This is a genomic window from Cupriavidus oxalaticus (genome assembly GCF_038900635.1).
In the GTDB taxonomy this organism is placed as follows: domain Bacteria; phylum Pseudomonadota; class Gammaproteobacteria; order Burkholderiales; family Burkholderiaceae; genus Cupriavidus; species Cupriavidus oxalaticus_B.
This window is the reverse complement of sequence record NZ_JAYMRX010000004.1, coordinates 1-403,098: the sequence shown is the minus strand read 5'-3', so window position 1 is coordinate 403,098 and position 403,098 is coordinate 1. Positions and strand designations below refer to the sequence as shown.

The window sequence follows — 403,098 nt, the reverse complement described above, 5'->3', positions numbered from 1 at the left end:
CCGCCGGCGCTCCGGCCCCGTCAACACTTCCACCAATTCCTGCTTCGTTTTAGTCATAAACACAGTCGTATGCCTACCCGCTATTGTAAGTGGGGGACTGTGTCCGGCGATTCAGGGGGCCGCTCCAGCGGTCCACTTGCGGAAAGCCGCGCAAGTTTGCGATGTATGGCACGCGATTTCGCTCCAGATGGCGTCGCATGCAGGCGTAGCTATTCGGGCTGCACTCAATCATTTCGGCCAACTCGTCCGCGGTCAGGTATCTGCTTTGCATGTCACACCCCATACTTGAAACGATGTGGGCGGATCTTCGCTGCGATGTAGAGCGGATGCTTTGGGCTGCCGTCTCGGTTCAGACCGAGGTGGTGGAGCACATTGCCGCGTCCGCACATCATGATGATGCGCAGCACTTCCGCCGCCCGCTCCGACGCCGCTTTGTGCGCGCCCCACGCGCAGATCACCAAAGAGCAGCGGTCGATCGCGTCCATGACCGCGCCATTGGCTATGTCTTCGCGCCCGAGGGGCGCCGGATGCGTCAACAGGCAGTCGGGATCGGCCGAGCGCAGTGGGAACAAGTTCACCACCTCAATCCCGCCATAGTTGCCGGCGAACGCGCGCTGCAGACACCGCGTTATCGTCGGGTCGGTGACCAGATGGTCGGCGGTCGAGGGGTTGAGCATGATGAAGCCCAGCGCCGACCGGCTGTCGTCCCAATGGCGCCAGAGGCGATAGCGGTACTGCTCGCAATCCGACAGGATGCATCCGGCCTCGCCGTCGAGCGTGGTTTCGATCAGGCGTTTCATCGTGACGTTCTAAAGTTTCCCGGTCCGATGCCGAAAGCGTACGGAGGCGCGCCTCCGGTAACTGCGCTCACATTCACGGACGGAAAATGATCAATAGGAATACTGCTCTCTTGGTACTGCTGACCGCAGCTGGCCTTGCTGGTTGCCAAGCTGTGAACGACGGATTGACCGCAACCAACCAAGCGCTGGGTGCTTTGAATACCGCGTTGGGCACGCCAACCACCGGTCGTTCTGGCGGCGTGTCGGCTGGGACTGGTATGGTTTATGTCCCTGCTGAAATCAAGCAACGGACGTCTGCAGCAATCACCAATGCGCAGGTGCAGGAAACCAACCGGATGATCGCTGAGGCACGCCCAGCGATTGAGAACGTTGTCGGTCTGGCCGCATGTGGAGCGGACCCAAAGCGCATGGCGCAGTACACGGATCCTAGCGACACTTCGTATAGCTTCTGGTCTCCCTTGAACAGCATGAGCTATCACAAATCGGGATGCGTGAGCCCCGTACGTGTGGCCGGTTGGCAGAAGCGTTCCGCCAACGCCATTAGCTTCATAGTCGACTACGTTTCTCCCCAGAGTGAGGAGGGTACTCGTCGCAACTACACGGCCATTAAGCAGCCCAGCGGAGAATGGCTCTTCAGATGGGGAAGCTGACACCGGCGCGTCTCCGAACAAGGAGGCCGCCCTAGCGACGCTGACGAGAATGAGAGATTCTTTTGTCATGCTAGGATGTCGCGACCGAACTGTTGGAGGAAGAAAAATGGCTGACCATTTATTCCTGGAGGAAAATGGGTACTTTGCGTATGCATTTGCTTCCGAAATGGCCGACGGTAAGTGGGAGGCTTTCGTTGTTTTTGAACGGAAGGCTGACCATCAAAAGACCTTGGTCCCATGTGTGAAGCATCGCCTCGTGAAACAGTTTGAGGAGTTTGATCGGGCGATGGCGGCAGCCGGAGAGTTCGCCCTCGACCGTATGCAACGCGACGAAACCGGGCTTTAGTCACGGGACTCCGTTTGCTGCGCCACGGTCAGTGCGATCGCCACCGGCCGCACCCACACCGGCGTTGCCGAGAGTTGGAACGTCTCGCCGAACTCCGCCAGTAGCAGCGTGCTGCCCATCACGTCGGCTATTGCCTCGGCTGCATATGGCGGCACAGCGTTGCCGATGCGCATCACGCCATGCCTGGTCGCTCAAGCCGTCCAGCTCGAGGTATTCCTCGGGCTCGATCAGGGACTGGATGACGGCGAGTTCCAGCGTGGTGAATGGCCGGTGCCAAGTGCCATCCAGCGCGCGGATGATGGCGATCAGCTTGTCGTTCGCCGCCGGCAGGCGCGGATCGGCCACCGACCACTTGCCATTGTCGTAGCCAGCTGCGGGCCGAAACGGCGCCACTGTGCTGATTCCAGCTAACCACACCGTAGTGCCCGGCGGTCAGGTAGTTGTCGCCTTTCTCGCGGTGGAAGCCGGGGCGGGGGTCGGCAACGGCAAACGCGCCTTGGCCGGTGGTGCTGCCGGCGATCACCGTGCCCGTTGCTTCGTCCGATTGTGTGACGGAGTACTTTCGGTAGGTTGGTCCTTCGCGGCGGGGGTCGGCGACGCACTGTCCAGTGCCGTGCGCGCTGGTAACGGCGCCGGCGGCCTGGCTCCACGGCACGACGCGGTATTCGTTGTTGTGCTTAGCCGGGCCGATGTGGCGCGGGTCTGCCACGCTGAACGTGCCTTGCCCGGGCGACTTCACGCCGATGATCGCGCCGGACGCCTCACGCCAGCCCAGAACACCATGCTGCTGATATTGCGCGGCATTAGCGGGGGCGCGCGGATCCGCCACCGAGAATGCGCCATTAGTCGGCAGAGACTCACCCGCGGACAAATCAAGCGCGGTGGAAATGCCCATGACCGACATGCGCCGCCGCTATACCGCCGAAATCATGGAGAGCGAGGCGCGCATGAAGCTGGCGCAGGAGGGCGCGCGCATCGTCACGTGGGAATGGAACCTGATCACGGACGACGTGACCTACTCGTCCAACGTCGAAGCCGTGTACGGCTGGCGCATCGTCAGCAATGAAAGCTTCTGGAAGCATGTGCATGCCGATGACGTTCCCATGATGAACGCCGCCTACGAGGAATCGCTGCACACCGGCCGCGCGCACGAGTTCGACTTCCGTCTGTACCAGCCTGACGGCAGCATCCGCTGGATTTCGTCGCGCGCCACGCCGGTGCGGGAGCTGGACGGGCGCATCGTCAAGATCGTCGGCATCAGCATGGACAACACCGCGCGCAAGCTCGCCGAGCAGTCGCTGCGCGATCAGCAGGCGCGGTTCCAGGCTGTGTTCGCGTTGACGTCGGAAGGCATGGCGTTGATGGACGGGGAGTTGCGCTGCGAGTCGGTCAACGCGGCGCTGGTGGAGATGATCGGCTGCGATGCCGCTGCGCTGCTGGGCGATGGGCTCGCCGGACGTTTCGCCGACGCCGGGGCGCGCCTGCGCAGGATGACGCGCGCCCGGCCGAAAGCGGAGTTCGGCGCCAAGCTGCAGCGGGGGGACGGAAGTGCGCTGGCGGTGACGGTCCGCGCGATGCTGGAGCGCAGCGAGGACGGCGCGCCGTACTACGCTCTGGCGATGCGCCTGGCCTGACTGTCCAGCTGCCAGGACTTGGCTCGTTTGCAAGGCGAGGGACTGACGCGCCGGACAAAAACGCCAACCCTGAATGAACTACACCCCAAAAGCTGGACACCGGTCCAACCTTTGGGGTGCTTGGCCTGGGGTATTACCGGTATCAGAACTGGTTCATGGTGTTGTCTTTACCCGCCGCTTTCAGGGCCGCTTCGCCGCTGAAGTATTCCTTGTGGTCGTCGCCGATGTCCGAGCCCGACATGTTCTGGTGCTTGACGCAGGCGATGCCCTGACGGATTTCCTTGCGCTGCACGCCAGCCACATAACCCAGCATGCCCTGGTCGCCGAAGTATTCCTTGGCCAGGTTGTCGGTCGACAGCGCGGCGGTGTGGTACGTCGGCAGCGTGATGAGGTGGTGGAAGATACCGGCTTCGCGCGACGCGTCGGCCTGGAAGGTGCGGATCTTTTCGTCGGCGATCTTTGCCAGATCGCTATCGTCGTATTCCACGCTCATCAGCTGGGCGCGCTCATAGGCCGACACATCCTTGCCCGCGGCCTTCATCGCGTCATACGTCTGCTGGCGGAAGTTCAGGGTCCAGTTGAACGACGGGCTGTTGTTGTACACCAGCTTGGCGTTCGGGATGACCTTGCGAATCTCGCGGACCATGCCGGCGATCTGCTCGATATGCGGCTTTTCGGTTTCGATCCACAGCAGGTCGGCGCCGTTCTGCAGCGAGGTAATGCTGTCCAGCACGCAGCGCGCTTCGCCCGTACCGGCGCGGAACTGGAACAGGTTGCTGGCCAGGCGCTTCGGGCGCATCAGCTTGCCGTTCTGCTTGATGACGACATCACCGTTGCCCAGTGCGTCGGCCGAGATTTCGTCGCAATCGAGGAACGAGTTGTACTGGTCGCCCAGGTCGCCCGGCGTGTGGGTCACGGCGATCTGCTTGGTCAGGCCGGCGCCCAGCGAGTCGGTACGGGTCACGATGACGCCGTCGTCCACGCCCAGTTCCAGGAAGGCGTAGCGGATGGCGCGGACCTTGGCCAGGAAGTCCTCATGCGGCACGGTGACCTTGCCGTCCTGGTGGCCGCACTGCTTTTCGTCGGACACCTGGTTTTCGATCTGGATGCAGCACGCGCCTGCTTCGATGAACTGCTTGGCCAGCAGGTAGGTTGCCTCGGCGTTGCCGAAGCCCGCGTCGATGTCGGCGATGATGGGCACCACGTGGGTCACGTGGTTGTCGATCTTTTCCTGAATGGCGGCCTTGGCGGCAGCGTCGTTGGCGGCGTCCAGTTCGCGGAACAGGCCGCCCAGTTCGCGGGCGTCAGCCTGGCGCAGGAAGGTGTACAGCTCGCGGATCAGCGCGCTGACCGAGGTCTTCTCGTGCATCGACTGGTCCGGCAGCGGGCCGAACTCGGAGCGCAGCGCGGCGACCATCCATCCGGACAGGTACAGGTAGCGGCGGTCGGTGCTGTTGAAGTGCTTCTTGATGGAGATCATCTTCTGCTGGCCGATGAAACCGTGCCAGCAGCCCAGCGACTGGGTGTACTTCGACGGGTCCGCATCATAGGCGGCCATGTCGGCGCGCATGATCTTGGCGGTGTACTTGGCGATGTCCAGGCCCGTCTTGAACCTGTTCTGGGCACGCATGCGAGCCGCGTACTCGGGATTGATGGCGTCCCACGCGCTGCCTTGCTTCTCTTTCAAACCAGCAACTGCCTTGATGTCGTCTTGATATTGAGCCATGTGTATCTCCTGGAGCAAAGCGCGTTTGAGTAAATGATCGAGCGTGCCGCTACGTATGTCGAAGCGAACTGCATGAGTGAATAGTAGCGCCGTTTGATGCGTTGCAGCGCTAGTCTTATATAAGACATAAGACTTAATTTATCTTTATTTTTCAAATAGATAGATCTACATTTTCACGATGCGGAACGTATTTTCAGGAGACGAGAGAACGGTGTCGTGGAAGATCTGACTCGAATTCCATAATGTGAAACGCGCTTTCGACTGCTGGAGTAGAGCCCCCGGACCGCTGATCGGAGGAGGCCGCCCCACGAACGAGTTGAGAATCGCAATGGATATATCGGGCCGAGCGGCTGGAGGATCCGGCGTACCCGCCTAGCGTGCCGACGGCCGCAACGCCCGCATCCCGGCCTTGACCAGGCTCACCGCAGCCAGCACCAGCGCGCCGGCGACGATGCCGGCAATCCCGTCGAGCGCCAACGGGGTCAGCGCGGACAGGACACCGCCGATCGCCGGCACGCCTGCCGCCGCCTGTGCCGCGGCTTCCAGCACGTGGTGCATCGCCGGGATGCCGTGCATCAGGATGCCGCCGCCCACCAGGAACATTGCCACCGTGCCGGCAAGCGACAAGGCTTTCATCAGCCAGGGTGCCAGCCGCAGCAAACCTCGGCCCAGCCAGCGGAAGCCGGCCGACGATCGCCGGCTCAGATACAGGCCCGCGTCATCGAGCTTCACGATGCCGGCCACCAGGCCATAGACGCCGACCGTCATGATGGCGGCGATCGCGCATAAGACCGCGAGCCGCTGGCCGAACGGAGCGTCGGCGACGGTGCCCAGCGAGATGACGATGATTTCAGCCGAAAGGATGAAGTCCGTGCGGACCGCACCCTTGATCTTCTCTTTCTCGAACGCCACCACATCGACCACGGGGTTCGACATGGCCTGGCGTTCACGGAGGTGATGTGCCGCGTCCTCCGCATCGCTGTGCAAGAACCGGTGTGCCAGTTTTTCAAAGCCTTCATAGCAAAGAAACGCGCCGCCCACCATGAGTAGCGGCACGACGGCCCACGGCGCCCAGGCGCTGATGGCCAGCGCCGCCGGGACGAGTATCACCTTGTTGCGAAGCGACCCCAGCGCGACGGCCCATACCACCGGCAGTTCCCGGTCTGCCTTGACGCCGCTGACCTGCTGCGCGTTCAGCGCCAGGTCGTCGCCCAGTACGCCGGCGGTCTTCTTAGCCGCCACTTTGCTCATGGTGGCGACATCGTCGAGGATGGTCGCGATGTCGTCGATCAGTACCAGCAAGCTGGATCCGGCCATGTCAGGACCTCCGCGCGCGGCAGAGGCCTCGCTCATGCAGGCAATGTGTCATTGGTCTTGCTCCTCGTGTCGTTCATTCAACCAAGCAGGTTCCGTACCGCCGATGCCAGCAAATCCGGAAGGGGGCTTCCGGTGACGCAAATGGTAGTTCGCGCGTTGGCAGCGGTTCAACTGTACACGCCAGTTGCCTGCGGGTTTGGCAGTACAGCCAATGGCACGACATTTCGTCCCGCCGATACGAAAGCACCGGGGATACGAAAGTACCGAGGACACCTTCGTGCAATGGACCGGTGCAACGCCGCAACCTAAATTTGCATCGACCAGCAACGTCTCCCAGTGCTGGCGTAGACCAGCGGCGCACGATGGTATCGAACTACCTTCGCATCAAGTGGCATGGAATGCCGGGCCGTTGGCAACGGATGGCTGTGAGGCACGGCGGGGGCGTTACATACCTAAGTCTGATTGCGACAGCGCCGGGCTCGCCGTAAATTGGCTCATGGCAAGCCGCTCCGTTGCGTTGATGCCAGAAAGCGCATCCGCGGGATGACGAACCCCGCGTTCCTTCGCGGTCCCGCCGAGGGCGCCCTTGCCGGATCAGCAGCACCCCCAGGAGTGAGCTTTGGCCTGTCTTGCGCGCATGTGTTCCAGTTTTTATCGAGCTGTGCCGGCTCTGGTCTTTGCGCTTCTTGCTGCCGGGTGCGCAAGCGGTCCTCAGGCGACGCCATCCGATCCTCTCGAGCCCATGAACCGGGCGGTGTTTTCAGCCAACCAGACGATTGACCAGTACGTGGCAACGCCGGTGGCCAAAGGGTATCGGGAGGCCGTGCCCGGCCCCGTGCGAACCGCCGTCAGGAACTTCTTCTCGAACCTCGGCGATGTTTCAAACCTGGTGAACAATCTCTTGCAAGGCAGGGGCGTTGCGGCAGCGGAGACCGGCATGCGGCTGGCGGTGAATTCGGTGCTGGGGATCGGCGGGCTGATCGATATCGCCACACCCGCCGGCATCTCTACGCACCACACCGACTTCGGCCTGACCCTCGGGGCCTGGGGTATGCCGCCAGGACCCTATCTCGTCCTGCCTGTGCTGGGCCCAAGTTCGGTCCGCGATGGCGCCGGCGTGGTCGTGAACGCGGCGCTGTCGCCGGCCACGTATCTTGATCCGTCGGCCAGTTTCGGGCTGTATGGAGCGAGTTTCGTCGATACGCGGACGAACTTGCTGCCGGCCACGGACCTCATCTCGCTCGCTGCGCTGGACAAGTACAGCTTCATGCGCGATGGGTATCTGCAGCGCCGCCGCTACCTCCTCAATGAGGACCAGTCCACGTCAGACGTTGTCGCAGGAGATGGTTATTCCAACGAGGAAGCGACCAGTCCCGGTTGAGCAGGTCCCGGCCAGTCTGTGCTTGCTGCTGGCCCTGGCACTGCGGCGGTCCCCGGACTCAGACGTTCTGTCGTAGCGTTGTGTAGCCGGGGAGGAGGTTGCGCACGGTGCCGGAGAAGTGATCAGGCGCGGCACCGCCGGCCAGACGCAGCCGCGCGGCCATGGTCACCAGCTCGGGGAGCGAGCCGGCGTTCATCTTGCGCATGACCTGACCGCGGTGTGCCTTCACGGTGATCTCGCTGATGCCAAGCTCGCCGCCTACCTGCTTGTTAAGAAGGCCGGACACCACCAACGCCATGACCTCGCGCTCGCGTTGACTGAGCGAGGCGTGGCAATCCTGGATCGCTTTCATCGCAGCCTCATCGCTCAATGCCACGCGACTACGCTCGATGGCGTGCCGGATGGCTTCCAGCAAGACTTCGTCGTCGAACGGCTTGGTGAGAAATTCAACTGCTCCGGCCTTCATCGCCCGCACCGTCATCGGCACGTCGCCGTAGCCGGTGATGAAGATGATCGGCATGTCGGTGCGCTCGGATGCAACGAGGTTCTGAAGATCCAGGCCTCCTTGCGCGAGCCCCCGGGCCACGCCTTTCCAATGGCTACTTCGTGCGGCGTTTGGTCCGCGTACGCTTTTTCCTGGGCGCCACCGGCGTCAGCAATGCGATCCAGGCGTCAGTGGCGCTCTTCATCATGGCGTTGGTTGCAAGCGCGGCTTGACGCTTGCTCTCGGCGGTCGCCCGGCTCCGTGCCGCGCCAGCCACGGTGTTGGCGCCACTCAGCCACATGCTTAGCAACGGATTCTTCTTCAACCATGGATTTTTCATCGTCGGTCCAGGATTCGTAGGTCAGGAACGGCGAAAGGCCGCAGGATCCATGCCAGTGCGGTGGGCGGCGAGGGGCTTGGGGCGTCGGGGCTCACTCGGTAATTTCACGATTGCAGAATTACGCGGGTGACAGTAACTACAAGCTTTCCAGTTGAGCGCAAGGTGCAGAAGGCGAGCCGGGTGCCGTTTGCGCTGACGTTCACAAATATGTCACTCGACGTACATATCGTCCGATTTGCCCACCCAGAGCCATGGGTCAACAAGAAAAAAACGGACATGAACCGAAAGGCAAAACTGATCCCGCTCGCCAGCCTGCTTATGCTGGCCGCCTGCGGAGGAGATGACAACACCACGCCGGCCACGCCCGCGTCGCAGACGCCGACGGTCAGCGCACGCCTGCTCGACAGCGCGGTCGAGGGCGTGCAGTACGCCGCCACCCCCTCGGGCCTGGCGGGCCGGGCCGGCGCGAATGGCAAGTTCGACTGCAAGCAGGGCGACAAGGTCACGTTCAACGTGGGTGGCATCGCGCTCGGCACTGCAGACTGCAAGCCGGACATCACGCCGGCGGATATGGCGGGCACGACGTCGCTGGACGACGTGAAGCTGCAGAACCGCCTGGTGTTCCTGCAGGCGCTCGACGACGACGACAACCCCGCCAACGGCATCCGCATCGTGGCGGCGGTGGCCAGCGCCTTCGCCGGCAAGTCACTGGACTTCTCGGCCGCTGCCGATGCCTTCGACACGGCGCTGCAGGCCATGATGCCCAAGGACGAGGCCGATGCCTCCGGAGCTGCCTACAGCGAGCGCGCCTTTGGCAAGACGCGGCGCGCCGCCGCTATCGAGCATTTTGAATCGACGCTGGCGACCGAGCTGGGCCAGTCCTCCACCACCCGCATCAGCCAGGCCAGCGCCCGCGGCGAGGTGCAGATCACCAAGTACGTGCTGAACGCGCCGGATTCGCTGTACATCCCATACGAAGGCAGCAACGAGGCGGCGCGCAAGGAGTTCGCCAAGGGCTTTTTCCCGGCTATCGGCTCGGGCCTGGTATTCAAGGGCACGAAGGCCAACGGCTCACTTGAATTCTGGGGTATCACCGACCGCGGCCCGAACGGCGACTCGCCGAATGCGCCGGTGCCGGGCAACCCGACGCTGACCAGCATCACCAAGATGTTCCCGGCGCCCAGCTACACACCGTCGATCGGCGTGATCACGGTGGGCGCCAAGGGTGCGACCGTCGACAGCCTGATGCCGCTGGCCGCCGACGCCACCACGCGTATCAGCGGCCGCCCGCTGCCGTTCACCAGTGTGGGCAGCAGCCTGGAGATCCCGCTGTCGGATGCCCTGAAGTACGACGCGGCCAAGGGCGCCTTTGATCCGCAGGGCCTGGATAGCGAAAGCCTCGTGTACGACGCCGCCGCCAAGGTGTTCTGGACCTCGGACGAATACGGCCCGTTTATCGTCAAGATCGATGCGGCCACCGGCGTGATCCTCAAGCGCTATGCGCCCGGCACCACCGCCGGCAGCCTGCCCGACGTGCTCAAGCACCGCCGCGCCAACCGGGGCATGGAAGGGCTGGCCATGGACAGCGCGAGCGGCAAGCTGCACGGCTTCCTGCAAAGCCCGGTCGATCCGTTCGACGCCAATGGCAAGAGCATCGAGACCGTCGACAGCGCGGACCTGGACCAGGACGGCAAGAACACCGACAAGGTCAAGCTGAAGGACTACGCGCAGTTCGCCCGCTGGATCGAATTCGACCCGAAGACCGAGACGTCGAAGCTCTACGCCTATCCGCTCACCTACGCGCTGGCCGCCAGCGGCGAGAAGTGGGACCGCAACCGGACCGGCAGCGCCAAGCTGGGTGACCTGGTGTCGCTCGGCAACGGCAAGTTCATCGTGATCGAGCAGGGCGCCGACGCCAACGGCGCGGTGCGCAACTTCCTGATGCTGGTGGAAGTGCCGTCCAGCGCCACCGACATTGCCGCGATCGGCATCGAACTGGAGAAGAACAGCATCGATGGCACCACCGCGAGCGCGGTGTCGTGGGCCAACGTGGTCAAGCTGAAGAAGACCGTGCTTCTTGACCTGAACGCGGTCGGCTGGAGGGCCGAGAAGGCCGAGGGCCTGGCGGTGGTCGACGGACAGACGCTGGCGCTCATCAACGATAGCGACTTCGGCTTGCGCACCAGCATGGTCGACGCTTCAGGCGCGTTGATTGCCGGCGACCCCACCGAGTGCACGGTGGATGCCGACGGCGCCATCGTCAACGACGGCAAATGCGCCGCAGGTGCGGTCGGTGTGCGCGTGACGCGCGGCAACGTCGTGGATCGCAAAACGCGCCTGTGGCTGCTGAAGTTCCCGAAGGCGCTGTCCGGCTACTCGCTGCCCTGAGCCTTGGCGACTTTGAAGGAAAACCGCCGGTGCAGAACCGGCGGTTTTTTTATCCTGGGCGGTATTCTGGCGAATAGCGAGCGGGGATCGGTCAGTAGACCGTCCCCGGGGCTCAGTGTCTCCCGGCCTAGACCGCTGAGATGCCGCCGTCTTGCTGTCCCGTCCCGGCCGACGGCGGCGCCGTGACAATCGAACGCAGTGCCGGGTGGGCAGGCTGCAGCGATGCCAGGTCCGGCACCGGACGGCGCAATGCCGGCGACGCGGCGAACGCCGCTTCCATGGCCCGCGCCGCCGACAACGTTTGCAGGTCGCCACGGAAGCGGCCGGTGACCTGCAAGCCGAACGGCATGCCGGCGTCGTCGCTGCCGCAGGGCAGCGCGATGGCAGGGTGCGTGGTCAGCGTCACGACATAGGTCAGCGCCAGCCAGCGGTAGTAGTTCTCTTGCTTCTCGCCGTTGATGGTGTCGGCGTACAGGTCGGTCCAGGAGAACGGCGACACGGGCGTGGTCGGCGACAGGATCAGGTCGTATTGCTGGTAGGCCCGCTGGAAGCGCTGCAGGATCCGGTTCTGCTCGGCCTGTGCCCATGCGCTGTCGGCCAGCGACATCTTCGCGCCCATTTCATAGTTGGCGCGGGTGTTGGGCCCGAGCGCCGCGGGGTCGCGCTGGTAAGCGTCGTGCAGGCCGGCGACGAAGCTCTCGGCACGCAGCACGTCGAAGCAGCGGTGCACATCGCCAAGTTCGAAGCTGACTTCGTCGCAACGCGCGAAGAGGTGGCGCATCGCCGCGATCTTCGTGCGGAACACGCGGCGGATGCCGTCATCGACCGCGCAGCTGCCGAAGTCTTCAGTCCAGCCCACGCGCAACGTCGACAGGTCGACCGGCGGCGGCGACAGGTACGCATTGGCGTCCACCGCGTAGCTCAGTGGGTCGGTCGCTGACATGCCCGCCGAGGCCGCCAGCTGCAGGCAGGTGTCGTCGACGGTGCGCCCCATCGGTCCCACCACCGAGATCGGCGTCCAGCCCAGCAGCTTGCGCGAATTGGGCACGATGCCGGGCGACGGGCGGAACCCGACCACGCCGCACTTGGCCGCGGGAATGCGCAGCGAGCCGCCGGTGTCGGAGCCGGTGCAGACCGGCAGCAGGTCCGCAGCCAGCGCCGCCGCTGATCCGCCCGACGATCCGCCGGCATTGAGGTTCGGGTTGAACGGATTGCCGGTCGCGCCCCAGACCGCGTTGCGCGAATTCGCGCCCGCGCCCATCTCCGGAATGTTGGTCTTGCCGACCACGATGGCGCCGGCCGCGCGCAAGCGCGCCACCAGCACGTTGTCCTCGGCCGGCACATGGTTGCGGAACAGCGGCGAACCATAGGTGGTCAGCAGCCCCTGCGTCGCCTCCAGGTCCTTGACCCCGAGCGGCAGCCCGTGCAGCAGGCCGAGCGGTTCATTGCGCAGCACCGCCCGCTCGGCGGCGCGCGCTTCCTGGCGGGCACGCTCGTAGCAGGTGGCCGTGATGGCATTGATCAGCGGGTTGTAGGCCTCGATGCGCGCGATGCACGCTTCGAGCAGTTCGACCGGCGAGATTTCCCCGGAGCCGATCAGGCGGCGCAGTTCGACCGCGCTCAGTGAGGTCAGCGATGTTTGCATCGGTTGCTTGGAGCTGGAACGAAAGTCTGTGGCGCGGTGCCGCTGTCGCGGTACCGGCCGGTGTCAGGAAGGTCAGTCGAGCTTGATGCTGGCGCGCTGCGCGATCGCGCGCATCTGCGGGATTTCCTTGTCGATCATGGCGGCGACCTGCTTGCCGGGCGCGAACGAGGGCTCGATGCCGCTGTCCGCCAGCTGGCTGCGTGTGGCCGGATCGGCAATGGTGTCGGCCAGCGCCTTCTCCAGCTTCGCCCGGACCTCGGCGGGCAGGCCGCGCGGCCCGACCAGCGCGATCCAGGTGCTGGTATCCATGCCGGGATAGCCGCTTTCCGCAACGGTCGGCACATTGGGCAGCAGCGTGGAGCGCTTCGCCGTGGTGACCGCGATGGCCTTGATCTTGCCCGACTTCAGCTGCGGGATCGCCGCGGCGACGGTATCGACGCTGAACGGGATCTGGCCGCCGATCAGGTCGGTCATTGCCGGCGCGCTGCCCTTGTACGGGACATGGAGCAGCTTGGTGCCGGTGAGGTTCAGCAGTTCCTCGCCGGCGAAGTGCGCGGTGGTGCCGGCGCCGAACGAGCCATACGAGTACTTGTCCGGCTGTGCCTTGACCGCGCTGACGAACTCCTTGAGGTTGTTGACCGGCACGTCGCGGTTGGCCAGCAGCACCAGCCCGGTCGAGCCGATCAGCCCGATCGGCTCGAAGTTCTTTTGCGGGTCATATGGCAGCCTGGCGTAGACCGCGGGATTGACGGTAAAGGTGGTGCCCGAGGTGGCCATCAGCGTGTAGCCGTCGGGGGCCGACTTTGCCACGTAGCCCGCTGCCACCACCGTGCCCGCGCCGGGGCGGTTCTCCACCACCACGGTCTGGCCGAGCCGTTCGCCAAGCTTGCGCGCGATCGTGCGGCCGACCAGGTCGGTGGCGCCGCCCGGCGGGAACGGCAGCACAAGCTGGATCGGCTTGGACGGATAACCGTCCTGCGCCGCGGCCGGAGCAGGGGCCAGCACGGCGGCGGCCAGGCTGCAGGCGCACAGGAACAAGGTGGGGCGGTGAGCGGTGGATCGCATGGAGGGGCTCCGGCAGACAGGACTCGACGCTGCGCGGAGGAAGGGATCCGGCCGCGTCGAACCCATCGTACGACCGATCCGTCGTGGAATCGTGGCAATGTTTCGAACGCTTGATTGCCAAAATGGCAATCCATAGAATGGACTCCGTCGGCGCATTTAACACCCCATCACCTTCCGCCCATGTCCTACCGCATCCTGCAGGAAACTGCGGTCCGCTACTTCCTGGAAGTCGTGCGCACCGGCTCGGTCAAGGACGCCGCGCTCAAGCTCAACGTGGCGCCGTCGGCGGTAAGCCGGCAGATCGCCAAGCTGGAAAGCGAGCTGGATACGCTGCTGTTCGACCGGCGCGCCCGCGGTCTCGTGCCCAACGCCGCGGGTGAACTGCTGGCCGCACACGCCAAGCGCGCGCAGCAGGAGATCGATCGCGTCACCGGCGATATCCAGGCGCTGCGCGGCCTGCGCGTCGGCCAGGTGCGCCTGGCAAGCGTGGAGGGCATCGCCCACGATTTCATCCCGGCACTGGCCGCCAGCTTCCGGGAAAAGTATGGCGGGATCCGCTTCGACCTGGACGTCTGCTCGCAAGGCGACATCGCGCGCCGCATCCGGGACGGCGAGGCGGATATCGGCATCACGCTGAGCGGGCTGCCCGAGCCTGAGCTCGAAGTGGAGCTGCGCCATCCGGCGCCGGTGCTGGCCATCATGGCGCCGGACCACCCGCTGGCCGGACAGCGCCAGGTCTCGCTGTCGCAGCTGGTCGGCTACCCGCTGGCGCTGCCGCCGAAGGAAAGCTCGCTGCGGCAGCTGCTGGACACGAGCTGCAGCCGCCAGGGGCTGAGCTACCAGACCGTTTTCTCCAGCAATAACCTGGACTCGCTGGTCGGATTCACGACGGCCGGTGGCGGCGTCGTCGCTTTCTATGGCGAGCTGTCGGTCCGTCGACGGCTGCTGGAGGGCAGCATTGCCGCCATACCGCTGCGCGACCGCGAAATGAACGAGCGCTATATCGAGATCCAGACGCTGGCCCGCCGCAACCTGCCGCCCGCGGGACGCGCCTTTGTGCAACACCTCGTCGAGGGCATCACGAACATCAGCACCCGATGATTGCCGGAAAGGCAATCGCCGATTTCAATAATTGCTCGCGAACGATATTCCGCACGGCCCTGCCGCCGATGCAGAATCAGGCTTCGGATCCCGGGATCAAGCCTGCCGTGCGGCAGCACCGCATCAGACATCATGACAAAGGACATCGTTGTACTCGGCGCCGGCATGGTCGGCGTCTGCACCGCGCTGGCGCTGCGCCAGCGCGGCCATGCGGTCGTGCTGGTCGACCGGCGGGAGCCGGGCAGGGAAACGTCTTATGGCAACGCCGGCATCATCCAGCGTGAAGCGGTGCAGCCCTACGCCTTTCCGCGCGAGTGGATGGCCATGCTGCGCGTGGTGGCCCGGCAGGGCAACGATGTCCACTACCACCCGGGTGCGCTCGCCAGCCTGCTGCCGACGCTGGCGCGCTACTGGCGCGAATCCGCGCCCGACCGCTATGCCAGTACCGTCACGGCCTACAGCGCGCTCATCCGCCATTGCCTGGCCGAGCACGAGCGCCTCATCGCGCTGGCCGGCGCGGACGATCTCGTGCGCAAGTCGGGATGGCTCCAGGCCTATCGCAGCGCGGCAGCCTTCGACGAGGCGGCGCGTGCCGCGACCGTAACCGGGCAGCAGCACGGGCTCGACTACCGGATCCTCGATCAGGCCTGCATCACCGCAACCGACCCGGCGTGGCGCGGCCCGCTGGCCGGGGCCATCCACTGGCGCGATCCGTGGACCGTCGCGGATCCCGGCGAGCTGGTCAGCCGCTATGCCGCGTTGTACACGCAGTCTGGCGGCATCGTGCGCCGCGGCGACGCGACGACATTGAAGCAGACGGGAAGCGGCTGGACCGTGGCAACGGACGAGGGTCCGGTCAACGCCGCCAACGCCGTCATTGCGCTGGGGCCGTGGGCCTCGGCGCTGATCCGGCCGCTCGGCTACCGCTTCCCGCTGTTCGTCAAGCGCGGCTACCACCGCCACTATGCAGCCGAATCCATGCCGTCGCTGCCGCTGCTGGATGTCGAGAACGGCTTCCTCCTGGCGCCGATGAAGCGTGGCCTGCGCCTGACTACCGGCGCCGAGTTCGCCCATCACGATGCGGCGCCGACGCCGGTCCAGCTGCATAAGGCCGAGCGCCACGCGCGCGAGCTGGTGCGGATGGGCGAGCCGGTCGAGGACTCGCCGTGGCTGGGCGCGCGGCCGTGTGTCGCCGATATGTTGCCGATCGTAGGACAGGCACCGCGCCATCGCGGCCTGTGGTTCAACTTCGGGCATGGCCACCAGGGTTTCACGCTGGGACCCGTCACGGGCCGGCTGCTGGGCGAGTTGATGGACGGCGAGCAGCCGTGGGTCGATGCCCGGCCGTATGATCCCGTGCGCTTCGGCTGAACCCGAGCGCGGGCACTTCGACATCACGGGCAAGGAATGGCGACTTTGGCTGTCATCAGCCAAAGTCGCCACGCAAGCAACTATGCCTGCGCTTCCTGTTCGGTTCTGGCGGCCAGCATTTGTCCGATCCAGTAGCCACTGTTGACCTCGATATTCTCCTGCAGGGTCATCAGGTCGACCATCTGGTTGCTTGCCAGCAGCACCGCGCGGGCGAGCAGGTCGAATTCCTGCTCGACCAGCTTGGATACGGTGTTGGCACGCTTGACCTGCGCGCGCTCCTGCAGCCAGGTAGCCCAGCCGTGCAACCATTCCTGCTGCTGCGCCTGCAGGCGCTGGACGATCGCGGACTGGAACTGCAGCAACTCCGCAAGCAGTTGCGTATCCATGCTGAAAGGCGCCAGGTTCAGGGCCTTGGCTCCGGTACCGGCGGTACGCATGGCCCACCCGCTCGTCAGCGTCTGGAGCATCAAGGCCCGCTGCATCGCGGCGGGCTGGGTCATGGCGAGGGCGTGGTGCAGTGCCGGCACCGCCTCGGTCTTCGGCACGGTCAGCGCGCCGTCGTGGGGACTCATCATGGTTCCTTCCATCTTGCTCCTCCCTCAACCGCCAAGCCGGCTAAGCATGCCTTGAATGGCCTGGATCTGGATTGCATTTCGCGAGTAGTAGTCGGGCCGCTCGGCATCCGCGCAGGAATATCCCCACCAGTCCCAGCAGCCGTCCGGGTTCTGCGTCAGGCTGTCATCCGTACCCTCGGCCTGCGGGTACAGCACGATGATATTGTTGCTGTCGGCAATGCTGTTGTAGCCCGTCGTCGTGATATACCGGTTGCCATAAGGGGGCTGGCTGGCGAAGTCGGACTGGCCGAAGGTGAAGTCGATATAGTTGTAGCCTTGCTTGCAGCCGTGCAGGGCGATATGGACCCTGGCCTCGGCGCCGTCCGCTACAGCCTGCGGCACATACGCATAGCCATATTTGCTCATGCTGGCTCGCGCCTCGTTGCCAAAGAACTCGCTCTGGTCGAAGCGCAGCAGGCGTCCGCCCGGACGTGGCGAAGGCGCGTGCAGCTTGCCGTAGATATGCCGCAGGATGCTGTGGGACTGGATGAATCCGCCGTTGTTGATATATGGCGGCTGGTTGGTGGCCAGCGGCGAATCCTCGGCATTGTCGGTGATGATCGAATGGCCGGCCGGCACGCTGTCGTCATAGAGGATGTCGTCAGCGCTGACGCCAAGCAGGCGGTAGAACTCACGGGTGCGTGCCACCACGCTCGAATACACCACGCTGTCCTCGCTGCCGGTGAAAACATAGACGCGATGCCCGGCAAGATTGGAAATGGCGTCGATTTCGCCGGCGAGTGCGGTCTGATGCGCCAGCTCGGCAAGATGCCTGGCGTCGGGCGCGGTCTGCGGCACCAGCGGGTTCATGCACAGATGCAGCGCATTCAGTTCGTAGGCATCCTCCGCTACCGCCGACGCCGAACGGAAGGACTCGGCACAGCGATATGGGCCGCCCGCGATTACCCCTGCGCCGCAAAAGCTCGACGAATGGGCCAGGTGCAACTGCACGGTCATGAAGGCGCCTGACGAAAGCCCCGAAATCGAGCTCTTTCCCTTTTCAACGTTATACGCGCCGAGCTGTACGATCTGGCTGTCAAGATTATCTGCCATGTCTCCACTTCCCTTGTTGAGATTCTGTCTGGCACCGGCATGACCGCACCAACGCCCGGGCGGGTTGCGATCGGGCGGATTTTCGTCACATCAGGTCTTGGAGCGGGCGCGCAGCGGCTCGCATGGTGCAATGCACAACTGATACTAGCCGAGCGACATGGGGGTTGCCAGACAAATCTTCGGCGGCAAGTCATGATGCGGTCACGATGGGCTGGCAGCTTCGCCGCTCCCGTGTCTGGCCCTTCAAGGTTGACCGGATGCGATCGGCTGCAACTGCCGCGCGGCCCCGTCAGCCATCGCAGCCGGCCAGTCAGTTGAGCGGCTTGATCCGACGGAAGGCGAGCAGCATCGCGAGGTCGTAAGCGATCTTCAGCAGGCCGCAGGCGACCAGCGGCGCGCTTGCATAGCCATGGGCCATCAAGGTAGCGGCGAGCGCGGGACTGAGCGCGGCAGCCAGGCTGCGCGGCACCGCCGTCAGGCTTGCAGCCGCCGCCCGTTCAGGCGGCGTGACGACGGCCATCACATAGGCCGTGCGGGTTGGCACATCCATTTGCGACAGCGCGCTGCGAACCAGCAGCAAGGCCAGGCTCATCGCCATGGTGGGCGCGAAGGCGGCCGCAATCAGGCACAGGCTGGAAGGGATATGCGTAAACACCATCGTGTTGAGCAGGCCGATCTTGCGCGCCAGCGGCACTGCGGCAAGCTGCGAGAACGTGGTGAGCAGGCCTGCCAGGAAGAAGAACTGGCCGGTCGCGGCGGGACTCAGGCCGAAACGCTGCATCAGCCACAGCGACAGCAGCGAATTGACGACGAGCCCGCCCGCGAACGCGTCCACGCTGAACAGCATGGCCAGGCGCAATACGATCGGACGGGACGGGCCCAATGGCGCTGTCGCCACGGGCATTCCATGGGGCTGCGTGGCAGGCAGGCGCGCGTAGAGATGCCACAGCAGCAGGCCCGTGATCCCGTAGAAAACGAACATCAGGCGCATTGCATCGAGCGACGACAGCCAGGACTGCCCGGCCAGCCATGCGGGGATGGCCGCTGCCAGTGCGCCCAGGGCGGATGAGAATGCCCCGATCAGGCCGTAGCGGGCGAACAGCGCTGTGCGGCTGTCGGGAGAGACCGTTTCCGCCAGGCGCGCGTGTTCCAGCGGCAGGAAGACGCTGACATCGCCGGAGCCGGGGTTGAGCGTGCCGACGAAGGCGACCACCAGAAGCGGCCACAGCGTGGAGAAACCCGCAAAGCCAAGCCCGGTCGCTACCATCACGGCAGCCGCCAGCATCAGCAAGCGGCGTTGCGGGAAGCGGTGCCCGACGATGCCGACCAGGATCGTGGCGAGGGCAGAACCGATCAGGGTTGCGCTGCTGATCAGGCCGACTGTCACCGGGTCGAAGCCCAGCGCCAGCAGGTAGGCTGGCAACAGCACGGCAACATAGCCATCACAGATGCCACGCAGCGCGCGGCCGGCCAGCAGCGGCAAGGCGTCGGCGCTTGCGCCGGAGGGCAGCGCGATGCGTTGAAGCCAGTGAGCGCTGGCGCCCGAGGGTTGGTTCTTATGCATAGGTCATGGCCAGCGCCGTACCGAATTCCGCCAGCATCGTCCTGGGGGCGGGGCCGTGCGGAGCAATGGGTCGCAACACGCCAGAGCGGTCAGGCGTGATGTGCAAGGGCTGCGCACCGGCACGTTACGCCGGGTGATGCGCCATCCAGTGCCTGGCGATGTCCTCGCGGCGGCAGATCCACACGTCGTCATGCCCGCGCACGTAGTCAAGGAACCGTGCAAGCGCCATGGCGCGCCCGGGATGACCGCTGACGCGGGAATGCAGTCCGACGCTCATCATTTTCGGCGCGCGCGCACCCTCGTGCCACAACAGGTCGAACGCGTCCCGCAGCATCCGGTAGAAATCGTCTCCAGAGGCAAAGCCGCCAGGCAGCAGGTAGCGGGCGTCGTTGTTGACAAGCGTATAGGGAATCATCAGCAGCGGCGGCGAGGCTGAGAACCAGTACGGCAGGTCATCGTTGTAGGCATCCGAACTGTAAAGGAAGCCGCCTTCCTCCTGGATAAGGCGCCGCGTGCCGGCGCTGACCCGACCCGTGTACCAGCCCACCGGCCGCTTGCCGCAAATGCGTTCGATCGCCGCGATCGTCAGCTGAATCTGGCGCCGCTCTTCGTCTTCAGGCACGTCACGATAGTCGATCCAGCGATAGCCATGGCCCGCGACCTCGTGTCCCGCGGCACTGAGCGCCAGCCCGATGCGCGGATTGAGCTCCAGCGCGCGACCGACCGCGAACGCGGTCAGCGGCAGGCCGCGCTCGGCGAAGAGGTCGAGCAACCGCCAGACGCCGGCACGCGCGCCGTATTCGTACATGCTTTCGACACTCCAGTCGCGCTCGGCCTCGCGCGGCGGACGGCCGGGCAGCTCATGCAGGTACGCTTCGGATCTCGCGTCGCCATTCAGGATGCACGATTCCGCGCCTTCCTCGATGTTGAGCACAAACTGCAGCGCCACGCGCGCGCCGCCGGGCCAGCGCGGATCGGGCGGGGAGTTGCCATAGCCGGCCAGGTCGCGCGCCTGCATCATCCCAGCTCAAAGGTCGTAATGCCAAAGATGCGCTTGTGCACCAGGCCGGGCGCTGGCCCGTGATACATGCGCGCGCAGCCGAACACTTCCGCCATGCCGTGCCGATGCGCCAGCGCCATGGCCGCCGGGTGGTTTTCCGGCACATCGAGGAACAAGGGGCCGCCCGATGCAAAGGCGGCCAGGCGTGCGTAGAGGGCTTCGGCCGCGTCAGCGTCGTCAGCAAACAGCGGCCCGATCTTGCAGCCTTCCCCGCACCGGCGCACCACGCCGAATCCGGCCAGCCGGCCCTGGCGCAAGCAACCCAGCGCCAGCGCGTCCGCCTGCCGCACCCATCCGCGCAGGAAGGCCTCGCGCGCGGCGGGAAAGCATGTGCGGTCGTATGCCAGCACGTCGTCGAAGGGCACCTCGTCCAGCAGGACGATCGCATCATCCGGGCGCGGCGGCTTTGGCGAGCGGGGCTGGGGGGTGGGCTGCGAGTCGGGCTGCGAGTCGGGCTGATCAAGCGGCACCTCCACACGAAAGCGCAGGTTGCGATGGGAGAAGACGAAGCCACCCCTGGCGTAGTAGTCCTGCATCGCGAAGACGCCATCCAGCCCGATGGCGGCACCGGGCCGCAGCCGCGCAAGCAGCCGGTCGCGGCGTGCATGCCACAGCGTATTGCCCAGCCCCCGGCCACGAAACTCCGGGCGGACGATAAAGAAGCCCATAAAGCCGAACTCCCCGTGGTACGAGGTGATCGCGCCCCCGCCGATCAGCTCGCCATCCAGCTCCGCGGCGATAAAGGCGTCCGGGTCCGTGGCCCAGAACAGCGCCGCGTCGTGAAGGCCGGGGTTCCACCCCTCGCTTGCCGCCCATCCGACCAGCTGATCCAGCTCGGCGCGCGTCATGCTCCGAATCACAAGATCGTCAGGCATCGCAATCTCCTTTGGACGGCTTCAGGACTGTGCTTGCTGGGGGGAGTGCCGCCATGTCCAATCGGCGTGGTTCCCGGAGTCGCAGCTTGTGCAATGCAAACAGAACGCAACTTCAGCACGGTGTCTCCGGATGATTAGACGCTTTCTCCACTTTAGGATCAACTGGCGGACTTTCACCTAAAGTTGTCAGTGATCGACGGCGGTTCTTGTCATCCACACCGCGGTGAGCACCGTACCAGGCAAGGAGAATCGTAATGGCCCAAGGATTCGACACGATCATCATTGGCACCGGACAAGCCGGCCCCGCGCTCGCCGCGCGGCTGGCCGGCGCGGGCATGAAACTGGCCGTCATCGAGCGCGCGCGTTTTGGCGGCACCTGCGTGAACACCGGCTGCATTCCCACCAAGACCCTTATCGCCAGCGCGTACGCGGCCCAGCTGGCGCGGCGGGCTGGCGAGTACGGTGTGACCGTCGGTGGGGCGGTGGCCGTCGACATGAAGCGGGTGAAGGCACGCAAGGACGAAATCTCGGGCCGGTCCAGCAGCGGTGTGGAGAAGTGGATGCGTGGCCTGGAGAACGTCACTGTCTATCAGGGTCATGCCCGCTTCGAGAGCCCCGATAGTGTGCGAGTCAATGGCGAACTGCTGGAAGCCGACCGGATTTTCGTGAACGTCGGCGGCCGGGCCCTGGTTCCGCCCATGCCCGGGCTGGATCAGGTCTCGTACTTCACCAATTCAGGGATGATGGAGGTGGATTTCCTGCCTGAGCATCTGATCATCATCGGCGGCAGCTACATTGGCCTCGAGTTTGGCCAGATGTACCGGCGTTTCGGCGCCAGGGTGACCGTCGTCGAAAAAGGCCCGCGCCTGGTCCAGCGCGAAGACGAGGATGTGTCGCAGGCAGTGCGGGAGATACTGGAAGCCGAGGGAATCGAAGTCCGGCTCAATGCCAACTGCCTGAGTGCGCGCAGGGACGGCGATCATATTGCCGTCGGGCTCGATTGCGCGGCCGGCGCGCCCGAAGTCCACGGCTCGCACCTGCTGCTGGCGGTCGGGCGCGTGCCCAACACCGACGACTTGGGGCTCGACAAGGCAGGGGTCGAGACCGACGCCCACGGCTATATCAAGGTAGACGAACATTTGCGCACCAATGTCCCTGGCATCTGGGCGCTTGGCGATTGCAACGGCCGTGGTGCCTTTACACATACGTCGTACAACGATCATGAAATCGTTGCTGCCAACCTCCTCGACAATGACCCGCGCAAGGTGGCTGACCGAATTGCAGCCTATGCCATGTTCATCGATCCTCCGTTGGCCCGCGCCGGCATGACCGAGAGCGAGGCGCGGCAATCCGGACGGAAGGTGCTGGTCGGTACCCGCCCCATGAGCCGCGTCGGACGGGCAGTGGAGAAAGGCGAGAGCCTGGGCTTCATGAAGGTGGTGGTCGACGCAGACACGCGGATGATCCTTGGTGCCACTATCCTCGGACTGAACGGTGACGAGGTGATTCATTCGCTGCTCGACATCATGTATGCCAGGGCGCCCTATACGACGGTCAGCCGCGCGATGCACATCCATCCCACGGTGTCCGAGCTGGTGCCGACGCTGCTGCAGGACTTGAGGGATCTGCTTCCCTGAGGTCGATAGAGCCGGGTCGGCGACAGGACCGCGCAGTGCAACGGGAGTCGGCGGACGCGTGCACTGATCGGTGCTTGAGTACCTCCTGTCAGGAATTTCCTACGAACGATTCAGCGCGTCCGGATGCGTATTGTTGTCCCTCACCGAAGGCATTGGCGGTGTTCCGCACCTAGCCTTGAATCAAGGACGTGCCGATGCAGCGTGCGGTACCAGTGAGGCGTGCCTCAAGAGGAGTGACACGATGCGCAAGACAGATAATTCGTTACACGCGCTGGTAGAAAAGTGGTTGTCGCCCAGCGATGCCAGCCCGGCTCGGGTCGCCTGCTTCAGGCACCTTGCCAACCATAAGGGTTGTGTCGTGTGTGTCGAATCGGCCCAGGCGACGCGGCGCCTGTCCATTGCCTTCTTCCGCCACCGCAATGGCGGGTGGTACGTGTTTCCGCCTCTCGCCGGCTGACGGCATCCCCGAAATCAATCGGCCGGATGCTCGCCGGAAGACTCGATGACATTCGGATGGCCATGGCGCGCATGGCGTGGCTCGAGCAACCGATGCAGCAGCAGTCCGAGCGCGGCACCTGCGCATTGCGCCAGCACGAATCCCGGTACGCTGCCCGGCGCAATACCGGCGAAGCTGTCGCTGAACATCCGTCCAAATGCCGCCGCCGGATTGGCGAACGACGTGGAAGCGGTGAACCAGTAGGCTGCACCGATATACGCCGCGACCATGGCGGAGGCACGACCGTTCGGGGCGCGCAGGATAACCAGCAGGAGGCCGGCAGTTGCGACCGTTTCTGCAATCCATTGCCCCGGGCCGCTACGCACCTTGGCGGAGAATTGCAGGATCGTCATGTCGAACATGGCATGCGCCAACCATGCGCCGAGCACCGCGCCGACAAGCTGCGCGGCGATATACGGAACCAGTGCGGCGCCAGGCAGTTCTCCTTGCGCAACCATGACCGAACTGACCACCGGGTTGAAATGTGCGCCACTGATCGGGCCGAATACTTCGATCAGGATGTACAGGCCACCGACGGTTGCGGCCGTATTGGCCAGCAGCGCCACGGCGACATTGCCGCCTGCAAGCCGCTCGGCCATGATCCCCGAGCCAATCACGACGGCGAGCAGCAAGGCTGTTCCAAGCGCTTCGGCGGCCAATCTGTTGCGCAAATCAATCACGGCGCTCAACTCCTGGAGATGCGCTCAAGCTGTTCCTGCAACTCGGCGTTGCTCATCGAATCCAGCGGCAGCATCAGCAGTTGCATCATCCGATAGCCGATGGCCTGCCGGGTCAGTTCGAAGGCCTGGCGCTTCCCTTCATCACCGCCTGGCGCATTGGAGGGATCGGCATATCCCCAATGCACCTTGACCGGGCTTCCCGGCCAGTACGGGCATTCCTCGGCCGCCGCGCTGTCACAGACCGTGATGACGATGCGCATCTCCGGGGCACCGTCGCCAGTGAACTCATCCCAGCTCTTGCTGCGATAACCGCTGGCGTCGACGCCGGCGTTGGCGAGCGCCTCGATGGCAAACGGGTTGATCCGTCCGCTGGGGGAACTTCCGGCACTGTAGGCGCGTATGTCCCGGCCGAATTGCCTGGCCAGATGGTTCAACATCCCTTCGCTCAGCACGCTGCGGGCTGAATTATGGGTACAGAGGATCAATACGTTAGTCGCCATGGGGTGTGTGAAACAGAAATAAATGCGGGGAAGACTTCACCCGCTGCCTGTCACATACCGTGAAGACGAAATCGGGTTGTCGCTTATTGTCCTGATGGCGCACGCTCAGCAGCAGGAAGGTTCGGAGTTGACCGCAATACCGATCGGCTTTCCCTTCGGGGCGCGAGGCGCGCAACAAGCCGATTCCTGGCCAGACGCATCGATGTTCCGGGATTCGCCATACACCGGCACATTGCCAAGCGTGTGGAAGTGCTCCCACGCGATGCCTTGCGGATCCGTGACCCAATACTTGTCGCTTCGGGCATAGCAGCAGGTGGTCTCGCCTTCGTCGAGCAGCGCCATATCGGCGGCTTCGGCGCGCTGCTTCAGCTCGGCCAACTCGCCAGCATCGTCGGTCTGGAAGCCGAGATGGTCGACGCCGGTCTCCGCACCGCGCGTCGAAATTGCGAAATTCACGCGCGGATCCTCCAGCATCCATTTCGCGTAGTCTTCTTTCACGACAGTGGGTTCGGCGGCGAAGAGGGCCGAGTAATAACGGATGCTCGCGGTCAGGTCGGCGACGCTGACGTGGACGTGGAAGCGTTTCATGATTTCGGCTCGGAGGCGACGGAGCAGTTGGACACAGGAGAGCACGGATTGCCGCCGCAGCAGTTCTCCGTGAGGAAGCCCAGCAACGCGTTCATGGTCTCGAACCGGGCCATATAGATGATGGAGCGTCCGTCCTGGCGACTTGAAAGCAGTCCGGCGCGGTGCAATTCCTTCAGGTGGAAGGACAGCGACGACGCGGGCATTTCCATCAGCTCGGCAATGCGGCCAGCCGGCAGTCCTGGTGGACCGGCCTGAACCAGCAGCCTGAACACGGACAGCCGGATCGAATGAGCAAGCGCGGCAAGCGCTTCAAGGGCGTTATCGGCTTCCATGTTTCCAATATAGTCGAAACATGGAAACCGATAAAGTGAACTTTCTATGACACGTAGAACGGGCAGTTGGGCTGAGTTACCTGACGGTGAGTGAAGTGAATCCCGGCCGTGTCCGGAGTGCCGTGTTCCAGGCCAGCGCGCAGGCACCGAGCGCCGACGCTGCGGGAGGCGCGCGGGCCATGGCGGCGGCCAGCGACCAACTCATCGAACAGATCTTCCTTTGGGTTGCTGCCAGATAGCGCCAGACAGGGGCAGGCTGCAATCACGAGAAACGTTCGGTCAGGATCTGTGCGGAGAGCTCGCGGCTCTTCCAGAACATGTGATTAATACGGCCGACATACTTGTGCAGCGTTTCGTTGTCCACCTCATGGAAATCCAGGATGACCGACGGGCGCGTGCCGTCTCCCGGCACCTGTTCGATGGCATCGCTGGGAGGAAATCCGTATTTGTCGAGGAAGGCGCGGACTTCTTCATCCGTGGTCCCCGGTTCCACATTCGTCAATAGCAGGCGTGACATGGTTACCCCTTGCGTCAACATGGCGGCCATCAGGGCAACTTTGCCTGATTTGCCTGATTTGCCTCGTATCTGGCCACCGCCAGGTCGAGGGTGAAGAACATCCGTTCATGCGTCAGCGTGTCGCCCAGCGGCGAGCGGCGCACCATTTCCAGCACGTCGGGGTTCAGGCCGACCAGCCAGAGCAGCACGCCGTCGTCCTCGCGCAGTTTTTTCTCCGCATCCGCGAGCATATGCAAGGCCGTGTACTCCAGGTCCGAGACGCCTGACAGGTCCAGGGCCACTACGCCTGGCCTGGCTTCGGCGACCAGCGGGCGCAGCTTGTGGCCGATACGCCTGGCATTGGCGAAATAGATCCGTCCTTCCGGCCGCAGCATGAGCAGGCCCGGGATGGTTTCATCCTGGGGGTGGTTCTCGGAACGAGGCCGGAACACATTGGTACCCCGCTTGCGCGCCAGCACGTACACGGGCGGGTCGGAGGTCTGGTAGGCCAGGGCCAGCATGGACGCGATGATCGCCACGACGATGCCCTGCAGCGTGCCAAGCACCACGACGCCGGCCATGGCAATCAAGGCCCAGCTGAACTCCGTGCGCCTGACATGCAGAACGGTGCGAAACTCGGCGGGCTTGATCAAGGTGGCGGAGTAGACGATGACCACGGCGGCCAGCGTGGCTTCGGGCATCAATCCCACCAATGGCGCGAGTATCAGCATCGTGCCCAACGCCGCCAGCGCGGTAACCAGGCCGGCGAACTGCGAGCGTGCCCCGGCCATCTTGTTGACCGCGGTCTGCGTCGTCCCGCCGCCGGCTGCCATGGCGCCAAGGAAAGCGCCGGCGAGGTTGGCGATGCCTGTCGCCAACAATTCCCGGTTCGCCGCCGGCGGCGATTCTCCGCTTTGCGTGAACGCGCGTCCGGCTGCGATGCTTTCGGTAAAGCTCATCAACGCAATGCCAAGTGCCCCGGGCCATAGCCGCTGCATCAAATCCACATCGGGAAGGGTGACAGGCGGCACGCCGGTCGGCACATTGCCAACGATGGCCACGCCAAGGGCCGGGAGGTTAAGCAGGGAAACGCCGGCAATGCCGACTGCCACTGCAATCAGCGGCGCGGGCGCGCGTGGCAGCCAGTGCTCCATGGACAACAGGGTTGCGACCATCGCAATTCCCACGGCAGCGGTGGCCAGGGAGGCGTGCGGAACGCCCTGCACGATGCCAAGCAGGTTGTGGAAGAACGTTCCTTTCTGCAGATGAATCCCAAGCAGCTTCGGGATCTGGTCCACCACAATGACAATGCCAATTCCCGCCTTGAACCCGATCAGCACTGGCTCGGAGATAAAGTCGGCAATAAAGCCAAGGCGCAGCAGTCGCGCTGCGATAAGCATGGCGCCGACCAGGAACGTTATCGTGGCCGATGCGGTGACCAGGGTCGCCGTGCCGGGATTCGGCCCCAGGCTGGAGAAGGCGGCGGCAACGAGGATCGCCAGCGTCGTCGTCGTGCTGACGCTGAGCGTGCGCGAACTGCCGAGCAGCGCATAGACCAGCATGGGGACGAACGCTGTGTACAGGCCGACCTGCACCGGTAGTCCCGCAATCGTTGCATAGGCCAGCGCCTTGGGGATGACCACTGCCGCGACCGTCAGCCCGGCGATCACGTCGGGCGCCACCCATTCCTTCTGGTAGCTGCGCAGCCAGCCAGGCAGCGGCACGCTCGCGGCGCCCAACGACAGGCGGCGTGCACGAAGCATCCTGCTGCGCAGCGTGGAGCGAGAACGATGGTCCGGTGCCCGGTGCGGCATGGCTTTCTGCTGTCCGTCTTGCCTGTTTGGGGCCTGGCGTGTGCTGAGTTCGCGTGAAGTGGCGCCTACAGTTTGGTTGCCTGCCCGCTGTGAGTCAAACTGCTGTAACGGCAGCGCCCACGTGGCCAGCATGTTGCGAGCTCATCCATCCGCCCGGTGTGTCTCTTGCGTTTCTTTCCAGCGAGCGAGCTTTGTCGTGCGTCCGATGCCGGGATTGTGAATTCACAAGAACGAATCGCAAGTGGAGTTGCCATGGACGAAACCTCTGCCGGCGCAGTCGGCAAGCACATCCTGCCCCATCACGTGATCGGCGAATTCGCCAGGGTTCTCTGGTATCTCCGTACAGTGCTGTTCATCCTGTTCATCCTGTTCGGCCTGCTTGCCGCGGTCATGCACTACGCGGGCGGGGCTGTCGATGCCGCCACCCATACACCGGCATCGGCCGGGCAGGTCGCCTATTTCTGCGCCATTACCGCGTTGACGATCGGATATGGCGACGTGGTCCCCACCACCGACATTGGTCGCGTCGTCGCGGTTCTGCTTGGCATGCAGGGTGTGCTGATCACGGGCCTGGTGACTGCCGCGGCAGTCTACGGCGTTCAGGCCGCTGCCCACCGCCAGGGCATCGAGACGCGCTGATCCAGCACGCGTGACTGCAGGCACCGTCCTCCAGTTCGACTGAATGATAGGTCTGGTGAATGGAAGGAATCACTGTGCGCACGACCGTTCGATGCCAGCCGATGTGGAGCGAATTTGGCAAGTTTCGGACGATGGACTACATTGCATGCATTTCCTCGTGCCGCCGTCCCTGCATGGCACGCGGATTGTGCATGCCAGCGAACCGCCGCCTGCCCAGACCGGAGCGCTGCCCGGTGGCGGAAGGGTGGCGTGCCGCGTTTGCATGTCGTTCACCTTGCCATATCGGACTGCGCCTTCAGTAGCCACATCCGGAGCGCAGGACCGTCACAAGAGGTCCGGGCCTGGGAGGGTTTCATGAGCACAGTCGCCATACTCCTGTCGGCTTTCATCCTGTCCGTGGTCGGTCTGCTCGTGTTTATCGTCAGCGTCCGCTACGGATGGCTGGACGGGTCCCAGAAGGCCGCCGAGGTGATATTCGCGCGGGATGAGATCGGGCGGACCGAAGAACCCGCAGTCACCAGCCAGCAGCGTTCCGCGTTGCAGGCTGTCGCCGGCCCGGCCGAACCGCCGGCGCCATCGCCGACTCTCGACTCGGACCTGTTCGCACGGGCCGAAGCCGATCGTTCGTCATCGCTGGTGGTGTTTATCTTCCTGTGCAGCGCCATGGCATGGCTGCTGGTCGCCTCGCTGGCCGGCCTGACGGCTTCGCTCAAGCTGCATATGCCGGATGCGCTGGCCTCGCAGGCGTGGCTGACCTTCGGCCGCGTCCGCACGGTTCACCTCAACGCAGTGGCCTATGGCTGGGCACCGATGGCCGGCCTGGGCATCGCGCTCTTCGTGCTGCCGCGCGTGCTGAAGACACGGCTGGTCGGCGCCAACTACGCATTGCTGGGGGCGATGCTGTGGAATGCCGGCCTGGTCGCCGGCCTGGGCAGCATCGCGGTCGGCCTGACCGACGGCATGGAGTGGCTGGAGATTCCGTGGCAGGTCGGCATCTGTTTCGCGGTCGGCGGGGCCCTGATCGGCATGCCGCTGGTGCTCACGCTGCTGTCCACCCGGGTCAGCCACCTCTATGTGTCGGTCTGGTACATGGGCTGCGCGCTGTTCTGGTTTCCGGTGCTGTACCTGGTCGCCAAGTTTCCGCTCATCCATTTCGGTGTCGAGCAAGCGACCACCAACTGGTGGTTCGGGCACAGTGTGCTGGGTCTGTTCTACACGCCGCTGGCGCTGGCATCTATCTACTATTTCCTGCCGAAGATCATCGGCCGGCCAATCCAGTCGTACGGCCTGTCGTTGCTGGGCTTCTGGACGCTCGCGTTCTTCTACGGGCAGGTTGGGGGGCACCATCTGGTCGGCGGACCGGTGCCGGGGTGGATGATCACGCTCTCCATCGTACAGAGCATGATGATGATCATCCCGGTGGTCGCGTTCACGGTGAACCTGCACCAGACCATGCGTGGTCACTTCAGGGCGCTGCTGTACTCGCCCACGCTGCGTTTCGTCACGCTGGGCGGCATGATGTATACGCTGAGTTCGATCCAGGGATCGTTCGAGGCGCTGCGCAGCGTCAACGTCATCACGCACTTCACGCACTTTACGGTCGCCCATGCGCACCTGGGACTCTACGCCTTCGTCAGCTTCGTGTTCTTCGGCGCGATCTATTTCATCGTGCCGCGCATCACGCAGCGGGAATGGCCATATCCCGGCCTGATCGCCGCGCACTTCTGGTGTGCCGCGGTGGGCGTCGGCATCTACTTCGTGGCCCTGACGATCGCCGGCACCCTGCAAGGCCTGGCCATGCTCGATGCCGCCAGGCCCTTCATGGATTCGGTCACGCTGACGGTGCCTTACCTGCAGGCCCGTTCGTTCGGTGGCGGGCTGATGGTGCTCGGGCACGTGTGCTTCATCGCCAATTTCGTCTGCGTGATCCTCGGGCTCGGACCCAACCGGGACAAGCCGGCCATGTTCCCGCTGGCCGATTTGCACAAGGCAGGAGCCGGGTCATGAGCAATATCACGCTGCTGATCGGCGCGGGCATGGTCATGCTGGCGCTGGCGACCAGCGCACTGGTGGTGCTGCCCTATATGCAGTTGCATGACATCAAGCCGGCGGCAGGGCTGAAGCCCTATACCTCGGCCGAGCTGCGCGGCCGGCAGGTCTATATCAGCAACGGCTGCATCTATTGCCATTCGCAGCAGCCGCGCGACCCGTCGTTCGCGCCGGATGGCAAGCGCGGGTGGGGGCGGCCCTCGGTGGCGGCGGACTACTACTATGACCGGCCGCACCTGCTGGGCACCATGCGCACCGGGCCGGACCTCTTCAACATCGGCGCACGCCAGCCGAGCGCGGACTGGCACCTCGGCCACCTGTACCAGCCGCGTGCCTACGTGCAGCAAAGCATCATGCCGAGCTACCCGTACCTGTTCGATGTCAAGGAAGCTGCGGATCCCGGAGAACGGGCCCTGACGCTGCCTCCCGGCGCCGCGCCGCCCGGCATGGTAGTGGTGGCAACGCCCGAGGCGCTGGACCTGGTGGCCTACCTGAAGGCGCTCGACCATACCTACGCCGCGCTTGCCACGCTCGACGACACCACGGGCAAGACCGGCAGGTAGCGCCGGCACGACGACTTCCGGGATCCGAGGCCATGCCAGACCAACCGTCATCGATCCAGCCCTCGCCGCAGGAACAGCGCGAGCATGCCGACCCCCGCGAATCGCAGACGCCGATTCCCAAGAGCGTCGTAGTGCTGGTTGCCGCGCTCATCCTGTGGGGCATCTACTACATTGCGCAGGCACCGATCAACATTCCGTCCGAACTCGGGGATGGCCGCACGGTCAGTGCGCTGGCCGGCAAGAAGGCTTCGGGCAACGGCGGCAAGGCAGACGGCGCGGCCATTTATTCGGGGCAGTGTGTCGCCTGCCACCAAGCGACCGGCCAGGGCCTGCCCGGCGTGTTCCCGCCGCTGGCCGGTTCCGAGTGGGTGCAGGGCAAGCCGGAAACCGCGGTGGCGATCGTGTTGCATGGCATCACCGGGCAGCTCACGGTGAAGGGCGGTACCTTCAACGGGGCCATGCCGCCCTTCGGCGCCCAGCTCAACGACGCCGAGATAGCCGCCGTGGTGACCCACGTGCGAAGCCAGTGGGGCAACGCCGCGCCGCCCGTGTCGGCGGAGCTGGTCGGACAGGTGCGCGCCGCGACCAAGGACAAGACCAGCCCCTATGATGGCGACAAAGAACTGGCGCCGCTGAAGTAGGAAGACCGTGGACATCCAGCAATTGCCCCGTCCCATTGGCCTGCGCGCGGCAGGCGCGGCCTGCGTGGTGTTATCCATCGGCTTCGCGGCGGCGCTGGCCTGGCTCACGCAGGGATTGCAGTCGTGGACGCTCGACGAGCGCAGGATCGAGCGGGCCGCGGCAGGCAGCCTGGTGGCCGCACCGATCGCGCTGCGCGATGCGCAAGGCGATCGCTTCGCGCCGTGGGATGCCGCGTCGCCAGCGTCGCAGGTGTACCTGGTCGATTTCATCTACACGCGCTGCGAGACGGTCTGCGCCGCGCTTGGCACGCAGTTCTACCGGCTGCAGCAGCGCATCCGGGCAAGCGGGCTGGAAGGCCGGGTCCGCCTGCTGTCGATTTCCGTCGATCCCCAACACGACGACACGGCGCGCCTGGCCGCATACAGCCGGCAGCAGCGCGCCGATCCCGGCATCTGGCGCATCACTGCGCCGGTGCCACCCGCCGGGGAGCAGTCACTACTGAGCGCGCTGGATGTCGTGGCAGTTCCCGACGGCATGGGCGGCTATGTCCATAACGGGGAGATCCACCTGATCGATGGCCGCGGCGTTGTCCTCGGCCTGTACGACTACAGCCGCTTCGACCAGGCGCTCGACGCGGCGCGGCGGGCCGTGCGATGAAGCTGGCGAGGATGGAGGCCGTGCAGGCCGCCGTGCCGCAAACCGCGTGGGTGCTGTGGTGCCTGCTCGGCCTGCCAGCCATCCTGCTGATCGCGCCCGTGCGCGAAACCCTGGAAGCCAGCATGGCGTTGCAGATGCTGGTCGAGGTCCCGATCCTGTCGGCATGCGGCTTTGCCGCTTCAGCCATGCTGGCGCGCCGCCACCGCGAGCGCCCGGCCACGGAGGCGGTGATGCGCCTGGGGCTGGCGCCTTTGCTGGGCGCTTCGCTGTGCCTGATGTTCTGGATGGTGCCGCTGGCGCTCGACCTGGCCAGGCTCGATGCCGGCGTCAACGGCGCCAGGTATGTGTCGCTGATGCTCGCCGGCGTGTCGGCGGAGCACGGTTTGCGGCGCGCGCCGGCGGCCGTCCTCCTGTTCTTCGGCGGCAATCTGATCTGGACGCTGGCCACCGTCGGCATGCTTTTCCATGATGCCGACAGCCGGCTGTGCGCCAACTACCTGCTGCCTGACCAGCGCCTGGCAGGTACCGGCTTGATTGTCTATGCCGTTGCGGTCACCGTCGGACTGGCGCTGTACCTGCGCCGCCAGCCAGGCTTCGGCTTCTCGTCATCACCGCCGGGGCAGGAAGGCGACGTACGGCGATAGCGCGAACGTCCGCCTCAAGGCGCGAGCCACAGCATCGCCGCGTGAAGCAGCACGCCCACGGTACCGCCGACCAGCGTGCCGTTGATGCGGATGTACTGCAGGTCGCGGCCGATTTCCGATTCGATCTTCGCGGTGATCTCGTCCGCGTCCCAGCTCTTCACCACTTCGGCGATCAGCGCGGGCACCTGGTGGCGGTACCGGCCGACGCCTGCGTGCACGAGCTGCAGCCACCAGGCATTCAACCTGTCCTGCTGGGCCGGATCGTCGCGGATGGTGGCGCCCAGCGAGGCCAGCATGTCAGCGACCATGGCGCGCATCCAGGAGTCTTCGCGCACGGCCTCGGCGCTGAGCCACACGCGCAGGCGCTGCCACAGCACGCGATAGCTGTCCTCGCGCTTCAGGTGGCGGATGCAGTCGCGCATCCAGAGCTGGCCCGTGCGGCGGTAGCGCTCGGACGTGCGCAGCCTGGCGATCTGCTCCTGCATGGCCTCGTCGAGCTGCAGCCGCAGCGGGTGGTCGGGCGAGGAGCGGACTTCATGGAGCAGCGCGATCACGCCTTCGACGAATTTGTTGACGATATAGGCGTCGAGCTGGACCGGCGTGTAGCGCGATGCCTCGCTGAACTTGGCCTGCAGCAGGCCGGCATTCTCGGTCAGCCACTGTTCCATGGCGCGCAGGCCGCGATCGAGCAGTGGCTGGTGCCGCTGCTTGTCGGTCAGGACCTGCAGCAGGTTGCCGGCAAGCGCCGAGACATCGAGCGTGCGCAGCCAGGGCAGGGCGCTGCGCTCGAACAGGCGGGCGACGTTGTCGTCGTCGAGCACCTGCAGCAGCGCCGGAAGCGAATCGACGACGGGATCGGCCAGTGAGCGGCTGTTGGCGGGCACCGCCAGCCAGGCGGCCGCGGCCTTTGCGGTGTTGTGGGTGCGCAGGCGGTCGACAATCAGTGCCGGCGCGAGGAAATTGCGCTCGACAAAACTGCCGAGACTTTCGGCGATGCGCATCTGGTTGCGCGGAATGATTGCCGTATGCGGAATCGGCAGGCCGAGCGGGTGGCGGAACAGGGCGACCACCGCATACCAGTCGGCCACGGCGCCTACGGTAGCCGCTTCGGCAAATGCGCGCACCCAGGCGAGCCACGGCGCCAGCGAAGGGTAATGGGCCTGGCCAAGCGCGCTGAGCAGCAGCAGGCCGAGCATGACTGCCAGCATGGCCGTTGCCGCATTGCGCATGCGGCGCAGCCCGGTCTGTCCTCGCGCGACAGGCAGGTCCGGTGTGGAACGCGGCAAGCCGGCATCGCCATCGGCGGGAAAGCTCAATTTGGCTCCTCCCGCAGGAACCTGCGGATGACCGGCGCGACTTCCGCTGCACGCGCGACCAGGAACAGGTGGCCATCGTCGACCACATGGAGCCTGGCCTTGCGGATGCGTGCCGCCAGGATCTTGGCATTGGCCAGCGGCACGATCGGGTCGTCGTTGCCATGCATGACCAGCGTGGGCTGGCGCAGTGCGCCGAGCCACGGCAGGCTGCTCCAGCCCCAAGCGGCAAGCAGCTGGTAGACGTAGCCCCTGCCGCGAGGCGGCTGGATATGCCGGCTGTGTTCGCGCAGCAGGCCGGGATCGCGACGGTAGGTGCCGCCGTAGATGTCGCCGCCGACCCGCTGCAGGTAGGCCGGATCGGTGTAGCGGCGCGGCCCCAACAGCCTGGCCAGCACGGAGAGCTTGCCGGGCACCATGATCACGCCCGGCGACGTCGCGGCAAGGATCAGCCGCCGGCAGCGTTCGGGGTACAGATGGGCGAATTCCTGCGCGAGCGCGCCGCCCCACGAGACGCCAAGCACGTCGACGGGACCGTTGTAGCCCAGCCGCGTCAGCAGCTTGTCCGCCATCAGGCTCAGCGTGGTGAAGCGATACGGGATCACCGGCGTCGGCGAACCGCCCACGCCGGGGATATCGAAGATGATGATCTCGACGTCGTCGAGCGCCGCGACGAATGGCTCGACCAGCTCCAGGTTGGCGCCGATGCCGTTGAAGAGCAGCAACGGCGGCCCGGCATGGCTGCCGCGGCGGATGCCCACGCGCAATTCCCTGCCTTCCAGTTCGACGGTGCGGATTTCCATCCTGCCGCCGGTCTCGGTGTCACGCTCAGCTTGAGTCATCCGGGTGTCCTCGGCACCGGCGCCCGGGGGAGGGCGCCGGCGAATACGCATGGTAACGCGCAATTAGTGCGCGGGCTTGAACAGGGCCTTCAGTTCCTCGACGTTTTCTGCCAGGCGCTTGCTGGCGACGGCGACGCTGTCGGCCTGTGCCTTCTGGGCGATATCGGCCAGTTCGCGCAGGTTGGCCAGCGCCTTCTGCAGCGCATGCCGGGCCAGTTCCACGTTGCCGGCAACGGGCGTGCCGGCTTCGGCCTTCTGCAGGAGCCGCGTCTGCAGCTCGGACAGGGCGCCGCGCGCGATGTCCGCCTGCTTCTGGCCGAACGCCTGGACGCCGTCCAGCAGGGTCAGGTTCACGGTGGTCAGCGCGGCAAGGTCCTTGCGCCGGGATTCGCGGATGGCCGCGAAGTCGAGGCCGGGCAGCTTGAATCGCTCCAGCACCTTGGTGTACTCGGAAAAGAGTTTGGTCGGATTGGTGGTTTCCATGGTCTTCATCCTGAAGTTGACGTTGATAAGCAGGGTCGACGGGCGTACGTGACGGCTCAGGCGCCGGTTACATAGGTGCCCGGGGCGTCGGCCAGTGCCGGGTAGCGGTCGCTGCCCACCGCGGCCGGGGCCGCGCGCCGTTCGCCCGAACGCTCGGCCAGCCACTGGCTCCAGTTGTCCCACCACGAGTCGCTTTCCGTGGTGGCGCCGGCCAGCCAGGCGTCCGGGGCGGCGGGCAGTTCCGGGTTGAGGTAGTACTTCGCCTTCGGGTTGCCCGGCGGGTTGATCAGGCTCTGGATATGGCCGCTGGAGCTCAGCACGAAGCGGGTCGTGCCGCCGAACGTTCGCGCCGTGTTGTAGACGCCCTTCCACGGCGTGATGTGATCCGTGATGCCGGCAACGACATAGGTGTCGCACTTCACGGCCGACAGGTCTACCGGCGTGCCCAGCACGGTCAGCGCGCCCGGTTTGGCAAACAGGTTGCCGGCGAAGATGTCGAGCAGCTGGCCGTGGAACTTGCCCGGCAGCCGCGTGGTGTCGTTGTTCCAGTAAAGGATGTCGAACACCGGCGGCGCGTTGCCGAGCAGGTAGTTGTTGACCCAGTAGTTCCAGACCAGGTCGTTGGGCCGCATCCACGCGAACACGCGGCCCAACTCGTCTCCTCCGAGCACCCCTTTGAGAATGCTGTTCTGCTTGGCTGCTGCGATGCTCTCCGGCGTCGCGAACAGGCCGATCTGCGAGTCGGCGGTGCTGTCGAGCACGGCGACCATCAGCGTGGCGGCGTTGACCAGGCGTTCGCCGCGGGCCTCGAGGTGGCCCATCAGCGCGGACATGGTCATGGCGCCGGAGCAGGCGCCGTGCAGGTTGACGTCCTCGCTGCCGGTGATCTCGCGCACGGCGTGGATGGCCTCGATGAGCGCGCTCACGTAGGTGTCCATGTCCCAGTCGCGGTGTTCGACGGTCGGGTTGCGCCAGCTCACCACGAACACCTGGAATTCGTTCTTCAGCATGAAGTCGACGATGCTCTTGCCCCTGGACAGGTCGAACACGTAGAACTTGTTGATCTGCGGCGGCACGATCAGTTGCGGGCGGCCGTAGACCTGGCCGGTCGCGGGCGTGTACTGGATCAGCTCCAGCACTTCGTTGCGGAAGACCACGGCGCCGGGGGTGGTGCCCAGGTTCCTGCCCACCTCGAAGGCGGACATGTCCACCTGCGACGGCATGCCCTGGTTCCTCAGCAGGTCGGTCACGGCGTTCTTCAGGCCCGAGATCAGGCTGGCGCCGCCGGATTCGACGATCTTGCGCAGCGCGGCCGGGTTGCCGAGCAGCGTGTTGGTCGGCGCCAGTGCGTCCGTGATCAGCTGCAGCAGGAACTGTGCGCGCTCCTTGCTTCGGTCGTCCAGCCCGGAGCGCTCGACGTAGCCGTTCAGCGCGTTGCACCATGCCAGGTAGCTCTGCATGGCGATCCGGTAGAACGGGTTGCTCTGCCAGCCCGGGTCGGCGAAACGCTTGTCGCCCTTCTGCGGCTCGGCGGTGGAGTTGCCGGACAGCGTGGCCATCAGCTCGCGCGCCAGGGCGGCCTTCTGTTCCAGCAGCAGGGTGGGCTGGCGCACGGCCTGTGCGCCGACCTGCCGTACTGTGTCCAGCACGTCGCACGTGCGCAGGCCGATGAACGGATTGAGCCTGGGCTGGCGGATGGCCGGGTCGATGATGTTGTCTGCGGTGGCATTCATGTCAGTGCTCCTCGGTCTCTGCATCGGCCTCAGCGTGCCGCGACCAGCATCGCCAGCGATTCCGCCAGCAATGCGGGCTTGTCTTCTCCCTCGATTTCGAGGGTGTTCGCCATCCGGGCGATGACCCGGCCGCCGCCCTTGTCTTCCACGCCTAGCAGGGTCACGCGGTTGCGTACCCGTGCGCCGGCCTTCACCGGCGTGAGGAAGCGCACCTTGTCCAGGCCGTAGTTCAGGCCGGCGCTCGCGTCCGGCGGGACCAGGCCGACATCCATCGACAGCGCCGCCAGCAGCGACAGGGTCAGGTAGCCGTGGGCAATGGTTCCGCCGAAGGGGCTTTCGCGCCGGGCGCGCTCCACGTCGACGTGGATCCACTGGTGGTCGCCCGTGCATTCGGCGAAGGCGTTGATCCTGGCCTGGTCCACGACAATCCATTCCGACACGCCGAGTTCGCGGCCGACGAAGTTGCCGAGGCTTTGCATGCTGTATCCGGGGATGCTCATGATGTTGTCTCCTTCATTCGTTCAGACGGTGAACTGCTCGCGCATCAGCTTCTTGTTCATCTTGCCGATGCTGGTCTTTTCCAGGGCCTGGACGATCCGGATCACCTTTGGCACGGCGTACTTCGAGATCTGTCCCTTGTCGCTGAAGGTCATCACGTGCTGGCGGATTTCCTCCTCGATGGCGAGGATCGGCGCATCCGGCTTGAGGACGACCAGCGCGACCGGGCGTTCGCCCCACTTGTCGTCCTTGATGCCGATGACGGCGACTTCCGACACGCGCGGGTGCTGCGATATCAGGCTTTCGATTTCCAGCGACGACACCCATTCGCCGCCGGACTTGATCACGTCCTTGATACGGTCGGTGATCTGGATGTACCCGGCTTCGTCAATGTTGGCGATGTCCTGGGTATGCAGGTAGCCGCCTTCCCACAGCGTCTCGGACGCCTCCGGGTTCTTGCGGTAGCCCTGCGTGAGCCATGGGGCGCGCACCACGATCTCGCCACAGGCCTTGCCGTCGCGCGGCAGGTCCTTCATTTCCTCGTCGACGATGCGCAGGTCCACGAGCGGCACAGGGAGGCCGGTCTTGCAGCGCAGGCGCACCTCATCGTCGATATCGGCCGGCTTTTCGCCCGGGCCGAGCTGCGCCAGGCTCATCAGCGGGCAGGTCTCGGACATGCCGTAGCCCGCGAAGATGTCGATGCCGCGCTCAAGTGCGGCGCGTGCCAGGCCGTGCGGCAGCGCACCGCCGCCGATGACGATCTTCCAGTTGCTGAAGTCGGCGGTCTTCGCCGCCTCGCAGTTCAGCAGCATGTGCAGGATGGTGGCGACGCAATGCGAGAAGGTCACCCCTTCCTCACGCGCCAGCCGGACCAGCTGGTCGGGCACATAGCGTCCCGGATAGACCTGCTTGACGCCGAGCACGGTGGCAACGTACGGCATGCCCCACGCATGCACATGGAACATCGGGGTGACCGGCATGTAGACATCGCCGCGGTGAAAGCGCTGTCCAGACACCGGGCTCGCCAGCGCGGCCATCGCGGTGATGGTGTGCAGCACTAGCTGGCGGTGGGAGAAGTACACGCCCTTCGGCAGGCCGGTGGTGCCGGTCGTATAGAAGGTGGTGGCGCGGGTGTTTTCGTCGAAATCGGGGAAGTCGTATTCGCTCTGGCTGGCGGCGAGCATCATTTCGTATTCGCCCCAGAACGGAATGGTGTGCGGGGCGGCAGCGCTGCCCTGCTCGTCGATCCAGACGAAGACCCGCACCGTTTCGAGCTGGTCCTTGATCGCCTCGACGACTGGCAGGAAATCCGTGTGCACCAGCAGCACCTCGGCGCCCGCGTGGTTGATGGTGTAGGCGATCTCCGCCGGCGAGAGCCGGATGTTCACCGTCTGCAGCACGGCACCCATCATCGGCACGGCGAAGTAGCACTCAAGGTAGCGGTGGCTGTCCCAGTCCATTACGGCGACCGTGGTGCCGCGGGTAACGCCGAGCGAACCCAGGCCATTGGCCAGGCGGCCAATGCGCTCGCCCAGCTTGCGATAGGTCTGGCGGTGGTCGCCGCGATAGACGATTTCCTGGTCGGGTGCCTGCGTGAGCGGGGTATGCAGCAGATGCTTGATGAGCAGGGGGTAGGCGTAAGCCAGGGGTGATGTGTCAGACACCTGATCCAACATGAAGGTCTCCAGAACGAAGGGGCGAATCTGCCGGTGCGCTGGATCCGTCAACCCTGTCAGGCATCAGGCAGCGCCTTGTTGGAGACATATTGGCTTTGCGGGAACGAGTCAGTTATCCCCCGAAGAGGGGAGCGCCATGGGGGAGCCCCATTAGGAGCCCCGGTGGGAGCGACATTGGGAGCCACATTGGGACCCCATGTGCAGCGCTGTGTGCGGCGCTGTGGGAAGGCCTGCGGGAGAGGGCCGGGCAGGTCACTTGCCTGTCCCGGCAAACGCGTTTCAGTGACCGGCAACGAGGCCAAGCGACTGCGCGCGCGCGACGGCCTGGGCGCGCTTTTCGACCGACAGTTTGGTGAAGATGTTCTTGATGTGCGACTTGACGGTTTCCGGCGCAATGCCGAGCGTCCGCGCAATTTCCTTGTTCGACTGGCCCGCTGCAATCAGCTCGAGGATACCGCGCTCGCGGGCGCTCAGGGCTTCGCGTTCGGTCGCGGCTGGCGGCTTGTTGTGAACGGGGTAGCGGGCATTGCTGCGTTCGAGGAATTCGTCGATGCAGGCCAGGAGGGCCTGGGTCTCGTCGGTGGCCGGCGTGTCCTCGCGTACCGCCCGGAGCAGCGCGCAGACGCCCGCGCCCTGGTCGAGAATGGTCCGATATGCGCCCGCGGATTCGACCCCCGCCAGCACTTCGCGGCATTCGTCGATGGCGCGGGCGCGCTCTCCGGCTGCCATGCAGGCCAGCGCAAACATCGTGCGGGCGCGCAGCGCCAGGTAGTCCGCACGTCCCTGCGGAAAGCGCAGCAGCAGGGCTTCCAGCAGCGACATCGCGTCCGCCGCGCGCTGCTCCGCCATGGCGAGTCCGGCGGTGCCCAGGATCCGGTAGCGGTCGATCTCGCCCGCATTGGCGTGCCCGGATTCGGCACTGGCGCGAGCCAGCTCGTCGAGTTGCGCGACGCATGCCGCGGCTTCCTTCGTTCGGGCTTCGGCGAGCAGCAGTCGGATGCGTTCAAACAGGGACGCGGCAATCAGGCGGCGCCAGTTGCGCCGGTGGCCGATGCCCAGCGCCTGGTCGAGCCAGCAATGCGCCTGTTCGACGTCGCCACGTGCCGCGGCGATGCGCACGAGCAGCGTGTAGGCGATCAGCACGCCGTCGAGCAGTACCACGGCGTTGATGACCGGCATGCGGTCCAGCAGCAGCGCCTCGGCGGCGCTGAGCTCATCGCGCTCGTAGCGCAGCTGGGCCAGCAGGGGGGCGCACAGCGCCGCAGCCGGGGATTGCGGGCCCGCGGCCTGCTCGGCCATCAGCATCGACCGCGCAAAGTGCCGCTCGGCCAACGTGAAATGCATTTGCTGAAGTTCGGCAAGGCCAAGCAGGCAAAGCTTGTAGACAGAGGCGAACAGGTTCCGGTGGTCGTCCTCCGGCGCATAGGGAATCCATGGCGTCGCATACAGTTCGGCCAGGCGGCCTGCTTTCCAGTGTCCGTAGCGCACGACATTGCTGAGCGCATTCATGGCCCAGGTGTCGGCCGACGCGGGATGGTCCAGACAGGCTTGGGCAAGCCGCAGGGCTGCCGGCGGATCGTCCTGCAGGGCCGTCATCATCGCCCGGACAGCCTGGCATTCCCAGGTGCAGCGCTCCGGGTTGGCGAGTGCGCCCGCGGCAGCGTCGCGCTCGAGCGAATCGAGCATGGCCAGCGCTTCGTCGAAGCGCATGGCCAGGGCCATGCCCCGGGCCAGCGCCAGGCGGATTTCCGCCTGGCCGCGCAGGATCTCGGCAGGCAGCTGGCGTTGCCAGCCCAGCAGGGTCAGCAGGTCGCCTTTGCGCACCAGCGCCATCGCGCATTCGCCGATCATGGTCAGCGCTTCGGCGTTGTCGCCCGCCGCGAGGGCATGCCGGACCGCATCGGTCCAGAGCGCTTCCGACGCGTACCACCGGTAGGCGCGTCTATGCAGTTGCGCAACGTCGATGGCGGACTGCGCCAGCCTCTGCTGCAAATAGTCGCGCAGCAGCTGGTGATAGCGGAACCAGCGGCCTTCAAGGTCTAACGGCTGGAGCAGCAGATGGCGCGTGGCCAGCGCTTCCAGCAGGTCCTGGCTGTTTCCTGCGTCAGTGACCGCGAGGCAGAGCGGTGCCGACAGCCGCTCGAGAATGGCCGTGTGGAGCATGAATTCGACCAGTTCCGCGGACTGGCAGGCGAGCATGTCTTCCAGGTAGGCCGCGATCGGCCGTAGCGTTCCCGACGGCGCTTCCATGGACGGGCCCGCGAGCAGGTTCCCGCTTGTCAGCATGGAGACCGACAGGCGTAGCGCGGCCGCCCAGCCTTCGGTGCTCGAATGCAGCTTGGCGACCGAAGGGCAGGGCAACCCGCCATCGCATTCGCGCTGGAGGAAGCGCTGCGTTTCATCGAAGCTGAAGCGCAGGACCGAAGCATCGACTTCGAGCAGCGCATTGCGTGCGCGCAGCCGCGCCAGCGGCAACGGTGGATCCTCGCGCGTGGCCAGCACGACGTGGAGAGTGGGCGGCGCGTGCAGCAGCAGCAGGGTTACCGCATCGTGGATATCGGCCAGGCTGATCAGGTGATAGTCGTCCAGGAACAGGTAGAGATGCCTGTCGACCTGCGCAAGCTCGTTAATCAGGGTCGCGATAACAGTGCGCGGCGGCACGAGCGAGGCATCGATGGTCAGCCTGAGCGACGAGGTTCCGATATCGCCGCAGGCCAGGTGCAGCGACTCCGCAAGGTGGTTGACGAAGCGGGCTGGCTCATCGTCATCCTGGTCCAGCGACAGCCAGGCGACGCGCGCACCCTCGGCCCGCAAGTGCGTGAGCCATGCAATGGCGAGCGAGGTCTTGCCGAAGCCCGCCGGGGCCTTGATGACGGTGAGGCGCTTGTCGTCGCCATGGGCCAGCAGCTCCAGCAGGCGCGGTCGCTCGATCAGGCCGGATGGCAGCTGCGGCGGGACGATCTTTGTGGCCAGCAGCAAGGGGCGCGCGGAGGCAGCATCCGGCTTGTGCTCGTCGGCAACGCGCGGGCGGCGAGAGCGTCCACGCTCGGTCGGTCTCTGCCGAGGCGGCGCCGTTGCATGGGAGATGCCTTCGTGCATGCCATTGATTCTAGCGAGCCAACCACGTGATTCAAGCGTCAGAAGCACTTGGCCGGTGTTTCATGCAAGGGCTATTGCCTTCGGTATTGCCTTCGGTATTGGCCTTGATGGCAATCCTCCTGCTGAAGTGACGATTGATATACCGCCGCGTTGAAAAGAGGCCGTCACGACCTCCGGTGCCCGATGCTGATGAGCTTGTGCGCCGAGCCGCCACGGTTGCTCCGGAATGTCCCAAATTAGCAAATGCAAGTCCCAAAAAAGCAAACTTGGAATGCGATGGCCGTCCGATACTTCATTCACCGAGGCCGGACACTGACCTGGTCCGAGCATCACCAGACTGGAGACGACATCAAAATGAAAATCAGGCAAATTACTCCCGCCATCGGCGCCGAGATCACGGGAGTGCATCTTGGCGATGTGTCGCGCGACCCGGTGCGCTTTGCCGAGATCAGGGCGGCGCTGCTCAGGCACCGTGTCCTCTTCTTTCGCAAGCAAGACATCACGCGTGCCGAGCATGTTGCCTTCGCGAGCGGCTTCGGCAAGCTGGAAGACCATCCCGTAGTCGGCAGCGATCCCGACCATCCGGGTCTGGTGCGGGTTTACCGGAGCGACAACCCGCACAGCTACGAGAACAACTACCACTGTGACGGCCTGTGGCGTCCCAACCCGGCGATGGGTGCGGTCCTGCGCTGCATCGAATGCCCGGAGATCGGCGGCGACACCATCTGGGTGAACATGGTGAAGGCGTACGAGGAACTGCCGGAGGACATCAAGCTGAAGATCGACGGCCTGCGCGCGCGGGCCAGCATCGAGCACAGCTTCGGCGCGGTCATGACCCCGGAAGCGCGCGCGAAGCTGGTGCAGGAGCATCCGTCCGTCGAGCATCCGGTGGTGCGCACGCATCCGGAAACCGGCGAGAAGATCCTGTTCGTGGGCGCGGGGTTCTCGACGCATTTCACCAACTACAGCACGCCGGCCAACGTCCGCCACGGCATCGACAAGGCGCCGGGCGCTGCGCTGCTGTTCAACTACCTGATCAGCCGCGCCACCATTCCCGAATACCAGGTGCGCTGGTCGTGGCAGGAGGGGGACGTTGCGATCTGGGACAACCGTTCCACGCAGCACTACGCACTCAACGACTACTGGCCGGCACCTCGCAAGATGGAACGCGCCGGCATCGTGGGCGATATCCCGTATTGATCCGCACGCAATCTTCCCCCGGAGAATCACGATGAATTTTCTCGACGGTCACCTTTTTCCCGAAAACCAGCAGCCGCTGATCATTACCGCCGCCCCCTATGCCCCGGGCTGGGTGCCATCCGACTTCCCTGAGGACATTCCCGTCACGATGGAAGCGCAGATCCAGAAGGCGGTGGATTGCTATAACGCCGGCGCCACCGTGTTGCACCTGCACGTACGGGAGCTGGACGGCAAGGGCAGCAAGCGGCTTTCCAAGTTCAACGAGCTGATTGCCGGGGTGCGCAAGGCGGTGCCGGAAATGATTATCCAGGTGGGCGGCTCCATTTCCTTCGCCCCCGAGGACGAAGGGCAGGCCGCCAAGTGGTTGTCGGACGATACGCGCCACATGCTGGCCGAACTTGAGCCCACGCCGGACCAGGTGACGGTAACGGTGAACACGTCGCAAATGAACGTGACCGACCATGCGGAAGATGCGGACTTCAAGGGCACCTCCCGCGAAAATCCCGCCGTCTTCAATGCCTACAAGGAAATGACGGTGCCCGCGCAGCCGGGATGGGTGGAAGAGCACGTCCGCCGGTTGTCCGCCAAGGGCATCCAGAGCGCCTTCCAGTGCTACAACACGAACAGCTTCGAGTCAGTGGAGCGGCTGATGCGCCGCGGCTTCTACAAAGGGCCCCTGGTCATGAACTGGGTGGCAATTGGTGGCAGCATGGATACGCCCAACGTCTACAGCCTTGCCAACTTCATCCGCGGCGTGCCCGATGGCGCGGTCGTGACGGTGGAAAGCAACGTGCGCAACGTGCTGCCGGTCAATATGATGGGCATCGCCATGGGCCTGCACGTGCGCTGCGGTATCGAGGATGGACTGTGGAACCAGAAACGCACGGCGAAGCAGAGTACCGTAAAGCAGATCGAGCAACTGGTGCGCATTTCCCATGAATTCGGGCGCGAGATCGCCACCGCCAGGGAGGCGCGCGAGATCTCGAAGATCGGCGTGTTCTACGACTCGGTGGAGGAAACCCTGCAGGCCAATGGCTTCGCGCCCAACCGGAATGGCGGCACCCAGGGTTACCTGCGCAAGACGCAGTGAAGCGATCCGGCGGACGCGAAGAAATAATACAGAAAGACAGCCGGACGGCATGCCGACGATCGTCGCCCCGCGCGATGAAAGCTGCCGATCCGGCAAGACGGAGACTGCAATGAGATGCCCCCGAAAAATTGGACGCCAGACGATGGCGCTCGCATTTGCCTTAGGCGCACTGATGCCGGCCATGGACGCGGCCCGGGCTGCCGACTGGCCGGCAAAGCCCGTGCGGATACTCGTTGGCGGGCCGCCGGGAGGTACCGCGGATATCGTGGCACGGCTCTATGCGCATGAGTTGCAGGGGCCGCTCGGCCAGACTGTCATCGTCGATTACAAGACGGGCGCTGGCGGCACCATCGCCGTCCAGAGCCTGATGTCGGCGCCGCGGGACGGATACACATTCCTGCTGATCCAGAAGGGGATTGCTTCGGAAGTGCCCCACGCGGTGAAGGTGTCCTACGACCCGTTCAAGGACATCGTTCCGATTGCCCAGCTTACCCGGCAGGGCCTGATCTTTGTCGGGAATCCGGGCCTGCCCGCGAAGAATCTTTCCGATCTCGTCACGTATATCAAGGCGAACCCCGGCAAGGTCGATTACGCCAATTTCGGCATTGGCACACGTGGCCAGACGATTGGCGTGCAATTCAACCGGCTGGCGGGACTCGATACCGGCACTGTGAGCTACAAGGGCTCGCCACAGGCATTGCAGGACGTCATGGGTGGGCAGGTGCCGCTCATGTTCGATGGCCCCGCCACGTCGTTGCCGTTTATCAAGTCGGGCAAGCTCAAGGCGTTTGCCGTGGCGTTCCCCAAACGGATGGCGGCGCTTCCCAACGTTCCCACGTTTGTCGAACTGGGCTATCCGGACCTGAATGAAGTGGGCTGGATGGGGCTCTGGTCGACCCCCGGCGTACCGCCGGCAGTCATCGCCAGGATGCGCGACGCGACCCTCAAGGCAATGCAGTCGCCAAAGCTGCGGCAGAAGCTGGAAGAGCTGGGGATGGACGCCGGCTCGCCGGCAACTTCCGAAGAGCTTGCCAGGGACATACGCGAATCGCACGAGCGGCAGGGAAAGCTGCTGCGCTCCATCAACTTCACGCCGGAATGACGCCGGACCCCGGTCGCGTCCCGGTGCTGAAATCGATGAACCCGGAGATCGCCACCCCCGACGAGACGCGCGACATGCTGCAGCGCAAGAGCAGGCAAGGGGTGGCGTTCTGACGCCACCGCAAAGAATGCAACAGGAGGCAAGATGAAGGCAGTCAGGGTACTACCCGGCGCCGACGGCGGTCGGCTTGAGGTACACGACATTCCGGTGCCAAAGCCGGGGCCCAACGAGGTGCTGGTGCGGGTGCGTGCATCCGGCATCAACTTCGGCGAGATCAAGTACATGAGGGAGCATCGGACCGGGAGCCCGATGACCGCTGGCGTGGAGTTCGCCGGCGAAGTCGCCAGCGTCGGCGATCAGGTCAGCGGCTGGCGCGAAGGCGACCGTGTCATGGGCCATGGCCGTGGCTGCCATGCGCAATATGCGGTCGCGGCGCCCCTGGCGCTGATGCCGGTTCCTGAGGATGTGTCCTGGGTCGATGCGGCGGCGTTCCCCAATGTATTCATCACTGCCCATGATGCCCTGGTGAGCAACGGTGAGCTGAAACCGGGCGAGTCGGTCTTTATCAATGGCGCTTCCGGTGGTGTCGGCATGGCTGCCATCATGATCGCGTCAGCGATGGGCGCCCGGCCGGTGATCGCGTCGTCGCGGTCGGCCGGGAAGCTCCAGCGGCTGGCCGGTCATGGCGTCGATGTCGGTATCAATTCGTCCGTTGACCCGCAGGTCGAATCGATCATGGCGGCCACCGACGGGCGTGGCGTTGATGTCATCATGGATACCATCGGCGGCACGGCGTTCCCCGACCATATCAGGAGCCTCGCGGTAAAGGGACGCCTGGTGAACCTTGCCCGCCTGGGCGGGGCCGCCACGGCGGAGATCGACATCAACCTGTTGTGGCTGAACCGCCTGAAGCTCATCGGTGCCACATTCCGCACGCGCAGCGAGGCGGAACGGGTCGCCTGCATCCAGGCGTGCGCGCGTGATCTCTTGCCGTACTTCCGTGAAGGCAAGCTGCGCCTCCCGATCGATCGGACCTTCCGGATGGATGACATCGGCGAAGCCTACGCCTACATCCAGCGCAGCCAGCATATGGGCAAGCTGGTGCTTATTGCTGACTGAGGGTGGCAGCCGGGCGGCGCTCCGCCGCCTGGCTGCGCCATTGTGTAACGCTGCAGCCGAAGGTCGCGCGGAACCAGTGGCTGAAACTGCTTTGGTTGGCGAAGCCCAACAGGCCCGAGATCTCGCCGATCAGCAGGTCGCTCTCTTCCAGGTGTCGCTTCACCAGGTCTGTCCGCACCTCGTTGAGCAGGGCGGTAAAGGTCAGGTCTTCGGCGATGAGATGGCGATGCAGCGTGCGGCGATCGATACGCAGGTGCCGCGCCACCTGCTGCGCGGTGCAGCGTCCGCCGGGGAGCAGTGCCATGATGAGGTCCCGGCACGAGTCGCGGATGCCTTCGCCGCGCCGCATCAGCGCAGCGTCAAGGTAATCCCGCGCCAGTTGCGTTGCGCCCGAATTGTCCGGGGTGCGCGGCCGGTCGAGATCGGCCGCCCCGCACACGATGCCATTGAACGACTGCCCGAACTTTGGGTTGCGGCCAAAGAATGCGCGGTGGGCCGACAGGTCGGCCGGCGGCCGGTGCGTGAAGCAAACCTGCTGTGGGCGCCAATGGGATCCGATCAGTTCACCCAGGATGCGGAACATCATGGCGACAGTCAGCTCCATTGCCTGTCGAGTCGGTTGACCCGGCGTGGGCAGCAGATCCTCCCGGATGATCACCGTCTGCGCCCTGTCCTCGATCCGCATGATCAGCGAGGGGCTGATCAGTTTCAGGTAACGGCACAGGGCATCCAGTGCCAGCCGTGGCGAGGGCTCTTCCTTCAGCACCACACTGATTGGACCGAGGCTGGCAAACGTGCGGCGTGCCGCGAGCCGCAGCGCAATGTCTTCCATGCCCGTGGCGCTTGCCGTCACTTCCAGCAGCTCGCGCAGGGCATGGCTGGGAATCTGCGCCGCAGGATCCTTCAGCAGCCTTCGCGATAACCCGACCTTTCGCAGGAAGGTTCCCGGGTCGTATCCGTGCGATTCCATCAATTCAATGTAGCCAGTCAGGCTCGCGCTGCGAGCGAGTCGTCCGACGTTATGCATAACGGTGGTTCCAATGTGGCGACGCGATCCTCGTATGACACCACGATGTTACCGACCCCGCCCGCAGGCGTGGAAGGGGGAGACGCCAATGTCCCAATTTGGCAAGTGATTGTCACATATAGGCAAACGGAGGCAGCGGGGTTATCGGGAGACTGTCCGCAGTCAGCTACGCCTTCGGCGCCGTTCGATTGGCTTGCAACGCGACGGCCGGGGCGCTGAGCCATACGATTCATTGGGTGCCGAATGCCGGCGAGAATCAGGCGATTCCCTCGTCTTTCAGTGCCTGCTGCACCGATGGTCGCGCAGCGACTCTCGACCGATACGCTTGCAGCTCCGGCCAGGAATCAAGCGGCAGCTTGAAGACGTCGGTCCATCTGAGGATCGTGAACAAGTAGCAGTCAGCGATGCTGAACTGACCCATCAGATAGTCCTTGCCGTTGAACTGTTGCACCGCCCATTCAAGCCGCTGTGACAGGCGCGCCCACGCCGCGTCTTTTTGCTCCTGCGGCGTGTCCGGTTTCCAGAACGGTCCGAAGCCTTTGTGCAGCTCGCTCGAAATGAAGTTCAGCCATTCCTGCAGCCGGTACCGATCGATGGTATTGCGGTCTGGTGCAAGGCGCTTTTCCGTGGCGAGGTCGGCAATGTACTGCAAGACCACCGCGGCCTCGGTCAACACTTCGCCGTTGTCGAGCACAAGCGCCGGCACATAGCCCTTGGGGTTGACGGACTTGTAGTCTGTGCCGCTCTCGGTAGTATGCGGCTGGGCGCGCAAGTCGACGCGCTCGGTCGAGAATGGCAGGCCTGCCTCGATGAGGGCGATGTGTGGCGCCAGCGAGCACGCGCCTGGGGCGTAGAACAACTTCATGATTTGTGTCCCCTGTCATCCGGGCCCGGCTTGCACGGTGGAATCAGACATTTGACTCCTCGAAAGCCTGGGCCTGTATGCCTGTGTTGTAGGCATAGCCCCGTGAATCGGCTGTCGGCCGATGTCTGACTTTCAACGGTCGTTAGTTGTCGCTTGCGGATTGGCCCACGGAAGGGTACGAACGGCCACCCCGGCGACCTCTTTCCATCAACAAAACGGTGGTCGGCCAGACATCCTGTGCTTCAGGGAATGCACACCGGCGGCGGTGGCATGAAATGCAAAGTCGTTGGCATCCGTTGCATGGCGGGAGCTGTGGCAGTGAATCTAAGCTTGCCAGGGCGGCCATCATGGCAATCGACGCGGATCCTGCGTTCGTGTCGCGATGTTCCTGAAAGGATGAAACCCTATGACTTACTCGCTCTCACGGTCCGACGTAGACAGCATCACCGAAGCCGATGTGCAAAGCAGCACAGTCAAACTGCTGCCAGGATGGGATGACATCCCGGCGGACTTCCGCAATGGCAATCTCTACACCCAGCTGGCAGAGGCACGCCTGCTCGACTATCCGCTGCCGAGCATCTCGATCTCGTTTCTGCCCGGTTTCGACGACGCTGGCGCCTGCCAGGCGATCGATCGCTGCATCCGCGCACACCTGAACGCCTTCGCGCCACGGCACGAGCACCGGATCGCCGGCGTGGGTTACATGATCTCAAAGGTCTGCGCCGTCACGCGCGCCTGACCGCTGACGAGCAAGCACATCCCGAGTTCCTATGCCAGTAAGGTGTCGGCCCCCTTTCCGGAAGGGCCGAATCAGGACAGCCCCGGTTGCTTGCGACCAGCCTGGCCTGGTCGATCAGGAAAGTGCCCGACGCCTTCTCGCTGGTCAGCACGAGCATAGGCATCGGCAGCGGCGGCCCGCGGAAGGGTGGGTTCAAAGCTGGCTCATGCCGCCGTCAGCGATGATTTCGGTACCGACAATGAACGCCGACTCCGGTGCCGACAGATGCAGCACCGTCGACGCGATCTCCGCCGGTTCGCCGAAACGGCCCAGCGGGATCTGGCTCTGGATCTGCGCGGCCGTGGCCGACAGGGTGTCGGCATCGAGGCCCAGCTTGCCGTAGATGGGCGTGCTCACCGGGCCGGGGCTGACCACATTGACGCGGATGCCCGAGCCGATCAGTTCACCCGACAGGGTCTTGGCCAGCGAGATCAGCGCCGCCTTGCTGGCGGCGTACACCGACGACGTCGGCATGCCGATGCGCGCGTTGATCGAGCCGTTCAGCACGATCGAGGTGCCTGCGTTCAGCAGCGGCAGCAGTGCCTGGATCTGGAAGTACGCGCCCTTCACGTTGGCGTTGAAGGTGGCGTCCCACAGTGCTTCGTCCACATCGGCGAAGGCGGCAAACTTGGCGATGCCGGCGTTGATGAAGACGGCGTCCAGGCGAATGCCGGCGTCGGTCAGCTGGCGGGCCAGGTCACGCGCGGCCTGTACGGTGCCAGTTTCGTTGCGGACGGCGACGGCACCCTGGCCGAGCGTGGCACGAGCGGTTTCCAGCGCAGCGGCATCGCGACCGGTGATGATTACCCGCGCGCCCTCCCGGGCGAATGCCTGTGCAGTTGCCAGGCCGATGCCGCTATTGCCGCCAGTGACCAGGACGGTCTTGCCTTCGAAGCGATTCATGATGTACTCCAGTCGGAAAAGTTGAACTTGAACAATCGCGCCATTGCAGTATGGACGCGGGCAGGGGCTTTGCCATACGATCGTTCCGATGGAGATGTTCGAAGGAGTGGTACATGCTGTCGGACGACGAATTGGCACTGCTGGAGGCCATCCGCGCTGCCGGCAGCCTGTCGCGCGCCGCGGCCAGGCTGGGCAAGGCACCGTCCACGGTGTCGCACGCGGCGCGGCAGCTGGAACAGCGCTTCGACGCGCTGTTGTTCGACCGCCGCCGCTACCGCTTGCAGCTCACGCCCGCCGGCGAGTTGCTGACTGAGGAAGCGGCCCGGCTTGCGCAAGACGTCTCGCGCATCACGCAGCGTGTGCGACAGGTGGCCAACGGCTGGGAAGACCGGCTGTGGATCGTGACCGATGAGTTGATGGAATTCGAAACACTGATGCCCGTCGTGCATGCATTTGATGCGCTGGACTCGGGCGTCGCGCTGCGCGTCACGCATGAAGTGCTGGCCGGCACCTGGGAGGCGCTGCGGGACGGCCGCGCCGACCTGGTCATCGGTGCCACCAACGAGCCGCCCGCCATTCCGAATCTCGGGTGGTTCGAGCTGGGCGTGGTCGAGTGGGTGTTCGCCATCGCCCCCCGGCACCCGCTGGCGGCAGCGCGCAAAGTGCTTACCCGCGAGGACATCGCCCGGCACCGCGCCGTGGTGGTGGCCGATTCGTCGCGCCTGACCGGGGGGCGCGCCTATGGCATGCTGGGCGGACAACGCTCGCTGGCCGTGCCGAGCATGCGAGCCAAGATACTCGCCCAGCGTGATGGCCTGGGGACAGGATGGCTGCCGCGCCAGCGGGTCACTTCGCTGCTGCAGCGCGGTGAACTGGTGGAAATGCGCACCGCGGACCCGCGCGAGCCCAACGTGCTGTACGTGGGTTGGCGCGGCGACCACCAGGGCCGTGCGCTGCAATGGTGGCTGGACCAGTTGCGCAAGCCACGACTGGCCAGGCGCCTGGTGTCGGGTATCGACGCTTACGCGTAGCAGGCTGGGCGATGTTGAATCTTGTTCGATGCTGTCGAACGACTACATCGATCCCACCGCACGTATGTCGCGATATCGTGGACTAGATTCTAGCCAGACGTGACCGGCATTCGTGCGGGCTCCGCCAAAGACGGATGTCCGCAGTCCGCACGTTCGACTGTTGCTTCAATCAACGAACCCCCGAACCAAGCCATCATGACCCAGAATATTTCCTTCATCGTCCATCTGCCGGGCAAGCCTGAGCATCGCGAGGAGCTCGAGGCACGGCTGCTGACTGTCCTCGACGCAATGTCCGAGGAGCCCGACTTCATCAACACATACTTGCACCGCTCGGCGGAAGATGACGACACCCTGGTGTTGTACGAGACCTGGGCCTGCAGCCGCGAGCATTTCCTGTCGCATCACCTGTCGCGTCCCTACAGGCAGAGCTACGAGGCGGCGCTGCCGGGGCTTCTCAAGGCGCAGCGCACGATTGAATTTCTGACACCGGTGCGCGAGTATCTGAAACGGCCTTGAGCGTCGACGGGGCGCCCGGCGCTGCTGCAAAGGGACGCCGGCGTCCGGTCTCAGGATTTTCCATTCAATCAGAAAGAACCGGGCATGTGCCCGCTCTCACGTGCCACCTGACCATCGGGGTCGTCCGATCGGGGCTTGATGGTACGGCGGCATGCCGTCCGCTGCTGAGCCTCCCCGATTGCTACACAAAACTGCGATGAACCTGATAGACCCGGTTGCCTTCCATAAGGCATTGCTGGAAGGACTCGTGCAGGCTGCGCGCTAGCCCGCGCAGGAGCGTGAGCTTTGCATCGCATGTCGGCCCTTCGTCTCTTTGCTGCCGAGGCGATATTTCGGTGGTCCCCGGCACGCTGAATTGCGGTTGCCTTGCCAACAGCAGAGATTGCGCCTCTAATGGCTTCGTGACGTCCTGAAGGCAGTCAGGGGACGATATGCGCTGCACAAATTGCGAATCCGAGAACCCCGCTGGAGCCAGGTTCTGCGAGCAGTGTGGGCAGAGGCTTGCGCAGATCTGTCCGCAGTGCGGCCATGAGTCTGGCCCTGCCGCGAAATTCTGCGGTGGATGCGGTGCGCTATTGGCGAGCGCGGTGGCAGTGCCCCGGCCTGGTGCAACGCCGAGGCTACCCGTCCCGGCCCCGATCATTTATACACCTCCCCATCTGGCCGAGCGGATTCGCGCGGAGTGCGCCGCCATGGAAGCAAAAGGCGCGGGCGCTGCCGGCGAGCGCAAGACCATCACGGCGCTGTTTGCCGACATGGCAGGCTCCACGGCATTGATCCAGGACCTGGACCCGGAAGAAGCACGCAGCCTGATCGACCCCGTCGTGGCATTGATGATGGAGGCCGTGCACCACTATGAGGGGTATGTTGCCAAGTCTCTGGGCGACGGCATACTCGCCTTGTTCGGCGCGCCGATTGCCCACGAGGATCATGCGCTGCGAGCCCTGTTCGCGGCGCTGCACATGCAGCAGGCGATGCGCCGCCACGGTGACAGGACCCGGCAGGAGCTGGGCGTCCAGCTGGAGATCCGGGTCGGCGTCCATACCGGCGAAGTGGTGGTCCGCTCGATCCGCCAGGACGACTTGCGCACCGACTACGACCCGGTGGGCCAGACGATCCATATCGCCGCCCGGATGGAAGGGCTCGCGGCACCGTCATCCATCCTTGTCAGTGAATCTACCCACCGGCTGACCGAGGGCTACTTCGAGTTCAAGGCGCTGGGCCGTACAGAGGTCAAGGGCCTGCGCATGCCGCTTGCGGTGTATGAGGTGCTCGGGCCGGGGGCGCTGCGCACACGGCTCCAGGTGGGTGCGCACCGTGGCCTGGCCCGGTTTGTCGGGCGCAAGGCCGAACTGGCACGCCTGGGTGCGGCGCTGGAGCTGGCCAGTGCAGGCCAAGGGCAGATCGTCGGCGTCGTGGGAGAGGCGGGAGTCGGCAAATCGCGCCTGTTCCATGAATTCAAGGCACGCGCGCAGCAAGGCTGCCTGGTGCTCGAGACCTTCTCGGTGTCGCATGGCAAGGCGTTTCCCTACTTGCCCCTGATCGACCTGCTAAGGAACTACTTCCAGATCACCGCGCAGGATGATGAACGCCGCTTCCGCGAGAAGGCCACCGCCAGGCTGCTGACGCTGGATCGCTCGCTGGAAGAGCATCTGCCTTACCTGCTCTACCTGCTGGGCATCATCGAACCGGGTTCCGCGTTGCCATCGATGGATCCCGCAATCCGGCGCCAGCGCACCTTCGAGGCGATCGCGCGGCTGCTGGTGCGCGAGAGCCGGAACGAGATGCTCATGGTCCTGTTCGAAGACCTGCAATGGCTGGATAGCGAAACCGAAGCCTTTCTCGATGTCCTCATCTCGGAGGTGCCGGCAGCGAGGATATTCCTGCTTGTCAACTATCGCCCGGAGTACAGGCATGAGTGGGGCAGCACGCCTTGCTACACCCAGCTGAATCTCGAACCGTTCGGCCATGCGGAGGCGCAGGGGCTGCTCACGGTGCTGCTGGGAGACGATCCCTCGCTGGCGCCGCTCAGACAGCTGATCCTGGCCAAGACGGAGGGCAACCCGTTCTTCATGGAGGAAGTCATCCAGACGCTGGCCGAGGAACACACCCTGCTAGGGTTGCCCGGCAACTACCGGACCGACGGGGCTCCCTTGGCGCTCCATATCCCGACGACCGTGCAGGGGGTGCTGGCGGCCCGTATCGACCGGCTGCCCGTCCCGCAGAAGGAACTGCTGCAGACGCTGGCGGTGATCGGCACGGAGTTCCCTTCCAGCCTGGTCCGGCATGTCACGGGGCAGCCGCAAGCATCCTTGCAGCCGCTGCTGGCTGATCTCCAGTCGGGGAACTTCATTTACGAGCGGCCCGCCTACCCGGAGGCGGAGTACGCCTTCAGGCATGCGCTGACCCAGGAGGTGGCAGGTAACTCCTTGCTCTCGGGCCAGCGCAGCATCCTGCACGAGCGCGCGGCCCGGGCCATCGAGACACTGTTTCCGGGCCGGCTGAAGGAATACTGCAGCGAGCTGGCGCACCACTATAGCCAGAGCGGCAATGTCCTCAAGGCGGTGAGGTACCTCCATTGCGCCGGCCGGCAAGAAGTCGAGCGCTCGGCTCATCGTGACGCCATCCGGCACCTGAATATGGCCCTGGAGCTGCTGGATCGGATGCCGGAGAGCCTGGAGCGCGCACGCAAGGAGCTGCTGTTGCGCGTCACGCTGGGGCACGCATTGATTGCAGCGCAAGGTTATGCATCGAGCGAGGTGGAGGCCAACTTCACCCGTGCGCTTGCGGTGAGCGAACAGGGTGGAGAGCTGGCGTACTTCCAAGTCAGTCTGGGACTACGCAATTATTTTTCACTTCGTGCGCAGCACGAAAACGCCTATGAAGCCGGCGAGCGGCTGCTTAAGCTTGCGACGAAGAAACAAGGCAATGTACTGCTCGCTGAAGCCTGCACGGCGCTGGGAAGCTCGTCGTTCTTCATGGGCGAGTTTGAAAGGGCTCGGACCCAGTTGCATCAGGGACTCCAATCCTACAGGTCCGAACGTCGTGCCACCCATGCCGCACTGTTTGGACAGGATGTCGGCGTTCGCGCGCTTGCGTTTTCAGCGTGGGCGTCCTGGTATCTCGGATTCATAAACGAAGCGAGCGTCCGAGCCAGTGAGACAGTTGCGCTTGGACAATCGCTCTCCCATCCCTTCAGCCTGGCGCTCAGCCTGATTTTCGCGGCAAAGTTTTACCAGCTGCAGCGTGACATCCAGCACGCGCAGGAATGCGCCGAGGCTGCCATCGGACTTTCCGTCGAACAGGGGTTTCCATTCTGCCTTGCCTTTGGCGAAATCTTGCGCGGCTGGGCGTTGGTGGAGCAAGGGAGCGGCGAAGAAGGAATGGGTCAACTTCGTCAAGGCTTAAGAGACTTCGAAGCAACCGGCACCCACCTGGGTTGGCCATACTTCATGGCGCTGCTGGCGGAAGCGTCCGCAAAAACGGGAGAAATCAGCGCTGCAATCAATGCGATAGAACGCGCCCTGGGCGTGGTAAATGGCACCGGCGAACGCTATCACGAAGCTGAGCTGCACCGACTCAAAGGCGAGCTGATCCTCCAGCGCTCCAGTGGTGACCGATTCCCGCTTTCCGAGGCGAAGACGGCGCAAGCCTGCTTTCAGCAGGCGCTCGGTGTATCTCGCCGGCAAAAGGCAAGGTCTCTGGAAATTCGCGCAATCCTGAGTCTGGCGCGGCTTTATCAGCGCGAAGGAAAACCAGGGATGGCAAGCCAGATCTTGACCGAAGCTGACTGGATCTCCGCGGATCCATCCCTTGGCGTCACCATGGAGCAGGCCCGGAACGCCCTGGATTGGCCGAGATAGTTGTTGAGGATATCGACTCCGGGGTGGGCAGGAACCGGCAGAGGGCGACGCATGGCTACCATGCTTACATTGCAGTCGTGCCCGCATCCGATGACGCGGCTGTGACACTTGCCACGCGGCAGACGGATGCACTTTGACATTTCACGATCTGTGGTCAACTCCATTCCGGAGGGCATGAGCAACGCTGAAATGAGATGTACAAATCTTTCAGCGCGAGCTTTCTTGATTCAGGCCGGCGCCTAACATACGCTGACCTGCACGAGCGCCGCCAAGGGGCTTCAGACAATGCAAGCCGCAGCGCGAAACGGCGTCAGCTGAGCGGGCAGTCGCTGAGGCACGGGCCGGCAAGCATCGGGTCATGGTCGGGATGGTGACGGTGCCGGGTCGGATTTGCCGACACAACGCCTCCCTCTGAAGAAGGAAAAAACAGGAACGCGGACATTCTGTGCGAATGACCGCGGGGGCATTTTGGCTGCGCGGTTCCGTTCACCCAAACGGGCCGGGGACGCGCTGCCTTTTTCGATGACGAGGGCGGGGGCCAACTGCCGCAGCACAACAGGCAGGTCAGGCCATTCATGGCGCATGGCGCCGTTCAGCGACTGGCGGGCAGTATCCGTGACGGCTTTGCCGCCGACGGCAGGCCTCGCTTTGCCCGCGGCCGCGCAAACGAGGGGTCTCAAATGAACCTGAACGGATGGGACACGGTATTCGTGGGGGACATGGCGGTCATCAATGCTGCGATGGCGGCAAGCTCGGCGCAGTTGCTGCAGGAGTTCTCCTTTTCCCAGGACGGATTCTCGGCCAGCGGAACCTTCGGCACATGGCAGGTCGTGCCTGGCGGATCGAGCGAACTACTGCTTCTGCAGATCGCGCTGGAATCGGGCAGCATGACGATGTCCGCCGGCACGACGCCCATCGATGTCAGCGGCATGTCCGTGCAATTGCTGGTGTCGCTGCAGCTCCTTCCGACCGGCGCGGGTAGCGGCGCACTTGCGCTGCAGTTCGACTTCACCGCGGTGGGGCCAGCGAACACGTCCGGCGCTGGCGTGGTGACGCCGCACGCCGTGCTTGACAACGGCAAGCTGACGCTCGTGCAGGAAGCCGCGCTTGGCAACGCCATCGCCAATGCCCTGGTCAGGAATGCCGGGCGCATCTCATTCATGTTCGCCTCGATCAATCCCGCGCGCGCGGCGGCGGTGCCATGGATACAGCCCGTTGCCAGCCGATACTGCTACCTGGCGCCCGCGGGAATGCCGCCGGCGCTGGCGATCCTGAGCGTGAATGCCGGGCACAGTGCCGAGGGATTGCCGCTGACGGTCGATCCCGCCGTGCTGCAAGGCGATGGCAACGCGGGGCTGGCGATTTCCCCGGCGCTGTTCCTCCAGAATGTCGTGGGGCCGGCGCTGCTGCAAAGCCTGGGCAGCAGCGGCACGCTCGCTGTCAACAGCGCGGGCGTGCTGCAGAACACAGGGGCTTTGCCCTTGCGCGAGGTGGACCGTGCCGGCGAGTCGTACCATCCGCAGATCGATTCGCTGAGCGTGACGGTGGTCGACGCGCAAATCCAGATCGCAATCCAGGGCTCGTGCGACATGCATATGGGCGTCAGCATGACATTCAGCGCCACCTCGGCGCTGGCGGTTGCGCTCAGCACGGACAGAACATCGCTGCAGTTTTCCACCGTGGGAACGCCCACCTTCCACAAGGACGTCAGCATCCCCTGGTACGACCACCTGTTCGACATATTCGGCGGTATCGCCGAGATCATCCTGCAGGTCTGCGTCGCAGCCATCTCCAGCGAGCTGGGCGAGGGAATCTCGGGGCAGACCACGTCCTGCGCGCTGGTCGGCGGCGCCCCCTCGCTGGTTGGCTGGGCCAATGGCGGTGGTTTCTCGGCCGGCGAGGCAACGCTGGCCTCCGGGTTCTACATGCGCGGTGCACTTTGAAGCGGTCTGGCAGCCGGCCCGGCTGCGCTACCGCATTTTCGTCAACTCACTGGGAGAATGAAGATGACGGACACGGTCGACACCAATGGCTGGCACACGGTGGCAGCCATTACCTATGCAGATGTCAACAAGGCGATCGCCGCGGCTGGCAAGGGGCCGCAATCCTTCGACCAGGCCGCGTCGGATCACTCCGCCATGGCCAACGGCACCTTTGGCATGTGGAGCCTGGCCACGGGCGGCTCGGGCCCGGTGCTGATGATGGCGCTGCCGATCACCGGCGGCAATGTCATGGTCGGTGACACGCAGTACCCGATCACCCCATGCACGGCGACCATTCGCCTGCAGGCCACCTATGTCCCGCAGTCCAACTCCAGCGTGGTCAATCTCGTCAACGACAGCACGCAACCGGTGGCGGTGGAATCTTGCCTGCCAGCGCAATCGAACTTCCTTGCCGATGCTTCGCTGAAGGAATTGCTCGGCATCTGGCTGAACGCGAATCTCAACGCATTCAATGCGGTGTTTGCCTCGGTCGACCTGGACGGGCAGTTCACGAACCAGGGGGTGGCGTGGCTGAATCCGTCATTCAAGGGCTATGCCGTCGCCGAGCCTACGCAGGCGCCGACGCTGCAGAACAGCGTCTTTGCCGTGCTGTGCCTGATCGACGAGACTCCGGAACCCCCGGGACTGGTCTGGCAGGTGTCTCCCTATGCCATTCCGTCCGGGGCGAATGCCGCGTTCCTGATCGCGCCGGAGAAATTCCTGTCGCACATGATGCTGGCCGCGGTGCCAGCGATGTTCAATGGCATCAGCAACCAGCCGCCTGCCAACAACTTCACCATCGACAACTCCGGTACGCGCATCCGCAATACCAATGCGCTCACACTCAAGCAGGTGCAGCTTGACAACAACAACGTGGTGACGCCTACGGTGGCGGCTAGCAACTTCACGATCCAGCTCGATGCCGGAGAACTGGAGATCGCGATTCTCGACATGCAGTTCGAGTACTCGCCCGGCATCACCATCCATTTGAACTACAGCGGCCGCTCGGTGATCTCGCTGGACGCCACCCATGACATCCTGCAGATGGCCGCCACCACACAGACCGGCAGCGGCAGCGTGGAAGTCAGCAAGGGCCTTGAGATCGCGGAGATCGTGCTGGGCGTGGCCTCGATCGTGCTTGCCGTGGTTGGCGGCATCGGCGGGGCGGTAGGGCGCACCGCGAGCGCTGCCGTCGAGAGCGCCACGACGGCCAGCCTTGGCGCGGCGGAGGCCTCGGGCGAGGATGCCGCCACTGCGGCGCAGGCCACCGTGTCGGCGTGCCGGGGCCTGATCAGTGGCACCCCCGCAGAGGTCTCGCAGATCGCGGCACGCTGCTTCGCGGTGGCGAAAGTCGCCGCCATCGGGGCCTTCTGCACGACACTGATGCCGGCTATCACGATGATCATCAACGCGGTGGCGGACGGCGACTACCAGTCCATGCCGAAGATCACGGATCTGACCAGCAATGCCATCGGCAAGTCCGTGATCTGGCCGGAGGCGGTCGGCCAGTTCACCTTGTCGTCGGCCACGCTCAACGGTGCCTTCCAGTTCGGCCTGGTGCACGCCGCAAGCTGACCTTGGGGAACCTGCCATGACTGCATTCATTGCGCCGCCGACTGACACCGCCGAAACCTACGGCTGGGATACCGTGTTCGCGACCCATATCGCGGACGCCAATGCCGCCATCGTCAAGGCTGGATCATCGCCGTCGTCCTTCGCGGCGAGCGACGTGGCCGACGGCTATTCCGTCAGCGGCGGCTTCGGGCCATGGCAGATCGTGACAGGCGGGTCGGGCGACCTGATCCGCCTGTCCATCCCGTTCCAGAACGCTGTCGTACGCGGGCCAGGCAATGTCTCGCAGACCTGCGCGGGCGCCGCGCTGGTGGACGTCCGCCTGGCCTATCTCGATCATGACGAAGCGCCACCAAGCGGCACTAGCAAGGTGCTCAAGGTCCAGGCGCAATCGAGCGGGCCAGACTATCCTGCCGCATCGGTGGTGTCCGTCAGCTATGCGGGCACGGCGCCTGGCTTTCTCTTCCAGGCGGCTCTGGAGGGCATGCTTGGCAGCTGGCTGAATGAAAACCTGCAGGATTTCGACCACGTCTTTGCCACCGTCAATCTGGACCGCACGGCAGACCAGGGCGCTTTCCAATGGATGCAGCCGACCTATGTCGGCTACGCATATGCGGACATGGGCACGCCAGGCGACGGCTTGCTGAGCGTACTTTGCATGACGCAGGGGCGTGCGGATACCGGCCTGGCACAGCAGGTATCCGGCCTTGTCATTCCATCCGGGCAGCGCGCCGGCTTCCTGGTTTCCAAGGAGCGGTTGCTCGCGAACCTGCTGCTGCCTTGCATGCCGCAGGTGTTCCAGGGCACGGTTGCGTCTGATTTTGTCCTGTCCGCGTCAGGCGACGCCATCGTCAATGCGAGCGGCAGCATTGGCTTCCAGGTCACGACGCCTGCCTCCAACGGCCATGCAGCCGCGACGTACCACGCGCAGATCGTCAATCTCCAGCTGACCGTCGAGGCGCAGGAGTTGCAGATGAGCGTCACCACGGTCACGGAGGTCTCGCCGGGGATACAGGCCTACTGCCAGACGCAGAATTTCCTCGGCATCCGGCTGGTCAACAAGCAGGATGGCACGCAGACCCTCGGCTTTTTCGACAGCCGCCCCGCAGTGAAGACGCACTGGACCCAGGCCAGCCCCGGCATCGAGATCACGGAAGAAATCCTCGGCATCGTCGCGCTGCTGCTGGCAGCCGTCGCGGTGGTCGTGTCGGGCGGCGCCGCGATCGGCGCGGTGGCGCTGATCGTCGGCCTGGTGGCAGGCGTCATGACCCTCACCACGACGATCATCGAGTCGGTCGGCAACAACGACGCACCGTCGATCGACGCGCTTGTGCTCGACAGCACCGCATCGATCACGTGGCCGGATTCCAAGGATTTCCAGCTGGGCAATGCCTGCCTGAATGACTCGCTGCAACTGGGCGGAACGCTGTCGGCAGCGGTGTCGCAGCGGGCATCGATGGCAGTGGTGACGCAGGCTGCGGTCTAGGCTGGAGGTCCATCAGTGGTAGACCAGCACCGGAAGCTTGGTGTGCGTCAGCACCCTCTGCGTCTCGCTGCCGATCAGGAGCGCCTGCAACCCGCGACGCCCGTGCGATGCCATCACGATCAGGTCGCATTTCCTCGCCTCGGCCTCGTCCAGGATGACCTGGAAGATATGGTCGCCGGTGACGCAGGCGGTATTGCAGGTTACGCCTGCCGCGGCGGCTTCCTTGGCAATCGACGCCAGGTACTCCTCGGCCTGCCGGTACGCTTCCTCCATGTAGCGCGCCCGGGTTTCCTGCAGCATGGCCGTCTGCAGGCGCATCACGTCGTAGTGTGCGACGACCTGCATGGCAGTGATGCTGGCCTGAAGTGTCCGGGCCAGTTCGATGGCCTTGCGGTAGGCCGTGTCAGACAAGGTCGAGCCGTCGACGGCCACGAGCATGTGCTTGAACATTTTGGTCTCCTTGCAAGGCGGGGCCCGAGCGCGCTTGTGGAGGTCAGGCCCCGAGAAACAGCCGGCCTACCTCGGCGTCATGGCTCAGGTCGGCGCCGGTGCCGGCCATGGCGAGCTGGCCGGCCACCAGGACGTAGCCAAGGTCGGCAAAAGCGAGCCCCTTGCGGGCGTTCTGCTCGACCAGGATGATGGTCTTGCCTTCCTCTTGCTGCAGCTGCCGCAGCAGTGCGAACACCATTTCGATGTAGCGCGGCTCGAGGCCGATCGAGGGTTCGTCCACCAGCAGCACGGCAGGATCCATCATCAGCGCGCGCGAGATCTCCAGTAACCTGCGCTCGCCGCCGGAGAGCACGCTGGCGCGCTGGCTGCGCCGCCGAGCCAGCGCGCCGTGGCGCTGGAATATGCGCTCCGCCGCCGCCGCGGCGTCGCGCGGGCTACGCATCAGGTAACCGCCCATCAGAAGGTTTTCCTCGACCGTCATGTCGGGAAAGATCGAACTCTCTTGCAGCACGTAGGCCACGCCCGCCTGCCGCAGCTTCTGCTCCGCGCGCAGGTGTGTGACCGGTTTGCCGTCAATGCTGATCGTGCCCGTCATGACCCGGGCCAGGCCATAGATGGCGCGCAGCACCGTGGACTTGCCCGCGCCGTTCGGGCCGATCAGGCACAGCGAGCCGCCGCGCGCCACGCGCAGGCTGAAGCCGTGCAGGATCTCCATGCCGCCGTAGCCGGCCACGAGGTCGTCCACAGCGACCATTGGCGCGGCGCCGGCCAGCTGCTCGAGCTGCGCGACGGTTGGCGCTGGCCGGGCCAGGGCTGTGGCGCGCGTGGCGGCAGCCGCATGCGCTGGCGGCTGTGCCATCGGCGGCGCCGTGTCGCGTACCGCATTCACGGTTGCGCTCCCAGGTAGGCCTCGATCACCGCGCGGTCGGCGGCGATCTGCGCCGGCGAGCCCTGCGCCAGCACCTCGCCCTGCGCGAGGCAATAGACGTGGCTGGCCAGCTGCATCATGACCCGCATATTGTGCTCGATCACCAGCAGCGTGACGCCGAGCCGCGCATTGATGTCGCGCAGCAGCGCGATCAGGCTCTCTATCATCACGGGATTCACGCCAGCGGTGGGTTCGTCCAGCAGCAGCAGCTTCGGTTCGTTCATCACGGCCATGCCGATCTCGAGCAGCTTTTGCTGGCCGAACGACAGGTCGGCGGCGCGCTGTTCCAGGTGGTCCTGCAGGCCGACAAGGCGCAGGACCTCGCTGGCCCGCTCCATCACCGCCGGCGGCTGCCGCGCGCACATCGCGGCGAGGCCTTCGTGCACGTGAGGCACGCTCACCAGCAGATTCTGCAGGCAAGTCATCTTGCCGAATACCCGGGTCTGCTGGAACGTGCGCACCAGCCCCAGGCGCGCAATCCCGGGTACGCGCAGCCGCGAGATCTCGCGCCCGTCGAATGCGATCGAACCTGCGTCGATGGGGTGGAAGCCGACGATGGAATTGAACAGCGTCGTCTTGCCCGAGCCGTTCGGCCCGATCAGTCCCACGATGCCGCCATGCGGGACCGACAGGGACACTCCATGGTTGGCCACGACGCCGCCGAAGCGCTTGGTGACGCCGCGCACCGCAAGCAGGTCGGTCATGGCGCGGCACTCCCCGTGAGGTTGCGGCGGTTTGCCCTGGTCTCGCGCAGCCAGCCCATGATGCCGGTCGGGAACAGCACCACGATCAGCACGATCAACACGCCCAGCGCCACGCGCTGCCAGTTCAGCAGGTAGGTCCAGAACAGCTCCTGCGTGAGGTGGAAGAGGGCGGCGCCGATCACGGGCCCCCACAGCGTGCCCTTGCCGCCCAGGATCGCCATCACCACCATCCAGACGCCGAAGGTGGCCCCGGCGAAGGCCAGCTCGCGCGGATCGATGAAGCCCACCAGGTTGCCCGTCAGCGCACCCGCCATGCCGAGGAAGAGGGCACAGACGCACCAGGCCAGTATCTTGTAGCGCGTGGTATGCAGACCGAGCGCCTCGGCCTTGTCTTCGTCGTCGCGGATGGCGTTCAGCGCCAGGCCGAACGGGCGCGCATAGAGCCATCGCAGCGTCAGCAGTGTGACGGCGGCCAGCGCCAGCATCGCGTAGTAGTAGAACGGCTCGCGGCTGCCGGCCGCGCCCGGGAACAGGGGCAACGCCAGGCCCGATCCCGCGCCGATGAAATCCCAGCCGGCGGCGGCATCGGCAAAGGCGATGCCAAGGCCCAGGGTCCCGATGGCAAAGTAGTGGCCGCGCAGGGCCAGCATGGCCGGTCCCAGCGCCAGCGCCACCACGATCGCCGCCAGGGCGGCCAGCCCGGCACCCGCCGCCAGGCCGGCGAAGTATCCCAGCCCGAAGTCGCGCTGTGCCACCGCGCACACATAGGCCCCGACGCCGAAGAAGACGATGTTGCCGAACGAGTTGTAGCCCATTTGCCCGCCCATCACGTCCCACGTCAGCGCAAACAGCACCATCAGCCAGAGGAAGGTCAGCTGCGTGGTGACGCCGGGGAACAGCTGCGGCGCCGCGAGCGCGCCGGTGCAGCCCGCGAGCAGCAACAGCCAGGCGACCGCGGAGACCCGGTTCACCGCCACGTCCGCTTCGAGCCGGCGTGCGCCGCGCGGGAAGGTCTTCATCGCAGGTAGCCGCGATGGCGGCGCAGCATCAGGTTGCGGCTGACCAGGATCGCGACCAGCAGGGCATAAAGGAAGGCGGTCTGGTATTCGACGCCCAGCAGGAACCCGGCGTAGTTCTCGGCGATGCCAAGCCCGCCGGCGGCACCAAGAACCGGCAGCATGCTGCCCAGGCCGGCAACCACCACGATCATGAAGGCGCGCACGGTATAGGGCAGGCCCAGGTACGGATGGATGATCCATGTCATCGCCACCAGCCCGCCGGCCGCGCCGCAGATGGCCGCATTCAGGGCGAAGGTCGTGGCATACACGCGATCCGTATCCACACCCAGCACGCGGGCGGCGCGGGCGTTCTGCGCGGTGGCGCGGATTGCCTGGCCGCGACGGGAATGCCGCAGGAACAACATCAGCGCGGCGCCCAGCGCGAGCGCCGCGGCAAACGCCGCCAGCTTGACCTTCGGCACAACCAGTCCGCCCGGCAGGAACAGGCTGCCGAAGCCCGCATCGAGGGTGCGCACGTTCGCGCCGAAGACCAGGTTGGCAAGCTGCTGCAGCACGATGCTCAGGCCGAAGGTGGCCAGCAGCGAGACAAAGAGATCGCGCTCGACCAGCCGGAAAATGACTATGCGGTAGAGTGCCCACCCCACCGCATACATCGCCGCCGCGGCAAGCGGTACCGCCAGCGGCGCCGGCACGCCCCGCCCGACGAGCCAGATCACCATATAGCCGCCCAGCATCACCAGCTCGCCCTGCGCCACGTTGATCAGGTTCATCACGCCCCAGACCAGCGCCATGCCATAGGCGGCCAGCGCGAAGATCGCGCCGGCCAGCATGCCGTCCACCACGAGCTGTGCATTCAGCTCCGGACTCTGGAGCAGCACCGTCAGGTCTGTCATCGGCATCAGGCCGCTACGCAGCGGCTTCCTACTTGCGCTTGGCCCAGGACGGTGCCGGATAGATGACCTTCGACGAAGCCCACTTGCCCGGCGCGACCACCTTGAACTTGCCGTCCTGTACCTGGTACAACACCATCGACTTGGCGATGTTCTTGCCGCTCTGGTCAAACTTGAGCGGGCCGTAGAACGTCATCAGATCGGTCCTGGCCAGCGCCTCGCGGACCTTTTCCGTATCGAACGAGCCGGCCCGCTCGAAGGCGTCGGCGAAGGCCAGCACCGCGGCGCTGGACTCGGCCGCCTGGTAGGGCGCCTCGTAGTGGTACTCCTTTTCGAAGCGCTGCGCATACTGGTCGGCCGTGCCGAACCAGCGGTCCTTGTAGCTCAGCGTGCGGTCCCATTGCGAGCCGCACACCACGAATTCGGCGCCCTTGCCGAACTTCTCGATGATCTGTGCGGAATCGCAGTGGGTCAGTGCCAGCATCGGCACGTCGAGGCGCATTTCAGACACCTGCCGCACCGCCAGTGTCGCGCCCTTTTCATGGCCGGACACCACCAGGATGTCCGGCTTGAGCGCCTTCACCTTGGCCAGCGTGACCGACATGTCGTTCAGTTCCGGCGGCAGCTTCTCGTCGATCACCACCTTCATGCCCAGGCGCTTCGCGTCTTCGGCCACGCCGTCGCGCACGTCCTGCGAGAAGTTGTCGTTCTCGATGGCGATTGCCACCTTCAGGCTCTGCGGCGACTTGCCGGCGCGCTGCGCCTCTTCCGCGGCGAGGTTGATGGCAGCGCGCAGGTAATAGTCCGAGGTATTGAGCACCGCGAACATATAGCGGTAGCCCTGCGTGAACAGGTTGCGGTCCGCGCCGTTGCCCTCGACCATCGGAATCTTGTACTTCTCCGTGACCGGGGCGATGGCCTTGGTCAGCCCGGAGCTGTAGGGCCCCAGCACGAATTTCACCCCGTCCTGGCTGATCAGCCGCTCGGCCAGCTGCGCGCCCCGTGCCGAGGTGGATTCGTCGTCGTAGTAGAGCACCTTCAACTGGTAGGCCTTGCCGCCGACCTTGACGCCACCCATCTCATTGACGCGCTTCACGGCGAGGTTGTAGCCGTCCTGGGTGTTCTTGCCGTTGGTGGAGTACTTGCCCGTGAGCGAGACCGCGGCACCGAGGACGATGGTGTCGCCCTCGACCTTGGCTGTGGCGGGGAACGTCACCGTCAGGCCAAGCCCGGTCAGGGCAACGATGCAGGCATGGCGTAAAAGGATGGCCGGCTCGACACCGGCTGGCGGGCTTTGTGCGGATGCGTGTTTCATATCACCTCCTCGCGCTCTCAAACGTAGGACCCATTTCTGAAAGGGGAAGTGCCGTATGTCACGGGCCCATCACTACATATGAACCTGGGGCATGCGTGACCGGAGTGGGTCAGGCAAGCTGCTTCGCGATGAAGACGAGGATTGGATCATTGCAGGGGCACCGCGCATGCCAGTGGAGGTTCCCGGAACGAATCCCTTGTTGGAAGACGGGTTCTCGGGGTGGTGGACGGCACCACCTCCGGGGCGATCCGCCGGACTTGCATTTATCTGACAGATCAGTTACTGTTGGATCAATCAAATGACGAGCCTTGCCGTGGATCACTATTCGAAGGAAAACTTTCGCATCACTGATAGCGTCGGGTTTTTCCTCAACCGTGCCCGCAACACCTTGCTGATGGAAATGGACGCGGCATTAAAGGACCTGGACATCACTGGCCAGCAAATGGGGATCCTGCTGTCACTTACGCAGGGCGTGGCCGCCACCCCGTTCGAGCTCAGCAAGCTGCTCGGCATCGACACGGGCCTGATGACCCGCATGCTGGACAAGCTGGAGACCAAGGGCCTGCTATTGCGCAGCCGCAGTGTGGACGACCGTCGGGTGGTCAACCTGACACTGACCCGCAAGGGGCAGGAGGTTGCAAAGCGCGCCCCGGAAGTGGCGCCCAAGGTGCTCAATCGGCGCCTCAGGCACTTTAGCCAGGAAGAGTTTGCGGAATTCTGCCGGTTACTCGCGAAATTTGCGGACGCCTAGAGCGCGTCTTTTTTTACCCAGATAACTGACTAGTCAGATAATGCGAACTCAGAAATCCAGACTTGCACGCCGCCTTGCCGGGCCTGCCGTCTCCATACTGATGGCCGCTGTGCTGGCCGGCTGTGCCAACTATGCCGGCATCAAGAGCGACAAGCACACCGCCGACGTCAACAGCTACGCCACCACGCAGAGCATTCCTGCCGAGCAGGGCCGCTGGCCTTCCGTCGACTGGGCCGATCAGTTTGGCGACGCGCAACTCAAGACCCTGATCGGCGAAGCCCTGCAGGGCAGTCCCTCCCTCGAAAAGGCGCGGGCCCGGGTGGCCGCCGCTACGGCATTCAGCGAGGGCGCCAATGCCAACACGCTGCCGCAAGTCGGAGCCGGCTATTCGTGGACACGCCAGCGTTTTTCGGAAAGTACGTTGATTCCGCCTGCCTTTGCCGGTTCCTGGCAGTCGGAAAACAAGGCTTTCATCAACGCCTCGTATGAACTGGACCTATGGGGCAAGAACCGCGAGGCGCTCAAGTCCGCCGTGTCCTCGCTGCACGCCAGCGAGGCCGAGGCGGAGCAGGTCAAGCTGACCCTCGGCAGCGCCATTGCCCGTGCCTATAACGAACTGGCGCGCCTCTACGCACTGCATGACATCGCGCAGGATGAAGTGAAGCAGCGCCGCGAAGTGCTGCGCGTGACCGGCGGACGCGTCACCATGGGCCTGGACACCGAGGTCGAGAAGCGCACCGCGGAAGCCAACCTTGCTGCCAGCGAAGTTGCGCTGTCCTCGCTCGACGGCACCATCCAGCGCACGCGCTACCAGCTCGGTGCGCTGCTCGGCCAGGGTCCGGACCGCGGCCTGGCGATCGCCCGTCCCGCGCTGGGCGCCGGAGACGAAATCCGCCTGCCCGACAACCTGCCCGCCGACCTGGTTTCGCGCCGCCCGGATATCGTCGCCGCACGGTGGCGCGTGGACGCGACCCTGCATGACATCAAGGTGGCCAAGGCCGAGTTCTATCCGGACATCAACCTGAGCGCGATGATCGGCCTCGATGCCTTTGGCTGGGGCCGCTTCCTGCGTGCCGCCAGCCGCACCGCCTCGGTTGGTCCCGCGATCCACCTGCCGATCTTCGACGGCGGCGCGCTGCGCGCCCAGCTCAAGGGCCGCTATGCCGAATTCGACTTCGCCGTGGCCAATTACAACGAGACGCTGGTCAATGCCTTGACCGATGTTGCCACCCAGCTCTCCGACATTCGCGCCATCGATACGCAGATCGGCAACGCCGTACGCACCGATACCGCCGCGCAGCGCGCGCTGACACTGGCGCTGGCGCAATACAAGGCCGGCCTGACGACCCAGCTGACGGTGCTGAACGCGCAGACCACTGCGCTGGCCAGCAGCCAGGTGCTCGCCAACCTGCGCATGACGCGCCGTGACCGGCAGATCGCCCTGGCCGCCGCGCTGGGTGGCGGCTATTCGGATGCTTCCGACTCGACCAGAACAACGGCGCTTGTCCGCTGATTCTCCATTCAACGATCACGAACAGGTGACGCTGTGAACGAAACCACCCAGACCACCCCCGCCGCTGAACAGGCCGGCACCCCGGCAATCCTCGATGCTCAACGCGCCAGGAAGAACACCCGCAAGCGCCTGCTGGCCCTGGTGGGCCTGACCACTGCGCTCGCTGCAGCCGGCTACGGCGCGTACTACTACACCGTGGCGCGCTTCCACGAAGCAACCGAGGATGCCTATGTCAACGGCAACCTGGTCCAGCTCACGCCGCAGGTAGGCGGCACCGTGATCGCGGTCAACGCCGACGATACACAGATCGTCAAGGCCGGCGAGCCGGTGGTGACCCTTGACGCCGCAGACGCCAATATCGCGCTTGCCAATGCCGAGGCAGCCCTTGGCCAGACGGTGCGGCAAGTCAGCGCGCTCTATGCCAACAATAACGTGCTGGCAGCGACGGTACGGCAGCGGCAGGCCGATCTCGCCCGCGCACGGGACGATCTGCGCCGGCGCACCGAGGTGACGGAATCCGGCGCGGTGGCTGCGGAAGATGTTGCCCACGCCCGCGATGCGGTCAAGACCGCCGAAGCCGCGCTCGACACCGCACGCCAGCAACTGGCCTCCAACCACACGCTGACCGACCAGGCCACCGTCGCCGACCATCCCAGCGTCATGGCTGCCGCTGCCAAGGTACGGGAAGCTTACCTTGCCAATGCCCGCAACACGCTGCCCGCGCCGGTCACCGGCTACGTGGCGCGCCGCTCCGTACAGGTTGGCCAGCGTGTGGCCCCTGGCAATCCGTTGATGGCTATCGTGCCGCTCGACGGCGTGTGGGTCGACGCCAACTTCAAGGAAGTCCAGCTCAAGCACCTGCGCATCGGGCAGCCGGTTGAACTGCAAGCCGACCTCTATGGCAGCAAGGTGACCTACCACGGCAAGGTGGTGGGCTTCTCGGCCGGCACCGGCAGCGCGTTCTCGGCCTTGCCTGCGCAGAACGCCACCGGTAACTGGATCAAGGTGGTGCAGCGCCTGCCGGTGCGCATCCAGCTCGATCCGGCGGAGCTGCGCGAGCATCCGCTGCAGATCGGCCTGTCGATGCACGTCAAGGTGCAAACGCGCGAGGCAGGCGGTTCGCGCCTCGCCAGCGGCAGCCGCAGTGGCAACGAAGCGCCATACCGCACGACCTATCGCACCGACGTGTTCCAGCGCTACGGCGCGGAAGCCGATCGCGAGATCGCGCGGATCATCGCGCAGAACCGTAACGGTTCGGCCGGCACGGAGCGGGCGACCGCAGACGTGGCGCAACAGGAGCAGAAGGCGGGGCCCCAGCCAGCACAGCGCAACACGCAAGCGACTCCCGGCCGGTCGGCACATCGTGCCGGGTTGCCAGCGGCGTAAGCAGGCGCGCTGCAACAATGGCCGTCTCCGCCCAGTTGTCTGACCGATCCGTTTTTCCACGCGAGCGCGGATGCCGGGCAAGCATGAGTCGGAGCAACGCAACGACCAGGGATTTCGTGACATGGAAAGTACCAACGAAAATGCGACAGTGACCCCGGATCTCGCTTTGGCAAGCGTCCGGTGGCCGAATCCACAGCGTCTTCCTGACAATGCCACGCTGGTCAATGTCCTGGTCACGACCAGTCGCCTGAAGCGTGCCTTGCATCATGGTGCGACAGCGACGCTCCGTTCCGCCGGACTGACCATGTCGCAGTGGCTGATTCTGTGTTACCTGCAGCGGGCAGCCTCGGGCACGCTGAGTCAAATTGCGGTGGCCACCGGCCACGATGCCGGCGCCTTGTCGCGCGCGGCCCATCTGCTGCAGCAGCGCCGGCTCATCACCGCAACGAAGACCCCCGGGAACCGGCGCAGCGTCCGGTTGTCGCTGACCCAGCCTGGGAGAGCCTTGCACGAATTGCTGGACGCACACACCAGTCAGCGGCTTGACAAGGCGCTGGAGGCCGCAATGGGGCCGCCGGCTTTTCAAGGAATGTTGCAACTGATGGAACAGGCCGCCGCATCGCTCGATACAGCCCAGGAACATATCTGACCCTGCCGTCGGACCATCCGGTACCATAGCTTGCACCCACCCGCAACGACGGGACCATCAGCACGGGAGTCAGCAACATGCCGAGCGCTGTCCACGTTGAACGGCCCAACACCGCCGAATGCCCGAGTTCTCGTGCTGCCCTTTACTCCCGAAGCCTGGTAATCGCCACACCGCACCTGATCTCGGTGCCAATCCGGCGGCCCGCTGTCACGTTGCTGGTTTCCCTGAACGAGAGGCCCTTCAACGTTGCAGTGCCTCAGGTGGGAAACGTCAACACGCTGGCAGCCTTGGTCGGAGCGGGGCAGGGACGTGTGCTGCGCGCCGGCAGTTGCGACCTTCTGAGCATTAACCTCGAACCCGGCCATGTCCTGTTCCGGCCGTTGCAGCGAGCCTTGGCGGAGCGGCCGCTGCAATCATTGGCGCCAGCGGGCTGGACCGGTGTGCAGGATTTGCTGCGCCGCTGTTTTGAAGCCGATGTACCGTCCGAGCCTCATGTCGAAGCACTCGTGGAACTGTGCGGACGCGCCGGCGTTGCGCTGAATTGCTCTCTCCGGCCGAGCGACCGCGTATGGGAGCTGCTGGCCGTCATCGATGCCGGCTTTCCGGAAGGCGTCTCGTTGTCGCAACTGGCGGACAGGTTCTGCTTGTCGGAAAGCCGGCTTTCCCATCTGTTCGTCGAGGAAGTCGGCATTCCGCTGCGGACGTATTTGCTGTGGCGGCGTTACCGGCTCGCGTTCTCGCGGCTCACTGGCCAGTCCACGCTGACTCGCCTTGCAAGCGATAGCGGATTTGCCGATGCCGCACACCTGACGCGCACCTTCGTCGGGTACTTCGGGTTTTCCCCCAGGCGCATTCTTCATAGCTGTTTCATTCAAGACCTGACGCGCGGATAGCGCGAGGATCAAGGCATGCGGGCAAGCTGACCGACAGCCGCGCACCACTCAGGAGACAAGCCTTGATCCCGACTTCCACATTCGAGCCGGTAGCCACCCTGGCCGACCTTGAAACATTTGAGCGTACCTGGCGCGCCGCCACGCCCGGCATAGATGCAGGTGCAACCACAATCCATGACGCATTGCGTGCCAGTGCCCAAGCGAGACCCGAAGCGATTGCGTTGACACTCGTTACTCACGGGACGCCGGACGAGAACCCGCAACAGGCGACCTACCGGACGCTGCTTGAGGGTGTGACACGCGCGGCGAACCTGTTCGCAGGCATGGGCGGGGTTGGGGTTGGCACGGCGTTTCTTCTGCCTTCCCTGGTGGAAACCCACTATGTTCTCTGGGGCGCGGAAACGGCTGGCTATGCAGTCCCGCTCAATCCGTTCCTGACCACTGACCAGATCGTCGATCTGGTACGCGCGTCCGGAGCACGCATCCTCGTCACCGCCGGCAGCGAGTATCCGGGCATCTGGGAGCGGGCGGCCGCCGTCTCGGCGGCATTGCCCGACCTGATGCTGCTGTGTATCGGCACACCGGGAAGCCCTGTCCCTTCGGCGACAGACTTCGCGCAAGCCATGAATGAGCAGGATGCCGCGTCATTGTGTTTTCCTGCGAGCCCGGATCCCGACAGGGTTGTGGCCTATTTTCATACGGGCGGCACGACCGGCGTGCCCAAGCTCGTCGCCCATACCCATACCAACCAGCTGGCCGCCGCCTTCGGTGCCGCGCTGCTGCTGGATATTGGCGAGGAAGACTGCATTACCAACGGGATGCCGCTCTTCCACGTAGGCGGAACGATTCCATGCAGCCTTGGCTTTTTCCTGCGCGGCGCGCGGGTTCTGATGCTGTCGCCGCAGGGCTTCAGGAATCCCGCCATGATCGCCAACATCTGGCGCATCGTTGAGCGCTTCGGGGTCACCATTCTCGGCGCCGTCCCTACCGCAATGGGGGCCTTGCTTTCGGTGCCGCCGGATGCGGATCTGTCTTCCCTGCGTATCGGCGTGACAGGCGCGTCGCCGTCGCCGCCCAGCCTTGCCGAACGCTTCAGGGCGACCACCGGCAAGGCCTTGCATGACTTGCTCGGGATGACCGAAACGGGAGGCCTGACGGCAGTGTCTCCCGCGGCCGGCACGCCTGTCGCAGGCTCGGTCGGAATTCGGCTGCCGTTCACCACGCTGCGTGTCCGTCGCCGGCTGGAGGACGGGCGGCTTGGCGACGACTGCGCAACCGGGGAAATCGGCGTGCTGTTCGTCCAAGGGCCCCATGTATCGCCCGGCTACCTCGATGCGCACCAGAACGCCGGCGTGTTCCAGGAGGGCGGGCTCAACACCGGGGACCTCGCATACCTCGATGCCTGCGGTCGACTGTACATTGCCGGAAGAAGCAAGGACCTGATCATCCGGAGCGGGCACAACATCGATCCCGCGATGATCGAGCACGCATTCATGCTTCATCCTGCGGTGGAGACCGCCGCCGCCGTCGGCCAGCCCTGTCGCTATGCCGGCGAACTTCCGGTCGTCTTCGTGAGCCTGCGGCGAGGGCACGGCGACGTCAGCGTGGAGGCATTGCAGGAGTTCGCCCGTGAACGCATCGCCGAGCGGCCCGCCTGGCCGAAGCACGCGTACTTCATGGAAGCCTTGCCGACAACGGCTGTCGGCAAGGTCTACAAGCCCGCGCTGCGAGCCGAGGCCGCATTGCGCATGCTGGAGCCGAGGCTCAGGGAACTCGCCGGCGGCTATCTGGCCGATGTGCGGGCCCTGGAGGGCGGCAAGCGGGGGCTGGACATTTCCGTCACGCTGACCGAGCCGCACGAGACCATAGAAGCCGCCGTTCGCGAGGAACTGGGTGCATACGTGTTCGGCTGGTCATTGGCTTATGCCTGAAGCATCAAGAGATCGGGCGTGTGCAAGCGAGACAACGAAGCTGTGCTGGCTCGGCCAGGCGGCGCTGACGCAAGGAGCTAAGTATGAATGCGGCATTCGACTTCACCGGCAAGAAGGTCTTTGTCTTTGGCGGGACCAGCGGCATCAATCTTGGCATCGCCGAGGCGTTTGCCGAGCGCGGCGCGGTCATGGGCGTGGCCAGCCGTGATCCGGAAAAGGTGCGAGCCACCGTGGCGCGCCTGGCGGAATGCGGGCGGGTGGCGGGGCAAACGGCAGCACCACAGGGCTATAGCCTCGACGTGCGCGACCCGCAGGCGGTAGCGGATGCAATCAGTACGTTCGCCGCCAGCCGCGGAAGCATCGACGTGCTGGTGTCCGGAGCCGCCGGAAATTTTCCAGCGGCTGCCCAGGCGCTCAGCCCTAACGGCTTCAAGTCAGTGGTGGACATTGATTTGCTGGGGACCTTTCATGTCATGAGGGGCGCGCATCCTTATCTGACCTCACCGGGCGCGAGCGTCATCAACATCTCCGCACCGCAGGCGGCCATCGCCATGGCCATGCAGGTTCATGTCTGCGCGGCCAAGGCAGGTGTCGATATGGTGACGCGCACGCTAGCACTCGAGTGGGGGCCGCAAGGGGTGCGCGTGAACGGCGTCGTGCCGGGGCCGATCGATGGCACGGAAGGAATGAAGCGGCTCGCTCCCGACGAGAAATCGCGCGAAGCCGTGGTGCGGGGCGTTCCGATGCGGCGAATGGGAACGCCGCGCGATGTTGCCAATGTCTGCCTGTTCCTGGCCTCCGAGGCTGCGGCCTATGTGACCGGCGCCATCATTCCAGCCGACGGGGGATGGTCTGTAGCGGGCGCGCGACTCGACAGCTGATGGATGGGCTGGTTGCGGAAGCCAGAGTTTCGAGTTCTCGAATCCGGTTGCGAGTACGGTTGTTCCATCTTCGGCGTTTCAGAAGGGGCGCTTGAAGACCCTATAATGGCCCGAACCATTGACACAGCCAGAACAGGAGCGCCCGATGACTCCAGGCCAGGCCCCCAATCAACCCGGCTGGGAAGACCGAATCGGCAGGCGCCTGAAGCTGCGCGATCTGCATGTCCTGGCCGAGGTGGTGCGGTGCGGAAGCATGGCCAAGGCCGCAGCGCAGCTGTCCATGTCGCAACCCGCGGTCTCGGAGGCCATCTCAGGCCTGGAGCGAGCGGTGGGTATCCGCCTGCTGGATCGTCATGCCCAGGGTGTCGGTCCCACCATCTACGCGGAAGTCCTTATCCGAAGAACGCGGGCTGTCTTCGACGAGTTGCGACAGGGGGTTCGCGAGATTGAGTTCCTGTCCAATCCGACGGTTGGGGAAATACGTATCGGCTGCCCGGAGTTCGTGGCCGCAGGCATGCTGCCCCGAGCCATAGGAACATTCCTCGAAAAGTACCCCGGCGTCTCGTTCCACGTCGTTCATCAGGACACGACGTCGCTGCAGAACCAGGAGCTGCAGGATCGTGTCGTAGACATCGTGCTCAGGCGGCTTCCAGATGGTTTTCAGGATGATGACCTGATCATCGAAAGCCTTTTCCACGATCCGCATTGGATCGTGACGGGGGCGAAGAGCCCTTGGACTCGCCGCAGGAAGATTTCCCTCGACCAACTGTGCGAAGAGCCATGGATTCTGCCACCGTCGCCCATGATCTTCGACCTCCTCAACTCCGGGCTTGCATCTCGAGGCCTGAGTCTCACGAACGTGAGCGTGACCTCCGCGTCCCTGCTGCTGCGCAGCGAGCTGCTGGCATCAGGCCGGTACATCTCGATCCTGCCATCCATCCTGGTGAGGAACGCCAAGACATGGGGCTTGAAGCGCCTGGAAGTCGATGTCGACCTCCGGTCGCGCCCCATCTCTCTGATGATGCTCAGGAGGAGGACCCCCAGCCCGGTCGTCCAGCGCTTTATCGAGCATCTGCGAACAATAGTCGCCGCGCTCTGACAAGCGCGAGCGGTCGACCCAGACGCCCTGGTGCGCAGACTTGCGCGCAACGCACGCCAGCTGCGTAAACGCCCCAAACGCATCGACGCAAGCCGCAACGTCACCACGACAGCGGGCGTCAATGCACTCGCGCTGCTCATTCATTTGGGTTCGCTATATCCGTGGCCCAGCTCCCCGGGGTATCGGAATTTCCGATAGGGATAGACAAAGATCCAGCTTCTGCGCCCGGGCCGATCTACCTACGATTGCTTCGAACGCACGACGAACCGATAGCGCTGAGCAGTGGCAGCGATCAATCGTCGGCAATGCCGATTAACAATCAGACAGTGGATGGGGTATGACTGAATCAAGGGTGGTGGTGATCGGGGCGGGCCCCGTGGGCCTGACGCTGGCGATGGACCTGGCGTGGCGGGGCATTGACGTTGTTGTGATCGAGAGCCGCGCAGCAGGGGAGCCGCCCGCTGTGAAGTGCAACACGATCTCCGCGCGCTCCATGGAGGTGTACCGTCGAATGGGCATTGCGCAAAAGATCCGCGAGGTTGGCCTGCCGCCGGACCACAGCACCAATGTGTCCTCGAGGACGGCCGTGACCGGTATCGAACTCTCGTGTCTGAAGTTGCCGTCGCGCAATGGTCGCAAGGCGTGTGTTCCGTCACCGGACAGCGGTTGGCCGACCCCTGAGCCCTCGCATCGTTGCAATCAGCTCTTCTTCGAGCCGATTATCTTCGAGCACGCCGCGCAACAGCCCCGCGTCACGATCCTGAGCCGTCACGAGTTCCTGGACTATGAGCAGCACAGCGATCGCGTGATCGTCCGTGTGCGTGATCTGGAGACGAACGAGGAGAAGCCGATCGTTGGCGCCTACATGGTCGGATGCGATGGCGGCCGGTCGAATGTTCGCCAGATGATCGGCTCTGCCTTTGTTGGCACGGCGCAGATCCAACGGGTGCAGTCGAGCTTCATTCGTGCGCCGAAGCTGATGGAGCTGCTCGGGTCGAATCCCGCGTGGATGTACTTTATCCTCAATCCCCGTCGCTCCGGCACGGTGATCGCCATCGACGGCAAGGAGAGCTGGAACGTTCACAACTTCCTCTACAACGACGAGGAGTATGACGACATCGACCGGGACTGGGCTATCCGGCAAATTCTCGGCGTTGGCCCGGAGTTCGAGTACGAGATCGTCTCGCAGGAAAATTGGATGGGCCGGCGCATGGTGGCTGACAAGATGCGCGACGGCCGGGTTTTCATCGCCGGCGATGCCTGCCATCTGTGGATCCCTGCCGCCGGCTACGGCATGAACGCCGGCATCGCCGACGCGGCGGATCTGGCCTGGATGCTCGCGGCCGTCCTCCAGGGGTGGGCAAGCGAGGACATTCTTGACGCCTACGAGTCTGAGCGCAAGCCCATCACGGAGCAGATCTCGCACATCATCACCGATGTCGCGGTAGCGGTGAAGATGCAGCGCCGCAATGTCCCCGAGAACATCGAAGAAGACAGCGCGGCCGGCGTGGAGTCGCGCAGGCAGGCAGGGGACGCCTCGGAAGAGCTGGAGCTTAAGCAGCAATGCTCGGCAGGCCTCAACTTCGGCTACTTCTACGCCGACTCCCCGATCATCGCCTATGACGGAGAGGCACAGCCAGCGTACTCCATGCACGAGTTCACCTCGTCCACCGTGCCAGGCTGCCGGGCGCCGCACGTCTGGCTCGACGGAAGCCGGTCGCTCTATGACGAGCTGGGGCCCTTCTACACCGTCATCCGCCTGGATCCCTCGGTGTGCGTGGATGCGCTGCTGCAGGCAGCGCAAGAGCGGGGCGTTCCGTTCAAGTTGCTGGACGTCAGGCCATCCGAAGCAGGGAGTCCGTACAGCAGGACGCTGACGCTCGTGCGCCCCGATCAGTATGTCGCCTGGCGTGGGGACGCCGTCCCCGCCGATCCGCTCGCACTGGTCGACCTGATTCGCGGAGCCGCCCGCGTCGACGAAGTTCTGGCAGCGTGAGGGTGTGCGCAATGACTCGGACCATGCCAAAGCACGAGAAATCGGCAAACTTCTCCTTCGTTGCCCACAGCGACCAGGGGGGACGGCCGGATGGCGTACAGGTGATCGTTCACAGGGGCTATGCGTATGTGGGCCACATGTTCAATGACGGCTTCAGCGTCATTGACGTAAGGGATCCACGCAAGCCCTCGACCGTCGCCTATGTGCCGATGCCCAGGAATACCCGCTCGCACCACCTTCAGGTTGCGGACGACCTTCTCCTGGCCATCAATGGTCCGAGTGTCTGGACACTGGCGCAGTTCCAGGACCAGAGCAAGTACTTCGCGAACACGCTTACGAACGCCTTCAGCAACAGTGAGCTGCGTTTCTCTGCGGGGATTCGCATCTACGATATCAAGATACCTTCCGAGCCGCGCGAAATCGCGTTCTTCAGTATCCCGGGGCTCGGTGTGAACCGCATCTGGTGGATTGGCGGCCGGTACGCCTACGTAGCGGCTCACATGGAGGGCTACACCGACCACATCATGGTGGTCGTTGACCTTGCCAACCCGCGGCAACCCACCATTGTCAGCCAGTGGTGGCTTCCCGGGCAGTGGACAGGCGGCGGCGAGGGTTCCCAGGTACCGCAAGGCAAGCGGCACGCCGCACACCACGCGATCGTGGCGGGCGGCCTCGCCTTCGGCACCTGGCGCGATGGCGGGATCACCATCCACGACATCAGCGACCTGGCGAAGCCGAAGATGGTCAGCCACCTGAACTGGTGTCCGCCGTTTGCGGGCGGCACGCACACGGCGCTGCCGCTGCCCGAGCGCAACCTGCTCGTGGTCGCTGACGAAGCGACGACCATGGACTGTGCCAATGGCGTCCCGCGGATCTGGATCGTGGATATCAGGTCTCCGCATAACCCGGTTCCCATCTCGACCTGCCCGGTGCCTTCCGACGAGAACTATTGTCGCAAGGGCGGGAAGTTCGGCCCGCACAACCTGCATGAGAACCGGCCGGGCTCGTTCCAGAGCTCGGACCTCATTTTCGCCACCTATCTGAACGCGGGATTGCGGGTCTACGATATTCGCGACCCCTTCCAACCGCGTGAGGCGGGGTACTTCGTCCCGGCCGACCCACAGGAGATGGTTGACACGCGCCCGGGCGTGCCTGCGGTCGTCCAATCGGGCGACCTGTTTGTGGACAGCGAAGGATTGGTCTATCTGACCGACCCCAACGCCGGGCTGCACATTTTGCAATTCGAGGGTAGATAGGCAAAGGCGAAGGGATGGCATCGCCGTCTGTCAATGCCCCATCCAGCAAAAAGACAATTCGAACATCCAGGCATGAAGGAGACAAGAATGAAGCGCGCCGACTTGACGAACCCGAGACCGAGGGCCGCGGAGCTTAATGACCATGGACGCATGAGAAGGACTTGCATGGCCTGCGTGGCGGGCCTCACCATAGCCCCGCGCGGCTTCGCCGCGAACAAGTACCCGAGCGGCCCGGTGCAACTGGTCGTGCCTTTCACTGCCGGAAGCGGGTCGGACCTGGTAGCGCGAGTGTTTGGCCAAGGCCTCTCCGCAGGCCTGGGACAGCCCGTTGTGATCAACAACCGGCCAGGTGCAGGCGGCACGATCGCGGCTGGCGCAGTGGCCAAGGCCGAGCCCGATGGGCAGACGCTGGCCGTCGTGGGCATGGGGCACCTGGCAAATCCGGCGCTCTACAAGTCACTGCCTTATGACACGATGAAGGACTTCGCCGCCGTTGCGCCGCTGGCGACCTTCGCCAACGTTCTTGTCGTGCCCGCCAACGGGAACATCAAGACGGCCCAGCAGCTGATTGCTCAGGCAAAGGCCAATCCAGGGCAGCTGAACTACAGCTCCGGAGGGATCGGGAGCGCGGCCCACATCAACATGCAATTGCTGCTCGAGGCAGCCGGTATCACGGCGGAACACATTCCGCTCAAGGGAGCAAGCGAGATCGTCACGGAGATCGCCGCGGGCCGTTGCCAGGTCGGATGGGCGCCCCTGGGCGCAGCGCTCCAGATGATCCGGGTGGGCAAGGTGACCGCGCTGGCCATCAGTGCGAAGACTCGCTCCAAACTGCTTCCGGATGTCCCCACGATCGCGGAAGCCGGTTTCCCCGCCGCGGAGTTCAACGTCTGGGTCGGCGTGCTCGCTCCCGCGAAGACTCGCGCAGATGTCGTCAACCTGCTGAGCGAACAGATTCGCAAAGTGGCCACGGACCCGGCCGTGGCGGAGAAACTTGCAATGGTGGGCGCCGAGCCGATGACGCTGACCCCAGCGCAGTTTGAAGCATTGATGCGCAAGGACTACGTCATCCTTGATCGCCTGATGCGCAAAGCGAGTTGAGATGGCTCCGACAATGCTATCCAGCGCACCGCCCTGCGCTGCGCCGCTCGCCAGCGTGAAGTATCCGCGTCGCTCGCTGCCAGAGAATGCGTGCGACAGCCATCTGCACATTCTTGGTCCCGTTGGTCGGTTTCCCTACGCATCGGAACGTGTCTACACACCGCCGGACTGCCTGATGCCGGACTACGAGCGCGTACGTCGCTATCTTGGCGTGACGCGCTGCGTCCTGGTGCAGCCGAGCGTCTACGGAAGCGACAACCGCGTTCTGCTTGACGCCCTCAAGGGGCTTGGACGGGAGGCGCGTGGCGTGGTTGTGCTGCGAGGAGACGAACCGCGTGACATCCTTCACCTGATGCACGGGTTCGGCGTGCGAGGCGTGCGCGTGAATGTCGTCGACGTGCAGAGCGCGCGTGCCGAATTGCCAAGAGAGCAATTGCTGCGCCTGGCCGACCTCGTGGGGCCCCTGGGCTGGCACATCGAGCTGCTGATGCACGTCGACCGGCATCCGGACATGAAGGACGTGCTCGCGAACCTCGGCGTTCCAGTCGTCTTCGGGCACATGGGCTACCTCTCGCGTGGCGTGACCGACTATCGAGGTCCCGAAATGCAGGCGATGGTCTCGCTCATGAAGGCTGGGCTGGCGTGGGCGAAGGTGACCGCCCCGTATCGCCTGGACGACGCGCCCGCGTACCACAAGGCCCGGCAAATTGCGCGTTGGCTTGGCAGCGAGTGCATGGACCGTCTGGTGTGGGGAAGCGACTGGCCGCACGTGATGGTCAGGACAGATATGCCTCACGACGCGGATCTGGTCGACGTCGTGACGGAATGGTTCCCGGGCGCGGAACAGCAGAAAGCGCTCTTCGCGGCCAACGCCGCGCGACTCTACGGGTGGCCCTAGCACAGGGCAATCGATACAACTTTTCACTGGAAGATAATCATGGCACAAGCCTGTGGTGGGCTGTGGGTCCCTGCGTCCACGCCCTTTGCATTCGATGGTTCCGTCGACCTGAACCTGTTCCTTGCTCACTGCAAGGCGTTGCTCGACGAGGGCGCCGATGGCCTGGCGATCCTCGGCACGACAAGCGAGGCAAACTCGCTCAGCGTGTCCGAACGCGCGGCGCAACTCGACCTCCTCCTCGGGAACGACATCTCACCGTCGAAGCTGATGCCAGGCACTGGCGCATGCTCGATCGAGGACGCGGTGCATCTGACCAGCGCCGCGACCAGGGCAGGTTGCGCCGGCGTACTGCTCCTGCCGCCGTTCTACTACAAGGGGCTCTCCGAGGATGGACTGTTCGCCTTCCTCTGCGAGTTGATCGAAAGGGTCGGCACGGCGCAGCTGCGTCTGTACCTCTATCACATCCCGCCCATTGCGCAGATCGGCTACAGCCTGCCGCTCATCGAGCGCTTGCTCAAGCGGTATCCGGAGACGATTGCGGGCCTGAAGGACAGCTCGGGCGACTTCAGCAATACGTTGGCGGTGATCCGGAACTTCCCGCAGTTGCACGTGTTTCCCGGATCCGAGACGTTCCTGCTCGATGGCCTCCGTGCTGGCGCGGCCGGCTGCATCTCCGCGACGGGAAACATCAACGCGAAGGCCATCAAGGAAGTCTGCGTGCGATGGAAGGAGCCCGATGCGGACGCATTTCAGGCGGCGATCACCCGTCGCAGGAAGCTCATGGAAGCCTATCCGCTCATCCCCGCCGTCAAGGCAGTTCTGGCGGCCAGGTACGGCGATTCCGCCTGGAACAAGCTGCGTGCGCCGCTGCAGCCGCTCGATGGCGACCGGGCCTCCCAACTCATGGACCAGCTCGCACAGGATGGCCTGGCTTATGCGACCGGCGCGATGACCTGATTCCGCCAACACATCGACAGTCAGGAGGAGACCGTGAGGAGAAACGCTGCAATGGCTCGCGGCACGGCAAGCTGGCGAGGCGCGGCAGCGCAAATGAGGCACGGGGTGCATCGCCTGTGGAACCAGTATCTGCAGGGAATCTGGGTCGTCCGTCCGGCCTTGCTGAACTGCCTGCTGACCTGTCTGGGTGGCGTCATCGCGAACCTGCTGTACGAGGGCTGGCGCCACGACGGGTGGACGTCGCTGGCCCGGCGCTTCTGCGTTGGATATCTCGGCGCGGTGCTAGTCGTTCTGGTGGTGCTCCCATGGCTTGGCAGACGCACGCCTGCCAAATGAGGCACTCGCGATTGAAGAAGCGATGACCCGTTTCATCCTCCATTCAAGACGGAACTGAAAAGTGAAACGAAATACGTTGCTGCCATCGTCCCAACCGATTCCCGTACTGCGTTCTCAAGACATCATGACCATGCTTACCTCACCTACCAAAGTCATCCTCGGTACCGCCACGCCTGGCGGCGGTTTTCCGCTGTATGGCGACGCCGCTGCCGCGGCGATCAACGAGACCGACGAAACGCTGGATGTGCAGACGCGCAATACGGGCGGTAGCGCGGAGAACATCAAGCTGCTCGAGGCGGGCCAACTGGACATGGCACTGGTCGCCGGCGAGCCGGCCTACGAGGCCTTCGCCGGGATCGGCAGGCCCAAGGTTGACCTGAAGGTGATCGCTGCCATCTATTCCAACCCGGGCATGTTCGCGGTCCGGGGTGCCAGTCCGGCCCGCTGCGTGCGGGACCTGGTGGGCAAGCCCATCGCCTGGGGCACGCGGGCATCGGGCATCACCCTGCTTGGCAAGTACGTCATGGATGGCCTGGGGCTGAACCGGGGCACCGACTTTGAGCCGCACTTCCTGGACAAGGCGGGGGACGGTCCGGTCATGGTGGCCAAAGGGCTGGTGGCCGCGCAATGGGGCGCCGGCATCGGCTGGCCTGGCTTCACGGCAATCACGAAGGCAGGTGGGCGGCTGATTGGCCTGTCTGCGGCAGAGGTCGGAAAGGTCTGCGCCAGGCACAACTTCCTCACCCCGATCACGGTTCCGGCGGGCTCGTATCCCGGCCAGACCGATGCCATCCAGGCGGTTGGTTCCTGGAGCTACATCCTCGCTCGTCCAACGCTGGAAGCGGACACGGCCTATCGGATCGCCAGGGCGCTGGACCAGGGACATGGCCGACTCGTCAGCCGTGTCGAGCAAGGTGCGGAGACTCGCCCGGAAAACACGGTGGCGGCCGCGCCGGGTTTGGAGAGCATCCACAGCGGCGTGCTGCGTTACCTCGCCGAACTTGGCGTACTGGAGCAGTAGGGCCAGCGTGGACCACGACGCCGGATTGCGTCGATAGAAAAACGAAAAGGTGGAGGCAGACAAAATGAAGCCAGTCAAGCTGACAGTAGCGGTCTCTCTTGCCGCATTGATGCCAACGCTTGCATCGGCACAATCGATCACCATTTACGGTGTGGTGGACACGGGCGTTGAGTACGTGAACAACGTTGGCGCGTCGAAGGACAATCTGTTTCGCATGCCAAGTCTCAAGGGCACCGTACCTTCGCGCTGGGGGATGCGGGGCAGCGAGGATCTCGGTGGCGGACTGAAGAGCATTTTCGTTCTTGAGTCTGGATTTTCACCGGATACCGGTGTTTCCAACCAGGGTGGCCGGTTGTTCGGCCAGCAAGCGCTCGTCGGCCTGTCAGGCAAATGGGGGCAGATTTCTTTCGGGCGCCAGTACACGATGCAGTTCTGGTCGACGCTTGATGCCGATATCCTTGGCCCGAACATCTACGGATTGGGTTCCCTGGATAGCTATATCCCGAATGCCCGTGCCGATAATGCCATTGTCTACAAAGGGACGTTCGGCGGCCTGACCGTGGGCGGATCGTACAGCTTTGGCCGCGACACGGCGAATGCCGGACCAGGTCCGGCCGGCACCAACTGTGCCGGCGAAAACCCGGCGGACAAGCGTGCGTGCCGGGAGTGGTCAGTGCTGATCAGGTATGAGACAGGTTGGTGGGGAACCAGTGTTGCCTACGATTCCATCCGTGGCGGTCCCGGCGCCTTTGGCGGACTCACACGCAGTAGCCTGTCCGACGACCGGCTTTCGGTCAACGGATACATGATCCTCTCCAGGGCCAAGCTCGGGATAGGGTGGCTGCGTCGCGACAACGAGGCCACGGCACCGTCGATCAGCGATCTCTGGTTTGCTGGCCTGGCTTACGACATTACGCCCGCCTTTACGCTTGCCGGCCAGGCTTACTACCTGAAGTACCACAGCAGTTCGAACAAGGCGCCGCTGTTCGCATTGCGTGGTACCTACAATTTCTCAAAACGGACTTCGGTCTACGCCACGGGCGGCTACATCAACAACGGCGGGCAGTTGGCACTGTCCGTCAGCGGTGGCGCTCCCGGCTCCAATCCCCCACCCGGCAGTAGCCAGTTCGGCGCGATGGTTGGCGTGAAGCATATTTTTTGAAGAGGATCAGCCCTGAAGTCCGATAGCTGGCGGGTCGTTATCACGCCCATCTTCTTTCACGCTGGCGTTGGCCGACTGGCTTTGCGGAATTGCTTCCACAGCTTTCGCTGGTTGGCGCGATCGTCGACCACCCGTGCCGCCAGAAAGCCCCGCGCATAGCTGGCGCCATGGGCCGCCTTGCGATGGTGTTGTTCGAGATGCCTCAGAAGGCCGTCGGCCACGGCCATGTCGTTGCCCCATCCCAGATCATCCTGCAACTTCGCCAGCACGCGTCGGAACGGCTTCAGCGTCTTCTTCTCGAACAGGTCGGCGAAGAACTCGGCAGCATATCGCAGCTTCTTCGCCGCAATCCGTGCGCGATGGCGGTGGTGGGCGTCAAGCTTGTGCAGGCCGCGTCCCCGGCGAACCAGCCTGCGGTGCCGCTTGCGCAGCACGCGTTCGGCATGGATTCCCACACGCTTCTCCAGCAATTCTGTGCGTGTTGCGTCGGACGTGTCGCGCCATGAGGCGTTCGTGATCCAATGATCCAGCATCAGGGTCAGGCGTGCATAGCGCGGCGACTGTACCGCACGCATCGCATCGGCCTGGCGCGCTTCTTCTATTTCGGCAGCGGCTCTCTCGGCTTCCTCGACGTGGTCACGTTTGTCCTTGCCTTCATCAACCTGAGGCAGCGTGGAATGCGCCAGCACGTGCCAATCTCGCGCCTTACCCAATTCATCGGCAATCCACTTCACTTCCTCTTCGAGGTCGGTGGGCAGGGCGATTACCTCTTCGAACATGTCGAGTGCGGAGCGGAAGCGGCGCAGGCCCACCCGCATCTGATGCACGCCTTCAGGCGAATGTCCAGCGGCGACCAGGGGTGCATTGGCATAGACCTGATCCAGGCAGTTTTGCATGATCTTGCAGATTGCCTCTTCCACGGTGTCACGCTTCGTCAGCGTGACGGGGCTTGCCGTCACCGCGGAGCGCTTATGGGAAACGAGCAAATCGTAGCCGCGGTCGCTCTTGCTTTGCATGCTCAGGCGAAGCGGTACCTTGTCAACCAGTCGGAGCGCCATTTCCCCAAGGCGGCGTGGATCGCCCTGCTTGATCTCCAGTTCGACTTCAGAGAAGGGACAGTCCTGCTCGGCTGCGGTGACTTTCCCGGTATCGAGTGCGAGCTCGATCTCCTCGCCACTGGGGAGCTGCAGTGCCCAGGTCTCTCGCGTGACCGTGGTGCGAAAAATCGGTTCGAGGTGATCTGCGAGTCCAGGTTCCTTGAGAAGTTGCGAAAGCTCCGACGATTTCGGTACGGCGGCGCGCAAGGCATCGACGTCAGGCCTGCCCTGCTCCAGGGTGGACTCGTACTCTTCGCGCACGAATAACCCGCCGCGCTGCTTGCCGGAGGACTTTAGCGTCTGCACGATCTGCTCCCCATCGCGGCGAAGGCGCAATGCTGCCCCTGCCCGGCGCAGTAGAAAGTCGGGTGTATCGAAGTAGTCGCTTTCGAGAGCCTGCTTCGTGGGTGGTTGGAACTTTACATTCAGAAGCGCTGGCAGATTCTTCATGACAGCGTCCTGGCCTGCTGTCACCTCAAACTTCAGTTCCTTCTCCATGACGTCATCCTCCTGACGGGTCCGACGTGGTGATCCGTGAGCCGACCATTTCCTGCATCGCGTCGCTGCTTTTGCCTTTCGCTGCAGGACCAAAGCCTGCAATTCGGCGCGTGCAGGCACGGTTGGCGGAAAAGGCGCAAGAACTATGCCGCTCTGGGCCATGAACTCTAATGCCCAATCTACAGCATTGAGCGGGGCCCACACGGTGCAATGTGTTCGCTGCAGGCCGCTACCACCCAGGCCTATGCCGGACGCAGCATCATCTGCGATATCTCGGTACCCGCAGAACGAACTGATCCCGTCACTTGGGGAATCCCAAGAGTGGCGCATCAGGAGCGCCGGCCAACTCTCATGATCGCGCTGGCTGTGTCGACCAGGGCCGCCAGCATAAGCATGGCGATGATCACCGTGCAAGCCTGAGGCATATGGAACAGGGAGAGCTCGAAATACAGCATCTGCCCAAGCCCGCCGGCGCCGACAAAGCCAAGGATCGCCGCCACGCGGATATTCATTTCCCAGCGATACAGGATGTAGGCCAGGAACTGGGGCCATACGCAGGGCAGCGTCCCATACACGAAGACCAGCGCGGCGGGGGTGCCCTTTTCCGTCAGCGCGCGGGCGGGTGTGCGCGGCGCATTCTCCAGCGCCTCGGCGAACAGGCGGCCGAGCACGCCCGCGGTATGCAGTGCCAGGGCGAGGGTGCCGGCAAACGGTCCAAGGCCGACTGCGAGCACGGTCAGGGCAGCCCATACCAGCTCGGGAATCGAGCGCAGCAGGTTCAGCAGCAAGCGCGAGAACGCGCGCAGCGCATCGCCGTAGATCCCGCAAGCCGGTAGTGCCAGGCCAAAACCCAGCACCGCCGCACACAGCGTGCCCACGGCGGAAACCGCAAGCGTTTCGAGCATGGCGCCGCCGGTTCTGGCCAGGAACGTGGCCGACAGCTCCGGCGGGAAGAACGTCCGCAGGAAGCGCAGGATCTCGGCCGCGGCGTCAGCGGAAAAGAGCCGGCCCAGATCGAGCGAGAGATAGGCAAAACTGGCCGCAACCGCGCTTGCCAGGGCGAGCAGCGTAAGCAGGCACTTGAGGCAGAACTGGCCGGCCGTGGGCGTGCTGGTCGCCATGGTTCAATCCAGCATCTTGCGCAGCCGGGCGCTGAGCGCGTCGGCCAGCAGGACCAGCAGCAGGAACACAAGCAGGATGGTCGCGGCTTCGCCGCCGTTGAGCAGCTTCATGGCCTGGTCCATCAACTGGCCAAGCCCGCCGGCGCCAACGAAGCCCATCACCACCGACGCCCGCACGGCACATTCCCAGCGATACACGGTGTACGAGACCAGCTCCTGCGCGGCATTCGGCAGCAATCCATAGGACAGCGCCGCCAGGCGCCCGCTGCCGCCGCAGAGCAGGGCGTCCGCCGCGTGCTGGTCGCTCGATTCGAGGATTTCCGCATAGACCTTTGCCAGCATGCCGCCATAGGTGACGGCCAGCGCCAGCACGCCCGCCGCCGCGCCAAGGCCCAGGGCGCGCACGAAGACCAGCGCCCAGACCAGCTCCGGCACCCCGCGCAGCAGCAGCACCAGCGCCCGCACGGCGGTGCGCAGTGCCGACCGCGCCCGGAGTCCCGGGCCCGGACCGATGCGGGAGATGGAGAGGCTCCTGGTCATCGCCACGGCCAGCGGCGCCGCAATGACAAAGGCGAGCGCGATGCCTGCGGTCGCGATCGCCAGCGTTTCCAGCGTTGCCTTGGCCACGTAGCCGAGAAACTCGGCTGAAACCTCGGGGGGCAGGAAGTTTGCCAGGAAGCCGCCTATCACCTTCAGGTTTGCCCTGTCGAACAGCGCCGACGGGCTGAACTGGGAAAGCCTCAGCAGGGGCCACAGCAGTAGCAGCGCGAGGACCAGGCCGCTGGCCCGCCGCAGTGCCTGCGGGTCGCGTGGATGAGCGCTCATCGGCATGCCGCCCTGCGCGGGTCAACACCGCCGGAAGCGGCGGCGATGACCACGGCCCGGCTGCCCTGCACGGGTGGCGAATCGCTCTCGGCGGCGTAGAGTTCGCGCAGCAGGGCGTCGGTGACGCGCTCGGCCGGCAGGTCGAAGGCGACCTCGCCCGACTTCAGGCCGATGATGCGGGGAAACCAGCGCAGGGCAAGATCCACCGCGTGCAGGCTGGCGACCAGCGTCACCGCCCGGGTATCGGCTTCCTTGCGCAGCTCGCCCAGGGTCAGGTTGGCCAGCACGGGATCCATCGCCGAGACCGGCTCGTCGGCCAGGATCAGTTCCGGGCGCTGGTACAGCACGCGGGCCACGCCGACACGCTGCAGCTGGCCGCCCGACAACTGGTCGCAGCGATCGAACAGGCGGTCGGCCAGCTCCAGTCGCGCCAGCTGTTCGCTGGCGCCGGCGATATCCGCCGGATAGACCAGCGAGAGCATGGATTTCCAGCCGGGCCAGATACCGAGGCGGCCGGCAAGGATGGCGGTGATCACGCGCTGGCGTGGGGGCATCGGCGGTGCCTGGTGCACCATGCCGATGCGGCAGCGCAGGCGCCGCAGGCGTGCGGCGCTCAGTGCCCAGGGGCTTTGCCCCAGGATCTCGACGCGGCCTTCGCCGGGCCGCAGCGACGTTCCCAGCAGGCGCAGCAGCGAGGTCTTGCCGGCGCCCGAGGGACCGATGACGGCGATGCGCTCGCCGCTGCCCGCCGACAAGGCGATCTGGCTCAGCGCACGCTGCCCGTTGGGGTAGCTGACGCTGGCGGCGTCGAGATTGAAGCTCACTTGATCAGGCCCGCGGTGCGGGCCGCGGCCTCGATGCCGGCGTAGTTCTCCGGTTTGGTCGGGATGTACTTTACGGTCCGCTGCAGTGCCATGATCTCCTTGTGCTCGGGATTGGCCGGATCAAGGCGCAGGAACGCTTCGGTCAGCTTTTTGCGCAGGTCCGGGTCGAGCCCGCCGCGCACGGTCCAGTTGTAGTCGAAGTAGGGCGGCGTGACGGCAAACACCCGGACCTTGGCGGGGTCCACCTTGTGCTGCTCCACCAGCTTGTCCCAGACCGAGGCGTTGAGCACGCCCGCGTCGGCCTTGCCGGCCTGGACGAAGGCGGCCGTTGCATCATGGGCGCCCGAGTAGGCGACAGTCTTGAAGTCCCGGTCCGGATCGATGCCGGCCTGGTGCAGGAAATAGCGCGGCATCAGGTGTCCGGAAGTCGAGGACGGCGAGCCGAAGGCGAAGGTCTTGCCCTTGAGGTCGGCCAGGGTCTTGATATTGCTGTCGGCAGTGATGAACTTGCTGGTAAACGCGGCATCTTCCTGTCGCTGGACGATGGGGATGGTGGCGCCCTTCGTCCGGATCTTGCTTTGCACGTAGGTAAAACCGCCCAGCCATGCCATGTCGATCTTGCCTGTTGCCAGGGACTCGACCACGGCGGCGTAATCCGTCACTGGCATGAACTCCACCTTCATGCCGGTTTCCTTCTCCAGGTATTTGCCCAGCGGCGCGAACTTGCGCTGCAATTCGGTCGGTGCTTCGTCAGGGATGGCCGACACTTTCAGGACGGTCTGTGCAGCCTGGGCACCCGACAGGCCGGCGAGGCCGGACAGGGCAAGCGCGGCAAGGCATTTCGCGATACGCGGGAATATGGTTGCGGTCATGATCGAGCGTGGTCGAAGAACGGGAGTGATGGAGCGGGGACTACCCCGAAAGGGCGCTTATGCTACCGGAGGCTTGATACCTGCGTGGTCTGGCTGGTCCATGATGGGGCTCCTGGTCAGTCTGGTTTCAAGGCTTCGGCGACAAGTCTAATGACTTCGGCACGCTCCCGCTCCGGCGCGAACAGCGGCGCCCGCCGCGCGCATTGCTGCCGCAGGCGCTCGAGGAAGGCGGCGTCGCGGCTGGCGCGCTCCAGCATCACCGCCAGCTGCGGGGCATTGCCCGGGGGGAAGTAACCCTCGTAGTCGCGGCCCAGCATGCCGACGTTGCCCGGGATGCGGCTCGCCAGCACCGGCACTCCGCTGGTAACGGCCTCAATGATGACGTTGGCGCCGCCTTCCATCATGCTCGATATGACCATCGCCTGTGCTTGCCCGATGCGCCGCCGCGTCTCGGAGTGAGGCAGGTTTGCCAGCCACACATAGCGCTGGTCCGCCGGCCAGCGTTGCGCCTGCAGCGCCTCGGCTGCCTCCCGGTAGCTATCGTCCAGTGCGGCGCCGATGTGGGTCAGGCGCACGCGCGAATCGTCGGGAAGCTGCATCAGGGCCAGCATGGGCGTCGCCGGATCCTTTTCGGCCCGCATATGGCCGACCAGGACGACGTCAAACGCATCCTGGCTGGCCGCTACCGGCAGGATCGCCGGGGCGGACTGGTAGATGACCCGGCATTTGGCACGATGCCCGGGCGACAGTTCGGCTGGCCCTTCGTCCTGCAGCACCACCAGATGAGTCGCAAGGTCCAGGGAGCGCCGGGCGGATGCGTCGCTGTGGATATCGCGGTACAGGTCCGTCCCCGTCAGCACAACTATCAGTGGACGGCCGGGGCAGGCTTCGGCAAATCTGGCGATGGAATCGGCCGAGCGCCGGGCGTGCAGCGCGATCAGGCACGCAGGGGCCGCGCCGTCCGGGTGGCCCTCCGACCACTCCGCGGCCAGAGTCACACCGTAGTCCGCCTGCAGGAAGTGCGACCAGCGATGTGCGGTCTGCCAGTTGCCGTTATTGGCTTTCCGGAGTGCCGGGCTGATAATCGCGACAGTGGCCTTGGGAGGACGCATGACGATCGGCTCTGAAGGGGTGGCAGCCAGAAGCATAAACAAGTTCGGGCTCGACGCGGCATTTGCCGATGCGCATCGGCGCACCTGGGCCATCCTGCAGGACTTGTCGCCGTCCCAGTGGCAGGTTCGCTACGACCCTGGGATCAACCCGCCCTTGTGGGAATACGCGCATGTCGCGTGGTTCACCGAGCACTGGGTGTTGCGGGATCCGCGTCCCGGCCCGGACGGCCGCCTGGTCGCAAGCCTTGCGTCGATGCTCGATAACGCCGACCGCTTCTTCGACTCCTCGCGCGTTCCTCACACGGATCGCTGGAAGCTCCCGTTGCCCCCACTGGAGGAGATACGCGGCTATGTGGCCGCGGTACTGGAGCGCGTCCGGGCCAGCCTTGCCGCGGCGGACGACGCCGACCAGACGCTCTATTTTTTCCGGCTCGCCTTGTTCCACGAAGACATGCACGCGGAGGCGCTGACCTATATGCGCCAGACGCTCGACTATCCGCTGCACGCCCCGCTCGACATGCCTTCCATTACCCCAGGCGCCGGGTCGGCGGACGCAGGCGGCGATACGTTCCCGATGGGGTCGCCTGCCGGGGGTGACGGGTTCGTCTTCGACAACGAAAAGTGGGCCCACCCGGTCCGCATCGCCCCTTTCCGCATCGATCGCACTTGCGTCAGCAATGCCGCATTTGCGGAATTCGTGGCCGCCGGCGGCTACCGCGACCCGCAATGGTGGTCCGACGACGGACGCGCATGGCTGCAACAGAGCGGGCTGGCGCATCCGGTGCGCTGGCGCCGCACAGACGGCGGTACCCCGGGGCAATGGGCGTTGCGCTGGTTCGGGCAGTGGGTGCAGCTGCCGCCCGAACAGCCGGTGTGTCATATCAATGCCTACGAGGCGGAAGCCTATTGCCGCTGGGCCGGCAAGCGCTTGCCCACCGAAGCCGAATGGGAGTATGCGGCAACGCATGACCTGATCCGCTGGGGTAGCGCCGTGTGGGAATGGACGGCGGATCCTTTCGTGCCCTATGCAGGATTCTCGCCAGATCCGTACCAGGAATATTCCGCCCCCTGGTTTCACACGCATCGCTCGGTGCGCGGCGGATCGTTCGCCACCCATGCCCGCATGCAGCATCCTCGCTACCGGAACTTCTACCTGCCGCACCGCAGCGACATCTTCGTCGGATTCCGCTGCTGTGGTTGAGGGGGTTTCCGAAGTAACGTATTTCCGCCCACGGAAGCGCGCCTCTGAAGGCTTATGACATTGACATTGTGCTAACCCTTACAGACGTCTCGAAGACATACGACGGCGCCAGGCCGCGCACGGTTTTTCGCGGAGTCAGTCTTGCGCTGGGCGCCGGCGAATATGTCGCCATCATGGGTGAATCGGGCGTCGGCAAGTCAACGCTGCTCCACCTGATTGCTGGCCTCGACCGGCCCGACAGTGGCCACATCCGGTTCGACGGGCAGGATCTGGGCAAGCTGGGCGACGACGCGGCAACCTTGCTGAGGCGGCAAAAGATGGGGTTTGTATTCCAGGCCTTCCACGTGCTGCCGAATCTGAGCGCGGCGCAGAACGTGGCTCTGCCGCTGCTGTTGAACGGACTCGAGCGGGAAAAGGCGTCGGCGCGCGTTGCCGAGATGCTCGCCGCGGTCGGGCTCGAGGGGCGCGAGGACAGTCTGCCCCGCGAGCTTTCCGGTGGGGAACTGCAGCGGGTTGCGATTGCGCGTGCCCTGGTACACCGGCCGATGCTGCTGCTGGCAGATGAGCCGACTGGCAACCTGGATCACGATACGGCCGCGCATGCGCTGAGCTTGCTGCGCGAGCTGGTCAACGCAAACGGCACGGCCGCGATTATCGTCACGCACTCGGCACTGGCCGCGGCGACCGTGGATCGCGTCCTGCAATTGACGCCAGGCGGATTGACGCCGCTGGGGGCACAGCCGCAGAAGAACGCGGTCTCCTGAGCCATGCGAACGCCGCGCTCACTCGGCCTTGCACTGCTCCTCGGCGAATTGCGTGCCCATCGCGGACGTGCCATCGTAGGCATCCTCGCCGTGGCCATCGGTGTGGCAATGGGCTATGGCGTGCATCTGGTCAACCACGCTGCGCTGGCGGAGTTTTCCCAGGCGGCGCGCTCGTTGATGGGAAATGCTGACCTGGAGATCCGCGGGCCGCGCACGGGCTTCGATGAATCGCTCTATCCGCGCATCGCGCGCCTGCCGGAGGTGGCGGCGGCCAGCCCGGTGGTGGAGGTCGATGCTGGCGTGCCAGGGCGCACCGGTGCGCTGAAGCTGCTTGGCATCGATGTGTTCCGGGCAGCGTCCGTGACCCCCAATCTGATCGGGCGGCCGGTGGAAGAGCGGGCGGGCAAGCTCGACGTGCTCGATCCCGACGCCGTGTTTCTTTCGCCGGCGGCGCTGAGCTGGCTCGGCCTTAAGCCCGGCGACCCGCTCAACATACAAGTGGGGCTCACCGCGCTTACGCTGCGTATAGCCGGCACGCTGCCGGCGGCGGGCGAGGGCCAGCGACTGGGCGTGATGGATATCGGTGCGGCGCAGTGGCGCCTCGACCGGCTTGGCCTGCTGCAGCGGATCGACGTCAAGCTGAGGCCGGGAGCGGATACCGACAACGTTGCGCAAGCGCTGGCCGCGCTACTGCCGCCAGGTGTGGTGGCAGGTTCGCCGCAGGATAACGTGCGCCGGACTTCCAACCTGTCGCGCGCCTATCGGGTGAACCTGAACGTGCTTGCCATGGTGGCATTGTTCACCGGAGCCTTCCTGGTGTTCACGATGCAGGCCGTATCGATGCTGCGGCGGCGCTCCGAACTGGCACTGCTGCGCGCACTGGGGGTGACGCGCGCCGGTCTCCTGCGGCTGCTGCTGGCGGAAAGCGCGGCGCAAGGCGTATTCGGCGCGATACTCGGCCTGGCGCTTGGCTTCGTTCTCGCTGCCGCGGTGCTCGCTTACGCAGGCGGCGATCTGGGTGGTGGCTACTTTGAAGGGGTACGCCCCAGGGTCCGTTTCGATGCGCTGCCGGCACTGGCCTTTTTCGCGCTCGGACTGTCGGCGGCGGTACTGGGCAGTCTCGCGCCGGCATGGGAGGCCGCCCGCGCGCGGCCGGCGCAGGCGCTCAAGGCAGGCGACGAGGAGACACCGCTCAAGCGGCTACGCTCGCCGTGGGCGGGGCTTGCCGCGTTGGCAGCCGGGTTCGGGTTGACGCCACTGCCGCCGGTGGCGGATCTGCCGCTCTTCGGTTACGCCGCGATCGCCCTGTTATTGGTGGGCGCCATCCTGCTGATGCCACGGCTGGCGCATCTTGTGTTCGGCTTGCTGCCGTCTTCGCGACGGGCTGTGCCACAGCTTGCCCTGACCCAACTTGCCGGGGCGCCGGGCCGCGCGTCGATCGCCCTGGCCGGCATTGTCGCCAGCTTTAGCCTGATGGCCTCGATGGCGATGATGGTGTCAAGCTTCCGCATCTCGGTGGATCAATGGCTGCAGAATGTCCTTCCGGCCGACCTCTATCTGCGCGCTTCGTCTGGCGGCGATAGCGCGTATTTCTCGCTTGACGACCAGGCGGCCATCGCCAGCGTCCGTGGCGTTGCGCGCGCCGAGTTTCTGCGTTCGAGCCAGATTCTGCTTGACTCCCGGCGTCCCCCCGTAACGGTCATCGCCAGGCCGATCGATCCGCGCAATCCGGGCGCACGGTTGCCGCTGACGGGCGCACCTGTCGCGGGGCAGCCGGGTGACCCGCCGACGGTATGGATCAGCGAGGCGATGGTCGACCTCTATGGCTTCCGCCCGGGGCAACGTATCACGCTGCCGCTGCAGGGTCGGCCCCTCACCTTCCTGGTAGGCGGGGTGTGGCGCGATTACGCGCGCCAGCATGGTACGGTGGTAATCGATCAGGACGATTATCGGCGGCTCACTGACGAGCGGCGTGTCACCGACGCTGCCTTGTGGCTGGAGCAGGGCACCGGCCCGGCGCAGGTCAAGGAGAGGCTGCGCCAGCGCGTCGCCGGCGGAGAACACATTGCCTTCGCCGAGCCCGGCGAGATTCGCACCATCACTCTGAAAATCTTCGACCGCAGTTTTGCGGTGACTTACCTGCTGGAAGCCATCGCGGTTGTGATCGGCCTGTTTGGCATCGGCGCCAGCTTCAGCGCGCAGGCCCTGGCGCGTGCGCGCGAATTCGGCATGCTGCGTCATCTCGGTTTCATGCGCTGGCAGATCGGCGCGATGCTGGCGCTGGAGGGCGCGTTACTGGCCTTGCTTGGCGTGGCAGCCGGTCTTGGGTTGGGATGGGTCATCGCCCTGATCCTGGTTCATGTTGTCAACCCGCAGTCGTTCCACTGGACCATGAGCTTGCATGTGCCGTGGGCATTTCTGGCTCAGATGGCGAGCGCGGTCGTGGCGGCGGCCTCACTGGCTGCGCTGGCCAGCGGACGGCAGGCGATGTCGCGGAGCGCCGTGCGCGCGGTGCAGGAGGATTGGTGAAGCGGCGCTCATTCCTGCTGTTGTTGCCAGGTTTCGGTGTGCCGGGTGCGGCGCCAGGCGCAGTGCCCGTTTATCCTCCAGTCGAGGCGGGCCGAACCCTGGCCTTCCCGCGCGACCATGGCGCGCACCCCGACTATCGTACCGAATGGTGGTATGCGACCGGCTGGCTGCAGACACAGGCAGGCGCGCCGCTCGGCTTCCAGATTACGTTTTTCCGCTCGCGCCCGCAGTTCGACCAGGCCAACCCAAGCCGCTTCGCGCCGCGGCAGCTGCTGTCCGCCAATGTCGCACTGAGCGATCCCGTGGCCGGCAAGCTCCAGCACGACCAACGCGCGGTGCGCAGCGGCTTTGGCCTTGCGCTTGCCGACACAGCCGACACCAACGTGTACATCGACGACTGGTCGCTGCGCCGGGAGATGGCGGGGCGCTACCGGGCCAGATTTCCCGCGCGGGATTTCACGCTCGACCTGACAATGGAGCCAACCCGGCAGTTGCTGCTGCAGGGCGAACAGGGTTACAGCCGCAAGGGCCCCCTGGCGTCCCACGCAAGCTACTACTACAGCCAGCCGGGACTCAAGGTGAGCGGCACCTTGAAGCAGCGCAGCCAGCAGCAAGCCGTGCACGGCACTGCCTGGCTGGATCACGAATGGTCGTCGGCCTTGCTGGCCGACGAGGCTGTCGGCTGGGACTGGCTCGGCCTCAACCTGGATGATGGCGGCGCGTTGATGGCCTTCCGGATTCGGGACAAGGCGGGGCGCAAGTTCTGGGGAGGCGGAACGCTGCGCGGCGGCGACGGTCGCGTGCAGGTACTCGCTGCTGAAGACGTCACCTTCATGCCGGTGCGCAGTTGGCGCTCGCCGCGCACAGGCGCCAGCTATCCTGTTGCCATGCGCTTGAAAGCAGGCGATATCACGCTCGAACTGGTGCCGTTGATGGATGACCAGGAACTCGATAGCCGAGCCAGCACCGGCGCGGTTTATTGGGAGGGCGCGGTGACTGCGTTGCGGAATGGCAAGGCGGTGGGACGGGGCTATCTCGAATTGACCGGGTATTTCCAGCGCATCAATCTTTGACGCCCGTGGCCGGTGCGCCGCGCGACCTCTTTGAAGCGATGCAGCCGGCCGCGCAGACGCGCCCACGATTGATGTGGCTCCTGTACCATACGCGCCTTGCATTCCAAAGGATTCATATGTTCCTTCGAGCAGCGGTAATGGGCGCTGGCGTGGCTGCGGCCGCGATGATGGCCGGATGCGCCTCCGGCACGTCGGAGAAAGATATTCGCGCGCGTCCGCCGATGCGCATGTTTACGCCGGCAAAAATGGCTGACGTTGCCAAATGCCTGCGCAACAATCTTGGCGACGAAGCCACGGTCGTCAACCTGCCGGCAAACAAGGCGGAAATCCGGATCGGGCAGCCGAAGGGCAGCGGCGAGTTTGCGTATGCCTACCTGATCTCGCTGACCGCCACGCCGGATGGCACGGCCGTGGAGTTGCGCAAAACCGATACGTGGTTCCCGCAGATGACGCCGCAGGAACTGGAAACGGAAACCAAGGCGTGCGCGCGTGGCTGATGCAGCGCAGGCCGCTGGCCGGAAAGCCAGGCCGCTTCAGACGCCCAGCTTGTTCGTGGTTTCGAGCTCAAGCATCCTGCAGATAGCGGCCATGCTGCCTACCATGGTCCGGCGCTGCGCGCCCTGATAGACGCGTACGCCCTTGCTCTGGCGGAAGGGTACCGGCTGGACGGGGCGACGGGCGGCGACGTGGTGGGTTTGCTGCATGGTTGCACCTCTTTTTCAGGCAAAAGCGGGGTCAACACCCGGCAAGCCGGGCGGCGTCTGCAAAGCAATGGAAGCGTGTAGGTCCGCGCAGGCGAAAAGCCTGCCGTGACCGGCTAGAAGCCGGAGGATCGGATCAGGCCGACCGCGATGCCTTCCAGCGAAAACTCTTCGCGCCCGGGTTCAACGATGATGTTGGCGAAGTCCGGGTTTTCCGCGATCAACTCAATATGCCCGCCGCGCCGTTGCAGGCGCTTGACCGTGACATCGTCGCCGAGTCGCGCCACCACGATCTTGCCGTTGGGCGCTTCGCTGGCGCGGCGCACCGCGAGCAGGTCGCCGTCGAGAATGCCGGCGTCGCGCATGCTCAGGCCGCGTACGCGCAGCAGGTAGTCGGGGCGTTCATCGAAGACCGAGGCGTCGACCTGGTATTGGCGGTCGATATGCTCGGCGGCAAGAATTGGACTGCCGGCGGCAACACGGCCAACCAACGGCAGCGTCAGTTGCAGCACGCCGGGGATGGGCAGCGAGAACTGGTCCGGCATTTCCGAGTCGCTGCGCGAAACCTTCAGGCGGATGCCGCGCGAGGCGCCGGGCGTCAACTCGATCACGCCCTTGCGGGCCAGCGCGCGCAGGTGTTCTTCCGCGGCATTTGGCGAGGAGAAGCCGAACTCGGCAGCAATCTCGGCGCGCGTGGGCGGGAAGCCGGTACGGCGGATCGTATTGCGGATCAGATCGAAAATCTGCTGCTGCCGGGGTGTCAGGGTCGCCATGGGATCGCCGTTCCGTGCGGGCGCGCCGGGGCAGGGGCGGAGGGCTTCCCAACGAGCTGGGCTGTCCCCGAAATCCTGGATCCGGCGGGCCGGGCACTGTATGTTTAAACAGTATGCTGTGATTTTATACAGTATCGGCGTCAGCGCAAGCAGAATTTTTGCCGGCGCGCGTGAGCCGATCGGCCTCGGCGCGCGTCATGCCGGCGGAAGTCCGCCATTACAATCGCGATTCGATTGCCCGGCGCATGCGTTCCCTCATTCCTCCTCTTCCTGTTTCCTGAGCCCCCAGCACCCATGACCCAATTGCCTCGCATCGTTGTATTGGCTACCGGCGGCACCATTGCCGGCGCATCCGGCAACCCCGCCAGCAGCGCGCACTACCAGGCGGCCACCGTGCCCGTGTCGTCATTGCTGGCGGCGGTGCCGGCGCTGAAGTCGGTGGCGCGGATCGAAGCCGAGCAGGTGGCCCAGGTCGACAGCAAGGACATGACCTTCGCGCTGTGGGCCACGCTGGCGGCTCGCGTCGAGCACTGGTCGGCGCAGGCGGATGTGGCGGGCATCGTGATCACGCACGGCACCGATACGCTGGAAGAAACGGCGATGGCGCTGCACCTGACCCAGGCGTGCCCGATCCCGGTGGTGATGACGGCGGCGATGCGGCCGTCCACCTCGCTGTCAGCCGACGGGCCGCTCAACCTCCTTGATGCGGTACGGGTGGCGGCGCATCCGGATGCGCGCGGCACGGGCGTGCTGGTGGTGCTGAACCAGCAGATCCACGCGGCGCGCGATGTTGCCAAGGCGCATACCTCGGCGGTGGATGCCTTCGTGTCCCAATGCGGGCCGCTCGGGATGGTGCAGGACGACTACGTGCGCTTTGGCCGCACGCCCCGGCAGGCATGGGCGATCGGGCCGATGCCGCGCGCATGGCCGGCGGTCGAGATCGTGGCGAGCTACGCGCAGCCCGGTCGGATCGCCGTCGATGCACTGGTGCAGGCTGGCGTGGCGGGCCTGGTGGTAGCCGCCGCCGGCAACGGTTCCATCCATGAAGTGCTGGCGGAGGCCCTGGTCGATGCCGCCGCCGCTGGCGTGGCGGTGGTGCGCAGTTCGCGCACGGGTGCGGGCCATGTGGCGATCCCGGCTCATCCGAGCCCGTCCGATGGCGTTTTCGTCTCCGCCGCAGACCTGAATCCGTACAAGGCGAGGGTGCTGCTGACACTGGCGCTTGCGGCCGATCCCGCGCTGGCGCAGGATCCCGTGCGCCTGCAGGCAGCCTTCGCCAAGGCATGAGCCAGCCTTGCCGCTTGCGCGGCCGGCTGGCACCGGGCTATAATTTAAGGCTATTCAACCTTGCCACACCGGACTCGTGACGCCCGGGTGGCTAATCCCAAAAGGAGCGTCAATGCGTCATTACGAAATCGTCTTCATCGTCCACCCGGACCAGAGCGAACAAGTGCCGGCCATGATCGAGCGCTACAAGCAGCTCGTGACCTCGCAGAACGGCAACGTTCACCGCGTGGAAGACTGGGGCCGTCGCCAGATGGCCTACATGATCCAGAAGCTGGCCAAGGCTCACTACGTTTGCCTGAACATCGAATGCGGCAAGGACACGCTGGCTGAACTGGAACACGCGTTCAAGTTCAACGATGCCGTGCTGCGCCACCTGATCGTGCAGACCAAGAAGGCTGAAACCGCTCCTTCGCCGATGATGAAGGAAGTGCAGCGCGAAGAAGCCCGCAAGGCCGCGCAAACTACCACCGAAGGCCAGGCCGCCTGAGTGCGGACTGCGGTGCGAGCCCTGGCTGACATCGTCGGCCGCGGCAGCACGAATGGCAAACAGCAAGAGGCCCCGCGTTGAACCAGCTTCGGCTTGCCGCCACCCTGGCGGAACGCGATGCCCTGCGCTATACCCCGGCCGGGGTGCCCGTCGTGAACTGCATCTTGCAGTACAGCGGCGAGGCAGTCGAGGCGGAAACGCCGCGCCAGGTCGAGTTTGCCATTGCAGCGATGGGGATCGGGCCGGTTGGCCAGCGGCTTGAGCGATTGCCGCTCGGCACGCTGCTCGACTGCGAAGGATTCCTCGCCCGCAAGCACCGCAACAGCAAGGCTCTCGTCTTTCACATCACCGGATGTAAAGCATTCGTAAAGGATTGAATCATGGCATTCGTCAAACGTGACAACAAGAACAAGAAGCGCTTCCAGCAACAGAACCCGCTGTTCAAGCGCAAGCGCTTCTGCCGCTTCACCGTGGCTGGCGTGGAACAGATCGACTACAAGGATCTGGACACCCTGAAGGACTTCATCGGCGACAACGGCAAGATCACGCCGGCCCGCCTGACCGGTACCAAGGCTCACTATCAGCGTCAGCTGGATACGGCCATCAAGCGCGCGCGTTTCCTGGCGCTGATGCCGTACACCGACCTGCACAAGAACTGATAGGCCCTAGGTCCGTAACGGAGAGAACACGATGCAAGTCATTCTGCTGGAAAAAGTCATCAACCTGGGCAACCTGGGTGACATCGTCAAGGTGAAGGACGGTTACGCCCGTAACTTCCTGATCCCTTCGAAGAAGGCGCGCCGCGCCACGCAAACCGCGATCGGCGAATTCGAAGTCAAGCGCGCCGAGCTGGAAAAGGCCGCTGCCGAGAAGCTGGCCGCCGCGCAAGCCGAAGGCGAAAAGCTGAACGGCCTGACCGTCCAGATCAGCCAGAAGTCGGGTGTGGACGGCCGTCTGTTCGGTTCGGTCACCAACGCCGACATCGCCGTGGCCCTGGAAGGCCAAGGCTTCAAGGTCGAGAAGGCCCAGGTTCGCCTGCCGAACGGCCCGCTGAAGATGGTGGGCGACCACCCGATCAGCGTCGCGCTGCACACCGACGTTGTGGTCGACGTGACCGTGTCGGTGCTGGGCGAGCAGGTCTAAGATCTGCTGCAGCGGTGCCGCTTGCGCGGCGCCGCCCGAAGCACTGCAAGCAGAAAAGGCAGGAGCCCTGGCTCCTGCCTTTTTTGTTGCCCGGGTGCACCGGCTGGCAAATGTCCGGCAAATGTCCGGCAAATGTCCGGCAAATGTCCGGCAAATGTCAGGCGAATGTGAGGCAAATGTCCGGTGTAGTGCGTCCTCCTGCCAGCGTCCCGCCGTTATAATCCCTCCCCATGAACGCGCCCGTCGCCGACCCCCAACTCGACAACCTCAAGGTCCCGCCGCATTCCATCGAAGCCGAGCAATCGGTGCTCGGTGGCCTGCTGCTGGACAATGCCGCCTGGGACCGCATTGCGGACTTCCTTTCGGAGGCGGATTTCTATCGCTTCGACCACCGGATGATCTTCCAGAGCATCGCCCGGTTGATCTCGGCCACCAAGCCGGCCGACGTGATCACGGTCTACGAAATGCTGCAGGTTGCGGGCAAGGCCGAGGAAGTTGGCGGGCTGGCGTACCTGAATTCGCTGGCACAGAACACGCCCAGCGCGGCCAATATCCGCCGCTACGCGGAAATCGTGCGCGAGCGTTCGGTGCTGCGCAAGCTGGTCACCGTGGCCGACGACATCGCCTCGGCCGCCTTCGCGCCCAAGGGGCGGGAAGTCCGCGAGCTGCTGGACGAAGCTGAATCCAAGGTCTTTGCGATCGCCGAGGAAGGCGCGCGCGGCCAGGCCGGCTTCCAGGAAATCCAGCCGCTGCTGACGCAGGTGGTGGAGCGTATCGACGAGCTTTACCATCGCGACAGCACCAGCGACGTGACCGGCGTGCCCACGGGCTTCGTGGACCTGGATCGCATGACCAGCGGCATGCAGGGCGGTGACCTGATCATCGTTGCCGGCCGCCCGTCGATGGGCAAGACCGCGTTCTCGCTGAACATCGGCGAGCATGTGGCGGTGGAGCAGGGCCTGCCGGTGGCGGTGTTCTCGATGGAAATGGCGGGCACGCAGCTGGCCATGCGTATGCTGGGCTCGGTCGGCCGGCTGGACCAGCACCGGCTGCGTACCGGCCGCCTGCTGGACGAAGACTGGCCGCGCCTGACGCATGCCATCCAGCGCATGAACGATGCGCAGCTGTTCATCGACGAAACCCCCGCGCTGAACCCGATGGAACTGCGGGCGCGCTCGCGCCGGCTGGCGCGCCAGTGCGGGCAGCTCGGCCTGATCATCATCGATTACCTGCAGCTGATGTCAGGCTCCGGCGGCGGTGAGAACCGCGCGACCGAGATTTCGGAGATTTCCCGTTCTCTGAAGGGCCTGGCCAAGGAACTCAACTGCCCGGTGATCGCGCTGTCGCAGCTGAACCGAAGCCTGGAACAACGTCCGAACAAGCGCCCGGTGATGTCCGACCTGCGCGAATCCGGCGCTATCGAACAGGATGCCGACGTGATCCTGTTCATCTACCGCGACGAGGTCTACAACCCCGATTCGCAGGACAAGGGCACGTCCGAAATCATTATCGGCAAGCAACGTAACGGTCCGATCGGCACGGTGCGGCTGACCTTCCTGGGCCAGTTCACCAAGTTCGACAACTTCACCGGCGGCCCGGCGTTCTTCGACAACGACACCTGACGAAGTCAAGCCTGCCTGCGAGATCGCGCCGCGGGCCGTCTCGTTTGTGCCAAATCGGCGGGCAACGTCCGCGTAACCCTGTAAAATATTGCGCTTTGATGACAGCCGCCTATTCGGCGGCTGTCGTGCTTCGCGTTCAATCCCTCTGCAACACATCAGCAGCGCTACGCGCGCCGCCTTAAGGAACATCCATGTTCGGCCGATTCATGCCCACCGAGGGCAAGTTCTTCGAATATTTCAACCAGCACGCCGACTGCGCGGTGACCGCCGCCCACGAACTCCAGGCCCTGGTCAACGACCTGCCCAACGCCGAGGCGCATGCCCGCCGCGTCCAGGCCACCGAGAAGAAGGCCGACCGGATCACGCACGACACCATCGACCTGCTGCACAAGACCTTCATCACGCCGCTGGACCGCGACGAGATCCACAAGCTCATCACGACCATGGACGATATCCTGGACCTGATGGAAGACGTGGCCGAGACCATCTCGCTGTACGACGTGACCAACCTGACCGAAGAAGCGTTGCGCCTGGCCGCGATCTGCGTGCAGTGCTGCGACCAGGTCAAGATCGCGGTGGGCCTGCTCGAGGACATGGGCAACGCCAGCACCATCCTGAAGACCGCCCAGCAGATCGACCAGCTCGAGTCCGAGGCCGACCGCGTGATGCGCTCGGCGATGTCGAAGCTGTTCCGCGACGAGACCGACGTGAAGCGCCTGATCAAGCTGAAGGCCATCTACGAACAGCTCGAGACGATCACCGACAAGTGCGAGGACGTCGCCAACATCATCGAAGGCATCGTCCTGGAAAACGCCTGAGGCGGCAATCGGCATGCAGACCATTCAAATGAGCCTGTGGGTGATTGCCCTGCTGGTGGCGCTCGCGCTGCTGTTCGACTTCATGAACGGCTTCCATGACGCGGCCAACTCGATCGCCACGGTGGTGTCCACCGGCGTGCTCAAGCCGCACCATGCGGTCGCGATGGCGGCGATGTGCAACGTTGTCGCAATCTTCGTCTTTCACCTGAAGGTGGCGGCCACCGTGGGCACCGGCACCATCGATGTCAATATCGTCGACCACTACGTCATTTTCGGGGCGCTGGTGGGCGCGATCGCCTGGAACGTCATCACCTGGTACTACGGCATCCCGTCGTCCTCGTCGCACGCGCTGATCGGCGGCCTGGTGGGCGCGGCGGTGGCCAAGTCCGGCACCGGCGCGCTGGTAGGCGGCGGCTTGCTGAAGACCGTGGCCTTCATCCTGATCTCTCCGCTGCTGGGGTTCATCCTTGGTTCGCTGATGATGGTGATAGTGGGCTGGACTTTCTTCCGCACGCCGCCGTCGCGGGTGGACCGCTGGTTCCGCCGGCTGCAGCTGGTCTCGGCCTCGATGTACAGCCTGGGCCATGGCGGCAACGACGCGCAGAAGACCATCGGCATCATCTGGATGCTGCTGATCGCCAGTGGCCACGTGATGGCCGGCGGCCAGCCGCCGACCTGGGTGATCGTGAGCTGCTATGTGGCCATCGGCATGGGCACGCTGTTCGGCGGCTGGCGCATCGTGCGCACCATGGGGCAGAAGATCACCAAGCTCAAGCCGGTGGGCGGCTTCTGCGCCGAAACCGGCGGGGCGCTGACGCTGTTCTTTGCCTCGGCGCTGGGCGTGCCGGTGTCGACCACGCATACGATCACCGGTGCCATCGTCGGTGTCGGCTCGTCGCAGAAGATGTCGGCGGTGCGCTGGGGCGTGGCCGGCAATATCGTGTGGGCATGGGTGCTGACGATTCCGGCCTCGGCTTTCATGGCGGCGATCGCATGGTGGATCGGGCGCCATATCCTGTAACGCGGTATTGGACGGTCATGCAAAAAGCCAGGCAGCTGCCTGGCTTTTTGTTTGCCGCGTGCGGGCGCTCAACGGGTGGCGAAGGCGGCGATGGGATCGTCGTCGTCGGGCAGCGGGGCCGGTTCCGGTACCAGCGGCGCCGGGACCGGTGTGGCGGGGACTGGCGGGGGCAGGTTGATCGCGCCTGAAACCACGCGCCGCGCGCCGTTGTAGCGCGACGCCCAGTATGGCTTGCCCATGTCCTCCAGCCGCACGGTGCCGCCGGAGGATGGCGCATGGACAAAGCGGTTCTGGCCGACGTAGATGCCGACATGCGAGTTGGCGCGTCCGGTGGTGTTGAAGAACACCAGGTCGCCCGAAGCGACTTCGCTGCGGTCCAGCGTGGTGCCGCGGGTGCCCATGGCTTCGGTGGTGCGCGGCAGGTTCACGTTGGCGGCACGGGATACCACGTAGCGCACCAATCCGCTGCAGTCGAAGCCGGCATCCGGCGTGTTGCCGCCGTAGCGGTAAGGCGTGCCGACCAGCGACATCGCCTGGATCGAGATCTCCTCCAGCCCGGCGCTGGGATCGACCATGGGCTTGCCGGGCGTGCGCGGCAAGCTGCCATGGCGAGAGGGTGGGGAACTTGCGCACGCTGCCAGCAGAAGTGCGGCGGCGCAGAGCAGCGGCAGGCCGGCCCGGACAACCGGGCCTGGCGCTACGGGAGAACTGGAAGAACTATGGGTGCGGCGCAATGGCATCGTTGGATTCCGGTCGCCGGCCTGCCGGCGCACCGGAAACCTTGCCGCTACCAGCGTAGCTGGGCGTTGCGCGTGCCGGTGCTGACCTTGATCGACTTGGCCTGGCCCTTGTAACTGGCTTCGATATTGTAGCTGCCTTCTGGCGCACGTATCAGGCAGCGGGGGCCGGCGGCGCGGAAGGTTGCGACCTCCTGTTCGTCGCGTACCAGCTTTACCGCGACGTCGGACAGGAACTCGCCCGCGGCACCCTGCGTGAACAGGACCCCGATATTGAAATCCTTCTCGCGCGCGGCAAGCGCCTGGCGCTCGTCTTCGGCGATACCGCCGCAGACATAGCTGACCGGGCCCATGGTGCGGATCACCAGGTCGTCAGCCGCGGCGCGCGCCTGAAGCGGGCTGGCCAGGACCATGACAGCGCCAATCAGCGCGGCCAGGCGGAGATGCTGTTGGTTCATCGACGCCTCCAGTGGGGGTGCGGGACAACAAGCGGATCTGCGGACATCATAGCCGCATTGTGCTTGCCGTTCACGACAGCGGTCCGGTGCGCCTGCCCGCAAGGGAGGCGCACCGGCTGCCGCCCGCGTCAGAGTACGTCGCCGGCGTGGTCGGCCAGGCGCGAGCGCTCGCCGCGCGCCAGCGTGATATGGCCGCTGTGGCTCCAGCCCTTGAAGCGGTCCACCACATAGGTCAGGCCGGACGAGCCTTCAGTCAGGTACGGCGTGTCGATCTGCGCGATATTGCCCAGGCAGATGATCTTGGTGCCGGGGCCCGCACGCGTCACCAGCGTCTTCATCTGCTTGGGCGTCAGGTTCTGCGCCTCGTCGATGATGACGAACTTGTTGACGAAGGTGCGGCCGCGCATGAAGTTCATGCTCTTGACCTTGATGCGCGAGCGGATCAGCTCCTGCGTGGCGGCGCGGCCCCAGTCGCCGGCGCTGTCGTCGCTCTTCTGCAGCACTTCGAGGTTGTCGTCGAATGCGCCCATCCACGGCTGCATCTTCTCTTCCTCGGTGCCGGGCAGGAAGCCGATGTCCTCGCCGACCGGCACGGTGGCGCGGGTGACGATGATCTCGTTGTAGAGCTTCTGGTCGAGCACCTGCTCCAGGCCTGCCGCCAGCGCCAGCAGGGTCTTGCCGGTACCGGCCTGGCCCAGCAGCGTGACGAAGTCGATGTCCGGATTCATCAGCAGGTTCAGCGCGAAGTTCTGCTCGCGGTTGCGCGCGGTCACGCTCCACACATTGTTCTTGTGGTGCGTGTAGTCCTTGAGCGTCTGCAGCAGCGCGGTCTTGCCGTTGATCTCCTTGACCTGCGCGTACAGCGGCAGGCTGCCGTCGACCGGTTCCAGGTAGACGAACTGGTTGACCAGGAAGGACGGCACCAGCGGCCCGGTCAGGCGATAGAACATTGCGCCGGACTTGGGATCCTGCCAGCTTTCCACGCCCTTGCCATGCCTGGTCCAGAAGTCGCCGGGCAACTGCATGACGCCGGCGTAGAGCAGGTCCTTGTCTTCCAGGACCTGGTCGTTGTAGTAGTCCTCCGCCGGCAGCCCCAGTGCGCGCGCCTTGATGCGCATGTTGATGTCTTTGGACACCAGCACGACCTGGCGCTCGGGGTATTGCTGCTGCAGCGCGCTGACCACGCCCAGGATCTGGTTGTCGGCCTTGCCCTGCGGCAGGCCCTCGGGCAGCTTGATATCGTTCAGTCGGGTCTGGAAGAACAGCTTGCCCTGCGCGTCGCGGTTGCCGAGCTTTTCCAGCGGCAAGCCCTCGTCGAGTACGCCGTCGGTGCCGCCCACCAGCGAATCGAGCGTGCGGCTGACCATGCGCGCGTTGCGCGCGACTTCGCTCATGCCCTTCTTGTGGTTGTCCAGTTCTTCGAGCGTCATCATCGGCAGATAGATGTCGTGTTCCTCGAAGCGGAAGAGCGAACTCGGGTCGTGCATCAGCACGTTGGTGTCGAGCACGAACAGCTTGCTCGGCCCTTCGGCCTTGCGCGCGCGGCGCGAGGTGCCGGCCACGGGCTTGACCAGGCTGACCGGCGGGGCGCTGGCGGTCGGCGCGGGCCCCGCCGGGGTCTCGGTGCTGCGGGCGCGGGTACCACCGGCGGCGCGTGCCTTCACGGCAGGCGGCTTGGCTTCACCGGTTTCCAGCAATGCCACGCGCTCGAGTGCCGGCACAGGTTTCTTCAACTGTGTGGCGGACTTGGCCTTGGGCACCGCGGAGACCGGAGCGAATTCGCTCGGATCCAGCAATTGGGCAGGCTTGGCGGGCATGGTAGGCAGCGGCATGCTTGGCTTTCCTTTCAGGGGGACGAGAGAGGGGCTAAGACGTCCGTGCCGCGACGCGCGACTGCGTCGTGGCCAGGGACCGGGGCATGCATGCGCGAGGCACCCGGCGCGGACAGGCATGAGCGCAAACAAAAAAGCCGCCATGCCTGCATAACAGGGTTGGCGGCTACTTTGCGGACCGGCGACACGGCAGGTCCGCGACCGGCCTGTGGCGCGAACCGCCTGGGCCGGGAAGTCGAATCAGCGTGGCATCCGGAATCTGAACTCATTACGGGCCAATGTATCTGAAGGTCCCGGGTTTGGCAATTGGGTTTGCCAACCCTTTGCGGCGCCGGCTGTACGCCGTGTCGCAGACACGCAAATACGCGCAGGACCTCAGATGTCGCGCACCAGTTCCAGGATTTCGTCGACATGGTTCGGCACCTTGATGCCGCGCAGCTCGTGCCGCAGGATGCCCTTGCCGTCGATGACAAAGGTGCTGCGCTCGATGCCGCGATACTCTTTGCCATAAAGCTTTTTCATCTTGATGACATCGAACTGTGAGCACACCGCTTCGTCGGCATCGGAGATCAGTTCGAACGGCAGCTCGAGCTTGGCCTTGAAGTTCTCGTGCGAGCGGATGCTGTCGCGCGAGATGCCGAACACCTGCACGCCGGCCTTGGTGAAATCGTCGTACTGGTCGCGGAAGTTCATGGCCTCCGTGGTGCAACCCGGCGTGTTGTCCTTCGGGTAGAAGTACAGCACCACCGTCTTGCCGCGGAAGTCAGCAAGACGGAAGGCGGCGTCGCCGGTCATCGGCGCGCTGAAGTCGGGTACGGCCTTGTTGAGACTGATCGTCATTCTTGTGGCTCCTGGGCAAGGGGCAGGGGGATTCGGGAAGGGGTGCTGCCACCTTAGCGGGAGCAGATTGGGGCGCGCACCCGGACTTCAAGCGTGGCGTGGGCTCAACTTTGCGTGGGCGCCACGCGGTTCCGCTTCGGCGTCAGGCAGCGTCGGCAGCCGGCTCGATCAGCAGCACCGCAGCCACCTTGCGGCCCTCGGCCATCAGGATGTTGTAGGTGCGGCAGGCGGCCTGCATGTCCATCGCGTCGACGCCCACATGGCGGCGCGACAGCGATGCGGTCAGGCGCGGATGCGGGAAGCGCAGGCGCGAGCCGGTGCCAAGCAGCACCACTTCGGGATTGAGTTCGGCCAGTTGTTCGAAATGGACCGGTTCCAGGTCTTCGAAGCGGTTCACCGGCCAGGGCCGGATCTCGCCTTCGGGCATGACCAGGATCGAGGTGGTGTGGCGGACGAGGTTGATCTCGATATAGTCCGGCCCATAGGCCGTGACGGTATTCAGCGACTGGGGCTGGTCGGCGTGGAGTTTCACTTGGAGGCCTCTGCGGCGGCCGCCGCGGATTGCCTGGCCGGCCCGTGGGGCGGATGGCCGGCAGCGCGGGCGGTCGTGGTGTGACGGGCTGGACAGGCACAGGGTCGGGCCATGGCCCGCGGTCGCTTGCCGTACGCGCCGCTGGCGTACGCTGCAATGCAAGAATCCCTGCCGAAGTCTGTCATAATCCGATAAATTATAGCTTTTGCCTCCCTCTTTGCCACGCGTGTGTCACGCCCGCGTTGCATTGCAGCGGACGGCGCCTCCGCGTTCGTTCAGATTTAGCCAGATTTTCTGCCCGGTGCCGCCGACGCGGCACACTATCCCTGCCCGACAGCTTGCCCCGACATCGCCGTGAAACCCATCCAGAAATCCAACAAACTCAATAACGTTTGCTACGACATCCGCGGTCCGGTGCTGGAAAAGGCCAAGCAGATGGAGGAAGAAGGGCACAAGATCATCAAGCTGAATATCGGCAACCTGGCCGTATTCGGTTTTGACGCGCCGGAAGAGATTCAGCAGGACATGATGCGAAACCTGCCGAATTCGGCAGGTTATTCTGATTCCAAGGGCATTTTCGCTGCACGTAAGGCGATCATGCACTATACCCAGCAAAAAAATATCGAAGGCGTTGGCCTGGACGATATTTATGTCGGCAACGGCGCCTCCGAACTGATCGTGATGGCAGTCAACGCGCTGCTCAACACCGGCGACGAAGTGCTGGTGCCGGCGCCCGACTACCCGCTGTGGACGGCCGCGGTCAGCCTGTCGGGCGGCACGCCGGTGCACTATATCTGCGACGAGGCCAACGAGTGGATGCCCGATCCGGCCGATATCCGCGCCCGCATCACGCCGCATACCAAGGCCATCGTCATCATCAATCCGAACAACCCCACCGGGGCGCTGTATTCGGACGAACTGCTGCTCGAGATCGTCGCCATCGCGCGCGAGCACGGCCTGATCATCTTCGCCGACGAAATCTACGACAAGGTCCTGTACGACGGTGTCACCCACACCTCGATCGCGTCGCTGTCGACCGACGTGCTGACGGTGACCTTCAACGGCCTGTCCAAGAACTACCGCTCGTGCGGCTACCGCGCCGGCTGGATGGTGGTGTCGGGCGACAAGCGCCCGGCCATCGACTACATCGAAGGCCTGAACATGCTGTCGTCGATGCGCCTGTGCGCCAACGTGCCGGGCCAGTGGGCGATCCAGACCGCGCTGGGCGGCTACCAGAGCATCAACGACCTGGTCGCGGAAGGCGGGCGCCTGCGCCGCCAGCGCGACCTGGCCTACGAACTGATCACCGCGATCCCGGGCGTGACCTGCGTCAAGCCCAAGGCGGCGCTGTACCTGTTCCCGAAGCTGGACCTGTCGATGTACCCGGTGCAGGACGACCAGGAGTTCATCTATGAACTGCTGCAGGAGTCCAAGGTGCTGCTGGTGCAAGGCTCCGGCTTCAACTGGGCCAAGCCCGACCATTTCCGCATCGTGTTCCTGCCGCATGAGGAAGACCTGCGCGAGGCCATCGGCCGTATCGCGCGCTTCCTCGAGGCGTACCGAAAACGCCACGGCAAGGCAGCGGCCTGATTCCTGCGGCCGCGCCGCAACCCATCCTTAGCAACTCAGAAGATTGTCCATGAACCCCATCAAAGTTGGCCTGCTCGGCATCGGTACCGTCGGTAGCGGTACGTTCAACGTGCTCAAGCGCAATCAGGAAGAAATTCGTCGCCGCGCCGGCCGCGGCATCGAGATTGCCGTGGTGGCCGATCTCAACACCGAACGCGCGCGCGAACTGACCAACGGGGAAGTGGAGATCGTCAGCGACGCGCACCAGGTGGTGACGCGTCCCGACATCGACATCGTCATCGAACTGATCGGCGGCTACGGCGTGGCACGCGAGCTGGTGCTCAAGGCCATCGAGAACGGCAAGCACGTGGTCACCGCCAACAAGGCGCTGCTGGCCGTGCATGGCAACGAGATCTTCGAAGCCGCGCGCAAGAAGGGCGTGATCGTGGCCTTCGAAGCCGCGGTCGCCGGCGGCATTCCCATCATCAAGGCGCTGCGCGAAGGCCTGACCGCCAACCGCATCCAGTGGATCGCCGGCATCATCAACGGCACCACCAACTTCATCCTGTCCGAGATGCGCGACAAGGGCCTGGATTTCGACGTGGTCCTGAAGGAAGCGCAGCAGTTGGGCTATGCCGAGGCTGACCCGACCTTCGACATCGAGGGCGTCGATGCCGCGCACAAGGTCACGCTGATGAGCGCGATCGCCTTCGGCATGCCGGTGCAATTCGACAAGGCGCACGTGGAAGGCATCACCAGGCTTTCCGCCACCGACATCAAGTACGCCGAGGAACTGGGCTATCGCATCAAGCTGCTCGGCATCACGCGCCGCCGCGACGACGGCGTGGAGTTGCGCGTGCATCCGACGCTGGTGCCGGCCGCGCGCCTGATCGCAAACGTGGAAGGCGCCATGAACGCCGTGCTGGTGCAGGGCGACGCCGTGGGCGCCACGCTGTACTACGGCAAGGGCGCCGGCGCCGAGCCGACCGCTTCGGCCGTGATCGCCGACCTGGTCGACGTGACCCGCCTGCACACCGCCGACCCGAACCACCGCGTGCCGCACCTGGCGTTCCAGCCGGACGAGCTGTCGAGCGTGCCGGTGCTGCCGATCGAAGAGATCAACAGTTCGTACTACCTGCGCATGCGCGTGGCCGACGAGACCGGCGTGCTGGCCGAGATCACCCGCATCCTGGCCGAGGGCGGCATCTCGATCGACGCCATGCTGCAGAAGGAATCGCGCGAAGGCGAGCCGCAGACCGATATCATCATCCTCACGCACATCACGCGCGAGAAGCACGTCAACGCCGCCATCGCCAAGATCGAGGCGCTGCAGACTGTGCTGTCCGACGTGACGCGCCTGCGCATGGAAGAACTGAACTGAGCGCAGCTACCGCACCGCACACATGAAATACCAGTCGACCCGCGGCCATGACATGCCGCAATCGTTCTCCGAGATCCTGCTCGGCGGCCTGGCCCCGGATGGCGGCCTGTACCTGCCGAAGCAGTATCCGCAAGTCACGGCCGACGAGCTGGAGGCCTGGCGCAAGCTGCCATATGCCGACCTGGCTTATGAAATCCTGCGCAAGTTCTGCGACGATGTTCCCGCCGAGGACCTGCGCGCGCTGACGCGCAAGACCTACACGGCCGAGGTGTACTGCAACGCGCGCGAGGGCGACAACACCGCCGACATCACGCCGCTGCGCACGCTGGGCGAAGAGGGCGGTACGAAGCTGCAACTGCTGGGCCTGTCCAACGGTCCGACGCTGGCCTTCAAGGACATGGCGATGCAGTTGCTCGGCAACCTGTTCGAGTACGCGCTCGCCCGTGCCGGCCAGGAGCTGAACATTTTGGGCGCCACCTCCGGCGACACCGGCAGCGCCGCCGAATACGCGATGCGCGGCAAGCGCGGCATCCGCGTGTTCATGCTGAGCCCGCACCGCAAGATGAGCGCGTTCCAGACCGCGCAGATGTTCAGCCTGCAGGATCCGAACATCTTCAACCTCGCCATCGAAGGCGTGTTCGACGACGCCCAGGACATCGTCAAGGCCGTCTCCAACGACCACGATTTCAAGGCGCGCCAGAAGATCGGCACGGTCAACTCGATCAACTGGGCGCGCGTGGTGGCCCAGGTCGTGTACTACTTCAAGGGCTGGCTGCTCGCGACCGATGGCCCGGGCCAGAAGGTCTCGTTCTGCGTGCCGTCGGGCAACTTCGGCAATGTCTGCGCCGGCCATATTGCGCGCATGATGGGCCTGCCCATCGACAAGCTGGTGGTCGCCACCAACGAGAACGACGTGCTCGATGAATTCTTCCGCACCGGCGCCTACCGCGTGCGCAAGTCGGCCGAGACCTATCATACGTCCAGCCCGAGCATGGACATCTCCAAGGCCTCGAACTTCGAGCGCTTCGTGTTCGACCTGCTGGGCCAGGACGCCGGCAAGCTGGCCGCGCTGTTCCGCGACGTGGAAGAGCAGGGCGGCTTCGACCTGTCGGGCACGCCGGAATTCGACCGCATCCGCGAGTTCGGCTTTGTCTCGGGCCGCAGCACGCACGAGGACCGGGTGGCGACCATCCGCGACCTGTCGTCGCGCTATGGCATCACCATCGATACCCACACCGCCGACGGCGTCAAGGTGGCGCGCGAGCATCTCAGCGCCGGCGTGCCGATGGTGGTGCTGGAAACCGCGCTGCCGGCCAAGTTCGCCGACACCATCCGCGAGGCGCTCGGCCATGAGCCGGAGCGTCCGGCCAGGTTCGAAGGCATCGAGAGCCTGCCGCAGCGCTTTGAAGTGATGCCTGCCGACGCCGCCAGGGTCAAGGCCTATATCGCCGGCCACACCGGCCTGTAAGTACATTGGCGCATAGGCACGCTGCGGCACCGCGGCGTGCCGTGTCCGCGCCAACTCGCTACAATCAGGCTGCGGGCCCGATCCTCGGCCCCCGGATTGCTTCCTCCTGCCATGGGCCGGAAGCAATGCGCGGGCCGTTTCTCTTTGGTCAACCCGCATGGGCTAACCCTTCCCGCACATCGCACCATGACCCAAGCCGCAGCACCTTCCCGTCCCCCGATGCTGACCATGGCCCAGGCGCTCGACGCGCTGCTGTCCGCCGCGCGCCCGCTGGCGCAGGTGGAGCAGGTCGACACGCTTGACGCCAATGGCCGCGTGCTGGCCGCGCCCGTGGCCAGCACGTTGCGCGTGCCGCCGGCGGATAACACCTCGATGGATGGCTACGCCATGCGCGCCGCCGACGTCCCGGCAGCGGGCACGCGACTGCGCGTATCGCAGCGGATTCCGGCGGGGCATGTCGGCACCGAACTGCAGCCCGGCACCGCCGCGCGCATCTTTACCGGTGGCCTGATTCCGCCGGGCGCCGACGCCGTCGTGATGCAGGAGCAATGCACGGCGGAAGGCGAGGACGTGATCGTCAACCACGTGCCGCAATCCGGTGAATGGATCCGGCGCGCCGGTGAGGACATCGAGGCCGGCAGCGTGATCCTGCCCGCGGGCACGCGGCTGACGCCGCAGGCGCTGGGCCTGGCTGCGTCGGTCGGCCAGGCGAAGCTGGACGTGGTGCGCCGCGTGCGCGTCGCGGTGTTCTTCACCGGCGATGAACTGGCGATGCCGGGCGAACCGCTCAAGCCGGGCGCGATCTACAACTCGAATCGCTTCACGCTGCGCGGCCTGCTGGAAAACCTGGGCTGCGAGGTCAGCGACTTCGGCATCGTGCCCGATACGCTGGCCGCCACGCGCGAGACGCTGCGCCGCGCGGCGCAGGGGCACGACCTGATCATCACCTCGGGCGGCGTGTCGGTCGGCGAGGAAGACCATATCAAGCCCGCGGTGGAGGCGGAAGGCCGCCTCGACATGTGGCAGATCGCAATCAAGCCGGGCAAGCCGCTGGCGTTCGGCCAGGTCAACAGCCCGGGGCCCGCCCCGGCGTTTTTCCTGGGCCTGCCGGGCAATCCGGTGTCGAGCTTCGTCACCTTCCTGCTGTTCGTGCGCCCGTTCATCCTGCGCCTGCAGGGCGTGGCCGACGTGGCGCCGCGCCGCCTGCCGCTGCGCGCCGATTTCGAACTGAAGAAGGGTGACCGCCGCAACGAGTTCCTGCGCGCGCGCATCAACGGCGAAGGCGGGCTGGACCTGTTCCCCAACCAGAGCTCCGGCGTGCTCACTTCCACGGTATGGGGCGACGGGCTGATCGACAACCCGCCCAACCAGGCCATCGCGCCCGGCGATACCGTGCAATTCATTCCGTTTGACGGCCTGCTCGCATAGCCGGCCCGCATTACCAGCAAGTACACAGAGGCAGTCATGACCATCGAACTACGATTCTTCGCCAGCGTGCGCGAACAGCTCGGCGTGGCCGAGGAACGCGCCGAGGTGCCGGCCGAAGTGCGCACCGTGGGCGAGCTGCGCCAGTGGCTGCGCCAGCGCGGCGGCGCCTGGGCCGAGACCCTGGCCGAAGGCCGCGCGCTGCGAATGGCCGTCGACCATGCGGTGGCGCGCGCCGATACGGCGATCACCGATGGCTGTGAGGTGGCATTCTTCCCGCCCGTTACCGGAGGCTGAGATGAGCGTCAGGGTTCAGCGCGAGGATTTCGACCTGGGTGCCGAGGTGGCGGCACTGCGCGCCGGCAATCCGCAGGTCGGCGCCGTGGCCAGCTTTATCGGCACCGTGCGCGATGTCAGCGAGGGCAGCGCCGTCAGTGCGATGGAGCTGGAGCACTACCCGGGCATGACCGAGAAGGCGCTGGCGCAGATCGAAGCGGCGGCGTGCGCGCGCTGGGAACTGCTGGGCGTCACCGTCATCCATCGCGTCGGCCCGCTGCTGCCGCTTGACCAGATCGTGCTGGTCGCGGTGGCATCGAAACATCGGGGCAATGCGTTCGCGGCTTGCGAATTCATCATGGATTACCTCAAGTCCGAAGCGCCGTTCTGGAAAAAGGAAGAAACGCCGGAGGGCGCGCGCTGGGTCGATGCACGCGTGACTGACGAGGACGCGCTGAAGCGCTGGGGCATCCAGTCGATCAACGCCAGCGGCGAGGGCAGCGAGGATAAGCCCTGATGGGTCCGATGGGGTTTGTCGCCGTCGGCGTAGGCGCCGCGGCGGGGGCATGGCTGCGCTGGGGTTTCTCGGTGCTGTGGAATGCGCTCAACCCCGCGCTGCCGTACGGCACGCTGGCCGCCAACCTGCTGGGCGGCTACCTGATCGGACTGGCCGTCGGCTTCTTCGATACCCATGCCGGCCTGCCGCCGGAGTGGCGCCTGCTGGCCATCACCGGTTTCCTTGGCGGCCTGACCACATTCTCGACCTTTTCCAGCGAGGTGATTGCCAACCTGCTCGCCGGCGACTACGGCTGGGCAGCGATGCACCTGCTGCTGCACCTGGGCGGCTCGCTGCTGCTGACCGCGCTGGGACTCTGGACTTACCGCGTGCTGGCCTGATCGACGAGCGCGAGCAGCGCGGCGTTGAATGCCCGCGGCTGCTCCATGTGCGGACTGTGGCCGGCGCCGGCGACCACGCTCAGGCCGGCATCGGGCTGCAAGGCGCGGGTGGCGATGCCTACCGCCGGCGCATACAGCCGGCTGGCCTCGCCATACAGGTGGAATAGCGGCAGGCGCGCCTGGCGCAGCGTGTCGCGGAAATCCTGCCTTGCCATGTCTTCCCATAGTGCGGCCAGGGTGGCGGCCTCGCAGCTCTGCGCCATGCGCGCAATGCGCTGCATGGCCGCGCCGTCGGGGCGCCGTCCTGCGGCCCACAGTCCCAATGCCACCGAAGGCGCCAGCCGCGGCCAGTCGGCGCGGATGCGCGCTGCCATCTGGCGGGCCTGGGCCATGTCGTAATGGCCATGCAGGCCGTGCGGCCATTGCGGGCCGGTGACCAGCCGTGGCGTCATGTCGATGCTGCCGACCGCCGCCAGTGGACAACCCGGATGGTCCCGCAGCAGCGTCCATGCCACCATCGCGCCCATCGACCAGCCCACCACGACCATATCGGCCAGTCCGAGATGGCCGACCAGCGCCGCCGCATCGCGCGCCAGCGCCGCGATGGTGGTGCCGGTACCGTGCCGCGACAGTCCGTGGCCGGCATGGTCGGGCGCAATCACCCTGAACCCCGCCAGCGCCAGCGCGCGCTGGCCGTCGAAGGCTGCGCCGTTGACGGACCAGCCGTGCAGCAGCAGCAGCGGCCGGCCATCGCCGGCTTCGCGCCAGCCCGGCAGGGCGCCATGCGCCGGATGGGTGGCAAAGGGCGGGGCGGCGGCGCTGTCACTAGCCGAATCGGGAGCGTCCAACGACGTGTCTCTCCAGGCGGTGGGTGGGAGGCGATGCAAGGGAGGGCAGGGTGCGCCTCTATTGACATCCACGCCGGTCAATTTATACGATGAAACATGAATCAGATATCAGGTTTTGCCTGCATATCGGTTTCCGGGGTGGCGGCAGGCGCGAGGAGGTGCCTGCGGCGTGACCCGAAGCGGCTGGCATTCCCATGACAAGGCGCGCAGCGCCACCGGAGACAAGATGTCCCAGACCGAGACTGGCGAGGTCGGCGAAGCCACCGAAGCCACCGAAGCCACCGAAGCCACCGAAGCCACCGAAGCCACCGAAGCCGCCGAAGCCGCCGACATGGCCCACGCCGGCGGCATGTGCCCGCCCAAGACCGCGCGCGGGCAGAAGACCCGGGCAGCGTTGCTGCGCGCCGCGGAAAAGGTGTTCGGCGAGAAGGGCTACTACGCCGCGTCGATCTCCGAGATCACGCAGGAAGCCAAGGTCGCCATGGGCACCTTCTACCTGTACTTCAAGGACAAGGAAGACATTTTCCGCGCGCTGGTCAGCCACATGCTGGAACTGGTGCGCGCCCACCTGCGCAAGCACGTGGCCAACGCCGCCAGCCAGATGGAAGCCGAGCGGCTGGGCCTGAAGGCCTTTCTCTCATTCGTTTCGCGCCACAAGAACCTGTACCGCATCGTGCTGGACTCGTACTCGGTGGACGAAACCATCTACAGCAGCTACTTCCAGGTCTTTGCCGAGCTCTACAGCCGGCGGCTGGAGCGCGCCGAAGAGCAGGGCGAGATCGTCCCCGGCGACGCCGAGGTGCGCGCCTGGTGCCTGATCGGCATCAGCAACTTCCTGGGCATGCGCTATGCGCGCTGGAAGCGTCCGGCTTCGATGGAAAAGGTGGTCGATACCGCCTTCGACCTGATCGCCCACGGCCTGCAGCCGCGATGACCATGGCCGCGACGACCATGGCCGGGGATGCGCTGGTCTTGCTCGAACGCAGGGACGGCGTGGCGCTGCTGCGCCTGAACCGGCCGCAGCGGCACAACAGCCTCGTGCCGGCGTTGCTGGAAGCCTTGCTGGCCGCGCTGGACGAGGTCGAAGCCGACACCTCGGTCCGCGCCGTGGTGCTGACCCATGCCGGAGGCAATTTCTCGACCGGTGGCGACGTGGCGGCCTTCGCGGCGCAAGGCGATGGCATTGCCGCCTACGCCAGCGAGCTGCTCGCACTGCTGAACCGGTCGATCCTGCGCCTCGCGGCACTGCGCTGCCCGGTGGTGGCGGCCGTCGAAGGCTGGCTGACCGGCGGCTCGCTCGGGCTGGTGCTGGCCTGCGACATGGCCGTGCTGGCGCAGGATGCGTGCATCGCGCCGTTCTATACGGTGGTGGGCTTCAGCCCGGACGGCGGCTGGACGGCGATGCTGCCGCAGCTGGCCGGCCCGGCACGGGCGCGCGCCTGGCAATTGAACAACACGGTCGTGGCGGCGCCGGATGCCGTCATGCATGGCCTGGCCTGCGCGCTGTCCGCGCCCGGTGCGGCAGAAGCCGATGCCATCGCGCTGGCGCGCGGCGTGGCGGACAAGGTGCCCGGCAGCGTGGCGCGTACCCGCGCACTGCTGCGCTGGGACGCCGACGCGCTGGCAGCGGGCCTGGAACGCGAGCGCGCCGCCTTCGTCGCGCAGATTGCCAGCGCGGAGACCGCCGACGGCATGCGCCGCTTCCTTGCCGGGCGCACGCGAGAGTAGCCGGGCAGCAGGCATTCCACGCAGTTGCAGCAGGTTCCAGCCCTACCAACGCAAAAGAACCCGAACACAGGAGACAGCCATGCAATGCAACCCCTTCGCCGTACGCGCCCTGGTCATGGCCGCCGGCCTTCTTGCCACCGGCGCCGCGCTGGCCAAGGACATCCGCATCGCCCACGTCTACGACAAGACCGGCGCGCTGGAAGCGTATGCCAAGCAGACCCAGACCGGCCTGCTGATGGGCCTGGAATACGCCACCAACGGCACCATGACCGTCAACGGCAACAAGCTGGTGGTGATCGAAAAGGATACGCAGGGCAAGCCCGACGTGGCCAAGGCGCAGCTTGCCGCTGCCTACAGCGACGACCGCGCCGATATCGCCGTCGGCCCGACCTCGTCCGGCACCGCGCTGGCGATGCTGTCCGTGGCCGAGGAATACAAGAAGGTGCTGCTGGTCGAGCCCGCCGTCGCCGATTCGATCACCGGCGACAAGTGGAACCGCTACATCTTCCGCACCGGCCGCAATTCGTCGCAGGACGCAATCTCCAATGCCGTGGCGCTGGACAAGCCAGGTGTGACCATCGCCACGCTGGCGCAGGACTACGCCTTCGGCCGTGATGGCGTGAAGGCGTTCAAGGGCGCGCTCAAGAACGCGAAGATCGTCCATGAGGAATACCTGCCCACCAACACGACGGACTTCACCGCCGGAGCGCAGCGCCTGTTCGATTCGCTCAAGGACAAGCCAGGCCGCAAGGTGATCTTCATCATCTGGGCCGGTGCCGGCAACCCGTTCAAGATCGCCGATCTCGATCCCAAGCGCTACGGCATCGAGATCGCGACCGGCGGCAACATCCTGCCGGCGATGACCAGCTACAAGAACTTCCCCGGCATGGAAGGGGCCACGTACTACTACTTCGGCATCCCCAAGAACAAGGCCAACGAGTGGCTGGTGTCGAACCACTACAGCAAGTTCAAGGCGCCGCCCGATTTCTTCACCGCCGGCGGCATGACCGCGGGCATCGCGCTGGTCGAGGCGCTGAAGAAGACCAACGGCGATACCGGCACCGACAAGCTGATCATGGCGATGGAAGGCATGTCGTTCGAGACGCCCAAGGGCAAGATGACCTTCCGCAAGGAAGACCACCAGGCGATGCAGTCGATGTACCACTTCAAGATCAAGGTGGACCCGGCCTTTGCCTGGGGCGTGCCTGAGCTCGTGCGCGAGATCAAGCCCGAAGAAATGAACGTGCCCGTGCGCAACCAACGCTGATGAGCGCGCCAGCCTCTTCCGCCCCCTCCGCCCGCTCTGCCGGCCTGCCGGCGGCGCAATCGGCCGCGGCCCAGCGTGGCTCGGCCGCGGCGGCCGGCGCCCGGCCGCTGCTCGAGACGCGCGAGCTGACCATCCGCTTCGGTGGCCATGTCGCGGTCAATGCGGTGTCGTGCGGGTTCCGGCCAGGCGAGCTGACCTGCATTGTCGGCCCGAACGGCGCCGGCAAGACCACGTACTTCAACCTGGTCTCGGGACAGTTGCCGTCCACTGCCGGGCAGATCCTGCTCGACGGCGAGGACGTGACGCGCCTGCCCGTGTCGCAGCGGACCCGGCGCGGCATTGGCCGGGCCTTCCAGCTGACCAGCCTGTTCCCGCAGCTGTCCGTGCTGGAGAACGTGCGCCTGGCGGTGCAGGCGCGGCAGCAGCGCGGCATCGACCTGTTCTCGATGTGGACCAGCCACCGCGACGTGCGCGCGCAGGCGCTGGCGATCCTGGAGCGCGTGGCGCTGGCCGGCAAGCAGCACCTGACGGTGGCATCGCTGCCGCACGGCGACCAGCGCAAGCTGGAAGTCGGCATCCTGCTGGCGCTGCAGCCGCGCGTGTTCATGTTCGACGAACCCACCGCGGGCATGAGCGTGGACGAGGTGCCGGTGATCCTGGACCTGATCCGCGAGATCCGCCAGGACCGCAGCAAGACCGTGCTGCTGGTCGAGCACAAGATGGATGTGGTGCGCTCGCTGGCGGATCGCATCATCGTGCTGCACAACGGCACGCTCGTGGCTGACGGCGATCCTGCCGAGGTGATTGCGTCGCCGGTCGTGCAGCAGGCTTACCTGGGCATGGCGGAGGAAGAGCAGAAGGAGGGCCCCAACCATGGCTGACGCGCAACACGCGACGCCGATCCTGCGGCTGCAGGGCGTGCAGACCCATATCGGCCCATACCACATCCTGCACGGCGTCAGCTTCGACGTGCCGCGCGGCGGCGTGACCATGCTGCTGGGACGCAACGGCGCCGGCAAGACCACCACGCTGCGCACCATCATGGGCTTGTGGCAGGCGAGCGCGGGCACGGTGACCTTCGACGGCACGGACATCACGCGCCGCGGCACCCCGTCGATCGCGCAGGCGGGCATCGCCTACGTGCCGGAGAACATGAGCGTGTTCTCCGACCTCACCGTGGCCGAGAACATGCGCCTGGCCGCGCGCAGCGGGGCCATCGACGAGCGGCGGCTGGACTGGGTCTTTCGCATGTTCCCGGCACTGAAGACCTTCTGGCACCAGCGTGCCGGCGTGCTGTCGGGCGGGCAGAAGCAGATGCTGTCGGTGGCGCGCGCGATCATCGAACCGCGCAAGCTGCTGATCGTCGACGAGCCCACCAAGGGGCTGGCGCCCGCGATCATCCAGAACATGATCCATGTATTCCGCGAGCTGAAGCAGACCGACGTATCGATCCTGCTGGTGGAGCAGAACTTCAATATGGCGAAGTCGGTGGGAGATACGGTGGCGGTGATGGATGACGGACGCACCGTGCACGCGGGGACGATGGCGGCGCTGGCGGGTGATGACGGGCTGCAGCAGCGATTGCTGGGGCTGTCGCTGGCGGCGCACCAGTAGCCAGGACGCTTCGACGAGACTGATTGTTTGCTCCCCTCTCCCGCTTGCGGGAGAGGGGCAGGGGGTGAGGGCAGGCCCTGGCATACCGACACGCATCCCTTCGTCGATACGCCGGCCCTCACCCCAACCCTCTCCCGCAAGCGGGAGAGGGAGCACACCGAACGCGGAGAGTCAGCCGCGGCAGGACGGAGACCCATGACAACTTCAACGACCTTACCCACCGCATTGCCGGCAGCCCTGCCCAGGGTCCGGCTCGACTGGACCCCGCTGGCCCTGGCGCCGCTGCTGATGCTGCTGGCCTTCCCGCTGGTCGGCAGCCCTTCCACGTGGCTCACGCTGACCATCGCCGGCCTGGCGATGGGAATGATCATCTTCGTGGTGTCCTCCGGACTGACGCTGGTGTTCGGCCTGATGGACGTGCTCAATTTCGGCCACGGCGCCTTCATCGCCCTCGGCGCCTATGTGGCGGCATCGGTGCTGCTGCCGATGGCAGGCTGGGTGGAGGCGGACAGCCTCGCGCAGAACCTGGCGGTCTTCGCGCTGGCGATCGCCGCGGCCATGGTCGCCGCCGGCGCGGTCGGCCTGTTCTTCGAGCGCGTGGTGGTGCGTCCGGTCTACGGCCAGCACCTGAAGCAGATCCTGATCACCATGGGCGGCATGATCGTCGCCGAGCAGCTGATCAAGGCGATCTGGGGCCCGGAAACCATCGTGCTGCAGGTGCCCACCACCTTCCGTGGCGCGGTGCTGCTGGGCGATGCCGCGATCGAGAAATACCGGCTGATCGCGATGGCGCTCGGGCTGGTGATCTTCATCGCGATGCTGCTGCTGCTCAACCGTACCCGCATCGGCCTGCTGATCCGCGCGGGCGTTGAGAACCGCGAGATGGTCGAGGCGCTCGGCTACCGCATCCGCCGGCTGTTCATCGGCGTGTTCGTCGTCGGCGCCGGCCTGGCCGGGCTGGGCGGCGTGCTGTGGGGTTTGTACCAGCAGAACATCACCGCGGCGATCGGGGCGCAGGTCAATGTGCTGATCTTTATCGTCATCATCATCGGCGGGCTGGGCTCGACCACGGGCTGCTTCGTCGGCGCGCTGCTGGTCGGCCTGATGGCCAACTACACCGGCTTCCTGTTCCCGAAGGTCGCGCTGTTCTCCAACATCCTGCTGATGATGCTGATCCTGCTGTGGCGCCCGCAAGGGCTGTTCCCGGTGGCGCGGCGCTGAACGGAGCGACACGACCATGATCCGACTTCTCTCCGGCGACCTGCCGCGCAGCCGCGTGCTGGCGGTGATCCTGCTGCTGATCCTGCTGGCTCTCGCCTGCGCGCCGTTCGCCTTCCCCGGGGCGCGCGCACTGAACATGGCGGCCAAGATCTGCATCTTCGTGGTGCTGGTGGCCAGCTATGACCTGCTGCTGGGCTACACCGGCATCGTCTCGTTCGCGCATACGATGTTCTTCGGCATCGGCGGCTATGGCGTGGCCATCGCGATGTCACGCATGGAGCCGGGTTGGAGCGCGCTCGCCGTGGGCACCGTGGGCGCGCTGGCGGTCTCGGCGCTGCTGGCATTCCTGATCGGCCTGTTCTCGCTGCGCGTGCGTGCGATCTTCTTTGCGATGATCACGCTGGCGGTGGCGACCGCCTTCGCCACGCTGGTTTCGCAGTTGTCGGAGTGGACCGGCGGCGAGGACGGGCTGACCTTCAAGGTGCCCGAGGTGCTGCGACCGGGCTTTTCGATCGGCGACGCCGAACTGCTGGGCGTGCCGCTGACCGGCAAGCTGCTGAGCTACTACCTGGTGTTCGCCGGTGCGCTGGTGCTGTTCCTGGCGTTGCTGCGCGTCGTCAACTCCTCGTTCGGGCGCGTGCTGCAGGCGATCCGCGAGAACGACTTCCGCGCCGAGGCCATCGGCTACCGTACCGTGGTCTACCGCACGGTGTCGACGGTGTTGTCTGCGATGTTCGCCACGCTGGCCGGGGTGTTGATGGCGGTGTGGTTGCGCTATAACGGTCCTGATACCTCGCTGTCGTTCGAGATCATGGTCGACATCCTGCTGATCGTGGTGATAGGCGGCATGGGCACGATCTACGGCGCGGTGATCGGCACGGTGCTGTTCCTGGTGGCGCAGACCTACCTGCAGGACGTGATGAAGCTCGCCAGCGACGCCACCGCGGCGCTGCCGCTGCTGTCGTCGCTGCTGCATCCGGACCGCTGGCTATTGTGGCTGGGGCTGCTCTTTGTCCTGAGCGTCTACTATTTCCCGCAGGGCGTGGTGGGGCGGCTGCGCGGCAATCGGGCCGTGCAGGATGTGGCAACCTGAGCGGAGACCCGCGCAATGTACGTGATCGACTGGCTGCACAAGAACGCGCAGCACACTCCCGACAAGGTCGCGCTGGTGGACGTGGAAAGCGGACGCCGGGTGACCTATCGCCAGTTCGACGAACGCGCCAGCCGCTTCGCCGAATACCTGGCCGAAGGCCTGCATCTGGCACCAGGCACGCGCGTCGCCGTGCTGGCGCACAACAGTTCCGACTATTTCGAGATGCTGTATGGCTGCGCCAAGGCTGGCATGGTGATGGTGTGCCTGAACTGGCGCCTTCCCGCAGCCGAGCTGCTGCCGATCCTGCAGGACTGCACGCCCGAGGTGCTGGTCGCCGGCGACGGTTTCCTGGCGGTGGCCGCCGAGCTGGCGCGCACCGTGCCGCTGCGCGCGGTCCTGCATCTTGCCGACGACGAGGCGGCCGATGTACCCGGTGGCTGGACCGAATACGAGGCCGTGCTCGACGCCGCTTCTGGCCGCGTCATCGAGATGCCGTGCCGCGACGAGTCCGAGGTCTGGCACCTGCTATACACCTCCGGCACCACCGGCAAGCCCAAGGGCGTGATCCAGACCTTTGGCATGGTGTTCTTCAACGCCGTCAACGCCATGCTGGCCAACAAGATCACGCGCGACGACGTGTTCCTGAACGTGCTGCCGTTCTTCCATACCGGCGGCCTGAACCTGTATGCCAACCCGGTGCTGCATGCCGGCGGCACGGTGCACATCATGCGGCAGTTCGAGCCGCAGGTCGTGCTGGACCGGCTCGACCGCAAATCGGGCGAAGGCATCACAATGTTCTTCGCGGTGCCGGCGGTCTACCTGTTCCTGAGCCAGCACGCCGGTTTTGCGCAAGCGGACTTCTCCGGCGTGCGCAACATGTCGGCGGGCGGCTCGCCGGTGCCGCGGCCGCTGCTGGAAGCCTACCTGGCCAAGGGCGTGACCATCTGCTTCGGCTTCGGCATGACCGAAACCGGTCCGACGGTCTTTGTCTGCGACGAAGCCACCGCGCGCCGCAAGATCGGCACCATCGGCAAGCCGGTGGGGTCGATGCTGACCCGCATCGTCGACCCGCTGGGCCATGACGTGGCGCCCGGCGAGCGCGGCGAACTGCTGATCAGGGGGCCGGGGGTCACGCCCGGCTACTGGAACCTGCCCGAGGCGACCGCCAACGCGATCCGCGACGGCTGGCTGCATTCCGGCGACATCGCCTGGCGCGACGAGGAGGGCGACTACTACATCGTCGATCGCGCCAAGGACATGTACATCTCTGGCGGTGAGAACGTCTATCCCGCCGAAGTCGAGAATGTACTGTTCCAGCTTGCGGGCGTGGCCGAGGCCGCCGTGATCGGCACGCCGGACGAACGCTGGGGCGAGACCGGCATGGCGCTGGTGGTGCTGCGCGCGGGCGCCACGCTCGATGCAGCGCAGGTCGTCGCCCATTGCAAGGCGCAACTCGCCGGCTACAAGGTGCCGCGCCATGTGCGCTTTGTCGACGCCTTGCCGCGTACGCCGTCCGGCAAGGTAGAGAAGCACAAGCTGCGCGCCAGGTTTGCCGGCTGACGCGCCGCGCCCCGCCATACGCATTTCCCGCATTTCCCGCTGTTCCGCTGTCCGCAGTCTCCGCTGTTCTTCATTGACGTACGTCTCTACCGCCCCGACGCGGGCGACAGAAGGAGGGTGACATGCATTCCAGGCAGTTTCCGCCGCTGCAAGAAGGCCGCCTGCGCCGCACGGTGTTCGCCATCGCCGCCGCGATGCTGGCCGCAGCCTGCGGCTCAGGCGATGACAACAATGGCAACGGCAACAACCCCAACACCAAGCCTGCCTATATCGGCACGGTCACCATCAACAGCTATAACGGCAGCAGCGACGACCTGCTGACCGCGGGGCTGGGCAAGGACGGACTCGCCAGCGCCACCGCGCCGGTGCCGGCCAATGCCACCGCCCCGACCGCGGCGGAACTGCGGCGCTACGCGATCTACGCCAACTACCGCGCCATCGTCGATACCACCGCAGCTGGCGGCTACGGCTCGCTGTACGGCCCCAACGTGGACGCGCAAGGCAATGTCACCGGCTCGGAAGGCAAGATCGCGGGCGTGGAATACCTGGCGTATTCGGACGACGGCACGGGCCAGCAGAACGTGACCATGCTGGTGCAGATCCCGGCCAGCTTCGATACGGCCAAACCATGCGTGATCACCGCCACGTCGTCGGGCTCGCGCGGCGTGTACGGCGCCATTGCCACCGGCGAATGGGGGCTGAAGCGCGGCTGCGCGGTGGCTTACACCGACAAGGGCACCGGTGCCGCGCCGCACGACCTGGACACCGATACCGTGCCGCTGATCGACGGGACCCGCACCACACGCGCGGCCGCCGGCAAGAATGCGCAGTTCGCCGCGCCCGCCGGCGCCACGTCGCTGGCGGACTTCACCGCCGCCAGCCCGCATCGGCTCGCGTTCAAGCACGCGCATTCGCAGCGCAATCCGGAAAAGGACTGGGGCAAGTTCACATTGCAGGCGGTGGAGTTCGCGATCTGGGCGATCAATGACCGCTTCGGCGCGGTGTCCGCCAACGGCACGCGCCAGCACAGCATGGACAAGGGCAAGATCCTGGTGATTGCGTCGAGCGTGTCGAACGGCGGCGGCGCGGCGGTGGCCGCGGCCGAGCAGGATGCAGATGGCCTGATCGATGGCGTGGCCGTGGGCGAGCCCAACCTCAACATGCCGCCGGACACGGGTGTCGTGGTGCGCCGCGGCGGCGTGCAGGTGTCTTCCTCGGGCCGCACGCTGTATGACTACACCAGCACGGCCAACCTGCTGCAGCACTGTGCCGCGCGCACTACCGCGCTGACGCAGTCCCCGTTCTACGACAACCCGACCATGGCGCCATTCTTCGCGGCCCGCTGCACCACGCTGGCGGAAAAGGGATTGGTCAGCGGCATCAATACCAGCGAGCAGAGCGCCAGCGCGCTGCAGGCCCTGCATGACGCCGGCTGGGAGTCCGAATCCGATGACCTGCACCCGTCGCTGGCCGCCTTCGACACCGCCGCCGCGATCACCGTGACCTACGCCAACGCCTACGCGCAGGCCAGCGTGACCGACAAGCTGTGCGGCTACAGCTTCGCCAATACGCTGACCGACCTGAAGCCCGCGGCGATCGCCCCCGCCGCGCTGGCGTCGATGTTCGCCACCGGCAATGGCATCCCGCCGCAGCCGCCGTCGGTGCAGCTGATCAACGATCTCGACCCGACGCACGGCCCGTACCTGAACCTGTTTTCCGTGTCGGCATCGAACGGCCGCACCGATCTCAACTACGATGGCGCCGATTGCCTGCGCAAGCTGCTGGCAGGAACCGACGCCGCCTCGCGCGCATTGCAGGCGGGCCTGGCGCTGACGCTGCGCAATGGCAACCTGCGCGGCAAGCCGGCGGTGATCGTGCATGGCCGCAGCGACGGCCTGCTGCCGGTGAACCATACCTCGCGCCCGTACCTGGGGCTGAACCGCCAGAAAGAGGGGGTGACCAGCAAGCTGTCGTACATCGAGGTGGAGAATGCCCAGCACTTCGATGCCTTCATCGGTCTGGTGGCGGGCTACAGCAACCGCTACGTGCCGCTACATGTCTACCTGAACCGCGCGCTCGATGCCGTCTACGACAACCTGACCACCGGCAAGGCGCTGCCGCCATCGCAGGTGGTGCGCACCACGTCGCGTGGTGGCACCTTCAACACGCCGGCGCCGGCGCTGCTGCCGTCCAATGTCCCGCCGATCGCCGCCACGCCCGCGCCGGGCAATGCGATCACCGTCAACGCTTTGACCGTGGAGGTGCCCAACTGATGATCGAAGCCATGCCGCGCGTGCTGACGCAACGCGATTTCGACCGCTTCGCCGCGCTGTCGCGCGACGACAACCCGATCCACTGCGATCCGGCCTTTGCCCGCGGCACGCACTTCGGTGCCACGGTGGCGCACGGCATGTTCCTGTTTTCGCTGCTGTGCGCCCATACGTGGCGGCAGTTGGCCGCGCCCGCGCTGCCGGTGGCGCAGACGCTGATGTTCCCGACGCCGGCCTTCGTCGGCGACGGAGTGGCGTTTGCGCTGGTCCCGCAGCCACAGGCGGGGCTGACTGGTTTCGGCACCACGGTCAGCGCGGGCATCCCCCGCGCGGCGCCGCGCGTCGCGGCCGCGGGCGAGTCGTCGTGGCTGGCCGAGGCAGTTCCGGGCCGGCTGCCAGCGTGGCCGGACGCGCAACCGGATGCCGCGGGCGATCCCGCGCTCTACGGCCTGCGCCCCGGGCAGTCGGCCAGCGCCACGCGCGCCTTCACCGCGGCCGATATCGGCGAGTACGTCGCCCTGACCGGCGATGCCAATCCGTACCACGCCGACGCCGCCTTCGCCCGCGCGCGCGGGTTCGGGGAGGCGGCGGTGCCGCTGCCGCTGCTGGCCGGCATGTTCTCGGACCTGCTCGGTACTCGCCTGCCGGGTCGGGGCACCGGCTGGATGAAGCAATCGCTGCGCCTGGCCTCGGCAGCGCGGCTGGACGAGCCGCTGACGGCTCAGGTGCGCATCGTCCGGCTGCGCGCCGGCAAGGATCTGGTCAACCTGGCGAGCGTGGTGACCGGGGAGGATGGCCGCGTGGTCGTGCAGGGCGAGTCGCTGGTGCTGGTGCGCAACCTGGCGGACAAGGGTGGCGAGAGCCGGGCGGCATAGCAGGATGACGGCTGGTTCGCGTACCGTTTGCTGCACTCCACGCCATACGGCCCCGGTCCTTGAAAAGTCGCGACAAAGCCTTATCTTTCGGATATCCAGTGTCCGGCAGGGCATCCAGGCAACCCGGCGGTGAAGCCCGGAGCCAGCGCCCCCCGCATCAGGACACGACCTATCCGAGAGAGGGAATCCTATGCGTCTTGACAAGCTGACCACCCGGTTCCAGGAAGCGCTGGCTGAAGCGCAAAGCCTGGCCCTGGCCAACGACAACCAATATATCGACCCGCAGCACGTGCTGCGCGCGCTGCTGTCGCAGGACGACGGCGCCGCCCGCGCGCTGCTGGCACGCGCCGGCGTCAACGTGCCGGGCCTGCAGACGGCGCTGGACGCCGCCATCAAGCGCCTGCCGCAAGTGCAGGGCACCAACGAGGTCCAGATCGGCCGCGACCTGGTCAACCTGCTCAATGCCACCGAGAAGGAAGCGCTCAAGCGCGGTGACCAGTTCATCGCCAGCGAGCTGTTCCTGCTCGCCGTGTCCGACGACAAGGGTGACGCCGGGCGCATCGCGCGCGAGAACGGCCTGAACCGCAAGTCGCTGGAAGCGGCCATCCAGGCCGTGCGCGGCGGCGAATCCGTCAACAGCGCCGAGGCCGAGGGCCAGCGCGAGGCGCTGAAGAAGTACACCATCGACCTGACCGAGCGCGCCCGCATCGGCAAGCTCGATCCCGTGATCGGCCGCGACGACGAGATCCGCCGCGCGATCCAGATCCTGCAGCGCCGCACCAAGAACAACCCGGTGCTGATCGGCGAGCCCGGCGTGGGCAAGACCGCCATTGTGGAAGGGCTGGCGCAGCGCATCGTCAATGGCGAAGTGCCCGAGAGCCTGAAGAACAAGCGCGTGCTGGTGCTCGACATGGCCGGCCTGCTGGCCGGCGCCAAGTACCGCGGCGAGTTCGAGGAACGCCTGAAGGCCGTGCTGAACGACGTCGCCAAGGACGAGGGCCAGACCATCGTCTTCATCGACGAGATCCATACCATGGTCGGCGCGGGCAAGGCCGAGGGTGCCATCGACGCGGGCAACATGCTCAAGCCGGCGCTGGCGCGCGGCGAACTGCACTGCATCGGCGCGACCACGCTGGACGAATACCGCAAGTACATCGAGAAGGACGCCGCGCTGGAGCGCCGCTTCCAGAAGGTGCTGGTCGACGAGCCCACCGTGGAAGCGACCATCGCCATCCTGCGCGGCCTGCAGGAAAAGTATGAGCTGCACCATGGCGTCGAGATCACCGACCCGGCCATCGTCGCCGCGGCGGAGCTGTCGCATCGCTATATCACCGACCGTTTCCTGCCCGACAAGGCGATCGATTTGATCGACGAGGCGGGTGCGCGCATCAAGATGGAAATCGACTCCAAGCCGGAGTCGATGGACAAGCTCGAGCGCCGCACCATCCAGCTCAAGATCGAGCGCGAAGCGGTCAAGAAGGAGACCGACGAAGCCTCGCTCAAGCGCCTGGACCTGATCGAGCAGGAGATTGCGCGCCTGGAGAAGGAATACGCCGACCTCGACGAGATCTGGAAGGCCGAGAAGGGCGCCGCGCAGGGCACGGCCGCGCTGAAGGAAGAGATCGAGAAGATCAAGCTGGAGATTTCCAGGCTGCAGCGCGAAGGCAAGCTCGACAAGGTGGCCGAGCTGCAATACGGCAAGCTGCCGGGCCTGGAAGGCAAGCTCAAGGCCGCGACCGACGCCGAAGCCAGCGAGCAGAAGCAGCCCAACAAGCTGCTGCGCACGCAGGTGGGCGCCGAGGAAATCGCCGAAGTGGTCAGCCGCGCGACCGGCATTCCGGTGTCGAAGATGATGCAGGGCGAGCGCGAGAAGCTGCTGAAGATGGAAGAACGCCTGCATGCGCGCGTGGTGGGGCAGGACGAGGCCGTGCGGCTGGTGTCCGATGCCATCCGTCGCTCGCGTGCCGGGCTGGCCGACGAGAACAAGCCTTATGGCTCGTTCTTGTTCCTGGGCCCGACCGGCGTCGGCAAGACCGAACTGTGCAAGGCGCTGGCCGAGTTCATGTTCGATTCGGAAGAGCACCTGATCCGCATCGACATGAGCGAATTCATGGAAAAGCACAGCGTCAGCCGCCTGATCGGCGCGCCGCCGGGATACGTGGGCTACGAGGAAGGTGGCTACCTGACCGAGGCTGTGCGCCGCAAGCCGTACAGCGTGGTGCTGCTCGACGAAGTCGAGAAGGCGCACCCGGACGTCTTCAACGTGCTGCTGCAGGTGCTGGACGACGGCCGCCTGACCGATGGCCAGGGCCGCACCGTGGACTTCAAGAACACGGTGATCGTGATGACGTCCAACCTGGGTTCGCAGATCATCCAGGCCATGAGCGGCGAGCCGCAGGAAGCGATCAAGGGCGCGGTCTGGCAGGAAGTGCGCACGCATTTCCGGCCGGAGTTCCTGAACCGGATCGATGAAGTGGTGGTGTTCCACGCGCTCGACCAGAAGAATATCGAGTCGATCGCGCGCATCCAGCTGCAGCGCCTGCGGGCCCGCCTGGCCCGCATGGACATGACGCTGGAGGTCAGCGACCATGCGCTGGAGAAGATCGCCAGCGCGGGCTACGACCCGGTGTTCGGAGCGCGTCCGCTCAAGCGGGCGATCCAGCAGCAGATCGAGAACCCGGTGGCGCGCGCCATCCTGGAAGGCAAGTTCGCGGCAAAGGATGTGGTGCCGGTGGACTATGTGGATGGCGAGTTCACGTTCGGGAAGGCCGTCCAGTAAGGCCGGTTCCGAGGCGCCGGTGTCACAGCAGGCCCTTGCGGATTCCCGCAAGGGCCTTTTTTCATGGCGCGCTGTTTATGCAGCACCTGCCTCGCCATGTAAGGGAGTGCCGCGCCGTGCAATTTTTTCACGGCGATGCCTGGCTCCGCACTGCCAGCCGCCGTGCTGCATGCCGTTCTCTTAGTGGCACGTTTTTCGCGTTGCAAAAGGGTTGAGTTTCCTTACAAAGCGCTGCGCCACCACGCAGCCTGTCCCCACAGGAGCCGATCCATGACCGACAAGCCTTTCCTCACCGACGTCAAGACCCTGCGCGAACGCGCCCGCCAGCATATCGAAGAGGGCGCGGTGACCTCCGGCTACACGGCAGACCGCGAGGCCGTGCTGAAGCTGCTCAACGACGCGCTGGCGACCGAGATCGTCTGCGTGCTGCGCTATCGCCGCCACTATTTCATGGCCCAGGGCCCGAACTCGAAGAGCGTCGCCGACGAATTCCTGGCCCACTCCAATGAAGAGCAGGGCCATGCCGACCAGATCGCCGAGCGCATCGTCCAGCTTGGCGGCGAGCCCGACTTTGCGCCGGACGGCCTCACCGGCCGATCGCATGCCGAATATGTCCCGGGCAACAGCCTGACCGAGATGATCAGGGAAGACCTGGTGGCCGAGCGCATCGCCATCGACAGCTATCGCGAGATCATCCAGTTCCTGGGCGAACGGGATCCGACTTCGCGCCGCATGATGGAAGAGATCCTGGCGGTGGAAGAGGAGCACGCCGACGAGATGGCGGACCTGCTCGCGCGCCAGGGCGGCTGAAGTCTGCGATGGCGATTCGTTGCGGGTTGTTCCCGACTTGACCGCGATCAAATCGGACCCCGCGGTGAGCCGATACCATTTGTCTTGTCATGGAGATGCGGGGGCGCTCTTCATGACTTGTCTACCCGTTTCCGGAATGGAAACTTCGCCCGCGCCGGTTTGCCGGTGCGGGCGTTTTCTTTTGTGCGTGCCGCTTGCTCCACCTCACGCCGCCTGGCGCCCCGTCGTCCCCTTATGGCGGCATGCCAATATTCCCGTCCGATCTTATGCAAAAAACAGTAAAGGATCGGCGAAACCATTCGTTCCGTTCAGATAGCCCCGTCGGTAGTCTTGCTCCTGACACAAGCCCGCCCCGGACGGCGGGCAAAGCAACCAGAGGCGCATGGCGCCCATTCACGACAGACGGGAGCAACACGAATGATCCGCAAACTGGCCATCGGCCTGGCAGTCCTGGGCGCCCTGGGCGCGGCGCAGACCGCTTCGGCGACCAACCTGCTCAACGTTTCCTACGACCCGACCCGCGAACTGTACGTCGACGTCAACGCTGCCTTCGCCAAGGCCTGGAAGGCGCAGGGCGGCGATGCCGTGACCGTGCGCCAGTCGCATGGCGGATCCGGCAAGCAGGCCCGTTCGGTGATCGACGGGCTGGACGCTGACGTGGTGACGCTGGCGCTGGGGTATGACGTCGACGCCATCGCGGAGAAGGGACTGATCAAGCCGGACTGGCAAAAGCGCCTACCGCACAACGCCGCGCCGTACACCTCAACCATCGTGTTCCTGGTGCGCAAGGGCAATCCCAAGGGCATCAAGGACTGGGGCGACCTGGTCAAGCCGGGCGTACAGGTGATCACGCCGAACCCGAAGACCTCGGGCGGCGCGCGCTGGAACTACCTGGCCGCGTGGGGCTATGCGCTGCGCCAGCCGGGCGGCAATGAGACCAGGGCGCGCGAGTTCGTCGGCGAGTTGCTCAAGCACGTGCCGGTGCTGGATTCCGGCGCGCGCGGCGCCACCACCACGTTCGTCGAGCGTGGCCTGGGCGACGTGCTGCTGGCCTGGGAGAACGAAGCCATCCTGGCCATCAAGGAGCTGGGCCCGGACAAGTTCGAGATCGTCGCGCCGTCGATCTCGATCCTGGCCGAGCCGCCGGTGGCCGTGGTCGACAAGGTGGTCGACAAGAAGGGCACGCGCAAGGCCGCCGAGGCCTACCTGCAGTTCCTGTACACCGACGAAGGCCAGGAGATCGCCGCGAAGAACTACTACCGCCCGATCTCGCAGAAGGTGGCGGCCAAGTACGCGGCCAACTTCCCCAAGGTCAAGCTGTTCACCATCGATGAAGTGTTCGGCGGCTGGCAGAAGGCCCAGAAGACCCACTTCGCCGACGGCGGCTCGTTCGACCAGGTTTATCAGCCCGGCAAGAAATAACCCCGGTAACACCGATCAGGCCGGTGTGCCGGGCCGCGTAGGGCGGCCCGGCACCATGCCGGCCCACCAGAAAAAGGAAGCTCCGATGTCCATCCTGACGCTCTCCGGCAGCCCGTCGGTCCAGTCCCGCTCCGGCCTTGTGCTGGCGCACCTGCGCACCGCGCTGGAGGCCGCGGGCGAACGCACACGCCACCTGGACCTGCGCGATCTGCCGGCGGGTCCGCTGCTGGCGGCGCGCGTGGACGACGACGCCATTGCCGCCGCCAGCCGCGCGGTGGCCGAGGCCCAGGTGGTGGTGCTGGCCACGCCGGTCTACAAGGCCGCCTACAGCGGCCTGCTCAAAGCCTTCCTGGACCTGCTGCCGCAAACCGGCCTGCGCGACAAAATCGTGCTGCCGATCGCCACCGGCGGCAGCCTCGCCCATGCGCTGGTGATCGACTACGCGCTGCGCCCGGTGTTGGCCGCGCTGGGCTCGCGCCAGATACTGCCCGGCATCTTTGCCGTGGACCAGCAGATCGAAACCTCCGACTCCGGCGGCCTGCGCCAGGCGCGCTTTGACGCCGCGCTGTCCGCCCGCCTCGACGAAGGCCTGCTGCGCGTGCGCGACGCACTGGCCCGTGCCCGCATCGAGGTCCCGCTCGACGCGCTCGACGTTGTGCCTCCCGGCGCCTTCGTGCAACGCGCCGCCGCTGCCGCCGTGGTGGCGGAGCGATGTACCGCCTGATCTGAATTCCTGATGCTTTGGGCGCCGGCCAGCCCGGCGCAGCGGCAGCAACGCCGCCAACCATGCCACCGGTAACCCGGGCGGGCAGGGCGGGATGTTGCCCGCGATTCCACGCAGTCCGACTTCAGAACATGCGCCGGCTCCCTGGCCGGCCACGGAGGAACATCGCATGACCACCACCATCAAGCCGGCCGGCTCGCCGCGCCGCCGCCTGATCATTGCCGCACTGTTGACCGCCACCGGCCTGGCCTACGGCCTGCTGCCCGGCCCCGCCGAAGCGCAATCGAAGCACATCGACGCCAGGGTGCTGCGCATCGGCTACCAGAAGTACGGCACGCTGACGCTGCTGAAGGCGCGCGGCACGCTGGAAAAGCGGCTGGCGCCGCAAGGCATCACCGTCAGGTGGACAGAATTCCCGGCGGGCCCGCAGCTGCTGGAAGGCCTCAATGTGGGCGCCGTCGACTTCGGCACCGTGGGCGAGGCGCCGCCGATCTTCGCGCAGGCTGCCGGGGCGCAGCTGGTCTATGTCGGCAATGAACCGCCGGCGCCGGCCGCCGAGGCCATCGTCGTGCCGAAGTCGTCGGCGCTGCGTTCCGTGGCCGACCTGCGCGGCAAGCGCGTGGCCCTCAACAAGGGCTCGAACGTGCATTACCTGCTGGTGCGCCAGCTGGAAAAGGCGGGCCTGCAGTACAGCGACATCCAGCCGGTCTACCTGCCGCCCGCCGATGCGCGCGCTGCCTTCGAGCGCGGCTCGGTCGATGCCTGGGTGATCTGGGACCCGTTCTTCGCCGCCGCCGAGAAGCAGCTGGGCGCGCGCGTGCTGGCCGATGGCCGTGGCGCCGACGGCAAGAACGTGGTCAGCAACCATCAGTTCTACCTGGCGTCGCGTCCCTACGCACAGGCGAAGCCCGAAATCGTGCGCCTGATCCTCGATGAACTGGCCAAGCTGGGCACGTGGGCGGAAAAGAACCCCAAAGACGCGACCGCCGTGCTGACGGGCGAAGTCGGCCTGCCTGCCGACGTGCTGGAACTGGCGGTCTCGCGCTTCTCTTACGGCGCGCGCCCGGTCAGCGCCGGCGTGCTGGCCGAGCAGCAGCGCATCGCCGATGCCTTCCACGCGCTCAAGCTGATTCCGAGGCCGGTCAAGGTGGCCGATGCGCGCTGGGATGTGCCGCAGCAGCAGGCCGCAACGGCAGGCGCGGCGCTGACGCAGCGCTGATGCAGCGCAGGTGCGGCCCAAGGCGCCGCACAACAACAAGGAGCACGACATGCACGTATTCTGGTTTATCCCGACCCACGGCGACAGCCGCTACCTCGGCACCTCCGAAGGCGCGCGCGAAGTCAGTTTCGACTACATGAAGCAGGTCGCCGTGGCCGCCGACACGCTCGGCTATGAGGGGGTGCTGATCCCCACCGGCCGTTCTTGCGAAGACCCGTGGGTGGCGGCGTCGGCGCTGTCGGCCGTGACGCAGCGCCTGAAATTCCTGGTGGCTGTGCGCCCGGGCCTGATGGCGCCGACGCTGGCCGCGCGGATGGCTGCAACCTTCGACCGGCTCTCCAATGGCCGGCTGCTGATCAACCTCGTCACCGGCGGCGACTCCGCCGAGCTGGAGGGCGACGGCCTGTTCCTCGACCACGGCGAGCGCTACGAGGCCTCCGCCGAATTCCTGCGCATCTGGCGCGACGTACTGGCGGCCAGCCATGACAGCGGCCAGATCGACTACCAGGGCAAGCACCTGAGCGTGAAGGGCGCGCGCGTCCTCTATCCGCCGCTGCAGCGGCCGCACCCGCCGGTGTACTTCGGCGGCTCGTCGGCGCCGGCGCATGCGCTGGCGGGCGAGCAGGTGGATACCTACCTGACCTGGGGCGAACCGCCGGCCGACGTGGCGCAGAAGCTGGACGATGTTCGCCGTCACGCGGCGAAGCACGGCCGCACCGTGTGGTTCGGCATCCGCCTGCACGTGATCGTGCGCGAGACCGATGCCGCCGCGTGGGCCGCCGCCGAAGACCTGATCAGCCGTCTCGACGACGAGACCGTGGCGCGCGCGCAGGCGGCGTTCGCCAAAATGGATTCGGAAGGGCAGCGCCGCATGGCCGCGTTGCATGCGGGCGCTGATCGCCGCTCGCGCCGCACGCGCGAGGCGCTGGAAATCAGCCCCAACCTGTGGGCCGGTGTCGGCCTGGTGCGCGGCGGCGCGGGCACCGCCCTGGTGGGCGATCCGCACACCGTTGCCGAGCGCATGCGCGAGTACGCCGAGCTCGGCATCGACACTTTCGTGCTGTCCGGCTATCCGCATCTGGAAGAAGCCTACCGTTTTGCCGAACTGGTGTTCCCGCTGCTGCCGCGCTCGGTGCGAGAGAAGCTGCCGGGCAAGGTGCTGTCGGGCCCGTTCGGCGAAGTCATGGCGACCGGCATCGTGCCGCGCGCCGCGCACGGCCGGGGGAGGGCGGCATGAGCGCTCAGCAGCTTCCGCCGCTGCGCCGGCCTTTCGCAGCGCTGGCGCGTGCCGTGGCGCCGTGGATCGCGCCCGTGCTGCTGATCGTGGCGTGGCAGGCGGCTTCGCAGAACGGCTGGCTGTCGAACCGCGTGCTGCCGGCCCCGCTGGCCGTGCTGCAGGCCGCCTGGGGCCTGGCCGGCTCGGGCGAGTTGTGGAAACACGTGGGCGTCAGCACCTGGCGCGCGCTGGCCGGGTTTGCCATCGGCGGCGGGCTGGGCCTGCTGCTGGGGCTGCTGACCGGCACGTTCCGCAGCGCGGCCACGCTGCTCGACAGCACCCTGCAGATGGTGCGCAACATCCCGCCGCTGGCGCTGATCCCGCTGGTGATCCTGTGGTTCGGCATCGACGAATCCGCCAAGCTGTTCCTGGTGGCGCTGGGGGTGTTCTTCCCGGTGTACCTGAACACCTATCACGGCATCCGCTCGGTCGACACCGGTCTGGTGGAAATGGCGCGCAGCTACGGGCTGTCCGGCTGGCAGCTGTACCGTGAAGTGATCCTGCCCGGCGCATTGCCCGGGATCCTGGTGGGTGTGCGCTTTTCGCTCGGCCTGATGTGGGTGATCCTGATCGTCGCGGAGACCATCTCCGCGCAATCCGGCATCGGCTACATGACCATGAACGCGCGCGAATTCCTGCAAACCGACGTGGTGCTGGTGGGCATCCTGCTCTATGCATTGCTGGGCAAGCTGGCCGACCTGCTGTCACGCGGGCTGGAGCGCTACTGGCTGCGCTGGCACCCCGGCTACGCGGCCGCCTGAACCACGCAACGCCGCACGCTCGGCAAGGAGATGGACATGCAGATGTATCCGGTGGAACAGGCCGCGCTGGCCGAACTTGAAGCGGGCCTCGCGCGCCGCGAGGCAGTCACGCACGAGACGGCGGCACCGTGCCGCACGGGTGGCGTCGCGCTGCGCTTGCGCCAGGTGGTCAAGCGCTATGACGGCCGCGACGTGCTGCACGATGTGGCGCTCGACGTGGCGCCGGGAGAGTTCGTCGCCATCGTCGGGCGCAGCGGTTGCGGCAAGAGCACGCTGCTGCGGCTGGTGGCGGGGCTGGAAGGCGCCGACGGCGGCAGCATCGCCATTGACGGTGACACGCAGGAGCAGGGCAAGCGCAGCCGCAAGCGCGGCGCCGATGTGCGCGTGATGTTCCAGGACGCGCGCCTGCTGCCGTGGAAGCGCGTGCTGGACAACGTGGCGCTGGGGCTGCCGCGCGCACGCCGCGGCGAAGCGGCCGAGGTGCTGGCGCAGGTGGGCCTGGCCGACCGCGCGCAGGCGTGGCCCGCCCGGCTGTCCGGAGGCCAGCGGCAGCGCGTGGCGCTGGCGCGCGCGCTGGTGCATCACCCGCAGTTGCTGCTGCTCGATGAGCCGCTGGGCGCGCTGGATGCGCTCACACGCATCGAAATGCAGGGCCTGATCGAAGGCCTGTGGCGGCGGCTTGGCTTCACGGCGCTGCTGGTGACGCATGACGTCTCCGAGGCCGTGGCACTGGCCGACCGCGTCGTGCTGATCGAGGATGGCCACATCGCCATGGACGCGCGCGTGGCGCTGGCGCGGCCGCGCCAGCGCGGCGCCGCCGGCTTCGCGCAACTGGAAGCCGAGGTGCTGCAGCGGGTGATGCGTCAAGCGCCGGCGCCTTCTTCGCCCCGCGATGCGGGCACGAAGCGCCGTGCGCAGCGCATCGACGACGGCGTACACAGCGACAGGCCGGAATCTTCATTCGCCGCGGCCCGTTGAACTCCTATCATGAGCAGGCAGGCGCGCGCTGCGACGGCACGCCGTTGCCATCAACAACCCGACCATGGGACCTGACGCGGTCCGGTCAACCGAAGGAAACCGCCATGCCAGGCGTGCATGAACCCGCCAGCGCAGCCAATCCGCTGCAACGCTACCTGGAATCGCTGCCGCGCCAGCCGCTGGCCGACCGGCAACTGTGGCGCGACGCGCGCGGGCAGGTGCAGGGACAGTTCTTCAATTGCTCGCTGACCAGTGCCTTCGAGCCGCTGGTGACGCTGGCCGACCGCGAGGTCGTGGCGCACGAAGGCTCGATCCACACCTATGCCGACGACGGCGTCGGCCTGGCGGCGTGGAAGCTGTTCGCGATGGCCGCCGACGACACCACGCTGGTGTCGCTGGACCGCCTGTCGCGGCTGCTGCACGCGATCAATTATTTTGCCGCCGACGGCGCGCACAGGCTGGTGCTGAACGTGCACAACCGGCTGCTGGCCGCGGTCGCCGACGACCACGGCGCCGCGTTCCGGCGCGCACTGCAGTCGCTGGGCTTGCCGCTGGAGCGCTTCGTGATCCAGGTGCCGGCCAGCGCCAATGATGACCTGCCGCTGCTGCTGCACGTGGTCGGCAATTACCGCCGCAACGGCTTCGCGGTCAGCCTGCAGGCGTCGGACCCGGCCGAGGCGGGTGCGCTGATGGCGCATGCGTTGCCGGACTGGCTCAAGCTCGACATGCGCCGCACCTGGACCGACCGCCAGCTGTCGGGACTGCGCGCCAGCGCTGCCAATGCCGGCGTCACGCTGATCGGGCGGCGGCTGCAGGACGCCGAAAGCGTGGAGCGGCTGCAGGCTGCAGGCATCGGCCTGGGGCAGGGCGCTTTCGCCGGCGCGCTGGTCAGCACGGCCGCGCTGCGGGCACAGGTGGCGGCCATGGGCGCGACCGCTGCACACCAACTCAGCAAGGAGCCGGTATGACGCAAGTGATCGGATCATCGGCAGGGCCACTCCCGGCGGCGCACGGCACGCGCCTGGAAATCCCGCGGCACCTGCAGGTGCTGACCGTGCCGGGCCTGCATGGCAGCGGCCCGGGGCACTGGCAGAGCCGCTGGGAGCAGCGCTTCCCGGACTGGCAGCGCGTCGAGCAGCATGACTGGTCGCGCCCGAGCCTGCCATTATGGGCAGAGCGAGTCTCGGAATGCGTGATGCGGGCGCAGCGCGTGGCCTCGCGCGGGGCGGTGCTGGTGGCGCACAGCTTCGGCTGCCTGGCGGCACTGCGGCAGGCCTCGCTGGACCCGGCGGCCATCGCCGGCGCGCTGCTGGTGGCGCCGGCCGATCCCGACAAGTTCGGCGTCGCCGGCCTGCTGCCGACCTACCGGCTGCCGTTCCCGACCATCCTGGTGGCCAGCCGCAACGATCCGTGGATGCCACAGCGCACCGCCTTCAGCTGGGGTACGCTGTGGGGCAGCGAACTGGTCGATGCCGGTAACCTGGGGCATATCAATGCCGATTCCGGCCAGGGCGACTGGGCCGAGGGCCTGGCCCTGCTGGGCACGCTGGTGCAACGCATCGCCGATGCAGGTGATGCTGGCGTCGCTGAAGCGGCGTCCACGCCATGGGAAGCAGGCCTGGAAGTGTCTCCCGGAGCCCCATATATCTAAATCGTCTAAGAAAATTCAGAAAGATTCGTTCTGTTTATAAAGACGGATCTGCAGAATCTGTCTCGTAAGCCGGCGCAACATGCGCCGGCGTCATAAGGAACCGGCCCCCGAAGCCGGCCTCCACAGACGAGACGGACATGCCACCCTCCCTATCCCTGGCGGATGCCCCCACGCCGGGCGCCCCCGATGCGCCGGCCTCGCGTTCGCCACGCAGCCCCGCCAAGCAGCGCTTTACGGTGCTGCCCGGCTTTGGCTTGTCGCTGGGCTTCACGCTGTTCTACCTGACGCTGATTGTCCTGGTCCCGCTGTCGGCGACGTTCCTGAAGACGTTCACGATGACATGGGACGCGTTCTGGACGTCGATCACGGCGCCGCGCGTGGTGGCATCGCTGCAGCTGAGCTTCGGCGCGTCGCTGATCGCGGCCATCGTCAATTCGGTGTTCGGACTGATCGTCGCCTGGGTGCTGGTGCGCTACCGCTTCCCGGGCAAGCGTCTGATCGATGCGCTGGTCGACCTGCCGTTCGCGCTGCCAACCGCGGTGGCCGGCATCGCGCTGACCGCGCTGTTCGCCGGCAACGGCTGGATCGGCCGCTACCTTGAACCGCTCGGCATCAAGGTCGCGTTCACGCCGCTGGGCGTGGTGGTGGCGCTGACCTTTATCGGCCTGCCGTTCGTGGTGCGCACGGTGCAGCCGGTGCTCGAAGACGTGGAGCAGGAACTGGAAGAGGCCGCCGCGAGCCTGGGCGCCAACCGGCTGCAGACCTTCCGGCGCGTGATCCTGCCGGCGATCCTGCCGGCGCTGCTGACGGGTTTCGCGCTGTCCTTCGCGCGCGCCACCGGCGAGTACGGCTCGGTGGTGTTTATCTCCGGCAACATGCCGATGGTGTCGGAGATCGCGCCGCTGATGATCTATTCCAAGCTGGAGCAATACGACTATGCCGGCGCCACCGCGGTCGCGGTGGTGATGCTGGTGATCTCGTTCGGGCTGCTGCTGTTGATCAACCTGCTGCAGGCCTGGACGCGCCGCCACCAGTCGGGTGCGCGCGCCGCGCTGGCACCCGAAGCGCCCGAGACGGGCAAGGAGCTCTGACATGGCGGGCGCAGTCTCGGGACGCCTGGGCGCGCAGCGCCAGGACCGGGCCCATCACAGGTTCGACGCCACCGGCGAGGCGCCATGGGTGCGCTGCACGCTGATCACGCTGGCGGTGCTGTTCCTCACGCTGTTCCTGTTCGTGCCGCTGGCTTCAGTCTTTTATGAAGCGCTGCGCAAGGGCGTGCAGACCTACATCGAAGCGCTGGTCGAACCCGATGCCGTGGCCGCGATCCAGCTCACGCTGACGGTGGCGGCGATCGCGGTGCCGCTGAACGTGGTGTTCGGCGTGGCGGCGGCATGGGCCATCGCCAAGTTCGAGTTCCGCGGCAAGAATCTGCTGATCACGCTGATCGACCTGCCGTTCTCGGTGTCGCCGGTGATCTCCGGGCTGGTCTACGTGCTGCTGTTCGGCGCGCAGGGCTGGTTCGGTCCGTGGCTGGAAGCGCATGACATCAAGATCATGTTCGCGGTGCCGGGCATCGTGCTGGCGACGATCTTCGTGACCTTTCCCTTCGTGGCGCGCGAGCTGATCCCGCTGATGCAGGCGCAGGGCAGCGAAGAGGAAGAGGCCGCGATCGTGCTGGGTGCCTCGGGCTGGCAGACCTTCCGCCACATCACGCTGCCCAATATCCGCTGGGGCCTGCTGTACGGGGTGATCCTGTGCAATGCGCGGGCGATGGGCGAGTTCGGCGCGGTGTCGGTGGTGTCGGGCCATATCCGCGGGCTGACCAACACCATGCCGCTGCACGTAGAGATTCTCTACAACGAGTACAACTTCGCGGCGGCCTTCGCGGTGGCCTCGCTGCTGACGTTGCTGGCGCTGGTCACACTCGGCATCAAGACGCTGGTGGAGTGGCGCGCGCGCAAAGAGACGGAAGAGGCCGTGATCGAGCGGCCGGCTGGAACACTCGGAACACTCGGAACAGTTGGAACAGCGGGAACCCCCCTGCAGGCATCCGTGCAAGGAACGGCATCATGAGCATCCAGGTCAAGAACGTAGAGAAGCGCTTTGGCGATTTCGTCGCGCTGGACAATGTCTCGCTCGATTTCGACGAAGGCGAGCTGACGGCGCTGCTGGGGCCGTCCGGTTGCGGCAAGACCACGCTGCTGCGCATCATCGCCGGCCTGGAGCGCGCCGACGCTGGCCAGATCGTGCTGGCCGGGCGCGATGCGTCGAACCAGCATGTGCGCCAGCGCCAGGTGGGCTTCGTGTTCCAGCACTATGCGCTGTTCAAGCATATGAGTGTGTTCGAGAACGTGGCCTTCGGCCTGCGCGTGAAGCCGCGCGCCGAACGCCCGAGCGAAGCGCAGATCCGCGAGAAGGTGCATTCGCTGCTCGACCTGGTGCAGCTCGACTGGCTGGCTGACCGCTACCCGTCGCAGCTGTCGGGCGGCCAGCGCCAGCGTATCGCGCTGGCGCGCGCGCTGGCGGTGGAGCCGCGCGTGCTGCTGCTCGACGAACCCTTCGGCGCGCTCGACGCCAAGGTGCGCAAGGAGCTGCGCCGCTGGCTGCGCCGGCTGCACGACGAACTGCATGTGACCAGCGTGTTCGTCACGCACGACCAGGAAGAAGCGCTGGAAGTGGCCGACCAGGTGGTGCTGATGAACCGCGGCCGCGTCGAGCAGTTCGGCTCGCCCGAGGCGGTCTACAACCACCCGGCCACGCCGTTCGTGTTCGGCTTCCTCGGCAACGTGAACCTGTTCCACGGCCGGCTGGAAGTGGGCGAGAGCGGCGGCCTGCTGCATACCGGCGAAGCGGTGCTGCCGGTGGTCGGCAGCGGGCATGAAACCGCAGGCGATGCGGTCGCCTATGTCCGCCCGCACGACCTGGACCTGGAGCGCTATTCGCCCGGCGCCGACGGCATCGCCGTGACGCTGCGCCGCGCGCTGACATTGGGGCCGGTGGCCCAGCTCGAACTCGAGCGTGAAGACAACCAGGACGTGATCGAAGTGGCGCTGCCGCTCGAGCGCTTCCGCCACGCGGGCTTCCGCGAGGGCGAACTGCTCGCCGTGCGGCCGCGCCAGCTGCGCGTCTTTACGCAAGCCAATGGCACTGCCCCGAACAAAAAACAAGAGGCCGCACGATGAACTTCCAGCAACTCCGATCGATCCGCGAGGCGGTGCGCCGCCAGTTCAACCTGACCGAGGTCGCCAACGCGCTCTATACCTCGCAGCCCGGTGTGTCGCGCCAGATCCGCGAGCTGGAGGAAGAGCTGGGCGTGGAGATCTTCGAGCGCTATGGCAAGCGGCTGACGGGGCTGACCGAGCCGGGCCGCGAGATCGTGCGCATCGTCGAGCGACTGCTGCTTGAAGCAGAGAACCTGCGCCAGGCCGGCGACGAGTTCGCCGGCCGCCATACCGGGCGCCTGACCGTGGCCACCACCCACACGCAGGCCCGCTACGCGCTGCCGCGCGTGGTGCAGGCCTTCCGTCGCGAGTATCCGCACGTGACCCTCGCGCTGCAGGAAGCGTCGCCCACGCATATCGTCGAGCTGCTGCTGACCGGGCAGGCCGATATCGGCATCGCCACCGAAGCGCTGGCGACCGAAGCCGGGCTGACCTCGTTCGAGGCCTACAGCTGGCAGCACGTGCTGGTGGTCTCGCCCGATCATCCGCTGACGCGCCTGCCCGAGCCGACGCTCGAGGACGTGGCCGGCTTCCAGCTCATCACCTACGACGCCGGCTTCACCGGCCGCCGCAAGATCGACACAGCCTTCGCCGAGGCCGGGCTGCAGCCGGAGATCGTGCTGACCGCGCTGGACGCCGACGTGATCAAGACCTATGCCGAACTGGAGCTGGGCGTGGGCATCATCGCGTCGATGGCGTACGACGAGCGCAAGGACTCGGGCCTGGTGCGGATCAACGCCGACCACCTGTTCGCGCCCAACACCACCAGCGTGGCCGTGCGCCGCGGCGCCTACCTGCGCGGCTATGCGCACGACTTCATCAATAAGTTTGCGCCGCACCTGTCGCGCGACACCGTCAGCAGCGCGCTGTCGGAGCAGGACCGGCAGGCGCTGGCGGCCTGAACGCCACCCGCATCGGCCCGGCGCCGCGCAATGCCCGGCCCCGGATGGCGCCGGGGGCACCTCGCCGCCGTCCGCGCGCGCCGTCTGCCCCCGCACGGTGCCGTTCGCGCCCCGTTTCCACCGTTCGTCGCAACAGGCTTTCTTCGCGCCCGGGTGAAGGGTAAAGTCCCTGCACGTGCCGCGCATTGTCATTAGCATCCGGAGTTCGACTTGCGCGGCGCTTTTCCGCAGTGCAACAGATATTGCGCGCGGCTGCCCCTCCGCCCCTAGACCGGGCAAGGAAGGTGGGCAAGAAAGGGCAAGGGAGAGAGACGATCATGCGTGATGAACCGCTGCTGCGCTGGCAGTGGCGCGGCTATGGCCGCAACCACCAGCATCCCCGCAACCTGCTGCTGCATATCGTGGCCGTGCCGATGTTCATGGCGGGCACGGTGCTGGGCGCCTACGGCATCTTGCGGCTGAGCCTGCCCGCGGTCGCGCTGGGGCTGGTGTGCATGGGCATGTCGCTGGCGCTGCAGGGGCGAGGGCACCGGCTCGAGGCCAACGCGCCGGAGCCGTTTGCCGGGCCGGCGGACATCGCCGGACGTATCTTCGCCGAGCAATGGATCACCTTCCCGCGCTATGTGCTGTCAGGGCAATGGTGGCGTGCGCTGACCGGTGAGTGTGGCACGCGCGTCACCTCGGGGGATTGCGCCGAGACCAGCCAGCGCTAACATACCGCCATGAACCGCTGCTTCTCCACCGTCGCCACCGCGCCCCCGTCGCGGCTCACCATCCTCGGCCGTGACCTGCTGTTCGTGCTTTGCATGAACACGGTCATTGCCGTCAGCCTCAACTACGGTTTCCAGACCGGCGGCACGCTCTGGCACAACTTTGTCTACAGCCAGCTGATCGGCCTGTCGATCTGGCTGCTGATCGATATCCCCCGCGTCGGCATCTGGTGGAACGACCGGCCGCGGCGCTGGCCCTTCCTGCTGCTGGCCGCCGCCGCGGTACCGACCGGCGTGGTGATCGGCGGCTGGGCCACGCGCGTGGCGCTGGACCTGCCGCCCAAGTCAGTCGCCGAAACCGGCGACATGCTGCGCATGTGCCTGGTGGTTGGCATGCTGGCATCGGCGTCGATGATCTATTTCTACTGGTCGCGCGAGAAGCTTGCCTACCTGGAGCGCCAGGCCGCGCTCGACGCGCTGCAGCGCGAGGAAGCCGAAAAGCAGTTGGTACGCGCGCAGCTGATGGCGCTGCAGGCGCAGATCGAGCCGCACTTCCTGTTCAACTCGCTGGCCAACCTCGATGGCCTGATCGCCACCGACCCGCCCGCCGCGCGGCAGTTGCTGCAGCGCCTGATCGGCTTCCTGCGCATGTCGCTGGCCCACACCCGCGCCGAGCAATGCACGCTGCGACAGGAGTTCGAACTGCTGCGCAGCTACCTGGATATCCAGGGCATGCGCTTCGGGCAGCGGTTGTCCTATGACGTCGACCTGCCGCGCGAGCTGGCCAAGGTCGAAATTCCGCCGATGCTGATCCAGCCGCTGGTGGAAAACGCGGTGACGCACGGTATCGAGCCGTGCATGTTTGGCGGCCATATCCGCCTGTCGGCGCGCGCCGCCGGCGACGATGCGGTGCAGGTGATCATTGCCGATACCGGCGTGGGCTTCGGTCATGCCTCGGGCAAGGGCTCGGGGTTGGGCATCACCCATGTGCGCGAGCGGCTGGCGCGGATCTTCGGGGCCGCCGCCAGCATGCAGATGGAAGAGAACACGCCGCGCGGTGTGGTGGTGCGGCTGACGCTGCCGCTGGTGCGCCCGGTCGAGGCGCCGACCCTGACGCGGACGGTCACGGTGTCGGAGAGCATGCCGGTGTCGGCGCCGGCCATCCAGCGGACCTGAACGCGTTGCTGGCGAAAGCCTGCGCGAAGACAACCACCGGCGCTGCCTAGGGCGGCGCCCGCGGCATCGCCGCAAATTTCTTCACTGCCCCCAACCTCGCCCCCACCTCGCCCCCACCTCGCCCCCATGACCCCGACCCTTCTGATCGCCGACGACGAAGCGCTGCTGGCGCGCGTGCTGGAATCCGAACTGAAGTCGCTGTGGCCCGAGGCCCGTATCGTCTCGGTCGTGCACGACGGCATGGCCGCGCTGGCCGCCGCGCGCGAGCACCAGCCGCGCGTGGTCTTCCTGGATATCCGCATGCCGGGCATGAGCGGCATGGACGTCGCGCGCGAGCTGATCGAGTTCGATATCCCGCCGCTGGTGGTCTTTGTCACCGCCTATGACCAGTTCGCGCTGGAAGCCTTCGAGCGCGCGGCGGTCGACTATGTGCTCAAGCCGGTGCAGCGCGAGCGGCTGGAGGCGACCGTATGCCGCCTCAAGGAACGCCTGCAGGTGATGGCGGACACGGAAGACGACCAGGCAGGCGACGAGGCGGAGGCGGCCGCGCTGGACACCGACCGCCTTGGGCAGCTGCTGGCGCGGCTCGAATCTCTCGAGCACGCCACGCCCGGCGGCGCGGCGCAGCGCCAGTACCTGCGCTTTATCAAGGCGCTGGTCGGGCAGGAGGTCCGCATCATCCCGGTCGACGAGGTGATCTACCTGGAAGCCACCGACAAGTACGTCAACGTGGTCTCCAGCGCCGGCGAGGCGCTGATCCGCACCAGCCTGCGCGAACTGACCCAGCAACTGGACCCGGAGCGTTTCTGGCAGGTCCACCGCGGCACGGTAGTCAACATCGACTGCGTGGCCAGCGCGGTCAACCAGTCTCTGGGGCGGCTGTCGCTGCGGCTGCGCGACCGGCCCGAGCTGCTGCCGGTGGCGCGCCAGTACGCGCACCTGTTCAAGCAGATGTAGGGTTTGCGGCGAGCGGCGCAGCCGCCACCCGGCTGCAGCGTGGCGCGGTTTTCCTCTATGATGCGGGCTTCGGCCCGCATTTTTTCCGGCTTGCCGAATCTCTCCGCCGCAGCCCGCTACCGCACCTTCCGCCCGCGCCATGTCTACCGCCGCCATCGATCCCGCCCGCAATCCGCTTCGCCATGATGCCCAGGTGATCGGGCTGGTCGGGCTGGCGCATGGGGTCTCGCATTTCTATCACTTGCTGCTGGCGCCCCTGTTCCCGTGGATCAAGACCGAGTTCGGCCTGAGCTATGCGGAGCTGGGCCTGCTGATGACGGTGTTCTTCGCCGTGTCGGCGGTGGTGCAGACCGCCTCAGGCTTCGTGGTCGACCGCTTCGGCGCGCGGCCGGTGCTGTTTGCCGGGCTGGCCTTCCTGGGCAGCGCGGCGCTGCTGCTGTCGGCCAGCAACGGCTATGCCGCGCTGCTGGCTGGCGCGGCGGTGGCGGGGCTCGGCAACGGCGTGTTCCATCCGGCCGACTTCACGCTGCTGAACAAGCACGTGTCGCAGCCCCGGCTGGGCCACGCCTTCTCGGTACACGGCATTTCCGGCAACCTGGGCTGGGCGGCGGCGCCGCTGTTCCTGGTCACCATCGCCAACCTGGCCAGCTGGCGCGTGGCGCTGGCGGCGGCCTCGGTCGTGGCGTTCGCGGTGCTGGCCGTGCTGGTGGTGCTGCGCCACGTGCTGGACCCGCGCGAGATGCGCGGCGCCGTGGGCCGGCCCGCCGCCAAGGCCGCCGGCGGCAGCCTGCTGGGCTTCCTGCGGCTGCCGCAGGTGTGGGTGTGCTGGGCGTTCTTCCTGCTGACCACGTTCTCCGCAGCGGGCATCCAGAGCTTTGCGCCGACCGCGCTGACCTACCTGTACGGCATGCCGTTCACGCTGGCCACGGCTTCGTACACCATCTACATGCTGTGCAGCGCCGGCGGCATGGTCGTCGGCGGCTTTGCCGCCAGCCGCACCAGCAACCATGACCGGCTCATCGCCATCAGCTTTACTGTCTCCGGCCTGATTGCCATTCTGGTCGGCTTGAATCTCTTCCCGGCGCTGCTGGTGCCGGTGCTGATGGGGGTGATCGGGTTTGGCGCCGGCACCGCCGGCCCGTCGCGCGACATGCTGGTGCGTGCCGCTGCCCCCGCCGGCGCCACCGGCCGTGTCTATGGCGTGGTCTATTCCGGCCTCGACATCGGGCTGGCCTGCGGGCCGCTGTTCTTTGGCGCGCTGATGGACGCGCGGCTGCCTGCCTGGGTGTTCTTCATGATCGGCGGCTTCCAGCTGATCTCGATCTTTACCGCGGTGACGGTGGGCAACGGCAACCGCTCGCGCCGCGGTGCTGCGGCGACGGCAGCCTGAACCGGGCCGGCGCCGGCCGGCATTGCCTGCCTGGTTTGCCTGCTTGTTTGCCGGTCTTTTGCGCGTCCCGCATTGTTCCAGCCTGCCTCGAGGATGTTTCCATGACTGCCACGCCGGGCCATTCGAACCCTGACACTGCCCATTCGCACGAAGCCAGCGGCGCGCCGCTGTCGGGTGGCCCGCTGTTGGGCGGCCATATCCTGGTCGACGCGCTGCTGGCGCACGGCGCCGAGCTGGCCTTCGGCGTGCCGGGCGAAAGCTACCTGGCGGTGCTCGACGGCTTCCATCGCCGCCGGGACCAGTTGCGCTTTATCGTCTGCCGGCAGGAGGGCGGCGCCGCGGTCATGGCCGAAGCCTACGGCAAGCTGACCGGCCGTCCCGGGCTGGCTTTCTGCACGCGCGGCCCTGGCGCCACCAATGCCAGCATCGGCGTGCATACCGCCTTCCAGGACTCGACGCCGATGATCCTGTTCATCGGCCAGGTCGGCACCGATTTCATGGACCGCGAAGCCTTCCAGGAAATCGACTACCGCCGCATGTTCGGCCAGATGGCCAAGTGGGTGGCGCAGATCGACCGGGTCGAGCGCATCCCGGAATACATCGCGCGCGCCTACCAGACCGCCACCTCGGGCCGGCCCGGCCCGGTGGTGCTGGCGCTGCCGGAGGACATGCTGGCGCAGTCGGCGGTGGTGCCGCAGCTGCGTGGCTATGAGCGCGTGCTGAGCTGGCCGGGCGATCCCGAAATGGCGCGCCTGCAGCAAATGCTGGAAGCCGCCGAGCGGCCCTTCGTGCTGGCCGGCGGCAGCGGCTGGACGCCGCAGGCCTGCGCCGACCTGCAGGCCTTCGCCGAACGCTTCGCGCTGCCGGTCGGCTGCGCCTTCCGCGGGCAGGACCTGTTCGACAACCGCCATCCCAACTATGCCGGCGATGTCGGCATCGGCATCAATCCGGCGCTGGCCGAGCGCATCCGGCAAGCGGACCTGGTGCTGGCCATCGGCCCGCGCCTGGGCGAGATGACCACCGGCGGCTACGCGCTGATCGCCGCGCCGCGGCCCGCGCAGACGCTGGTGCATGTGCACGCCGGTGCCGAGGAGCTGGGCAGCGTCTACCAGGCCGACCTGATGATCCACGCCTCGATGCCGGCCATCGCCGCGCGGCTGGCCGCGCTGGAGCCCGCGGCAGCGCCGCGTTGGCAGGCCTGGACCGAGGCCGCCCATGCCGATTACGAGCGCTACCTGCAGCCGCCCGCGTTTGCGGGGGAGGGTGTCGACATGGCCGAAGTCATCCGCACACTCGACCAGATGCTGCCGGACGATGCGGTGGTCACCAACGGCGCCGGCAACTACGCCAGCTGGCTGCACCGCTATTTCCGCTATCGCCCGTTCCGCAATGGCGGTCGCGGCCAGTTGGCCCCGACCAGCGGCGCGATGGGCTATGGCGTGCCGGCCGCGGTCGGCGCCAAGATTGCCTTCCCGCATCGCACCGTGGTGGCGCTGGCCGGTGACGGCTGCTTCCTGATGAATGGCCAGGAACTTGCTACCGCCATGCAGTACCAGGCGCCGGTGGTGTTCATCGTCGTCAATAACGGCATGTACGGCACCATCCGGATGCACCAGGAACGCGAATACCCGACCCATGTATCGGGCACCGAGCTGCACAACCCCGACTTTGCCGCGCTGGCGCGCGCCTATGGTGCGCGCGGCGAGACCGTGACCACGACCGAGGCCTTCGCCCCCGCGCTGCGCGCCGCGCTGGAAGCGCCGGTGTCGACGCTGATCGAGATTCGCGTCGATCCTGACGTGATCACGCCGCGCACCACCCTCAGCGCGATCCGCGCGCAGGCGCTGGCCGGCGGGCAGCGCTGAGCGCGGCGCGGCCGCAACGGATTCATACCATCCATCAGGAGACCATTGATGAAGCCTGTCACCACCGACCTGTGCGACGCCCATGAAGACCGCCTCGCGGCCGGCACCCTGCGCGTGATGGCGCCGGTGTTCCGCGCCTGGGGCAAGCAGGAAGCTTTTGCCGGCCCGGCCGCGACGCTGAAGGTGTTTGAAGACAACTCGCTGGTGCGCACGGTGCTGGAAGCGCCGGGCCAGGGCCGGGTATTGGTGATCGACGGCGGCGGCTCGCTGCGCTGCGCGCTGGTCGGCGGCAACCTCGGCCTGCTGGCCGAGAAGAATGGCTGGGCCGGCATCGTCGTCAACGGCTGCGTGCGTGACAGCGCCGAGCTGGATGTGTGCGACATCGGCATCCGCGCGCTCGCCCCGCATCCTCAGAAAAGCCAGAAGCGCAACGTCGGCGAAAGCGAAGTCATGGTGCAGATGCCCGGCGCGGTCGTGCGTCCGGGCAACTGGATCTACGTGGACGCCGACGGCGTGCTGGTCTCGGACCAAAAGCTGGAGGGCTGAGCATGCCGCGCGTCTTTGTCTACGGCACACTGCGCGCCGGCGAGGTCAACGACCTGAATGCGGCCGCGCAGCGGCATGGCATTGCCGCGCCCACGCTGCTGGGCACGGCAACGGTTGCGGGCCGGCTCTATGACTTCGGCACCTACCCCGGCCTGGTGCTGGATGCCGCGGCCGGGCCGGTGGTCGGGGATATCTACGACATTGCCGAGGCGCTGCTGCCGGTCCTGGACGAGATCGAAGAGGTCTATCCGGGTCAGGCTACGCTGTTCGTGCGCGAGGAATGCGCAGTGCAGCAGGATGGCAAGCCCGTCGCGTGCCTGCTGTATCCGGTGGCGGCAGCCGCCGTGGCTACGTTGCCGCACATTGGCAGCGGTGACTGGGTAGCCTATCGCCGCGCGCGCGACCCCGCCAGTGCCTGAACACTGCCCCACGCAGCCATCCCGTAGCGGCGCCCTTGTGGCGCCGTTTTATTTTGGATCGCATGGTGGGCAGTGCATGCATGCCATCCCTGCCGAATTTTCACAATGTGGAAAGGTGTTGCGGACCGCAAAAATACATGGTTTGCGAAGCACAACACCATTTCTCATGATGAAATATTATGTCCCGTATCGTGAAATAAAGTTTTCAAGTCGTTGAATTAATTGAATAAAAAAACTAAGCGACAACTTCAGTTCAGGGTTGTTGCGACGCGGGAGCTTTCCCTACACTCTTATATAAGACACATGACATGAGACGCAGAAAACGCCTCCCACAGGCGGCGCCCCAAGGCAGGTGATCAAGAGATTCTCAGCCATCCCAGCATCTTCAGGAGAGTGACCATGAACCGCCAAGAACAGATCCAGGCTCTGCAAAAGGACTGGGATACCAATCCCCGCTGGAAGGGTATCAAGCGCAACTTCACCGCCGAAGACGTCGTGCGCCTGCGTGGTTCGGTCCAGGTCGAGCATACCCTTGCCCGCCGCGGTTCCGAGAAGCTGTGGAACCTGCTGCATACCGAGCCGTTCGTCAACTCGCTGGGCGCGCTGACCGGCAACCAGGCCATGCAGCAAGTGAAGGCCGGCCTGAAGGCCATCTACCTGTCGGGCTGGCAAGTTGCCGGCGACGCCAACCTGGCCGGCGAAATGTACCCCGACCAGTCGCTGTACCCGGCCAACTCGGTGCCGCAGGTCGTCAAGCGCATCAACAATACCTTCCAGCGCGCCGACCAGATCCAGTGGAGCGAAGGCAAGGGCGACACCGACTTCTTCGCCCCGATCGTGGCTGACGCAGAAGCCGGCTTCGGCGGCGTGCTGAATGCGTTCGAACTGATGAAGGCCATGATCGAAGCGGGCGCCGCCGGCGTTCACTTCGAAGACCAGCTCGCTTCGGTCAAGAAGTGCGGCCACATGGGCGGCAAGGTGCTGGTGCCGACCCGCGAAGCCGTCGCCAAGCTGACCGCTGCCCGCCTGGCCGCCGATGTCTCGGGCGTGCCGACCCTGGTGATCGCCCGTACCGACGCCGAGGCCGCCGACCTGCTGACCTCGGACGTGGACGACAACGACAAGCCGTTCTGCACCGGCGAGCGCACCGTGGAAGGCTTCTACCGCGTCCGCAACGGCCTGGAGCAGTCGATCTCGCGCGCCCTGGCCTACGCTGAAGTGGCTGACCTGGTGTGGTGCGAAACCGGCAAGCCGGACCTCGAGTTCGCCAAGAAGTTTGCCGAAGCGGTGCACGCCAAGTTCCCGTGCAAGATGCTGGCCTACAACTGCTCGCCCTCGTTCAACTGGAAGAAGAACCTCGACGACGCCACCATCGCCAGGTTCCAGAAGGAACTGGGCGCGATGGGCTACAAGTTCCAGTTCATCACGCTGGCCGGCTTCCACTCGCTGAACTACTCGATGTTCAACCTGGCCTACGGCTACGCCCGCAACCAGATGAGCGCCTTCGTGGAACTGCAGGAGGCCGAGTTCAAGGCGGCCGAGAAGGGCTTCACCGCGGTCAAGCACCAGCGCGAAGTCGGCACCGGTTACTTCGACGCCGTGACCCAGACCATCGAAGGCGGCCAGTCGTCGACGACCGCGCTGAAGGGTTCGACCGAAGACGAGCAGTTCTTCGAAGACAAGAAAGTGGCCTGACTCTCCTGGTCACCCGCCGGCTAGTGGGTCCGGCGGATCGGGGGGCGTGCGACCATCACGCCCTCCTTTTTAGGCGACGCGCCGTTCTTCTCTCAGGGACGGCGCGCTTTTTTTTTCAACGCCGGCGCAGACGCGGCCTAACGCCCCATGCGGCGGTCGTAGCTGCCCGAAATGCGCGCCATCAACGCTGGATCGTTTTCACCCAGGCTGTCGAATGTCACCCGCACGTGGCCGTCTGCCAGCTGATCCACGCCGGCCATCACCGCGCGGCTTTCCAGGCTGCCGACAACCACGCCCCTGACCGGATCCTCGACGCTGATCGCCAGTCCCTGGTCGTGCATGGCCCCTGCTGCAGCGGCGAAGGTGCGATCGAAGCTGGCCGGGGTCATGACCGTAAAGGCGCCGGTTCCATCCCAGGAGGCACATGCCGAAAGCGCCAGGATGCCGCCGCAGGCTACAAATGAGAGTCGCATGATGACACCTTCCGTCAGCCCCCGACCGAAAATGTAAGCGCTGCGACTTTTTGCGAATTTCCACTCGCTGATCGCCCTGCCACAAGATTAGGGCGACATTGGCGAAGATTCCACGCGAACTCGGCGGGTGCGCCGCGGAGGGTCCGGGCAGCAGTCAATGCGCGAAATGCAATAAATTGTCATATCTGACGTTTTATTGCATTTGGGTGATGCGGTCAGAAAGTGGATGCCATAAAGTGCCCCGGCCTTTGTCGGCACTTTCCGAGCTTCCACCAAGAACAACATCATGAAAGCATCACTCTCTCTCGCTACCTGCGCCGTCGCGGCCGCACTGCTGGCCGGCTGTTCCGGCGGCATGCCCACCAACATCGACGGCATGGTGTCCGCCGGCTCGTCGCTGGCCAAGGCCGCGACGCTGAGCGACGCGGACGTCAAGAGCCTGTCCGACCAGGCCTGCGCCGAATCGGACAGGACCAACAAGATCGCCGGCGCCAACACCACCTACGGCAAGCGCCTGGCCAAGATCATGAGCGGCCTGAATGGCAGCAACGTGCCCAACGTCAACGCCAAGGTGTACCTGACCAAGGACGTCAACGCGTGGGCCATGGCCAACGGCTGCGTGCGCGTCTACAGCGGCCTGATGGACATGATGACCGACGATGAAGTGCGTGGCGTGCTGGGCCACGAGCTGGGCCATGTCGCGCTGGGCCACACCAGGAAGGCCATGCAGGTTGCCTACACCGCAACCGCCGCGCGTGGCGCGGCCGCGTCGGCAGGCAACGGCGCGGTGGCTGCGCTGTCGTCGTCGCAGCTGGGCGAGCTGGGCGAGAAGCTGATCAATGCGCAGTTCTCGCAGTCGCAGGAAAGCGCGGCCGATGACTATTCGTTCGACCTGCTGACCAGGAACAAGGCCAACACGCGCGGCCTGGTGACGGCGTTCCAGAAGCTGGCCAAGCTCGATGGCGGCAAGTCGGGCATGTTCTCGTCGCACCCGGGTTCGGATGACCGCGCCAGGCATATTGAGGAGCGGATCCGCAAGGCTTCATAAGCTACCGGCAGCATCCATGACAACGCCCGCACCGGAGAGCCCGGTGCGGGCGTTGTGCTTTCTGCCACAGCAGGTCGGGGGTCAGCGATACACGATCACCGGGATATCGGTATGCGTCAGCACCTTCTGCGTTTCGCTGCCGAGCAGCAGGCCGGACAGGCCGCGCCGGCCATGCGACGCCATGAAGATCACGTCGCAGCCATGGCGCTCGGCAGCGTCGATGATGCCGAGGTAGGGCACGGCGAAGGTCGACATGTCGGCGTCGAAGGTGACGCCGGCCGCGGTCGCCAGGTTCTCGACTTCCTTCAGGTAGAGCTTGGCCTGGTTCTCGATGCGGTCCTTGAAGGCCTGCGGCGCCTCGACCACGATTTCGCTGAACGGGGTGTAGGGATACTCCTCCAGGCAGACATAGGCCGTGACGCGCGCGCCGATGGCCTTGGCGAGTTCCAGCCCGCCGTTGATGGCTTTTTTGGAGAGTTCCGAGCCGTCGGTGGGTAGCAGGATGTGTTGGAACATGCGGGGCTCCTTTTCTGACCAGGGAAGGGGGCAGGGCTGCCGCCCGGCGCCGGTGGGCGATGCCGGGCGGCTCAAAGCGCCTGTCTGAATCCATTGTAGTCAGGGGGTGCCGAGTACGGCATTGTGCAAAATCAATTGCAACAAAAGTGCCTTAGCCGGAGCCCTGGCATTGGCTGTCAGCCTGCCAGCGCCGCTGCCGCCGGCACGAATGCCGCCTGCTCCGCGCGGCGCCAGTAGGCCGGGTTGCCGTAGGTGTTCTTCAGGTGGTCGATAAACAGCCGCACCCGCAGCGGCAGGTGCTTGCGCTGCGGGAACACCGCATGGATGCCGATCGGCGGCGCCTGGAACTCGTCCAGCACCGTGACCAGCCGGCCGCTGGCGATTTCGTTGCCGACTTCCCACCATGAGCGCCACGCCAGGCCGTTGCCCTGCAGGCACCACTCGTGCAGCACCGCGCCGTCGGTGCATTCCATGGTGCCGCCCACCTTGACCGTCACCGAGCGCCCGTCTTCCGTAAATACCCAGCCGCGCTGCACGTTGGCGCTGGCGCCGAAGGCCAGGCAGTTGTGCCGCTGCAGGTCGTCCGGTGTGTTGGGGCGGCCGGCGCGGGCCAGGTAGTCGGGCGAGGCCACCACCACGCGCCGCGTTTCGGCCAGCCGGATCGACACCAGGCTGGAGTCGGGCAGGTCGCCCAGCCGGATCGCGCAGTCGAAGCCTTCATTGACGAGGTCGACCACGCGGTCGGACAGGTCCAGCGTGATCGATACGTCCGGGTGCGATTCAATGAACAGCGGCACCAGCGGCGCAACGTGCTTGCGGCCGTAGCCGGCCGGCGCGGTCACGCGCAGGTGGCCGCTGGCCTTGACGCCGCCGGCCGAGACGCTGGCCTCGGCGTTGTGCAGGTCGTTGAGGATGCGCTGGCAGTCCTCCAGGAAGGCCGAGCCTTCGAAGGTCAGGCTGATCTTGCGCGTGGTACGTACCAGCAACTTCACGCCCAGCCGCTCTTCCAGCGCATCGATGCGGCGCCCGATGATGGCCGGCGCCACGCCTTCCGCCGCTGCCGCCGCCGACAGGCTGCCGCGCGAGGCGACGGATACAAAAGTCTCCAGCTGTTTGAAATGGTCCACAAATGTTCGCCGAATAGTGCCCGCCTCGCGCGATTTGTGCCGGCCCGGTCACGCCCGATGCGTTGCAGGGTGCTGATGGCGGCGGATGCGCGAGGATTTAGTGCGGAGTATCGTTTTAGTCAGCCAAGATTAGTGGTCGAAAAGTAAAAGATCAAGTGACCCGGGGCACCTTTGCCGCAGTGCAGCGTCTCCCTACAATGCGATGCATTCATCGGTGTACAGGGCCACTCAGTTGTGGGCCGGCACCGACACACGTTGCAGAACCAGGTTGCCAGCGCCCCATGAACAAGATCCGCGCAGTCGTCTTCGATGCCTACGGCACGCTGTTCGACGTGTATTCCGTCACCGCGCGCGCGGAACAGCTGTTCCCGGGCCGCGGCGAGGCGCTGGCGCTGCTGTGGCGCGACCGCCAGATCGACTACACCCGCATCCGCACCATGGCCGCGCACGACGGCGCGCACTACAAGCCGTTCTGGGCCATCACCGTGGACGCGCTGCGCTATGCCGCCGAGCGCCTGGGCCTGCCGCTGGACGAGGCCACCGAAGCCCAGCTGCTCAAGGAATACGCCTGCCTGTCGGCCTTCCCGGAAAACCTGGGCGCGCTCAAGCGCCTGCGCAAGGCGGGGCTGCCGCTGGGCATCCTGTCCAACGGCAACGCCGAGATGCTCGATATCTCGGTCAAGAGCGCCGGCATGCATGGCCTGTTCGACCATGTGCTGTCGGTCGATGCGGTGCGCCAGTACAAGACCGCGCCCGCCGCCTATGCACTGGGGCCGCTGGCCTTCGGGCTGGAAGCGCAGGAGATGCTGTTCGTCTCGTCGAACGGCTGGGACGCCTGCGGCGCCACCTGGTATGGCTACACCACCTTCTGGATCAACCGTGCCGGCCACCCGGCGGAGCGGCTCGACGTAGCCCCCTCCGGCACCGGGCACGACATGAACGACCTGCTCGAATTCGTCCGCGCCCATGGCGTGGCGGCATAGCAGGGCGCCCAACAACCAAAGCTATCGCTATCGTTTAACAGGAGAACACTGATGGCTATCACGCTGCCCGCGGGCATGAAGATTACCGGCGAAATCCTGCCGGCCTACGAAGATATCCTCACGCCGGAAGCCCTGGCCCTGGTAGACAAGCTGCACCGCGCCTTCGAGCCGCGCCGTCAGGAACTGCTGGCCGCGCGCGTCGAGCGCGCCAAGCGGCTGGACGCCGGCGAAGTCCCCGATTTCCTGCCGGAAACCAAAAGCATCCGCGAAGGCGACTGGAAGGTGGCCCCGATCCCCAAGGCGCTGGAATGCCGCCGCGTGGAAATCACCGGCCCGGTCGAAGCCAAGATGGTGATCAACGCCTTCAACTCGGGCGCTGACAGCTACATGACCGACTTCGAGGATTCCAACACCCCCAACTGGCACAACCAGCTGCAGGGCCAGGTCAACCTGAAGGCCGCCGTGCGCCGCACGCTGACGCTGGAATCCAAGGGCAAGCAATACAAGCTGAACGACAAGATCGCCACGCTGCAAGTGCGTCCGCGCGGCTGGCACCTGGACGAGAAGCACGTCACCATCGACGGCAAGCGCGTTTCGGGCGGCATCTTCGACTTCGCGCTGTTCCTGTTCCACAACGCCCGCGAACAGATCGCCCGCGGCGCCGGCCCGTTCTTCTACCTGCCCAAGATGGAAAGCCATCTGGAAGCGCGCCTGTGGAACGACATCTTCGTGATGGCGCAGAACGAAATCGGCCTGCCGCAAGGCACCATCAAGGCCACCGTGCTGATCGAGACCATCCTCGCCGCGTTCGAGATGGACGAGATCCTGTATGAGCTGCGCGAGCACAGCGCCGGCCTGAACGCCGGCCGCTGGGACTACATCTTCTCGTGCATCAAGAAGTTCAAGAACGACAAGGACTTCTGCCTGGCCGACCGCGCCAAGGTCACCATGACCGCGCCGTTCATGCGCGCCTACGCGCTGCTGCTGCTCAAGACCTGCCACTATCGCGGCGCCCCCGCCATGGGCGGTATGAGCGCCCTGATCCCGATCAAGAACGATCCGGAGAAGAACGCCATCGCCATGGAAGGCATCATCAGCGACAAGCGCCGCGACGCCACCGACGGCTACGATGGCGGCTGGGTGGCGCACCCGGGCCTGGTCGAGCCGGCCATGAAGGAATTCGTGGCGGTGCTGGGCGACAAGCCGAACCAGTTCGAGAAGCAGCGTCCGGACGTGCAGGTGAAGGGCGCCGACCTGCTCGACTTCAAGCCGGAAACGCCGATCACCGAGCACGGCCTGCGCATGAACATCAACGTCGGCATCCACTACCTGGGCGCCTGGCTGGACGGCAACGGCTGCGTGCCGATCCACAACCTGATGGAAGATGCCGCCACCGCCGAGATCTCGCGCTCGCAGGTGTGGCAGTGGATCCGTTCGCCGAAGGGCAAGCTGGAAGACGGCACCAAGGTCACGGCCGAGCTGGTGCGCAAGCTGATCCCGGAAGAGCTGGCCAAGGTGAAGGAACTGGTTGGTGGCGACACCAAGACCTATGACCGCGCTGCCGAGATCTTCGAGCAGATGTCGACGTCGGAGGACTTCGCCGAGTTCCTGACGCTGCCGCTGTACGAAGAAGTCTGAGCGGGCCGCACTGCTCCGGCTGGACCCAAGAACCGCAGCCTGATGGCTGCGGTTTTTTATTGCCGGCTTCCTTTCACAGCGGCCCGGGCAGCGTCTTCAGCCCGACCCAGAGCACCATGATGATGACGTTGACCGGCACGCTGAGCGCGCCCGGCACATAGAACAGCGCCGACAGCACCGGCGCGCACAGCACGCCTTCCACCACGCTGCCCGCGGCATAGAAGAAGACCCCGCACCACAGCCAGCGCCGCATATAAGTGGGCAGCCAGTGCGCTCGCGTCTTGTTGAAATGCCAGGCGTGGGCCCGTTCGGCGCGGCTTCCCCGGCTGGCGTCGCGGAACAGCCAGTTAAAAAAGAAGTAGCGGTACAGCAGGGTGCGGAAGGCCAGCTCTTGCATGATCACTCCTTTGGCCGTGCCGAGCCGATAGTTTGCAATGTTCATACCAGCGCATGCATGCAGGGACGGCGGCTTACCTAGCAGCGTAGCAAGAAGTCGCGGGGACAGCCCAGTCGCCGGGCGCAATCCGGAATCGCGTCATGCTGGAAAACCCCGCATGTCCCGCGCCGCAACACTCTCTAATATGAAGTACCCGCCGCCAGCGCGGCCCACCACATCAAAGCGGAGACTTCAGAGATGGACCGTCGACAGTTCCTGGGCACCGCCGCCGTTGCCGTAGCCGTTGCCGCAACGGCCGGCGTGGCGCCGTACGCCATGGCGCAGCAGTGGCCCGCGCGGCCGATCCGGCTGGTGGTGGCATATCCGCCCGGTGGCGGTACGGACGTGGTGGCGCGGCTGTTTGCCGACTATCTTGGCCGCGTGACGGGCCAGTCGGTGGTGGTGGAGAACAAGCCTGGCGGCGCCACCATTCCCGCCACGCAGGACGTGATCCGCGCCAGGAGCGACGGCCAGACGCTGCTGGTCACGCTGGGATCGTCCGCCACCTCGGGCGCCCATATCAACCGCGTGCCCTACGATCCGCTGACCGACCTGACTGCGCTGGCCGAACTTGGCCGCGCCCCGGTGCTGCTTGCCGCCAACAAGGACGCCCCGTATTCCACGCTGAAGGAACTGATCGCCTACTCCAAAGCCAATCCGGGCAAGCCGATCCATTCCGCCTCGTACGGCCCGGGCACGTCGTCGCACTTCGGCCCGTTGCTGTTCAACCGGCTGGCAGGCACCAACCTGGAGCCGGTGCTGTACAAGGGCTCGGCGCCCGCCACGCAGGACCTGGTGGGCGGCGTGGTGCCGCTGATGATCGACGGCCTGACCACCGGCGTGCCGCTGTACCAGGCCGGCAAGACCAAGGTGCTGGCGACCACCATCCCGGAACGTTCGGAGCTGGCGCCCGGCGCGCCGACGTTCCGCGAACTGGGTTTCCCGGAGATGGAGCAACTTAGCGGCTATTTCGCCCTGTTCGGGCCCAAGGGTATGCCCAAGGCAACGGTGGATGCCGTCTCGGAAGCCGTGCGCAAGGTGCTGGCCGATCCGGCTTACCAGAAGCGGCTGGCCGGGGTTGGCGTGCTGCCGGCGCAGGCGGTCACGCCCGAGGCATTTGCCGCGCAGATCCGGACCGATCATGCGCGCTGGGGCCAGTTCATCAAGGAAATCGGCTTCAAGATCGAGAATTGAGCCCGCCAGGCCGGTCCCGGTGCCGGCCAAGGCCGCCGGAATTGAGCGCCAGGCTCTGCCGCCAGGCGATTTCTTGTCCATACTGAACTTGCCGCGGCGCCATGCCGCGGCAACCAAGAATCAGCAGCCTATGGAGGGAATCGTGTTCAAGCACATCTTGCTGGCCACCGATGGCTCGGAGCTTTCCAAGGTCGCCATGGCGGCGGCGATCAATTTCGTCAAGGCGGGCGGTGCGAAGCTGACGGCGTATACGTGCATGGAGGAGTATCCCTACCTGTCCTCGGGGGATGCCGGCCATCCGCGGCGAAAGGCGTATGAGGAACATGAGGCCGAGCGGGCCAGCACAGTGCTGGCCGCGGTTGTCGCGGCGGCCACCGAGGCTGGCGTGACCTGCCAGACCGACATGAGCACGTCGGTGCCGTACAAGGGCATCATCGATGCCGCCGCCAAGCACGGCTGTGACGTGATCTTCATGGCGTCGCACGGGCGGCGCGGGCTGGAAGGGCTGCTGGTCGGCAGCGAAACCCAGAAGGTCCTCACGCACTGCCGGATTCCCGTGCTCGTCTACCGCTGAGCTGGTGCAATCCGCCAGTCAGGATTCCTTCGACAGCTGCGCGATGCGCTTCCAGTGCGCGTCTTCCTTCGGCAACTGGCCGAGGAACTGGCGGCGGTCGGCAATATCGACGTACATTGACTGGCTCGCGCAGAACGCCTTGAACTCCGGCGACTGCGCGATCCTGACCAGTTCTTCGGAGAGGCGCTCGACCACCGGCGCGGGCGTCGATACCGGTGCCAGCGCGCCGATCCAGGAGGCCACCAGGTAGTCGGCGACGCCCGCCTGCGCCGTGGTCGGTACGTCCGGGATCTCGCCCCAGCGCCCGGCGCTGGTCACGGCCAGCCCGCGCAGCTTGCCCGCCTTGATCATCGGCACCACGCTCGGCGCGCCCTGGCAGGTGAAGTCCACCTGGCCGGCGATCACGTCGGTCACGGCGGGGCCGTTGCCCTTGTAGGGAATGTGCCTGGCACGGGTTCGGGTGAGGTCGTTCAGCATGACCGAGCACAGGTGCGAGGTGCTGCCCGCTCCGCCGGACGAGAACGTGATCTCGCCCGGCTTGCGCTTCATCGCCGCGATCAGGTCGCCGAGCGTCTTGTGCGGCGATTCGGCCTTGACCACGATGCCCAGCGCGGAACTGCTGACCCTGGCGATCGGCACAAAGTCCTTGACCGGGTCGAACGTTACCGGATTGTCGGTGAACCAGCGCGTGGTCAGGTGCGGAACGCCGGCGAACAGCAGCGTGTATCCATCGCCGGCCACCTTGGCCACCGCGTCGGTGCCGATCAGGCCGCCGGCGCCGGCGCGGTTGTCGACCACGACCGGCGTTTTCAGGCTCCTGGACAGCGCCTCGGCGACAAAGCGCGTGGTGATGTCGACCGCCGTGCCGGGAGAGGCCGGCACGATGATGCGCACCGGCCGCGACGGGTAGGGCTGCGCCAGCGCCAGCGGTACGAAAGCCGCGGCGCCCAGTGCCGCGGCGGATTGCAGGAAGTGTCGTCTGTCGATCATCTCGTCTCCTCTGTTCTGCGTCGAAGATAGGCCCGGCCGGGGAGCGCGGCAACCGGGGTGGTTGCGTCGTGCTTTCAGGACTTACTGCATGGGGCAGGGGCTCGAGGTCGATATTGCCGATGCCGCGGCGGTTCGGGCAAAGGCGCCGGAAGAACTGGAGCGGTGGAAGAAGCTGGTCGCGTTGACCGACGCGAAGTCGAAAGCGGGGTGATGTGCGGCAAGCCGGCATGCGCCGGCTTTTACAGATTGCTGTCAAAGTCAAAATCAACGAGTGTTGTCTCCCCTCTCCCATTTATGGGAGAGGGGTGGGGGAGAGGGCCGGAGTCTCCACGAAGTGGGCGTTACGCATGCTTGCCATGCGCCTGCCCTCTCCCCCAACCCCTCTCCCGCAAGCGGGCGAGGGGAGCAAGCCGGTGCAAGCTGACAGGTTGTCGCAGCCCGCCTCGCTTCATCCCTACACCAGCCGCATGATCTCCTCATCCGGCGCACGCGTGGTGCGGAAGCCGTTCGCCGCATGCGCCGGATCGGCGTAGCCGAACGAGATCGCGCAGATCATCTTGCGGTCGTCGCCGATGCCAAAGTGCGAGCGCACGAACCCCGCATGCCGCGCCAGCGCGCCCTGGGGCGTGGTGGCAACGCCGTGCGCATGCGCGGCCAGCAGGAACGAAGCGATAAACCCGCCGCAATCCACCGCCGCATACGGCCCCAGGTCTGCCGCCATGGTGACGATGGCCACATGCGGCGCGCCGAACAGCCGGAAGTTCTCGAAGCCCTGGCTGGCGCGTCGCTCGCGGTCGTGGCGCTCGATGCCCAGCGCTTCATAGAGGCGGTGGCCGGTCTCCTGCCGCCGCTGCGCATGCACGCCGCGGTATTCCTCTGGGAAGGGCAGGTCGGAATCGACCTCGGGCGAGGCGGCCGCGTGTGCCACCAGCGCGCCGCGGAATCGCTCGGTGGTCTCCGCGGTACCGATGACCAGGTGCCAGGGCTGCACGTTGCACCACGACGCGCTTTGCTTCGCCACGCTGACGATGCTGCGGATCACCGACTCCGGCACGGGCTGGTCCAGGTAGGCCCGGCATGTATAGCGCTCGGACATCAGCCGGGCGAGGGTATCGACGTCGCAGCCGGACGGCGCGCTGGCGGGGGACTGCTGCATGGGTGTTCTCCGATGATCATTGAAGCCGGTGCGTGAGCGCCATCAGGTCCGCGGCCCTGGTGCGCGGGTCCATCTGCCTGAGCGTGGCCAGCAGCGTCCGTGCCTGGTCCGCGCCCAGCACGTCGGCCGTCAGCTCCATGGACTTCGCGTCCTGCGCGGCTTCCGGCATGGGATTGGCGAGCGAACCGATCGGGTCTTCCACGAACACGTGTTCGGTGCTGCCATCGCGGAAGGCCACGGTCACGTCGGCGACGAACTTGCCGGGATAGCGCGCCTCCAGCTCCGGCGCCTCGGCGATGGCGATGCCGCGCGCGACCTCCAGCACCGGGCCCATGTCGAGCTTGCCGTCGAGGTAGTCGCGATGCACCTTGTAGCCGTTGCCCATGCCGAGCACGGCAAAGGCCATCTGCGTCGGCAGGCTGAACTGGACATGCTCGATGTTCTTCGGCTCGTAGGCATTGGCATTGGCAGTGCCGACCACGACGTTGAAGGCCGGGTGGATGCGCGCCTGGATGCTGGCGATCTGCCCGCGGCGCGCGGCGAACGGGCGCAGCGCGTCGATATACGCATGGGTGCAATAGCAGGCGCAGTACGCCTTGAGCCAGACCGTGGCGATCTCGAGCGGCTGGCCCAGCCGGAAGCGCGCCTCGGCATCTTCGCCTGGCCCGCGTTGCAGGAACGTGCGGAAGAACCCCTTGTTGCCGCTCAGGAAGGCGCGCGGCCCGGTGATGCCGGCCTGCGCCATGTCGGCGGACACCATGCCGTTGCGCGTGCCGATGCCGGCATGCACGCGCTTGACCGAGCCGCCGGTCGAGGTGTACTCGGTGGTGCCGGCGGCATGGCTCAGCGCGATCGACAGCGCGTGCAGCGTGGTCTCGTCATCGAACTTGCGCAGCTTGGCCACCACCGCGGCGGCGCCGAAGCTGGACAGCACCGCGTGCGGGTGATAGCCGCGCTTGAGCAGGTCCGGTGCGGCCAGCACGCCGATGCGGGTATAGACCTCATAGCCGGCCACGATCGCGGTGATGACGTCCTCGAGGCTGGCGCCAAGTTCTTCGCCGAGCGCCAGCGCTGCCGGGATCACGCAGCTGCCCGGATGGCTGGCGCTGGCGCCGTGCGCATCGTCGTACTCGAAGCCATGGCCGTAGGCACCGTTCACAAAGGCGGCATCGGCGGCGCTCATGGTCGCGGTGCTGGCCGCCACGCTGCTGCGGCCGGGGCGCTGCTGCGCGCTGGCGAAGGCCAGCACCTGGCGCGACCACGGCATCTGCGAGGTGCCGATCTGCAGCGCCAGCTGGTCGCGCATCAGGCGGCTCACGCCGGCGTGCGCGGGCCGAATGCTGGATGAGGCTGTCCGCCGCCGAAGCGGTGGCGCTGCGCGCCGCCACGCTATACGACAACCACCAGTCTCGCAGGAGATGGTCTGCAACTACATCTCCAACAAGGTGCTGGGGCTGCCGAAGTCGTACTGACGCGCACGGCTGCCTGCGCGGCGTCCCGGCCACCAGGCGGCCGGGACGCCCGGGCGCCGCGGATGCCTGGTGGACATGACCTTTGTAAAAAAGGGGAGACAGCCACGATGCAAACGAGAAAGTATGTCGACAAGGGCGACGTGAGAGTGGTGCCGCTGGCCCGCGGGCTGGCGGTGCTGTCCGCCTTCAGCACGGCGCAGCCGTGGATGGGCAACCAGGAGGTGGCGATCGAGACCGGCATCCCGGCACCGACGGTGTCGCGGATGCTGCATTCGCTGGCCGTGCTCGGCTACCTGCGCTACGACGAGACGCGACGCAAGTACCGGCTGGCCGCGTCGGCGCTGACGCTCGGCTATGCCGCCGTGGCCGGGGATCCCCTGCAGCGTGCCGCGCGCATCGAGATGCAGAAGTTCGCAGACGCCAGTGCGACCCATGTGGTCCTGGGCACGCGCGATCGCCTCGATGTCATCGTCAGCGAATCGCACGCGGGCCGCAACGTGCAGCCCGACCTGCATCTTGCCGCCGGCATCCGCGTGCCGATGGCCTCGACCGCGATGGGGTGGGCGCTGCTCGGCGCCTTGCCGGAGCGCGAACGCTTCTACCTGCAGAGCAACGTCGAACGCCGCAGCGGACGCGACTGGCCGTCGCTGCGCCGGCAGATGGCCGAAGGCATGTCGCAGCTGCAGCAGTTCGGCTTCTGCATGTCGATGAGCGGGCGCGAGCTGGCCGCGGTGGCGGTGCCGGTGAGCGTGCCAGGGCATCCGTCGGCGGTGCTGGCCTGCGTGGGCCGCGGCGCATGCATGCATCGCGCGCGGCTGGAGCGCGAACTCGGGCCGCGGCTGGCAGCGACCGCGCATGCGCTCGAAGAGCGGCTCGGCGTGCGGCACTGAGGCCGTGCGGCAATGCAGGAGGAAAGTGCGGGGTGAAAGTGCAGGAACGCCCGGCCTAGACCTGCGTATCGACATCCCGCAGCAGGCCGGCCAGGCCGGCTGCCGCTTCCTTCAGCGCCGGGGCCACCCGTTGCGTGATCGCGGCCATGTCGGGAGCCAGCTCCACTGCGCCGCAGCTCAGCGACATCCGCGTGGCGGAACGGCCAAGCGTCACCGGCAGCGCGATGCCATAGGCGTTGCGCTGGTATTTGCCGAGGGACGAGCACACCCCCACGCTTTCCAGTTCGCGGAACGCCGTGGCGATGCCACGGTCGAGTTCGTCGGCGCGCGGGCCCGCGGCTTGCCTGAGCGCGTCGAGGTAGCTGGCGCGCGCATCGGCCGGCAGGCCCCATAGCCAGGCACGGCCGGTTGCGGTCCAGCCCATCGGCAGCAGCGAGCCGACGCCCAGGCGCAGCGTCGCGATGCGCGCGCTGGTGCGGTGCGCGATATAGAGCATATCGAACTGGTTGGGCACCGACAGCGATACCGACACATTGAGGCGGTCCGCCAGCTCTTGCATGAAGGGATGCGCGCGCGCGGTGACGGGGTTGGTTTCGAGGTAGGTATCGCCGATGCCGAGCGACGCCGACGCCAGCTCGAACTGCGTGCTGCCGGCGACGCGGCGCAGGAAGCCCAGCGCGACCAGCGTCGTGGTCAGGCGCGAGACGGTGGCCTTGGGCAGGCCCGTGCGCCGGACCAGGTCGCTGTTGGTCAGCGGCGTGCGTTTGGAACGGAAAGCCCGCAGCACGTGCAGGCCGCGTTCCAGGGTCATTGTGACGGGCGCGGGATTTGTCATCGAAGCTCGCAGGCGTGCGCTGCGTTTTCCATACCACCGGGTCTGATGGTAGGGGCAGCCGCCGTGCGGCTCAAATGCCGATTCGCGAGCCGGCGGTTGCCGGAACGCGAACACGCCCCACGCCGGCCGTCAGAAGCGGTAGCCCCGGCTTGGATTCACTTTCCAGCCGCCGGCGCCATCGAGTTCCAGCACGTGGTGGTGGTACTTGAGCAGCGACGGACGGTGGCTGACGCTGACCAGCGTTGCGTCCATGCCGGCCAGCAACCGGTACATGCCTTCCTCGTTGGCGATATCGAGCGCGCTGGTGGCCTCGTCGAGCATCACATAGCGTGGCCGCGACAGCAGGACGCGCCCGATCGTCAGCCGCTGCTGCTCGCCCAGCGACAGCACCTTGCCCCAGTCCACTTCGGTGTCGAGGCCACCGAAGCGGTCGACGATGCTGCCAAGGTTCACCAGCTCCAGCAGCCGGATCAGCTCGTCGTCGGCGATGTGCTGCCCGATATGGTTGGGGTAGAGCAGCTGGCCGCGCAGGCTGCCGACCACCATGTACGGGTGCTGCGGCAGGAACAGCATGTCCTGCGGCCGCGGGCGCATGATGCAGCCGCTGCCACTGGTCCACAGGCCGGCAATGGCGCGCATCAGCGAGCTCTTGCCGCCGCCGCTGGCGCCGACGATCAGCAGCCCTTCGCCGGGATCGGCCGACACTGTCAGGTCGCGCACCAGTGTGCGTTCCAGGTTCGGCGTGCGCAGCGTCACGTGCAGCAGCGACAGGCGCGAGTCCTGCACCGCCTCGATCGTCGGCGCCGGCTCGGCTGGCTTGCCCGCTTTGGCCGGCGTGTCGGCCAGTGTGCTGGCGAAGGTATCCAGCCGGTCCAGCCCGGCGACAAAGCGGGCCAGCTCTTCGAAGTTGTCGACGATTACCGTCAGCGCATTCAGCACCGCGGCGAACGCCCCCGCGGCCTGGATTGCGCGCCCGACCTCCATTTCACCGGACAGCACATGCGAGGCGACGATGGCGCTGGGCAGCAGGATGGTCAGGAAGCCGTAGCCGTACTGGAACGTGTTCAGGCTCAGCTGCCACTTGATGAGCTTGTCGAAGTTGCGGAAGGCCTGCTCGAAGCGGCCGGTGACATGCGACGATTCCAGCGCCTCGCCGCGGTAGAAGGCGATCGATTCGGCGTTCTCGCGCACGCGGATCAGGCTGAAGCGGAAGTCCGCCTCGCGCTTGAGCTGGAAGAAGTTCAAGCCGATCAGCACGCGCCCGAAGAAGTACATCGAGACGAAGCTCCCGGCGATGGCGTAGACCACCAGGAAGTAGACCAGCATCTGGGAGATCGACCACAGCACGGCGCTGAAGGCGATCAGCTGCAGCAGCGCGCCGATGCCGATCGACAGGAAATACAGCGATTGCTTGGTAAAGGTGTTGATGTCTTCGGTGATGCGCTGGTCCGGATTGTCGATCGCCGCGTTGGCGTTGAGCTTGTAGTAAGTCCGGTCCTTGAAGTACCCGTCAAGGTAGTGACGGGTGAGCCATCGTCGCCACAGCAGGCCCAGCTTGTTGCGCAGGAAGTAGTAGGAGGAATAGATGGGAACGGCGCCGAGCAGGATGTAGAGGCATTTCTGGATCGAGCCCCAGAAGCGGTCGGCATCTTGCGCCGCCAGGGCCGAAGTGAATTCGCCGGTCTGTTCGTTGATCCAGACTTCGGCCTGCGTCTGGCCAAGCAGCAGCAAGATCAGCAGGAGCAGCAGGCCGGACGCCTTCCATCGCTCACGCGAAAACCAGTAGGGGCGGGCAATGGCCCAGTAACGGGTCCACACGTGGCGCGTGGGGACGCCCGGACGTTTCTTGCGGGCCGAAGTGGTGCCGGCAATCCTTGGCTCGGGCACGACGCTCATCTGACTCTCCAGCGCAGACGGATTCCCCGCCGCCACGCACATTCGTCGTGCTGCCACGAAGCGGACCAGCAGGAGAAATCTCTGGAATGAAATATAGGCCAGCAAAATCCACGCCTGGCCAGAATTCATCCACTCGGCGCCCGTTTTTTTCGCGCCGGCGCGCGGTGTGCGGAGTTGGCGGCAACGTCGAACCCGCTCGTCGCAACGGGGTGACCGAGCCGCTACAAGCGAACCCTGCAAGGCGTACCTGCAGTTTCTGCTTCAATGACCAGGGCCGGCGCGTTCCACCAGTCGGCCAAGGTTGGGGGCCCTCGGAGCGATTTGCAGGTGCGGCTGCGGCCTTGAGGCGGGGCGTGCCCGCCTGTCGCGGCCGCAGCGCCAGTCTCAGTCGAGGGTAATCTTTCCCGCCTTCACGATCTGGCCATAGCGGGCAATGTCGCGCTCGATCACCTTGCGGAATTCCTCGGAGGAACCGCCTACTGGCACGAAGCCCAGCTCGGTCAGCTTCTTTGCCACTTCGGGGCTGCGCGTTGCCGCGGCGATTTCCCTGGCCATGCGGTCAACCACGGGCGCAGGCGTGCCGGCAGGTGCCAGCAGGCCGGTCCAGGAACTCATCACGAAGCCAGGAAAGCCCGACTCTTCCATGGTCGGGATATTCGGCTCGCCAGGCCAGCGCTTGGCCGAGGCCACGGCCAGCACATTGATCTTGCCCGACTTCACGTGCGGCATCGGCACCAGCAGCGGATCGAATGCCACCGATACCTCGCCGGATACAAGCGCCGGCAGGATCGGTGCGCTGCCGTTGTACGGCACATGGGTCATCTTGACCCTGGACTCCATGGCAAATCGCTCGCCCGTCAGGTGCGCCGAGCTTCCCACGCCGCTTGAGCCGAATGTCAGCGTATCGGGATGCTTCTTGCCATAGTCGACCAGTTCGGCAACGGTCTTCGCGGGCACCTTCTTGCTCGCGAACAGGAACAACGGCAGCTCCGCCATCTCCGCCACCGGCACGAGGTCCGAAGGCTTGTAGCTCAGCTTGGAATACAGCGACATGTTGGCGCTGTAGGCCGCGAGCACCGAGACAAAGGTATAGCCGTCCGGCGCCGAACGCGCGGCAACGCCAACGCCGAGCGTACTGTTCGCGCCAGGCTTGTTCTCGATGATGATGGGCTGGCCGAGATTCTGCGAAACCTTCTCGAGCACGACCCGGGATACCGTGTCGGTGGACCCGCCGGGGGTATAGGGAACGATGACTTTGATCGGCCGGGTCGGCCAGGCGTCGGCCGCAAATGCGGCATGGCCGATCACGGCACTGGTGATGGCGAGCGTCACCAGACGTGCGCTGCGCGCCGCGCGATTCGAAATGCTCAACTACGTCTCCTGCGTTGGCAATTTTTCTTCCCGCCCTTGCGGCAGGTTCCAGCGGTGAATCCGCCGATCGATTATGCCGGAGCAGGGGAGGCAGGTACCTGCCATGAGGCTGCAGGGAACGCTTTCCGTGAAGTCAGTGTGCGATAAGCGGTCGGGGCACGGTGCGAAAATGGCCGGTCCGATCAGAAGGGTTCGTCTTGCCGACTAGCGATAGTCGCCCAGGACCGTGGCCCGTGTGAACTCTTCGATGTTGTCCAGCAGCGCATCGAGCGCATCGCCGGCGCCGTCAACCTCGCCGCGCGCAATCGCCGATGCCACAGCGGCGTGCAGCTTCGACATCATGGGCAGGTCCGCTGCTTCCTTGTAGTGCAGGTACCAGAAGCGGCGCGACAGGCCGTGCATCAGCCGCATGGCGCCGTCGGCGAATTCATTGCGCGCCGCCACCAGGCAAAGCTCGTTGAATTCGCGATCGGCACGTACGAACGCGACCTCGTCGCCGTTGCGTGACGACTGTTCGAACTCCTTGGCAAGCCGCTTGAAATGATCGCGCTGCTCGGGCGTGGCGCGCCGGGCGGCGCTGCGGCAGATCAGGCGTTCCACCTCGCGGCGTGTCTCAAGCAGGCGCAACTGCTTGCCGACGTCGATCGGCGCGATCAGCAGGCCGCGCTGCGGCAGCACCATGATCAGGTGTTCCCGCGCCAGCCTCTGGATCGCTTCGCGAATGGGCGTGCGCCCGATGCCGGTCATTTCGCTCAGTTGCAGTTCCGATACCGAGCTGCCAGGCGCCAGTTGCAGCGTCACGATGGCTTCCTCGATCTGCTCGTAGGCCCGGTCGGTCAGCTTGCCGCGCTGGCTGGCGGCCTCTTCAGGTTCTGGTACAGCCGCGGCGCGAGCGCGAGCGCGGGTAGCGGTTTTTGCGGTCATGGCCAAGTGTCTGGAAACACGGAAAGCCCATTGTATATGAGCCGTACGCATCTTTTGTACACAGCGGATGCGACCCTTGCGCATGCCCGGCTTTCTGCTACTATCCTACTAATATATTAGATGTGTGTGAGGAGGCGGCGTGGCGGACGATGACGTATTGGTCGTTGGGCAAGGTCCGGTGACGGTGGTTGCCGTGCATGGCATCCAGGGCACGCGCGGCGCGTGGATCCCGTTGGCGGGGCAACTGGCCGACCGGTGCACCTTTGTCCTGCCTAACCTGCCTGGGCGCGGGAAGGCGAGGCCGCCGGCCGGCGCGCAGGCGTGCTCGCTCGATGCCTACGCGCAAGCGCTGCGCCGCACGCTTGACGCCCATGTTCGCGGACCCTTCGTGCTGGCCGGATGGAGCATGGGCGTTTCCGTGGCGCTGGCCTATCTTGCCGCTGCCAGCAAGATGCCGCGCCTGCCGCTGCCTGCAGAACTGCTGCTGGTTTCCGGAACGCCGCAGCTGAAGGCGGTGCAATGGTTCCAGCCTTCGACACCCAAGGCGTTGCTGGAAGCCATTGCCATGCGCGAGCGGCGGCTGGGGCTGCCCGAAGCAGCGGACCATCGCACGGTGGCCTGGACCTGGGAATCGATTCGCCACACAGATCAGCGTGCCGAGCTTGGCCAGGTGCGTTGCCGCACGCTCGTCATCCACGGCAGCGACGACGACGATTGTCCCCTCGCGCACGGCGCGATGCTGGCCGACGGCATCGCCGATGCCGAACTGATCGTTCTCCAGGGCGCGGGGCATAGCGTGCTGACGCAACGCACGCCGGATATCGCCCGCCACCTGCGAGAGCGCTGGCATGCGCAGCTGGCATAGCCGCGCCATCCCCCGCCATCCCCCGCCATCCCGGAAACGACGATATCACCCCACAGGAGACAGCATGAGAGTGGAAGACCTCGTATATTTCTGCGCGCCGGCGCGTCTGGTCATGGGCGCCGGATGCCGTGCCCAGCTGCCCGCGCTGCTGCGCCGGCTCGGCTATCGGCGCGGCCTGCTGGTGACTGACACGTTCTTCACCGGCGCCACGCCGTGGGTCGAAGAACTAGTCGCGGGCGCCCGCGCGCATGACGTGGAGCTGCTGGTCTATGAGGGAGGCATGCCCGACCCCACCACCACGCTTTGCGACGCGGCCACGGTGGCAGTCCGCGAACGGCTTGGTGGCCTGCAGGTCGACCATGTGATCGCGCTGGGCGGCGGCAGCAATATCGACCTGGCCAAGGCGCTCTGCCTGACCCTGCCCGGCGGCAAGCCGGTGCGCGCCTTCCTTGGCAGCATCGATGCCGCCACACCGATCCTGCCGCTGGTCGCCATGCCCACCACGGCCGGCACGGGCTCTGAAGCGACGCCTGGCGCGATCCTGGTCGATCCGGACAACGCGACCAAGGTTGCGGTCATGGACAACCGGCTGCGCCCCGCCGTGGCCCTGGTCGACCCCGAATTCACCTACACCTGTCCGCCGCGGGTCACCGCGGATGCCGGCATCGATGCGCTGACCCATGCGATCGAGTCTTACCTGACGCTCGATTCCGCCCGCTTTGACCGCGGCGGCGAACCGGACCCGGGCTACAGCGGCCGCAACGCGCTGACGATGCTGTTCGCGCACGAATCGATCCGCTTGTGCGCCCGATATCTGTTGCGCAGCTGCCAGGACGGCGGCGACAGCGAAGCGCGCATCGGCATGAGCTACGCCAGCGTCTATGCGGCGCTGTCATACGGAAGCGCGGGACTCAACGCCGTGCATGGCATTGCCTATGCTGTCGCGGGTGTTTCGCACCTGTCGCATGGCACCACCAATGCCGTGATGCTGCCATATGTGCTCGACGCGCTCGTCGACGTGCGCCGCGAGGAGTTGCTGGCCATTGCCCGCCTGCTCGGCATCGCCGAAGGCGATCCCGATAGCGCGGTGGCACGCGTGCCTGGCGCGGTGCGCGACCTGGTGGGAGCGGTCAGCCTCCCGACCACGCTCCAGGCTTGCGGCATCGGGCAGGGCGATGTCGATACGCTGGTGCGCGATGCACTATGTGTCACCCGGCTGGCCAAGGCCTTCCCCGTGCCGGATGTGCCCGCGCGATACGCCGCCATTGTCCGCAATGCCTGGGCGGGCACGCTGTCCGCTGATGCACATGCCCTGGCGCTGCAGCGCCAGGTGGCCTAGCGCGCTGACAAGGCGCTTTTCCCACGCTTTCCCGGCTCCTTTGCCGCCAGTGCCCGGCTGGTCTGGCGGTAAACCATTACTTGAACATCAGCGATGTGCAACTAATATATTACGGAGCGCCACCACAGAGCGCGTCACATCTACACAGGAGACAACCATGGATATGTCTGCAGGCGCCCTCAAGCTGGAGGCCGGTATTGCGGCGCGGCTGGAACGATTGCCGATGACCGGCTACCAGCGCTCGCTGTTCGGCATCATCGCCACGGCGTGGTTTTTCGATTCGATGGACCTTGGCCTGATGACATTCGTGCTGGGCTCGATCAAGGCGGAGTTCGGCCTGAGCGCAGCGCAGGCCGGCCTGCTGGCCAGTTCCAGCTTCCTGGGCATGTTCCTGGGCGCGGCCATCGCCGGCCTGCTGGCAGACCGTTTCGGCCGCAAGCCGGTGTTCCAGATCAGCATGATCTTCTGGGGCGTAGGCAGTCTTATGTGCGGGCTGGCGGACAGCGTGACGTCGCTGATGATTTATCGCGTGCTGCTCGGGTTCGGCATGGGCATGGAGTTTCCCATCGGGCTGTCGATGGTGTCGGAGATCGTGCCCGCGAAGAGCCGCGGCAAGTATGTCGCGATCCTGGAAGGCTTCTGGCCGATCGGCTTTATCGCGGCCGGCGCGCTGACCTACCTGCTGTTGCCGCTCATCGGCTGGCGCGGCATCTTTATCGCGCTGGCGGTGCCGGCCGTGTTCGTCTTCGTGGTGCGCCGCATGGTGCCGGAGTCGCCGCGCTGGCTGGAGGATGTCGGCCGCAAGTCAGAGGCCGATACGGTGATGGCCGGCATCGAACAGCGTGTGGAACGCGCCTGGGGCCGTCCGCTGCCGGCGGTTTCCGCCGCGTTTGGCGGCACGCAGGCGCCGAGCCGCAAGGCGCGCTTCATGGAACTGTGGAGCGGCCCCTATGCGCGCCGCACCATCATGCTGTGGTCGGTCTGGTTCTTTGCGCTGCTGGGCTACTACGGGCTGACCACCTGGCTCGGCGCGCTGCTGCAGCAGGCCGGCTATGCCGTGACCAAGTCCGTGCTCTACACGGTCTATATCTCGCTGGCCGGCATTCCCGGGTTCATCTTCTCGGCATGGCTGCTGGAAAAGTGGGGCCGCAAGCCGACCTGCGCGCTCATGCTGATCGGCAGCGCCGTGGCCGCTTATGCCTATGGCCAGGCCGCCGTGCACAAGGTGCCGGTGGAGCAGTTGATTGCCGCCGGCCTGTGCATGCAGTTCTTCCTGTTCGGCATGTGGTCCGTGCTCTATGCCTATACGCCGGAGCTGTATCCCACGCGCTCCCGCGCGACCGGCTCCGGCTTTGCTTCGTCGATCGGCCGCGTCGGCTCGCTGGCCGGGCCTTACCTGGTTGGTGTGCTGCTGCCGGTGGCAGGGCAGGGCGGTGTCTTCACGCTTGGCGCCTTGTCCTTTGCCGTGGCTGCGGCGGTGGTCCTGCTGCTGGGCGTCGAAACCCGCGGCAAGGCGCTGGAAGAAGTGTCGCAATAACGGTTCGCCGCGCGGCGTCCAGCCGCGCCTGCATTGGCGCCCCTGGCCACCAGGGGCATTTTTTGGGTCGCCGCATTTTTATATCCAACTAATATGTTAGTGCGGCGCGTTTTTCCGGAGATGCAATCATGATGACGGAACGTCAACGCAAGTTCAGGGAGGAATACAAGGCCGATATCAGCCCGCTCTACAACGGGTTGCTGCATATCGCGGTGATCTACGGCGTGGGTATCGGCGCGCTCTGGTGGGCGATCCAGCGGCTGCACAACGTGACCTGGGAGTGGGCGCTGATCCTGCCGGTATTCCTGGCCGGCAACTTCGTGGAATGGTTCATGCACAGCTATGTCATGCACCGCCGGATCAACGTCTTCGCGCTGCGCGCCATCTACGAGCGCCACACGCGCCAGCACCACCAGTACTTCACCGACCAGGAGCCCACGATCGACACCACGCGCGAATTCCGCATCGTGTTCTTCCCGTGGCGCGTGCTGGCAACGCTTGGCGTGGGCGGCGGCGGGCTGGGCTACCTGGCATCGCTGATCTTCAATGCCAACGCCGGCCATTTTGTCTTCATCACGATGGTGGCGCAGTACCTGATCTATGAGACCTTCCACTATTGCTGCCATGTGCACGACAACTGGTTCGTGCGCAACATGCCCTTCATCAACACGATCCGGCGCCACCACACCGCGCATCACAACATGGGCATCATGATGAAGTACAACATGAACCTCACGTTCCCGATCGCCGACTACATCATGGGCACTTCCGACCTGCGCCGCGGCCTGGTCGGGCACCTGTTCAACGGATACAGCGAAGCGCACGTCAAGGAAGAGCTGAAGCCGATCATCCGGAAATTCCGCACCGACCATTCGCGCGTGACGCTGGATGGGCCCGTGCTCGATGAAGAGGAACGGCGGGCGATGGCCGCCTAGCCGGCGCGTGCATGCCGTTGCAAGAAGGGAAAGCGTCAAAGGTGCTTGCCTCTGGTTGCTGACAAAGCCTGGGTCTGCGAGGGTTGTCTCCCCTCTCCCATTTATGGGAGAGGGGAGCGAACAGTCTGGCATTTTGGCGTTGTCAGCAATCTGGGCAAGCGCCAAGGGCGCTTGCCTGCGCCGATCCGTACCGGCTGCATTCAAACAACTGTCGGGCCCACGACCTTGGCTTCGACCACAGGGCCGGCGCGGGCTACCTCCTGGTCCAGCAAGTCAATGATGCCGGCGACGCCGCGCAACTCGCCCATCCGCACGCCTGCCAGCGCGAACGCCAGCGGCATCGCGGGTGCGGCAATGTGTTGTCCCATTGCCGCCACGTGGCGGTCCTGCCGTTCGATCAGTCCTCGTTCGCCGCCGCCGCTGGCGCGCAACGCCTGGCCGAACTCCCATGCCGCGGACCGCGTCTGCACGAGCGCCGCGCCGATCAGCGTTTCGTCCAGGCGGCCGGCCATCCTGTCGGCCAGCCGGAGCAGCGGCCAGACGGCGGCAAGCCGGTCCTGTACCTCATCGACCATCAGCAACAAGAGATCATTCACGCGATCGAAATCCGCCCGTGGCAGCGGGTACTCGTCCAGCGTGCGGGCCGCGGCGATCCCCAGGTCCAGGTTGATATGCGCATTGATGCCGAGCAGGAGATGCTGCGATACCGTAGGCCGCCAGCGCCCTGCGGCATCGAAGGCAATCTGCCATGCACGGGTCACTGGCGCTGCGCCGAGGTGTGCCGCCAGCGCTTCGAAGTACCGGCCGGCGAACAGCACCACCAGTCGCTCGGCGGCCTGGGGTTGCTCGAAGGCGCCGGCCGCGAGGGCACTGCGGGCGCGCAGCGTGACGCCGCGGTAGAGGGCGGCAAAATAGCCGAGCCGGCTTGCATGCTGGCGCGACCAGGCAAGGATCGCATCGAAGCGTGCGAGGACCGCTGCGCCGTCAGGCGGCGGCACCGGATCGAGCAGGGCGCTCATTCGCCTATCGTGACGTGTTCGATCCCGCCATGCTCGTCGAGCGCAATCGTGACCGGCAGGTTGTCGTCGCGCGCCTTCTCGAGCAGGCGCCTCAGGCGCTCGTCGTGGCGCTTCACGGGAACCTCGCGCTGCTCGTCCAGCAGCGCGGCAAGCAGCCGTCCGCGCGCATCGAAGCGCAGCGCCCTGACGAAGCCTGCCAGCAAGCGGTGGCCGCTTCCCGGCAGCTTTTCCACCACGATGCCGCCGAGGGTTTCGGCATCGGGCTGGAAAGTCAGCACCTCGCGCGCACCGGGGAAGGCGTCGCCGGCGACCGCGATTTCCGCGACGCCTTCGAGCGGGCTCAGCACCGTGAAGCGCACGACTTCGATACCCGCGCCGAAAGCGATCTGGGTTGCGGCGGTGAAGGCCGCATCGTGGATCGCTACCGCTACCCTGTAGCGGCGGCCCGGCCAGAAGCGGGCGGGCTCGACCGTGAGGCGCGGGTCGCGCGGGCGTCCGACCTGGACCGAGGTGAACTCCATGCGCGCGACCTTGTGCCTGCCCTCCAGCAGCCCCTTCAGTTCGACGCGCAGCGGCGCGATGCCAGGCTGCGGAAAATCCGCCTTGGCAACGAGTGTGCCATCCTGCTGCGGATGCATCGGCCAGGTGCGGCCGGTGAAGTCGCTCAGGACGGCTTCGAACTTGCCGGCGGCGGGCTTGCCATCGAACATCGGCGTCGCGGTGACGACGCTGGTGTCCTGCGGATCGATCCGGAAGGGATCGACGCGCAGCAGGATATCGAACGACGGGCTGACCGAGCGCGCCATCAGGTTCATGCGCAGCGGCCGGAACTGCGGATCGCCGGCAACGCGCACACGCCAGGTACCGACTTCGGGCGACGGGACGTGCAGCGCGGTCATCCATCCCACGCCGATCTCGAAGGCACCGTTGATCCCGTGGCGGTACGACGTGCCCGACGGCGAGGTGGCTTCCAGCGAAGGGCTGCCGGGGTGGTGCCAGGTCAGTCCCAGCAGCAGTTCCTGCGAGATGTCGTCGACATCGACTTCGAACAGCGCCTCGTTGATGCGGTGCCGTGACCTTTCGTCGCTGCCTTCGGCCGTCAGGCCCGGCAGGCTGAACTGCTCCCACAGCAGCCTGGAGGCCGGCCATGCCAGCGGCCGCAACGGCAGGATGCCGTTGTTGTTGACGACCTTCATCGAGTTCGTCATCAGCGCTGCCGAGGTGTCCGCCGCATACGACGGCGTGGTGCTGATTGTCTTGACGGTGCTGCCGAAGGGCTCGGCTTCAGCGACCAGGTCCGTCAGCGTCGCGTTGAGCAGATCCGAGCCGATTCCCTGCGCATTGAGCGCGATGCCGTTGCCTGCCAGCAGCACGGCAAAGTCGATGCCCTGCTCGAATTCATAGCCGCCCTTGCTCAGCCGGCTGTCATGCTGGATCGTCTGGTTGCCGTCGGTGAACAGCACGATCTTCTTCTTGTACACCGCGGGGAACAGCGGTGGAGGATTGGCGACCATAAAGTCGGCGACGGTCCGCACCGCATGGAAGATGTCCGTCATGCTGCCGACCGCGCCCTGCACCGAAGGCTGGTCTTCGATGGCGCTGACCACGTTCTTCCAGACCGTGGTGTCTCCCACCGGAAAGTTTCCCTGGCCGATCAGTCCCTTGGTCTGCGTGGCGAAGTACCAGAACGAAACCGCCCAGGTCTCGCCGGACGAAAAGGTCTTGTTCTCGATTTCATCGATGATGTACTGCACCGATTCCGAGGCTTCGACGATCTTGTCCTTGGATGAGCCGTTGCCGGCGCTGTGAAACATCGAGCCCGAGGCATCGATCAGGATAGCGAGTTGCTTGGCCATGCCAGTGCTCCTGTTCGGACGAATAGCGCGTGCGCGACGGACAGGGGCATGCGTTCGAACCCCAGTTAGTTATAGTGCGTCGGGCAGTGACCGAGAGACCGGCTGTTGCTTTTTTGTCTATCCCCCTGGTGCAAGTGAAGATGGTGCAGATCTCATTTGCAGCGAATTTGCGTGGACGTTTGGACAAGCTCGCCATGGAGCCTTGTTCGGCGGCGCGATCACATGGGACTGGCGATCTTCGTGCTGGTGTGGCCGCTGGCGAGCGACCTGCGTTCCAGGGTTCGGGCAAAGGGAGTCGCCTGACGCTCGGGATGCCGTGAGCAATATGGTTTGTCCAGGCGCAGCAAACCGCGCATCGTCGTGCTGCGCGGTTTTCCTTCAGGCTCGATATCGTTCCCACAGCTGGCGCAGGACCGACTCCGGCGGCGGCGCCGGTGCGAAGCCTGCGACATTGCCGAACACGCCAAGAATGCGGCGCCTGAAGGCATCCAGGTCCGTCGTCGGTTCAGGCGAGGCATTGGCGATATCGATGATCGTATGCAGTTGCTCGGCGGAGAGGCCGGCGATTGCGGACCACAGGTCGTCGGGGCTGGCGCAGGTACACGGCTGGAATCGGGCAAGCATCGGTCCTCCTCAACGTGGATCCATGAGCGCTAGTGCACCGCCGTGCCGCGCCTGCTGCCGTCCGGGTACACGGCCGCCTGGAACGGTTCGAGCCCGATCCGCGCGACCACGTCGACGAAGCGTTCGGCTTCGCTGTCGCGGTGCGCGAGGTAGGTGCCGATCAGCCGCTCGACCACGTCCGGCACCTGCTCCTGCGCGAACGACGGGCCGATGATGCGGCCGATCGCCGCGCCGCCGCCGGCGTGGCCGCCATGGCCGCCATGGCTGTCTGCGCCGTTCTGCCGCCCCCCGATGGTGACCTGGTACCAGGCTTCGCCGGCCTTGTCGACGCCGAGGATGCCGATGTGGCCGACATGGTGGTGGCCGCAGGAATTGATGCAGCCCGAGATGTTCAGGTCGAGCTCGCCGATGTCGTGGACGTGGTCGAGGTCTTCGAACCGTTCCTGGATCGCCTGGGCCAGCGGTATCGACACCGCATTGGCGAGCGAGCAGAAGTCGCCGCCGGGGCAGGCGATGATATTGGTGATCCTGCCGACATTGGGCGTGGCGAGGCCGGCCGCATCCAGCGCGCGCCACAGCGCGGGCAGGCCGCTGCGCCGCACGTCGGCCAGGATCAGGTTCTGTTCATGCGAGACCCGCAGCTCGCCGAAGCCATGGCGCTCGGCGAGTCCGGCCATCAGCTCCATCTGGTCGGCGGTAATGTCGCCGGGCGCCTGGCCGGTTGCCTTGAGCGATGCGGTCACCGCGGCGTAGCCCGGAACGCGGTGCGAATGAACGTTGCTGCGCAGCCAGAGCCCGAACGCGCGGTCGGTCCGGGCCAACTCGCCGCTCTCGTCGGCATCGTGTTCCGCGGCGGGGTCGTATGGGGGCACCGTGAAGCGCGCCGCCACCGCCGCGACAAAGTCCTCGGTGACGGTATCCGGGCCTCCCCGGATGCGCTGCCACTGCTCCGCAACCTGCTCGCGGAAAACCTCCGGGGTGAGGTCCTTCACCAGGATCTTGATGCGCGCCTTGTACTTGTTGTCGCGCCTGCCGTGCAGGTTGTAGACGCGCAGCGTAGCCTGCAGGTAGGTCAACAGGTCCTGCCAGGCCACGAACGGATTGATCAGCTTGCCAACCATGGGCGTGCGCCCCATGCCGCCGCCGACCCATACACGAAAGCCGACCTGGCCGTCTTGCTCGACCGCCTGCAGCCCGATGTCGTGGACGCCGACCGCCGCCCGGTCGGTGGTAGCGCCGCTGATCGCGATCTTGAACTTGCGCGGCAGGTAGGCGAACTCGGGGTGCAGCATCGACCATTGCCGCACGATCTCGCACCACACCAGCGGGTTCACCAGCTCGTCGGGCGCGATGCCGGCGAAGTGGTCGGTGGTGGTGTTGCGGATGCAGTTGCCGCTGGTCTGGATGGCGTGCATCTGCACGGTGGCGAGTTCCGCGAGGATGGCGGGCGCGTCTTCCAGGCGCGGCCAGTTGAACTGCAGGTTCTGCCGCGTGCTGAAGTGCCCGTAGCCACGGTCCCAGCGGCGCGCGATTTCCGCCAGCTTGCGCAGCTGCCTCGACGCCAGCATGCCGTAGGGGATGGCCACGCGCAGCATGGGGGCGTGGCGCTGGATATACAGGCCGTTCTGCAGCCGCAGCACGCGGAATTCTTCCTCGTCGAGCTCGCCCTCCAGGAAGCGGCGGGTCTGGTCGGTGAACTGCACGACCCTTTCGTCGACCAGCCTCTGGTCGATCTCGTCATAGACATACATGGTGAAGGTCTCCTCGCGTGCGGCGCTAGTCTTTTGCCCGTGCCCGTTCGATCGACATGTCGGTCGGCATCATGTTGATGTCGGCGTTGTGCATCACCCACAACGAGCCGGCGACGACGATGACGATCAGGAAGCCGGTGCAGGCAAAGATGGCGGTATTGCCGCGCTGGCCGCGACCGGTGCCGAGGTGCAGGAAGTACACCAGCTGCACCAGCAGCTGCGCGACGCACAGGCCGACCACCAGCGCGATCGCGGCGTGGCTGCGCAGCGCGCCGGTCATCACCGTGGCAAACGATGCCACGGTAAGCGCCACCGACAGCAGCAGGCCGATGGTGTAGCTGCGCACGCTGCCGTGGATGGCGTGCTCGTCCGGATGGACGGAATGCAGATGCGACGGCTTCATGCGAACTCCCGCAGGTAGACGAAGGTAAAGACGCAGATCCAGACCAGATCCAGGAAGTGCCAGAACAGGCTCAGGCACGCCAGCCGGCGGCGCACGATGTCGTCGAGGCCGAAGCGCCGGATCTGGTGGATCATCACGGCCAGCCAGAACAGGCCAGCGGTGACGTGCAGGCCGTGCGTGCCGACCAGCGTGAAGAAGGCGGACAGGTAGGCGCTCACGCCGGGGCCGGCGCCCTGGTGCAGCAGGTGGGCGAACTCGTAGACCTCCATGGCGACGAACAGCGCGCCCAGCACGAAGGTGGCCGCGAGCCAGCGGATCATGCGCGGCGCGGCATTCGCGTCCTGCCGCAGCATGGCCAGGCCGAAGGTGTAGCTGCTGAGCAGCAGCACCATGGTTTCGGCGAACACGAACGGCAGCTCGAACAGTTGCTGGCCGCCGGGCCCGCCTGCCGTGTTGCCGGACAGCACGCCAAAGGTGGCGAACAGCACCGCGAAGATCAGGCAGTCGCTCATCAGGTAGAGCCAGAAGCCCAGCGTGGTATGGGCGCCGGCATCGTGATGGCCGTGATCGGCGGCATGTGCCGCCGCATGTGCGGCGTCCGGGCCCGGGTGGTGCAGGGTAGGGGATAGCGTCGGGTTCATGGCTCAGGCAGCTTGCTGCAGTTGGGCGTAGCGGGCGCGCTCGATGCGCTCGACTTCGGCGGCCGGGACGTAGTAGTCCACGTTGCGGTCGTAGCTGCGCAGCACGAAGGTCGCGATTGCACCGACCAGTCCGGCGATGGCCACCAGCCACATGTGCCAGACCAGCGCGAAGCAGGACACCAGCCCGAACACGGACACGAGGAAGCCGGCCGCGGTGGGGCGTGGCATGTGGATGTCCTCGTAGTGGGCCGGCTGGCGCCATGCGCGTCCGGCTTCCTTGTCGTCCCAGTGCTGTTCCAGCGAAGTGATGTGCGGCACCTTCGCGAAGTTGTAGAACGGCGCCGGCGATGCGGTCGACCATTCCAGGCTGCGGCCGTCCCACGGGTCGCCGGTCAGGTCCTGGTTCTGCTTGCGGTCGCGGATGCTGACGGCCAGCTGCACGATCATGGCCAGGATGCCGGCGCCGATGACGAAGGCGCCGATCATCGCCACCACCAGGTAGGGATGCCAGTCGACGTTGGCGTAGTGGTTCATCCGGCGCGTCATGCCCTTGAAGCCCAGCACATAGAGCGGCATGAAGGCGAGGAAGAAGCCGGACAGCCAGCACCAGAACGAGACCTTGCCCCAGAACTCGTTCAGCTTGAAGCCGAACACCTTGGGAAACCAGAAGCTGATCGCCGCCAGGCAGCCGAACAGCACGCCGCCGATGATCACGTTATGGAAGTGGGCCACCAGGAACAGGCTGTTGTGCAGCACGAAGTCGGCGCCCGGCACCGCCAGCAGCACGCCGGTCATGCCGCCGACCGCGAACGTCACCATGAAGCCGATGGTCCACATGGTCGAGGTATGGAAGCGGATCCGGCCCCGGTACATGGTGAACAGCCAGTTGAACAGCTTCACGCCGGTGGGGATCGAGATGATCGACGTCATGATGCCGAAGAAGGCGTTGACGTTGGCGCCCGAGCCCATGGTGAAGAAGTGGTGCAGCCAGACGAAGAACGACAGCACGCCGATCGACGAGGTGGCATAGACCATCGACTTGTAGCCGAACAGCGGCTTGCGCGAGAACGTGGCGATGATTTCCGAGAACGCGCCGAACGCGGGCAGGATCAGCACATAGACCTCGGGGTGCCCCCAGATCCAGATCAGGTTCACGTACATCATGGCGTTGCCGCCCAGCTCGTTGGTGAAGAAGTGCATGCCGAGGTAGCGGTCGGCGGTGAGCAGGGCCAGCGTGGCGGTCAGCACCGGGAAGATGGCGACGATCAGGATGTTGGTGATCAGCGCGGTCCAGGTGAACACCGGCATCTTCATCAGGGTCAGGCCCGGTGCGCGCATGCGCAGGATGGTGACGATGAAGTTGATGCCGGTCAGCGTGGTGCCGAGCCCCGATATCTGCAATGACCAGATGTAGTAGTCCACGCCTACGGTCGGGCTGTAGCCGAGTTCGGACAACGGCGGGTAGGCCACCCAGCCGGTCGCGGCGAAGTCGCCGACGAACATCGACAGCATCACCAGCACCGCGCCCATGGCCGACAGCCAGAAGCTCAGCGAGTTGACGAACGGGAAGGCCACGTCGCGCGCGCCGATCTGCAGCGGCACGATCACGTTCATCAGCCCCACCACCAGCGGCGTGGCCACGTAGAAGATCATGATCACGCCGTGGGCGGTGAAGATCTGGTCATAGTGGTGCGGCGGCAGGTAGCCGGCGGCGTCGCCGTAGGCGACGGCCTGCTGCGTGCGCATCATGATCGCGTCGGCGAAGCCGCGCAGCAGCATGACCAGCGCCAGGATGATGTACATCACGCCGACCTTCTTGTGGTCGACCGAGCAGATCCATTCGGTCCACAGGTACTTCCACTTGCCGAATTTCGTGATCGCGCCGAGCAGCGTCGCGCCCAGCACCAGCACCACGGCCAGCGTCACCATGATGATCGGCTCGTGGTAGGGGATGGCCTCGAGGTTGAGTTTTCCTAGCATGTCATTGCTCCATGCGGCCGGGGAGCGCCGACGGGACGCGTTGGAAGGCCTGCAGTGATTCGGGGGTGTTCGCGCGGCAGATCGCGCCGTTGGCCAGCATGTACTTGTCGACCACCTGGTCGAACAGCTTCGGCGTCACCGATGCATAGAGCGTGACGGCATCCTTGGTGCTGGGCTGCTCCAGCGCGCTGTAGGTGTTCGCGTCAAGCGCCCGGGCCGAGGCCCGGGCCTTGCCGATCCACGCGTCGAAGTCCTCGCGCGAGGTCGCCAGGGTCTTGAAATGCATGTCCGAGAAGCCCGCGCCGCTGTAGGCCGCGGACTGGCCGAGATAGACGCCCGGCGTGTCCGCGATCAGGTGCAGGCGGGTCTGCATGCCCGCCATGGTGTAGACCATGCTGCCAAGCTGCGGAATGAAGAACGCATTCATCATCGATTCCGCGGTCAGCCGGAAGTTGACCGGCGTGCCGACCGGGATGGCGAGCTGGTTCACCGACGCGACGCCGTATTCGGGGTAGATGAACAGCCATTTCCAGTTCAGCGCGATGACATCGACCTGCAGCGGCTTGACCTCGGACGCGAGCGGCCGATAGGGGTCGAGCTTGTGCGTCGAATCCCAGATCAGCACGGCCAGGCACGCCACGATCACGCACGGGATGCCCCACACGACGATCTCGATCCTGGTCGAGTGCGACCACTTGGGCGCGTAGGTCGCGCGCGTGTTGCTTTCGCGGTAGCGCCAGGCGAACCACAGCGTCAGGAAGATCACCGGGATGACGACCATCAGCATGACGAACAGCGCGATCAGGATCAGCGATTTCTCCTGCTCGCCGACGCTGCCCTTGGGATTGAGCAGTTCGAGGTTGCAGCCGCTGAGCAGCGCGCTCAGGCCGGCGGCCAGCAGCAGCGCGCCGATGCGGGGCGGCAGGGCGGGCGATGGGCTGAGGCTGGGGGAAGGGTGGGGCAGCGGGCCTTGTCGATCTTTGTTTGCCGGCCCGGCGGGAGGTTTGAGCATGTCGGACACCTTGGTTACGGATTACCGAAGGCATCCGGCCACGCGCTCCGATTCAAGTGCTGCGTCAGCCCCGTGCGAGACGGGTTTGTATGGATTCCCTCGACAATGTCTGGCATGCTAGTCGAAGACAAAGGCCATACATCGAGGAAGTTTTGGCAACAGAATCCATACAAGATGCCGAAAGCGCTGCCCGGATCGCCAGCCAATGGGATTTGCGGATCACTGCATCCGGCGGGGCCCGATATCTGCAGATCGTCGATTTCATCGAGCAGGCAATCGGCGACGGCCGGCTGATGGCTGGCGACCGCGTGCCGCCGCAGCGCAGCCTGGCGAAATCCCTCGGCGTCGACCTGACCACGGTGACGCGCGCCTATAACGAGGCCCGGCGGCGCCAGCTGATCGAAGCCAGGGGCGCGCTCGGCACCTTCATCGCCGCGCCGCGCGCGGAACTCGCGCGGGTCGTCGACATGAGCATGAACGTGCCGCCGCCGCCGGCGGGCGTGGACTTCCCGGACCTGTTGCGGCGTGGCCTGAACCAGGTCCTGCTGCGCAGCGACCCGCACCTGCTGATGACCTACCAGCTTGGCGGCGGCAGTGCTTCGGACCGGTCGGCCGGCGCGCTCTGGCTTGCGCCGATGTTCGGGCAGGTCGATACCGCGCGGCTGGTGGTGTGCCCCGGCGCGCAGGCCGCGCTGGCCGCCGTGATCCTGAGCCGCACGCGGCCCGGCGAGGCGATCGTCACCGAGCCGCTGGCCTACCCGGGCATCCGCGCCGCGGCGGCGCAACTGGGCCGGCGCGTGCTGATCGCGCCGTGCGACGCGGACGGGATGCTGCCCGACGCGCTCGCCGCGGCCCGCGCCGAAGGCGCCACGCTGGCCTACCTCAACCCCACGGCCCAGAATCCGACCACGCACACCATGCCGGCCTCGCGCCGGGCAGAGATCGCCGCGGCCGCGCATCGATGCGATATCGCCTTGCTGGAGGATGACCCGTACTGGCTGCTGACGCCATCGGCACCGCCGCCGCTCGCCACCTTTGCGCCCGAGCGTACCTACTACGTCGCGACGCTATCCAAGGCGCTCACGCCGGGCTTGCGCACCGCCTATGTCCTGTTGCCCGAGGGCAGGGGTGGCGGCGACCTGCTGGCATCGCTGCGCGCCTTCGCGCTGATGGCCGCGCCGATGACCGCGGCACTGGCCACGCAATGGATCCATGACGGCTCGGCCATGCAGCTGCTCGACGGCATCCGTACCGAAGCGCTGGCGCGGTGCGCGCTGGCAAGCCGATGGCTGAGCGGGATCGGGCAGTTGCCACCCAGCGCCATCCACGTATGGCATCGCCTGCCCGCGCAGTGGTCGGCGCAGCAGCTCACCCGGGCCGCGCTGGCGGAAGACCTGCGGGTCACGCCTTCCGACGCGTTCTGGGACGGGCCCGGCGCGCCCAATGCCATCCGCATCTCGCTGGGCGGCGTGGACAGTCACGCGCAGCTGTCGCTGGCGCTGAGGAAGCTGGCGGCATTGCTGGAGCGCCGGCCGGCGTCGGGGGTGGAGATGGTGGTGTAAGGCGGTCGGCCTCGCGCAAGCAGCGCCGATATCAGGCCTCTGAAACGAAGTTGATCACGGCGTCAGAAAACTCCGCCGGCAACTCCCAGTTCGACAGATGCGCCGCATTGAGCGCGAGGTAGTCGGCGTTGGCAATGCCATTGGCCAGCTCGCGCCCCTGTTCCGGCGTGGTGGCGGCATCCTGGACACCCGCGATCACCAGCACGCGGGCGTCGATGTCAGCCAGCAGGCCGCGCAGGTCGGCATCGCGCACCGCGGCGCAGTTGGCGATATAGCCGTCGGCATCGGTCGATGCGAGCATCGCCAGCACCGGCGCCAGGCGCGCCGGATCGCCGGCGAGCGCGGCGGGGGTGAACCAGCGGGCCAGCACGCCCTCGGCGATGGCCGCCATGCCTTCGGCCTGCACGCGCTCGATGCGCGTGTTCCAGCCGGAAGGCGGCCCGATCAGCGCCGCGGTATTGGCCAGCACGAAGTGGCCGAAGCGTTCGGGGTGATGGCGCGCCAGCCAGATGCCGGTCATGCCGCCCATCGACAGGCCACAGAAGTGCGCGCGCCCGACGCCGGCATGGTCCATCACCGCCAGCACGTCGGCGCCCAGCTCGGCCATGCCGAACGGCGCGGCCGGCACGCCGGAGGCGCCATGGCCGCGCGTGTCGTAGCGCAGCACGCGAAAGCGCTCCAGCAGCGCCGGCATCTGCGGCTCCCACATCGACAGGTTGGTGCCGAGCGAGTTGGACATCACCAGCACCGGCGCGCCGGCCGGGCCCTGGAATTCGTAGTGCAGGCGAAGCCCGTCACGGGTGGCAATGCTCATGTCGCGGTTTCGTTCAGTGGATCGTTCAGCGGATGGAAGAGGGATGCGGCGCCAGCGGCGTGACGGTGATCTTCATGTACGGGAACAGCGGCAGCGCCGACAGCAGGTTGTGCAAGGCTTCGTTCGATTCGACGTCGAATACGCTGTAGTTGGCATACTCGCCGACCACTCGGTAGAGGTGCAGCCATTTGCCCTGGCGCTGCAGGTCCTGCGCGTAGGCCTTCTCGCGCGCCTTGATGTCATCGGCCTGCGCGGCGGGCATGTCGTGCGGCAGGTTCACGTCCATTCGTACCAGGTACAGCATCGGTTTCTCCTCGTTTCGTCCGGTGGTGAAAATCAGGCGCGGCCGCTGTCGCGACGATAATGCGCCAGCTTGTCCTCGTCGAGCGCGAGCCCCAGCCCCGGCCCTTGCGGCAGGTGCAGCGCAAAGTCGCGGTACACCGGCCGCTCCAGCACGATATCGTCCTTGAGCAGCAGCGGGCCGAACAGCTCGGTGCCCCAGGCCAGCTGCGGCAGCGTGGCGAAGCCGTGGGCGGCGGCGATGGTGCCGACGCTGCCTTCCAGCATGGTGCCGCCATACAGCGCGATGCCGGCCGCGTCGCCAACCGCGGCGGTGCGCAGCATGCCGAAGATGCCGCCGGACTTGGCGATCTTCAGCGCGAACACGTCGGCGGCGCCCAGGCGCGCCAGTTCCATCGCGTCCTCGGGGCCGCACACGGCTTCGTCGGCCATGATGGGCACGACGAAGCGCGCCGCCAGCCGGGCCAGCGCGGTGCGCTGCTCGCGCGGCGTGGGCTGCTCGATCAGGTCGATGCCGGCGGCTTCGAGCATGGCGATGCCGGTGGCGGCATCCGCTTCGTTCCAGGCCTGGTTGACGTCGACGGTGACGCGGGCACGGTCGCCCAGCGCGCGCTTGATCGCGGACACGTGGGCCACGTCCTCGCGCACGCCGCGCCGGCCGATCTTGAGCTTGAAGGTGTCGTGGCGGCGCTCGGCCAGCAGGCGTTCGGCCTCGTCGATGTCGCGCGCGGTATCGCCGCTGGCCAGCGTCCACAGCACCGGCAGCGTGTCGCGCACGGCGCCGCCCAGCAGCGTCGACAGCGGCACGCCCAGGCGCTTGCCCTGCGCGTCGAGCAGCGCGGTCTCCAGCGCCGACTTGGCGAAGCGGTTGCCGCGCGCCACCTTGTTCAGCCGTGCCATGGCGGCATGCACGTTGGTGGCGTCCTGCCCGAGCAGCGCCGGCGCCAGGTACGTGTCGATGGTCAGCTTGATGCCCTCGGGGCTTTCGTCGCCATAGGACAGGCCGCCGATGGTGGTGGCCTCGCCGATGCCTTCCACGCCATCGGCGCAGCGCAGCCGGACGATCACGAGGGTCTGCCGCTGCATGGTCGCCATGGCGAGCTGGTGCGGGCGGATGGTCGGCAGGTCGACCAGGATGGCCTCGATCGACTCGATGGCCGCAGAGCTGGATTGTGTCGCCACTTTCATACCTTCCTGATGCAGTTGAATGTTGCATCAGAGTATGGATGGCTATTATTCAGCTGTCCAAGACCGTTGTCGTCTGATTCGATACTTCAAAAGTATGGATTGTCGCCGACGCCTTAGTCCTTCTGCGGGGGCAGGTAGGCCATGCCTTCTTCCTCGTAGAGCTGGTAGATCATGTCGCGCAGCGAGTGCAGGTCGGCCGACTCGTCCATCATGCGGGTGCTCATGATGATGGGCGACACCAGCTTGGGATCGTCCAGTTCCTTGTAGGTCACGTCGTCCCGCTTCAGCCCGTAGACGCTGCTGGGCACCACGGAGATGCCTTCGCCCATCGCCACCAGGCCGAGCGCGATCTGCAACTCGCGCACCTCGTGCAGCCGGCTCGGCTTCAGCGCGCGGTCATGGAAGGCGGCCAGCACCTGGTCGGCAAAACTCGGCCGCGGCGCCTTGGGGAAGATGATCAGCGGCTCGCCCACCAGGTCGTGCAGCGCTAGCTGGGGCTTGGCCGCCGCGAGCGGGTGGCCGACCGGCAGCGCCACGATCATGCGCTCCTCGCGCAGCACCACGCGCCGGACCGACGGGTCTTCATGCCGGATGCGACCGAAGCCCACGTCGATGCGGCCTTCCTTGAGCGCCTTGATCTGGTCCATGGTCGACATCTCGTGCAGGCTTAGTTCCAGGTCGGCGTGCATCTGGCGGAAGCGCCGGATGATGCGCGGCAGCATCCCGTACAGCGTGGAGCCGACAAAGCCGACCGACATCTTGTGTTCGATCTTGCCGACCCGCTTTGTCATAGCCTGCAGTTCGGCGGTCTGGGCCAGCAGTTGCAGCGCATGCGTATAGAAGTAGCGCCCGGTGTCGGTCAGCTTGAGCGGGCGCGAGTGGCGCTCGAACAGTTGCACGCCCAGGTCGTCCTCCAGCTGCTGGATCTGGCGCGACAGCGGGGGCTGCGCGATATGCAGCCGCTCGGCCGCGCGGGTGAAGTTGCGTTCCTCTGCCACGGCCACGAAGTAACGCAGGTGCCGCAATTCCAAGACTATACCTCCAGGGTATCAGGCAGATACTAAATCAGTGTTGGACTGCAAAAACAGGCGTTGACTATGCTCCATCCGTGCCCGGAATACAAGCTTGATACCTGCAAGGCATCGACCGGGAACCCCACCACAAATATGGAGACCCCCATGACTCACTCGGAAATCGACGCCCTGGTCAACAGCTTTATCGTCGCCACGGGCACGCAAGGCACGCCCGACCCGCGCGTGCAGCAGGTGGTCGTGCGCCTGACCGCGGACCTGTTCAAGGCGATCGAAGACCTCGACCTGAGCGCGAGCGAAGTCTGGAAGGGCATCGAGTACTTCGCCGAGGCGGGCGCAACCCAGGAACTGGGCCTGCTCGCCGCCGGCCTGGGACTGGAGCGCTTCCTCGACATCCGCGCCGACGAGGCCGAGGCCCGCGCCGGGCTGGCCGGCGGCACGCCGCGCACCATCGAAGGCCCGCTTTACGTGGCCGGCGCCCCGGAGAGCACCGGCTTTGCCCGCCTGGACGACGGCAGCGATGACGGCAAGGGCGAAGTGCTGTTCATGCAGGGCACGCTGTACGGCGCCGACGGCAAGCCGCTGGCGGGTGCGAAGGTCGAGGTGTGGCACGCCAACCTGATGGGCAACTACTCGTTCTTCGACAAGACCCAGTCGCACTTCAACCTGCGCCGCACCATCGTCACCGATGCCAACGGCCGCTACCAGTTCCGCAGCAACGTGCCGACCGGCTACGGCTGCCCGCCGCAAGGCACGACCCAGCGCCTGCTGGACCAGCTCGCGCGCCACGGCCAGCGGCCGGCGCATATCCACTTCTTCGTGTCGGCGGACGGCCACCGCAAGCTGACCACGCAGATCAACATCGACGGCGACAAGTTCCTGTGGGACGACTTCGCCTTCGCCAGCCGCGAAGGGCTGGTGCCGGCGGTGAACCGCATCACCGACGCGGCCGCGCTCGACCAGCAAGGCGTGGACCAGCCGTTCGCCTCGATCGACTTTGACTTCCGGCTGCTGCCCGAGAAGGAAGGCGCGCCGCCCGCCGAGGTGGAGCGCCTGCGCGCCGCCGCCTGAAGTTTCTGCAAGGCCGCCCGCGCTCGCGGGCCGGCAGATCCAGTCCGGGCGGCAGCGCCATCCGCCGCGCCGCCCCGGCAACAAGACCAGCAGGAGACAACTCCCATGATCCCGATCTATCCCGCGGGGACGGCCCCCGTTCGCCCTGAGTCCACACAACCCCGGCGACCAGACCTCGATGCCTTCCTGGTGGAAGACAAGGCCAGCGGCGACTACCGCCTGCATCGTGCGGCCTTCACCGACGAAGACCTGTTCGAACTCGAGATGAAGCACATCTTCGAGGGCAACTGGATCTACCTGGCGCACGAAAGCCAGATCCCGAACAACAACGACTACTACACCACCCATATCGGCCGCCAGCCGGTGGTGATCGCGCGCAACCGGCAAGGCGAGCTGAACGCCTTCATCAACGCGTGCAGCCATCGCGGCGCGATGCTGTGCCGCCACAAGCGCGGCAACAAGGCCACCTACACCTGCCCGTTCCACGGCTGGACCTTCAACAACAGCGGCAAGCTGCTGAAGGTGAAGGACCCCGAGAACGCGGGCTACCCCGAGTGCTTCAACAAGGAAGGCTCGCACGACCTGAAGAAGGTGGCGCGCTTCGAGAACTACCGTGGCTTCCTGTTCGGCAGCCTGAACGCCGACGTGCCGCCGCTGCAAGCGTTCCTTGGCGAGGCGGCGCGCATCATCGACATGATCGTCGACCAGTCCGCCGACGGGCTGGAAGTGCTGCGTGGCTCCTCCACCTACACCTTCGAAGGCAACTGGAAGCTGCAGGCCGAGAACGGTGCCGACGGCTACCACGTGTCGGCGGTGCACTGGAACTACGCCGCGACCACCGGCCACCGCAAGCAGAAGAACGCGCAGGGCGACCAGATCCGCGCCATGGACGCGGGCAAGTGGGGGCAGCAGGGCGGTGGCTTCTACGCGTTCGAGCATGGCCACATGCTGCTGTGGACGAAGTGGGCCAATCCGGAGGACCGTCCCAACTTCAGCCGCCGCGACGAATTCGCCGAGCGCTGCGGCGAAGAGACCGCGGACTGGATGATCCAGAACTCGCGCAACCTGTGCCTGTATCCCAACGTCTACCTGATGGACCAGTTCGGCTCGCAGATCCGCCTGCTGCGCCCGCTGGCCGTCGACAAGACCGAGGTCACGATCTACTGCATCGCGCCGAAGGGCGAATCCGACGAGGCGCGCGCGCGCCGCATCCGCCAGTACGAGGACTTCTTCAACGTCAGCGGCATGGCCACGCCGGACGACCTGGAAGAATTCCGCGCCTGCCAGCAGGGCTACGCCGGCCAGGCGCTGGCCTGGAACGACATGTGCCGCGGCGCGAAGCACTGGATCGACGGCGCCGACGAAGCCGCGCAACGCATCGGGCTGAAGCCGGTGATGAGCGGCGTGCGCACCGAGGACGAGGGCTTGTACACGGTGCAGCACCGCTACTGGCTCGACGTCATGAGAAAGGCCGTGGCGGGGCAGTCTGCCGAAGCCGCGAATGAAGCCGCGAATGAAGCCGCGAATGAAACCGCGAATGAAGGGGCGAATGAAGCGGCGAATGCAGTCACGGATGTCGCGACCAACGGCACCGAAGGGAGCGCAGCATGAGCACCGCCGACATGACGCCCGACACCGTCCTCGACAAGCAAGTCGACCTGGCCGCCATCCGGGCCTTCCTGTACCGCGAGGCGCGCCTGCTCGACGACGAAGCGTGGGACGAATGGGTCGAGTGCTACCACCCGGAGGCGAAGTTCTGGATGCCGTGCTGGGACGACGACGGCAAGCTGGTCACCGACCCGCAGCGCGAGATCTCGCTGATCTATTACCCGAGCCGCCAGGGGCTGGAAGACCGCGTGTTCCGCATCAAGACGGAGCGCTCCAGCGCCACCATGCCGGACACGCGCACCAGCCACAACCTGAGCAATGTCGAACTGCTGGAGGTGGACGGCGACAGCTGCAGCGTACGCTTCAACTGGCACACGCTGAGCCATCGCTACCAGACCACGTACAGCTACTTCGGCATGTCGCGCTACCGGCTCGACCTCTCCGGCGCGCAGCCGCGCATCCTGGACAAGTATGTCGTGCTCAAGAACGACTACATCAACCAGGTCATCGACATCTATCACATCTGATCCAGGCTGGAGGACCGCGCCATGGAACACACCATCGCCCTGCAATTCGAGGACGGCGTCACGCGCTTCATCACCTGCGGCGAGAACGAGACCCTGTCCGACGCCGCCTACCGGCAGCAGATCAATATCCCGCTGGACTGCCGCGACGGCGCCTGCGGCACCTGCCGCGGGCTGTGCGAGTCGGGCCGCTATGACCTGCCCGAGTCGAGCTATATCGAGGATGCGCTGACCGCCGAGGAAGCGGCGCAGGGCTACGTGCTGGCCTGCCAGACGCGCCCGCGCTCGGACTGCGTGATCCGCGTGCCGGCGTCGTCGTCGGCGTGCAAGACCGGCGTCACGACCTACCAGGGGACGCTGGCCGAACTGGAGTCGCTGTCCGATTCGACCATCAGCTTCGCCATCGACCTGGACGATGCCGCCGGCGTGGACTTCCTGCCGGGGCAGTACGTCAATGTCGAGATCCCGGGCACCGGCCAGGCGCGCTCGTATTCCTTCAGTTCGGCGCCCGGCAGCGCGCGCACCGGCTTTGTGGTGCGCAACGTGCCGGACGGAAGGATGAGCACGTGGCTGACCAGCGAGGCAAGGTCGGGCCAGCGCGTGGCGTTCTCCGGCCCCTATGGCAGCTTCTACCTGCGCCCCGTGACGCGTCCGGTGCTGTTCCTCGCGGGCGGTACCGGCATTGCGCCGTTCCTGTCGATGCTCGACGTAATGGCCGCCGGCGCTTGCGCGCAGCCGGTGCGCATGGTCTACGGCGTCACCAACGATATCGACCTTGTGGGCCTGCCTCGCATTGATGCCGCCCAGGCCGCCCTGAGCCGCTTCGAATACCGCACCTGCGTCGCCGACCCCGCCAGCGGCCACCCGCGCAAGGGCTATGTCACCGCGCACGTCGAGCCCGAATGGCTCAACGGCGGCGATGTCGACATCTACCTGTGCGGCCCGGTGGCGATGGTGGAAGCGGTGCGCGGCTGGCTGCAGCAGAGCGGCATCACGCCGGCGGGCTTCTACTACGAGAAGTTCTCGGCCAGCAACGCGGCGTGAAGAAGGAGAGCAACAGCATGAGAAGCTCCGCACGATTCGCCGGCAAGGCAATGATCGTCACCGGCGCCGCGCAGGGCATCGGCCGCGGCGTGGCGCTGGCCGCCGCCGCCGAGGGCGCGTCGGTGGCACTGGTCGACCGTTCGGCACTGGTCGACGAAGTCGCCGCCGAGATCGCTGGCGCCGGCGGCAAGGCCATCGCCGTGCACGCCGACCTGGAAACCCATGCCGGCGCCACGCAGATGGCGCAGGCCGCCGAGGCCGCCTTCGGCCGCGTCGACATCCTCGTCAATAACGTCGGCGGCACGATCTGGGCCAAGCCCTTCCAGTTCTATGAAGCGGACCAGATCGAGGCCGAGATCCGGCGCTCGCTGTTCCCCACGCTGTGGTGCTGCCGCGCGGTGCTGCCCGGCATGGTCGAGCGCCGGCAGGGGGTGATCGTCAACGTGTCGTCGATCGCCACGCGCAGCATCCACCGCGTGCCGTATGCGGCCGCCAAGGGCGGCGTCAATGCGCTGACCGCCAGCCTTGCCTTCGAGCACGCGCACGAAGGCATCCGCGTCAACGCCATCGCCACCGGCGGCACCGAGGCGCCGCCGCGCAGGATTCCGCGCAATACCGAAGCGCAGAGCGCGCAGGAGGCGGACTGGTACCAGGCCATCGTTGACCAGACGCGGGAGAGCAGCCTGATGCACCGCTATGGCACGATCGACGAACAGGTGCATGCGATCCTGTTCCTGGCATCGGACGAAGCGTCTTACATCACCGGCACGGTCTTGCCGGTCGGCGGCGGCGACCAGGGCTGAGCGCAAGCGGCCGGGCCCGCCAGCCGGGCGCGGCTGGATCGCACGCGCTCGCCTATAGTGAACGCAGCCATGCAGCCAGCCGGTACTCCGGGTCTGCAGCGGCCGCGGGAGGCGAGCCATGAAGATTGCGTCGATCGACACCATCGTGCTGCGCGTGCCGTTCACGGTCGGCGGGGTCTCCGCCGCCGGCGTGTGGGGCGGAGCGGGTTTGCAGGCCGCCGATTCGCTGCTGGTCCGGGTGACCACCGACGACGGCATCGTGGGCTGGGGCGAAACCTTCGGCTTTATCGGCATCCCGATGGTCAAGGCGGCGCTCGAAGAACTGCTGGCGCCCGCGTGCATCGGCATGGATGCCACGCAGCCCGAGGCGCTCGGCCTCGACCTGCAGCGCCGGTTCCACGTCTTCGGGCGCAGTGGCGCCGTGCTGTACGGGCTGTCGGCGCTCGATATCGCGCTGTGGGATATTTGCGGCAAGGCCACAGGCCTGCCGCTGTACCGGCTGCTGGGCGGAACGCGGCGGGAAACCCTGCCCGCGTATGCCAGCCTGATCCGCTACGCCGACCGCGCCACCATCGCGGCCAACACGCAGCGCGCGATCGCCGACGGCTACCGCAGCGTCAAGCTGCACGAGGTGGACCTCGCGGTCATACGGGGCGCGCGCGAGGCGGCCGGGCCGGACATTGAAATCACGCTGGATGTGAACTGTCCCTGGTCGCTGGCCGAGGCCATCGACATGGCGCGCGCCCTGGCGCCACTGTCGCTGCGCTGGCTCGAGGAGCCGCTGTGGCCGCCGGAGAACTACGCCGGGCTTGCCGCGTTGCGCCGGCAATGCGGCATTGCCGTTGCGGCGGGCGAGAATGCCTCGACACTGATGGACTTCCAGCAGATGCTCGGCGCCGGCGCGGTCGACGTCGTCCAGCCCAGCCCGGCCAAGATGGGCGGCATCAGCCCGCTGCGCAAGGTGTTCGCGCTGGCCGAGGCGCACAACACGCAGGTGATGGTCCACACCTTCTACGACGGTCCCGGGCTGCTGGCCAGCATCCATGCCACGGCGGCGCTCGGCGATGCGCGCGCCATGATCGAATGGCGCTACTTTGACATGGAGGCCCGGGTGCTCGGCGATGCGGTGCTGCCGCGGGACGGGATGATCCGGGTGCCGGACGGGCCGGGGCTGGGTATCGATCCCGATCCTGAGATGATCCGGCGCTACCAGGTCGCCTGACGCCTGATTCCGGTGACTACCGACCCTGCAGGCAAAGTTGCCTGCAGCCCGACGGTTTGCGGAAAGTGCAGGGCCGGTACCAACACCGCACCCATTCCGTCGCACCGGCAGATTCACCACGCTGTTCGATTCCTGCGCCACCCAACCCGCGTAGAACTGTCATGCGAGGCATGTACGCTGCACATCCGGCAATGCTGGCAGCAAACTTGCTTGTCAAGTGCATGTGGCCGGCAGGGACACATCCGTTGGGAGAAGCCATGCATCAAGCACGCATCACCGCGCACAAAGGAATCCTGGTTGTCGAACTGGTGCCTGACCAGGCGAACGGCGACGGCACCCTATCCAGCAAGCTGCGCAACCTGGCCACGGTCATCCATGACACAGGACGGCACCTCGGGGTTTCCGAAGAAGCCCTGGCGCTGCTGAAGATGGTGAAACGCGGGCTGGACCGCATCGGCGACTTTGCCTGGTTCAGCAGTGATGACGGCAAGGATCATTTTGCCTGGCTGGGCGGCCCGAAGCGGCTGGTAAATCCCGCCTCGGTGGCGGCTGCGCGGGACTACGAGATCCTTGCACACCGGGTGATTCCGAACCAGGTGCCGGATGGCGCCAGGAAGGCGATCGAGACGAACTTCTGAGTAAAGACCAGCCGTCGCCTTCAGCGCTTGCCGCCGGCTTGCGCCGCGAACGTCCGCCATTCCCGGAACACGGCATCGAGGCAAGCCGCGGTCCCGCAGCTGTCGCGCTTCTTGCGGAACGCGGCAACCTCGGCCTCGGTAATCGTGCCGGCCTTGAGCTGCCGCTGCTGGTCGGCATGGATGCGCTGGTAGCCCATCGAAAACAGCGCCGACTCGCAGATCAGTTGGTGCGAGGGCACGCGGCCCGCGGGCGCGGCCGACGGGTCGCAGTCGATATCGGTGGCGGCGTGGGCGGCACCGGCGAGCGCAAGGGCAACGGCGCCAACACAGCAGCGCACAAAGCGGAAGCGGAAGAATCGGGGCATGGCGAGTTATGCAGCGGCACGCCCTGACGGCGCCGTAGTGCCGAACTGCTTGCGGTAAGCGGATGGCGAAATGGCAAAGGTCTGGGCAAAGTGCTGGCGCAGCGAAACCGCCGAGCCGAACCCGACCATGCCGGCGATCACGTCGACGCTCTTGCCGGTGGTCTCCAGCAGCCGCTGCGCCGCGGTGAGCCGGTGGTTCAGCAGCCACTGCGTCACCGTGGTGCCGGTCTTGGCCTTGAAGCGCCGGGTGAAATTGCGGCGGCTCATGCCTGCCTTGTCGGCCAGCAGGTCCAGGGTCAGCGGCTGTTCCAGGTGTTCGATGGCCCAGTCGAGCGTGGTGCTCAGCTTGTCGGCGCCGGCCGTCTGCGGCAGCGGCTGCTCGATGTACTGCGCCTGTCCGCCATGCCGGTGCGGCGCGACCACCATGCGGCGGGCCACGCGGTTGGCGACGTCCGCGCCATGGTCGCGGCGCACCAGGTGCAGGCAGCAGTCCAGCGCGGCGGCGGTGCCGGCCGACGTGAGGATGCTGCCATCGTCGATATAGAGCGAGCGGCGGTCGAGCCGGACCCTGGGGTAGCGCGCGGCGAAGTCATCGGCCCAGACCCAGTGGGTGGCCGCCGGCCGGCCGTCGAGCAGGCCGGCTTCGGCGACCACGAAGGTGCCCAGGCACAGCCCGGCGATGCGCGCGCCGCGGGCGCTGGCGGCCCGCAGCGCCGCCAGCAAGGCCGGCGACGGGCGTTCCGCCGGGTCGCGCCAGGCCGGCATGATCACGGTATCGGCCTGTTCCAGCGCGGACAGGTCGTGCTCGACTTCGACGCGGAAGCCCGACATGGTCCGGATCAGGCCGGTCTGCTCGCCGCAGATCAGGAGCCGGTAGCGCGGCACGCCCAGCATGGCGAGATCGTCGCCGAACACGATGCAGGGCACGGACAGGTGGAACGGGCTGATGCCTTCGAAGGCAATCACGGCGACGGTGTGCATCGCTTCCTCGCAAGCAGGGGCATCTGAAGTTGGCCCGATTCTAGCGGATGTTGTCCATCGGGACGCTTTCGGGGCGGCGGCAGTCGTTGGAAACTGCGTGCAGCGATGAAGCCGCGGCGGCTGTCCCGCCAGGCAAGCACGCTTTCCTTCCCATCACGACGAGGACAACCATGACACACCCGACGATCCGCACCCTGGCCGGCGCCAGCGCCCCCACCGCGATCGCAGCGGCCAGCACGGCGCTGCTGGTGATCGATTTCCAGAACGAATACTTCGACGGCAAGCTGCCGATCCCGGACGGCGCGGCCGCGCTCGGCAACGCCCGGCGCCTGGTCGCGCATGCGGATGCCGCCGGCATTCCCGTTTTCCATGTCCAGCACCTCGCGCCGGCGGGCAGCCCCGTCTTTGCGGAGCAGGGCGCCAGCGCGGAATTCCACCCGGACCTGCAGCCCGCGGGCCACCACACGGTGGTGCAAAAGACTTCGGTCAGCGTGTTTTCCACCACCGACCTGGACCAGCGCCTCAAGGATGCCGGCATCAAGACGCTGGTCATCACGGGGCTGATGACGCACGCCTGTGTTGCGGGCGCCGCGCGCGATGCGGTGCCGCTGGGCTATGGCGTGATCGTGGCGGAGGACGCGTGCGGGACACGCGATCTCGACCGGCCCGGCGGCGTGGTGCGGCATCGTGACCTGCACCAGGCTGCGCTGGCGAGCATCGAAGATACCTTTGGCGATGTGCTGACAACGGAGCAGGTGCTGAAGCTGCCGGTGGTCTGAGGGCGAGGTTCCTGATCAACCATGCCGGAGTGTTTCGCCACAAGCCGTTCCTCGACTTCACGGCTCGTCGGTTCCAGCCGGGCCGGAATCGCATCGGATCGTTAAGCGAACAGGTGTTCGCGTCGTGGGGCACGAACACCTTGTCGGATCACTCCAGTCAGAGCTGGCCGAAGCCGCCGTCTACCACGAGCTCTGAGCCGAGCATGTAGCTGGAGGCGTCGCTCGCAAGGAACAGCACCGCCGATGCAATTTCGTCCGCGCGACCCAGGCGCCCGATCGGAATCAGCTTCGCTGCGCCGGCCAGGTAGTCCTTGAACTCGGCGTCGCTCTGACCCGGATGCTCCGACTGTCCCACGCCGCGCAGGATCGGTGTGTCGATCAGGCCAGGGCTTACCGCGTTGACGCGGATGCGGCGTGCCAGCAACTCGGCCGAGAAGGTTCTTGCGAAGGAACGCACTGCCGCCTTGGTGGCGGACAGGACGGCACGACCGGGGACGCCCACCTGGTTGAGCCATGCCGTGTTGAGAATGACCGAGGCGCCGTCGCGCAAGATGGGTTCCACGGCTTGCAGCGAGAAGAATACGGATTTGACATTCGTATCCATCAGCGTGTCGTACGCCTCCTCCGTGGTCGTCGCCAGCGGGGTGACATAGGCGACGCCGGCGTTGGCAAAGAACACGTCCAGGCCGCCGAACGATTCCTTGATCCTCGCAGTCATCGCCAGAAGGCTTTCGCGGGAGAGCACATCGGCTTGCAGGGCGAGCACATCCTCGCCGATTTCCTTGCGAGCGGACTCCAGCTTGCCGGGGTCGCGGCCGGTGATCACTACCTGCGCGCCGTTGGCATGCATCAGCTTCGCTGCGGCCAGTCCGATGCCGGATGCTCCGCCTGTAATGAGTGCAGTCTTACCTTTGAGCATGAAATGGGCTCCTGTCAGTGGGGTGGGTGATTAGGCTTGCTTCAGCTTGTCCATGGCATCCAGCACGTGCGTGCTGTAGACCAGGGCGGCGCCGGCGTTCAGGTTGATGGCCACGCCAAGCGCTTCGGCCATTTCTTCATCGGTCACGCCGAGTTTCACGGCCTCGGCTGCATGGAAGGCGATGCAACCGTCGCAACGCGTGGTGACCGCGACGGCCAGCGCAATGAGTTCGCGCGTCTTGGCGGTGAGGTGGTTGGTCCTTTCGCCCGCGCTGCCCAGCAGGGCAACGCCACGCAGGGTATCCGGCGAGCGCGTGGACAGTTCCCTGAGGCGGGGATTGATGTCCTGCATTGTCTTTTTCCACTCGAGCATGAAGTGACTCCGATTGAGAAAGGTGTGGCCGGGCCCGACAACCCGGGATGAATCCTCGCGTCGCGAGTGGGGTGGGCACGCTTGCCCGATGTTCCGGCCCTGGTCTGGATACAGTGCGAGATCCGTGGAGCAGATACTACCGACTAGTTGGTAGGGTGCGCAACTGCTTCGCTGAAGTTCGCAATGGAATTGCAAAACTACCAACTAGTCGGTAGAATTATTGCTTCGTAGTGAAGCATGCGGCGCGGACAGACGCGTCAAGCCAACTGGAAGAGGTGAAAATGAAAACCCCAGGAACGCGTGAAGGAACCCGGGACGCGCTGATCGATGCCGCGGAGCGCCTGATGCGCTCGAAGGGCTACGCAGCGTTCAGCTACGCAGACCTGGTTGACGAGGTCGGGATCCGGAAGCCGAGCATTCACCACCATTTCCCGACCAAGGAGGACCTTGGGGTTGCCATCGTCGAAGGCTACATCGAGCGAGTCAAGGCTGAATTCGACCGCATGGAGGCGGAAGGAGAAGACCTTGAGGCGCGCCTGGCTGGTTTTATTCGCGGCTTCCAGGATGGCCTTCTGGCCGGCAAGCTGCCTCTGTGCGGGGCCTTGGCAGCCGAGATGACCGTGCTGCCTGAGCGTCTGAAGGCGCTCACCCACCACTTTTTCGACATACAACTCAAATGGCTGGCGCGAATCCTCGACCACGCCGTTGCAAGTCATCAGATCCCCGCCAAGACAGATACCGAAGGAAAGGCCTATCAGTTGCTAAGCCTGATGGAAGGATCGAGCCTCGTCTCGTGGGTAATGCGCGATCGTCCACCCATCGATTCCTCCATGCTCATGGCGGTGGTTCGGGCGTGAGTGTTTGGGGATCCGACGACCAGACGCTTGCAGACGCCATGCCAGAGCTGAAAGTCTCGCTGCATGGGGCATGCTGGCGTTCAGGCAAGGCTATGCGGCGTTGACTTTCTACGCGCTCAGTCGGCTTTCTCGAGCGGTTCGTCGAACTGCGCAATCAGGAAGTCCTGGACAGCGCTCAGGATTTTTGCCGACAGCGCAGGATTGTCGACCGCCCGGGCCAGGCCGAGCGCGCCGACCATGGCGCTGAGGCTGACGATGGCCGCGGCGTCGTTGCCGGCGTCGCCACCCTTGCCGGTGAGCCTGCCGATGTTTGCCAGGCTCTTGCACACCTGTTCGGTGTAGAGCGCGCGCGCGTCCGGTTGCGAACGGCCCATATCATTGACCAGCGCGGCGACCGCGCAGCCGGTGCCCGGCGCGTCGCGGTGCCGCTTGCTCAGGTACGCCATCACCAATGCCTTGAACGTGGCTGACTTGCCGGTGCGCGCCTCGCTGTTGGAACTGGCGAACGCCGTGGCGAGCGCCTCGGCGACCAGGTCATCGCGGGATTCGAAATGCTTGTAGAAGCCGCCGTGCGTCTGGCCGGCCTCTTTCATCAGGTTGGCAATGCTCAGCCCGTTCAGGCCAAGCTCGCGGAAGCGCTGCGCGGCGATTTCCACGATGCGATCATGCGTCTGCTGCTTCTGTGTCTGCGAATGCCCCATTACCTTTTTGCGTCACTAACTTCGCGGGAAGGCCTGCGGCCGACGCGGCAGGCACCGAGCCGATGATAGCACCCGCTCACCGCGGCACAACTAGCACTACCACTGCTCACCGTACGGTCGCACCTCGACGTTGAACGACCACGCGCTCCGGGGCTGGTGGATCAGGTGCCAGACTTCCTCGGCGATGTCGGCGGGCCGGATAAAGTATTCGTCCGGGGCATCGGGACGCAGCTTGCGCGTCCACGGCAAATCGATCACTGCGTCGATCACCAGGTACGCCACGTGCACGCCCTTGGGCCCCAGTTCACGCGCCATCGACTCAGCCAGGATGCGTTGTGCCGCCTTGGTCGGCGCGAAGCCCGCGAAATGGCTCTTGCCACGCAGCGCCGACGTGTTGCCGGTGGCGATGATGGCGCCGTGGCCCGCTTCCACCATGGCCGGCGCCAGCCGCCGTCCAAGATGGAGCAGGGCCATCACGTTGGTCTGGAAATTGGCTTCGAGCGCCTTGGGGTCGATCTCCAGGAAGTTGCCGAAGGTACCGCCCACGGCGTTGTGTACCAATACCTGCGGCTGGCCCAGATCGGCTGCGATGCGGTCAAGCGCCCGGTCCAGCGCGGCGTGATCGGTGACATCGACGGCAAAGGGATGGCTGCCGGGCAGTTCCGCGGCAAGGCCGGCCAGGCGATCGCCGTCGCGGGCGATCATCGCCACCTGGTAGCCCCCGGCAATCAGGCGCCGTACCATGGCCTGGCCGGTACCGGGACCGACACCGGTGACGAGGGCGAGCTTGCTGTCACTCATGGAAATTCCTTAGATGGCTGAAGACTGCAGGGCAGTGCGGACAAAGTCGAGACGGTCATTGCCGAAGAACAGCTCCGTGCCGACGAAGAATGCGGGCACGCCGAACACCCCGCGGTCGGCGGCATCGCTGCTCAGTTGCGCCAGGCGATCATGGATGTCGGTGGCGCCGGCGCGATGCCAGATGTCGGCATCGATGCCGCGCTGGCGCAGAAACGCGGCGCGCCCTTCGGCGCTGAGCAGGTCTCCGCTGCTCGCCCACGCTGCCTCGAACAATGCCGGGTGGGCCATGTCGAACACGCCCAGTTCGATGGCGGCCAGGCCGGCACGGGACAGCCATGTTCCGTCGAAGTCCTTCCTTGCCATCGCTTGCAGCAGTGCAGCGTTGGGCGCCAGCGGCACGCCGTACAGGCCCGCCCAGCGGCCGGCGTCCAGCCTGGCATAACGCGCCTTGGCGGGGCATTCGGGAGAGGGTTGGTTATTGACCTGCCGCATCACCATCAGGACATCCACCGGGCGGTAGTCGATGCCGACGTCAAGGTCCGCCACGCGTGTATTGGCCAGATAGGCATACGGACTTCGATAGTCGAAGACAAATTGCAGGGCCATCCGTGAGTCTCCTCGCGTCGTTGATGTGAGCTGCCGCTGCCGCAAAGTGCAAGGCATTTTACGAATCTGGATGCTATTCATAATCCAGAGGGATGTCAATCATAATCCTGATGGCTGTCCTTCCCGGCCTTGTCGCTTCCTGGGCGAGTCATCGAATCGGCGATGAATCAAAAAAAATGCCCGCCGTGATCAACGGCGGGCATTCCCTGGCAACGAAGGCGGCGGCGACGCGCCGGGCTTTACTCCAGCGTCGCCCCCGAACGCTCGACGATATCCTTCCACTTCTTGTAGTCCGACTGCACCAGGTCGGAGAACTCCCTGGTCGTCATCAGCTTGGCTTCCGCGCCTTGCTCCTGGATCGCCTGGATCATCGCCGGCGTGGCGAGGACCTTGTTCACTTCGGCATGGATGCGGTTGACCACCTCGGGCGGCGTCCTGGCCGGGGCGAACAGGCCGTACCAGGTGCTGACGTCCACCTGCTTGTAGCCGCTTTCCGCCACGGTGGGCACGTCAGGCAGCGACGTGCTGCGCGTGGCCGAGGTCACGGCCAGCGCGCGCAGCTTGCCCGCCTTGACCTGCGCCAGCGCCGACGGCACCGATGCCACCATCAGGTCGACGTTGCCGGCCAGCGCGTCCATCATCGCCGCGTTGGAGCCCTTGTAGGGCACGTGCAGCAGCTTGATCCCCGCCGCATGGCTGAAGATCTCGGCGGCCAGGTGGATGGTGGTGCCGTTGCCCGGCGAGCCGTACTTCACCGCGCCCGGCGCGCTGCGCGCGGCGGTGACCACGTCGGCCAGCGTCTTGAAGCGCGAATTGGCCGAGGTGACGATCACGATCGGGGTGTAGGCCACATGGCTGATCGCGACCAGGTCGCGGTTCGGCACATAGCTGACCGACTTGTACAGCCACGGCGCGACCACCAGGTTGTCCTTCTGGCCCATCACCAGCTCGTAGCCGGTCGGCGCGGCCCGGACCGCCTCGGCAATGCCGAGCGTGCCGCCCGCGCCCGGCTTGTTGTCCGGCACGAAATTCCACTTGGTGGCCTGGCCGACCTGGGTCGCCACCAGCCGTGACAGGATGTCGGTGCCGCCACCGGGCGGGAACGGGATCACCAGCCGGATCGGCTTGGTGGGAAAGCTGGCCGGGGTTTGCGCGTGGGCGCTCGCCAGTCCGCATGCCACCAGCAGGGCGGCAAAGAGGGCCTTCAACATCTTGTTTCTCCTCGATCGAAATCTTGCGGGGCGGACCCTGGCTTGCTGCCTGTGAACCTGTCGGATTGCGGCGGTGTCGGGCACTGGAACGGCCCGGAGCGGATGGCGGGGAACGTCTGGATCGTGCGGTGGCGAGGCAAGCGCAGGGGGCTCGGCCCTGCTCGCGAAACGACATTTTCGCATAATAGGTATGCGTTGGCCCGATATCGCCTTCGGGCAGTAGAGTGCTGTCGCGTTGGCGTGCTCAGCCGGCCAGCGCGCGGCAGAGCGATTGCAGGTCACCGAGGATCAGGTGCGGGCGTGCGCCGCCGCGTTGCCATTGCGCGGTGTGCGGGCCGTCCGGGCGCACCAGCCAAGCGGCCTGCAGTCCCGCGCCCAGTGCGCCGACGACGTCGAGGTCGGGATCGTCGCCGACATGCAGCATCTGCTCCGGCGGCGTGTCGACTGCCGCGGCCGCCGCATGGAAGATAGCCGCCGCCGGCTTGGCCGTGCCGAAGGTCCCGGCGCTGAGCGCCGCGCGGAAGAAGTGATCGCCGCCGGTGACCTTCAGGTCGGCGTTGCCGTTGGACACCGCCACCAGCGGGAAGCGTTCGCTGAGCCATTCCAGTGCCGGCAGCGCATCGTCGAAAAATTCGACCTGCTGCCGCGCGGCAAAGAAGGCGTCGTACGCGTCTTCGGCCAGGCTGGCGTCTTCTCCGGCCATCTCCAGCGCCAGCAGGATCGAGCCCAGGCGCAGCGCGCGGTAGTCATGCGCAAGGTGCGGGTTCCCGCTTTCATAGCTCGCGCGCAGGTCGCTCAGCACCGCGGGCGAGGTCAGCACCCTGGCTGTCTTCGGTGCGTGCCGCAGCAGCCAGGCCAGCAGTGTCGCCTCGGCGCGGGCCACGGCGGGGCCGAACGGCCACAGGGTGTCATCGAGGTCGAAGGAGATGGCGGAGACCTTGGACAGGCGCATGGGGCGGGGACGCTGCGGATTGGCGAGGGGGATGGGGTCTGGTAGCTTACCACCGCGCGGCACTGTTTCCGCCGCTTCCGGGCCGCGGTTGCATGAAACGCCGGTGTGGCGACCGCGCCATATCGTCGCGCAGGCCGCATGTTGTGGCTAGAATCCGCCAAGCGATCCACCATCTCGCAGCGCAACGATGATCCGTCTCGTCCTGATCCTGTTGGGGTTCGACTACCTGCGCCAGCGTGCGCGCGGCATGTTCTGGCTCGGCGTCGGCTTCCTCGCTGCCGGCGTGGTGTTGTTCATCGACGGCCTGGACAGCGCGCATTTCTTCCCGCTGGAATGGTTCGCCGGCCTGCTTCTGGTGGGCGGGCTTGGCACGATCGTCGTCGCCATGGTGGGCGCCGGCGGGCTGCGGGCCATGAGGCTGTTCAAGGGCCTGGCATTGGTGGTGGCGGCGTCGCTGGTGCTGGCGGGGCACCATCACGGGCATTTCTGGCTGTCGATGATCTTCGGCACGCTGTTCCTGGCCGACGGACTGCTGCAATGCGTGTCGGCGTCGGTCGTGCGCTTTCCGCGCTGGCGCTGGGCCGTCGGCACCGGCGTGCTGGAAGTGCTGATCGCGATCTTCTTCTACCAGCCGTATCCCACCAACTACCAGGGCACGGTGCCCTATGCGCTGTCGCTATGGCTGCTGTTCGGCGGCTGGAGCATGGTCATGCTGGCGTATCGGGCCATCCGCGTGCCGGAGAGCGCCACGATCGAGAGCCTGATGCACGGACCGCGCCGGCGCAGAGGAGATGCCGCGCGCCACGGTGGGTCTCACTGGACGGACGCCTCGCATGCGTCCACCAAGAAGGTCACCAAGACCTTGCTGTTCGCGCAGGCCGAGCACGCGGCGCACCTGCCCGATGAGGGCGCGCCGGGCCTGACGGTACATGTCTGGACGCCATCCGGTTCCGTGCAGCAGCCGCTGCGGCGCCGCCCGGTATTCAACCGCTATATTGCCGCCGTCGACGCCAACGGTGCCATCTGGACCGGCCATGTCGCGCTGGAGGCGCCCGAAGGGGTCTATATCAGCTTCGATCCGGCCGAGCCGCTCAGCCGCACGCCGGAAAGCGTGGCGCAGGCGTTGCGCGCGACCATCGACAACGACGTGCCGGGCGTGTTCGAACCCGACTACGCGGCCGAGGCATCGCGGCGCGGCGACTCCACCGTGCGCGTGCACCTGCGCAACTACGATGCGGCGCGCCTGCAGCGCTTCTGGCATGCGTGGCGCGCCGACACCACCTACAACCTGACCTATCGGAACTGCGCCGTCAGCGTGGCGCGTGCGCTCGAAGCCGCGGTGGAAGGCGCGCTGACGCGCAGGCGCGGCCAGCGCCAGTCATGGACGCTGCTGCTGCAGACGCTGTGCACGCCGGAGCTGTGGCTCGCCGCGCAGATCCGCAAGCGCGGCAAGACCATGGCGTGGACGCCGGGGCTGGTGCGCGACTACGCGCGTGCGCTGAGCTTGCTGGTCGATCCGCATGCGCACCCGCATGCGCACCCGCGCCGGTTCTGGCGGCTCGGCATCGCTGCCATGAACCGCTGGCGCCGGCAGCGCCGGCAATGGCGCGCGGACGATCACCAGGTGCACGCGGAATAGTCCGCGTACGCTCGCCGCGAGAGCACGCGCACGCGTGGCTGTCTTCAAGGCAAACGGTGGCGCACAGGGTTTTCGTGCTTTCCCCTGAACATCTTGCCGCCAGTTGTAGATATCGAACCCGTCGAGGGGGATCAGGTAACAGGCGTGTTCTAACATCTCTGTTCCCGCGTTCCGGTGGAGTGGCGCGAGGCGAACTTCCGCACGGCCCGGGTGTCGTTAGCTCCATGGCCGTGCAACCCGCAATGAACAGGACGACGCATGAATCTTGATCTCATCCTCGACCATCCCTGGTTCGGCACGTGGACAGCCGCGCTGGTCGCTATCATCGTCGCGCTGATCGCGCATCGCCTTGGCGGCCTGCTGCTGTTGCGCATGACGCGCGCCATGCCGGTCCTGCATGCCATCGTGATCAAGTCGCGCGCGCCCGCCAAGGCAGTGCTGCCGCTGCTGGCGCTGCAGACCGTATGGCAGGCGGCGCCGGACGACCTGCGCTGGATCGACAGCGTGCGGCATCTCAACGGGCTGCTGATGATCATCGCCACGACATGGCTGGTGGCGCGCATCATCGCGGGCCTTGCGCAGGGTGTGCTGGCACGGCACCCGGTCGATGTGGCAGACAACATTGGCGCGCGGCGCATCCATACGCAGACGCGGGTGCTGTCGCGCATCGCCATGTCGCTGGTGATCGTGATTGGCGCGTCGATGGTGCTGATGACGTTCCCCGGTGCGCGGCAGGTCGGCGCCAGCCTGCTGGCGTCGGCGGGCGTGGTCGGCCTGATCGCCGGTTTTGCCGCCAAGCCGGTGTTCAGCAACCTGATTGCCGGCCTGCAGCTGGCACTGACCCAGCCGCTCCGGCTGGACGATGTGCTGATCGTCGAGGGCGAGTGGGGCCGCGTGGAGGAGATCACCGGCACTTACGTGGTGCTGCGTATCTGGGATGATCGCCGCCTCATCATTCCGCTGCAGTATTTCATCGAGAAGCCGTTCCAGAACTGGACCCGCAGCAGCGCGGAGCTGTTGGGTTCAGTGTTCTTCCACGTGGACTACGGCATGCCGCTGGCACCGCTGCGCAAGGAGCTGGAACGTATCGTCCATGCCGCGCCCGAGTGGGACCGGCGCTTCTTCAACCTGGTGGTGACCGATGCCACCGAGCGCACCATGCAGCTGCGCGTGCTGTGCACCGCGGCGTCATCCGGCCTGGCCTGGGACCTGCGCTGCGTCGTGCGCGAAGGGCTGATCGACTTCATGCAGCGCGAATATCCGCAGTTCCTGCCGCGCCTGCGCATTGAAGGGGAGGGTGAGGGCAAGGGCAATGCCGTACAGCGCGGCGCCGCCGTGCACGCAGCATGATGAGGCTGCATGCCCGGCATCGCCCCTTGCCGCGCGAATCAGAAATCTACCTTCTCTCCCGGCTGCGGCACGATCACGCGCGTGGCCGCGCCGGCGCCCAGCGCGGCGGTGAATTCCTCCGGCGTGCCGCGCAGTTGCGGTGAAGTCTGGTAGTGGATCGGGATCGCGAAGCGCGGCCGGATCATGTCGCGCACCGCGATCGCCGCGTCCTGCGGCCCCATGGTGAAGTGGTCGCCGATCGGGATCAGCACCAGGTCGGGCCGGTAGCGATCGCCGATCAGCCGCATGTCGCCGAACAGGCCGGTATCGCCCATGTGCCAGACGCGGAAGCCGTTCTCCATCTCGATGATGTAGCCAACCGGTTCGCCGCCGTAGTGCGTTTCGTCCTTGCCGGTGGTCGGGTTCTTCATTACCAGTTCGGATGCGTGCTCGGCATGCACCCCGGTGATCTTCGGCCCGGTCGGCCCGAACGGCATCACGGTGCCGCTCTTGCCGAAGCGCTGCACCAGCGCGGCCGGGACCATGCCAAGGTTGATCAGTGCCGTGCCCATCCCGCCGGCGTTGTAGATCGGCGCGTTGTTGAGCTGCGCGAGCGCTGGGGCGTCGCCGAGGTGGTCGTTATGCGCGTGGGTCACCAGGATCAGGTCGACCTTGCCGAGCGAAGACAGCTGCTTGAAGCCGGCAGGCGTCTTCGGGTTGGTGGTCAGCCACGGATCGATGACGATGACCTTGCCGCCTGGCGAGGTGATGCGGATCGCTGCCTGGCCCAGCCACAACACTTCAGTCTTGCCGGCGGCGGCGGCGGCGGCGGTGGTGGCGGTGGAAGCCTGCGTGACCGCGGTGGGTGTCGGCGCGGGCGTGCCGCAGGCGGCAAGCGTGGCGACAGCAGCGGCAGCGGCGGTGAGTACGACTGCGCGGAATCTGATCATGGTCATTCCTTCCGTGGCTGAGTCATGGGTCGAGCCGTTCCACCCAAAGGGTTGCGGCACCGCTGCGTTGGTGCCGCAGGCGGGTGGCCGCATGGCGGGCGAGGGCGGGGGGCGTGTTGCAGTATCGGCACCGGGTTGGGGAGTGTCAATGCGGCGTGGCCCTGCCACTCCCGCTGTGGCGTCGCTTAGCGGACGAAGACGCCCAGCCCTTCATGGTCGTAGTACTCGAGCCATACCCGGTCGCTGGCAAATGCCGCCCTGGAGATCGTGCCGGGGGCGGCGTTCTCGTTATGGAGCGTGAATGTAAAGACATCTCCGTCCCAGTGCGTCAGCGGCAGGACCAGAGGCTTCGCGCCCAGCGTCATCACCAGCGCGCCGGCCTGTTCGGCGACCAGCAGCGGGCCGTAATAGTCGTTGCGATAGGTGCCGGCATAGGTGGACAACGCCCGCGCGGGCAATGGGCTTGCAGGTGGCGACTGCCCGACCAGCCTGCCTTCGGGCTGCAGCAAGGGCGCGAAGGCGTCGGCAAAGATCGCGCCCCAGTCGCGGCGGAAGGCGCCGTACTGGACCAGGTCGAAGAACTGCGCGTTCAGCGTTTCCGGGATGCCGATGGGGTAGCCGTTGGTCAGCGTGACGATGGCCAGGTTCAGCGACGGCACCGCGGTGAAGCTCGTAGCCGCGCCGACCGCGAAGCCGCCGGAATGGTTGTAGTTGATCAGCCCCAGCTCGGTCGTGCCGACATTGAAGCCGTAGCCGTAGTAGCTGGCGGGGCGGCCCTGGACGGGCGGGCTGCTCTGCATCTGCTGGGACAGCGCAGGGGCGAGTGCCAAGGCGTCGACGATGCGCTGGCCGGCGAACTCGCCCTGGGCCAGCACCATGATGAGCCATTTCGCCAGGTCGTTGACCGAGGCGCTGACGCCGCCCGCGGGCGATTGCGCATCGGGCATGGTGCCCATGCCCTGCACCCAGCTGCCGTTGACCTTGACGTGGCCGAGCGCGCGGTTGTCGCGCGCGGCAAAGTCGGCGTAGCGCGAGCTGGTGCGGGCCATGCCCAGCGGCTGGTAGATGGCCTGCTCGGACAGCGTGGCCCAGTCGATGCCGGCGGCGTTCGCCACCGCCTCGGCCGCCGCGGTCATGCCGAAGTTGGTGTACTCGTAGACCGCGCGCAGCGGATGCAGCGGCAGGAAGCGCAGGCGCGTCAGCACCTCGCGGCGGTCGTAGCCCATGTCTTCGAGCCGGTCGCCGGCGTGGTCGGGCAGGCCGGAACGATGCGCATACAGGTCGCCGATGGTGACCGCTTCGGTGGTTTCCGCATCGGACAGCGCGAACCATGGCAGGTGCTGGATGACCGGGGTGTCCCAGCCGATGCTGCCGCGTCCCACTTGCCGTGCCACTACCGTGGCGCCGATGGACTTTGACACCGAGGCCAGCTGGAACACGGTGTCGGCGTCGACCGATGCGGGATCGGTCACCAATCGACGGCCAAAGCCCCTGGCGTAAACGGTTTGATTACCGCGCACCACTGCGATGGCCATGCCGGGCACGCCCGAGCTTGCCATCAGGTTGGTGGCCAGCGTATCGACCTGGGCGATGGCGGCGGTGATCTGCGCTTCGGGCACCGTGTCCGGCGGCGGCGCAGGATCGTCATCGCCGCCGCAGGCGGGCAGGGCTGGCATTAGCAGGCCGCTCAGCGCGGCTCCCAGGAAGCGGCGACGCTCTTGCAGGTTGCTCACGACAGGTCTCCCGATGGCGGCGCTACGGCGCCTTTGGGATTTACTGTAGGCGATGGGCGCGGGCGGTGAATGCGAAGCGTCTTATGTACGCGTTGGCGGCAGGGCGGGAGACTGGATGCCTCACCGAGGGGTTCGGTGAGCGGGCGTGACAACCCATAACTGACGCAGCAATGATTACTTTCCGTTCAGGATTGCGCACGCGCATGCCGTTTCTTTGGCGGGCCGGGCGGGGCAGCCTATGGCTGGCCGGGTTTTGCTGCGTTTGCCCCGGTTGTCACCTCCGCTGTCAGGCCCGCCACCTCCATTCTGTAGATCCCGGGGGCTGGCGGGCAGTCTCTAGTCGGAGAAAAGCAAAATGCAAATGCGCACCTTTAACGCGGAAGTTCTGAACATCGTCCCGCCTGGCGCCGTGGAAGCGCTTGAGCGAATCAGTGCCGGGCTGAGCGCAATCCTCTCGTTGCTTGAAATCGAAAGCGAGCGCTCCGAATCCTGTCATGCCATGCATTCCCTACTTGCAATGGTCAAGCAGCAGTTGGATGAAACAACGGGAGAGTTCTGCCCGGCGGATTGATTGGCCGGTTTGGAAAAACAAAAAGCCCGCACTGACGTGCGGGCTTCTCGCTTGAAACCTTGGTGCCCAGGAGAGGACTCGGTCACGCCAGCGCGACCCCGGCTGCGCTTGCAAGCGCAGCCCTTCTCGTCCTCCCGAAAAGCGCTCAAGCGCTTTTTTTCCTGGGCGGAAATGAAGAAGGCCTGCTTGCGCAGGCCTTCTTTGAATGCTGGTGCCCAGGAGAGGACTCGAACCTCCACAGTGTTGCCACCGCTAGGACCTGAACCTAGTGCGTCTACCAATTCCGCCACCTGGGCAAGGTGAGCGCCGCATTCTACCGAAGGCGGCGGAATTTGCAAGCACGAGTTTGCAGTGGCCAGGCGCGTCCGGTCAGAACGACGGCACCATCGCGCCCTTGAACTGGGCCTTCATGAACTGGCGCACGTCTTCCGACTGGTACGCAGCAACCAGCTTCTTGACCCACGGCTTGTCCTTGTCCTGCGTGCGCACCACGATGATGTTGGCGTACGGGCTGTGGATGTCTTCCAGTGCGATCGCATCCTTGGTCGGCTGCAGGCCGGCGGCCAGCGCGTAGTTGGTGTTGATCACGGCGGCGCCGACATCGGGCAGCGCGCGCGCCAGTTGCGCGGCGTCCAGTTCCACGATCTTCAGCTTTTTGGGATTCTCGGCCACGTCCAGCGGCGTGGCGTTGTTGCCATTGGTGCCGGCACCGGCCTTGAGCTTGATCACGCCCTGCGACTGCAGCAGCAGCAGCGCGCGATTTTCATTGGACGGGTCGTTGGGCACCGCCACCTTGGCGCCTTGCGGCAGGTCCTTGGGCGACTTCAGGTTCTTCGAGTAAATGCCCAGCGGCGAGATATACGTGTAGCCGACGCTCTGCATCTTGTAGCCACGCTGTTTGACCTGGCTGTCCAGGTAGGGCTGGTGCTGGAAGCTGTTGGCATCCAGGTCGCCGGCATCCAGCGCGGCGTTCGGCTGCACGTAGTCGTTGAACTCCACGACCTTGACGTTCAGGCCGTTGCGCTTGGCAACCTTCTGGACGACTTGCCAGACTTCGGCGTCCGGACCGCTGACGGTGCCGACGCGAATGGTCTGTTCCTGGGCCGAGGCGCTGCCGGCGGTGATAAGGCCGATTGCGGAGACGGCAACCGCCAGGCGCTTGATAAGGGAGGTGCTGCGCATAGAGTTCTGTGGTCTTTTGATTATGTGGCGAGTGAGACAGTTTGGCCGTGGCAGGGATCGCCTGCGCAGGCGAGGCCACAGATTAACGCAATTGCGTGCAAACTGCGCAACAGGAACAGATCTGGCGTCTATTTGTTTCTCATATGCTTATGAAACCCTGTCGACCTGAATTGATGGCATAAATTGCCGCCTCATTCTTTAGTCGGCGAAGCACTCGCGCAAGACGCGAAGGGTTTCCTTCAGCGTGGTTTCATTCAGCTCGCCGGCGCGCTTGAGCAGTCGGGATTTGTCGACGGCACGGATCTGGTCCAGGAGAATCAACCCGTGTCTGCGCTGGAATGTCACGCCGACACGGAAGGGTGCCGGCCGGCTGCCAGAAGTCATGGGTGCCACGGTGACCGTCCGCAGGTAGTCATGCATCTCCGGCGGCGAGACGACTACGCACGGGCGCGTCTTCATGATTTCGCTGCCAACAGCAGGGTCAAGTGCGACGAGCCAGATCTCGCCCCGCACTACCATTTCAACTCCGCGTCATCCGCGTTGGGAAAATCGCCAAGGACCAGCACATCGTCGCCGGCTTCGGCAATGGCGCGGCTGGCATCGGCCCAGCCTTCACGCGGCGAATTCTTCGGGCGCCGGATCACCAGCGTGTCATTCACGATATCCATTTCCACTTCACCCTCCAGACCCAATTGCGCCAGCATTGCCTTGGGGATCAGGATCCCCTGCGAGTTGCCCATTTTTCGAATCGTCGCTTTCATTGCCTGTCCTTGTTGCCATCGCCCCGGCGATGAGTAGCACAATGTTATAACGTCGCGGAGTTCAAGGACAGGGCCGGGCTAGGCCCGACAGGAAATGTGACATCCTGGTCCGGTCTCGGACAGGAGAATTTTCCGAAACGCGGCAGGCCGCTCAGCCCGCTACCGTCGCATACCCCTCACCCCTCCACTCAATAAAACAAAGCCCGTGCCCAAACGGATCCGACAACGTAGCCTGCCTGCCCCAGTCAAAATCCTGCGGCCAGTCTTCGATCTCGGCGCCGGCTTCCAGTGCGCGTTCGATCGCGGTTTCCAGGTTGGCCACGACAAAGTCGAGATGCACCGGCGTCCAGTGCCGTCGGTAGTCGCGCCGGGTATCCGAACGACTGGTAGGGCGGGTGCCAGCGGGTTTGGCGAGCAGGTAAATCGGCGTGTTGCCGCCCAGCATTTCGGCGACGGTGCCATCGAACAGGCGGCGCCGCAGTTTCAGCCCGAGGCCTTGCTCGTAGAAGGCGATGCCGCGCGCGAGGTCGTCGACATCGATATTGATCAGCAACTCCATGACAGCCTCCTTGCGGCGTTCTGTGTGAGAGCGGCCGCATTGTGCGCCGGCCCTCCTGACAACTGCTGTCAGGAGTGATGTTTCGGCCGGCCGCTGCAGGAGTGCCGATACGCTTGTGTCAGCGCGGCAGCCGTTCGCGAACGACCGGGCACAACGCGTCGCCAAGCGCCAGGTGGGCATCCGCGTCAAGATGTACGCCGTCGACGGCGCTGCTCTGGATGATCGTGCCGGCATCGAACATCGGACACTCCAGCTGCGCGCAAACCTCGGCAACCGCCTGCGGCAGGCCGGTCCATTTATGTTCGCCACCGGCAAACTTGGGCGCCAGCGGCCCCCGCGGCGTGCGGATCGGCGGCGGCACCACCACCAGCACGGGCGGCACCGGCATTGTCCGGTTCGATCGGCGCGGTGCGAATGGCCTGGACCAGGGCGCCGACACCCTGGGCGGCATGCCAGGCATTGTGCGGATGCATCGACTGGAAATCGTTGTTGCCCAGCATCAAGACCACCAGCGCCAGCGGCGAGTGGATCTCGATACGCTGCGCCAGCCCCTGCAGCCCGTTGCGCCCGGGCTTGAAGGGATCGTCCCAGACCGTGCGGCGGCCGTTCAGGCAGTCTTCGATGATGCGCACCGGCGTGCCGCCGTCGGCATTCAGCGCCAGCTCCAGGCGGCCCGGCCAGCGCACCGGGAATGGCAGCCGCTGGCGTGTGCCGGGGACGATCCCCCAGGACAGTGAATCGGCATAGACAAGGACTTGCAGCGGGACTTGCAGCGGGACTTGCAGCGGATCGGGTTCGGCCAGCGGCGCGGCAGGCATGCGCGGTACTCCAGTCAATGTGATGGTCGGTCGATATCCGGTGTGAGGGCTGTCTCGGCAATGTTGCACCGCGCAGACAAAAACGTCTCCCGAACACGCGGAGACTTCATAATATCGACTTATTGAAGACAGGGAGAGCGAAGTTGCGTTTCGAGCACTTGGTGGAAATCAATGATCCAGGCAACCCCCAGCTGGATCCGCTGACACCTGACCAGCTTTGGCAAGGCCTGGTGTTGCGCGCCGAGTCGCCCGAACTGTTCGTGCTGGGTCTGGACAGCGCCGAAGTGGTGGCGCGGGGCGACAACTGGATCGACCGCGTGCTGCATTTCGGCGAGACGTCCATCCATGACCGCGTCGTGTTCGAGCCGCGGCGCCAGGTGCGCTACGAGACCGCCGCCACCGCCGAGCATGCCGGCGGCACGCTGACCATGGTGATCGAGACCCCGGGCCCGGGCGCGCTGCTGCTGCGCTTCACCTATGACACCACCATGCCGGCCGTCGATGCCAGCGGCGACGACCGCTACGCCGAGATCGTCAAGTCCGCCTATCACGAGGCCGACATCGATACCGTCCGCAAGATCCGCGAGATCGCCGACACCGGGCGGCTGGGGTGAGCGAAGGCCCCGTCGCGCCGGAGACGACCGGCAAGCAGCCGGGCCCGACCCGGGCGGCGCTGCGCGAGCGCTACGGCGACCGCCTGCGCTGGCTGGTTCTGATGACACTGATGCTGGGCACGGTCTCGTCGATCGTCTCGTCCACCATCATCAACGTTGCCATCCCCGACCTTAGCCGGCACTTCGTGCTGGGACAGGAACGCGCGCAATGGGTCGCGGCCAGCTTCATGATTGCGATGACGCTGTCGATGCTGCTGACGCCGTGGCTGCTCAACCGCTACGGGCTGCGCCGCACCTTCCTGGGGTCGCTGCTGCTGCTGGGCGCGGGCGGACTGTTCGGCGGGTTCTCGCCGACCTACGGCGTGATGATCGCCATGCGCGTGGCCGAAGGCGCCGCCGCCGGCATCATGCAGCCGCTGCCCAATATCCTGATCCTGCGCGTGTTCGAGGAGCGCGAGCAGGGCAAGGCCATCAGCATGTTCGGTTTCGGCGTGGTGCTGGCGCCGGCGCTGGGGCCCAGCCTGGGCGGCTTCCTGGTCGAGGCATTCGGCTGGCGCTCGATCTTCTTCGTGGTGGTGCCGCTGACGCTGCTCGGCGCGTTCATGGCGCGGCGCTTCATGGCGGTGGATTCGATCATGATGGGCGAGCGCGAGCCGCTGGACTGGCGCGGCCTGGCGCTGGCCGGCGTGGCCACCGTGAGCCTGCTCAACGGCGTGGTCGAGATGCGCGAAAGCGTGGCCGCGGGCCTGGCGCTGGCCGGCTTCGGGGTGCTGATGCTGGCGGCGTTCGTGCTGTGGCAGCTGCGCGCGCCCCATCCGCTGATGAACATGCGGCTGTACAGCTACCGGCAGTTCTCGGCGGGCGCGGTGGTGGCATTCATCTACGGTGCGGGCCTGTTCGGCTCGACCTACCTGTTGCCGGTCTACATGCAGATGGCGCTGGAATACACGCCCTCGCGCGCGGGCCTGGTGCTGCTGCCGGCGGGCGTGATGCTGGCGCTGACGATCGCCGTGGCCGGCCGCTTCACGCACCGGATCGCGCCGCATGTCCAGGTGTCGTTCGGGCTGGCGCTGCTGGCGCTGTCGTTCCTGCTGATGGCGTTGGGGTCGCGCGCTACGCCATATCTGCTGCTGGTGGCGCTGGCGGTGCTGGGGCGGATCGGGCTCGGTTGCATCTTGCCGTCGCTGACGCTGGGCTCGATGCGGGGCGTGGATTTTTCGCTGATCGCGCAGGGATCGAGCTGCATCAACTTTATCCGGCAGCTGGGTGGCGCGATCGGCGTGAGCCTGGCCGGGGTGGGGCTGCAGTGGCGGCTGACCCAGCACGGCGCGGTGCTGGGCCAGGCGGGCGACGCCGCGCTGCAGGCGGCGCGCATCCGCGCCTTCGACGAGACCTTCCTGGCGGTCGGGGTGGTGATCGCCAGCGCCATCTTCGCGGCCTGGCGTATCCGGCCAAGGCCGCTGCCGGCGGGCTGAGGCCGCCGGCTGGCGTGGCCGGGATTGGCTGGGCGGGCTTAGCTGGCCGCGCCGCTGCGCAGTTCTTCCACCAGCGCGATGTACTGCTCCATCGCCTGCTCGCGCGCGGTGCCGCGCAGCGCTTCCCAGGCTTCGAACTTGTAGCGGCCGACAAAGTCGGTCATGCCCGGCTTGTCGCCGTGGGCGTCGCCTTCGCTGCCTTGCTTGAACAGTGCGTACAGGCGCAGCAGGGTCATGTTGCTGGGGCGCTCGCTCAGTTGCTTGACGTCGATCTGGGCCTGGTCGAAGCGTGCCGGCAGGTCGCTCATGGGTTTCTCCGTGGGAGTTTGTGAAAGTGCTGCCGATGATAGCCGCGCCGGTGCGCCAGGCCGCGCGTCTAAAACCGAAGAAGCCCTCGGTTCCGGGCGCCAGCGGCTACAATCGCGCCATGTCCTGGATTCTTGCTGTTGAAACTTCTACGGAGTGGTGCTCGGTCGCGCTCGGACGTGCCGTGGCCGGCGCCGGCATCGAGTGCATGGTGCGCCATGAGCACACCGGCGCACGCTCCTCCGCACGCGTGCTGCCCGCCGCCGGAGAACTGCTGGCCGAGGCCGGCATCGCACTGGCCGATTGCGCCGCGATCGCCTTCGGCGCCGGTCCCGGCTCTTTCACCGGCCTGCGAACCGCCTGTGGCGTGGCGCAAGGACTGGCTTTCGGTGCCGGCCTGCCGGTGGTGCCGGTCAATACCTTGCTGGCTTGCGCCGAGCGCGTGCGCGCCGCCGAGCCGCCGCTGCCCGCGGGCAGCGCAGTGCTGGTCGCGCTCGACGCGCGCATGGACGAGGCCTATGCCGGCGCCTTCGGCTGGGATGACGCAGCGCAGGAGTGGGTGGAGCGCACGCCGATGCAAGTAGGCGCGCCGGAAACCGTGCAATTGCCCGACGGCGAATTCTGGCTCGCGGGCAATGCCGTTACCGTCTTCGGCGAACGCCTCGCCGGCCTGGCGCGTGCGCAACGCGTGCTGCCGGAGGCGATGCCCCATGCCCGGCCGATGGTCGCCATCGCACTGCGCGCGCTGGCGCGTGGCGAGGCCATCGACGCCGACCACGCCATGCCGATCTACCTGCGCGACAAGGTGGCGCAAACCATCGCCGAACGCGAAGCCGTCGCCGCCGCGCGCGCCGCGAGCACGGCAGGGAGCGCATCGTGAGTGCCGCGTATCCGCTGGAGGAGCGTGCCGACTGGCCGGCCGTGCCCGCCATGCCGCCGCTGCCCCCCGGCTTTGCGCTGGGCCGGATGAGCGCGCTCGACCTGGAAGCGGTTGCCGGCATCGAGGCACGCGCATACAGCCATCCATGGACGCGCGGCAATTTCGAGAACTCGGTCAAGGCCGGGCATCTCGGCCTGACGCTGCGCGATCCCGTCGGCACGCTGGTGGCCTATGCCGTGCTGATGCCGGTGGTCGACGAGATGCACCTGCTCAATATCACCGTCGACCCGCCGCGCCAGCGCCAGGGACTGGGGCGGCTGATGCTGTCGATCGTGCTGGCGACCTCGCACGCGCATCGCATCCATACCATGCTGCTGGAGGTGCGCCCCTCCAATACCGGCGCGATCGCGCTGTACCAGGCCGCCGGGTTTGCCGAGATCGGCCGACGCAAGGGTTATTACCCGGCGTCGGGCCGGACCCGCGAAGACGCGCTGGTGCTGCGCCGGAGCTGGCTTGACGATGTGGGCAGGGAAGGCGGGGAGGGCCGCGCATGAGCCGCCGCGCGCGATTCCTCGAGGCGCTGGGCATCACGGCCGAATGGCTGCCGCGGACGCGCGCTGATGCGCCGCAGGCGCAGGCGGTGTCCGAAGCCGTTGCGGTCGGCGCGCCCGTTGCGGAGGTTGCTGCCGCGGTGATTGACGATGCCATTGCCGATGGCATTGCCGAACCCGTCACGGTAGCCGCGCAAGCGGCTGCGCCAGTCGCGCAAGCCGCGCCGGCGCTCGAAACCGCCATCCCGGTGGTGCCGGCCGCTGCTGCGGCGATGCCTGTCTCGCGTGCGCCGGTCGAGCCCCCGCTGCTACCGGCCGGCCCCGAACCCGACTCGGCGCAGGCCGGGCGCGAGGCTGCCATCGCCGCCATGGCATGGCCCGCGCTGGATGCCGCGGTGGCCGGCTGCACCGCTTGCGGACTGTGCCAGACCCGCACCAATACCGTCTTCGGCGTCGGCGACCGGCAGGCGGAATGGATGCTGGTCGGCGAGGCCCCGGGCGAGAACGAAGACCTGCAAGGCGAGCCCTTCGTCGGCCAGGCCGGCAAGCTGCTCGACAATATGCTGGGCGCGCTCGGCCTGGCGCGCGGGCGCAACGTCTTTATCGCCAACGTGCTCAAGTGCCGCCCGCCGGGCAACCGCAATCCCGAGCCGGCCGAGGTGGCGCAGTGCGAGCCATTCCTGCGCCGCCAGATTGCGCTGGTGCGCCCCCGGGTGATCGTGGTGCTCGGCCGCTTCGCCGCGCAGTCGCTGCTGCGCACCACCACGCCGATCGGCAAGCTGCGTGGCACCGTGCACACCTATGAAGGCATCCCGGTGGTGGTGACCTACCACCCGGCCTACCTGCTGCGTACGCTGACCGACAAGGCGCGCGCATGGGAAGACCTGTGCCTGGCCCGCGAGGTACATGACCGTGCGGGAGCTGGGGCCTGATCTCTCGCTGCATCGCGGCGGCGACGGCAACCTGCCGCCGGAGCCGCCGCTGTGGCGCCGCGCCTTGTCGCCACGCACGCGCGACCTGGCCTGGACCACGCTGTCGCCGCCGCTGCTGTCCGCGGTAGCGGGCGCCGCCGCGGCGCACTGGCCCGCCGGTACGCTGGCGGCGTGGCAGCACTGGCTGGAAGCCGCCGACCCTGCCGTGCTGCCAGCCACCATCGACGAGCTGGCCGGCGGCCATGCCGCCTTTCCTTCCGATCCCGCTTACGATCCCGCTTCCGGCCCGCCCGCCGCCGCGCAGCATGCGCAGGACCCCGCCAGCCGCAGCCTGCGGCTGGGCCGCCATGCGGAACGGCTGCTGCATTTCGCGCTGCTCCGGATGGAGGGGCTGACGCTGCTGGCGGCCAACGTCCCGGTACGGCGCGCCGGCGCGCATGGCATCCGCACGCTGGGCGAACTGGATTTCGTCTGGCGCGAGCAGGCCTCCGGCGACGTGGTCCATTGGGAAATGGCCGCCAAGTTCTACCTGATGGCCGCAACCGTTGCGGTGCCGACCCTGCACGATTTCGTCGGGCCGAACATGGTTGACCGGCTGGGCGACAAGCTCGGGCACGTGGTCGGGCGCCAGCTGCCGCTGGGGCGCACGCCGGAAGCGCGCGCGCTGCTCGGCCATGTCGTCGAGCGTAGCGAGGTTTACCTGCTGGGCTGGCTGTTCTACCGGGACGGGCAAGTGCCAGCGGGACTCGACGGGCTTGGCATCGCCCCGGACCACCTGCAAGGCTGGTGGTCGACGCTGGACGGCTGGCGTGCGCGCGCGGCGGCGCGGCCAGGCCTGCGCTGGTGCCGGCTGCCGCGTTCGGGATGGTTGTCGGGGGCGCTGGTGCCTGCCAGCGGCACGGAGGAGGTCGATGCACTGCACGCCACGCTGGCGCAGCGCTTTGCCGACCCGCGCCACGACCACGGCTGGCGCCGCGAAGCGCCGGTGATGCTGTGCGAGCTGGAGCCGGCCGGCCACGGCTGGTGGCGCGAATGCTCGCGCGGGTTCGTGGTGCCGCCGGGATGGGAGGCGCGCGCCATGGCGCGGGCGGCGGAGCCGCCGCGGCAGGCTGCGCAGGAGCTGGCCGACGGACCCTGAGCGGGGCGCCGCCGGTCCAGGGCGTCGATCAGTGGTGCTTGTCCTCGCCGATCATCGCCAGCGAGTTGAAGGTGCGCATGTTGTACTTGTGCAGCTTGATCACCAGCATCATGGTCAGGCAGATGAACAGGCCCAGCGCGACGATGACCACGCCGATCGGCACGTTCAGCTTGATCAGCAGCGCGTACAGGCACAGCATCAGCAGCACCGATACGTTCTCATTGAAGTTCTGCACCGCGATCGAGTGGCCGGCCGACAGCAGCACGTGCCCGCGGTGCTGCAGCAGCGCGTTCATCGGCACCACGAAGTAGCCCGACATCGCGCCCACCAGCATCAGGAACACATAGGCGATGGCCATGTACAGCGGCATGCTCATGCCCAGGATGTTCAGCGTCACCTGGGGCATGGCGTCCTTGGTATAGAAGGCCATGATCATCACGGTCACGCCCATTGCCACGCCGAAGGGCAGCACCGACAGCGACTTGCGCAGCGGAATGCGCGCGGCGGCGGCGATCGCGCCCACGGCCACGCCGACGGCCACCACCGCCTGCAGCAGCGCGCCTTGCGACAGGTTCAGTCCCAGGGACTTCTCCGCCCACTTCAGCACGATGAACTGCAGCGTCGCGCCGACGCCCCAGAACAGCGTCGTCACCGCCAGCGAGATCTGGCCCAGCTTGTCGCGCCACAGCGCCAGGAAGCAGTCGCCGAATTCGGCGATCAGCTTGATCGGGTTCTTTTCCTGCTGCGGGTAGCGGGCGCCGGTATCGGGAATGAACAGGTTGAACACTGACGCGATCACGTAGAACAGCATGATCACGACCATCGCGGCCTCGGCCGGCGTGTCGATGCCGGTGTCGATCAAGGGCAGGTCGAGCCGCATCAGGATGTCCGACACGTGCACCGAAATCAGCGCGCCCCCCACCACGGTGCCCAGGATGATCGAGCCCACGGTCAGCCCCTCGATCCAGCCATTGGCCAGCACCAGCTTCTCCGGCGGCAGCAGCTCGGTCAGGATGCCGTACTTGGCCGGCGAGTAAGCTGCCGCGCCGAAGCCCACCACGCCATAGGCCAGCAGCGGGTGCAAGCCGAACATCATGATCGCGCAGCCGACCACCTTGATGGCATTGGTGATGAGCATCACCCGCCCCTTGGGCATCGAGTCGGCAAAGGCGCCGACGAAGGCGGCGAGGATGACGTAGGAGAGAACGAAGAACAGCTTGAGCAGCGGAGTCATCCACTGCGGTGAATGCAATTCGGTGAGAAGGGCGATGGCGGCGATCAGCAACGCATTGTCGGCCAGCGACGAAAAAAATTGCGCGGCCATGATGGTGTAAAAACCCTTCTTCATGCTTTCGACTTTGTCTCCATCGCGGACTTCCACGCCGGTCAGGGCGGCACCGGTCGGTGAGGCTATGGTTTGCAGGGAACCTTGCGCCGCGGCCGTGTCGAATTGTCTCGGTTGCACTGCGCTGCGTCGTCGTGCGGCTTGCCTGACAGTCATTGACATAATGCTTCGCTTTTAGAACATGGCCGGAGCGTCCGGCTTTATATCACGAAAACATGACATTCCCGAACCCCGGCAAGGTGCCTTTTTGACTGCAAATTGCCGCGCCGATTCCGCAAAGACCCCGGGCAGCGGCATCCGGATGTGTTCAAATAACGGCTGCGATCCCGCCCAGAGGACCGGGTCTTCCCTGATCTGGTGCAACGGCTCGACCATATCTCCGCCAGGCGACATTCGCGTGACCCGGCGCACCCAAATACCCATGGCCGATCACCTTAGCGTGACCTGCCCGCAATATGAAGCACTCCGCATGCATCTACGTGCCATCGCCCACTGACAGGTGACGCTTGCGCCCTTGAGAGTGAGACAGAGCTGTCCTTCCAGTTTCCGCAGTAGCGAGCGTGGCGTGCCCGATGCGTCACTGCGCCGCCGGAACGCCTCGCGCTGCCCGATTTCAGAGATGTGACTCCATGCCAAGACCCATCCACGCCGTCATCCACCAGCCCGCGCTGGCCAACAACCTCGACATCGTCCGCCGCAGCGCGCCGAACTCACGCATCTGGGCCGTGGTCAAGGCCAACGCCTACGGCCACGGCATCCGCCGCGCCTTTGCCGCGCTGCGCGGCACCGACGGCTTCGGCCTGCTGGACCTGAACGAAGCCGTGCTGCTGCGCGACCTGGGCTGGCAGGGCCCGATCCTGCTGCTGGAGGGCTTCTTCCAGCCGCAGGACATTGCCCTGATCGAGCAATACCGGCTGACCACCGCGATCCACTGCGACGAACAACTGCGCATGCTGGAAAGCGCACGCCCCAAGGGCCCGCTGGCGATCCAGCTCAAGCTGAACACCGGCATGAACCGGCTCGGCTTCCATCCGGCCCAGTACCGCGCCGCCTGGGAGCGCGCCCGCGCCATGCCCTGTGTGGGCAGTATCGTCCACATGACGCATTTTTCCGATGCGGATAGTCCCCGAGGCATCGCCCACCAGATCGACGCCTTCGACGCCGCCACGGCCAATCTGCCGGGCGAGGCGAGCCTGTCGAACTCGGCCGCGGTACTGTGGCACCCGCAGGCGCACCGCGCCTGGGTGCGTCCCGGCATCATCCTGTACGGCGCCTCGCCGACCGGCCGCGATGCCGATATTGCCGGCACCGGCCTGCAGCCGGCCATGTCGCTGCACAGTGAGCTGATCTCGGTGCAGGACCTGCAGCCGGGCGATACGGTCGGCTACGGCTCGCTGTTTACCACGGACCGCCCGATGCGCATCGGCGTGGTCGCCTGCGGCTATGCCGACGGCTACCCGCGCCATGCCTCCGGCTGGGGCGAGCAGCACGCGCCGGTGCTGGTCGACGGCGTGCGCACCGAACTGGTCGGCCGCGTGTCGATGGACATGCTGTGCGTGGACCTGACGCCGTGCCCGAAGGCGCGCGTCGGCAGCCCGGTGACGCTGTGGGGCCAGGGCTTGCCGATCGACGAGGTGGCACAGGCCAGCGGCACGGTCGGCTACGAGCTGATGTGCGCGCTGGCGCCGCGCGTGCCGGCCACGGTGGCGACCATCACGGCATCCGACAGCGCGGCGCCGGCCGTGGTGTAAAGGGTTGCAACCGAGACCTGGCGGCAGCGGCTGCCGCCGGCTAGTGTGATGGCCGGGCCACTTATGCGCCCGGCCTGTTCTTTCCCGCAAGGATTTTCCGTTGGCCAAGACCAAGACCGTCTACACCTGTACCGAATGCGGCGGCACCGTGCCGCGCTGGGCCGGCCAGTGCCCGCATTGCCAGCAATGGAACACGCTGGTGGAATCGGTGGCCGAGACGGCCGCGTCCAAGCGCTTCCAGCCGCTGGCGGCATCGGCCATGGTGCGCAAGCTGTCCGAGATCGAGGCCGCCGACGTGCCGCGCTTTTCCAGCGGCATCGACGAATTCGACCGCGTGCTGGGCGGCGGCCTGGTGTCGGGCGGCGTGGTGCTGATCGGCGGCGATCCCGGCATCGGCAAGTCCACGCTGCTGCTGCAGGCGCTCGCCAACCTGGCCGGGCAGCGCCGCGTGCTCTATGTCAGCGGCGAAGAATCGGGCGCGCAGATCGCCTTGCGCGCGCAGCGGCTGGGCGTGGAAAGCCCGGCGCTGGGGCTGCTCGCCGAAATCCAGCTCGAGAAGATCCAGGCCACGCTCGAAGCCGAGAAGCCGGAAGTGGCGGTGATCGACTCGATCCAGACGCTGTACTCCGAGGCGCTGACCTCGGCGCCGGGCTCGGTCGCGCAGGTGCGCGAGTGCGCGGCGCAGCTGACGCGCATCGCCAAGAGCAGCGGCATCACCATCATCCTGGTCGGCCACGTGACCAAGGAAGGCAGCCTGGCCGGGCCGCGCGTGCTGGAGCATATCGTCGACACGGTGCTGTACTTCGAGGGCGATACGCATTCTTCGCACCGGCTGATCCGCGCGTTCAAGAACCGCTTCGGCGCGGTCAACGAACTGGGCGTGTTCGCCATGACCGAGCGCGGGCTGCGCGGCATCAGCAACCCGTCGGCGCTGTTCCTGTCGCAGCATGAAGAGACCGTGCCCGGCTCCTGCGTGCTGGTGACGCAGGAGGGCACGCGTCCGCTGCTGGTGGAGATCCAGGCGCTGGTCGACACCGCCCACGTGCCCAACCCGCGCCGGCTGGCGGTGGGCCTGGAGCAGAACCGGCTGGCGCTGCTGCTGGCGGTGCTGCACCGGCACGCGGGCATTGCCTGCTTCGACCAGGATGTGTTCCTGAACGCGGTGGGCGGGGTCAAGATCACCGAGCCGGCCGCCGACCTGGCGGTGCTGCTGTCGATCCATTCATCGATGCGAAACAAGCCGCTGCCGCGCGGACTGGTGGTCTTTGGCGAAGTCGGCCTGGCCGGCGAAATCCGTCCCAGCCCGCGGGGCCAGGAGCGGCTGAAGGAAGCTGCCAAGCTGGGTTTCACGCTAGCCGTGATCCCCAAGGCCAATGCGCCCAAGCAGAAGATCGACGGCCTTGAAGTGATCGCGGTGGAGCGCATCGAGCAGGCGATCGATCGCGTGCGCCACCTGGACTGAGGCATGGACACCGGCTGCCTGCCCATCGAAACCCCGCGGCTGCGGCTGCGCCAGTGGCGCGATGCCGACTACGAGCCATTCGCAGCGCTGAATGCCGATGCGGAAGTGATGCGCTATTTCCCCGCGCCGCTGACGCGGGCCGAAAGCGATGCGATGGCAAACCGTTGCCGGGCACTGATTGCCGGGCGCGGATGGGGGCTGTGGGCGGTCGAGCGCAAGCCGGACGGCGTCTTCATCGGCTTTGTCGGCTTGCACGAGCCCGCCGCCGCGCTGCCGTTCTCGCCTTGTGTCGAAATCGGCTGGCGCCTGGCACGCGCTGCCTGGGGCAGCGGCCTGGCCACCGAGGCGGCGCGCGCTGCGCTGGCATACGGCTTCGGCACGCTCGGGCTGGACGAGATCGTTTCGTTCACCACGCTGGCCAACCGCCGCTCGCGCGCCGTGATGGAACGTCTTGGCATGCGCGAGGATGCGCCGGGGTTCGACCATCCGGCGTTGCCGGCGGGGCATCCGCTGCGGCCCCATTGCCTTTATCGTTTGCCGCGCGCGGCGTGGAGGGAAAGCGTGGCATAGTGCCCTGCGTCAATCCACCACAGGGTGGGGGCTGCGCAGCCGATGTGGCGTCCAAGGCGGGCGCGGAAAAATCGGTAATAATGCGCAGCAATGCCGCGCCCCCGAACTGATTACACCTGACGGCACCGCTGATGGCACCGTTTACCGGATCCCCCTTTATTACCGCTATGCAAGCCAATTCCCGCGCCTATTTCCTGCTGATCGCCCTGGTTTCCTTCGGCCTGGTCGGCGTTGCGCTCTACCTGCAGTTTGAGAAGGGCTACCAGCCCTGTCCGCTTTGCGTGATGCAGCGCTTTGCGTTTATCGGCATCGGCATCTTCTCGCTGCTCGCCGTGGTGGCGCAGAATACCCGTTCGTTGTGGCAGGGCCTGGGTATGCTGTCCGGCATCGCCGGCATTGCTGTAGCTGTCTACCATGTTTCGCTGCTGCTTAACCCCAAGGCAAGCTGCGGCATCGACCCGCTGGAGAACTGGGTCAACGCGCTGCCGACCGCCAAGGTGCTGCCGCAGGTGTTCTATGCCGATGGCCTGTGCGCGGCGCCGCTGCCGCCCGTGCTGGGCCTGTCGGTGCCGGCGTGGTCGCTGATCTGGCTGTTTATCCTGACGCTGACGCTGGCGGTGGGGCTGATCCGGCGGGAGAAGAATTTCCGTTGAGAATTGCGGACTGCAATGAAAAACCGGCGCACGTGGCGCCGGTTTTTCATTGAGAAAAGATCTCTCACGCAATCTGCTCGATCTGCTCCTGCAGCTCCAGCCACTTCTCCTCCAGCGTCTCCAGCTCGCCATTGACCTCGCCCTGGCGCTTCAGCATCTCCATCAGCTTCGCCTTGTTGGCTTCGGCATAGCTGGATTCATCGGCCATGAACCGGTCGATCTCCTCCTTGGCGGTTTGCAGCACTGCCATCCGCTTCTCGACCTTCTCCAGCTCCTTCGTCAGCGGCTTGCGCAACGCCGACAGGCGCTGGCGCTCGTCGGCCTCGGCGCGGCGCTGGTCCTTGCGGTTGACCGCAGCCGCGGCGTCGGCGTTCTCGGCTAGGTGCGCAGCCGTGGCGGCGTTGCGCTTGGCGGCGGCCTGCTGCAGCAGCCAGTCGCGGTAGTCGTCAAGGTCCCCGTCGAAAGGCCTGATGGTGCCGTCGGCGACCAGCATGAACTGGTCGGCGGTGGCGCGCAGCAGGTGGCGGTCGTGCGAGACCAGGATCAGCGTGCCCTCGAACTGCGCCAGCGCCATGGTCAGCGCTTCGCGGGTATCGAGGTCGAGGTGGTTGGTCGGTTCGTCGAGCAGCAGCAGGTTGGGCTTCTGCCAGACGATCAGCGACAGCGCCAGGCGTGCCTTTTCGCCGCCGGAGAACGGCTCGATCGGTGACGTGGCCATGTCGCCGCGGAAATTGAAGCTGCCGAGGAAATCGCGCAGCTCCTGTTCACGCACGTCGGGCGCCAGGCGGGCGAGGTGCTGCAGCGGCGAATCGTGGTCGCGCAGCGTCTCGAGCTGGTGCTGCGCGAAGTAGCCGATCTGCAGTCCCTTGCCCAGGCGCAGCGTGCCGGTCATCGGATCCTGCGTGCCGGCCAGCGTCTTGACCAGCGTTGACTTGCCCTGGCCGTTGGCGCCGAGCAGGCCGATGCGCTGGCCGTTCTGGATCGACAGCGCCAGCTTGTGCAGGATGGTGACCGGCGGCTCGGCCTCGGCGTAGCCGCAATCGACGCCGTCGAGCACCATCATCGGATTGGGCGCGGCGTCGGGCTCGCGGAATTCAAAGGCAAAGCCGGCGGCGACGTGCACCGGCGCGAGTCGCTCCATCTTCTCCAGCGCCTTGACCCGGCTCTGCGCCTGGCGCGCCTTGGTCGCCTTGGCCTTGAAGCGCGTGATGAACGACTCCAGGTGCGCGATTTCCTTCTGCTGGCGCACGTAGGCGGCCTGCTGCTGTGCCATCTGCTGCAGCCGCAGGGTCTCGAACAGAGTGTAGTTGCCGCCGTAGCGGCGCAGCTGCTGGTTCTCGATATGCACGGTGACGTTGCAGATCGCGTCGAGGAATTCGCGATCGTGCGAAATCATCACCAGCGTGCCCGGGTAGCGCGCCAGCCAGTCTTCCAGCCAGACGATGGCGTCGAGGTCCAGGTGGTTGGTCGGTTCGTCGAGCAGCAGCAGGTCCGACGGGCACATCAGCGCCTGCGCCAGGTTCAGGCGCATGCGCCAGCCGCCGGAGAACGACGATACCGGCTGCGTTACCTGGGACAGGGTAAAGCCCAGGCCCAGCAGCAGTGCCTCGGCGCGCGCGGGGGCGGTGTAGCCGTCGGCATCGGCATAGGCGGCGTGGGCTTCGCCTTCGGCGGTGCCGTCGCCGCTGGCCTGCGCGGCCGCGATGGCGGCTTCGATCTCGCGCAGGCGGGTGTCACCGTCGATCACGTACTCGACGGCGCTGCGGCTGACCGCGGGCGTTTCCTGCGCCACATGGGCGACGCGCCATTGCGCCGGCACGCTGACATCGCCGCCGTCCGGATGCAGTTCGCCTCGCAGCAGCGCGAACAGCGTCGACTTGCCGCTGCCATTGGCGCCGACTAGGCCCACACGCTCGCCTGGGTTGAGCGTCACGCTGGTGTGGTCGAACAGCACCTTGGTGCCGCGCTGGAGGACAAGCTGGTCGATTCGGATCACGTGCGGGGAAACTTCTGAGCGGGAACTGGCAACTACGCGGAAAAGCCGGCCAAGGCGGGTTGGCGGCGCTGGCCGGCATTGTAGCGTTTCCGGTGCGAGGCATGCCCGCGAATGGCGAAATGCCAGAAATGCCGGCGGTATTGCGCACCTCGCCGGTGCAACGCCCAATCGCCGGCCCTAGGGATTACCCTCGAACTGCGAAAACTCTATTTTCTTTGTTGGTGGGTTACGTGTAAATTCATTTTCATTCGTTTTTCAGGATGTAACCGGCAGCGTCGCGCATGCGAACGCCGTCCCCACCCGACATGACCCAAGGCCATTCGATCTCCGACCGCATCGCGCGCAGCCTGCCCACGCTGACGCCGGCGCACCGCCGCATGGCGGAATACGTGCTGGCCAACCTGTTCCGCGCGGCCACGATGCGCATCGATGAGTTTGCCGCGGCGGTGGACGTGTCGGTGGCCACCGCCAACCGCTTCGCGCGGGCGCTGGGCTTCGACGGCTATCCGCAGTTCCGTACCGAGCTGGTGCGCGGCTTCGAGGCCACGCTGGCGCCGGTCGAGCGGCTGCGCAGCGAGCTGGAACGGCCCGCGACCGTGGCCGAAGTGTTCGCCGCTTCGCTCGAGGATGCGGCCGCCAATGCCGAAGCCACGCGGCGCGGCATCGACGCGCAGGCATGCGAGCGCGCGGTCTCGGCGATCCTGGGTGCGCAGCGCGTCTACGTGGCGGGTTTCGGCGCCAGCGGCTTCCTCGCCGGCCTGCTGCAGCACGGCCTGGAAATGCATTGCCGCATGGTCACCTCGGTCGCCGGCGCAGGCGGCGCCTCGCACGCTGCGCGCCAGCTGTTCAAGCTGCAGCCGAACGACCTGCTGATCGTGATCGCCTTCCCGCGCTACGTGACCGACACCATCGAACTGGCGCAGCGCGTCAGGGCGCATGGCGGCAAGGTGCTGGCGCTGACCGACGGGCCGACCTCGCCGCTGGCGCCGCTGGCCGATATCGCGCTGTACGCGCAGGCCGCCAACCGGCTCTCGGCCAACTCCGATGCGACCGTGCTGGCGCTGATCGAAGCGCTGTGCGGCGCGGTCGCGCACCGCGCCGAGCGGCCGGTCAAGGCCGCCGCCGAAATGACCGAATTCCTGCTGCCGTGGCTCTATGGCACGCCGGGCGCGGACCGCGCGGACCGCGCCGGCCGTGCCGGGCCAGCCGGGCCAACCGGACCGCAGCCTACAGAAGAGCAGGCGGCGGGCACCACGCACCGCCGCGCGTCCAACCTCAAGAAGTCCTGAGCCATCCCATGCAACAAGCAGTCATTGCCATCCACGGCGGCGCCGGCACCATCACCCGCGAGGCGATGGACCCCGCGCGCGAACGCGAATACACCGAAGCGCTGCAGCGGGTGCTGCAGGCCGGCCAGCGCATCCTGGCCGACGGCGGCACGGCGCTCGACGCCGTGACCGAGGCCGTGCGCCTGCTGGAGGAATGCCCGCTGTTCAACGCGGGCAAGGGCGCCGTGCTGACCCACGCCGGCACCTATGAACTCGACGCGGCGGTGATGGACGGTGCCACCCGCGATGCTGGCGCGGTCGCCTGCGTGACGCGGCTGCGCAACCCGGTGCTGGCGGCGCGCGCGGTGCTCGACCACAGCGAGCATGTGCTGTTTGCGGGCGCCGGCGCCGAGGCTTTCGCCGCCGCGCAGGGGCTGGAGCTGGTGGCGCAGGACTACTACTTCACGCAGGCACGCCATGAGCAATGGCAGCGCGCCCGCGGTACCGCCGGCATGGCGCTGCTCGACCATGATGCCGCCGCACTGGCGGCGCGCGAGAACCCAGCCGTGCCGGCCGACCCGATCGATCCCGACAGCAAGTTCGGCACCGTCGGCGCGGTGGCATGCGACAGCCGTGGCAACCTCGCCGCAGCGACCTCCACCGGCGGCGTGACCAACAAGCGGGTGGGGCGCGTCGGCGATACCCCCGTCATCGGCGCGGGTTGCTATGCCGACGACGTGGTGGCGGTGTCGGCCACCGGCACCGGCGAGATGTTTATCCGCACCGTGGCCGCGCATGATGTCTCGGCGCAGATGCGCTATGCCGGCCTGCCGCTGGAAGAATCGGCACGGCGCGTGGTGATGGAAAAACTGGTCGCCATCGAAGGCCGCGGCGGGCTGATCGCGGTCGACCGCGCCGGCAACGTCACGCTGCCGTTCAACACCGAAGGCATGTACCGCGGCTTTGCCCGCGTGGGCGAGGCGGTGAACGTCTCGATCTACGGCTGACCACGCCGCACCGGCACTTTCCCGCACCGTCCGGCACCTTCCGGCATCTTGCAGCAAACAAGGAGTACCCAGTGGCCAATATCCCCGCGCAATCGCATGCATCCGCCTCCGGCATCGTCCTGCCGCCCGAGCGCGTGGTCTCGGTCGACGGCCTGAGCGTGCGCTTTGCCACGTCCGAACGTACCGTCGAGGCTGTGCGCAATCTGTCGTTCCATGTCGACCGCGGCGAGACGCTGGCGGTGGTGGGCGAGTCGGGCTCGGGCAAGTCGGTCACTTCGCTGGCGCTGATGCGGCTGGTCGAGCATGGCGGCGGCAAGATCGCCAGCGGCAGCATGCTGCTGCGCCGGCGCGGCGGCGAGGTGATCGACCTGGCGCGCGCGGATAACGCGACGCTGCGCAGCGTGCGCGGCGCCGACGTGGCGATGATCTTCCAGGAGCCGATGACCTCGCTCAACCCGGTGTTCCCGGTAGGCGAGCAGATCGCCGAATCGATCCGGCTGCACCAGGGCAAGGGCCGCGCCGCGGCGCGCGCCGAGGCGCTGCGCATGCTGGAACTGGTGCGCATCCCCGAGGCGCGCCGCGTGCTGGAGCGCTATCCGCACCAGCTCTCCGGCGGCATGCGCCAGCGCGTGATGATCGCGATGGCGCTGTCGTGCAAGCCCGCGCTGCTGATCGCCGACGAGCCGACCACCGCGCTCGACGTGACCATCCAGGCCGAGATCCTGCAACTGGTGCGCAGCCTGCAGGCCGAGATGCACATGGGCGTGGTCTTCATCACCCATGACATGGGCGTGGTGGCCGAGGTGGCCGACCGCGTGCTGGTGATGTACCGCGGCGAGAAGGTGGAAGAGGGCAGCTCCGACGACGTGTTCCGCGCGCCCGCCCATCCGTACACGCGCGCGCTGCTGTCGGCCGTGCCGCGCCTGGGCGCGATGAGCGGCACCGACCTGCCGGCCAAGTTCCCGCTGCTGCGCCTGGACAGCGCCAAGGCGGAGCAGGTCGCGCCGCAGGACACGGTGCAGCCCGGCGTCGCGCCGATCCTGCGCGTGCAGGACCTGGTCACGCGCTTCGACGTGCCCGGCGGCCTGTTCGGCCGCGTCACGCGCCGCGTGCATGCGGTGGAGAAGGTCAGCTTCGATCTCTATCCCGGCGAAACGCTGGCACTGGTGGGCGAGTCCGGCTGCGGCAAGTCCACCACGGGCCGCTCGCTGCTGCGGCTGGTGGAAAGCCAGAGCGGCACCATCGAGTTCAACGGCCAGAACATCAGCAAGCTGGAAGGCCCGGCGCTGCAGACCCTGCGCCGCAATATCCAGTTCATCTTCCAGGACCCGTTCGCGTCGCTCGATCCGCGCGTCCCGGTGGGCTATTCGATCATGGAGCCGCTGCTGGTGCACAAGGCCGCCAGCGGCAAGGAGGCCGAGCAGCGCGTGGCCTGGCTGCTCGACAAGGTGGGGCTGGACGCGTCGCACGCGGCGCGCTATCCGCACGAGTTCTCCGGCGGCCAGCGCCAGCGCATCTGCATTGCGCGCGCGCTGGCGCTGAACCCCAAGGTGGTGGTGGCCGACGAGTCGGTGTCCGCGCTGGACGTATCGATCCAGGCGCAGATCGTCAACCTGATGCTGGACCTGCAGCGCGAGCTGGGCATCGCCTTCCTGTTTATCTCGCACGACATGGCGGTGGTGGAGCGCGTCAGCCACCGCGTGGCGGTGATGTACCTGGGACAGATCGTCGAGATCGGCCCGCGCCGCGCCATCTTCGAGAACCCGCAGCACCCGTACACGCGCAAGCTGATGTCGGCGGTGCCGATCGCGGATCCGGCGCGGCGCCACCTGCGGCGCGAGCCGCTGAACGATGAGATTCCCAGCCCGATCCGCGCGGTCGGCGACGAACCGGTGGTGCAGCCGCTGGTGCAGGTCGCCGGCAGCGGCGCGCTTGGCCACTATGTCGCCCGGCATGCCGTCGGCGGCGCTTATTGAAGTCCTGGAAATAACGAAGCTACCAAGGAGATTCGACGATGTCTGCACGTATGGTTTCGCCCCGATGGATGGCCGGCGCCTTTGCCGCCGGCGCGCTCGGCATGCTGTCCGCTGCCCCGGCCTTCGCGGCCAAGGATGCGGTGATGGCGGTGGCTTCCACCTTCACCTCGCTCGATCCGTACGACTCGAACGACACGCTGTCGCAGGCAGTCGGCAAGACTTTCTACCAAGGCCTGTTCGGGCTGGACAAGGACATGAAGCTGGTCAACGTCCTGGCCGACAGCTACGAGGTCAGCAAGGACGGCCTGACGTATACGATCAAGCTGAAGAAGGGCGTCAAGTTCCACGACGGCACGACCTTCGACGCCGCCGCTGTCAAGGCCAACCTGGACCGTGTCACCAACCCGGCCAACAAGCTCAAGCGCTACACGTTGTTCAACCGCGTTGCCAAGACCGACATGGTCGATGCCAGCACCGTCAAGGTCACGCTGAAAGAGCCGTTCTCGCCGTTCATCAACGTGATGGCGCATCCTTCGGCAGTCATGATCTCGCCGACGGCGTTGCAGAAATACGGCAAGGAGATTGCCTTTCATCCGGTCGGCACCGGCCCGTTCGAGTTCGTCGAATGGAAGCAGCCTGATCACCTGAAGGGCAAGAAATTCGCCGGCTACTGGAAAACCGGCTACCCGAAGATCGACACCATCACCTGGAAGCCGGTGGTGGACAACAATACCCGCGCCGCGATCATGCAGACCGGCGAGGCTGACTTTGCCTTCAGCATTCCGTTCGAACAGGCCGCGGTGCTGAAGACCAGCACGAAAGTCGATCTGATTGCGTCCCCGTCGATCATCCAGCGCTACCTGAGCCTGAACACCACGGTCAAGCCGTTCAACGACCCCAAGGTGCGCCAGGCCATCAACTACGCGATCAACAAGGAGGCGCTGGCCAAGGTGGCCTTCGCCGGCTATGCCGTGCCGGCAGAAGGCGTGGTGCCCCCGGGCGTGGACTATGCCGAGAAGCTGGGCCCGTGGCCGTATGACCCGGCCAAGGCGCGCGCGCTGCTGAAGGAAGCCGGCTACCCGAACGGCTTCGAGACCACGCTGTGGTCGGCGTACAACCACACCACCGCGCAGAAGGTGATCCAGTTCGTGCAGCAGCAGCTGCAGCAGGTCGGCATCAAGGCGCAGGTGCAGGCGCTGGAAGCCGGCCAGCGCGTGGAGAAGGTCGAAAGCGTGCAGAAGCCGGAAGACGCCGGCGTGCGCATCTACTACGTGGGCTGGTCGTCGTCGACCGGCGAATCGGACTGGGCGCTGCGTCCGTTGCTGGCGTCCGAGTCGATGCCGCCCAAGCTGCTGAACACCGCCTACTACAAGAACGACCAGGTCGATGCGGATATCGCCGGCGCGCTGCGCACCACCGACCGCAACGAGAAGGCCCGCCTGTACAAGGACGCGCAGGAACGCATCTGGAAGGATGCGCCGTGGGCCTTCCTGGTGACGGAGAAGGTGCTGTTCGCACGCAGCAAGCGGATGACCGGGGCGTATGTGATGCCGGACGGGTCGTTCAATTTTGATGAGATCGATATCAAGCAGTAAGGGGTGACGTGAAGGGCGGGACTTCGTTGACGCTCCGCCCTCTCCCCCGGCCCCTCTCCCGCAAGCGGGAGAGGGGAGCAAACAGCGGGCGATGTTGGGTCCCGAGGGTTTTCTCCCCTCTCCCTCCGGGAGAGGGGCGGGGGAGAGGGCAGGCGCTTGCAGCAGCGATGCCGTCCGATCCGCGCAACCGCGCAATCCCATCCAACGAGCAGTAAGCAGTAAAGCAGTAAGCCGATGGTGGCCGCCTGCCCGCGTCGCGGGGTCGCAGGCGGGCGGCCTGCGGCCTTTCTTCATGGTGTGTGATGCTGAACTACTTCCTCAAACGAGTGCTGGGCGTGATCCCCACGCTGCTGATCGTGGCAGTGCTGGTGTTCCTGTTCGTCCACCTGCTGCCGGGCGATCCCGCGCGGCTGGCGGCGGGCCCCGAGGCCGACTCGGCCACGGTCGAACTGGTGCGCAAGGACCTGGGCCTGGACCGGCCGCTGCCCGAGCAGTTCGTCAATTTCTTCTCCAATGCGGTCCGCGGCGAGTTCGGCAATTCGCTGCGCACCAAGCGTCCGGTGAGCGAAGAGATCGGCGACCGCTTCATGCCTACGCTGCTGCTGACGGTGGCGTCGATGGCGTGGGCAGTGGTGTTCGGCATGGCGATCGGCATCGGCTCGGCGGTGTGGCGCAACCGCTGGCCGGATCGGCTGGGCATGACGCTGGCGGTCTCGGGCATCTCCTTCCCGGCCTTTGCGCTCGGCATGCTGCTGATGGAGGTGTTTTCCGTGCAGCTGGGCTGGCTGCCGTCGATCGGCGCCGAGAGCTGGAAACACTACGTGCTGCCGTCGATCACGCTCGGCGCCGCGGTGGCGGCGGTGATGGCGCGCTTTACCCGCGCCTCGTTCGTCGAGGTGCTGCAGGAAGACTTCATCCGCACCGCGCGCGCCAAGGGCGTGCGCGAGACAGTGGTGGTCGCCAAGCATGGCCTGCGCAACGCAATGATCCCGGTGGTGACGATGATGGGCCTGCAGTTCGGCTTCCTGCTGGGCGGCTCGATCGTGGTGGAGAAGGTGTTCAACTGGCCGGGCCTCGGCCGCCTGCTGGTCGATGCCGTCGAGATGCGCGACTACCCGGTGATCCAGGCCGAAGTGCTGCTGTTCTCGCTCGAATTCATCCTGATCAACCTGGTGGTGGACATGCTATACACCGTGATCAATCCCACCATCCGCTACAAGTGAGGCCGGCATGACTGAGCTATCCACGCCCGCCGCAAGCGAAGCGGCACCCGCAACCGCCCCCGTGCCGGAGGCCGTGCGCACGCCCTGGACCGAGTTCTGGCGCAAATTCCGCAAGCAGCACCTGGCGCTGGGCGCCGGCGTGTTCGTGCTGCTGCTGGTGCTGGTCGCCATCCTGGCGCCGCATATCGTGCCGTACGACCCCGAGAATTTCTTCGACTACGACGCGCTCAACGCCGGCCCGTCGGCCGCGCACTGGATGGGCGTCGATTCGCTCGGCCGCGACATCTTCAGCCGCATCCTGGCCGGGGCGCGCATCTCGCTGGCGGCGGGTTTCCTGTCGGTGATCATCGGCGCGGTGATCGGCACCGTGCTCGGGCTGCTGGCCGGCTACTACGAGGGCTGGTGGGACCGCATCGTGATGCGGATCTCCGACGTGCTCTTCGCCTTTCCGGGCATCCTGCTGGCGATCGGCATCGTCGCCATCCTCGGCAACGGCATGACCAACGTGATCTTTGCGGTGGCGATCTTCAGCATCCCGGCGTTCGCGCGGCTGGTGCGCGGCAATACGCTGATGCTGAAGCGGCTGACCTACGTCGAGGCCGCGCGCAGCATCGGCGCGTCGGACTGGACCATCCTGGTGCGCCATATCCTGCCGGGCACGGTGTCGTCGATCGTGGTGTATTTCTCGATGCGGATCGGCACGTCGATCATCACTGCGGCCAGCCTGTCGTTCCTGGGGCTGGGCGCGCAGCCGCCCACGCCGGAGTGGGGCGCGATGCTGAACGAGGCCCGCGCTGACATGGTGACCGCGCCGCACGTGGCGATCTTCCCGAGCCTGGCGATCTTCCTGACCGTGCTCGCGTTCAACCTGCTTGGCGACGGCCTGCGCGACGCGCTGGATCCCAAGATCGACCGCCGCTGAGCCATGCAGACATCGACGCAGGGCGTGCCGCGCATCGGCAACCTGCCGGCGGGGCCGCGCGACAGCATCGCCGACGTGCCGGGCGTGAGCGTGGGGCACTGCACGCTGGCGCAGGGGGCGGTGCAGACCGGCGTCACCGTGATCCGCCCGCACGCGGGCGACATGTATCGCGACAAGGTGCCCGCGGCGGCTACCGTGCTCAACGGTTTCGGCAAGAGCGTGGGACTGGTGCAGGTGGACGAACTGGGCGTGCTGGAAACGCCGGTCGCGCTGACCAACACCTTCTCGGTCGGCGCCGTGGCGCAGGCGCAGATCCGCGCCGCCGTCGCCGCCAACCCGGAGATCGGACGCGCGTGGCCGACCGTCAATCCGCTGGTGTTCGAATGCAATGACGGCTACCTGAACGATATCCAGCGCATGGCCGTGGACGGCAGCCACTATGACGCGGCGCTGGCCGCTGCCGCCCAGGACGTCGCGCAGGGCGCGATCGGTGCCGGACGCGGCATGTCGTCGTTCTGCGTCAAAGGCGGCATCGGCACGGCGTCGCGCATGGCGCAGGGCTATTGCGTCGGCGCGCTGGTACTGGCCAACTTCGGCACGCCGGAGTCGCTGACGCTGGCGGGCAAGCTGGTCGGGCCGCAACTGGTGCAGCGGCTGCAGCAGCCCGACGCGGTGGTGCAGCCTGAGAAGGGCTCGATCATCATGGTCGTGGCCACCGACGTGCCGCTGGACGCGCGCCAGCTGCGCCGGCTGTCGCTGCGCGCCGGCGCGGGGCTGGCGCGCACCGGCTCGGTGTTCGGGCACGGCTCGGGCGATATCGCGCTCGCGTTCTCGACCGCCTATACCGTCCCGCACCAGGCCGACCGCGCCATGCCCGCCGTCGCCATGCTCCACGAAACGCTGCTCGACCCGCTGTTCCGCGCCGCCGCGGACGGTGTCGAGCAGGCCATCGTCCATGCGCTCTGGCATGCGGCGACGGTGCAGGGCCGCGACGGCCATGCCCGCCGCGCCTTGCTGGATGCCATGCCAGAACTGCGCCAGTCCGCCTGATGAAGATCCTGATTTCCACCGATATCGAAGGCGTCGCCGGCGTCTTCCACGCCGAGCAGACCCGTCCCGGCAACGGCGAATACGAACGCGCCCGCGCCTGGATGACCGCCGAGGCCAATGCCGCCGTCGCCGGCGCCTTTGCCGGGGGCGCCACCGACGTGCTGGTCAACGACTCGCATGGCGGCTTCCGCAACCTGCTGCCGGACCAGCTCGACCCGCGCGCGCGGCTGGTGCTCGGCAAGCCGCGCTACCTTGGCATGATGGCCGGCATCGAGGACGGCGCCGACGGCGTGCTGATGATCGGCTACCACGGCCGCGCGCAGAGCCGCGGCGTGCTGGCGCACACCATCAATAGCGGCGCCTTCGCCCGGGTCTGGCTCAACGGCATGGAGCTGGGCGAGGCCGGCCTCTACGGCGCGCTGGCCGGAGAGTCGGGGGTGCCGGTGCTGATGGCCAGCGGCGACGATGTCTTTGTGCAGGAAACCCGGGCGCTGATGCCGTGGGTGCGCTTTGCCGAGACCAAGCGTGCCGGCGGCTTCGGCAGCGGCACCACGCTGTCGCCGGCGGCAGCGCGCGAGGCGATCCAGGCGGCCGCGGCCGACGGCGTGCGCGCCGCGGCGCAGGCGCAATGCCTGCGGCTCGACACGCCGGTGAGCGCCAGGCTGCAGACCCTGACGCCGGCGCATGCCGACCTGTTCTGCCAGTGGCCGACGCTGGAGCGACTGGATGGCGTGACCCTGGGCTTCCAGGCGGATTCCGTGCAGGCCGCGGTGCGCATGCTCAACTGCCTGTCGGCGATGTCATTCATGCTGAAGTAGCGCCGCCGGGCAGCGGATCGTGCGGATAGGCGACAATACCGGGTCCGCAGCCAACCCAGCCAACCCGGCATTACGCATTCGCATGACCCAGGCACACGACGGGGGCTGGATCCCCGTACGCAAGGACTTCGTCGACTTGGACACCCGCTGCCATGCGCGCGGCAACAGCCGCCGGCACCACGGTTTCCCGCACGGGCAGGCCTATATCCTGCGCGACGCCGCCGGGCATGAGTACCCGTTCGGCGAAGATTGCGCCCGCGCCGCCGTGGCGCATCCGGGGTTGCTGCTGCAGGTGCCGGATTACACCGAGCGCGACGTGGTGCCGCGCACGGCCTTGCCCGATCCCTTGCCCGATCCGATACCCGCCGGCGCGCGGCGCGGACGGCGCGGCGCGGCGGAGACCGCGGCCGCCGAGCGCCTCGCCGCCGTCCGTTACCTGGTGCTGCGCATGGAAAAAGTGGCCGCCGTGCCGCGCGTGCAGCCCACCGTGCGTTTTCCCGCGCTGGACCCGGTCTACGAGCAATACCTGCGCACCGGCGAAGTCGCCACCGCGCAGGTGCGCCGGATCCTGGCGATCGAGCGTGCGCCGGGCACGCCACCGCGGCTGCGCGCCACCAACCTGCTCGACGTCTATACCGCCCATGTCAAGCTGGAGCGGCTGATCGCCGCGTCCAACAGCGTCGACAACATCCGCTTCCTGCGCGGCCTGCACGACTGGCTGGCGCGCCACCTGGTGCTGACCGCCAGCCAGCTGGCCGCGGCAGGGATCGAAATGCATCCGCAGGCCTTTACCTCGCCCGGCATCTGGGGCGCCGGGACCGAATCGGCAAGCCCCGCAGTCCCGGCGGCCCCGGCGCCGGCCGACCCGAACGGCTCGCTGTTCTAGCCGCCACGCTCGGCAGCGCTGGCAGGACTGGCAGCGCTGGCAGAACCGGCTGAAAAGGCGTCTAATGGCCTGCATCGCCATCCGCCGGTGACGCCATGAGCCCTTTTTCGCGCAGCTACGCCGAAGCCCGCCAGAAATTCCTCGATGCCGCGCGCGCGGCCGGGGCCGACCTGGCGCAGTTCCCGCATCCGACCCGCCGCGGCAGCGCCGGCGAGGACCTGGCCATCGACGTGGCGCAGGTGGGGCCGTCCGGCGCGCGGCAGTGCCTGATGGTGACTTCCGGCACCCATGGCGCCGAGGGCTTTGCCGGCTCCGGCGCGCAGATTGCGATGCTGAACGACACCGCGCTGCTGGCCGATTGCGCCGCCGCCGGCACCAGCCTGCTGCTGGTCCATGCCATCAATCCTTACGGTTTCTCGCACCTGCGCCGGGTCAACGAAGACAATGTCGACCTGAATCGCAACTTCATGGATTTCTCGCAGCCGCTGCCGCACAACGGGCCCTATGCGGAGATCGCGCCGCTGCTGCTGCCAGCGCAATGGCCGCCGTCCGACGCCGACCAGGCGCAGCTGATGAAGACCGTGGCCGAGCGCGGCATGGCGTGGTACCAGGCCGCGCTGAGCGGCGGCCAGTACCAGGAGCCGGACGGCATGTTCTTCGGCGGCATCACGGCGACCTGGAGCAACTACACGCTGTGCCGCATCCTGGCGCGCTTTGGCGCCGGGCGCGAGACGCTGCGCTGGATCGACGTGCACACCGGCCTGGGGCCGTGGGGCTATGGCGAGCCGATCCACATGGGCCCGGACACGCCCGAGTCGCTGACGCGCACGCGCGCAATCTGGGGCAGCCGGGTGACGTCGATCTATGACGGCTCGTCGACCTCGGCCAACCTGTCCGGGCTGGCCTGGCATGCGGTGCCGCAGACGCTGCCGGGGATCGACTATGCCGGCATCGCGCTGGAATTCGGCACGCTGCCGGTGGGCGAAGTGCTGGACGCGCTGCGCGGCGACCACTGGCTGCACCAGCACCCCGAGGCGGACGAGAACCAGCGCGCGCTGGTGCGCCACGCGATGTGGCAGGCCTTCTATGGCGATGCCGACGACTGGCGCGAAGGCGTGGTGACGCAGGTGACCGACGCCGTGCGCAGCACGCTGGCCGCGGCCTGATCGTGACCTGAGCGCGGACTGATCGCGCCTGACCGGGCCTGACCGGGCCTGACCGGGCGTCTGAGCGGGACTAAATGCGCTCCCTCAGATTTCCATCTCCCCGCACCACTTGACCACCGCGTCGCGGAAGTCCTGGCAGATCGGCGACAGGTAGCCGCCGGCGCGCCACAGCACCGCCAGCTCGTGCTGCCATGACATGCCCGGCCCGGCGATCGCCTGCAATCCCTGTCCCTCCGCCTGCTTCAGGATGCGCGGCGGCATGATGCCGAGCAGGTCTGAGTGCCGCAGCAACTCGCCGAACGCGACCGGCGAGGCCGTGCTTTCCACCGCCACGCGCGGCGGCGGCAGGCCCACCGAGGTGAATCGTTCTTCCAGCCACTGGCGCAGGTACAGCGAACTGGCCGGCACGGCCCAGCGCTCTTCGGTCAGGTCGGCCAGCGCACGGAAGCTGTCGCGGCGCGGATGCGCGCTGCGGCAGACGATCTGCATGGTCAGCGGTCCAAGCGGCAGCCAGTCGATGTCTTCCGGCACGCTGGCCGGACGCGCCGCCAGGATCAGGTCGGCGTCGCCGCTTTGCAGCACCGCCATCAGGCGCGCGCTCAGGTGCGTTTCGATCGAGAACACTGCCAGCGGGCGGCTGACGAAGAACTGCGCCAGCAGCGGCGACAGCAGCGACGGCACCAGGTAAGGGATGGCGCCGAGCCGCACGGTGCCGGCGCGCGCCAGCCGCTGCTCGGCCAGTTCATTGCGCAGGTCGGTTGCCGCCAGCGAGATCTTGCGCGCATGCGCCAGCAGCGTCTTGCCGACGCTGGTCGGCACCAGCCCGCGCGGGGTGCGCTCGAACAGCGGCATGCCGGCCTCGGCCTCCAGCCTCGCCAGCGTCTTGGACAGGCCGGACTGGGTCATGCCGAGCATGTCGGCGGCGCGATGCAGGTTGCCGTGTTCGCTGACTACCAGGAAGGCTTCAAGATCCTCGAAACGCATGGGGTAGGTGCCGGCCTGGCAGCGTGCGAATAGTGCCGGCCATTGTAGCGTGGCGTGCGGAGCGCGCCGCGGCCTTGACGTCCGCCCCGCACTGCGCCATGCCCGGCAGGACTCGGAATGTGCCGTGCAGGAATCGATGGTGCCGCGAGTGTGCCCTAGACTGCGCTGGCATCCCTCGCATCGCCACAGGCTGGCGGGCATCACAGAAGGGAGCCAGCACAGGAGACACCAACCATGCCGACCCTCCGCTCGCGGCTGCGCGCCGCCATACCCGCCATCATGCTGGCGGCTCTTGCCACCACAACCGCCGCCACAACCGCAGCCACGGCGCACGCCGCCGACGCCGCCACCGACGCCGAAGCGTATCCATCGCGCCCGCTGACCATCGTGGTGCCTTCGGTGGCCGGCAATGTCAATGACGCAGTCGCCCGGCTGATCGGACAGGAACTGACCAGGACCTGGGGCCAGCCGGTGATCGTCGACAACAAGCCCGGCGCAGGGACCACCACCGGCACCAAGCACGTCGCGCGCGCTGCGAAGGACGGCTATACCGCGCTGCTGACCTTCACCGCGCACGTGCAGAACCCGTCGCTGTACCCGCGCATCGGCTACGACCCGATCGCCGATTTTGCGCCGGTCAGCGAGGTCGCGATCTCGTCGACCATCCTGGCCGTGTCGCCGGACTTCCCCGCGCGCACGCTGCCGGAGCTGGTGGCGCTGGTCAAGGCCAATCCCGGCAAGTATCCGTACGGCTCCTATGGCGCCGGCACGACCGGCCATATCCTTGGCGAACTGCTCAAGCGCGAGGCCGGCCTGCAGATGGAGCACGTGGCCTACAAGGGCGGTGCGCCGCTGGCGACCGACCTGGCCGCGGGACACGTGAAGATCGGCTTCATCGCGGTGGGCACGGCCATGCCGCTGCTGCAGGGCGGCAAGCTGATCCCGGTGGCGATGGCCGGCGCCGAACGCTCGGCGCTGCTGCCCAGGGTGCCGACCTTCCGTGAGGCCGGCTTCAAGGGCTTCGAGCCGGATGCGTGGATGGGCCTGCTGTTCCCGGCCGGCGTGCCGAAGGCGCGGGTCGAGGCGCTGTCGCGCGAAGTGGCGCGCATCGTGCGCATGCCGGAGATCGCGAAGAAAATGCAGGACCTGAACCTGGTGCCGGTGGGCGGCACGCCGGAAGCCTTCGCCGCGGTGCTCAAGAGCGACCGCGACAAATGGAGCCGCATCATCCGCGATGTCGGCATCACGCTCGAGTAAAGGATTGGCGATGCAAGACAACGATTACCTGGGGCTGGTCTGCTCGCGCTGGTGCCACTGGAGCGAACTGGAACTGCAGCGCATCCCGCGCCGGCCGCTCGGACCGGGACAGGTGCGCATCCGCGTGCGGCATGCGGGCGTCGGCTTTGCGCTGAGCCTGTTCGTGTCGGGCAAGTACCAGCGCAAGCCGCCGCTGCCGTTCACGCCCGGCACTGAAGCGGCCGGGGAGATCCTCGAGGTCGCGCCGGACGTGACACGGCTGCGCGTGGGGCAGCGCGTGGCGGCGGCGCTGGACTGGGGCGGCTTTGCCGAAGAGGTCGTGACGACCGCCGACACGGTCTATCCGGTGCCGGATGGGCTGGCACTGGCTCACGCCGCGGCGCTGCCGGTTACCTACGGCACCGTATGGGCCGCGCTGGCGTGGCGCGCCGCGCTGCAGCCCGGCGAGACCATGCTGGTGCATGGCGCCAGCGGCGCGCTCGGCACGGCGGCGGTGCAGGTAGGCAAGCTGATGGGGGCGCGCGTGATCGCCACCGCCAGCACCGATGCCAAGCGCGAGGCGGCACTGGGCAATGGCGCGGCGCATGCGCTGCCTGCCGACGCGGCCGCGCTGGCGGCATCGGTGAAGGCGCTGTGCCCGGCGGGCGGGGTCGACGTGGTGTTCGATCCGGTCGGCGGCGACCTGTTCGATGCCTCGCTGCGCTGCGCGGCGCCGGGCGCTCGGCTGCTGTCGATCGGCTATGCCAGCGGCCGCATTCCGGAAGTGCCTGCGAACCTGCTGCTGGTCAAGAACCTGTCGATGATCGGCTTCAACTACGGCTACTACATCGGCTGGGGACTGACCGATGAACGCCAGCGCTTCGCGCCGCGCGTGCAACAGGTGGTCGAACAGATCATGCAGGCGGTGGCGGGCGGCAAGCTGGCGCCGCCCGTGCTGCAGCACTTCCCGCTGCGCGACTGGCTGGCGGCGGTCGACACCACGATGTCGCGCCGCGCCATCGGCAAGGTCATGCTGGATATCTGAAACGTGGAGAACGAGATGCAATCCGGACAAGACGCTGCGCTGCTCGACGGCCTGACGGTGCTCGACCTGAGCCAGGGGATCGCCGGCCCTTACTGCGGGCTGGTGCTGCGCCAGCAGGGCGCGCGCGTGATCAAGGTGGAACCGCCCGGCGGCGACTGGTCGCGCAACATGGGCCGCATCCGCGCCGGCCAGACCGCGATCGCGGTGGCGTGCAACGCCGGCAAGGAAAGCGTGCTGCTGGATGCGCGCACCGACAGCGGCCGCGCCGCCATGGCACGGCTGGCCGCGCGTGCCGACGTGGTGATCCAGAACTTCCGTCCCGGCGTGGCCGAGCGCATGGGCGTGGGCTACGAGACGCTGGCGGCGCGCAACCCGACGCTGGTCTATGTGTCGATCACCGGCTACGGCCATGCCGGCCCGATGGCGGCGCTGCCGGCAGTCGACACCACGGTGCAGGCGGTCAGCGGGCTGATGCACCTGAACCGCGACGGCGCGGGCCAGCCGCGGCGCATCCCGTTCTTCCTGATCGATCTCAGCACCGGGCTCTATGCCGCCCAGCATGCGTGCGCGGCGTTGTTCAGGGCCGCGCGCCATGGCAAGGGGCGCCACGTGAAGCTGTCGCTGCTGGAAACCAGCGCGGCGCTGCAGTCGTACCTGCTGGTGGACGATGCCATGTTCCCCGACGCCGAAATGGCGGCGGCCAATGCGCCGACGGGGTTGTTCGCGGCAGCGGACGGCATGCTCTACATCAGCATGCTCAACGACGCGATGTTCGTGCGGCTGGCGCGCGTGCTGGGCTTTGACGACTGGCTCGACGATGCCGCGCTGCGCAACAGTGCTGGCCGGCTGCCACGCGCGGCGGAACTGAACCGGCGCGTGGCGCAGGCAGTGGCCGCGCAGCCGCTCGCACACTGGGAAGCGCTGCTGACCGACCATGATGTGCTGTTCGGCCGCGTCAGCCACGCAAGCGATTTCCTGCGAAGCGCGCAATGCCGGCAGGCGGGGGTTTTCGGCCGCCTGAGGCTGGATGGAATTGGCGAGGTGCCGTGGGCCAACCTGCCGGGGATGGCAGGCATGATGCGGCCCGAGGGCGATGCGCCCACGCTGGGACAGCACACCGAAGCGGTGATGGCGGAGTTCGGCATCACTGCATGACATTGCCGCGCGACATTGCCGCGGGAAAAGAAAAACGGACGGTGCGCATATGCGTACCGTCCGTTTCCTTTGTGCGTTGGTAGGCTCGATTGGACTCGAACCAACGACCCCCACCATGTCAAGGTGGTGCTCTAACCAGCTGAGCTACGAGCCTAGCGAAGCCGCGAATTATAGGGATGCGTTCGCGATTGCGCAAGCACCCTGGCAAACTTTCTGCGATTGTGCTGCGCGCACCGCGCGAGCGGGCTTTGCGTCAGGGGCTCAGGCCTGCGTCAGCCGGTCGCGCAATTCGCGCTTGAGTACCTTGCCGATGGCGCTGCGCGGCAGGCTGTCGACCACATGCAACCCGGCCAACCGCTGGGTCTTGCCCAGGCGCTCGTTGGCCCAGGCGAGCACGTCCTGCGCCGTGGCGCCGCTGCCCGCGCGCAGCGCGACGAAGCCCACCGGCGTCTCGCCCCAGCGCTCCGACGGCACGCCGACCACCGACACCTCGGCGACCGCCGGGTGCTCGCGCACCACCGCCTCGATATCGCTCGGATAGATGTTGAAGCCGCCCGAGATGATCATGTCCTTCTTGCGGTCGAGCAGCACCAGGAAGCCGTCTTCATCGAAGCGGCCGATATCGCCGGTGCGGATGAAGCGGTTGCCCTGCGCATCGTGCCATTCGGTCTCGGCGGTCTTTTCCGGCTGGTTGTGGTAGCCGTTCATCATCGCCGGCGAACGGCCGACCACTTCGCCGGTGCTGCCCGGCGGCAACTCGCGGCCTTCGTCGTCGATGACGCGGATGTCGGCATTCGGCGCGGGGCGGCCGACCGTGTGCAGCTTGTCGGGAAACTGGTGCGCGTGCAGCAGGCAGCTGCCGCCGCCTTCGGTCATGCCGTACAGCTCGGTGAGCCCGCCCGGCCAGCGGCGCAGCACCTCGGCCTTCAGCGCCGGGCTGAACGGCGCGCTGGTGCAGAACTTCTGCCGGAAGGAAGACAGATCGTGGCGGTCGAAGTCCGGATGCGCGAGCAGGCGCTGGTATTGCACCGGCACCAGCATGGTGTGCGTGACGCGGTGCTGCTGCGCCAGCGCCAGGTACTTGCCCGCGTCGAACTTGGCCATCAGGATCGCCGTGCCGCCCAGGCCGATGGTCGGGAAGAAACTGGCCAGCGTGGTGTTGGAGTACAGCGGCGTCGACAGCAGCGTGATGGCATCGGTGCCGTAGCCCGTGGCCGCGCCGCGCGACACGTGTGCCCAGCGCATGCCGTGCGACTGCACGATGCCCTTGGGCTTGCCGGTGGTGCCGGACGAATAGATGATGTTCAGCGGCATTTCCGGGAGGATTTCGGGCTCCTGCACCGGCGTGCCGGGGGGGGCGAGCCAGTCCGCATAGGGCTGGGCGCCATCCCAACCTGCGCTGCCATCGAGCATGACCAGGGGCGTGCCGGCCAGCTGGTCACGCACCGGCTGCAAGGCGGCGGCAACGGCGGCATCGGTGCACAGGATGCGCGCGCCGGCGTCGGCCACCATGCCGGCCAGGCTTTCCGGCGTCGACGACGGTGCCAGCGGCGCCACCACTACGCCCGCGCGCACCGCGCCCAGGTAGACCGCGGCGTATTCGATCGACGAGTTGGCGCAGATCGCGATGGCCTCGCCGGGGCGCACGTTGTCGCGCGCCAGCGCGGCGGCGATGCGGTCCATGGCGGCGTCCAGCCCGGCGTAGTCGAGCACGCGCCCGTCATGCATCAGCGCGCGCTGCGTGGGGCGTTCGGTGGCATGCTCGCGCACGAGCACGGACATGGTGGTGAAAGGGCGGGTAAGCGGCGCGGGCTGGGTGGGCTGGGTGGGCTGGTTGGGCTGGTTCGGCGTCTTGGTCATGTCAGCAAGTTCATGTCGCAAAAACGGAGCGGGCGCCGGCATGGCGGCGCCCGCTGGAAAGCGGTTACTGTATCTGCGCGCCGGAGTCCTTGACCACCTTGCTCCAGCGGTTGATCTCGGCATCGATATGCGTGCGCAGCGCGGCGGGCGTGGAGCCGACCGGTTCATAACCATTGGTTGCCAGTGTGGCCTTCAGGTCTGGCTGGCGCAGCACCGTGGCGATCTCGGTGCTGAGGCGGTCGACCACCGGCTGCGGCGTGCCGGCCGGGGCCAGCACCGCATACCAGCCAGTGATGCTGATGCCCGGCACGCCGGCTTCGGCCAGCGTCGGCACGTCGGGCGCGACCGCGGCGCGCTGGCTGCCGGTCACCGCCAGCGCGCGCAGCTTGCCGCTCTTCACGTGCGGCAGCGTGGTGGAGATGCTGTCGAAGGTCAGCTGGACCTCGCCCGACAGCATCGCCGTCACCACTTGCGCGCTGCCCTTGTACGGGACGTGGGTCATCCTGACGCCGGCCACGGAATCGAACAATTCGCCCGCCAGGTGGCCGGTGTTGCCGTTGCCGGCCGAGGCAAAGGTCAGCTTGCCGGGATTGGCCTTCGCCTCCGCGATCAGCTCCTGCACGTTGTTCGCACGCAGCGACGAGCTGCCGGCCAGGATCATCGGCAGGTTGGCCACAAGCGAGACCGGCGCGAAGTCCTTGCGGGTGTCGTACGGCAGTTTGGGATAGAGGCTCGCATTGATGGCATGCGCGGCCAGCACCATGATCAGCGTGTACCCGTCCGGCTTGGCGCGCGCCAGCGCCTGCGTGGCGATGGTGCCGCCGGCGCCGGGGCGGTAGTCGAGCACCACCGGCTGGCCCAGCTTTTCCTGCAGCTTGGCGGCCACCGGCCGCGCCAGCAGGTCGGCGCTGCCGCCGGGCGGGTAGGGGATCAGCAACTGGATCGGTCGCGCGGGCCAGGTCTCGGCGCCGGCGGTGAGCGGCACGGCCAGCGAGCCGGCGGCCAGCATGCCGGCCAGGCCGCGTACGAGCCATGCGCGGCGGCCCCGGACGGGGCGCAGGGATGATGCCATCGATGTGTCTCCTTGTTATGCGGCCGCGGGCGCGTCCGCCGTCCCATATTGCGGGCTGGGACGTTGGTGTCACAAACGGTAAAGCGGGATCGGCGGCAGGGGAATTCTTAAATCGATAAGTCTGGCTTTTTGTGGGCGAAGCCCAGGGCGATCGTCCCGGTGATCCGAACGCCGCGCGGCTGCATGAGGGATGCCGTCCTCAATGGCGCTCAGTTGGTCGGATGCGGCGGACTGAAGAAATACGGGACCAGCGACACCGCGACCAGCACCGCCGCGGACACAAAGATTGCCGCATAAGTCGACGCTACCGGCCACTGCCGCACATGCCCCGCGTTGGCGATCAGGCCGAACGCCCACGACGTCAGCGCCGAGCCGAGGAACACGAAGGTATTGAGCAGCCCCAGCCCGCGGCCGCGCTGCGACGGCGGGATCAGGCCGCGGCCCTGTGCCATCACCAGCGGGTGCAGCATGCCGATGGTCGACAGCAGCGCCATCATCGCCACGGCGTAGCCGATGCCGGTGTCCGGCCACAGCGCCAGCAGGATCGCCCCCGACATGGCAAAGCACGACCAGCCGGCGATGGCGGTCTTGAGCGTGCTGCGCCGGACCAGCACCGGCAGCAGGAATGCCGTCAGGAAGCCGGCCAGGCTCAGCAGCGTCAGCGCCACGCCGCGCGGTGCCGAGCCCAGGCCGAATACCTCGGCCAGGTAGGGGCCGCTCCAGGCATTGCGGAAGGCAGTCCCGGCAGCCATGGCCACGCACAGCGGGATCAGCGTCCACAGCGGCGCCAGCTTCAGCAACTGCACGCTTTCCGACAGCATCGCCGGCCACGAGGCGCCGCGGGCCTCGGCATGGCCATGGTCGCGCACGAAGCGCCACACGCCATAGCAGGCCGCCACCATGCCCAGTGCCGACACCGCCATCGATGGCCGCCAGCCGATCAGCGAGATGGCCCAGCCAAGCGGCGCAGTCGCGCACAGCGAGCCGATCATGCCGGTGGCGTTGGAGCGGCTGACCACGCGGGTGTAATCGCGTTCGGAAAGTTGTTCCGAGGCGAAATGCAGCAGGCCCATGAACACGGGGGCGCACGCCAGTCCCAGCCCCACCTGCGCCAGCGTGGCCGCGGTGCCGTTGGGCGCCAGCACGAATACGATCGACGACAGCGCGCCCACGGCCAGCAGCAGCGCGGTCGGGCGGCCGACCCCATAGCGGTCGAACGCAATGCCCACTGGGATCTGCGCCACGGCAAAGGCCAGGAAGAATGACGACGAGAGCGCGCCATACCCTGCCGGCGACAGCCCGAAATCGTGCTGCAGCTCGGGTGCCATCACTGCCAGGCAGGAGCGGAAGAACTGGCTGAGCGCGAACGCGAAGGTCAGGATGGCGATGCCGCGCACGGCGCGCGTGGTTGCGGCTTGGGCAGGCAGGGCGTTGGAACCGGGAGGGGATCCGGGGAGAGGGGAGTTGCTGGCGGTCACGGCGTCAGTGGCGCGATATCTGCAGCGAGTGTAGAGCCTGCGCGCGTTGCGTGATCAACGGTTGGCCGGTGTTCGCCCAGATTGCGCGGGCGTACCCTGTGCCGATGGTGTGCTCCCTCTCCCGCTTGCGGGAGAGGGTTGGGGTGAGGGCGGGAGTATCGACGGAGTCGGGCCGTTGCAGTACGCTAGCGCCTGCCCTCTCCCCCCGCCCCTCTCCCGCGGGCGGGAGAGGGGAGCAAACCGTCGGCGGGTTTAGCGCATCAGCCCGGCAGAGCGTCGTACGTCAGCAGGAAGACCTGCTCCTCGCCCGCGCTGACCGGCAGCCAGACGATCTCCAGGTCGGGGAAGGCCGCCTCCACATTGGCATGCTCGTTGCCGATCTCGACCACCAGCACGCCACCCGGATTCAATCGCGCCTTGGCCCCGGCAATGATCCGCCGCACCACGTCCATGCCATCGTCCCCGCCGGCCAGCGCGATGCGCGGTTCAGCCTGGTATTCCGCCGGCAGTGCCTGCATCGAGGCCTCATTGACGTACGGCGGGTTGGTCAGGATCACATCGTAGGTCGCGCCATGCGGCAGCGGCGCGTACAGGTCGCCTTCGTAGAGACGGATGCGGTCGTCCATCTTGTAGTCGGCGACGTTGCGGCGGGCCACGGCCAGCGCATCGGGCGAAATGTCGACCGTATCGATCTTCGCGTTCGGCCACACATGCGCGGCCAGGATCGGCAGGCAGCCCGAGCCGGTGCACAGCTCCAGCACCGGGCCGATCTGTCCGGTCTCGCCGATCCACGGCTCCAGCCCTTCCTGCAGCAGCTCGCCGATGAAGCTGCGCGGCACGATCACGCGCGAGTCCACGTAGAAGCGCAGGCCATGCATATAGGCCTCGTGCGTGATGTAGGCGGCCGGTACGCGCTCGTTGACGCGGCGCTCGATCACTTTCAGCACGGCGTCGATTTCCTCGGGCAGCAGGCGCGCATCGAGGAACGGGTCGAGCGTGTCGAGCGGCAGGTTCAGCGTGTGCAGTACCAGGTAGGCCGCCTCGTCATAGGCGTTGGCGCTGCCGTGGCCGAAGGACAGGCGCGCGGCGGTAAAGCGCGAGACTGCGAGACGCAGCAGGTCGCGCACGGTGCACAGGGGAGAAGGTGTTGCCATGTCGGTGTCTTTCGGCGAAAAAAATCAGGCGATCAGGCGTTCCAGCACGCCGCGGTAAACGTTCTTCAGCGGGTCGATGAAGCGCACCTCGACGTGCTCGTCGATCTTGTGGATGCTGGCGTTGGGCGGGCCGAACTCGATCACCTGCGGGCAGATCTTGGCGATGAAGCGGCCGTCGGAGGTGCCGCCGGTGGTCGACAGCTCGGTGTCGAACCCGGTTTCGGCCTTGATCGCGGACGACAGCGCGTCCGACAGATCGCCGCGCGGCGTCAGGAAGGGCTCGCCGCCCAGGGTCCAGTCCAGCGAGTATTCGAGGCTGTGGCGGTCCAGGATCGCATGCACGCGCGCCTTCAGGCCTTCGGGCGTGCTGGCGGTCGAGAAGCGGAAATTGAAGTCGATGGTGACGTGGCCCGGGATCACGTTGGTGGCGCCGGTGCCGCCGTGGATATTCGACATCTGCCAGCTGGTCGGCGGAAAGTACTCGTTGCCTTCGTCCCAGACCTCGGCGGCCAGCGCGGCCAGCGCCGGGGCGGCGTCATGGATCGGGTTGCGGCCCAGGTGCGGGTAGGCGATATGGCACTGGATGCCCTTGACCGTCAGCTTGCCCGACAGCGAGCCGCGGCGGCCGTTCTTGACCATGTCGCCGAGCGCGTTGACCGAGGTCGGCTCGCCGATCACGCAGTAGTCCAGGCGCTCGCCGCGCGCGCTCAGCGCTTCGACGACCTTGATGGTGCCGTCATGCGCCGGGCCTTCCTCGTCGCTGGTGATCAGGAAACCGATCGAGCCGGCATGCGCGGGATGCGCCTTGACGAATTCCTCCACCGCCACCACGAAGCCGGCGATCGAGGTCTTCATGTCTGCCGCGCCGCGGCCGTACAGCTTGCCGTCGCGATGGGTCGGCTCGAACGGGTCGGAGTGCCACTGCTCCAGCGGGCCGGTCGGCACCACGTCGGTATGGCCGGCGAACACCAGCAGCTTGCCCGCCGTGCCCTGCGTGCCGCGCCTGACCGCCCACAGGTTGGTCACGCGGAAATCGTCCGGACCGCTGACGATGGCTTCGCAGTCGAAGCCGAGCGCCTTCAGGCGGGTTTCCAGGATGGCCTGGCAGCCTTCGTCGGCGGGCGTGACGGAGCGGCGGCGGATCAGGTCTTCGGTGAGGGCGAGGGTGGCGGTCATGTGACGGCGGCGTAAATCAGAGGAGTCAGCGGGTGAATCAGCAGGGAAATCAGAACTGGCTGGCGTACTGGTCGGCGGAGAAGCCCACCATCACCTTGCCAGCGTGGGCGAGCACCGGGCGCTTGATCAGCGACGGGCTCTGCTGCATCAGCGCGATCGCGCCGGCTTCTTCCTCGGCGCGTACCTTGTCGGCGTCCGACAGCGCGCGCCAGGTGGTGCCCTTGCGGTTCAGCAGCGTGGCCAGCGGCACGTGCCTGAGCCAGCCGCGCAGCACGGCTTCATCCACGCCTTGCTTCTTGAAGTCGTGGAAGGTGTAGGCCACGCCGTTGGCATCCAGCCAGGTGCGGGCTTTCTTGACGGTGTCGCAGTTGGGAATGCCGTAGAGCAGGACGGTCATGGCTTGTTCTTTGTGAAATTCGGGCTCAGCGGAACAGCAGGTTCAGCGCAATCACCAGGCTGCCCAGCCCCAGCGCCACGCCACCCATGGCAACCGCGGTCATCAGGCGCAGGCGGCGGTCCAGCCGCGCGGCTTCCTTGCGCAGCGCTTCGATGGTGATGGCGTGCTGCTCGGCCAGCAGCTTGACCGCCTCGGCCTGCTGCACGGCGGCGGCTTCCAGTTCGGCAATGCGGGCGGCAGGATCGCGTGTTTCGGCCACGGCGCCTTCCGGCGCATCGTCCTTGCGCTTGCCTTTCTTGATCTTCTCGATGGTCTTGTTGGCCTGCTCGAGAATGGTGGGCAACAGGGAGAGCACGGTACTGACGGTTGCGGGATCCAGGGCCATGAGTCGCTTGCGGAGGGAAGGCATGTTCAGCCTGGCCAGGCGGGAGGTGCCAGCGGTAACAGCGGTGACAGCGGTAATGCTGTCCCGGGGGCCAGCCCCGGGACGGGGTGGCGCAGCGGGGCTGCGCCAGCGCGATCAGGCGCGATCAGGCGCGATCAGTCACGCAGCAGGTCGTTCAGGCTGGTCTTGGCGCGGGTCTGCGCGTCGACCTTCTTCACGATCACGGCGCAGTACAGGCTGTACTTGCCATCCTTGGACGGCAGGTTGCCCGCCACCACCACCGAACCGGCCGGCACGCGGCCATAGTGGATCTCGCCGGTTTCGCGGTCGTAGATCTTGGTCGACTGGCCCAGGTACACACCCATCGAGATCACCGAGTTCTCTTCCACGATCACGCCTTCGACCACTTCCGAGCGGGCGCCGATGAAGCAGTTGTCTTCGATGATGACCGGGTTGGCCTGCAGCGGCTCCAGCACGCCGCCGATGCCCACGCCGCCCGACAGGTGCACGTTCTTGCCGATCTGCGCGCACGAACCGACGGTGGCCCAGGTGTCGACCATGGTGCCTTCATCGACATAGGCGCCGATATTGACGTACGACGGCATCAGCACCGCGTTCCTGGCGATGAACGAACCACGGCGGGCCACGGCGGGCGGCACCACGCGGAAGCCAGCCTTGGCGAAGTCGTCGCCGCTCCAGTTGGCGAACTTGGTCGGCACCTTGTCGTAGAACTGGGCGAAGCCGCCGGCGCTCATCGGCGCGTTGTCTTCCAGGCGGAACGACAGCAGCACGGCCTTCTTGACCCACTGGTTGACGATCCAGTCCTTGCCTTGCTTCTCGGCCACGCGCAGCGCGCCGGCATCCAGCTGGCCGATGACGTTGGCCACGGCTTCGCGGATGTCGTTGGGGGCGGACTTGGGCGACAGGCTGGTGCGGTCTTCCCAGGCCTGGTCGATCAGGGCTTGCAGTGCTTGCGTCATGTCAGGTTTCTCAGGTGTTGAATGTTGATGCTCGGGTGTCGAGTCTCAGCCTCGACCTCTTGTTTGCTCCCCTCTCCCGCTTGCGGGAGAGGGGCCGGGGGTGAGGGCGGGCGGTGGCATGCCGACACACGCAACTTCGTTGACGCGCCGGCCCTCACCCCAGCCCTCTCCCGCAAGCGGGAGAGGGGGAACACAATCGGACAAGCCAGGCCGCTCAGCCCAGCCCCTTGCAGAATTCGACGATGCGGCGCGCGCCTTCCAGGCATTCCTCCGGCGTCGCCACCAGCGCCATGCGCACGCGGTTGGCGCCCGGGTTGATGCCGTCGGCTTCGCGCGCCAGGTAGCTGCCCGGCAGCACGGTCACGTTCTGCTCGGCCAGCAGCCGCGCGGCGAACCCGGTGTCGCTCAGGCCGGTGCGCGAGACATCGGCCCACAGGTAGAAGCCGGCGTCGGGCAGCGCCACGTCCAGCACCTCGGCCAGCATCGGCGTCACTTCGCTGAACTTGCGCACGTAGGCGGCGCGGTTCTCGCGCACGTGGTCCTCGTCGTTCCAGGCGGCGATGCTGGCGCTCTGCACCGCCGGGTTCATCGCGCCGCCATGGTAGGTACGGTATAGCAGGAATTTCTTCAGCAGCGCGGCGTCGCCGGCGACAAAGCCCGAGCGCAGGCCCGGCACGTTGGAGCGCTTGGACAGGCTGGAGAACATGACCAGCCGCTCGAAGGGGTTGGCCCCATTCGTGCGGCCGAGCTTGTGCGCGGCTTCCAGCGCACCCAGCGGCGCGCGGCCTTCGTCGAAATAGATTTCCGAGTAGCACTCGTCCGACGCGATCACGAAGCCGTAGCGGTCCGACAGCGCGAACAGCTGCTTCCAGTCGTCCAGCGACAGCACCGCGCCGGTTGGGTTGCCCGGGGTGCAGACGAACAGCAGCTGGACCTTTTGCCAGACCTCTTCGCCGATACGGTCGAAGGCCGGGGCGAAGTTGCGCGCCGGGTCGCTGTTGGCGAACACGGGCGTGGCGCCGGCCAGCAGCGCGCCGCCTTCATAGATCTGGTAGAACGGGTTGGGGCACATCACCAGCGCGCCAGGCCTGGTGCCGTCGACCACGGTCTGGGCGAAGGCGAACAGCGCCTCGCGCGAGCCGGTCACCGGCAGCACTTCGGTCGCGGCATTGACCTTGGGCAGGCCGTAGCGGCGTTCCAGCCAGCCGGCGATGCACTGTCGTAGTGCATCGGAGCCAGCGGTTGTGGGATAATTCGCCAGTCCCGAAAGCGACTCGGCCAGCGCTTGCTTGATGAATTCGGGCGTCGGGTGCTTGGGTTCGCCGATGCCGAAGCTGATCGCAGGCTTGTCGGCAGGCTTGACCTGCGAAAAGAGTACCCGCAGTTTCTCGAACGGGTAGGGCTGGAGCAGGTCGAGGCGCGGATTCACGGTAGCAGTCGGGGCCGGTTAAAACGACGCATTATAGAGGAACGGCGCGGGTTACCGTGCACCGGGGCCGCCCGCGCGGCCGGCCGGGGCCCGGATGGCGGGCATCACATCGCGGTGATGCCGCCGGCGCTGTCCGGACTTGCCTGCCAGCCCATGGCAGCAAGCGCCGGCTCGCCTCAGACAGATTCCCTTCATGAACACGAAACCCGTTACGGCGCTGGCTGCGCCGGCCGATCGCCATGCGATCAAGGCATCACTTTCAATCCTGCTGGGGGCCTCGGTCTGGGGCATCGCCTGGTTTCCGTACCGCGTGCTGGCAGGCTGGGGGCTGGGCGGCATGCACGCCGCCGCGCTGGTCAGCGCGGTTGCCGCGGTGCTCTCGCTGCTGGCATTCCGCCGCCAGCTGGCTGGCATGCCCCCGCACTGGCTGTTCGTCGCGATCGGGCTGGCTGCCGGGGTGACCAATGCCGGCTTTGTCTGGGGCAGCGTCAATGGCCATGTCATGCGCGTACTGTTGCTGTTCTACCTGACGCCAGTCTGGACGGCGCTGTTCGCCCGGCTGTTCCTGGGCGAGCGGCTGTCGCCGTCGGGGCTGGGCCTGGTGGCGCTGGCCTTGTTCGGTGCCGGGCTGATGTTGTGGACGCCAGAAGTCGGCGTGCCGCTGCCGGGCAACGCGGCGGAATGGTCGGGGCTGGTCGGCGGCATGGGCTTTGCCGTCAACAACGTGCTGTCGCGCCGGGCCGGCCAGCGCTTTCCCGACATGGATGCGCGCGTGCGTACCGTGGTGGTGTACCTCGGCTGCACCGTGGTCGGCGTGCCGGCGGCACTGCTGCTGGATGGCACCTCGGTGGTGGTCGTTCCAGGCGCGCAGGTCAGCGTCGCCATGCTGGTGCTGGGCCTGGCCGCGGTGCTGGTGGTCAGCAATTCAGTTGTGCAGTACGGCCTGCAGCGGCTGCCCGCTAACCGGGTGTCGCTGCTGATGCTGTTCGAGATCGTGATCGCGGCGGTTTCGGCGTGGTGGCTGGCGACCGAGGTGCTGAGCTGGAAGGAAGCTGCCGGCGGGCTGTGCATTGTCGCGGCCGGGGCCTTGTCGGGGCTGGTGCACCGGAGCCGGCCGGCGCGTACGTTGGCAGTGCCTGACCCCGAACCGGCAGCTTGAGACGTCGCTTTTGCGGCGTATGTGTCACTTTCGCACGCGTGCTTTCAGGTAGGCGGCGGTGAGCAGCGGCACGTCGAACGGCGGCAGGAACTGCTCGCGCACCGTGGCATCGGGCCCGACCAGGATCAGCGAGCCAGGGTAGGCTGCGTTGGGGGCGGGTGGCAAGCCCGGTCTGGCGCCGAGATCGTCGATCATTCGCGCCAGCGTCTCCGGGCTGCCGGTGGCACCCATGAAGCGGGCGTCATATGGGGCAAGGTAGCGCCGCAGCGCGTCCGGCGTATCGCGCTGCGGGTCCAGCGAGATGAACAGTACCTGCGTGGTGGCAAGCTTCTGCGTCGTGCTGATGCGCTGGTACAAGCCCGTCAGGGCCGTCAGCGCTGCGCCGCACGGCGCTCCGCAATGGGTGTCGCCCAACAGCACAAGGGTCCAGCGGTCTTGCAGCTGCGCCTGGGTAAATGCGCGGCCATGCTGGTCGGTGAGGCTGAAATCGCCCACCGGCCAGCCGCGCGAAGACAGGTCGGTGTGCTGGGTCTCGTTGTGCGTGGCCGGCGCAAGGCCCGGCAGCGCGACGGCGAAGACGCAGGCGGCCAGGCTGGCCAGCCATCGGTTCATGGTGAAACTCCGTGACCAGATCGCAATGCAGCGGGATGGCCCGGCGCCGTGGCGCCTGCCCGTTCGGCGGGGTTGGCATTCGCTTCGGCAGTTGCGCTGGCGCGCCACGAGCGCATCGCCACGAGCACGCTGGAACCGGCCATCAGCACCGCCGCGAGTACCGGTTGCAGCAGCCCGCTGGCGGCCAGCGCCAGCGCGATGGCGTTGTAGCCGAAGGCCCAGGCCAGGTTGGCCCGAACCGTGCGCCGCACCTGGCGCGCTTGCTGCAACAGCCACGGCAGGCTGGCCAGGCCCGAGCGCGGCAGCACGACGTCCGCGCTTTCGCGCGCCAGGTCCGAGGCATTGCCCACGGCGATGCCGACCGAGGCGGCCGCCAGCACCGGGCCGTCGTTGAGGCCATCGCCGACCATGGCGACCAGCCCTGTGCCGGCGGCCCAGTCGCGCAGGGCACGCACCTTGTCGTGCGGCAGCAGCCTGGCCCGCCACGCATCGATATGCAAATCGCCCGCCATTGCCGCCACCGCATGCGGATTGTCGCCGCTTAGCAGCAGGGTGCGCAGGCCCTGGCGCTGCATCTGCGCGATCACGTCGCCAACATGCGGCATCGGCAGGGTGCGCAGCGCGATCAGTCCGTGCGCCTGGCCCTCCCAGCCGACCAGTACCAGTGTGCATCCCAGTGGCGCCGTAGCCAGCAGGGCGGGTGGCACGTGCCACCCGAGCGCGCCGAAGAACGCAGACGATCCCAGCGCACAATGCATGCCGTCGAATCGACCAGACAGGCCCTCGCCGGCATTGGCCTCGACTTCGTTGGAGGCTGCCGGCGGCGATGCCGCAGCGCGCGCCATGGCGGCAATCGAGCGGGCTATCGGATGATCCGAAGCCTGCGCCAGCGCAGCCGCCACGCGCAGGACTTCCGCGTGGCTGGCGCCTTCGGTCTGCATGCCGACGGGGTGCAGCGTGTCCGCCGTCAGCGTGCCGGTCTTGTCGAAAGCGATGCCCTTGAGCCGTGCCAGCCTTTCGAGCACGTCGCCGCCGCGTACGAGAATGCCGCGTTGCGCCGCCAGTCCGATCGCCAATGCATGCGTGAGCGGGGCCGCCAGGCCCAGCGCGCACGGGCATGCCACGACCAGCACGGCCAGTCCGGCCAGCATCGCGGCATCCGCCGCCTGCACCGGAGCGCCTGCCCGGCTGCCCCAGAACCACGCGCTGGCCGCGGCCAGCGCCAGTACGCCGGGGATGAACACGGCAATGATGCGGTCGACGGTGTCGCCCGCCATCGATTTGCGCGCCAGCGCTTCGCGCACCTGCCGGCCGATCTGCTGCCACCGGGTTTGCGAGCCGGGCACCGTGGCACGGACCAGCAGCGGGCGGCTGCCGTTGATGCTGCCGGCGTGCACCAGCGCGCCCGGCGGCTTGAACTGCGGCTCGCTCTGCCCGGTCAGGACGGCTTCGTCGCACTCCGAGCGGCCATCGACGACGATGCCGTCGACTGGCACGCGCTCGCCGGGAAGTATCCGCACCATCTCGCCCGGCCGGATGTCGATGACGGCGCGCCAGTCTTCGGTGCCGCCGTCGACCACGCGCGCCTCGGCGCGTTCAGCCGCCAGCATTGGCGCGAGCCGGCGCGCGGTGCGTACGCGCACCTGTGCCTCAAGCAGGCGGCCCAGCGTGAACAGCAGCAGCACCATGGCGGCGGTGTCGAAATAGACCAGGCTCGAACCCAGCAATACCTGCCAACCTGAGTAGCAGTAGGCGGCGAGCACGCCGATGCAGACCAGGGTGTCGGTCGACAGCCGTCCCTGCCGCATGGCCTGCCACGCGCCTTCGGCAAATGGCCGCCCCAGCAGTAGTACCAGAGGCGTCGCCAGCACCCACAGCAGCCAGTGAACCGGGCCGCGCAGCCACGCTTCGTCGCCCGTAAACGCGTCTGCGTAGAGCAGCCAGCTGAACAGCATGACGTTCATCGCGAGAAACCCGCCGACGCCGAGCCGGATCAGCGCGGCGGCAGCCTGCGGTTCCTCGTGCTCGCCATGGTGCACCTGATAGGCCAGGCAGCAGCCATAGCAGCAGAACCAGTGCGCTTCGCCGTCCAGCTCGCGCTGCTGGCCCAGCCGTCCGACCGGCAACTGGCAGTGACTGCAGGCGTGTGTGTTTTCGAGGGGCATGGACGGCCTGGCTAATGCAGGTGGGCGCTCATCGGAACCACGCCGCGCGCGAGCGTGATCAGGCCGAGCAGGAAGATGAACGCGCCGGCGGCGCGCACGCCCTGCCTGCGCCAGCCCACGCGCGCCGCTGGCGCAGGCAGGAAGCTGGCCACGACCGGCTGAACCGGGATGGCGCCGGACCGATGCCGCGCGCGCCACCAGAGCCCAAGTCCGCCCATTGCCAGCATGGTGGGCAAGGTGCCGAGCCCGAACGCGAGCATGACCTGCAGGCCGCCCAGCGCCGTGCCGCTGGCTGCTGCCTGCGCGGCGAAGGCGTAGACCAGCGGGCAGGGCAGGAAGCCGTTCAGCACGCCAAATGCCAGCGGCGCGGCAGGTCCGGGCTGGCGTAGCAAGGTGCGCAGCGATTGCGCCAGCCACTGCGCGCCCGCGCCGCCCAGCGCATGACCGCCTCGGCCAGCGAACCCGGCCAGGTTCAGCCCGATCAGCAGCATCAGCAGGCCGGACAGGATGGCCAGTCCGCGCTGCACCATGCTGGCCATGCTGCTTTCACCGGCGTGCCCCACCAACAGCATGCCGAGATAGCCGGCCAGCGTGCCAAGGAAGGCATAGCTGCAGATCCGGCCGAGGTTATAGCTCAGGTGCCGCAACCAGGAGGCAACGCGTCCGCCGGGCGCGGGGCCCAGGCCACAGGCAAAGCCGCCGCACATGCCGACACAGTGCATGCTGCCGGCAGCGCCTGCCAGAAAGACCAGCCACAGGTTGCTCATGGCCTCTCCCGCTACTTGCGTATCGCCAGATAGGCCACCCAGGCAAAGAAGCCAACCGTCATGATGACGAAGATCCAGAAGGCGATCGCTTCGGCAAGGGTCATGACCGGCTCCGCTATAACAGTTGCAGGCCGAGCACGTTCAGCGCGAGTTCGCCGAACAGGAAGGCCAGGTTCAGCAGGGCCAGCGCCAGCAGCAGTCTCGGTATCATGGTCGGCTCCGATGGTGTGGCGGACGGTTGGCGGACGGTCAACTCAGCGCGTCAGGTCCAGCCCTGGCCCGAGCCCGCCCCAGTAGGCGTGGCCGTAGTACAACGCCCAGATGAACAGCACCAGGTAGACAACCAGCAGCCACACATTGATGCGGCCATGCCGCGCCTGGATATGGCCGCCGCCGTAGCCTTCGGTCTGCTGGTGATGCGGCGTTTCCGGCCCGGCGGGCGGGGTGTCGGGTTCATCATTCATGGCCGGATGCCTCCGCTTCGTCATCCTTGACTTCGGCCCGGTAGGCCTTGTACTTGATGGCCTCGACGTCTTCGAACAGCCCCGACAGCACGGCCCAGATAAACACGCAGACCGCGCCGAGGCTCATGAAGAAGGCCACCACGAATTGGAGGAAGGTGAGTTCAGCCATGCTCGCTCCTAGCGCTCGTCGGCAAATGCGAAGCCGTGCCGCCTGGCCCACGCCTCGCCGGCATAGGTGCTTGGCTGGCCGGGTGGTCCCGGCTCGCCGGGCGCCGGGTGACGATAGGCCTGCCGCGATTCCTCCGCGCGCAGGCCGGGGTCGTTCAGCGCGGCCTTCTGCTCGGGCGGAATCGGCAGCGGCTGGCCAGTCAGCGGATCGGTGTAGGCTGACAGGGACAGAACGAAGTAGGCCAGCGCCCAGCGGTCGTCCTCGGACACCGTGTCGCTGAACGATGGCATCGGCGTGCCGGACAGCCCCGTGCTCACGGTACGGAAGATGTCCTTCACCGATGCCCCGGACTTGAACTGTCCGGTGGTCAGGTTGGCCGGCGGGATCGGGAAGCCGAAATCGTCCTCGAGCCCGGCCGCTTTTTCGCCGTCGCCCTTGCCGGTGCGCCCGTGGCATTCCCAGCATTTAGCGCGGTCCCACGCCTGCTTGCCGCGCTGGACGAGTTCGGCCGAGGGCTTGGGCGGCACGCCGATAAAGATCGGCGCGAGCGGGGGTTCTTCGAGGAAGTAGAAGTAGGGCTTGTCGGGCTTGCTGCGGTCGGCCGCCAGCACGTACTTGATGTACTGGATCACGGCCAGCCGGTCTTTTTCCGGCAGTTCGTGCCAGCTTGGCATCGCCGTGCCGCGCACGCCGCGCGTGATGGTGCGCAGCAGGTCGCCATCATCCGGCATGGAGCCCGATGGCGTGAGCCGGAACTTGAACACGCCCAGCGTGAAATTGCGCGGGCGGTCCTTCTGCATGAACGCCGCGGCCGGTCCGTTGCCGTCGCCCTTGACGCCATGGCAACCAAGGCAGCGCCGCTCATACACGTTCTTGCCGTGCGCGATCCACTCCTCCGAACGCGGGATGCTGGTTTGCGAGGCCTCCATCTGCTGCGGTTCGAAGCGGTCGCGCCACTTGCCCCGGTTGGTGCCGAGCTTTTGCAGGTAGGCCACCAGCGCGCGCAGGTCTTCGGTGTCGGCAATCAGGATCACGGTCTCGCCGGTGAATTCCTTGTTCGGGGTCAGGATCACGGGGTACTTCCCGCGCTCCGGGACATAGAGCAGGCCGGCCTGATTGGGTGTCAGCGCGATGGTCTCGCTGCTGCCGAAATCGAACAACTGCCGGGTCGCGGGCGTGTTCTCGATGGTGCGGCGGCCCTGCTGGTCGGTCACCAGCCTTGCGGTGTGCGGCTCGGAAAACAGCGCGGAGAAGCGCGGCATGATCGAGTCGGGCGTCAGCATGCGTGGGTCCCAGAAATGCGCCAGGTGCCAGGCATCGCTGTACTTCAGGCCGACGCGCGAGAGATCCGGGCCAATGCGCCGCGTCGAGAACAGGTGCGGCAGGTCGAACGCGTATTCGCCGGCCTGGGCGACCGGGCCCCAGCGCCGGGTCTCGCCGGTGACCGGGCGCACGAACTGCGAGTGGCAGTACCAGCAGCCTTCGCGCGTATAGACCTCGCGGCCGCGCAGCTGCAGCGGTGTGTAGTCGGTGGCGCGCGCTTCCATCCACTTGAGTTCGCCCAGGTCGGTGCGCACCACCTGGGTGACCTTGTCGGTGCGCGACTGCGGCTCCAGCATCGGCAGCACGCCCTGCACGAAGGCGGCCAGCGAGATGCAGCCGAACCCCGCGATCAGCGCATAGAAACGCAGGCCGTAGCGGCCATCGGGGCGGCGCGGGCTCATGTGGACGCTCCGCGTACGGCGCCCGCGGCGCTCGGTGCCGTGGCGGGCTCGGCCGACAGCACGGTGCGCATCAGGTTATAGACCAGCAGCGACATGCCGATGTCCATCGAGATGCCGGCCGTGGTGCGCACCAGCCAGTAGGGCCGGATCGCCACCAGCGAATCCACCCATTCCACGCCGGCCATCAGCATGTAGCCCTGCTGCAGCCCGGCCATGGTCAGGTCCAGCCCCATCAAGCTGATGCCGAAGGTGATCAGCCAGAACGACCAGTTGCCGAGCCGCGGCGACCACAGCGGCCGCGCCACCAGCCTGGGTATCACATAGACAGTGCCGCCGATGGCCCACACCACGAAGGTGCCGAACACCGTCAGGTGCGAGTGCGAGATGACGAAGTCGCTGAAATGCGTAGGTTGCTGGATCGCGCGCAGGGCCTCGGTCGAGCCCTGGAAGCACCCCGCCAGATACATCAGCGAACCCATGATCAGGAATTTGGCGGTCAGGTTCTGGGTAAAGGTGTGCCAGCGGCCCATCATGGTGCCGAAGAAGTTCTGCAATACCGTCCAGACCGGCACGATCAGCAGCATCGAGGTGATGATCGCGAGCGTCTCGGCCCAGTCGGCAATGGGGCTGTACAGGTAATGGTGGATGCCGACGAAGGGGTAGAAGAGCGCCAGCGACCAGAACCCCACCAGCGACAGCTTGTGGCTGTAGACCGGGTTCTGCACGCTTGCCGGCAGGAAGTAGTAGATCAGCACGTAGCCGGCAGGCGTGATCCACAGTCCCACGATGTAGTGGATGAACAGGCCGTGGAAGGCGGCGCTGTTGATGCCGGTGATGGTGTAGGGCAGGATAAAGCTGCCCAGTACCAGGTTCATCACGGTCCAGACAAAGGCGCCAATCAGGTACCACACCGCCACGTAGAGCTGCGGCTCGCGCCGGTGCGCGATTGTCATCAGGAACTGCACGGTGGTGACCGTCACCACGAAGAAGATGACGGCGTCGATCGCCAGCGGGAATTCGCCGGCTTCCAGGCCCTGGTTATAGCCCAGCATCAGCGACACCATGCCGGCAACCAGGCCCAGGTTCCACACCCACACCAGCCAGTGTCCCCACCGGCCTTTCCAGACCGGTACGCCGCACAGGCGCGGCAGCAGGTAGTGGCAAAGGCCGATGAACAGCGTGGAGAAGGCGCCGAAGATCACGCCATTGACATGCATCGGCCGCAAGCGGCCGAAGGTCAGGTATTGCGAGGTCCCGAGGTAGTCGGGGTAGTTGAACAGGCTTGAGATGGTCACGCCGATGCTGGGCGTGAACATCAGCCAGAACAATCCCCAGTAGAGCCACTTGAGAATAAGCCCGCGGTCGATCAGCGAATCCAGGTCGGGAAATGCTTCGGATGGGTCCGATGTCGCGCGGGCGGCAGTCATATGCTTTCAGCTCCCTTCGTAGTCGCAGCCTGCCAGACGCTCAGTGCCTGCCCGGATCGAGCTTGCTGTTTCGGTTCGAGTAGTAGATGTAGGCTTCCAGCGCTTTCATGGCGGGCCCGTTGGGGTCGATCTTCTCGCCTTCGTTGGGTTTCTCGATGCACCAGTTGATCATGTCGCGCAGCGTGGCGAACTCGTTCATCTGCTCCTGGAACTTGGGAAACTCATGCGGGTGGGTGTCCGACGCGTACGGGTGGCACATGGCGCAGGCCACACCGGTGTTCGACAGCTTGACGTTCAGCCGCTGCTGCGCGCCGGGATCGCCGTGGAACAGCTGGTCGCCGACCTTCACCTGTTCCATGAACACCTCTTCAAACGCCTTCAACTGATCTGCGGTGTGGGGTTCCTTGTGTGCCATCGGCCGGTCGCTGTCGTAGCCGAGCAGCAGCAACACGGCTACGCCCGCCGTCAGCGCACGGGCATGCCAAATCTCGTTCTTCATCATTCGCTCCTCACGCATTGCTGCGCCGGATCAGGGGTGCTGGCCGGTCTAGATCCGGTCGGCGATGCGCGGGCTGAGAACCTGGTTGCGGTTGTCCTCAGTGCCGGAATCCGCCGGCTGATCTGCAAAGACCGTCTTGCGCCACATCTTGTATTCGTTTTCCACCCGTCCCTGCGGGGTCATGGTCAGCGTGCTCCAGCCCACGCCGTCGAAGTGATCGCCCGGGTCGGCGCGAATCATCGGCTTGGTCAGAAGCGGCACGCCTTCCGGCGCGTAGGGCCATGGCCACGACGTGGCCAGCATGCCGATCGAGCGCACCTTGCCGATCTCGTTGTAGAGCACCTGGTGCGTATGGCCGTGGACATTGGTGACGTTGGCGTAGGGCTTGAGGATTTCATGCGCCTCGCGCCAGTCGCGGATCCAGAAATTCCACGGCGGGTAGTACTCGTACAGCGGCGTATGCGTGAACAGGATGACCGGGCTGCTCTTGGGCCAGTTCGACAGCGTGCTGTTGAGCCAGCGCAATTGCTTCTCGCCGATGACCGACCAGGCACCGCCCAGCGTGCCGTCAAGCGTGGCCATATGGCCCATGCGCTCTTTCGGCGTCATCTTGCGTGCCGTCCAGAAGTCCGGTGCGCCGGCGATCGTGTTCAGGCCGATCACGCGCACGCCTTTATGGTCGAAAGTCCAGGGCGTGTTGCCGAAGGTCTTGTTCCACGTCGACCCCATGTCGAGGTACCAGTCGTGCTCGCCGGGTATGAAGACCTTGCGGATCTTCACTTCCTTGAGCAGTTCGGCGCCGAGCTGCAACTCGACGGGTTCGCCCAGCTGCGCCAGATCGCCGCCGAAGATCATGAAGTCGGCGGGCGGATTCATCGCCTGCACTTCCTTGAAGGCGCGCACCGTCTTTTCCACAAAGCGGGAGTTGAGCTCCCTGGGGTAGAGGTGCGTGTCGGAGACCCAGGCAAAGCGGAAGCTCTCACCGGCCTGCCCGTAGGCTACGTCAAGGGTATTCAGGAGCGGGAAGAATCCGCATGCGGCGGCGCCCGCAACGCCTTTGAGCAGCGCCTGATGCAGGAATGTGCGGCGCGTCCATACTGCTGCGCCTTCCGGGCGATCGCCCGGACCGGCCATGGTCCGGTGCAACTCGCGTCGTTCGAGTTCGAATGAGTTCATCTGGCGGTCCTCCGCCCCCGGGGGATGATGAAATTGGCAACGGCGAAACTGAACGCTCTATTTCTTCTTGAGTTCGATCGAGAGTTTCGCGGTCTGGCCGCCGGCTACCGTGACTGGCGTCTCGGTGTCGCCGGTGTAGTACTGCGTGGCAACCAGGGTGTAATTGCCTGGTGGAACGTCGTCGATGCGGAAGCTGCCGTCTTCGCCGGTCAGCGCGTAGTACGGGCTATCGGCGACATAGATGTGGGCCAGCATCCATCCGTGCGCGTCGCACTCGACCCGGACCAGCCCGGGCCGCGGCAGTTCGCGCGTGATCTTGACCCCTTTCTCGGGTAGCGCAAGGTTGAATGCCGTGCGCTGTCCGTAGAAGCCGTGGGTGTTGTGCAGTATCGGATCGGAACTGGTCACTTCAAGCTTGCCGGGGCGGACCACCTGCACGGCAGGCTTGAAAATGCAGTGTTCCTGGTCGAGTACCGGGATCTTGTCGGGCGCACCCCAGGCCTTGCCTTTGGGCACTTCCTTCAGGTACACGACGGCATCCTGCACGCCCTTGCCGGCGCCTACGCGGATCTGTGGTTCATCGCGCGGGCCGCCGCAGACTTCGCGGTCCTTGGTGGGGATGATCTTGCGGATCGGGACGGTGCCCTGGAAGGTGACCTTGCCTTCGATCTTGCCGCCGCCGCTGACCGGGGCGACTTCATAGGCAAAGGTGGAGACGCTGAACAGGCCGAGCACTGCCAGCTGCATGCAGCAAGCTTTGCGAAGAAAGAAACACATGATGTTTCCCCGCCTTCGAGCGCCATGCGGTGCGCTCACACTTGTCACCCCGGACATGCAAGGCGCAGCAGGACACTATTGGTTTTCGCTGAAGCATAGTACGCAGGCTGCCCAATGCAAAGCGCAACGGACATTTGGTGCGGCAGCACGTGATGGGACGGACGCAGCCGGCAAGCATGCGGTGGACTGTGTGGACTACCGTGCATGCGTGGTACATCGGGCAACAGGGCGGCGCCGGGGTGCGATGCCTGGCAAGGATTCTTGCTAGAGTCCATCCATCATGTGCGCAGGATGCACTGGCGGCATCACGCAAGCCGAGGGGGAGACACCATGCGAATTCTGATTGTCGGAGCAGGGGCGGTAGGCGGCTATTTCGGCGGGCGGCTTGCCGCGGCCGGACGCGACGTGACGTTCCTGGTCAGGCCGCACCGTGCCCGAGCGCTGCAGAGCAAAGGGCTGGTCATCAGGAGCCCCCGCGGCGATCTCGTCCTGAGAGAGGTCAGGACTGTCCTCTCCAATGGGATTGCGCAACCCTTCGATGTGGTCGTGCTGAGCTGCAAGGCCTACAGCCTGGACGAGGCCGTTGCGTCGTTGGCGCCCGCCGTCGGCACATCGACGGCGATCGTGCCGTTGCTGAACGGCATGCGCCATATCGATGTGCTGCAGCAGCGATTTGGCAGCGATAAGGTGCTGGGCGGTCTGTGCATGATCGCCGCCACGCTGAATCCGGAAGGCGAAATCGTCCATCTCAACGACACGCACGGCCTGGCCTTTGGTGAACTCGGGGGAGGTTTGTCGCCGCGCATGCAGGCCATTGCGCAGACGCTCGGCGGTGCCGGCTTCGATGCCTCGACCAGCATCCAGATCATGCAGCGCATGTGGGAGAAGTGGGTCTTCCTGGCCACGCTGGCGGGTAGCACCTGCCTGATGCGCGCGGCCATCGGCGACATCCTTGGCACGCCGGACGGCAGGCGCGTCATTGAAGGCATTCTGGCTGACTGCCGTGCCGTGGCGCAGTACAACGGTTTCGCGATGTCGCCGGATTTCGATGCGCGCGCCGGCCAGATGCTCTTGACGCCGTCGCCGCTGACTGCCTCGATGCTGCGTGACGTCGAAAATCGCTCCCGGACGGAGGCCGACCACATCCTCGGCGACCTGATCGCGCGCGGGGCGCCGCACCAGGGCGGCCCACTGTCATTGCTGCAAGTCGCGTACAGCCACCTGCAAGCCTACGAGGCCCGGCAGGCACGCGGCGGCTGACGGCCGGAGCGTCGGTCAGTGCAGCATCACCCGCGACACCACCGCCACCAGCGGCTTGCAGACCGCCCGTTCCACGCCGCTGCGCAGGTGTAGCGGGCGCAGCAGCATTTTTACCGTCATCTCGATCGGCAGGTTCTTGCGGATTACGGCGCTGACGCGGGAATTCAGCGCCTTCACTTCCTGGTCGGGGATCTCTTCGACGCCGCGCTCCATGCGCAGCACGTTGCGCAGCGCGATGGCGGCGTCTTCGTTCTTGATCTCCAGCAGCCGGCGCGCCAGCGCGCGGAACACGCGCATCCGGCCGAGCCGTTCCGACCCGGCGAAGCGGTTGAAGAACTGGTAGAAGTGCTTGTAATGCCGCACCTCGTCGTTGGAGATGCGGCGGGTCAGGTCGCGCAGCACCGGCTCGTCGCTGGCCTGTTCCAGCGCGCGGTAATAGGCGGCGGTGCCGGTTTCGACCACGCAGCGGGCCGCCATTTCGAGGGCCTCGGTCGGCTCGAACTGGTCGATCGAGCAGGTCTGGCTGTACTCGTCGAAGAAGCGCGCATAGCCTGCTTCCCAGTCGAATTCCGGCCAGACATGCTCGATATAGCGGCGCAGTGCCAGGCCATGCTGCAGTTCCTCGGCCTCCCAGTGCTCTGAAAGCCAGCTGGCGGCGTCCGGCACGCGGGCGTAGTAAGCGGCGAGATTGCCGGCATAGGTGTCGGAGCCGCTTTCGATAAACGATGCCGACACCAGCAGGTAGAACAGGTCGCGGTCGCCGCGGACGCGCTCTACCTCGATTGCCTGGTAATTGATGTCGCTGACAGACCACGGCCGGGCGGCCGCCGACAGTTCATGCATGCTTGGTCCTCCTGGAAATTGCCGCAAAGGCAGGGCTTCGGGGGGCGTTCATGGTGCGCGGCTCCCGGAGCCAGTCCGGAATCACGCCGACAGAGCAAAGACTAGCATTTACCCTGATTAGTTTCCGGCCGAGTCACGTGCGAGCCGCCTGAGCGCGCAGCGGATGGATGCCAAAGTGCTTGCGGAATCCCCTGTAAGGGACGGAAAAGCAAGGGAAAACGGCAGGGGGAATATACCGCCGGGGCAACCGCCAAACGGGCCGGGGAAGGCATCTGCGATGGTATGATTAGCCCCAATTCTCGGGCCCGGGGGGTATTTTGAGGCGCAGGCGGCACGCCGCGCCCGCCCCCGCGCAGTCCGGCTTCTGAACATTGCCATAGCCCCGATACCAGGCTGCGGGCGGTACCGCCACACCGGTACCGCCGGCTGCCGATACCACACGAGAAACCGTGCGACTATCCTCGATCAAGCTGGCGGGCTTCAAGTCATTTGTCGATCCCACCAATTTCCAGGTGCCGGGCCAACTGGTCGGCATCGTCGGTCCCAACGGCTGCGGCAAATCCAACATCATCGACGCGGTGCGCTGGGTGCTGGGCGAGTCACGCGCTTCCGAGTTGCGCGGCGAGTCCATGCAGGACGTGATCTTCAACGGTTCCACGGCGCGCAAGCAGGCCGGCCGCGCCAGCGTCGAACTGGTGTTCGACAACGCCGAGGGCCGCGCCGCCGGCCAGTGGAGCCAGTACGCCGAAGTGGCGGTCAAGCGCGTGCTGACCCGCGACGGCACGTCTTCCTACTACATCAACAACCAGCCGGTGCGCCGGCGCGACATCCAGGACATCTTCCTGGGCACGGGCCTGGGCCCGCGCGCCTACGCCATCATCGGGCAGGGCATGATCTCGCGCATCATCGAGGCCAAGCCCGATGACATGCGCATCTTCCTGGAAGAAGCCGCGGGGGTGTCCAAGTACAAGGAACGGCGCCGCGAGACCGAGAACCGCCTGTCCGACACGCGCGAGAACCTGACCCGCGTCGAGGACATCCTGCGCGAGCTCGGCACCAACCTGGAAAAGCTGGAAGGCCAGGCCGAAGTCGCCCAGCGCTTCAAGACGCTGCAGTCCGACGGAGAAGAAAAGCAGCATCTGCTGTGGCTGCTGCGCAAGCGCGAGGCGCAGGTCGAGCAGGAACGCCACCAGCGCGCGATCGAGCAGGCCCAGATCGACCTGGAAGCACAGACCGCGCAGCTGCGCCATGTCGAGGCCGAGCTGGAAACCATGCGCGCCGCGCACTATGCCGCATCGGATGGCATGCACGCGGCGCAGGGTGCGCTGTACGAAGCCAATGCCGAGGTCAGCAAGCTCGAGGCCGAGATCCGCTACGTGGTGGAGTCGCGCAACCGCGTGCAGGCCCAGATCGCCGCGCTGACGGCGCAACGCGAGCAGTGGCAGGGCAAGGCCGAGCAGGCCACCGACGAACTGGCGCAGGCCGAGGAAAACCTGGCGGTGGCCGAAGGCCGCACGGTCGAGGCGCAGGAGGCCGTCGCGCACAAGAACGACGAGCTGCCGACGCTGGAAGCGCAGTGGCGCGATGCCCAGCAGCTGCTCAACGAGCAGCGTGCCGGCATCATGCAGGCCGAGCAGGCGCTCAAGCTCGAGGCCGCGCAGCAGCGCAGCGCCGACCAGATGCTGCAGCAGCTGGAGCAGCGCCGCGAACGCCTGTCGGCCGAGGAAAAGGGGCTGGACCGTCCGGACGAAACCCGGCTGGAACAGGGGCGCGCCGAGCTGGCCGAACAGGAGGCGCTGGTCGAGGAAGCCCAGGCCGTGCTGGCCGACGCCGAAGAGAGCGTGCCGCGCCTGGATGAAGAGCGCCGCGCCGCGCAGGCTCGCGTGCATGGCGAAGCCGCCGCGATTGCCTCGCTGGACGCGCGCCTGCATGCCCTGCGCCAGCTGCAGGAAAACGTGCAGACCGACGGCAAGGTGCAGCCCTGGCTGGCCAGGCATGAGCTGGCCGAGCTGCCGCGCCTGTGGAAGAAGGTCCATATCGAGCCGGGCTGGGAAAACGCGCTTGAATCGGTGCTGCGCGAGAAGCTGAACGCGCTGGAAGTCTCCAACCTGGACTGGGTCAAGGCCTTCCTGACGGACGCGCCGCCGGCCAAGCTGGCGTTCTATTCGCCGCCGGCCGCGGCCCGCCCGCTGGAAGCGCCGGCGGGGCTGCGCCCGCTGATGTCGCTGGTGCAGATCACCGAGCCGGGCATCCGCGCGGTGATGCAGGACTGGCTGGCCGATATCTTTGTCGCCACCGACATGGCGCAGGCGCTGGCCGCGCGCGGCACGTTGCCCGAAGGCGCGTCGTTCGTGGTGGCCGAGGGCCACGTGGTCGGCCGCAATGCGATCCAGATCTACGCCGCCGATTCCGAGCAGGCCGGCATGCTGGCACGCGAGCAGGAAATCGAAAACCTGCAGAAGCAGGTGCGCGCGCAGGCGCTGCTGTCGGACGAAGCCAAGACCCAGGCGGTGCGCGCCGAGGCCGCGTACACGCAGGCCAGCCAGGCGCTGGGCGAGGCCCGCACGCGCGCCGAGCAGGCCACGCGCCGCGTGCATGCGCTGCAGATGGACGTGCTCAAGCTGTCGCAGGCGATGGAGCGCTATTCCGCGCGCAGCGGCCAGATCCGCGAGGAGCTGGAAGAAATCCACGCGCAGATCGAAGAGCAGCGCGCGATCCGCGCCGAATCCGAGGCCAGCTTCGAGCAGCACGACGCCGCGCTGGCGGAGATGCAGGCCTCGCACGAAGACCAGCAGATGGCCTTCGAGGCGCTGGACAGCAAGCTGTCGGGCGCGCGCCACCAGCTGCGCGACTTCGAGCGCGCCGCGCAGGAAGCGCTCTTCGCCGAGCGCAACCTGGCGAGCCGCATCGACGAACTGCGCCGCAATATCCAGGTGGCCGCCGACCAGGCCGAGCGCATTGCCGAATCGCTGGAGAACGCCCGCGCCGAGCTCGAAACCATCAACGAGCAGACCGCGCATACCGGCCTGCAGGACGCGCTGGAACTGCGCGCCGAGAAGGAAGAAAAGCTCACCGTCGCGCGCACCGAACTCGATGCGCTGTCGGCGCAGCTGCGCCAGTTCGACGAACAGCGCCTGGCCGCCGAGCGCAGCCTGCAGCCGCTGCGCGACCGCATCACGGAGCTGCAGCTCAAGGAGCAGGCCGCGCGCCTGAACCAGGAGCAGTTCAGCGAGCAGCTGACTTCGGCGCAGGTCGACGAGGAAGGGCTGGCGCACAAGCTCACCGGCGACCTGAAGCCATCGTACCTGCAGGGCGAAGTCACGCGCATCAACAACGCCATCAACGCGCTGGGCCCGGTCAACATGGCCGCGCTCGAGGAACTGGCGGCGGCGCGCGAGCGCAAGACCTTCCTGGACGCGCAGTCGGCCGACCTGAACGACGCCATCAACACGCTGGAAGACGCGATCGCCAAGATCGACCAGGAGACCCGTGCGCTGCTGCAGGGCACCTTCGACCAGGTCAACCACCATTTCGGCGAACTGTTCCCGTCGCTGTTCGGCGGCGGCCAGGCGCGCCTGATCATGACCGGCGAGGAAATCCTCGACGCCGGCGTGCAGGTGATGGCGCAGCCCCCGGGCAAGAAGAACTCGACCATCCACCTGCTGTCGGGCGGCGAGAAGGCGCTGACCGCGATCGCGCTGGTGTTTGCGATGTTCCAGCTCAACCCGGCACCGTTCTGCCTGCTGGACGAGGTGGACGCGCCGCTGGACGACGCGAACACCGAGCGCTACGCCAACATGGTGGCGCGCATGTCGGACAAGACTCAATTCGTTTTCATCTCACATAACAAGATCGCCATGGAAATGGCTCATCAACTCATTGGCGTAACCATGCAGGAGCAAGGCGTTTCGCGGATCGTGGCCGTGGATATGGACGCGGCGGTTTCGATGGCGGAGGCAGCATGAGCAGTAAGCAGGGGCCCCGCGCAGTGGGGCGGCGCACGTCCGCGAATGCTGCGCGCAACCGACACCACCGTGCTGTGACCAACCTGGGCGCTTTGGAGATTGCAGCATGAGCAGTAAGCAGGGGCCCCGCGCAGCGGGGCGGTCCGCGAATGCTGCGGGCAACCGACATCACCGTGCTGTGACCAACCTGGGCGCTTTGGAGATTCCAGCATGAAGCTGAACATGGACCTGCAGACCGCGCTGATCATCGCGGGTTTGGTATTCCTGGCGCTGCTGTTTGGCTACAACCAGTGGCAGATCCGCAAGGCGCGCCGTCCCCGCGAGCTGAGCCCCGAAGACGACCTGCCGCCGATGCGCGAGCCGGTGGTCGGCCAGACGACTGCGCCGGAGACCGCGACGCGGCTGCACGAGGCCGGCGCCGAGTCGGTGCAGCGGCGCGAGCCGACGCTGGCGCCGGGCACGCCGGCAGCACCGTCGCAGCCGAACCACGTGGCCGCCGCTGCCGCGGCTGCAGCCAGCACCGCCGATGCCGACGAGGCCGTGGCGGAAGAAGTCGCGGTGGCTGCGGGCGTGGTACAGGCCGAGTCCAGTGCGCAGGACGGCGACGCCGAGGCCGTATCCGCTGCGGCAACGGGCCCCGCGGTGGCTGCCGCGCCGGCGCCCGCTCCAGCGCCCGCACCGGCGCCGGTATCGGTCCCCGCCCCGGTCGCCGCCGTTCCCGACGGCCAGCCCGCACCGGCCATGATCGATCCCCTGATCGATTGCATCGTGCCGCTGCACCTGGAGCGCAAGGCCTCCGGCGACCGCATCCTGCCGCTGACCGGCCGGCTGCGCCGTGCCGGCACCAAGCAGGTCCATATCGAGGGCTTGCGCGCCGAAGCCAATGCATGGGAACCGGTCACCGCCGGCCACCAGTACGAAGACCTGCAGGTCGGCGTGCAGCTGGCCAACCGCAGCGGCCCGCTCAATGCGCTGGAGTTCTCCGAGTTCATCACCGCGGTAGAGTCGCTGGCCGAGGCGCTCGACGCCTCCGCCGACCTGCCCGACATGAGCGAGACCGTGGCCAACGCGCGCGAGCTCGATGGCTTTGCCGCCGGCAGCGACGTGCAGTTGGGCGTCAACGTGATTTCCGACGGCGCGCCGTGGTCGGCCGCCTACGTGCAGAACGTGGCCACCCAGGACGGTCTGGTGCTGTCGCGCGACGGCACGCGTTTTATCCGCTACCAGGCCAATGCCGAAGGCGTGCAGCGCCCGCTGTTCACGCTGCAGTTCGGCGATACCAACTTCCTGCGCGATGACCTGACGGTCAAGTCCGGGCGCAAGATCACGCTGCTGCTCGACGTGCCGCTGGCCGATCAGGGCGCCAAGCCGTTCAAGACGGTTTGCGAATATGGCAATACGCTGGCCCAGCGCATGGGCGCGCAGCTGGTCGACGACAATATGCGTCCGCTGACCGAAGCCTCGTTCATTGCCATCTTCAGCCAGCTGGAAACGCTGTACCAGAAGCTGGAAGCGCGCGGCATGCCAGCCGGCTCGCCGGTGGCACTGCGGTTGTTCAGCGTCTAGCCGGAGCCTGCCATGACCGCAAAACCACGCGGCGCGCAGGCTGAAGCCTCCGCGCCCGCCGGCGGCTTGCCGCCCGACGCTGCGGCCAGGCGCGTTGCCTGGCTGCACGACGAGCTCAACCGTCACAGCTACCAGTACTACGTGCTGGATGCGCCCACCATCCCGGATGCCGAGTACGACGCGCTGTTCAGCGAACTGATGGCGCTCGAGCTGGAGCATCCCGAGCTGCAGTCGCCGGATTCGCCCACGCAGCGCGTCGGCGGCGAGGCGCTGGCCGCCTTCGACACGGTGCGCCATCGCGTGCCGATGCTGTCGCTGAACAACGGCTTCGCCGACGACGATGTGCTCAGCTTCGACCGCCGCTGCGCGCAGGGCCTGGGCCGCACCGCACCGGCGGCGGGCGAGGCCGACCTGTTCAGCGCGGCTGACGCGGTCGAGTATTCCTGCGAGCTGAAGTTCGACGGACTGGCCATGTCGCTGCGCTATGAAGACGGGCGGCTGGTGCAGGCAGCCACCCGCGGCGACGGCGAGACCGGCGAGGACGTGACCGTCAACGTGCGCACCATCAAGGCGATCCCGCTGAAGCTGCGCGGCCAGGCGCCCGCGGTGCTGGAGGTGCGCGGCGAAGTCTTCATGTATCGCCGTGACTTCGACAAGCTCAACGCACGCCAGGCGGAAGCCGGCGAAAAGACCTTCGTCAATCCGCGCAACGCCGCTGCCGGCAGCCTGCGCCAGCTCGATCCGCGCATCACGGCGAAGCGGCCGCTGTCGTTCTTCGCCTATGGCCTGGGCGAGCTGCAGGGCGTGGATCGTCCGCCCACGCACAGCGCCATGCTCGACGGCTTCGATGCGCTGGGCCTGCCGGTGTGCAAGGAGCGCGCCGTGGTCAAAGGTGCGCAGGGATTGCTCGATTTCTACCGCGATATCGGCAAGCGCCGCGACGACCTGCCATACGACATCGACGGCGTGGTCTACAAGGTCAATGCGCTGGCCGAGCAGGACCGGCTGGGTTTTGTCTCGCGCGCGCCGCGCTTTGCGCTGGCGCACAAGTTCCCGGCGCAGGAAATGACCACCATCGTCGAGGACATCGAGGTGCAGGTCGGCCGTACCGGCGCGATCACGCCGGTGGCGCGGCTGCAGCCGGTGTTCGTCGGCGGCGTGACCGTGACCAATGCCACGCTGCATAACGAGGACGAAATCCGCCGCAAGGACGTCCATATCGGCGACACCGTGATCGTGCGCCGCGCCGGCGACGTGATCCCTGAGGTGGTGGCGGTGGTGGCAGAACGGCGGCCGGCGGATGCGCGTGCCTTCGTGATGCCGACGGCCTGCCCGGTGTGCGGTTCGCATATCGAGCGGCTGGACGACGAGGCGATCGCACGCTGCACCGGCGGCCTGATCTGCGCGGCGCAGCGCAAGCAGGCGCTGCTGCACTTTGCGCAGCGCCGTGCCATGGATATCGAAGGGCTGGGCGACAAGGTCGTCGAGCAACTGGTCGACCAGGGCATCGTGCGTACGCCGGCGGACCTGTACAAGCTTGGCGTGGCCAAGCTGGCGGCGCTGGAGCGAATGGCCGACAAGTCGGCGACCAACCTCGTCGCGGCGATCGAGGCATCGCGCGAGACGACGATGAACCGCTTTATCTTCGCGCTTGGCATCCGCCATGTGGGCGAGGCCACCGCCAAGGACCTCGCCAGGCATTTCGGCAAGCTCGACGGGCTGATGGCCGCCGATGAAGCCGCATTGCTCGAGGTCAACGACGTCGGCCCGGTAGTGGCGCAGTCGATCGCGCACTTCTTTGGCGAGCCGCATAACGTCGAGGTCATCGAACAACTGCGCGCCGCAGGCGTACACTGGCCGGAAAGCGAGCCGGCCGCCAGGGCACCGGCACCGCTGTCGGGCAAGACCTTCGTGCTGACCGGCACGCTGCCGACTCTGTCGCGCGAGGACGCCAAGGAAATGCTCGAGGCCGCGGGTGCCAAGGTGGCGGGCTCGGTGTCGAAAAAGACCGACTACGTGGTCGCCGGCGCCGAAGCCGGCAGCAAGCTGGACAAGGCCGAGGCGCTGGGCGTGCCGGTGCTGGACGAGGCAGGCATGCTCGCGTTGCTGGCAGAAGCGGGCGCGGCGCCCGCGCAGGAATAAACCGGGGAAACAGCCATGATTCGCGAGATTCTCAAGATGGGCGATCCGCGCCTGCTGCAGGTGGCGCGGAAGGTGGAGCGTTTCAATACGCCGGAACTGCGCACGCTGATCGAAGACATGTTCGACACCATGGATCACGCCAACGGTGCGGGGCTGGCCGCGCCGCAGATCGGCGTGGACCTGCAGGTGGTGATCTTCGGCTTCGACCGCAACCCGCGCTATCCGGATGCGCCGATGGTGCCCAAGACCGTGCTGGTGAATCCTGTGCTGGAGATGCTGTCGGAGGAGCTGGAAGACGGCTGGGAAGGGTGCCTGTCGGTGCCCGGCCTGCGCGGGGTGGTGCCGCGGCATGTGCGGCTGAAATACAGCGGGTATGACCTGATGGGCAACCGCATCGAGCGGGTTGCCGAGGGTTTCCATGCGCGCGTGGTGCAGCATGAGTGCGACCACCTGCAGGGCATTCTCTACCCGATGCGGATCGAGGATTTTTCGAAGTTCGGGTTTACCGAAATCCTGTTTCCGGATTTGCCGGCAAATAGCGATGATTGATCGCTGGCGGTGGGTTGCTCCCCTCTCCCGCGCGCGGGAGAGGGGCAGGGGGTGAGGGCAGGCGCTGGCATACCGACGGCTTGACTTCGTCGATGCTCCGGCCCTCACCCCAACCCTCTCCCGCAAGCGGGAGAGGGAGCACGCAATCGGTAAAGATATGAGGCTGTGGCAACTTGCCAGAATCCCTCAAAAAAAGCGGCCATCGCGGCCGCTTTTTTCACATCAGAACTTCTCGAACTGCCCCAGGAACCGCCACTTCCCCGGCGGCAGGTCGCCCAGCACCACGCGGCCCATGCGCACGCGTTTCAGGCCGACGACTTCCAGCCCGACCTGTTCGCACATCCGGCGGATCTGGCGCTTGCGGCCCTCGCGCAGCACGAAGCGCAGCTGCTCTTCGTTCTGCCAGCTGACCTTGGCCGGCTTGAGCAGCACGCCGTCCAGCGACAGGCCATGGCGTAGCAGTTCCAGCTGGTCGGCGGGGAATACCTCGCTGACATTGCGCTCGACCGCGCCCTGCGGGCCATGCCAGACCACGCGCACCAGGTACTCCTTCTCGACGTTCGAATCCTCGCCGATCAGCGCGCGCGCGACGCGGCCATCCTGCGTCAGCACCAGCAGGCCGGTGGAGTCGATATCGAGGCGGCCGGCGGGCGCCAGGCTCCTGCGTTGCCACGGCGCGAAGCGCTTGCGCGAGGGGTCGCCTTCCCACTGGTTCTCGGCGGTAAACAGCACCGCGGCCGGCTCGTAGCCGTCTTCGGCCTGGCCGGAGACGTATCCCACCGGCTTGTGCAGCAGCACGGTGACGCGCTCGCCCTGTTCGGAGCGCGCTTCCTGCAGGATCTCGATCTCGGCATCCGGGCGGATGCGGCTGCCCAGTTCTGTCACCGGCTTGCCGTCGACCAGCACCCAGCCGCGCGGAATCCATTCATCGGCTTCGCGGCGCGAACACAGGCCGAGTTCGGACATGCGCTTGGAAAGGCGCACCAGGCCGTCGTCATGGGTGGCCTCGGGCGCGGCATCGTCGCGTGCCGGCCGCTGCGGGCGCGGTGCCGGTGCCTGCGGTCGGGATGTGCCGGCGGTGCGGATACGGTCCGCGGCATCGCTGAAACGGCGCGCCGGCGCCGAGTCCTCGCGGCGGCGTTCGCCGGTGGGGGCAGGGCGACGGGGACGGTTTTCGTCGTCGCCGTAACGCCTCGGGCGGTTGTCGTCATCGCCATAGCGCCGCGGCGGACGCGAGTCATTGCCTTCGAAGCGGCGCGGGCGGGCTTCGCCACGGTCGTCGCCATAGCGGCGCGGACGGTTGTCGTCATCACCAAAGCGCCGCGGCGGCCGCGAGTCATTGCCTTCGAAGCGGCGCGGGCGGGCTTCGCCACGATCGTCGCCATAACGGCGCGGACGGTTGTCGTCATCGCCAAAGCGCCGCGGCGGCCGCGAGTCATTGCCCTCGAAGCGGCGCGGACGCGCTTCGCCACGGTCGTCGCCATAACGGCGCGGACGGTTGTCGTCATCGCCAAGGCGCCGCGGCGGCCGCGAATCATTGCCTTCGAAGCGGCGCGGACGCGCTTCGCCACGGTCGTCGCCATAGCGGCGCGGGCGGTTGTCGTCATCGCCAAAGCGTCGAGGCGGCCGCGAATCATTGCCTTCGAAGCGGCGCGGGCGCGCTTCGCCGCGATCGTCGCCATAACGCCGCGGACGGTTGTCGTCATCGCCAAAGCGCCGCGGCGGCCGCGAATCATTGCCTTCGAAGCGGCGCGGGCGGGCTTCGCCGCGATCGTCGCCATATCGGCGCGGACGATTGTCGTCGTCGCCAAAGCGTCGAGGCGGCCGCGCTTCGCCTTCGGCACGGCGCGGCCGGGCCTGGCGCTCGCCATCGGCAGGGCGCGGCGGACGCGGCTTGCGCACATCGCCACCGGTTTGCGCTTCGCCTGGCGCGCGGCGGCCGGCGCTCTTGCCGCCGTCATTCTGCTGCGCGCGCTTGATGCCTTCGGTCACGGCCCGCACGCGGTTCCGGTTCAGGTCCGAAACCCGCACCGGGCGGTTGCCGGTCTTGCGCGCGGCCGTGCCCGTATCGCTTGCGGCCTTGATGCCTAGCGTCTTGCGCTTCGGCGAATTGCTGTCGGTCATATCGTTGATGCTGTTCGCCGCCTCAGATCGCGAGGGCGGCGAGCAAGTCCTGTTCAAGCTGAATCTGCAATCGGTTGTCGGCGGCCAGGCGGCTGCCGTCTACCAGGAACACGTCTTCGACGCGTTCGCCCAGGGTGTTGATGCGTGCCGAATGCACGGACACGCGATGCCGTGCCAGTACGCGGGCGATGGCGTACAGCAGGCCGGTGCGGTCGTTGGCGGACAGCGACAGCAGGTAATACTGGCCGCGCTCGTCCGCGCGCAGGTCCACGCGCGGTTTGATCGGGAAGCTGCGCGACTGGCGCGACAGGCGTCCTTGCGTGGGCTCGGGCAGGGCGTCCTGCTGGCGCAGCTTTTCGCAAAGCTCGTGTTCGACCAGCGCGATGATGTCGCGGTAGTTGCCGCGTTCGTTGCCATTCCCTGCCATGCCGGGGTCGGTGACCTGGAACGTGTCCAGCGCGTAGCCGTGCCGGGTGGTGTGGATCTTGGCGTCCTGGATCGAGAACGCCTTGCGCTCGAAATAGCCGCAGATGCGCGCGAACAGGTCGGGCTGGTCCTGCACATAGACCGCCACCTGCAGGCCTTCGCCCGCGGGCGAGATGCGTGCCTTCACCACCGGCGCGGGGCTGTCGACCTTGTCGTACAGGTGCCGCGTGAGCCAGGCGATATCGCGCGCATCGTGGCGCAGGAAGAAGGCCACGTCGAGCTGCGCCCACAGCGGCTTGCCCAGCTCCGGGTCGAATGCCTTGAGCCGCAGCGTTGAAATGGTTTCTTCCTTGCGCTGCGACCACAGCGAGTGCGAGTCGACCTTGGCGCCGCCGAGCACGCGCAGCGTGATCCGGTACAGGTCTTCCAGCAGCTTGCCCTTCCACGCATTCCAGACCTTGGGGCTGGTGCCGCGGATATCTGCCACCGTCAGCAGGTACAGCGCGGTCAGGTAGCGTTCGCTGCCGACCACGCGTGCAAAGGCATGCACCACTTCCGGATCGGTCAGGTCCTGCTTCTGCGCCACGTGGCTCATGGTCAGGTGGTGCTCGACCAGCCAGCTGATCAGGTCGGCATCTTCGCGCGCGATGCCATGCTGCTTGCAGAAGCGGCGCGCGTCCTGCGTGCCGAGCTTGGAATGGTCGCCACCGCGGCCCTTGGCGATGTCATGGAACAGCGCCGCCACCCACAGTACCCACGGCTTGTCGAAGCTCGCCATCAGCTGGCTGCAGAACGGGAACTCGTGCGTGTGCTCGACGATGGAGAAGCGGCGCATGTTGCGCACCACCATCAGGATGTGCTGGTCCACGGTGTACACATGGAACAGGTCGTGCTGCATCTGCCCGACGATGCGGCGGAAGTTGATCAGGTAGCGCCCCAGCACGCTGGTCTGGTTCATCAGCCGCAGCGCGTGAGTGATGCCCTGGGGTTCCTGCATGATGGCGAGGAACAGGCGGCGGTTTTCCGGGTCGTTGCGCCAGCTTGCGGTCATCACGGTACGCGCGTTGTACAACCCGCGCAGCGTGCGCGGCGACAGGCCCTTCACGCCGGGCGTGCGCTGGTACAGCATGAAGGTTTCCAGGATCGCGTGCGGATCGCGCTCGTAGACGTCGTCGCTGGTGATTTCCAGCATGCCCTGGCGCTCGACAAAGCGTTCGTTGAGCACGCGCGTGACCTGCGACTCGCTCGGGAACAGCATTGCCTCGATGTTCAGCAGCAGCACGCTGTTGAGCTGCGTGACCGCCTTCGCCGCCCAGTAGTAGCGCCGCATCAACTGCTCGCTGGCGCGCTTGTTGGTGGTCTGGCGGTAGCCGAAGGATTCCGCCAGCGCGGTCTGCAGGTCGAAGACCAGCACGTCCTGGCGCCGGCCCGCCACCAGGTGCAGGCGCGCGCGGATGGTCTTGAGCAGGCGCTCGTTGCGCGCCAGCTCCTGCGCTTCGCGCTGCGTCAGCAGGCCGCGCTCGAACAGTTCTTTCCAGCTGTCGCCCAGGCCAGCGGCCTTGGTCATCCACAGGATCACCTGCAGGTCGCGCAGGCCGCCAGGGCTTTCCTTGCAGTTGGGCTCAAGCGCGTAGGGCGTGTCCTGGTACTTGGCGTGGCGCTGGCGCATTTCGAGCAGCTTGGCCTGGAAGAACGCGGCCGGGTCCAGGTCGGCGAGGTAGCGCGTGCGCATCGACTCGAACAGCTTGCGGCTGCCGGTCACCAGCCGCGCCTCCAGCAGCGAGGTCTGGATGGTGATGTCCTGGCGCGATTCGCGGATGCAATCGTCCAGGGTGCGTACCGACGAGCCGATCTCCAGCCCCAAGTCCCAGCACAGGCCGATAAAGCGCTCCAGCCGCCCGGTGGTGTCCTGGCCGGGCTCGGCGGGCAGCAGCAGCAGTACGTCGACGTCCGAATAGGGCAGCAGCTCTCCGCGGCCGTAGCCGCCCACCGCCACCAGCGCCGCACTCGCGGGCATCTCCAGGCCGCGCCAGGCTTCCACCAGCGCGGCGTCGACGGCGCGGCGCAGCCGCGTGATCAGCGTACCGACATTGGTGCTGGTATTGAAGTCGGCAAACAGGGCCTGCTTGGCGGCTTTGAGCTGGTCGCGCACGCGCGTGGCCAGCAGCAGTTCCGGCGTGGTGTCCATGGAGAGGGCGGGGTGGTTCGTGGGCACGGCTGGAAAAATAAGGGCGCCGGTCAGGCGCCCTGGCTGGTGTGCGACCTCAGGCCGCGACGGACTCCGTAATGAAGGCCGGCGGCGCCGGAGTGCCGGCGGATACCGTCAGCACCTCATATCCGGTCTCGGTGACCAGCACGGTGTGCTCCCACTGCGCCGACAGGCTGCGGTCGCGGGTCTTGACCGTCCACTGGTCGGGCATGGTGCGGATATCGCGCTTGCCGGCGTTGATCATCGGCTCCACGGTGAAGATCATGCCGGCCTTGATCTCGGCGCCGGTGCCGGCGCGGCCGTAATGCAGGATCTGCGGGTCTTCGTGGAAGTTCTTGCCGATGCCGTGGCCGCAGTATTCGCGCACCACGCTGTAGCCGGCGGCTTCGGCGTGCACCTGGATGGCATGGCCGATATCGCCGAGGCGCGCGCCGTGGCGTACCTGGGCGATGCCCTTCCACATGCATTCGTATGTCACCTGCGCCAGGCGCTTGGCCAGGATCGAACCCTCGCCGGCGTTGAACATGCGGCTGGTGTCGCCGTAATAGCCTTCCTTGGTGATGACGGTGATGTCCAGGTTGACCGCGTCACCGCTCTTGAGCACGCGCTCGCCCGGGATGCCGTGGCAGATCACGTCGTTGACGGAGGTGCAGATCGCGCCGGGGAAGGGCGGGTAGCCGGGGGGCGCATAGTTCAGCGGCGCCGGCACGGTGCCTTGCACCTCACGCATATAGGCGTGGCACAGGCGATCAAGCTCGCCGGTGGTGACGCCCGGCTGGACGAAGGGCGTGATGTAGTCGAGGACTTCGGAGGCAAGGCGGCAAGCCACGCGCATCTGGGCGATGTCTTCGGCGGTGTTCAGGTAAATGCTCATGCTGCGTCGCCAAAAGTGATGGCGGGGCCACTGGCCGCGCCGAATTCGAAAGGTCAATGTGGGATTATCGCACCATCGGAGCCCGATCGCAGCCTGTCCCGAGGCCCTTTCGGGCGGTGCCTCTCCAATGTGTGTTCTGCCGCGGGGTGGCGGGCGGCTTGAGCGCCCGCTGCTTTTCTTGCTAGAATAGCGGGCTGACTTGGTTGCGGCGCAACATTGCATCCGCCAGGCCGGTATTTTGCAGCATCTGCTGCGATGTTTTTGGAAATCGCTGGCCCGCCTATCCGGGGTGTTCCTTTTCAGGAATGTCGGGGCGGGCTTCAGACCTAACCCTATGGAGAATCACATGTCCGTTACCATGCGCGAAATGCTGGAAGCCGGTTGCCACTTTGGCCACCAGACCCGCTTCTGGAACCCGAAGATGGCCCCCTTCATCTTCGGCCACCGCAACAAGATCCACATCATCAACCTCGAAAAGACGTTGCCGATGTTCCAGGACGCCATGAAGTACGTGCGTCAGCTGGCAGCCAATCGCGGCACCATCCTTTTCGTGGGCACCAAGCGCCAGTCGCGCGAAATCCTGGCTGAAGAAGCAGGCCGCGCCGGCATGCCTTACGTCGACGCCCGCTGGCTCGGTGGCATGCTGACCAACTTCAAGACGGTCAAGATCTCGATCAAGCGCCTGAAGGACATGGAAGCCGCCAAGGAAGCCGGCGCGCTGGAAACCATGAGCAAGAAGGAAGCGCTGATGTTCGAGCGCGAGATGATCAAGCTGGAAAAGTCGATCGGCGGCATCAAGGACATGGGCGGCGTGCCTGACGCCATCTTCGTGGTCGACGTCGGCTACCACAAGATTGCCGTGACCGAAGCCAACAAGCTGGGCATCCCCGTGATCGGCGTGGTCGATACCAACCACTCGCCGGACGGCATCGACTACGTGATCCCGGGCAACGACGACTCGAGCAAGGCTGTGGCCCTGTACGTGCGCGGCGTGGCCGACGCGATCCTGGAAGGCCGTGCCAACGCGGTGCAGGAAGTCGTTGAAGCCGCCCGCGGCGACGATGAATTCGTCGAAGTGCAGGAAGGCTGATAGCCTCCGGCCTGCTGCCTGAAAGGAACCCGATAGCGCGCACGTCAACAAACGACAGGCAGGCATCGCCTGCCGCCCGGCACGCCGGGCAGCGCGCAGGGCGCAAGCCGGGGTACGCCGGCAGCAGGGGAAAAAAAGGGGGCACATCTGGCGCCCCCTTTTTTCGAATTTGAATTGTTGTCATCCGCCGCAGGCAATATCTGCCGCGGGTGCGCTGTAGACCCACCGACCGGGTGCCGCGGGCGACTGCCGGGGCCCGGCGCGAACCATTCAAGGAGTGACAAATGGCGGCAATTACCGCAAGCATGGTTGCAGAACTGCGCGCGAAGACCGACGCGCCGATGATGGAGTGCAAGAAGGCCCTGACCGAGGCCGACGGCGACCTGAACAAGGCCGAAGAGCTGCTGCGCGTCAAGCTGGGCAACAAGGCCAGCAAGGCCGCATCGCGCGTGACCGCTGAAGGCGTGGTCGGTTCGTTCATCGACGGCACCACCGGTGCGCTGGTCGAACTGAACTGCGAGACCGATTTTGTCTCCAAGAACGACGACTTCCTGGCGTTCACGGCCAAGATTGCCGAGCTGATCGCCAAGCAGAACCCGGCCGACGTGGCTGCCCTGTCGGCGCTGGAAATCGACGGCGTGAGCGTGGAAGCCACCCGTGCGGCCCTGATCGGCAAGATCGGCGAGAACATGACGATCCGCCGCTTTGTCCGTTACGCCAACGGCGGCAAGCTGGTTTCGTACCTGCACGGCACCCGTATCGGCGTGATGGTCGAATTCGACGGCGACGAAGCCGCCGCCAAGGACGTCGCCATGCACGTGGCCGCCATGAAGCCGGTGTCGCTGTCGGCCGAGCAGGTCCCCGCCGACCTGATCGCCAAGGAGCGCAGCATCGCCGAGCAGAAGGCTGCCGAATCGGGCAAGCCGGCCGAGATCGTCGCCAAGATGGTCGAGGGTTCGGTACAGAAGTACCTGAAGGAAGTGTCGCTGTTCAACCAGCCGTTCGTGAAGAACGACAAGCAGACCGTCGAGCAGATGCTCAAGGCTGCCAACACGACCGTGAAGGGCTTCACCCTGTATGTCGTGGGCGAAGGCATCGAGAAGAAGCAGGACGACTTCGCCGCTGAAGTGGCCGCCCAGGTGGCCGCTGCCCAGAAGGGCTGATGTCAGGGGCGCGCCGGCCGGCCCTTGCGGGCGGGCCGGGCGCCTATAATGCCGCAGGGGCGCCGCAAGGTGCCCCTCTGCATAAGTAGTGCAGTGATGTATATTGCACGTTGCACTGCAGCAGTCAGCGCTGCAACAGTCAGTTTTCGCGGTCGCCTTCCTGTCGCCTGCCGACAGCGTGGGGCGACCCCGAAAACCGGCTTTCTCCCGCCGGCGGCGCGCCGATCCGCGCCGCCGGTGTCAAAAAATCAATCGTCTCATTTGTGTTCAGTCCCAAACGAGCGACTTGCTCCTGTCCGAGGGTAAACATGCCAGCCTACAAGCGCGTCCTTCTGAAACTGTCCGGTGAAGCCCTGATGGGCGACGATGCCTTCGGCATCAACCGCTCCACCATCGAGGCGATGGTGAACGACATTGCCGAGATCGTGAAGCTCGGCGTCCAGGTCGCGGTGGTCATCGGCGGCGGCAATATCTTCCGCGGCGTTGCGGGCGGCGCGGCCGGCATGGATCGCGCCACGGCCGACTACATGGGCATGCTGGCCACCATGATGAACGCGCTGGCCCTGCAGGACGCGATGCGCCACGCCAATATCGAAGGCCGCGTGCAGTCCGCGCTGCGCATGGACCAGGTGGTCGAGCCCTATATCCGCCCGCGTGCGATCCGCCAGCTCGAAGAGGGCAAGGTGGTGATCTTCGCCGCCGGCACCGGCAACCCGTTCTTCACCACCGACACCGCAGCCGCGCTGCGCGGCGCGGAAATCGGGGCCGAGGTCGTGCTCAAGGCGACCAAGGTGGATGGTGTCTACACCGCCGACCCCAAGAAGGATCCCAGCGCCACGCGCTACAGCACCATCACCTTCGACGAGGCCATCTCGCGCAACCTGCAGGTGATGGATGCCACCGCCTTCGCGCTGTGCCGCGACCAGAAGCTGCCGATCCGGGTGTTCTCTATCACCAAGCCGGGCGCGCTCAAGCGCGTGATCCTGGGCGAAGACGAGGGTACCCTGGTCCACGTCTGAGTCCGGCGCCCCACGATGCCGCGCCACGGCGCTGGTGTCTGGCCGGGCAAAGAGTAGAATGGTTCATTTTCGATCCCGCCCGGCGGGATCATGGTTGGCTGATTTCCGGAGGTTAACATGAGCGTCGCCGACACAAAGAAGAGCGTCGAGCAGAAAATGCAGAAGTCGATCGAAGCCTTCAAGGCCGATCTGGCGAAGATCCGCACTGGCCGTGCCCACACCGGCCTGCTCGACCACGTTCAGGTGGATTACTACGGTTCGATGGTGCCGATCAGCCAGGTCGCCAGCGTCGGCCTGGCCGACGCGCGTACCATCACGGTGCAGCCGTGGGAAAAGAAGATGGTGGGCGCGGTCGAGAAGGCCATCCGCGACTGCGACCTGGGCCTGAACCCGGCCACCATGGGCGACGTCATCCGCGTGCCGATGCCCGCGCTGACCGAAGAGCGCCGCAAGGAGCTGACCAAGGTCGTCAAGGGCGAGGCCGAGGGTGCCAAGATCGCGGTGCGCAACCTGCGCCGCGATGCCAACGAGCAGTTCAAGAAGCTGGTCAAGGACAAGGCCATTTCCGAGGACGACGAGCGCCGCGGCCAGGACGAGGTGCAGAAGCTGACCGACAAGTATGTCGCCGAGATCGACAAGATGGTCGCCGAAAAAGAGAAGGAGATCATGACGGTCTGACGCCGTCCCGGCATTTGCCGGGGCTGCCCGCGACCGTCTGCCATCATGCAGCACATCAGTTCAACGCTCGCCGTACCCGATACCTCCTACGTGCCCCGCCACGTTGCCATCATCATGGACGGCAACGGCCGCTGGGCGACCCAGCGGCATCTGCCGCGTGTTGCCGGGCACTCCCGGGGGCTGGACGCAGTGCGCGCGGTGGTCGAGGCCTGCGCCGCGCGGGGCGTGCAGTACCTGACGCTGTTCGCGTTCAGTTCCGAGAACTGGCGCCGGCCGGCGGACGAGGTCTCGTTCCTGATGCGGCTGTTCATGATGTCGCTGCGGCGCGAAGTCGTGAAGATGCACGCCAACAACATCCGCTTGCGGGTGGTTGGCGATCTCGCCCGCTTCAGCCCGCGCATCCAGAAGTTGATCAAGGATGCCGAGGCGCGCACTGCCGCCAACACCGGCCTGACCGTGACCATCGCCGCCAATTATGGTGGCCGCTGGGACCTGCTGCAGGCCATGCGCAAGATGCTGGCGCGCTCGCCGATGCTCGATCCGGAGTCGATCGACGAATCGATGCTCGCGCCGCACCTGGCCATGGCCTACGCGCCGGAGCCCGACCTGTTCATCCGCACCGGCGGCGAACAGCGCATCAGCAACTTTCTGTTGTGGCAGCTCGCCTATTCGGAGCTGTATTTCACCGACGTGTACTGGCCGGATTTCGACGCTGGCGAGCTGGACAAGGCCTTTGCCTCGTACCGCCAGCGCGAACGCCGTTTCGGCCGCACCAGCGCGCAACTGGTTGCGCCGGGACTATCGGGCACGGCCTGACACCCTGGCCGAGCCAGGCTATTCCAATAATTACCACGGGACCGCAGCGCATGCTCCTCACCCGCGTCATCACCGCCCTGTGCCTGTTGCTGCTGATCCTTCCGATCCTGTTCCTGGCGCCGCCGGCCGGCCTGGCGGGTCTGCTCGGGGTGATCGTGCTGCTGGCGGGCTGGGAATTCGGTCGCCTGATCGGGCTGCGCGGGCCCTGGCCTTATGTCTATGCGCTGGCCTGCCTGATCGCCACCATTACTTGGCATGACATGCCGCTGCGGCACGCCACCACCTGGCTGCTGGAAGCGGCGGTGGTGTGCTGGGGTGTGGCGCTGGTCTTGCTGGCGCGCGGTGTGCGCACCGCGACGCCGGGCTTTGCCGTGCTGGGGGCCATACTAGGCCTGGTCATGCTGCCCGCGTTTGCCCATGCCACAATGATCCTGCGCGGCGCCGGCATCGGCGTGCTGCTGACCGCGGCCGTGCTGGTGTGGGCGGCCGACATCGGCGCCTACTTCACCGGCAAGGCCATCGGCCGGCGCAAGCTGGCACCGTCCATCAGCCCGGGCAAGTCCTGGGAGGGTGCCATCGGCGGCTGGCTGCTGGCGCTCGTCATCGGCCTGGTGTTGGCCGCCACCCATGCCTTCGCGCCCACGTGGTTCTCGGTGCTGGGCGACCGCGGCGGCCTGGGCTATGTGGCCGCGCTGACCACGCTGCTGGTGGCGGCTAGTGTGATCGGCGACCTGTTCGAGTCGCTGCTCAAGCGGCAGGTCGGCATGAAGGACAGCAGCCGGCTGCTGCCGGGCCATGGCGGCGTGCTGGACCGGATCGATGCCTTGCTGCCGGTGTTCCCGCTGGCGGCACTGATGCTGATTTTTCTCTGAAGCCTTCTTTGAAGCGGTCTGATATGCAGCGCATTACCATCCTGGGCGCCACCGGCTCGATCGGCGAAAGCACGCTCGATGTCGTCCGCCGCCATCCCGACCGCTACACCGTGCACGCGCTGACGGCGCATCGGCAAGTGCGCAAGCTGGCCGAGCAATGCAAGGCGTTCCGCCCGGCCCGCGCCGTGGTAGGCAGCGCCGAGGCGGCCGGGGAGCTGCAGGCGCTGCTGCGCGACGCCGGTGTCGATACCCAAGTCGGCCACGGCGAGGCCGAGCTGGAATCGGTTGCCGCCGACGCGCAGACCGACGCCGTGATGGCTGCGATCGTCGGCGCCGCCGGGCTGCGCCCGACGCTGGCCGCTGCGCGCGCCGGCAAGCGTGTATTGCTCGCCAACAAGGAAGCGCTGGTGATGTCCGGCCGCATCTTCATGGATGCGGTGCGCGAACATGGCGCCACGCTGCTGCCGATCGACAGCGAGCACAACGCCATCTTCCAGTGCCTGCCTGCCGACGACCCGCGCTATGGCCGCGGGGTGGCCAGGGTGCTGCTGACCGCGTCGGGCGGGCCGTTCCGCACGCGCGATCCCGACACGCTGCATGACATTTCGCCCGACGAGGCCTGCGCCCACCCGAACTGGGTCATGGGCCGCAAGATCTCGGTCGACTCCGCCACCATGATGAACAAGGGCCTCGAGGTCATCGAGGCGCACTGGCTGTTCGGCGCGCCGGCCGAGCGCATCGAGGTGCTGATCCACCCGCAGAGCATCGTGCATTCGATGGTGGCCTACCACGACGGCTCGGTGCTGGCGCAGCTGGGCAACCCGGACATGCGCACGCCGATCGCCTACGGCCTGGCTTATCCCGAGCGCATCGATGCCGGCGTGACGCCGCTCGACCTGACGCTGGCCGGCGGGCTGCATTTCGAGAAGCCGGATCTGCAGCGCTTCCCGTGCCTGGGGCTGGCCTTCGACGCCCTGCGCGCCGGCGGCGTGGCCCCGGCCGTGCTCAACGCCGCCAACGAGGTGGCGGTCGAGGCATTCCTGGGCGGAAAAGTGCGCTTCACCGATATCTCGCGGCTGGTGGCGCAGGTGCTCCAGGCAGCACCTGTCGGCACGGCGGACACGCTTGACGCCATCCTCGATGCCGACCGCATGGCGCGCGCAGCCGCGCGCGCGGCCGTTGCAGGACTGGCGTTGCGCCACTGATCCGACGGGCCGGCCTGCCGCATCTGCGACAATAGCGGCTGCGGCGGCCCCGGACATGCCGGTACTCCCGGATCCGAGCGCGCCAGTCCAGACACTGTTACTGACGTCCCGACGCCATGCAAACCGTACTCGCTTTCATTGTTGCCCTGTGCGTGCTCATCTACGTGCACGAGATGGGGCATTACCTCGCCGCGCGCGCCTGCGGCGTGAAGGTGTTGCGCTTTTCGATCGGTTTCGGGCGGCCACTGCTGCGCTGGATCTCGAAAAGCCGCGACCGCACCGAATGGACGGTGGCGGCCATCCCGCTGGGCGGCTACGTGAAGATGCTGGACGAGCGCGAGTTCGACCCCGAGCGCGACGTCCGGATCGATCCGGCCGACCTGCCGCGCGCGTTCAACCGCCAGCCGGTCGGCAAGCGCTTCATCATTGTCGCGGCCGGGCCGCTGGCCAATTTCCTGCTGGCGATCGTGCTGTACTTCGCGCTGTTCGCCGGCGGCATGCGCGAGCCCGCGCCCATCGTCGCCGCACCGGCGGCCGGCACCATGGCGCAGCAGGCCGGCGTGCGCGAAGGCGACCGGGTGCTGTCGCTGACCGCCAACGGCCATACCGAAGCGGTGCGTTCCTGGAACGACCTGCGCATGGCGGTCTTCGCCGAGGGCTTCGGCGATGCGCGCGCCGTGCTGCGCGTGCGCGGCGCCGATGGCGCTGAGCGGGACGTCGCGCTGGCGCGCCTGCCCAATACCGGCGGCAACCCGGAGCAGGATCCGCTCAGCACGCTGGGCCTGAATCTGAAAGGCGGGCCGGTCACGATCACCGAAGTATTGTCGGACTCGGCCGCCGAGCGCGCCGGGCTGAAGAAGGGCGACCGCGTCGTCGCCTGGCAGGGCACCCCGCTGACCCAGGCCAGCGCGTTGATCAAGGCGGTGCGCAGCCAGCCGGGACAGACCGTCACGCTCGGCATCGAGCGCGACGGCAAGCGGCTGGACGTGCCGGTGACGCTGGACGCCGCCGCCCCGCGCGACGGCGAGAAGGATGCCAGCGGCGCGCCGGCGCCGCCCGCAGGCAAGCTGGGCGCGGCGCTCAGCCAGGCGGTGGAGATGGAGACGGTGCGCTACCGTCCGGACGAGGCGATGGCGCGCGCGGTTGGCCAGGTGTGGGACACCAGCGCGCTGTCGCTGAAGCTGCTGGGCAAAATGCTGGTGGGTCAGGCGTCGCTGCAGAACCTGAGCGGTCCGCTGACCGTGGCCGACTACGCCGGGCGTGCCGCAAACCTCGGCCTGCAGGCCTTTGTCAGCTTCCTGGCGCTGGTCAGCGTCAGCCTCGGTGTACTGAATTTGTTACCTATTCCGGTTCTGGATGGGGGGCATTTGCTGTATTATTGCGTGGAATTTTTGACTGGCCGGCCCGTACCAGACCACTGGCAGGCAATGCTGCAGAAGGTTGGCATTGCCTGCATCCTGCTCCTGACCTCGCTCGCTTTGTTCAATGACGTCAGCCGAATGTTTCTGGCGAACGGCTAGAAACGCATGTCGGCAAGGGGGCGGTCGTGTCGTCGGACACCGTCGCCAGGGGGCGCCATTGCCATGCGCAGTCCCACGAAGCATGGAAAATCCTGGATGGAATCAAAGAGGGGATCAACATTGATCAGACATAAGCGCATTTCGCTGGGTTTGCTGGCGAGTGCCGTTATTGCAGCCTGGAGCCCGGCGGGCTGGGCTGCCGATCCGTTCGTCGTCAGGGACATCCGCGTTGAGGGCCTGCAACGCGTCGAGCCGGGTACGGTGTTTGGCTACCTCCCTGTGCGCGTCGGCGAAACCTTCACCGACGACAAGGGCGCCGACGCGATCCGTGCCCTCTACAATACCGGCTTCTTCAAGGACGTGCAGATCCGCGCCGAAGACGGCGTGCTGGTCGTGCAGGTGGAAGAACGCCCGGCGATCTCGCAGCTGGAATTCGTTGGCATCAAGGAATTCGACAAGGACACGCTGCGCCGCTCGCTGCGCGCGGTCGGCGTCGCCGAAGCGCGTTACTACGACAAGGCGCTGATCGACAAGGCGGAGCAGGAGCTCAAGCGCCAGTACGTCGCGCGCGGCTACTATGCCGCCGACGTGCAGACCACGGTCACGCCGGTGGACCGCAACCGCGTCTCGGTCGTGTTCAACGTCGAGGAAGGCCCGGTCGCCAAGATCCGCCAGATCAATATCGTCGGCAACAAGGCGTTCAAGGAAAGCACGCTGCGCGACGAGATGCAGCTGTCCACGCCGAACTGGCTGTCGTGGTACACCAAGAATGACCTGTACTCGAAGCAGAAGCTGACGGCCGACCTGGAGGCGCTGCGCTCCTACTACCTGAACCGCGGCTATCTCGAGTTCGCGATCGAATCGACCCAGGTGTCGATCACGCCGGACAAGAAGGACATCTACCTGACCTTGAACATCAAGGAAGGCGAGCAGTACAAGGTGTCCGATATCCGCCTGGCCGGCGAACTGCTGGGCAAGCAGGAGGAAATGGAAAAGCTGCTGCAGCTGAAGAAGGGCGACATCTTCTCGTCCGAAAAGCTCACTGCCAGCACCAAGGCCATTACCGATCTGCTGGGCACCTATGGCTACGCCTTCACCACGATCAACCCGCAGCCCAACATCGACCAGGAAAAGCGTGAGGTCGCGCTGACGCTGATGGTCGACCCGGGACGGCGCGTCTACGTGCGCCGCGTCAACGTGGTGGGCAACAGCAAGACCCGCGACGAAGTGGTGCGCCGCGAGATGCGCCAGATGGAAAGCTCGTGGTTCGACAGCGAGAAGCTGCAGCAGTCGCAGGCGCGTATCAACCGGACCGGCTACTTCACCGACACCAACATCACCACCGAGGACGTGGCCGGCGCGCCCGACCAGGTCGATGTGAACGTCAACGTGACCGAAAAGCCGACCGGCCAGATCAGCCTGGGCGTGGGCTTCTCGTCCACCGACAAGCTGGTGCTGCAGGCCGGCCTGCGCCAGGACAACGTGTTCGGCTCCGGTACCAGCCTGGGCCTGGACGTGAACACCGCCAAGTCGTTCCGTACCATCGCGCTGACGCAGTACGACCCGTACTTCACGGTGGACGGCATCAGCCGCTCGACCGATATCTACTACCGTACCTCGCGTCCGCTGTACTACACCGGCGACCAGGACTACAAGATCGTCTCCGCCGGCGGCGGCTTCAAGTTCGGCGTGCCGTTCTCGGAAGTCGACACCGTGTTCTTCGGTATCGGTTACGAGCGGACCCAGGTCTATACCTCGGTCAACACGCCGAGCCAGTACACGGCGTGGCTGAATGCGATCGGCAAGAACAGCGGCGACGGCATCAACAACTTCCCGTTCACCATCGGCTGGGCACGCGACCGCCGCGACAGCGCGCTGGTCCCGACCAAGGGCCCGTACACCCAGGCCAACCTGGAAGTGGGCCTGCCGGGTGGCGATACGCAGTACTACCGCGCCAGCGTGCAGCAGCAGTACTTCTACCCGATCTCGAAGTCGTTCACGCTGGCGCTGAACGGTGAAGTCGCCTACGGCCACGGCTACGGCAACACGCCGTTCCCGGTGTTCAAGTACTTCTACGCCGGTGGTATCGGCTCGGTGCGCGGCTACCAGACCAGCACTCTGGGCCCGAAGGACCAGAACGGCAACCCGGTGGGTGGTGCGTCCAAGATGATCGGCAACGTGGAATTCATCTTCCCGCTGCCGGGCTCGGGCGTCGACCGCACGCTGCGCCTGTTCACGTTCTTCGACTTCGGTAACGTCTACCAGGAAGGCGCACCGATTTCGTTCAGCGACCTCAAGTACTCGACCGGCTTCGGCATGTCGTGGCTGTCGCCGATCGGCCCGCTGAAGATCAGCATGGGCTTCCCGCTCAACCGGGACGAGACCGACAAGACGCAGCGCTTCCAGTTCCAGATCGGGACGGCATTCTGATTCTGTAAAAGGATCTGTTTTCATGATGACAACATCCAAACTGGTCAAATCCCTGGGCGCCGCCGCATTCGCCACCGCCGCGCTCTGCGCCGCGATGCCGGCCCTGGCCCAGGAGGCGCGCATTGCCGCCGTCAATTCCGAGCGTATCCTGCGCGATTCGCAGCCGGCCAAGCTGGCCCAGGTCAAGCTGGAGCAGGAGTTCTCCAAGCGCGACCGCGAGCTGCAGGACATGGCCCAGAAGATCAAGGGCATGGCCGACAAGCTCGACAAGGACACCGCCGTGCTGGCCGATTCCGACCGCCAGCGCCGCCAGCGCGAGGTGGCCGACCTCGATCGCGAGTTCCAGCGCAAGCAGCGCGAGTTCCGCGAGGACCTGAACCAGCGCCGCAATGAAGAACTGGCGCAGGTGCTCGAGCGCGCCAACCGCGTGATCCGCCAGCTGGCGGAACAGCGCAAGTACGACCTCATCGTGCAGGAAGCGGTGTACGTCAACCCGCGCATCGATATCACCGATGAGGTGATGAAGGCGCTGAACACCGGCAGCAAGTAAGCCGCTGCTGTTCTTTCGTAGCGTTTTTTTCAGGAAGTACCGCCATGAAGACACCCACACTGGGTCAGCTCGCCACCGAGAACGGCGCGCAGGTTGTGGGTGATCCCGACCTGGCGATCGTTGGCCTGGCTCCCCTTGACCAGGCTTCGGCAGGCGAACTCTCGTTCCTGTCCAATCCGCTCTACCTGCAGCAGGCGCTGGATTCGCAAGCCGGCGCCGTGATCGTGTCGCAGGCCGACCTCGAGCGCATCCGCGCCGATGGCCGTGCCGACGGCCGCAACTGGCTGGTGGCGCGCAATCCCTACGTCTGCTTTGCGCGCGTGGCGCAGCGCTTCGATCGTGAAGCCAACCAAGATCCGCGCGTCGGTATCGACCCGCGCGCCAGCGTGTCGCCGGATGCGGTGGTGCCGGCGTCGTGCTTCATCGGCCCGAACGTGGTCATCGAGCGCGGCGCGCGGCTGGGCGAGCGCGTCCGCATCCTGGCCAACGGCTACGTCGGTGCCGGGGCCGAGATCGGCGACGATTCGCTGCTGTACGCCAACGTTTCGGTCTACCACCACTGCGTGGTCGGCGCGCGCGCCATCCTGCACAGCGGCGTGGTGATCGGCGCCGATGGCTTCGGTTTCGCGCCGGATATCAGCGCGACGGGCGTCGAATACGTGAAGATCCCGCAGACGGGGCGGGCGGTGCTGGGCAATGACGTGGAGGTCGGCGCCAATACGGCGATCGACCGCGGCGCCATGGCCGACACCGTGGTCGAGGACGGCTGCAAGATCGACAACCAGGTCCAGATCGCGCACAACGTGCGGGTCGGCGCCCATACGGTCATCGCAGGCTGCGCCGCGGTATCGGGCAGCACGCGCATCGGCCGCTTCTGCGTGATCGGGGGCGCGGCCAACTTTGCCGGCCACCTGACCATTGCCGACCGCACCACAGTGTCCGGCGGTACCTCCATCACCAAATCCATTACCAAGCCCGGGGGCCATTTCACCAGCGTCTTCCCGTTCCTGCCGCACGGCGAGTGGGAACGCAACGCAGCCATCGTGCGCGGCCTGAGCAAGCTGCGCGAACGGGTGGTGGCGCTGGAACGTCGCCTGCGCGGACAAACCGCCGGCTCCCAAACCTCACAAGACTAAGAGAAATCATCATGACCGCAGCCGACATTGACATTCGGAAGATCCTCAAGCTGCTGCCGCATCGATATCCGATGCTGCTGGTCGACCGCGTGCTGGAGTTCGATCCGCAGAAGCGCATCAAGACGCTGAAGAACGTCACCATTAATGAGCCGTTTTTCCAGGGCCATTTCCCGGGCCATCCGGTGATGCCTGGCGTGATGATCCTGGAGGCGCTGGCGCAGTCTGCCGGCCTGCTGACCTTCGGCGCCGACATGGAGCGCAAGGAAGACGCGCTGTACTACTTCGTCGGCATTGACGGGGCCCGCTTCAAGCAGGTGGTGTACCCCGGCGACCAGCTGCACATGAATGTGACGGTCGAGCGCTACATCCGCGGCATCTGGAAATTCAAGGCATTCGCCACCGTGGACGACAAGGTCGCCTGCGAGGCGGAGCTGATGTGCACCGTGAAGCAGGCCGAGTGAGGCCGGCTGCCGCGCTCCCGCACGGGCGCGCGGCGCGGACGGGAACCTTTGCCGCGCGCAGGGGCCCACTCTTCACCAGACACACCACAGGACAGGACGTATGACGCAAATCCACCCCACCGCCCTGGTTGACCCGAAGGCAGAACTGGCAGCCGACGTGACCGTCGGGCCGTTCTCTATCGTCGGCCCCAATGTGCGGATCGGCAGCGGCACCCGGATCGGCTCGCATACGACGGTCGAGGGCCATACCACGATCGGCGAGGGCAACAACATCGGTCCCTATGCCTCGGTCGGCGGCGTGCCGCAGGACATGAAGTACCGCAACGAGCCGACCCGGCTCGAAATCGGCGACCGCAACACCATCCGCGAATTCACCACGATCCACACCGGCACGATGCAGGACCGCGGCCTGACCAGCATCGGCAGCGACAACTGGATCATGGCCTATGTGCATATCGCGCATGACTGCTCGGTCGGCAACCACACCGTGTTTTCCAGCAACGCGCAGATCGCCGGCCACGTCGACGTGGGCGACTGGGCCATCCTGGGCGGCATGAGCGGCGTGCACCAGTTCGTGCGCATCGGCGCCCACGCGATGCTGGGCGGTGCCTCGGCGCTGGTGCAGGACGTGCCGCCATTCGTGATCGCCGCCAGCGACAAGGGCGGCAACAAGGCGACGCCGCACGGCGTCAACGTCGAGGGACTGCGCCGCCGCGGCTTCGACGCGGGGCAGATTGCCGCGCTGCGACAGGCCTACAAGCTGCTCTACAAGTCCGACCTCAGCTTTGACGAGGCCCGCAACGAGATCGCCGCCTTGCTGGCCCAGTCAGATGCCGGTACCGCGGCGCCGCTGCAGGCGTTCGTCGACTTCCTTGCCGCCACCCAGCGCGGCATCGTGCGCTGAGCCCGGGCCGCACATGGTCGACGCCGCGATTCGGGGTGGCTTGCCCACGGGCAACGGTTCTGCCGCCGCCGGGCGCGGCACCATCGCCATGGTGGCCGGAGAGGCCTCCGGCGACCTGCTGGCATCGCTGATGATGGGCGGGCTCAAGGCCCGCCTGGGCGATACCATGGCGTACGCCGGCATCGGCGGCAAGCGCATGATGGCGCAGGGCTTTGTCTCGCGCTGGCCGATGGAAACGCTGTCGGTCAATGGCTATGTCGAGGTGCTGGGCTCGCTGCGCGAGATCCTGCGGACCCGGCGCGAGGTGCGTGACTGGCTGCTGGCCGAGCCGCCGCAGTGTTTTATCGGGGTTGATGCACCGGATTTCAATTTCGGCCTGGAAGTGCCGCTGCGCCGCGCCGGGATCCCGGTGGTGCATTTCGTCAGCCCGTCGATCTGGGCCTGGCGCGGTGGGCGCATCCGCACCATCGCGCGCGCGGTGGACCACATCCTGTGCCTGTTCCCGTTCGAGCCCGAGATCTACGCCAAGGCCGGCATTCCCGCCACCTACGTCGGGCACCCGCTGGCCGACGTGATCCCGATGGTGCCTGACGTCGCCGGGGCGCGCGCCGCGCTGGGCCTGCCTGCCGGCCATCGCGTGGTCGCGGTGCTGCCCGGCAGCCGGCAGTCCGAGGTGCGCAACCTTGGCGCCACCTTTTTTGCCGCGATGGCGCAGATGCAGCGCATGGACCCGAACCTGGCGTTCGTGCTGCCGGCGGCAAGCGCGCCGCTGCGCGCCATCGTCGAAGACCTGCACCAGCAGTATCCGGAACTGCGCCTGACCATTGTCGACGGCAAGTCGCACCAGGCCATGGAAGCCGCTGACGTGGTGCTGCTGGCCAGCGGTACCGCGACGCTGGAGGCGGCGCTGTACAAGAAGCCGATGGTGATCTCGTACAAGGTGCCCTGGCTGACCGCGCAGATCATGAAGCGGCAGGGTTACCTGCCGTACGTGGGATTGCCTAATATCCTTTCAGGGCGCTTTGTCGTGCCCGAGCTGCTGCAGGACGACGCCACGCCCGAGGCGCTGGCCCGCGAAACGCTGCTGCAGCTCAACGACGAGGGCAATACCGCCTTCCTGTATGAGCATTTCACCCGCATGCACGAGACCCTCAAGTGCAATACCGCGCAACTGGCCGCCGATGTGGTGGTGGACCTGATGCACAGCCGGGGGACCGTCTGATGGCACGTCGCAACGAGGCTTCACCGCAGATGGGCCTGGATCTGGCGCCGGCCGCCGCTGCAATCCAGCGGCTGTGCGGCGTTGACGAAGCGGGCCGGGGCCCGTTGGCGGGGCCGGTGTATGCCGCCGCGGTGGTGCTCGATCCGAAACGCCCGATCCGCGGCCTGGCCGACTCCAAAATACTGACCGCCGCCAGGCGTGAGGCGCTGTACGAGAAGATCTGCGAACGCGCTCTTGGCTGGCATATTGCCTTCGCCACGGTCGAGGAAATCGACACGATCAACATCCTGCACGCCAGCATGCTGGCGATGCAGCGCGCGGTGCAGGGGCTGGCCGCCAGCGGCGTGGTGCCGGACCTGGTGCAGGTCGATGGCAACCGTTGCCCGCAGGTGCCGTTCCCTGTCGAAGCCATCGTCAAGGGTGACGCGCTGGTCCGGGCAATCTCGGCCGCGTCGATCCTGGCCAAGGTGGCGCGGGACCGCGAACTGATGGCGCTGCACGAGCGCTACCCGCAATACGGCTTCGATTCGCATGTCGGCTATGGCACGCCGCAGCATCTGGCCGCGCTGGCCGAATTCGGCGCCACGCCGCATCACCGCCGCTCGTTCGCGCCGGTGCGCGAGGCGCTGGCGCAGCGTCCGATGTTTACCGCGGTGACGGCGGTTGCCGGGGCCATCGAAGGTCTCGCAGCCAGCGAAATCAGCGAAATCACCGGAATCACCACCCCCATCCAGGCCGCGCCGTCAGGCACCCTGCAGACCGACGCACCGTGAAGCACGTCACCTCGCGCGACAACGCGCTGTTCAAGCACCTGAAGGCGCTGGCAACCTCCACCCACCAGCGCCGCAAGGCCGGGCAGTCGCTGCTCGACGGGGTGCACCTGGCCCAGGCCTATGTGGACGCACTGGGCCAGCCGGTCACCTGCGTGGTGTCCGAGCGTCACTATGACCATGCCGAGGTTGCGCCATTTCTGGCGCGCATCGACGCGGAGCGGCTGGTAGTGCTGGCCGATACGCTGTTCACGCAGATTTCCGGCGTGGTCAACGGGATCGATCTGATGCTGGTGATCGAGACGCCCGCCGGCCACCTGCCGGCGCGCATCGAAGAGGACTGCATCATCCTCGACGGCGTGCAGGATGCCGGCAATGTCGGCTCGATCCTGCGCAGTGCTGCCGCGGCGGGCATCCGCCATGCGTTCCTGGCGACGGGATGCGCGTTCGCCTGGTCGGTGAAGACGCTGCGCGCCAGCATGGGCGCCAACTTCCACCTGAACATCGTCGAGCACTGCACCGTGGAGTCGCTGGCGCCGCGGCTGGCGCTGCCGTTGCTGGCGACGTCCTCGCATGCCGACGCCGCGGTGTTCGATACCGACCTGCGCGCGCCGGTGGCCTGGGTGGTCGGCAATGAAGGCGCCGGCGTCAGCGACGCATGGATGCAGCACGTCAAGCGCAAGGTCGGCATTCCGCAGCCGGGCGGGCTGGAATCGCTGAACGTGGCGGCTGCTACCGCGATCTGCCTGTTCGAGGCGGTGCGGCAGCGGCGATAAAAAAAGCGGCCAGGTGGCCGCTTTCTTGTTTAGTAATTGTCGCGATCGACCTTGATCTCCTGCAGGATCGTGGTCGCGATTTCTTCGATCGACTTGTGCGTCGACGACAGCCACTTGATGCCTTCGCGCCGCATCATCGCCTCGGCCTCATTGACCTCATAGCGGCAGTTTTCCACCGCCGCGTACTTGCTGCCGGGGCGGCGCTCGTTGCGGATCTCGGTCAGGCGCTGGGGGTCGATCGACAGCCCGAAGATCTTGCTCTTGAACGCGTAGAGCGCCGACGGCAGCTTGCCGCGCTCGAAATCGTCCGGGATCAGCGGGTAATTGGCCGCCTTCAGCCCGTATTGCATGGCCAGATAAAGGCTGGTCGGGGTCTTGCCGCTGCGCGACACGCCCACCAGGATCACATCGGCTTCCTCGAGGTTCTTGTGTGACTGGCCATCATCGTGCGCCAGCGAGAAGTTGATGGCCTCGATCCGGTTCTTGTACGCCTCGGTGTCAGCATTCTGGTGGAAGCGGCCGATGGCGTGGGTGGACTTCAGCCCCAGCTCCTTCTCGAGCGGTTCGATGAAGGTCTGGAACATGTCCAGGATCATTGCCTTGGCCCGGCGCAGGGCCTTGTTCGCTTCCTGGTTGACCAGCGTGGTGAAGACGATGGGCGGCACGCCTTCGTTATGGAAGGCCTCGTTGATCTTGCCGACCGCGATATGTGCCTTTTCCGGGGTATCGACAAACGGCATCCGCACCTTGCGGAAGCGCATTTCGAACTGCGCCAGGATCGAGTGGCTGAAGGTTTCCGCAGTGATCCCGGTGCCATCCGAGACGATAAAGACGGTACGCACCGGCGGGCGATCGCCGGCCTGGACCGCTGCGGCGGGCGCCGCCGCGGTCGCTGGATTGGACGGGGAGGCAGGCTGCGTTCCAGGCTGGGTCCCGGAATTCGCTGTACCGGGCGCTTCTGGCTGGGACATGGGTTGCGCAAATAAATAGATTCAATCTTCCGCAGAAAAGTGCGGCGCAGCACGGTAGAATAGCGGCGATCTTTTCGCTAAGCAATTCCGCGAGGGGCCTGCTTTGCATCAATCCAGGCCCGGAATTGTCGACAATGTGCGCTGCGCGATGAGAGCCGTAGCGCCGCGTCCGCAACATTGCAGCACCACAAGCATGGGGTTGCTTAGCCAAGCGATCGGTCCGGGAACAGAACAAGAACAACATACCGGGCATGCGCAACAAGTTTTCTACTTTGTTTTGAGGCTCTCATGACTAACCAGGCAGATAACGGCGCCTACGTGTTGCCGTTCGAGCAGTTGCGCATGGCTGACGTGGAAATCGTCGGCGGCAAGAATTCGTCGCTGGGCGAGATGATCTCCCAGCTGGCGGAAGCCGGCGTGCGCGTTCCCGGCGGTTTTGCCACTACCGCGCTTGCCTTCCGCGATTTCCTCGCCCACAACAACCTGACCGAGCGCATCTCCCAGCGCCTGAAGACGCTCGACGTCGACGACGTCAAGGCCCTGGCCGAGGCCGGTGCCGAGATCCGCGGCTGGGTCGCCACCGCTCCGTTCCAGCCGCGCCTGGAACAGGAAATCCGTGAGTTCTATGCCCGCGTGTCCGAACGCGAAGGCGCCGAGGCTTCGTTCGCGGTGCGCTCTTCGGCCACGGCGGAAGACCTGCCCGACGCCTCGTTCGCCGGCCAGCAGGAGTCCTACCTGAACGTCAGCGGCATCGACGACGTGCTGGACAAGATCAAGCACGTATTCGCTTCGCTGTACAACGACCGCGCCATCTCCTACCGCGTGCACAAGGGCTTTGCCCATGACGTGGTGGCGCTGTCCGCCGGTATCCAGCGCATGGTCCGCTCGGACCTGGCCGCTTCCGGCGTGATGTTCACCATCGACACCGAATCCGGCTTCCCCGACGTGGTCTTCATCACCTCCAGCTACGGCCTGGGCGAAACGGTGGTGCAGGGCGCGGTCAATCCGGACGAGTTCTACGTCTTCAAGCCGACGCTGCAAGGCGGCCAGTACCCGATCATCCGCCGCTCGATCGGCTCCAAGCTGATCAAGATGGAATTCACCAAGCCGGGCGAAGCCGGCCGCGTGAAGACCGTCGACGTGCCGGGCGAACTGCGCAACCGCTACTCGATCACCGACGAAGACGTGACCGAGCTGGCCAAGTACGCGATGATCATCGAGAAGCACTATGGCCGCCCGATGGACATCGAGTGGGGCAAGGACGGCAAGGACGGCAAGATCTACATCCTGCAGGCCCGCCCGGAAACGGTGAAGAGCCAGTCGGCCGGCAAGGCCGAGCAGCGCTTCAAGCTCAAGGGCACCGCCCCCGTGCTGACCAGCGGCCGCGCCATCGGCCAGAAGATCGGCACCGGTCCGGTCCGCGTCATCAACGACCCGTCCGAGATGGAACGCGTGCAGCCCGGCGACGTGCTGGTGGCCGACATGACCGACCCGAACTGGGAGCCGGTGATGAAGCGCGCTTCGGCCATCGTCACCAACCGTGGCGGCCGTACCTGCCATGCGGCGATCATCGCGCGTGAACTGGGCGTGCCGGCCGTGGTCGGCTGCGGCGACGCCACCGACATCCTGAAGGATGGCACGCTGGTGACCGTGTCGTGCGCCGAAGGCGACGAAGGCCGGATCTACGACGGCCTGCTCGAAACCGAAGTGACCGAAGTCCAGCGTGGCGACATGCCGGAAATCGACGTCAAGCTGATGATGAACGTCGGCAATCCGCAGCTGGCCTTCGACTTCGCGCAGATCCCGAACTGCGGCGTTGGCCTGGCCCGCCTGGAATTCATCATCAACAACAACATCGGCGTTCACCCGAAGGCCATTCTCGACTACCCGCAGGTCGATGCCGACCTCAAGAAGGCCGTGGAAAGCGTGGCCCGCGGCCACGCCAGCCCGCGCGCGTTCTACGTCGACAAGCTGGCCGAAGGCATCGCCACCATCGGCGCGGCCTTCTACCCGAAGCCCGTGATCGTGCGCCTGTCGGACTTCAAGTCCAACGAGTACAAGAAGCTGATCGGCGGTTCGCGCTACGAGCCGGACGAGGAAAACCCGATGCTGGGCTTCCGCGGCGCCTCGCGCTACATCGCCGAAGACTTCTCCGAAGCCTTCGAGATGGAATGCAAGGCCATGAAGCGCGTGCGCGATGAAATGGGCCTGACCAACGTCGAGATCATGGTGCCGTTCGTGCGTACGCTGGGCCAGGCAGAGAAGGTCATCGAGCTGCTGGCCAAGCACGGCCTGAAGCGCGGCGAGAACGGCCTGCGCATCATCATGATGTGCGAAGTGCCGTCCAACGCCATCCTCGCCGAAGAGTTCCTGCAGTACTTCGATGGCTTCTCGATCGGCTCGAACGACCTGACGCAGCTGACGCTGGGCCTGGACCGCGACTCGGGCATGGAACTGCTGGCCAAGGACTTCGACGAGCGCGATCCGGCGGTGTGCTTCATGCTGTCGCGTGCGATTTCGGCGTGCATCCGCCTGGACAAGTACGTCGGCATCTGCGGCCAGGGTCCTTCGGACCACCCGGACTTTGCCGCCTGGCTGGCCAAGGAAGGCATCAAGTCGATCTCGCTGAATCCGGATTCGGTGGTCGACACCTGGCAGAAGCTGGCTTCCTGAGGCTTTTGACGTCACAATAACGATATTAGCCGGCGCCTTCGGGCAGCCGGCTGGCACCGGCCCTGCGTCAGGTGTTGATTCGGCCCCGCAGGCGCCTCTGGCGCTGCGGGGTTTTTGCTTTTCGGGAATCGCTTTCAGAAATCGATCGGACGGGGAGGTCGGATGGCGTATTACATCTGGTTCGTGGCGGCGGTCGCGCTGGTGATCGTCGAGCTGAATACCGGCACGTTTTACCTGCTGATGGTGGCCGTGGGGCTGGCCGCAGGCGGCGTCGCGGCCTTGCTCGGCCTGTCGCCCGCCGCGCAGACGGTGACCGCGGCGCTGGTCGCCGCGGTGCTGATCGCTGGACTGCGTCGTACCCGTTTCGGCAAGCTGCGGCGCGGCAATGCCGCCGCCGATCCCAACGTCAATCTCGACATCGGCCAGGAACTCGACGTCTCCGCCTGGGACGCCAACGGCCGCGCACGCGTGCCGTACCGCGGCGCCGACTGGACCGTCGAGCTCGCGCCGAACTGCGCCGCCGCACCGGGCCGCTACCGCATCGTCGAAGTGCGCGGCAGCACGCTGGTGGTTTCGCCGCGCTGAGCCGTATCCAGGGGTTGCCCGGCGCCAGCCGTGCAGCCATCCGCCTGCCGCCGTTCCGGCGGCGCCGTACCGCTTTTTCCTGACCGGAGGGTTGTTACATGCTCGCTTTTCAGCTTGGCCTGTTGCCGCTGATCATCCTTATTGCCGTGATCGTGCTGATCGCCAAGGGCATCAAGATCGTGCCGCAGCAGCACGCCTGGGTGCTGGAGCGCCTGGGCCGCTACCATGCGACACTGACGCCGGGGCTGTCGATCGTGGTGCCGTTCGTCGACCGTGTTGCCTACAAGCACGTGCTCAAGGAAATCCCGCTGGATGTGCCCAGCCAGGTCTGCATCACCAAGGACAATACGCAGTTGCAGGTGGATGGCGTGCTGTACTTCCAGGTGACCGACCCGATGAAGGCGTCCTACGGCTCGAGCAATTTCGTGGTCGCGATCACGCAGCTGTCGCAGACTACGCTGCGCTCGGTGATCGGCAAGCTTGAACTGGACAAGACCTTCGAGGAGCGCGAGTTCATCAACCACAGCGTGGTCAACGCCCTTGATGAAGCCGCCGCCAACTGGGGCGTCAAGGTGCTGCGCTACGAGATCAAGGACCTGACGCCGCCGAAGGAGATCCTGCATGCGATGCAGGCGCAGATCACCGCCGAGCGCGAGAAGCGGGCGCTGATCGCCGCGTCCGAGGGCAAGCGCCAGGAACAGATCAACCTGGCCACGGGTGCGCGCGAAGCGGCAATCCAGAAGTCGGAGGGCGAGAAGCAGGCCGCCATCAACAAGGCGCAGGGCGAGGCGGCGGCGATCCTGGCAGTGGCGGACGCCAATGCCCAGGCGATCCAGAAGGTGGGCAACGCCATCCGCACCGAAGGCGGCATGGACGCAGTCAACCTGAAGGTGGCCGAGGAATACGTTGCTGCCTTCGGCAACCTGGCCAAGCAGGGCAATACGCTGATCGTGCCCGGGAATATGAGCGAGATGAGCAGCATGATCGCGTCAGCGCTGCAAATCGTGAAGGGGCAGAAGGCCGGCGCCTGAACACGCAGGCGCGGGCGGGCGGCGCCTTATTCCTTGGTGTCGCCCTTCATGATGCGCGCCTTCTCGCGCTGCCAGTCGCGCTGCTTCTCGGTCTCGCGCTTGTCGAACTGCTTCTTGCCCTTGGCCAGGCCGATCTCGCATTTCACGCGGCCGCGCGTGTAGTGCAGGTTCAGCGGCACCAGCGTGTAGCCGCGCTGCTCGACCTTGCCGATCAGCTTCTTGATCTCGTCGGCCTTGAGCAGCAGCTTGCGGGTGCGCACCGGGTCGGGCTTGACGTGGGTGGAAGCGCTCTGCAGCGGGCTGATATGGGCGCCGATCAGGAACATCTCGGCGTCGCGCACGACCACGTAGCCTTCCTTGATCTGTACGCGGTTCGCGCGGATCGCCTTCACTTCCCAGCCTTCCAGCACGATCCCGGCCTCATATCGCTCTTCGATGAAGTAGTCGAAAAAGGCCTTCTTGTTGTCTGCGATGGTCATGCGTGCGGGTAGGGGAGCAAAGGGTGAAAGCGGGCCGGATCGCTGCAGTGCCGCATGGCGAGGTGCCGCCAGCGACCAGCGTCGGCTAAAATTGTCATTTTAGCAAACCAGCCCCGGTACCTGCTTGTGTCCTGGCGCAATGCGCCTGGCATGGCGGGGAGCCAGATTTTCCAATACATGGCAGACGTCCATAAATCCGTGCTGCTCGGCTATTCCGCCGCGCAGATGTACGACCTGGTCACGCGCGTGGAGGACTATCCCAAGTTCCTGCCATGGTGCGGTGGCGTGGAGGTGTTCGAGCAGACTGAAACCATGCTTGACGCCAAGATCCATATCCATTTCAAGGGAATCCAGCAGTTCTTCCACACCCGCAATACGCAGGAGCGCCCGACCCGCATCGACATGACCTTCGCGGATGGCCCCTTCAAGACCTTCAATGGCGCGTGGCGCTTTACGCCACTGCGCGAGGACGCCTGCAAGATCGAATTCCACCTGCACTATGAGTTTTCGAGCCTGCTGCTGGAAAAGCTTATCGGCCCGGTGTTCAGCATGATCGCGAATACCTTTGTCGATGCCTTCGTCAAGCGCGCCGAGGTGGTATATGGCGCCAGTTGAAGGCGCGGGCACCGTGCATGTCACGGTGTGCTACGCGCGGCCCGATGCGGTATTCCTGAAGGAGCTCGACGTGCCCGCGGGGACCACGATCGCCGCGGCCATCGTCAGCTCGGGGCTGCAGCAGGCGTGTCCGGAAGTGGATCCGTCGACCATGCGGGTGGGCATCTTCGGCAAGCTCAAGACGCCCGATACCGTGGTGCGCGAGGGCGACCGCGTGGAGGTGTACCGGCCGCTGACGGCCGACCCCAAGCAGGCGCGGCGCAAGCGCGTGCAGAAGCTGCGCGAGGGCGGGGCGCGGGAAGGCCAGAAATGGCTGCGCGGCAACGGATGAGCCGGAAGGCTTGCGCCAGCGGCAGCAGCACTGACAGCAAAACGGGGCATGATGCCCCGTTTTGCTTATGATCAGTTGCAGTTCTTCTCGAGGCTGGCGCTGGTCCTGACCAGTTCGGCCTGGCGCTGCTCGCTGTTCAGGTGCTGCAGCGAGCCGTCCGGACCCGCCACCGCCGCGCGCATCCCTTGCTGCAGGCCGGAGGCATAGTTTCGCAGCTGGGCGCAGCGGGCCTCGTGGTCGGCAGCCTCGGTTTCCTTGCGCGCCTCTTCCGCGGCGGCTTTCAGGCGGGATTCGCGGCGCTTCTGGAAGGCCTCTTCGGCCGTGGGCGGCGGGGCATCCTTGGCCTTGCCCGCAGCCTTGGCGGGGGTTGGCGCGGCCGCGGGGGCGTTGGCGCTTTCCGCGTTGGCAGCCTCTACCGGCTGGTATTCGCCGGCAAGGCGGCCAGGGGCGCGCAGCACCCTGGCGGCAGCGCCGGACGGCGGCACGTCGCTGTAGACCATGCGGCCGTTGGCGTCGCGCCATTGCCAGTAGGCATTGGCGTGGACCGAGGCGGTCATGGCGACGGCGGCGGCAAGCAGGCACAGCACGGACGATCGTTTCATGGCGCGGCGTCTCAAAGTGGCTGGTAAATGACGGATGCGGCTGGAAGACTGCTGGGCCGCCGGCTGCGCGCGAGGCAATGCCGCGGCAGGCCTGCCGCGGGCGATGGCTTGGCGCCGAGGCATGGCGCCGGTTTGACCCTGGTACTTCCGTTCTGATGTGGCGCGTGTGACCTCCGCGCCATCGTCCGCTAGTCTACGCAGACTTGTCGTTGGCGTGCAAGCGCACCGACCAGGCCACGCCGACCATCAGCAACACGATGGCGGCGATTTCCAGCGGCCGCGGCCAGCGGTGGTCGAAGACAAAGCCGTATGCCAGCGCGAACAGCGTCTCGAACACGATCATCTGGCCCGACAGCGTCAGCGGCAGGCGCCGGCTGGCGATATTCCACAGGTTGTTGCCGATCAGCGACGCGCCCAGCGCCACCGCGGCGTTGACCATCCAGAACCACTGCCAGTCGCGGCCGCTGTCGCCGGAAGTGAGGGCGTCGCCCGCCAACAGCCAGCCGATGACGGCCAGCACGGCCGATACCGCGCCGGTCGACAGCCCGTAGAGCGCCGACCATTCATTGCCGCTGTAGTGCGGGTTGCGCTGCAGGTAGCGCGCGTTGTCGACCGCGTAGAGCGTCCAGCAGACCAGCGCCCCGACCGCACAGCAGACACCGGCAAGCTTCTGCCAGACCGGCCGCACGGCGTCGCCGGCCGCGGCGGCATGTGCGCTCTGGCCGCCGCCGAACAGGTCGATGTTGATGCAGGCGATGCCCGCGGCCACCACCAGCAGCGGCCACAGCAGGCGCGCCAGCGGCACCGCGCCGTGGTCGCGCCGGCCCATGATGGTGACAGTGATCGGCAGGATGCCGATGATCAGCGAAGTCGGTCCGACCCCGGCCAGCTGCACGCCGAAGGCCAGCAGCACGTAGTAGAGCAGGTTGCCGGTAAAGGCCTGGCGCAGCAGCGCCACGCAATCGGCGCGGGTCAGCTTGCGGGCGATGCGCTGCATCAGCGGCAGGGCCGCAACGAGCGCCACCAGGCCATACGCCAGGTAGCGACCGATCGCCAGCTCCCACGGCGAGAACGCCGGCAGCAGCTTGGGCGCGATAAAGACCATGCCCCAGAACGCACCCGCCAGCAGCCCGCACAATACGCCGATTCCCATGCTTTTCAACGCCCGGTTAAAAGGACGACGAGCATAGCAGACGACTCCCCGCAAAACCCGTTGCCGTGCATCAGTCAGGCGCGCATTCCTGTATAATTCGCTTTTGCGCCTAGAGGATTTGCTATGCGTCTTGTCCAGAAAGCACTCACATTCGATGACGTGCTGCTCGTCCCGGCCTATTCGGCCGTCCTTCCCCGGGATGTTTCCCTCCGCACTCGCCTGTCCCGTTCGATCGAACTGAACATTCCGCTGGTGTCCGCTGCCATGGACACGGTGACGGAGGCACGCCTGGCGATCTCCATGGCGCAAGCCGGTGGCATCGGTATCGTCCACAAGAACCTGAAGCCCGCCGACCAGGCCCGCGAAGTGTCGCGCGTCAAGCGCTACGAGTCGGGCGTGCTGCGTGATCCGATCACCATTTCGCCGGACATGAAGGTCCGCGATGTGATCGCGCTGTCGCAGCAGCATGGCATTTCGGGCTTCCCGGTGCTGGAAGGCAAGACCGTCGTCGGCATCATCACCAACCGTGACCTGCGCTTCGAGGAAGAGCTCGACGCGCCGGTGCGCGTCAAGATGACCCCGCGCGAGAAGCTGGTGACCGTGGCCGAAGGCGCGCCGCTGGAAGAAGCCAAGCGCCTGATGAACCGCCACCGCCTGGAGCGCGTGCTGGTGGTCAACCAGGCCTTCGAGCTGCGCGGCCTGATCACGGTGAAGGACATCCAGAAGGCGGTCGAGAACCCGCTGGCGAGCAAGGATGACCACGGCCAGCTGCGCGTAGGCGCCGCGGTCGGCGTGGGTCCGGACAACGACGAGCGTGTCGAACTGCTGGTCAAGGCCGGCGTCGATGTGATTGTGGTGGACACGGCACACGGCCACAGCCAGGGCGTGCTGGACCGCGTGCGCTGGGTCAAGCAGAACTTCCCGCAAGTGCAGGTGATCGGCGGCAATATCGCTACCGGCGACGCCGCCCGTGCCCTGGTCGAGCATGGCGCCGATGGCGTCAAGGTCGGCATCGGCCCCGGCTCGATCTGCACCACCCGTATCGTGGCTGGCGTCGGCGTGCCCCAGATCACCGCCGTTTCCAACGTGGCCGAGGCGCTCAAGGGCACCGGCGTGCCGCTGATCGCCGACGGCGGTATCCGCTACTCGGGTGACGTGGCCAAGGCCCTGGCGGCCGGCGCCCACACCGTGATGATGGGCGGCATGTTCTCCGGCACCGAGGAAGCGCCGGGCGAAGTGTTCCTGTACCAGGGCCGCTCGTTCAAGAGCTACCGCGGCATGGGTTCGGTGGGCGCGATGAAGGACGGCGCGGCTGACCGCTACTTCCAGGAAGACAACACCGCCAATGTCGACAAGCTGGTCCCCGAGGGGATTGAAGGCCGCGTGCCGTACAAGGGCTCGGTGATGGCCATCATCCACCAGCTGACCGGCGGCGTGCGTGCCTCGATGGGCTACTGCGGCAGCAAGTCGATCGCCGACTGGCACGAGAGCGCCCAGTTCGTCCAGATCACGGCAGCCGGCATGCGTGAATCGCACGTGCACGACGTGCAGATCACCAAGGAAGCGCCGAACTACCATATCGACTGACGCGCAGTGGTTGCGCCCGCCGTCCGTCGCGGCGGCGGTGCGGCAGTGCGCTAGCCGCGATCATCGGGACGAGGGCGTGCAAGGTCTGGTGCCAGGTGCGCAGCGCCGCCCTGGTCTGACCGGAATCCAACCCGGCCCCGAGCATGGCCCCGGCCGTGCGCCACGCCGGCGTTGCCTTGACGCCAGCCGCATCACCGGCGGGGCCCAGACGAGGAGCGCCAATGAAGGTGTTGCTGCGAGCCGTGCTGTTTTTCGATGCCCTGGTGGACCTGCTGCTGGGCATTCTGCTGTTGATGTCCCCGTTCACCACGCTGTACGCGGCGCTGCAATTGCCGCAGCCGCAACCCGCGCTGTTCGGGCAGCTGCTGGGCGTGGCGCTGGTCGGCCTGTCGGTCCTGCTGTGGCAGGCCGCGTTCAACGGCCAGCTGACGGTGCCGGTGGCACGCACGGCCGGCTACGTGAACCTGGCCAGCGCGATGCTGATCATTGCCTGGATGGTGTTCCTGGAGCTGCCGCTCGAAGGCGCCGGCAAGATCTGGCTGCCGACCATGGCCGTGGTACTGCTGTTTTTTGCCGCGGTGCAGATTCCCGCGGCCAAACGCGTGCGCGTGCGCGAGCAGCAGCTGAAGATGGATCGCGCGCTGAAGGAACAGGAAACCCGGAAGGAACCCGGCGCTGCCCCCGCGGCGCGCCCAACGAATACCCCAGAATACCGGCGCGAGCCGGTCATCACGCCGCCGCCGGGCTATGGCCCCGGCACGGAAGTCGTGACCGAGCCCGCAACGGAAGACACGCCATCGGCCCATCATGCACGACAAAATCCTCATTCTTGATTTCGGCTCGCAGGTCACGCAGCTGATCGCCCGCCGCGTCCGCGAGGCGCACGTCTACTGCGAAATCCACCCGAACGACGTCTCCGACGACTTCGTGCGCGAGTACGCGCCCAAGGCCATCATCCTGTCGGGCAGCCACGCCAGCACCTATGAAGACCACCAGCTGCGCGCGCCGCAGGCGGTTTGGGACCTGGGCGTGCCGGTGCTCGGCATCTGCTACGGCATGCAGACCATGGCCGCGCAGCTTGGCGGCAAGGTCGAGTGGAGCGACCAGCGCGAGTTCGGCTACGCCGAAATGCGCGCCCACGGCCACACCGCGCTGCTCAAGGACATCGAGGATTTCCGCACGGCGGAAGGCCACGGCATGCTCAAGGTCTGGATGAGCCACGGCGACAAGGTCACCGGCCTGCCGCCGGGCTTCAAGCTGATGGCTTCGACCCCGAGCTGCCCGATCGCCGGCATGGCCGACGAAGCGCGCGGCTACTATGCCGTGCAGTTTCACCCCGAGGTCACGCATACCGTCAAGGGCCGCCAGATGCTCGAGCGCTTCGTGCTCGGGATCGCCGGCTGCAAGGCTGACTGGGTCATGCGCGACCACATCGAAGAAGCCGTCGCGAAGATCCGCGAACAGGTCGGCGACGAAGAGGTGATCCTGGGCCTGTCCGGCGGCGTCGATTCGTCGGTGGCCGCGGCGCTGATCCACCGCGCCATCGGCGACCAGCTCACCTGCGTGTTCGTCGACCACGGCCTGCTGCGCCTGGACGAAGGCAAGATGGTGATGGAGATGTTCGCCGGCCGCCTGCACGCCAAGGTCGTGCACATCGATGCGTCCGAGCAGTTCCTCGGCCACCTGGCCGGCGTGACCGACCCCGAGCAGAAGCGCAAGATCATCGGCCGGGAGTTCGTCGAGGTGTTCCAGGCCGAGGCGAAGAAGCTGAGCAAGGCCAAGTGGCTGGCGCAGGGCACGATCTACCCCGACGTGGTGGAATCGGGCGGCACCAAGACCAAGAAGGCCACCACCATCAAGAGCCACCACAACGTCGGCGGCCTGCCCGAAACGCTGGGCCTGAAGCTGCTCGAACCGCTGCGCGACCTGTTCAAGGACGAAGTGCGCGAGCTGGGCGTGGAACTGGGCCTGCCGCCGGAAATGGTCTACCGCCATCCGTTCCCGGGCCCCGGCCTGGGCGTGCGCATCCTCGGTGAAGTCAAGCACGACTACGCCGACCTGCTGCGCCGCGCCGATGCCATCTTCATCGAAGAGCTGCGCAAGACCATCGCCACCGAGCAGGACGCCGCCGCGGGCCTGTGCGAGCCGCACCAGGTCGGCAAGAGCTGGTACGACCTGACCAGCCAGGCGTTCGCCGTGTTCCTGCCGGTCAAGTCGGTGGGCGTGATGGGCGACGGCCGCACCTACGACTATGTCGTCGCGCTGCGCGCCGTGCAGACCACCGACTTCATGACGGCGCATTGGGCGCACCTGCCGTATGCGTTGCTGGGCCGCTGCTCGAACCGGATCATCAACGAAGTGCGCGGGTTGAACCGGGTGGTGTACGACGTGTCGGGCAAGCCGCCGGCAACGATCGAGTGGGAGTGAATTGACGTCCTTCGAGGACTATCGCCAGTTATCGAGAAGTCGCCGTAACGCATTGATTTGCAAAGAAATACGTTGCGGCACCTATCGGTGGCTATCGCCGGCCAGCGGAACAAGTTGGCGGTAGAAATGGCGGTAGAACTCGGAGGCCGGGAGATTCCGCAGTGCGGAGTCGGTAAGCATCGAGGTTTTTCCTCCTGTTCATGACGGCTTTTACCGTCAGGGGTCAGGAGACCTGCTGATGCCCGGAAAGCCGCATAAATCAAGCTTTCCTCAGGAGACTTTTACCGTCAAAGACCTGAGCCCAAGACGTATAAGGCTTTTGACCGCGACGGCATGTACGTGACGGTATCGCCCACCGGTACCGTCACCTTCCGCTACGATTACCGTCTCAACGGGCGGCGGGAAACGCTGACCATCGGCCGCTATGGGCCGGCCGGCATCTCGCTGGCCCTGGCCCGGGAAAAGCTGCTCGACGCCAAGAAGGCCGTCACCCTGGGCAAGTCCCCGGCGCAGGAGAAGCAGCGTGAGAAACGCCGACTGACCGCTGCCAAGAGCTTCGGCGACATGACCGCCCGGTGGCTCGCCGACGCCCGGATGGCCGACAGCACACGGGCGATGCGCAAGAGCATCGTCGATCGGGACATCCTCGCGGCCTTCCAGAACCGGCTGCTCAATGAAATCACCGCTGATGACCTGCGTGCCTTGTGCAACAAGGTGAAGGCGCGCGGTGCGCCCGCCACCGCGGTGCATGTCCGCGACATCGTGAAACAGGTCTATGCCTTCGCCATCCTGCACGGCGAGAAGGTGGATAACCCGGCTGACGACGTGGGTGCAGCCTCGATCGCGACGTTCATGCCGAAGGATCGTGCCTTGTCGCCGCTGGAGATCCGGTTGATGGCGCGGCAGGTGGAGTCGGTCGCCACCTATCCGACCATCCGGCTGGCGCTGCGCCTGGTCCTGCTGACGTTGGTGCGCAAGAGTGAGCTGATCGAGGCGACCTGGAACGAAGTCGATTTCGAGAATGCGATTTGGACGATTCCGAAGCAGCGGATGAAGGGGCGCAACTCGCACGTCGTCTACCTCTCACGCCAGGCGCTCGACATCTTCGTGGCGCTGCATACCTGCGCAGCCGGTTCCAAATTCGTCTTGCCGTCGCGCTACGACGCCGACCGCTGCATGTCGAAGGCAACCTTGAATCGAGTGACACAGATCGTGGCCGAGCGGGCCAAGGCCGCCGGATTGCCGCTGGAGCCGTTCACCGTCCACGACCTGCGGCGTACCGGCTCGACGCTGCTGAATGAGGTCGGCTTCAACCGCGACTGGATCGAGAAGTGCCTGGCGCATGAGGAGGGACGTTCCTCGCGCTCCGTCTACAACAAGGCCGAGTACGCAGACCAGCGGCGTCACATGCTGCAGGAGTGGGCCGACATGGTCGATGCCTGGATCGATGGCCGGACGCACGTGCCGACGCTGATGCCCGAAAACGTGTCGGTGCCGGTGCTGAGCGCGACGTTGTGAAGGTGTCCCTATGGCTCTGATACTCGGGCGTGCCGCAGATCGCTTGCCAGCGGTTCATGATCGTGGAAAAAACAGCACTTTGAGTGAACTAATTTTCGATTTTTTAAACCAAAGTAGGTTGGCCGAGGTTTATGAATGGTGTATTTTGAGCACCATGAGTGATCAAAATACTGGAAAGCTAAACCGCCTCCTGACCCAACTGGGCGACACCACCCTGGTTTCCAGCCGGTGGCTGCGGGCACAGGGCTATTCCAACAGCCTCGTCGCACGCTACGTGGCCAGTGGCTGGCTGGTGTCGCCGGCGCGTGGCGTGTATTTGAGGACGGGCGGACGCTTGCAATGGGAGGGCGCGGTCCGCAGCCTCCAAGTCGGCGAGGCGTTGTCGCTGCATGTCGGGGGGCGTTTCGCGCTCACCTTACAGGGGCACGAGCACTACCTGCGCCTGGGCGAAGCCGGGACGATCACGCTCTATGGGCCAGACCGGCTTCCAGGGTGGGTGAGCAAGCTGCCGTTGAGCGAGCGCTTCGAATTGCGAGGCAAGGGGCCATTCGACCTGCCTGCATTGCGCTTCACGCCCCAAATGCCGGAGAACGCGTTGCTCGATCAGGGATTGGCATGGCATGAGACCAACGCCGGGACGGATGCGCTGGCTTGCTCCACCCCGGAACGGGCCATGCTGGAGTTGTGTGATGGCGTGACGGATGCGGCGTTGGTCTATGAGGCCGATGCCTTGATGCAGGCAATGACCACGCTGCGACCGCAACGGGTCGGCATGCTGCTGCGCCATTGCCGCAGCATCAAAGCCAAGCGTCTGTTCCTGGCCCTGGCCGAACGGCATCGGCATGCGTGGTTGTCGCATGTGCCGCTCCAAGGTGTCGATCTGGGCAGGGGCAAGCGCGCGCTTGTGCCCGGCGGCCGGTTGCACCCGACCTATCAGATCACCTTGCCTGGAGACCTGGATGAACACCTGGCTTGATCAATGGGACAGGCGCTACACCGACCGGGTGCAATTGCTGGTCGACATCCTGCCGGTGCTCGCACAGGAGCCGCGCTTCGCGCTCAAGGGCGGCACGGCGATCAACCTGTTCGAGCACGATCTGCCGCGGCTGTCCGTGGATATCGACCTGGCCTGGTTGCCGATGCAGGACTATGCCGTCGACTCGGTCCAGATCGACGCGGCAATGGCGCGAATGGCCGACGTGCTGCGCGCGCGGCCGTGGCAACTGCAGGTCCAATTGTCAGCGGGCGAGGGCGGCCGCGTGGCGACCCGGCTGGTGGTCAGCCGTGGCCGGTCGCGCGTGCAGATCGAGACCACGCCGGTGATGCGTGGCACCGTCCATCCGGTACGGCAGATGGTGGTCAGGCCCAAAGTGGAGGAGGCATTCGGATTCGCGTCCGTGCAGGTGCTCGACTTTGCGGACCTCTATGCAGGCAAGCTGGCTGCAGCGCTTTCGCGCCAGCATCCTCGCGACCTGTTCGATGTCAGCCTGCTGCTTGAGGATGAGAGGACAGGCGGAGCGCTCTGGCGGACCTTCCTCGTCTATCTGACCTGCAGTCCCAAGCCGGCTTGGGAGATGCTGGCGCCAAGGGAGCCTGCGGACTTCGAGGCGACGTTCAACGCGCACTTTCGCGGAATGACGTCTGAGGCGGTGAGCGTCGAGCAACTGCTGCAGAGTCGCGCGCGTTTGCTGGAACGGGTCGCGGCCTGGCTGGACCAAACTTCTCGGGCGTTTCTGCGTTCGGTAGAGGCCGAGCAGCCGGACTTCGGGTTGATCGACCTGCATCATGCGCTGGACCTCCCGGGTGTACGACGCAAGCTGTACAACTTGGCTCAGCGCTCGGAGGTGAAGCGGCAGGCCGATCGCTTGCAGTTGGAGCAGGCGCTAGCGCGGATCGCGGGGCGCGCAGGCTAAGATGCCTCAGCGTGCGACGCTGAAGGCTCGGACGGGGCGGCTTTTCCGCTGCCGGACGTCCGGGCCGGAAGCCTTATCCTCGGTATTGGCGCGCGAGACCTGTTTGCGGGTCTCGACCCAGGCTTCGACCTCCTCCAGATCCCAGACGACGCAGCGGGCCGTTAGCCGGAAGCGTCGCGGGAATTCGCCACGCTGTTCCATCTCATAGATCGTGGTCTCGGCCAAAGGCAGGATCTGGTGCAACTCATGGCGACGGATGGTGCGTCGAAAGGGAAGGGGAGCCTTCGGCAGAAATTGGGGCAGATCGGCTTAGCCCTCGATTCTGGGATGAGGCAGACGGGGCAAGGCGGGCGAGGCTTGTTCCAAGTTGTCGCGCATCGTCGAGTGTCCATGGCGAGAGTTGTTGCTTGCCATGTTGGCTATCGCGGGCAATCGGCACAACATGCTGCAGCGAAACTAGGCGTAGGATCGCTTGGATTCCTGACATCTCAACAGCGGTATCCGCCCAATCGACCAGCAGCTCCTCGTCCCTGACGGGGGTTATTTTGAGAGGGGCGTCTATTGTGATGTTCCCCGCCTTATCGCAACGGCAACGATGGGGGAGAAACAAGCCGATGACCGATGTGTGGGTACGATTTGGTCAAGTTGATTGTCTAGTTGTGTAGAGCGTCAACTACTATTGCCGGGGAAGGGACAATCCAATCGGATTAGTAAGGTATCCTGCCGCAGAATGTCGTCGACACGCGTGCCCCTCCTATGTCAAATCGAGATCCATCGCCACCCCGTCGCCACTATTACTCCGTCCGAGCCGGCAGGCGGGCCCCCGACGAGGGCTTTACGCTCGATGAATTCAAGCGGTTCTTTCTCGCGACCTATGTAAGGCTGGAAGAGAACGGGATCTTTCAGGAGTGGTTTGGGTATGGCTGCGTGGACCAGGGGGATGTCGCGGGAAAGGCTGGCGCTGATCCGGGCTTGTACGTATTTCGGAAGTTGCGTCGTAACGGGCTGTGGCCGGTGGGCGAGCACATTTCCGACTACTCCGAAGACGATCTATTCGATGTCATCGAGTTTCTGTATGACCATGCCTCGGAGGGTGTCGAAGGCTATTATCATCAGTTCGCAGACTGTGGCTGGCACTATAGGACGTTCGATGCGCGGGCAGGACGGGAGACGTTTCGGCGCGAGATTAACGACATCCTGGGGGACTACGGCCGTGGCTACGAGCTAACGCCAAGCGGAGAGATTCTCGCGCTGGTCGAAGATGTTTTCGCCCCCCTCCTGGCCGCAGAGCTGCCGCATGCAGATGCGAGCAACATTCGTGAAAGGGTCGAGGCCGCAAAGCTGAAGTACCGGCGGAGGGCCTTGTCCGAGCGAAGGGATGCGGTCCGGGACCTAGCCGACGTACTGGAATTCCTGCGGGGCGAGGCGAGGGCCGTCCTGCATGCCAAGGACGAAGCCGATCTCTTCAATCTCGCGAACAATTTTGGTATCCGGCACCATAACAAGGAGCAGAAGACAGACTACGATGCTTCGATTTGGCTGAGTTGGGCCTTCTACTACTATCTGTCCACCATCCATGCCTGCGTACGCCTGATCGAACGATCGAAACAATAGGTTGCAAGTGCGCAAGCGTCCACGGCCCCGATGTCCTAGGGGGGCGCAAGTAGCCAGCCGGTGCGAGCTTGCGTTGCCGGCTGGCTGTCGCACCACGATAGCAGCTTACTGGCCGTTGCTCACGGCGAGGACAGGTCCGACAGCGTGTTCTGGTAGGCGAGTTCCCCCAAGTGTGTACGCCATGCGTCCGCGTGGGCCCGGAGTGAAGCCAGCGCATCGGTCCTGACTTGCGTGGGGCTGACAACGGGCTGGGCCTGCAGTGCAATGCCCAGTTGGGTGCACGCACGGCGGTGCCGCAGTCCACTGGCGGCTAGGAGACGAGCGGCGGCATTGGGGACGCCGAAGCGCAAATGCTCGGGAAAGCTCCGGACGCCTTCGGCCAGAACGTTGCCGTCTCGCTCCAGTTTCTTCTCCAACAGACTCACGCCTTGCTCGACAATTGTCTGCAGCGAATAACTGATGCCTTGCGTGCAAACGCCAAGCAAGTCATCCATCGGCATGCCGACACGATCGGCAATCTCGCGATATTGCGATCCGCGCATCCACAGCATCGCAATCTCGAAGAACGGCGTGATGATGCATGTCACCATCTCCTGTGCCACGGGGCCTTGGCGTGCGGTTGGAGTTTTTGCTTGTACCGATCGTGTTTGGATTCGGCGCGGGCACCTTCCGCTACGATCCCCGTCTCAACGGGCGGCGGGAAACGCTGACCATCGGCCGCTAAGGGCCGGCCGGTATCTCGCTGGCCCTTGCCCGCCAAAAGCTGCTCGACGCCAAGAAGGCCGTTGCCAAGGGCAAGTCCCCGGCGCAAGAAAAGCAGCGTGAGAAACACCAACTGACCGCCACCAGGAGCTTCGGCGACATGACCGCCCGTTGCTCGCCGACGCCCGGATGGCCGACGGCACACGGGCGATGCGCACGAGCATCGTCGATCGGGACATCCGCGCGGCCTTCCAGAACCGGCTGCTCAATGAAATCACCGCTGATGACCTACGTGCCTTGTGCAACAAGGTGAAGGCGCGCGGTGCGCCCGCCACGGCAGTGCGCATGTTCGCGACGCGACTTGGACGATCCCGAAGCAACGGATGAAGGGGCGCAATCCGCAAGTCGTCTTTCTATCGCGCCAAGCGCTCGACATCTTCGTGGCGCTGCACACCTGCGCGCCGGGCCACGTCGCTGCCGTTCCTGAAGACCAACCGGCTGAAGGCCCTCGCGACCACTGTGCCCCAGCGTCTTTCCAGTCTTCCAAACGTTCCTACCTTCGCGGAGTTGGACTATCCGAAGTTGACGCAAGTCGTATGGATCGGACTATGGGTTGCCTTCGGCACGTCGCACGATGTCAGCGCCCAGCTACGTAAGTCGGCCATCGCCATCGTACAGTCGCCTGCTTTTCGTAAGAAGATTGCGGAGATCGGGATGGATCCCCCGCTGGGCGTGCCGATGGAGGAAATGGCGGCTCAGTTGAGTGAGTCGTCCCGGCGCCATGCCCAGAAGCTAAAGGAAATCGGCAATGTTCCGGACCAGGGCGGGCTCGATTGTCTGGGCACGTCTCTATGGGGGAAAGCTGGTCATCCGTCACAGTGGTGGTTTCGGCATCGACTTACAATTGCAATTGAGTTGCGTTAATATGGCGGCACTCGACACATCCACCGCTGCCACGAATGCGCAAGCATGCGAACTTCGTTCGTCTGATCTGGGCCATGCTCCTGCTCGTTCTCGTGCAGGCGTGGAGCGCGGCGACGCACGTGCATGCGATGCCAGAAGCGAGGGACGCGGCTGTCAGGCCGGAGGCAGTAGCCGCAGCCACGATCCCTGAGACGGACGAGGCGCCTGACGCCGGTACGACGGATTGCCATTGCCTGTGGTGCTCGCCGCGGCTGCATCTCTTCGTCAGCATTGCCTTCGTCGCGCAGCTTCTCTGCGCCGTCCTCCGGCTGCTGTCGCGGGTACGGGTCGATGCTCCCGTGCCGACATGGCGCACCCGCTTCCTCTCTCCACCAGCCTTACGCGGGCCACCATCGCTCTTCCGCGCCGCGGCTTAACTTTCCCGCGCCGAGCCTTCTGCCTTTCCGCCTGATCTCGCTCCCGTTGCGTCACGCAAACCGGGCAGCTTTCTCACGTCTGTAGATTTTGTACGGCAAGCCCGGTGCCCGTAGCGGCTACGGCCGGCTGCCGTGAGCCTCATGAAGATGAATGAAAACATTCGCGCCGCGCGTCCCGTCGCCTGCGCGCTGATCTCGCTGTCGTCGGGCGCCCTGAGCCAGGGTGCATGGGCCGAAAGCGAGCACGCGGTGCTGCCCGAAGTCAGTGTCGTGGCGGCCCAGGACACAAGTCTGCAGGGCAAGCGCACGCTCGTCACCACGGACAGCACTGGCCTGCCGGCCGCAGTCTCAGTGGTCACGGCCGACGAGCTGGGCACGATCAACATCGGCCGGGACATTTCCAACATGTTTCGCCGTGTCCCCGGCGTGGTCGCCAACAACATCGACCAGGGCGATACCGGCAACGGCTTCCGCATGCGCGGGTTCGCTACGCAAGGCACGCATGGCGCGGACACCGCGGTCTATGTGGATGGGGTGCCGCAGAACATGCCGTCCAGCCAGGCCGGCGCCGGGCATGGGCCAGCGTTTCTCGAATGGCTCACTCCGGACATGATCGGCCAGATCGAGGTCATCAAGGGCCCGGTCTCCGCGTTGTATGGCGACCAGAACCGGGCGGGCGCCGTGCCGATCAGCACGCAAGCGGGCGACGTCCCCTCCAGCATCGGCATCGCGCTCGACCGGTACGAGGGCCGGCGTGCGTCGCTGGTGCTGTCGGGCAGCTATGCGTTCAGGCCCGAATCGTCACCGATCCAGTCGTTGTTCGTGGCCGACATCTACCGCACGCACAGTTATCGATACGACGGCAGCACCGACCGCGACAACTTCTTCTGGAAACTGTCGACCAGGATCGGTGACGGCGTCTACAGCCTGCGGCTGAACCACTATCGCTCCGAATCGACAGCCGCTGGCTACTTGCTGCTGAGCGACCTGCAATCGGGCAAGGTAGATCCGCGCTCCACGCAGTATGGCCTGCCGGGCTTCGGCAGCGGCAAGCGCTCGATGTTCGCACTGAACCGAGCGCCCGCGAATGGCCAGGACGGCTGGTATGCCACGCTGTACGGCGAGACCTTCGAGCGCGAGCGTGGCATCGCCACCAGCAGCGTGCAGCAGACCGTGGGGTCGGATGATCGAAACATCTTCGGCGGCCGGCTGGCCAACAACTTCACGTTCGGGGATCGGGCCTCGATCATGGTCGGCGCCGAAGTGCGCCGTGACCGCGGCGACGCGCAGCGCCAGATCTGGGTCCGTGGCGTGCCCACGGCGAACTACATCAATGCGCAGGGGCTGGACCTGCTGACCTACGGGCTGTTCGTCCAGGGCCAAATCAGGCCCGTGGATACGGTCAAGCTGACCGGGGGGCTGCGGCGCGACTGGTTCGACTACGACATCGTCAACCGCAAGCTGCCGGCGGCGAGCACCGACTATTACGCCGGCGTGACCACACCAAAGATCGGCGCGGTCTGGTCGGTGCTGCCTCGTCTTGACCTGTTCGCCAACGTCGCGCAGGGCTTCCGCTCGCCGGCCGCGGAGCAGATCAGCAGCAGCGGGGCCATCGGCCCGCTGGGTGCGCCCGGCGGGTCGATCTACGACGTGTCGCCGTCGAAGGTGAAATCCTACGATGTCGGCTTCACCGCCACGCCGGCCACCGACCTCACCATCACCGCCGCGGCCTACTACACGTTGAACCAGGACGAGATCGTGGCGCAGCCGGACGGATCGTACAAATCTGTCGGCGATACCACGCGCAAGGGGTACGAGCTGGAAGCCCGCTGGCGCCCGCTGCGCGCAGTCTCCGTTTACGCCAGCTACGGGCACATCATCCAGGCCGAGGCGAACAACCCGCTGCCCAACACCGGGGCGCGGCTGTCGGTCCCGCGGCACCAGGTCAAGCTGGGTGCGGAGTACCGCCAGCGGCTGCAAGGCGCGCAACTGACCGTCAATGCTGATGCCTACCTGACCTCGGGCATTCCTTACTACATGGGGACGCCGCAGACGCAACTGCGCTTCATGCCGGCCTACACGCGGTATGACCTGCGTGCGGTGCTGGACTGGAAGCAATACCAGCTATCGCTGTTCGCCGTGTTGCAGCCACACCGGTTCTCGACCGAGGCCGCGTATGGATCGCCGGCAGGGCTGCTGGTCTCGCCACAGCCGAAATGGCAGTTCGGCATGGCGGCACGCTATTTCTTCTGATCAAGGGAGACGCGACGATGCTCGAAATTCGTGACGTGGTCGTCCATCGCGACGGGCGCCCGGTGGTGAACCGCCTCAGTCTCGCAGTACCGAAAGGCTGCGTCTACGCCTTGCTGGGCGGCAACGGTGCCGGCAAGACCACGACGATCGATGCGACGCTGGGATTCGTCACGCCGGCCGAAGGCACGGTGCTGGTCGACGGTCTGTCGCCAGCCACCGATCCCGCGGGCGTCAGGCGCCGTGTCGCCTATCTGCCCGAGAACGTCGCGCTGTATCCCTACCTGTCCGGCCTGGAGAACCTGCACTATTTCTGCGCCATCGGCGGAATCAGGCTGTTGCGTGGCGAAGCTTCGGCGCTGCTGGACCGCGTCGGACTGACCCGCGACGCGCACGGGCGGCGCGTGGCGAAATACTCCAAGGGCATGCGGCAGAAGGTAGGCCTGGCCATCGCCCAGGCCAAATCGGCTTCGCTGATGCTGCTGGACGAGCCGACCTCTGGGCTGGATCCTGCCGCGGCCGATGACATGGCACGCCGTGTCCGCCAGGCGGCGGATGCCGGCATGGCGGTGCTGATGGCCACGCATGACCTGTTCAATGCGAAGCAGCTCGCCGACCGGATCGGTATCCTGCGCGCCGGCGTGCTGGTGGCGGAGTTCGACGCGCACACGGTCGATCACGAGGCCCTGGCGCTTACCTACCTGGCCTATGCGCGCGGGGAGGGCGTGCCGTCATGATCGGGACTGTCGTCATAAAGGAAATCCGCTCGATGGTCAGGGACGGGCGCTATCTGGTGCTGCTGATCGTCGGCGCGGCAGTATTGGCCGTTGCCCTCATTGCGTCCTTGCAGAAGCAGGCTGCCGTTGCGCGCGAGGTGGCGCAGGTCGCCGCTGCGACACGGCAGCAGTGGGACGACCAGGGCGACAAGCACCCCCATCGCGGCGCGCACTTCGGCCTGTACGTGTTTCGGCCGACTTCGGCGCTGACCGCCATTGAGCCGGGGCTGGGCGACTACTTCGGCCAGGCGCTCTGGCTGGAACCCCATCGGCGCAATATCGCGCGCTTCGAGCCGGCGCAGGATGCGCTGCCGTCTACCCGCTTCGGCGACCTGAGCGCAGGGTTCGTGTTTGCCACGCTGTTGCCGCTGTTGGTAATCGCCGTCACGTTCGATGCGATCAGTGGCGAGCGCCAGCGGGGCGCACTGCGCATGATGCACAGCGTCGGACTCGCGCCAGGCCATCTCGTCGCCGGCAAGTTCCTGGCGCTGGCCGCGAGCTTTGCCGTGTTTGCACTGAGCCTGCCCATGGTGGCGGTCATCGTGGCATACGCTGGTGGCGAACCGGAGCACGGCTTCCTGTGGCGGGCGCTGGGGCTGGGTGGAGGATATTTGCTGTACACGGCGATCCTGGTCGGGATCGGACTGATGGTATCGGCCTGGGCTGCCGACAGCAGGAGCGCGTTGCTCGGGCTCGTGGGGCTCTGGCTTGCCTTCGTGTTCGTGATTCCGGGGATCGGCGCAGCCGCAGCGCGACATGCTGTGCCGCTGCCGTCGGCGCAGGCGTTCTGGGCGGCGATCCAGCGCGACTATACGGAGGGCTTGCCGGGCGACGGCAACCTGGCTGCACGCCAGCAGCGCCATGACGCGGCACTGCTGGCCCGCTACGGCGCGAGCCGCCTCGAGGACCTGCCGGTGGGCGCGGCCCCGCTGCGACGGTTGGCCCGCGACGCCTATGCCGACCGCGTCCATGCATTGCATTTCGACAGGCTTTGGCAAAGCTACGCGGCACAGGAGAACGTGATGCGCGCCGCCGCGTTGCTGAGTCCCGCGCTGGCGATCCGCAACTTCTCCATGAAGGTGGCCGGCACCGATCTAGCGCACCAGCACGACTACGAAGACGCCGCTGAGCGCTATCGCCGCGGGGTCAACACGGCCATCGATCAATGGGATGCCAGCCATACGCGCGGGCTGACCTCGTTCGAGGACAAGTACGCGGGCGCGGCGCTGTGGCGCGCCATCGGGCCCTTTGCCTACACGATGCCGCCGGCGTACTTCGCGCTGCGTGCCGCGCTGCCGGAGATCGCAATCCTGATCTTGTGGTGCGCGCTGGTCTTGGCCGGCTTGTCTTTCTCCCTCCGAAAAATGCAGCCATGAGTCATATGCAACAGACCTTCATCGCGGAATGGCGTCGCTTCATTGCGGCAGGCAATGCGCGTTGGGCCATGCTGCTGTTCGCTGCCGCCCTGTGCGCATGTGCCGTCGCGTCGGGCCTTGGTGCTCGGGCATGGCACGCGAGGTTCCAGCAACTGGAGGCAAGCGGCCACGCCGCGCTGCGGCTTGCCGGGGCCAAGGCAGCGCCGGTGGCGCCTGACGAGGCTGCCATGGCGGCGTTCCGCTTCGCCAGGTCGGAAGCGCCCGCGGCGTTACTGCCGCCGGTCGGTGGCCTGGCACTTGGCAGTGGCTTGTTCGATCTGCTGCCGCCGGCGATCCGCGTCACCGTGGAAAGCCGCCACACGGATGCGCGCAACGAGGAGAAGCTGGCCAATCCGCTGTTGCAGCGCTACGGTACCTTCGATTTGGCAACCGCCATCGCCCTGCTGGTGCCGCTCGTACTGGTGTGCCTGTGCGCGGGAATCGTCCAGGGCGAGCGCGAACGCGGCACGTGGCGGATGTCCGTGGCCAACGGTGCAGCGGCCGGGCGCGTGCTGGCTGCCGCCATTGCGGTGCGGGCGGGCGCGGTCTGGCTGATTGCCGCGCTCGCGTCTGCGCTGGCATTCCTGCTGGACCCGGCCGCCACACTCGTCGCCTATCTCGCATGGATGTTCTGCGTCACCGCGTTTATTGCATGCTGGAGCGCGGCCAGCGCTGCGCTCAACCTGCTGCCCGGCTCCAGCGCCACGGCGGTACTGGCGGGGCTGGGCCTCTGGGCCGTCGCAACGTTCGGCACGCCGGCCATGATCTCTGCGCTGGCCGACCGCTCGGCAACGATGCCATCACGGCTGGCTGCGATCGTCCAGATGCGCACGGCACAGCAGCATGCCGAAACCAGCATGCCGAAGCTGGTGGAGGACTGGTATCGGGCCCATTCTGGCTGGCTGCCCGCGACAGCGCGCCAGCACACATGGCCGGTCACCTATATGCCGCGCTACCTCGACCAGCAGGCGCAGATCCAGCCCGTCGTGTCCGCGTTCGACCGCGTGCGCGCGACGCGCTTCGAGCAGGCGCAGCGCTGGGCCTGGCTCTCGCCGTCGCTCTCGCTGCTGCTTGCCGCCGACCGGCTGGCGGGCAGCGACGCGCCACGCTATGCCAGCTTCATGGCACAGGTGGACCGCTTCGAAGCGCAGTGGCGTGCCTTCTTCGTGCCCCGCATCATGAGCTATCGTGGCGTTGCGCCGGGCGAATACCGGGACGCTCCCCGCTTTGCATGGACCGAAGACGCGCGCGTGCCGGCGTGGCACGGCGGGCTGCAGCAACTGGCGCAGGCTGCGGCGATACTCGGCCTGATCTTTCTGTTCCGGGCGCGCTTGGCGCGTCCGTAAGTCGATAGCCTCACTCGATCATGGAAACAAGACAACATGCAGCCACCGCGATGCTGACCGGCATCGCGTTCACTTGGCCGGGGCAGGACGCCGCCTGCCTGCGGCTGGACCGGTTCCACGTGGCCGCCGGCGAGCATGTGTTCGTCTCGGGCGCCAGCGGCAGCGGCAAGAGCACGCTGCTGGGGCTACTGGCGGGTGTGCTGGTGCCTGCGCAGGGGCGGGTCATGCTGAACGGTACGGCGTTGAACCGCCTGACCGGTACGCAACGCGACCGCTTTCGCGCGGACCATATCGGCATCATTTTCCAGCAGCTCAACCTGCTGCCGTACCTGTCGGTGCTCGATAACGTGCTGCTTGGCTGCAAGTTCTCGGCCCGTCGCCGGCAACGGACAGCGGAGCAGGGAGGCGGTCCCGCCGCCGCTGCCGGGATGTTGCTGGCACGGCTGGATTTGCCGGAACCGATCTGGAGCCGGCCGGCGGCGCAGCTCTCGGTGGGACAGCAGCAGCGCGTGGCCGCCGCGCGCGCACTGCTGGGCCGGCCCGAACTGGTGCTGGCCGACGAACCCACCTCGGCGCTCGATGCCGACCGGCAAGCCGCATTCATGGACCTGCTGCGGCACGAGTGCGGGGCGGCTGGCGCGAGCCTTGTATTCGTCAGCCATGATGCCAGCCTGATGCCGTCGTTCGACCGGCATGTTGGGCTGCCGGCCGGCACCGTCACGGAGGCGGCATGATGACCCTGACAGGCCTGGCGGCGCGCAGCGCCTGGAGCCGGCGCTACAACCTGTTGCTGATGGTGCTGGCCATTGCGCTGTCGACCGCACTGCTGCTTGGGGTGGAGCGAGTCAGGCATCAGCTTCGCGTCAGCTTTTCGCAGTCCGTTTCGGGTACCGATCTCGTCGTCGGGGCGCGGGCCAGCCCGGTGCAACTGGTGCTTGCCACGGTGTTCCGCCTCGGTGGCGTGCAGCACGACATGAGCTGGGACAGCGCGCAACGGATTGCCGCGCACCCGCTGGTGGCGTGGACCATACCGGTCTCGCTTGGCGATTCCCATCGCGGCTTTCCGGTGCTCGCCACCTCGGCGGAGTATTTCCGCCATTTTCGCTATGGCGACCGGCGCGCGCTGGAACTGGCCCAGGGCAAGCCGTTCCAGGCGGTGTTCGATGCCGTGCTGGGTGCCGAGGTGGCCAGACGCCTGCACTATCGCGTTGGCGACCACATCGTGCTCAGCCACGGCGATTCCGAAGGCCCGTTGGCCGGCCATCATGACCATGCCGACAAGCCGTTCGTGGTCACCGGGATCCTGGCGCCCACGGGGACGCCGGTCGACCGCACCGTGCATATCCGGCTCGATGGCATGGAAGCGATCCACCTGAACTGGCAGGCGGGCACGCCGATGCCGGGGCTGTCGATTCCGCCGGACCAGGTCGGCAAGTTCTCGCTGGTGCCCGAGCACATCACCGGCATCCTCGTCGGGCTGAAGCTGCGTTCGCGCGTGTTTGCGTTGCAACGCCACGTCGCCGACGATGCGCGCGAGCCGCTGATGGCGGTGCTGCCCGGCGTGGCCCTGGACGAGCTTTGGCGGATTGTCAGTATCGGTGAGAAGGGCATGCTGCTGATGTCCGCGTTGATCGTGGTAGCAGGGCTTGCGGGGCTGGCATCGTCGATCCTGGCTGCGCTGGGAGAACGGCGGCGCGAGCTGGCTGTGCTGCGCGCGGTGGGCGCGCGGCCGGTGGACCTGCTGGTCCTGCTGGCGATGGAAGGAATCCTGCTGATGCTGGCAGGTGCACTTGCTGGTTACCTGCTGCTGACGGCGCTGAGCATTGCGCTGGCGCCGTGGCTCGAAGCCAGCCTCGGCATGGCGCTGCCCGTGGCATGGCCGCACGCGAGCGAGTTGCCGTTGCTGGCGGCGATCATTGCCGCCGGCGCCATCGCCTCGCTGTTGCCTGCGTGGCGGGCATACCGGCTCAGCCTGCACGACGGGCTGACGCCATCTACCTGAGGGTCTTATGAGAAGACAAGCGGGGCGCGTATCGGCACCGGTGCTGGCCACGATCGGCATTGTCGGGGTGGTGCTGTGCGCCGGCCTAGCGCACTGGCTGCTGTCGCGGGGCGAACTGGTAAAGGAAAAGACCGTGCCGAACACGTACGCGGTCGGCCAGACACTGACGCCTCCACCAGCGTCTTCGCCAGCGGCCGGCGCAGATGCCACATATCGCGAAATCGTCTGGCAAGACTTGCTGCCGAAAGCGTGGGATCCGATGGCGCCGTTCAAGGGCCTTCGGCTCCAGGATTTGGCGGACGATGATCCCCGCGCCCGGGCCGCCCTCGACAAGGCGCGGCAATACTGGCGTGATGCGCCGGTCGAGCCGGCAATGGACGGCGTGGCGGTGCGCCTGCCGGGCTTCGTGGTGTCGCTGGACGGGGAGGGCGAAGCCATTCGGGAGTTCCTGCTGGTGCCGTACTTTGGCGCCTGCATCCATGTCCCGCCACCGCCGTCAAACCAGGTCGTCCACGTACGCACCGGCAAGCCGCTGGAGGGATTGCGGACGATGGATACCGTCTGGATCAGCGGCATCATGCGCGTGGAGCATGCCGAAACCGGTATGGGTGACGCAGGATATGCCATCAACGCTGTCCGCGTCGAACCCTATCAGCCCGCACCATGATCTGTATGCCGTGGCGCGAGACGTCAGCGCCCGGCATTTGACCGCGTCAGGCATTTGTGTGCATCTGGCGATACCCTCCGGGAGCTTGCCGGGGCCAGCGATAGCGCATGCCAGCCACCTGCTCATGGATGCGGGCTTCAGGCCCTCTGCGAACTCAATGGAGGGGAAAGGCCACCCGGGCTCTTTCCTTGCATACGGCAATACCAGCTTCTAGGATCCAACAAGTAGGTTGCCGGCCGACAATTTTTCCTTCCCGGCCTGCGCAACCGTGTCCACCGGGTTCCGAACCCGGAAATCAATCAAGGAGTTGGCGCCATGGCTGACTGCCCTTTGGAACACCCCATCAATCACCCTCACCAGCACGGGCCCAATTGCGGACACCTCGCCGTGCGTCATGAGGGACACGTTGACTATCTGCATGACGGGCACATTCATAACATGCACGGCGATCACATCGATGAGCACGTGCTTGCAATCAGCGATACCAATCCTGATCGGTGTACCCCCAACCATCAGTGCGGCGGCCATGACCCGAACCACAAGCACGGCCCTGGCTGCGGCCATGAGGCCGTACCGCACGGCGACCATGTAGATTATTTGGTTGGCAATCATCTGCATCACCCCCATGGGGATCATTGCGATGACCATGGCCCATTGTTGCTCGCCTGACATCACTGCATTGAAATAACCTTGGCAAGCAACAAACCGTAGTGGGCCGGCAAAACGATGGCGCAACAGGTGCCAGTTGGCACTGCATCGGATTCAGTGCTTCGGTTCGGTTATGAAACCGATCTTGCCGAGACCGCCATGATGCGCGGCGGCCATCACCTGGGCCACGCGCTCGTAGCGCACATTGCGATCCGCGCGCAGATGCAACTCAGGCTGCAGTTGCTGGCGCGCTGCTTCCGCGATGCGCTGCTCCAGCGTTGCCATGTCGACCTCCTGCTGGTTCCAGTACACTTTGCCTTGTGCATCGATCGATATGTGGATGTCCTGCGGCTTGGAGTCGTTGGGCTGATTCGTCGCACGCGGCAGGTCGATCTTTACCGCTTGGTTGATGACGGGAATCGTGATGATGAAGATGATCAGCAGCACCAGCATAACGTCGACCAGCGGCGTCATGTTGATCTGGCTAATCACCTCTTCATCGTCTCCGTCGACCTGTCCAAATGCCATGATGCTTTCCGACCAGCGTTAGCTAGCGACGCCGAGTTCTTGACGGCGAGCAGCATCGATGCGTCGTTTACGCGGGTGGCGCCAGTAAGGCAGAAGGGCATCACGCTGTGAGCAACCTCCTGCTACGGCCCACCTCATTGTGTCGATGGACAAACTCAAGGGGCAAAGCCCGCTTCAGCTCGGTGAGCGATCAAGGACCATCGGACCGGAACGCCAGGCGATACTGCTTGCTGAGATGGCCGAGACGCATCCGCGTCTGTGGCGTCGCTTGCGATTCGAGCTGGCCACCCCACGAAGCGATATGATAGTCGCAGCTATTCGTGAATGGTTTAGCGAGCTCAGCGCAAACCTCATTTCTTGGCACGGAACAAATCAGCGAATTATCCAGAGAATTCGACGCCCTGCGGGTGGCCATCGCCTCTTCCGTTGCCCAAGCCGTTCGCGACCTTGCTCCCGATCTGATGTGGGATTTTGTCGCGCTAGTCGAGATAGTGCTACGAACGCACAACGGAAGAGGGCTGGGAAATCAGCGTGATTTTTGACGTCGCCTGCTCCGATCTTTTCAAGTTCAGCATGCACGGAGGGGTCGAGCCTACAGGATTCGCCCGGGTGCGAAGGCCGCGGAAGGTTCCTGGTAGATCTTCTGGTCGCGGACGGGATCGATGTCGGATTGCCGGCGCACGCCGCCTTCGTCAGACGACAGCAGACCCAGCAGCACGTTGCCAAGCGTCGATTTCCCGCTGCCGCTCGGGCCGGTGACAGCGATGCGCTCGCCGGCGCGCAGCGCAAGATCCAGGCCTCGAAACAGTTCGCGAGAGCCGAAGCGCTTGCTCAGGCCGGCAGCGGCAATCACCTCTCGCCCCGTTTGCCCGCGTGGGCGCGTGGGCCACGCCGCGGGGTCCGCGGCGATCAGCGCGCGGGTGTACTTGTGCCGGGGTGTCGCCAGCACGGCATGGGCGGCTCCGTCTTCCACGATCCTGCCGCCGAGCATCACGGCAACGTCGCCGCCGAGCGCCCGCGCTACGGCGATGTCATGCGTGATGGAGCTCGAGCAGCGAGGCTTACTTCTCTTCACGACCATTGGCAGAATTAGCGATCTGCAAACCAATCCTGTCCGTCGCCATTTCGGTGTCGTAGGGGATGCAGGTTCAGAACTTCGTGATTTCCCTAGCCGCCCCGAAATGTCAAACTGGTGCCCCAGATTGTCAAAACGCTCGGCCTTGTTGCTAGATACTTGCAGAGATCGGCTGCTACGGCCCACGGTATCGACATCCGACACAAGATCGCAAGGAGATGAGCATGGAGCTAAAGGACAAGGTTGCAATCATTACGGGCGGCGGGCAGGGCGGCGGCGAAGGCATCGCGCGAGTGCTGGCGCGTGAAGGGGCCAGGATCGCCGTGGTGGACCTGAACCTTGACGCCGCCGCGCGCGTAGCTTCCAGCATCGATCCGGACGGCAAGCGTGCCATTGCCATCCGCGCCGACATCAGCAAGAAGGCCGACACGGAGGCCATGGCCCGCCAGGCGCTGGAGGCGTTTGGCGCCATCGACATCCTGGTCAACAACGCCGGCGTCGGCGGGGCTTCCGCCTTGGTGTGCGACGTCACGGAAGAGAACTGGGACCGCGTGATGGGGGTGAACGCCAAGGGCATCCTGTTCTGCTGCCAGGCGGTCATCCCTGCCATGAGGGCGCAGGGCAAGGGCAAGATCGTCAATATCGACTCCATCGCCGGCATTCGCATGGCTTACTTCAGCAGTGTGGATTACACCGCATCCAAGCATGCGGTCACGGGACTGACGCAGCATCTCGCATGGGAGCTTGCGGACCAGCGCATCAACGTCAATGCGGTGTGCCCCGGCGGCATTCTGACTCCCGCCATTGAAGCGTATGCCAGTTCGGAAAAGCGCGAGGCGCTGATCAGGCGGACGGTACCGCTGGGCAGGTTCTGCAAGCCCGAGGAGATTGGCGAAGCGGTATCTTTCCTCGCCAGCGACCGTGCCGACATGATCACGGGCCAGATGCTGGCGGTGGATGGCGGCACCCTCACGGGCTACGGCGAGGATCTGCGCGCGGTATTGCGCCAGCGGCTCCAGGAAGAACAGGGCCACTGACTTCAGCGCCATTGACTTCAGCGCAACCGGCAGCCTGTCGGCCTGACCCCATCTGAAGCGGGCCAGCGCGGCCAGGCTGCCGTCGGCAGTTCAGGGTGAATTCAATAATGGATGATGCCGGGGGTTCCTCCGCCGACCGGGATGGCTTCGCCGTTGATCGCCACGCTCAGTGGCGACGCGAGGAAGGTCACCACGCAGGCGACCTCACTGGCATCGACCATGCGGCCGAGGCTGCTCGTGCTCGCCGCCCACGCCTCGGTTGCCGCGTCGGTCTTCTCGGTGCGCGTCGGGCCGGGATGGACCGCCGTGACATTGATGCCCTTCGGCCCGAGTTCATCGGCGAGATTCTTTGTGATTGCCGCCACGCCGACGTTACGCAGCGTGGCGACGGGTCGGCCCGTATGGTAGATGGCCAGGCCGCCGATATTGATGATACGTCCCCAGCCATTTGCGGCCAGATGCGGTGCCAATGCCCGTGCGGTGCGCAGATAGCCGATGACCTTGATGTCGATATCCTCGAGGGCTTGCGCATCGACGATCTGGTCCAGTTGCGTGGCCGGCGAGATGCCGCCCGGCAATGCCGCGGCATTGACCAGGATATCGATGCCACCCATGGCTTCGATCGCTTGCTCCACCATGGCGTCGACAGAAGCCTTGTCGGCGGTGTCTACCGTGAGCGGCACGATGCGGCGGCCGGTCAGCGCCGCAAGCTCCGCGGCTGTCGCATCCAGCGCTTCCTTCCCGCGTGCGGCAAGCACGAGGTCCACCCCTTCCTGTGCGAGCTGCAGGGCAATCGTCTTGCCAATGCCGCGGCTGCCGCCAGTCACGATTGCACGCTTGCCTTCTAACTTCAGGTCCATGATTTCTCCGATTTCCAGCAATGGCTTCGGGGCGATCGTGCCAGGAGTACGTCGCCCCGTTGATCATTTTGCGTAAAGCGTACAAGGCGATGATGCCCGCGCGCCAGTACGCAACGGTTACGGCACCAGTACGGTGGCGCCGCTGGTCTTCCTCGATTCGAGCGCGCGATGCGCCTCGGCGGCATCGGCCAGCGCGAAGCTCTGCCTGGGCTCGCTCGTGATCTTGCCGGCGAGCACCATGTCGAACACTTCCTTCGCCATATCAAGCATGTGCGAGCGCGGCGTGGCGTAGTGCACCATGGCCGGACGCGTGACCCACAGTGAACCCTTGGCGGCGAGCGTGCGGCTGTCGATCTCCACCGGCCCGGAAGTCGTGCCGTTGCTGACGAGGGTGCCGCGCACCTGCAGGCAGGACAGCGATGCATCCAGCGTCGATTTGCCGATCGAGTCGAACACGACCGGTACCTTCTTGCCGTCGGTGATCTCCATCACGCGCTCGACGATGTCTTCGCGCGACGTGACGATGGTGTGCGTGCAGCCATTGGCCCTGGCGATCTCGGCCTTTTCGTCGGAGCTGACCGTGCCGATCATGGTCACGCCAAGCGCGCGTGCCCACTGGCAGGCGATCAGGCCTACGCCACCCGCCGCGGCGTGATAGAGGATGGTCTCGCCACCCTTGAGCGGGTAGACCTGGCGGAACAGGTACTGGGCAGTCATGCCCTTCATGATGAGCGTTGAGGCCGTCCGGTCGGAGACGCCATCGGGCAGCGGGATCAGAACTTCCGCTGGCATCACGCGCACGTCCGAGTAGGCGCCTTGCGGCCCGAGCAGATAGCCGACGCGGTCGCCGACGCGGATGTCGGTCACGCCCGGGCCGACGGCCTCGACCACACCAACCGCATCCGAGCCCAGGCCGTTGGGCAGTTGAAGCGGATAGTGGCCGGTGCGAAAGTAGATGTCGATGAAGTTGACGGCGATATAGGTGTGGCGGACGCGGGCCTGGCCCGGGCCGGGATCACCGACTTCGACGGTCTCAAGCTTGAGGACGTCGGCGCCACCGGTTTCGTAGAAGCGGATTGCTTTTGCCATTCAGGTCTCCTGGAGAAGAAAGTCCGTGCCGGTCCGGTGCCCGGGAAGGGGCACGGATTCATGGCTGGATGTGGTAGGTTTTGACGATGCCGGCATTGCGTTCGTATTCCGTACGCAGCGCCTGGCTGAGTTCCGGCAGGCCCTGGTCCGGCACCGGCTCCATGCCGAGCGCCGCGAACCGTTCCCGCACGTGGGGATGGCAGCGGGCATTGCTGCGGCCAGGATGACTGCGGTGGCCACCTTGCGGAATTCGAAGAGGGCGGGGCGATGGGACATGTTGGAGTCCGTCAAGGACGGGATGGCCGGCCGCCCTGGCCGCAATCGAGTCGCTGCGTCCGGGCGGCCTTGCGCATCAGGCGGCGCGCAGCGGCAGGTTCCTGATGCCGGCCTGGCGGTTGGGCGCCATGCCATGGGCGGCCAGCGTTTCTTCCACGCTGTCGTACCACGTGCCGATGCGGTAGATTTCGCGCGCTTCCTTGCCCGAGGCAATCTCGCGGCCCAGTTCCTTCGCCACGCGCACGCACTGTTCGATCTGCTGCACCGAAGTCATGCGGTTGCCGTGCTGGTCGATGATGGTGTCCTCGATGCCGCAGCGCGGGTGCAGGCCCATGGACATGGCCATCATGTTGAACGGCAGCACGTTCTTGAGCAGCGACTCGGCGGTCAGCGTGCAGCCGTCCGGCGCGCGATGCACGAAGTTGAAGAAGTTGAACGGGTTGGGACCGTCGAAGCCGCCGCCGATGCCGATCCACGTCAGGTTCAGCGGACCCTTGTAGTGGCCCGCCCGCACCAGGCGCTCCAGCGTTTCCATCGCGTGGATGCCGGTGAGCTGGAAGTGCGGCTGGATACCGGCGTTGCTGAGGCGGCGCAGGTGCTCTTCGACCCAGCCCGGGCCGGCCGGCACGGTCATTTCGCGGTAGGCTGCCTGGTAGGCAGGATGCTCCAGCGAGGTACCCTTCAGGTACTCGGGATAGAGCAGCTCCATGATGTTCATCTGCGTGGTGTTGATCGCCACCGTCACCTGGTCGGGCTTCGGGGTGAGTTCGGCCAGCATGTGGCGGGTATCGTCGGACAGCCACTTGGCGGCTTCGCCTTCGTCTTCCGGCGCGAACGAGATCGAACCGCCGACCTGGATGATCATGTCGGGCACGGCGGCGCGCACGCCGGCGATCAGTTCGTTGAACTTGGACAGGCGCTTGGAGCCCTTGCCGTCCAGTTCGCGCACGTGCAGGTGCAGCACGGTAGCGCCGGCGTCATAGCAATCTACGGCTTTCTGCACCTGCTCTTCCATGGTCACCGGGATATCTTCCGGGAAGTCCTGCGGCATCCACTCGGGGCCATACGGGGCCACGGTGATCACCACCTTGTCCTGGTTCTCCGGGTGCAGGGAATCGTCGAGAAATTGCATGGTCTCCATCCTGATGGTGAATGGCGCGTCCAGAAGCGCCCGTTTGACGGTCTTGGTTCGGTGGCCACGATTCAAGCGCGTGGCCGCGCTTTTTCACGTGGTGAACTGCATGGATCCGTCTGGCGCGTGCGAGCAAATGCGGGCCACGCAACCGACATCAGGAAGGTCGGCGAGCCACGCAAGCAGCATGTCGAAAGGGCGCTCGTCATGCCCCCCGCCGCGAGTGCCGGGCTCGGTCTTCGAGGTACGGGTATCCCTGGTGCAGTATGCGGCGTTGACCTTGTCCCAGTCCGCGTCGGTCAGGTAGCGCTGCGCCGCCGGCAGGATCACCCCTTCTTCGCGCCCCATGAACGCCCAGGCGAACTGCGCATAGTGATCGACCCGGTCCAGCAACTCGGTCAGCGGGCCGCCCTTGGCAAAACGCTCAACGGCTACGGCGAGTACGCCGACCCATTGCGCATCGCGGTCGTGCTGGCGCTCAAGCTCGTCGAGTTCGGCGTCGACCCTGGCCGTGCGCCGGCGCAGCCTGCCATAGAGGACGGCCTGCTTGCGTGGGTGGTGGCGCGCGACCGGAAATGTCTCGATAAACCGGATCATGCTCCGCATCACCGGCACGTCCGCGGTGGCGCCGTGGTCGTTCGCGGCCATCAGCATGTCCAGCCAGGCGCGCAATATGGCACTGAGGGCGCGGTGCTCGTCACGGATGGCGCGGATGGCTGGCGCTGGCGCCGGCGCTGCCGACGCGGGGTTCGGCATGGCGAATACCGGCAGGCCCGCGGCGAGCACGTCCAGGACCAGCGGTCCTGTCATCGTGCCGTGCCCGTGGGCGCCGACAAAGACCAGATCGCAGCCAGCCTCGCGCGCAATTGCGGGGATGGCCGCTTGCACGTCGTCCCCGACTGCGCCAGCCGATGCACATGGCACGCCTTGCGCCCGCGCCACCGATTCCGCCTTGCCGAGCCGTTCGCGGCTGCGGTTCCCGTGGCCGTGCGGCATGGGGGCCAGAGCCGGCGCATAGACGAACGTAATCCGTGCGGCGGCGATACGTGCCAGCTCGATGGCCCCGATGACGGTGGCCATGGATTCATCCGCTTCCTCGACCGGGACCAGCAGGTGGCGGCACGTGACGGTGTCGGCATCGGAACAAGGGCGGCTCATGTCGGCACCCCGACCAGTACGCGCCCCTGGTCAATCTTCACCGCAAACGTTGCGACGGACAGCGACGGCGCCACGACCAGCGCGCCGGTGGTCACGTCGTAGCGCCAGCCGTGCGCACGGCACTGGACGATGCGTCCGCACAAGGTGCCGCCGGCGAGCGCGGCGCCGGCATGCAGGCACGCGTTCTCGATCGCATGGACGGTGCCGTCGATATTGAACAGCGCAATGTCCTTGCCGCCGGCACGCACCGCCATCGATGCACCCGGTCTGACCTGCTCCAGCGCGCACACGTCCCTGAATTGCATCGAATGCCCTTGCGTTCCGTTTCGACCTGGACGCATGCTAGCCGCGGCACACCTTATACGCCCCCTCCGCGGAGGAGGGGGCGATTGTCCGCCAGGCCCGCCGTGTGCCTATAATGAGACACCAGATTTCGAGCCAGGCGAGCCGCCCCCAACGGCAGCGCGAAGCCACGGACACTGCATTGCCGCGCACGCAGTCCGGCATGCAGGCCCCGGCGAGTGTCGCATCCAAGCCAACAAGTACCTGCCAGATGACCCCCGTGAACGGCGGCGCCGGTGCCGCGTTTTCCGAGCTTGCGCTCAAGACCATGCCGCCGCGCGCGCCGCGGCACCTGCTTGCCCGTGCGCGCCTCAGCCTCGACAGCGAAGCGCTGCGCGACCGGCCGGCGATTGTGGTACAGGCGCCGCCAGGCTTCGGCAAGACGCTGCTGCTTGCGCAATGGCGCCGCGAGTATCTGGCGCGTGGTACTGCCGTCGCCTGGATTTCCGCGGACACGCACGACGATCCGCTGCATTTCCTGCAGTGCCTTGTGCTGGCCGTTCGTGCCGGCTGCGCGCGGCCCGGCTTTGGCCGCACCCTGCTCGAAGGCGCGGCCGCGGCGCCGGGCAGCACCGAAGGGCTGACGGCCTGGCTTGCCGAGGTGGCCCAGACATCGCTGGATCTCGTGCTGATCGTCGATGAAGCCGAACGTCTTTCGCAGGATGGGACTGCGGCATTGCTTTACCTGCTGCACAACGTGCCGCCCAATCTGCGCATCGTGGTCGCGGCGCGCGCCGGGTTCGACACCGCCGTCATTGACCTGACGGCATACGGCCAATGCACCGGCATCGGCGCGGAAGCGCTGCGTTTCCGTTTCGATGAAACCATGACCCTTGTGCGCAGCCGCTTCGGCGACCGCGTCGATGCCGACAGTTGCGCGCGCCTGTATGAGTTGACAGACGGTTGGCCGCTCGGCCTGCAACTGCTCCTGGCGGCCATGGAGCGCGGTGCCGATCCACGCAGCGTCGTCGATGCCATGGCAGCCCGCCCGGCTGATCAAGGCGAGCATCTGGTCGGTGGCCTGATTGCCAAGCTCGTCCCCGACGACGTCGCTTTCCTGACGCGCATCGCCGTTGTGGATCACGTTCATCCAGACCTGTGCCGGGCGCTGACAGGCTCTGAGCGGGCGCCTGAGCAGCTGGCGCGGCTGATCCGCGAGACACCGATCTTCGTGTCTGGCGACGACAGCGATTGGTGCCGGCTGCACGCGCTCGCACGTAGTGCCCTGCAGACTCGCCTGACCGAACTGCCACGCGCGGAGCAGGCCGAACTGCATACGCGAGCACTGCGGTGGCTCGCCGCGCGCGGCATCACCGAGGAAGCCGCGCGTCACGCACACGCGGCGGGCCAGCATGCGCTCGCCTACGAACTGGCAGGGCGCTCGCTATACGACGCCGTGATGCAGGGTCGTCTGGGTACCGTGCTCGAATGGCTGGAACGCCTGCCTGATGCGGAACTGGACCGCTATCCGGGCCTGCGCCTGGCTGCTGCCTGGGTACTCGCGCTGGGCGACCGCCACGCGGAGGCCGAGGCCCTGGTCGCGCGCATGCTCGAAGGGGCAGGTGACGATGCCGTTCTGCGCTATGAATGCGCACTGATCCTGAGCATCGCGGCCTACTACGCGGACCAGCCGGACCGTTGCCTTGCGCTGCTGGAGCCATGGCTCCAGCAGCCCGCCGTGCACGACCCGCGCCTGGCCCAGATGCATGCCAACCGCCTGGCAATGGCTGCGATCCTGCAGGGGCAGACAGGGAATGCGCGGCGCCATTTGCAGCTCGCGCCCCGCGGCGACCTGGGCGAGGGGCATCGCTACGCGGCACGCTGGGGAGAGTTCGTGTCCGGACTGAGCTATCTCCGCGAAGGGCAGGTGATGTTGAGCGAAGCGATCCTGCGGCCTGCCCTGGCAAGCGCGGAAGCCGATCTCGGCCGCCGTCATCCGCTCGCCTGCATGCTGGCGTCGCTGTTGGCCGCGGCGGTCTACGAGTGCGGCCGGGTCGACGAAGCGGGTGCGCTGCTCGCCAACCGGCTGGACGTATTGGAGCGGTCGGGCACGGCCGAGACGTCGTTGCTGGCCTACCTGAGCGCGGCGCGCGTGGCCGCCGTGCAGGGCGTCGAGCACCGCGCGCTCGATCTGCTCGAAGCCCTGTACGCGGTGGGCGTGGCGCGCGGGACGCCGCGGCTTTGCATTGCGAGCGTGGCGGACCAGGTGCGCATGCACGCCGGGCGCTTCCGTGCCGAGACCTGCAGGGCCCTGATCGTCCGCCTTGACGAACTGGTCGCCGGGGCCGAGGCGGGCCACGGCCCGCTGTGGTGCCGCGACGTGGCGCTGACGCAGGCCATGGCGCACGCCAACGCGGCGATCGCCGCCCAGGACTGGCCGTCTGCGCTGGCTGCGCTGCACCGCGCGGCGCCTGTGGCCGAGGCCATGAAGCTCGGGCGCAAGCGTATCGAGATCATTGCGCTGGAGGCGTTCGTGCGCCATCGCGGCGGAGAGGACAGTAGCCGGCTCATGCAGGAAGCCATGAACCTTGCGCAGACCTATGGCCTGGCCCGCACCTTCCCTGACGCGCATCCCGCGCTGGCCGACTGGGCCAGCCGCCTGGTGGAGGAGGGGGGCGCGGAAGCGGGCGCCGGCCAATCCCTGCCAGTGGCGCGCATGCCGCGCCGTGCGGAACGCCCGGTGACGGAGCCGCGTGCCGTGGCCACCACGGTGCTGACGCCGAAGGAACGCGAAGTCCTTGAACTGCTGGCGCGCAATCTCTCCAACAAGGAGATCGCGCAGGCCATCGGCGTGGGCGAGGTCACGGCAAAGTGGCATGTGAAGAACCTGTTCGGCAAGCTCAGCGCCGGCACGCGCAAGCACGCCGTACGGCGCGCCCAGATGCTGGGGCTGCTGGAAGGTCTCGAGTAGTCCCGTCCTTTCGTGTCTGTTTCTCCCCCCTCCTTCGCGCAGGGGGCGCATCTGGCCGCCTGCTTCGGATAATCGGAAAGCCCCGACCACGGTGCTCCAACCGAACCTGACTCGTGCCCATGACACTGAAACGCAGACTCTATAGCGGCCGCGAGGTGCGGCGTGCCCAGAACATTGCCGAGCTGCGCGCGATGGCGGCCGCACGGCTGCCCAACTTCTGCCTGGAATACCTGGAGGGCGGCGCGGACGATGAGTTGACCCTGCATCGCAACCGCGCCAGTTATGACGCCATCGCTTTCACGCCGCGCACACTGGTCGACGTCTCGGTGCGCGATCCCGGGTGCACGCTGTTCGGCGAGCGCATTGAAATGCCCGCGGTGATTGCGCCAACCGGCTTCAACGGACTGCTCGCGCACGAGGGCGACCTGGCGCTCGCCGAGGCCGCGCGGGAAGCCGGTATCCCGATGTGCCAGAGCATGGTCTCGACCGTCGCACTCGAGCGCGTTGCCGAAACCGGCGTACGGCACTGGATGCAGATTTATCCGTTCAAGGACCGCGAGAATCTCGCCGGGATTGTCAGGCGTGCCGAGGCGGCGGGTTCGGAAGCCATCGTCGTGACCACCGACGTGCCCCTGCTCGGCAACCGCGAATGGGACCGCCGCAACTATCGCGCGCCGATGAAGCTGGATGTCGCCAACCTGGTCAATGTTGCCATGCGGCCCAAGTGGTGGTGGGACGTGCTGGTGCCGCACGGTATGCCGCGCTTCTGCAATCTCGGCGACATCCTTCCACCGGGCCAGGACGATGCGCGCAATGCGGCGACTTTCCTGTCAAGGCAGATGGATCCCTCGCTGAGCTGGCAGGACGTGCAGTGGCTGCGCGACCTGTGGCCGCGCAAGCTCATCATCAAGGGCATCGTGCGGCCCGACGATGCTTTGCGGGCCCGTGCGCTTGGTGCCGACGCGCTGGTCATCACCAACCACGGCGGCCGCCAGCTTGACAGTTGCGTGGCGCCGATCGAGGTGCTCCCCGAGATCCGGGCGGCGGTTGGCCCCGGCATGACGCTGATCGTCGACAGCGGCCTGCGGCGCGGCGGCGATTTCGTCAAGGCTCGTGCGCTCGGGGCCGATGCGGCGATGTCGGGCCGCGCCACGCTGTATGGCCTTGCGGCTGGCGGCAGGGCCGGGGTCGCGCATGCGCTGGCGATCCTGCGCGCCGAGATCGACCGCACGCTGGGACTGCTGGGCTGCCCGGCGCTTACGGATCTGGGGCCGGACTGGGTCAGCGGGGCCGCCGCGATGCGCGGCGCCGCCTAGCGCGTACTTTCCGGCACCGGTTGCTGACGGCGCCACGCCGACACGCTGCAGCCGAAGCGCGTGGAAAACCACCTGGAGAAGGCGCTGGGCGAGGAAAAGCCCATCAGGATCGCAACGTCCGACAACGGTCGTTCGTTGTGCTTCAGGTATCTCGTGACGAGTTCGACCCTGACTGCATCGACGACGGACAGGTAGTTCTGCCCATAGGAAGCCAGATGGCGGTGCATCGTCTTGCGGTCGATGCCAAGCTGCCGGGCCACCTGTTCGGCCCCGCACTCGCCAGTGGGCAGCAACGCGAATACCAGCTTCCGCACTTTGTCCGGCATGGTGTAATCGGATTGTGCCAGCTTGGTATCCAGGTATTCGCGCGCATGACGCCCCAGCGCCGCATCCGACGCCCCGCCGGCCACGTCGAGATCCTTGGCGGACAGCAGGATGCCATCGAAGTCCTGGCGGAATCGCACCGGCACACCGAACAGGCGCCGATGCGTGGCAAGGCTGGCTGGCGCAGCATGGGTGAAGCAGACGCTGTGCGGCCTCCATGTCGTTCCCGCAAGCAGCTTGAACAACCGGAACCAGAGGCAGATGACGAACTCCGTCGATTGCCGCATGGAACCTTCCACGGACACCAGTAATTCAAGCCTGACAACCGCGCTGTCTCCGACCTCCTCGATGCGCAAATCGAGCGCTTCATTGAGCAAATGCAGATAGCGCGCCATGGCAACCAGTGCGTTGCGCAGGGTGGCGCCCTCGCGCATCACCACCCACAGGGGCCCCAGCGTTGTCAGTTGCCGGGCTTCTGCCACGCGCAGCCCAATGTCTTCCAGGCCGGCAAGCTGTGCCGAATCTTCCAGCAGTTGCATGACCGACTTCGCCGGCACCCGCATTTCCGGGTCCACCAGGGCCGTGGGGCTGATACCTGCTTGTCGCAGTTGCCGGTAGGGATCCTGGCCGAGCTGGCGGACCACGTCGACAAACTCCGTCAGGTTCACATGTTGCAGTAGCGACGACATAGGAGTTCCCCCAAGGTGCCCCAAAATGTAAAGTCGCTGCCCCGGAATGTCAACGCATCGCTCGCCAGTTCTTCAATACTCTGCAGCGATGCTTTTGCTTCGCCTCTACCTACAATCTTCCGGAGTCGGCCATGCGAGTCGAGCCACTTACCTGTTCCATCGGCGCCGAACTGGTCGGCGTCAGCCTCGCCGACGCGATCCATGATGAGGGCGTATTCGCCGGCATTCGTGAAGCGCTGCTCAGGCACCGTGTCCTGTTCTTGCGCGATCAAGACATCACAGCCGGCGAGCACGTCGCCTTTGCCCGCCGCTTTGGCGAACTTGAAGACCATCCGGTAGCGGGCAGCGATCCCGAGCACCCGGGCCTGGTCCGCATCTACAAGAGTCCCGACGAGCCCACTCCGCGATACGAGAATTCCTGGCACACGGATGCCACCTGGCGCGAGGCTCCGCCGCTTGCCAGCATCCTTCGCTGCCGGGAGTGCCCGCCTGTCGGCGGCGACACCATGTGGACCAATATGGTGCTGGCCTACGAGAGCCTGCCGCAACATATCAAGGACCAGATTGCCGAACTGCGCGCACGCCACAGCATCGAAGCAAGTTTCGGCGCGGCCATGCCGATCGAAAAGCGCCTCGCGCTGAAGGCCCAGTTTCCGGACGCTGAGCATCCCGTCGTACGGACACATCCCGAGACCGGCGAGAAGGTGCTGTTCGTGAACGGCTTTACCACCCACTTTACGAACTTCCATACGCCCGAGCGCGTGCGCTTCGGGCAGGACTTCAACCCGGGCGCCGCTGACTTGCTGCGTTACCTGATTACGCAAGCCTACATTCCCGAGTACCAGGTGCGCTGGCGTTGGACCCGTAACAGCGTGGCGATCTGGGACAACCGCTCGACCCAGCATTACGCGGTCATGGATTACCCGCCGTGCCATCGCAGGATGGACCGGGCCACGGTGATCGGGGACCGCCCGTTCTGAGCGACACGCCCGGGCATAGTGCCCTGATTCCTTCCCCCCATTGCAACGCAAAGCGAGACTGAGAGACCGACAATGAGCCAGATCGACCCCAACATGCTCAAGGACAAGGTGGCCGTGATCACCGGCGCGGGCCGCGGCATCGGACGCACCATTGCACTGGCGTATGCCAGCGCCGGTGCTGCGGTGGTATGCAGCGCCCGCAGCGAGGCCGACATCGCGCAGACAGCCGCGCTGATCCGCGAAGCGGGCGGCCGGGCCATTGCCCAGACCGCCGACGTGGCGGACTACGAGACCGTCGCGACGCTGTTCCAGCGCGCCAGCGATACCTTCGGCGGTGTCGATATCGTGGTGGCCAATGCCGGTGTCGCGCTCGAGCAGCGCAAGATCGCTGACGGCGATCCCGCGCTCTGGCGCAAGACCATCGATATCAACCTGACCGGTGCCTACCACACCGCCCATGCAGCCATTCCCCATCTGCGCCGTCGTGGGGCCGGCAAGATCATCATGATCGGCTCGGGCCAGCGCAAGCGGCCGGCCGCGGGCTTTTCGGCGTACTCATGCTCCAAGAGCGGCCTGTGGATGCTGACCCAGTCGCTGGCGACGGAGCTGCAGGAAGACAACATCAGCGTCAATGAGCTGATACCGGGGCCGGTCAGGACCGACATGACGCGCGATGTTCCCGTGCCGCCCGGCGAATGGTTCAAGGATCCCGCGGATGTTGTCCCGCTTGCCCTGTTCCTGGCCGGCATGCCTGATTTCGGGCCCAGCGCGCAGAGCTATAGCCTGATGCGCCGCGCCTGACGCCAGACGAGAGTTAGACACCGTTCCCGGGACAACCAAAGGCTGCAATGGCCTTGCAGCCGCTGCCCGCGTAAGGAGGCCCATGAGCCGTTTAGTCCGTAGTGCCACGCTGTCACGCTATACCGAGGTGGCCCGCTCGGTTGGACTGGATCCATTGCGGATCCTGGCGGAAGTGGGGCTCCCCAAGACCTGCTTGGACGCCGGCGACAACCTGGTCTCCGCCAGCGCAGTCTGCCGGCTTCTCGAAAAGTCCGCGGCAACTTCCGATGCCGAAGACTTCGGCCTGCGCCTGGGGGAAGGCCGTCAACTATCGGTACTCGGGGCCCTCGGCATGGCCGTGCGAGATTCGCGGACGCTGCGCGATGCGCTTCGTGCGATGATGCGCTACATCACGCTGCACAGCGAGGCTCTGTTTCTCGACGTGGAAGAACGGGAGGGCGCCCTTGTCATCCGCGTGTCGCTGATGGTCGAGCATTCCGGATCGACACGCCAGGCTGATGAAATGGTAGTGGTTTCGCTTTACCGGATGATTCAGGAACTGATTGGTCCAGGGTGGCGCGCGCGGCGTATCTGCTTTTCGCATGGCGCCCCAAGAAATCTGGCATCCCACGTGCGCGTGTTCGGCAAGTCCGTGGATTTCGGTTGCGACTTCAACGGCATTGTCGGCGAGCTGAGGGACATGGACGCAGTGCCGCGCTCCGCGCGCCCGGAGCTGGCGCAGTACGCGCATGCCTATCTCGACTCACTGACTGCGCGTGCGACCCCGTCCATGACCGAAAAAGTCCGGCGCATAATGCTGTCCTTGCTCTCCTCGGGAAACTGCAACGTGGAACGGGTTGCCAGCCAACTCGGCGTCGACCGGCGCACGGTCCACCGTAAGCTGCTGCGGGAAGGCACGACCTTCAGCAGCATTCTCGACGAGGTCCGTACCTCGCTGGCGGTTCAGTATCTCCGGCATTCGGAACGCCCGGTCAGCTACGTGGCCGTGTTGCTCGGGTTTTCGGTGCAAAGCGCGTTTTCGCGCTGGTTCCGCGACCATTTTGGCTGCAGCCCCAGTGCATGGCGCAGCGATGGCATGCGGCCGGCGGCGCCCGTTCCACGGCAACAGCTGGTAGCGGCGGGCCCTGAGCAGCGCGTGTAGCACGGCGTTGCTCACGCCGCCCGCTCAGGAGGATGAGATGGATCACGTCGTGGGCACTCCGGTGGTGATGGCGGGCGCGCGTTCCAGTGCATCGAGAATCCGCGCGAAGCGCGCTTCCAGGCGCGGCCGCATGCGCGTTGGCGTGAAGATGTAAAACTCGCCTGCCTCAATCGCCGCCAGCGCCTGGCTGGCCACCAACTCCGGCGCCGTACCAGCGGCAACGGTGGCCCTGAACGATTCGCTGGCATGGCTCGAGCGTTGGGCGATCGGGGTCTTCACTGGGCCAGGACAAAGCACGGATACGCCAATGCCGGTGCCGCGAAGCTCCTGCTCGAGTGCCTCGGAGAGGGCCACCACGCTGTATTTCGTCGCCGCGTAGGCCCCCATGGGAAAGTCGCCGTTCACCCAGAAGCCCGCGCCTGACGCCGTGTTGACGAAGTGCGCGGGCTCGCCGTGCCGGCGCAGCAGCGGCAGGAAATGACGGATGCCGTGAATCACGCCAAACACGTTAATGCCGAACGCTCGGGTCCAGTCCTGCTCGGACAGCCACGCCAGTTCACCGCTCATGTCGATGCCGGCATTGTTGAAGACCAGATGGATGCGTCCCAGCTTCGCTTCGAACTCTGCTGCCGCATCGCGCACGTCCGCATCGGAGGAAACATCCAGTACGCGCGTGCAGATGCGCCTGCCGGTCGGCGCGAGGCGCTCGCGTGCAGCGTCAAGCCCGTGCGCGTCGATGTCGGCCAGCGCAAGGTCGGCACCGCGCGCCGCCAGTGCCTCGGCCAATGCCAGGCCGATGCCGGACGCGGCACCGGTGATGATTGCCGTCGTGCCCTGAAAGTCTTGCAGGCGAGGGCGGGCGTCCGCCCGGGAATCGTTGCTGTCTATGTCTGGATGAATCATGGGATATTGGCGGTGAAGCGGTGCGGGGCTGCGCGGCTGCGGCCCTCAGCCGATTGCGGATTCCGGAGCAAGGCGGACAAGCTGCTTGCCGATGTTCTTGCCGGTAAACAGGCGGTTCAGGGCGGCGGGCGCCTGCTCGATGCCGTCAACGATGTCGACGCGGTACTTGAGCAGGCCGTCCCTGACCCATTGCGCCATGACTTCCACGGCTTCATGGAACCTCGAACGGTAGTCGGCAATGAGGAAGCCTTCGATGCGGGCGCGTTTCATGATGACGTTGCGGAACATCTTCGGGCTCCACCAGTCACCGCTCGCGTTGTAGGTCGAGATCATCCCGCAAAGGGCGATGCGAGCACCGGGATTGATCAGCGCCAGCACGGCATCCATGGTGTCGCCGCCCACGTTCTCGAAATCGACGTCGATGCCGTCCGGACAGGCGGCGCGAAGATCGGCAAGCACGTTGCCCGCCTTGTAGTCGACACAGGCATCCAGGCCAAACTCTTCCCTGACGAGCTCGCATTTGCCCTGGCCGCCCGCAACGCCCACCACCCGGCAGCCGAGTATCTTGCCGATCTGGCCGGCGATCGAGCCGACGCCGCCTGCTGCGGCCGACACCACAATGGTCTCGCCAGCCTTGGGCCTGGCAATGTCTAGCATGCCGAAATAGGCGGTCATGCCGGAGTTGCCCAGCACGCTCGCATAGGCATGAAGGGGCAAGCCATATTCCACCGGGACGCGCCGGGCAGTCCTCGTTACCGAATACTCTTCCCAGGCCATGCCGCCTTCGACAAAGTCGCCAGGCTTGAAGTCGGGGTGATGGGACTCGACGACCACGCCCATGGTGACGCCGCGCATCACCTCGCCAAGCGAAACCGGGGCCATGTACTGGTCGATCTCGCTCATCCAGACGCGGTTGGTCGGCGCCACCATGAGATAGATGTTGCGCACCAGGATCTCGCCATCCCCCGGTCGTGGCAGCGCTGCCTCCACGAGCTGCAGATCGTTGTCGCCGATATCGCCGACGGGGCGCTGCCTGAGGATCCAGCGCCGGTTCATTGTCTTCATGCTTGCTCCTCCAAAATCTTGTGCCTGGCTCCGTGGGCGCGTGCCGCACTGCCAGTCGCCGCAATGCTCCCGGCGCTCAGTTTTCCAGCGCGCCATATACGATGTTGCGTAACAGGGACCGGTATCCGACGCGCGTCACCAGGTCGTTTTCCTGAAGCATCAGGATCGCGACCAGCTGCTCTTGCGGATCCGCCCAGAAATAGGTCCCGAGCGCGCCGCCCCAGTAGAAATCGCCGACGGAACCGGGCACCGGGCTCAAGCCCCGTGCGGTGCGTACGCCCACTGTCAGGCCATGGCCCTGGCCGAGATCGGGCAATGGCGCGTTGATGCCGAGCCCTGTTGTTGAACCGCCATAGCGCGTGGACCGGGGCAGGTGGTTGCCAAGCATCAGGTCGACGGTCTTTCGCGAGAGCAGGCGCACGCCATCGAGCTCACCGCCGTTGAGCAGCATCTGGCAGAAGCGCGTGTAGTCGCCGGCCGTGGACAGCAGGCCGGCGCCACCGGAATGCCAGCGGGGCGGGTTGTGCTCGTCGTAGTCGAACAGGGCCGTGGATTTGCCGGATGCGCCCGCTGGCAGCGCCAGGCCGGCGCTGTCCTGCCTGATCAAGTGGAAGCCGGTTGCATGCATGCGCAGCGGCCGCGTCACGCGCTCCGCGACAAAGCGAGCGAGGTCCATGCCCGAGGAAATTTCCACGATGCGGCCAAGCACGTCGGTGGACATGCCATATTCGAACACCTCGCCCGGCTGGCATTGCAGCGGGATGGCCGCCAGCTTTGCGACCATCTCGGCATTGGTCTGTCCGGGATCCATCAGGCCGCTTTCGCGATACTGGCGCTGCACCAGCGAATTGCCGAACTGCCCGTAAGTCAGGCCGGACGTGTGCCGGAACAGGTCGTGAACGGTCATGGCGCGGCGCGCAGGTTCGAGTGCAAGGCGGCGTTCGCCGGTATTCGCATCGACCGACTCGACGCCGACCTGGAGGCGCCCGAACTCGGGGATGTAGCGTTCGACCGGGTCATTCAGGGCCAGCCGGCCTTCTTCCATCAATGTCAGCGCCGCCACGCCGACGATGGGCCGCGTCATCGCGGCAATGCGGAACACCGAATGGCGCTGCATCGGACGCGACGGGGTATCCGCATGCTCGAAGCCGAAGGCCTCGAACCAGGCGATCCGGCCCTTGCGCGCAACCAGCACGACAGCGCCCGGGATCTTGCGCCGGTCGACATCGGCATGGAGCACCGATGAGATCGACTGCAGCCGCCGCGCGGACAGTCCCACCGCTTCGGGAGAATCAGCATGTTCGAGGGCACGGGTGAGAGGCAAAGCAGACTCCTGCAAGTTTCGGCGGATCGGGGTATCGGCGCGGTGCGCTGTGCCGTGAGGTAGGTGTGCCGATTCTAGGCAGACGGCAGGCTTGGCGATTGATGGTAGGGGTCTTTGCCGTGACCGCCGGGGACACTGCGCCATCGGGTGGCGACGGCAAGCGGGGAGGAGGGGGGAGCGGCCGGTAAAGGTTGAAGAATCGCGCCGATCGTCGCAATGGCCTGAAGCAAGCTCCGGCGGGAAGGCAACAGTCGACGCCGCCGGAGCCGCGGACCATCAGGGCTGGATGTTATAGGTCTTCACGATGGCGGCATTGCGATCGTATTCGGCGCGCAAGGCCTGGCCAAGCTGAGCAGGGGTTTGCGCTGGCACGGTCTCGAAGCCAAGCCCTAGAATCCGTTCCTGCACCTTGGGCGTCGAGGCAGCCTTGTAGACGGCAGCCTGGATTTTCTGAACCACGTCTGCCGGCACCTTGGACGATACGAACACGCCGGCCCAATTGTTGAAGTCAATGTCCGGATAGCCCAGCTCGGCAAACGTCGGGACCTGCGGCAGCAGCGGCGAACGCTGTTTCGCGGCCAGGGCATAGGCCTGCAGCTTGCCGGCCTTGATCATCGGCAGCGAGGTAACCATGCCGTCGTACATCACCGCGATCTGTCCGCCCATGACCTGCGTCAGCGCCGGCGGAGAGCCGGCAAACGGCACGTGCTGCAGATCCATGCCGGCTTTCTGGTTCATGATCAGGCCGGCATAGTGGGCGACCGTGCCCGCGCTGTAGGAGGCAAAGCTGAGCTGGCCCGAATGGGCCTTCGCATGGCTGACCAGGCCCGGCAGGTCCTTGGCCGGCAGGCTCGGCGACCCGACCAGCACAAGGGTCGACCTGGCCACCGCGGCCACGGGCTTCACATCCTTCATCGGATCGAAGGAGACCTTCATCACATGCGGGATCTCCGTGAGCACGTTGGTGGTCGACACCAGGATGGTCTGCCCGTCGGCGGGCGCTGCCAGCAACGTGTTGATCGCAATGCCGCCGCCGGCGCCCGGCTTGTTGTCGACCACCACGGGCTGGCCCAGTTCGGTGGTGAGCGCGTCGGACAGCACGCGTGCCAGCACATCCATGGTGCCGCCGGCAGGCGCAGGGATCAGTACCCGGACCGGCTTGTTGGTCCATGCCATGGCGACCGGCATGGACAGGGCCAGGACAGCGCAGACGGCGGCGCGGTGCACGCGGGTCAGGGCAGGGCGGATTGGCATAGTTGTCTCCCCGTTTATGGGTGTTGGCTGGAAATAAGTTGGGTGCCATTTGACGACGGAAGTCGTGCCAGAAGTATGCGCGGTCGAGGCAAAGCGCCTTAACAATCGGGGGCAAAAATTTGACATTTCGGGACAGGTAGGGAAAGCCTAATGCGTGCGCTGATCATTCAGGCAAGGCCTGAGGCCCGCACCCATGGTTGCAGGTGCGTGGCAGTCGGCTTTCCGTTTCCCGGTTTGCTGTTCGTCAGAACTTGTGGCGGATGCCCAGTGCCACGCCAAGCATATTGCTCTGGCCATTGGCCAGCGTATAGCTGCGGTAGACGTCGTTGGATGGGCCGCGGTTGAACTGGTTGGCGGCACTCGGAATGGCGCCGACGTGGTTGACATATTCCAGGATGATGTCGGCAACGCCGTACAGCGTGACGCTCGACTGCGCGAAGGCGCCGCCCGAACAGGCGAGCAATGCGGCCACGGCCATGCTCCTGAGCTTCATGGACAAATCTCCTCCTTATAGTTTTGTGGTCTGTGACGCGGGTGTTTCGTTGAAAGGGGTACCTGGGGTCTGCCGGAGTATCCGGGATGGGCAGTAGCAAGGCGTGACCATTCGGGACAACCTTGATGTCCTTCGGGACAGTGAGGGAAAACGAGGAAATGCGTCCGGAAATGCGCAGTTCCGCAGCGCTACGGCACTGCAGCAACACCTGGATCAGATATCGGGGATTTCACCGTTGGCGATCCTGCTGCGAAAAAGCCTGAAGGTGTCGCCTACTGCTTCGCGCAGCGGTGTGCGGGGCAGGGGACCAATCACGTCCTCCAGCGCGGTTGCGTCGTAGTCTTCCGGAAGCCCTAGCGGTGCCCCGGCGAACGTAATCGTTCCGCGCGCTTCGGGTATGACCGACTCGATCGTCTCGACGACTTCGCGCATGTCCACGACGCTGCCATGCATATTGAAGACGTCCGCACCGCGATAGCCGGAACGTGCGCACGCGATGAACATGCGCGCAAGGTCGTCGGCATAGTGAATCTGACTGCGGCCGCTGTAAGGAATATGGAAAGGGCGCCCCAGCGCTGCCGCCAGGACCGCCTGGGTCGGCGCCGCAGTGAGGCCATAGTCTCTTCCGGCGCCGAATACCGTTGCCGGGCGAAGGCCGATGCTGGAAACCCCTCTGTCCTGATAATACACGCGCGCCATGCCCTCTTCAGCTTGCTTGAACACACCGTAAAGAGTCGTCGGATGGGCGGAGGTATGATGCTGGATGGCTGCATTGCCCGGCGCGTCGCAGTTGTCGTACACCGCAATCGATGACGCATACACGATGCGAGGGATCCGCTCCACGCGCCGAGCAACTGCCTCGAACAGGTTCACGCCGTCCAGCACGTTGACGCGGGCTCCAAGCGGAGGATCGCTCTTGAACCTTGGATGAATCAGCGCGGCCAGGTGAATGACATGCGTGATGCGATGGCGCTCCAGCGTTGCCTCGAGCAAGCTCAGGTCCGTGATGTCGCCGCGAACCATCTCCACGCGCGACAGTTGCGTGTCGTCCATCAGCAGGCGCAGGCGCTGCACATCACTGCCTGCATCGAAGGCAATGACTGGCACGCCTTCCTGTACGAGCTTGCGCACCGTCCATGCGCCGATACATCCCAGTGCCCCAGTTACCAGAAATCGTTCAGAGTCCGCCATAGCTGCCAGTCACCGTTGGCGGGCACCGCCGCGTGCCCGGATTAACCTGTCAAAATTCTAGGCAGGCCATCCGCGTCGGGCTTGACGTGAGGGGGCGCTGTCGTGACAGTTGGTGACATCACGTGGCCGCTTTCTACAAGCGTAGAACAAAGTGATTCTGGGTCTCCCGCAATCCACGGCAGCTATGTGCGCAGGCTGGAAGAACGTCCGATGCTCGAGCAGCGGGTTGTTCTTGCCGTCGAGGTGCGTCGCTTCAAGTGTGCGAACGCACGTTTTCTACTTGGCCTGTGCAGCGTCGGTGTCCGCGTCGGCTTCGCCCCCGGCGCCTTCGAGGTGCACATCGGCCATGCCCCCATTGAGCTGGTTCAGAAAGTGCACCAGCGAAACCTTGTCGTCGAACCGGAAGCTCGCCAGGGCCTGGCGATAGAACTCATAGATCCGGGGCTGCAGGCTGGACCAGAACGCGCGTCCCTTTGGGGTCAGCACCACGTTCTTGGCGCGCCGGTCCACGGTGTCAGCCACCCGCACCACGTGTTCGTCGCGCTCCAGGCGCTTGAGCACGCCATCCAGGCTTTGCCGGCTGACCACCAGATATTCGGCCAGCTCCGAGAACGACATGCCTTGCGCGGCTTGCGGCCGCGTCAGCGCGCCCAGCACTGACCACTGCACCGTCGTGATGCCCAGGTACTTGATGGTCTGCCGGTCCAGCGTGTTGCCCGCCTGAAACAGCCGGAAGAACAGGCGGTTGTGGACGGACGAGACGGACTGGTCATAGGAGGGGGCGGAATCGGTCATGGCTCGGATTGCGGGTAGCGCGGCTGGGGCGGGCGCGATGGCGACATTCTACGGCTGGGGTGCCGCCCGCGCCGGAATACTGGATGCGCCGGATAAGTGATTCTTCAGCAATGTATGACATGTAGATTGCATGATTGTTCGTATTTGACGCGTTTCGCTCGCAAAAATATATCAAGTACTTGACGTATATTCACGGGGTGCCTAGTATGTGTTCACGCAACCACCAGAACAAACGAGGACCCCATGGAGACACTCGACAAGATCCTGACGCCGCTGAGGATCGGTAGCCACGTCATTCCCAACCGGATGGTGATGGGCGCGATGCATACGCGGCTGGAGACGCTTGACCGGCCGCGCGAGCGCCTTGCCGCCTTCTATGCGGCGCGCGCCGAGGGCGAGATCGGGCTGATCCTGAGCGGCGGCTTCTCGCCGAATCCGGAAGGGGTCATGGAGGCGGGCGGGCCGCTGTTCAACAGCGCCGATCAGCTCGACGAGCATCGCGCCGTGACCAGCGCCGTGCACGAGGCCGGCGGCAAGATCGTGCTGCAGATCCTGCATGCCGGCCGCTATGCCAAGGTGGCGGAGTGCGTCGCCCCGTCCTCCGGCAAGGCGCGCATCAACACTTTCTCGCCTCACGAGCTGACCACCGAAGAGGTCTGGAAGACGATCTCTGATTTTGCCCATACCGCGGCGCTGGCCATCGAAGCCGGCTATGACGGTATCGAGGTCATGGGGTCGGAGGGTTACCTGATCAATGAATTCACCGCCGCGCCGACCAACCGGCGTACCGATGAATTCGGTGGCAGTTTTGACGCGCGCATCCGCTTCCCGCTCGAGGTAGTAAGGGCGGTACGCGCGCGCATCGGTCGCGATCCAATGCTCGTCTACCGGATTTCCGCGATCGACCTGGTCGAAGGCGGCATGACTGGTGAAGAGGTGGCCGCCTTCGCCAGGCAGGTCGAAGCCGCCGGTGCGGACATGATCAATACTGGGGTGGGTTGGCACGAATCGGCAGTGCCGACGATCGCCGCCACCGTGCCGCGGGCGGCTTGGAGCGAGGCGGTAAAGAACGTCAAGCAGGCGGTACGCATTCCGGTCATGGCGTCGAATCGGATCAACGCACCCGACGCCGCGGAACAAGTGATCGCCACCGGCGTTGCCGATCTGGTGTCCATGGCGCGTCCAATGCTGGCAGACCCAGATTTCGCCCGCAAAGCTCGGCTAGGCCTTGCCGAAGAGATCAATACCTGTATCGCGTGCAACCAGGCCTGCCTGGACCGCATTTTCACGGAGCGCACGGCGACCTGCCTCGTCAACCCGCGCGCCGGCAGGGAAATCGAATTTCCGATTGGGTTTGTGTCCATGCCGAAGCGGATCGCGGTCGTGGGCGGCGGCCCGGCCGGGATGGCGTTCGCTATCAACGCCACGGAGCGCGGCCACCGTGTCACGCTGTTCGAAGCAGGTGCCCAACTCGGCGGCCAGCTCAACTTGGCCAAGATGGTGCCCGGCAAGGCCGAGTTCTACGAAATGCTGCGCTATTTCCGCGTCAGGCTGGACAAGCTGAAGGTCACGCTGCGAATTGGCGAGGCCGCCACGCCCGAGGCGCTTGCCACCGGCGAATTCGATGAAATCGTGCTGGCCACGGGCGTGTCGCCGCGGGTGCCGGACTTCGCCGGCGTGGATCACCCCAAGGCCGTGTCCTATATCGATGTGCTGAGCGGCAGGGTCACGCCCGGCCAGCGCGTGGCAATTATCGGCGCAGGTGGAATCGGCTTCGACGTTGCCGAATTCCTGCTCGGCGATGCCGAAGAGTCCCTCGATCCACAGGCCTTCTTCCGCGCTTGGGGCGTGGATCCGGTCAGCGCCACTCCGGGGGGGCTGACCGATGCCGCTGAAGCTGAAGCGCCGCGCCGCAGCGTATTCATGTTCCAGCGCAAGGACGAGCCCCTCGGCAAGCGCCTGGGCAAGTCCACCGGGTGGATTTTGAAGGCCAAGCTGCGCAAGGCCAATGTCGCCATGACGGCAGGCGCGACCTATGACGCGATCGACGACGAGGGCTTGCACTACACGGTCCAGGGCAAGCGCCATGTGCTTGCCGTCGACCACGTGGTCCTGTGCGCCGGCCAGAACTCAAACCGCACGCTGTACGACCAACTCGTGGCACGCGGTTTCAAGCCCCGCCTGATCGGCGGCGCTGATGTCGCCAGTGAGCTCGACGCGCTGCGCGCCATTGACCAGGCTACCCGACTCGCTGTCACCCTCTGAACCTGCCAGCCTCCCACAGGAGCACTCGTGCTGACCAAATACGACCAAGGCCTGGACAAGTGTCCGGCCAATTTCCAACCGCTGACGCCGCTGCATCTGCTGCAACGCGCGGCGGAGGTGTTCCCGGAGCGCCCCGCCGTGATCTATCGGGACCGGCGCTACACCTGGAGGCAGTACGCGGAGCGCTGCTACGCTCTGGCCAGGGCCCTGATCGCTGCCGGCATCGAGCGGGGCGATACGGTATCGGTCATTGCACCAAATGTACCGGAAATGCTCGAGGCGCACTTTGGCGTGCCGCTGTCCGGCGCCGTGCTGAACAGCATCAATATCCGCCTCGATGCACCGGCCATCGCCTTCATTCTCCAGCACTCCGAGACCCGCCTGCTGTTAGTTGACAGCCAGTTTGCCGGGGTCGCGCGCGAGGCCGTCAGCCAGTCTGGGCGCGACATCCAGGTGGTCGACATTATCGACCCCGCTTCCGGGTGCAACGAGCGTTTTGGCACGGTCGACTACGACACCTTTCTGACGACCGCGGCGCCGGATGTGGCGCTGCGCTATCCGGCCGACGAGTGGGATGCCATTGCCCTGAACTACACATCCGGAACCACCGGGAACCCCAAGGGGGTGGTCTACCACCATCGCGGCGCTTACCTGAACGCATTGGGCCAGTCCATCAATGCCGAGATGGTGGGCAGTAACCCCGTCTATCTGTGGACGCTGCCGCTGTTCCATTGCAACGGCTGGTGCTTTGCGTGGGCCATGGCGGCAATGGGCGGCACCAACATCTGCCTGCGCAAGGTGGTGGCTGACGACATCTATGAAGCCATCGGAGCGCACGGCGTGACGCACTTCGGCTGCGCGCCGACCGTGCTGGATTTCCTGGTGGACGGCACGCCGGCCAGCTGGGTCAAGCCCACACGGCCGATCCGGATCATGTGTGCGGGCGCATCGCCGCCGACGGCGGTGTTGCGCAAGGTGTCAGCCCTCGGTTTTTCCTTGCTGCATGTGTATGGCATGACCGAGATGCACGGCGTCAACACGCTGTGCCAGCTGCAGCCGGAGTGGCGCGAAGAAGGCGAGGATGGCTTCTTCTCCCATCTGTCTCGCCAAGGCGTACGCAGCGTGGTGATGGAGGACATGGTAGTGGTCGACTCGTCTTTCGCACCGGTTCCCCGTGACGGCCTGACCATGGGGGAAGTGATGTTCCGCGGCAACCTGGCGATGAAAGGGTACCTGAAGAATCCGGAGGCGACGGCGGAAGCGTTCGCCGGTGGCTGGTACCACAGCGGCGACCTGGCCGTGGTGCATGGCGATGGATACATCGAGATCAAGGACCGCGCCAAGGACATCATCATCTCCGGCGGCGAGAACATTTCCTCGCTCGAAGTTGAAGAGGTGCTGTACACGCACCCGGCAATCCAGAGTGCGGCCGTGGTGGCGGTGCCCGATGCTAAATGGGGTGAAGTCCCGTGTGCGCTGCTAGAGCTGAAGCCGCAATTTGCGGGAACGCTGAGCGCGGAAGAGGTAATCGGATATTGCCGCGAGCGGCTGCCCGGCTTCAAGACGCCGCGCCACATCGTATTTGAAACGCTGCCGCGCACGGCGACTGGCAAGCTTCAGAAATTTGTCCTCCGCAAGCTGGCTGCCGCAGCGGTATCCAGCCGGACTTAGTCACGAATTTATTCAGGAGATAACAGTATGCGAGGTCTTAACGACAAGGTGGTGGTTATCACCGGCGCCGCCGGCGGGATTGGCAAGGCGCTATGCCAGCGGTTCTGCGAGGAAGGTGCGCGCGTGGTCGCCGTTGATGTCAACGCCGACGCGCTGGAGCAGCTTAGTTCGTCGCTCACGCAAGCCGGTTCCAGCGTCACGGCGGTCAAGGTCGATATTACCGACCACGGCGCGGTGAAGAAGGCAATCGACACTGTTGCGGAAGAGCTGGGTGGCATTGATGCGCTAGTCAACAACGCAGGCTGGGATATGGCGGCGCAGTTTCTCGAAACGACGCCGGAGTTCTGGAGCAAGGTGATCGCCATCAACCTGGTCGGGCCGCTGAACCTGCATCACGCCGTGCTGCCATGGATGGTGAAGGCCAAGCAGGGCAAGATCGTCAATATCTCGTCGGATGCCGGACGGGTAGGCTCGTCGGGGGAATCGGTCTACTCGGCGTGCAAGGGCGGCGTCATTGCCTTTAGCAAGACCATTGCGCGTGAATGCGCGCGCAATAATATCAATGTCAACGTGGTGTGCCCCGGCCCCACCGACACGGCGCTGTTGCAGTCGTTCCTCGGAGAGGGCGAATACGGCCAGAAGATCTACGAAGGCCTGAAGCGTGCCATCCCGCTCAAACGGCTCGGCCAACCGGCTGACATTCCGGGCATCGTCAGCTTCCTCGCGAGCGACGACGCGAACTTCATCACCGGCCAGGTCATCAGCGTGTCCGGTGGCCTGACTATGCACGGCTGAGGCAAGCACTCACCATGAGCCAATATACCGATATCCTCTATGAAGTGCGTGCCGGCGTGGCGCGCATCACGATCAACCGCCCGGAGAAGTACAACGCGTTCCGTGGCAAGACCTGCGACGAGCTGATTGACGCCCTGAACGCCGCGTCGTGGGACAAATCCGTTGGCGTGGTCGTGCTGACGGGCGCCGGCGACAAGGCATTCTGCACCGGCGGCGACCAGTCGGCGCATGATGGCGGCTACGATGGGCGGGGCGTGATCGGCCTGCCGGTCGAGGAGTTGCAGGGCATGATCCGCGAATGTCCCAAGCCGGTGATCGCGCGCGTCAACGGTTTCGCCATTGGCGGCGGCAATGTGCTGGTCACATGCTGCGACTTGGCAATTGCGTCGGAGACCGCGCAGCTTGGCCAGGTGGGGCCGAAGGTAGGCTCGGTAGACCCTGGGTTTGGCACGGCGCTGCTGGCGCGTGTCGTGGGTGAGAAGCGGGCGCGCGAAATCTGGTTCATGTGCCGGCGCTACACTGCGGCGGAGGCACTGAACATGGGTCTGGTGAATGCCGTCGTGCCGCCCGACCTGCTCGACGCGGAAGTCGGCAAATGGTGCGAGGAAATCCTGGCCATGAGTCCCACGGCCCTGGCCATCGCCAAGCGCTCGTTCAACGCCGATACCGATTCGATCCGCGGCATCGGCGGACTAGGCATGCAGGCACTTGCTCTGTACTACGGGACTGACGAATCGCAGGAGGGCGTACGTGCGTTCCTCGAAAAGCGCAAGCCACGCTTTCGGGAAGTCTATGAAGGCAAGCGCAAGCAGCCTGAAGGAGATCAGGCATGACCATCCAACTATGCTATGACGGTGAGTTGGCCGTGTTGACCATCGACCGTCCAGCTGCGCTCAACGCCCTGAACGTCGACATGCTAAAGGCGTTGACCGGCCACGTCGATGACATTGAACGGTCTGGCGTGCGCGGCCTGGTCGTGGTCGGCGCTGGCGATCGCGCCTTCTGCGCCGGTGCGGACATCGCGGAGCTGCAGGACCGGTCGCCGCAACAGCATCTGGAAGGTTCGTTGTCCGGGCAGGCGGTGTTTTCCAGGCTTGCCGCGCTGAGCATGCCCAGCGTTGCGGTCATTCGGGGCGCGGCCTTGGGTGGCGGCTTGGAACTGGCCATGGCATGCAGCTACCGCGTGGCACTGGCTGGCGCGAAGCTTGGGCTTCCAGAGATCAAGCTGGGCCTGATCCCGGGCTATGGCGGTACGCAGCGCCTGCCCAGGCTGGTTGGCACGGCCCGTGCGCTTGACCTGATTACGACCGGGCGCGTGGTGGGTGCGGACGAGGCGCTCGAGATTGGCCTGATCGACCGGCTGCTCGAGCAAGGCGACCCAGTCGCTGTCGGCAAGGCTTACCTTGCCGAAGTTTCGGCAGGCCGGCCAATGGCGCTGCACTTCGCCCGCGAGGCGGTGCTGACTGCGGCACGGCTGGACCTGGATGCCGGCCTGCGCGCGGAAGCGGAACTTTTTACGCGCGCCACCTGCACCGCCGATGCGCGGGAAGGCATCGACGCCTTCCTAGCCAAACGCGCGCCGCAGTTCACAGGCCAATAACGTATCACCTGAAGGTGCGTAGCGCAGGATGGCCCCGACACCGCGCTCTCCTTCATTCTTCCCGGGCTTCGATCATGACATTGCGCCTGGCCGCTTAGTGGAAAACCGGGAAGGAACACTATGTTCGCTCTGGAGCAGTATCGCTGGAGGCCCGACTGCCAAAAATGCGCTTGCGCATTCGGTGAATAGCGTCTGCTCCTGGTCGGTCTTCGGACTGACCTTGGGCGGTAGTTCTCTCCTCTACCTCATGATCCAGCGAGCGGCGGCCACGTCAGTGACCAGTCTGTTCTATCTGGTGCCCCCGACGACAGCTCTGCTCGCGTGGCTCCTCTTCTCCGAGCCACTGTCCACCTCTGTGGTCGCGGGCCTAACGCTGAGCGCAATTGGCGTGTCGCTCGCCGTCAGACGTAGTTAAGGGATTGGCGCTTGAACCGGTCAGCATCTGGGCAATGGAGACGCCGTGAAACTCCCGCCGCCGAAGGTAATCCAGACGCGCGCTTCCGATTCGCCTTTTCTCTATCTAACCCGAGATATCCATGACATACGCTGCACCGCTCGACGACATGATGTTCAATCTACGGCATTTGGTCCAGCTCGACGACGAACTGACCGCCCTCGACGGCTTTGAGGATGCCGGCATGGCAACGGCAGCAGCCGTACTGGCGGAGTGCGACCGCTTCAACTCGGAGGCGATCGCACCCCTCAACCAGTTGGGGGACCGCGAGCCGGCCGTCCTTACAGATGGCAAGGTGATGACAACACCAGGCTTCAAAGAGGCGTTCCGGCGCTATGCCGAAGGCGGATGGCTTGGCGTCCAGCATCCCGCGCAGTACGGTGGCCAGGGATTGCCCCGCGTGATTGCCGCCGCGTGTTCCGAAATCGTCAATGCGGCCAACCTCAGCTTTGCGCTTTGCGACCTGCTCAGCAACAGCGCCATTGCGGCGCTGGTATCGGTGGGATCCGAGGCGATGCGCGATACGTACTTGCCAAAGCTGATCTCCGGCCAATGGACCGGTACCATGAATCTGACCGAACCGCAGGCTGGCAGCGACCTGGGGCTGGTGCGCACGCGTGCGGAGCGCCAGCCGGATGGTACCTACAAGCTCTTCGGTACCAAGATCTTCATCACGTATGGCGAGCATGACCTGACGGAAAATATCGTGCACTTGATCCTGGCGCGGGTCGCGGGTGCGCCAGCCGGCGTGAAAGGCATCAGCATGTTCCTGGTGCCCAAGGTGCTGGTGAACGCGGACGGTTCGCTGGGCGCGCGCAACGATGTGCATGCCGTCAGCCTCGAACACAAGCTGGGCATCAAGGCAAGTCCGACCGCCGTCATGCAATATGGCGAGAACGGCGGGGCTACCGGATACCTGATTGGTGAAGAAAACCGGGGACTGGAATACATGTTCCAGATGATGAACTCTGCCCGTTTCGCGGTTGGCGTTCAGGGCGTCGCCGTAGCGGATCGTGCCTATCAGTTGGCTGTCGCGTATGCACGCGAGCGCGTACAGGGTCGTAGTGTGGGTGCGGCGGCAGCCGGTAGCGTGCCGATCATTGCGCATCCGGACGTGCGACGCATGTTGATGGAGATGCGCAGCAAGATTGAAGGCTGTCGCGCCATGATTCTTGCCGGCGCTGCGGCGGCCGACCTTGCCGATCGGCACCCCGACGCCGAAGTGCGGCAGTCCGAGCACGACTTCTACGAGTTCCTCTTGCCCCTGATCAAGGGCTATTGCACGGAAATGAGCCTGCTCGTGACCTCGCTGGGGATCCAGGTGCATGGCGGTATGGGATTCATCGAGGAGACCGGGGCTGCCCAGTATTACCGCGACGCACGGATCCTGCCGATTTACGAGGGCACGACCGCAATCCAGGCCAACGACTTGGTCGGACGGAAGACCCTGCGTGACGGCGGCGCCGTCGCGCGCGATGTGGCCGCCCGGATCGAACGCACCGAGGCGCAGCTTGCGCAATCCGGTAGTCCGGCTGCGAGCGCGGTACGCCACGCGCTGGGGCATGCCCGTCGGGCGTTTCTCGCGGTTGTGGATTACGTTGTGAGCCATGGCGGCGCCTCTCCCGAGGCTGTCTATGCGGGGAGTGTGCCCTACCTGATGCTGGCGGGCGAACTGGTTGCGGGATGGCAGTTGGGGCGGGCCCTGCTCGCCGCCGAGCAGGCGGCCGTCGCGGGCGAATCGGCGCAGTTCATGGCGGCGAAAGCGACCATAGCCCAGTTCTTTGCCGAGCATGTCCTCGTTCAGGCACCTGTCTACCGGGATCGCGTCCTTGCCGGCGCCGGAAGTGTCCTTGCAATGTCCGCCGACCAGTTTTGAAGGCGTCTGGCAATCAGAGCGAGCTTGGGAACTAGAACACTCAGTTCCCGCAGACGTGCGATGTCGATTTCGCGGATGCGCCTAGAACTTAGAGCGTCGCGTCAAGCGAGCGCCGGAGCTGTTCATCGTTCCACTCCAGCCCCGCTGCCATCGACAGCAGGCTGCGGAAACTGCCATCGACAAGTTGATCCCGAGCCAGTTTGGCCATGGTGCTCAGTGGGTTGTTCCGAAGGCCGGGAAATTATCCTCGTGCTCCCGATAAGTGACAACATCATGTCGATAAGAGCCGACTTGTATCGAATTTTATGCATGAAAAGCCCATCATTATTCTGTAAATACGTAATGATCTGGACATAAATGCTCGGGCCTCCTACGATGCCCTTGTTCCAGCCGAGCGCCTGTCGAGCGACGACCTGAGCGACGCGAGCGGCAAATCGACGAAGCACTCCCACAGGTACCCCATCATGACCTTCACCAACATCGAGTTGACCCTGAAAGAGGGCGTGGCGACGCTCACGCTGAACCGGCCGGACAAGCTGAACAGTCTCAATGAAGCCACCATGGTCGAGCTTGGCCAGGCGCTGGCGCTCGTGGAAGGAAATCCTGAAGTGCGCGTCCTGGTTTTGACCGGAGCTGGCCGGGCCTTCTGTGCTGGCCAGGATCTCGCCGATCCCGCCATGCAGGTGGTAGATGGCAAGCTGCCGGATATCGGGGCGCTGGTGGAGCGACATTTCAAGCCGACGGTGATGCGCCTGCAGAATCTCCAGGTCCCCACCATTGCCGCCGTCAATGGGCTTGCGGCCGGCGGCGGCGCATCGCTGGCGCTGGCCTGCGACCTCGTCGTGGCGGCGAAGTCGGCTTATTTCCTGCAGGCGTTTTCGCGGATCGGACTCACGCCGGATACTGGCAGTACCTGGTTTCTGGTGCACAAAGTGGGTATGTCGCGCGCCATCGGTCTCACTTACCTGGCCGACAAGCTGCCCGCGGAGAAAGCTGCCGATTGGGGCCTGATCTGGCAAGTGTTTGACGACGTTGAGTTCGGGGTGCAGGTGGATCGCCTTGCCACTCAGGTGGCCGCTATGCCCACCAAGGCACTGGTGCGCACGCGCCAGCTACTGCACGCTGCCCGTGGCCACACCCTGGAACAACAGCTCTCGATGGAAGCCACCTTCATTCGTGAAATGGGCTGGGGCGAGGACTACCAGGAAGGCGTAAGCGCTTTTACCGAGAAGCGCCCCGCCAAGTTCACCGGCCGCTGAGCCGGTTCATTCAGTGACGCGTTTTTCCTGGCCGTCCGGATGGCATCCGCACGGCCGGGAGGCATTCGCCCACACGGCGCGGGCGCCGAACAGTCTTTCTCCGCTACTCTCTTCGTCAAGATTGCCGTGCGTCATCCCAGCATTGAGTTGGTTCAGGAAGTGAACCAGTGACACCGGCGCTTTGTCGTCGAGTCCTGAGCTCTTGTTGCGACCTCCGGGAACATCAGGACTGTAGTTGCCGAGGACATGTGTGTAGGCACGAATGTCCTCGTCACGTCAGCGAAGACACAGAAATCGCCGATTTCTGCCGGTTTTCCGGCGCTCCAGGGCTGGCATTGTTGTTGCAGAGAAAGTAGAAGGCTGTCCTCTCCGCAGCGGCAGCCCACGACGATAACGTACGACTGGAGACATTCAATGAAGACTACGGTGCTGCGCACATGTACGCTGGCTTGCCTGGCAACGCTCTGCCATCCGGCGCTGGCGGAGGAGCCTTTCCGGATCGGCGCCCTCGTAGATATGACGGGCGTGTACTCAGGCATTGGCGGTCCGGGCGGTGTCGCCGCGGTCAAGATGGCGGTCCAGGATTTCGGCGGCAAGGTCCTCGGCAGGACTATCGAAGTCCTGAGCGCGGACTACCAGAACAAGGTCGATGTGTCCGCGACCCGGGCGCGGGAGTGGTATGACCGTAACAATGTCGAGATGATCATCGAATCCACCGACTCGGCGTCGGCGCTGGCGCTGCAGAAACTCGGCGCCAGCAAGAAGAAGATCACCATCTTCGCCGGTTCCGCCACTACCGAACTCACGGGCAAGCAGTGCTCGCCTTATGGCGTGCACTACGTCTACAACACCTATGCGCTGGCCAATGGCACGGCGCGGGCTATCGTCGAGGAAGGGAAGAAGGATTGGTTCTTCGTGACCGCTGACTATGCCTTCGGCCATTCCCTGGAAGCGAATGCCGTCGCGGTGGTCGAACAATCCGGCGGCAAGGTGAGCGGGAAAGTCCGGCATCCGCTCGCGGCATCGGATTTTGCGTCGTTTCTGCTACAGGCGCAGTCGTCCAAGTCCCAGGTCATCGCGCTGGCGAATGCCGGCCGCGATACCCAGAACGCGGTGCGCCAAGCAGCGGAATTTGGCCTGGGAACGGGAAAGCAAGTGGTTGCGCCCCTGCTGATCTTCGATAGCGACCTGAAGGGGATGGGCCTGAAGGCGTCGCAGGGACTTCAGTTCACCACAGCCTTCTACTGGGATTACAACGACGAGACCCGGGCCTTCGGCAAGAAGTACTTTGCCCAGACCAAGGCGATGCCGACCATGGTCCAGGCCGGCATGTACTCCGCCGTCATCCACTACCTCAAGGCCGTGCAGGCCGTAGGCAGCGCCGATCCCGACAAGGTCATGGCGAAGATGCGCGAGACCCCGGTCAACGACTTCTTTGCCAAGGGCGGCCGTATCCAGGCCAACGGGCAGATGGTCCATGACATGTACCTCGCCGAAGCCAAGGGACCGGCGGAGTCGAAGGGCGAGTGGGACCTGATGAAGATCCGGAAAGTGATCCCTAAGGACAAGGCGTTCGAACCGCTGGCACAGAGCGCCTGCCCGCTGAAGGGCTGAGGCCAAGTCCCATCCAGAACCCGCTGAAAGGAGCCCCGGTGGCCAAGGCCACCGGAGGCTCTTGCTTTGTCCTTCACCCGAGCGCTTCCAATTCCCATGTCAGATCTCATCCTGCAGACAACGCAGCTATCGAAGGCCTTCAGGGGCTTTTCGGCGGTGAGCGACGTCAACCTGCAAGTCCGTCGCGGCTCGATCCATGCATTGATCGGCCCCAACGGCGCAGGCAAGACCACTTGCTTCAACCTGCTTACCAAATTCCTGGAGCCGACCACCGGCACCATCGTATTCAACGGCATCGACATCACCCGCGAAAAGCCCGCGCAGATCGCGCGCCGCGGCGTGATCCGTTCGTTCCAGATCTCGGCGGTGTTCCCGCACCTGACGGTGATGGAGAACGTGCGCATCGGGCTGCAGCGACAGCTCGGCACCGCTTACCAGTTTTGGCGCAGCGAGCGCTCGCTCGATGTGCTCAACGACCGCGCCATGGAACTGCTCGAGCAGGTGGGGCTGACCGAGTTCGCGCAGACGCTGACGGTGAACCTGCCGTACGGGCGCAAGCGTGCGCTGGAGATCGCCACCACGCTGGCGATGGAGCCTGAACTGATGCTGCTCGACGAGCCCACGCAGGGCATGGGCCACGAAGACGTGGACCGCGTCACACAGCTGATCAAGAAGGTCTCCGCCGGCCGCACCATCCTGATGGTCGAGCACAACATGAGCGTGGTCTCGTCGATCGCCGACAAGATCACCGTGCTGCAGCGGGGCGCGATCCTGGCCGAGGGGCCCTACGCCGAGGTGTCGAAGGACCCGCGCGTGATGGAGGCCTACATGGGCACGGCCGAAGCCGAGCTGCAGGGCGCGCACTGAAGCGGGGGACGATACGATGAGCACGAACAACACTCCCGCCCTCGAAATCAAGGGCCTGCAGGCCTGGTACGGCGAATCGCACATCCTGCACGGCGTTGACCTCACGGTGAACCGCGGCGAAGTGGTGACGCTGCTGGGCCGCAACGGCGCCGGGCGCACCACCACGCTGCGCGCGATCATGGGCCTGACCGGCGCGCGCAAGGGCTCGATCAAGGTCAACGGCAACGAGACCATCGGCCTGCCGACGCACAAGATCGCGCACTACGGCATCGGCTACTGCCCCGAAGAGCGCGCGATCTTCTCCAGCCTGTCATGCGAGGAAAACCTGCTGCTGCCGCCGCAGCTCAAGGGAACGGATTCCGGCATGAGCGAGGCCGAGATCTACGACATGTTCCCCAACCTGAAGGAGCGCCGCCAGAGCCAGGGCACGCGCCTGTCGGGCGGCGAGCAGCAGATGCTGGCGGTGGCGCGCATCCTGCGCACCGGCGCCAACCTGCTGCTGCTCGACGAAATCTCGGAAGGGCTGGCGCCGGTGATCGTGCAGGCGCTGGCGCGCATGATCCGGATGCTCAAGCAGAAGGGGTACACGGTGGTGATGGTGGAGCAGAACTTCCGCTTCGCCGCGCCGCTGGCCGACCGCTTCTACGTGATGGAGCACGGCAGCATCGTCGAACGCTTCGATGCCGGCGAACTGCAGGCAAAGATGCCGGTGCTGCATGAACTTCTTGGAGTGTGAGGCTGACGATGTCCATTGAAATCTTGGGAATACCTTTGCCGGCGTTGCTCTCGCAGCTTTTGCTCGGCCTGGTCAACGGCGCGTTCTACGCCATGCTCAGCCTCGGCCTGGCCATCATCTTCGGACTGCTGAACGTCATCAACTTCGCCCACGGTGCCTTGTTCATGCTGGGCGCGGTGCTGGCGTGGATGGGAACGACCTACCTGGGATTGTCCTACTGGGCGATGCTGCTGCTGGCCCCCCTTGCCGTTGGCATCCTGGGCGTGGTGCTGGAGCGTCTGCTGCTGCGGCGTATCTATAAGCTGGACCATATCTACGGCTTGCTGCTGACGCTCGGCGTGACGCTGGTGGTGGAAGGCGTGTTGCGCTCGGCCTATGGGGTTTCCGGTCTGCCGTACTCGACTCCGGATGCGCTCTCGGGCGGGACAAACCTGGGCTTCATGATTTTGCCCAATTACCGGGCGTGGGTCGTCGGTGCATCCCTGTCCGTGTGCCTGGGCTCCTGGTTCCTGATCGAGAAGACCAGGCTCGGCTCCGTGCTCCGCGCGGGAACCGAGAACCCGAAAATCGTGGAGGCGTTCGGCGTCAACGTGCCGTTGCTGATTACGGCCATCTATGGCTTTGGGGTGGCGCTGGCCGGCCTCGCCGGCGTGCTCGCCGCGCCAGTCACGCAGGTGTCCCCGCTGATGGGGCAAAACCTGATCATCCTGGTGTTTGCCGTGGTGGTGATTGGCGGCATGGGTTCGATCCTCGGCGCCGTGCTGACGGGGCTCGGCTTGGGTGTCGTCGAGGGCTTAACCAGGGTGTTCTACCCGGAAGCTTCCTCAACTGTGGTGTTTCTCGTGATGGTCATCGTCTTGCTGTTTAGGCCTGCAGGACTGTTTGGTAAGGAAAAATGATGAGCGGATACTTCTCTACCTCCCGTTTCGCAGTGCCGGCAGGGTCCGCAACGGCCGCCACAACGCGCACGTCCAGGTATCTTGGCGTGGTGCTGCTGGCAATGCTGGTGTTGGCGCCACAGGCGGGCGTCTACCCGGTGTTCGTGATGAAGATCCTTTGCTTCGCACTGTTCGCCGCGGCTTTCAACCTGCTGCTTGGCTTCACCGGCCTGTTGTCGTTCGGGCATGCCGCGTTCTTTGGCGGTGCCGGCTATGTCACCGGGTATGCAATGAAGACCCTGGGCGTTACCGCTGAGGTCGGTCTGCTGGCCGGCGTGGCGACGGCTTCGGTGGTGGGCCTGCTGATGGGCATGCTTGCCATTCGCAGGCAGGGCATCTATTTCTCGATGATCACGCTGGCATTAGCCCAGATGTTCTTCTTCGTCTGCCTGCAGGCGCCGGCTACCGGCGGAGAAGACGGCATGCAAGGGATCCCGCGAGGCAGCCTTTTCGGCGCGCTGCCGCTGTCCTCCGACATGACGTTCTATTACGTCGTCGTCGCAATCTTCGTGGCGGCCTTCGCATTGATCGTCCGCGTCGTCCATTCGCCGTTCGGGCAACTGCTCAAGGCGATCAAGGAGAATGAGGCGCGCGCGGTGTCGCTGGGCTTCGATGCCAACCGCTTTAAGCTGCTGGCTTTTGTGCTGTCGGCAGCGCTGGCTGGTCTGGCGGGCTCGATGAAGGCGCTGGTCCTCGGCTTTGAGACGCTAACCGATGTCCACTGGACCATGTCGGGCACGGTGATTCTGATGACGCTGGTCGGAGGCATGGGAACGCTCACCGGACCGGTGCTCGGCGCATTGGTCATTGTTGTGCTCGAGAACAAGCTTGGCGATATCGGCGCCGGGCTCGCCAGCCTGACGGGGGTGGAGTGGTTCGCGACCCTGGGTGAGTCCGTGACGCTGGTGACCGGCGTAATCTTCATCCTGTGTGTGCTCACGTTCCGACGTGGCGTCATGGGGGAAGTGCAAGCGCGGATGAAACGCGGGCCGGGCCAGGCCTAACTCTTCGGTAGAGCGCGCCTGGACCAGGTGCCGATAGCGATACAAGAAAATGGCGCTGCCAGTAGTCTGAGCAGCGCCATTCTAGTTGGCGGAAGGGCTCGCGTCAGCCGCCTTCGGCCAGCAGCGACAGGCCGAGGCCGGCGCGGCGCCACAGCCACGGGCTCGGGCGGTAGCGCATGTCGCCAGTCAGCGATTCCATATTGCGCAGCGTCTCGAGCACCAGTTGCGGGCCGACCGCGTCGCCCAGCGCCAGCGGGCCCTTCGGGTAGCCGAGGCCGAGGTTCACGGCAAGGTCGATGTCCCCCGGCGTGGCGATGCGCTGCTGCGCGATATCGCTGGCGATATTGATGATGCAGCAGAGCACGCGCTGCGCGACAAAGCCGGCCGAGTCGCGGATCAGCGTGACCGGCACCCCGTCGCTGGCAAAGAGGCCATGCGCGGCGTCACGCGCGGCGGCAGTGGTGGCCGGCGTGGTCATCAGCGTGCGGCGCCTGGTGGCCTCGAACGGCAGCAGCGTGTCGATGGCGACGGTGCGGGCCGGGTCCAGGCCCTGCTGCAGCGCGCTGGTGGTGGCGTCCAGGCCCAGCGGCGTGACGATGATGAGCGCATCGGCCGACGGCTGGTTGCCGCCTTCCGGGGTCACGCCCAGCGCGCCCAGCAGCTTGGTCACCATGGCGTGACCGCGCTCGCTGGCGTGGCTGACCCACACGCTCGACGGGCGCGCGGCCGGCACCACGGCGGCGGCCGGCACCTGCTTCTGGCCATCGGCATAGCGGTAGAAGCCGGCGCTGGCCTTGCGGCCGATCAGGCCGCCGACCGCGCGGATCGCGGTGATCGGCGACGGACGATAGCGCGGCTCCTGGTAGAACTGGTTGTAGATCGACTCCATCACCGGATGCGACACGTCCAGCCCGGTCAGGTCCATCAGCTCGAAGGGGCCCATGCGGAAGCCGGCCTGCTCGCGCATGATGTTGTCGATATCGGCAAACTCGGCCACGCCTTCCTGCGCGACCTTCAGGCCTTCGATGTTCATGCCGCGGCCGGCATGGTTGACGATAAAGCCCGGCATGTCCTTGCAGCGCACCGGCGTATGGCCCATGCGGCGCGACAGCGCCATCAGCGCGTCGCCCACGGCGGGGTCGCCCGACAGGCCGTCGATGACCTCGACCACCTTCATCAGCGGCACCGGGTTGAAGAAGTGGTAGCCGGCGATGCGGCCGGGGTGCTTCGCCCCGACGGCGATCGCCGTGATCGACAGCGAGGACGTGTTCGAGGCGATGATGGCGTCCTCGCGCAGGATCGCTTCCAGCCTGGCGATCAGGTCGCGCTTGACTTCCAGCTTCTCGACAATGGCTTCCAGCACCATGTCGCAGCCGGCCAGGTCTTCCAGCGCGCCGCAGGGCTTGACGCGGGCCAGCGTGGCCTCGGCGTCGGCGGCGCTGATCTTGCCCTTGTCGGCGAGCTTGGCCAGCGTGTCCTGCAGGTACTGGCGGGCGGCGGCCACAGCTTGCGGGTTGGCGTCGTACAGGTTGACGGTCAGGCCCGCCTGGGCGGCGATCTGCGCAATGCCGCGGCCCATGGCGCCGGTGCCGACGATGCCGACGGTTTCGATGTGCAAGGCTGGAGTGGAAGTGGCGTGTATTGTTTGGTTCATGTCGAAGTGTCAGGACGTCCTGCTACTGAGAAACCGGATAGTAATCGGGGCCGCCATGCGACGCAGGCGGCCCCGGATCTTGAAAAGCTTGAGATCAATCGAGCGTGAGAACGTACTTGCCGGCGCCTTGACCGGAAGCCAGTTTGGCAAGTGCCTCACCGGCGCGGGCTAGTGGCAACACGTCGGCAATCGGCGGCCGTATAGCCCCCTGCTCATACAGGTTAAAGAGCTTTTCCTGTACTGCCTGGACTTTCGCGGGCTGCCGTTCCCGATAGTCGCTCCACTGCAGCCCGCCTACGCTGATGTTCTTGACGAGCAGATAGTTGGCCTTGACCTCCGGGATACGGCCGGCGGCAAAGCCAATGACCACCGCACGACCGCACCATGCCATCGCGCGCAAGGCGGCATCAAAGACGTCGCCGCCAAGCGTGTCGAGCAGAACGTCCGCACCGTGGCCTCCTGTTGCGGCGCGGACCTGGTCGCGCAGGGAATCCCGCAGGTTCGGCGCCGCAAGGTCGATGACAGCGTCCGCGCCCATCTCAGTTACGGCCTTCGCATGTTCGGCGCCGCTGACCCCGGCGAGCGCGGTACCACCAAGTCCCTTCACGATCTGGAGCGCTGCAGACCCGACGCCACCGGCAGCGCCGGTCACCAGTACCGTTTCACCTTCCTGGTATCCCCCTCGTTTGACAAGAGCGAAGTAAGCAGTCTGGTAGACCAGTCCCATCGCCGCGGCATCCTCGAACGACATGCTGTCCGGGATCCGGAAACAAGCGTTCTCGCTGGCACTGACCAGCTCGGCGTATGCACCATACTCGAGCTGCGCAACCACGCGGTCGCCGGGGCGCAGCTTCCTGACATCGCTGCCAACCGCGCGCACGACCCCAGCGGCGTCCTTGCCGGGTGCGAACGGGCGCTCGGGCAAGATTTGGTATTTCCCGCGCACCACCAGCAGGTCGGGATAGTTGACCGCGGCGGCGCGGACCTCAATCAGGACACCATCAGCAGGTAGCACCGGATCCGACAGCTCGCCAATTGACAGATGCTCGGGTTCATTGAACTCTTTGATAACGATAGCTTTCATTGTCGAATCGCTCTTATGGTTCGAGAAGATGGTTGTCGGCGCCAAGGGCGGGCGAGGTCTGCTCGGGGGGCACGCTGCGGAATGCCGCGTCCACCGGAACGGGTAAGGCGGGCAATATGGTGCCGGCCGCGGTCTTCACTGTGCGGTCAAACAGATGCCGTGCAGCGAAATGCGGGTCCGCGGTCGCCTCCTCCAGGCTGACCACGCGGCTGGTGCAAACGTCCTGCCCAGCGAAGCGATCCATCCAGTAGTCAGCCGTATGCTTTGCCATCGCGGCGGCGACAGCCTCGGTCGCCTCTGCTGGCGGGATCCGGTCGAGTGCCGCCGCGTCCAGTCCGACCAGCGTGGTGAAGTTGCCCCAGAACTTTTCTTCGATTGGTGCCACGGCGAGGAAAGCGCCATCGGCGGTCCGGTACACCTGATAGCGCGGCGACCCCCCGGTCACCAGGTCCGAGGCAGGGCGCGGCCACTGGCCCCGTGCACCAGCGCCGATTCCCCAGTACTGGAACGCGAACAGGTTGTCGGCCATGGCGATGTCCAGATGGATGCCTTTGCCGCTCTGGTCGCGCTGGCGCAGGGCAAGCAGGATATTGATCATGGCCGGATACGCGCCGCCGGCGATATCTGCGATCAGCGCGGGCGGCAGCCCTGGCTTGCCGTCAGCGCCGGCGGTCAGCGACAGCATGCCGGCAGCGGCGACGTAATTCAGGTCATGCGCGGCCTCGTTCGCCCTCGGGCCGTGCTGCCCAAAGCCGGTGATCGAGCAATACACCAGCCGCGGATTGATCTTCGCGACATCCGCATAGCCAAGCCCCAGCCGGTCCATCACACCCGGCCGGAATTGCTCGAGCAGGACGTCGGCTTCCTGAATCAGCGTCACAAGGCTGTCGATCGCTGCCGGTGATTTCAGGTCGATGGCGACGGACTTCTTGCCGCGATTGAGCAGCACGAAGTTGGTGCTATCCGCATCCGCCTTGGGCTCGTAGGACCGCATTTCGTCGCCGCGGCCGGGTCGCTCGAACTTGATGACCTCGGCGCCGGCCTCGGCCAGCAGCAGGGAACACAGCGGCCCGGGTAGCAGGGTGCTGAAGTCCAATACCTTCACGCCGGTCAAGGGTTGTGTCATGGCGTCCCTGCCTTGGCGCGTTCGGCAGCGACGCGCGCGCGGCGTGCAGGGGCATAAGGTTCCTGACCCAGCGCCTCGTACAGAGCCTGTGTGACAGCGTAGTGTTGTGCCAGCCCGGTGCGCTCGAGCAGCGAGATTGGGCCTTCCGGATAGCCGAGGCCCAGGCACAGCGTCTTGTCCAAGTCTGTGGCGCTGGCCAGTTTTTCGTCCAGGCGCCGCAAGGCCGCATTGAAGTAGGGCCGGATCAGCCGGTCGACGATGCGCCCGGGAAAGTCATTGCAAACCGCCACCACCAGCCCGCTGGCCTGGAATGCCGCTTTAGCAGCCTCGATCGCCGCGGGATCCGTGCCCGGTTGCCGAACCAGTTCGACCAGCGGGCTGGGATCGGCATTGCCCAGCCGGAAGCGCGCAAAGCCAACGACATTCGACCCTTCCAGGCCGCGGCTCTCGCCAGTATGCAAGCCCAGGCACTCCGTATCGAGCTCAATGGCTACAAAGGTCCGGGCCTCGTGGCCGGCGCCGCTGGCAAAGGCCGCGCCGGCGTTGGCGCCGAGGTAGACCAGGCCCTCGCCGTCCGCGGCAGCCTGTTCCAGGAAGGCATGCGGGGCAGGGAAGGAGCGGCTCTCGCCGGCACGAACAATCTCGTATCGCATATCAGGCTCCAAACATCTTGGAATCGCCGTAGACGTGAAAACCTCGGCCGGCTTTCTTGCCAAGGCGGTTGGCGGCGATCATGCGCCGTACCAGCGGTGGGCAGGCGGCGCGCGGCTCATGGGTCAGGCCATGCATCGCTTCGCACAGCAGCTTCTGGGTATCCATGCCGACCAGGTCGAGCAGCTCAAGCGGACCCATCGGATAGCCGAGCGCCGTCTTGATCGCCAGGTCGATATCGGCGGGCTCGGCCACACCTTGCTCGACCAGCCTGATGGCGTCGTTGTTGAACGGGATCAGGAAGTAGTTGAGGATGAACCCCGGCGTATCCTGCGTGGTCACAGGCTTCTGTCCCATGGCTTCCGCAAAGGCCCAGGCACGCTGGAAGGTCTCGTCGGACGTGGCCAGCCCGGGGGACATCTCGATCAGCTTCATCAGTTGCGCCGGCAGGCAAAAGTGCATGCCCACAAAGCGGTCCGGCCGGCCGGAGCCGCCGGCGATCTCGGTAATGGAGATCGTCGAGGTGTTCGACGCAAAGATCGTGCGCTCAGAGCAGACCTGGTCGAGCGCCTGGAACAACTGGTGCTTCACGGCGAGATCCTCGAACACGGCCTCGATGACGATGTCGCACGCCGCAAGGGTGGACAGGTCCGTGGTGCCTTGCCACCGGTCGAGCGCGGCGGCGGCAGCGCCCGGCGACAGCTTGCCGCGTTCCTCCGATTTCTTCAGGAAAGCCGCGGTCTGGCCTCTGGCGCGGTCAAGCGCCTCTTGCCTGGCATCGAACACGATGGTCCGGAATCCCGCACGGGCCGCCACGATGGCGATCCCGGCCCCCATGGTGCCGGCGCCGGCTACGCCGACGGTTTGGATAGTTGTCACCGTTGTCTCCTACTTCTTCAAGAAACTGCGTCCGATCAGCTGGCGATGCACCTGGTTCGTGCCCTCCCAGATCTGCGTGATCTTGGCGTCGCGCATCAGCCGCTCGACGCGATAGTCATTGCAGTAGCCGTAGCCACCCAGCAGCTGGACCGCGTCGGTCGTAATCCGCATGGCGGCATCCGAGGCGCGCTGCTTCAGCATCGACGCCTCCACGCCGAAGTCCTTCTCGCCCGCGTCGACCATCTCGCCAACGCGCCATAGCCACGATTCGCACAGCGCCAGTTCCGAGGCGAGGTCGGCCAGCATGAACTGGATGCCTTGGAATTCCAGGATCCGTTTGCCCGATTGCCGGCGCTCGTTGATATAGGCCACAGCATCCTCGAAAGCCGCGCGGGCGATGCCCAGCGCATGCGCCGCGACGCTGGGGCGCGAGCGGTTCAGCGAGCCGAACAGGATCCGCAGGCCATCCCCGGGATTGCCGATCAAGTTGGCGCGCGGCACGCGGCAGCCATCGAACGCCAGGCTGGCAGTGCTGGAGGCGCGGGTACCCATCTTGTGCTCAGTGCCCAGCACGCGCAGGCCTTCGGTGCCTTTCTCCAGGATCAGCACCGAAATCGCCGCTTTCGGATCGCTGATCTCCGACCATTTGCCGAACAGCAGATACTGGTCGGCCACGTCGCCGTTGGTGATAAAGGTCTTGCCACCGTCGATGACGATGTCATCGCCGTCCGGGGTAAAGCTGGTGCGCATGCCAGTCGCGTCGGAGCCGGCCGATGGCTCGGTGATCGCCAGCGAAGCGAGACCGCCCTCGGCAATCCGCGGCAGCAGGCGTGCCTTCTGCTCCTCGCTGCCGTATTCGATCAGCGGCTTGATGGCATGGAAGTTCGTCGCCCAGACGATGCCGGTCGAGGCGCACGCCTTGGAGATCTCCCGCACGCAAGCGAGGTAGCAGAGATAGGAGAGTTGTGCGCCGCCATAGGCGTCGGGAATGAACATCGCGTTCAGCCCCAGCGCGTTGATCGCTTGCACGTTTTCCCACGGGAAGGCGCCGGTACGGTCATATTCGGCGGCGCGCGGTGCAATCTGCGTTTCACAGAGATCCCTGACGCTGTCCAGGATCATCCTCTCTTCCTCAGAGAGGCGCAGGCGGGCGTCCAGTCGTTCCAGAATGTTCATGTGTGCATCCTCGATTAAAGTGCCATGCCCTGGCCGCCGTCGACATAGAGCGTTTCGCCGGTCAGGAAGCGTCCGGGCAGCTGGAACAGCATGGCGACGAGCCGGCCAATATCGGCGGCTTGCCCCGGGCCGCCCGCAGGGATGCGCTTTTTCAGGAACGCTTGCAGCGCTTCGCCATTCAGCTCCTCGCGATTCAGGTCCGTCTCGATATATCCGGGTGCGATATTGAGCACGCGGATGCCGTTGCGGGCCCATTCCACGGCAAGGCAGCGCGAGATTGCGCCCACCGCGGCCTTGGACGCGCAGTAGGCGGCGTTGCCCTTGACGCCCAGCTTGTCGTAGAACGAGCCGATATTGACGATGAGCGCTGAACCGCTGTCGCACAGGTAGGGATAGGCCGCCTGGCTGGCAAGCAGCACCGAGGTGGCGTTAGTCGTCATTACCCGCTCGAAATCGGCAATCGGGAACGTTGCCGACGCGCCTTGAAGATGGATGCCGGCGTTGTTGACCAGGCCGACCACCGGCTTGCCGAACATCCCCGGCACCGCAGCGAACGCAACTTGGACCGAGCCTGGGTCAGTGATATCGCAGCGCATGGCGCGCAACCGAGTTTGCGCTGCTTCGTCCAGTCCCTGCAGATCGGGAAGCTCGCCGGAGCGAGACAGGCACGCCACGTGCAAACCGGCGCTGGCAAGCTCAATCGAGATGGATGCACCGATACCGCGGCTGCCGCCCGTCACGATGACCGTACCGTTGATCTCAGGCATCTTTGAACTCCGGAGTGCGTTTTTGCAGAAAGGCGCGCATGCCTTCCGCGGCATCGGCGGTCTGGTAGGCAAGCGTGGACAGGTCGGCTTCGATGTCCAGGCCCTCGTCCAGCGTGGTCGCCATGCCGCGTGAGACGGCCTCGCGGGCAAACAGCGATGCGCACCGGCTGTAGCCGATGAAGTCGGCCATAAAGCCCTTGCCAAGTTCCTCCGGCTCGCCTTCCGGCACGACACGGTTGACCAGGCCCCAGCGCTCGGCCTCGATCGCATCGACTGTGCGCCCCGACATCACTAGCTCGGTGGCGCGCGCTTCCCCCACCAGGCGCGGCAGCCGCTGGGTGCCGCCGTAGCCCGGAATCAGGCCCAGCTTGATCTCGGGCAGCCCCATGCGCGCCTTGACGGTGGCGATGCGGAAGGTGCAGGCCATGGCCAGTTCGAGGCCGCCGCCGAAGGCGTAGCCATGCAGCACCGCCACGGATGGGATCCGTAGCGCGGCCAGCTTGGCGAAGCTGCGCTGGCCCAGTTGGGCGCCGATGCGCTGCGCCATCAGGTCCCTGTCCATCAGTTCCTTGATGTCGGCGCCGGCACAGAAGGCTTTGGGGCCGGCGCCGGTGACGATCAGCGCGCGCGCGTCGGATGCGGCCACCTGGTCCAAGGTGTCCGACAGGGCCTGGATCATCGTGAACTGCAAAGCGTTCAGTGCGTCCGGCCGATTCAGGGTCAGGACCGCGTACGGGCCGGCATACTTGATATCAATCGCCATGGTTACGCTCCCACGACGGCGCGTGCCCGATACCGGACCGCCGTCGGCTTCAGTTGTCCGCGCAGGGTCATCTCGACCAGTTCTCGTTTGAGGATCTTTCCGCTGGCAGTCAGCGGGAAGCTGTCGAGTCCGAGGAAATACTCCGGCATGTCGTATTTGGACAATCCGCAGCTCGCGAGGTGTTCCAGCATGTCGTTCGGGGCGAGCTCCTGGCCGGCGCGCACGATGACCGCCAGGCAGACCTTTTCACCCAGTCGCTCGTCCTGCACTGGGTAGGCCGCGGCGCGTTCCACCTTGGGGTGGCGCATGGCGAGCTCCTCGATGCGTGCCGGATGGATGTTGTGCCCGCCGCGGATAATCAGGTCCTTTTTACGCCCCACGATCACCACGCAGCCGTTCTCGTCGACGATGCCGAGATCGCCGCTCATGAACCAGCCATGGATGTTGAAAGAGGTCTCGGTCGCGACTTGGTTGCTGAAGTATCCGAGCATCAGCAGTCCGCCGCGCCCCCCGATCTCGCCGACTTCGCCGACCTCGGCTTCTTCGTCGATGTTGTCCTGCTTCCAGAGCTTCACCTCGTAGCCCCGGCATGCGCGTCCGCAGGTGGATACGATGGTGTCTTGCGTGTCGGTCGGAACGGTGTAGTTGTGCGAACCGTTCTCGGTCATGCCATATACATTCTGGGGCGTCACGCCCAGGCTGACGAACTTCTGCGCAACTTCGCGAGGGATGGCCGCGCCGGCCATGTAGAAGGTGCGGACCTCGCCCAGCGACGTCATGTTGCGATCGCGTACTGCCTGGAGGATGTCCATCGCATGGGTCGGTACGCCCATCACGTAGGTAGCGCCCGTTTCCAGAATCCAGTCGAGCGCGTGCTTGCCGACGCGCAGGTTGGTCATCACCATCTCCAGCCCGGCCACCAGCATCTGCTCCATTGCGACCGTCGCAATATGGTGGCTCATCGGGCTGAGCGTCAGCAGCGTGGTATCGGCCGTGTGACCCCAGTCCTCTACCAAGGCACGGCCATTCGCCAGCAGCGTGTTATCGCTGTGCATGACGCCCTTGGGCAGGCCCGTGGTGCCCGATGTGAAGGCGAGATAGACAATCTTGTCCGGGTTAAGGTCCGGGGTGGAAAGGGCAGAAGGAGGCTGTCTGTCCGGGAACGGCAGGGCCCCATCCGGCAGCGCGGCATCGCCGGCAGCTGGATTGGGCAGCGCAAACACACACGCCAGCGTCGGGAGATCCGCCACCTTGGCGAAGATGGAGTTGCGGTCCGAGTCGGCGCCATAGCCCGGCATCGCAAACAGCGCGCGGCACTGGATGCGATTCAGCAGCGTGCAGATCTCATCGACGGTGTAGTTCTGGTGCAGCGACGGGCAGCAGACGTAGCCGTTGCGCGAGCACGCCAGGAAAATGATGGTTGCCTGCACGACGTTGGGCAGCCAGATGCCGACGCGGTCGCCGGGTTTCATGCCCTGGCGGTGGAGCGCTTCGGCGACGCTGTCGACCCAGTCGACCACCTCGCGCCAGGTCAGCCTGAAATCGGCATCGCGCAGTGCGCAGGAGGTGGGACGCTCGCGTGCATGGCGCCGGGCCAGCGTGTACAGCGTCTCCTGCTGCCAGATCCCAGACAGGTAGTAGTCCCTCGCATTCTGGGGGTTGTGAAGGGTCAGGATGTTCTGCATGATGGTCACCCGTACTTCAATGTCCGAACTTCGACGAATCGGGCTTGCGGCGCTCGGCGAAGGCGGCTGCCAGCTCGTCGTGCTCGTCCGATTCGAGGTAGCCGCGCAGCAGCAGGTCATGCGCCATCCGCGACAGGCCGCTCACGCCGCCGTGGCGTGCATTGAAGGCGCTCTTCAGCGATGCCAGCGCGAATGCGCCGCGCTCGGCGACCTCCAGGGCATACTCGCGCGTGGCGGCACGAAGCTGGTCATCCGGTACGACCCTGTTGATCAGGCCGATCTCAAGCGCCTCTTTTGCGCTGATCTTGGGATTGCGGTACCAGATATCCTTGGCGCGCTTCTTTCCGACGAGATCCTCCAGGTACCACGTGCCATAGCCGGCGTCGAAGCTGCCAACCATCGGTCCCACCTGGCGGAAAATCGCCGACTCCTTCGCGATGGTCAGATCGCAGACGACCTGCAGCACATTGCCCCCGCCAACTGCGAAGCCATTGACCGACGCAATCACGGGCTTTTGCAGCCGGTCGATGCTCTCGTACATCTCCAGCGTCGGCAGCACCCCGGCATAGAGCGTGGTGTCCTGCATGCCATCCTTGCGGCCGCCGGTGCAGAAGAACTTGTCGCCGGCGCCAGTGATCACGATCACGCGGGTACGGGTTTCACGGCGGATCGCGTTGATGCAGTCGCGGATCTCGTGACACATGGTTTCCGTGAACATATTGCCGTCTTCCGGCCGGTTCAGCGTGATCGTGCCGATGGGACCATCTTCTTCGTAGAGGATTTCCGAGTAGCTCATTGTGTCTCCTGGTTAGACGATTTCTGAGTCGATGAGGCCTGCGATACAAGTCGCGGACATGGAAAGACGTTCCGCGAGAATGCGTTCCGTGTCCTGCCCGAGGGCAGGGGGAGGGGCGCGATAGACGTCGCTGGTGCCATCAAAGGCGATGCCGAGGCCAACCTGGGGGATGCGGCCCGCGACACCCTTGCAGGCAAAGAACATTCCGGCGTCGCGTAACGGCGCGTCTTGCGCCAGTTGGTCGATGCTGTTGATCGGCCCGGCCGGGATCCGGTGCCTGGTGAACAGGCGATGCCGCGGCCCTCGGCCCGGGTCAGGTCGACCGTCATGCTCTGCTTATTGCGGTTCATGCTCAGGAACCACAGCGACTCGCCATCCAGGAAGGGCGGCCCCCAGCTTCGCGTATCGTCGCCGCCCGCGCGCTTCTCGATCTTGATGACTTCCGCGCCAAGGTCGGCGAGCAGCAAGGTGCCGTAGGGACCGGCGACTGAGGTGGTGAAGTCCAGCACGCGTACGCCTTCCAGGCAGCGCATGCCAGGGCCCGAGGGCATCAGCGGGAGTGTATTCAGGGCGTTCATTTCGGCTCGGTTGAACAGGTCGCACCGATAACCGCAAAGGACGTGCCAATGATTTGGCATGCGGCTTGCAGTGACCCCTATGGAAGTTCCCGGGGCCCAATTCCCGCTTGGCCTGGAAGCCGCGAAAGGCCCGCACGGGCGGGGCAGACAAGCGCAGCAGGTCTTAGAATCAGACTGTATTCGGCTTGTATTCGAGCGTAGTCGAAAAGGCACTTGTGTCTTCGGCGAGGACACTCAACCCAGGCCACGCTCACCCTTTGGTGGAGACATGAAACGAGAATCGGAAGGCATCCTCGTCCTGGACAACGAGGGCAAGACGACATTTGCAAGCGGCCTGGGCCGCGACACGCTGGTCTCCGGTTCGCTGAGCCGCATATGGCAGAACCGTGCCCGCGTTCCTGTCAAGCGGCTTTCCGCCATGACGGAATTGGAACGCCCGCTGACGGTAGCGGCCATTCCTACGCGCGATGCCGTCTGCTTCCTGATCTTTGCCGTGCAGGAAGCCGACGAACTGACGGAATTCCTGGCCAGCGTGGATTCGGCCGAGGACATCCTCAGGCACTTTGTGACCGACCCCTACAAGGCCATGGTGGTGGTCGATACCGCGGGCAAGATTACCTACATGAGCCCCGTCCATGAGCGCTTCTTCCGGCTCAAGCATGGCGAGGCAATCGGCCGCCCGGTGACCGAGGTCATCGAGAACACCAAGCTCCAGGAGGTAGTGAAGACTGGCAAGGCGCAGGTCGCACAGCTGCAGGAGATGAATGGCGTCACGCGCGTCGTATCCCGCCTGCCGATCTTCGACAGCAAAAAACGGGTGGTGGCCGCCATCGGACAGGTGATGTTCAAAGGGCCGGAGGCGATGCGGGAGCTGACCGGCGAGCTGGCGCGCGTCAAGCAGGAGCTGGATTTCTACAAGCGCGAGCTCTCCGGCATCCGCAATCGCAGTTACGGCTTGGACCAGATTGTGGGCAGCAGCGATGCGGTCCGCAGGCTCAAGGAGGACATCCTGCGGGTCGCGCCGCTTGACGTGCCGGTACTGCTAGCCGGCGAGAGCGGCACAGGCAAGGAGATGGTCGCCCATGCCATCCATATGCTGAGCCCCCGCAGTGACAAGCCGCTCATCCTGGTCAATGCGGCGGCGATGCCCCCGAATCTGGTGGAAAGCGAGTTGTTCGGCTATGAGCCCGGCGCGTTTACGGGAGCGGACCGGAAGGGACGGAAGGGCAAGTTCGAGGCGGCGGATACCGGCACCATGTTCCTGGATGAGATCGGCGACATGCCGATCGACATGCAGGTGAAGCTGCTGCGCGTCCTGCAAGACGGCCAGTTTGAGCGCATCGGCGGCGAACGGGCCCGGCACTCGGACTTCCGCCTCATCTCCGCCAGCAATCGTGACTTCAAGTCCATGATCGGCAGCTCTACTTTCCGACTGGACCTGTTTTATCGGATCAGTGCGGTCACCTTGCGCCTGCCCGCGCTGCGCGATCGCCTCGAGGACATACCGGAGCTCGCCGACACGTTCCTGGAGGCATTTGCGTCGCGGCACGGTGCCCCCAAGAAGGCCATTTCCGAGTCGGCCATCCGCTACCTGCAGTCTTGCGCGTGGCCGGGCAACATCCGGCAGTTGCAGCACGCGATCGAGCGCGCGGCGATCTTCTGCGATGGTCCTGCGTTGTCCATCGCTGACTTCGGCAGCCTCGAAGGTGCCGACCAGCCGCCGGCCAGGCGCCCGGAAGGCCCAGACAGCGTGGCCGGAAAAGGAAAGGCGGACGTCCGGGAGGCCAAGGAAAGGGTGGAATGCGAACTGATCCTCGACGCCATGCGGCGCACGGGAGGAAACAAGAAGCGCGTGGCAGAAGAGCTAGGTATCTCCCGCTCGTACCTCTACAAGCGGTTGAGCATGATGGAGGAGGCTCGCGATGACGAGCCGGCCTCCCGTTGACTGCTCATCCGACTAAAGCATCGGAGACGTACGGTTCAGCACGGCCTTGAGGGCAAAGCTCGACCGTATGTGCTCGACACCCTTGATGCGCGTCAGCGTCCGCGTCAGGAAGTTCTGATATGAGCCCATATCCGGCACCACCACACGCAAAATGAAGTCCGCATCGCCGGTCATGGTGAAGCAGCTCATGACCTCCGGTGCGACCACAATCTCCTTCTCGAAGCGGGCGATTGCGGCCTCCGACTGGTTCTCCAACGTGACGGATACGAAGACATTGAGTTCGCCGATCAGCTTGCCTTCGTCCAGCCGGGCAACGTAGCCGCGGATATAGCCCTGTTCCTCGAGCCTGTGTACGCGCTTTAGCGTAGGCGTCAGCGACAGCCCGATCCTTTCCGACAGTTCCCGCCAGCTCAGTCGGCCGTCGCGCGCCAGTTCCCGCAGGATCTGCAGGTCGGGTTTGTCGAGATTATGGACATAGTTCATTTGCTCTCTGCGTTCATCTTTCGGTAGTTCAAACGTACTACAAAACGACTCAAATGTAATTCACTTTGGCGCAGATCGCCCGGGGCCGAAACCTAAACTAACTCATCCATTTTCAAGATGAAATCGCCCCGGAGGCCCGTGTGGTTAATCAAGCGACGTCGCGCAGCGCATCGGGTTCGGCAGCAGCCGAGCAACGAACATTCCTGACCGGCATACAGGCACTCGTTCGCCTGCCGATGATACAGCGCGAGCTCGACCGTGCGCGCGGCCTCAGCACAGCCGGCCTGGTATCCGGCTACCGCGGATCGCCGCTCGGCGCATATGACCAGCAACTGTGGAAGGCGTCGAAGCAACTCGCTGCCCATGACGTGGTGTTCCAGCCGGGGCTCAATGAGGATCTCGCCGCCACTGCATTGTGGGGGGCGCAGATGCACCGGGCGTTCGGGGACACCAAGGTCGATGGCGTCTTCGGCATCTGGTACGGGAAAGGGCCGGGCGTGGATCGCACGGGCGACGTCTTCCGCTGCGCCAACATGCTTGGCACGTCGAATCTGGGTGGCGTGCTCGCCGTTTCCGGGGATGACCACGCCGCGCAGTCGTCCACATTTCCGCACCAGACCGACGGCATCTTCCATTCGGCATCGATTCCCGTGCTGCAGCCGGGCAATGTACGCGAGGTCATCGAACTCGGTCTGGCCGGCATCGCGATGTCGCGCTTCTCCGGGCTGTGGGTGTCGCTGAAGACGATCGCAGAGGTGGTGGAAACCGCCGCCACCGTCGAGCTGGGTGCGTGGCCGGCCTTTGTCGAACCTGCCGACTTCACTGTGCCCGCTCACGGACTCAACTGGGATCCGAGCGTGGCATGGCCGGGTCAGCGCGCAGAACTCGAGCGCCGCCTCATCGACGAACGCCTTCCCGCCGCGAGGGCGTGGGCAAGGGCGAATCGGCTCGACCGCATTGTGGTCGAGGCGCCCGCCAGGCGGCTCGGGATCATCACCGTCGGCAAGGCGCACCAGGACCTGATGCAGGCGTGCCGCGACCTTGGCTTGGCCGATGCCGACCTGCGCGCCATGGGAGTCTCCGTCTACAAGGTGGCAATGAGCTGGCCGCTGGAAACGGAGGGCGCTTGCGCCTTCGCGGCGGGACACCGGGAAGTACTCGTGGTCGAAGAGAAGCGTGCCAACGTCGAGGCCCAGCTCAAGCAGGCGCTGTTCCACCGGCCGGCGTCGGACCGCCCCGTCGTGACCGGCAAGACCGACCAGGATGGCGCGGCGCTGCTTCCAGAGATATCAGAGTTGAGCGCCCACGTGGTTGCCGGCGTACTGGTGCGGCGGGTGCTGGCTGACGGCATCGACGCGCCCTGGATGCAGGATCGCCTTGCCGTCCTCGACGCCGCAGCGAGGAAGCCTTCCGCCGCCGTCATCCCCATTCGCCGGCCGTACTTTTGCTCTGGCTGCCCGCACAACACCTCGACTCGCACGCCGGACGGCTCGATCAGCAGCGGCGGGATCGGCTGCCACGTGATGGCGATCTCCCAGCCGGAACTGAAGACCAAGGTGATGAGCCACATGGGCGGGGAGGGTGCACAGTGGGTTGGCGCTGCACCGTTCTCCAGGACGGCGCATGTGTTCCAGAACCTCGGCGACGGCACCTACCAGCATTCCGGCCTGCTTGCCATTCGTGCAGCCGTTGCCGCGAAGACCAACATCACCTACAAGATCCTGTACAACGACGCGGTCGCGATGACCGGCGGACAGCCCGCGGAGGGTGTGAACGATCCCGCCCGCATCACGCGGCAACTCGCCGCAGAAGGGGTGGGACGGATTGCGCTGGTCACCGATGATCCTGCGCGATGGCAGGGCAATAAGGCGCTGGCGCCAGGGGTGGAGGTCTTCCATCGCGACCAGCTCGATGTGGTCCAGCGCCAGCTCAGGGAGATCGCCGGCGTCACGGCGATCGTCTACGAACAGACCTGTGCGGCCGAGAAGCGGCGGCGCCGCAAGCGCAAGGAAATGCCGGACCCGGACAGGCGCCTGTTTATTAATCACCAGGTCTGCGAGGGATGCGGCGATTGCTCGGTGCAGTCGAACTGCATCTCCATCGAGCCGCTCGAAACCGAGCTTGGACGCAAGCGCACCATCAATCAGAGCGCTTGCAACAAGGACTTCTCCTGCGTCAAAGGCTTCTGCCCCAGCTTCGTCGAAGTGGAAGGTGTCGCGCTGCGCAAGCCGGACAAGCGGCGGCTCGCTGCCATGGAGGCGGAACTGGTTGCGAAATTGGCTGCACCGGCACTCCCCGCGCTGGACGAGTCATTCAATATCTACATCACCGGCATCGGCGGCTCCGGCGTCCTGACGATGGGCGCCTTGCTCGGCGCGGCGGCAAGCTTCGACGACCTGGCGGCGACGGTGCTCGACTTCACTGGCATGGCGCAGAAGAACGGTGCCGTGGTCAGCCAGGTGCGTATCGCCATGGCCGACTTCCAGATCCCGGCGTCGCGCATTGGCGAAGGCAAGGCCGACCTGTTGCTGGGCGCCGACCTGGTGGTGTCCGCGGCGGTTGATTCGCTGACCCGGCTGGCGCCGGGCCGCACCGCCGCGGTCCTCAATCTGGCGGAAACGCCCACGCCGGATGTGATCCGCAACCGGGATGCCGCATTGCCGGTCAGGCTGATGCATGACCGGATCCGCAGCCGGTGCCACAGCGCATCGTTCCATGCCCTGGATGCAGGCGCGCTGGCGCAGCGCATTTTCGGCGATACGTTGCCGACGCATACCATGATGCTCGGCTATGCGTGGCAGCAGGGGTTAGTACCGTTGAGCCGCGAAGCGATCGAGCAAGCGATCGAGCGCAATGGTGCCGCCGTCGAGATGAACAAGTCGGCGTTCAACTGGGGACGCATCGCCGCGGCCAGGCCGGATGCACTGGATTCCATTGAGCAACAGCAGGCTGCATTGAAGCCGAAAGCGAACTCGCTGGACGCCCTGATTGATCTGCATCGACGCCAGCTCGTCGAATACCAGGGCAACGACTATGCAAAGAAGTATCTCGATCTGATCGCCATGGTGAGGGCCGCCGAGACCCAGGCGAAGCCGGGCAGCGATGCATTCACGACAACCGTGGCCCGCAGCGCCTACAAGCTGATGGCCTACAAGGACGAGTATGAGGTGGCCCGGCTGTACACCGCACCGGCATTCCGGGAAGGGCTGCAGAACCAGTTCTCGCAGGCAGATAAGGTATCGATCTGGCTCGCACCGCCGCTGCTGTCGCGTACCGACCCGAAGACCGGCCGGCCGCAGAAGCGCAAGTTCGGGCCGTGGATCTTTCCTGTGCTTAAGGCGGTATCCGGTCTTCGCGGGCTGCGGGGCACACCGCTGGATCTCTTCGGCTACACCGCTGAGCGACGCGCGGAGCGACGCCTCATCGCGGAATATTTTCACGATATCCGGAAGGTTTGCTCCCGGCTCACCCCGGCGACTCTCAATCAGGCGGTTGAATTTTCGGCGATGCCTATGGAGATTCGCGGCTTCGGCCCGGTGAAGGCGCAGGCCATGGAGGCCCATGCCACGCGGCGCGCCGCAGCGATGGCGAAGCTGATGAATGGTGTCGGCAGTGAAAGCGGCAGGAAACAACTCGGCAGCGTCAATGCTGCATGACCAAGGCTGCCAAGGAAAAAAGGGAAAACCACGACATGAAAACCAACGACATCCAATTCTCGCGGCGGGCGCAGGCCCTGACCAGTTCTGTCATCCGCGAAGTCCTGAAGCTTACCGAAAAGCCGGAAATTATTTCCTTTGCCGGCGGTCTCCCGTCCGCGCAGACCTTCCCGGTGGAGGCGCTCCAGGCCGCCTGTGGGCGCCTGTTTTCCGAGGCTCCCGCAGCGTCACTGCAGTATGCGCCGACCGAGGGGTTGCAGCCGCTGCGCCAGTGGGTGGCAGAGAAACACGGCGTAGATGTTGCCGGTGTGTTGATTACCACGGGCTCGCAGCAGGCCCTGGACCTGCTAGCGAAGGTCTTCATCGACCCCGGCAGCAAGGTGCTGGTGGAAGCGCCGACCTACCTTGGCGCATTGCAGGCGTTCTCGCTTTCCGAGCCGGGCTACGTTGAGGTGCCCACCGACGACCAAGGCCTCCAGCCGGAGGCATTGACCGACGCGCTCGCAGCGGCCGCCAGGTTCCTGTACACGATCCCGAACTTCCAGAATCCGACGGGGCGCAGGCTGCCGCTCGAACGCCGCCAGGAACTCGTGGCGCGAGCCAGGGCGCTCGGTGTCCTGCTGGTCGAGGACAACCCATATGGCGAGTTGCGCTACAGCGGTACGCCGCTTCCGTCGCTGCATTCGCTGAACCCGGAAGGCGTAATCTACATGGGGTCGTTCTCCAAGGTCCTGGCGCCGGGCCTGCGCCTTGGCTACATGCTGGCGCCGCCAGCGATTCACGCCAAGCTGGTGCAGGCAAAGCAGGCATCCGACCTGCACACGCCCAGCTTCACGCAGCGCGTGGCCTATGAAGTCCTGAAGACCGGCATGCTCGACAGCCATATCGCTTCGGTCTGCGATCTCTATGGCAAGCACTGCGCAGCCATGCTCGGCGCACTTTCGCGACACATGCCAGAGGGGGTGCGGTGGAGCACGCCAGAAGGTGGCATGTTTATCTGGGTCGAACTGCCGGCGGCAATAGACACCATGGCTTTGCTTGAAGAAGCGGTAGCCAGGAACGTCGCCTTCGTTCCCGGCGCGCCGTTCTATGCCATCACGCCACGCAACAACACCCTACGGCTCGCCTTCGTCACGGTGCCGCCGCAGCGGATCGAAGAGGGCATCGCCAAGCTCGGCGAGCTGGTCGCGAGCCATCTGCGGGCGTTGCAGCCGGCCGACCCGGTCGCGGCAGGCCAGTGAGGAGAATTCATGCGTAAAGGCTACTGGATCGCATTGGTCGACGTCACCGATGTCGAGGGTTACAAAGGCTATATCGCGGCCAACAAGGCCGTGTTCGAAAAATTCGGCGGGCGTTTCATCATCCGCAACGGCGAGAAGGAGGTCGTGGAAGGAACGTTGCGTTCGCGTGTGGTGGTGATCGAATTCAGGGACTATCAGACCGCCCTGACATGCTATCGGTCGCCCGAGTATCGGGCAGCGATGGCTCTGCGCGAGCCCTATTCGCAGGGAGATATCGTGGTGATCGAAGGATATGAGGGGCTGCCCACATGAGTAAAACAAAGGCAATCAAAATCCGCGAGACCGGCGGACCGGAAGTCATGGAGTGGGTAGACGTTGACCCTGGCGAGCCACGCGCGGGCGAGGTCCAGGTGAGGCATCACGCCGTGGGGGTCAACTTCATCGACGTATATTTCCGCACGGGGTTGTATCCGATGCCGCTTCCCGGTGGCATCGGCATGGAGGCCTCGGGCGTGGTCACCGCCGTCGGCGACGGCGTGACCAGCTTCCGGGTTGGCGATCGGGTGGCCTATGCGGGAAGCGTGCCGGGCTCCTATGCGCTGGAACGCGCGGTTCCGGAGCGCGAGCTGATCCATATTCCGGACGGCGTGGGCTTCGAAGAGGCTGCCGCGGTGACGTTGCAGGGTCTGACGACGCAATACCTGCTGCGCAAGGCATATCGCGTGAAGGCCGGCGACACAATACTTATACATGCTGCCGCAGGAGGGGTGGGTTTGCTGGTCTGCCAGTGGGCCAGGGCGCTGGGCGCGCGGGTCATCGGAACGGTCAGCTCCGATGAAAAGGCGGAACTTGCCCGCGCAAATGGGTGCGACTTTCCCATCATCTATTCCCGCGAAGACTTCACCAGCCGCGTGCGTGAGATCACCAGGGGGGAAGGGGTGCCGGTGGTCTATGACTCCATTGGCAAGGACACCTATGTCGGATCGCTCGACTGCCTGGCCCCGCTCGGCACGTTCGTCAGCTTCGGGAATTCGTCAGGGCCGTTGCCCCCGATTGAGGCATTCGAGTTTACAAAACGCGGGTCGCTCTTCTTCACGCGGCCGCAATTGTTTCACTATGCCGCCCGCCGATGCGACCTCGACGAGATGGCTGCCGACCTGTTCTCCATGATGCAAAGCGGAACGGTAAAGGCGAATATCGGCAATCGCTATGCACTCGCCGATGCCGTGAAGGCCCACGTCGCCCTCGAGGGCAGGAAGACTACCGGATCCAGCATATTGATTCCGTAGACACCAGCAAGATCCAAACGAAGACAGTCAGGAGAAAAAGATGCCCAAGGGGTATTGGATCGGCCAGGTAGAGATTACCGACCCGCAGAAGTTCGCGGCGTATAGCGAGGCCAATCAGATCGCCTATCGGAAGTATGGAGGCCGGTATCTGATCAGGGGTGGCAATGCCGATGTGGTGGAGGGCAGTTTCCGGTCGCGCCTGGTGGTGATCGAGTTCAAGGACTACGAAACCGCGCTCGCCTGCTACCGGTCACCGGAGTATCAGATCGCAGCCAGCCTGCGCAAGGCCGGATCGACCGGGGACGTCGTGGTGGTCGAAGGCTACGCTGGCGTGCAGCCTGAGGACGTGGGCCTGTAAAGCGTGAAAGCTATGTAGATGTTTTCCTTCCGCGTCACTCGCTTACGCGAGGTGACACGGCAGCCAGGGGGCCGCTTCCGATTCGGAAGCGGTGCGGGCCTCAAGCTTGCTTTCGCGATTCTGACGCAAGGCGCGTTGCCCCTGGCGTTTTTTCCAATCCCGTCGGCTATGCCTTTAAGAGCGAAAACGACTGACGTGCAGCCTAAGAGAAGTTTCCGTCCAATTGAAGCTGGCGGCTTAACTCTTGACCTCGAATCGCAGCTGCTAGCACGGCGTTAGAGAACGCTTCTTTCAGACCGAGTCTGTCCATCAGGAAGATTGCTGCCTCCGTTGTGCCGCCTGGCGATGTAACGCGCTGTCGCAGTTCTTCGATAGGAATTTCTGTACGACGAGCAAGCTCGGCTGAGCCCAAAAATGTTTCGATGGCCAATCGCCGTCCTTGTTCAACGCTTAATCCTAGTTGCTCCGCCGCACGTTCCGGGCCTCAGCAGGTCTCCTGTTCATGACGACAGAAGCCGTCATGAACAGGAGGAAAAACCTCGATGCTTAACGACACCGCACTGCGGAATCTCAAGCCTATGTTCAAGACTTATCAGGCTTTTGACCGCGACGGCATTTCCGTGACGGTATCACCCACCGGTACCGTCACCTTCCGCTACGATCGCCGTCTCAACGGGCGGCGGGGAGTGCGGACCATCGGCCGCTAAGGGCTGGCCGATATCTCGCTGGCCCTTGCCCGCCAAAAGCTGCTCGATGCCAGGAAAACCGTTGCCCAGGGCAAGTCCCCGGAACAACAAAAGCAGCGTGAGAAACGCCGGCTGACCGCCACCAGGAGCTTCGGCGACATGACCGCCCGTTGCTCGCCGACACCCGGATGGCCGACAGCACACGGGCGATGCGCAAGAGCATCGTCGATCGGGACATCCTCGCGGCCTTCCAGAAGCGGCTGCTTAACGAAATCACCGCTGATGACCTGCGTGCCTTGTGCAGTGAGGTGAAGGCGCGCGATGCGCCCGCCACTGCAGTGCATGTTCGCGACATCGTGAAACAGGTTTATGCCTTCGCCATCCTGCATGGAGAGAAGGTTCTACCGCGCCAGGCGCTCGACATCTTCGTGGCGCTCCACACCCGCGCAGCAAGCTCCAAGTTTGTACTGCCCTCGCGCTACGACTCCGACCGCTGCATGTCGAAGGCAACCTTGAGGCGAGTGACACAGATCGTGGCCGAGCGGGCCAAAGCCGCCGGATTGCCACTGGAGCTATTCTCCGTCCCGTGCGGGCAGACACCGGTTCGTCTTTTTAATATTGACTAAAACGTCAAGATGACGATAATGTCGTCATAACATCGAGTGCCCCACCTATGGCGGCGCCCGGTAATTCAGGAGACGCCATGACCCGCCCGCCCCGCAGCGTGCTGCGCACGCCGCCGGCTTTCCCCGAAAGTGCGCTGCCTGCCTTCGTCAATAAGCTCGACCGGCCCGAAGCCATGGTCAAGGCACAGGCGCTTGCCTTTTTGATGTTCGAGAAGCGCGACCTGCGCGCGACGGAGACGTTCCTGACGGATTTCGGCATGCGCTGCGTGTCGCGTACCGGCAGCCGGCTGTTGATGCGCGGCGCTGGCCCCGAGCCGTGCCTGATCGTGGCGAAGCATGGCCAGCGCTCGCGCTATGTCGGCGCGGCCTTTTCGGTGCGCAGCGAGGCAGACCTGGCCCACCTCGAGGCCAACGCGAATGCGCGCCGCCTGCAGGCCGACGAGATTCCGGGCGGCGGCGCCGGCGTCGAACTGACCGACCCCGCCGGAAACATGCTGTGGCTGGTGACCGGCCAGCAGCCGGTCGACCCGCTTCCATTGCGGGATCCGCTGCATCCACTCATCAACGACCCGGGACAGCTTCGGCGGGTGAATGCTACGGTCCGGCCGCCGCTGGAGCCGGCGGCCGTGGTCAAGCTCGGCCACGTCGTGCTCCAGACCGTCGACTTTGCGGGCATGGCGCGCTGGTATATGCGTCATCTCGGCCTGATCCCTACAGATGTCCAGTATCTGGAGGACGGTTCCCCCAATCTTTGCTTCTTCCGCCTGGACCTCGGCAGCACGCCCGCGGACCATCACGCGCTGGTGCTTGCCGGCGGCATCGAGGAGAAATACGAGCACAGCGCATACGAAGTGCTTGACCTCGACGCGCTCGGCCAGGGCCACAACGTGCTGCGCGCGAACGGCCACCGGCATATGTGGGGTATTGGCCGTCATGTGCTCGGCAGCCAGTTGTTCGATTACTGGCTCGATCCGGACGGCATGGAATTCGAGCACTACGCCGATGGCGATGTCTTTACCGCTGACCGGGAAACCCACTACGTGCCGCTGGAAATGTCCGGCATCTGGGCATGGGGCGACGACGTCCCCGCCAGCATGGGTGTCAAGCGCAATCTTGCCACGGTGTTCCGGGTTGCGCGCCTGCTGCGCGCCGGCCGGCTCTCGCCCGCGAGGCTGAAGCTGCTTGCGCGCGCGATGACCCAGCCGCGGCCCTGGCTCTGAGCCTGCGCTTCCGCTCCCAAACAAACCTCCTCACGTCAAGGAAAGCAAATGTCCGTCAAAGTCGTCCGATATATCCACGGCGGCGAGCCCGGCTGGGGCGTGGTCCACGACCGCTGCATCGCGCCCCTGCATTGCGGTGCCATCAGCACCGCCGAATTTGTCGCAAACAGCCTCGAAGCCGCGTGGCGCAGCACACCCGACCAGGCCACCGTGCCGCTCGACGCCGTCACGCTGCTGCCGCCGGTCACGTCTGACCGCCAGTTCCTGTGCCAGGGCATCAATTACGCCAGCCATGTGCGTGAGTCCGGCATGGACCCCGACAAGATCGGCTTTAACACCCTGTTCACCAAGGCCCCGTCCTGCCTTGCGCCCGCCGACGCCGACGTGGTGCGGCCGGCGCATGTGCGCCTGCTCGACTATGAAATCGAGCTCGGCCTGGTGGTGCGCAAGCCGCTGAGCGGCGCGGTCGAGGTCGGGGCCGACCAGCTGCACGAGTTCCTCGCTGGCGTGACCATCGTCAACGACATTTCGGCGCGCGACGTCCAGCTGCCGCAGGCCCAGTTCTACAAGGGCAAGAGCTACCGCAGCTTCGGCCCGGTGGGGCCCTTCCTGGTGCTGTTGAACGCAGAGGAATGGCGGCGCTGGCCCGAGTTCCGCATGCAGTTGCATGTCAACGGGCAGCCCCGCCAGGACGCCTATTGCGGCGACATGATTTTCAAGCCGCACCAGACGCTTACCGAGATGTCCGCGCTGCACGATCTGCAAGCCGGCGATCTGATCGCCACCGGCACGCCGGCCGGCTGCGCCGCCCGTGCGCCTGGCAAGCTGGCGATGTGGGTGTTCCGGCATGTGCTGTCCGAGAGCGCGAAGTGGCGCCTCTTCATCAAGAAAGGCTTGTCCAACCCGGCTTACCTGAGCCCGGGCGACATCATGACCGCTTCGATCCGCACCGATGACGGCGTCATCGACCTGGGCGAGCAGCGCAATCGGGTGGTGGCGGCATGAGCGACAGCTATATCGCCGCCATCGACGGCTTTGGCGATGCCTTCGCGTTGCGGTTGCGCCCGGCGCCCCGCCCGCAGCCGCGCCAGGGCGAGATCGTGGTGCAAGTGGAGGCCGCGGCGGTCAATCCCATCGATGTGCGCCGCCGCGGCGGCTACGGCAGCAGGCTTTTCTCACTCATGGGCGCGGCGCGCATGCCGCTCGTGCTCGGTAACGATTTTGTCGGGACGGTCTGCGCAGTGGGTCGGGGTGTGAGCGGGCTGCGCGAAGGCGATGCCGTATTCGGCGCCAAGCCGCCGTCGAGTGCGGGCACGCATGCCACCCATGTCGCCATGCGCGCCGAACACGCTCGACTGAGGCCGTCGTCCATCCCGGCCGCCGCCCTGGCGACGCTACCGTACAACTTCCTGACCGTGACGCGCGCGTTCGCCGACGCCGGGATCTGCCGCGAGACCGTGAACGGGCGTCCCGTGCTCGTGCACGGCGCGACCGGCGGCCTGGGCCAGATCGCGGTCTGGTTGCTGCGCAGGCTGGGAGCGAGCGTTACCGCCGTCGGCGGCGGTAAAGGGCTCGATGCCTGCCTGGCCGCTGGCGCTGACATACTCGTCGATCGCCACCGCAAGTCGCTCGCGAGCCTGCCGCGGCATTTCGCCGCCACCCTGAATTTCGCCAGCTGGGACGACGAGGCGGACCTGCTGTACCGGCTGGCGCCTGACGCGGCCGGTCACGCGACCGCGGTCCATCCGCTGCTCGGCAACTTCGACCAGTTGGGACTGCTCAGAGGCGGCGTGGCCACGCTGGTCGGCAAGCGTCGCAAACGCGGCCTGATACCGAAGGGCGCGCGCTATGGGTGGACGACCTTCCGCCCGAACCCTTCGGCCTTGCAGGCACTGGCCGATTGCGCGGCGGCGCTCGCGCCCGCCGAGGTTAAGACTTTTCCGCTCAGCCAGGCCGGGCAGGCGTTCCTGCACGTCGGGCAAGGCCAACCCCGGCGGGCCGTCCTGCTGCCAGGGGAACTGTAGAAAAAGACAGGCCACAACAAGGAGACAAGCATGCCCGATAACACAAACGACCGGGGGACGCGTACCGGCGGCATCCAGAACCAGGCTGATATCGACGAATTCGAACGCACGCCCTGGCAGGAAAAGCTGCCCGCGCAGAACACTTACGAGCTGCTGTGCCGTGCCTGCGACAGCCAGCCGGACAAGACCGCGTTGCGCTTCGTCATGACCGGGGAGGCGGACGCGCCAGAATTCGTCGTCGATTACGCAACCCTCAAGGCGCGCGTGACGCAAGCGGCCAACGCCTTCCATTGCGCCGGCATTACTACCGGCACGGCGGTGGCGTTGCTGCTGCCCAATCTGCCCCAGACTCATTACGCCTTGATGGGCGCGCAGGCTGCCGGCATCGCCAGTCCGATCAACCCGATGCTGGAGGTCGACTATATCGCCGCCATCGTCAATGAGACCGGGGCGCAAGCGCTGGTCGCCTGCGCCCCGGTCTCTGACAGCACGCTGTGGGACAAAGCCGTCGCCGTGGCCGACCGTTGTCCTTCGGTCCGGACCCTGTTCGTCGTCAGCGCTGCGCCGTACCTTCCTGCCGCGGCGCGTGCGCGGGTTGACGCGGCCTTCGACGCAGCGTCAAGGCCATGCCGCGCGGACGTGAAGATGGTCGACTTCGACCAGGCGCTCGCGGCGGAGCCGTCGGACACGCTGGTTTCGAAGCGCCGCATCCTGGCGACCGACATCTGCTCGTATTTCCATACCGGCGGCACAACCGGCCTGCCCAAGGTCGCGACGCACACGCATCTCAATGAAGCCTTCGTGGCGTCGATGCTTGAGGCGCTGATCCCGTCGCCAAACACGATCCTGTGCGGGCTGCCGCTGTTCCATGTGAACGGCGCGATGATCACCGGCCTTGCCGCGTTCCATGGCGGCTGGGAGGTGGTGATGCTGACGCCCGCCGGCTATCGGGGCCAGGGCGTGATGCCCAACTTCTGGAAGCTGGTCGAACGGTTCCGCGCCACCAGCTTCAGCGGCGTGCCGACGATCTACGCCGCGCTGGCCGATCTGCCGCGGGACGGCGCCGACATTGCGTCGCTGCGCTTCGCCTTTTGCGGCGCCGCGCCGCTGCCGGCCGAGGTCGCGCGGCGCTTCGAAGCCGCCGCCGGCATTCCGCTGTACGAGGGCTACGGTCTGACCGAAGGCGCGTGCGTCTCGGCCCTCAATCCGCCGCAGGGCGAACGTCGCCTCGGCACGGTCGGCCTGCGCCTGCCGCACCAGGCAATCGGCGTCTGGAAGGTCGACGGTTCCGGCCACGCCATCGAGCCGTGCGCGCCGGGCGAAACCGGCGTCATCGGCATCAACGGTCCCAATGTGTTTCCCGGCTATCTGCGCGAGCAAGACAATGGCGGCATCTGGCTCAAACCGGGATGGCTCAATACCGGCGACCTCGGCCATCTCGATGCCGGCGGCTATCTGCATCTGACCGGCCGCGCCAAGGAGCTGATCATTCGCGGCGGCCACAACATCGATCCGGCGCTGATCGAGGACGCGCTGCTGCAGCATCCGGCCGTGGCGATGGCGGCCGCGGTCGGCCAGCCGGATGCGCACACCGGGGAACTGCCAGTCGCCTACGTCACGCTCAAGCCAGGCTTCACCCCGGCTGCCGATGAACTGCTGGCGGCCGCGCGCAACCTCGTGCCGGAACGCGCTGCAGCGCCGGTGCGCATCGACATCCTGCAGGAGATGCCGCTGACCTCCGTCGGCAAGGTGGCCCGGGCGGAGCTACGCATGCGCGCTGCCGAGCATGTGTTACGAGAGATTCTGGCGCAGGCCGGCACGGCCGCCAGCGTGCGCGTGGGGCCGGATATCCGGCGTGGCACCGTCGCCTTCGTCCAATGCCCCGCCGCGATCGTGGCGCGTGTGCAGGATCTGCTCGGACGGTTTCCGTTCCCGCTCGACTTCAACTGCCCGGTGTGAACGCGCCGATTCCCCTCCCGTAGAGAAACCGCTCATGAATACCACATTGCCCGAGCAGGTCGACGTCCTGCTGGTGGGCCTGGGCCCGGTCGGCGCCACCGCAGCCAACCTGCTGGGACGCTACGGCGTCCGTACCCTGGCCATCGACAAGGCCGAGGATATCTTCACCGCGCCCCGTGCCATCGTGCTCGATAACGAAGCGCTGCGCATCCTGCAGATGGCAGGGCTCGAGGAAGGCGCGTTCGAAACGCTGGCCATTGCCAAGGTGCAGATGCATTCGCCGCTGTTCGGCAGATACGCGCGTGCCAACACAGCCGGCACCATGGACTGCCACCCGCGACTGGTCACGTTCTATCAGCCAGATCTCGAACGCGCCTTGCGCGCACGCTTGAGCCGCTATCCCTGCGTGAGCATCGCGCTTGGCGCCGATCTCACCGGTTTCGACGATGACGGCGAAACGGTGCGCGCCACGGTGTGCCTTCCCGGCGGTGACACCGCCACCGTGCGCGCGCGCTATATCGTGGGCGCGGACGGCGCCAATTCTTTCGTGCGGCGCCACACCGGCCTTGCCTTCGAAGGCAAGACCTTCACGCAGGACTGGCTGGTCATCGACGCCCTGAACGTGCCCAACCCGATCGACCATGTCGAATTCCTGTGCGACCCCCGCCGGCCCACGCCGCACATGGTTGCCCCCGGCGGCAGGCAACGCTGGGAGTTCATGCTCCAGCCCGGCGAGACGCGTGAACAGATGGAATCGCCGGACAAGATCCGCGAACTGCTTGCCCCCTGGTGCAAGCCGGAGGACATCGCGATCGAGCGCACAGCGGTCTACCGGTTCCATGCGCGCATCGTCGATCGCTTTTCCAGAGGCCGCGCCTTCCTGGTGGGCGACGCCGCGCATATCACGCCGCCCTTCGTCGGCCAGGGGCTCGTTGCCGGCCTGCGCGACGTGGGCAACCTGTGCTGGAAGCTCGCCTGGGTCGTGCAGGGAAGGGCGACGCCGGCCATTCTCGATACCTACGACACCGAGCGGCGCCCACACGCCCGCTCCATCATCAACCTTGCGCTCCTGATGGGCCGGCTGGTGATGCCGCGCAACAGGCTGGCGGCATTCGCCGTCCATGGCGCGATGGCGCTGATGCAGCGCATGCCCTGGGCGCGAGCCTTCTTCGAGGACCTGAAGATCAAGCCGCCCGCGCGTTTCAGGCGCGGCCTGTTCCAGCGCGGCAAGACGCGCGCGAGGCTGGTGCGCGGCGGTCTGCTGCCGCAAGGGCTGGTGCGCCGCGGGCCGGGCGCGCCGATCGTGCCGAGCGACGATGCGCTCGGGGCGCGGCTCGTGCTGGCGGGATTCGGCTGCGATCCCGCGCCGCGGCTGAGCCGCAACCTTCTGGCCGCGTGGCAGCAGGCGGGCGGCGACATCATGCAGCTGCGCCATTGCGGACAAGGCGGGCGCGGAGCGCTCGAGGCGCACGAAGTGCAGGGCGGACCTTCCTGGGAGGACATGTCGGACCAGCTCGTGCCCGGGGCCGCACCCGTCGGCTGGATCGCGGTCGTGCGCCCCGATCGTACCGTGCTGCACGATGGCCCGCTCGAGGCCATCGACGACATCGTGCGCGAATCGCTTGCGATGCTCGGCGCGGACAGCCCGTTGCCCGAAGGCTTGCCTCGCACTTTGCAGGCCGCCGGCTGAGACCGGCTTGCCCTGATCGCTCTGGCGTGCGCCCCCGCGCGCCAGCGATGTGCTGGCGAAGTGCGCCGCCCGGCCAGAGGCATCCCGCGATAACCGCGGGCGAAGGCACCGGCCCCGGTCGCGCAAGCGTCGGTCCCGGGGTCGTCAAAAAAAATCAAAACGGCTTTGACACCGGAGGAGACAAAAATGGCAAGGAGAACAGCGCACGCGCTTCGCTCCGTCGTTTCATGGACCATGCTTGCGTGGTCTTGCACTGGATGGGGCGCGGAGGGCTTCGAGCCGCGCTACAACCTCGCCGGAAGCCTGGGCGGCGAGATGTTTGCGCCGCCCAACCAGACCGGATTTATCAGCGCCGTCGCTGCCACCTACGTCAGTGTCAGCAAGGTGACCGGGGATGATGGTGGGCAGCTGACCCAGAGCATTCCCGGCGGCACGGTTGCCTTGCCCAAGCCGACGCCTTCGGCCCTCTATCCGACCTATTCGCGCGGCACGGCAGAGATTCCAGCCTCCGGCACCATGACGCGCTGGGACCTCGTGCTCGGCTATATCACCAGCGAGCAGTTTGGCGGCGGGCGGCTGGCGTTCGCCGTCGACGTTCCGTTCGCCAGGAAATCGCAATCGATCAGCACAAGCGGCGCCACACCGGTGCTCAACTGGAATCCCGCGGTGCCGGCCGACGTGCAGAGCGCCGTGCAAGGGCAATTCAGCAGCCAGTACCAGGGCGCGCTCAAGGCGCAGGGCGCGAGCGAAAGCGGCGACGTCAGCGGTATCGGGGACGTCGAGCTCATCGCCGGCTGGCACTACGTGGGCGACAAGCTGCGGGTGCTGGGCAGCGCTGCGCTGGTGGTGCCGACGGGGAAGTACAGCGCCGGCGCCGGCCCGGATATCGGCAACGGCAACTTCTACACGGTGCGCCCCGCCATCCAGGTGGCCTATCTGCCCACCTCGAACCTGGCCTTCGCGGCCAAGGTCTCCGTGGGCCTGAACAGCCGCAACCGGGACAACGATCTGCGCAGCGGCAACTGGTTCGGCGTGGAACTCGCCGCGGGGTATAAAACCCCGATCGGGGTGGTGGGCGTGCATGCGATACGGGTCCAGCAGTACCAGGACGACGAGAACAATCCGCTGGGCGCAAGCCGTTTCCGTTCCAACAATCTTGGGGCGTTCTTCACGACGATGATCCCGGTAGTCGATGTGGCATTGACCGTGCAGTACATGGCGACGACATCGTCGCGCAATGCCAAGCACGGAAACTTCACCCAGGTCCGGCTGATCCGGATGTTCTGAGTGCCGCGAGGGGGCGCCGAGTATTCTTGGCGCCTCCCGACGGCGCGGGTCATTCCGGCCGGATACCGGCGGCCTTGATCACCTCAGCCCATTTCACGGTCTCGCCGCGCACGAACGCTGCCAGCTCTTCTGGCGTCGATGGAGAGGGCTGGCCTCCTGTCCGGTTGAAGTATTCGGTAGCCGCCGGGCTCGTCAGCCCCTGTCGAATCAGCTCGCTCATCCGCGCGACGACCGGTTTCGGCGTATTGGCAGGGAAGAAGGCAGCCACCCAGGCCGTCATCTCATACCCTGGCAGGCCGCTTTCCGCCATGGTCGGGACAGAGCCGAGCAGGGGATGGCGCCGGGACGTGGTCACGGCGACCGCGCGCAGCTTGCCGTTCTGGATCAGGGGCAGGGCAGGATTGATGTCCGAAATCATGAAGTCCACCTGGTGCCCCATCAAGTCGGTCAGAGCCTGAGGCACGCCTTTGTAAGGCACATTAAGTGCCTGTGCGCCGCTCATCATCTTGTAGAGCTCACTGGCGACCCGGGTGGAGGAACTGCCGCTGGAAAATGTCAGCTTGCCCTGGCGGCTTTTTGCCAGTGTGGTCAGGTCTGCCACCTTCTGCACCGGGCTGTCGGATGGCACCACCAGGACCAATCCGCTCCTGGCGATCAACGACACCGGCGCGTAGTCCTTGATGGGATCATAGGGCAGCTTCCTGAACAGGGACGCATTGGCCGCGTGGGTGGTATTTGTCGTGATGAGCATCGTGTAGCCATCGCCGGGCGCGGTCGCGACCGCCGTGGCCGCGATGAACCCATTGGCACCGGGCCGGTTTTCGACGACGACGGACTGTCCGGTCTGGGCCGTGATCGTCCGCGCGATGTAGCGCGCCATGTTGTCCGTGCCACTGCCTGCGGGGAACGGCACCACGACACGGATCGGCTTGTCCGGATAGTCGTTCAGGCCCGCTGCCCACACCCATTGCGGGGCCGCGGAAGCAGCGGCCAGACCGGACAGCAGGGCGAGCATGCGTCGCCGGGGAAATCGATGGATCATCTTGTCTCCTCCCGCATCTCGGGATCTGATTGATTCTTAGTTGGCCGAGCTTGCGTCAGGACAACGGATCATGTGCGCGAATGACAATCAGCTCGCACTTCCCGTCCGCCGAATTGAAGTTGAGCTCCGCGCCTTCCGGAACGTAGAGCCACTCCCCAGTCCCGGCGGCGAAATCTTCCCCTTCGATGCGACCGTGGATCGTGCCGCCACGCACGAAGAGCACCTGCTCGGTCTCGCCAAGCCTGTGCGGCTCGGCGCCGCCCTCGGGATCGAGGTCGACCATGTAGATGTCGAGAAAGCGGGAATCTACGGTCTGGCGCGTGATGACCGGCCTGGCGAGCGCGCCACGGTAGTGCGGCAGCGCGATCGGTTCGGTGCTGGCGGGAACGTCGCGGACCTCGGCGGCACCGGCCTGAAGACGCGGGTCGTCCGGGCCGGTCGCGGTCACTGCTGCGTTCGGGTTTTCGCTGTACGGCGGCGCGTAGACCACCATCACCCGTACCGGTTCGTCGCTGATGACCTCGAAGCGATGGAAGACGCCGGCCGCATTGAAGCTCCAGTCCCCTGCGCGCAAGATGCGCTGCTTTCCGGGCAGTTCGCCTAGACCCTCGCCGGCGAGCAGGAACGACGCCTGCTCGAGGTCCGGGTGTGCATGCGGCAATGCGCCGTGGCCGCGGGAAATCGTGCCGAGCAGGACCTCGAGCCGGCGCGCGCCGACAGTCTCCCTGCCGATGATGCGCTGGTTCGCCGTTCCCGTATGGTTGGCCGGTGCGTACGCGGGCACGTCGGTGGCCCTCCGTACAAAGGATGATGTCATGCGGATGTCTCCTCGCTTGAATGGTGAAGTCTGTCGCTCAGCGGCGGCTGTCGGGGATGGCGAGCGCGGGGTAGTGCTCGGTCAGCTTGGCTGGCATCTCCACATCCAGGATGAAGCGGTCGCCGCGATACCAGAACTCCCCTGCCAGCAGCACATTGCCGTCGACATCCAGTGTCGACCGGACGATCCTGGCGATTGGCGCCCCGAAGCCATAAGCGAGGTCGCGTGCCAGGATATAGTCGGCCGGCTCAACCGTCATGGTCTGCTGCATCATGCCAAGGCGATCGCCTTCGACCTGGCGCAGCATGTGACCGAGCTTGTGGTGCTTTTCGCCACCGGGGGGAAAGCGGGCAAAGACTGACGAGGCCACGTACACCTCGATCAGGCAGAATGGCGTGCCGCCATGCAAATGCAGTTTGCGGACCATCACATAGCTGTCCAGCGGCGTGCCGCGGCGGGCCAGCCCCGGCCGCAGCGCCACGCCCTCGCGCATTTCCAGGATGCGGATTTCCAGCTCGCTGCCATCGGCCGATTCGTCATTGATGGCGGAGCGCAGGCCTTCTCCGGGTGCTGGCGGCTGCTTCAGAACGTGGGTGCCACGACCGCGCTGGCTGCTGACCAGCCCCTCATCCGTCAGCGCGGCAAAGGCCTGGCGCACGGTGACCTTGGCGATCCCGTAGGTTTGCGCGAGGCTGTCCACGGTTGGCAGCTGCATGCCCACCGGGTACTCGCCCGAAACGATCTTGTGCCGGATGACGCTGGCCAGTTGTCGATATCGCGTCACGCCGCCGATGCCGTCGTCGGCGAGGATGACGCCCTCGTTGGCAGCGGCGTTGGACGCATTGCTCGTCATGACAATAACCCCCGCGGCACGCGCACCGGCATGGTCAGCAGGATCTGCGCCATGCCCTTGCCGAGCGGATCATTGCGCAGCGACGCCATGCCACCGCCATCCAGTGCCGACTCGCAGACGAAGTTCATGGCGTCGAATCCGGGCAGGTCGTAGCGGGTCACCGGCCCCTTTACCAGGTACCCAAGCCAGTCCGCCACGCGTGCCACCGTCACTTCAGCTCGCAACAAAGGCAGGTACGCCGGCCGGCGGGCGATTAGCCCGATGTTGGAGGTATCCCCCTTGTCGCCGCTACGGCCATAGGCGAGCCGGATCAGCGGAACTTCGACGGTATCGTGTTCCGCAGGGCCGGCGCCCGGTTGTGCAGCGACTGCAGCTGCCGCGGGCGCGAGCGGTGCCGCCGGGCTTCCCGAAGGAACGGCCACGCCGGTGCGTACGCCATCCATCACCACCGTCGGGGTGAGGGCAGCCTTGTCGAGCAGGAATGCATACTGGCAAATCGAGGGCGAGGGGCTGGAACGCCCACCAGCCGAGCCCGTGGTGCCCGGCGCCCAGCTGGTCCCCGCCGCGGCAATTTCCCGTGCGAACAGTTCCAGCGCTGCCTTCTCGGGATGCATCACCGCCAGCCGCATCACCGCCTCGCGGGTGTGGCGCGCGGCGGCATGCGGCCCAAAGCAGGACTCGGCTCCCAGCACCTCTATGTGGGTGCGATCGTAGTCTCCCCACCCGTTCTCCCCGAACAGCCTGCGCGTGCGGGCAAGGATCGCCTGCGCCGTGCGTTCCGCCTTGGCGACCGCGTCGACGCCGACGATGGATAGCTGCGCGTTGCATCGAAATCCGTCGACATAGGTGGCACAGACCTTGTAGGCATTGCCCGGGGCACGCCCGCGTGCGCCGCTGACTTCCACCAGGTCCGCTGCGGCCTGCCGAAGGGTTACCTGCGTGAAGTCGCAGGTGACGTCTGGCAGCAGGTAGGTGGCCGGGTCGCCGATCTCGTACAGGACCTGCTCGCCGACCGTGGCGGTATTGACCAGTCCGCCGGTGGCGGGCGGCTTGCCGACAAGGAAGGTGCCGTCGGCACGGCACTCGACCACCGGATAGCCGATGTCGTGCCAGTCCGGGACACTTTCCCAATCGGTATGCAAGCCGCCAGTCGCCTGGCACCCGCACTCGATGATGTGGCCGGCCAGGCTGCCTTGCGCCAGGCGGTCATAGTCGTCCGTCTGCCAACCGAACTCGTGCATCAGCACGCCGAGCGTCACGGCACTGTCCACGCAGCGTCCCGTGATGACGAGCTGGGCGCCCTGGTCCAGCGCCTGTTTGATCGGCAAGGCCCCCAGGTACGCGTTGGCGCTGACCACCTTCTCCGGCAGGGGGCGGCCTTTCTGCATGTCCTGCACACCGGCTTCGCGCAGCCGGGGAAGCAGGGGCATCACGTCATCGCCTTCCACCACGGCGATGCGCAGCGTCAGGCCCTGTTCCGCGGCCAGCGCGGCGATGGCCTGCGCACACCCGTGCGGGTTCATGCCACCGGCATTGCTGACCACGCGAATCCCGCGCGCGGCGATCTCTCCGAGCAGGGCCTTCATTGTCACCGTCACGAAATCGGTGGCGTAGCCCAGTTCCGGCTTGCGCAATCGGGCGGCGGCCAGAATCGACATGGTCAGTTCGGCCAGGTAGTCGAACACCAGGTAATCGATATCGCCGTGGCGCACAAGCTGTGGCGCGCCAACGCTGCTGTCGCCCCAGAACCCGGAAGCCCCGCCAATGCGTACCGTTTTCACGTCCATTCCCATCTCCCTATCTGCCAGTCCATCCGGGCTGGCGCTTCTCGCGGAATGCCAGCTGGCCTTCGCGCGCGTCCTCGGTCAGTGCAAACAGCCCGATCTGGCTTTCCGTGAACGCCATGGACTGCTCGAACGGCATGGTTTCCATATGCTTGAGCGTGTACAGCCCCCGCCGGATGGCGGCGGGCGAATTGTTCAGCAGGCGGGTCAGCAGCAAGTCCAGCCTGGCGTCGAGATCGTCGCTGACATCGTTCACGAGTCCTGCGGCCAGCGCCTGCCTCGCGGACAGTGGCTCCCCGCACAGGCACAGTTCGGCGAGCGTCCGACGTGGCACCAGGTGCTGCAGCACGCTCAGGACCTGCGCCGGGAACAAGCCCAGCTTGACCTCCGGCAGGCCGAAGCGGGCGTCTTCGCTGGCGATCGCCAGATCGCACATCGCCATCAGCCCCATGCCGCCCGCCATGCAGGCGCCGTTGACACGGGCGACCAGCGGCACCGTCGACTGCCTGGCGCAGCGGAAAAGGTCCGCCATCCCCAGGTAGGGCTCGGCGTAATCGAAGGCAAAGGATTTGCCGGTCTGCAGATCGGCGCCGGCGCAGAACGCCTGCTCGCCCGTTCCGGTAATGACCACGGCGCGGATGTCGGCATCGCGATCGGCGCGCACGATGCCGTCGCGAAGTCCCTGCACCACGCCCGGCGTGATGGCATTGCGGCGCTCCGGCCGGTTGATGGTCAGGTAGAGCACCGCGCCCCGCACCTCGCTCAGCAATTCTTCACTCATCGCTGGTTTCTCCCCTGGCGTGCCGCGCTTTCGGCCCATCCCCCAAGATGCCCGACGCGTACAGCGCATCGATGGCGGCGTCGTCGTAGCCGGCCTCACGCAGTACCTCACGGCTGTGCTCACCCAGGCCGGGTGCATGGCGGCGGCTTGTGGGTGGGGTGCCATGCCATTCGCTGGGCACGGCCATCTCCCGGATTCGCCCGACGGCCGGATGCTCCGATTCGCTGAAGAAACCTATGTCCTGCAAATGGGGATCGTCCAGCAGCGACTCGAACGTGTGCATCGGAAAGACCGGAACATCGGCCTCCTTGAGCAAGGTGCGCCATTCCTCGGTGCTGCGCCTGGCCATTTCGTCGCTGACCAATGCATACAGCTCGGTGATGTTGGCAGTGCGGGTGTTGATGTTAGCGAAGCGCGGATCGGTGTCGTACAACTCCGGCTTGCCAATGACCCGGAGGAAGGCTCGCCAATGATGATCGTGATAGATCAGGCAGCAGACATGTCCGTCCTTCGTCTTGTACGGTCGCCGCTCGGGCGAGAGCAGGCGCGGATAGCCGAAGCCGCCCTTGGGCGGGACGAAGGTCTCGCCATACAGGTGGTCTCCCATCACATAGGGAACCATGGTCTCGAACATCGGGACATCAACGCGCTGGCCCTTGCCGGTGCTCATGCGCGAATACAGGGCGGCACAGATCACGCCGAACGCATAGAGCCCCACCGAGCGATCCGCGATGGTGATGGGCAGGTACCGGGGACTGTCGCCGCTGCCCAGCGAAACGGCCAGCGGCAGGCCGGTTGCGGCCTGGATCAGGTCGTCGAAGGCAGCCTGCGGCGCGTAGCGTCCCCGCTGCGAAAAGCCGAACATGCCGACATAGACCAGACGCGGATTGATAGCCGAAAGCGTTTCATAATCCAGCCCCAGCCGCTGCATTGCCTGCGGGCGCACGTTGTAGGCCAGCACGTCGGTATCCCTTACCAGGCAAAGCAGGGCCTCCCGCCCCTCGGGCGCTTTCAGGTCAAGCACGATGCTGCGCTTGTTGCGGTTCAGGCCCAGGAACAGCGGGCCCATCTTTTCATCGCCGCAGGGACCGATGCCGCGCGTACTGTCTCCGCCCGGAGCCTCGACTTTGATCACGTCGGCGCCCAGGTCAGCCAGCATCTGGGTGGCAGAAGGCCCCATGAATACTGACGTGATGTCGACGACTTTGACGCCGGCCAGCGGCCCTGTTGTCTCCTCTTTCTTCATATCCTTTTCATCCCGTTGGGGCAATGTATGTCGGCTGGCCCGGAGGCCGCCGTTTCCGGCCGATCGGCCGCGACATCGGGCTTGCAACAACGCATCGGTCATCGGTCGGCTCCGGCTGGATTCGCTACAGTTGAGTTCGTAGACGTTCCGGGATCGGCCTCTTGATTTTCGAGATGGTGTGGGTCTTCACCTGGCGCGCCCACGGCCCATCGATGGTGCGCAGATTCTTGCCCACAAGATGGGCCAGGCCAAGCTCGTCACTGAGCTGCGAAATGGCCGTCTCGACATCGAGCGAGAGGTTGGTGACAAGAATATCGTTGCCATGGAAGACGAGGCTGTTCGACCAGAGGAAGCCGATCGGCGTCCCGTTGCGATCGATGCCACCGAAATCGCCGAGCTTGGCAATCACCCGACCCTGCGTCGGCTCGAGCACGAGAATCTCGTTGGACTGGTTGCACGCGATCCAGAGGTTGTCGTGCTCGTCGATGATCAGGCCGTCGGGTCCGCCGCCGATCCGGTTGACGAAGACTTCAGGCGTGCCGGGCTCGAACGTCGGGCCGGTCACCGGTATCCTGACAACGATGTCGTTCGCCGTATTGGCAACGAACAAGGCCGTCTTCTTGTTGTTGAACGCCAGGCCATTGGCGCCGATGGTCGGTGGTATCCGCGTGGGCTTCAGCAGCGGGGTGGTGACCCATGCCGATGCTTCGCCGCCATCGGGTCCGACTTTCCAGATGATGCCCTGGTGGGCGTCGGTCACGTAGACGTTTCCGGCGGGATCGAACGTCAACCCGTCGAGGCCGGGGTTCTTGCCGGTGACCGTCATGAACACGGACGAGGCACCCGTCCTGGGATCGACGCTCAGGACCTTCGCGCCCTTGTAGTCGACGACGAGCAACTGGCCCGTCTGGGGATGGAAGCCCAGGTCAAGCAACAATCTGCTCGAGCCCTTGATGGTGACAGTGCGCAGGTGCTTGCCCCGCGGGTCGAACACAAGCAGCGTGCCCTCGCTCGTCCTGGGTTTGTTCGCCGCCACCGTGACGACGTAGACGTTGCCCTCGCGGTCCACGGTGATCCCCTCGGGATGCGCCTCACCCGCGGGCAACGTGGCGAATGTCTCAACCTTGCCGCGCTCCCAGGCTCGTGCAGCTAGCGGAGTCGCCAGCAACACGAGCAAAATCAGCATCGGCAGTATCGACATCCTCTCGGCTTTGATCATTCTCATCTTGCACTCTCTCAATCTCGCGGATTGATGGATCGTCACTGATTGATCTGACCGGTGTCGTACACGCTGGCCTGTAAGGAGCAGGAGAACGGCACCGCGCAGGCCGGCGAGCGGCCTGCCTTGGTGTCAGTCGCTGTTTATCCCTCGATAACGTCGGCGCCGTTGCCGCGGACGTAGGGCACCGGACCGATGCCGCGCGCCGCTGCGAGCGCCTGGATCGCGTACTGGATCGAGAGCGCGTCATTGAGCGAGTGGAACGTGCCGTCCTCGTTGAAGCTCACTTGCGCGCCTTCGATCCAGGCGATGGTGATGGTGTCCTCGGTGTTGTCCTCGGGGGTGTAGAAGGTATGCACCGAGCCGCCGGGCTCGAACAGGTAGGAGCCGGCCGTCTGCGGCTGGTCAGGGTACTCGCGATACTTCCAGCAGCCCTGGATCGTCCATACCTGGGCCGTACCGGTGTGGTAGTGAATCGGCAGGGAACAACCGGGTTCGACGATGGCCATGAAGACCCACTCTCCGCGCTCCGGGTCCAGGCGCAGCGGCTTGATGTGGATGCCCGGAAAGACGTCCCTGATCAGCGGAATCTGCTCGATGTTGACGGTCAGGAGCTTGTCCTGCGGCAGGGCGGGCAGCGGCAGCGTGGCGCCGGTGGACGTGGTGGGCTGCGTAAGAATTTTTGCAGTCATGGGTTGTCTCCGTTTGCTAGAGGATATGAATCGGTGGAAGGAAGCTGAGGCCTGGCTAATCGCTGCCGGGACTGCATGTCATCACATACTTCTAAAGTTCTAATGTTGGAAGTTTAGGGGGTGAGGAAGGTTTTTGCTGCCCCTTGTTTACCCTAGTGGCTGAGCGACGGGGGCCTTTAGCCTGGCTTGCGCTCGCCGGTGGTCCGGCGTTGGGGCTCGGTAATGGCGGGAACCGCCTTCAATGCGGACGCGGGAATGTCGATTTCGGAGACGTAGCGATCACCCCGATACCATGTAACGCCGGCGTAGAGCACGCTGCCTTTGCCATCAAGAAGACGTCGCGACATCTTGGCGACGGGTGTGGCGAACGGGATTTTCAGCATGTCGCACAGGGGAAAATCCGCCGGCATCACGGTCATGCGTTGTCGCACACGTTTGCCCCGCGAGCCCAGTTCATCGAGCAGCGCGGCGAGAAGCTTTTTGGTCCTGGCGGTGTCCTTGGGCAAGGCGTCGAAGACCGGGGTCAACACATAGATTTCCGCGTAGCAGAACGGCTCGCCGGAATAGGTGTGCAGCTTGCGGACACAGACGTACTCGCCATCCGACCGGTCGCCCGGTCCGAGCAGTTCCTGCGGCACCCGGGTGCCGCGCCGGACTTCGAGTACCTCAAAGGCGAGCGCCGCTGGCGCGGCGAACGGATCGTTGATCGCCAGTTCGAGGTCGCCCGTGGCAGCGGGCAGGGCAGCCACGTGGGTCCCGATGCCTCGCTGGCTACGAATCAGCCCTTCCTTGGAAAGCAGCTCGTACGCCTGCCGGACAGTAACCACGGCCACACCCAGGTCAGCCGCGAGCTGCGTGATCGGCGGCAGCAGCATGCCGAGCGGATACTCGCCCTTTGCAATCCGGTGCCTCAGCAAGGAAGCCAGCCGCTGATATTGCGCAACGCCCCGCTCAGCGGACAGCTCCGCCCGCTCCATCCCCGTAGTTCGATCGTCCGTCATTCCAGTTGCCTGACATTCAGAACCCTGGAGTATGCACCAGAAAAACGGGTGGCCCCTTAGGGATGGTGTTCAAAACAACGTCCGCAGCGCCGAGTTGACCGTGAGAGCGTGGCCAAGTGAGTTCAATGAGCGATTCCCCTCGACTTCGATGCGAGATTCGGTGCGCGCTTGGGCGTTATCGCCCGCG

The 403,098-nt window shown here is 65.8% G+C and carries 369 protein-coding genes, 2 tRNA genes and 8 pseudogenes; 217 read left to right on the top strand and 162 right to left on the bottom strand.

The annotated features are described in order from the left end of the window. Positions 1-272: 272 nt before the first annotated feature. Positions 273-800 (bottom strand): DUF1643 domain-containing protein, encoded by a 528-nt coding sequence (locus VSR71_RS10395; RefSeq protein WP_342913776.1) that lies wholly within the window; start codon positions 798-800, stop codon positions 273-275. 110 nt (positions 801-910) lie between these two features. Here VSR71_RS10395 and VSR71_RS10390 point away from each other — a divergent pair, with 110 nt between their 5' ends. Together VSR71_RS10390 and VSR71_RS10385 are read left to right on the top strand one after the other, a co-directional pair. Beyond that, a complete protein-coding gene (locus tag VSR71_RS10390) occupies positions 911-1,450 on the top strand; it encodes a hypothetical protein (protein ID WP_342913775.1) in 540 nt (179 codons plus the stop codon). 106 nt (positions 1,451-1,556) lie between these two features. Next, complete coding sequence (locus tag VSR71_RS10385; protein WP_342913774.1) at positions 1,557-1,796, top strand: hypothetical protein; 240 nt, start codon at positions 1,557-1,559, stop codon at positions 1,794-1,796. Here VSR71_RS10385 and VSR71_RS10380 read toward each other — a convergent pair. After that, positions 1,793-2,661 (bottom strand): annotated as a pseudogene (locus VSR71_RS10380) (DNA cytosine methyltransferase); the annotation flags it as partial. The gene VSR71_RS10385 and the pseudogene VSR71_RS10380 sit on opposite strands and share 4 nt — an antisense overlap. Positions 2,662-2,689: 28 nt before the next feature. Here VSR71_RS10380 and VSR71_RS10375 point away from each other — a divergent pair. After that, a complete protein-coding gene (locus tag VSR71_RS10375; protein ID WP_342913773.1) occupies positions 2,690-3,430 on the top strand; it encodes a PAS domain-containing protein in 741 nt (246 codons plus the stop codon). Positions 3,431-3,572: 142 nt separating this feature from the next. Here the strand turns inward: VSR71_RS10375 and VSR71_RS10370 are convergent, their stop codons facing one another. Then, a complete protein-coding gene (locus VSR71_RS10370; protein WP_342913772.1) occupies positions 3,573-5,156 on the bottom strand; it encodes an isocitrate lyase in 1,584 nt (527 codons plus the stop codon). Between the two features lie 372 nt (positions 5,157-5,528). After that, the gene (locus VSR71_RS10365; RefSeq protein WP_342913771.1) at positions 5,529-6,473 is read right to left on the bottom strand and encodes a DUF808 domain-containing protein; all 945 of its coding nucleotides are present in this window, start codon (positions 6,471-6,473) and stop codon (positions 5,529-5,531) included. A gap of 637 nt (positions 6,474-7,110) precedes the next feature. Here VSR71_RS10365 and VSR71_RS10360 point away from each other — a divergent pair. Beyond that, complete coding sequence (locus tag VSR71_RS10360) at positions 7,111-7,854, top strand: VacJ family lipoprotein (RefSeq protein ID WP_342913798.1); 744 nt, start codon at positions 7,111-7,113, stop codon at positions 7,852-7,854. 58 nt (positions 7,855-7,912) lie between these two features. On the opposite strand, the gene VSR71_RS10355 is transcribed toward VSR71_RS10360, so the two are convergent. Together VSR71_RS10355 and VSR71_RS10350 are read right to left on the bottom strand one after the other, a co-directional pair. Beyond that, positions 7,913-8,440 (bottom strand): response regulator transcription factor, encoded by a 528-nt coding sequence (locus VSR71_RS10355; protein ID WP_342913770.1) that lies wholly within the window; start codon positions 8,438-8,440, stop codon positions 7,913-7,915. 13 nt (positions 8,441-8,453) lie between these two features. Continuing rightward, positions 8,454-8,678 carry a hypothetical protein gene (locus VSR71_RS10350; RefSeq protein WP_342913769.1) on the bottom strand — a complete coding sequence of 75 codons (225 nt, stop codon included), beginning with the start codon at positions 8,676-8,678 and terminating at the stop codon, positions 8,454-8,456. A gap of 276 nt (positions 8,679-8,954) precedes the next feature. Between VSR71_RS10350 and VSR71_RS10345 the strand changes: the two genes are divergently transcribed. Then, the gene (locus VSR71_RS10345; RefSeq protein ID WP_342913768.1) at positions 8,955-11,066 is read left to right on the top strand and encodes an esterase-like activity of phytase family protein; all 2,112 of its coding nucleotides are present in this window, start codon (positions 8,955-8,957) and stop codon (positions 11,064-11,066) included. Positions 11,067-11,193: 127 nt separating this feature from the next. Here the strand turns inward: VSR71_RS10345 and VSR71_RS10340 are convergent, their stop codons facing one another. Beyond that, the gene (locus VSR71_RS10340) at positions 11,194-12,711 is read right to left on the bottom strand and encodes an amidase (RefSeq protein ID WP_342913767.1); all 1,518 of its coding nucleotides are present in this window, start codon (positions 12,709-12,711) and stop codon (positions 11,194-11,196) included. Positions 12,712-12,783: 72 nt separating this feature from the next. Beyond that, entirely contained in the window at positions 12,784-13,776 is a 993-nt protein-coding gene (locus tag VSR71_RS10335; RefSeq protein ID WP_342913766.1) for a tripartite tricarboxylate transporter substrate binding protein, read from the bottom strand. Positions 13,777-13,956: 180 nt separating this feature from the next. Here VSR71_RS10335 and VSR71_RS10330 point away from each other — a divergent pair, with 180 nt between their 5' ends. Then, complete coding sequence (locus VSR71_RS10330) at positions 13,957-14,877, top strand: LysR substrate-binding domain-containing protein (protein ID WP_342913765.1); 921 nt, start codon at positions 13,957-13,959, stop codon at positions 14,875-14,877. Positions 14,878-15,009: 132 nt separating this feature from the next. Then, positions 15,010-16,248, top strand: a complete 1,239-nt coding sequence (locus tag VSR71_RS10325) for an FAD-dependent oxidoreductase (protein ID WP_342913764.1) — start codon at positions 15,010-15,012, stop codon at positions 16,246-16,248. Between the two features lie 80 nt (positions 16,249-16,328). Here the strand turns inward: VSR71_RS10325 and VSR71_RS10320 are convergent, their stop codons facing one another. The 5 genes from VSR71_RS10320 to VSR71_RS10300 all read right to left on the bottom strand — a co-directional run bounded on the left by VSR71_RS10320 (position 16,329) and on the right by VSR71_RS10300 (position 21,414). Continuing rightward, a complete protein-coding gene (locus tag VSR71_RS10320; protein ID WP_342913763.1) occupies positions 16,329-16,823 on the bottom strand; it encodes a hypothetical protein in 495 nt (164 codons plus the stop codon). 24 nt (positions 16,824-16,847) lie between these two features. Beyond that, a complete protein-coding gene (locus VSR71_RS10315; RefSeq protein WP_342913762.1) occupies positions 16,848-17,915 on the bottom strand; it encodes an extracellular catalytic domain type 2 short-chain-length polyhydroxyalkanoate depolymerase in 1,068 nt (355 codons plus the stop codon). 310 nt (positions 17,916-18,225) lie between these two features. After that, positions 18,226-19,479, bottom strand: coding sequence for an MFS transporter (locus tag VSR71_RS10310; protein WP_342913761.1), 1,254 nt, complete (start codon positions 19,477-19,479; stop codon positions 18,226-18,228). A gap of 124 nt (positions 19,480-19,603) precedes the next feature. Beyond that, the gene (gene puuE, locus VSR71_RS10305; RefSeq protein ID WP_342913760.1) at positions 19,604-20,500 is read right to left on the bottom strand and encodes an allantoinase PuuE; all 897 of its coding nucleotides are present in this window, start codon (positions 20,498-20,500) and stop codon (positions 19,604-19,606) included. After that, entirely contained in the window at positions 20,497-21,414 is a 918-nt protein-coding gene (locus VSR71_RS10300) for a GNAT family N-acetyltransferase (RefSeq protein WP_342913759.1), read from the bottom strand. The genes puuE and VSR71_RS10300 overlap by 4 nt, the downstream gene beginning before the upstream one ends. A 254-nt stretch (positions 21,415-21,668) precedes the next feature. Here VSR71_RS10300 and VSR71_RS10295 point away from each other — a divergent pair, with 254 nt between their 5' ends. Then, entirely contained in the window at positions 21,669-23,051 is a 1,383-nt protein-coding gene (locus VSR71_RS10295; RefSeq protein WP_342913758.1) for an FAD-containing oxidoreductase, read from the top strand. Positions 23,052-23,292: 241 nt separating this feature from the next. Next, positions 23,293-23,508, top strand: a complete 216-nt coding sequence (locus tag VSR71_RS10290) for a hypothetical protein (RefSeq protein WP_342913757.1) — start codon at positions 23,293-23,295, stop codon at positions 23,506-23,508. A 14-nt stretch (positions 23,509-23,522) separates the two neighbouring features. Here VSR71_RS10290 and VSR71_RS10285 read toward each other — a convergent pair whose 3' ends face one another. The 6 genes from VSR71_RS10285 to VSR71_RS10255 all read right to left on the bottom strand — a co-directional run bounded on the left by VSR71_RS10285 (position 23,523) and on the right by VSR71_RS10255 (position 27,906). After that, positions 23,523-24,227, bottom strand: a complete 705-nt coding sequence (locus VSR71_RS10285) for an MIP/aquaporin family protein (protein ID WP_342913756.1) — start codon at positions 24,225-24,227, stop codon at positions 23,523-23,525. Between the two features lie 5 nt (positions 24,228-24,232). Then, on the bottom strand, positions 24,233-24,727 hold the full coding sequence (locus VSR71_RS10280) for an arsenate reductase ArsC (RefSeq protein ID WP_342913755.1): 495 nt from the start codon (positions 24,725-24,727) through the stop codon (positions 24,233-24,235). Positions 24,728-24,832: 105 nt separating this feature from the next. Beyond that, a complete protein-coding gene (locus tag VSR71_RS10275; protein ID WP_342913754.1) occupies positions 24,833-25,315 on the bottom strand; it encodes an ArsI/CadI family heavy metal resistance metalloenzyme in 483 nt (160 codons plus the stop codon). Continuing rightward, positions 25,312-25,647, bottom strand: coding sequence for a metalloregulator ArsR/SmtB family transcription factor (locus VSR71_RS10270; RefSeq protein WP_342913753.1), 336 nt, complete (start codon positions 25,645-25,647; stop codon positions 25,312-25,314). The genes VSR71_RS10275 and VSR71_RS10270 overlap by 4 nt, the downstream gene beginning before the upstream one ends. A gap of 262 nt (positions 25,648-25,909) precedes the next feature. Further along, positions 25,910-26,194 carry an RNA-binding protein gene (locus tag VSR71_RS10260; protein ID WP_428979380.1) on the bottom strand — a complete coding sequence of 95 codons (285 nt, stop codon included), beginning with the start codon at positions 26,192-26,194 and terminating at the stop codon, positions 25,910-25,912. Next, positions 26,194-27,906, bottom strand: coding sequence for a SulP family inorganic anion transporter (locus VSR71_RS10255; RefSeq protein ID WP_342913796.1), 1,713 nt, complete (start codon positions 27,904-27,906; stop codon positions 26,194-26,196). The genes VSR71_RS10260 and VSR71_RS10255 overlap by 1 nt, the downstream gene beginning before the upstream one ends. A 303-nt stretch (positions 27,907-28,209) precedes the next feature. Between VSR71_RS10255 and VSR71_RS10250 the strand changes: the two genes are divergently transcribed. The 6 genes from VSR71_RS10250 to VSR71_RS10225 all read left to right on the top strand — a co-directional run bounded on the left by VSR71_RS10250 (position 28,210) and on the right by VSR71_RS10225 (position 33,151). Then, positions 28,210-28,596, top strand: a complete 387-nt coding sequence (locus tag VSR71_RS10250) for a potassium channel family protein (protein WP_342913752.1) — start codon at positions 28,210-28,212, stop codon at positions 28,594-28,596. Between the two features lie 354 nt (positions 28,597-28,950). Further along, positions 28,951-30,603 carry a cbb3-type cytochrome c oxidase subunit I gene (locus VSR71_RS10245; RefSeq protein WP_342913751.1) on the top strand — a complete coding sequence of 551 codons (1,653 nt, stop codon included), beginning with the start codon at positions 28,951-28,953 and terminating at the stop codon, positions 30,601-30,603. Beyond that, complete coding sequence (locus VSR71_RS10240; RefSeq protein ID WP_342913750.1) at positions 30,600-31,208, top strand: cbb3-type cytochrome c oxidase subunit II; 609 nt, start codon at positions 30,600-30,602, stop codon at positions 31,206-31,208. Before VSR71_RS10245 ends, VSR71_RS10240 begins: the two co-directional genes overlap by 4 nt. 32 nt (positions 31,209-31,240) lie before the next feature. Then, positions 31,241-31,849: a cytochrome c gene (locus VSR71_RS10235; protein ID WP_342913749.1), complete on the top strand. Its 609-nt coding sequence runs from the start codon at positions 31,241-31,243 to the stop codon at positions 31,847-31,849. A 22-nt stretch (positions 31,850-31,871) separates the two neighbouring features. Continuing rightward, positions 31,872-32,507, top strand: a complete 636-nt coding sequence (locus VSR71_RS10230; protein WP_342913748.1) for an SCO family protein — start codon at positions 31,872-31,874, stop codon at positions 32,505-32,507. Continuing rightward, positions 32,504-33,151, top strand: coding sequence for a hypothetical protein (locus VSR71_RS10225; protein ID WP_342913747.1), 648 nt, complete (start codon positions 32,504-32,506; stop codon positions 33,149-33,151). Before VSR71_RS10230 ends, VSR71_RS10225 begins: the two co-directional genes overlap by 4 nt. Positions 33,152-33,165: 14 nt before the next feature. On the opposite strand, the gene VSR71_RS10220 is transcribed toward VSR71_RS10225, so the two are convergent. The 7 genes from VSR71_RS10220 to VSR71_RS10190 all read right to left on the bottom strand — a co-directional run bounded on the left by VSR71_RS10220 (position 33,166) and on the right by VSR71_RS10190 (position 42,675). After that, complete coding sequence (locus tag VSR71_RS10220) at positions 33,166-34,467, bottom strand: DUF445 domain-containing protein (protein ID WP_342913746.1); 1,302 nt, start codon at positions 34,465-34,467, stop codon at positions 33,166-33,168. Further along, the gene (gene phaZ / locus VSR71_RS10215) at positions 34,464-35,306 is read right to left on the bottom strand and encodes a poly(3-hydroxyalkanoate) depolymerase (protein WP_342913745.1); all 843 of its coding nucleotides are present in this window, start codon (positions 35,304-35,306) and stop codon (positions 34,464-34,466) included. The genes VSR71_RS10220 and phaZ overlap by 4 nt, the downstream gene beginning before the upstream one ends. Positions 35,307-35,369: 63 nt before the next feature. After that, positions 35,370-35,789, bottom strand: a complete 420-nt coding sequence (locus tag VSR71_RS10210) for a phasin family protein (RefSeq protein ID WP_342913744.1) — start codon at positions 35,787-35,789, stop codon at positions 35,370-35,372. 56 nt (positions 35,790-35,845) lie between these two features. Continuing rightward, the gene (locus VSR71_RS10205) at positions 35,846-37,522 is read right to left on the bottom strand and encodes an alpha/beta fold hydrolase (RefSeq protein WP_342913743.1); all 1,677 of its coding nucleotides are present in this window, start codon (positions 37,520-37,522) and stop codon (positions 35,846-35,848) included. A 29-nt stretch (positions 37,523-37,551) separates the two neighbouring features. Further along, complete coding sequence (locus VSR71_RS10200) at positions 37,552-38,022, bottom strand: MaoC family dehydratase (protein WP_342913742.1); 471 nt, start codon at positions 38,020-38,022, stop codon at positions 37,552-37,554. Positions 38,023-38,043: 21 nt separating this feature from the next. Next, complete coding sequence (locus VSR71_RS10195; protein WP_342913741.1) at positions 38,044-39,696, bottom strand: fatty acid--CoA ligase; 1,653 nt, start codon at positions 39,694-39,696, stop codon at positions 38,044-38,046. Positions 39,697-39,975: 279 nt separating this feature from the next. Continuing rightward, complete coding sequence (locus VSR71_RS10190) at positions 39,976-42,675, bottom strand: LuxR C-terminal-related transcriptional regulator (RefSeq protein WP_342913740.1); 2,700 nt, start codon at positions 42,673-42,675, stop codon at positions 39,976-39,978. Positions 42,676-43,149: 474 nt separating this feature from the next. On the opposite strand from VSR71_RS10190, the gene VSR71_RS10185 reads away from it, so the two are divergent. The 4 genes from VSR71_RS10185 to VSR71_RS10170 all read left to right on the top strand — a co-directional run bounded on the left by VSR71_RS10185 (position 43,150) and on the right by VSR71_RS10170 (position 47,306). Next, complete coding sequence (locus VSR71_RS10185) at positions 43,150-43,995, top strand: TauD/TfdA dioxygenase family protein (protein WP_342913739.1); 846 nt, start codon at positions 43,150-43,152, stop codon at positions 43,993-43,995. Between the two features lie 31 nt (positions 43,996-44,026). Next, positions 44,027-45,085: a 3-keto-5-aminohexanoate cleavage protein gene (locus VSR71_RS10180; RefSeq protein ID WP_342913738.1), complete on the top strand. Its 1,059-nt coding sequence runs from the start codon at positions 44,027-44,029 to the stop codon at positions 45,083-45,085. Between the two features lie 142 nt (positions 45,086-45,227). Then, positions 45,228-46,187, top strand: coding sequence for a tripartite tricarboxylate transporter substrate binding protein (locus tag VSR71_RS10175; RefSeq protein ID WP_342913795.1), 960 nt, complete (start codon positions 45,228-45,230; stop codon positions 46,185-46,187). Positions 46,188-46,331: 144 nt separating this feature from the next. Beyond that, positions 46,332-47,306 (top strand): quinone oxidoreductase family protein, encoded by a 975-nt coding sequence (locus VSR71_RS10170; protein ID WP_342913737.1) that lies wholly within the window; start codon positions 46,332-46,334, stop codon positions 47,304-47,306. On the opposite strand, the gene VSR71_RS10165 is transcribed toward VSR71_RS10170, so the two are convergent. Together VSR71_RS10165 and gstA are read right to left on the bottom strand one after the other, a co-directional pair. Then, on the bottom strand, positions 47,293-48,333 hold the full coding sequence (locus VSR71_RS10165) for an AraC family transcriptional regulator (RefSeq protein ID WP_342913736.1): 1,041 nt from the start codon (positions 48,331-48,333) through the stop codon (positions 47,293-47,295). The two genes, VSR71_RS10170 and VSR71_RS10165, sit on opposite strands and share 14 nt — an antisense overlap. Positions 48,334-48,589: 256 nt before the next feature. Beyond that, entirely contained in the window at positions 48,590-49,198 is a 609-nt protein-coding gene (gstA, locus tag VSR71_RS10160; protein WP_342913735.1) for a glutathione transferase GstA, read from the bottom strand. Between the two features lie 406 nt (positions 49,199-49,604). Between gstA and VSR71_RS10155 the strand changes: the two genes are divergently transcribed. Further along, a complete protein-coding gene (locus tag VSR71_RS10155; protein ID WP_342913734.1) occupies positions 49,605-49,937 on the top strand; it encodes a hypothetical protein in 333 nt (110 codons plus the stop codon). Positions 49,938-50,129: 192 nt separating this feature from the next. Here VSR71_RS10155 and VSR71_RS10150 read toward each other — a convergent pair whose 3' ends face one another. After that, a complete protein-coding gene (locus VSR71_RS10150) occupies positions 50,130-50,879 on the bottom strand; it encodes an SDR family oxidoreductase (RefSeq protein WP_342913733.1) in 750 nt (249 codons plus the stop codon). A 113-nt stretch (positions 50,880-50,992) separates the two neighbouring features. Between VSR71_RS10150 and VSR71_RS10145 the strand changes: the two genes are divergently transcribed. From VSR71_RS10145 to VSR71_RS10120, 6 genes are all read left to right on the top strand, one after another. Next, positions 50,993-51,910 (top strand): LysR family transcriptional regulator, encoded by a 918-nt coding sequence (locus VSR71_RS10145; protein ID WP_342913732.1) that lies wholly within the window; start codon positions 50,993-50,995, stop codon positions 51,908-51,910. Positions 51,911-52,105: 195 nt separating this feature from the next. Continuing rightward, positions 52,106-52,426, top strand: coding sequence for a putative quinol monooxygenase (locus tag VSR71_RS10140; protein ID WP_342913731.1), 321 nt, complete (start codon positions 52,106-52,108; stop codon positions 52,424-52,426). Between the two features lie 431 nt (positions 52,427-52,857). Further along, on the top strand, positions 52,858-56,289 hold the full coding sequence (locus tag VSR71_RS10135) for an adenylate/guanylate cyclase domain-containing protein (RefSeq protein ID WP_342913730.1): 3,432 nt from the start codon (positions 52,858-52,860) through the stop codon (positions 56,287-56,289). 680 nt (positions 56,290-56,969) lie between these two features. Then, a complete protein-coding gene (locus VSR71_RS10130; protein WP_342913729.1) occupies positions 56,970-58,232 on the top strand; it encodes a TULIP family P47-like protein in 1,263 nt (420 codons plus the stop codon). A 63-nt stretch (positions 58,233-58,295) separates the two neighbouring features. After that, positions 58,296-59,846: a TULIP family P47-like protein gene (locus VSR71_RS10125; RefSeq protein ID WP_342913728.1), complete on the top strand. Its 1,551-nt coding sequence runs from the start codon at positions 58,296-58,298 to the stop codon at positions 59,844-59,846. A gap of 16 nt (positions 59,847-59,862) precedes the next feature. Continuing rightward, the gene (locus VSR71_RS10120; protein WP_342913727.1) at positions 59,863-61,329 is read left to right on the top strand and encodes a TULIP family P47-like protein; all 1,467 of its coding nucleotides are present in this window, start codon (positions 59,863-59,865) and stop codon (positions 61,327-61,329) included. 12 nt (positions 61,330-61,341) lie between these two features. Here the strand turns inward: VSR71_RS10120 and VSR71_RS10115 are convergent, their stop codons facing one another. The 6 genes from VSR71_RS10115 to VSR71_RS10090 are packed head-to-tail and all read right to left on the bottom strand — an operon-like array spanning position 61,342 to position 66,635. Next, positions 61,342-61,779, bottom strand: a complete 438-nt coding sequence (locus tag VSR71_RS10115) for a universal stress protein (protein ID WP_342913726.1) — start codon at positions 61,777-61,779, stop codon at positions 61,342-61,344. 43 nt (positions 61,780-61,822) lie between these two features. Beyond that, complete coding sequence (locus VSR71_RS10110) at positions 61,823-62,668, bottom strand: ABC transporter ATP-binding protein (RefSeq protein ID WP_342913725.1); 846 nt, start codon at positions 62,666-62,668, stop codon at positions 61,823-61,825. Further along, positions 62,665-63,411 (bottom strand): ABC transporter ATP-binding protein, encoded by a 747-nt coding sequence (locus tag VSR71_RS10105; protein WP_342913724.1) that lies wholly within the window; start codon positions 63,409-63,411, stop codon positions 62,665-62,667. The genes VSR71_RS10110 and VSR71_RS10105 overlap by 4 nt, the downstream gene beginning before the upstream one ends. Further along, positions 63,408-64,430, bottom strand: a complete 1,023-nt coding sequence (locus VSR71_RS10100) for a branched-chain amino acid ABC transporter permease (protein WP_342913723.1) — start codon at positions 64,428-64,430, stop codon at positions 63,408-63,410. Before VSR71_RS10100 ends, VSR71_RS10105 begins: the two co-directional genes overlap by 4 nt. Further along, a complete protein-coding gene (locus VSR71_RS10095; protein ID WP_342913722.1) occupies positions 64,427-65,329 on the bottom strand; it encodes a branched-chain amino acid ABC transporter permease in 903 nt (300 codons plus the stop codon). Before VSR71_RS10095 ends, VSR71_RS10100 begins: the two co-directional genes overlap by 4 nt. Before the next feature lie 22 nt (positions 65,330-65,351). Further along, a complete protein-coding gene (locus tag VSR71_RS10090) occupies positions 65,352-66,635 on the bottom strand; it encodes an amino acid ABC transporter substrate-binding protein (protein ID WP_342913721.1) in 1,284 nt (427 codons plus the stop codon). Positions 66,636-66,948: 313 nt separating this feature from the next. Here VSR71_RS10090 and VSR71_RS10085 point away from each other — a divergent pair, with 313 nt between their 5' ends. The 16 genes from VSR71_RS10085 to VSR71_RS10010 all read left to right on the top strand — a co-directional run bounded on the left by VSR71_RS10085 (position 66,949) and on the right by VSR71_RS10010 (position 84,465). Then, a complete protein-coding gene (locus VSR71_RS10085) occupies positions 66,949-67,386 on the top strand; it encodes a MarR family transcriptional regulator (RefSeq protein WP_342913794.1) in 438 nt (145 codons plus the stop codon). A 40-nt stretch (positions 67,387-67,426) separates the two neighbouring features. Next, positions 67,427-68,899 (top strand): efflux transporter outer membrane subunit, encoded by a 1,473-nt coding sequence (locus VSR71_RS10080; RefSeq protein ID WP_342913720.1) that lies wholly within the window; start codon positions 67,427-67,429, stop codon positions 68,897-68,899. Between the two features lie 33 nt (positions 68,900-68,932). Then, the gene (locus tag VSR71_RS10075; RefSeq protein WP_428979379.1) at positions 68,933-70,285 is read left to right on the top strand and encodes an HlyD family efflux transporter periplasmic adaptor subunit; all 1,353 of its coding nucleotides are present in this window, start codon (positions 68,933-68,935) and stop codon (positions 70,283-70,285) included. Positions 70,286-70,406: 121 nt separating this feature from the next. After that, the gene (locus VSR71_RS10070; protein ID WP_342913719.1) at positions 70,407-70,934 is read left to right on the top strand and encodes a MarR family transcriptional regulator; all 528 of its coding nucleotides are present in this window, start codon (positions 70,407-70,409) and stop codon (positions 70,932-70,934) included. A 77-nt stretch (positions 70,935-71,011) separates the two neighbouring features. Next, entirely contained in the window at positions 71,012-71,827 is an 816-nt protein-coding gene (locus tag VSR71_RS10065) for an AraC family transcriptional regulator (RefSeq protein WP_342913718.1), read from the top strand. Positions 71,828-71,889: 62 nt separating this feature from the next. Beyond that, positions 71,890-73,758, top strand: a complete 1,869-nt coding sequence (locus VSR71_RS10060) for an AMP-binding protein (protein ID WP_342913717.1) — start codon at positions 71,890-71,892, stop codon at positions 73,756-73,758. Positions 73,759-73,841: 83 nt separating this feature from the next. After that, complete coding sequence (locus VSR71_RS10055) at positions 73,842-74,639, top strand: SDR family oxidoreductase (protein WP_342913716.1); 798 nt, start codon at positions 73,842-73,844, stop codon at positions 74,637-74,639. Between the two features lie 145 nt (positions 74,640-74,784). Then, positions 74,785-75,738, top strand: coding sequence for a LysR family transcriptional regulator (locus VSR71_RS10050; protein ID WP_342913715.1), 954 nt, complete (start codon positions 74,785-74,787; stop codon positions 75,736-75,738). Positions 75,739-76,075: 337 nt separating this feature from the next. Next, positions 76,076-77,734 carry an FAD-dependent oxidoreductase gene (locus tag VSR71_RS10045; protein WP_342913714.1) on the top strand — a complete coding sequence of 553 codons (1,659 nt, stop codon included), beginning with the start codon at positions 76,076-76,078 and terminating at the stop codon, positions 77,732-77,734. Positions 77,735-77,757: 23 nt separating this feature from the next. After that, positions 77,758-78,990, top strand: coding sequence for a hypothetical protein (locus VSR71_RS10040; protein ID WP_342913713.1), 1,233 nt, complete (start codon positions 77,758-77,760; stop codon positions 78,988-78,990). An 87-nt stretch (positions 78,991-79,077) separates the two neighbouring features. Continuing rightward, complete coding sequence (locus tag VSR71_RS10035; protein ID WP_342913712.1) at positions 79,078-80,091, top strand: tripartite tricarboxylate transporter substrate-binding protein; 1,014 nt, start codon at positions 79,078-79,080, stop codon at positions 80,089-80,091. Position 80,092: 1 nt separating this feature from the next. Beyond that, entirely contained in the window at positions 80,093-80,989 is an 897-nt protein-coding gene (locus tag VSR71_RS10030; protein ID WP_342913711.1) for an amidohydrolase family protein, read from the top strand. Positions 80,990-81,028: 39 nt separating this feature from the next. Then, the gene (locus tag VSR71_RS10025) at positions 81,029-81,946 is read left to right on the top strand and encodes a dihydrodipicolinate synthase family protein (RefSeq protein ID WP_342913710.1); all 918 of its coding nucleotides are present in this window, start codon (positions 81,029-81,031) and stop codon (positions 81,944-81,946) included. A gap of 51 nt (positions 81,947-81,997) precedes the next feature. Next, entirely contained in the window at positions 81,998-82,282 is a 285-nt protein-coding gene (locus VSR71_RS10020) for a hypothetical protein (RefSeq protein WP_342913709.1), read from the top strand. A 124-nt stretch (positions 82,283-82,406) separates the two neighbouring features. Beyond that, positions 82,407-83,303, top strand: coding sequence for a TAXI family TRAP transporter solute-binding subunit (locus tag VSR71_RS10015; RefSeq protein WP_342913708.1), 897 nt, complete (start codon positions 82,407-82,409; stop codon positions 83,301-83,303). Positions 83,304-83,367: 64 nt separating this feature from the next. Further along, on the top strand, positions 83,368-84,465 hold the full coding sequence (locus tag VSR71_RS10010; RefSeq protein WP_342913707.1) for a porin: 1,098 nt from the start codon (positions 83,368-83,370) through the stop codon (positions 84,463-84,465). A 56-nt stretch (positions 84,466-84,521) separates the two neighbouring features. Here the strand turns inward: VSR71_RS10010 and VSR71_RS10005 are convergent, their stop codons facing one another. The 6 genes from VSR71_RS10005 to senB all read right to left on the bottom strand — a co-directional run bounded on the left by VSR71_RS10005 (position 84,522) and on the right by senB (position 90,814). Then, positions 84,522-86,060 (bottom strand): CHAD domain-containing protein, encoded by a 1,539-nt coding sequence (locus VSR71_RS10005; protein WP_342913706.1) that lies wholly within the window; start codon positions 86,058-86,060, stop codon positions 84,522-84,524. Between the two features lie 329 nt (positions 86,061-86,389). Then, positions 86,390-87,181 (bottom strand): phosphonate ABC transporter, permease protein PhnE, encoded by a 792-nt coding sequence (phnE, locus tag VSR71_RS10000; RefSeq protein ID WP_342913705.1) that lies wholly within the window; start codon positions 87,179-87,181, stop codon positions 86,390-86,392. Positions 87,182-87,184: 3 nt separating this feature from the next. Beyond that, entirely contained in the window at positions 87,185-88,006 is an 822-nt protein-coding gene (locus VSR71_RS09995) for a PhnE/PtxC family ABC transporter permease (RefSeq protein ID WP_342913704.1), read from the bottom strand. Further along, complete coding sequence (locus tag VSR71_RS09990) at positions 88,003-88,830, bottom strand: phosphonate ABC transporter ATP-binding protein (RefSeq protein ID WP_342913703.1); 828 nt, start codon at positions 88,828-88,830, stop codon at positions 88,003-88,005. The genes VSR71_RS09995 and VSR71_RS09990 overlap by 4 nt, the downstream gene beginning before the upstream one ends. After that, complete coding sequence (locus VSR71_RS09985) at positions 88,827-89,702, bottom strand: putative selenate ABC transporter substrate-binding protein (protein WP_342913702.1); 876 nt, start codon at positions 89,700-89,702, stop codon at positions 88,827-88,829. Before VSR71_RS09985 ends, VSR71_RS09990 begins: the two co-directional genes overlap by 4 nt. 116 nt (positions 89,703-89,818) lie before the next feature. Then, positions 89,819-90,814 carry a selenoneine biosynthesis selenosugar synthase SenB gene (gene senB / locus VSR71_RS09980; RefSeq protein ID WP_342913701.1) on the bottom strand — a complete coding sequence of 332 codons (996 nt, stop codon included), beginning with the start codon at positions 90,812-90,814 and terminating at the stop codon, positions 89,819-89,821. Here senB and senA point away from each other — a divergent pair. The 5 genes from senA (at position 90,813) to VSR71_RS09955 (ending at position 96,878) form a co-directional block, all read left to right on the top strand. Beyond that, the gene (gene senA / locus VSR71_RS09975) at positions 90,813-92,015 is read left to right on the top strand and encodes a selenoneine synthase SenA (RefSeq protein ID WP_342913700.1); all 1,203 of its coding nucleotides are present in this window, start codon (positions 90,813-90,815) and stop codon (positions 92,013-92,015) included. The genes senB and senA overlap by 2 nt on opposite strands. Before the next feature lie 68 nt (positions 92,016-92,083). Next, entirely contained in the window at positions 92,084-92,779 is a 696-nt protein-coding gene (locus tag VSR71_RS09970; protein ID WP_342913699.1) for an ABC transporter ATP-binding protein, read from the top strand. A gap of 3 nt (positions 92,780-92,782) precedes the next feature. Then, on the top strand, positions 92,783-95,308 hold the full coding sequence (locus VSR71_RS09965) for an FtsX-like permease family protein (RefSeq protein ID WP_342913698.1): 2,526 nt from the start codon (positions 92,783-92,785) through the stop codon (positions 95,306-95,308). Continuing rightward, positions 95,305-96,381, top strand: a complete 1,077-nt coding sequence (locus VSR71_RS09960) for a carotenoid 1,2-hydratase (protein ID WP_342913697.1) — start codon at positions 95,305-95,307, stop codon at positions 96,379-96,381. Before VSR71_RS09965 ends, VSR71_RS09960 begins: the two co-directional genes overlap by 4 nt. Continuing rightward, on the top strand, positions 96,378-96,878 hold the full coding sequence (locus VSR71_RS09955) for a hypothetical protein (RefSeq protein ID WP_342913696.1): 501 nt from the start codon (positions 96,378-96,380) through the stop codon (positions 96,876-96,878). The genes VSR71_RS09960 and VSR71_RS09955 overlap by 4 nt, the downstream gene beginning before the upstream one ends. Before the next feature lie 36 nt (positions 96,879-96,914). On the opposite strand, the gene VSR71_RS09950 is transcribed toward VSR71_RS09955, so the two are convergent. Next, positions 96,915-97,085, bottom strand: a complete 171-nt coding sequence (locus tag VSR71_RS09950; RefSeq protein ID WP_342913695.1) for a hypothetical protein — start codon at positions 97,083-97,085, stop codon at positions 96,915-96,917. 113 nt (positions 97,086-97,198) lie between these two features. Then, positions 97,199-97,855: a transcriptional repressor LexA gene (gene lexA / locus VSR71_RS09945; protein WP_029048697.1), complete on the bottom strand. Its 657-nt coding sequence runs from the start codon at positions 97,853-97,855 to the stop codon at positions 97,199-97,201. Between the two features lie 294 nt (positions 97,856-98,149). On the opposite strand from lexA, the gene VSR71_RS09940 reads away from it, so the two are divergent. The 8 genes from VSR71_RS09940 (at position 98,150) to VSR71_RS09905 (ending at position 104,233) form a co-directional block, all read left to right on the top strand. Then, a complete protein-coding gene (locus tag VSR71_RS09940; RefSeq protein ID WP_342913694.1) occupies positions 98,150-99,142 on the top strand; it encodes an asparaginase in 993 nt (330 codons plus the stop codon). Positions 99,143-99,254: 112 nt separating this feature from the next. Continuing rightward, positions 99,255-99,629, top strand: a complete 375-nt coding sequence (gene rpsF, locus VSR71_RS09935) for a 30S ribosomal protein S6 (protein WP_029048699.1) — start codon at positions 99,255-99,257, stop codon at positions 99,627-99,629. Positions 99,630-99,706: 77 nt separating this feature from the next. Continuing rightward, entirely contained in the window at positions 99,707-100,006 is a 300-nt protein-coding gene (priB, locus tag VSR71_RS09930) for a primosomal replication protein N (RefSeq protein WP_063238034.1), read from the top strand. 3 nt (positions 100,007-100,009) lie between these two features. After that, the gene (gene rpsR / locus VSR71_RS09925; protein ID WP_006163606.1) at positions 100,010-100,288 is read left to right on the top strand and encodes a 30S ribosomal protein S18; all 279 of its coding nucleotides are present in this window, start codon (positions 100,010-100,012) and stop codon (positions 100,286-100,288) included. Positions 100,289-100,319: 31 nt separating this feature from the next. After that, entirely contained in the window at positions 100,320-100,772 is a 453-nt protein-coding gene (gene rplI, locus VSR71_RS09920; protein ID WP_029048701.1) for a 50S ribosomal protein L9, read from the top strand. Between the two features lie 230 nt (positions 100,773-101,002). Then, the gene (locus VSR71_RS09915; protein WP_342913693.1) at positions 101,003-102,394 is read left to right on the top strand and encodes a replicative DNA helicase; all 1,392 of its coding nucleotides are present in this window, start codon (positions 101,003-101,005) and stop codon (positions 102,392-102,394) included. 191 nt (positions 102,395-102,585) lie between these two features. Beyond that, on the top strand, positions 102,586-103,212 hold the full coding sequence (locus tag VSR71_RS09910) for a DUF47 domain-containing protein (RefSeq protein WP_029048703.1): 627 nt from the start codon (positions 102,586-102,588) through the stop codon (positions 103,210-103,212). A 13-nt stretch (positions 103,213-103,225) separates the two neighbouring features. Then, complete coding sequence (locus tag VSR71_RS09905; protein WP_342913692.1) at positions 103,226-104,233, top strand: inorganic phosphate transporter; 1,008 nt, start codon at positions 103,226-103,228, stop codon at positions 104,231-104,233. Positions 104,234-104,301: 68 nt separating this feature from the next. Here VSR71_RS09905 and VSR71_RS09900 read toward each other — a convergent pair whose 3' ends face one another. The 5 genes from VSR71_RS09900 to VSR71_RS09880 all read right to left on the bottom strand — a co-directional run bounded on the left by VSR71_RS09900 (position 104,302) and on the right by VSR71_RS09880 (position 108,632). Then, positions 104,302-104,973 carry a C40 family peptidase gene (locus VSR71_RS09900; protein WP_342913691.1) on the bottom strand — a complete coding sequence of 224 codons (672 nt, stop codon included), beginning with the start codon at positions 104,971-104,973 and terminating at the stop codon, positions 104,302-104,304. Between the two features lie 47 nt (positions 104,974-105,020). Next, on the bottom strand, positions 105,021-105,428 hold the full coding sequence (locus VSR71_RS09895) for a hypothetical protein (RefSeq protein WP_342913690.1): 408 nt from the start codon (positions 105,426-105,428) through the stop codon (positions 105,021-105,023). A gap of 128 nt (positions 105,429-105,556) precedes the next feature. Continuing rightward, complete coding sequence (locus VSR71_RS09890; RefSeq protein ID WP_342913689.1) at positions 105,557-107,260, bottom strand: PhoH family protein; 1,704 nt, start codon at positions 107,258-107,260, stop codon at positions 105,557-105,559. Positions 107,261-107,635: 375 nt separating this feature from the next. Continuing rightward, positions 107,636-108,100, bottom strand: a complete 465-nt coding sequence (locus tag VSR71_RS09885) for a peroxiredoxin (protein ID WP_342913688.1) — start codon at positions 108,098-108,100, stop codon at positions 107,636-107,638. Between the two features lie 142 nt (positions 108,101-108,242). Next, positions 108,243-108,632: an Mth938-like domain-containing protein gene (locus VSR71_RS09880; RefSeq protein ID WP_342913687.1), complete on the bottom strand. Its 390-nt coding sequence runs from the start codon at positions 108,630-108,632 to the stop codon at positions 108,243-108,245. Between the two features lie 354 nt (positions 108,633-108,986). On the opposite strand from VSR71_RS09880, the gene VSR71_RS09875 reads away from it, so the two are divergent. The 7 genes from VSR71_RS09875 (at position 108,987) to crcB (ending at position 115,648) form a co-directional block, all read left to right on the top strand. Then, the gene (locus tag VSR71_RS09875; RefSeq protein ID WP_133096458.1) at positions 108,987-110,222 is read left to right on the top strand and encodes a pyridoxal phosphate-dependent aminotransferase; all 1,236 of its coding nucleotides are present in this window, start codon (positions 108,987-108,989) and stop codon (positions 110,220-110,222) included. A 49-nt stretch (positions 110,223-110,271) separates the two neighbouring features. Then, the gene (locus VSR71_RS09870; RefSeq protein ID WP_342913686.1) at positions 110,272-111,582 is read left to right on the top strand and encodes a homoserine dehydrogenase; all 1,311 of its coding nucleotides are present in this window, start codon (positions 110,272-110,274) and stop codon (positions 111,580-111,582) included. A gap of 22 nt (positions 111,583-111,604) precedes the next feature. Continuing rightward, positions 111,605-113,050, top strand: coding sequence for a threonine synthase (gene thrC, locus VSR71_RS09865; RefSeq protein ID WP_342913685.1), 1,446 nt, complete (start codon positions 111,605-111,607; stop codon positions 113,048-113,050). Positions 113,051-113,236: 186 nt separating this feature from the next. Beyond that, a complete protein-coding gene (locus VSR71_RS09860) occupies positions 113,237-114,478 on the top strand; it encodes a molybdopterin-binding protein (RefSeq protein ID WP_342913684.1) in 1,242 nt (413 codons plus the stop codon). A gap of 36 nt (positions 114,479-114,514) precedes the next feature. After that, positions 114,515-114,772 (top strand): molybdopterin converting factor subunit 1, encoded by a 258-nt coding sequence (gene moaD / locus VSR71_RS09855; RefSeq protein WP_342913683.1) that lies wholly within the window; start codon positions 114,515-114,517, stop codon positions 114,770-114,772. Between the two features lies 1 nt (position 114,773). After that, positions 114,774-115,268, top strand: coding sequence for a molybdopterin synthase catalytic subunit MoaE (gene moaE / locus VSR71_RS09850; RefSeq protein ID WP_342913682.1), 495 nt, complete (start codon positions 114,774-114,776; stop codon positions 115,266-115,268). Next, positions 115,268-115,648: a fluoride efflux transporter CrcB gene (gene crcB, locus VSR71_RS09845; protein ID WP_116320473.1), complete on the top strand. Its 381-nt coding sequence runs from the start codon at positions 115,268-115,270 to the stop codon at positions 115,646-115,648. Before moaE ends, crcB begins: the two co-directional genes overlap by 1 nt. Here crcB and VSR71_RS09840 read toward each other — a convergent pair. Next, positions 115,630-116,496: an alpha/beta hydrolase gene (locus VSR71_RS09840; protein ID WP_342913681.1), complete on the bottom strand. Its 867-nt coding sequence runs from the start codon at positions 116,494-116,496 to the stop codon at positions 115,630-115,632. The two genes, crcB and VSR71_RS09840, sit on opposite strands and share 19 nt — an antisense overlap. A gap of 226 nt (positions 116,497-116,722) precedes the next feature. On the opposite strand from VSR71_RS09840, the gene VSR71_RS09835 reads away from it, so the two are divergent. From VSR71_RS09835 to aceA, 32 genes are all read left to right on the top strand, one after another. Next, positions 116,723-117,430, top strand: coding sequence for a TetR/AcrR family transcriptional regulator (locus tag VSR71_RS09835; RefSeq protein ID WP_428979378.1), 708 nt, complete (start codon positions 116,723-116,725; stop codon positions 117,428-117,430). A 2-nt stretch (positions 117,431-117,432) separates the two neighbouring features. Continuing rightward, positions 117,433-118,224: an enoyl-CoA hydratase/isomerase family protein gene (locus VSR71_RS09830; protein ID WP_342913680.1), complete on the top strand. Its 792-nt coding sequence runs from the start codon at positions 117,433-117,435 to the stop codon at positions 118,222-118,224. A 79-nt stretch (positions 118,225-118,303) separates the two neighbouring features. Continuing rightward, entirely contained in the window at positions 118,304-119,491 is a 1,188-nt protein-coding gene (locus VSR71_RS09825; protein ID WP_342913679.1) for a substrate-binding domain-containing protein, read from the top strand. Positions 119,492-119,598: 107 nt separating this feature from the next. Continuing rightward, positions 119,599-120,372, top strand: coding sequence for an ABC transporter ATP-binding protein (locus VSR71_RS09820; protein WP_342913791.1), 774 nt, complete (start codon positions 119,599-119,601; stop codon positions 120,370-120,372). Next, positions 120,365-121,105 carry an ABC transporter ATP-binding protein gene (locus VSR71_RS09815; RefSeq protein WP_342913678.1) on the top strand — a complete coding sequence of 247 codons (741 nt, stop codon included), beginning with the start codon at positions 120,365-120,367 and terminating at the stop codon, positions 121,103-121,105. Before VSR71_RS09820 ends, VSR71_RS09815 begins: the two co-directional genes overlap by 8 nt. A 195-nt stretch (positions 121,106-121,300) precedes the next feature. Next, positions 121,301-122,326 carry a branched-chain amino acid ABC transporter permease gene (locus tag VSR71_RS09810; RefSeq protein ID WP_342913677.1) on the top strand — a complete coding sequence of 342 codons (1,026 nt, stop codon included), beginning with the start codon at positions 121,301-121,303 and terminating at the stop codon, positions 122,324-122,326. Between the two features lie 16 nt (positions 122,327-122,342). Beyond that, positions 122,343-123,419 carry a branched-chain amino acid ABC transporter permease gene (locus tag VSR71_RS09805; RefSeq protein ID WP_342913676.1) on the top strand — a complete coding sequence of 359 codons (1,077 nt, stop codon included), beginning with the start codon at positions 122,343-122,345 and terminating at the stop codon, positions 123,417-123,419. A gap of 15 nt (positions 123,420-123,434) precedes the next feature. Then, complete coding sequence (locus VSR71_RS09800; RefSeq protein WP_342913675.1) at positions 123,435-124,979, top strand: long-chain fatty acid--CoA ligase; 1,545 nt, start codon at positions 123,435-123,437, stop codon at positions 124,977-124,979. 122 nt (positions 124,980-125,101) lie between these two features. Beyond that, positions 125,102-127,252: a D-(-)-3-hydroxybutyrate oligomer hydrolase gene (locus VSR71_RS09795; RefSeq protein ID WP_342913674.1), complete on the top strand. Its 2,151-nt coding sequence runs from the start codon at positions 125,102-125,104 to the stop codon at positions 127,250-127,252. Next, positions 127,252-128,124 carry a MaoC/PaaZ C-terminal domain-containing protein gene (locus tag VSR71_RS09790; protein ID WP_342913673.1) on the top strand — a complete coding sequence of 291 codons (873 nt, stop codon included), beginning with the start codon at positions 127,252-127,254 and terminating at the stop codon, positions 128,122-128,124. Before VSR71_RS09795 ends, VSR71_RS09790 begins: the two co-directional genes overlap by 1 nt. Positions 128,125-128,314: 190 nt before the next feature. Continuing rightward, on the top strand, positions 128,315-130,903 hold the full coding sequence (gene clpB, locus VSR71_RS09785; protein WP_342913672.1) for an ATP-dependent chaperone ClpB: 2,589 nt from the start codon (positions 128,315-128,317) through the stop codon (positions 130,901-130,903). A gap of 270 nt (positions 130,904-131,173) precedes the next feature. After that, positions 131,174-131,713, top strand: a complete 540-nt coding sequence (locus tag VSR71_RS09780; protein WP_342913671.1) for a ferritin-like domain-containing protein — start codon at positions 131,174-131,176, stop codon at positions 131,711-131,713. Positions 131,714-132,130: 417 nt separating this feature from the next. After that, the gene (locus tag VSR71_RS09775; RefSeq protein ID WP_342913670.1) at positions 132,131-133,135 is read left to right on the top strand and encodes a sulfate ABC transporter substrate-binding protein; all 1,005 of its coding nucleotides are present in this window, start codon (positions 132,131-132,133) and stop codon (positions 133,133-133,135) included. Between the two features lie 85 nt (positions 133,136-133,220). Continuing rightward, positions 133,221-133,859, top strand: coding sequence for an NADPH-dependent FMN reductase (gene ssuE / locus VSR71_RS09770; RefSeq protein ID WP_342913669.1), 639 nt, complete (start codon positions 133,221-133,223; stop codon positions 133,857-133,859). A 169-nt stretch (positions 133,860-134,028) separates the two neighbouring features. Continuing rightward, positions 134,029-135,078 (top strand): sulfonate ABC transporter substrate-binding protein, encoded by a 1,050-nt coding sequence (locus VSR71_RS09765; RefSeq protein WP_342913668.1) that lies wholly within the window; start codon positions 134,029-134,031, stop codon positions 135,076-135,078. A gap of 49 nt (positions 135,079-135,127) precedes the next feature. Next, positions 135,128-136,315: an FMNH2-dependent alkanesulfonate monooxygenase gene (gene ssuD / locus VSR71_RS09760; RefSeq protein ID WP_342913667.1), complete on the top strand. Its 1,188-nt coding sequence runs from the start codon at positions 135,128-135,130 to the stop codon at positions 136,313-136,315. Then, the gene (gene ssuC, locus VSR71_RS09755; protein ID WP_342913666.1) at positions 136,312-137,115 is read left to right on the top strand and encodes an aliphatic sulfonate ABC transporter permease SsuC; all 804 of its coding nucleotides are present in this window, start codon (positions 136,312-136,314) and stop codon (positions 137,113-137,115) included. The genes ssuD and ssuC overlap by 4 nt, the downstream gene beginning before the upstream one ends. A gap of 36 nt (positions 137,116-137,151) precedes the next feature. After that, positions 137,152-138,093: an ATP-binding cassette domain-containing protein gene (locus VSR71_RS09750; RefSeq protein ID WP_342913665.1), complete on the top strand. Its 942-nt coding sequence runs from the start codon at positions 137,152-137,154 to the stop codon at positions 138,091-138,093. A gap of 104 nt (positions 138,094-138,197) precedes the next feature. Continuing rightward, positions 138,198-139,061, top strand: a complete 864-nt coding sequence (locus tag VSR71_RS09745; RefSeq protein WP_342913664.1) for an EAL domain-containing protein — start codon at positions 138,198-138,200, stop codon at positions 139,059-139,061. Beyond that, the gene (locus tag VSR71_RS09740) at positions 139,058-139,744 is read left to right on the top strand and encodes an RBBP9/YdeN family alpha/beta hydrolase (RefSeq protein WP_342913663.1); all 687 of its coding nucleotides are present in this window, start codon (positions 139,058-139,060) and stop codon (positions 139,742-139,744) included. Before VSR71_RS09745 ends, VSR71_RS09740 begins: the two co-directional genes overlap by 4 nt. A gap of 137 nt (positions 139,745-139,881) precedes the next feature. Then, positions 139,882-140,835 (top strand): sulfate ABC transporter permease subunit CysT, encoded by a 954-nt coding sequence (gene cysT / locus VSR71_RS09735; protein ID WP_342913662.1) that lies wholly within the window; start codon positions 139,882-139,884, stop codon positions 140,833-140,835. Position 140,836: 1 nt separating this feature from the next. After that, entirely contained in the window at positions 140,837-141,817 is a 981-nt protein-coding gene (gene cysW / locus VSR71_RS09730; protein WP_342913661.1) for a sulfate ABC transporter permease subunit CysW, read from the top strand. Beyond that, the gene (locus VSR71_RS09725) at positions 141,814-142,926 is read left to right on the top strand and encodes a sulfate ABC transporter ATP-binding protein (protein WP_342913660.1); all 1,113 of its coding nucleotides are present in this window, start codon (positions 141,814-141,816) and stop codon (positions 142,924-142,926) included. Before cysW ends, VSR71_RS09725 begins: the two co-directional genes overlap by 4 nt. Further along, positions 142,923-143,867 carry a CysB family HTH-type transcriptional regulator gene (locus tag VSR71_RS09720; RefSeq protein ID WP_342913659.1) on the top strand — a complete coding sequence of 315 codons (945 nt, stop codon included), beginning with the start codon at positions 142,923-142,925 and terminating at the stop codon, positions 143,865-143,867. The genes VSR71_RS09725 and VSR71_RS09720 overlap by 4 nt, the downstream gene beginning before the upstream one ends. A 317-nt stretch (positions 143,868-144,184) precedes the next feature. Next, positions 144,185-144,580, top strand: coding sequence for a terminase (locus tag VSR71_RS09715; RefSeq protein WP_342913658.1), 396 nt, complete (start codon positions 144,185-144,187; stop codon positions 144,578-144,580). 9 nt (positions 144,581-144,589) lie between these two features. Continuing rightward, positions 144,590-145,753, top strand: a complete 1,164-nt coding sequence (locus VSR71_RS09710) for a sensor histidine kinase (protein WP_342913657.1) — start codon at positions 144,590-144,592, stop codon at positions 145,751-145,753. A 126-nt stretch (positions 145,754-145,879) separates the two neighbouring features. After that, positions 145,880-146,710, top strand: a complete 831-nt coding sequence (locus VSR71_RS09705; protein WP_342913656.1) for a LytTR family DNA-binding domain-containing protein — start codon at positions 145,880-145,882, stop codon at positions 146,708-146,710. Between the two features lie 139 nt (positions 146,711-146,849). Beyond that, the gene (locus VSR71_RS09700; protein ID WP_342913655.1) at positions 146,850-148,100 is read left to right on the top strand and encodes an MFS transporter; all 1,251 of its coding nucleotides are present in this window, start codon (positions 146,850-146,852) and stop codon (positions 148,098-148,100) included. Positions 148,101-148,201: 101 nt separating this feature from the next. Next, positions 148,202-149,965 carry a thiamine pyrophosphate-binding protein gene (locus tag VSR71_RS09695; protein WP_342913654.1) on the top strand — a complete coding sequence of 588 codons (1,764 nt, stop codon included), beginning with the start codon at positions 148,202-148,204 and terminating at the stop codon, positions 149,963-149,965. Positions 149,966-150,013: 48 nt separating this feature from the next. Further along, positions 150,014-150,511 carry a ribonuclease E activity regulator RraA gene (gene rraA, locus VSR71_RS09690; RefSeq protein ID WP_342913653.1) on the top strand — a complete coding sequence of 166 codons (498 nt, stop codon included), beginning with the start codon at positions 150,014-150,016 and terminating at the stop codon, positions 150,509-150,511. Positions 150,512-150,513: 2 nt separating this feature from the next. Beyond that, positions 150,514-150,930 (top strand): gamma-glutamylcyclotransferase family protein, encoded by a 417-nt coding sequence (locus tag VSR71_RS09685; protein WP_342913652.1) that lies wholly within the window; start codon positions 150,514-150,516, stop codon positions 150,928-150,930. 399 nt (positions 150,931-151,329) lie between these two features. Continuing rightward, positions 151,330-152,625 (top strand): isocitrate lyase, encoded by a 1,296-nt coding sequence (aceA, locus tag VSR71_RS09680; RefSeq protein ID WP_342913651.1) that lies wholly within the window; start codon positions 151,330-151,332, stop codon positions 152,623-152,625. Positions 152,626-152,762: 137 nt separating this feature from the next. On the opposite strand, the gene VSR71_RS09675 is transcribed toward aceA, so the two are convergent. Then, a complete protein-coding gene (locus VSR71_RS09675; RefSeq protein ID WP_342913650.1) occupies positions 152,763-153,098 on the bottom strand; it encodes a penicillin-binding protein in 336 nt (111 codons plus the stop codon). 286 nt (positions 153,099-153,384) lie between these two features. On the opposite strand from VSR71_RS09675, the gene VSR71_RS09670 reads away from it, so the two are divergent. Next, the gene (locus VSR71_RS09670; protein ID WP_342913649.1) at positions 153,385-154,146 is read left to right on the top strand and encodes a M48 family metalloprotease; all 762 of its coding nucleotides are present in this window, start codon (positions 153,385-153,387) and stop codon (positions 154,144-154,146) included. An 81-nt stretch (positions 154,147-154,227) separates the two neighbouring features. Here the strand turns inward: VSR71_RS09670 and VSR71_RS09665 are convergent, their stop codons facing one another. Continuing rightward, positions 154,228-154,662 (bottom strand): universal stress protein, encoded by a 435-nt coding sequence (locus tag VSR71_RS09665; RefSeq protein WP_012353026.1) that lies wholly within the window; start codon positions 154,660-154,662, stop codon positions 154,228-154,230. Between the two features lie 176 nt (positions 154,663-154,838). After that, entirely contained in the window at positions 154,839-155,789 is a 951-nt protein-coding gene (locus VSR71_RS09660) for a LysR family transcriptional regulator (protein ID WP_342913648.1), read from the bottom strand. 281 nt (positions 155,790-156,070) lie between these two features. Between VSR71_RS09660 and VSR71_RS09655 the strand changes: the two genes are divergently transcribed. Further along, positions 156,071-156,772, top strand: coding sequence for a haloacid dehalogenase type II (locus VSR71_RS09655; protein ID WP_342913647.1), 702 nt, complete (start codon positions 156,071-156,073; stop codon positions 156,770-156,772). 51 nt (positions 156,773-156,823) lie between these two features. Beyond that, positions 156,824-158,410, top strand: a complete 1,587-nt coding sequence (gene aceB, locus VSR71_RS09650) for a malate synthase A (protein ID WP_342913646.1) — start codon at positions 156,824-156,826, stop codon at positions 158,408-158,410. Positions 158,411-158,483: 73 nt separating this feature from the next. On the opposite strand, the gene VSR71_RS09645 is transcribed toward aceB, so the two are convergent. Beyond that, positions 158,484-158,807, bottom strand: coding sequence for a hypothetical protein (locus tag VSR71_RS09645; protein WP_342913645.1), 324 nt, complete (start codon positions 158,805-158,807; stop codon positions 158,484-158,486). A gap of 237 nt (positions 158,808-159,044) precedes the next feature. Here VSR71_RS09645 and VSR71_RS09640 point away from each other — a divergent pair, with 237 nt between their 5' ends. Both VSR71_RS09640 and VSR71_RS09635 read left to right on the top strand, forming a co-directional pair. Next, positions 159,045-160,040, top strand: a complete 996-nt coding sequence (locus VSR71_RS09640; protein WP_342913644.1) for a tripartite tricarboxylate transporter substrate binding protein — start codon at positions 159,045-159,047, stop codon at positions 160,038-160,040. A 142-nt stretch (positions 160,041-160,182) separates the two neighbouring features. Then, positions 160,183-160,614, top strand: coding sequence for a universal stress protein (locus tag VSR71_RS09635; RefSeq protein WP_342913790.1), 432 nt, complete (start codon positions 160,183-160,185; stop codon positions 160,612-160,614). Between the two features lie 18 nt (positions 160,615-160,632). On the opposite strand, the gene VSR71_RS09630 is transcribed toward VSR71_RS09635, so the two are convergent. Next, positions 160,633-161,604, bottom strand: coding sequence for a tripartite tricarboxylate transporter substrate binding protein (locus VSR71_RS09630; protein WP_342913643.1), 972 nt, complete (start codon positions 161,602-161,604; stop codon positions 160,633-160,635). 88 nt (positions 161,605-161,692) lie between these two features. Between VSR71_RS09630 and VSR71_RS09625 the strand changes: the two genes are divergently transcribed. After that, positions 161,693-161,815 carry a hypothetical protein gene (locus VSR71_RS09625; RefSeq protein ID WP_342913642.1) on the top strand — a complete coding sequence of 41 codons (123 nt, stop codon included), beginning with the start codon at positions 161,693-161,695 and terminating at the stop codon, positions 161,813-161,815. A 243-nt stretch (positions 161,816-162,058) separates the two neighbouring features. Here the strand turns inward: VSR71_RS09625 and VSR71_RS09620 are convergent, their stop codons facing one another. Then, positions 162,059-162,760 carry a nitroreductase gene (locus VSR71_RS09620; protein WP_342913641.1) on the bottom strand — a complete coding sequence of 234 codons (702 nt, stop codon included), beginning with the start codon at positions 162,758-162,760 and terminating at the stop codon, positions 162,059-162,061. A gap of 16 nt (positions 162,761-162,776) precedes the next feature. Continuing rightward, positions 162,777-164,099 (bottom strand): MmgE/PrpD family protein, encoded by a 1,323-nt coding sequence (locus VSR71_RS09615; RefSeq protein ID WP_428979381.1) that lies wholly within the window; start codon positions 164,097-164,099, stop codon positions 162,777-162,779. 240 nt (positions 164,100-164,339) lie between these two features. Between VSR71_RS09615 and VSR71_RS09610 the strand changes: the two genes are divergently transcribed. Then, the gene (locus VSR71_RS09610) at positions 164,340-165,122 is read left to right on the top strand and encodes an IclR family transcriptional regulator (RefSeq protein WP_342913640.1); all 783 of its coding nucleotides are present in this window, start codon (positions 164,340-164,342) and stop codon (positions 165,120-165,122) included. A gap of 55 nt (positions 165,123-165,177) precedes the next feature. Here the strand turns inward: VSR71_RS09610 and VSR71_RS09605 are convergent, their stop codons facing one another. The 4 genes from VSR71_RS09605 to VSR71_RS09590 form a co-directional block, all read right to left on the bottom strand. Further along, complete coding sequence (locus VSR71_RS09605; RefSeq protein ID WP_342913639.1) at positions 165,178-165,933, bottom strand: IclR family transcriptional regulator; 756 nt, start codon at positions 165,931-165,933, stop codon at positions 165,178-165,180. A 153-nt stretch (positions 165,934-166,086) separates the two neighbouring features. Next, positions 166,087-167,853: an ABC transporter ATP-binding protein/permease gene (locus VSR71_RS09600; protein WP_342913638.1), complete on the bottom strand. Its 1,767-nt coding sequence runs from the start codon at positions 167,851-167,853 to the stop codon at positions 166,087-166,089. A 384-nt stretch (positions 167,854-168,237) separates the two neighbouring features. Beyond that, a complete protein-coding gene (locus VSR71_RS09595; protein WP_342913637.1) occupies positions 168,238-169,224 on the bottom strand; it encodes a tripartite tricarboxylate transporter substrate binding protein in 987 nt (328 codons plus the stop codon). A gap of 204 nt (positions 169,225-169,428) precedes the next feature. Then, on the bottom strand, positions 169,429-170,148 hold the full coding sequence (locus tag VSR71_RS09590) for a GntR family transcriptional regulator (RefSeq protein ID WP_342913636.1): 720 nt from the start codon (positions 170,146-170,148) through the stop codon (positions 169,429-169,431). 139 nt (positions 170,149-170,287) lie between these two features. Here VSR71_RS09590 and VSR71_RS09585 point away from each other — a divergent pair, with 139 nt between their 5' ends. The 4 genes from VSR71_RS09585 (at position 170,288) to VSR71_RS09570 (ending at position 174,824) form a co-directional block, all read left to right on the top strand. Continuing rightward, the gene (locus VSR71_RS09585; RefSeq protein WP_342913635.1) at positions 170,288-171,013 is read left to right on the top strand and encodes an alpha/beta hydrolase; all 726 of its coding nucleotides are present in this window, start codon (positions 170,288-170,290) and stop codon (positions 171,011-171,013) included. Between the two features lie 64 nt (positions 171,014-171,077). Then, positions 171,078-172,352, top strand: coding sequence for an iron-containing alcohol dehydrogenase (locus VSR71_RS09580; protein WP_342913634.1), 1,275 nt, complete (start codon positions 171,078-171,080; stop codon positions 172,350-172,352). 157 nt (positions 172,353-172,509) lie between these two features. Beyond that, positions 172,510-173,889, top strand: coding sequence for an MFS transporter (locus VSR71_RS09575; RefSeq protein WP_342913633.1), 1,380 nt, complete (start codon positions 172,510-172,512; stop codon positions 173,887-173,889). A 128-nt stretch (positions 173,890-174,017) separates the two neighbouring features. Continuing rightward, positions 174,018-174,824, top strand: coding sequence for a fatty acid hydroxylase family protein (locus VSR71_RS09570; protein WP_342913632.1), 807 nt, complete (start codon positions 174,018-174,020; stop codon positions 174,822-174,824). A 200-nt stretch (positions 174,825-175,024) separates the two neighbouring features. Here VSR71_RS09570 and VSR71_RS09565 read toward each other — a convergent pair whose 3' ends face one another. From VSR71_RS09565 to cyoA, 8 genes are all read right to left on the bottom strand, one after another. Beyond that, entirely contained in the window at positions 175,025-175,843 is an 819-nt protein-coding gene (locus VSR71_RS09565; protein WP_342913631.1) for a DUF5995 family protein, read from the bottom strand. Beyond that, the gene (locus VSR71_RS09560) at positions 175,840-177,699 is read right to left on the bottom strand and encodes a vWA domain-containing protein (RefSeq protein ID WP_342913630.1); all 1,860 of its coding nucleotides are present in this window, start codon (positions 177,697-177,699) and stop codon (positions 175,840-175,842) included. Before VSR71_RS09560 ends, VSR71_RS09565 begins: the two co-directional genes overlap by 4 nt. A 378-nt stretch (positions 177,700-178,077) precedes the next feature. Continuing rightward, positions 178,078-178,323, bottom strand: coding sequence for a hypothetical protein (locus tag VSR71_RS09555; protein ID WP_342913629.1), 246 nt, complete (start codon positions 178,321-178,323; stop codon positions 178,078-178,080). A gap of 29 nt (positions 178,324-178,352) precedes the next feature. Next, positions 178,353-180,074 (bottom strand): nitrite/sulfite reductase, encoded by a 1,722-nt coding sequence (locus VSR71_RS09550; RefSeq protein ID WP_342913628.1) that lies wholly within the window; start codon positions 180,072-180,074, stop codon positions 178,353-178,355. 25 nt (positions 180,075-180,099) lie between these two features. Next, positions 180,100-180,477 carry a cytochrome o ubiquinol oxidase subunit IV gene (gene cyoD, locus VSR71_RS09545; protein WP_342913627.1) on the bottom strand — a complete coding sequence of 126 codons (378 nt, stop codon included), beginning with the start codon at positions 180,475-180,477 and terminating at the stop codon, positions 180,100-180,102. Then, on the bottom strand, positions 180,474-181,118 hold the full coding sequence (gene cyoC / locus VSR71_RS09540) for a cytochrome o ubiquinol oxidase subunit III (RefSeq protein ID WP_342913626.1): 645 nt from the start codon (positions 181,116-181,118) through the stop codon (positions 180,474-180,476). Before cyoC ends, cyoD begins: the two co-directional genes overlap by 4 nt. A 3-nt stretch (positions 181,119-181,121) precedes the next feature. Next, positions 181,122-183,098 (bottom strand): cytochrome o ubiquinol oxidase subunit I, encoded by a 1,977-nt coding sequence (gene cyoB, locus VSR71_RS09535; protein WP_342913625.1) that lies wholly within the window; start codon positions 183,096-183,098, stop codon positions 181,122-181,124. Position 183,099: 1 nt separating this feature from the next. Further along, positions 183,100-184,110, bottom strand: a complete 1,011-nt coding sequence (gene cyoA, locus VSR71_RS09530) for a ubiquinol oxidase subunit II (RefSeq protein WP_342913624.1) — start codon at positions 184,108-184,110, stop codon at positions 183,100-183,102. Between the two features lie 89 nt (positions 184,111-184,199). On the opposite strand from cyoA, the gene VSR71_RS09525 reads away from it, so the two are divergent. Further along, positions 184,200-185,672, top strand: coding sequence for a PLP-dependent aminotransferase family protein (locus VSR71_RS09525; protein ID WP_428979377.1), 1,473 nt, complete (start codon positions 184,200-184,202; stop codon positions 185,670-185,672). A 31-nt stretch (positions 185,673-185,703) separates the two neighbouring features. Here VSR71_RS09525 and pcaD read toward each other — a convergent pair whose 3' ends face one another. From pcaD to VSR71_RS09505, 4 genes are all read right to left on the bottom strand, one after another. Beyond that, positions 185,704-186,486 (bottom strand): 3-oxoadipate enol-lactonase, encoded by a 783-nt coding sequence (pcaD, locus tag VSR71_RS09520; protein ID WP_342913622.1) that lies wholly within the window; start codon positions 186,484-186,486, stop codon positions 185,704-185,706. A gap of 25 nt (positions 186,487-186,511) precedes the next feature. Further along, positions 186,512-186,790, bottom strand: a complete 279-nt coding sequence (gene catC, locus VSR71_RS09515; protein WP_342913621.1) for a muconolactone Delta-isomerase — start codon at positions 186,788-186,790, stop codon at positions 186,512-186,514. 32 nt (positions 186,791-186,822) lie between these two features. Continuing rightward, entirely contained in the window at positions 186,823-187,974 is a 1,152-nt protein-coding gene (locus tag VSR71_RS09510) for a muconate/chloromuconate family cycloisomerase (RefSeq protein ID WP_342913620.1), read from the bottom strand. A gap of 113 nt (positions 187,975-188,087) precedes the next feature. After that, positions 188,088-189,005: a LysR family transcriptional regulator gene (locus tag VSR71_RS09505; protein ID WP_342913619.1), complete on the bottom strand. Its 918-nt coding sequence runs from the start codon at positions 189,003-189,005 to the stop codon at positions 188,088-188,090. A 147-nt stretch (positions 189,006-189,152) separates the two neighbouring features. On the opposite strand from VSR71_RS09505, the gene catA reads away from it, so the two are divergent. The 7 genes from catA (at position 189,153) to VSR71_RS09470 (ending at position 195,915) form a co-directional block, all read left to right on the top strand. Further along, the gene (gene catA / locus VSR71_RS09500) at positions 189,153-190,076 is read left to right on the top strand and encodes a catechol 1,2-dioxygenase (RefSeq protein WP_342913618.1); all 924 of its coding nucleotides are present in this window, start codon (positions 189,153-189,155) and stop codon (positions 190,074-190,076) included. A 105-nt stretch (positions 190,077-190,181) separates the two neighbouring features. After that, complete coding sequence (gene benA / locus VSR71_RS09495) at positions 190,182-191,687, top strand: benzoate 1,2-dioxygenase large subunit (protein ID WP_428979376.1); 1,506 nt, start codon at positions 190,182-190,184, stop codon at positions 191,685-191,687. Then, positions 191,684-192,211, top strand: coding sequence for a benzoate 1,2-dioxygenase small subunit (benB, locus tag VSR71_RS09490; protein ID WP_342913617.1), 528 nt, complete (start codon positions 191,684-191,686; stop codon positions 192,209-192,211). The genes benA and benB overlap by 4 nt, the downstream gene beginning before the upstream one ends. A 21-nt stretch (positions 192,212-192,232) precedes the next feature. Further along, the gene (benC, locus tag VSR71_RS09485) at positions 192,233-193,252 is read left to right on the top strand and encodes a benzoate 1,2-dioxygenase electron transfer component BenC (RefSeq protein ID WP_342913616.1); all 1,020 of its coding nucleotides are present in this window, start codon (positions 192,233-192,235) and stop codon (positions 193,250-193,252) included. A gap of 17 nt (positions 193,253-193,269) precedes the next feature. After that, positions 193,270-194,055 (top strand): 1,6-dihydroxycyclohexa-2,4-diene-1-carboxylate dehydrogenase, encoded by a 786-nt coding sequence (locus VSR71_RS09480; RefSeq protein WP_342913615.1) that lies wholly within the window; start codon positions 193,270-193,272, stop codon positions 194,053-194,055. A 118-nt stretch (positions 194,056-194,173) separates the two neighbouring features. Next, positions 194,174-195,277 carry a mandelate racemase/muconate lactonizing enzyme family protein gene (locus VSR71_RS09475; protein ID WP_342913614.1) on the top strand — a complete coding sequence of 368 codons (1,104 nt, stop codon included), beginning with the start codon at positions 194,174-194,176 and terminating at the stop codon, positions 195,275-195,277. Positions 195,278-195,534: 257 nt separating this feature from the next. Then, on the top strand, positions 195,535-195,915 hold the full coding sequence (locus VSR71_RS09470; RefSeq protein WP_342913613.1) for a hypothetical protein: 381 nt from the start codon (positions 195,535-195,537) through the stop codon (positions 195,913-195,915). A gap of 20 nt (positions 195,916-195,935) precedes the next feature. On the opposite strand, the gene VSR71_RS09465 is transcribed toward VSR71_RS09470, so the two are convergent. Both VSR71_RS09465 and VSR71_RS09460 read right to left on the bottom strand, forming a co-directional pair. Then, on the bottom strand, positions 195,936-196,280 hold the full coding sequence (locus tag VSR71_RS09465; RefSeq protein ID WP_342913612.1) for a hypothetical protein: 345 nt from the start codon (positions 196,278-196,280) through the stop codon (positions 195,936-195,938). 6 nt (positions 196,281-196,286) lie between these two features. After that, positions 196,287-197,261: a GlxA family transcriptional regulator gene (locus tag VSR71_RS09460; protein WP_342913611.1), complete on the bottom strand. Its 975-nt coding sequence runs from the start codon at positions 197,259-197,261 to the stop codon at positions 196,287-196,289. Positions 197,262-197,431: 170 nt separating this feature from the next. Here VSR71_RS09460 and VSR71_RS09455 point away from each other — a divergent pair, with 170 nt between their 5' ends. After that, entirely contained in the window at positions 197,432-198,040 is a 609-nt protein-coding gene (locus VSR71_RS09455; protein WP_342913610.1) for a cysteine hydrolase family protein, read from the top strand. Positions 198,041-198,197: 157 nt separating this feature from the next. Here VSR71_RS09455 and VSR71_RS09450 read toward each other — a convergent pair whose 3' ends face one another. Continuing rightward, positions 198,198-198,959 (bottom strand): SDR family oxidoreductase, encoded by a 762-nt coding sequence (locus VSR71_RS09450; RefSeq protein ID WP_342913609.1) that lies wholly within the window; start codon positions 198,957-198,959, stop codon positions 198,198-198,200. A gap of 30 nt (positions 198,960-198,989) precedes the next feature. Further along, a complete protein-coding gene (locus VSR71_RS09445; protein ID WP_342913608.1) occupies positions 198,990-199,331 on the bottom strand; it encodes a carboxymuconolactone decarboxylase family protein in 342 nt (113 codons plus the stop codon). A gap of 281 nt (positions 199,332-199,612) precedes the next feature. On the opposite strand from VSR71_RS09445, the gene VSR71_RS09440 reads away from it, so the two are divergent. Further along, a complete protein-coding gene (locus VSR71_RS09440) occupies positions 199,613-200,188 on the top strand; it encodes a TetR/AcrR family transcriptional regulator (RefSeq protein WP_342913607.1) in 576 nt (191 codons plus the stop codon). Positions 200,189-200,304: 116 nt separating this feature from the next. Here the strand turns inward: VSR71_RS09440 and VSR71_RS09435 are convergent, their stop codons facing one another. From VSR71_RS09435 to VSR71_RS09415, 5 genes are all read right to left on the bottom strand, one after another. After that, positions 200,305-200,889 carry a TetR/AcrR family transcriptional regulator gene (locus tag VSR71_RS09435; RefSeq protein ID WP_342913606.1) on the bottom strand — a complete coding sequence of 195 codons (585 nt, stop codon included), beginning with the start codon at positions 200,887-200,889 and terminating at the stop codon, positions 200,305-200,307. Between the two features lie 96 nt (positions 200,890-200,985). Further along, positions 200,986-201,690 (bottom strand): SDR family NAD(P)-dependent oxidoreductase, encoded by a 705-nt coding sequence (locus VSR71_RS09430; protein WP_342913605.1) that lies wholly within the window; start codon positions 201,688-201,690, stop codon positions 200,986-200,988. Between the two features lie 9 nt (positions 201,691-201,699). Beyond that, entirely contained in the window at positions 201,700-202,296 is a 597-nt protein-coding gene (locus tag VSR71_RS09425; protein ID WP_342913604.1) for a 2-hydroxychromene-2-carboxylate isomerase, read from the bottom strand. Between the two features lie 239 nt (positions 202,297-202,535). Then, positions 202,536-203,507 carry a tripartite tricarboxylate transporter substrate binding protein gene (locus tag VSR71_RS09420; protein ID WP_342913603.1) on the bottom strand — a complete coding sequence of 324 codons (972 nt, stop codon included), beginning with the start codon at positions 203,505-203,507 and terminating at the stop codon, positions 202,536-202,538. A gap of 244 nt (positions 203,508-203,751) precedes the next feature. After that, positions 203,752-204,459, bottom strand: a complete 708-nt coding sequence (locus VSR71_RS09415; RefSeq protein WP_342913602.1) for an HAD-IA family hydrolase — start codon at positions 204,457-204,459, stop codon at positions 203,752-203,754. Positions 204,460-204,646: 187 nt separating this feature from the next. Here VSR71_RS09415 and VSR71_RS09410 point away from each other — a divergent pair, with 187 nt between their 5' ends. Both VSR71_RS09410 and VSR71_RS09405 read left to right on the top strand, forming a co-directional pair. Further along, complete coding sequence (locus VSR71_RS09410) at positions 204,647-206,098, top strand: hypothetical protein (RefSeq protein ID WP_342913601.1); 1,452 nt, start codon at positions 204,647-204,649, stop codon at positions 206,096-206,098. Positions 206,099-206,356: 258 nt separating this feature from the next. Continuing rightward, positions 206,357-207,448, top strand: coding sequence for a mechanosensitive ion channel family protein (locus tag VSR71_RS09405; protein WP_342913600.1), 1,092 nt, complete (start codon positions 206,357-206,359; stop codon positions 207,446-207,448). 38 nt (positions 207,449-207,486) lie between these two features. On the opposite strand, the gene VSR71_RS09400 is transcribed toward VSR71_RS09405, so the two are convergent. Further along, positions 207,487-208,377 carry a metal-dependent hydrolase gene (locus tag VSR71_RS09400; RefSeq protein WP_342913599.1) on the bottom strand — a complete coding sequence of 297 codons (891 nt, stop codon included), beginning with the start codon at positions 208,375-208,377 and terminating at the stop codon, positions 207,487-207,489. A gap of 185 nt (positions 208,378-208,562) precedes the next feature. Next, entirely contained in the window at positions 208,563-210,110 is a 1,548-nt protein-coding gene (locus tag VSR71_RS09395) for a serine hydrolase (RefSeq protein WP_342913598.1), read from the bottom strand. Between the two features lie 355 nt (positions 210,111-210,465). Between VSR71_RS09395 and VSR71_RS09390 the strand changes: the two genes are divergently transcribed. After that, complete coding sequence (locus tag VSR71_RS09390) at positions 210,466-210,681, top strand: DUF1484 family protein (RefSeq protein ID WP_342913597.1); 216 nt, start codon at positions 210,466-210,468, stop codon at positions 210,679-210,681. Between the two features lie 209 nt (positions 210,682-210,890). Here VSR71_RS09390 and VSR71_RS09385 read toward each other — a convergent pair. From VSR71_RS09385 to VSR71_RS09360, 6 genes and pseudogenes are all read right to left on the bottom strand, one after another. Next, a tRNA-Leu gene (locus VSR71_RS09385) sits at positions 210,891-210,977 on the bottom strand. A 73-nt stretch (positions 210,978-211,050) separates the two neighbouring features. Further along, a complete protein-coding gene (locus VSR71_RS09380; protein WP_342913596.1) occupies positions 211,051-211,863 on the bottom strand; it encodes a MetQ/NlpA family ABC transporter substrate-binding protein in 813 nt (270 codons plus the stop codon). A gap of 198 nt (positions 211,864-212,061) precedes the next feature. After that, a complete protein-coding gene (locus VSR71_RS09375; RefSeq protein WP_342913595.1) occupies positions 212,062-212,382 on the bottom strand; it encodes a type II toxin-antitoxin system PemK/MazF family toxin in 321 nt (106 codons plus the stop codon). After that, positions 212,376-212,624 (bottom strand): AbrB/MazE/SpoVT family DNA-binding domain-containing protein, encoded by a 249-nt coding sequence (locus VSR71_RS09370; RefSeq protein WP_342913594.1) that lies wholly within the window; start codon positions 212,622-212,624, stop codon positions 212,376-212,378. The genes VSR71_RS09375 and VSR71_RS09370 overlap by 7 nt, the downstream gene beginning before the upstream one ends. 151 nt (positions 212,625-212,775) lie before the next feature. Then, entirely contained in the window at positions 212,776-213,183 is a 408-nt protein-coding gene (locus VSR71_RS09365; RefSeq protein ID WP_342913593.1) for a VOC family protein, read from the bottom strand. A 118-nt stretch (positions 213,184-213,301) separates the two neighbouring features. Continuing rightward, a pseudogene (locus tag VSR71_RS09360) lies at positions 213,302-214,001 on the bottom strand (SGNH/GDSL hydrolase family protein). 143 nt (positions 214,002-214,144) lie between these two features. Here VSR71_RS09360 and VSR71_RS09355 point away from each other — a divergent pair. Both VSR71_RS09355 and VSR71_RS09350 read left to right on the top strand, forming a co-directional pair. Beyond that, the gene (locus tag VSR71_RS09355) at positions 214,145-214,615 is read left to right on the top strand and encodes an SRPBCC family protein (protein ID WP_342913592.1); all 471 of its coding nucleotides are present in this window, start codon (positions 214,145-214,147) and stop codon (positions 214,613-214,615) included. Beyond that, entirely contained in the window at positions 214,612-216,090 is a 1,479-nt protein-coding gene (locus tag VSR71_RS09350; RefSeq protein ID WP_342913591.1) for a DHA2 family efflux MFS transporter permease subunit, read from the top strand. Before VSR71_RS09355 ends, VSR71_RS09350 begins: the two co-directional genes overlap by 4 nt. Positions 216,091-216,128: 38 nt before the next feature. Here VSR71_RS09350 and VSR71_RS09345 read toward each other — a convergent pair whose 3' ends face one another. After that, positions 216,129-216,398, bottom strand: a complete 270-nt coding sequence (locus tag VSR71_RS09345) for an acyl-CoA-binding protein (RefSeq protein WP_342913590.1) — start codon at positions 216,396-216,398, stop codon at positions 216,129-216,131. A 119-nt stretch (positions 216,399-216,517) separates the two neighbouring features. Between VSR71_RS09345 and tsaB the strand changes: the two genes are divergently transcribed. Genes tsaB through VSR71_RS09325 form a run of 4 tightly spaced genes read left to right on the top strand, consistent with a single transcriptional unit; the run spans position 216,518 to position 219,897 of the window. Continuing rightward, complete coding sequence (tsaB, locus tag VSR71_RS09340) at positions 216,518-217,276, top strand: tRNA (adenosine(37)-N6)-threonylcarbamoyltransferase complex dimerization subunit type 1 TsaB (protein WP_342913589.1); 759 nt, start codon at positions 216,518-216,520, stop codon at positions 217,274-217,276. Further along, positions 217,273-217,830 (top strand): ribosomal protein S18-alanine N-acetyltransferase, encoded by a 558-nt coding sequence (rimI, locus tag VSR71_RS09335; protein WP_342913588.1) that lies wholly within the window; start codon positions 217,273-217,275, stop codon positions 217,828-217,830. Before tsaB ends, rimI begins: the two co-directional genes overlap by 4 nt. Then, positions 217,827-218,759 carry a uracil-DNA glycosylase gene (locus VSR71_RS09330; RefSeq protein WP_342913587.1) on the top strand — a complete coding sequence of 311 codons (933 nt, stop codon included), beginning with the start codon at positions 217,827-217,829 and terminating at the stop codon, positions 218,757-218,759. The genes rimI and VSR71_RS09330 overlap by 4 nt, the downstream gene beginning before the upstream one ends. Further along, positions 218,734-219,897 (top strand): DUF1853 family protein, encoded by a 1,164-nt coding sequence (locus tag VSR71_RS09325; RefSeq protein WP_342913586.1) that lies wholly within the window; start codon positions 218,734-218,736, stop codon positions 219,895-219,897. The genes VSR71_RS09330 and VSR71_RS09325 overlap by 26 nt, the downstream gene beginning before the upstream one ends. A gap of 28 nt (positions 219,898-219,925) precedes the next feature. Here VSR71_RS09325 and lplT read toward each other — a convergent pair whose 3' ends face one another. Then, on the bottom strand, positions 219,926-221,245 hold the full coding sequence (gene lplT / locus VSR71_RS09320) for a lysophospholipid transporter LplT (RefSeq protein WP_342913585.1): 1,320 nt from the start codon (positions 221,243-221,245) through the stop codon (positions 219,926-219,928). Positions 221,246-221,871: 626 nt separating this feature from the next. Here lplT and alr point away from each other — a divergent pair. From alr to VSR71_RS09300, 4 genes are all read left to right on the top strand, one after another. Next, positions 221,872-222,993, top strand: a complete 1,122-nt coding sequence (gene alr, locus VSR71_RS09315; RefSeq protein ID WP_342913584.1) for an alanine racemase — start codon at positions 221,872-221,874, stop codon at positions 222,991-222,993. Positions 222,994-223,093: 100 nt separating this feature from the next. After that, entirely contained in the window at positions 223,094-224,455 is a 1,362-nt protein-coding gene (gene radA, locus VSR71_RS09310) for a DNA repair protein RadA (protein ID WP_342913583.1), read from the top strand. A gap of 3 nt (positions 224,456-224,458) precedes the next feature. Next, entirely contained in the window at positions 224,459-225,025 is a 567-nt protein-coding gene (locus VSR71_RS09305; protein ID WP_342913582.1) for a GNAT family N-acetyltransferase, read from the top strand. Between the two features lie 167 nt (positions 225,026-225,192). Continuing rightward, on the top strand, positions 225,193-225,678 hold the full coding sequence (locus tag VSR71_RS09300; protein ID WP_342913581.1) for a disulfide bond formation protein B: 486 nt from the start codon (positions 225,193-225,195) through the stop codon (positions 225,676-225,678). Between the two features lie 64 nt (positions 225,679-225,742). Here the strand turns inward: VSR71_RS09300 and VSR71_RS09295 are convergent, their stop codons facing one another. Beyond that, on the bottom strand, positions 225,743-227,674 hold the full coding sequence (locus tag VSR71_RS09295) for an ATP-binding cassette domain-containing protein (RefSeq protein WP_342913580.1): 1,932 nt from the start codon (positions 227,672-227,674) through the stop codon (positions 225,743-225,745). A 305-nt stretch (positions 227,675-227,979) separates the two neighbouring features. Between VSR71_RS09295 and VSR71_RS09290 the strand changes: the two genes are divergently transcribed. From VSR71_RS09290 to VSR71_RS09245, 10 genes are all read left to right on the top strand, one after another. Further along, positions 227,980-228,963, top strand: coding sequence for a MurR/RpiR family transcriptional regulator (locus VSR71_RS09290; protein ID WP_342913579.1), 984 nt, complete (start codon positions 227,980-227,982; stop codon positions 228,961-228,963). An 8-nt stretch (positions 228,964-228,971) separates the two neighbouring features. Beyond that, positions 228,972-229,949, top strand: coding sequence for an isoaspartyl peptidase/L-asparaginase (locus tag VSR71_RS09285; RefSeq protein ID WP_342913578.1), 978 nt, complete (start codon positions 228,972-228,974; stop codon positions 229,947-229,949). 71 nt (positions 229,950-230,020) lie between these two features. Continuing rightward, entirely contained in the window at positions 230,021-231,925 is a 1,905-nt protein-coding gene (locus tag VSR71_RS09280) for a dipeptide ABC transporter ATP-binding protein (RefSeq protein WP_342913577.1), read from the top strand. Between the two features lie 38 nt (positions 231,926-231,963). Beyond that, positions 231,964-233,520, top strand: a complete 1,557-nt coding sequence (gene gsiB / locus VSR71_RS09275) for a glutathione ABC transporter substrate-binding protein GsiB (RefSeq protein ID WP_342913576.1) — start codon at positions 231,964-231,966, stop codon at positions 233,518-233,520. A gap of 302 nt (positions 233,521-233,822) precedes the next feature. Further along, on the top strand, positions 233,823-234,743 hold the full coding sequence (gene gsiC / locus VSR71_RS09270) for a glutathione ABC transporter permease GsiC (protein WP_342913575.1): 921 nt from the start codon (positions 233,823-233,825) through the stop codon (positions 234,741-234,743). A 7-nt stretch (positions 234,744-234,750) separates the two neighbouring features. Then, positions 234,751-235,665: a glutathione ABC transporter permease GsiD gene (gene gsiD / locus VSR71_RS09265; protein WP_342913574.1), complete on the top strand. Its 915-nt coding sequence runs from the start codon at positions 234,751-234,753 to the stop codon at positions 235,663-235,665. A gap of 3 nt (positions 235,666-235,668) precedes the next feature. After that, positions 235,669-236,715: a P1 family peptidase gene (locus VSR71_RS09260; RefSeq protein WP_342913573.1), complete on the top strand. Its 1,047-nt coding sequence runs from the start codon at positions 235,669-235,671 to the stop codon at positions 236,713-236,715. Continuing rightward, positions 236,715-237,533, top strand: coding sequence for a M55 family metallopeptidase (locus VSR71_RS09255; RefSeq protein WP_342913572.1), 819 nt, complete (start codon positions 236,715-236,717; stop codon positions 237,531-237,533). Before VSR71_RS09260 ends, VSR71_RS09255 begins: the two co-directional genes overlap by 1 nt. Before the next feature lie 82 nt (positions 237,534-237,615). Next, entirely contained in the window at positions 237,616-238,419 is an 804-nt protein-coding gene (locus tag VSR71_RS09250) for a hypothetical protein (protein WP_342913571.1), read from the top strand. A 95-nt stretch (positions 238,420-238,514) separates the two neighbouring features. Then, positions 238,515-239,585, top strand: a complete 1,071-nt coding sequence (locus VSR71_RS09245; RefSeq protein WP_342913570.1) for a M14 family metallopeptidase — start codon at positions 238,515-238,517, stop codon at positions 239,583-239,585. An 84-nt stretch (positions 239,586-239,669) separates the two neighbouring features. Here VSR71_RS09245 and VSR71_RS09240 read toward each other — a convergent pair whose 3' ends face one another. After that, positions 239,670-240,569 carry a LysR family transcriptional regulator gene (locus tag VSR71_RS09240; RefSeq protein WP_342913569.1) on the bottom strand — a complete coding sequence of 300 codons (900 nt, stop codon included), beginning with the start codon at positions 240,567-240,569 and terminating at the stop codon, positions 239,670-239,672. A gap of 234 nt (positions 240,570-240,803) precedes the next feature. Here VSR71_RS09240 and VSR71_RS09235 point away from each other — a divergent pair, with 234 nt between their 5' ends. Genes VSR71_RS09235 through VSR71_RS09225 form a run of 3 tightly spaced genes read left to right on the top strand, consistent with a single transcriptional unit; the run spans position 240,804 to position 244,005 of the window. Then, positions 240,804-241,826, top strand: a complete 1,023-nt coding sequence (locus VSR71_RS09235; protein ID WP_342913568.1) for a tripartite tricarboxylate transporter substrate binding protein — start codon at positions 240,804-240,806, stop codon at positions 241,824-241,826. Positions 241,827-241,836: 10 nt separating this feature from the next. Continuing rightward, entirely contained in the window at positions 241,837-242,850 is a 1,014-nt protein-coding gene (locus VSR71_RS09230) for an NADPH:quinone oxidoreductase family protein (protein ID WP_342913567.1), read from the top strand. A gap of 15 nt (positions 242,851-242,865) precedes the next feature. Then, on the top strand, positions 242,866-244,005 hold the full coding sequence (locus tag VSR71_RS09225; RefSeq protein ID WP_342913566.1) for a CoA transferase: 1,140 nt from the start codon (positions 242,866-242,868) through the stop codon (positions 244,003-244,005). 77 nt (positions 244,006-244,082) lie between these two features. Here VSR71_RS09225 and VSR71_RS09220 read toward each other — a convergent pair. The 10 genes from VSR71_RS09220 to dapC all read right to left on the bottom strand — a co-directional run bounded on the left by VSR71_RS09220 (position 244,083) and on the right by dapC (position 253,936). Further along, positions 244,083-244,159: transfer RNA gene (locus tag VSR71_RS09220), tRNA-Val, on the bottom strand. Between the two features lie 107 nt (positions 244,160-244,266). Further along, positions 244,267-245,865, bottom strand: a complete 1,599-nt coding sequence (locus tag VSR71_RS09215; protein ID WP_342913565.1) for a class I adenylate-forming enzyme family protein — start codon at positions 245,863-245,865, stop codon at positions 244,267-244,269. A gap of 64 nt (positions 245,866-245,929) precedes the next feature. Then, on the bottom strand, positions 245,930-246,937 hold the full coding sequence (locus tag VSR71_RS09210) for a tripartite tricarboxylate transporter substrate binding protein (RefSeq protein ID WP_342913564.1): 1,008 nt from the start codon (positions 246,935-246,937) through the stop codon (positions 245,930-245,932). 209 nt (positions 246,938-247,146) lie between these two features. Further along, complete coding sequence (locus tag VSR71_RS09205; protein WP_342913563.1) at positions 247,147-248,415, bottom strand: MFS transporter; 1,269 nt, start codon at positions 248,413-248,415, stop codon at positions 247,147-247,149. 260 nt (positions 248,416-248,675) lie between these two features. Continuing rightward, positions 248,676-249,569, bottom strand: coding sequence for a 50S ribosomal protein L3 N(5)-glutamine methyltransferase (gene prmB / locus VSR71_RS09200; protein WP_342913562.1), 894 nt, complete (start codon positions 249,567-249,569; stop codon positions 248,676-248,678). 24 nt (positions 249,570-249,593) lie between these two features. Then, the gene (dapE, locus tag VSR71_RS09195; protein WP_342913561.1) at positions 249,594-250,745 is read right to left on the bottom strand and encodes a succinyl-diaminopimelate desuccinylase; all 1,152 of its coding nucleotides are present in this window, start codon (positions 250,743-250,745) and stop codon (positions 249,594-249,596) included. A 49-nt stretch (positions 250,746-250,794) separates the two neighbouring features. Beyond that, on the bottom strand, positions 250,795-251,142 hold the full coding sequence (locus VSR71_RS09190) for an ArsC family reductase (RefSeq protein WP_342913560.1): 348 nt from the start codon (positions 251,140-251,142) through the stop codon (positions 250,795-250,797). A gap of 25 nt (positions 251,143-251,167) precedes the next feature. Beyond that, positions 251,168-251,527: a hypothetical protein gene (locus VSR71_RS09185; protein WP_240745875.1), complete on the bottom strand. Its 360-nt coding sequence runs from the start codon at positions 251,525-251,527 to the stop codon at positions 251,168-251,170. Positions 251,528-251,682: 155 nt separating this feature from the next. Further along, positions 251,683-252,507: a 2,3,4,5-tetrahydropyridine-2,6-dicarboxylate N-succinyltransferase gene (dapD, locus tag VSR71_RS09180; protein ID WP_342913559.1), complete on the bottom strand. Its 825-nt coding sequence runs from the start codon at positions 252,505-252,507 to the stop codon at positions 251,683-251,685. A gap of 214 nt (positions 252,508-252,721) precedes the next feature. Continuing rightward, entirely contained in the window at positions 252,722-253,936 is a 1,215-nt protein-coding gene (gene dapC / locus VSR71_RS09175) for a succinyldiaminopimelate transaminase (RefSeq protein ID WP_342913558.1), read from the bottom strand. 193 nt (positions 253,937-254,129) lie between these two features. Here dapC and VSR71_RS09170 point away from each other — a divergent pair, with 193 nt between their 5' ends. Continuing rightward, positions 254,130-255,095 (top strand): DMT family transporter, encoded by a 966-nt coding sequence (locus VSR71_RS09170; RefSeq protein ID WP_342913557.1) that lies wholly within the window; start codon positions 254,130-254,132, stop codon positions 255,093-255,095. Between the two features lie 24 nt (positions 255,096-255,119). Here the strand turns inward: VSR71_RS09170 and VSR71_RS09165 are convergent, their stop codons facing one another. From VSR71_RS09165 to VSR71_RS09120, 10 genes are all read right to left on the bottom strand, one after another. Further along, on the bottom strand, positions 255,120-255,707 hold the full coding sequence (locus tag VSR71_RS09165) for an SCO family protein (RefSeq protein ID WP_342913556.1): 588 nt from the start codon (positions 255,705-255,707) through the stop codon (positions 255,120-255,122). Continuing rightward, positions 255,704-257,872 carry a heavy metal translocating P-type ATPase gene (locus VSR71_RS09160; protein WP_342913555.1) on the bottom strand — a complete coding sequence of 723 codons (2,169 nt, stop codon included), beginning with the start codon at positions 257,870-257,872 and terminating at the stop codon, positions 255,704-255,706. The genes VSR71_RS09165 and VSR71_RS09160 overlap by 4 nt, the downstream gene beginning before the upstream one ends. Before the next feature lie 11 nt (positions 257,873-257,883). Next, the gene (locus tag VSR71_RS09155; protein WP_342913554.1) at positions 257,884-258,639 is read right to left on the bottom strand and encodes a sulfite exporter TauE/SafE family protein; all 756 of its coding nucleotides are present in this window, start codon (positions 258,637-258,639) and stop codon (positions 257,884-257,886) included. Between the two features lie 254 nt (positions 258,640-258,893). After that, positions 258,894-259,103 carry a hypothetical protein gene (locus VSR71_RS09150; protein WP_342913553.1) on the bottom strand — a complete coding sequence of 70 codons (210 nt, stop codon included), beginning with the start codon at positions 259,101-259,103 and terminating at the stop codon, positions 258,894-258,896. Next, positions 259,096-259,272, bottom strand: a complete 177-nt coding sequence (gene ccoS, locus VSR71_RS09145) for a cbb3-type cytochrome oxidase assembly protein CcoS (RefSeq protein WP_116320632.1) — start codon at positions 259,270-259,272, stop codon at positions 259,096-259,098. The genes VSR71_RS09150 and ccoS overlap by 8 nt, the downstream gene beginning before the upstream one ends. An 8-nt stretch (positions 259,273-259,280) precedes the next feature. Continuing rightward, complete coding sequence (locus VSR71_RS09140) at positions 259,281-260,996, bottom strand: cbb3-type cytochrome c oxidase subunit II (RefSeq protein WP_342913552.1); 1,716 nt, start codon at positions 260,994-260,996, stop codon at positions 259,281-259,283. Beyond that, positions 260,993-262,423 (bottom strand): cbb3-type cytochrome c oxidase subunit I, encoded by a 1,431-nt coding sequence (locus VSR71_RS09135; protein WP_342913551.1) that lies wholly within the window; start codon positions 262,421-262,423, stop codon positions 260,993-260,995. Before VSR71_RS09135 ends, VSR71_RS09140 begins: the two co-directional genes overlap by 4 nt. Positions 262,424-262,463: 40 nt before the next feature. Then, complete coding sequence (locus tag VSR71_RS09130) at positions 262,464-262,922, bottom strand: hypothetical protein (RefSeq protein ID WP_342913550.1); 459 nt, start codon at positions 262,920-262,922, stop codon at positions 262,464-262,466. A gap of 48 nt (positions 262,923-262,970) precedes the next feature. Then, positions 262,971-264,098, bottom strand: coding sequence for a metallophosphoesterase family protein (locus tag VSR71_RS09125; protein ID WP_342913549.1), 1,128 nt, complete (start codon positions 264,096-264,098; stop codon positions 262,971-262,973). 57 nt (positions 264,099-264,155) lie between these two features. After that, on the bottom strand, positions 264,156-264,875 hold the full coding sequence (locus VSR71_RS09120; RefSeq protein ID WP_342913548.1) for a carboxypeptidase regulatory-like domain-containing protein: 720 nt from the start codon (positions 264,873-264,875) through the stop codon (positions 264,156-264,158). A gap of 330 nt (positions 264,876-265,205) precedes the next feature. On the opposite strand from VSR71_RS09120, the gene panE reads away from it, so the two are divergent. Next, on the top strand, positions 265,206-266,135 hold the full coding sequence (gene panE / locus VSR71_RS09115; protein ID WP_342913788.1) for a 2-dehydropantoate 2-reductase: 930 nt from the start codon (positions 265,206-265,208) through the stop codon (positions 266,133-266,135). A gap of 15 nt (positions 266,136-266,150) precedes the next feature. Here panE and VSR71_RS09110 read toward each other — a convergent pair whose 3' ends face one another. Further along, positions 266,151-266,978, bottom strand: coding sequence for a ferritin-like domain-containing protein (locus VSR71_RS09110; protein WP_342913547.1), 828 nt, complete (start codon positions 266,976-266,978; stop codon positions 266,151-266,153). Positions 266,979-267,427: 449 nt separating this feature from the next. Here VSR71_RS09110 and smc point away from each other — a divergent pair, with 449 nt between their 5' ends. The 4 genes from smc to def all read left to right on the top strand — a co-directional run bounded on the left by smc (position 267,428) and on the right by def (position 275,200). Next, the gene (smc, locus tag VSR71_RS09105) at positions 267,428-270,943 is read left to right on the top strand and encodes a chromosome segregation protein SMC (protein WP_342913546.1); all 3,516 of its coding nucleotides are present in this window, start codon (positions 267,428-267,430) and stop codon (positions 270,941-270,943) included. A gap of 210 nt (positions 270,944-271,153) precedes the next feature. After that, positions 271,154-272,509 (top strand): cell division protein ZipA C-terminal FtsZ-binding domain-containing protein, encoded by a 1,356-nt coding sequence (locus VSR71_RS09100; RefSeq protein ID WP_342913545.1) that lies wholly within the window; start codon positions 271,154-271,156, stop codon positions 272,507-272,509. A 12-nt stretch (positions 272,510-272,521) separates the two neighbouring features. Further along, the gene (gene ligA, locus VSR71_RS09095) at positions 272,522-274,651 is read left to right on the top strand and encodes an NAD-dependent DNA ligase LigA (protein WP_342913544.1); all 2,130 of its coding nucleotides are present in this window, start codon (positions 272,522-272,524) and stop codon (positions 274,649-274,651) included. A 15-nt stretch (positions 274,652-274,666) separates the two neighbouring features. Next, positions 274,667-275,200 (top strand): peptide deformylase, encoded by a 534-nt coding sequence (gene def, locus VSR71_RS09090; RefSeq protein ID WP_342913543.1) that lies wholly within the window; start codon positions 274,667-274,669, stop codon positions 275,198-275,200. Positions 275,201-275,422: 222 nt separating this feature from the next. On the opposite strand, the gene VSR71_RS09085 is transcribed toward def, so the two are convergent. From VSR71_RS09085 to map, 3 genes are all read right to left on the bottom strand, one after another. Further along, on the bottom strand, positions 275,423-277,324 hold the full coding sequence (locus VSR71_RS09085; RefSeq protein WP_342913542.1) for a pseudouridine synthase: 1,902 nt from the start codon (positions 277,322-277,324) through the stop codon (positions 275,423-275,425). A gap of 22 nt (positions 277,325-277,346) precedes the next feature. Next, on the bottom strand, positions 277,347-279,938 hold the full coding sequence (locus VSR71_RS09080; RefSeq protein WP_342913541.1) for a [protein-PII] uridylyltransferase: 2,592 nt from the start codon (positions 279,936-279,938) through the stop codon (positions 277,347-277,349). 76 nt (positions 279,939-280,014) lie between these two features. Beyond that, complete coding sequence (map, locus tag VSR71_RS09075; RefSeq protein ID WP_342913540.1) at positions 280,015-280,833, bottom strand: type I methionyl aminopeptidase; 819 nt, start codon at positions 280,831-280,833, stop codon at positions 280,015-280,017. Between the two features lie 346 nt (positions 280,834-281,179). Between map and rpsB the strand changes: the two genes are divergently transcribed. The 16 genes from rpsB to VSR71_RS08995 all read left to right on the top strand — a co-directional run bounded on the left by rpsB (position 281,180) and on the right by VSR71_RS08995 (position 297,445). Continuing rightward, a complete protein-coding gene (gene rpsB / locus VSR71_RS09070; RefSeq protein WP_342913539.1) occupies positions 281,180-281,923 on the top strand; it encodes a 30S ribosomal protein S2 in 744 nt (247 codons plus the stop codon). Between the two features lie 284 nt (positions 281,924-282,207). Then, entirely contained in the window at positions 282,208-283,086 is an 879-nt protein-coding gene (gene tsf / locus VSR71_RS09065) for a translation elongation factor Ts (protein ID WP_342913538.1), read from the top strand. A 308-nt stretch (positions 283,087-283,394) separates the two neighbouring features. After that, complete coding sequence (pyrH, locus tag VSR71_RS09060; protein WP_342913537.1) at positions 283,395-284,105, top strand: UMP kinase; 711 nt, start codon at positions 283,395-283,397, stop codon at positions 284,103-284,105. A 117-nt stretch (positions 284,106-284,222) separates the two neighbouring features. Continuing rightward, positions 284,223-284,783: a ribosome recycling factor gene (gene frr, locus VSR71_RS09055; protein ID WP_342913536.1), complete on the top strand. Its 561-nt coding sequence runs from the start codon at positions 284,223-284,225 to the stop codon at positions 284,781-284,783. A gap of 45 nt (positions 284,784-284,828) precedes the next feature. After that, positions 284,829-285,599 (top strand): isoprenyl transferase, encoded by a 771-nt coding sequence (locus VSR71_RS09050; RefSeq protein WP_342913535.1) that lies wholly within the window; start codon positions 284,829-284,831, stop codon positions 285,597-285,599. Positions 285,600-285,649: 50 nt separating this feature from the next. Continuing rightward, a complete protein-coding gene (locus VSR71_RS09045; RefSeq protein ID WP_342913534.1) occupies positions 285,650-286,471 on the top strand; it encodes a phosphatidate cytidylyltransferase in 822 nt (273 codons plus the stop codon). 23 nt (positions 286,472-286,494) lie between these two features. After that, entirely contained in the window at positions 286,495-287,676 is a 1,182-nt protein-coding gene (gene ispC, locus VSR71_RS09040; RefSeq protein ID WP_342913533.1) for a 1-deoxy-D-xylulose-5-phosphate reductoisomerase, read from the top strand. 116 nt (positions 287,677-287,792) lie between these two features. Continuing rightward, positions 287,793-289,196, top strand: coding sequence for an RIP metalloprotease RseP (gene rseP / locus VSR71_RS09035; RefSeq protein ID WP_342913532.1), 1,404 nt, complete (start codon positions 287,793-287,795; stop codon positions 289,194-289,196). 96 nt (positions 289,197-289,292) lie between these two features. Continuing rightward, the gene (gene bamA / locus VSR71_RS09030) at positions 289,293-291,626 is read left to right on the top strand and encodes an outer membrane protein assembly factor BamA (protein WP_342913531.1); all 2,334 of its coding nucleotides are present in this window, start codon (positions 289,293-289,295) and stop codon (positions 291,624-291,626) included. Positions 291,627-291,648: 22 nt separating this feature from the next. Then, a complete protein-coding gene (locus VSR71_RS09025; RefSeq protein WP_342913530.1) occupies positions 291,649-292,176 on the top strand; it encodes an OmpH family outer membrane protein in 528 nt (175 codons plus the stop codon). Positions 292,177-292,220: 44 nt separating this feature from the next. Further along, entirely contained in the window at positions 292,221-293,312 is a 1,092-nt protein-coding gene (lpxD, locus tag VSR71_RS09020; protein WP_342913529.1) for a UDP-3-O-(3-hydroxymyristoyl)glucosamine N-acyltransferase, read from the top strand. Between the two features lie 11 nt (positions 293,313-293,323). Then, complete coding sequence (gene fabZ, locus VSR71_RS09015; RefSeq protein WP_342913528.1) at positions 293,324-293,773, top strand: 3-hydroxyacyl-ACP dehydratase FabZ; 450 nt, start codon at positions 293,324-293,326, stop codon at positions 293,771-293,773. 100 nt (positions 293,774-293,873) lie between these two features. Next, positions 293,874-294,677: an acyl-ACP--UDP-N-acetylglucosamine O-acyltransferase gene (lpxA, locus tag VSR71_RS09010; protein ID WP_342913527.1), complete on the top strand. Its 804-nt coding sequence runs from the start codon at positions 293,874-293,876 to the stop codon at positions 294,675-294,677. A 13-nt stretch (positions 294,678-294,690) separates the two neighbouring features. Then, on the top strand, positions 294,691-295,899 hold the full coding sequence (gene lpxB / locus VSR71_RS09005; RefSeq protein WP_342913526.1) for a lipid-A-disaccharide synthase: 1,209 nt from the start codon (positions 294,691-294,693) through the stop codon (positions 295,897-295,899). Beyond that, entirely contained in the window at positions 295,899-296,672 is a 774-nt protein-coding gene (gene rnhB / locus VSR71_RS09000; protein WP_342913525.1) for a ribonuclease HII, read from the top strand. The genes lpxB and rnhB overlap by 1 nt, the downstream gene beginning before the upstream one ends. Then, complete coding sequence (locus VSR71_RS08995) at positions 296,669-297,445, top strand: RNA methyltransferase (protein ID WP_342913524.1); 777 nt, start codon at positions 296,669-296,671, stop codon at positions 297,443-297,445. The genes rnhB and VSR71_RS08995 overlap by 4 nt, the downstream gene beginning before the upstream one ends. Before the next feature lie 29 nt (positions 297,446-297,474). On the opposite strand, the gene ppsR is transcribed toward VSR71_RS08995, so the two are convergent. After that, on the bottom strand, positions 297,475-298,416 hold the full coding sequence (gene ppsR, locus VSR71_RS08990; RefSeq protein ID WP_428979375.1) for a posphoenolpyruvate synthetase regulatory kinase/phosphorylase PpsR: 942 nt from the start codon (positions 298,414-298,416) through the stop codon (positions 297,475-297,477). A gap of 288 nt (positions 298,417-298,704) precedes the next feature. Between ppsR and ppsA the strand changes: the two genes are divergently transcribed. The 3 genes from ppsA (at position 298,705) to VSR71_RS08975 (ending at position 302,705) form a co-directional block, all read left to right on the top strand. Further along, positions 298,705-301,089: a phosphoenolpyruvate synthase gene (gene ppsA / locus VSR71_RS08985; protein ID WP_342913523.1), complete on the top strand. Its 2,385-nt coding sequence runs from the start codon at positions 298,705-298,707 to the stop codon at positions 301,087-301,089. Between the two features lie 162 nt (positions 301,090-301,251). Then, a complete protein-coding gene (locus VSR71_RS08980; protein ID WP_209754194.1) occupies positions 301,252-301,674 on the top strand; it encodes an NfeD family protein in 423 nt (140 codons plus the stop codon). A gap of 98 nt (positions 301,675-301,772) precedes the next feature. Next, positions 301,773-302,705, top strand: coding sequence for an SPFH domain-containing protein (locus VSR71_RS08975; protein ID WP_209754195.1), 933 nt, complete (start codon positions 301,773-301,775; stop codon positions 302,703-302,705). Positions 302,706-302,731: 26 nt separating this feature from the next. Here the strand turns inward: VSR71_RS08975 and smpB are convergent, their stop codons facing one another. Beyond that, positions 302,732-303,184: an SsrA-binding protein SmpB gene (gene smpB / locus VSR71_RS08970; protein ID WP_063237853.1), complete on the bottom strand. Its 453-nt coding sequence runs from the start codon at positions 303,182-303,184 to the stop codon at positions 302,732-302,734. A gap of 177 nt (positions 303,185-303,361) precedes the next feature. On the opposite strand from smpB, the gene VSR71_RS08965 reads away from it, so the two are divergent. Further along, on the top strand, positions 303,362-303,799 hold the full coding sequence (locus VSR71_RS08965) for a type II toxin-antitoxin system RatA family toxin (protein WP_342913522.1): 438 nt from the start codon (positions 303,362-303,364) through the stop codon (positions 303,797-303,799). Beyond that, positions 303,786-304,130, top strand: a complete 345-nt coding sequence (locus VSR71_RS08960) for an RnfH family protein (protein ID WP_342913521.1) — start codon at positions 303,786-303,788, stop codon at positions 304,128-304,130. The genes VSR71_RS08965 and VSR71_RS08960 overlap by 14 nt, the downstream gene beginning before the upstream one ends. Positions 304,131-304,201: 71 nt before the next feature. Here VSR71_RS08960 and VSR71_RS08955 read toward each other — a convergent pair whose 3' ends face one another. After that, positions 304,202-304,732: a DUF4124 domain-containing protein gene (locus VSR71_RS08955; RefSeq protein ID WP_342913520.1), complete on the bottom strand. Its 531-nt coding sequence runs from the start codon at positions 304,730-304,732 to the stop codon at positions 304,202-304,204. A gap of 193 nt (positions 304,733-304,925) precedes the next feature. Beyond that, complete coding sequence (locus tag VSR71_RS08950) at positions 304,926-305,885, bottom strand: DMT family transporter (RefSeq protein ID WP_342913519.1); 960 nt, start codon at positions 305,883-305,885, stop codon at positions 304,926-304,928. Positions 305,886-306,008: 123 nt separating this feature from the next. Here VSR71_RS08950 and guaB point away from each other — a divergent pair, with 123 nt between their 5' ends. From guaB to VSR71_RS08920, 6 genes are all read left to right on the top strand, one after another. Beyond that, positions 306,009-307,472: an IMP dehydrogenase gene (guaB, locus tag VSR71_RS08945; protein ID WP_342913518.1), complete on the top strand. Its 1,464-nt coding sequence runs from the start codon at positions 306,009-306,011 to the stop codon at positions 307,470-307,472. Between the two features lie 221 nt (positions 307,473-307,693). Then, on the top strand, positions 307,694-308,305 hold the full coding sequence (locus tag VSR71_RS08940) for a hypothetical protein (protein ID WP_342913517.1): 612 nt from the start codon (positions 307,694-307,696) through the stop codon (positions 308,303-308,305). Beyond that, positions 308,280-309,899, top strand: a complete 1,620-nt coding sequence (gene guaA, locus VSR71_RS08935; RefSeq protein WP_342913516.1) for a glutamine-hydrolyzing GMP synthase — start codon at positions 308,280-308,282, stop codon at positions 309,897-309,899. Before VSR71_RS08940 ends, guaA begins: the two co-directional genes overlap by 26 nt. A 258-nt stretch (positions 309,900-310,157) precedes the next feature. Next, on the top strand, positions 310,158-311,417 hold the full coding sequence (locus tag VSR71_RS08930) for a tyrosine-type recombinase/integrase (RefSeq protein ID WP_342913787.1): 1,260 nt from the start codon (positions 310,158-310,160) through the stop codon (positions 311,415-311,417). A gap of 154 nt (positions 311,418-311,571) precedes the next feature. After that, on the top strand, positions 311,572-312,393 hold the full coding sequence (locus VSR71_RS08925; protein WP_342913786.1) for a type IV toxin-antitoxin system AbiEi family antitoxin domain-containing protein: 822 nt from the start codon (positions 311,572-311,574) through the stop codon (positions 312,391-312,393). After that, positions 312,377-313,330: a nucleotidyl transferase AbiEii/AbiGii toxin family protein gene (locus VSR71_RS08920; protein WP_342913515.1), complete on the top strand. Its 954-nt coding sequence runs from the start codon at positions 312,377-312,379 to the stop codon at positions 313,328-313,330. The genes VSR71_RS08925 and VSR71_RS08920 overlap by 17 nt, the downstream gene beginning before the upstream one ends. A 6-nt stretch (positions 313,331-313,336) precedes the next feature. Here the strand turns inward: VSR71_RS08920 and VSR71_RS08915 are convergent. Continuing rightward, a pseudogene (locus tag VSR71_RS08915) lies at positions 313,337-313,636 on the bottom strand (helix-turn-helix transcriptional regulator); the annotation flags it as partial. Positions 313,637-314,086: 450 nt separating this feature from the next. Here VSR71_RS08915 and VSR71_RS08910 point away from each other — a divergent pair. Next, positions 314,087-314,944 carry a hypothetical protein gene (locus VSR71_RS08910; RefSeq protein ID WP_342913514.1) on the top strand — a complete coding sequence of 286 codons (858 nt, stop codon included), beginning with the start codon at positions 314,087-314,089 and terminating at the stop codon, positions 314,942-314,944. Positions 314,945-315,063: 119 nt separating this feature from the next. On the opposite strand, the gene VSR71_RS08905 is transcribed toward VSR71_RS08910, so the two are convergent. Then, positions 315,064-315,546: a hypothetical protein gene (locus tag VSR71_RS08905; RefSeq protein ID WP_342913513.1), complete on the bottom strand. Its 483-nt coding sequence runs from the start codon at positions 315,544-315,546 to the stop codon at positions 315,064-315,066. 53 nt (positions 315,547-315,599) lie between these two features. Here VSR71_RS08905 and VSR71_RS08900 point away from each other — a divergent pair. The 10 genes and pseudogenes from VSR71_RS08900 to VSR71_RS08855 all read left to right on the top strand — a co-directional run. Next, positions 315,600-316,149, top strand: a pseudogene (locus VSR71_RS08900) (integrase arm-type DNA-binding domain-containing protein); the annotation flags it as partial. 16 nt (positions 316,150-316,165) lie between these two features. Continuing rightward, the gene (locus VSR71_RS08895) at positions 316,166-316,570 is read left to right on the top strand and encodes a tripartite tricarboxylate transporter substrate-binding protein (RefSeq protein WP_428979374.1); all 405 of its coding nucleotides are present in this window, start codon (positions 316,166-316,168) and stop codon (positions 316,568-316,570) included. Positions 316,571-316,605: 35 nt separating this feature from the next. Then, the gene (locus VSR71_RS08890) at positions 316,606-316,986 is read left to right on the top strand and encodes a hypothetical protein (protein ID WP_342913512.1); all 381 of its coding nucleotides are present in this window, start codon (positions 316,606-316,608) and stop codon (positions 316,984-316,986) included. Between the two features lie 141 nt (positions 316,987-317,127). After that, on the top strand, positions 317,128-319,239 hold the full coding sequence (locus tag VSR71_RS08885) for a TonB-dependent receptor (RefSeq protein WP_342913511.1): 2,112 nt from the start codon (positions 317,128-317,130) through the stop codon (positions 319,237-319,239). Between the two features lie 17 nt (positions 319,240-319,256). Beyond that, on the top strand, positions 319,257-319,973 hold the full coding sequence (locus VSR71_RS08880) for an ABC transporter ATP-binding protein (protein ID WP_342913510.1): 717 nt from the start codon (positions 319,257-319,259) through the stop codon (positions 319,971-319,973). Then, positions 319,970-321,388, top strand: coding sequence for a DUF3526 domain-containing protein (locus VSR71_RS08875; RefSeq protein ID WP_342913509.1), 1,419 nt, complete (start codon positions 319,970-319,972; stop codon positions 321,386-321,388). Before VSR71_RS08880 ends, VSR71_RS08875 begins: the two co-directional genes overlap by 4 nt. Then, positions 321,385-322,773, top strand: a complete 1,389-nt coding sequence (locus VSR71_RS08870; protein WP_342913508.1) for a DUF3526 domain-containing protein — start codon at positions 321,385-321,387, stop codon at positions 322,771-322,773. Before VSR71_RS08875 ends, VSR71_RS08870 begins: the two co-directional genes overlap by 4 nt. A 20-nt stretch (positions 322,774-322,793) precedes the next feature. Continuing rightward, a complete protein-coding gene (locus VSR71_RS08865) occupies positions 322,794-323,507 on the top strand; it encodes an ATP-binding cassette domain-containing protein (protein WP_342913507.1) in 714 nt (237 codons plus the stop codon). Further along, the gene (locus tag VSR71_RS08860) at positions 323,504-324,775 is read left to right on the top strand and encodes an ABC transporter permease (protein WP_342913506.1); all 1,272 of its coding nucleotides are present in this window, start codon (positions 323,504-323,506) and stop codon (positions 324,773-324,775) included. Before VSR71_RS08865 ends, VSR71_RS08860 begins: the two co-directional genes overlap by 4 nt. A 40-nt stretch (positions 324,776-324,815) precedes the next feature. Further along, a complete protein-coding gene (locus tag VSR71_RS08855) occupies positions 324,816-325,442 on the top strand; it encodes a DUF3299 domain-containing protein (RefSeq protein WP_342913505.1) in 627 nt (208 codons plus the stop codon). Between the two features lie 210 nt (positions 325,443-325,652). Here VSR71_RS08855 and VSR71_RS08850 read toward each other — a convergent pair whose 3' ends face one another. The 3 genes from VSR71_RS08850 to VSR71_RS08840 all read right to left on the bottom strand — a co-directional run bounded on the left by VSR71_RS08850 (position 325,653) and on the right by VSR71_RS08840 (position 327,699). After that, positions 325,653-326,090, bottom strand: a complete 438-nt coding sequence (locus VSR71_RS08850; RefSeq protein WP_342913504.1) for a hypothetical protein — start codon at positions 326,088-326,090, stop codon at positions 325,653-325,655. A 114-nt stretch (positions 326,091-326,204) separates the two neighbouring features. Then, the gene (locus VSR71_RS08845; RefSeq protein ID WP_342913503.1) at positions 326,205-326,618 is read right to left on the bottom strand and encodes a biopolymer transporter ExbD; all 414 of its coding nucleotides are present in this window, start codon (positions 326,616-326,618) and stop codon (positions 326,205-326,207) included. 592 nt (positions 326,619-327,210) lie between these two features. Continuing rightward, positions 327,211-327,699, bottom strand: coding sequence for an ATP-binding cassette domain-containing protein (locus VSR71_RS08840; protein ID WP_342913502.1), 489 nt, complete (start codon positions 327,697-327,699; stop codon positions 327,211-327,213). 218 nt (positions 327,700-327,917) lie between these two features. Here VSR71_RS08840 and VSR71_RS08835 point away from each other — a divergent pair, with 218 nt between their 5' ends. After that, a complete protein-coding gene (locus VSR71_RS08835; protein ID WP_342913501.1) occupies positions 327,918-328,730 on the top strand; it encodes an SDR family oxidoreductase in 813 nt (270 codons plus the stop codon). Between the two features lie 101 nt (positions 328,731-328,831). Here VSR71_RS08835 and VSR71_RS08830 read toward each other — a convergent pair whose 3' ends face one another. The 6 genes from VSR71_RS08830 to VSR71_RS08805 form a co-directional block, all read right to left on the bottom strand. Further along, entirely contained in the window at positions 328,832-329,611 is a 780-nt protein-coding gene (locus VSR71_RS08830; RefSeq protein WP_428979373.1) for an SDR family NAD(P)-dependent oxidoreductase, read from the bottom strand. Between the two features lie 96 nt (positions 329,612-329,707). Continuing rightward, a complete protein-coding gene (locus tag VSR71_RS08825; RefSeq protein ID WP_342913500.1) occupies positions 329,708-330,679 on the bottom strand; it encodes a quinone oxidoreductase in 972 nt (323 codons plus the stop codon). A 58-nt stretch (positions 330,680-330,737) separates the two neighbouring features. Next, positions 330,738-330,869: a hypothetical protein gene (locus VSR71_RS08820; protein WP_342913499.1), complete on the bottom strand. Its 132-nt coding sequence runs from the start codon at positions 330,867-330,869 to the stop codon at positions 330,738-330,740. A gap of 162 nt (positions 330,870-331,031) precedes the next feature. Then, positions 331,032-332,087, bottom strand: a complete 1,056-nt coding sequence (locus VSR71_RS08815) for a 3-keto-5-aminohexanoate cleavage protein (RefSeq protein ID WP_342913498.1) — start codon at positions 332,085-332,087, stop codon at positions 331,032-331,034. 93 nt (positions 332,088-332,180) lie between these two features. Continuing rightward, complete coding sequence (locus VSR71_RS08810; protein WP_342913497.1) at positions 332,181-333,245, bottom strand: hemerythrin domain-containing protein; 1,065 nt, start codon at positions 333,243-333,245, stop codon at positions 332,181-332,183. Continuing rightward, positions 333,242-333,550 carry a Rieske (2Fe-2S) protein gene (locus tag VSR71_RS08805; protein WP_342913496.1) on the bottom strand — a complete coding sequence of 103 codons (309 nt, stop codon included), beginning with the start codon at positions 333,548-333,550 and terminating at the stop codon, positions 333,242-333,244. The genes VSR71_RS08810 and VSR71_RS08805 overlap by 4 nt, the downstream gene beginning before the upstream one ends. Before the next feature lie 248 nt (positions 333,551-333,798). On the opposite strand from VSR71_RS08805, the gene VSR71_RS08800 reads away from it, so the two are divergent. Then, positions 333,799-336,498, top strand: a complete 2,700-nt coding sequence (locus VSR71_RS08800; protein ID WP_342913495.1) for a LuxR C-terminal-related transcriptional regulator — start codon at positions 333,799-333,801, stop codon at positions 336,496-336,498. A 119-nt stretch (positions 336,499-336,617) separates the two neighbouring features. Beyond that, positions 336,618-337,814: an alpha-hydroxy acid oxidase gene (locus VSR71_RS08795; RefSeq protein WP_342913494.1), complete on the top strand. Its 1,197-nt coding sequence runs from the start codon at positions 336,618-336,620 to the stop codon at positions 337,812-337,814. On the opposite strand, the gene VSR71_RS08790 is transcribed toward VSR71_RS08795, so the two are convergent. Further along, positions 337,811-338,827: an AraC family transcriptional regulator gene (locus VSR71_RS08790; protein ID WP_342913782.1), complete on the bottom strand. Its 1,017-nt coding sequence runs from the start codon at positions 338,825-338,827 to the stop codon at positions 337,811-337,813. The genes VSR71_RS08795 and VSR71_RS08790 overlap by 4 nt on opposite strands. A gap of 131 nt (positions 338,828-338,958) precedes the next feature. Here VSR71_RS08790 and VSR71_RS08785 point away from each other — a divergent pair, with 131 nt between their 5' ends. From VSR71_RS08785 to VSR71_RS08775, 3 genes are all read left to right on the top strand, one after another. Then, a complete protein-coding gene (locus VSR71_RS08785; RefSeq protein WP_342913493.1) occupies positions 338,959-339,807 on the top strand; it encodes a TauD/TfdA dioxygenase family protein in 849 nt (282 codons plus the stop codon). Between the two features lie 72 nt (positions 339,808-339,879). Continuing rightward, positions 339,880-340,608 carry an SDR family NAD(P)-dependent oxidoreductase gene (locus tag VSR71_RS08780; protein WP_209763581.1) on the top strand — a complete coding sequence of 243 codons (729 nt, stop codon included), beginning with the start codon at positions 339,880-339,882 and terminating at the stop codon, positions 340,606-340,608. A gap of 82 nt (positions 340,609-340,690) precedes the next feature. After that, on the top strand, positions 340,691-341,749 hold the full coding sequence (locus VSR71_RS08775) for an AraC family transcriptional regulator (protein ID WP_342913492.1): 1,059 nt from the start codon (positions 340,691-340,693) through the stop codon (positions 341,747-341,749). 42 nt (positions 341,750-341,791) lie between these two features. On the opposite strand, the gene VSR71_RS08770 is transcribed toward VSR71_RS08775, so the two are convergent. From VSR71_RS08770 to VSR71_RS08740, 7 genes and pseudogenes are all read right to left on the bottom strand, one after another. Beyond that, the gene (locus tag VSR71_RS08770) at positions 341,792-342,652 is read right to left on the bottom strand and encodes an SDR family NAD(P)-dependent oxidoreductase (RefSeq protein ID WP_342913491.1); all 861 of its coding nucleotides are present in this window, start codon (positions 342,650-342,652) and stop codon (positions 341,792-341,794) included. A gap of 45 nt (positions 342,653-342,697) precedes the next feature. Next, positions 342,698-343,717, bottom strand: a complete 1,020-nt coding sequence (locus VSR71_RS08765) for an NADP-dependent oxidoreductase (protein ID WP_342913490.1) — start codon at positions 343,715-343,717, stop codon at positions 342,698-342,700. A 76-nt stretch (positions 343,718-343,793) separates the two neighbouring features. After that, the gene (locus tag VSR71_RS08760; protein WP_342913489.1) at positions 343,794-345,041 is read right to left on the bottom strand and encodes a serine hydrolase domain-containing protein; all 1,248 of its coding nucleotides are present in this window, start codon (positions 345,039-345,041) and stop codon (positions 343,794-343,796) included. Positions 345,042-345,317: 276 nt separating this feature from the next. Continuing rightward, complete coding sequence (locus tag VSR71_RS08755) at positions 345,318-346,295, bottom strand: tripartite tricarboxylate transporter substrate binding protein (RefSeq protein ID WP_342913488.1); 978 nt, start codon at positions 346,293-346,295, stop codon at positions 345,318-345,320. Positions 346,296-346,608: 313 nt separating this feature from the next. Continuing rightward, positions 346,609-346,788: pseudogene (locus VSR71_RS08750) on the bottom strand (porin); the annotation flags it as partial. 213 nt (positions 346,789-347,001) lie between these two features. Further along, on the bottom strand, positions 347,002-347,979 hold the full coding sequence (locus VSR71_RS08745; RefSeq protein WP_342913487.1) for an NAD(P)-dependent oxidoreductase: 978 nt from the start codon (positions 347,977-347,979) through the stop codon (positions 347,002-347,004). Positions 347,980-348,255: 276 nt separating this feature from the next. Next, positions 348,256-348,774, bottom strand: a complete 519-nt coding sequence (locus tag VSR71_RS08740) for a MarR family transcriptional regulator (RefSeq protein WP_342913486.1) — start codon at positions 348,772-348,774, stop codon at positions 348,256-348,258. Positions 348,775-349,017: 243 nt separating this feature from the next. Here VSR71_RS08740 and VSR71_RS08735 point away from each other — a divergent pair, with 243 nt between their 5' ends. The 13 genes and pseudogenes from VSR71_RS08735 (at position 349,018) to VSR71_RS08675 (ending at position 363,853) form a co-directional block, all read left to right on the top strand. After that, positions 349,018-351,039, top strand: a complete 2,022-nt coding sequence (locus VSR71_RS08735; RefSeq protein WP_342913485.1) for an NADPH-dependent 2,4-dienoyl-CoA reductase — start codon at positions 349,018-349,020, stop codon at positions 351,037-351,039. Between the two features lie 27 nt (positions 351,040-351,066). Further along, positions 351,067-352,710, top strand: coding sequence for an AMP-binding protein (locus VSR71_RS08730; RefSeq protein WP_342913484.1), 1,644 nt, complete (start codon positions 351,067-351,069; stop codon positions 352,708-352,710). 27 nt (positions 352,711-352,737) lie between these two features. Continuing rightward, the gene (locus VSR71_RS08725) at positions 352,738-353,505 is read left to right on the top strand and encodes a glucose 1-dehydrogenase (RefSeq protein WP_342913483.1); all 768 of its coding nucleotides are present in this window, start codon (positions 352,738-352,740) and stop codon (positions 353,503-353,505) included. 14 nt (positions 353,506-353,519) lie between these two features. Further along, a complete protein-coding gene (locus tag VSR71_RS08720) occupies positions 353,520-354,338 on the top strand; it encodes an enoyl-CoA hydratase-related protein (RefSeq protein ID WP_342913482.1) in 819 nt (272 codons plus the stop codon). Continuing rightward, on the top strand, positions 354,335-355,105 hold the full coding sequence (locus tag VSR71_RS08715) for an enoyl-CoA hydratase/isomerase family protein (protein WP_342913481.1): 771 nt from the start codon (positions 354,335-354,337) through the stop codon (positions 355,103-355,105). Before VSR71_RS08720 ends, VSR71_RS08715 begins: the two co-directional genes overlap by 4 nt. A gap of 196 nt (positions 355,106-355,301) precedes the next feature. Beyond that, positions 355,302-355,520: pseudogene (locus VSR71_RS08710) on the top strand (EamA family transporter); the annotation flags it as partial. A 121-nt stretch (positions 355,521-355,641) separates the two neighbouring features. Continuing rightward, positions 355,642-357,435, top strand: a complete 1,794-nt coding sequence (locus tag VSR71_RS08705) for an acyl-CoA dehydrogenase (protein ID WP_342913480.1) — start codon at positions 355,642-355,644, stop codon at positions 357,433-357,435. 464 nt (positions 357,436-357,899) lie between these two features. Continuing rightward, positions 357,900-358,694, top strand: coding sequence for an enoyl-CoA hydratase-related protein (locus VSR71_RS08700; RefSeq protein ID WP_342913479.1), 795 nt, complete (start codon positions 357,900-357,902; stop codon positions 358,692-358,694). Between the two features lie 414 nt (positions 358,695-359,108). Beyond that, the gene (locus VSR71_RS08695; RefSeq protein ID WP_342913478.1) at positions 359,109-360,308 is read left to right on the top strand and encodes an ABC transporter substrate-binding protein; all 1,200 of its coding nucleotides are present in this window, start codon (positions 359,109-359,111) and stop codon (positions 360,306-360,308) included. Between the two features lie 96 nt (positions 360,309-360,404). Beyond that, positions 360,405-361,175 (top strand): ABC transporter ATP-binding protein, encoded by a 771-nt coding sequence (locus VSR71_RS08690; protein ID WP_342913477.1) that lies wholly within the window; start codon positions 360,405-360,407, stop codon positions 361,173-361,175. Between the two features lie 16 nt (positions 361,176-361,191). Further along, positions 361,192-361,911 (top strand): ABC transporter ATP-binding protein, encoded by a 720-nt coding sequence (locus VSR71_RS08685; RefSeq protein ID WP_342913476.1) that lies wholly within the window; start codon positions 361,192-361,194, stop codon positions 361,909-361,911. 14 nt (positions 361,912-361,925) lie between these two features. Further along, a complete protein-coding gene (locus VSR71_RS08680; RefSeq protein ID WP_342913781.1) occupies positions 361,926-362,810 on the top strand; it encodes a branched-chain amino acid ABC transporter permease in 885 nt (294 codons plus the stop codon). Beyond that, positions 362,810-363,853, top strand: coding sequence for a branched-chain amino acid ABC transporter permease (locus VSR71_RS08675; RefSeq protein ID WP_428979372.1), 1,044 nt, complete (start codon positions 362,810-362,812; stop codon positions 363,851-363,853). The genes VSR71_RS08680 and VSR71_RS08675 overlap by 1 nt, the downstream gene beginning before the upstream one ends. Before the next feature lie 103 nt (positions 363,854-363,956). Here the strand turns inward: VSR71_RS08675 and VSR71_RS08670 are convergent, their stop codons facing one another. The 11 genes from VSR71_RS08670 to VSR71_RS35285 form a co-directional block, all read right to left on the bottom strand. Then, positions 363,957-365,507, bottom strand: coding sequence for a 3-hydroxyacyl-CoA dehydrogenase (locus tag VSR71_RS08670; RefSeq protein WP_342913475.1), 1,551 nt, complete (start codon positions 365,505-365,507; stop codon positions 363,957-363,959). A gap of 94 nt (positions 365,508-365,601) precedes the next feature. Then, entirely contained in the window at positions 365,602-366,591 is a 990-nt protein-coding gene (locus VSR71_RS08665) for an NADPH:quinone oxidoreductase family protein (protein ID WP_342913474.1), read from the bottom strand. Between the two features lie 13 nt (positions 366,592-366,604). Beyond that, a complete protein-coding gene (locus VSR71_RS08660) occupies positions 366,605-367,717 on the bottom strand; it encodes a CaiB/BaiF CoA transferase family protein (RefSeq protein ID WP_428979371.1) in 1,113 nt (370 codons plus the stop codon). Next, positions 367,714-368,370, bottom strand: coding sequence for a 3-hydroxyacyl-CoA dehydrogenase family protein (locus VSR71_RS08655; RefSeq protein ID WP_342913473.1), 657 nt, complete (start codon positions 368,368-368,370; stop codon positions 367,714-367,716). Before VSR71_RS08655 ends, VSR71_RS08660 begins: the two co-directional genes overlap by 4 nt. A 1-nt stretch (position 368,371) precedes the next feature. Beyond that, on the bottom strand, positions 368,372-369,247 hold the full coding sequence (locus VSR71_RS08650) for a 3-hydroxyacyl-CoA dehydrogenase family protein (RefSeq protein ID WP_342913472.1): 876 nt from the start codon (positions 369,245-369,247) through the stop codon (positions 368,372-368,374). Positions 369,248-369,256: 9 nt separating this feature from the next. After that, positions 369,257-370,423 (bottom strand): acyl-CoA dehydrogenase family protein, encoded by a 1,167-nt coding sequence (locus VSR71_RS08645; protein ID WP_342913471.1) that lies wholly within the window; start codon positions 370,421-370,423, stop codon positions 369,257-369,259. A gap of 14 nt (positions 370,424-370,437) precedes the next feature. Then, positions 370,438-371,190, bottom strand: a complete 753-nt coding sequence (locus VSR71_RS08640; RefSeq protein ID WP_342913470.1) for an SDR family oxidoreductase — start codon at positions 371,188-371,190, stop codon at positions 370,438-370,440. Beyond that, positions 371,183-371,953, bottom strand: coding sequence for an enoyl-CoA hydratase/isomerase family protein (locus tag VSR71_RS08635; RefSeq protein ID WP_342913469.1), 771 nt, complete (start codon positions 371,951-371,953; stop codon positions 371,183-371,185). Before VSR71_RS08635 ends, VSR71_RS08640 begins: the two co-directional genes overlap by 8 nt. Before the next feature lie 2 nt (positions 371,954-371,955). Then, complete coding sequence (locus VSR71_RS08630) at positions 371,956-373,638, bottom strand: class I adenylate-forming enzyme family protein (protein ID WP_342913468.1); 1,683 nt, start codon at positions 373,636-373,638, stop codon at positions 371,956-371,958. A 16-nt stretch (positions 373,639-373,654) separates the two neighbouring features. Beyond that, positions 373,655-374,434, bottom strand: a complete 780-nt coding sequence (locus VSR71_RS08625; RefSeq protein ID WP_342913467.1) for an enoyl-CoA hydratase-related protein — start codon at positions 374,432-374,434, stop codon at positions 373,655-373,657. Next, positions 374,431-375,012 (bottom strand): CoA transferase, encoded by a 582-nt coding sequence (locus tag VSR71_RS35285; protein WP_428979370.1) that lies wholly within the window; start codon positions 375,010-375,012, stop codon positions 374,431-374,433. The genes VSR71_RS08625 and VSR71_RS35285 overlap by 4 nt, the downstream gene beginning before the upstream one ends. A 268-nt stretch (positions 375,013-375,280) precedes the next feature. Here VSR71_RS35285 and VSR71_RS08610 point away from each other — a divergent pair, with 268 nt between their 5' ends. Further along, entirely contained in the window at positions 375,281-376,957 is a 1,677-nt protein-coding gene (locus VSR71_RS08610) for a sigma-54 interaction domain-containing protein (RefSeq protein ID WP_342913466.1), read from the top strand. 12 nt (positions 376,958-376,969) lie between these two features. Here the strand turns inward: VSR71_RS08610 and VSR71_RS08605 are convergent, their stop codons facing one another. Then, positions 376,970-377,440, bottom strand: coding sequence for an Lrp/AsnC family transcriptional regulator (locus tag VSR71_RS08605; RefSeq protein WP_022534295.1), 471 nt, complete (start codon positions 377,438-377,440; stop codon positions 376,970-376,972). Between the two features lie 140 nt (positions 377,441-377,580). Here VSR71_RS08605 and VSR71_RS08600 point away from each other — a divergent pair, with 140 nt between their 5' ends. The 5 genes from VSR71_RS08600 to VSR71_RS08580 are packed head-to-tail and all read left to right on the top strand — an operon-like array spanning position 377,581 to position 383,984. After that, positions 377,581-381,096 carry an indolepyruvate ferredoxin oxidoreductase family protein gene (locus tag VSR71_RS08600; protein ID WP_342913465.1) on the top strand — a complete coding sequence of 1,172 codons (3,516 nt, stop codon included), beginning with the start codon at positions 377,581-377,583 and terminating at the stop codon, positions 381,094-381,096. A 35-nt stretch (positions 381,097-381,131) separates the two neighbouring features. Beyond that, positions 381,132-382,337, top strand: coding sequence for a PLP-dependent aminotransferase family protein (locus VSR71_RS08595; RefSeq protein ID WP_342913777.1), 1,206 nt, complete (start codon positions 381,132-381,134; stop codon positions 382,335-382,337). 9 nt (positions 382,338-382,346) lie between these two features. Further along, positions 382,347-382,649, top strand: coding sequence for a DUF1330 domain-containing protein (locus VSR71_RS08590; protein WP_342913464.1), 303 nt, complete (start codon positions 382,347-382,349; stop codon positions 382,647-382,649). Next, positions 382,646-383,626, top strand: coding sequence for a quinone oxidoreductase (locus VSR71_RS08585; protein ID WP_342913463.1), 981 nt, complete (start codon positions 382,646-382,648; stop codon positions 383,624-383,626). Before VSR71_RS08590 ends, VSR71_RS08585 begins: the two co-directional genes overlap by 4 nt. A gap of 40 nt (positions 383,627-383,666) precedes the next feature. After that, positions 383,667-383,984, top strand: a complete 318-nt coding sequence (locus VSR71_RS08580) for a DUF1330 domain-containing protein (RefSeq protein ID WP_342913462.1) — start codon at positions 383,667-383,669, stop codon at positions 383,982-383,984. 202 nt (positions 383,985-384,186) lie between these two features. Here the strand turns inward: VSR71_RS08580 and VSR71_RS08575 are convergent. After that, a pseudogene (locus VSR71_RS08575) lies at positions 384,187-384,447 on the bottom strand (pyrroline-5-carboxylate reductase family protein); the annotation flags it as partial. 79 nt (positions 384,448-384,526) lie between these two features. On the opposite strand from VSR71_RS08575, the pseudogene VSR71_RS08570 reads away from it, so the two are divergent. From VSR71_RS08570 to VSR71_RS08540, 7 genes and pseudogenes are all read left to right on the top strand, one after another. Beyond that, positions 384,527-385,254: pseudogene (locus VSR71_RS08570) on the top strand (tyrosine-type recombinase/integrase); the annotation flags it as partial. A gap of 119 nt (positions 385,255-385,373) precedes the next feature. Next, positions 385,374-386,516, top strand: a complete 1,143-nt coding sequence (locus tag VSR71_RS08565; RefSeq protein WP_342913461.1) for a VOC family protein — start codon at positions 385,374-385,376, stop codon at positions 386,514-386,516. A gap of 48 nt (positions 386,517-386,564) precedes the next feature. Further along, the gene (locus VSR71_RS08560) at positions 386,565-387,521 is read left to right on the top strand and encodes a fumarylacetoacetate hydrolase family protein (protein WP_342913460.1); all 957 of its coding nucleotides are present in this window, start codon (positions 386,565-386,567) and stop codon (positions 387,519-387,521) included. Then, positions 387,518-388,540 carry an alcohol dehydrogenase catalytic domain-containing protein gene (locus VSR71_RS08555; protein ID WP_342913459.1) on the top strand — a complete coding sequence of 341 codons (1,023 nt, stop codon included), beginning with the start codon at positions 387,518-387,520 and terminating at the stop codon, positions 388,538-388,540. Before VSR71_RS08560 ends, VSR71_RS08555 begins: the two co-directional genes overlap by 4 nt. 30 nt (positions 388,541-388,570) lie before the next feature. Next, positions 388,571-390,499, top strand: a complete 1,929-nt coding sequence (locus tag VSR71_RS08550) for an acyl-CoA synthetase (protein ID WP_342913458.1) — start codon at positions 388,571-388,573, stop codon at positions 390,497-390,499. Between the two features lie 34 nt (positions 390,500-390,533). Continuing rightward, entirely contained in the window at positions 390,534-392,189 is a 1,656-nt protein-coding gene (locus VSR71_RS08545) for a bifunctional 3-(3-hydroxy-phenyl)propionate/3-hydroxycinnamic acid hydroxylase (protein ID WP_342913457.1), read from the top strand. 186 nt (positions 392,190-392,375) lie between these two features. Continuing rightward, positions 392,376-393,476, top strand: coding sequence for a transporter (locus VSR71_RS08540; protein WP_342913456.1), 1,101 nt, complete (start codon positions 392,376-392,378; stop codon positions 393,474-393,476). A gap of 49 nt (positions 393,477-393,525) precedes the next feature. Here VSR71_RS08540 and VSR71_RS08535 read toward each other — a convergent pair whose 3' ends face one another. The 9 genes from VSR71_RS08535 to VSR71_RS08495 all read right to left on the bottom strand — a co-directional run bounded on the left by VSR71_RS08535 (position 393,526) and on the right by VSR71_RS08495 (position 402,911). After that, positions 393,526-394,518, bottom strand: a complete 993-nt coding sequence (locus VSR71_RS08535; protein WP_342913455.1) for a tripartite tricarboxylate transporter substrate binding protein — start codon at positions 394,516-394,518, stop codon at positions 393,526-393,528. A gap of 55 nt (positions 394,519-394,573) precedes the next feature. Beyond that, on the bottom strand, positions 394,574-395,335 hold the full coding sequence (locus VSR71_RS08530) for a cupin domain-containing protein (RefSeq protein WP_342913454.1): 762 nt from the start codon (positions 395,333-395,335) through the stop codon (positions 394,574-394,576). A gap of 37 nt (positions 395,336-395,372) precedes the next feature. Further along, on the bottom strand, positions 395,373-396,188 hold the full coding sequence (locus tag VSR71_RS08525; protein ID WP_342913453.1) for a GntR family transcriptional regulator: 816 nt from the start codon (positions 396,186-396,188) through the stop codon (positions 395,373-395,375). Beyond that, positions 396,185-397,975, bottom strand: a complete 1,791-nt coding sequence (locus VSR71_RS08520; RefSeq protein WP_342913452.1) for an acyclic terpene utilization AtuA family protein — start codon at positions 397,973-397,975, stop codon at positions 396,185-396,187. The genes VSR71_RS08525 and VSR71_RS08520 overlap by 4 nt, the downstream gene beginning before the upstream one ends. 10 nt (positions 397,976-397,985) lie before the next feature. Further along, positions 397,986-398,753, bottom strand: coding sequence for an enoyl-CoA hydratase/isomerase family protein (locus tag VSR71_RS08515; protein ID WP_342913451.1), 768 nt, complete (start codon positions 398,751-398,753; stop codon positions 397,986-397,988). Then, positions 398,746-399,999, bottom strand: coding sequence for a CoA transferase (locus VSR71_RS08510; protein ID WP_342913450.1), 1,254 nt, complete (start codon positions 399,997-399,999; stop codon positions 398,746-398,748). Before VSR71_RS08510 ends, VSR71_RS08515 begins: the two co-directional genes overlap by 8 nt. A gap of 124 nt (positions 400,000-400,123) precedes the next feature. After that, positions 400,124-401,218, bottom strand: a complete 1,095-nt coding sequence (locus VSR71_RS08505; protein ID WP_342913449.1) for an SMP-30/gluconolactonase/LRE family protein — start codon at positions 401,216-401,218, stop codon at positions 400,124-400,126. Between the two features lie 143 nt (positions 401,219-401,361). Beyond that, positions 401,362-401,910: a 2,4'-dihydroxyacetophenone dioxygenase family protein gene (locus VSR71_RS08500; RefSeq protein WP_342913448.1), complete on the bottom strand. Its 549-nt coding sequence runs from the start codon at positions 401,908-401,910 to the stop codon at positions 401,362-401,364. 176 nt (positions 401,911-402,086) lie between these two features. Further along, complete coding sequence (locus VSR71_RS08495; RefSeq protein WP_342913447.1) at positions 402,087-402,911, bottom strand: GntR family transcriptional regulator; 825 nt, start codon at positions 402,909-402,911, stop codon at positions 402,087-402,089. Positions 402,912-403,098 lie beyond the last annotated feature (187 nt).

Coding starts and splice junctions, on each gene's coding strand:
- VSR71_RS10395 (WP_342913776.1), bottom strand. CDS start 800: ATGAAACGCCTGATCGAAACCACGCTCGACGGCGAGGCCGGATGCATC.
- VSR71_RS10385 (WP_342913774.1), top strand. CDS start 1,557: ATGGCTGACCATTTATTCCTGGAGGAAAATGGGTACTTTGCGTATGCA.
- VSR71_RS10375 (WP_342913773.1), top strand. CDS start 2,690: ATGACCGACATGCGCCGCCGCTATACCGCCGAAATCATGGAGAGCGAG.
- VSR71_RS10370 (WP_342913772.1), bottom strand. CDS start 5,156: ATGGCTCAATATCAAGACGACATCAAGGCAGTTGCTGGTTTGAAAGAG.
- VSR71_RS10365 (WP_342913771.1), bottom strand. CDS start 6,473: ATGGCCGGATCCAGCTTGCTGGTACTGATCGACGACATCGCGACCATC.
- VSR71_RS10360 (WP_342913798.1), top strand. CDS start 7,111: ATGTGTTCCAGTTTTTATCGAGCTGTGCCGGCTCTGGTCTTTGCGCTT.
- VSR71_RS10350 (WP_342913769.1), bottom strand. CDS start 8,678: ATGAAAAATCCATGGTTGAAGAAGAATCCGTTGCTAAGCATGTGGCTG.
- VSR71_RS10345 (WP_342913768.1), top strand. CDS start 8,955: ATGAACCGAAAGGCAAAACTGATCCCGCTCGCCAGCCTGCTTATGCTG.
- VSR71_RS10340 (WP_342913767.1), bottom strand. CDS start 12,711: ATGCAAACATCGCTGACCTCACTGAGCGCGGTCGAACTGCGCCGCCTG.
- VSR71_RS10335 (WP_342913766.1), bottom strand. CDS start 13,776: ATGCGATCCACCGCTCACCGCCCCACCTTGTTCCTGTGCGCCTGCAGC.
- VSR71_RS10330 (WP_342913765.1), top strand. CDS start 13,957: ATGTCCTACCGCATCCTGCAGGAAACTGCGGTCCGCTACTTCCTGGAA.
- VSR71_RS10325 (WP_342913764.1), top strand. CDS start 15,010: ATGACAAAGGACATCGTTGTACTCGGCGCCGGCATGGTCGGCGTCTGC.
- VSR71_RS10320 (WP_342913763.1), bottom strand. CDS start 16,823: ATGATGAGTCCCCACGACGGCGCGCTGACCGTGCCGAAGACCGAGGCG.
- VSR71_RS10315 (WP_342913762.1), bottom strand. CDS start 17,915: ATGGCAGATAATCTTGACAGCCAGATCGTACAGCTCGGCGCGTATAAC.
- VSR71_RS10310 (WP_342913761.1), bottom strand. CDS start 19,479: ATGCATAAGAACCAACCCTCGGGCGCCAGCGCTCACTGGCTTCAACGC.
- puuE (WP_342913760.1), bottom strand. CDS start 20,500: ATGATGCAGGCGCGCGACCTGGCCGGCTATGGCAACTCCCCGCCCGAT.
- VSR71_RS10300 (WP_342913759.1), bottom strand. CDS start 21,414: ATGCCTGACGATCTTGTGATTCGGAGCATGACGCGCGCCGAGCTGGAT.
- VSR71_RS10295 (WP_342913758.1), top strand. CDS start 21,669: ATGGCCCAAGGATTCGACACGATCATCATTGGCACCGGACAAGCCGGC.
- VSR71_RS10290 (WP_342913757.1), top strand. CDS start 23,293: ATGCGCAAGACAGATAATTCGTTACACGCGCTGGTAGAAAAGTGGTTG.
- VSR71_RS10280 (WP_342913755.1), bottom strand. CDS start 24,727: ATGGCGACTAACGTATTGATCCTCTGTACCCATAATTCAGCCCGCAGC.
- VSR71_RS10275 (WP_342913754.1), bottom strand. CDS start 25,315: ATGAAACGCTTCCACGTCCACGTCAGCGTCGCCGACCTGACCGCGAGC.
- VSR71_RS10270 (WP_342913753.1), bottom strand. CDS start 25,647: ATGGAAGCCGATAACGCCCTTGAAGCGCTTGCCGCGCTTGCTCATTCG.
- VSR71_RS10260 (WP_428979380.1), bottom strand. CDS start 26,194: ATGGCCGCCATGTTGACGCAAGGGGTAACCATGTCACGCCTGCTATTG.
- VSR71_RS10255 (WP_342913796.1), bottom strand. CDS start 27,906: ATGCTTCGTGCACGCCGCCTGTCGTTGGGCGCCGCGAGCGTGCCGCTG.
- VSR71_RS10250 (WP_342913752.1), top strand. CDS start 28,210: ATGGACGAAACCTCTGCCGGCGCAGTCGGCAAGCACATCCTGCCCCAT.
- VSR71_RS10245 (WP_342913751.1), top strand. CDS start 28,951: ATGAGCACAGTCGCCATACTCCTGTCGGCTTTCATCCTGTCCGTGGTC.
- VSR71_RS10240 (WP_342913750.1), top strand. CDS start 30,600: ATGAGCAATATCACGCTGCTGATCGGCGCGGGCATGGTCATGCTGGCG.
- VSR71_RS10235 (WP_342913749.1), top strand. CDS start 31,241: ATGCCAGACCAACCGTCATCGATCCAGCCCTCGCCGCAGGAACAGCGC.
- VSR71_RS10225 (WP_342913747.1), top strand. CDS start 32,504: ATGAAGCTGGCGAGGATGGAGGCCGTGCAGGCCGCCGTGCCGCAAACC.
- phaZ (WP_342913745.1), bottom strand. CDS start 35,306: ATGACTCAAGCTGAGCGTGACACCGAGACCGGCGGCAGGATGGAAATC.
- VSR71_RS10210 (WP_342913744.1), bottom strand. CDS start 35,789: ATGGAAACCACCAATCCGACCAAACTCTTTTCCGAGTACACCAAGGTG.
- VSR71_RS10205 (WP_342913743.1), bottom strand. CDS start 37,522: ATGAATGCCACCGCAGACAACATCATCGACCCGGCCATCCGCCAGCCC.
- VSR71_RS10200 (WP_342913742.1), bottom strand. CDS start 38,022: ATGAGCATCCCCGGATACAGCATGCAAAGCCTCGGCAACTTCGTCGGC.
- VSR71_RS10195 (WP_342913741.1), bottom strand. CDS start 39,696: ATGTTGGATCAGGTGTCTGACACATCACCCCTGGCTTACGCCTACCCC.
- VSR71_RS10185 (WP_342913739.1), top strand. CDS start 43,150: ATGAAAATCAGGCAAATTACTCCCGCCATCGGCGCCGAGATCACGGGA.
- VSR71_RS10180 (WP_342913738.1), top strand. CDS start 44,027: ATGAATTTTCTCGACGGTCACCTTTTTCCCGAAAACCAGCAGCCGCTG.
- VSR71_RS10175 (WP_342913795.1), top strand. CDS start 45,228: ATGGCGCTCGCATTTGCCTTAGGCGCACTGATGCCGGCCATGGACGCG.
- VSR71_RS10170 (WP_342913737.1), top strand. CDS start 46,332: ATGAAGGCAGTCAGGGTACTACCCGGCGCCGACGGCGGTCGGCTTGAG.
- VSR71_RS10165 (WP_342913736.1), bottom strand. CDS start 48,333: ATGCATAACGTCGGACGACTCGCTCGCAGCGCGAGCCTGACTGGCTAC.
- gstA (WP_342913735.1), bottom strand. CDS start 49,198: ATGAAGTTGTTCTACGCCCCAGGCGCGTGCTCGCTGGCGCCACACATC.
- VSR71_RS10155 (WP_342913734.1), top strand. CDS start 49,605: ATGACTTACTCGCTCTCACGGTCCGACGTAGACAGCATCACCGAAGCC.
- VSR71_RS10150 (WP_342913733.1), bottom strand. CDS start 50,879: ATGAATCGCTTCGAAGGCAAGACCGTCCTGGTCACTGGCGGCAATAGC.
- VSR71_RS10145 (WP_342913732.1), top strand. CDS start 50,993: ATGCTGTCGGACGACGAATTGGCACTGCTGGAGGCCATCCGCGCTGCC.
- VSR71_RS10140 (WP_342913731.1), top strand. CDS start 52,106: ATGACCCAGAATATTTCCTTCATCGTCCATCTGCCGGGCAAGCCTGAG.
- VSR71_RS10135 (WP_342913730.1), top strand. CDS start 52,858: ATGCGCTGCACAAATTGCGAATCCGAGAACCCCGCTGGAGCCAGGTTC.
- VSR71_RS10130 (WP_342913729.1), top strand. CDS start 56,970: ATGAACCTGAACGGATGGGACACGGTATTCGTGGGGGACATGGCGGTC.
- VSR71_RS10125 (WP_342913728.1), top strand. CDS start 58,296: ATGACGGACACGGTCGACACCAATGGCTGGCACACGGTGGCAGCCATT.
- VSR71_RS10120 (WP_342913727.1), top strand. CDS start 59,863: ATGACTGCATTCATTGCGCCGCCGACTGACACCGCCGAAACCTACGGC.
- VSR71_RS10115 (WP_342913726.1), bottom strand. CDS start 61,779: ATGTTCAAGCACATGCTCGTGGCCGTCGACGGCTCGACCTTGTCTGAC.
- VSR71_RS10105 (WP_342913724.1), bottom strand. CDS start 63,411: ATGACCGACCTGCTTGCGGTGCGCGGCGTCACCAAGCGCTTCGGCGGC.
- VSR71_RS10100 (WP_342913723.1), bottom strand. CDS start 64,430: ATGAAGACCTTCCCGCGCGGCGCACGCCGGCTCGAAGCGGACGTGGCG.
- VSR71_RS10095 (WP_342913722.1), bottom strand. CDS start 65,329: ATGCCGATGACAGACCTGACGGTGCTGCTCCAGAGTCCGGAGCTGAAT.
- VSR71_RS10090 (WP_342913721.1), bottom strand. CDS start 66,635: ATGAAACACGCATCCGCACAAAGCCCGCCAGCCGGTGTCGAGCCGGCC.
- VSR71_RS10080 (WP_342913720.1), top strand. CDS start 67,427: ATGCGAACTCAGAAATCCAGACTTGCACGCCGCCTTGCCGGGCCTGCC.
- VSR71_RS10070 (WP_342913719.1), top strand. CDS start 70,407: ATGGAAAGTACCAACGAAAATGCGACAGTGACCCCGGATCTCGCTTTG.
- VSR71_RS10065 (WP_342913718.1), top strand. CDS start 71,012: ATGCCGAGCGCTGTCCACGTTGAACGGCCCAACACCGCCGAATGCCCG.
- VSR71_RS10055 (WP_342913716.1), top strand. CDS start 73,842: ATGAATGCGGCATTCGACTTCACCGGCAAGAAGGTCTTTGTCTTTGGC.
- VSR71_RS10050 (WP_342913715.1), top strand. CDS start 74,785: ATGACTCCAGGCCAGGCCCCCAATCAACCCGGCTGGGAAGACCGAATC.
- VSR71_RS10045 (WP_342913714.1), top strand. CDS start 76,076: ATGACTGAATCAAGGGTGGTGGTGATCGGGGCGGGCCCCGTGGGCCTG.
- VSR71_RS10040 (WP_342913713.1), top strand. CDS start 77,758: ATGCCAAAGCACGAGAAATCGGCAAACTTCTCCTTCGTTGCCCACAGC.
- VSR71_RS10035 (WP_342913712.1), top strand. CDS start 79,078: ATGAAGCGCGCCGACTTGACGAACCCGAGACCGAGGGCCGCGGAGCTT.
- VSR71_RS10030 (WP_342913711.1), top strand. CDS start 80,093: ATGGCTCCGACAATGCTATCCAGCGCACCGCCCTGCGCTGCGCCGCTC.
- VSR71_RS10025 (WP_342913710.1), top strand. CDS start 81,029: ATGGCACAAGCCTGTGGTGGGCTGTGGGTCCCTGCGTCCACGCCCTTT.
- VSR71_RS10020 (WP_342913709.1), top strand. CDS start 81,998: ATGGCTCGCGGCACGGCAAGCTGGCGAGGCGCGGCAGCGCAAATGAGG.
- VSR71_RS10015 (WP_342913708.1), top strand. CDS start 82,407: ATGACCATGCTTACCTCACCTACCAAAGTCATCCTCGGTACCGCCACG.
- VSR71_RS10010 (WP_342913707.1), top strand. CDS start 83,368: ATGAAGCCAGTCAAGCTGACAGTAGCGGTCTCTCTTGCCGCATTGATG.
- VSR71_RS10005 (WP_342913706.1), bottom strand. CDS start 86,060: ATGGAGAAGGAACTGAAGTTTGAGGTGACAGCAGGCCAGGACGCTGTC.
- phnE (WP_342913705.1), bottom strand. CDS start 87,181: ATGGCGACCAGCACGCCCACGGCCGGCCAGTTCTGCCTCAAGTGCCTG.
- VSR71_RS09995 (WP_342913704.1), bottom strand. CDS start 88,006: ATGAGCGCTCATCCACGCGACCCGCAGGCACTGCGGCGGGCCAGCGGC.
- VSR71_RS09985 (WP_342913702.1), bottom strand. CDS start 89,702: ATGACCGCAACCATATTCCCGCGTATCGCGAAATGCCTTGCCGCGCTT.
- senA (WP_342913700.1), top strand. CDS start 90,813: ATGACGATCGGCTCTGAAGGGGTGGCAGCCAGAAGCATAAACAAGTTC.
- senB (WP_342913701.1), bottom strand. CDS start 90,814: ATGCGTCCTCCCAAGGCCACTGTCGCGATTATCAGCCCGGCACTCCGG.
- VSR71_RS09965 (WP_342913698.1), top strand. CDS start 92,783: ATGCGAACGCCGCGCTCACTCGGCCTTGCACTGCTCCTCGGCGAATTG.
- VSR71_RS09950 (WP_342913695.1), bottom strand. CDS start 97,085: ATGCAGCAAACCCACCACGTCGCCGCCCGTCGCCCCGTCCAGCCGGTA.
- lexA (WP_029048697.1), bottom strand. CDS start 97,855: ATGGCGACCCTGACACCCCGGCAGCAGCAGATTTTCGATCTGATCCGC.
- VSR71_RS09940 (WP_342913694.1), top strand. CDS start 98,150: ATGACCCAATTGCCTCGCATCGTTGTATTGGCTACCGGCGGCACCATT.
- rpsF (WP_029048699.1), top strand. CDS start 99,255: ATGCGTCATTACGAAATCGTCTTCATCGTCCACCCGGACCAGAGCGAA.
- rpsR (WP_006163606.1), top strand. CDS start 100,010: ATGGCATTCGTCAAACGTGACAACAAGAACAAGAAGCGCTTCCAGCAA.
- rplI (WP_029048701.1), top strand. CDS start 100,320: ATGCAAGTCATTCTGCTGGAAAAAGTCATCAACCTGGGCAACCTGGGT.
- VSR71_RS09915 (WP_342913693.1), top strand. CDS start 101,003: ATGAACGCGCCCGTCGCCGACCCCCAACTCGACAACCTCAAGGTCCCG.
- VSR71_RS09910 (WP_029048703.1), top strand. CDS start 102,586: ATGTTCGGCCGATTCATGCCCACCGAGGGCAAGTTCTTCGAATATTTC.
- VSR71_RS09905 (WP_342913692.1), top strand. CDS start 103,226: ATGCAGACCATTCAAATGAGCCTGTGGGTGATTGCCCTGCTGGTGGCG.
- VSR71_RS09900 (WP_342913691.1), bottom strand. CDS start 104,973: ATGCCATTGCGCCGCACCCATAGTTCTTCCAGTTCTCCCGTAGCGCCA.
- VSR71_RS09895 (WP_342913690.1), bottom strand. CDS start 105,428: ATGAACCAACAGCATCTCCGCCTGGCCGCGCTGATTGGCGCTGTCATG.
- VSR71_RS09890 (WP_342913689.1), bottom strand. CDS start 107,260: ATGCCGCTGCCTACCATGCCCGCCAAGCCTGCCCAATTGCTGGATCCG.
- VSR71_RS09885 (WP_342913688.1), bottom strand. CDS start 108,100: ATGACGATCAGTCTCAACAAGGCCGTACCCGACTTCAGCGCGCCGATG.
- VSR71_RS09870 (WP_342913686.1), top strand. CDS start 110,272: ATGAACCCCATCAAAGTTGGCCTGCTCGGCATCGGTACCGTCGGTAGC.
- thrC (WP_342913685.1), top strand. CDS start 111,605: ATGAAATACCAGTCGACCCGCGGCCATGACATGCCGCAATCGTTCTCC.
- VSR71_RS09860 (WP_342913684.1), top strand. CDS start 113,237: ATGACCCAAGCCGCAGCACCTTCCCGTCCCCCGATGCTGACCATGGCC.
- moaD (WP_342913683.1), top strand. CDS start 114,515: ATGACCATCGAACTACGATTCTTCGCCAGCGTGCGCGAACAGCTCGGC.
- moaE (WP_342913682.1), top strand. CDS start 114,774: ATGAGCGTCAGGGTTCAGCGCGAGGATTTCGACCTGGGTGCCGAGGTG.
- crcB (WP_116320473.1), top strand. CDS start 115,268: ATGGGTCCGATGGGGTTTGTCGCCGTCGGCGTAGGCGCCGCGGCGGGG.
- VSR71_RS09835 (WP_428979378.1), top strand. CDS start 116,723: ATGTCCCAGACCGAGACTGGCGAGGTCGGCGAAGCCACCGAAGCCACC.
- VSR71_RS09830 (WP_342913680.1), top strand. CDS start 117,433: ATGGCCGCGACGACCATGGCCGGGGATGCGCTGGTCTTGCTCGAACGC.
- VSR71_RS09825 (WP_342913679.1), top strand. CDS start 118,304: ATGCAATGCAACCCCTTCGCCGTACGCGCCCTGGTCATGGCCGCCGGC.
- VSR71_RS09815 (WP_342913678.1), top strand. CDS start 120,365: ATGGCTGACGCGCAACACGCGACGCCGATCCTGCGGCTGCAGGGCGTG.
- VSR71_RS09810 (WP_342913677.1), top strand. CDS start 121,301: ATGACAACTTCAACGACCTTACCCACCGCATTGCCGGCAGCCCTGCCC.
- VSR71_RS09805 (WP_342913676.1), top strand. CDS start 122,343: ATGATCCGACTTCTCTCCGGCGACCTGCCGCGCAGCCGCGTGCTGGCG.
- VSR71_RS09800 (WP_342913675.1), top strand. CDS start 123,435: ATGTACGTGATCGACTGGCTGCACAAGAACGCGCAGCACACTCCCGAC.
- VSR71_RS09795 (WP_342913674.1), top strand. CDS start 125,102: ATGCATTCCAGGCAGTTTCCGCCGCTGCAAGAAGGCCGCCTGCGCCGC.
- VSR71_RS09790 (WP_342913673.1), top strand. CDS start 127,252: ATGATCGAAGCCATGCCGCGCGTGCTGACGCAACGCGATTTCGACCGC.
- clpB (WP_342913672.1), top strand. CDS start 128,315: ATGCGTCTTGACAAGCTGACCACCCGGTTCCAGGAAGCGCTGGCTGAA.
- VSR71_RS09780 (WP_342913671.1), top strand. CDS start 131,174: ATGACCGACAAGCCTTTCCTCACCGACGTCAAGACCCTGCGCGAACGC.
- VSR71_RS09775 (WP_342913670.1), top strand. CDS start 132,131: ATGATCCGCAAACTGGCCATCGGCCTGGCAGTCCTGGGCGCCCTGGGC.
- ssuE (WP_342913669.1), top strand. CDS start 133,221: ATGTCCATCCTGACGCTCTCCGGCAGCCCGTCGGTCCAGTCCCGCTCC.
- VSR71_RS09765 (WP_342913668.1), top strand. CDS start 134,029: ATGACCACCACCATCAAGCCGGCCGGCTCGCCGCGCCGCCGCCTGATC.
- ssuD (WP_342913667.1), top strand. CDS start 135,128: ATGCACGTATTCTGGTTTATCCCGACCCACGGCGACAGCCGCTACCTC.
- ssuC (WP_342913666.1), top strand. CDS start 136,312: ATGAGCGCTCAGCAGCTTCCGCCGCTGCGCCGGCCTTTCGCAGCGCTG.
- VSR71_RS09750 (WP_342913665.1), top strand. CDS start 137,152: ATGCAGATGTATCCGGTGGAACAGGCCGCGCTGGCCGAACTTGAAGCG.
- VSR71_RS09745 (WP_342913664.1), top strand. CDS start 138,198: ATGCCAGGCGTGCATGAACCCGCCAGCGCAGCCAATCCGCTGCAACGC.
- VSR71_RS09740 (WP_342913663.1), top strand. CDS start 139,058: ATGACGCAAGTGATCGGATCATCGGCAGGGCCACTCCCGGCGGCGCAC.
- cysT (WP_342913662.1), top strand. CDS start 139,882: ATGCCACCCTCCCTATCCCTGGCGGATGCCCCCACGCCGGGCGCCCCC.
- cysW (WP_342913661.1), top strand. CDS start 140,837: ATGGCGGGCGCAGTCTCGGGACGCCTGGGCGCGCAGCGCCAGGACCGG.
- VSR71_RS09725 (WP_342913660.1), top strand. CDS start 141,814: ATGAGCATCCAGGTCAAGAACGTAGAGAAGCGCTTTGGCGATTTCGTC.
- VSR71_RS09720 (WP_342913659.1), top strand. CDS start 142,923: ATGAACTTCCAGCAACTCCGATCGATCCGCGAGGCGGTGCGCCGCCAG.
- VSR71_RS09715 (WP_342913658.1), top strand. CDS start 144,185: ATGCGTGATGAACCGCTGCTGCGCTGGCAGTGGCGCGGCTATGGCCGC.
- VSR71_RS09710 (WP_342913657.1), top strand. CDS start 144,590: ATGAACCGCTGCTTCTCCACCGTCGCCACCGCGCCCCCGTCGCGGCTC.
- VSR71_RS09705 (WP_342913656.1), top strand. CDS start 145,880: ATGACCCCGACCCTTCTGATCGCCGACGACGAAGCGCTGCTGGCGCGC.
- VSR71_RS09700 (WP_342913655.1), top strand. CDS start 146,850: ATGTCTACCGCCGCCATCGATCCCGCCCGCAATCCGCTTCGCCATGAT.
- VSR71_RS09695 (WP_342913654.1), top strand. CDS start 148,202: ATGACTGCCACGCCGGGCCATTCGAACCCTGACACTGCCCATTCGCAC.
- rraA (WP_342913653.1), top strand. CDS start 150,014: ATGAAGCCTGTCACCACCGACCTGTGCGACGCCCATGAAGACCGCCTC.
- VSR71_RS09685 (WP_342913652.1), top strand. CDS start 150,514: ATGCCGCGCGTCTTTGTCTACGGCACACTGCGCGCCGGCGAGGTCAAC.
- aceA (WP_342913651.1), top strand. CDS start 151,330: ATGAACCGCCAAGAACAGATCCAGGCTCTGCAAAAGGACTGGGATACC.
- VSR71_RS09675 (WP_342913650.1), bottom strand. CDS start 153,098: ATGCGACTCTCATTTGTAGCCTGCGGCGGCATCCTGGCGCTTTCGGCA.
- VSR71_RS09670 (WP_342913649.1), top strand. CDS start 153,385: ATGAAAGCATCACTCTCTCTCGCTACCTGCGCCGTCGCGGCCGCACTG.
- VSR71_RS09665 (WP_012353026.1), bottom strand. CDS start 154,662: ATGTTCCAACACATCCTGCTACCCACCGACGGCTCGGAACTCTCCAAA.
- VSR71_RS09655 (WP_342913647.1), top strand. CDS start 156,071: ATGAACAAGATCCGCGCAGTCGTCTTCGATGCCTACGGCACGCTGTTC.
- aceB (WP_342913646.1), top strand. CDS start 156,824: ATGGCTATCACGCTGCCCGCGGGCATGAAGATTACCGGCGAAATCCTG.
- VSR71_RS09645 (WP_342913645.1), bottom strand. CDS start 158,807: ATGCAAGAGCTGGCCTTCCGCACCCTGCTGTACCGCTACTTCTTTTTT.
- VSR71_RS09640 (WP_342913644.1), top strand. CDS start 159,045: ATGGACCGTCGACAGTTCCTGGGCACCGCCGCCGTTGCCGTAGCCGTT.
- VSR71_RS09630 (WP_342913643.1), bottom strand. CDS start 161,604: ATGATCGACAGACGACACTTCCTGCAATCCGCCGCGGCACTGGGCGCC.
- VSR71_RS09625 (WP_342913642.1), top strand. CDS start 161,693: ATGGGGCAGGGGCTCGAGGTCGATATTGCCGATGCCGCGGCGGTTCGG.
- VSR71_RS09620 (WP_342913641.1), bottom strand. CDS start 162,760: ATGCAGCAGTCCCCCGCCAGCGCGCCGTCCGGCTGCGACGTCGATACC.
- VSR71_RS09610 (WP_342913640.1), top strand. CDS start 164,340: ATGCAAACGAGAAAGTATGTCGACAAGGGCGACGTGAGAGTGGTGCCG.
- VSR71_RS09605 (WP_342913639.1), bottom strand. CDS start 165,933: ATGACCCTGGAACGCGGCCTGCACGTGCTGCGGGCTTTCCGTTCCAAA.
- VSR71_RS09600 (WP_342913638.1), bottom strand. CDS start 167,853: ATGAGCGTCGTGCCCGAGCCAAGGATTGCCGGCACCACTTCGGCCCGC.
- VSR71_RS09590 (WP_342913636.1), bottom strand. CDS start 170,148: ATGACCGCAAAAACCGCTACCCGCGCTCGCGCTCGCGCCGCGGCTGTA.
- VSR71_RS09580 (WP_342913634.1), top strand. CDS start 171,078: ATGAGAGTGGAAGACCTCGTATATTTCTGCGCGCCGGCGCGTCTGGTC.
- VSR71_RS09575 (WP_342913633.1), top strand. CDS start 172,510: ATGGATATGTCTGCAGGCGCCCTCAAGCTGGAGGCCGGTATTGCGGCG.
- VSR71_RS09570 (WP_342913632.1), top strand. CDS start 174,018: ATGATGACGGAACGTCAACGCAAGTTCAGGGAGGAATACAAGGCCGAT.
- VSR71_RS09565 (WP_342913631.1), bottom strand. CDS start 175,843: ATGAGCGCCCTGCTCGATCCGGTGCCGCCGCCTGACGGCGCAGCGGTC.
- VSR71_RS09560 (WP_342913630.1), bottom strand. CDS start 177,699: ATGGCCAAGCAACTCGCTATCCTGATCGATGCCTCGGGCTCGATGTTT.
- VSR71_RS09555 (WP_342913629.1), bottom strand. CDS start 178,323: ATGCTTGCCCGATTCCAGCCGTGTACCTGCGCCAGCCCCGACGACCTG.
- VSR71_RS09550 (WP_342913628.1), bottom strand. CDS start 180,074: ATGTATGTCTATGACGAGATCGACCAGAGGCTGGTCGACGAAAGGGTC.
- cyoD (WP_342913627.1), bottom strand. CDS start 180,477: ATGAAGCCGTCGCATCTGCATTCCGTCCATCCGGACGAGCACGCCATC.
- cyoC (WP_342913626.1), bottom strand. CDS start 181,118: ATGAACCCGACGCTATCCCCTACCCTGCACCACCCGGGCCCGGACGCC.
- cyoB (WP_342913625.1), bottom strand. CDS start 183,098: ATGCTAGGAAAACTCAACCTCGAGGCCATCCCCTACCACGAGCCGATC.
- cyoA (WP_342913624.1), bottom strand. CDS start 184,110: ATGCTCAAACCTCCCGCCGGGCCGGCAAACAAAGATCGACAAGGCCCG.
- VSR71_RS09525 (WP_428979377.1), top strand. CDS start 184,200: ATGGATTCCCTCGACAATGTCTGGCATGCTAGTCGAAGACAAAGGCCA.
- pcaD (WP_342913622.1), bottom strand. CDS start 186,486: ATGAGCATTGCCACCCGTGACGGGCTTCGCCTGCACTACGAATTCCAG.
- catC (WP_342913621.1), bottom strand. CDS start 186,790: ATGCTGTACCTGGTACGAATGGACGTGAACCTGCCGCACGACATGCCC.
- VSR71_RS09510 (WP_342913620.1), bottom strand. CDS start 187,974: ATGAAAGTGGCGACACAATCCAGCTCTGCGGCCATCGAGTCGATCGAG.
- catA (WP_342913618.1), top strand. CDS start 189,153: ATGACTCACTCGGAAATCGACGCCCTGGTCAACAGCTTTATCGTCGCC.
- benA (WP_428979376.1), top strand. CDS start 190,182: ATGATCCCGATCTATCCCGCGGGGACGGCCCCCGTTCGCCCTGAGTCC.
- benB (WP_342913617.1), top strand. CDS start 191,684: ATGAGCACCGCCGACATGACGCCCGACACCGTCCTCGACAAGCAAGTC.
- benC (WP_342913616.1), top strand. CDS start 192,233: ATGGAACACACCATCGCCCTGCAATTCGAGGACGGCGTCACGCGCTTC.
- VSR71_RS09480 (WP_342913615.1), top strand. CDS start 193,270: ATGAGAAGCTCCGCACGATTCGCCGGCAAGGCAATGATCGTCACCGGC.
- VSR71_RS09475 (WP_342913614.1), top strand. CDS start 194,174: ATGAAGATTGCGTCGATCGACACCATCGTGCTGCGCGTGCCGTTCACG.
- VSR71_RS09470 (WP_342913613.1), top strand. CDS start 195,535: ATGCATCAAGCACGCATCACCGCGCACAAAGGAATCCTGGTTGTCGAA.
- VSR71_RS09465 (WP_342913612.1), bottom strand. CDS start 196,280: ATGCCCCGATTCTTCCGCTTCCGCTTTGTGCGCTGCTGTGTTGGCGCC.
- VSR71_RS09460 (WP_342913611.1), bottom strand. CDS start 197,261: ATGCACACCGTCGCCGTGATTGCCTTCGAAGGCATCAGCCCGTTCCAC.
- VSR71_RS09455 (WP_342913610.1), top strand. CDS start 197,432: ATGACACACCCGACGATCCGCACCCTGGCCGGCGCCAGCGCCCCCACC.
- VSR71_RS09450 (WP_342913609.1), bottom strand. CDS start 198,959: ATGCTCAAAGGTAAGACTGCACTCATTACAGGCGGAGCATCCGGCATC.
- VSR71_RS09445 (WP_342913608.1), bottom strand. CDS start 199,331: ATGCTCGAGTGGAAAAAGACAATGCAGGACATCAATCCCCGCCTCAGG.
- VSR71_RS09440 (WP_342913607.1), top strand. CDS start 199,613: ATGAAAACCCCAGGAACGCGTGAAGGAACCCGGGACGCGCTGATCGAT.
- VSR71_RS09435 (WP_342913606.1), bottom strand. CDS start 200,889: ATGGGGCATTCGCAGACACAGAAGCAGCAGACGCATGATCGCATCGTG.
- VSR71_RS09430 (WP_342913605.1), bottom strand. CDS start 201,690: ATGAGTGACAGCAAGCTCGCCCTCGTCACCGGTGTCGGTCCCGGTACC.
- VSR71_RS09425 (WP_342913604.1), bottom strand. CDS start 202,296: ATGGCCCTGCAATTTGTCTTCGACTATCGAAGTCCGTATGCCTATCTG.
- VSR71_RS09420 (WP_342913603.1), bottom strand. CDS start 203,507: ATGTTGAAGGCCCTCTTTGCCGCCCTGCTGGTGGCATGCGGACTGGCG.
- VSR71_RS09415 (WP_342913602.1), bottom strand. CDS start 204,459: ATGCGCCTGTCCAAGGTCTCCGCCATCTCCTTCGACCTCGATGACACC.
- VSR71_RS09410 (WP_342913601.1), top strand. CDS start 204,647: ATGATCCGTCTCGTCCTGATCCTGTTGGGGTTCGACTACCTGCGCCAG.
- VSR71_RS09405 (WP_342913600.1), top strand. CDS start 206,357: ATGAATCTTGATCTCATCCTCGACCATCCCTGGTTCGGCACGTGGACA.
- VSR71_RS09400 (WP_342913599.1), bottom strand. CDS start 208,377: ATGATCAGATTCCGCGCAGTCGTACTCACCGCCGCTGCCGCTGCTGTC.
- VSR71_RS09390 (WP_342913597.1), top strand. CDS start 210,466: ATGCAAATGCGCACCTTTAACGCGGAAGTTCTGAACATCGTCCCGCCT.
- VSR71_RS09380 (WP_342913596.1), bottom strand. CDS start 211,863: ATGCGCAGCACCTCCCTTATCAAGCGCCTGGCGGTTGCCGTCTCCGCA.
- VSR71_RS09375 (WP_342913595.1), bottom strand. CDS start 212,382: ATGGTAGTGCGGGGCGAGATCTGGCTCGTCGCACTTGACCCTGCTGTT.
- VSR71_RS09370 (WP_342913594.1), bottom strand. CDS start 212,624: ATGAAAGCGACGATTCGAAAAATGGGCAACTCGCAGGGGATCCTGATC.
- VSR71_RS09365 (WP_342913593.1), bottom strand. CDS start 213,183: ATGGAGTTGCTGATCAATATCGATGTCGACGACCTCGCGCGCGGCATC.
- VSR71_RS09345 (WP_342913590.1), bottom strand. CDS start 216,398: ATGAGCGACCTGCCGGCACGCTTCGACCAGGCCCAGATCGACGTCAAG.
- tsaB (WP_342913589.1), top strand. CDS start 216,518: ATGTCCTGGATTCTTGCTGTTGAAACTTCTACGGAGTGGTGCTCGGTC.
- VSR71_RS09330 (WP_342913587.1), top strand. CDS start 217,827: ATGAGCCGCCGCGCGCGATTCCTCGAGGCGCTGGGCATCACGGCCGAA.
- VSR71_RS09325 (WP_342913586.1), top strand. CDS start 218,734: ATGACCGTGCGGGAGCTGGGGCCTGATCTCTCGCTGCATCGCGGCGGC.
- lplT (WP_342913585.1), bottom strand. CDS start 221,245: ATGAAGAAGGGTTTTTACACCATCATGGCCGCGCAATTTTTTTCGTCG.
- alr (WP_342913584.1), top strand. CDS start 221,872: ATGCCAAGACCCATCCACGCCGTCATCCACCAGCCCGCGCTGGCCAAC.
- VSR71_RS09305 (WP_342913582.1), top strand. CDS start 224,459: ATGGACACCGGCTGCCTGCCCATCGAAACCCCGCGGCTGCGGCTGCGC.
- VSR71_RS09300 (WP_342913581.1), top strand. CDS start 225,193: ATGCAAGCCAATTCCCGCGCCTATTTCCTGCTGATCGCCCTGGTTTCC.
- VSR71_RS09290 (WP_342913579.1), top strand. CDS start 227,980: ATGACCCAAGGCCATTCGATCTCCGACCGCATCGCGCGCAGCCTGCCC.
- VSR71_RS09285 (WP_342913578.1), top strand. CDS start 228,972: ATGCAACAAGCAGTCATTGCCATCCACGGCGGCGCCGGCACCATCACC.
- gsiB (WP_342913576.1), top strand. CDS start 231,964: ATGTCTGCACGTATGGTTTCGCCCCGATGGATGGCCGGCGCCTTTGCC.
- gsiC (WP_342913575.1), top strand. CDS start 233,823: ATGCTGAACTACTTCCTCAAACGAGTGCTGGGCGTGATCCCCACGCTG.
- gsiD (WP_342913574.1), top strand. CDS start 234,751: ATGACTGAGCTATCCACGCCCGCCGCAAGCGAAGCGGCACCCGCAACC.
- VSR71_RS09260 (WP_342913573.1), top strand. CDS start 235,669: ATGCAGACATCGACGCAGGGCGTGCCGCGCATCGGCAACCTGCCGGCG.
- VSR71_RS09255 (WP_342913572.1), top strand. CDS start 236,715: ATGAAGATCCTGATTTCCACCGATATCGAAGGCGTCGCCGGCGTCTTC.
- VSR71_RS09250 (WP_342913571.1), top strand. CDS start 237,616: ATGACCCAGGCACACGACGGGGGCTGGATCCCCGTACGCAAGGACTTC.
- VSR71_RS09245 (WP_342913570.1), top strand. CDS start 238,515: ATGAGCCCTTTTTCGCGCAGCTACGCCGAAGCCCGCCAGAAATTCCTC.
- VSR71_RS09240 (WP_342913569.1), bottom strand. CDS start 240,569: ATGCGTTTCGAGGATCTTGAAGCCTTCCTGGTAGTCAGCGAACACGGC.
- VSR71_RS09235 (WP_342913568.1), top strand. CDS start 240,804: ATGCCGACCCTCCGCTCGCGGCTGCGCGCCGCCATACCCGCCATCATG.
- VSR71_RS09230 (WP_342913567.1), top strand. CDS start 241,837: ATGCAAGACAACGATTACCTGGGGCTGGTCTGCTCGCGCTGGTGCCAC.
- VSR71_RS09225 (WP_342913566.1), top strand. CDS start 242,866: ATGCAATCCGGACAAGACGCTGCGCTGCTCGACGGCCTGACGGTGCTC.
- VSR71_RS09215 (WP_342913565.1), bottom strand. CDS start 245,865: ATGACCAAGACGCCGAACCAGCCCAACCAGCCCACCCAGCCCACCCAG.
- VSR71_RS09210 (WP_342913564.1), bottom strand. CDS start 246,937: ATGGCATCATCCCTGCGCCCCGTCCGGGGCCGCCGCGCATGGCTCGTA.
- prmB (WP_342913562.1), bottom strand. CDS start 249,569: ATGGCAACACCTTCTCCCCTGTGCACCGTGCGCGACCTGCTGCGTCTC.
- dapE (WP_342913561.1), bottom strand. CDS start 250,745: ATGACCGCCACCCTCGCCCTCACCGAAGACCTGATCCGCCGCCGCTCC.
- VSR71_RS09190 (WP_342913560.1), bottom strand. CDS start 251,142: ATGACCGTCCTGCTCTACGGCATTCCCAACTGCGACACCGTCAAGAAA.
- VSR71_RS09185 (WP_240745875.1), bottom strand. CDS start 251,527: ATGGCCCTGGATCCCGCAACCGTCAGTACCGTGCTCTCCCTGTTGCCC.
- dapD (WP_342913559.1), bottom strand. CDS start 252,507: ATGACGCAAGCACTGCAAGCCCTGATCGACCAGGCCTGGGAAGACCGC.
- VSR71_RS09170 (WP_342913557.1), top strand. CDS start 254,130: ATGAACACGAAACCCGTTACGGCGCTGGCTGCGCCGGCCGATCGCCAT.
- VSR71_RS09165 (WP_342913556.1), bottom strand. CDS start 255,707: ATGAACCGATGGCTGGCCAGCCTGGCCGCCTGCGTCTTCGCCGTCGCG.
- VSR71_RS09160 (WP_342913555.1), bottom strand. CDS start 257,872: ATGCCCCTCGAAAACACACACGCCTGCAGTCACTGCCAGTTGCCGGTC.
- VSR71_RS09155 (WP_342913554.1), bottom strand. CDS start 258,639: ATGAGCAACCTGTGGCTGGTCTTTCTGGCAGGCGCTGCCGGCAGCATG.
- VSR71_RS09150 (WP_342913553.1), bottom strand. CDS start 259,103: ATGAATGATGAACCCGACACCCCGCCCGCCGGGCCGGAAACGCCGCAT.
- ccoS (WP_116320632.1), bottom strand. CDS start 259,272: ATGGCTGAACTCACCTTCCTCCAATTCGTGGTGGCCTTCTTCATGAGC.
- VSR71_RS09140 (WP_342913552.1), bottom strand. CDS start 260,996: ATGAGCCCGCGCCGCCCCGATGGCCGCTACGGCCTGCGTTTCTATGCG.
- VSR71_RS09135 (WP_342913551.1), bottom strand. CDS start 262,423: ATGACTGCCGCCCGCGCGACATCGGACCCATCCGAAGCATTTCCCGAC.
- VSR71_RS09130 (WP_342913550.1), bottom strand. CDS start 262,922: ATGAAGAACGAGATTTGGCATGCCCGTGCGCTGACGGCGGGCGTAGCC.
- VSR71_RS09125 (WP_342913549.1), bottom strand. CDS start 264,098: ATGAACTCATTCGAACTCGAACGACGCGAGTTGCACCGGACCATGGCC.
- VSR71_RS09120 (WP_342913548.1), bottom strand. CDS start 264,875: ATGTGTTTCTTTCTTCGCAAAGCTTGCTGCATGCAGCTGGCAGTGCTC.
- panE (WP_342913788.1), top strand. CDS start 265,206: ATGCGAATTCTGATTGTCGGAGCAGGGGCGGTAGGCGGCTATTTCGGC.
- VSR71_RS09110 (WP_342913547.1), bottom strand. CDS start 266,978: ATGCATGAACTGTCGGCGGCCGCCCGGCCGTGGTCTGTCAGCGACATC.
- VSR71_RS09100 (WP_342913545.1), top strand. CDS start 271,154: ATGAAGCTGAACATGGACCTGCAGACCGCGCTGATCATCGCGGGTTTG.
- ligA (WP_342913544.1), top strand. CDS start 272,522: ATGACCGCAAAACCACGCGGCGCGCAGGCTGAAGCCTCCGCGCCCGCC.
- def (WP_342913543.1), top strand. CDS start 274,667: ATGATTCGCGAGATTCTCAAGATGGGCGATCCGCGCCTGCTGCAGGTG.
- VSR71_RS09085 (WP_342913542.1), bottom strand. CDS start 277,324: ATGACCGACAGCAATTCGCCGAAGCGCAAGACGCTAGGCATCAAGGCC.
- VSR71_RS09080 (WP_342913541.1), bottom strand. CDS start 279,938: ATGGACACCACGCCGGAACTGCTGCTGGCCACGCGCGTGCGCGACCAG.
- map (WP_342913540.1), bottom strand. CDS start 280,833: ATGAGCATTTACCTGAACACCGCCGAAGACATCGCCCAGATGCGCGTG.
- rpsB (WP_342913539.1), top strand. CDS start 281,180: ATGTCCGTTACCATGCGCGAAATGCTGGAAGCCGGTTGCCACTTTGGC.
- tsf (WP_342913538.1), top strand. CDS start 282,208: ATGGCGGCAATTACCGCAAGCATGGTTGCAGAACTGCGCGCGAAGACC.
- pyrH (WP_342913537.1), top strand. CDS start 283,395: ATGCCAGCCTACAAGCGCGTCCTTCTGAAACTGTCCGGTGAAGCCCTG.
- frr (WP_342913536.1), top strand. CDS start 284,223: ATGAGCGTCGCCGACACAAAGAAGAGCGTCGAGCAGAAAATGCAGAAG.
- VSR71_RS09050 (WP_342913535.1), top strand. CDS start 284,829: ATGCAGCACATCAGTTCAACGCTCGCCGTACCCGATACCTCCTACGTG.
- VSR71_RS09045 (WP_342913534.1), top strand. CDS start 285,650: ATGCTCCTCACCCGCGTCATCACCGCCCTGTGCCTGTTGCTGCTGATC.
- ispC (WP_342913533.1), top strand. CDS start 286,495: ATGCAGCGCATTACCATCCTGGGCGCCACCGGCTCGATCGGCGAAAGC.
- rseP (WP_342913532.1), top strand. CDS start 287,793: ATGCAAACCGTACTCGCTTTCATTGTTGCCCTGTGCGTGCTCATCTAC.
- bamA (WP_342913531.1), top strand. CDS start 289,293: ATGGAATCAAAGAGGGGATCAACATTGATCAGACATAAGCGCATTTCG.
- VSR71_RS09025 (WP_342913530.1), top strand. CDS start 291,649: ATGATGACAACATCCAAACTGGTCAAATCCCTGGGCGCCGCCGCATTC.
- lpxD (WP_342913529.1), top strand. CDS start 292,221: ATGAAGACACCCACACTGGGTCAGCTCGCCACCGAGAACGGCGCGCAG.
- fabZ (WP_342913528.1), top strand. CDS start 293,324: ATGACCGCAGCCGACATTGACATTCGGAAGATCCTCAAGCTGCTGCCG.
- lpxA (WP_342913527.1), top strand. CDS start 293,874: ATGACGCAAATCCACCCCACCGCCCTGGTTGACCCGAAGGCAGAACTG.
- lpxB (WP_342913526.1), top strand. CDS start 294,691: ATGGTCGACGCCGCGATTCGGGGTGGCTTGCCCACGGGCAACGGTTCT.
- rnhB (WP_342913525.1), top strand. CDS start 295,899: ATGGCACGTCGCAACGAGGCTTCACCGCAGATGGGCCTGGATCTGGCG.
- ppsR (WP_428979375.1), bottom strand. CDS start 298,416: ATGTCCCAGCCAGAAGCGCCCGGTACAGCGAATTCCGGGACCCAGCCT.
- ppsA (WP_342913523.1), top strand. CDS start 298,705: ATGACTAACCAGGCAGATAACGGCGCCTACGTGTTGCCGTTCGAGCAG.
- VSR71_RS08980 (WP_209754194.1), top strand. CDS start 301,252: ATGGCGTATTACATCTGGTTCGTGGCGGCGGTCGCGCTGGTGATCGTC.
- VSR71_RS08975 (WP_209754195.1), top strand. CDS start 301,773: ATGCTCGCTTTTCAGCTTGGCCTGTTGCCGCTGATCATCCTTATTGCC.
- smpB (WP_063237853.1), bottom strand. CDS start 303,184: ATGACCATCGCAGACAACAAGAAGGCCTTTTTCGACTACTTCATCGAA.
- VSR71_RS08965 (WP_342913522.1), top strand. CDS start 303,362: ATGGCAGACGTCCATAAATCCGTGCTGCTCGGCTATTCCGCCGCGCAG.
- VSR71_RS08960 (WP_342913521.1), top strand. CDS start 303,786: ATGGCGCCAGTTGAAGGCGCGGGCACCGTGCATGTCACGGTGTGCTAC.
- VSR71_RS08955 (WP_342913520.1), bottom strand. CDS start 304,732: ATGAAACGATCGTCCGTGCTGTGCCTGCTTGCCGCCGCCGTCGCCATG.
- VSR71_RS08950 (WP_342913519.1), bottom strand. CDS start 305,885: ATGGGAATCGGCGTATTGTGCGGGCTGCTGGCGGGTGCGTTCTGGGGC.
- guaB (WP_342913518.1), top strand. CDS start 306,009: ATGCGTCTTGTCCAGAAAGCACTCACATTCGATGACGTGCTGCTCGTC.
- VSR71_RS08940 (WP_342913517.1), top strand. CDS start 307,694: ATGAAGGTGTTGCTGCGAGCCGTGCTGTTTTTCGATGCCCTGGTGGAC.
- guaA (WP_342913516.1), top strand. CDS start 308,280: ATGCACGACAAAATCCTCATTCTTGATTTCGGCTCGCAGGTCACGCAG.
- VSR71_RS08925 (WP_342913786.1), top strand. CDS start 311,572: ATGAGTGATCAAAATACTGGAAAGCTAAACCGCCTCCTGACCCAACTG.
- VSR71_RS08920 (WP_342913515.1), top strand. CDS start 312,377: ATGAACACCTGGCTTGATCAATGGGACAGGCGCTACACCGACCGGGTG.
- VSR71_RS08910 (WP_342913514.1), top strand. CDS start 314,087: ATGTCAAATCGAGATCCATCGCCACCCCGTCGCCACTATTACTCCGTC.
- VSR71_RS08890 (WP_342913512.1), top strand. CDS start 316,606: ATGCGCAAGCATGCGAACTTCGTTCGTCTGATCTGGGCCATGCTCCTG.
- VSR71_RS08885 (WP_342913511.1), top strand. CDS start 317,128: ATGAAGATGAATGAAAACATTCGCGCCGCGCGTCCCGTCGCCTGCGCG.
- VSR71_RS08880 (WP_342913510.1), top strand. CDS start 319,257: ATGCTCGAAATTCGTGACGTGGTCGTCCATCGCGACGGGCGCCCGGTG.
- VSR71_RS08875 (WP_342913509.1), top strand. CDS start 319,970: ATGATCGGGACTGTCGTCATAAAGGAAATCCGCTCGATGGTCAGGGAC.
- VSR71_RS08870 (WP_342913508.1), top strand. CDS start 321,385: ATGAGTCATATGCAACAGACCTTCATCGCGGAATGGCGTCGCTTCATT.
- VSR71_RS08865 (WP_342913507.1), top strand. CDS start 322,794: ATGGAAACAAGACAACATGCAGCCACCGCGATGCTGACCGGCATCGCG.
- VSR71_RS08860 (WP_342913506.1), top strand. CDS start 323,504: ATGATGACCCTGACAGGCCTGGCGGCGCGCAGCGCCTGGAGCCGGCGC.
- VSR71_RS08850 (WP_342913504.1), bottom strand. CDS start 326,090: ATGGTCATCGCAATGATCCCCATGGGGGTGATGCAGATGATTGCCAAC.
- VSR71_RS08845 (WP_342913503.1), bottom strand. CDS start 326,618: ATGGCATTTGGACAGGTCGACGGAGACGATGAAGAGGTGATTAGCCAG.
- VSR71_RS08840 (WP_342913502.1), bottom strand. CDS start 327,699: ATGGTCGTGAAGAGAAGTAAGCCTCGCTGCTCGAGCTCCATCACGCAT.
- VSR71_RS08835 (WP_342913501.1), top strand. CDS start 327,918: ATGGAGCTAAAGGACAAGGTTGCAATCATTACGGGCGGCGGGCAGGGC.
- VSR71_RS08825 (WP_342913500.1), bottom strand. CDS start 330,679: ATGGCAAAAGCAATCCGCTTCTACGAAACCGGTGGCGCCGACGTCCTC.
- VSR71_RS08815 (WP_342913498.1), bottom strand. CDS start 332,087: ATGCAATTTCTCGACGATTCCCTGCACCCGGAGAACCAGGACAAGGTG.
- VSR71_RS08810 (WP_342913497.1), bottom strand. CDS start 333,245: ATGAGCCGCCCTTGTTCCGATGCCGACACCGTCACGTGCCGCCACCTG.
- VSR71_RS08805 (WP_342913496.1), bottom strand. CDS start 333,550: ATGCAATTCAGGGACGTGTGCGCGCTGGAGCAGGTCAGACCGGGTGCA.
- VSR71_RS08800 (WP_342913495.1), top strand. CDS start 333,799: ATGACCCCCGTGAACGGCGGCGCCGGTGCCGCGTTTTCCGAGCTTGCG.
- VSR71_RS08795 (WP_342913494.1), top strand. CDS start 336,618: ATGACACTGAAACGCAGACTCTATAGCGGCCGCGAGGTGCGGCGTGCC.
- VSR71_RS08790 (WP_342913782.1), bottom strand. CDS start 338,827: ATGTCGTCGCTACTGCAACATGTGAACCTGACGGAGTTTGTCGACGTG.
- VSR71_RS08785 (WP_342913493.1), top strand. CDS start 338,959: ATGCGAGTCGAGCCACTTACCTGTTCCATCGGCGCCGAACTGGTCGGC.
- VSR71_RS08780 (WP_209763581.1), top strand. CDS start 339,880: ATGAGCCAGATCGACCCCAACATGCTCAAGGACAAGGTGGCCGTGATC.
- VSR71_RS08775 (WP_342913492.1), top strand. CDS start 340,691: ATGAGCCGTTTAGTCCGTAGTGCCACGCTGTCACGCTATACCGAGGTG.
- VSR71_RS08770 (WP_342913491.1), bottom strand. CDS start 342,652: ATGATTCATCCAGACATAGACAGCAACGATTCCCGGGCGGACGCCCGC.
- VSR71_RS08765 (WP_342913490.1), bottom strand. CDS start 343,717: ATGAAGACAATGAACCGGCGCTGGATCCTCAGGCAGCGCCCCGTCGGC.
- VSR71_RS08755 (WP_342913488.1), bottom strand. CDS start 346,295: ATGCCAATCCGCCCTGCCCTGACCCGCGTGCACCGCGCCGCCGTCTGC.
- VSR71_RS08745 (WP_342913487.1), bottom strand. CDS start 347,979: ATGGCGGACTCTGAACGATTTCTGGTAACTGGGGCACTGGGATGTATC.
- VSR71_RS08740 (WP_342913486.1), bottom strand. CDS start 348,774: ATGACCGATTCCGCCCCCTCCTATGACCAGTCCGTCTCGTCCGTCCAC.
- VSR71_RS08735 (WP_342913485.1), top strand. CDS start 349,018: ATGGAGACACTCGACAAGATCCTGACGCCGCTGAGGATCGGTAGCCAC.
- VSR71_RS08725 (WP_342913483.1), top strand. CDS start 352,738: ATGCGAGGTCTTAACGACAAGGTGGTGGTTATCACCGGCGCCGCCGGC.
- VSR71_RS08720 (WP_342913482.1), top strand. CDS start 353,520: ATGAGCCAATATACCGATATCCTCTATGAAGTGCGTGCCGGCGTGGCG.
- VSR71_RS08715 (WP_342913481.1), top strand. CDS start 354,335: ATGACCATCCAACTATGCTATGACGGTGAGTTGGCCGTGTTGACCATC.
- VSR71_RS08705 (WP_342913480.1), top strand. CDS start 355,642: ATGACATACGCTGCACCGCTCGACGACATGATGTTCAATCTACGGCAT.
- VSR71_RS08700 (WP_342913479.1), top strand. CDS start 357,900: ATGACCTTCACCAACATCGAGTTGACCCTGAAAGAGGGCGTGGCGACG.
- VSR71_RS08695 (WP_342913478.1), top strand. CDS start 359,109: ATGAAGACTACGGTGCTGCGCACATGTACGCTGGCTTGCCTGGCAACG.
- VSR71_RS08690 (WP_342913477.1), top strand. CDS start 360,405: ATGTCAGATCTCATCCTGCAGACAACGCAGCTATCGAAGGCCTTCAGG.
- VSR71_RS08685 (WP_342913476.1), top strand. CDS start 361,192: ATGAGCACGAACAACACTCCCGCCCTCGAAATCAAGGGCCTGCAGGCC.
- VSR71_RS08675 (WP_428979372.1), top strand. CDS start 362,810: ATGAGCGGATACTTCTCTACCTCCCGTTTCGCAGTGCCGGCAGGGTCC.
- VSR71_RS08670 (WP_342913475.1), bottom strand. CDS start 365,507: ATGAACCAAACAATACACGCCACTTCCACTCCAGCCTTGCACATCGAA.
- VSR71_RS08665 (WP_342913474.1), bottom strand. CDS start 366,591: ATGAAAGCTATCGTTATCAAAGAGTTCAATGAACCCGAGCATCTGTCA.
- VSR71_RS08660 (WP_428979371.1), bottom strand. CDS start 367,717: ATGACACAACCCTTGACCGGCGTGAAGGTATTGGACTTCAGCACCCTG.
- VSR71_RS08655 (WP_342913473.1), bottom strand. CDS start 368,370: ATGCGATACGAGATTGTTCGTGCCGGCGAGAGCCGCTCCTTCCCTGCC.
- VSR71_RS08645 (WP_342913471.1), bottom strand. CDS start 370,423: ATGAACATTCTGGAACGACTGGACGCCCGCCTGCGCCTCTCTGAGGAA.
- VSR71_RS08640 (WP_342913470.1), bottom strand. CDS start 371,190: ATGCCTGAGATCAACGGTACGGTCATCGTGACGGGCGGCAGCCGCGGT.
- VSR71_RS08635 (WP_342913469.1), bottom strand. CDS start 371,953: ATGGCGATTGATATCAAGTATGCCGGCCCGTACGCGGTCCTGACCCTG.
- VSR71_RS08630 (WP_342913468.1), bottom strand. CDS start 373,638: ATGCAGAACATCCTGACCCTTCACAACCCCCAGAATGCGAGGGACTAC.
- VSR71_RS08625 (WP_342913467.1), bottom strand. CDS start 374,434: ATGAGCTACTCGGAAATCCTCTACGAAGAAGATGGTCCCATCGGCACG.
- VSR71_RS35285 (WP_428979370.1), bottom strand. CDS start 375,012: ATGAACGCCCTGAATACACTCCCGCTGATGCCCTCGGGCCCTGGCATG.
- VSR71_RS08610 (WP_342913466.1), top strand. CDS start 375,281: ATGAAACGAGAATCGGAAGGCATCCTCGTCCTGGACAACGAGGGCAAG.
- VSR71_RS08605 (WP_022534295.1), bottom strand. CDS start 377,440: ATGAACTATGTCCATAATCTCGACAAACCCGACCTGCAGATCCTGCGG.
- VSR71_RS08595 (WP_342913777.1), top strand. CDS start 381,132: ATGAAAACCAACGACATCCAATTCTCGCGGCGGGCGCAGGCCCTGACC.
- VSR71_RS08590 (WP_342913464.1), top strand. CDS start 382,347: ATGCGTAAAGGCTACTGGATCGCATTGGTCGACGTCACCGATGTCGAG.
- VSR71_RS08585 (WP_342913463.1), top strand. CDS start 382,646: ATGAGTAAAACAAAGGCAATCAAAATCCGCGAGACCGGCGGACCGGAA.
- VSR71_RS08580 (WP_342913462.1), top strand. CDS start 383,667: ATGCCCAAGGGGTATTGGATCGGCCAGGTAGAGATTACCGACCCGCAG.
- VSR71_RS08565 (WP_342913461.1), top strand. CDS start 385,374: ATGACCCGCCCGCCCCGCAGCGTGCTGCGCACGCCGCCGGCTTTCCCC.
- VSR71_RS08560 (WP_342913460.1), top strand. CDS start 386,565: ATGTCCGTCAAAGTCGTCCGATATATCCACGGCGGCGAGCCCGGCTGG.
- VSR71_RS08555 (WP_342913459.1), top strand. CDS start 387,518: ATGAGCGACAGCTATATCGCCGCCATCGACGGCTTTGGCGATGCCTTC.
- VSR71_RS08550 (WP_342913458.1), top strand. CDS start 388,571: ATGCCCGATAACACAAACGACCGGGGGACGCGTACCGGCGGCATCCAG.
- VSR71_RS08545 (WP_342913457.1), top strand. CDS start 390,534: ATGAATACCACATTGCCCGAGCAGGTCGACGTCCTGCTGGTGGGCCTG.
- VSR71_RS08540 (WP_342913456.1), top strand. CDS start 392,376: ATGGCAAGGAGAACAGCGCACGCGCTTCGCTCCGTCGTTTCATGGACC.
- VSR71_RS08535 (WP_342913455.1), bottom strand. CDS start 394,518: ATGATCCATCGATTTCCCCGGCGACGCATGCTCGCCCTGCTGTCCGGT.
- VSR71_RS08530 (WP_342913454.1), bottom strand. CDS start 395,335: ATGACATCATCCTTTGTACGGAGGGCCACCGACGTGCCCGCGTACGCA.
- VSR71_RS08525 (WP_342913453.1), bottom strand. CDS start 396,188: ATGACGAGCAATGCGTCCAACGCCGCTGCCAACGAGGGCGTCATCCTC.
- VSR71_RS08520 (WP_342913452.1), bottom strand. CDS start 397,975: ATGGACGTGAAAACGGTACGCATTGGCGGGGCTTCCGGGTTCTGGGGC.
- VSR71_RS08515 (WP_342913451.1), bottom strand. CDS start 398,753: ATGAGTGAAGAATTGCTGAGCGAGGTGCGGGGCGCGGTGCTCTACCTG.
- VSR71_RS08510 (WP_342913450.1), bottom strand. CDS start 399,999: ATGAAGAAAGAGGAGACAACAGGGCCGCTGGCCGGCGTCAAAGTCGTC.
- VSR71_RS08505 (WP_342913449.1), bottom strand. CDS start 401,218: ATGATCAAAGCCGAGAGGATGTCGATACTGCCGATGCTGATTTTGCTC.
- VSR71_RS08500 (WP_342913448.1), bottom strand. CDS start 401,910: ATGACTGCAAAAATTCTTACGCAGCCCACCACGTCCACCGGCGCCACG.
- VSR71_RS08495 (WP_342913447.1), bottom strand. CDS start 402,911: ATGACGGACGATCGAACTACGGGGATGGAGCGGGCGGAGCTGTCCGCT.